Source organism: Pantoea ananatis LMG 2665 (assembly GCF_000710035.2).
Classification (GTDB): Bacteria; Pseudomonadota; Gammaproteobacteria; order Enterobacterales; family Enterobacteriaceae; genus Pantoea; species Pantoea ananatis.
The window spans coordinates 459,428-920,800 of the sequence record NZ_JMJJ01000004.1 but is presented as its reverse complement, the minus strand read 5'-3'; the positions used below and the strand labels follow the sequence as shown (position 1 = coordinate 920,800).

420 protein-coding genes, 5 tRNA genes, 1 other RNA gene, 7 pseudogenes, 1 riboswitch and 1 other annotated feature (2 of these 435 only partly in view) are annotated in these 461,373 nt (G+C 54.0%); of the genes and pseudogenes, 180 read left to right on the top strand and 253 right to left on the bottom strand.

All coding sequences use genetic code 11. The features are described from left to right. Positions 1-1,082 carry the 3' portion of an AI-2E family transporter YdiK gene (gene ydiK, locus EL29_RS06135; protein ID WP_014605961.1) on the top strand. Its footprint begins 19 nt before the window's first position, so the window shows 1,082 of its 1,101 coding nt (coding positions 20-1,101); its start codon lies off the left edge, out of view; it ends in the stop codon at positions 1,080-1,082. Positions 1,083-1,336: 254 nt separating this feature from the next. Continuing rightward, positions 1,337-1,445, top strand: an RNA gene (gene rprA, locus EL29_RS06130) — antisense sRNA RprA. Positions 1,446-1,510: 65 nt separating this feature from the next. Here rprA and ppsA read toward each other — a convergent pair. Next, positions 1,511-3,895, bottom strand: a complete 2,385-nt coding sequence (gene ppsA, locus EL29_RS06125; protein WP_013025589.1) for a phosphoenolpyruvate synthase — start codon at positions 3,893-3,895, stop codon at positions 1,511-1,513. Positions 3,896-4,311: 416 nt separating this feature from the next. On the opposite strand from ppsA, the gene ppsR reads away from it, so the two are divergent. Both ppsR and EL29_RS06115 read left to right on the top strand, forming a co-directional pair. Continuing rightward, a complete protein-coding gene (gene ppsR, locus EL29_RS06120; protein ID WP_013025588.1) occupies positions 4,312-5,139 on the top strand; it encodes a phosphoenolpyruvate synthetase regulatory kinase/phosphorylase PpsR in 828 nt (275 codons plus the stop codon). 152 nt (positions 5,140-5,291) lie between these two features. Next, on the top strand, positions 5,292-6,338 hold the full coding sequence (locus EL29_RS06115) for a 3-deoxy-7-phosphoheptulonate synthase (RefSeq protein WP_013025587.1): 1,047 nt from the start codon (positions 5,292-5,294) through the stop codon (positions 6,336-6,338). A 1-nt stretch (position 6,339) separates the two neighbouring features. Here EL29_RS06115 and EL29_RS06110 read toward each other — a convergent pair whose 3' ends face one another. The 15 genes from EL29_RS06110 to EL29_RS06040 all read right to left on the bottom strand — a co-directional run bounded on the left by EL29_RS06110 (position 6,340) and on the right by EL29_RS06040 (position 20,040). Next, a complete protein-coding gene (locus tag EL29_RS06110; RefSeq protein ID WP_022622477.1) occupies positions 6,340-7,776 on the bottom strand; it encodes a protein adenylyltransferase SelO in 1,437 nt (478 codons plus the stop codon). Positions 7,777-7,866: 90 nt separating this feature from the next. Then, a complete protein-coding gene (locus EL29_RS06105; RefSeq protein ID WP_014605963.1) occupies positions 7,867-8,601 on the bottom strand; it encodes an EAL domain-containing protein in 735 nt (244 codons plus the stop codon). 292 nt (positions 8,602-8,893) lie between these two features. Beyond that, entirely contained in the window at positions 8,894-9,352 is a 459-nt protein-coding gene (locus EL29_RS06100; RefSeq protein WP_014605964.1) for an NlpC/P60 family protein, read from the bottom strand. Positions 9,353-9,418: 66 nt separating this feature from the next. After that, positions 9,419-10,168 (bottom strand): vitamin B12 ABC transporter ATP-binding protein BtuD, encoded by a 750-nt coding sequence (btuD, locus tag EL29_RS06095; protein WP_028715076.1) that lies wholly within the window; start codon positions 10,166-10,168, stop codon positions 9,419-9,421. Then, positions 10,169-10,714, bottom strand: coding sequence for a glutathione peroxidase (locus EL29_RS06090; protein WP_013025582.1), 546 nt, complete (start codon positions 10,712-10,714; stop codon positions 10,169-10,171). It lies immediately after the preceding gene. 33 nt (positions 10,715-10,747) lie between these two features. Continuing rightward, complete coding sequence (gene btuC / locus EL29_RS06085; RefSeq protein WP_033765927.1) at positions 10,748-11,743, bottom strand: vitamin B12 ABC transporter permease BtuC; 996 nt, start codon at positions 11,741-11,743, stop codon at positions 10,748-10,750. A 99-nt stretch (positions 11,744-11,842) separates the two neighbouring features. Continuing rightward, the gene (gene ihfA / locus EL29_RS06080; protein WP_006118960.1) at positions 11,843-12,145 is read right to left on the bottom strand and encodes an integration host factor subunit alpha; all 303 of its coding nucleotides are present in this window, start codon (positions 12,143-12,145) and stop codon (positions 11,843-11,845) included. Between the two features lie 4 nt (positions 12,146-12,149). Further along, the gene (gene pheT, locus EL29_RS06075) at positions 12,150-14,537 is read right to left on the bottom strand and encodes a phenylalanine--tRNA ligase subunit beta (RefSeq protein ID WP_014593594.1); all 2,388 of its coding nucleotides are present in this window, start codon (positions 14,535-14,537) and stop codon (positions 12,150-12,152) included. A 14-nt stretch (positions 14,538-14,551) separates the two neighbouring features. After that, positions 14,552-15,535, bottom strand: a complete 984-nt coding sequence (pheS, locus tag EL29_RS06070) for a phenylalanine--tRNA ligase subunit alpha (RefSeq protein WP_013025578.1) — start codon at positions 15,533-15,535, stop codon at positions 14,552-14,554. 72 nt (positions 15,536-15,607) lie between these two features. Continuing rightward, positions 15,608-15,733, bottom strand: a sequence feature (Phe leader region). Further along, positions 15,684-15,728 (bottom strand): pheST operon leader peptide PheM, encoded by a 45-nt coding sequence (gene pheM, locus EL29_RS06065; protein WP_106120997.1) that lies wholly within the window; start codon positions 15,726-15,728, stop codon positions 15,684-15,686. Its footprint overlaps the feature before it by 45 nt. A gap of 116 nt (positions 15,734-15,849) precedes the next feature. Then, positions 15,850-16,206 carry a 50S ribosomal protein L20 gene (rplT, locus tag EL29_RS06060; protein ID WP_006118956.1) on the bottom strand — a complete coding sequence of 119 codons (357 nt, stop codon included), beginning with the start codon at positions 16,204-16,206 and terminating at the stop codon, positions 15,850-15,852. Between the two features lie 44 nt (positions 16,207-16,250). Beyond that, a complete protein-coding gene (gene rpmI, locus EL29_RS06055) occupies positions 16,251-16,448 on the bottom strand; it encodes a 50S ribosomal protein L35 (protein ID WP_004157374.1) in 198 nt (65 codons plus the stop codon). A 100-nt stretch (positions 16,449-16,548) separates the two neighbouring features. Further along, complete coding sequence (infC, locus tag EL29_RS06050; RefSeq protein ID WP_026020952.1) at positions 16,549-17,100, bottom strand: translation initiation factor IF-3; 552 nt, start codon at positions 17,098-17,100, stop codon at positions 16,549-16,551. 3 nt (positions 17,101-17,103) lie between these two features. Beyond that, the gene (gene thrS / locus EL29_RS06045) at positions 17,104-19,032 is read right to left on the bottom strand and encodes a threonine--tRNA ligase (RefSeq protein WP_028715074.1); all 1,929 of its coding nucleotides are present in this window, start codon (positions 19,030-19,032) and stop codon (positions 17,104-17,106) included. Between the two features lie 246 nt (positions 19,033-19,278). Then, positions 19,279-20,040 (bottom strand): DUF481 domain-containing protein, encoded by a 762-nt coding sequence (locus EL29_RS06040; protein WP_014605966.1) that lies wholly within the window; start codon positions 20,038-20,040, stop codon positions 19,279-19,281. Between the two features lie 351 nt (positions 20,041-20,391). On the opposite strand from EL29_RS06040, the gene ghoS reads away from it, so the two are divergent. Continuing rightward, positions 20,392-20,694, top strand: a complete 303-nt coding sequence (gene ghoS, locus EL29_RS06035) for a type V toxin-antitoxin system endoribonuclease antitoxin GhoS (RefSeq protein WP_028715073.1) — start codon at positions 20,392-20,394, stop codon at positions 20,692-20,694. A gap of 78 nt (positions 20,695-20,772) precedes the next feature. Beyond that, positions 20,773-21,666: a fructosamine kinase family protein gene (locus EL29_RS06030; RefSeq protein ID WP_015700426.1), complete on the top strand. Its 894-nt coding sequence runs from the start codon at positions 20,773-20,775 to the stop codon at positions 21,664-21,666. 4 nt (positions 21,667-21,670) lie between these two features. Here the strand turns inward: EL29_RS06030 and EL29_RS06025 are convergent, their stop codons facing one another. Further along, positions 21,671-22,207, bottom strand: coding sequence for a YniB family protein (locus EL29_RS06025; RefSeq protein ID WP_028715072.1), 537 nt, complete (start codon positions 22,205-22,207; stop codon positions 21,671-21,673). Between the two features lie 157 nt (positions 22,208-22,364). Between EL29_RS06025 and hxpB the strand changes: the two genes are divergently transcribed. From hxpB to EL29_RS06005, 4 genes are all read left to right on the top strand, one after another. After that, a complete protein-coding gene (gene hxpB, locus EL29_RS06020) occupies positions 22,365-23,033 on the top strand; it encodes a hexitol phosphatase HxpB (RefSeq protein ID WP_028715071.1) in 669 nt (222 codons plus the stop codon). A gap of 129 nt (positions 23,034-23,162) precedes the next feature. Beyond that, positions 23,163-23,753 carry a metal-dependent hydrolase gene (locus tag EL29_RS06015; RefSeq protein WP_028715070.1) on the top strand — a complete coding sequence of 197 codons (591 nt, stop codon included), beginning with the start codon at positions 23,163-23,165 and terminating at the stop codon, positions 23,751-23,753. 151 nt (positions 23,754-23,904) lie between these two features. Next, complete coding sequence (locus EL29_RS06010; RefSeq protein ID WP_014605969.1) at positions 23,905-25,296, top strand: L-cystine transporter; 1,392 nt, start codon at positions 23,905-23,907, stop codon at positions 25,294-25,296. A 195-nt stretch (positions 25,297-25,491) separates the two neighbouring features. Further along, positions 25,492-25,890, top strand: coding sequence for a DUF6515 family protein (locus EL29_RS06005; protein WP_014605970.1), 399 nt, complete (start codon positions 25,492-25,494; stop codon positions 25,888-25,890). A gap of 55 nt (positions 25,891-25,945) precedes the next feature. Here the strand turns inward: EL29_RS06005 and osmE are convergent, their stop codons facing one another. Next, the gene (gene osmE, locus EL29_RS06000; RefSeq protein WP_013025567.1) at positions 25,946-26,281 is read right to left on the bottom strand and encodes an osmotically-inducible lipoprotein OsmE; all 336 of its coding nucleotides are present in this window, start codon (positions 26,279-26,281) and stop codon (positions 25,946-25,948) included. Positions 26,282-26,507: 226 nt separating this feature from the next. Here osmE and EL29_RS05995 point away from each other — a divergent pair, with 226 nt between their 5' ends. Both EL29_RS05995 and nadE read left to right on the top strand, forming a co-directional pair. Continuing rightward, entirely contained in the window at positions 26,508-27,710 is a 1,203-nt protein-coding gene (locus EL29_RS05995; protein WP_015700430.1) for a multidrug effflux MFS transporter, read from the top strand. A gap of 117 nt (positions 27,711-27,827) precedes the next feature. After that, positions 27,828-28,652, top strand: coding sequence for an NAD(+) synthase (gene nadE / locus EL29_RS05990; protein WP_028715069.1), 825 nt, complete (start codon positions 27,828-27,830; stop codon positions 28,650-28,652). A 76-nt stretch (positions 28,653-28,728) separates the two neighbouring features. Here the strand turns inward: nadE and EL29_RS05985 are convergent, their stop codons facing one another. After that, the gene (locus EL29_RS05985; RefSeq protein WP_015700432.1) at positions 28,729-30,384 is read right to left on the bottom strand and encodes a methyl-accepting chemotaxis protein; all 1,656 of its coding nucleotides are present in this window, start codon (positions 30,382-30,384) and stop codon (positions 28,729-28,731) included. Between the two features lie 545 nt (positions 30,385-30,929). Here EL29_RS05985 and yddG point away from each other — a divergent pair. Together yddG and cho are read left to right on the top strand one after the other, a co-directional pair. Then, positions 30,930-31,820, top strand: coding sequence for an aromatic amino acid DMT transporter YddG (gene yddG / locus EL29_RS05980; protein ID WP_014605974.1), 891 nt, complete (start codon positions 30,930-30,932; stop codon positions 31,818-31,820). Between the two features lie 66 nt (positions 31,821-31,886). Further along, entirely contained in the window at positions 31,887-32,750 is an 864-nt protein-coding gene (gene cho, locus EL29_RS05975; protein WP_014605975.1) for an excinuclease Cho, read from the top strand. An 82-nt stretch (positions 32,751-32,832) separates the two neighbouring features. Here cho and spy read toward each other — a convergent pair whose 3' ends face one another. From spy to EL29_RS05945, 6 genes are all read right to left on the bottom strand, one after another. Beyond that, positions 32,833-33,330, bottom strand: coding sequence for an ATP-independent periplasmic protein-refolding chaperone Spy (gene spy, locus EL29_RS05970; RefSeq protein ID WP_028715068.1), 498 nt, complete (start codon positions 33,328-33,330; stop codon positions 32,833-32,835). A gap of 282 nt (positions 33,331-33,612) precedes the next feature. Then, positions 33,613-34,608: a succinylglutamate desuccinylase gene (gene astE, locus EL29_RS05965; RefSeq protein ID WP_014605977.1), complete on the bottom strand. Its 996-nt coding sequence runs from the start codon at positions 34,606-34,608 to the stop codon at positions 33,613-33,615. 49 nt (positions 34,609-34,657) lie between these two features. Next, positions 34,658-35,983: an N-succinylarginine dihydrolase gene (astB, locus tag EL29_RS05960; RefSeq protein WP_028715067.1), complete on the bottom strand. Its 1,326-nt coding sequence runs from the start codon at positions 35,981-35,983 to the stop codon at positions 34,658-34,660. Next, positions 35,983-37,449 carry a succinylglutamate-semialdehyde dehydrogenase gene (gene astD, locus EL29_RS05955; RefSeq protein ID WP_014605979.1) on the bottom strand — a complete coding sequence of 489 codons (1,467 nt, stop codon included), beginning with the start codon at positions 37,447-37,449 and terminating at the stop codon, positions 35,983-35,985. The genes astB and astD overlap by 1 nt, the downstream gene beginning before the upstream one ends. Further along, positions 37,446-38,477, bottom strand: coding sequence for an arginine N-succinyltransferase (gene astA / locus EL29_RS05950; protein WP_014593580.1), 1,032 nt, complete (start codon positions 38,475-38,477; stop codon positions 37,446-37,448). The genes astD and astA overlap by 4 nt, the downstream gene beginning before the upstream one ends. Then, the gene (locus EL29_RS05945) at positions 38,474-39,694 is read right to left on the bottom strand and encodes an aspartate aminotransferase family protein (RefSeq protein ID WP_013025556.1); all 1,221 of its coding nucleotides are present in this window, start codon (positions 39,692-39,694) and stop codon (positions 38,474-38,476) included. The genes astA and EL29_RS05945 overlap by 4 nt, the downstream gene beginning before the upstream one ends. 887 nt (positions 39,695-40,581) lie before the next feature. Between EL29_RS05945 and EL29_RS05940 the strand changes: the two genes are divergently transcribed. Then, positions 40,582-41,673: a porin OmpC gene (locus EL29_RS05940; protein ID WP_013025555.1), complete on the top strand. Its 1,092-nt coding sequence runs from the start codon at positions 40,582-40,584 to the stop codon at positions 41,671-41,673. A gap of 423 nt (positions 41,674-42,096) precedes the next feature. Here EL29_RS05940 and EL29_RS05935 read toward each other — a convergent pair whose 3' ends face one another. From EL29_RS05935 to EL29_RS05905, 7 genes are all read right to left on the bottom strand, one after another. Next, positions 42,097-43,569, bottom strand: coding sequence for a YchO/YchP family invasin (locus EL29_RS05935; RefSeq protein WP_028715066.1), 1,473 nt, complete (start codon positions 43,567-43,569; stop codon positions 42,097-42,099). Positions 43,570-43,707: 138 nt separating this feature from the next. Next, positions 43,708-44,502 carry a glucose 1-dehydrogenase gene (locus EL29_RS05930; RefSeq protein WP_013025553.1) on the bottom strand — a complete coding sequence of 265 codons (795 nt, stop codon included), beginning with the start codon at positions 44,500-44,502 and terminating at the stop codon, positions 43,708-43,710. Between the two features lie 12 nt (positions 44,503-44,514). Beyond that, positions 44,515-45,582, bottom strand: coding sequence for an ABC transporter permease (locus EL29_RS05925; RefSeq protein ID WP_014593577.1), 1,068 nt, complete (start codon positions 45,580-45,582; stop codon positions 44,515-44,517). Positions 45,583-45,599: 17 nt separating this feature from the next. Next, positions 45,600-47,126 (bottom strand): sugar ABC transporter ATP-binding protein, encoded by a 1,527-nt coding sequence (locus tag EL29_RS05920; RefSeq protein WP_028715065.1) that lies wholly within the window; start codon positions 47,124-47,126, stop codon positions 45,600-45,602. Between the two features lie 10 nt (positions 47,127-47,136). Further along, complete coding sequence (locus tag EL29_RS05915) at positions 47,137-47,748, bottom strand: DUF2291 family protein (RefSeq protein ID WP_013025550.1); 612 nt, start codon at positions 47,746-47,748, stop codon at positions 47,137-47,139. 45 nt (positions 47,749-47,793) lie between these two features. After that, positions 47,794-48,729, bottom strand: a complete 936-nt coding sequence (locus EL29_RS05910; protein ID WP_014593574.1) for a D-ribose ABC transporter substrate-binding protein — start codon at positions 48,727-48,729, stop codon at positions 47,794-47,796. Positions 48,730-48,783: 54 nt separating this feature from the next. After that, positions 48,784-49,578, bottom strand: a complete 795-nt coding sequence (locus EL29_RS05905; RefSeq protein ID WP_013025548.1) for a GolD/DthD family dehydrogenase — start codon at positions 49,576-49,578, stop codon at positions 48,784-48,786. A 342-nt stretch (positions 49,579-49,920) separates the two neighbouring features. Here EL29_RS05905 and EL29_RS05900 point away from each other — a divergent pair, with 342 nt between their 5' ends. Beyond that, positions 49,921-50,733, top strand: a complete 813-nt coding sequence (locus tag EL29_RS05900) for a DeoR/GlpR family DNA-binding transcription regulator (RefSeq protein WP_013025547.1) — start codon at positions 49,921-49,923, stop codon at positions 50,731-50,733. A 30-nt stretch (positions 50,734-50,763) separates the two neighbouring features. Here the strand turns inward: EL29_RS05900 and cobA are convergent, their stop codons facing one another. From cobA to EL29_RS05865, 7 genes are all read right to left on the bottom strand, one after another. Next, positions 50,764-51,585, bottom strand: coding sequence for a uroporphyrinogen-III C-methyltransferase (gene cobA / locus EL29_RS05895; RefSeq protein ID WP_028715064.1), 822 nt, complete (start codon positions 51,583-51,585; stop codon positions 50,764-50,766). After that, a complete protein-coding gene (locus EL29_RS05890; RefSeq protein ID WP_028715063.1) occupies positions 51,582-54,203 on the bottom strand; it encodes a nitrate reductase in 2,622 nt (873 codons plus the stop codon). The genes cobA and EL29_RS05890 overlap by 4 nt, the downstream gene beginning before the upstream one ends. Continuing rightward, positions 54,200-58,273: a nitrite reductase large subunit NirB gene (nirB, locus tag EL29_RS05885; protein WP_080695275.1), complete on the bottom strand. Its 4,074-nt coding sequence runs from the start codon at positions 58,271-58,273 to the stop codon at positions 54,200-54,202. Before nirB ends, EL29_RS05890 begins: the two co-directional genes overlap by 4 nt. A 10-nt stretch (positions 58,274-58,283) precedes the next feature. After that, entirely contained in the window at positions 58,284-59,072 is a 789-nt protein-coding gene (locus EL29_RS05880) for an ABC transporter ATP-binding protein (RefSeq protein WP_013025543.1), read from the bottom strand. Positions 59,073-59,082: 10 nt separating this feature from the next. Continuing rightward, the gene (gene ntrB / locus EL29_RS05875; protein WP_014605988.1) at positions 59,083-59,955 is read right to left on the bottom strand and encodes a nitrate ABC transporter permease; all 873 of its coding nucleotides are present in this window, start codon (positions 59,953-59,955) and stop codon (positions 59,083-59,085) included. 11 nt (positions 59,956-59,966) lie between these two features. Next, positions 59,967-61,217: a CmpA/NrtA family ABC transporter substrate-binding protein gene (locus EL29_RS05870; RefSeq protein WP_022622495.1), complete on the bottom strand. Its 1,251-nt coding sequence runs from the start codon at positions 61,215-61,217 to the stop codon at positions 59,967-59,969. Between the two features lie 257 nt (positions 61,218-61,474). Beyond that, complete coding sequence (locus EL29_RS05865; RefSeq protein ID WP_014593566.1) at positions 61,475-62,698, bottom strand: nitrate regulatory protein; 1,224 nt, start codon at positions 62,696-62,698, stop codon at positions 61,475-61,477. Between the two features lie 487 nt (positions 62,699-63,185). Between EL29_RS05865 and EL29_RS05860 the strand changes: the two genes are divergently transcribed. From EL29_RS05860 to EL29_RS05825, 8 genes are all read left to right on the top strand, one after another. Beyond that, a complete protein-coding gene (locus EL29_RS05860) occupies positions 63,186-63,674 on the top strand; it encodes an SH3 domain-containing protein (protein ID WP_022622497.1) in 489 nt (162 codons plus the stop codon). Positions 63,675-63,744: 70 nt separating this feature from the next. Continuing rightward, on the top strand, positions 63,745-64,962 hold the full coding sequence (gene icmH / locus EL29_RS05855; RefSeq protein ID WP_014593565.1) for a type IVB secretion system protein IcmH/DotU: 1,218 nt from the start codon (positions 63,745-63,747) through the stop codon (positions 64,960-64,962). After that, positions 64,962-67,070: a type VI secretion system membrane subunit TssM gene (gene tssM, locus EL29_RS05850; RefSeq protein ID WP_013025537.1), complete on the top strand. Its 2,109-nt coding sequence runs from the start codon at positions 64,962-64,964 to the stop codon at positions 67,068-67,070. Before icmH ends, tssM begins: the two co-directional genes overlap by 1 nt. A 13-nt stretch (positions 67,071-67,083) precedes the next feature. Further along, positions 67,084-67,782 carry a type VI secretion system-associated protein TagF gene (tagF, locus tag EL29_RS05845; RefSeq protein WP_014593563.1) on the top strand — a complete coding sequence of 233 codons (699 nt, stop codon included), beginning with the start codon at positions 67,084-67,086 and terminating at the stop codon, positions 67,780-67,782. Between the two features lie 34 nt (positions 67,783-67,816). Further along, positions 67,817-68,944, top strand: coding sequence for a type VI secretion system-associated FHA domain protein TagH (gene tagH, locus EL29_RS05840; protein WP_028715061.1), 1,128 nt, complete (start codon positions 67,817-67,819; stop codon positions 68,942-68,944). Then, on the top strand, positions 68,941-69,717 hold the full coding sequence (locus tag EL29_RS05835; RefSeq protein WP_013025534.1) for a PP2C family protein-serine/threonine phosphatase: 777 nt from the start codon (positions 68,941-68,943) through the stop codon (positions 69,715-69,717). The genes tagH and EL29_RS05835 overlap by 4 nt, the downstream gene beginning before the upstream one ends. Before the next feature lie 13 nt (positions 69,718-69,730). Next, positions 69,731-70,678, top strand: coding sequence for a hypothetical protein (locus EL29_RS05830; RefSeq protein ID WP_013025533.1), 948 nt, complete (start codon positions 69,731-69,733; stop codon positions 70,676-70,678). A gap of 44 nt (positions 70,679-70,722) precedes the next feature. Next, the gene (locus tag EL29_RS05825) at positions 70,723-72,135 is read left to right on the top strand and encodes a serine/threonine protein kinase (RefSeq protein WP_013025532.1); all 1,413 of its coding nucleotides are present in this window, start codon (positions 70,723-70,725) and stop codon (positions 72,133-72,135) included. A gap of 60 nt (positions 72,136-72,195) precedes the next feature. Here EL29_RS05825 and EL29_RS05820 read toward each other — a convergent pair whose 3' ends face one another. Together EL29_RS05820 and chaB are read right to left on the bottom strand one after the other, a co-directional pair. Beyond that, complete coding sequence (locus tag EL29_RS05820; RefSeq protein WP_024472169.1) at positions 72,196-72,870, bottom strand: gamma-glutamylcyclotransferase; 675 nt, start codon at positions 72,868-72,870, stop codon at positions 72,196-72,198. A 452-nt stretch (positions 72,871-73,322) separates the two neighbouring features. Beyond that, complete coding sequence (gene chaB / locus EL29_RS05815; protein ID WP_014605995.1) at positions 73,323-73,553, bottom strand: putative cation transport regulator ChaB; 231 nt, start codon at positions 73,551-73,553, stop codon at positions 73,323-73,325. A gap of 365 nt (positions 73,554-73,918) precedes the next feature. On the opposite strand from chaB, the gene chaA reads away from it, so the two are divergent. Beyond that, positions 73,919-75,010, top strand: a complete 1,092-nt coding sequence (chaA, locus tag EL29_RS05810; RefSeq protein WP_013025529.1) for a sodium-potassium/proton antiporter ChaA — start codon at positions 73,919-73,921, stop codon at positions 75,008-75,010. A 65-nt stretch (positions 75,011-75,075) separates the two neighbouring features. On the opposite strand, the gene kdsA is transcribed toward chaA, so the two are convergent. The 6 genes from kdsA to hemA are packed head-to-tail and all read right to left on the bottom strand — an operon-like array spanning position 75,076 to position 80,425. Beyond that, positions 75,076-75,930: a 3-deoxy-8-phosphooctulonate synthase gene (kdsA, locus tag EL29_RS05805; protein WP_013025528.1), complete on the bottom strand. Its 855-nt coding sequence runs from the start codon at positions 75,928-75,930 to the stop codon at positions 75,076-75,078. 25 nt (positions 75,931-75,955) lie between these two features. Continuing rightward, positions 75,956-76,765 (bottom strand): invasion regulator SirB1, encoded by an 810-nt coding sequence (gene sirB1, locus EL29_RS05800; RefSeq protein WP_014593560.1) that lies wholly within the window; start codon positions 76,763-76,765, stop codon positions 75,956-75,958. Next, a complete protein-coding gene (locus tag EL29_RS05795) occupies positions 76,762-77,160 on the bottom strand; it encodes a SirB2 family protein (protein ID WP_015700453.1) in 399 nt (132 codons plus the stop codon). Before EL29_RS05795 ends, sirB1 begins: the two co-directional genes overlap by 4 nt. Before the next feature lie 41 nt (positions 77,161-77,201). Then, positions 77,202-78,044, bottom strand: coding sequence for a peptide chain release factor N(5)-glutamine methyltransferase (gene prmC / locus EL29_RS05790; protein ID WP_028715059.1), 843 nt, complete (start codon positions 78,042-78,044; stop codon positions 77,202-77,204). Further along, entirely contained in the window at positions 78,044-79,126 is a 1,083-nt protein-coding gene (gene prfA / locus EL29_RS05785; RefSeq protein ID WP_028715058.1) for a peptide chain release factor 1, read from the bottom strand. The genes prmC and prfA overlap by 1 nt, the downstream gene beginning before the upstream one ends. Positions 79,127-79,168: 42 nt before the next feature. Continuing rightward, positions 79,169-80,425, bottom strand: a complete 1,257-nt coding sequence (gene hemA / locus EL29_RS05780; RefSeq protein ID WP_014605998.1) for a glutamyl-tRNA reductase — start codon at positions 80,423-80,425, stop codon at positions 79,169-79,171. A 217-nt stretch (positions 80,426-80,642) separates the two neighbouring features. On the opposite strand from hemA, the gene lolB reads away from it, so the two are divergent. The 4 genes from lolB (at position 80,643) to EL29_RS05760 (ending at position 84,579) form a co-directional block, all read left to right on the top strand. Continuing rightward, on the top strand, positions 80,643-81,266 hold the full coding sequence (gene lolB, locus EL29_RS05775) for a lipoprotein insertase outer membrane protein LolB (protein ID WP_014605999.1): 624 nt from the start codon (positions 80,643-80,645) through the stop codon (positions 81,264-81,266). Continuing rightward, positions 81,263-82,120, top strand: coding sequence for a 4-(cytidine 5'-diphospho)-2-C-methyl-D-erythritol kinase (gene ispE / locus EL29_RS05770; RefSeq protein WP_013025521.1), 858 nt, complete (start codon positions 81,263-81,265; stop codon positions 82,118-82,120). The genes lolB and ispE overlap by 4 nt, the downstream gene beginning before the upstream one ends. Positions 82,121-82,256: 136 nt before the next feature. Further along, positions 82,257-83,204 carry a ribose-phosphate diphosphokinase gene (gene prs / locus EL29_RS05765; protein ID WP_006118899.1) on the top strand — a complete coding sequence of 316 codons (948 nt, stop codon included), beginning with the start codon at positions 82,257-82,259 and terminating at the stop codon, positions 83,202-83,204. Between the two features lie 220 nt (positions 83,205-83,424). Continuing rightward, complete coding sequence (locus EL29_RS05760; RefSeq protein ID WP_019105343.1) at positions 83,425-84,579, top strand: GGDEF domain-containing protein; 1,155 nt, start codon at positions 83,425-83,427, stop codon at positions 84,577-84,579. Here the strand turns inward: EL29_RS05760 and ychH are convergent. Further along, on the bottom strand, positions 84,571-84,849 hold the full coding sequence (ychH, locus tag EL29_RS05755; RefSeq protein WP_013025519.1) for a stress-induced protein YchH: 279 nt from the start codon (positions 84,847-84,849) through the stop codon (positions 84,571-84,573). The two genes, EL29_RS05760 and ychH, sit on opposite strands and share 9 nt — an antisense overlap. Positions 84,850-85,109: 260 nt before the next feature. Here ychH and pth point away from each other — a divergent pair, with 260 nt between their 5' ends. Together pth and ychF are read left to right on the top strand one after the other, a co-directional pair. Further along, a complete protein-coding gene (gene pth, locus EL29_RS05750) occupies positions 85,110-85,697 on the top strand; it encodes an aminoacyl-tRNA hydrolase (RefSeq protein WP_014606001.1) in 588 nt (195 codons plus the stop codon). A gap of 106 nt (positions 85,698-85,803) precedes the next feature. Beyond that, positions 85,804-86,895, top strand: a complete 1,092-nt coding sequence (gene ychF / locus EL29_RS05745) for a redox-regulated ATPase YchF (RefSeq protein WP_013025517.1) — start codon at positions 85,804-85,806, stop codon at positions 86,893-86,895. A gap of 364 nt (positions 86,896-87,259) precedes the next feature. Here ychF and EL29_RS05740 read toward each other — a convergent pair whose 3' ends face one another. Together EL29_RS05740 and EL29_RS05735 are read right to left on the bottom strand one after the other, a co-directional pair. Continuing rightward, positions 87,260-87,649, bottom strand: coding sequence for a hypothetical protein (locus EL29_RS05740; protein WP_014606022.1), 390 nt, complete (start codon positions 87,647-87,649; stop codon positions 87,260-87,262). A gap of 129 nt (positions 87,650-87,778) precedes the next feature. Next, positions 87,779-88,798: a magnesium transporter gene (locus tag EL29_RS05735; protein WP_028715057.1), complete on the bottom strand. Its 1,020-nt coding sequence runs from the start codon at positions 88,796-88,798 to the stop codon at positions 87,779-87,781. Between the two features lie 73 nt (positions 88,799-88,871). Further along, positions 88,872-89,045, bottom strand: a riboswitch (M-box (ykoK) riboswitch). 569 nt (positions 89,046-89,614) lie between these two features. Here EL29_RS05735 and EL29_RS05730 point away from each other — a divergent pair. Beyond that, positions 89,615-90,166, top strand: a complete 552-nt coding sequence (locus EL29_RS05730) for a GNAT family N-acetyltransferase (RefSeq protein ID WP_028715056.1) — start codon at positions 89,615-89,617, stop codon at positions 90,164-90,166. Positions 90,167-90,277: 111 nt separating this feature from the next. After that, positions 90,278-91,702, top strand: a complete 1,425-nt coding sequence (locus EL29_RS05725) for an alpha,alpha-trehalose-phosphate synthase (UDP-forming) (RefSeq protein ID WP_028715055.1) — start codon at positions 90,278-90,280, stop codon at positions 91,700-91,702. 172 nt (positions 91,703-91,874) lie between these two features. On the opposite strand, the gene EL29_RS05720 is transcribed toward EL29_RS05725, so the two are convergent. Continuing rightward, entirely contained in the window at positions 91,875-93,839 is a 1,965-nt protein-coding gene (locus EL29_RS05720) for a methyl-accepting chemotaxis protein (protein ID WP_033765946.1), read from the bottom strand. Between the two features lie 358 nt (positions 93,840-94,197). On the opposite strand from EL29_RS05720, the gene EL29_RS05715 reads away from it, so the two are divergent. Beyond that, the gene (locus EL29_RS05715) at positions 94,198-94,494 is read left to right on the top strand and encodes a hypothetical protein (RefSeq protein ID WP_015700469.1); all 297 of its coding nucleotides are present in this window, start codon (positions 94,198-94,200) and stop codon (positions 94,492-94,494) included. A gap of 129 nt (positions 94,495-94,623) precedes the next feature. Here the strand turns inward: EL29_RS05715 and EL29_RS23410 are convergent. The 5 genes and pseudogenes from EL29_RS23410 to EL29_RS05695 all read right to left on the bottom strand — a co-directional run. Further along, positions 94,624-95,019 (bottom strand): annotated as a pseudogene (locus tag EL29_RS23410) (transposase); the annotation flags it as partial. 83 nt (positions 95,020-95,102) lie between these two features. Beyond that, a complete protein-coding gene (locus tag EL29_RS05710) occupies positions 95,103-96,281 on the bottom strand; it encodes a Gfo/Idh/MocA family protein (RefSeq protein WP_024471205.1) in 1,179 nt (392 codons plus the stop codon). A 14-nt stretch (positions 96,282-96,295) separates the two neighbouring features. Further along, the gene (locus EL29_RS05705) at positions 96,296-97,219 is read right to left on the bottom strand and encodes a sugar phosphate isomerase/epimerase family protein (RefSeq protein ID WP_028715050.1); all 924 of its coding nucleotides are present in this window, start codon (positions 97,217-97,219) and stop codon (positions 96,296-96,298) included. 18 nt (positions 97,220-97,237) lie between these two features. Further along, positions 97,238-98,683 carry a sugar porter family MFS transporter gene (locus tag EL29_RS05700; RefSeq protein ID WP_028715049.1) on the bottom strand — a complete coding sequence of 482 codons (1,446 nt, stop codon included), beginning with the start codon at positions 98,681-98,683 and terminating at the stop codon, positions 97,238-97,240. 195 nt (positions 98,684-98,878) lie between these two features. Next, positions 98,879-99,314, bottom strand: a pseudogene (locus EL29_RS05695) (IolE/MocC family protein). 728 nt (positions 99,315-100,042) lie between these two features. Between EL29_RS05695 and EL29_RS23055 the strand changes: the two are divergent. Then, positions 100,043-100,225: pseudogene (locus EL29_RS23055) on the top strand (hypothetical protein); the annotation flags it as partial. Positions 100,226-100,315: 90 nt separating this feature from the next. Beyond that, complete coding sequence (locus tag EL29_RS05685) at positions 100,316-101,494, top strand: MFS transporter (RefSeq protein ID WP_028715047.1); 1,179 nt, start codon at positions 100,316-100,318, stop codon at positions 101,492-101,494. A 200-nt stretch (positions 101,495-101,694) separates the two neighbouring features. On the opposite strand, the gene EL29_RS05680 is transcribed toward EL29_RS05685, so the two are convergent. Genes EL29_RS05680 through EL29_RS05670 form a run of 3 tightly spaced genes read right to left on the bottom strand, consistent with a single transcriptional unit; the run spans position 101,695 to position 103,955 of the window. Beyond that, a complete protein-coding gene (locus tag EL29_RS05680; RefSeq protein ID WP_013025504.1) occupies positions 101,695-101,922 on the bottom strand; it encodes a non-oxidative hydroxyarylic acid decarboxylases subunit D in 228 nt (75 codons plus the stop codon). A gap of 9 nt (positions 101,923-101,931) precedes the next feature. Beyond that, on the bottom strand, positions 101,932-103,359 hold the full coding sequence (locus EL29_RS05675; RefSeq protein ID WP_028715046.1) for a non-oxidative hydroxyarylic acid decarboxylases subunit C: 1,428 nt from the start codon (positions 103,357-103,359) through the stop codon (positions 101,932-101,934). Then, positions 103,359-103,955, bottom strand: a complete 597-nt coding sequence (locus EL29_RS05670) for a non-oxidative hydroxyarylic acid decarboxylases subunit B (protein ID WP_014606031.1) — start codon at positions 103,953-103,955, stop codon at positions 103,359-103,361. Before EL29_RS05670 ends, EL29_RS05675 begins: the two co-directional genes overlap by 1 nt. Before the next feature lie 195 nt (positions 103,956-104,150). Here EL29_RS05670 and EL29_RS05665 point away from each other — a divergent pair, with 195 nt between their 5' ends. From EL29_RS05665 to EL29_RS05655, 3 genes are all read left to right on the top strand, one after another. Further along, positions 104,151-104,573, top strand: a complete 423-nt coding sequence (locus EL29_RS05665; RefSeq protein ID WP_013025501.1) for a MarR family winged helix-turn-helix transcriptional regulator — start codon at positions 104,151-104,153, stop codon at positions 104,571-104,573. Between the two features lie 201 nt (positions 104,574-104,774). Beyond that, the gene (locus tag EL29_RS05660; protein ID WP_028715045.1) at positions 104,775-105,257 is read left to right on the top strand and encodes a glutathione peroxidase; all 483 of its coding nucleotides are present in this window, start codon (positions 104,775-104,777) and stop codon (positions 105,255-105,257) included. Positions 105,258-105,561: 304 nt separating this feature from the next. After that, positions 105,562-105,771: a DUF6434 domain-containing protein gene (locus EL29_RS05655; protein WP_028715044.1), complete on the top strand. Its 210-nt coding sequence runs from the start codon at positions 105,562-105,564 to the stop codon at positions 105,769-105,771. Positions 105,772-105,998: 227 nt separating this feature from the next. Here the strand turns inward: EL29_RS05655 and EL29_RS05650 are convergent, their stop codons facing one another. From EL29_RS05650 to yajD, 3 genes are all read right to left on the bottom strand, one after another. Next, positions 105,999-107,030 (bottom strand): methionine synthase, encoded by a 1,032-nt coding sequence (locus tag EL29_RS05650; RefSeq protein ID WP_013025498.1) that lies wholly within the window; start codon positions 107,028-107,030, stop codon positions 105,999-106,001. A 25-nt stretch (positions 107,031-107,055) separates the two neighbouring features. Beyond that, entirely contained in the window at positions 107,056-108,039 is a 984-nt protein-coding gene (locus EL29_RS05645; RefSeq protein WP_013025497.1) for a DUF1852 domain-containing protein, read from the bottom strand. Between the two features lie 387 nt (positions 108,040-108,426). Next, positions 108,427-108,774, bottom strand: coding sequence for an HNH nuclease YajD (yajD, locus tag EL29_RS05640; RefSeq protein ID WP_028715043.1), 348 nt, complete (start codon positions 108,772-108,774; stop codon positions 108,427-108,429). Positions 108,775-108,871: 97 nt separating this feature from the next. Here yajD and EL29_RS05635 point away from each other — a divergent pair, with 97 nt between their 5' ends. The 3 genes from EL29_RS05635 (at position 108,872) to EL29_RS05625 (ending at position 110,368) form a co-directional block, all read left to right on the top strand. Beyond that, positions 108,872-109,189 carry a VOC family protein gene (locus EL29_RS05635; RefSeq protein ID WP_327203925.1) on the top strand — a complete coding sequence of 106 codons (318 nt, stop codon included), beginning with the start codon at positions 108,872-108,874 and terminating at the stop codon, positions 109,187-109,189. A 272-nt stretch (positions 109,190-109,461) separates the two neighbouring features. After that, positions 109,462-109,809: a diaminohydroxyphosphoribosylaminopyrimidine deaminase gene (locus EL29_RS05630; protein WP_235193299.1), complete on the top strand. Its 348-nt coding sequence runs from the start codon at positions 109,462-109,464 to the stop codon at positions 109,807-109,809. 310 nt (positions 109,810-110,119) lie between these two features. After that, a complete protein-coding gene (locus EL29_RS05625; RefSeq protein ID WP_013025493.1) occupies positions 110,120-110,368 on the top strand; it encodes a DUF2543 family protein in 249 nt (82 codons plus the stop codon). A 59-nt stretch (positions 110,369-110,427) separates the two neighbouring features. Here EL29_RS05625 and EL29_RS05620 read toward each other — a convergent pair whose 3' ends face one another. From EL29_RS05620 to EL29_RS05580, 9 genes are all read right to left on the bottom strand, one after another. Then, positions 110,428-112,011, bottom strand: coding sequence for an APC family permease (locus EL29_RS05620; protein WP_028715042.1), 1,584 nt, complete (start codon positions 112,009-112,011; stop codon positions 110,428-110,430). Between the two features lie 718 nt (positions 112,012-112,729). Beyond that, a complete protein-coding gene (locus tag EL29_RS05615) occupies positions 112,730-113,059 on the bottom strand; it encodes a DHCW motif cupin fold protein (protein WP_028715041.1) in 330 nt (109 codons plus the stop codon). A gap of 493 nt (positions 113,060-113,552) precedes the next feature. Continuing rightward, positions 113,553-115,313: a beta-glucuronidase gene (uidA, locus tag EL29_RS05610; RefSeq protein WP_028715040.1), complete on the bottom strand. Its 1,761-nt coding sequence runs from the start codon at positions 115,311-115,313 to the stop codon at positions 113,553-113,555. A gap of 40 nt (positions 115,314-115,353) precedes the next feature. Next, positions 115,354-116,625, bottom strand: coding sequence for a glucuronide uptake porin UidC (gene uidC / locus EL29_RS05605; RefSeq protein ID WP_029571413.1), 1,272 nt, complete (start codon positions 116,623-116,625; stop codon positions 115,354-115,356). Between the two features lie 158 nt (positions 116,626-116,783). Then, positions 116,784-118,061, bottom strand: a complete 1,278-nt coding sequence (locus EL29_RS05600) for a PTS sugar transporter subunit IIC (RefSeq protein WP_019105803.1) — start codon at positions 118,059-118,061, stop codon at positions 116,784-116,786. A 53-nt stretch (positions 118,062-118,114) separates the two neighbouring features. After that, positions 118,115-118,420, bottom strand: coding sequence for a PTS sugar transporter subunit IIB (locus tag EL29_RS05595; RefSeq protein ID WP_014606041.1), 306 nt, complete (start codon positions 118,418-118,420; stop codon positions 118,115-118,117). 16 nt (positions 118,421-118,436) lie between these two features. Further along, complete coding sequence (locus tag EL29_RS05590; protein WP_028715038.1) at positions 118,437-118,757, bottom strand: PTS lactose/cellobiose transporter subunit IIA; 321 nt, start codon at positions 118,755-118,757, stop codon at positions 118,437-118,439. Between the two features lie 108 nt (positions 118,758-118,865). Next, positions 118,866-120,779 (bottom strand): BglG family transcription antiterminator, encoded by a 1,914-nt coding sequence (locus EL29_RS05585; RefSeq protein WP_028715037.1) that lies wholly within the window; start codon positions 120,777-120,779, stop codon positions 118,866-118,868. A gap of 573 nt (positions 120,780-121,352) precedes the next feature. Next, entirely contained in the window at positions 121,353-122,321 is a 969-nt protein-coding gene (locus EL29_RS05580) for a D-2-hydroxyacid dehydrogenase family protein (RefSeq protein WP_028715036.1), read from the bottom strand. Between the two features lie 296 nt (positions 122,322-122,617). Here EL29_RS05580 and EL29_RS05575 point away from each other — a divergent pair, with 296 nt between their 5' ends. Genes EL29_RS05575 through EL29_RS05560 form a run of 4 tightly spaced genes read left to right on the top strand, consistent with a single transcriptional unit; the run spans position 122,618 to position 125,114 of the window. Then, a complete protein-coding gene (locus EL29_RS05575; protein ID WP_028715035.1) occupies positions 122,618-123,196 on the top strand; it encodes a cytochrome b in 579 nt (192 codons plus the stop codon). A gap of 13 nt (positions 123,197-123,209) precedes the next feature. Further along, on the top strand, positions 123,210-123,761 hold the full coding sequence (locus tag EL29_RS05570; protein ID WP_028715034.1) for a tetratricopeptide repeat protein: 552 nt from the start codon (positions 123,210-123,212) through the stop codon (positions 123,759-123,761). Beyond that, positions 123,742-124,299: a sigma-70 family RNA polymerase sigma factor gene (locus tag EL29_RS05565; protein WP_014606046.1), complete on the top strand. Its 558-nt coding sequence runs from the start codon at positions 123,742-123,744 to the stop codon at positions 124,297-124,299. Before EL29_RS05570 ends, EL29_RS05565 begins: the two co-directional genes overlap by 20 nt. Then, complete coding sequence (locus tag EL29_RS05560; protein ID WP_022622516.1) at positions 124,296-125,114, top strand: anti-sigma factor family protein; 819 nt, start codon at positions 124,296-124,298, stop codon at positions 125,112-125,114. Before EL29_RS05565 ends, EL29_RS05560 begins: the two co-directional genes overlap by 4 nt. Before the next feature lie 15 nt (positions 125,115-125,129). On the opposite strand, the gene EL29_RS05555 is transcribed toward EL29_RS05560, so the two are convergent. Beyond that, positions 125,130-125,705, bottom strand: a complete 576-nt coding sequence (locus EL29_RS05555; RefSeq protein WP_028715033.1) for a YceI family protein — start codon at positions 125,703-125,705, stop codon at positions 125,130-125,132. A gap of 547 nt (positions 125,706-126,252) precedes the next feature. Between EL29_RS05555 and EL29_RS05550 the strand changes: the two genes are divergently transcribed. Further along, positions 126,253-126,690, top strand: coding sequence for a VOC family protein (locus EL29_RS05550; protein ID WP_028715032.1), 438 nt, complete (start codon positions 126,253-126,255; stop codon positions 126,688-126,690). Positions 126,691-126,879: 189 nt separating this feature from the next. On the opposite strand, the gene EL29_RS05545 is transcribed toward EL29_RS05550, so the two are convergent. Next, on the bottom strand, positions 126,880-127,398 hold the full coding sequence (locus EL29_RS05545; RefSeq protein ID WP_014606774.1) for a GNAT family N-acetyltransferase: 519 nt from the start codon (positions 127,396-127,398) through the stop codon (positions 126,880-126,882). Between the two features lie 150 nt (positions 127,399-127,548). After that, complete coding sequence (locus tag EL29_RS05540) at positions 127,549-127,854, bottom strand: YciI family protein (RefSeq protein ID WP_019105808.1); 306 nt, start codon at positions 127,852-127,854, stop codon at positions 127,549-127,551. A gap of 545 nt (positions 127,855-128,399) precedes the next feature. On the opposite strand from EL29_RS05540, the gene EL29_RS05535 reads away from it, so the two are divergent. Next, positions 128,400-128,672: a hypothetical protein gene (locus tag EL29_RS05535; RefSeq protein ID WP_019106857.1), complete on the top strand. Its 273-nt coding sequence runs from the start codon at positions 128,400-128,402 to the stop codon at positions 128,670-128,672. Positions 128,673-129,062: 390 nt separating this feature from the next. Here the strand turns inward: EL29_RS05535 and EL29_RS05530 are convergent, their stop codons facing one another. After that, complete coding sequence (locus tag EL29_RS05530) at positions 129,063-129,635, bottom strand: TetR/AcrR family transcriptional regulator (protein ID WP_019105365.1); 573 nt, start codon at positions 129,633-129,635, stop codon at positions 129,063-129,065. A 128-nt stretch (positions 129,636-129,763) separates the two neighbouring features. Here EL29_RS05530 and EL29_RS05525 point away from each other — a divergent pair, with 128 nt between their 5' ends. Next, the gene (locus EL29_RS05525; RefSeq protein ID WP_019105366.1) at positions 129,764-131,173 is read left to right on the top strand and encodes an amidase; all 1,410 of its coding nucleotides are present in this window, start codon (positions 129,764-129,766) and stop codon (positions 131,171-131,173) included. 110 nt (positions 131,174-131,283) lie between these two features. On the opposite strand, the gene EL29_RS23405 is transcribed toward EL29_RS05525, so the two are convergent. Then, a complete protein-coding gene (locus EL29_RS23405) occupies positions 131,284-131,466 on the bottom strand; it encodes a type 2 periplasmic-binding domain-containing protein (protein WP_033770651.1) in 183 nt (60 codons plus the stop codon). On the opposite strand from EL29_RS23405, the gene EL29_RS05515 reads away from it, so the two are divergent. Together EL29_RS05515 and EL29_RS05510 are read left to right on the top strand one after the other, a co-directional pair. Next, a complete protein-coding gene (locus EL29_RS05515; protein WP_019105368.1) occupies positions 131,442-131,600 on the top strand; it encodes a hypothetical protein in 159 nt (52 codons plus the stop codon). The two genes, EL29_RS23405 and EL29_RS05515, sit on opposite strands and share 25 nt — an antisense overlap. A 12-nt stretch (positions 131,601-131,612) precedes the next feature. Next, positions 131,613-132,149, top strand: a complete 537-nt coding sequence (locus EL29_RS05510; protein ID WP_202631277.1) for an IlvD/Edd family dehydratase — start codon at positions 131,613-131,615, stop codon at positions 132,147-132,149. 138 nt (positions 132,150-132,287) lie between these two features. On the opposite strand, the gene EL29_RS05505 is transcribed toward EL29_RS05510, so the two are convergent. Then, on the bottom strand, positions 132,288-132,668 hold the full coding sequence (locus EL29_RS05505) for a hypothetical protein (protein ID WP_019105370.1): 381 nt from the start codon (positions 132,666-132,668) through the stop codon (positions 132,288-132,290). 215 nt (positions 132,669-132,883) lie between these two features. On the opposite strand from EL29_RS05505, the gene EL29_RS05500 reads away from it, so the two are divergent. Both EL29_RS05500 and fhuA read left to right on the top strand, forming a co-directional pair. Next, on the top strand, positions 132,884-133,732 hold the full coding sequence (locus tag EL29_RS05500; protein ID WP_014593501.1) for an AraC family transcriptional regulator: 849 nt from the start codon (positions 132,884-132,886) through the stop codon (positions 133,730-133,732). Positions 133,733-134,582: 850 nt separating this feature from the next. Then, positions 134,583-136,757, top strand: coding sequence for a ferrichrome porin FhuA (gene fhuA / locus EL29_RS05495; RefSeq protein WP_024471860.1), 2,175 nt, complete (start codon positions 134,583-134,585; stop codon positions 136,755-136,757). Between the two features lie 79 nt (positions 136,758-136,836). On the opposite strand, the pseudogene EL29_RS23400 reads toward fhuA, so the two are convergent. Beyond that, positions 136,837-137,118: pseudogene (locus tag EL29_RS23400) on the bottom strand (IS30 family transposase); the annotation flags it as partial. 112 nt (positions 137,119-137,230) lie between these two features. Here EL29_RS23400 and EL29_RS23045 point away from each other — a divergent pair. Continuing rightward, positions 137,231-137,465: pseudogene (locus EL29_RS23045) on the top strand (hypothetical protein); the annotation flags it as partial. A gap of 69 nt (positions 137,466-137,534) precedes the next feature. Beyond that, entirely contained in the window at positions 137,535-138,428 is an 894-nt protein-coding gene (locus EL29_RS05490) for a dihydrodipicolinate synthase family protein (RefSeq protein ID WP_014593499.1), read from the top strand. Positions 138,429-138,667: 239 nt separating this feature from the next. Here the strand turns inward: EL29_RS05490 and EL29_RS05485 are convergent, their stop codons facing one another. Next, positions 138,668-139,363 carry a DJ-1/PfpI family protein gene (locus tag EL29_RS05485; protein WP_013025465.1) on the bottom strand — a complete coding sequence of 232 codons (696 nt, stop codon included), beginning with the start codon at positions 139,361-139,363 and terminating at the stop codon, positions 138,668-138,670. Positions 139,364-140,094: 731 nt separating this feature from the next. Here EL29_RS05485 and EL29_RS05480 point away from each other — a divergent pair. Together EL29_RS05480 and EL29_RS05475 are read left to right on the top strand one after the other, a co-directional pair. After that, positions 140,095-141,165 (top strand): amidohydrolase family protein, encoded by a 1,071-nt coding sequence (locus EL29_RS05480; RefSeq protein ID WP_013025464.1) that lies wholly within the window; start codon positions 140,095-140,097, stop codon positions 141,163-141,165. Further along, positions 141,140-142,414: an MFS transporter gene (locus EL29_RS05475; RefSeq protein WP_028715031.1), complete on the top strand. Its 1,275-nt coding sequence runs from the start codon at positions 141,140-141,142 to the stop codon at positions 142,412-142,414. The genes EL29_RS05480 and EL29_RS05475 overlap by 26 nt, the downstream gene beginning before the upstream one ends. Before the next feature lie 401 nt (positions 142,415-142,815). On the opposite strand, the gene EL29_RS05470 is transcribed toward EL29_RS05475, so the two are convergent. Next, the gene (locus EL29_RS05470; protein ID WP_014606060.1) at positions 142,816-144,468 is read right to left on the bottom strand and encodes a methyl-accepting chemotaxis protein; all 1,653 of its coding nucleotides are present in this window, start codon (positions 144,466-144,468) and stop codon (positions 142,816-142,818) included. Between the two features lie 459 nt (positions 144,469-144,927). Here EL29_RS05470 and EL29_RS05465 point away from each other — a divergent pair, with 459 nt between their 5' ends. The 3 genes from EL29_RS05465 (at position 144,928) to EL29_RS05455 (ending at position 147,051) form a co-directional block, all read left to right on the top strand. Then, positions 144,928-145,530, top strand: a complete 603-nt coding sequence (locus EL29_RS05465) for a site-specific integrase (RefSeq protein ID WP_015701127.1) — start codon at positions 144,928-144,930, stop codon at positions 145,528-145,530. A gap of 289 nt (positions 145,531-145,819) precedes the next feature. Next, the gene (locus EL29_RS05460) at positions 145,820-146,263 is read left to right on the top strand and encodes a GNAT family N-acetyltransferase (RefSeq protein ID WP_019105543.1); all 444 of its coding nucleotides are present in this window, start codon (positions 145,820-145,822) and stop codon (positions 146,261-146,263) included. A 308-nt stretch (positions 146,264-146,571) separates the two neighbouring features. Next, positions 146,572-147,051, top strand: a complete 480-nt coding sequence (locus EL29_RS05455) for a GNAT family N-acetyltransferase (protein ID WP_014593493.1) — start codon at positions 146,572-146,574, stop codon at positions 147,049-147,051. 230 nt (positions 147,052-147,281) lie between these two features. Here EL29_RS05455 and EL29_RS05450 read toward each other — a convergent pair whose 3' ends face one another. The 4 genes from EL29_RS05450 to EL29_RS05435 all read right to left on the bottom strand — a co-directional run bounded on the left by EL29_RS05450 (position 147,282) and on the right by EL29_RS05435 (position 153,471). Beyond that, the gene (locus EL29_RS05450; protein WP_014606072.1) at positions 147,282-147,596 is read right to left on the bottom strand and encodes an ArsR/SmtB family transcription factor; all 315 of its coding nucleotides are present in this window, start codon (positions 147,594-147,596) and stop codon (positions 147,282-147,284) included. A gap of 14 nt (positions 147,597-147,610) precedes the next feature. Then, positions 147,611-148,729, bottom strand: coding sequence for an alkene reductase (locus EL29_RS05445; protein ID WP_028715030.1), 1,119 nt, complete (start codon positions 148,727-148,729; stop codon positions 147,611-147,613). A gap of 609 nt (positions 148,730-149,338) precedes the next feature. Next, complete coding sequence (locus EL29_RS05440; protein WP_028715029.1) at positions 149,339-151,876, bottom strand: YbcC family protein; 2,538 nt, start codon at positions 151,874-151,876, stop codon at positions 149,339-149,341. Between the two features lie 29 nt (positions 151,877-151,905). Beyond that, positions 151,906-153,471 carry an NADH-quinone oxidoreductase subunit L gene (locus EL29_RS05435; RefSeq protein WP_028715028.1) on the bottom strand — a complete coding sequence of 522 codons (1,566 nt, stop codon included), beginning with the start codon at positions 153,469-153,471 and terminating at the stop codon, positions 151,906-151,908. Between the two features lie 99 nt (positions 153,472-153,570). Between EL29_RS05435 and EL29_RS05430 the strand changes: the two genes are divergently transcribed. The 6 genes from EL29_RS05430 to EL29_RS05405 all read left to right on the top strand — a co-directional run bounded on the left by EL29_RS05430 (position 153,571) and on the right by EL29_RS05405 (position 160,966). Further along, positions 153,571-154,470 (top strand): LysR substrate-binding domain-containing protein, encoded by a 900-nt coding sequence (locus EL29_RS05430; RefSeq protein ID WP_026020934.1) that lies wholly within the window; start codon positions 153,571-153,573, stop codon positions 154,468-154,470. 354 nt (positions 154,471-154,824) lie between these two features. Next, positions 154,825-155,679, top strand: a complete 855-nt coding sequence (licT, locus tag EL29_RS05425; RefSeq protein WP_014606076.1) for a BglG family transcription antiterminator LicT — start codon at positions 154,825-154,827, stop codon at positions 155,677-155,679. A gap of 122 nt (positions 155,680-155,801) precedes the next feature. Continuing rightward, on the top strand, positions 155,802-157,649 hold the full coding sequence (locus EL29_RS05420) for a beta-glucoside-specific PTS transporter subunit IIABC (protein ID WP_028715027.1): 1,848 nt from the start codon (positions 155,802-155,804) through the stop codon (positions 157,647-157,649). Between the two features lie 10 nt (positions 157,650-157,659). Then, positions 157,660-159,132: a glycoside hydrolase family 1 protein gene (locus EL29_RS05415; RefSeq protein WP_028715026.1), complete on the top strand. Its 1,473-nt coding sequence runs from the start codon at positions 157,660-157,662 to the stop codon at positions 159,130-159,132. 124 nt (positions 159,133-159,256) lie between these two features. After that, positions 159,257-160,219 (top strand): alpha/beta hydrolase, encoded by a 963-nt coding sequence (locus EL29_RS05410; RefSeq protein WP_022622905.1) that lies wholly within the window; start codon positions 159,257-159,259, stop codon positions 160,217-160,219. Between the two features lie 57 nt (positions 160,220-160,276). Then, entirely contained in the window at positions 160,277-160,966 is a 690-nt protein-coding gene (locus EL29_RS05405) for a DUF4440 domain-containing protein (RefSeq protein WP_014593486.1), read from the top strand. A gap of 107 nt (positions 160,967-161,073) precedes the next feature. Here EL29_RS05405 and EL29_RS05400 read toward each other — a convergent pair whose 3' ends face one another. From EL29_RS05400 to exaC, 3 genes are all read right to left on the bottom strand, one after another. After that, a complete protein-coding gene (locus tag EL29_RS05400) occupies positions 161,074-162,282 on the bottom strand; it encodes a cupin domain-containing protein (RefSeq protein ID WP_022623574.1) in 1,209 nt (402 codons plus the stop codon). Between the two features lie 467 nt (positions 162,283-162,749). After that, positions 162,750-162,941, bottom strand: a complete 192-nt coding sequence (locus EL29_RS05395; RefSeq protein ID WP_013025446.1) for a hypothetical protein — start codon at positions 162,939-162,941, stop codon at positions 162,750-162,752. Between the two features lie 176 nt (positions 162,942-163,117). Next, a complete protein-coding gene (gene exaC / locus EL29_RS05390; RefSeq protein ID WP_028715025.1) occupies positions 163,118-164,638 on the bottom strand; it encodes an acetaldehyde dehydrogenase ExaC in 1,521 nt (506 codons plus the stop codon). 235 nt (positions 164,639-164,873) lie between these two features. On the opposite strand from exaC, the gene EL29_RS05385 reads away from it, so the two are divergent. Continuing rightward, complete coding sequence (locus EL29_RS05385) at positions 164,874-165,437, top strand: class I SAM-dependent methyltransferase (protein ID WP_019105667.1); 564 nt, start codon at positions 164,874-164,876, stop codon at positions 165,435-165,437. Here EL29_RS05385 and EL29_RS05380 read toward each other — a convergent pair. Then, a complete protein-coding gene (locus EL29_RS05380; protein WP_014593482.1) occupies positions 165,425-166,147 on the bottom strand; it encodes a glutamine amidotransferase in 723 nt (240 codons plus the stop codon). The two genes, EL29_RS05385 and EL29_RS05380, sit on opposite strands and share 13 nt — an antisense overlap. Before the next feature lie 189 nt (positions 166,148-166,336). On the opposite strand from EL29_RS05380, the gene EL29_RS05375 reads away from it, so the two are divergent. Together EL29_RS05375 and EL29_RS05370 are read left to right on the top strand one after the other, a co-directional pair. Beyond that, complete coding sequence (locus EL29_RS05375; protein ID WP_014606084.1) at positions 166,337-167,221, top strand: DMT family transporter; 885 nt, start codon at positions 166,337-166,339, stop codon at positions 167,219-167,221. 47 nt (positions 167,222-167,268) lie between these two features. Beyond that, positions 167,269-168,618: a CoA transferase gene (locus EL29_RS05370; RefSeq protein WP_029571412.1), complete on the top strand. Its 1,350-nt coding sequence runs from the start codon at positions 167,269-167,271 to the stop codon at positions 168,616-168,618. Between the two features lies 1 nt (position 168,619). Here EL29_RS05370 and EL29_RS05365 read toward each other — a convergent pair whose 3' ends face one another. The 3 genes from EL29_RS05365 to ghrA are packed head-to-tail and all read right to left on the bottom strand — an operon-like array spanning position 168,620 to position 170,933. Beyond that, complete coding sequence (locus EL29_RS05365; RefSeq protein ID WP_013025440.1) at positions 168,620-169,189, bottom strand: TorD/DmsD family molecular chaperone; 570 nt, start codon at positions 169,187-169,189, stop codon at positions 168,620-168,622. 27 nt (positions 169,190-169,216) lie between these two features. Continuing rightward, positions 169,217-169,954, bottom strand: a complete 738-nt coding sequence (locus EL29_RS05360; RefSeq protein WP_014593478.1) for a phosphatase — start codon at positions 169,952-169,954, stop codon at positions 169,217-169,219. 37 nt (positions 169,955-169,991) lie between these two features. Then, complete coding sequence (gene ghrA / locus EL29_RS05355) at positions 169,992-170,933, bottom strand: glyoxylate/hydroxypyruvate reductase GhrA (protein ID WP_028715023.1); 942 nt, start codon at positions 170,931-170,933, stop codon at positions 169,992-169,994. Between the two features lie 211 nt (positions 170,934-171,144). Between ghrA and treA the strand changes: the two genes are divergently transcribed. Further along, positions 171,145-172,830 (top strand): alpha,alpha-trehalase TreA, encoded by a 1,686-nt coding sequence (treA, locus tag EL29_RS05350; RefSeq protein ID WP_015700523.1) that lies wholly within the window; start codon positions 171,145-171,147, stop codon positions 172,828-172,830. A 72-nt stretch (positions 172,831-172,902) separates the two neighbouring features. Here treA and EL29_RS05345 read toward each other — a convergent pair whose 3' ends face one another. Then, the gene (locus tag EL29_RS05345) at positions 172,903-173,151 is read right to left on the bottom strand and encodes a GlsB/YeaQ/YmgE family stress response membrane protein (RefSeq protein WP_013025436.1); all 249 of its coding nucleotides are present in this window, start codon (positions 173,149-173,151) and stop codon (positions 172,903-172,905) included. A gap of 211 nt (positions 173,152-173,362) precedes the next feature. On the opposite strand from EL29_RS05345, the gene EL29_RS05340 reads away from it, so the two are divergent. Both EL29_RS05340 and EL29_RS05335 read left to right on the top strand, forming a co-directional pair. Further along, a complete protein-coding gene (locus EL29_RS05340; RefSeq protein ID WP_014606088.1) occupies positions 173,363-174,097 on the top strand; it encodes a flagellar brake protein in 735 nt (244 codons plus the stop codon). 97 nt (positions 174,098-174,194) lie between these two features. Then, positions 174,195-175,328, top strand: coding sequence for a mechanosensitive ion channel family protein (locus tag EL29_RS05335; protein WP_022623580.1), 1,134 nt, complete (start codon positions 174,195-174,197; stop codon positions 175,326-175,328). 52 nt (positions 175,329-175,380) lie between these two features. Here EL29_RS05335 and EL29_RS05330 read toward each other — a convergent pair whose 3' ends face one another. Genes EL29_RS05330 through EL29_RS05320 form a run of 3 tightly spaced genes read right to left on the bottom strand, consistent with a single transcriptional unit; the run spans position 175,381 to position 178,638 of the window. Continuing rightward, positions 175,381-176,868, bottom strand: a complete 1,488-nt coding sequence (locus EL29_RS05330; RefSeq protein ID WP_028715022.1) for an FGGY family carbohydrate kinase — start codon at positions 176,866-176,868, stop codon at positions 175,381-175,383. Between the two features lie 2 nt (positions 176,869-176,870). Beyond that, positions 176,871-177,815: a transketolase family protein gene (locus EL29_RS05325; RefSeq protein ID WP_013025432.1), complete on the bottom strand. Its 945-nt coding sequence runs from the start codon at positions 177,813-177,815 to the stop codon at positions 176,871-176,873. Further along, the gene (locus EL29_RS05320; RefSeq protein ID WP_013025431.1) at positions 177,808-178,638 is read right to left on the bottom strand and encodes a transketolase; all 831 of its coding nucleotides are present in this window, start codon (positions 178,636-178,638) and stop codon (positions 177,808-177,810) included. Before EL29_RS05320 ends, EL29_RS05325 begins: the two co-directional genes overlap by 8 nt. Before the next feature lie 300 nt (positions 178,639-178,938). Here EL29_RS05320 and EL29_RS05315 point away from each other — a divergent pair, with 300 nt between their 5' ends. Further along, positions 178,939-179,886 (top strand): sugar-binding transcriptional regulator, encoded by a 948-nt coding sequence (locus tag EL29_RS05315; protein WP_014606091.1) that lies wholly within the window; start codon positions 178,939-178,941, stop codon positions 179,884-179,886. Between the two features lie 50 nt (positions 179,887-179,936). On the opposite strand, the gene emtA is transcribed toward EL29_RS05315, so the two are convergent. Beyond that, positions 179,937-180,569, bottom strand: a complete 633-nt coding sequence (gene emtA / locus EL29_RS05310; protein WP_028715021.1) for a membrane-bound lytic murein transglycosylase EmtA — start codon at positions 180,567-180,569, stop codon at positions 179,937-179,939. 155 nt (positions 180,570-180,724) lie between these two features. Between emtA and ldcA the strand changes: the two are divergent. Continuing rightward, positions 180,725-181,649, top strand: a pseudogene (gene ldcA, locus EL29_RS05305) (muramoyltetrapeptide carboxypeptidase). Between the two features lie 22 nt (positions 181,650-181,671). Then, positions 181,672-182,331, top strand: coding sequence for an MBL fold metallo-hydrolase (locus tag EL29_RS05300; protein WP_028715020.1), 660 nt, complete (start codon positions 181,672-181,674; stop codon positions 182,329-182,331). Here the strand turns inward: EL29_RS05300 and EL29_RS05295 are convergent, their stop codons facing one another. The 3 genes from EL29_RS05295 to EL29_RS05285 form a co-directional block, all read right to left on the bottom strand. Continuing rightward, positions 182,332-182,745, bottom strand: a complete 414-nt coding sequence (locus EL29_RS05295) for a GNAT family N-acetyltransferase (protein ID WP_019105676.1) — start codon at positions 182,743-182,745, stop codon at positions 182,332-182,334. A gap of 22 nt (positions 182,746-182,767) precedes the next feature. Continuing rightward, positions 182,768-183,151: a hypothetical protein gene (locus EL29_RS05290; RefSeq protein WP_014606096.1), complete on the bottom strand. Its 384-nt coding sequence runs from the start codon at positions 183,149-183,151 to the stop codon at positions 182,768-182,770. Between the two features lie 188 nt (positions 183,152-183,339). Beyond that, positions 183,340-183,519 carry a hypothetical protein gene (locus tag EL29_RS05285; RefSeq protein ID WP_033765874.1) on the bottom strand — a complete coding sequence of 60 codons (180 nt, stop codon included), beginning with the start codon at positions 183,517-183,519 and terminating at the stop codon, positions 183,340-183,342. Between the two features lie 208 nt (positions 183,520-183,727). Between EL29_RS05285 and EL29_RS05280 the strand changes: the two genes are divergently transcribed. The 3 genes from EL29_RS05280 (at position 183,728) to EL29_RS05270 (ending at position 185,165) form a co-directional block, all read left to right on the top strand. Continuing rightward, positions 183,728-184,057 carry a hypothetical protein gene (locus EL29_RS05280; RefSeq protein WP_015700529.1) on the top strand — a complete coding sequence of 110 codons (330 nt, stop codon included), beginning with the start codon at positions 183,728-183,730 and terminating at the stop codon, positions 184,055-184,057. A gap of 65 nt (positions 184,058-184,122) precedes the next feature. Continuing rightward, positions 184,123-184,689 carry a hypothetical protein gene (locus tag EL29_RS05275; RefSeq protein WP_014593469.1) on the top strand — a complete coding sequence of 189 codons (567 nt, stop codon included), beginning with the start codon at positions 184,123-184,125 and terminating at the stop codon, positions 184,687-184,689. A gap of 227 nt (positions 184,690-184,916) precedes the next feature. After that, on the top strand, positions 184,917-185,165 hold the full coding sequence (locus EL29_RS05270; RefSeq protein WP_013025421.1) for an ElaB/YgaM/YqjD family protein: 249 nt from the start codon (positions 184,917-184,919) through the stop codon (positions 185,163-185,165). A 35-nt stretch (positions 185,166-185,200) separates the two neighbouring features. Here the strand turns inward: EL29_RS05270 and EL29_RS05265 are convergent, their stop codons facing one another. Beyond that, positions 185,201-186,487 (bottom strand): MFS transporter, encoded by a 1,287-nt coding sequence (locus tag EL29_RS05265; protein ID WP_019105678.1) that lies wholly within the window; start codon positions 186,485-186,487, stop codon positions 185,201-185,203. Positions 186,488-186,585: 98 nt separating this feature from the next. Here EL29_RS05265 and EL29_RS05260 point away from each other — a divergent pair, with 98 nt between their 5' ends. Further along, positions 186,586-187,329 carry a GntR family transcriptional regulator gene (locus tag EL29_RS05260; RefSeq protein ID WP_014593467.1) on the top strand — a complete coding sequence of 248 codons (744 nt, stop codon included), beginning with the start codon at positions 186,586-186,588 and terminating at the stop codon, positions 187,327-187,329. Here EL29_RS05260 and EL29_RS05255 read toward each other — a convergent pair. Genes EL29_RS05255 through EL29_RS05245 form a run of 3 tightly spaced genes read right to left on the bottom strand, consistent with a single transcriptional unit; the run spans position 187,316 to position 190,590 of the window. Continuing rightward, the gene (locus tag EL29_RS05255; RefSeq protein ID WP_019105679.1) at positions 187,316-188,296 is read right to left on the bottom strand and encodes a PfkB family carbohydrate kinase; all 981 of its coding nucleotides are present in this window, start codon (positions 188,294-188,296) and stop codon (positions 187,316-187,318) included. The two genes, EL29_RS05260 and EL29_RS05255, sit on opposite strands and share 14 nt — an antisense overlap. After that, positions 188,289-189,305, bottom strand: coding sequence for an ADP-ribosylglycohydrolase family protein (locus EL29_RS05250; protein WP_019105680.1), 1,017 nt, complete (start codon positions 189,303-189,305; stop codon positions 188,289-188,291). The genes EL29_RS05255 and EL29_RS05250 overlap by 8 nt, the downstream gene beginning before the upstream one ends. 10 nt (positions 189,306-189,315) lie before the next feature. Beyond that, on the bottom strand, positions 189,316-190,590 hold the full coding sequence (locus EL29_RS05245) for a nucleoside permease (RefSeq protein WP_019105681.1): 1,275 nt from the start codon (positions 190,588-190,590) through the stop codon (positions 189,316-189,318). Between the two features lie 788 nt (positions 190,591-191,378). Here EL29_RS05245 and EL29_RS05240 point away from each other — a divergent pair. From EL29_RS05240 to EL29_RS05225, 4 genes are all read left to right on the top strand, one after another. Continuing rightward, the gene (locus EL29_RS05240) at positions 191,379-192,527 is read left to right on the top strand and encodes an efflux RND transporter periplasmic adaptor subunit (protein WP_019105682.1); all 1,149 of its coding nucleotides are present in this window, start codon (positions 191,379-191,381) and stop codon (positions 192,525-192,527) included. Position 192,528: 1 nt separating this feature from the next. Next, a complete protein-coding gene (locus EL29_RS05235; RefSeq protein ID WP_019105683.1) occupies positions 192,529-195,690 on the top strand; it encodes an efflux RND transporter permease subunit in 3,162 nt (1,053 codons plus the stop codon). Next, on the top strand, positions 195,690-197,129 hold the full coding sequence (locus tag EL29_RS05230) for an efflux transporter outer membrane subunit (RefSeq protein ID WP_019105684.1): 1,440 nt from the start codon (positions 195,690-195,692) through the stop codon (positions 197,127-197,129). Before EL29_RS05235 ends, EL29_RS05230 begins: the two co-directional genes overlap by 1 nt. A 217-nt stretch (positions 197,130-197,346) precedes the next feature. After that, the gene (locus tag EL29_RS05225) at positions 197,347-197,925 is read left to right on the top strand and encodes a TetR/AcrR family transcriptional regulator (RefSeq protein ID WP_014606105.1); all 579 of its coding nucleotides are present in this window, start codon (positions 197,347-197,349) and stop codon (positions 197,923-197,925) included. 4 nt (positions 197,926-197,929) lie between these two features. Here EL29_RS05225 and EL29_RS05220 read toward each other — a convergent pair whose 3' ends face one another. The 3 genes from EL29_RS05220 to EL29_RS05210 all read right to left on the bottom strand — a co-directional run bounded on the left by EL29_RS05220 (position 197,930) and on the right by EL29_RS05210 (position 200,250). Next, a complete protein-coding gene (locus tag EL29_RS05220; RefSeq protein WP_013025411.1) occupies positions 197,930-198,493 on the bottom strand; it encodes a TetR/AcrR family transcriptional regulator in 564 nt (187 codons plus the stop codon). A gap of 168 nt (positions 198,494-198,661) precedes the next feature. Beyond that, positions 198,662-199,864 carry an FAD-dependent oxidoreductase gene (locus EL29_RS05215; RefSeq protein WP_014593458.1) on the bottom strand — a complete coding sequence of 401 codons (1,203 nt, stop codon included), beginning with the start codon at positions 199,862-199,864 and terminating at the stop codon, positions 198,662-198,664. 122 nt (positions 199,865-199,986) lie between these two features. Beyond that, the gene (locus tag EL29_RS05210) at positions 199,987-200,250 is read right to left on the bottom strand and encodes a hypothetical protein (RefSeq protein ID WP_019105685.1); all 264 of its coding nucleotides are present in this window, start codon (positions 200,248-200,250) and stop codon (positions 199,987-199,989) included. Between the two features lie 659 nt (positions 200,251-200,909). Between EL29_RS05210 and EL29_RS05205 the strand changes: the two genes are divergently transcribed. Genes EL29_RS05205 through EL29_RS05180 form a run of 6 tightly spaced genes read left to right on the top strand, consistent with a single transcriptional unit; the run spans position 200,910 to position 207,674 of the window. After that, on the top strand, positions 200,910-201,731 hold the full coding sequence (locus tag EL29_RS05205; RefSeq protein WP_028715019.1) for a hypothetical protein: 822 nt from the start codon (positions 200,910-200,912) through the stop codon (positions 201,729-201,731). 21 nt (positions 201,732-201,752) lie between these two features. Next, positions 201,753-202,295, top strand: a complete 543-nt coding sequence (locus EL29_RS05200) for a fimbrial protein (protein WP_014593456.1) — start codon at positions 201,753-201,755, stop codon at positions 202,293-202,295. Between the two features lie 57 nt (positions 202,296-202,352). After that, positions 202,353-203,114 (top strand): fimbria/pilus periplasmic chaperone, encoded by a 762-nt coding sequence (locus EL29_RS05195; protein ID WP_013025406.1) that lies wholly within the window; start codon positions 202,353-202,355, stop codon positions 203,112-203,114. Beyond that, a complete protein-coding gene (locus EL29_RS05190) occupies positions 203,086-205,647 on the top strand; it encodes a fimbrial outer membrane usher protein (RefSeq protein WP_013025405.1) in 2,562 nt (853 codons plus the stop codon). Before EL29_RS05195 ends, EL29_RS05190 begins: the two co-directional genes overlap by 29 nt. Positions 205,648-205,684: 37 nt before the next feature. Beyond that, on the top strand, positions 205,685-206,980 hold the full coding sequence (stbD, locus tag EL29_RS05185; protein ID WP_029571410.1) for a fimbrial usher protein StbD: 1,296 nt from the start codon (positions 205,685-205,687) through the stop codon (positions 206,978-206,980). Continuing rightward, positions 206,946-207,674 (top strand): fimbrial assembly chaperone, encoded by a 729-nt coding sequence (locus EL29_RS05180; protein WP_019105689.1) that lies wholly within the window; start codon positions 206,946-206,948, stop codon positions 207,672-207,674. Before stbD ends, EL29_RS05180 begins: the two co-directional genes overlap by 35 nt. Positions 207,675-208,129: 455 nt before the next feature. On the opposite strand, the gene EL29_RS05175 is transcribed toward EL29_RS05180, so the two are convergent. Together EL29_RS05175 and icd are read right to left on the bottom strand one after the other, a co-directional pair. Next, complete coding sequence (locus EL29_RS05175) at positions 208,130-209,209, bottom strand: glycosyltransferase family 9 protein (RefSeq protein ID WP_019105691.1); 1,080 nt, start codon at positions 209,207-209,209, stop codon at positions 208,130-208,132. Positions 209,210-209,907: 698 nt separating this feature from the next. After that, positions 209,908-211,158, bottom strand: coding sequence for an NADP-dependent isocitrate dehydrogenase (icd, locus tag EL29_RS05170; RefSeq protein WP_013025401.1), 1,251 nt, complete (start codon positions 211,156-211,158; stop codon positions 209,908-209,910). A gap of 110 nt (positions 211,159-211,268) precedes the next feature. Here icd and rluE point away from each other — a divergent pair, with 110 nt between their 5' ends. The 8 genes from rluE to EL29_RS05130 all read left to right on the top strand — a co-directional run bounded on the left by rluE (position 211,269) and on the right by EL29_RS05130 (position 219,118). Continuing rightward, positions 211,269-211,928 carry a 23S rRNA pseudouridine(2457) synthase RluE gene (rluE, locus tag EL29_RS05165; protein WP_028715016.1) on the top strand — a complete coding sequence of 220 codons (660 nt, stop codon included), beginning with the start codon at positions 211,269-211,271 and terminating at the stop codon, positions 211,926-211,928. A gap of 48 nt (positions 211,929-211,976) precedes the next feature. Further along, on the top strand, positions 211,977-212,450 hold the full coding sequence (locus EL29_RS05160) for an NUDIX domain-containing protein (protein ID WP_019105694.1): 474 nt from the start codon (positions 211,977-211,979) through the stop codon (positions 212,448-212,450). Between the two features lie 39 nt (positions 212,451-212,489). Continuing rightward, entirely contained in the window at positions 212,490-213,602 is a 1,113-nt protein-coding gene (gene mnmA, locus EL29_RS05155) for a tRNA 2-thiouridine(34) synthase MnmA (protein ID WP_014606115.1), read from the top strand. 34 nt (positions 213,603-213,636) lie between these two features. Further along, positions 213,637-214,278, top strand: a complete 642-nt coding sequence (gene hflD / locus EL29_RS05150; RefSeq protein ID WP_028715015.1) for a high frequency lysogenization protein HflD — start codon at positions 213,637-213,639, stop codon at positions 214,276-214,278. Positions 214,279-214,320: 42 nt separating this feature from the next. After that, a complete protein-coding gene (gene purB / locus EL29_RS05145) occupies positions 214,321-215,691 on the top strand; it encodes an adenylosuccinate lyase (protein ID WP_014593447.1) in 1,371 nt (456 codons plus the stop codon). Positions 215,692-215,798: 107 nt separating this feature from the next. Beyond that, complete coding sequence (gene phoP, locus EL29_RS05140; RefSeq protein ID WP_013025395.1) at positions 215,799-216,467, top strand: two-component system response regulator PhoP; 669 nt, start codon at positions 215,799-215,801, stop codon at positions 216,465-216,467. Between the two features lie 2 nt (positions 216,468-216,469). Further along, positions 216,470-217,936, top strand: coding sequence for a two-component system sensor histidine kinase PhoQ (gene phoQ / locus EL29_RS05135; protein WP_033765901.1), 1,467 nt, complete (start codon positions 216,470-216,472; stop codon positions 217,934-217,936). A 57-nt stretch (positions 217,937-217,993) separates the two neighbouring features. Next, positions 217,994-219,118: a ribosomal protein uL16 3-hydroxylase gene (locus tag EL29_RS05130; RefSeq protein WP_013025393.1), complete on the top strand. Its 1,125-nt coding sequence runs from the start codon at positions 217,994-217,996 to the stop codon at positions 219,116-219,118. Positions 219,119-219,182: 64 nt separating this feature from the next. On the opposite strand, the gene pepT is transcribed toward EL29_RS05130, so the two are convergent. Further along, the gene (gene pepT / locus EL29_RS05125; RefSeq protein ID WP_028715014.1) at positions 219,183-220,421 is read right to left on the bottom strand and encodes a peptidase T; all 1,239 of its coding nucleotides are present in this window, start codon (positions 220,419-220,421) and stop codon (positions 219,183-219,185) included. A gap of 128 nt (positions 220,422-220,549) precedes the next feature. Between pepT and EL29_RS05120 the strand changes: the two genes are divergently transcribed. After that, a complete protein-coding gene (locus EL29_RS05120) occupies positions 220,550-220,795 on the top strand; it encodes a hypothetical protein (protein ID WP_162176188.1) in 246 nt (81 codons plus the stop codon). 17 nt (positions 220,796-220,812) lie between these two features. Here EL29_RS05120 and cobB read toward each other — a convergent pair whose 3' ends face one another. From cobB to lolC, 4 genes are all read right to left on the bottom strand, one after another. Next, entirely contained in the window at positions 220,813-221,646 is an 834-nt protein-coding gene (gene cobB / locus EL29_RS05115; RefSeq protein ID WP_014593445.1) for a Sir2 family NAD+-dependent deacetylase, read from the bottom strand. A 122-nt stretch (positions 221,647-221,768) separates the two neighbouring features. Then, positions 221,769-223,013, bottom strand: coding sequence for a lipoprotein-releasing ABC transporter permease subunit LolE (gene lolE / locus EL29_RS05110; protein ID WP_014593444.1), 1,245 nt, complete (start codon positions 223,011-223,013; stop codon positions 221,769-221,771). Continuing rightward, a complete protein-coding gene (gene lolD, locus EL29_RS05105; protein WP_014606120.1) occupies positions 223,013-223,717 on the bottom strand; it encodes a lipoprotein-releasing ABC transporter ATP-binding protein LolD in 705 nt (234 codons plus the stop codon). Before lolD ends, lolE begins: the two co-directional genes overlap by 1 nt. Next, positions 223,710-224,909, bottom strand: a complete 1,200-nt coding sequence (gene lolC, locus EL29_RS05100) for a lipoprotein-releasing ABC transporter permease subunit LolC (protein WP_014593442.1) — start codon at positions 224,907-224,909, stop codon at positions 223,710-223,712. Before lolC ends, lolD begins: the two co-directional genes overlap by 8 nt. Positions 224,910-225,317: 408 nt before the next feature. Between lolC and mfd the strand changes: the two genes are divergently transcribed. Continuing rightward, positions 225,318-228,767, top strand: a complete 3,450-nt coding sequence (gene mfd, locus EL29_RS05095) for a transcription-repair coupling factor (RefSeq protein ID WP_028715013.1) — start codon at positions 225,318-225,320, stop codon at positions 228,765-228,767. A 114-nt stretch (positions 228,768-228,881) separates the two neighbouring features. Here the strand turns inward: mfd and EL29_RS05090 are convergent, their stop codons facing one another. Next, a complete protein-coding gene (locus tag EL29_RS05090; RefSeq protein ID WP_015700548.1) occupies positions 228,882-229,349 on the bottom strand; it encodes a carboxymuconolactone decarboxylase family protein in 468 nt (155 codons plus the stop codon). Positions 229,350-229,457: 108 nt separating this feature from the next. Between EL29_RS05090 and EL29_RS05085 the strand changes: the two genes are divergently transcribed. Continuing rightward, positions 229,458-229,889, top strand: coding sequence for a MarR family winged helix-turn-helix transcriptional regulator (locus EL29_RS05085; protein ID WP_227008725.1), 432 nt, complete (start codon positions 229,458-229,460; stop codon positions 229,887-229,889). Positions 229,890-230,092: 203 nt separating this feature from the next. On the opposite strand, the gene EL29_RS05080 is transcribed toward EL29_RS05085, so the two are convergent. From EL29_RS05080 to hinT, 8 genes are all read right to left on the bottom strand, one after another. Continuing rightward, the gene (locus EL29_RS05080; protein ID WP_013025383.1) at positions 230,093-230,635 is read right to left on the bottom strand and encodes a glycine zipper 2TM domain-containing protein; all 543 of its coding nucleotides are present in this window, start codon (positions 230,633-230,635) and stop codon (positions 230,093-230,095) included. Between the two features lie 288 nt (positions 230,636-230,923). Beyond that, positions 230,924-232,228 carry an NAD(P)/FAD-dependent oxidoreductase gene (locus EL29_RS05075; protein WP_085980258.1) on the bottom strand — a complete coding sequence of 435 codons (1,305 nt, stop codon included), beginning with the start codon at positions 232,226-232,228 and terminating at the stop codon, positions 230,924-230,926. Positions 232,229-232,440: 212 nt separating this feature from the next. Beyond that, the gene (ycfP, locus tag EL29_RS05070) at positions 232,441-232,983 is read right to left on the bottom strand and encodes an alpha/beta hydrolase YcfP (protein ID WP_014606124.1); all 543 of its coding nucleotides are present in this window, start codon (positions 232,981-232,983) and stop codon (positions 232,441-232,443) included. Between the two features lie 38 nt (positions 232,984-233,021). Next, positions 233,022-234,062: a beta-N-acetylhexosaminidase gene (gene nagZ, locus EL29_RS05065; RefSeq protein ID WP_014593437.1), complete on the bottom strand. Its 1,041-nt coding sequence runs from the start codon at positions 234,060-234,062 to the stop codon at positions 233,022-233,024. Positions 234,063-234,093: 31 nt separating this feature from the next. Beyond that, entirely contained in the window at positions 234,094-234,930 is an 837-nt protein-coding gene (gene thiK, locus EL29_RS05060) for a thiamine kinase (protein ID WP_028715012.1), read from the bottom strand. Further along, complete coding sequence (gene lpoB / locus EL29_RS05055) at positions 234,890-235,486, bottom strand: penicillin-binding protein activator LpoB (protein ID WP_013025378.1); 597 nt, start codon at positions 235,484-235,486, stop codon at positions 234,890-234,892. The genes thiK and lpoB overlap by 41 nt, the downstream gene beginning before the upstream one ends. A gap of 10 nt (positions 235,487-235,496) precedes the next feature. After that, entirely contained in the window at positions 235,497-235,868 is a 372-nt protein-coding gene (locus tag EL29_RS05050) for a YcfL family putative periplasmic lipoprotein (protein ID WP_014593434.1), read from the bottom strand. A gap of 20 nt (positions 235,869-235,888) precedes the next feature. Further along, a complete protein-coding gene (gene hinT, locus EL29_RS05045; RefSeq protein WP_013025376.1) occupies positions 235,889-236,239 on the bottom strand; it encodes a purine nucleoside phosphoramidase in 351 nt (116 codons plus the stop codon). Positions 236,240-236,649: 410 nt separating this feature from the next. Between hinT and EL29_RS05040 the strand changes: the two genes are divergently transcribed. Next, a complete protein-coding gene (locus tag EL29_RS05040) occupies positions 236,650-238,224 on the top strand; it encodes a methyl-accepting chemotaxis protein (protein WP_028715011.1) in 1,575 nt (524 codons plus the stop codon). Positions 238,225-238,327: 103 nt separating this feature from the next. Here the strand turns inward: EL29_RS05040 and ptsG are convergent, their stop codons facing one another. From ptsG to yceD, 14 genes are all read right to left on the bottom strand, one after another. Further along, positions 238,328-239,767 carry a PTS glucose transporter subunit IIBC gene (ptsG, locus tag EL29_RS05035; protein ID WP_013025374.1) on the bottom strand — a complete coding sequence of 480 codons (1,440 nt, stop codon included), beginning with the start codon at positions 239,765-239,767 and terminating at the stop codon, positions 238,328-238,330. 289 nt (positions 239,768-240,056) lie between these two features. Further along, the gene (locus EL29_RS05030; RefSeq protein ID WP_024470954.1) at positions 240,057-240,848 is read right to left on the bottom strand and encodes a metal-dependent hydrolase; all 792 of its coding nucleotides are present in this window, start codon (positions 240,846-240,848) and stop codon (positions 240,057-240,059) included. A gap of 15 nt (positions 240,849-240,863) precedes the next feature. After that, positions 240,864-241,853, bottom strand: coding sequence for a DNA polymerase III subunit delta' (gene holB, locus EL29_RS05025; protein WP_013025372.1), 990 nt, complete (start codon positions 241,851-241,853; stop codon positions 240,864-240,866). After that, the gene (tmk, locus tag EL29_RS05020) at positions 241,850-242,485 is read right to left on the bottom strand and encodes a dTMP kinase (RefSeq protein WP_014593431.1); all 636 of its coding nucleotides are present in this window, start codon (positions 242,483-242,485) and stop codon (positions 241,850-241,852) included. The genes holB and tmk overlap by 4 nt, the downstream gene beginning before the upstream one ends. Continuing rightward, a complete protein-coding gene (gene yceG / locus EL29_RS05015; protein ID WP_028715010.1) occupies positions 242,475-243,494 on the bottom strand; it encodes a cell division protein YceG in 1,020 nt (339 codons plus the stop codon). Before yceG ends, tmk begins: the two co-directional genes overlap by 11 nt. Further along, positions 243,491-244,306 carry an aminodeoxychorismate lyase gene (gene pabC, locus EL29_RS05010; RefSeq protein ID WP_033765899.1) on the bottom strand — a complete coding sequence of 272 codons (816 nt, stop codon included), beginning with the start codon at positions 244,304-244,306 and terminating at the stop codon, positions 243,491-243,493. Before pabC ends, yceG begins: the two co-directional genes overlap by 4 nt. A 122-nt stretch (positions 244,307-244,428) precedes the next feature. Then, a complete protein-coding gene (gene fabF / locus EL29_RS05005) occupies positions 244,429-245,670 on the bottom strand; it encodes a beta-ketoacyl-ACP synthase II (RefSeq protein ID WP_013025368.1) in 1,242 nt (413 codons plus the stop codon). A gap of 85 nt (positions 245,671-245,755) precedes the next feature. Then, the gene (acpP, locus tag EL29_RS05000; protein ID WP_003849865.1) at positions 245,756-245,992 is read right to left on the bottom strand and encodes an acyl carrier protein; all 237 of its coding nucleotides are present in this window, start codon (positions 245,990-245,992) and stop codon (positions 245,756-245,758) included. A gap of 153 nt (positions 245,993-246,145) precedes the next feature. Further along, positions 246,146-246,880: a 3-oxoacyl-ACP reductase FabG gene (gene fabG, locus EL29_RS04995; RefSeq protein ID WP_014593428.1), complete on the bottom strand. Its 735-nt coding sequence runs from the start codon at positions 246,878-246,880 to the stop codon at positions 246,146-246,148. A gap of 10 nt (positions 246,881-246,890) precedes the next feature. Next, positions 246,891-247,823: an ACP S-malonyltransferase gene (gene fabD / locus EL29_RS04990; protein ID WP_014593427.1), complete on the bottom strand. Its 933-nt coding sequence runs from the start codon at positions 247,821-247,823 to the stop codon at positions 246,891-246,893. A 16-nt stretch (positions 247,824-247,839) separates the two neighbouring features. Next, positions 247,840-248,793: a beta-ketoacyl-ACP synthase III gene (gene fabH, locus EL29_RS04985; RefSeq protein WP_013025364.1), complete on the bottom strand. Its 954-nt coding sequence runs from the start codon at positions 248,791-248,793 to the stop codon at positions 247,840-247,842. Further along, positions 248,794-249,834: a phosphate acyltransferase PlsX gene (gene plsX / locus EL29_RS04980; RefSeq protein WP_013025363.1), complete on the bottom strand. Its 1,041-nt coding sequence runs from the start codon at positions 249,832-249,834 to the stop codon at positions 248,794-248,796. 25 nt (positions 249,835-249,859) lie between these two features. Continuing rightward, entirely contained in the window at positions 249,860-250,030 is a 171-nt protein-coding gene (gene rpmF / locus EL29_RS04975) for a 50S ribosomal protein L32 (RefSeq protein WP_013025362.1), read from the bottom strand. A gap of 14 nt (positions 250,031-250,044) precedes the next feature. Further along, entirely contained in the window at positions 250,045-250,566 is a 522-nt protein-coding gene (gene yceD / locus EL29_RS04970; protein WP_014593425.1) for a 23S rRNA accumulation protein YceD, read from the bottom strand. 140 nt (positions 250,567-250,706) lie between these two features. On the opposite strand from yceD, the gene EL29_RS04965 reads away from it, so the two are divergent. Beyond that, the gene (locus EL29_RS04965; RefSeq protein WP_028715008.1) at positions 250,707-251,294 is read left to right on the top strand and encodes a Maf family protein; all 588 of its coding nucleotides are present in this window, start codon (positions 250,707-250,709) and stop codon (positions 251,292-251,294) included. 11 nt (positions 251,295-251,305) lie between these two features. Here the strand turns inward: EL29_RS04965 and rluC are convergent, their stop codons facing one another. Continuing rightward, positions 251,306-252,262, bottom strand: a complete 957-nt coding sequence (rluC, locus tag EL29_RS04960) for a 23S rRNA pseudouridine(955/2504/2580) synthase RluC (RefSeq protein ID WP_013025359.1) — start codon at positions 252,260-252,262, stop codon at positions 251,306-251,308. Positions 252,263-252,833: 571 nt separating this feature from the next. On the opposite strand from rluC, the gene rne reads away from it, so the two are divergent. Next, positions 252,834-256,121 carry a ribonuclease E gene (gene rne, locus EL29_RS04955; protein ID WP_028715007.1) on the top strand — a complete coding sequence of 1,096 codons (3,288 nt, stop codon included), beginning with the start codon at positions 252,834-252,836 and terminating at the stop codon, positions 256,119-256,121. A gap of 280 nt (positions 256,122-256,401) precedes the next feature. Here the strand turns inward: rne and flgL are convergent, their stop codons facing one another. From flgL to flgB, 11 genes are all read right to left on the bottom strand, one after another. Next, on the bottom strand, positions 256,402-257,364 hold the full coding sequence (gene flgL, locus EL29_RS04950; protein WP_013025357.1) for a flagellar hook-associated protein FlgL: 963 nt from the start codon (positions 257,362-257,364) through the stop codon (positions 256,402-256,404). Between the two features lie 14 nt (positions 257,365-257,378). Next, a complete protein-coding gene (gene flgK, locus EL29_RS04945; protein WP_013025356.1) occupies positions 257,379-259,019 on the bottom strand; it encodes a flagellar hook-associated protein FlgK in 1,641 nt (546 codons plus the stop codon). A gap of 124 nt (positions 259,020-259,143) precedes the next feature. Continuing rightward, complete coding sequence (gene flgJ / locus EL29_RS04940) at positions 259,144-260,088, bottom strand: flagellar assembly peptidoglycan hydrolase FlgJ (protein WP_013025355.1); 945 nt, start codon at positions 260,086-260,088, stop codon at positions 259,144-259,146. Next, positions 260,088-261,197: a flagellar basal body P-ring protein FlgI gene (locus tag EL29_RS04935; protein WP_014593421.1), complete on the bottom strand. Its 1,110-nt coding sequence runs from the start codon at positions 261,195-261,197 to the stop codon at positions 260,088-260,090. Before EL29_RS04935 ends, flgJ begins: the two co-directional genes overlap by 1 nt. Before the next feature lie 9 nt (positions 261,198-261,206). After that, complete coding sequence (locus tag EL29_RS04930) at positions 261,207-261,911, bottom strand: flagellar basal body L-ring protein FlgH (protein ID WP_014593420.1); 705 nt, start codon at positions 261,909-261,911, stop codon at positions 261,207-261,209. Positions 261,912-261,976: 65 nt separating this feature from the next. Then, a complete protein-coding gene (flgG, locus tag EL29_RS04925) occupies positions 261,977-262,759 on the bottom strand; it encodes a flagellar basal-body rod protein FlgG (RefSeq protein ID WP_013025352.1) in 783 nt (260 codons plus the stop codon). Positions 262,760-262,776: 17 nt separating this feature from the next. Next, positions 262,777-263,535: a flagellar basal-body rod protein FlgF gene (locus EL29_RS04920; RefSeq protein ID WP_013025351.1), complete on the bottom strand. Its 759-nt coding sequence runs from the start codon at positions 263,533-263,535 to the stop codon at positions 262,777-262,779. Between the two features lie 20 nt (positions 263,536-263,555). Beyond that, a complete protein-coding gene (gene flgE, locus EL29_RS04915) occupies positions 263,556-264,803 on the bottom strand; it encodes a flagellar hook protein FlgE (protein WP_014606134.1) in 1,248 nt (415 codons plus the stop codon). A gap of 26 nt (positions 264,804-264,829) precedes the next feature. Beyond that, on the bottom strand, positions 264,830-265,501 hold the full coding sequence (gene flgD / locus EL29_RS04910) for a flagellar hook assembly protein FlgD (protein WP_013025349.1): 672 nt from the start codon (positions 265,499-265,501) through the stop codon (positions 264,830-264,832). A gap of 12 nt (positions 265,502-265,513) precedes the next feature. Continuing rightward, positions 265,514-265,918, bottom strand: a complete 405-nt coding sequence (flgC, locus tag EL29_RS04905; protein WP_013025348.1) for a flagellar basal body rod protein FlgC — start codon at positions 265,916-265,918, stop codon at positions 265,514-265,516. Positions 265,919-265,920: 2 nt separating this feature from the next. Then, positions 265,921-266,334: a flagellar basal body rod protein FlgB gene (gene flgB, locus EL29_RS04900; protein ID WP_015700561.1), complete on the bottom strand. Its 414-nt coding sequence runs from the start codon at positions 266,332-266,334 to the stop codon at positions 265,921-265,923. A 153-nt stretch (positions 266,335-266,487) separates the two neighbouring features. Between flgB and flgA the strand changes: the two genes are divergently transcribed. From flgA to EL29_RS04885, 3 genes are all read left to right on the top strand, one after another. Then, complete coding sequence (flgA, locus tag EL29_RS04895) at positions 266,488-267,147, top strand: flagellar basal body P-ring formation chaperone FlgA (RefSeq protein WP_013025346.1); 660 nt, start codon at positions 266,488-266,490, stop codon at positions 267,145-267,147. Positions 267,148-267,250: 103 nt separating this feature from the next. Then, positions 267,251-267,553 (top strand): flagellar biosynthesis anti-sigma factor FlgM, encoded by a 303-nt coding sequence (flgM, locus tag EL29_RS04890; protein ID WP_015700562.1) that lies wholly within the window; start codon positions 267,251-267,253, stop codon positions 267,551-267,553. 5 nt (positions 267,554-267,558) lie between these two features. After that, positions 267,559-267,990, top strand: coding sequence for a flagellar protein FlgN (locus tag EL29_RS04885; RefSeq protein ID WP_013025344.1), 432 nt, complete (start codon positions 267,559-267,561; stop codon positions 267,988-267,990). A 370-nt stretch (positions 267,991-268,360) separates the two neighbouring features. Here the strand turns inward: EL29_RS04885 and EL29_RS04880 are convergent, their stop codons facing one another. The 5 genes from EL29_RS04880 to rimJ all read right to left on the bottom strand — a co-directional run bounded on the left by EL29_RS04880 (position 268,361) and on the right by rimJ (position 274,236). Beyond that, positions 268,361-270,052: a methyl-accepting chemotaxis protein gene (locus EL29_RS04880; protein ID WP_019105711.1), complete on the bottom strand. Its 1,692-nt coding sequence runs from the start codon at positions 270,050-270,052 to the stop codon at positions 268,361-268,363. A 356-nt stretch (positions 270,053-270,408) separates the two neighbouring features. Then, positions 270,409-271,947: a murein biosynthesis integral membrane protein MurJ gene (murJ, locus tag EL29_RS04875; RefSeq protein WP_019105712.1), complete on the bottom strand. Its 1,539-nt coding sequence runs from the start codon at positions 271,945-271,947 to the stop codon at positions 270,409-270,411. Positions 271,948-272,067: 120 nt separating this feature from the next. Then, positions 272,068-272,988: a Gfo/Idh/MocA family protein gene (locus tag EL29_RS04870; RefSeq protein WP_014606139.1), complete on the bottom strand. Its 921-nt coding sequence runs from the start codon at positions 272,986-272,988 to the stop codon at positions 272,068-272,070. Next, entirely contained in the window at positions 272,989-273,630 is a 642-nt protein-coding gene (locus tag EL29_RS04865) for a DUF480 domain-containing protein (RefSeq protein ID WP_013025340.1), read from the bottom strand. A gap of 15 nt (positions 273,631-273,645) precedes the next feature. Further along, positions 273,646-274,236 carry a ribosomal protein S5-alanine N-acetyltransferase gene (gene rimJ / locus EL29_RS04860; RefSeq protein ID WP_014606141.1) on the bottom strand — a complete coding sequence of 197 codons (591 nt, stop codon included), beginning with the start codon at positions 274,234-274,236 and terminating at the stop codon, positions 273,646-273,648. 433 nt (positions 274,237-274,669) lie between these two features. Here rimJ and EL29_RS04855 point away from each other — a divergent pair, with 433 nt between their 5' ends. The 8 genes from EL29_RS04855 to EL29_RS04820 all read left to right on the top strand — a co-directional run bounded on the left by EL29_RS04855 (position 274,670) and on the right by EL29_RS04820 (position 280,321). Then, complete coding sequence (locus EL29_RS04855) at positions 274,670-275,233, top strand: lipoprotein (protein ID WP_014593411.1); 564 nt, start codon at positions 274,670-274,672, stop codon at positions 275,231-275,233. 156 nt (positions 275,234-275,389) lie between these two features. Then, positions 275,390-276,433, top strand: coding sequence for a dihydroorotase (gene pyrC, locus EL29_RS04850; protein ID WP_028715006.1), 1,044 nt, complete (start codon positions 275,390-275,392; stop codon positions 276,431-276,433). A 62-nt stretch (positions 276,434-276,495) separates the two neighbouring features. After that, a complete protein-coding gene (dinI, locus tag EL29_RS04845) occupies positions 276,496-276,741 on the top strand; it encodes a DNA damage-inducible protein I (protein WP_013025336.1) in 246 nt (81 codons plus the stop codon). A 145-nt stretch (positions 276,742-276,886) separates the two neighbouring features. Further along, positions 276,887-277,159 carry a hypothetical protein gene (locus tag EL29_RS04840; protein WP_014606143.1) on the top strand — a complete coding sequence of 91 codons (273 nt, stop codon included), beginning with the start codon at positions 276,887-276,889 and terminating at the stop codon, positions 277,157-277,159. 247 nt (positions 277,160-277,406) lie between these two features. Further along, positions 277,407-277,661 carry a biofilm formation regulator BssS gene (bssS, locus tag EL29_RS04835; RefSeq protein ID WP_013025334.1) on the top strand — a complete coding sequence of 85 codons (255 nt, stop codon included), beginning with the start codon at positions 277,407-277,409 and terminating at the stop codon, positions 277,659-277,661. A gap of 96 nt (positions 277,662-277,757) precedes the next feature. Continuing rightward, on the top strand, positions 277,758-278,873 hold the full coding sequence (solA, locus tag EL29_RS04830; RefSeq protein ID WP_013025333.1) for an N-methyl-L-tryptophan oxidase: 1,116 nt from the start codon (positions 277,758-277,760) through the stop codon (positions 278,871-278,873). A gap of 295 nt (positions 278,874-279,168) precedes the next feature. Next, positions 279,169-279,744 carry a cytochrome b gene (locus EL29_RS04825; protein ID WP_014593409.1) on the top strand — a complete coding sequence of 192 codons (576 nt, stop codon included), beginning with the start codon at positions 279,169-279,171 and terminating at the stop codon, positions 279,742-279,744. 1 nt (position 279,745) lies between these two features. After that, positions 279,746-280,321, top strand: a complete 576-nt coding sequence (locus tag EL29_RS04820; RefSeq protein WP_013025331.1) for a YceI family protein — start codon at positions 279,746-279,748, stop codon at positions 280,319-280,321. Between the two features lie 38 nt (positions 280,322-280,359). On the opposite strand, the gene trhO is transcribed toward EL29_RS04820, so the two are convergent. After that, positions 280,360-281,409 (bottom strand): oxygen-dependent tRNA uridine(34) hydroxylase TrhO, encoded by a 1,050-nt coding sequence (gene trhO, locus EL29_RS04815; RefSeq protein WP_028715005.1) that lies wholly within the window; start codon positions 281,407-281,409, stop codon positions 280,360-280,362. A gap of 260 nt (positions 281,410-281,669) precedes the next feature. On the opposite strand from trhO, the gene lpxL reads away from it, so the two are divergent. After that, the gene (gene lpxL, locus EL29_RS04810; protein ID WP_013025329.1) at positions 281,670-282,593 is read left to right on the top strand and encodes a Kdo(2)-lipid IV(A) acyltransferase; all 924 of its coding nucleotides are present in this window, start codon (positions 281,670-281,672) and stop codon (positions 282,591-282,593) included. Between the two features lie 26 nt (positions 282,594-282,619). Here the strand turns inward: lpxL and EL29_RS04805 are convergent, their stop codons facing one another. After that, positions 282,620-283,228, bottom strand: a complete 609-nt coding sequence (locus EL29_RS04805) for a TetR family transcriptional regulator (protein ID WP_028715004.1) — start codon at positions 283,226-283,228, stop codon at positions 282,620-282,622. A gap of 114 nt (positions 283,229-283,342) precedes the next feature. Here EL29_RS04805 and EL29_RS04800 point away from each other — a divergent pair, with 114 nt between their 5' ends. The 3 genes from EL29_RS04800 (at position 283,343) to EL29_RS04790 (ending at position 285,890) form a co-directional block, all read left to right on the top strand. Further along, positions 283,343-284,830, top strand: coding sequence for an MFS transporter (locus EL29_RS04800; RefSeq protein ID WP_013025327.1), 1,488 nt, complete (start codon positions 283,343-283,345; stop codon positions 284,828-284,830). Positions 284,831-284,974: 144 nt separating this feature from the next. Next, on the top strand, positions 284,975-285,325 hold the full coding sequence (locus EL29_RS04795) for a DUF3147 family protein (RefSeq protein WP_028715003.1): 351 nt from the start codon (positions 284,975-284,977) through the stop codon (positions 285,323-285,325). Between the two features lie 163 nt (positions 285,326-285,488). Next, positions 285,489-285,890, top strand: a complete 402-nt coding sequence (locus EL29_RS04790; protein ID WP_013025325.1) for a MysB family protein — start codon at positions 285,489-285,491, stop codon at positions 285,888-285,890. On the opposite strand, the gene EL29_RS04785 is transcribed toward EL29_RS04790, so the two are convergent. From EL29_RS04785 to EL29_RS04775, 3 genes are all read right to left on the bottom strand, one after another. Further along, positions 285,881-286,120: a YceK/YidQ family lipoprotein gene (locus tag EL29_RS04785; RefSeq protein ID WP_013025324.1), complete on the bottom strand. Its 240-nt coding sequence runs from the start codon at positions 286,118-286,120 to the stop codon at positions 285,881-285,883. The two genes, EL29_RS04790 and EL29_RS04785, sit on opposite strands and share 10 nt — an antisense overlap. 147 nt (positions 286,121-286,267) lie before the next feature. Continuing rightward, entirely contained in the window at positions 286,268-288,820 is a 2,553-nt protein-coding gene (gene mdoH / locus EL29_RS04780; protein ID WP_013025323.1) for a glucans biosynthesis glucosyltransferase MdoH, read from the bottom strand. Next, positions 288,813-290,351 (bottom strand): glucan biosynthesis protein G, encoded by a 1,539-nt coding sequence (locus EL29_RS04775; protein WP_187668452.1) that lies wholly within the window; start codon positions 290,349-290,351, stop codon positions 288,813-288,815. The genes mdoH and EL29_RS04775 overlap by 8 nt, the downstream gene beginning before the upstream one ends. A 281-nt stretch (positions 290,352-290,632) precedes the next feature. On the opposite strand from EL29_RS04775, the gene mdoC reads away from it, so the two are divergent. Beyond that, positions 290,633-291,757, top strand: coding sequence for a glucans biosynthesis protein MdoC (gene mdoC / locus EL29_RS04770; protein WP_014593404.1), 1,125 nt, complete (start codon positions 290,633-290,635; stop codon positions 291,755-291,757). A 31-nt stretch (positions 291,758-291,788) separates the two neighbouring features. On the opposite strand, the gene EL29_RS04765 is transcribed toward mdoC, so the two are convergent. Further along, positions 291,789-293,249, bottom strand: a complete 1,461-nt coding sequence (locus EL29_RS04765; protein ID WP_019105718.1) for a phospholipase D family protein — start codon at positions 293,247-293,249, stop codon at positions 291,789-291,791. A 156-nt stretch (positions 293,250-293,405) separates the two neighbouring features. Here EL29_RS04765 and EL29_RS04760 point away from each other — a divergent pair, with 156 nt between their 5' ends. After that, positions 293,406-294,566 carry a glycoside hydrolase family 1 protein gene (locus tag EL29_RS04760; protein ID WP_014593402.1) on the top strand — a complete coding sequence of 387 codons (1,161 nt, stop codon included), beginning with the start codon at positions 293,406-293,408 and terminating at the stop codon, positions 294,564-294,566. Here the strand turns inward: EL29_RS04760 and EL29_RS04755 are convergent. From EL29_RS04755 to EL29_RS04730, 6 genes are all read right to left on the bottom strand, one after another. Continuing rightward, positions 294,557-294,730, bottom strand: a complete 174-nt coding sequence (locus tag EL29_RS04755) for a hypothetical protein (RefSeq protein ID WP_014606151.1) — start codon at positions 294,728-294,730, stop codon at positions 294,557-294,559. The two genes, EL29_RS04760 and EL29_RS04755, sit on opposite strands and share 10 nt — an antisense overlap. 32 nt (positions 294,731-294,762) lie before the next feature. Then, on the bottom strand, positions 294,763-294,906 hold the full coding sequence (locus EL29_RS04750; protein WP_014606152.1) for a hypothetical protein: 144 nt from the start codon (positions 294,904-294,906) through the stop codon (positions 294,763-294,765). Positions 294,907-295,063: 157 nt separating this feature from the next. Beyond that, the gene (locus EL29_RS04745) at positions 295,064-296,443 is read right to left on the bottom strand and encodes an efflux transporter outer membrane subunit (RefSeq protein ID WP_013025316.1); all 1,380 of its coding nucleotides are present in this window, start codon (positions 296,441-296,443) and stop codon (positions 295,064-295,066) included. Next, positions 296,440-297,540, bottom strand: coding sequence for an HlyD family secretion protein (locus tag EL29_RS04740; RefSeq protein ID WP_014593401.1), 1,101 nt, complete (start codon positions 297,538-297,540; stop codon positions 296,440-296,442). The genes EL29_RS04745 and EL29_RS04740 overlap by 4 nt, the downstream gene beginning before the upstream one ends. Next, entirely contained in the window at positions 297,537-299,222 is a 1,686-nt protein-coding gene (locus EL29_RS04735) for an MFS transporter (RefSeq protein ID WP_014606155.1), read from the bottom strand. The genes EL29_RS04740 and EL29_RS04735 overlap by 4 nt, the downstream gene beginning before the upstream one ends. Before the next feature lie 2 nt (positions 299,223-299,224). Further along, complete coding sequence (locus EL29_RS04730; protein WP_013025313.1) at positions 299,225-299,653, bottom strand: MarR family winged helix-turn-helix transcriptional regulator; 429 nt, start codon at positions 299,651-299,653, stop codon at positions 299,225-299,227. A gap of 154 nt (positions 299,654-299,807) precedes the next feature. Between EL29_RS04730 and EL29_RS04725 the strand changes: the two are divergent. The 4 genes and pseudogenes from EL29_RS04725 to EL29_RS04710 all read left to right on the top strand — a co-directional run bounded on the left by EL29_RS04725 (position 299,808) and on the right by EL29_RS04710 (position 303,374). Beyond that, a pseudogene (locus tag EL29_RS04725) lies at positions 299,808-300,653 on the top strand (helix-turn-helix domain-containing protein). Positions 300,654-300,695: 42 nt separating this feature from the next. Beyond that, positions 300,696-301,103: a PTH2-like family protein gene (locus EL29_RS04720; protein ID WP_024470946.1), complete on the top strand. Its 408-nt coding sequence runs from the start codon at positions 300,696-300,698 to the stop codon at positions 301,101-301,103. Between the two features lie 370 nt (positions 301,104-301,473). Further along, entirely contained in the window at positions 301,474-301,734 is a 261-nt protein-coding gene (locus EL29_RS04715; protein ID WP_013025310.1) for a biofilm/acid-resistance regulator YmgB/AriR, read from the top strand. A gap of 134 nt (positions 301,735-301,868) precedes the next feature. Beyond that, positions 301,869-303,374 (top strand): SulP family inorganic anion transporter, encoded by a 1,506-nt coding sequence (locus tag EL29_RS04710; RefSeq protein ID WP_014593397.1) that lies wholly within the window; start codon positions 301,869-301,871, stop codon positions 303,372-303,374. A 36-nt stretch (positions 303,375-303,410) separates the two neighbouring features. On the opposite strand, the gene EL29_RS04705 is transcribed toward EL29_RS04710, so the two are convergent. Continuing rightward, positions 303,411-303,608 (bottom strand): DUF6404 family protein, encoded by a 198-nt coding sequence (locus EL29_RS04705; protein ID WP_013025308.1) that lies wholly within the window; start codon positions 303,606-303,608, stop codon positions 303,411-303,413. A gap of 193 nt (positions 303,609-303,801) precedes the next feature. Between EL29_RS04705 and EL29_RS04700 the strand changes: the two genes are divergently transcribed. Continuing rightward, positions 303,802-303,978 carry a hypothetical protein gene (locus EL29_RS04700; RefSeq protein ID WP_187668450.1) on the top strand — a complete coding sequence of 59 codons (177 nt, stop codon included), beginning with the start codon at positions 303,802-303,804 and terminating at the stop codon, positions 303,976-303,978. A gap of 162 nt (positions 303,979-304,140) precedes the next feature. Here EL29_RS04700 and EL29_RS04695 read toward each other — a convergent pair whose 3' ends face one another. The 8 genes from EL29_RS04695 to uvrY form a co-directional block, all read right to left on the bottom strand. Continuing rightward, positions 304,141-304,410 (bottom strand): YrhK family protein, encoded by a 270-nt coding sequence (locus EL29_RS04695; protein ID WP_013025306.1) that lies wholly within the window; start codon positions 304,408-304,410, stop codon positions 304,141-304,143. 739 nt (positions 304,411-305,149) lie between these two features. Next, complete coding sequence (locus EL29_RS04690) at positions 305,150-305,356, bottom strand: hypothetical protein (RefSeq protein WP_013025305.1); 207 nt, start codon at positions 305,354-305,356, stop codon at positions 305,150-305,152. A 422-nt stretch (positions 305,357-305,778) separates the two neighbouring features. Further along, positions 305,779-305,865 (bottom strand) — tRNA-Leu (locus tag EL29_RS04685). A 10-nt stretch (positions 305,866-305,875) separates the two neighbouring features. Next, positions 305,876-305,949: transfer RNA gene (locus EL29_RS04680), tRNA-Cys, on the bottom strand. Between the two features lie 40 nt (positions 305,950-305,989). Then, positions 305,990-306,065, bottom strand: a tRNA-Gly gene (locus EL29_RS04675). Between the two features lie 191 nt (positions 306,066-306,256). Then, entirely contained in the window at positions 306,257-306,805 is a 549-nt protein-coding gene (pgsA, locus tag EL29_RS04670) for a CDP-diacylglycerol--glycerol-3-phosphate 3-phosphatidyltransferase (RefSeq protein WP_006118776.1), read from the bottom strand. Between the two features lie 68 nt (positions 306,806-306,873). Beyond that, the gene (gene uvrC / locus EL29_RS04665; protein ID WP_013025304.1) at positions 306,874-308,706 is read right to left on the bottom strand and encodes an excinuclease ABC subunit UvrC; all 1,833 of its coding nucleotides are present in this window, start codon (positions 308,704-308,706) and stop codon (positions 306,874-306,876) included. After that, positions 308,699-309,358, bottom strand: coding sequence for a UvrY/SirA/GacA family response regulator transcription factor (gene uvrY / locus EL29_RS04660; protein ID WP_028715001.1), 660 nt, complete (start codon positions 309,356-309,358; stop codon positions 308,699-308,701). The genes uvrC and uvrY overlap by 8 nt, the downstream gene beginning before the upstream one ends. Before the next feature lie 428 nt (positions 309,359-309,786). Between uvrY and EL29_RS04655 the strand changes: the two genes are divergently transcribed. Continuing rightward, positions 309,787-310,011 (top strand): DUF2594 family protein, encoded by a 225-nt coding sequence (locus EL29_RS04655; protein WP_013025302.1) that lies wholly within the window; start codon positions 309,787-309,789, stop codon positions 310,009-310,011. Positions 310,012-310,044: 33 nt separating this feature from the next. Here the strand turns inward: EL29_RS04655 and EL29_RS04650 are convergent, their stop codons facing one another. The 3 genes from EL29_RS04650 to EL29_RS04640 form a co-directional block, all read right to left on the bottom strand. Further along, positions 310,045-310,656 (bottom strand): acyl-homoserine-lactone synthase, encoded by a 612-nt coding sequence (locus EL29_RS04650; RefSeq protein ID WP_019106211.1) that lies wholly within the window; start codon positions 310,654-310,656, stop codon positions 310,045-310,047. A gap of 122 nt (positions 310,657-310,778) precedes the next feature. Further along, complete coding sequence (locus EL29_RS04645; RefSeq protein WP_013025300.1) at positions 310,779-311,501, bottom strand: autoinducer binding domain-containing protein; 723 nt, start codon at positions 311,499-311,501, stop codon at positions 310,779-310,781. A 922-nt stretch (positions 311,502-312,423) separates the two neighbouring features. Then, positions 312,424-313,119, bottom strand: a complete 696-nt coding sequence (locus tag EL29_RS04640) for an extensin-like domain-containing protein (RefSeq protein ID WP_014593363.1) — start codon at positions 313,117-313,119, stop codon at positions 312,424-312,426. Between the two features lie 284 nt (positions 313,120-313,403). Between EL29_RS04640 and cycA the strand changes: the two genes are divergently transcribed. After that, complete coding sequence (gene cycA, locus EL29_RS04635) at positions 313,404-314,795, top strand: D-serine/D-alanine/glycine transporter (protein ID WP_013025298.1); 1,392 nt, start codon at positions 313,404-313,406, stop codon at positions 314,793-314,795. A 41-nt stretch (positions 314,796-314,836) separates the two neighbouring features. Here the strand turns inward: cycA and EL29_RS04630 are convergent, their stop codons facing one another. From EL29_RS04630 to EL29_RS04620, 3 genes are all read right to left on the bottom strand, one after another. After that, a complete protein-coding gene (locus EL29_RS04630; RefSeq protein WP_014606162.1) occupies positions 314,837-315,811 on the bottom strand; it encodes a metal-dependent hydrolase in 975 nt (324 codons plus the stop codon). A gap of 47 nt (positions 315,812-315,858) precedes the next feature. Further along, positions 315,859-316,494 (bottom strand): HTH-type transcriptional regulator RutR, encoded by a 636-nt coding sequence (gene rutR, locus EL29_RS04625; RefSeq protein WP_014593360.1) that lies wholly within the window; start codon positions 316,492-316,494, stop codon positions 315,859-315,861. A gap of 169 nt (positions 316,495-316,663) precedes the next feature. Continuing rightward, a complete protein-coding gene (locus tag EL29_RS04620) occupies positions 316,664-317,578 on the bottom strand; it encodes a DMT family transporter (protein WP_015700632.1) in 915 nt (304 codons plus the stop codon). A 506-nt stretch (positions 317,579-318,084) separates the two neighbouring features. On the opposite strand from EL29_RS04620, the gene wrbA reads away from it, so the two are divergent. The 3 genes from wrbA to EL29_RS04605 are packed head-to-tail and all read left to right on the top strand — an operon-like array spanning position 318,085 to position 320,373. Further along, complete coding sequence (gene wrbA / locus EL29_RS04615) at positions 318,085-318,684, top strand: NAD(P)H:quinone oxidoreductase (RefSeq protein WP_013025294.1); 600 nt, start codon at positions 318,085-318,087, stop codon at positions 318,682-318,684. A 20-nt stretch (positions 318,685-318,704) separates the two neighbouring features. After that, positions 318,705-318,935, top strand: coding sequence for a YccJ family protein (locus tag EL29_RS04610; protein WP_013025293.1), 231 nt, complete (start codon positions 318,705-318,707; stop codon positions 318,933-318,935). A 55-nt stretch (positions 318,936-318,990) separates the two neighbouring features. Continuing rightward, the gene (locus tag EL29_RS04605) at positions 318,991-320,373 is read left to right on the top strand and encodes an NAD-dependent succinate-semialdehyde dehydrogenase (RefSeq protein WP_024470944.1); all 1,383 of its coding nucleotides are present in this window, start codon (positions 318,991-318,993) and stop codon (positions 320,371-320,373) included. Positions 320,374-320,433: 60 nt separating this feature from the next. Here the strand turns inward: EL29_RS04605 and agp are convergent, their stop codons facing one another. From agp to EL29_RS04590, 3 genes are all read right to left on the bottom strand, one after another. Then, positions 320,434-322,071: a bifunctional glucose-1-phosphatase/inositol phosphatase gene (agp, locus tag EL29_RS04600; protein WP_028715000.1), complete on the bottom strand. Its 1,638-nt coding sequence runs from the start codon at positions 322,069-322,071 to the stop codon at positions 320,434-320,436. 263 nt (positions 322,072-322,334) lie between these two features. Then, positions 322,335-322,422, bottom strand: a tRNA-Ser gene (locus EL29_RS04595). Between the two features lie 72 nt (positions 322,423-322,494). Then, positions 322,495-322,582 (bottom strand) — tRNA-Ser (locus EL29_RS04590). 221 nt (positions 322,583-322,803) lie between these two features. Here EL29_RS04590 and yccA point away from each other — a divergent pair. Further along, entirely contained in the window at positions 322,804-323,460 is a 657-nt protein-coding gene (gene yccA / locus EL29_RS04585; protein ID WP_014606165.1) for an FtsH protease modulator YccA, read from the top strand. Between the two features lie 103 nt (positions 323,461-323,563). Then, positions 323,564-323,890 carry a sulfurtransferase TusE gene (gene tusE, locus EL29_RS04580; RefSeq protein WP_013025289.1) on the top strand — a complete coding sequence of 109 codons (327 nt, stop codon included), beginning with the start codon at positions 323,564-323,566 and terminating at the stop codon, positions 323,888-323,890. On the opposite strand, the gene yccX is transcribed toward tusE, so the two are convergent. Continuing rightward, entirely contained in the window at positions 323,891-324,169 is a 279-nt protein-coding gene (yccX, locus tag EL29_RS04575; protein ID WP_019106205.1) for an acylphosphatase, read from the bottom strand. 82 nt (positions 324,170-324,251) lie between these two features. Here yccX and rlmI point away from each other — a divergent pair, with 82 nt between their 5' ends. Continuing rightward, positions 324,252-325,442 carry a 23S rRNA (cytosine(1962)-C(5))-methyltransferase RlmI gene (rlmI, locus tag EL29_RS04570; RefSeq protein ID WP_013025287.1) on the top strand — a complete coding sequence of 397 codons (1,191 nt, stop codon included), beginning with the start codon at positions 324,252-324,254 and terminating at the stop codon, positions 325,440-325,442. 59 nt (positions 325,443-325,501) lie between these two features. Then, positions 325,502-325,819: a heat shock protein HspQ gene (gene hspQ / locus EL29_RS04565; protein WP_014606167.1), complete on the top strand. Its 318-nt coding sequence runs from the start codon at positions 325,502-325,504 to the stop codon at positions 325,817-325,819. A 33-nt stretch (positions 325,820-325,852) separates the two neighbouring features. Here hspQ and EL29_RS04560 read toward each other — a convergent pair whose 3' ends face one another. Continuing rightward, complete coding sequence (locus EL29_RS04560) at positions 325,853-326,266, bottom strand: CoA-binding protein (RefSeq protein WP_013025285.1); 414 nt, start codon at positions 326,264-326,266, stop codon at positions 325,853-325,855. Between the two features lie 167 nt (positions 326,267-326,433). Between EL29_RS04560 and EL29_RS04555 the strand changes: the two genes are divergently transcribed. Continuing rightward, positions 326,434-327,072 carry a YccT family protein gene (locus EL29_RS04555; protein ID WP_019106204.1) on the top strand — a complete coding sequence of 213 codons (639 nt, stop codon included), beginning with the start codon at positions 326,434-326,436 and terminating at the stop codon, positions 327,070-327,072. A 68-nt stretch (positions 327,073-327,140) separates the two neighbouring features. Next, positions 327,141-327,599 (top strand): methylglyoxal synthase, encoded by a 459-nt coding sequence (mgsA, locus tag EL29_RS04550; protein WP_014606169.1) that lies wholly within the window; start codon positions 327,141-327,143, stop codon positions 327,597-327,599. 1 nt (position 327,600) lies between these two features. Here the strand turns inward: mgsA and helD are convergent, their stop codons facing one another. After that, positions 327,601-329,655 (bottom strand): DNA helicase IV, encoded by a 2,055-nt coding sequence (helD, locus tag EL29_RS04545; protein ID WP_026021042.1) that lies wholly within the window; start codon positions 329,653-329,655, stop codon positions 327,601-327,603. A 120-nt stretch (positions 329,656-329,775) separates the two neighbouring features. Here helD and EL29_RS04540 point away from each other — a divergent pair, with 120 nt between their 5' ends. After that, entirely contained in the window at positions 329,776-330,219 is a 444-nt protein-coding gene (locus tag EL29_RS04540) for a YccF domain-containing protein (protein ID WP_014606171.1), read from the top strand. Then, positions 330,200-332,347, top strand: a complete 2,148-nt coding sequence (yccS, locus tag EL29_RS04535; RefSeq protein WP_015700635.1) for a YccS family putative transporter — start codon at positions 330,200-330,202, stop codon at positions 332,345-332,347. The genes EL29_RS04540 and yccS overlap by 20 nt, the downstream gene beginning before the upstream one ends. On the opposite strand, the gene EL29_RS04530 is transcribed toward yccS, so the two are convergent. Continuing rightward, positions 332,344-332,970, bottom strand: a complete 627-nt coding sequence (locus EL29_RS04530; RefSeq protein WP_014593353.1) for a TfoX/Sxy family DNA transformation protein — start codon at positions 332,968-332,970, stop codon at positions 332,344-332,346. The genes yccS and EL29_RS04530 overlap by 4 nt on opposite strands. A gap of 210 nt (positions 332,971-333,180) precedes the next feature. On the opposite strand from EL29_RS04530, the gene sulA reads away from it, so the two are divergent. After that, entirely contained in the window at positions 333,181-333,672 is a 492-nt protein-coding gene (gene sulA, locus EL29_RS04525; protein WP_013025278.1) for an SOS-induced cell division inhibitor SulA, read from the top strand. A 351-nt stretch (positions 333,673-334,023) separates the two neighbouring features. Continuing rightward, a complete protein-coding gene (ompA, locus tag EL29_RS04520; protein ID WP_024470942.1) occupies positions 334,024-335,097 on the top strand; it encodes a porin OmpA in 1,074 nt (357 codons plus the stop codon). 110 nt (positions 335,098-335,207) lie between these two features. On the opposite strand, the gene matP is transcribed toward ompA, so the two are convergent. Beyond that, complete coding sequence (matP, locus tag EL29_RS04515; RefSeq protein ID WP_014606174.1) at positions 335,208-335,678, bottom strand: macrodomain Ter protein MatP; 471 nt, start codon at positions 335,676-335,678, stop codon at positions 335,208-335,210. 95 nt (positions 335,679-335,773) lie between these two features. On the opposite strand from matP, the gene EL29_RS04510 reads away from it, so the two are divergent. Both EL29_RS04510 and fabA read left to right on the top strand, forming a co-directional pair. Next, positions 335,774-337,600: an AAA family ATPase gene (locus EL29_RS04510; protein WP_028714999.1), complete on the top strand. Its 1,827-nt coding sequence runs from the start codon at positions 335,774-335,776 to the stop codon at positions 337,598-337,600. A 68-nt stretch (positions 337,601-337,668) separates the two neighbouring features. Further along, positions 337,669-338,187: a bifunctional 3-hydroxydecanoyl-ACP dehydratase/trans-2-decenoyl-ACP isomerase gene (fabA, locus tag EL29_RS04505; protein ID WP_008925876.1), complete on the top strand. Its 519-nt coding sequence runs from the start codon at positions 337,669-337,671 to the stop codon at positions 338,185-338,187. Between the two features lie 65 nt (positions 338,188-338,252). Here the strand turns inward: fabA and rmf are convergent, their stop codons facing one another. From rmf to rlmKL, 6 genes are all read right to left on the bottom strand, one after another. After that, positions 338,253-338,420 carry a ribosome modulation factor gene (rmf, locus tag EL29_RS04500; RefSeq protein WP_006118662.1) on the bottom strand — a complete coding sequence of 56 codons (168 nt, stop codon included), beginning with the start codon at positions 338,418-338,420 and terminating at the stop codon, positions 338,253-338,255. Positions 338,421-338,678: 258 nt separating this feature from the next. Next, a complete protein-coding gene (gene pqiC / locus EL29_RS04495; RefSeq protein WP_028714998.1) occupies positions 338,679-339,263 on the bottom strand; it encodes a membrane integrity-associated transporter subunit PqiC in 585 nt (194 codons plus the stop codon). Continuing rightward, positions 339,260-340,903: an intermembrane transport protein PqiB gene (gene pqiB, locus EL29_RS04490; protein ID WP_028714997.1), complete on the bottom strand. Its 1,644-nt coding sequence runs from the start codon at positions 340,901-340,903 to the stop codon at positions 339,260-339,262. Before pqiB ends, pqiC begins: the two co-directional genes overlap by 4 nt. Continuing rightward, a complete protein-coding gene (gene pqiA / locus EL29_RS04485) occupies positions 340,890-342,158 on the bottom strand; it encodes a membrane integrity-associated transporter subunit PqiA (protein ID WP_014593348.1) in 1,269 nt (422 codons plus the stop codon). The genes pqiB and pqiA overlap by 14 nt, the downstream gene beginning before the upstream one ends. Positions 342,159-342,174: 16 nt before the next feature. After that, complete coding sequence (locus tag EL29_RS04480; RefSeq protein WP_013025271.1) at positions 342,175-344,094, bottom strand: ABC transporter ATP-binding protein; 1,920 nt, start codon at positions 344,092-344,094, stop codon at positions 342,175-342,177. A 5-nt stretch (positions 344,095-344,099) separates the two neighbouring features. Then, the gene (gene rlmKL / locus EL29_RS04475; RefSeq protein ID WP_013025270.1) at positions 344,100-346,214 is read right to left on the bottom strand and encodes a bifunctional 23S rRNA (guanine(2069)-N(7))-methyltransferase RlmK/23S rRNA (guanine(2445)-N(2))-methyltransferase RlmL; all 2,115 of its coding nucleotides are present in this window, start codon (positions 346,212-346,214) and stop codon (positions 344,100-344,102) included. 109 nt (positions 346,215-346,323) lie between these two features. Here rlmKL and EL29_RS04470 point away from each other — a divergent pair, with 109 nt between their 5' ends. Continuing rightward, entirely contained in the window at positions 346,324-347,433 is a 1,110-nt protein-coding gene (locus tag EL29_RS04470; protein ID WP_028714996.1) for a YcbX family protein, read from the top strand. A gap of 1 nt (position 347,434) precedes the next feature. Here the strand turns inward: EL29_RS04470 and EL29_RS04465 are convergent, their stop codons facing one another. From EL29_RS04465 to EL29_RS04450, 4 genes are all read right to left on the bottom strand, one after another. Further along, a complete protein-coding gene (locus tag EL29_RS04465; protein ID WP_015700640.1) occupies positions 347,435-347,977 on the bottom strand; it encodes a cell division protein ZapC in 543 nt (180 codons plus the stop codon). 141 nt (positions 347,978-348,118) lie between these two features. Beyond that, entirely contained in the window at positions 348,119-349,129 is a 1,011-nt protein-coding gene (gene pyrD, locus EL29_RS04460; RefSeq protein ID WP_014606179.1) for a quinone-dependent dihydroorotate dehydrogenase, read from the bottom strand. Between the two features lie 134 nt (positions 349,130-349,263). Then, positions 349,264-350,565 carry a flippase gene (locus EL29_RS04455; protein WP_014593342.1) on the bottom strand — a complete coding sequence of 434 codons (1,302 nt, stop codon included), beginning with the start codon at positions 350,563-350,565 and terminating at the stop codon, positions 349,264-349,266. 83 nt (positions 350,566-350,648) lie between these two features. Then, positions 350,649-351,629: a glycosyltransferase family 2 protein gene (locus tag EL29_RS04450; RefSeq protein WP_028714995.1), complete on the bottom strand. Its 981-nt coding sequence runs from the start codon at positions 351,627-351,629 to the stop codon at positions 350,649-350,651. Positions 351,630-352,382: 753 nt separating this feature from the next. Between EL29_RS04450 and ssuE the strand changes: the two genes are divergently transcribed. From ssuE to ssuB, 5 genes are read left to right on the top strand one after another with little or no spacing between them, the layout of a single operon-like run. Further along, entirely contained in the window at positions 352,383-352,934 is a 552-nt protein-coding gene (gene ssuE, locus EL29_RS04445) for an NADPH-dependent FMN reductase (RefSeq protein ID WP_013025264.1), read from the top strand. A 10-nt stretch (positions 352,935-352,944) separates the two neighbouring features. After that, complete coding sequence (locus EL29_RS04440) at positions 352,945-353,898, top strand: sulfonate ABC transporter substrate-binding protein (protein WP_014606181.1); 954 nt, start codon at positions 352,945-352,947, stop codon at positions 353,896-353,898. A 10-nt stretch (positions 353,899-353,908) separates the two neighbouring features. Continuing rightward, positions 353,909-355,057, top strand: coding sequence for an FMNH2-dependent alkanesulfonate monooxygenase (gene ssuD / locus EL29_RS04435; RefSeq protein ID WP_014593339.1), 1,149 nt, complete (start codon positions 353,909-353,911; stop codon positions 355,055-355,057). 10 nt (positions 355,058-355,067) lie between these two features. Then, the gene (ssuC, locus tag EL29_RS04430; RefSeq protein WP_014606182.1) at positions 355,068-355,859 is read left to right on the top strand and encodes an aliphatic sulfonate ABC transporter permease SsuC; all 792 of its coding nucleotides are present in this window, start codon (positions 355,068-355,070) and stop codon (positions 355,857-355,859) included. Then, on the top strand, positions 355,856-356,644 hold the full coding sequence (gene ssuB, locus EL29_RS04425; protein ID WP_015700642.1) for an aliphatic sulfonates ABC transporter ATP-binding protein: 789 nt from the start codon (positions 355,856-355,858) through the stop codon (positions 356,642-356,644). Before ssuC ends, ssuB begins: the two co-directional genes overlap by 4 nt. A gap of 33 nt (positions 356,645-356,677) precedes the next feature. Here ssuB and pepN read toward each other — a convergent pair whose 3' ends face one another. Continuing rightward, positions 356,678-359,293: an aminopeptidase N gene (gene pepN / locus EL29_RS04420; RefSeq protein WP_013025260.1), complete on the bottom strand. Its 2,616-nt coding sequence runs from the start codon at positions 359,291-359,293 to the stop codon at positions 356,678-356,680. A gap of 284 nt (positions 359,294-359,577) precedes the next feature. Here pepN and pncB point away from each other — a divergent pair, with 284 nt between their 5' ends. The 4 genes from pncB (at position 359,578) to EL29_RS04400 (ending at position 365,157) form a co-directional block, all read left to right on the top strand. Then, positions 359,578-360,783 carry a nicotinate phosphoribosyltransferase gene (gene pncB / locus EL29_RS04415; RefSeq protein WP_028714994.1) on the top strand — a complete coding sequence of 402 codons (1,206 nt, stop codon included), beginning with the start codon at positions 359,578-359,580 and terminating at the stop codon, positions 360,781-360,783. A gap of 156 nt (positions 360,784-360,939) precedes the next feature. Continuing rightward, positions 360,940-362,340, top strand: coding sequence for an asparagine--tRNA ligase (asnS, locus tag EL29_RS04410; RefSeq protein WP_014593334.1), 1,401 nt, complete (start codon positions 360,940-360,942; stop codon positions 362,338-362,340). 300 nt (positions 362,341-362,640) lie between these two features. Beyond that, positions 362,641-363,756 (top strand): porin OmpC, encoded by a 1,116-nt coding sequence (locus EL29_RS04405; protein ID WP_014593333.1) that lies wholly within the window; start codon positions 362,641-362,643, stop codon positions 363,754-363,756. Between the two features lie 210 nt (positions 363,757-363,966). Beyond that, a complete protein-coding gene (locus EL29_RS04400; protein ID WP_019106197.1) occupies positions 363,967-365,157 on the top strand; it encodes an amino acid aminotransferase in 1,191 nt (396 codons plus the stop codon). 41 nt (positions 365,158-365,198) lie between these two features. Here EL29_RS04400 and EL29_RS04395 read toward each other — a convergent pair whose 3' ends face one another. The 7 genes from EL29_RS04395 to cmoM form a co-directional block, all read right to left on the bottom strand. Beyond that, on the bottom strand, positions 365,199-365,828 hold the full coding sequence (locus tag EL29_RS04395; protein ID WP_014593331.1) for an MBL fold metallo-hydrolase: 630 nt from the start codon (positions 365,826-365,828) through the stop codon (positions 365,199-365,201). 39 nt (positions 365,829-365,867) lie between these two features. Beyond that, positions 365,868-366,416 (bottom strand): peptidoglycan L,D-endopeptidase MepK, encoded by a 549-nt coding sequence (mepK, locus tag EL29_RS04390; RefSeq protein WP_013025254.1) that lies wholly within the window; start codon positions 366,414-366,416, stop codon positions 365,868-365,870. 185 nt (positions 366,417-366,601) lie between these two features. Further along, positions 366,602-368,419, bottom strand: coding sequence for a L,D-transpeptidase LdtD (gene ldtD / locus EL29_RS04385; protein WP_019106196.1), 1,818 nt, complete (start codon positions 368,417-368,419; stop codon positions 366,602-366,604). 169 nt (positions 368,420-368,588) lie between these two features. Further along, positions 368,589-373,055 carry a chromosome partition protein MukB gene (mukB, locus tag EL29_RS04380; protein ID WP_028714993.1) on the bottom strand — a complete coding sequence of 1,489 codons (4,467 nt, stop codon included), beginning with the start codon at positions 373,053-373,055 and terminating at the stop codon, positions 368,589-368,591. After that, positions 373,052-373,777: a chromosome partition protein MukE gene (gene mukE / locus EL29_RS04375; protein WP_014606188.1), complete on the bottom strand. Its 726-nt coding sequence runs from the start codon at positions 373,775-373,777 to the stop codon at positions 373,052-373,054. The genes mukB and mukE overlap by 4 nt, the downstream gene beginning before the upstream one ends. Further along, positions 373,758-375,080, bottom strand: coding sequence for a chromosome partition protein MukF (gene mukF, locus EL29_RS04370; protein ID WP_013025250.1), 1,323 nt, complete (start codon positions 375,078-375,080; stop codon positions 373,758-373,760). Before mukF ends, mukE begins: the two co-directional genes overlap by 20 nt. Beyond that, entirely contained in the window at positions 375,077-375,862 is a 786-nt protein-coding gene (gene cmoM / locus EL29_RS04365) for a tRNA uridine 5-oxyacetic acid(34) methyltransferase CmoM (RefSeq protein WP_014606189.1), read from the bottom strand. Before cmoM ends, mukF begins: the two co-directional genes overlap by 4 nt. Before the next feature lie 125 nt (positions 375,863-375,987). On the opposite strand from cmoM, the gene elyC reads away from it, so the two are divergent. After that, a complete protein-coding gene (gene elyC / locus EL29_RS04360; RefSeq protein ID WP_028714992.1) occupies positions 375,988-376,764 on the top strand; it encodes an envelope biogenesis factor ElyC in 777 nt (258 codons plus the stop codon). Between the two features lie 97 nt (positions 376,765-376,861). On the opposite strand, the gene kdsB is transcribed toward elyC, so the two are convergent. From kdsB to serC, 11 genes are all read right to left on the bottom strand, one after another. Next, positions 376,862-377,611 carry a 3-deoxy-manno-octulosonate cytidylyltransferase gene (gene kdsB / locus EL29_RS04355; protein WP_028714991.1) on the bottom strand — a complete coding sequence of 250 codons (750 nt, stop codon included), beginning with the start codon at positions 377,609-377,611 and terminating at the stop codon, positions 376,862-376,864. Further along, positions 377,608-377,790: a Trm112 family protein gene (locus EL29_RS04350; protein ID WP_013025246.1), complete on the bottom strand. Its 183-nt coding sequence runs from the start codon at positions 377,788-377,790 to the stop codon at positions 377,608-377,610. The genes kdsB and EL29_RS04350 overlap by 4 nt, the downstream gene beginning before the upstream one ends. Before the next feature lie 85 nt (positions 377,791-377,875). Continuing rightward, positions 377,876-379,093, bottom strand: a complete 1,218-nt coding sequence (locus EL29_RS04345) for a winged helix-turn-helix domain-containing protein (protein WP_028714990.1) — start codon at positions 379,091-379,093, stop codon at positions 377,876-377,878. Positions 379,094-379,117: 24 nt separating this feature from the next. Next, positions 379,118-380,119, bottom strand: coding sequence for a tetraacyldisaccharide 4'-kinase (gene lpxK / locus EL29_RS04340; RefSeq protein WP_028714989.1), 1,002 nt, complete (start codon positions 380,117-380,119; stop codon positions 379,118-379,120). Further along, on the bottom strand, positions 380,116-381,864 hold the full coding sequence (gene msbA, locus EL29_RS04335; RefSeq protein ID WP_028714988.1) for a lipid A ABC transporter ATP-binding protein/permease MsbA: 1,749 nt from the start codon (positions 381,862-381,864) through the stop codon (positions 380,116-380,118). Before msbA ends, lpxK begins: the two co-directional genes overlap by 4 nt. A 34-nt stretch (positions 381,865-381,898) precedes the next feature. Then, positions 381,899-384,154, bottom strand: coding sequence for a DNA internalization-related competence protein ComEC/Rec2 (locus EL29_RS04330; protein ID WP_028714987.1), 2,256 nt, complete (start codon positions 384,152-384,154; stop codon positions 381,899-381,901). 202 nt (positions 384,155-384,356) lie between these two features. Next, on the bottom strand, positions 384,357-384,641 hold the full coding sequence (ihfB, locus tag EL29_RS04325) for an integration host factor subunit beta (protein ID WP_003849360.1): 285 nt from the start codon (positions 384,639-384,641) through the stop codon (positions 384,357-384,359). An 82-nt stretch (positions 384,642-384,723) separates the two neighbouring features. Next, the gene (gene rpsA, locus EL29_RS04320) at positions 384,724-386,397 is read right to left on the bottom strand and encodes a 30S ribosomal protein S1 (RefSeq protein ID WP_026021040.1); all 1,674 of its coding nucleotides are present in this window, start codon (positions 386,395-386,397) and stop codon (positions 384,724-384,726) included. A gap of 122 nt (positions 386,398-386,519) precedes the next feature. Next, on the bottom strand, positions 386,520-387,200 hold the full coding sequence (gene cmk / locus EL29_RS04315) for a (d)CMP kinase (protein WP_014606194.1): 681 nt from the start codon (positions 387,198-387,200) through the stop codon (positions 386,520-386,522). 191 nt (positions 387,201-387,391) lie between these two features. Continuing rightward, a complete protein-coding gene (gene aroA, locus EL29_RS04310; RefSeq protein ID WP_028714986.1) occupies positions 387,392-388,678 on the bottom strand; it encodes a 3-phosphoshikimate 1-carboxyvinyltransferase in 1,287 nt (428 codons plus the stop codon). 81 nt (positions 388,679-388,759) lie between these two features. After that, positions 388,760-389,845 (bottom strand): 3-phosphoserine/phosphohydroxythreonine transaminase, encoded by a 1,086-nt coding sequence (gene serC, locus EL29_RS04305; protein ID WP_015700652.1) that lies wholly within the window; start codon positions 389,843-389,845, stop codon positions 388,760-388,762. Between the two features lie 309 nt (positions 389,846-390,154). Between serC and ycaO the strand changes: the two genes are divergently transcribed. The 4 genes from ycaO (at position 390,155) to pflA (ending at position 396,420) form a co-directional block, all read left to right on the top strand. Further along, positions 390,155-391,918 (top strand): 30S ribosomal protein S12 methylthiotransferase accessory factor YcaO, encoded by a 1,764-nt coding sequence (ycaO, locus tag EL29_RS04300; RefSeq protein ID WP_013025236.1) that lies wholly within the window; start codon positions 390,155-390,157, stop codon positions 391,916-391,918. Positions 391,919-392,296: 378 nt separating this feature from the next. Continuing rightward, positions 392,297-393,157, top strand: coding sequence for a formate transporter FocA (gene focA, locus EL29_RS04295; protein WP_013025235.1), 861 nt, complete (start codon positions 392,297-392,299; stop codon positions 393,155-393,157). Between the two features lie 72 nt (positions 393,158-393,229). Beyond that, positions 393,230-395,512 (top strand): formate C-acetyltransferase, encoded by a 2,283-nt coding sequence (pflB, locus tag EL29_RS04290; RefSeq protein ID WP_028714985.1) that lies wholly within the window; start codon positions 393,230-393,232, stop codon positions 395,510-395,512. Between the two features lie 167 nt (positions 395,513-395,679). After that, positions 395,680-396,420: a pyruvate formate lyase 1-activating protein gene (gene pflA, locus EL29_RS04285; RefSeq protein ID WP_014606197.1), complete on the top strand. Its 741-nt coding sequence runs from the start codon at positions 395,680-395,682 to the stop codon at positions 396,418-396,420. 101 nt (positions 396,421-396,521) lie between these two features. Here the strand turns inward: pflA and EL29_RS04280 are convergent, their stop codons facing one another. The 6 genes from EL29_RS04280 to lrp all read right to left on the bottom strand — a co-directional run bounded on the left by EL29_RS04280 (position 396,522) and on the right by lrp (position 405,586). Continuing rightward, entirely contained in the window at positions 396,522-397,676 is a 1,155-nt protein-coding gene (locus EL29_RS04280; RefSeq protein ID WP_013025232.1) for an MFS transporter, read from the bottom strand. Positions 397,677-397,998: 322 nt separating this feature from the next. Continuing rightward, positions 397,999-399,291, bottom strand: coding sequence for a serine--tRNA ligase (gene serS / locus EL29_RS04275; protein ID WP_024470925.1), 1,293 nt, complete (start codon positions 399,289-399,291; stop codon positions 397,999-398,001). Positions 399,292-399,381: 90 nt separating this feature from the next. Then, entirely contained in the window at positions 399,382-400,725 is a 1,344-nt protein-coding gene (locus EL29_RS04270) for a replication-associated recombination protein A (RefSeq protein WP_026021039.1), read from the bottom strand. Positions 400,726-400,732: 7 nt separating this feature from the next. Then, positions 400,733-401,344: an outer membrane lipoprotein periplasmic chaperone LolA gene (lolA, locus tag EL29_RS04265; RefSeq protein WP_014593314.1), complete on the bottom strand. Its 612-nt coding sequence runs from the start codon at positions 401,342-401,344 to the stop codon at positions 400,733-400,735. Between the two features lie 182 nt (positions 401,345-401,526). Further along, positions 401,527-404,973 carry a DNA translocase FtsK 4TM domain-containing protein gene (locus tag EL29_RS04260; RefSeq protein ID WP_028714984.1) on the bottom strand — a complete coding sequence of 1,149 codons (3,447 nt, stop codon included), beginning with the start codon at positions 404,971-404,973 and terminating at the stop codon, positions 401,527-401,529. A gap of 118 nt (positions 404,974-405,091) precedes the next feature. Then, positions 405,092-405,586 (bottom strand): leucine-responsive transcriptional regulator Lrp, encoded by a 495-nt coding sequence (gene lrp, locus EL29_RS04255; RefSeq protein WP_006118610.1) that lies wholly within the window; start codon positions 405,584-405,586, stop codon positions 405,092-405,094. A gap of 525 nt (positions 405,587-406,111) precedes the next feature. Between lrp and trxB the strand changes: the two genes are divergently transcribed. The 5 genes from trxB (at position 406,112) to infA (ending at position 412,000) form a co-directional block, all read left to right on the top strand. Continuing rightward, the gene (gene trxB, locus EL29_RS04250) at positions 406,112-407,077 is read left to right on the top strand and encodes a thioredoxin-disulfide reductase (RefSeq protein ID WP_014606200.1); all 966 of its coding nucleotides are present in this window, start codon (positions 406,112-406,114) and stop codon (positions 407,075-407,077) included. Between the two features lie 136 nt (positions 407,078-407,213). Beyond that, a complete protein-coding gene (gene cydD, locus EL29_RS04245) occupies positions 407,214-408,983 on the top strand; it encodes a heme ABC transporter permease/ATP-binding protein CydD (RefSeq protein WP_028714983.1) in 1,770 nt (589 codons plus the stop codon). Further along, complete coding sequence (gene cydC / locus EL29_RS04240) at positions 408,983-410,713, top strand: heme ABC transporter ATP-binding protein/permease CydC (RefSeq protein ID WP_028714982.1); 1,731 nt, start codon at positions 408,983-408,985, stop codon at positions 410,711-410,713. The genes cydD and cydC overlap by 1 nt, the downstream gene beginning before the upstream one ends. A gap of 31 nt (positions 410,714-410,744) precedes the next feature. Beyond that, on the top strand, positions 410,745-411,437 hold the full coding sequence (gene aat, locus EL29_RS04235) for a leucyl/phenylalanyl-tRNA--protein transferase (protein ID WP_028714981.1): 693 nt from the start codon (positions 410,745-410,747) through the stop codon (positions 411,435-411,437). A 344-nt stretch (positions 411,438-411,781) separates the two neighbouring features. Next, positions 411,782-412,000 carry a translation initiation factor IF-1 gene (gene infA / locus EL29_RS04230; protein WP_002211347.1) on the top strand — a complete coding sequence of 73 codons (219 nt, stop codon included), beginning with the start codon at positions 411,782-411,784 and terminating at the stop codon, positions 411,998-412,000. Positions 412,001-412,092: 92 nt separating this feature from the next. Here infA and clpA read toward each other — a convergent pair whose 3' ends face one another. Together clpA and clpS are read right to left on the bottom strand one after the other, a co-directional pair. Continuing rightward, entirely contained in the window at positions 412,093-414,369 is a 2,277-nt protein-coding gene (clpA, locus tag EL29_RS04225) for an ATP-dependent Clp protease ATP-binding subunit ClpA (RefSeq protein WP_028714980.1), read from the bottom strand. A gap of 53 nt (positions 414,370-414,422) precedes the next feature. Beyond that, positions 414,423-414,743, bottom strand: a complete 321-nt coding sequence (clpS, locus tag EL29_RS04220) for an ATP-dependent Clp protease adapter ClpS (protein ID WP_013025221.1) — start codon at positions 414,741-414,743, stop codon at positions 414,423-414,425. A gap of 316 nt (positions 414,744-415,059) precedes the next feature. On the opposite strand from clpS, the gene cspD reads away from it, so the two are divergent. Beyond that, positions 415,060-415,284: a cold shock-like protein CspD gene (gene cspD / locus EL29_RS04215; RefSeq protein WP_006118603.1), complete on the top strand. Its 225-nt coding sequence runs from the start codon at positions 415,060-415,062 to the stop codon at positions 415,282-415,284. A gap of 71 nt (positions 415,285-415,355) precedes the next feature. Here the strand turns inward: cspD and EL29_RS04210 are convergent, their stop codons facing one another. Then, positions 415,356-417,005, bottom strand: coding sequence for an ATP-dependent nuclease (locus EL29_RS04210; RefSeq protein ID WP_028714979.1), 1,650 nt, complete (start codon positions 417,003-417,005; stop codon positions 415,356-415,358). 136 nt (positions 417,006-417,141) lie between these two features. Here EL29_RS04210 and EL29_RS04205 point away from each other — a divergent pair, with 136 nt between their 5' ends. The 3 genes from EL29_RS04205 (at position 417,142) to ltaE (ending at position 421,011) form a co-directional block, all read left to right on the top strand. After that, entirely contained in the window at positions 417,142-418,041 is a 900-nt protein-coding gene (locus EL29_RS04205; RefSeq protein ID WP_024470921.1) for a LysO family transporter, read from the top strand. 123 nt (positions 418,042-418,164) lie between these two features. Continuing rightward, a complete protein-coding gene (gene poxB, locus EL29_RS04200; protein WP_028714978.1) occupies positions 418,165-419,886 on the top strand; it encodes a ubiquinone-dependent pyruvate dehydrogenase in 1,722 nt (573 codons plus the stop codon). 63 nt (positions 419,887-419,949) lie between these two features. Then, positions 419,950-421,011 (top strand): low-specificity L-threonine aldolase, encoded by a 1,062-nt coding sequence (gene ltaE, locus EL29_RS04195; protein ID WP_227008653.1) that lies wholly within the window; start codon positions 419,950-419,952, stop codon positions 421,009-421,011. Between the two features lie 23 nt (positions 421,012-421,034). On the opposite strand, the gene EL29_RS04190 is transcribed toward ltaE, so the two are convergent. Both EL29_RS04190 and EL29_RS04185 read right to left on the bottom strand, forming a co-directional pair. After that, positions 421,035-421,859 (bottom strand): N-acetylmuramoyl-L-alanine amidase, encoded by an 825-nt coding sequence (locus tag EL29_RS04190; protein WP_014593304.1) that lies wholly within the window; start codon positions 421,857-421,859, stop codon positions 421,035-421,037. Beyond that, positions 421,856-422,176 (bottom strand): heavy metal-binding domain-containing protein, encoded by a 321-nt coding sequence (locus EL29_RS04185; protein ID WP_013025214.1) that lies wholly within the window; start codon positions 422,174-422,176, stop codon positions 421,856-421,858. Before EL29_RS04185 ends, EL29_RS04190 begins: the two co-directional genes overlap by 4 nt. 105 nt (positions 422,177-422,281) lie before the next feature. On the opposite strand from EL29_RS04185, the gene EL29_RS04180 reads away from it, so the two are divergent. The 6 genes from EL29_RS04180 to EL29_RS04155 all read left to right on the top strand — a co-directional run bounded on the left by EL29_RS04180 (position 422,282) and on the right by EL29_RS04155 (position 426,764). Next, positions 422,282-422,821, top strand: a complete 540-nt coding sequence (locus EL29_RS04180; protein WP_014593303.1) for a lipoprotein — start codon at positions 422,282-422,284, stop codon at positions 422,819-422,821. Between the two features lie 222 nt (positions 422,822-423,043). After that, a complete protein-coding gene (gene artP, locus EL29_RS04175; protein WP_014606209.1) occupies positions 423,044-423,772 on the top strand; it encodes an arginine ABC transporter ATP-binding protein ArtP in 729 nt (242 codons plus the stop codon). Positions 423,773-423,787: 15 nt separating this feature from the next. Then, positions 423,788-424,519, top strand: a complete 732-nt coding sequence (locus EL29_RS04170) for an arginine ABC transporter substrate-binding protein (RefSeq protein ID WP_028714977.1) — start codon at positions 423,788-423,790, stop codon at positions 424,517-424,519. Positions 424,520-424,525: 6 nt separating this feature from the next. Next, the gene (gene artQ, locus EL29_RS04165) at positions 424,526-425,242 is read left to right on the top strand and encodes an arginine ABC transporter permease ArtQ (RefSeq protein ID WP_013025210.1); all 717 of its coding nucleotides are present in this window, start codon (positions 424,526-424,528) and stop codon (positions 425,240-425,242) included. Next, positions 425,242-425,910 carry an arginine ABC transporter permease ArtM gene (gene artM, locus EL29_RS04160; RefSeq protein ID WP_013025209.1) on the top strand — a complete coding sequence of 223 codons (669 nt, stop codon included), beginning with the start codon at positions 425,242-425,244 and terminating at the stop codon, positions 425,908-425,910. Before artQ ends, artM begins: the two co-directional genes overlap by 1 nt. Positions 425,911-426,032: 122 nt before the next feature. After that, on the top strand, positions 426,033-426,764 hold the full coding sequence (locus EL29_RS04155) for an arginine ABC transporter substrate-binding protein (protein WP_015700668.1): 732 nt from the start codon (positions 426,033-426,035) through the stop codon (positions 426,762-426,764). 62 nt (positions 426,765-426,826) lie between these two features. Here EL29_RS04155 and rlmC read toward each other — a convergent pair whose 3' ends face one another. The 10 genes from rlmC to EL29_RS04105 all read right to left on the bottom strand — a co-directional run bounded on the left by rlmC (position 426,827) and on the right by EL29_RS04105 (position 435,707). Next, the gene (gene rlmC, locus EL29_RS04150; protein ID WP_022623648.1) at positions 426,827-427,969 is read right to left on the bottom strand and encodes a 23S rRNA (uracil(747)-C(5))-methyltransferase RlmC; all 1,143 of its coding nucleotides are present in this window, start codon (positions 427,967-427,969) and stop codon (positions 426,827-426,829) included. 48 nt (positions 427,970-428,017) lie between these two features. Continuing rightward, complete coding sequence (locus tag EL29_RS04145; protein ID WP_014593297.1) at positions 428,018-428,485, bottom strand: YbjO family protein; 468 nt, start codon at positions 428,483-428,485, stop codon at positions 428,018-428,020. A 74-nt stretch (positions 428,486-428,559) separates the two neighbouring features. Then, complete coding sequence (potI, locus tag EL29_RS04140; RefSeq protein WP_013025205.1) at positions 428,560-429,405, bottom strand: putrescine ABC transporter permease PotI; 846 nt, start codon at positions 429,403-429,405, stop codon at positions 428,560-428,562. Further along, the gene (gene potH / locus EL29_RS04135) at positions 429,402-430,364 is read right to left on the bottom strand and encodes a putrescine ABC transporter permease PotH (RefSeq protein WP_028714976.1); all 963 of its coding nucleotides are present in this window, start codon (positions 430,362-430,364) and stop codon (positions 429,402-429,404) included. The genes potI and potH overlap by 4 nt, the downstream gene beginning before the upstream one ends. A gap of 9 nt (positions 430,365-430,373) precedes the next feature. Further along, entirely contained in the window at positions 430,374-431,507 is a 1,134-nt protein-coding gene (gene potG, locus EL29_RS04130; protein WP_028714975.1) for a putrescine ABC transporter ATP-binding subunit PotG, read from the bottom strand. 114 nt (positions 431,508-431,621) lie between these two features. Further along, positions 431,622-432,731: a spermidine/putrescine ABC transporter substrate-binding protein PotF gene (potF, locus tag EL29_RS04125; protein WP_014593294.1), complete on the bottom strand. Its 1,110-nt coding sequence runs from the start codon at positions 432,729-432,731 to the stop codon at positions 431,622-431,624. A gap of 493 nt (positions 432,732-433,224) precedes the next feature. Next, positions 433,225-433,704, bottom strand: coding sequence for a type III secretion system chaperone family protein (locus EL29_RS04120; RefSeq protein WP_014593293.1), 480 nt, complete (start codon positions 433,702-433,704; stop codon positions 433,225-433,227). Between the two features lie 86 nt (positions 433,705-433,790). Then, entirely contained in the window at positions 433,791-434,693 is a 903-nt protein-coding gene (rimK, locus tag EL29_RS04115) for a 30S ribosomal protein S6--L-glutamate ligase (RefSeq protein WP_014593292.1), read from the bottom strand. A gap of 22 nt (positions 434,694-434,715) precedes the next feature. After that, positions 434,716-435,438, bottom strand: coding sequence for an oxygen-insensitive NADPH nitroreductase (gene nfsA / locus EL29_RS04110; protein WP_014593291.1), 723 nt, complete (start codon positions 435,436-435,438; stop codon positions 434,716-434,718). A gap of 11 nt (positions 435,439-435,449) precedes the next feature. Continuing rightward, entirely contained in the window at positions 435,450-435,707 is a 258-nt protein-coding gene (locus EL29_RS04105; protein ID WP_022623649.1) for a DUF1418 family protein, read from the bottom strand. 246 nt (positions 435,708-435,953) lie between these two features. Here EL29_RS04105 and EL29_RS04100 point away from each other — a divergent pair, with 246 nt between their 5' ends. Beyond that, positions 435,954-436,217, top strand: a complete 264-nt coding sequence (locus tag EL29_RS04100) for a GrxA family glutaredoxin (protein ID WP_013025197.1) — start codon at positions 435,954-435,956, stop codon at positions 436,215-436,217. A gap of 132 nt (positions 436,218-436,349) precedes the next feature. Here the strand turns inward: EL29_RS04100 and ybjM are convergent, their stop codons facing one another. Then, positions 436,350-436,715, bottom strand: coding sequence for an inner membrane protein YbjM (ybjM, locus tag EL29_RS04095; RefSeq protein WP_014606215.1), 366 nt, complete (start codon positions 436,713-436,715; stop codon positions 436,350-436,352). Positions 436,716-436,968: 253 nt separating this feature from the next. Between ybjM and EL29_RS04090 the strand changes: the two genes are divergently transcribed. Both EL29_RS04090 and ybjG read left to right on the top strand, forming a co-directional pair. Continuing rightward, a complete protein-coding gene (locus tag EL29_RS04090; protein ID WP_028714974.1) occupies positions 436,969-438,657 on the top strand; it encodes an aspartate:alanine antiporter in 1,689 nt (562 codons plus the stop codon). A 369-nt stretch (positions 438,658-439,026) separates the two neighbouring features. Beyond that, positions 439,027-439,632, top strand: a complete 606-nt coding sequence (gene ybjG, locus EL29_RS04085) for an undecaprenyl-diphosphate phosphatase (protein ID WP_013025194.1) — start codon at positions 439,027-439,029, stop codon at positions 439,630-439,632. A 30-nt stretch (positions 439,633-439,662) separates the two neighbouring features. On the opposite strand, the gene EL29_RS04080 is transcribed toward ybjG, so the two are convergent. Then, complete coding sequence (locus EL29_RS04080) at positions 439,663-440,865, bottom strand: serine hydrolase (RefSeq protein ID WP_019106175.1); 1,203 nt, start codon at positions 440,863-440,865, stop codon at positions 439,663-439,665. Positions 440,866-441,137: 272 nt separating this feature from the next. Here EL29_RS04080 and EL29_RS04075 point away from each other — a divergent pair, with 272 nt between their 5' ends. Further along, positions 441,138-441,794 (top strand): HAD family hydrolase, encoded by a 657-nt coding sequence (locus tag EL29_RS04075; RefSeq protein ID WP_014593287.1) that lies wholly within the window; start codon positions 441,138-441,140, stop codon positions 441,792-441,794. Between the two features lies 1 nt (position 441,795). On the opposite strand, the gene EL29_RS04070 is transcribed toward EL29_RS04075, so the two are convergent. Further along, the gene (locus EL29_RS04070) at positions 441,796-442,932 is read right to left on the bottom strand and encodes a PQQ-dependent sugar dehydrogenase (RefSeq protein WP_028714973.1); all 1,137 of its coding nucleotides are present in this window, start codon (positions 442,930-442,932) and stop codon (positions 441,796-441,798) included. Positions 442,933-443,155: 223 nt separating this feature from the next. Then, positions 443,156-443,791, bottom strand: a complete 636-nt coding sequence (locus tag EL29_RS04065; RefSeq protein WP_013025190.1) for a carbonic anhydrase — start codon at positions 443,789-443,791, stop codon at positions 443,156-443,158. 376 nt (positions 443,792-444,167) lie between these two features. Between EL29_RS04065 and rimO the strand changes: the two genes are divergently transcribed. Next, complete coding sequence (gene rimO, locus EL29_RS04060) at positions 444,168-445,496, top strand: 30S ribosomal protein S12 methylthiotransferase RimO (RefSeq protein ID WP_013025189.1); 1,329 nt, start codon at positions 444,168-444,170, stop codon at positions 445,494-445,496. On the opposite strand, the gene EL29_RS04055 is transcribed toward rimO, so the two are convergent. The 6 genes from EL29_RS04055 to EL29_RS04030 form a co-directional block, all read right to left on the bottom strand. Further along, positions 445,493-445,942: a DUF4385 domain-containing protein gene (locus EL29_RS04055; RefSeq protein ID WP_014593286.1), complete on the bottom strand. Its 450-nt coding sequence runs from the start codon at positions 445,940-445,942 to the stop codon at positions 445,493-445,495. The two genes, rimO and EL29_RS04055, sit on opposite strands and share 4 nt — an antisense overlap. After that, entirely contained in the window at positions 445,939-446,844 is a 906-nt protein-coding gene (gsiD, locus tag EL29_RS04050) for a glutathione ABC transporter permease GsiD (protein WP_013025187.1), read from the bottom strand. The genes EL29_RS04055 and gsiD overlap by 4 nt, the downstream gene beginning before the upstream one ends. After that, positions 446,844-447,770: a glutathione ABC transporter permease GsiC gene (gsiC, locus tag EL29_RS04045; RefSeq protein ID WP_029571406.1), complete on the bottom strand. Its 927-nt coding sequence runs from the start codon at positions 447,768-447,770 to the stop codon at positions 446,844-446,846. Before gsiC ends, gsiD begins: the two co-directional genes overlap by 1 nt. 143 nt (positions 447,771-447,913) lie before the next feature. Next, positions 447,914-449,449, bottom strand: coding sequence for a glutathione ABC transporter substrate-binding protein GsiB (gsiB, locus tag EL29_RS04040; RefSeq protein ID WP_013025185.1), 1,536 nt, complete (start codon positions 449,447-449,449; stop codon positions 447,914-447,916). A 51-nt stretch (positions 449,450-449,500) separates the two neighbouring features. Then, the gene (locus EL29_RS04035; protein ID WP_235193297.1) at positions 449,501-451,423 is read right to left on the bottom strand and encodes a dipeptide ABC transporter ATP-binding protein; all 1,923 of its coding nucleotides are present in this window, start codon (positions 451,421-451,423) and stop codon (positions 449,501-449,503) included. Then, on the bottom strand, positions 451,374-452,333 hold the full coding sequence (locus EL29_RS04030) for an isoaspartyl peptidase/L-asparaginase family protein (protein WP_013025183.1): 960 nt from the start codon (positions 452,331-452,333) through the stop codon (positions 451,374-451,376). The genes EL29_RS04035 and EL29_RS04030 overlap by 50 nt, the downstream gene beginning before the upstream one ends. Positions 452,334-452,551: 218 nt before the next feature. Here EL29_RS04030 and moeA point away from each other — a divergent pair, with 218 nt between their 5' ends. Then, positions 452,552-453,787: a molybdopterin molybdotransferase MoeA gene (moeA, locus tag EL29_RS04025; RefSeq protein ID WP_014593281.1), complete on the top strand. Its 1,236-nt coding sequence runs from the start codon at positions 452,552-452,554 to the stop codon at positions 453,785-453,787. Then, positions 453,788-454,546: a molybdopterin-synthase adenylyltransferase MoeB gene (gene moeB / locus EL29_RS04020; RefSeq protein WP_013025181.1), complete on the top strand. Its 759-nt coding sequence runs from the start codon at positions 453,788-453,790 to the stop codon at positions 454,544-454,546. Between the two features lie 145 nt (positions 454,547-454,691). On the opposite strand, the gene EL29_RS04015 is transcribed toward moeB, so the two are convergent. Next, positions 454,692-456,284, bottom strand: coding sequence for an ABC-F family ATPase (locus EL29_RS04015; protein ID WP_014606233.1), 1,593 nt, complete (start codon positions 456,282-456,284; stop codon positions 454,692-454,694). Between the two features lie 95 nt (positions 456,285-456,379). Here EL29_RS04015 and EL29_RS23275 point away from each other — a divergent pair, with 95 nt between their 5' ends. Continuing rightward, a complete protein-coding gene (locus EL29_RS23275) occupies positions 456,380-456,505 on the top strand; it encodes a hypothetical protein (RefSeq protein WP_015700682.1) in 126 nt (41 codons plus the stop codon). Between the two features lie 102 nt (positions 456,506-456,607). Here the strand turns inward: EL29_RS23275 and EL29_RS04010 are convergent, their stop codons facing one another. The 4 genes from EL29_RS04010 to EL29_RS03995 form a co-directional block, all read right to left on the bottom strand. Further along, on the bottom strand, positions 456,608-457,009 hold the full coding sequence (locus EL29_RS04010; protein WP_014606234.1) for an H-NS family histone-like protein: 402 nt from the start codon (positions 457,007-457,009) through the stop codon (positions 456,608-456,610). 698 nt (positions 457,010-457,707) lie between these two features. Continuing rightward, positions 457,708-459,234, bottom strand: a complete 1,527-nt coding sequence (locus EL29_RS04005) for an efflux transporter outer membrane subunit (RefSeq protein ID WP_014593279.1) — start codon at positions 459,232-459,234, stop codon at positions 457,708-457,710. Position 459,235: 1 nt separating this feature from the next. Then, positions 459,236-460,804 carry a DHA2 family efflux MFS transporter permease subunit gene (locus EL29_RS04000; RefSeq protein WP_014606236.1) on the bottom strand — a complete coding sequence of 523 codons (1,569 nt, stop codon included), beginning with the start codon at positions 460,802-460,804 and terminating at the stop codon, positions 459,236-459,238. Then, positions 460,801-461,373, bottom strand: the 3' portion of a protein-coding gene (locus tag EL29_RS03995; RefSeq protein WP_015700686.1) for an HlyD family secretion protein. The gene runs 573 nt beyond the window's last position; the window shows 573 of its 1,146 coding nt (coding positions 574-1,146); its start codon lies off the right edge, out of view; the stop codon is at positions 460,801-460,803. Before EL29_RS03995 ends, EL29_RS04000 begins: the two co-directional genes overlap by 4 nt.

Sequence of the window (461,373 nt, the reverse complement as noted above, 5' to 3'; positions counted from 1 at the left end):
AGATTGATCTTCCCCAGATGTTATTTACCCTGATTTTTATTTTACTCCTGATCGCCGCGTGCTTGTGGGTTGTCCAGCCATTCATATTGGGCTTCGCCTGGGCAAGCATGGTGGTTATTGCCACCTGGCCCCTGATGCTGAAGATACAGCGCCTGCTGTGGGGGCGGCGTTCGCTGGCGGTCATTGTGATGACTATCCTGCTGCTCCTGCTGTTTATCATCCCGGTTGCCCTGCTGGTTAACAGCCTGATAGATAACAGCGCACCGGTCATCGCCTGGGCGACTCAGGGACATATGTTACCCACTCTGAGCTGGCTCAACGATATTCCCATGGTGGGTGAGAAACTGTATGCCAGTTACCAGAAACTGGTGGCGGGCGGCGGCGCAGCGATCATGGCGAAGTTACAACCTTATGTTGGCCGTACCACCGGTTTTTTTGTGGCGCAGGCCGGGCACTTTGGCCGTTTTATGATTCACCTGGCCGTGATGCTGTTGTTCAGCGTCCTTCTCTACTGGCGCGGTGAGCAGGCGGCACAGGGCATCCGGCATTTTGCCTGGCGCATGGCTGGCCGACGCGGTGATGCTGCCGTATTGCTGGCCGGACAGGCAGTACGCGCGGTGGCGCTGGGCGTTGTCGTCACTGCGTTGGTGCAGGGCGTACTGGGCGGTATCGGGTTAGCCGTTTCCGGTATCCCCTACGCCACCTTGCTGACCGTATTGATGATCCTCTGCTGCCTGGTGCAGATCGGCCCGCTGCTGGTGCTGGTGCCCGCGATTGTTTATCTCTACTGGAGTGGAGACACCACCTGGGGCACGGTACTGCTGATCTGGAGCTGTGTTGTGGGCACGCTGGACAATATTTTGCGGCCGGTGCTGATTCGTATGGGCGCCGATCTGCCGCTGATTCTGATTCTGTCCGGCGTTATCGGGGGATTAATCGCGTTTGGTATGATCGGCCTGTTTATCGGGCCGGTTGTGCTGGCTGTCTCTTACCGACTGGTCTCTGTCTGGATGCATGAAGTGCCTGCGCCGCAGGCCGATCCGCTAAGCGTGGTAAGTGAATCACCGGAGCAAAAGCCCTGATCCCTCCTTTTATATGATTAGTACTCGTTAAGTGGGCTGGCTGATTAAGATATCGCCAGCCTTTTTTTCATTAGCGTACTTTAAGATAAAACGCATGTTTTACGCCTTTAGCCCCTCTCCCGCCTTAAAATGATTACTTTCTAAACATAATAACGGTCCGAAACGCTCTCCCTAGCCGTCAAAATATTATTTCCTTTAAACTAATAAGAGGATTCTTAAAGACGCCAGCGAGCCGTGTGAATACCATGTTTCCTATGTTGGAAATCAAGTTACTGATTTCTAAACGCCCTAATTTCCCCTGAGTAGCGTAAAGAATTGCTGTGTGTAGTCTTTGCCCATCCCCTGTGATGGGCTTTTTTTTGCCTGTCAAAAAGCAAAAAAAAAGCCAGCTTGCGCTGGCCTTCTGGCATCGGAGGTTATCCATCACCTCAGGCGGGTTTGTTTAGCGCCGCCAGGCTTAACCAGGTTTCCACCACGGTGTCCGGATTCAGAGACAGACTGTCGATGCCCTGCTCCATCAACCAGGCCGCGAAATCCTGATGATCTGACGGCCCCTGACCGCATATTCCTACGTATTTGCCCTGTTTTTTCGCCGCCTGAATCGCCATGGACAGCAGCGCTTTGACCGCCTCATTACGCTCATCAAACAAGGCCGATACCACGCCGGAGTCGCGATCCAGCCCCAGCGCCAGCTGAGTCATATCATTAGAGCCGATGGAGAAACCGTCAAAGTGTTGTAAAAACTGCTCGGCCAGCAGGGCATTCGAGGGGATTTCACACATCATAATGACCTTGAGCCCGTTCTCGCCGCGCTTCAGTCCCTGGCGACCCAATTCCTCTACCACCGCCTGAGCCTGATCGACCGTACGCACAAAGGGCACCATGATTTCCACGTTGGTCAGCCCCATCTCGTTGCGTACGCGCTTCACCGCTTCGCACTCCAGCGCGAAACAGTCGCGGAAACTCTCGGAGACATAGCGGCCTGCGCCACGGAACCCCAGCATCGGGTTTTCCTCTTCGGGTTCGTAACGTTCTCCACCCACCAGATTGGCATATTCGTTCGTTTTAAAATCCGACAGGCGGACAATAACGCGCTTCGGCGCGAACGCCGCGCCCAGCGTGGCGATCCCTTCGGTCAGACGGGCGATGTAAAACTCAACCGGATCGTCAAAACCTTTCATCATCTGACGAATCTGCTTCTGCAGTTCAGGGGTTTGCTGATCGAACTCCAGCAACGCTTTTGGATGCACGCCGATCATGCGGTTGATAATAAATTCCAGCCGCGCCAGACCAACCCCTTCGTTTGGCAAACAGGCGAAATCGAACGCGCGATCCGGGTTGCCCACGTTCATCATGATTTTAAGCGGCAGGTCCGGCATGGTATCAACCTGCGAACTGGTGACGTCGAAGTCGAGCAGTTCATCGTAGACATAGCCGGTATCGCCTTCAGCACAGGATACGGTAACGGTATGTCCCTCTTTCAGCCGCTCGGTGGCATCGCCACAGCCAACCACCGCCGGGATGCCCAGCTCACGCGCGATAATCGCGGCATGGCAGGTACGGCCGCCGCGGTTCGTCACAATGGCGGAGGCTTTTTTCATGATCGGTTCCCAGTCGGGATCGGTCATATCGGTCACCAGCACGTCACCTTTTTCGATGCGGTTCATTTCGCTGATATCGTGAATGACCTTGACGGTACCGGCGCCGATGCGGTGACCAATCGCACGGCCTTCAATCACCACCTTGCCCTGTCCCTGCAGGCTGTAACGCTCCATGACCTGACCGTTGGAACGCACGGTTTCAGGGCGCGCCTGGACAATAAATAACTTCCCGGTGTGGCCGTCTTTGGCCCACTCAATATCCATCGGGCGCTTGTAGTGTTGCTCAATCAGTACCGCCTGATGGGCCAACGCCTCCACTTCGGCATCGCTCAGACAGAAACGATCGCGCTCGGCTTCCGCCACATCTTCGATGCGCACCTGCTCGCCATGTTCACGCGAGTCGGCGTAAACCATCCGCACCTTTTTCGAGCCCATGTTGCGGCGAACGATAGCGGGACGTTTCGCGGCCAGCGTCGGCTTGTGCACATAAAACTCGTCCGGGTTCACCGCGCCCTGTACCACCATTTCACCCAGGCCCAACGCGGCGGTAATGAACACCACCTGATCAAAGCCCGATTCGGTATCAATGGTGAACATGACCCCTGAGGACGCCAGATCGGATCGCACCATGCGCTGAATTCCCGCCGACAGCGCCACGCCGCGATGGTCGTAACCCTGATGGACGCGATAGGAGATGGCGCGATCGTTAAACAGTGAGGCATAAACGTGTTTCACTGCCACCATGACTGACTCGATGCCCTGCACGTTCAGGAAAGTTTCCTGCTGGCCGGCAAAGGACGCGTCAGGCATATCTTCGGCGGTGGCGGATGAGCGCACGGCGAAGGATGCCTCAGCATCGTCGGCAGAGAGCTGCTCATAGGCCGAAAGAATCGCGGCTTCCAGTTCAGGCTGGAACGGGGTTTCGACTACCCACTGGCGTATCTGCTTACCCGCCTTCGCCAGTTGATCCACATCATCAATATTGGTGTCATCCAGCAAAGCATAAATACGCTGGTTCAGACCGCTCTGCTCAAGAAACTGATTAAAGGCCCAGGAGGTGGTCGCAAAACCGTTGGGAACGGAGACGCCCAGAGATGACAAATTGGTAATCATCTCACCCAGAGAAGCATTTTTGCCTCCCACCCGATCAACATCATGCATGCCAAGCTGGTTGTACCAAAGTACTAACGGCTGTTCGCCTTTATTGGACATTGAACTGATCCTTTATTAATGAATGGGCACATGGAAAATCCTGCTATTAACAAATCCAGCCTGGCATAACGTCTGATTAAACACGATCTGTTGAATCGTTAAAGCAGATTCTCATACACAGTTTCAGAATTGCGCCTGGTTTTTTTCAGCGTTGCGCAAGGCCCTTATTTTTTGCTAATACGCTGATAATTAGCTCATTATTTTTTTTACTGCCTGTTATGCGGCGTTTTTGTTGCGCAACAAACACAGGCGTTGTCTGTCACCTGAGGCGGTGTTGATGGCGCAAAAAAGAGTGAACAGGTGACGTCATGATGCAAAAGCGAGAGGGAAACGATGCCCCAGACTACACTTGCCCCTGAAGGCATGCTTATATTATCTCACTTGTTTTTACGACTTCCCTGCCCGAGGCACGACTTATGACCACCGACAGAAGCGTTTTCTACATTTCCGACGGGACAGCAATTACAGCCGAAGTATTAGGCCATGCCGTGTTATCTCAGTTTCCGGTTAACACCACGAGCGTGACCCTGCCGTTTGTTGAAAACGTCCAGCGTGCGCAGGCCGTTAAGGCGCAAATCAATGCGCTTTATCAGCAAAGCGGCGTGCGCCCACTGGTGTTTTTTTCCATCGTTACGCCTGAAGTCCGTGACATCATTGTGCAGAGCGAAGGCTTCTGCCAGGACATTGTGCAGGCACTGGTCGCGCCGCTTCAGCAGGAGTTGGGGTTGTCACCGGCACCGGTTGCGCACCGCACCCACGGGCTTGATGCCAGCAATCTCGGCAAATACGACGCCCGTATTGCGGCAATCGATTACACGCTGGCGCATGATGACGGCATCTCGTTGCGCGGCCTGGAGGATGCGCAGGTGATCCTGTTAGGCGTTTCGCGCTGCGGCAAAACACCCACCAGCCTGTATCTTGCCATGCAGTTCGGTATCCGTGCTGCTAACTATCCGTTTATCGCCGACGACATGGATAATCTGAAATTGCCTCCCGCCCTGCGTCAGCATCAGCACAAGCTGTTTGGCCTGACGATCGATCCGGAACGCCTGGCGGCCATTCGTCAGGAGCGCGCAGAAAATACCCGCTATGCCTCTATGCGCCAGTGTCGGCTGGAAGTGGGTGAAGTTGAAGCGCTGTTTCGCACTCACCAGATTCGCTACCTCAACAGTACCAACTACTCTGTGGAAGAGATTGCGACGAAAATCCTCGATATCATGGGCCTGACGCGCCGCATGTATTAGTCAATTGCCGACGGCGGCGCTGTAACGTCCCGCTGCCGTCATTTTGACTTTCATTATCATGTTGTCGCTTGAATTCGCAGGTTAATGGTTTATTGTGACCATCATCACTTCCCGGTATTTCACCGCTGCGAAGAAAAAGCTTAGAGAACACCATGAACAAAACTGATGAACTGCGCACCGCGCGCATTGGCAGCCTGATTTCCCCTGCCAGTCTGGCAGCTGAACACCCGCTTTCGACTACCATGGCCGATAACATCACCGCCGCACGCAAGCGCATTGCCCGCATTCTGACCGGAGAAGATCCCCGTCTGCTGGTGGTGATTGGCCCCTGTTCGCTGCATGACCCGGTCGCCGCGCTGGACTACGCTCAGCGTTTGGTCGCCCTGCGTGAGCGTTATCAGGATCGGCTGGAAATCGTGATGCGCACCTATTTCGAAAAACCACGCACGGTTGTGGGCTGGAAAGGCCTGATTTCCGATCCTGATCTGGACGGCAGCTTTGATGTTAATCGCGGCATCAGCATCGCCCGCAAGCTACTGATTGATATCAATGCGTTGGGTTTACCGACCGCCACCGAATTCCTGGATATGGTGATCGGCCAGTTTATTGCCGATCTGATTAGCTGGGGGGCAATTGGCGCCCGGACCACCGAAAGCCAGATCCATCGTGAAATGGCCTCGGCGCTCTCCTGCCCGGTCGGTTTTAAAAACGGAACAGATGGAAACGTCCGCATTGCCGTGGATGCCATTCGTGCATCCCGTGCCAGCCATATGTTTCTGTCGCCCGACAAACAAGGTCAGATGACGATTTACCAGACCAGCGGGAATCCGCACGGCCATGTGATTCTGCGTGGCGGCAAACAGCCTAATTATCATGCAGGCGACGTTGCCGAAGCCGCTGCCTGTTTAGCTGAGTTTGGTCTGCCGCAGCAGTTGGTGATTGATTTCAGCCACGGCAACTGCCTCAAGCAGCATCGCCGTCAGCGCGATGTTGCACTGGACGTCTCCGGGCAGATTAAAAGCGGCTCTCGCGCCGTTGCCGGGGTAATGATTGAAAGTTTTATTGAGGAAGGCAATCAAAAAGTGGTGAGCGGTGAACCCCTGACTTACGGTCAGTCGATCACCGATCCCTGCCTCAGCTGGCAGGACAGCGAAGAGGTCCTTGCGCTGTTAGCTGAGGCGGTTTCTCACCGTCTGTAAATCAGCTTGAGCAGCTGACCTCCAGTGTCTTGCCCCAGTCCGGTGGCCGTTGACGATATTCAGCGGCCGCCGCGTCACTAAAAGGCTGCTGAAGCGCCTGATGTAAACGCGCCAACGCGCCGCTCTCTCCCTTCTCCGCCTCGTCTATCACCTGTTGAGCAAGGTAGTTACGCAGCACCACGGCTGGATTGGCGGCTTTCATCACCTGCTGCCGTTCGGCATCGCCAACCTGCTCCTGCAGCAGGCGTTGACGGTAGCGCTGATACCAGCGATCAAAAGCAGAACGATCGATAAATTCATCCCGCAGTGGCGAACGGCTCTCCGCCTGCTGCGTATCACTTAACAGACGGAACGTGAGCGTATAGTCGCTGCGTTCCTGACTCATTAAGCTGAGTAATTCGGTAAGAATCTCATTATCCCCGGCATCGGCCGTCAGCAGGCCCAGCTTCGCCCGCATCCGCTCTCCCCAGACGCGCATAAGCGCATTCTCATAGCCGCTTAAGGCCTGTTTGAGCTGTTCGGTACTCATTAACCCCGATAACGCATGGGCCAGTCGGTTGAGGTTCCATAAGCCAATCATGGGCTGATTCTCGAAGCTGTAGCGGCCCTGATAATCGCTGTGATTGCAGATATAATCCGGCTGATAGTCATCCAGAAAACCATAGGGACCGTAATCGAGGGTCAGGCCGAGGATCGACATGTTGTCGGTATTCATTACGCCATGAGCGAAGCCCACGCTTTGCCACTGGGCGATCAGTCGCGCAGTGCGCAGCACGATATCGGCAAACCACAGCTGATAACGATCGGCCTCATCCACCAGCTGCGGCCAGTGGTGGCGAATGGCATAGTCTGCCAGCTGTTTGACCTGTTCCGGCTGCTGGCTGTAAAAAAAGTGTTCGAAATGCCCAAAGCGCAGGTGACTCGGTGCAATACGCATCAGCATCGCGCCACGTTCGGCGGTCTCGCGGTAAACGGGCTCGTCGCTAACGGCAAGGGTGAGTGCGCGCGTGGTGGGAATGCCTAAATGATGCAGCGCTTCAGAGGCGAGAAATTCACGCACCGTGGAGCGTACAACGGCACGACCGTCGCCCATCCGCGAATAAGGCGTTAGCCCGGCGCCTTTCAGGTGCCAGTCGAGCCTGCGACCGTCTTCCAGCCGCTGCTCGCCCAGCAGAATACCGCGGCCATCCCCCAACTGACCGGCCCAGACGCCGAACTGATGCCCACTGTAGACCTGGGCCAGCGGTGCCATGCCGGGTAATAACGCGGCACCATACCACACGCCATGGCCCTGCCCGGAAAACAATGCGCTGTCCAGTGCCATTGCCTTCGCCAGCGGCGCGTTGTGATACAGCAGTCGGCCGCCCGCAAGTGGCGTAGGGTTTAACGCGGTATAGCTGCCAGGAAGCTCACGAAACCAGCTGTTATCAAAGATCATCAATTCTCCCAACGACACCGGGTATCGTGTGATAAAACCCACAGTGTAGCGTTGATGACCAGGATTGGACAGGCGGCAGGCGTGCGAGTATCAGGGAGTGTGCAGGAATTGCTCAGAGTAGATTAACGTCTCAAAGGCGTCTGATTTAACCACTGGAAACAGCGCGCCCTGGAGGTGGACGTTACTGAGCTGGCTAACTTTATCCAGTAAAATTTCATCATCCACACCACAAATAATCATCCGATCGCAATGGCTGCGGAAATTATCGATGATGCTCTGCATAAATGGTAAAAAAGAAGCACGTTTAGACAGTGAGTGAATAAAGTGTTTATCCAGTCTGATACAGCTAAACAGATTATCGTAAACGGCTGTCGTGGAGGATTTCCCTGCGCCAAAATGGGACAGAGACAATTTAAACTCACGATTTAACGCGGCGATTAATGGGTTATTTTTTCCCAAATTCAGCGAGAGAAACGTTTCGCTGATATCCAGCATTATAAAAGGAAGCTGTTTTATTTTGCGCGTCAGAAACTCACTCTCGAGAATGGTGTTCGCCATGCCCTCATCGACAGGCATAAAAGCCAGCAGGTGATGGGTTTCAAAAAACGTCTGGTGTTTTTCCAGCAGCGAGATCTGGCGCTGCAGCAGGCGCAGGCGCTGTGTCTCATCAAGCTGAGGCAACAGAACATCCTGCGGCAACGTGATCGGCGCACTCTCGTGCACGAACTGCGTAGCCAGCTCAATGGCGGTTAAGTGCCCTTCCTGAGAACAGGCGGCATAAAACCAAATTTCCGACTGGTAGTCGGCAGACAGGTGAATTTTCATTTTACAGCCAGAATATGTGGCGATAGTGCATCGTATATGATTAAAAACATACTGGCAATAGTAGCAAAGGACTGATGAGATGGATATTTTTATCGCTTCATTACCGTTAGGCTAAAAAAATAAACTTTAAGCCAAATAATTCCAGGAACAATTCTGTTAACCGTGAAAAACATTCTTAGGTCCGGTGTTATAAATAAAACGAACCGGTTAAATCCGAATTAAGAATATTTTTCCAGGTCCGTTTTTTTTCTGATTTAATCCGCACAAATCCACTGGTTTTCCAGCGGAGAAATTAGATGCGGCGCGCCTGCCAAAAGACCTTCCGCCAGTAGACATTATCCAGCGAAGAGCGGATTACGCCCTGACTGGTGGACGCATGGATGAAAGCGTTATCCGTGTCATAAATGCCCACATGCAGGCCATTTTCACCACTCCCCGTTTTGAAGAACACCAGATCACCGGGCAAGAGATCGTCTTTGCTGATGCGGGTGCCAATATCGCTTTGTGCGGAAGTGGTGCGGGGAAGTTGCAGATCAAACCTGTCGCGAAACGTCAGGTAGACAAAGCCTGAACAGTCCACCCCGCCGCGGCTCATGCCACCATAACGGTAAGGCGTGCCCCGCCAGCTTCCCAGTTGATCTCTGAGTTGCGCTATCACGGTGATGGAGTCAGAGAGGCGACTGTTAATGGGCGGTGCATGATGGCTACAGCCCACCAGCAATAAAACGAATAACAGCAACCCCATGCGCATCACAGCTCATCCTTAATAAAGAGTAACGGGATTAATGTAGCGGCAAAGCGCGCCAGGTGGCAAGTCTCAGGGCAAAACGGTCAGCAGAGGCCGACCTTCTAAGATGAGCTGACGAAACGGAATGCCGTACAGGGGCGAAAGCTGTTCTGGCCGAAGGACATCCGCAGGCTCGCCCTGCAACACCACCTGGCCCTGATGTAACAGCCAGACCTGATTGGCATACCATAAGCTATGGTTAAGATCGTGACTGCTGGCGACAACGCAAACTCCTGCGGCACAGAGTTCACTAATCAGATCGTCCACCGCTTTTTGTTGAGCAACATCCAGCGCCGTCATGGGCTCATCCAGGATCAGTAATTGCCCTCTGGCGTTGATCTGCGGATCGATTTGCATCATTACCGCGCCAAGCCGCACCCGCTGCCACTCACCACCGGAGAGCTGGGTCAATGGCCAGGCTAATTTATCATCCAACTGCAACCGCGACAGTATCGTGGCGAGCCGGGCTTCATCTGGCGAGGTGGAAGACGAAAGATGCAGCCGCAGATAGTGGTAAACCGGCATCTGCCCCGGAGGAAGCTGTTGCTGAGGCAGCCAGCTGCGCACGCTGGCCAGCGCCGGGCCTGTCCAACTGGCGAGGGCGGTATTCAGTAGCGTGGCGCGGCCGGTGAAGGGTTCCAATCCCGCCAGGGCTGACAGCAGTGTGCTCTTCCCTGCGCCATTCGGCCCCACCAGATGCACCCGTTGCCCGGCCTGCATCGTGCCGCTCACCGGTTGCAGCCGTCCGGGGATGGCTGCATTTTCCAGGCTAAGCAACACTTACTTTGCCAGCGCCTGTTTGATCGTTTCCAGAATAATGGGATCTTCTGGCGACATGTCCGGTGAGAAACGCTGAATAACGCTGCCATCACGCCCTATCAGGAATTTTTCGAAGTTCCACAGAATATCGCCCGGCGCTTTGGGAGCCCGTCCTTTGCTGACCATGCGCTCATAAAAACCACTCTCTTCCGGACGCACGGCCTCGGGTTTCGCCGCGACCAGCTGTGCATAAAGCGGATGACGATGCTCACCATTGACCTCACACTTTTCGAACATAGGAAACGTCACACCGTAGGTCGTGCTGCAAAACGTTTTGATTTCTTCGCTACTGCCTGGCTCCTGCTCCAGAAACTGGTTGCAGGGGAAACCCAGCACGCTGAAGCCCTGCTCATGCCAGGCTTTATGAATATTTTCCAGCGCTTCATATTGTGGGGTTAAGCCGCATTTAGAGGCCACGTTGACCACCAGCAGCACCTGTCCCTGCCAGGAGGACAGCGCCGTTTTCTCACCATCCAGTGTAACCAGTTCAGTTTGATAAATGCTCATACGGAGTTCCTGTGGTTAATGCATGTATGTCAGCTAAAGCTGACGTGACGATTTGACTAACAAGATGATAAACAGCGGTGCGCCGAGCGTTGCCGTGACCACGCCGATGGGTAACTCAGCGGAGGCCAGCGCCAGGCGGGCAATAATATCCGCGCCAAGCAATACGCTGGCTCCCGCCAGCGCCGAAGCCGGCAGCAGCGCACGGTGGTCGTTCAGCCCCACCAGCCGCAGCAGGTGCGGAATCACCAGGCCCACAAAGCCAATTGCGCCAGCAAGCGCCACGCTGACGCCAACCAGCCATCCCGTGGCCAACACCAGCAGATTACGCCAGTAAAACAGTGACAACCCAAGCTGGCGGGCTGACGTTTCTCCCAGCGCCAGTAAGTTAAGCACCCTGCTCGCTGTGGTGAGCGCCAGGATAACCGGCAGCAGCGCCAGCATCATCCAGCCATAGCGCCAGTCGATACCGCTGAAGCCGCCCATCATCCAGTACATGAGTTGGCGCAGATCGAGGCTGCTGCTGAAATAGACGGCCCACGTCATGATCGCGCTGCAAATAATCCCCAGCGCAACGCCAGTGAGCAGCAAACGCGTGACGGATAAATGACGCCGGGCAAAATGCAACAGAATCAGGGTAACGACCAGCGCACCGGCCATTGCCGAAAAGCTGAGGCTCCATAGCGAACCGCTGCTCAACAGAACGCCCGCGACCAGGCCAATGCCGGCCCCGTTGGAAACGCCAAGCAGCCCGGGTTCGGCCAGTGGGTTGGTAAACAACGCCTGCATGACAACGCCGCTCAGAGCCAGCGCGCTCCCCACCAGGATAACCGCAAGGCTGCGCGGCAGGCGAAGCTGGCCGACAAAAAGCCTGCCGCTGTCGCTGTCGCTGAACCATTGTGTGGGGCTTATCCAGCGCTCACCCGCGCACAGGCTGAGGATAAATAACACCAGCAGCAGGCTGCCGAGACCCAAAAGCCAGGCTTTACTGCGGCGATCGCTGTGCAGAGCAAGTTGTTCAAGCTGGGACATAAGCAGAATTAGCCAGAATGACAGAGGATTGATTGTAAAAGGATTGCGAAAAAAAGAAATGAAAAAGGCCGCTTGCGCGGCCTTTTTGAAACACTGGGATCAGTCACTGTCTTTTGGTGTGGCGTTTTCAACGCGACTTTTAAGCTTCTGCCCTGGACGGAAGGTCACTACGCGACGCGCAGTAATGGGAATATCTTCTCCCGTTTTTGGGTTTCTGCCCGGACGTTGGTTTTTGTCACGCAGGTCAAAATTACCAAACCCCGACAGTTTAACCTGTTCTCCATTTTCCAACGCGCGGCGAACCTCTTCGAAAAACAACTCCACCAACTCTTTTGCGTCACGTTTGCTCAGCCCGAGTTTCTCAAACAGGTATTCTGACATCTCAGCTTTTGTAAGCGCCATAGGTTCAATCCCTCAAGGTTGCCTGGAATCGCTCTTTTAATGCCGCAACGCATTTGGCAACCGTCGCGGCAATCTCCTCTTCTTCGAGTGTCCGGCTGGTATCCTGCAAAATCAGGCTGATTGCGAGGCTCTTATAGCCCTCGGAAACACCCTTACCTCGGTACACGTCAAACAAGTTTACGCCAACTACCTGATTTACGCCAACTTTCTTACACTCTGCGATGATATCTGCTGCCGGCACATTTTCGGCCACAACAACGGCGATATCACGGCGGTTTGCCGGGAAGCGTGAAACCTCTTGCGCATCAGGCAGGACGCGGTCTGCGACCTTATTCCAAAGCAGTTCAAAGACTAAGGTACGACCGTTGAGATCCAGCTTACGTTCAAGCTCGGGATGAACCACTCCGATAAATCCGATTCGCTCATCCTGTAAATAAATTGCCGCACTTTGTCCAGGATGGAGCGCTGGATTCGCCTCTGCACGAAAGCTAATCGCATTCAACTTGCCGGTTAAATCCAGCAACGACTCTAAATCACCTTTCAAATCATAGAAGTCAACGGTCTGACGCGCCAGATCCCAGTGTTCTTCATAGCGGTTGCCACTCAGCACGCCTGCCAGCATCAGATCCTGACGAATACCGAGATCCGCCTGAGTATCAGGAACAAATCGCAGACCGCTCTCAAACAGACGCACGCGGCTCTGCTGACGGTTCTGGTTATAGACCACCGCGCTGAGTAAGCCAGTCCACAGTGACAAACGCATGGTGGACATGTCGCTGGAGATCGGGCTGGGCAGCAGCAGCGCCTCTTCACCCGGATGCAGCAACTGCTGTACTTTCGGGTCCACGAAGCTGTAGGTGATGGCTTCCTGGTAGCCTTTATCCACTAACAGCATTTTTGCACGCTTCAGCGACAGGTTAGCTTCACGGTGCTTTGTCATGACCAGACCGGCCTGAACCGGCACGTCCGGGATGTTGTTGTAACCATAAATGCGGGCGATCTCTTCTACCAGATCCTCTTCGATAGCCATATCGAAGCGCCACGCGGGGGCGACCGCCTGCCATTCCCCAGGGGTTACGCTGACCTGACAACCCAGGCGCGTCAGAATATCCGTGACCTGCTCATCGCTGACAACATGACCAATCAGCCGATCCAGCTTTTCACGACGCAGTGTGATCGTGGCCGGTTGCGGCAAGGCGTCCGCCGACGTCTGATCGATAACCGGGCCCGCTTCACCGCCGCAGATGCTCAGCAGCAGCTGAGTCGCGCGTTCCATCGCCTTGTGTTGCAGTGCAGAATCCACACCGCGCTCGTAGCGATGTGATGCATCGGTGTGCAAACCATGACGGCGTGCGCGGCCCGCAATCGCCAGCGGTTCGAACCAGGCACACTCCAGCAAAATATTTTGCGTTTCGCCGTTTACACCGGAATGTTCACCACCAAAAATGCCGCCCATCGCCAGGGCTTTCTGATGATCGGCAATCACCAGCGTATCGCTGCTGAGCTTCACCTCTGTGCCATCCAGTAGCGTGAGCGCCTCACCATCTTTCGCCATCCGCACGACGATACCGCCGTCAATGCGGTCCAGATCGAACGCGTGCATTGGCTGGCCCAGTTCGAGCAACACGTAGTTGGTGATATCAACGACCGGATCGATAGAGCGAATACCACAGCGACGCAGCTTCTCTTTCATCCACAGCGGCGTTGCTGCGCTGACGTTGATGCCTTTCACGACACGGCCCAGATAGCGTGGGCAGGCAGCGGTGGCTTCGACATTAATCGGTAACGTATCAGCAATCGTCGCCGCAACCGGCTCAATGACCGGCGCGTTAAGCGGCAGGCTGTTCAGCACCGCCACATCGCGGGCAATCCCGATAATGCCCAGGCAGTCTGCGCGGTTAGGCGTGACGCTGATTTCAATGGTGTTGTCGTCCAGCTGCAGGTAGTCACGGATATCCGTGCCAATCGGCGCATCGGCGGGCAGTTCGATAATGCCGCTGTGGTCGTCGGAAATCCCCAGCTCAGAGAACGAGCACAGCATGCCTTCGGACGGTTCGCCGCGCAGCTTAGCCGCTTTAATTTTAAAATCGCCCGGCAGCACGGCACCCACGGTGGCGACTGCGACTTTCAGGCCCTGACGGCAGTTTGGTGCGCCGCAGACGATGTCCAGCAGCCGATCGCCGCCGGTATTGATTTTGGTCACACGCAGTTTGTCGGCATTAGGGTGCTGACCGCATTCCACTACCTCACCGACCACGACGCCGTGAAACGCGCCCGCAACGGGCTCAACGCCGTCCACTTCCAGGCCGGCCATGGTGATTTGCTCAGATAAGGCCGCACTGTCAAGGGCTGGATTTACCCATTCGCGTAACCAGAGTTCACTGAATTTCATTGGATAACCTGCCCTTACTTAAATTGTTTGAGGAAACGTAAATCATTTTCGAAGAATGCGCGTAAATCGGTCACGCCGTAGCGCAGCATGGTCAGGCGCTCCATGCCCATGCCAAAGGCGAAGCCTGAATAGACTTCCGGATCGATACCGACATTGCGCAGAACATTGGGGTGCACCATGCCGCAGCCCAGCACTTCCAGCCACTTGCCGTTTTTACCCATCACATCCACTTCAGCGGACGGCTCGGTAAACGGGAAATAGGAAGGACGGAAGCGGATCTGCAAATCTTCCTCAAAGAAGTTGTTCAGGAAATCGTGCAGCGTGCCTTTCAGGTTGGTGAAGTTGATATTCTTATCGACGATCAGCCCTTCCATCTGGTGGAACATCGGCGTGTGCGTCTGATCGTAATCGTTACGGTACACGCGGCCCGGCGCAATAATGCGCAGAGGCGGCTGCTGGTTCTTCATGGTGCGAATTTGCACGCCTGAGGTTTGCGTGCGCAGCAGGCGCGTGGCATCAAACCAGAAAGTATCATGATCGGCACGCGCCGGGTGATGGCCCGGAATATTGAGCGCATCGAAGTTATGATAATCGTCTTCAATTTCCGGACCGGTCACTACCGCAAAGCCCAGCTCGCCAAAGAACGTTTCAATACGATCGATGGTGCGGGTCACCGGATGCAGGCCGCCGTTTTCGATACGGCGTCCCGGCAGGGAAACGTCGATGGTTTCTGCCGCCAGACGGGCATTAAGGACCGCAGACTCCATCTCCTCTTTACGCGCGTTCAGACGATCCGTTACCTGCTGTTTAGCCTCGTTAATCACCGCACCGGCCGCAGGACGCGCTTCCGCTGGCAATTCACGCAATGTGGTCATCTGTAATGTCAGATGCCCTTTCTTCCCCAGATATTCGACGCGCACCGCGTCAAGGGCGGCGATATCGGTCGCCCCGTCGATGGCCGCCGTGGCGTTCGCCACCAGTTCTGCTAGTTGGGACATGTTTTCCTCTTTTTCCAGTCAGGCTGGTTAGTACTTGTTGGGACCTGCCGGTCCAATATGCCAGCGCCAAAAACAAAAAAAGCCTCCACGTGGGAGGCTTTCAGCGCGATTTTTCGTTTCTTTTCTTATGCGCAAAAGCCCCTGATTGTCAGGCGCTAAAGTAAAAAAAGAAACGGAAAATAGCAGCATTCATGCTTGCGTTACCTTGTCATGATTTCCAACGGCACTATTGAAATGCGCAGCGGCGAAAAAGTCAATCTTTTGCTCAGGTTACAGGTAATAAAAAAGGGAGCAAGCTCCCTTTTTCAACTGACTTACGCCAGCGCTGATTTCGCTTTTTCTACCAGTGCAGTGAATGCCACTTTGTCGAATACGGCGATGTCGGCCAGGATTTTACGGTCAATTTCAATGGCTGCTTTTTTCAGACCATTGATGAAACGGCTGTAAGACATACCGTTCTGACGCGCTGCTGCGTTGATACGCGCGATCCACAGCTGACGGAACTGACGCTTACGTTGACGACGGTCGCGGTAAGCATACTGACCAGCTTTGATAACAGCCTGGAAGGCAACGCGGTAAACACGTGAACGTGCACCGTAGTAACCTTTAGCTTGTTTTAAGATTTTTTTGTGACGTGCGCGAGCAACTACACCACGTTTTACACGAGCCATTTAGCTCTCCTGTTTAATATTCTGAATTAATTAAAAAAATTTACTTATGCGTACGGCAGGCAGGCAATAACCAGACCCAGATCGCCTTTAGACACCATGCCTTTCGGACGCAGGTGACGTTTACGCTTAGTAGATTTCTTAGTCAGAATATGACGCAGGTTTGCGTGTTTACGCTTGAAGCCGCCAGAAGCGGTCTTCTTGAAGCGCTTAGCCGCGCCACGTACAGTTTTAATCTTTGGCATTTTAAAAAATATCCACTTCGCATTGTTGATAACATGACCCAGACAGGCGAACAACAAACCGCACAACGCAAGCGCTGCGCGGTCATTGCTACTTGAATGCCTACTGTTTCTTCTTAGGAGCGAGCACCATGATCATCTGGCGGCCTTCGATCTTCGAAGGGAAGGATTCGACAATGGCCAAATCCAGATCTTCACACAGGTCTTTACGGACGCGGTTAAGCACTTCCATACCGATCTGCTGGTGCGCCATCTCACGACCGCGGAAACGCAGCGTGATTTTGGCTTTATCGCCTTCTTCCAGAAAGCGAATCAGGTTGCGTAGTTTGACCTGATAGTCGCCATCATCGGTTCCAGGACGGAATTTGATTTCCTTAACCTGAATAACTTTTTGTTTCTTCTTCTGTTCCTTAGAAGATTTACTTTTTTCATAGAGGAACTTGCCGTAGTCCATGATGCGGCAAACCGGCGGTTCGGCGTTCGGGCTGATTTCAACTAAATCTACACCCGCTTCCTCAGCTTTTTCCAGAGCTTCGCGTAGACTTACAATACCAAGTTGCTCGCCTTCAACGCCTGTTAAGCGCACTTCTGTTGCGCGAATTTCACTGTTGATGCGATTCGGACGCGTAGGTTGTACTCGTTTTCCGCCTTTAATACTTTATTCCTCCAATTGGTGAAGATTGCGGCTGCGAATCTCTTGCTGCAGCTTCTCAACAAACACATCGACGTCCATCGACCCAAGGTCTTTACCACGGCGGGTGCGAACGGCCACTTTGCCAGCTTCCACCTCTTTATCACCACAGACCAACATATAAGGGACGCGACGTAATGTGTGCTCGCGGATTTTAAAGCCTATCTTCTCGTTTCTCAAGTCCGCTTTCACACGAATGCCAGCATTCTGCAATTTACGTGTCAAAGTCTCAACATATTCTGCCTGACCGTCGGTAATATTCATTACCACAGCCTGCATCGGCGCCAGCCAGCTTGGGAAGAAACCGGCGAACTCCTCGGTCAAAATACCGATGAAGCGCTCCATCGAACCCAGAATCGCACGGTGAATCATTACCGGCGTCTGACGATCGTTGTTTTCACCCACGTAGGTGGCATCCAGACGCTTAGGCAGGGAAAAGTCTAGCTGAACCGTTCCACACTGCCAGGCGCGGTCAAGGCAATCGTATAGTGTAAATTCAATTTTAGGGCCGTAGAACGCGCCCTCACCCGGCTGGTACTCAAACTCAATGTTGTTTTCATTGAGCGCCGCAGCCAGATCTTCTTCTGCACGATCCCAGGTTTCGTCAGAACCAATACGCTTTTCAGGACGGGTGGACAGTTTCACCACAATCTTTTCAAAGCCAAAGGTGCTGTACATGTCATAAACCATGCGGATACAGCTGTTCACTTCGGTACGCAGCTGATCTTCCGTACAGAAAATATGCGCATCATCCTGGGTAAAGCCCCGCACACGCATCAGGCCATGCAAAGCACCTGAAGGTTCATTACGGTGGCAGCTACCGAACTCAGCCATACGCAGCGGCAAATCGCGATACGATTTCAGCCCCTGGTTAAAAATTTGGACGTGCCCTGGGCAGTTCATCGGTTTGATGCAGTACTCACGGTTCTCAGAAGAGGTCGTGAACATCGCATCCTTATAGTTTTCCCAGTGGCCGGTCTTTTCCCACAGCACCCGATCCATCATGAACGGGCCTTTAACTTCCTGATACTGGTACTCTTTTAGCTTACTGCGGACGAACACTTCCAGCTCACGGAAAATTGTCCAGCCGTCATTATGCCAGAAAACCATGCCCGGCGCTTCTTCCTGCATATGATAGAGGTCGAGTTGCTTACCAATTTTACGGTGGTCGCGCTTCGCCGCCTCTTCCAGACGCTGTAAATAAGCCGCCAGCTGTTTCTTATCTGCCCATGCTGTACCGTAGATGCGCTGCAGCATTTTGTTGTCGCTGTCGCCGCGCCAGTATGCGCCGGAGATTTTCTGCAGTTTAAAATGGTGACAGAAACGCATGTTCGGTACGTGCGGACCGCGGCACATATCGACATATTCTTCATGATGATACAGCCCGGGGCGATCGTCATGACTGATGTTCTCATCCAGGATGGTGGTCTTGTAGACTTCACCTCGCGCCGCGAAGACATCGCGCGCTTCCTGCCAGCTGACTTTTTTCTTCACAACATCGTAGTTGGTCTCGGCCAACTGATGCATGCGTTTTTCCAGCAGCTCAATGTCTTCCTGGGTCAGGGTACGATCGATATCGACATCATAATAGAAGCCGTTGTCGATCACCGGACCGATCGCCATTTTGGTATCTGGCCACAGCTGCTTAATCGCATGGCCTAACAGATGCGCGCAGGAGTGGCGGATGATCTCCAGACCCGCTTCGTCTTTGGCAGTGATAATGGCAACAGACGCGTCGTCGGTGATGGGATCGACCGCATCAACCAGTTCACCGTTAACTCGTCCGGCGATGCAGGCTTTTGCCAGACCGGGACCAATATCAAGCGCGATATCCATGACGCTGACAGGGTGGTCGTATGAGCGCTGACTGCCATCAGGAAGCGTAATTACAGGCATAGAATGTCCTTAGTTGCAGTGGTAAGCCACACGAAAGCTTACATACAAAATTGAGTAGTTTTATTGACCTGGCGTTATGTCAGACCCACATTGTCGGAATGTCGCCAGGAGTGTAATGCGGGACGGATAATAGCAGTTTTCAGGCGCGAGCAAAACCCATGTATTTCTCGCTAAGCCTCAGAGAGATCAAAAAAAAGCGGCCAGGCACTGTGCCAGACCGCGCTTTTTCAGACATCCTGACGCCTGTTACATCGCGTAGGTCAGCATGACGGAAGTTCGGGTATCGGTACGGTCTGGTGCAGAAGCCGGTGGGTTGTTGTTCCAGGTCACGTTGTAGGCCAGCTTGAGGGCAAAGTGATCGTTAATAGCAACCTGTAAACCCGTTTCTGAGTTCACCGTGGTGTCTTCTCCCAGCGAGCTCAGCACGGAAACACCCTGAATGAACTTAGTGGTGTCGGTAAGTTGCCACTGATAGCTCACAGCGCCGTAAGCCAGTCCCTGCGTTTTATGATCGCCGTCGCGGTAATCGTCGTAACGCACACCCGGACCGAATTCAGCACGCAGTGAATGCACCGGGCCGTTCAGAATCTGGCGACCATAACCGGCGGTCAGCACATCACGAGAATCATAGCCGTTATAACGATCGCTCAACCAACTTGCCTGACCAAACAGGTAGTCGTAGGCGCTCATGTTGTAACGCGAACGGGCACCCAGGTTGTAGGTTTCCGAAGAACGCTCATCGTTGGCAGAGGTGTTTGCGGCGTTACCCCACAAGCTGTAGGCCATTGATTCTGTGTACCAGGTCATATTGGTTTGCGCGGTCAATGATGAACTGGTGGTGTTACCGGTTTGTGCCAGGTAACCCGCAGAAGCAGAACCTTCAAAAGGCTTTTTCGCCGTTGAAGGGTCATCCATTGCGGTAAAGACAGCATTATCGGCCAGCGCCTGGTGACAAAACGCTCCGGCAGAGAGCAAAAGAACAGCAGACAGCTTGTTAAAGGCTTTCATTAAATGTGATCCGTGCAGCAGTTTTAAAAACGAAGATTCTGAAGGGTTTCCCAATGCGATCAATGCAATTTACGGTAACTTTTGTAAAAAAACATGAATTCGCTCAGAATGGCATACTTTAGCGTAACGCCGCGTATTCACTAGGCGTTAACCTGATTTCGGCGCGCATTATAGAGCCATTTTTGGCAAATGGCATCTTTTCATTTACAAGATTTACACAGGATTTTGCCTGGAATATCAGCGAAATTTGCACACAGATTGATCTGATTTTACGCCTCATCTCCTTCATTATTCGCCTGTTTTTTCACCCTGTACTACGCTGTGTATTATTTGAGCATACCGAGGTGCAGAATGAGCAACGGGGATTTACACCGCTATGTCGTCACGTTTCATTACCGGGAAACCGGTCTCAGTGACGTGCTGACGTTAACCGGGGCGATGACCTCCGGCGGCTTTTCTACCACGCTGATGGATGACAAGGGAAACCCGCATGAGCTTGGCACCAACAGTTTCGGCATTGTGACTACGCTTACGCAGGAGGATTTGAAACAGCAGGTCATTGCCGCGGGCGAAAGCGCGCTGGGACAAACGCCCGACGTGACGCTCACCACGCTTGACGATTTTCTGCGCGACGCAGCACGTTCAACAGAGTAGTCTGTGCGCAGGCGCAGACTTTGCGCAGTGCTAACGCGTTACAATCGAATTCAGGCAGCGAATAAAGAGGATAACCCGATGTGGTCAGCCATTAGTCGTCTGTTAAGCGAGCAATTTGGTGACGCCGATATTACCCAACGCCACGAGCTCCCCGGTGGCGATGTGCATCCCGCCTGGCTGATTCGCTATGGTGAGCAGGATGTCTTTGTCAAATGCAACAGCCGCGATAAGGTTTCGCTGTTCAGTTGGGAAGCCGATCAACTCGCCCTGCTGCGCCGAACGCAGACCGTCCGCGTCCCTGAGGTTTACGGGGTGGGCAGCGATCGCGACTACAGCTTTCTGCTGCTGGAATACATCAAGCCTCAGCCTCTCGATGCGCACAGCGCACTGCAGCTGGGCCAGCAGCTGGCACATCTGCATCAGTGGAGCGAACAACCGCAGTTTGGTCTTGATTTCGATAACAACCTGACCACCACACCTCAGCCAAACAGTTGGCTACGGCGCTGGTCAGTCTTTTTTGCAGAGCAGCGTATCGGCTGGCAGCTGCAAATTGCCGCCGAGAAAGGCATTCTATACGGCAATGCCGAGCTGATTGTCGACTGTGTGCAGCGCACCCTGGCCTCCCATCACCCGCAACCTTCCCTGCTGCATGGCGATCTGTGGCCCGCCAACTGCGCAGCCAGCCAGAACGGGCCATGGATTTTTGATCCGGCCTGTTACTGGGGCGACAGAGAATGTGATCTGGCGATGCTGAGCTGGTTTAACGATCTGCCCAGAGAAATCTTCGACGGCTATAATCAGGTCTGGCCGCTGCCGGATGGCTTCTCACAGCGCCAGCCGGTTTATCAGCTTTATTATCTGCTAAACCGGGCCAACGTGTTCGGCGGCAACTGGCTGGGGGCCGCGCAGTTTGCCGTAGGTCAGTTACTGGACGACGACGCGCTGGCGGCCGGCCAGGCTAAACCGGCCTGACCGGTTAGAGAAAACCGAGTAACGAAAGCAGAAAATATCCGGCGATAACAATCACGATGGGCAAAATATAGAGCGGGAAAATCTGCAGAAAAATGGTGTGACGAGGAATGCGCACCTTCTCTTCCACCTGCTGACGCGTGCGCCCTTCGCTGCCTTTCGCCTTTTCGAGGATCATCTGGTCTTCAATGCCTTCGCGGACATGGCGAACCTGCCTCCCCATACGCGCACCTGACGCTTCCAGGGCCAGCCCGATGAAGATCAGAATATAGATTAGCCAGAACCCCAGGTTCATCTGGCCGTTAAACTCCGGCACGGGCGAGTTGTGCCAGAAAACGTTCAGAAACGGCGTGTTAAAACGAATCATATCGACCATGACATGAATAAAATCGAGCATCACGGCATCAATGCCGGGTTTCTTTTCACTGTGTTTAAAGAGAAAACTCAGCAGTGAGATGATCGTGGAGAGCAACGCCAGTAAAAAAACTATCCAGCCGACAACGCGTTTAAGGATGGCAATACGGCCAGCCTGTTGATAGGTCATGATATCTCCTGAACCCAAAATCCTGTTAGCCTTCAGTCTAACCTGCCCTTAGGGAATTTTCCCAAAAAAAAGAGCAGGCTGCGCCCGGCAAGGCTCTCGTTAACCCCCCGCCTGCGTTCGTGGTAAGGTAGCGGGATTATTTACAGGGGAGCGCCTTATGTCTTACCACCGCCCGGTTTACGCTGCTTTATTTGATATGGATGGATTACTGATTGATTCGGAACCGCTCTGGGATCGGGCCGAAATGGATATCTTTTCCACCCTGGACGTTGATTTAACGCGCCGTCATACGCTGCCCGACACGCTCGGGCTACGCATCGATCAAACCGTGCGCATGTGGTATGAAACGCTGCCCTGGACCGGTCCGTCGGAGCAGGAGATTACCCAGCGCATTATTACCCGCGTGATGGAACTGATTGCGACAGAACGTCCTCTGCTGCCCGGTGTTGAATCGGCCCTGAGGTTATGTAAGCAGCAGGGGCTAAAAACCGGCCTGGTCTCGGCCTCGCCGCTGTTTATGCTGGAAGCCGTGCTGGAGATGTTCAACCTGCGGCCCTGGTTTGACGTGCTGTCTTCGGCGGAGAACCTGCCTTACAGCAAGCCGCACCCTCAGGTGTACCTTAATGCGGCGGAGGCGCTGGGCATCGAACCGTTAAACTGCGTCGCGCTGGAAGACTCCGTTAACGGAATGGTGGCGAGCAAAGCGGCACGGATGCGCGCCATCGTCGTGCCGGCTGCCGTCCATCAGGAAGATGCTCGTTGGGCACTGGCCGATGTTAAACTCGGTAATCTGACACAGCTGATGCCCGCCCACTTACTGGGGTAATCGTGCCTGTGTTGTAACCTGTTGCACAGGCTTAAAAAATTAACGCTTCGTTACAGCGTCACAGGTTCTCATTTACTGGATAAATCCCTATACTGGATGCATCGACAGTTTTTGCAGCCAGGTTTTATCATGACGGCCGAGGGCCATATCTTTTTTGCGGTTGCCAGCGCTATTTTTGCCAAACGGGCCGAACTCACGCCGGTGATGGCGCACGCAGACTGGTGGCATTTGATCCCGGCCACGTTACTGACCTGCCTGCTTCCCGATATCGATCATCCCAAATCTCTGTTAGGACAGCGGCTTCGCTGGCTGTCCCACCCTATTGCGCGGGCCTTTGGTCATCGGGGATTTACCCACAGCCTGCTTGCGGTGGCGGCCAGCCTGTGGCTGTTTCAGATTAACGTCCCGAAAAGCTGGCCCCTCCCGGCCGATGTATTGCAGGGCATGACGCTCGGTTATCTGAGCCATATTGTGGCGGATATGCTCACTCCCGCTGGCGTTCCACTACTCTGGCCCTGCCGCTGGCGTTTTCGCCTGCCGGTACTGAACAACCAGAAAGGCAATCAACTGGAGCGAGCGCTCTGTTTATGCCTGATCGGTTACGCTCTGTGGTTCCCGGTAGGGATGCCTTCATTTGGCGAAAATGGCTGGCCCGCCCAGGTATTCGACACCTTACAAAATGGCGTTAGCCGTCTCATTTCTGCGCAATCTGAGCGTTAATTGCCCGGCAAAAAGGGTAAGGTTATAAGCTATTCCATTTGGATATAAGATTGCGCGATTTCTAACTGTTACCATTTCTGGATACGTATCTTTACGATCAAACCTCTGCTGCTCTCCTGACCAGGGAATGCTGCATTACATCGGAGTTGCTATGGATATTCCTCTTACGCTTAACGTCGTAGCATTTGTGCTGCTACTGCTTTTGCTGTCGCGCCTTGGCCGGGCAAACTGGAGCCTGTCGAAAAAGGTTCTGACTGGCCTGGTGCTGGGTGTAGTGTTTGGCCTCGCGCTCCAGCTGATTTATGGCGGCAACAGCGATATCGTTAAAGCCTCTATCGGCTGGTTTAACATCGTGGGTAACGGTTATGTTCAGCTGTTACAGATGATTGTGATGCCGCTGGTGTTCGTGTCGATTCTCAGCGCCGTGGCCCGCCTGCACAATGCCTCCTCACTGGGAAAAATCAGTTTTCTGACCATCGGCGTACTGCTGTTTACAACGGCAATTTCTGCCCTGATCGGCGTTTTTGTCACCGGCCTTTTTCACCTTAACGCGACCGGTCTGGTACAGGGCGCCCAGGAAACGGCTCGCCTGAGCGCGATTCAGAGCAACTACGTTGGTAAAGTCGCTGATTTGACAGTGCCTCAGTTAATCCTGTCATTCATTCCTAAAAACCCGTTTGCCGACTTAACCGGTGCCAGCCCAACGTCCATCATCAGCGTGGTCATCTTTGCCGCGTTCCTGGGTGTGGCTGCCCTGCAGTTGCACAAGGATGATGAGGTCAAAGGCCAGCGGGTACTGACCGCCATTGATACGCTGCAGTCGTGGGTGATGAAGCTGGTTCGCCTGATTATGAAGCTGACACCTTATGGTGTGCTGGCGCTGATGACCAAAGTCGTTGCCGGCTCCAACGTGCAGGACATCATCAAGCTGGGCAGCTTTGTTGTGGCATCCTATTTGGGCCTGACCCTTATGTTTGTGGTTCATGCGCTGCTCCTGTCGGTCAACGGCATCAATCCTATGCGCTTCTTCCGCAAAGTGTGGCCGGTATTGACCTTTGCCTTTACCAGCCGCTCCAGCGCCGCCAGCATTCCACTGAACGTGGAGGCGCAAACCCGCCGCCTTGGCGTACCTGAATCGATTGCCAGCTTCTCGGCCTCATTTGGTGCCACCATTGGACAGAACGGCTGTGCCGGTCTTTATCCGACGATGCTGGCAGTGATGGTCGCCCCAACGGTCGGCATCAATCCTTTTGATCCGCTGTGGATTGCCACGCTGGTCGGCATTGTGACATTGAGTTCAGCAGGCGTAGCCGGTGTCGGCGGCGGAGCGACCTTTGCCGCGCTGATCGTCCTGCCTGCGATGGGGCTGCCGGTCACGCTGGTCGCGCTGCTGATTTCCATTGAGCCTCTGATTGACATGGGACGAACCGCGTTAAACGTCAATGGCTCAATGACCGCAGGATCGCTCACCAGTCGCTGGCTGGGCCTGACCGATAAACGCGTTTTAGAGCGCAGCGAACACAGTGAATTAGAGCACAGCTAATCACGCCAGACCTGGCGTCCACCGCCAGGTCTTTCTCTCTGTTTTTGTCTTATCTTCTCCTTATTTCTTCATCATCATCCTGTTCCCGTTAAGAAAACGTTAAGCGTGGTAAACGGGCAATAATGCACAGCATTTCCCCTTGTCTTTACGCAGCAAAAAGAGAATTCTGCAGGTAATAACTGCAGGAGAATGCTCATGAAAACGGTTATCGCCTCATTACTGGCGCTAGCAATTGTCGCGCCCACTCACGCGTTTGCTCGTCCCGGCGACTGGGGCCCGGGTCCACACTGGCGACCCGGCCCAGGCTGGCATGGTCCGGCACCGCGCTGGCACGGCCCCGATCACTTCCATGTTCTGCCGCTGGCCGCAACGGCGGTATTGATTGGCGGATTAACGTATTACCTGCTTAACGGCAGTTATTATCAGCGTCACGGAGAAGAGTACGTGGTGGTTGAGCCGCCTGTGCAAACCTACGAAACGGGCATGAGAGTGCTGGATTTTAACGGCAGGCGCTTTTATGTGCAGGACGGGCACTACTATCAGCGGGAAATTAACGGCAGCTACATTGAAGTGCCCCGACCGGCAGGATTGTAGCTATAAAAAAAACGGCTCACCCAATGGCGAGCCGTTTCTTATTTAAAGCGGCTAATTACTGCTTAACCTGCGGGTCTGTGTCGTATTCAGCACAGCTCTGGAAGCCGTAGTTCATCACGCGGCCTACATCGTTGTAGCTGACGAAATAGGTTTGGGCTTTACCGTCACGCTCGCCGATAACGTAGGTCTGGCAGGTACCACGTGCATGCACCATGGTGATTTCAGTGGAAGCTGGGCCAGCAATCTGGCGTACCTGCTCGCGGGTCATGCCTTTTTTGACGTCCTTAACCACCGGCTTAGTCACGTAGCTTTCGGCACGATCGTAAGTCGTACAACCAGAGAGCGCAGCCAGCGTCAGCGCCGCAGCGATACATCCCATCACTTTATTCATCTTGTTGTTCCTCGTTTTTTGTCCATGTGCTGAAAAGCCTGGAACATAAAACGGTTTTTTTCAAGTTAATGACAGACTTAAACTCAACTCGCTCAGGATGCTTTGATAACATGCCCCGAGATGACCTTTGCGCAGCCGCCAATAAGTGAGACAGCACGCTTGCCGGGCCTGCCCTGGTAACAACCCTTAAAAGTGACAATGTCACATTTTTACCTACAGAGGATACATGAAGCTTTCATCACCAAACCGCCTGGTTTATGCCATTACACTGGGATTGCTCGCCGCGCTGGGGCCGTTGTGCATTGACCTGTACCTGCCCGCGCTGCCCCAGTTGGCAACGGATCTTCAGACATCGACCTCAACGGCACAGCTCAGCCTGACGGCCGGGCTGCTCGGTCTGGGAGCCGGGCAGCTGTTTTTCGGGCCGATGAGCGATAAATTTGGCCGCCTGCGCCCACTGACGTTGTCCCTGGTGCTGCTGTTTATTGCCTCGGTGGGCTGCGCGCTGGCGCAGGACATTAACCAGTTGCTACTGGCTCGCCTGTTTCAGGGACTGGCAGGCGCAGGCGGTGCGGTGCTCTCACGGGCAGTTGCTCGTGACATGTACAGTGGTCATGAACTTACCCGCTTTTTTGCCCTGTTAATGCTGGTAAACGGCCTGGCACCTGTCGCTGCGCCTGTACTGGGCGGCGCACTCATGACCTTTCTGAACTGGCGCGGTATCTTTGTGGTGCTGGGCTGTATCGCGGTTTTACTTATCCTGCTGGCGCGCGGGAAGCTGCATGAAAGTCTGCCCGCCGGGCGACGCAGTCAGGGATCGGTCTTTTCTGCCTATGCGGCGCTGGGCCAGGTTATTACCCATCGCCCTTTTATGGGATTTTGTCTGACGCAGGGGCTGATGATGTCGGGCATGTTTGCCTATATTGGCGCCTCGCCGTTTGTTCTGCAGGAACGTTATGGCCTGTCACCGCAGGCGTTCAGCCTTTGCTTTGCCGCAAACGGTTTCGGGCTAATCATCGCCTCTCAGACCAGCGCCCGGCTCTGTCCGCTGTGGGGGGAGTTTCGGGTGCTAAAAGGCGGGCTGACGTTGGCAGGCGTGGCATCCAGCCTGTTGCTGATCGCGGGAATAAGTCATGCTCCCCTGCCGCTGTTACTGCTGGCCCTGTTCTTTACCGTTGCCAGTAACGGCGTGATTTCCACGACGGCGGCCTCACTGGCGATGCAAAGCCAGGGGCAGCGCGCCGGTAGCGCTTCAGCCGTGATTGGCGTGACGATGTTTACCTTGGGGGCCATTGCCGTACCGGTGACGGGCATCGGAGGAACATCAGTAATCAGTATGACGCTGACCGTTTTTGGCTGCTACATGCTGGCTATACTGACGTTTATGGCTTTGGCGAAAAAACCGGCATCCGGTGCAAAAACCCTGTGATTCCGCCTGCCCTGATAAAAACAGCTGTCGCTTTGGCTTGTTGTTTACAGGGATGCGCGTTAGCGTTAAAACAGGCGTTGTATTGTGCCAACGAGCGACAGACTTGAGGAGATGTTGATGTCACTGCAGCAGGAAATCATTACCGCACTCGGCGTTAAGCCGACTATCGATCCACAACAGGAAATCCGCACTAGCGTTGATTTCCTAAAAGCGTACTTAACCCGTCACAGCGGTGTTAAGTCGTTGGTACTCGGTATCAGCGGCGGACAGGATTCAACCCTGACCGGCAAACTGGCCCAAATGGCAATAACGGAACTTCGGCAAGAAACGGGCGATAAAGACTATACCTTTATCGCGGTGCGCCTGCCTTATGGCGTGCAGGCCGATGAGCAGGACTGTCAGGATGCACTGGCCTTTATCCAGCCGGATCGCTCGCTGGTGGTCAACATTAAAGAAGCGGTGCTGGCCAGCGAGCGGGCGCTGAAAGACGCGGGCATCGTCCTGTCCGATTTTATCCGCGGTAATGAAAAAGCCCGCGAACGTATGAAAGCGCAGTACAGCATTGCCGGCATGACCAAAGGTGTGGTGGTCGGTACCGACCACGGCGCAGAAGCCGTTACCGGTTTCTTCACCAAATATGGCGACGGCGGGAGTGACATCAACCCAATCTTCCGCCTGAATAAACGTCAGGGGAAACAGTTGCTGAAAACCCTGGGCTGTCCCGAGCATCTCTATCTGAAAAAACCCACCGCCGACCTTGAAGACGATCGTCCTGGCCTGCAGGATGAAGTCGCGCTGGGTGTGACATACGACATGATCGATGACTATCTGCAAGGCAAAACCATTGCGCCGGAAAGCGCGAAGATCATTGAAGGCTGGTACCTGAAAACCGAGCACAAGCGTCGTCCGCCTGTGACCGTTTTCGACGATTTCTGGAAATAATCCCCCTCGTCTTTATCCGTTAACATCGCGCCCGGTCAGCTCAGTAGCCGGGCGCTGCCATGTAATAGGTTCCCGATTAAAAACGCTGCCAGTCAGCGTCACCCGCCGCTGCCATCGCGTTGCGGGCAGGAAGTGGCACGCGGTCTGCACGTCCGACCCTGCTGCTTTGGATCGGTGCCTGGCGCTGCGTTTTGGCGAGCGTGAAGGTAGCAACCAGCTGGTTGAGGGTTGAGGCCTGATCCATTAATGAACGGGATGCAGAAGACGCTTCTTCAACCAGAGAGGCATTTTGCTGCGTCACATCATCCATCTGGTTTACGGCCAGGTGCACCTGATTAATCCCTTGAGACTGTTCGTTTGCAGCAACCGAAATCTCATCGACTAAATCGGTCACCTGACGGACCGCGTCTGTCATGCGCGTAATATTGTTACCCACGCCTTCTGCCTGATTCGAGCCGGCTTCCACATGGAGCATAGAAGCTTCAATAAGCGCTTTGATCTCCCTGGCAGAAGAAGACGATCGCTGAGCCAGATTGCGCACTTCCCCTGCCACCACGGCAAAACCACGCCCCTGTTCGCCTGCCCGCGCCGCTTCAACCGCCGCGTTAAGCGCCAGGATATTGGTCTGGAATGCAATACCTTCAATCAACGCGATAATATCGGTAATTTTTGTCGAGCTCGTCCGGATATCGCCCATGGTCATCAGCATCGCCTTCACGCGTGACGCACTGTCTTCAGAGATATCACGCGCGTTTTGGGCAAGCTGGCTGGCAAGTCGTGTATTTTCTGCCGTCTGACGCACTGTTTCACTCAACTCAGACATGCTGGCAGCCGTCTGTTCCAGGGAGGCAGCCTGCTCTTCCGTACGGGAGGAGAGATCTTCGTTGCCCGCAGAAATTTGTGCGGAAGCCGTGCTGACCGACTGCGCCGCGCTTTCTACTGCGCTGAGGGACAGGGCAACGTTTTCCACCAAATGGTTAAATGCCTTTGCCGTCAGGCCGATTTCATCTCTGCGAGCGTCATCTGCACGTAATGTCAGATCCAGATTTTCGCTCGCGGCTTCCATTGTGTGGCGCATCGCGTTGAGCTGACGACGAATAGCAAAAATGGTTTTAAGCGTAAAAAAGCCCAAAAGCAGTATGGCTGAAGCTGAGCCGGCAATCAGAATGAGTAAAGTATGACGATAGGTGCTGTCATTTTCTTTACGGAGTTGATTACCAATATCCACATTGAGTTGCAGCTGTTTCTGATAATCGTTAATCAGCTGTCGGGTTACCGCACCGATACCGCTATTACCCTGCAGCATCGACAAAGAAACCGCATCGTTCTGTGCGCGTGAGGCGGTGAGAAAAGCAGGCAGATCCGCCTCAATTTTTTTAATGGTGACAAATGCCTTTTCGGTCATCTGTCGATCTTCCTCACTGGAAATATCGTTCTTAAGGTAATTCTGGTTGAGCAGCGAAATATGGTTTAAGACACCGTTGATTTCTTTCTCAATCTGCATCTGCTTAGCGGGATCGGTCATGCTCTGATGATGGTAGAGCGCGATGATAATGGCGTTGCTGCCGTCAACCATTTTGGCGATATCAGTAATAGAAGGAAGGGTATTTTCCTGCACATACTGGAAACGGTACTGAAAACCGTCCGCCACAGAAACCGCCACGATAACCATGGTTATCAGCGCCATGCAGAGAAGAGAAAAGGTCAGTAAAAGCCGCTGTGTTATAGTCATATTTTTCACCTGGTTGTAATTAAAACAGTTAATTCGTCTAAAAACTTCAGACGCAGACCTTAACTATCGACATAAAAAGGTGATAACAGCGCCCAAAACAGGCATTGTTTATTAAGCATTTAACGTGGATGAATTATTTTAAAAACAATAAGTTATTATTATGATGACGCATAAAAAAACACATCGTTACTCACTGTAATAAATCCTTAACCAATTCTTAACGCTCCACCCTGTTCTGGCGCTCGCGGACGGAAATCTATGAAACCTAATCCTGTGGTCATTCCCCTTTGCCTGCGCAGGGTTGATGCGCTTGCGAGGCTCGTCAATAGAGGGAAAGCCCCAACGGGTTGGATTGCGATCGGCAAAAGGCGTTATGCAACCTGTTAATCAGGCCATTCATGAAGGGCGTTGAGGGAAAAACGTTGCTCCGCACAGGGCCTGTTACAGGTTCCCGTGGGGGAATACCTTATGGACAGGCTACATGCTTACCGTTAGCATACTTCGCGCTCGCTGCCCGCTGGCGGCTCCTTTAAACGTTGAGTTTTATGCCTGCTAACTTATCACGCGCAACCTTAATCGGTTTGAGTGCGATTCTGCTCTGGAGCACCACCCTTGGCCTGTTGCGCAGCGTCAGTGAGGCGTTTGGCCCGACCGGCGGCGCCGCGCTGATTTATTCCACGACAGCGATTTTACTGTGCCTCACGCGCGGCATCCCCCATCCGCGCTCCCTGCCAGGGCGCTATCTGCTTGTGGGCGGCACCCTGTTTGTCGGCTATGAAATTTGCCTGGCGCTGGCGATTGGTCTCGCCAGCAACCGTCAACAGTCGCTGGAACTGGGGATGATCAACTATCTCTGGCCATGTCTGACCATCCTGCTGGCCATTCCGCTTAATCAACAGCGTTTTCGCCTGTGGCTGTGGCCCGGACTGCTGCTTTCCCTGTGCGGAATCATCTGGGTGATGAAGGGCGCCAACGAAGATGTACTGGGCCAGATGACGCAGAATATGACCCGGAATCCCACAGCCTACCTGCTGGCGTTTATTGCGGCATTAACGTGGGCACTCTACAACAACATCACGCGCCGCTTTGCACGTGGCAGCAACGGCGTCACCCTGTTTTTTGTGGTGACGGCTCTGGCGCTGTGGCTCAAATTCGCGTTGTTCACCCCTCAGGAAACCATGCAGTTTAGCCTGACGGCTGCTGCAGAAGTGCTGTTTATGGGCGCATCGACGGCGCTTGCCTATTCGGCCTGGAACTATGGTATCCAGCATGGCAACCTGACGCTGCTGGCGACCGCATCCTACTTCACGCCGGTGCTCTCGGCGCTGCTGGCCTCGCTGTGGCTGGACCTGGTGCCGGCGGTGAGTTTCTGGCAGGGCGTCGCCCTGATTACCGCCGGGTCGCTACTTTGCTGGCTGGCGACCCGACGTTTATAAATCTCAGACTGGCGAACGTTTAACCTGCCTGTTACACTGTATGGACAACCAGTACAGGAGTCCGTTTTGGTAAGACGTGCAGCGACCCATCGCCTCGAATTTGACGCGGCAACCATTTATGAATACCCGGAGCATTTGCGTGAATGGCTGGAAGGCCTGCCCAATCAGCCCGGCGTTTATACCTTTCATGGCGACAGCGAGACCTTGCCGTTGTACATCGGCAAAAGTGTGAATCTGCGTTCGCGTGTGATGTCCCATTTTCGTACGCCTGACGAAGCAAAGATGTTGCGACAGTCGCGGCGCGTCAGTTGGATCTCTACGGCGGGCGATCTCGGTGCGCTGTTGCTGGAAGCGCAGATGATCAAAACGCAGCAGCCCCTGTTTAATAAACGTCTGCGCAAAAACCGCCAGCTCTGTTCGCTGCGCATTACTCCAGAGGGTAAACCAGACGTCGTCTATGCCCGTGACGTCGATTTTAGTCAGTCACCGAATCTGTTTGGGCTTTACCGCAGTCGTTTTGCCGCGCTGGAACGCCTGAAACAGCTCGCCGATGAATATCAACTCTGCCACGGTTTACTCGGTCTGGAAGCGGTGAGTGCCAGCCGAGGCTGTTTCCGCTCTGCCCTGCGCCGTTGTGCCGGGGCCTGCTGTGGCAAGGAGCCCGTCAGCGATCATCAGGACAGGCTGCTGTCTGCGCTGGAGAGCGTGCGGGTATTCTGCTGGCCGTGGCAGGGTGCCGTGGCGCTGGTGGAGGAAGGCAAACACATGACGCAGATCCACGTTATCGATCACTGGTTTTATCTGGGCTCGGTAAACACGATCGAAGAGGCAAAAGCCCTTAAACGTGGCAAAGGTGGATTCGATCATGACGGCTACAAAATTCTCTGCAGCCCGGTGCTGTCTGGCAACTACCCTGTTATTCCCCTCTAACATAAAAAAAACCGCCGACACTGCCCACATCACGTGGACAAGGCCGGCGGTCTTCAACCGTGTTTACTGATTAACGTACAGCTTATTGCGCGGGTGCAGGTGCAGGTGCAGGCGCCAGTTTGCCGTGCATCGGACGTTTTTCAGTCAGGTGCTTTTCAAAATTGGCGTTGTACTGTTTTTTCTGCTCCGGCGTCAGCACGTTATACAGCTTATTCTGCGTTTCCATCATGGCAACCGCGTTTGCTTTCGCGTTGGCCGTCATTTTGTCTGCCTGGGCTTCAGCCTGGGCTTTATCAAAGCTGTCAGAGGCGATGATGGCATGGGTTGCACGACGCTCATCCAGTGACGGACGCTGCATTTCACCACGGCGCTCTTTCATAATTTCATGCATTTTGGTTTTTTGATCGGCGGTCAGATTCAGACCGCCGAACATCATATCCATACCGTGCCGCATTGGTTTATGCATCGGCTTTTCCGTGCCTGCCGGTGGCGGTGTCAGATTATCTGCCTCAGCATGAACAACCGATGCCGCGCCAAATGCCAGAGTAGAAGCCAGTAACAGAGAAGTTAATTTACGCATCACAGTGTCCTTTTTATTCACTTGTTCAGTTTCGTAACGACAGCACTCTGTCGCGTCTTCGGAAACAAGCATACGACGCTGAACGTCAATTACTGCGAGCGAGAGTAAAAGCGTGAAAGCGCAAAAGCCACAATTCAGGCAATCATGGAGGGATTAAGAAGAAAGCGGTGAGAAATTGAAAAAGAGTATGAATAATCAGGAGATTTCGGATAAATCGTGGAGAATTGTAATGCCTTTAGCAGTAAAGCGGAAGGTGTCTTCCGCCTTTTTATTTGGATAAGGTCAGAGAGGCAATGCCTGGGTTTGTTCGCTTTCTTCAATCAACATCAGGCCCGCCCGCAGCCCCAGCGCAACACGCGGGTTAGGAAACAACACATACTCCCGCGCCTGCTGCACGAAGTAGCGTTTTTCCCCGTCTTCAGCCAGTAAGGCCCCCTGCGGGAAGGCGGTGAAGTTTTTGGTGTCATCACTCATATGAAGCTGAAAGTTCTCGCTGTGGCGGGTGATCTGCTGGCTTACCCGATAGCGGCGCGGAACGGATTGCGCTTCCGGTAAGGTCTCGCCATACAACAATGCTGCCAGCGCCTGGGCAGCCGCGCTAAACTGGGTTAAATCGTTTTCGCCAAAGGGCCGGGCCTGCCCCAACTCCAGCGTACAGCTGGCTGCGCCGAAATGCTCACAGCTGAAATGGGTGAAGGTGCCCGCTGGCGAACGGTGGAAAACCAGCGCCTCCAGTCCGGCTACCGCCAGCCAGTGCAAAAACGCCGCCGGCCATGGCCGATCGTTCCTGGGCATTACGCCAAAACGCGTATGATAAGAACCGCGCAGGGCCGTATGCATGTCAAGGTGCCAGCGGGTTTCATCACACTCGCCCAGTTGCCAGAAATTCTCCAGCGTTTGTTCCAGCCGCAGCACTCGCCGTGCCTCATCCCCGTCATCAATCTGTTGCCAGCGTCCGCCGAACAGTCGGTTAATGTCGTAGGCCACATAGCGTTTTCCTGCGCGCAGCGCTGAGGGATTACCCAATACCACCAGCATGCGCTGCTGAAGCGGCTTCTCGCCCTGAAGTAAGGGCGTGATGAGCTGGTTAAGCATTTCTACAGGGGCAGTCTCATTGCCGTGAACCCCTGCAGAAAGCACCAGTGCCTGTTTAACCGGCGTTTTGGGCTCCATGAGAAGAATACCGTGATACAACCACTGCCAGCGAAGATGCGCCGTCTCACCTTTACGCTTACGCGGTGCTTCACCAGACAGCGTCTGCTGTAAAAAGTCCTGCATCGTTCCTCCTTAAAACCGGAAGCGGGCAGCCCTCATGGCAGCGCCTGCTTCACTGCTGAAATGCATACACATTTCCTAAGTCTAGCAGTCTGGTCAATTCATCAAGGGCAACCCGCCCTTCTTGCAGCAATTGCGGATCGGTTAAATCGCCTTGCGTTAGCCTGTCGCGGTAGTGACGGTCGACCCACTGGTTGAGCATGGTGAACAGGCGATCGTTCATCAGTACCGCAGGATTCACCGCCCGTTGCTCATCTGGCGTTAACACCACGCGCAGACGCAGGCAGGCCGGTCCACCGCCATTATGCATGCTTTCCCGCAAATCAAATACCTGTAATGACTGCAACGGTCCATCGCGTTCTACCTGCTCGCTCAGGTAGCGCCATACGCCAGGATGCTGGCGGGACTCTTCGGGCAGCACAAGCATCATGCTGCCGTCGGCACGGGTCAGAAGCTGGCTGTTAAACAGGTAGGTGCTCACCGCATCCTGCACGGAAACCCGGGAGGTTGGCACTTCAAGCGCGACAAACCCCGGAACACATTCGTGCAAGCGACGCAGCAAAGCGGGCTGATCGACAAATGCCTGCTGATGGCAGAACAGCATTTGCTGATTGCTGACCGCAATGACATCGTTGTGGAAAACGCCCTGATCGATGACCTCCGGATTTTGCTGAGCAAAGACCACCTTGTCGGAGGCAAGCTGATGAAGACGGGCGACGGCTTCGCTGGCCTCGCGGGTTTGTCGGGCAGGATAACGCTGCGGGGTCGAGCCAGACTGGTTATCACGACCGTAAATAAACAGTTGTACGCCAGCATCGCCATAATCGCCGCCCAGACGATTATGGTTGGCGGCGCCTTCATCGCCAAACAGCGCGACCTGAGGCAGCGCATCATGCACGGAAAAATGGGCCGGATCGCGAAATATGGCCCGCAACAGCGCCGCCGTTTCCGGGGCTTCAATCGCGCGATGAAATTTATTATTGAGGTTGGCAACGGTAAAATGCACACGACGATCGGCGCTGTCGGCAGAAGGCGAAACCGTGGCGGCATTTGCCACCCACATCGCCGAGGCTGAACTCGCTGCGGACAGCAGCGCCGGTGCGGTTTTCCCTGCTTTTTCCAGCACCTGTGCGTCGCTGCCGCTAAAGCCCAACTGACGCAGCACGGCGATATTAGGCCGCTCATGGGGCGGTATCACGCCCTGAACGAATCCCATATCGGCCAGGGCTTTCATTTTCAACAAGCCCTGCTTTGCCGCCAGGCGCGGGTACGACGGCTGTCGCTGGTGACGCGTGGAGGCTTCGTTGCCAAATGACAAGCCCGCATAATGGTGGGTCAGCCCGACCAGACCGTCGAAATTCGCTTCAATGGCTTTCATTAACGGGCTCCTTGCGGCGAAAAGTCGAGGCCCGGCGATAAGGCTTCAGGAAGGCTAAGCTCAGGTGATTCCAGCGAGGCCATCGGCCAGGCACAGTAATCCGCCGCATACCACGCGCTGGCACGGTGGTTGCCCGATGCACCAATACCGCCAAAAGGTGCCGTGCTGGCGGCGCCCGTCAGGGGTTTATTCCAGTTCACGATCCCGGCCCGCGCTTCCAGCAGCAGTTGTTCAAACTGTGCACGCGAGGGCGAAATCAAGCCGCATGACAGACCATAGCGCGTCTGGTTGGCCAGACGAATTGCCTGAGGATAATCGTCATAACGGATCACGCCCAGCAGCGGCCCGAACACTTCCTCATCAGGCAGACCGTCCACCGCCGTCAGATCAATAATCCCCGGGGTTAATAATGCCTGTTGGCGATCGGGCCAGCGCATCGTCAGCAGCACCTTGCCGCCCGCCGCGACGCGCTGCTGCCATTCGGCATAAATTTTTTCGGCGGCGGCGCAGGAGATGACGCTGCCCATAAAAGGTTGGGGACTGGCGTTCCAGGCGCCCGGCTGCAGCCTTCCTGCCACCTCGATCAGCCGCTGCAGGAAGGCATCGCCTGCGGCACCGCGCCTGACCAGCAAACGTCGGGCGCAGGTACAGCGCTGACCTGCGGTAATAAACGCCGACTGAATCGCAACATGCACCGCGCCCTCAATATCCGCTGGATCTTCAACGATCAGTGCATTGTTACCGCCCATTTCCAACGCCAGCATTTTTTCCGGCTGCCCGGCAAACTGGCGATGTAACTGATAACCGGTATGCGCGCTGCCGGTAAACAGCAGCCCGTCAATCTCCTGTTCCGCCGCCAGCGCCTGACCGGTTTCACGGCCGCCCTGGACCAGCCCGATGACGCCGGCAGGCACGCCCGCCGCCTGCCACAGCTGCACTGTTTTTTCTGCGGTCGCAGGCGTAAGTTCGCTGGGTTTAAACACGACACAGTTTCCCGCCAGCAAGGCCGGCACGATGTGCCCGTTGGGCAAATGTCCCGGAAAGTTATAGGGGCCAAATACCGCCAGCACGCCATGAGGACGATGACGCAAGGCGCTGTCGCCCTGCTGCTGTTCCCCGGTGCGCTGATGATAGGCCTTCACTGAAATACCAATTTTATTGATCATTGCGGTGACTTCGGTCAGGGCTTCCCAGCGCGGCTTGCCCGTTTCCTGCGCGATACACTCGGCCAGGGCCGTTTTATGTGCCTCAAGCTCTGCCGCAAAGCGTTCGACCAGGGCCTGACGCGCGGCAAACGGCTGTCTCGCCCATGCCGGAAATGCCGCCCGCGCCGCCTGGCAGGCCGCGCTCACCTGCGCAGTTGAGGCCGCTGAACCTTGCCACAGGATTTCACCGCTGACCGGATCCTGTTTGGAAAAATGCACTGACTCGCCATTGAGCCAGTGTCCGTTAATCAGGTGCGTCATGCTTTTTTCTCCTCGCTCCACAGCGTCACGACGCGCAGGCTGTCGCCCGGCTGGCAGTGTAACGCCTGCAGCTGTTCATCATTGAGCTGAACACTTTTCGCCATGGGTTCGACAGGTAAAAGTGCAACACGAAACTGGTGATAATCGCTATTCGCGACTAAACAGAGCGGCGCATCCTGTGGCGCATCCCCCCGTTGAGCCGTCAGTACCCGGCTTTCGCGCACCGCACGAATGTCGTCGATATCGCACTCCAGCGTGGGGCCACCATCGAAGATGTCGATATACTGGCGATAGCGAAAGCCTTCGGCTTCCAGCACCGCACGCGCGGGGGCCGTTTTGGGATGTACCTGACCAATAACGGCCTGCGCTTCTGGCGTCAGATAGTGCAGATAAAGCGGGTGCTTGGGCATCAGTTCGGCGATAAAGGCTTTTTGCCCGGTGCCACTCAGAAAATCAGCTTTGCGAAATTCCATTGAAAAGAAGTGAATGCCCACGCTGTCCCAGAACGGTGAATGCCCCTGCTCATCACTGACGCCGCGCATTTCGGCAACCACCCGCTCCATAAAGTATTCGCGGAAGTTCGCCATAAACAGAAAACGGGATTTCGACAGGAGATAACCGTTTTTGCCATCGCGGTAATCGGCATCCAGGAACAGCGTGCAGAGTTCGCTGCTGCCGGTATGATCGTTACTCAGCGATAAGGTCGGTAAGGCGGCGTAAACGTTCAGCTCTTTCGAGGCGTGCACCTGTGTTCCTACACGAAAGTTATACCAGGGTTCCTGCAGCCCAACCGCAACCTCAATGGCGCAGATCCCCACCGCACGATTATCCTGGCTGTCGGCCAGTACAAACACATAGCCCTGCTCGGCCCGCGGCAAACTGCCCTGCCAGGTTTGCAGCGATCGCTCAATTCGGGCCTGTAAGGTGGCGCTGTCAACCGGCAACGAGGTCAGCCCGCCGCCCGTTTTCGCCGCCAGTTCCATCAGTTGGCTGAGATCGTCCCGTTCGACCGGACGGATCACCATCATGATGTCTTTCCTTGTAGCAGGTGTTCACACGCCTGGGCAAAACGCGCCATGCCGGTCTTCACTTCCTGCTCGCTGATGTTGAGCGCAGGCGCGAAGCGCACCACGTTGGCTCCGGCAATCAGCACCATGACGCCATATTCCGCGGCGATAAGGTTGATCTGTTTCGCCTTGCCCGCAAAGTCGTCGCTGAGCACGGCACCGATCAGTAACCCCAGCCCGCGCACCTCTTTAAACAGGTGCAGACGCTGATTAAGGTCGTTTAGCGCCGCGACAATCCAGTCATGACGTTGCGTGACACCGGCCATCACTTCAGGCTGGTTAATCAGTTCCATGACTTTTCCGGCCACTGCGCCCGCCAGCGGATTGCCGCCATAGGTCGTTCCGTGGGTACCTACGCCCATGACCTGAGCCAGATCCTCGCGCGTCAGCATCGCCCCTATAGGAAACCCGCCGCCCAGCGCTTTAGCACTGGTTAGCACGTCCGGCGTCACGCCATAGTGCATATAAGCGTAAAGCGCGCCGGTCCGGCCCACGCCGCTCTGCACTTCGTCGAAAATTAACAGCGCGTCATGTTTATCGCACAGTTCACGCAGCCCACGCAGGAAGGCGGGTTCGGCGGGCACGACGCCGCCTTCCCCCTGAATGGGCTCGACAATCACGGCGCAGGTGCTGTCGTTGATCAGGTCTGCCGCAGAGGCAAGGTCATTAAAGGCGGCGTGCTGAATGTCCGCAGGGAGCGGCGCAAAATCCCGCGAATAGGCGGGCTGGCCACCCGCTGAGACCGTAAACAGCGTACGGCCATGAAAGGCATTCTTAAACGCCACGATGCCGCTTTTATGCTGCCCGACTCTGTCGTGTGCCACTTTACGGGCCAGCTTAAGCGCCGCCTCGTTAGCCTCGGCACCGGAGTTACAAAAGAAAACCCGATCGGCAAAGGTGGCATCAATCAACTGCTTCGCCAGGCGTAAAACGGGTTCATTGGTGTAGCCGTTGCCCGTGTGCCAGAGGCGTGAGGCTTGATCCTGAAGTGCCTGCTGGAGAGCGGGATGCGCATGCCCGAGCGCATTAACGGCAATGCCCCCGGCAAAATCGATATAGTCTTTTCCCTGCTGATCCCAGAGGGTTGAACCTTCAGCACGGACGGGTACAAAGCTGGCGGGTGCATAAACGGGCATCATCCATTGATCAAAATCCTGACGCGAAACCTGCAGTGACATAGCCCTTCTCCTGTTCCCCAGCGGGTAACGTATTTGTATGTTAATTGTTAAAAATATAATAAATCTCGCCCTACTCTAGTTTGCAGATAGCGTGCCAGCCAAGGACTAAAATGCATAAAACAAGCTGGGTTAAGGAATATCAATAGGTTACGAAAGGTCACTATTCACTTATTTTGCATAAAAAGTGAATAGTTATCTGATAAAGGCGGGATAGCAGAGCTTTTTAAAGCAGAATTATGCATTCGCGGGATGAAATATCGCTTTTGTGATCGCTGATAAACTATCTGCTCAAAATAGTGCAGCAACCGCCTTAAATCAGGGCAGTTGCACGGCTGTCGTGCAGAGGAGGATAAGTACCAGAGATAACGTTAATGCGACAGGCATGATTTTTATCGGCGTAATTTAAAAAGGTGATTTAAAAATACTCACCCTCTCAATTTAAATATATTTATATGAAACTGGTAATATTGTTTCGCAGGTTATCATCAGAGCGTTAATAAATTACCGATCGCCGATTTAATTATCACTAAGCAACCTAATGGTTAACCATCAAACCTGTTTTGTTCATTTATTGCACAATGCATGTTGATTATTTAGACAGAAAGGCTAGCAATATCATTTTTTTGCCATATTGCATTTCCCCTTTCTATAAAAATCACTAATCATCTGTTTTATATGCTTTTCTTGCATTTACATTGCTGGCAGGGTCATAAGAAAAAGCACTGACAGGTAGCACCATCGCCGCCAGACTGGCTTGGTTGGGATTTAGTTCCTTAAAATACACAATTAGTTACACTTATTGCGCTAGGCTGAATTAACAATTTGTGTCATTTTCTTTTCACCCCAACAGAGGGGAAATAATAATATAACCACAGGGTAAATAATAAATGATGAAGCGCACATTAGTGGCGGCATTAATGCCGTTACTGATCGGTCTGTCTACTGCTCAGGCCGCACAGATTTATAATAAAGACGGGAATAAGCTGGATTTACAGGGCAAGGTTAACGTTTCGCACTATTTTTCTGACGATCAGTCAAATAACGGCGATCTTACTTCCTATGCCCGTATCGGTTTTAAAGGTGAAACGGCCATTACCGACAAACTCACCGGTTACGGTTTCTGGCAGTACCAGTACAGCGTGAAAAACTCTGAAGGTAGTGATGCTAACAACGGCAACAAAACCCGTTTAGGTTATGCCGGTCTGAAATATGGCGAGCTGGGTTCACTGGACTACGGCCGTAACTACGGCCTGGTTTATGACGCATTAAGCTATACCGATATGTTGCCTGTCTGGGGCGGTGATTCTGCCTACAACGACGCCTTCCTGACCGCTCGTTCAGGTGGTGTGCTGACGTGGCGCAATAAAGACTTCTTTGGTCTGGTAAAAGGCTGGAACGTCGCGGCTCAGTACGAAGGCAAGAACGATCGTAGCTCAACCAACACTCCTGGTCTTCAGGTCAGCCGTGCGAATGGCGATGGCTTTGCGCTGTCTACCTCTTATGACTTTGATTTTGGTTTGAGTTTTGCGGGTGCTTACGCCAGCCTGCAACGTACCCAGGCACAAAACGCAGCGACCTTCGGCCGTGGCGACAAAGGTCAGGTATGGGCAACATCTGTCAAGTATGATGCAAACCAGATTTATCTGGCGGCGATGTACGGTGAAACGCTTAACGCCACCCCCATGCCATCAAGTGCAACTGGCTTTGCCAACAAAGCGCAGAACATGGAATTTGTTGCACAGTATCAGTTCCTGAACGGCTTGCGCCCTTCTGTAAGTTATGTGACCTCTAAAGGCAAAGATATTGAAGGGATCGGTGATGCCGACCTGTATAAATACTCTTCTGTGGGCGCGACTTACTACTTTAACAAAAACATGTCAGTGTACGGTGAATACCGTATCAACCTGCTTAAGAAAAATAATCCGTTGGGTCTGGCGACAGATGACATCACGGCAGTGGGTCTGGTCTACCAGTTCTAATCGTTTACCCTCATTGCAAAACGGCCCGGCCTGTGTCTGACGGGCCGTTTTTTCATCCGCCAGCCTAAGCCCGATCTTCCCACTCACACTTAAACCCCCTTTAGCAGCGCCAACGCTGGGAGTGAGAAATCACGTCGACGTTCAACAGCCTGCGGGTTCAATAATCACCCGCGCTGTCAGTTCGCGGATAAGATTTTCGATGATGTCAGCGCGTGCACTTCCGTCTGAAGATATCGCCACAATCCCGAACGGGATCGGTAAAAGACACAAAATGTCGCCTCGAGTCTGACCCGAGAAGGTGAATACGTCTGTGCATCCAGGCTGGCAGCAAGAAGCAAGGCCACCCATTAACCGCCATTTTTAAAAGATCGCAGGCACTTACCCGCACGACAACATACTCTCTCTCTCGCTCTGTAACCTTGCTTATTCGCTAAAACTCAGGCTGTTACTGGACGAGGGCATCTGGACAGCACCCTCAACCGCGGGCTCATCCATCGACAATGGCGCTTGCACTTTCAGGGTGATCCAGTTTGAAGTGACGCGCTGCTGTTTACTGTCTTCCACCGTGACCGACAGACGGTACTCATTGCTGGCGCCCGGCGTGCTGTCCCATGGGGGAACGATCACGCTCCAGCCATCAATGGCATTATTGTTCGGCGGTGATGTCAGGCTCAGTGCATGAGTATCGCCCTGCCAGCTCAGCGCCTTAATGCTATGACTGGCGCGCAGTTGCAGCTTGAGCGGTACGCTCTCACCGGGATTAAGCTGCCACGGCGGCGTCGCCAGGAATACAGACAGCGTTTTACGCTGCCTGTAGGCCATCACCGGGTTTTGGCTGCGCGTCACCGTGTCGTAGCGGCTGCCCCGTAAGGAGCGCGCTTCCGCGACGTTATTGGCATCCAGCTGCTTGCTCAGCGCGACCCCAAAGCGGTAATTGAGTTTAAGGCCAAGCTGATCCTGGCTCTCTCCGGCACTGCTGGTTTTATGGCTGGCCGAAATGGTCACCAGCGGCACGGGCGTATAAGACAGCCCCAGCGAGAGCGCCGCCGGGTTATGGTAACGGTTGCCGCTGTTAAACAGGTCAACCTTTTCCCCCAGATATTGCTGATAGCTGAATGATACGCCCAGCTGACGATAGAACGGCAAATAGCTTTGGGTGGTGATGTCGTAACCTTCGGCCATGCGGGACTGCTGGCTGTCACCACGATTACGCCATCCCGACAAGGGATGATAGTAGTTAGCAGAAAAGCGCAGATTGTTGCTCCAGGCCTCAGTGCCCACCGAGGCGCGCTGAAGTCCAGTGCGAAAGCTACGATCGATAAAACTGTTGTAACCCAACAGCCAGTTGCCTGCGTCCCAGCGCTGACCCAGCCCGGCATTACCTACCACGCCTTCAACAGAGTCGTGCAGCCCAAGCTGACTGAACGTAAGGTAGCGATTCTCATCAGCCAGCGGGCTGAACAGATTGCCGCCGGTGCCGTCAAAGTTGCCGGCCATGTCCACGTTTAAGTTGAACTCGGCGTTGCCATAAGGCGACAGTAAAGACTGCCCTTCACTCTCAACCCGCGTCGCCACTTCGTCGCGCAGTCGGTCAAAAGCCCACTGCCCGGCCTGCTCGCCCAGGGTCAGATCACTGCTACTTTCATTGGCTTCCGCAATACTTTTGGCCGCCTTCGCCAGCTTTTTACTCCAGTCATGGTTATCTTCGACGTTGCCAAGAGAAGGAAGATCGTCCAGTGACTGGCGAAAACGCGTGGGATCGCTAAAAGGGGTTTCCGACACCTGATGATCCGTTTGCAGCGCACCGGCGGGCAGCGCCAGAAGCGCTGTAAGAGCAGCGAGAGAGAAAGTCACAGGTCTAAACATCAAATCATTACGTCCGGGCATAAAAATCATCAGGTGGTTTCTCAATGAGAATGATAAAACCAGCGCTAATTATTTTAGCATAATGTGACCCAGATTCATGACTTAACTCGATATTTGTGCATCTGCGAGCCACCTGGCCGCATGTCGCGGCCAGACAACCCGCTTGTTTCAGGAAAAAATTAGCCCTCCATCAACATTAACGGTTTGTCCGGTAATGTAGCGCGCATCATCCGATGCCAGAAAGGCGACCAGCCCGGCAACGTCCTGTGGCTGCCCGGCCCGTTTAAGGGGAATGTTCTCTACCCATTCCGCCATCAGCTCGCCTTTACCATAGGTTTTTTGTTGCGTGCTCAGAATTTCGCCCCAGACGCGATCGTTGTAATCCCACATTTCGCTTTCGATGATGCCAGGGCAAAACGCATTAACCGTGATATTCCAGCGGGCCAGCTCCAGCGCCAGACTTTGCGTAATGCCAATGACGCCCATTTTGCTGGCAGCATAGTGCGGCGTGTAGATAAATCCTTTACGCCCCTGCCCTGAAGACGTGTTAATCAGGCTGCCGCCGTTTTGCTGCACCATGTATTTAGCGGCTTCACGACAGCACAGCCAGACGCCCGTGGTGTTCACCGCCAGCACCCGTTCGAAATCGCTTTTGGGCATATTCCCGAAGGTATCAATCGTGATAATGCCCGCGTTCTGAACCGAAACGTCAATGCGGCCAAAGCGCTCAAATGCCTGCTGATACACCTGCTGCACGTCGTTCTCATCGGTTACATCCGCCTGCAGGGCCAGAATCGCGTTGGCGATGGGCCGCAGGCTGTCCGCCGTAGCAAAAACACGTTCAGAATTGGATACCATCACCAGGTTTGCGCCGTCTTGGGCAAACCTGGCGGCAATGCCTGCGCCGATACCGCGACAGGCGCCGGTGATGACGACCGTTTTCCCACTAAAATCCCGGTTCATTGTGTTCTCCTGTTATCCATGACGAATGTCAGCATGGGGCACCGCCGGCGGCTGCTTATCATGGCGGCGCAGTAGTATCACTTTGCTTTGTAAACGCTGCTGGAACTGGTCAATCACCACGGCGGTGACAATCACCACGCCCTTGATCACCATCTGCCAGAAATCACTGACGCCCATCATCACCATGCCATCGGCCAGGAAAACAATCACGAAGGCACCGATAATGGAGCCCGACACGCGGCCACGGCCGCCTGCCAGCGCCGTGCCACCCAGCACCGTGGCACCGATGGCATCCATCTCAAACATGTTGCCTGTCATGGGGTGCGCGGTCTGCAGCTGAGAAGCCACCACCAGCCCGACTAATCCGGCACACAGCCCGGAAAAAGCGTAAACAAACACTTTGACTTTGATGATGGGCACCCCCGCCAGCCGCGCCGCCGACTCATTGCCGCCGGTGGCATAGATATAGCGCCCAAGCGGCGTTTTCCGTGTCAGGTACAGGCCAAGGAGTAAAAAGCCGATCATCAGCCAGATGGGAATAAAAACCCCCAGTACGGTGCCGGAACCCAGCAGTGCGAAACCGGTATTGCCCAGCGCGGGCATGCCAACCAGATTGGCGTAGGTGGCGCCATCGTTAAACAGCAGCGCTGCGCCACGGGCCACATACATCATGCCCAGCGTACAGATAAAAGGGGCAACGCCGAGGCGAGTAATTATCGTGCCGTTGACGATGCCCACCAGCGTGCCAAACAGCGCGACCGTGAGGATCACCTCCGGCACATTAAGAAACAGTCGCGCGCCATTCCACAGCGGCACGCCCGACGTCAGTAACGCGCCCGCCACCATGCCGCAGATCCCGGCGACGGCACCGACAGACAGATCGATACCTCCGGTCAGGATCACCAGGGTCATGCCGATGGCCAGCAGCCCGGTAATCGCCACGTGCTGGGTCATAATCAGCATGTTCGACGGCGTCAGGAAATTAGGCACCATCACGCTAAAAAAGCCGACCACGATCAGCAGCGCAATAAAGGTACGCGCCTTGAGTAAGTACATGTACAGCAGATATTTTTGATTCATCTTATTCTCCGGCAACCTCAGGCTTGCGGGGTGGATGCACTAATCAGTTTTTCGCGCGTGGCAGCGGCACGGGGCAAATCGGCAGTAATACGGCCATCGGCCATGACCAGAATCCGATCGGCGAGCGCCATGACCTCATCCAGTTCGGACGACGAAAACATCACCGCCAGCCCCTGCTGCGCCAGTTTGCCAATCAGGTGATACACATCGGTTTTGGCCCCGACATCAATGCCGCGGGTGGGCTCATCCAGCAACACCACCGCAGGTCCGGTCATCAGCGCTTTTCCCAGCACCACCTTCTGCTGATTGCCGCCGCTTAACGCGCTGATAGGCAACTCGCTGTCGCTGACTTTAATCACCAGGTGCTGAATCATTTCATTGACACGCTGCCGTTCTTTGTCAGGGTGCACGATGCCCAGCGCCCGGCGAAAGCCGCGCAGGCTGAGATTCGACAAGGTCATATTGGCGCTAATCGACATCAGCTCGATCACGCCTTCACCTTTACGATCCTCCGGCACCAGCGTGATGCCGCGCTTCAGTCGCTGCTGGAAACTGCAGTTGTCCAGCCGCTGTCCACCTAACTGAATCTCCCCACGCTGACAAGGCAGTAACCCGGTTAATCCCTTAAACAGCTCTGTTCGTCCGGCGCCCAGCAGGCCATAAATACCAATCACTTCGCCTTTGCGCAGGCTGAAACTCACCGCATTGAGCCGGTAGCCACCGTTCTGATGCAGTGCGGTGAGCCCCGCCACCTGCAGCACCGTCTCCCCCTGCGGCGCGGGTTGATAGTCGAAGTGCTTTTTCTTGTCGCCAACCATTTGTTCAATGATCCAGGGCACGCTGACGTCGCGCACCTCACGCGCGGCGATGAAACGCCCGTCCCGGAAAACCGTAATGTGGTCGCCGATCTCCATTAGCTCTTCCAGCCGATGGGAGATATAGATAATGGTGACGCCGCGTCGCTTGAGCTGTTTAATGACGTTGAACAGCACTTTAACTTCCGACTGACTCAGGGCGCTGGTCGGTTCATCCATAATCAGCACGCGCGTATCCTTCGACAGCGCGCGGGCGATCTCGACCAGCTGTTGATGACCAATGCCCAGCGCATCCAGCGCAGCATAGGGATCGACGTCCAGTTCCAGCCGTTCCAGCAGTGCTTTGGCCAGCTGATACTGATACTTTTCGTTGATGACGCCGCGCTGGAAGAACTCATTGGCGATAAAGATGTTGTCCATCACGTTCATATTCGGGAACAGGTTCAGCTCCTGAAAGATAATGCTGATGCCCAATTTTTCGGCCTGTTGGGTGGAGTGAAGCGTCACAGGTTTGCCATCCAGCAGAATCTCGCCTGACGATGGGGATTCCACCCCGGCCAGCATCTTCATCATGGTGGATTTGCCGGCACCGTTTTCCCCGATGAGCACATTGACCTTGTTGCGATAAACCCGGTAGTTAACCTGATCCAGGGCGGTCACGCCGGGATAAACCCGCGACAGGCCGCGCGTCTCAATAATGACGTCGTCTTGCTGTTCAGTAACATGCATGATCACCTCCTCACTGACGCGTGATCTGGGCGGGCGTAATATCGGGTAGCGCGTGGGGAATGTCCCAGCTGCTAAAAACGCCGACCACGTCAACCCGGTCGCCCGGTTTTACGGCGGCGTTATGTATCATGGTGACCGCCTGCTGATTGATGGCTTTACCAAAGTCGCTAAACATCACCTGATCGTTAAAATCCTGATAGCTGGCCCCTTTGTAAGCATCCCGCAGCGCCGTCCCACGAATGATGGGCCCGATCTGAATAGTGACAGTGTCACCTGATGCTGCTTTAACTTTCATTTTGCCGTTGCGTGAGGTTGTATCCAGCGCCGTGACTTCCCCACTCACGCTGACGCTGAATATGCAGGGATTCTCGCTCTGCGCCCGGTAGCCCAGGGCGCGACAGGCGCTGTCCAGATCCTTCTCTGACTGCAGGCGCTGAGTGAGCTCGCCCAACGGCTTTGCCTGCGCCACGATCTGTGGCACCAGCTTCTGCTGCCAGAGTTGCCCGATATTGGCCATGTGAGGATTCGGGGGATTCTTGAGGTCGGCCAGTTCCTGCTGCGACACAATACGACAGCTACCCAGTGCCATCACGATCGGTATCAGCCAGAGTCGGTTGTACATGACATTCTCCCTGGCGCCCGTCAGTACGGGCGCGACAACAATGGATTACGACTTGTAGTTAAAGTCCTGTACGTTTTTTGCATTGTCCGGCGTGATCAAAATGCCGCGAAACATCACGCGCTGCTTCTCAGGCTTCACGCCTTTCTGAATGTAATTATCAAGATCGGTTACGCCCTGAGCGGCAATGGCCTGCGCCTGGAGCATCACGGTGGCTTTTAACGTTCCGGCCTGCACCGCATCGCGTTCATCGTTACTGCCATCAATGCCGACGACCACGACATCATTGCGTCCGGCTGCTTTCAGGGCGGCAATGGCGCCTAACGCCACCGGGCCGTTACCACAGATAACGCCTTTTACATCCGGGTGAGCCTGCAGAATACTGTCCATGATGCGCTTGCCGTCGATCAGCGTGCCTTTGGCATCCTGACGCGCGACGCTTTGCATATCCGGATACTGTTCCAGCACCTGATGGAAGGATTTCGAACGGGTGACGCAGTTATTGTCGGCGAGGTTGCAGGTCAGCTCGGCGTATTTCCCTTTTTCTCCCATTTTCTCAACAAACACGTTGGCCACATCAGAGCCCGCCTGGAAGTTATTGTGGGTAATCTGTTCCAGCGCCACGTCATCTACCGGAATTTCACGGTTGATCAGCACCACCGGAATACCGGCCTGTTTGGCTTTTTGGATGGCCGCCACGCTGGCCGTGGAATCCGCGTTGTCCAGGATAATGCCCTGCACTTTTTTGCCGATAGCCGCATCAATCAGCTCGTTCTGCTTCTTAACGTCTTCACCGTGAGAGAGCACCGAGGTTTTGTAGCCCAGCGCCTGAGCTTTCACGTTGGCGCCCTTGGCCTCCGAGGCGTAATAAGGGTTATCCAGTGAGTTAACCAAAATCATAATGGTGCCTTTCTCAACCGCCAGCGCGGTGTGAGAAAACAAACAGGCCGCAAGCGTGGTGCAGAGCAACGTCGTTTTTTTCATGGTGTGTCTCGCTATTAGGGTGTTGGCAGAGGAAAACGAAGCCTGGCGGTGGCCTTACCAGATGGTAAAGCCACCGTCGATCATCAGGTCGGCCCCGGTAATCATGTCGCTGCCGTTGCTGGCAAAAAACAGCACGGCGGCGGCGATCTCGTCGGTGTAGGCAAAGCGGCCTAACGGGATCAGTTTTTTCATTTCGGTGCCCTTCTCACCGCGCCAGGCTTTTTCCCCCATCGGGGTCAGCACCACAGTGGGCGACAGGGTGTTCACGTTAATGCGGTGCGGAGCAAACTCTTTCGCCATCACTTTGGTCATGCCCAGTAACCCGGCTTTGGCGGAGGTATAAGCGACGTGGTTGTCGATAGCGATGGACGCCGCCTGAGAGGCGATATTGATGATCTTGCCGCCGTTGCCCGCCTTGACCATCTGCTTGCCCGCAGCCTGTGAGCACAGAAAAGGCCCGGTCAGGTTCACGGCGATCTGCTTTTGCCACTCGGCAAAATCGGTTTCCAGCACGGGCTGAAGCATCACGTAGCCGGCACAGTTCACCAGAATGTCGATATGACCGTAGTGATCAACAATGGCGTCGAACGCCTGCTCAACGTCGGCAGGATCGGTTACATCGCAGCAAATAAACTGCACCTGTCCGGCCAGGGCTGCGCGCGCACTGTCGACCTTATCCGCTTCAAAGGGCGGATAAAGCAGCGCCAGGCTCGCCCCTTTCTCCAGCAGCATCTGATTACTGGCCATGGCAATACCGCCCAGCCCGCCCGTCACCACGGCCACTTTGCCGCTCAGATTCATTGTGGTGTCTACGCCATAGCGCAGGTTAACGTCATATTCACCGCTCATCCGACTGTCCTCTCTGGTATTTTATTTGCCGCATTCATTTTCGAACAAAAATATAAGCTATCGAATTGATGGTTAATGTGGCTAAGATCAAATTTCACAACACTGCGTGCCTGGCGGCGTGATTCGCTTCAAAGCGCGTGATCCCGGTTGCAAACTGCCTGAGTAATATGGATTGTGCTGCTGTCGCGAAGGCGAAAGGGATAAAGCATGGCGCATATTGACTTTCGAACGAAAATAAACATCTTTTCATGCTGACTCGCAAAGGCGAAATCTGCGGGTTAAACTCTGCGACAACGCGTTATCGCTATAAGCCCGATGCGATTAAAAGAGGGAGCGTTTCGATTGAAAAGCAAGACTGAGCAGCTAGCTGAAATGCAGCAGCGTCGTGACAAGATCCTGGAGATGATTCGGGAGGACGGGACGGTGACGGTGAAAGCGCTGACGAAAACGTTTGGGCTAACCGAGGCCACGCTGCGAACCGACCTGCGGATGTTGCAAAAACAGGGTTTCGTGCAGCGCTACCACGGCGGCGCGACCCTGATGACCGGCAAACAGAATACCGGCCTGCTGCAGCTGGAACGTCAGACCCACATGGAAGAAAAAGACGCGATTGGGCGCCTGGCTGCCCAGCATATCGAAAACGGTGATACGGTGATTTTCGATTCTGGCACCACCACCACGGCTATCGCGGATGCCATCAGCCACATCCGGCGTTTATCGGTAGTGACCACCGCCGTGAATATCGCCCTGAAGTTGGGTGGCGAGCCCGGGATCAATGTGCTGCTGACGGGCGGGACCTTTAAATTTCCGACGCTTTCAACGTCCGGAGACAAGGCCGCCAGCTTCTTTGAAAACGTGCTGTCAGAAAAACTGTTTCTCGCCACCGCCTGTATCTCGCCACGGCTCGGCCTGAGCTTTCCGAGCGAAACCGACATCAAAGTAAAAATGGCGATGATCAAATCCGCCAGCACCGTCTACGTCGTGGCCGACTCCAGCAAGATTGATAAGGTCTCGATGTTTGCGCTGCCCTGCGACTGGAGCCACATCCACTACCTGATTACCGACAGCGGGATCAGCCAGGCGCACATCTCTGCGTTTGAGGCATTAGGCGTTAAGGTGCTGGTTGCGCCCTTACCCGCTCGCCGCGCCCCCTGATGTTAACGCGTGGCCTTGGCGACATGATTATCACGCCTGGCAAATGGCCGCCTCTGCGCCCAGCCTGACAAGCAGGTCGGCTCGATAGTAGCGAACCACGTCTCCGACGATCAGCAACGACGGCGACACCGGTTTATGCTGCGCGATCGTCTCTGGCAGCCCTGCCAGCGTGGTCACTAACACCCGCTGATCCTGGCGCGTGCCGTTTTCGATAATGGCGACCGGCGTATCCTCCCTGCGGCCATACTCACGCAGACGGCTGCTAATGACGCTGCTCCAGCTCAGCCCCATGTAAAACACCAGCGTCTGATTACTGGCTGCCAGCGCGGCGGCATCCAACTGAGGCTCACCGCTGCGCCCGTGTCCGGTAATAAAGCGCAGGGACTGGGCGCAATCCCGGTGCGTCAGCGGAATCCCGCTTGCGGCGGCACAGCCGACGGCAGCCGTAATGCCGGGCACGACCTCACAGACAATGTCAGCCTGCTGCAGGCTCACCATCTCTTCGCCACCGCGACCAAAGATAAAGGGATCGCCGCCTTTCAGGCGCACGACGTTGCGCCCGCTGAGCGCCAGATCCACCAGCAGTTGATTGATCTGCGCCTGTTTCAGGCCGTGGTGACCGGGCCGTTTACCCACGTCGATGCAGAGCGCGCTGTCCGGCACTTCCGCCATGACCGCCTCACTCACCAGGCGATCGTAAACCACCACTTCAGCGCCGTGCAGTAAACGCAGCGCTTTTATCGTCAGCAGGTCGACATCGCCCGGCCCGGCGCCCACTAACCAGACGCGGCCGGGGCGGGACGCGTTTTCGGGCGCCAGCAGTTTATCTAAGGTGTGAATAGCCAGCGTCATAATTCCTCCGGGACAGAGACGGAAAGCAGAAGGTGTTTTAGCTCCGGCAGGCAGGAGCCACAGTTGGTGCCACATCTGAGCGCTTTGCCCAGTGCCTGGGTGCTGTGGCAGCCCTGACGAATAGCATCAAGAATCGTTTGTTCGCCCACGCCATAGCAGCTACAGATAATGCGTCCGGTCGCCGGGGCCTGCGCCGCCTGGCCTGCCAGCAGCGCGTGGCGTTCAGCGGCGTCCGCCGGTGCCTGACGAAAGGCCTGAGCGACCCTGTCGTGCTGGATTTCAGGTAAACGCTGGTCAGCATAAAAGGCCAGCTGCAGTTCACCGTCCCGCCATGCCAGGAGTCGATAGCTGTGGCCGCCATCGCTGGCGGTTTGCAGTTGCAATCCTTCAACGCTGAACTGAGACGCCAGCCAGCGCTGCGGCTGGTCCTCTCCGGCCAGCGCAAAGCGATGCGCGCCCTCATGCGGGGTGCGCGCCCAGTAACGCAGCCCGGCCGGTGGCGCACTGTTTCTCTGCCAGAGCCAGCCCTGCCAGCGGGGTTGTAATAACTGAATTCGCACCGCTGTCTGTTTAAAGGCGGGCTGAGCCGAAACCGGGCAGCGGGTCGCGGCCACTAAACCCCCGACGTTACCCTGCAGGCTGAACTGACGGTTCCAGTGCATCGGCACAAACAGCTCGCCGCGCCGCAGACCGCTGTCCAGCGTCACGCGCACCACCATCCATCCCCATTCAGACTGTACGCGCGCCAGCGCGCCGGCAAACAGGCCATAACGGCGCGCCTCTTCCGGATGCAAGGCGGCAAAAGGCTCGTCACAGTGCTGCATCAGGCGAGGCACCAGGCCGGTGCGCGTCATGGTGTGCCACTGATCGCGTACGCGCCCGCTGTTCATCAGTAAGGGATAACGGGCACTGCGCTCTAAAGGCGGCGGCGTGGCCGGTGGCAGCAGCCGTGCCTTGCCATCCGGATGATAAAAACGCCGGTCGCTGAACAGCCGGGCACAGCCTTGTGGGTGACGGGCATTGACGGGCCACTGAACAGGCGTCAGCGCATCCCACTCGGCATCGCTGAGCTGTGCCAGGCCGCTGATATCAAAAGCGCGTTCGCCCGCGTTCTCAAAGCCGGACAGCGCCGCATGCTCGCGGAAGATCGCCGCCGGATGGGTCCAGTTAAATGCCTGACCGAACCCCAGCCGCTGCGCCACCTGCGCCAGCAGCCACCAGTCGGGTTTGGCTTCCCCGGCGGGCGCAACAAACGCACGCTGACGGGAAATACGGCGTTCAGAATTGGTCACGGTGCCGTTTTTTTCGCCCCAGCCCTGGGCGGGGAGCAGAATATGGGCAAAGGCTGTGGTATCCGTGTGCGCCAGCACGTCGGAGACGATCACCAGCGGACAGTTGGCCAGCGCCCGGGCCACGCGATTGCCTTCCGGCATTGACACAGCCGGATTGGTGCCCATGATCCAGACGGCTTTAACCTCTCCCCGATCGATGGCGTCAAACAGCGCCACGGCGGTTAGTCCGGGCTGGCGGGCAATGGTCGGGCTGTGCCAGAAACGCTGTAAACGATCGCAGTCCGCTTCGTTAAAGCTCATGTGTGCCGCCAGCTGGTTGGCTAAGCCGCCCACTTCACGTCCGCCCATGGCATTGGGCTGGCCGGTGAGTGAAAACGGCCCACAGCCGGGACGGCCTATTTTTCCGCTGAGAAGATGCGCATTAATTATCGCATTATTGTTATCACTGCCGCTCTGTGACTGGTTGATGCCCATGCACCACAAGGTCAGGACCCGATCACGCTGGGCAAACAGCTGATAAAAGGCCACCACCTGCGCATCGCTGAGATCGCAGTGTTCCGCAACTTCAGCTATTCCCCACTGGCTGGCTGCCTGCAGGGTGGCTTCAACGCCGTCCAGGTGCGGCAGCATTGTCGCCTCAATGCCCTGATTCTGGGCCAGCCAGCGCAGCAGGCCTGAAAACAGAGCCGGATCGCTGCCCGGCCGCACCGCCAGGTGGAGATCGGCGATATCACAGCTGGCGGTGCGGCGCGGATCGATCACCACCACCTGCATCTCCGGCCGCTGCTGTTTCGCCTGTCTGAGTCGCTGAAAGATGACCGGATGGGCCCAGGCCGCGTTGGAGCCGACCATCACAATCAGATCCGCCTGCTCCAGATCCTCATAGCAGCAGGGTACCGCATCCGCCCCGAGCGCCCGCTTATAGCCCACCACCGCTGAAGCCATGCAGAGGCGCGAGTTGGTATCGATATTGGCGACGCCAAGAAAGCCTTTCATCAGCTTGTTGGCTACGTAGTAATCCTCCGTGAGCAACTGGCCTGAGCCATAAAAGGCCACGGCCTCAGGGCCGTGCTCTGCGATAATCTTTCGAAGCCCGTCAGCGGCGGCATCCAGCGCCGCCGCCATGCTGACCTGCTGTTGATGAATACAGGGATGCAGCAGGCGTCCCGTCCGGGTCAGTGTTTCCCCCAGCGCGGCCCCTTTAACGCACAGTCGCCCGCCGTTGGCCGGATGCAGCGGATCGCCATTCACCTGTGCAGATTCGCTGTGTTGCAGGGTCACCTCGACGCCACAGCCCACGCCGCAATAGGCACAGGTCGTTTTCATGATGCCTGCGCCATCAGGTTAATCGGACGGTTAGCGACCCAGACCTGGCCATCCTCCAGCTTCACCGGCCAGCAGCGCAGCTGATGCTGCGGATCATCCAGACTTTGGCCGTCGCGCAGGCGCACGCGCTGTTTGTAGAGCGGTGAAATAACGACGGGTTCACCGGCCACATCGCCGAGAATGCCCCGCGACAGCACGCTGGCGTCGCTGCCCGGCTCGCGATCTTCCAGTGCATAACAGTCGTCGCCGAAACGGAACAGCGCAATGCGCACGCTGCCGAGGCGCGCACCGATCCCCGCTTCGGCCGGAATGGCATCCAGCGAACAGACTTCGCTCCAGGTTTCGGCGGGCAGGTGCATCAGCGGAATACTGCTGGCGGCGTGCGGCTGACGCTGACCGCGTACGCGCGCATAGTGCAGCGTTTCATCCGGCTGATCGCTGTTCACGGTGGCGGTAAACAGCGCCCGGCGCGATGGCTCTGCCAGCGTGGTCTGCCATTCACACTGATACGTTTCCACAACCTGCTGCATTTCCTGCTCCAGCACTGCGGCAATACCGAGGCTGTCATTGATCACGACGTCGCGCAGGTAATCCAGGCCGCCTTCCATGTTATCCATCCAGACGCTGGTGCGCTGTAAGCGCTCCGCCGTGCGCACGTAGAACATCAGAATGCGATCGACATAGCGGATCAGGGTTTCATCATCCAGATCGCTGGCAAACAGCTCGGCATGGCGCGGTTTCATGCCGCCATTGCCGCACACGTACAGGTTCCAGCCCTTTTCTGTGGCGATCACCCCGATATCTTTGCTCTGCGCTTCCGCACATTCGCGGGTACAACCCGAGACGGCCATTTTGATTTTGTGCGGCGCGCGCAGGCCTTTGTAGCGATTCTCCAGATCGATGGCGAAGGCGGTGGAATCCTGCACGCCGTAGCGACACCAGGTCGAGCCCACACAGGATTTCACCGTACGCAGCGACTTTCCGTAGGCATGGCCGGTTTCAAAGCCTGCTGCCAGCAGGGTTTCCCAGATCTCAGGCAGTTGATCCAGCCGTGCGCCAAACAGGTCGATGCGCTGACCGCCGGTAATCTTGGTGTAGAGATCGTAACGTGCTGCCACTTCGCCAATGGCGATCAGCCCCTGCGGCGTGATCTCCCCGCCCGGCACGCGCGGCACGACGGAATAGGTGCCGTCTTTCTGGATATTGGCAAAGTAGCGATCGTTGGTATCCTGAAGCGGCAGATGGGCCGGTTTCAGCAAATAGTCATTCCAGCACGAGGCCAGCAGAGAACCGACCAGCGGTTTACAAATCTCGCAGCCGCAGCCGCGCCCGTGGCGCGCCAGCAGGTCATCAAAAGTTTTGATTTCATGGATGCGAATCAGGTGGTAGAGCGCCTGGCGTGAATAGGCAAAATGTTCGCAGATGTCTTTTTTCACCTCAACGCCCAGGTCTTCCAGCTGGAACTCCATCACCTGTTTTACCAGTGCCGAGCAGCCGCCACAGCCCGTCGCGGCTTTGGTGCAGCTTTTAATGCTGGCCATATCGCCACAGCCACTCTGCACCGCCTGGCAGATATCGCCTTTGCTGACGTTGTGGCAGGAGCAGATCTGGGCGCTGTCGGGCAGCATAGCAACGCCCAGACCTTTGGCTGGCGCACCCTGCAGCGCAGGCAGAATCAGCCCTTCCGGCGCCTCCGGCAGCGGCATCGCGTTTAACATCATCTGCAGCAGCGTGGCATAGTCGCTGCTGTCACCGACCAGCACGCCGCCCAGCAACCGCTTACCGTCAGCGCTGACCACAATTTTCTTATAAATGCCTTTCGGACCATCGGCCCAGTAGTAGCTCAGGCTGCCTGCCGTTTTCGCGTGCGCATCACCAAAAGAGGCCACTTCCACGCCCAGCAGCTTCAGTTTGGTGCTCATATCGGCCCCGCTGAACCGGGCTGGCTCGGCGGCCAGATGCCCGGCCAGCACGCGCGCCATCTGATAGCCCGGCGCCACCAGGCCAAAAATTTGTCCGTTCCACAGGGCACATTCGCCGATAGCGTAGATATCGTCATCGCTGGTCTGGCAGACGTCATTGATCGTAATGCCGCCGCGTGGGCCAACGCTGATATCGGCGGTGCGGGCCAGCTCGTCACGCGGCCGGATGCCCGCAGAGAACAGCACCAGATCGGTGGCCAGTTCGCCACCATCGGCAAAGTGCAGCACCAGGCTTCCATCTGGCTGGGTCGCAATCTGTTCAGTCTGCCTGGAGGTGTGAACCGTCACGCCCAGTGAATCAATTTTCTGCCGCAGCATCAGCGCGCCGCCCTCGTCCAGTTGCACGGCCATCAGGCGCGGCGCAAACTCAACGACGTGGGTTTCCAACCCCAACTGCTTCAGCGCATTGGCGGCTTCCAGCCCCAACAGACCACCGCCGATGACCACGCCGCGCTGGCTTTTACCGGCACAGGCGGCGATCGCATCCAGATCGTCCAGCGTGCGGTACACAAAGCAGCGTTCGCCCTCATGTCCCGGCACCGGAGGCACAAACGCGCGCGAACCGGTCGCCAGCACCAGTTTATCCCAGCACAGTGCTCTGCCGTCGCTGTCGCGCAGGCTACGCTGCTGACGATCGATCGCCTCCACCCGACAGCCGCTGCGCAGTTCAATGCCGTGTTGGGCAAAAAAGTCCTCACCAACCAGCGAGAGCTGCGCGGCCTCTTTGCCGGTGAAGTACTCAGACAGGTGCACGCGATCGTAGGCCGGATGGCGCTCTTCGCCGTACACCACGACGTGATACTGCTGATGCAGATCACGCGCTACCAGCTGTTCCAGAAAATGGTGGCTGACCATGCCGTGACCCACGACGGCTAATACAGGTTTAGAGTGATTCATCACGGGGTTTCCTGCAGCCTGCGGCTGCGTTTCAGGTTCATCAAGGCCAAACAGCGTATTGACAGAAACCTGCCTGGCGTTATGCAGTTGGTTCAGCAACGCGGCACCCTGCTGGCAGTCGCCATACAGCAGCACACCGTTGAGCCGCCCCTGTTTGAGAAAAAGACGTCGATAGTGACCGGAAAGCGGATCGAAACTGGTGACGGAAGGGGCTTCACGGATATCACCCGCGCTGAACAGCGCGATCCCGCTCACCTTAAGACGCGTGCCGGTAGCTTCACTGAAGAAATCAGCCTGAGGACATCCCGCCAGCTGGGCGGCCAGCACCGCCGCCTGCGCCAGGCAAGGCGCAACCAGGCCAAAGGTTTCTCCGCTGATTTCACAGCATTCGCCGACCGCATAAATCCCGGCATGGGCGGTGCGTAACTGCCGATCTACCAGAACGCCGCGCTGACAGGGAATGCCTGAGGCCTGGGCCAGGGCGATGTCTGGCTGCACGCCCGTTGCGATAACGACCTGCGCCGCCGCCAGCTTTCGGCCATCGTTGAGAGTCAGTGACTGCGGGCCGATTTCTGCGACGCTGCAATTCAGTTCACAGCGGATACCGCGTGCGCTGAGCTGGGCAAGCAGTAATTCCCCTGCCATGGCGTCCAGTTGCCGGTCCAGTAAGCGCGACTGACGATGTACCAGCGTGACATCGCGCCCTTGCGCCTGAAGGGCTGCCGCGGCCTCAATGCCCAGAAAACCGCCGCCGGCGACCACGACCGGCCCGCTACCGGCCAGCAGTAAATCCACATCCTCCAGCGTGCGGAAAGCCGTTACGTGCGGCAGATCGATGCCTGCCACCTGCGGCATGCGCGGTTGCGATCCGGTCGCCAGAATCAGACGATCCCAGTGCAGCAGGCGCTGGCAGGTGCGCAACGTGCGCGCCGCCACGTCGATCTGCTCAGCCGTTTCCCCGGCCAGCAAGGTGATGCCCTGGCGCGCGTACCAGTCACGATCGTGAATCTGGATTTGCTCCACGGTTTTTTCGCCAGCCAGCAGCGGCGACAACAGCACGCGGTTGTAGTTACCGTGTGGTTCACGGCCAATGACCGTAATGTCGTAACGCTCCGGCGCCAGCTGCAACAGCGTTTCCACGGTGTGCATGCCCGCCATCCCGTTACCGACCACCAGCAGCCGTTGTCTCATGGTGTTTTCCTTACGCCGCCGAGGTCTGTTTTTCGTAGAGAAAATGCAGCACTTTTTGGCGCAGCTGGTGATAGCGCGCATCCTCAGCCAGCGCCACGCGCGAACGCGGTCGGGGTAAATCGACGGTAAGTATGTCCCCCACCTGGGCGGCGGGGCCGTTGGTCATCATCAGGACCCGATCAGAAAGCAGCACGGCCTCATCCACGTCGTGGGTGATCAGCACAATGGTGGTATTTAACTCCTGCTGAATACGCATCACGCTGTCCTGCAGGTGCGCGCGGGTTAACGCATCCAGCGCGCCGAACGGCTCGTCGAGCAGTAAAACGCGCGGCTTCATTGCCAGGGCGCGGGCGATGCCGACGCGCTGCTTCATCCCACCAGAGATCTCGCCGGGACGCTTGTGCAGGGCATGGCTCATTTGCACCCGGTTGAGGTTGTGCTCGATCCAGTCGTGCATCTCCGCCTTGTTCATCTTGCCTTTAAAAACCTGCTGCACCGCCAGTTCGACATTCTGAAACGCCGTCAGCCACGGCAGCAGAGAGTGGTTTTGAAACACCACCGCCCGCTCAGGGCCGGGACCGGTGACCTCGCGGTTATCGCACAGCAGCACGCCGCTGGTGGGTCGGGTCAGGCCGGCAATCAGGTTAAGCAGCGTGGATTTACCGCAGCCGGAGTGACCGATCAGACTCAGGGTTTCGCCCTGATGAATATCGAAACTGACGTTGTCCAGCGCCAGAAAATCGCCGCCCGAGGTGGTAAAGCGCTGGCTGACCTGTTGTACGCGAATGATAGGTTGCATGATGTTCCCCTTATTTATCCCAGCTAAAACGACGCGCCAGCAGCATCAGTCCCTGCTCAAGCAGCAGGCCGACTACACCAATCAGCAGAATGGCAATCAGGATGTTTTCAACGTTCAGGTTGTTCCATTCGTTCCAGATCCAGAAGCCAATGCCCAGACCGCCCGTCAGCATCTCCGCCGCGACAATCACCAGCCAGGCGATGCCAATCGAGAGGCGCACCCCGGTGAGGACGGCAGGCAGCACGGCGGGAAACAGGATGCGGCGCATAATGGTCCATTCAGAGAGCTGCAGCACGCGCGCCACGTTGAGGTAATCCTGCGGGATGCGCTGTACGCCTTCTGCGGTGTTGATGATCATCGGCCAGATCGAACAGATAAAAATGGTCCAGCTAGAGGCCGGTTCCGCCCGCTGGAACAGCAGCAGACCGATAGGTAACCAGGCCAGCGGACTGACCGGACGCAGCAAGGCGATAATGGGATTGAACATGCGCGCCACAAAGGTGAAACGCCCCAACAGAAAACCGGCGGGAATGCCCACCAGCGCCGCCAGACCGAACCCGATGGCCACGCGCTGCAGCGAGGCCAGGACGTTCCAGCCAATGCCCTGATCGTTAGGGCCGTTGTTGTAAAACGGATCGGCAAACAGGACTTTCGCCGCCGCCCAGGTCGCGTAAGGCCCCGGAAAGCCCTGGCTGTACAGCGCCGCGATCTGCCATACCAGAAGCAGGAGCAGGACACCGCACAGCGCCGGAATACAGCGCTGTAGCAGCGGACGCAGGCGCGCAGGCGGGCGCACTTTTTTAGGCGTAACCTGGAGGGAAACCACCGTTGCCTGAGTGGGCGTATTGACCGGCTGCGCCAGTGGACGAGTCTGGGTTTTCATCAGGGCCTCTCTTAACGTTTGATCGCGAAGCTGGCGGCATAGGCGGCGGGATCGGTGCCATCCCATACTTTGCCGTCCAGTAAAGTGCTGCTGCGCATGTCGCTGCCGGGCAGCGTGACGTTGCCGACCGCGCTGGCAGCCTGTTTGTAGATATCAATACGGTTAATCTGCCTGGCGACTGCCAGATAATCGGGATCGCTGTTGAGCATGCCCCAACGCTTAAGCTGGGTCAGGAACCACATGCCATCGGAGAGATAAGGGAAGCTGACGCTGCCGTCGTGAAAGAAACGCATCGCATGGGGATCCTGCCATTTTTGACCCAGTCCGTTTTCGTACTGGCCCAGCATGCGCCCTTCCAGCGTCTCGGGTTTGGTGTTGATCCAGGCGCGTCCGGACAGTACCTGCGCCGTTTCACGTCGGTTATCGTCTGACGCATCGATCCAGCGCGCGGCTTCCAGCACCGCAGACGTGAGCGCGCGGGCCGTATTCGGGTTGTCTTTGACCCACTCTGCGCGGGTGCCCAGAATTTTTTCCGGATGATCCGGCCAAATCTGCTGGCTGGTGGCGGCGGTGAAACCAATATTGTCGCTGATCGCCCGCTGGTTCCACGGCTCTCCCACGCAGAAGCCGCTCATGTTACCAATCTTCATATTCATCACCATTTGCGGTGGCGGAACCACGACGGTGCGCACGTCCTCAAACGGGTTGATACCAGCGTTAGCCAGCCAGTAATAGAGCCACATGGCATGGGTGCTGGTCGGAAAGGTATGCGCGAAGGTCATGCTGCCCTTCGCCTGGCTGTCGATAGCCTTTTTCAGGCTGGCGCCATCGGTCACCTTCTGCGCCTTGAGCTGGTTTGACAGTGAGATGGCCTGACCGTTGTTGTTTAACGTCATCAGGTTCGCCATATCGTGCTGAGGACCGGCGACGCCCAGTTGAAGGCCATAGATCAGGCTGTAAAGTACGTGTGCTGCATCCAGTTCACCCGAGGTGAGTTTATCGCGTACCGCCGCCCAACTCGCTTCTTTGCTGGCCTGCAGCGTCAGGCCGTATTTCTTGTCAAACCCCTTTACCGAGGCCATAACCACCGGCGCGCAGTCGGTCAGTGGAATAAAGCCGACGCGCACGGTCGGTTTTTCTGGCGCGTCGGAACCTGCCGCCCATACCGCGTTGCGCAATCCCGGCAGCAGCCAGAGTCCACCGACGGCGGCGCCGGATAACAGCAGTTGACGACGAGAGAGTGAAACTGGCGATTTGCTCATCTTTACCACCCTGAAGAAATAAAAAAAGGCGTCCTCCCCACTGCTCTCGCAAGGGGACGGACGCCTTTATCCAAAGCACTCGCTCTACCGCCGTTGGCAAAGCAAATACGTACACTCTTTAAGGTAAAGCAAACCGCGTGCCAGAATTATTTGCCGTCACGTCTGCCCTGCGCGGCGAGAGGTGGCGGATTTTTAATCGTTTTTGCACGTTGGTGACGCAGGTCACGCACAAGCGTTGTGCAGCTAACCCTTTCGGGTTAGCGCTTCACTGTGGCCGCGACCGTCACGATCGCCTGGGCGATTTCCGGCAGCCGTTTGTTTTGATCCATCGCGCTTTTGCGCAGCGTCTGCCAGGCCTTTTCTTCGCTCAGGCCATGCTGCTGCATCAGCCAGTTTTTAGCCTGATCGAGCAGCTTGCGCTCTTCGAGCGTGGCGCGCATGGCGGCCAGCTCATTGGCCTGGCGCTGCAGATGCTGAGACTGCTCACCAATCAGCGACAGTAACGATCGCCCCAGCTGTGGGGCGAGGCCTTCGCTGTTAAGCGCGGTGGGCCGGGTAGCCAGCCAGTCTGCGCCAGACACATAGAGCGTGAAGTCACAGCCTGACGGCGCCACGCTCAGGGGCGCGCCAGCCTGATGCTGCGCCAGGGCGATAGCGTCCCGGCAGTGCGCCATCAGCACAGCAGACAGTTGGTCCTCCAGCGACTTCATTTGATCGATGCGCTCAGATAGCAGCGAGAACCAGTGCAGGGCCCCGCTGTCGTCGCGCCTGCCGTCGGTACAGGCGATGCGCCTCAGCCGCTCAATTTCCCGGCTGGGCTGCGCCAGCGGCTGCCAGTTGAGCAGCACGGTCTCATCGGCAAACTGCTGAAAGGTATTAAAGCTCTGTTCCTGCGCCTCAATAAGCGCCACCATCGTGCTGCGCTGTTCGGCCGTAAACTCCCCGGCCGCAAATCCGGCCGCGCCCTGGGCCCGCTCCTGTCCCGTCAGCTCTTTGCCCTGCATAAAGCTGAACAGGGCGATAAGTGCCCGGGTAATTTCCGGATGGCTGGCGGTGTCGGCCGCTTCAAACACCAGATTAAGCAGGCTACGAATAATCGCATTGAACGCCGCCATCGCCTGCGCATGTGTGACGTCCTGACGGGCGATCTTCTGGCGCAGAACCGGCAAGTCTGCCAGTGCCTGTAACGCTGTCGCGATCAGGTTGCAAAAGCGGCTGTATCCGGGTTGAGCCTCCGCTCTGGGTAATGCCCGGCTGAACGCAAGCTGGCTCCGGCTGACATCCTGCTCACTTGCACTGCGCTCCTCGCCATACAGCCGCCCTTGCGAACAGATCCACAGGTTGCTGGCCCCCCGTTCGCGCTGCAACTGATGAACCAGCTCGCTGACCGTAGTAATTAATTTACCGGTCTGCCGAAGTCGCTCCAGACTGGCAATATCGCTTTGCCGTGAGGCCTGCAACCAGCTCAGTGCGTCATCCATTGCTCAACCCTCTGAATGCAAAAAAAGAGTCAAGCAAAAGCCGTGCCGCTTCCGATCGCAGGGCCATAAGGATGAGGGTGCCTGAACAATGACCGCCAGGATCGCAGTCCAGGCAATGCGTGCTGTTAAATTGTTATTGGCGCTTAGGCTTTTTTTTGCCTGTCATCTGACTGTGCCACTATCCAGCCCGACGTGTCTGGCTGGCCTCGGCATGTCTGCTTTTCCCTGTGCGCGGCAAGGTGAAACCGACGCGACAACGCGGTGTGATAAGAAGGTGATGAACGCGCTTTACCATGCTATATCATTGGGTGCAATGGTTTGAATTCTCAAAAGTCTTAGGTAGACTGAGCGCTGTACAGGATAAATGTCATTTACCGCATTATCTTAACGGCTTACCTACCCGACTGCGCTTCCTCCCCAGTGAAGGTGAACAGCCGTGTTCTGATAAACAACATGCAGGTATATTGATAATATCGTGAGGAAAAAGGTGAAAAAAAATTTAGCGTTTATCCTGTTAGCGGGACTTTTATTGTCCGGCTGTAAAACGCCACCGCCTGCGGTGAATGATGACACCCTGGTCACCAGTGATGTGAACGGTGTGAAACTGGTACACCGTCATGCCGTGGCGGCACCAACAACCTTTACGCCCATAAATCAAACCTGGCGCGCCCTGTACAAGGCGTCGGTGATGACCCAACCCGATTACGGCGGCAAGGTTGTTCGTTACCTGGAGGCGGGAAAGTCTTTTGAGGTTCTTGGCAGCGTTGAGAACCACTGGCTGGCCATTGCTGATAAGCCGGATGGCATGTTAACCGGTTACGTGCCGCTGAAGGCGGGCGTAGAAAGTTATCGTTATGATGACACGTTACGCAATGACCGTCCGCGTCCGCGAAAAACTAAACAAGTGTGCGTTGACGTCGGAGGCGACAGCAAAGCCTGTCGTAATACCGCGACGGCGACCTGGATTCTGAACTAATGAAATTAACTACCTGCCGTGCTGGTCACGTTGCCAGAAACGCTATCTGTCGCGGGAAGAACACACAGTAATGAGCGTGGAATCCTCACCGCGAGAGGTCACGACCTCGGGTACCGAAAATCTTTTGCTTAAAGCGGCCGCGCCACTGCTGAATGCGGTGGTGCAGATTCGTCAGGCCGCCACGCACGACGATCCTGCGGGTTTACGTCAGTCACTGATTGATGAAGTGCGCGTCTTTGAACAGCGCTGCAAGCAGGCGGGTTTGCCGTTTGAAATGATCATTGGCGCACGTTACTGCGTCTGCAGCGCGCTGGATGAGGCGGCCGCGCAAACGCCCTGGGGCACGCGCGGCGTCTGGTCCGGTAACGGCATGCTGGTCACCTTTCACAATGAAAGCTGGGGCGGTGAAAAATTCTTTCAGCTGCTGTCTCGCATCTCGCAAAGCCCTCAGCAACATCTCTGGCTGCTGGAAATCATCCATTACTGTCTGTTACTGGGTTATGAAGGTCGTTATCGGGGCAGTGAAAAAGGCCGGGCGCAGTGCGACAGCCTGCGGGCACGACTCAAGGCCCTGATTGATGAAACCCGCGCTCAGCAAAGTACCGATTCCGCCCCGCTGGTGCAGGTGCATCCGCTGGTCAGCACGCTCGCGCGGCCGATGGTGCCGCTCTGGGCCTGTGCGATGCTCGTCGCCCTGATCGGCTGTCTGATTTACAGCGGGCTGAACTGGCGACTGGGCAATGCTGCCGAACCGCTGCTGCGCAGCCTCTACAACATGCCGCTGCCGCAAATCACGGTAAATCGCCGCCCTTCCTCGCCGCAGGCCCTGCTGGATTTACGCCAGCGGCTCAATGACGTGATCGCCGCCGGTCAGCTGGAGGTCAGTGATGGCGCGTTTGGCAGCAAGGTGATTATTCCTGCTGACAAGCTGTTTGCCGAGCAGGGAACGGTCATCAACCCGGTTGGACGGGCCATCCTGGCGCGGGTTTCCAGCGCGATGAAAGATGTGAAGGGCACGATTCTGGTGTCGGTGTTTACCGACGACAAGCCCGTGGACGGCAGCCGCTTTGCCTCCAGCTACGAATTTTCTTTTGCCCGGGCGCGTTCCGTCAGCCAACTGCTGCAGGTGCAGCTCGCTGACACCCACGTTATCCGCTCTGAAGGACGCGGTGACAGCGATCCCCTGCTGCCGAACGACAGCAGCGAGAACCGAACCCGCAACCGCCGTGTTGAAATTACGCTGTTCGCCGCACCTGAAACACTGAGCACTCACCAAGGAACACACTGATGCGCGCTTCTTTTCGCTTATTTTTAACGCATCGACTGCTGTGGAGCTTTATCGGTGTAACAGCACTGAGTTGCCTGTTGTGGATGCTGGGGCCGCTTATCACCTGGAATGAAACCCGTCCGCTTGAACCCGCCCTGCACCGCGAAATCGCCGTGAGCACGCTTTATCTGCTTTGGATCGTGCTTCAGTTAATCCCTGCGGCTTACCGTGCCTGGTATAACAGTCGTCTGCTGGATCGGCTGCAGGTGGTTGAAAGCGACGATCCCGCCGAGCGTCAGGCGACGGAAGCCCTGCTGAGTCAGCGTTTTAGCGAAGCGGCCATGCGCCTGAAACGCACCCATTTTGGCCGGCGTCAGGGCAGCCTGTGGGCACGCATCAACGCGAATTATCTCTACCAGCTTCCCTGGTACCTGATGATTGGCGCGCCGGGTGCCGGTAAAACCACCGCGTTGCTGAACGCCGGACTGAAGTTTCCCCTTACCGATACTTTTGGTAACGAGGCTGTGCGCGGCGTCGGCGGAACACGCAACTGCGACTGGTGGTTCACCGACAGTGCGGTATTGATCGACACAGCCGGACGTTATGCGTTACAGGAGAGTCAACGCGCCCGTGATGCCAGCGAGTGGCAGAGCTTTATTAATCTGCTGAAGCGCTATCGTGCCCGACAGCCGATCAATGGCGTTATCATGAGCATCAGCGTCGCAGATTTGCTGAGCGACTCGGCCGAGGCGCGTTTTGAGCAGGCTAACGCCCTGCGCGACCGCCTGAACGAACTGCATCAGCACACCGGTATTCACTTTCCCGTGTATATCATGGTGACCAAGACCGACCTGCTGAAAGGCTTTATGAGCTATCACGGCTCGCTGGATAAAGCCCGACGCGATGCCATCTGGGGATTCACCTTTCCCTGGGATGCCGGTAAACCCAATAAGCAGGACTGGCATCCGCACTTTGACCTGCAGTTTACCCAGTTAGAGCAGAAGCTGCAGCTACAGCTGGCCGATCAGATGACCCACGAGCGCGATCTCAATGAGCGGGCAGAGTGTTTCTTGTTTCCTCAGGAGTTCTCGTCTCTGCGCCCGCTGCTCAGCGAATACCTGGACATTGTGTTTTCACCCCGCGCTGAAACCGTCGCCTGGAATCCGCGCGGGCTGTTCTTTACCAGCGGCACCCAGGAGGGCTTACCTTTCGACAGAGTAATGGGTGAGCTCAGCCGCAAACTGCAACTGCGCCAGGCCGGTTCCCATTCGATTGCCGCCTGGGACCGCGTGAACCGCAGCAGCCCGATTCCCGGAAATAAAGGCCAGAGCTTTTTTATTCGCGATCTGCTGAGCAATCTGGTGTTCAGGGAGAGTGGTCTGGCGGGCAGCAACCGTCGCTGGGAGTACCGCAATCAGCTGCTGCACTGGATTGGCTACGGCATGCTGGCCGGCGCGCTGGTGATCATGAGCGGCTTATGGCTGACGAGTTACTATCAGAACCAACACTATCTGCAGCAGGTTACGGCGCGATTGCCGGTTATCTCACAACAAAGTCAGCAGGTGATACATCAGCCCGCTGATAATATTTTTGATCTGCTACCCTTTCTGAATAACCTGGTGAAGTTACCCGTGTCCGACCAGTTTTCTCTCGATAATCCGCCGCTTACTATGCGAGCCGGTTTATATCGTGGAAACCAGGTCAGCGATGCAGCCTGGGCGCTTTATCAAAATGCGCTTAAGTCTTTATTGCTGCCCCGCGTGGCGCAACAGATCACCAACCTGCTGCGTAATGACCCGGGGGATGATAACGAGTACAGCCGAAATGCGCTGCGTGCTTATCAGATGCTGTATCAGCCGAGAAATTATGATGGGGAATTCCTCCGCGCCTGGCTGCTGCAGAATCTGCAGCATTCGTTACCGGAGAAGGTCAGCGCCCGGGATTTGCAGCAGCTGGACTGGCACCTGAGTCAGCTGCTCGATCAGCAAATTCAGTCGTCACCCTATGCGCGCGACAATGCGCTGATGATGCGCAAGCTGGCTGATAACTTAAATAATGCGGGTCGCGACAGTACCCTGCTGGCCACTGCGCCGCGCAAAGCTCAGCGCCTGACGACGCATAACCCATAATAGCGAGGTGAACATGCCTGTCTCTCTGGCCCCTGGCTGGTACGGTAAATTACCCTCCACGGGGGACTTTTTGCATCATCGGTTAACCGAGCAGCTGATTGCGCCCTGGAACCACTGGTTTCAGCAAGGTCTGGTGCACTGGCATCATCAGGATGATGCGGTGAGCGCCGACTTCCTGCGCGCCCCGGTCTGGAATTTTGTGTTACCGATCACCCCAATACGCAATCAGGTGCAAATGGGTTGCCTGCTGCCCTCCTGCGATCGGGTAGGCCGTGCCTGGCCACTGCTGGCGCTGCTGAGTTTCCCCCTGGCCCAGTGGCATCCGGCACAGTTAACGATTTCGGGCGACTGGTATCGGGATCTGGGCGCGACACTGTTGAACGCCGTGACGCAGCAGCAGAGTCCGGCACAGCTGGAACAGGCGATCCAGACCATGACGCCGCTGATGATCCCGGTACAGCAGCACTCCGATATCATGGATGTAATCGGTTTCCAGGATTTACCTTGCACCCTGAGCTGGCAGGACGTTGCTGAACGTTTCGACCCTCAGCAACATATTAGTTACTGGTGGAGCAATCGCAGTGACGGTTTCGTTCATGCCACGCACAAGCATAGCGGCAACCTCACCCCCGAACTGTTCTCATTACTGTTTAATCCGGCGGCAGGTGCACAGCCGGGTCGCAATGGCCTCTATCCACCGATGTTTGAGTGAGGCGTTGCTACTGTCCTCACTGACGGGATAACTCATGCAATTTACCATCGTTCAATGCACGTCTGATGTTCCGGTGAAAACCGTCACCTTTCATCCCCCCGGCGGCACGATTGGCCGCAGCCAGGATAACGACCTGGTGCTACCGGATGAAGCCCGTTCTATTTCCCGCCTGCAGGCGCTGGTGCACCTGTCAGGCGAAGGCGAATGCCGTCTGACCAATCAAGGCAGCGTCACGCCTGTTGAACATAACGGTGTGGCGCTGAAGCGTGGCGTGCAGGTGCGCCTGAAGCACGGCGACGCCCTGCGCATTGGTGACTACGCCATCGACGTGCGCGATCCGGCAGTTCACGGCGTAAACAGCGATCCCCTGGCGTTTTTTACCGATGCCGCGACGCGAACGAATCCGCTGTATATTCCCGACCATGCCGACGTAGAGGAAGTGGTGGAAGAGCCTGTAGTGAAGCGGCCGGAACGGCGCGGCGACGCGAGGCTGGCCATTGATCCCCAGACCAGCGAAACTTTTCACGTACCCTTCGCCGCTGGAGTGGAGCAGGACAAACTGGTGGCGGCCCTGCTCGACGGCATGGGCCTTAATAACGGCCATAATACGGCTATCAGCGAAGAGCAAATGCGCACCACGGGCAGAATGTTGAGCCTGTTCTCGCAGGGGACGGTTGCCCTGCTGTCATCACGTTCCATTCTGAAACGTGGCGTGAAAGCCGAAATGACGATGATCCTGAACGAGGCAAATAATCCGTTCAAAATCCTGCCTTCAGGCAAAACGGTTCTGATGCAGATGTACCAGAGCCAGATGCCGGGTTTTATGCAGCCCGAGCAGGCCGTGCGCGATGCGCTGGTCGATCTGCAGGCGCACCAGCTGGGCATGATTGCCGGGATCCGCGCGATTATCGCCGCGATGCTGCAGTCGTTTAATCCTCAGGGACTGGAGGAGCAGGCGCGCGCTGACGGTGCCGTATCCAAAACCCCGTTCTCGTCCTTTAAGAAAGCCGCCCTGTGGGACTATTTTACTCGTCGCTACCAACGCACCGCTGGCGAGATCGAAGACGATTTTCATACGCTCTTTGGGGAAGCCTTCCTGCATGCCTACGACATGGAGGTCAATCAGTATAAAGACTCCCAGACGCGCACGGACGACGCATGAATATTGCCTTTGCCAGTCATTGTCAGCAGGGGCTGCGCGATGAGAATCAGGATCGAACCGGTGTGATACTGGATGCGCGCAAAGCCTGCTTTGTCGTGTGTGACGGCGTGGCTGGCCTGCCCGGCGGCGATCAGGCCGCACAGCTGGTATGCGATGTGCTGATTGAACAATTGCAGGATTGCGAGCAGGTTACCCCCGCCGTGACGCATCAGGCGGTGGAAAAGTGCCGTTCAATACTTGAAATGGCCCAGGGTAATAATCCGAATTTTTCCACCATGTGCACCACGCTTGCGGGCCTGTTTATCGACCGCACCCGACAGCGCGCATGGTGGGCGCACGCAGGTGACAGCAGGGTTTATCACTTTCGTCACGGGGTGCTGAATGAGGTGACCCGCGACCACAGCCTGGCGCAAAAGTTGAGCGATGCGGGCTATGAAAATACCGGAATTAACAGTAATTTACTCTATAATGCGCTCGGCATAGAACCCGCTCATCCCGTGACCTTCGCTGACGAAATTTTGCTGGAAGATGGGGATGCGTTTTTAGTCTGTAGCGACGGTTTCTGGCTGAATCTGACCACCACGGAAATGGAACAGGCTTTGCGCATGGTCAATGACTGTGATGAGTGGCTGACGTTAATGGCGCAGGCGGTGAGCCGAGACGTAAAAAAAGACAACCTCAGCGCCCTGGCGGTGTGGATTGGTGAGCCGCAGGATGCCACCCTGCTCTACACGCTGGCTGACTCAGCACGTTTTCTGCCCTCAGGCTATTGATTAAAGGAACTCTATGAAATTGTGGTTGCCCGCTATAGCCACGTTGTTTATGGCCTTTGCTGCGCAGGCGGAAAATTATCGTGTGGTGTATTCACCCAGTCTTGAACTGGAAGTGTACATTGACAATGTTGCGGGCAAAACGCCTGATGACTGGTGCCAGGAAACGCTACCGATCCGTATCGTATCGGGCAAAGACCAGGATTCAGCGATTTTAAAATCCTTTCTGCCGCGCGTGGGTACGCTATTAGCCAACCAGTGTAACGAACTGGACGTCTTGCCCTGGCAGATGATGAACGGCGAGGGCAAGGTGCTGGCGACCGGCAGCGCCAGCAAGCTGCAGAACTGGCGAATGATCGTGAATACCGATGCAGCCGCCCCGGCACCACGGGCCAGCGCAGCCAGTCCGTCGCGTCCGGCAGACAACACGCCGCTGCAGCATTTCGCTTTACCGAACGGCTGCCGTTTCCGCACCGCGTGGGACGAGCGTGGACTGTCGATATTTGTGCCCGAAAAAGGTAAACAGCAGTGCTCATCTGAGGGCTGGCTGGAAGGCAAAAGTGAAATAACCCTGAGCGGTGGCGCGCAGTCACAGACGGTTGCGGTCAGTTTTTACCAGGGTTATCCCCTTGCCAACCTGACGCTCACCGACCAACGCCTGCAAATTGTGGATGTGAATAAACAGCGTATGATTTTGGCCCGATCCGATGCGCCAGACAGCTGGATTGTATTGCCCTTTGATGAACAGCAGCATCTGTGGCGCTTTGACGGAACCTTATTGATCAAAGCCGATCAGGCGACGACACAGCAGGATACCACCGCGCTGGCCTCGCGCATCAGCACCCTGCGCAGCCGCTGGGCAACCGGTTTTACGTCGTCGCAAAAAGTGAATGTGTTACTTGTCGATGCCTTGCGCGCGGATCGGGTCGATCCTGGCGCAGGTGCATGGCGTAACATCAATTAATTACCGCGTAGCCTGACAAGCAGGCCCCGTTCAGAGAGTCTATTATGTCGGCTAATGACAGTCAGAAAACAATACCGAATGCCTTACCTGACGGATATCGTTTTAACGAGTTCGAAATTAAAGAGGTGATTGGCGGCGGCGGTTTCGGCATTGTTTATCGCGCATGGGATCATCAACTTGAACGCACCATTGCGATCAAAGAGTACATGCCTGTGTCGCTGGCGGTCAGAACACAAGACTTATCGCTGGAGCTGCGCGGTGAACGCTTTCAAAAGCTGTTTAACGCCGGTCTGAACAGTTTTATTCAGGAAGCCCGACTGCTGGCGCGCTTTAACCATCCCGGCCTGCTGCACGTTCTGCGTTTCTGGGAACAGAACGGCACCGCCTATATGGGAACGCTCTACTACAACGGCATGACGTTGAAAGAGTGGCAGATCACCAGCCATGAGGCGATTTCAGAAGCCTGGATTCGCCGCCTGCTGCCGCCGCTGTTAGGGGCGATTAACACCATTCATCAGGCTGGCTATCTGCATCGCGATATCTCGCTGGACAACATCCAGATTCAGGAAAATCAGCTGCCGGTCCTGCTCGACTTTGGCTCCGCCCGTAAAGAAATTGGCAACCTGTCCGACGAAACCGAAATCATGCTCAAGCCGGGGTTTGCACCGATTGAGCAGTACAGCGAAGAAGGTGAAAGCGAACAAGGGCCGTGGACGGATATTTATGCCCTGGGCGCCGTATTACATACGCTGATTACAGGTGCCCCGCCGCCGGTCAGCGTGGTGCGCTGCATTGAAGATAACTACCTGCCGCTGGTCACGCGCAAACCGGCAGGTTACTCGCTGCCGCTGCTGCACGCGATTGACTGCGCGCTGATGATGAAGCCCCACGATCGCCCGCAGAATATCGATGAGTTTGCCGCGTTAATTGATTTGCCGGTTAGCGACGTTGAGGCGGTAGTGAACAGCCTGCAACAGCGTAACGACGAGCAGAATAACAGCGAGGCCGCCTCAGCCGATACCGCGCCACCGGTCGTGTTAGCAATGAATCATGGTGCCACGGCGGCAGAACCCGTGACCGGACGTAACGTCCGTCGTCTGTCGCCAGGATTAGTGGCACTGGCCGCTGTGGCGCTGATTGCCGTTGCGGTGGTGGTCTGGATTGAGAATTCGCGCGCGCCTGCGGCGTCCCTCGTCAATAAGGGCCCGTCATCATCGGGCGCCGTAACGGGCACTGTGCCTGCCGGGCTGGCGATGGTTTACCTTAAGCTCACCAACGACGAGCAGGTGGTACTGAACGGCCAGCCCGTTGCAGTACGTGCCAGCAGCAACGGTTTTGCGGTGCTAAACCTGGCCGCCGGGCAGTACCGCATTGACGTACGCGCCGGTAACAGGCTGCGCAGTCAGTCACTGGTGATCGATAAACCCGGCACCTGGCTGATTAATCCCACCAATTAGTGCGCGGCAATACAGGATAAGGGCAGCCTGGCTGCCCGTTTTGCTCAAGGATTTACTGTCTCAGGCCTGTTTCAGCCAGTCTTGTTGCAACGCACGTACCTGGTGCGCCAGACGGATCAGGTCTTCCTCCTCCATCCCGCGCCGGGTCAGCTCGGCTTCCAGCGAGAACAAGTACTGGGCATTCGACCCCAGCGGCCCGGTAGCCGCGGCAATCAATGGCGCAACGGCCTGCGGACAGGTGTCATCCTCATACAGCGGGTGACGCGGATCCATAATAAACACCAGCGCGGTCACGCGGCGGCCGTCTTCCAGTGAAAGTTCACACCAGGTCGGCAGGTAGCAGCCGGTAATCATTTCTCGCTTCCACAGCAGCGCCAGCTCGTCGTGCAGGCGCGCTTCCGGCAGACGAAAGGCCAGCCCTTGGGTCATTCCGCCCTCTTTCAGCGCCAGCATGCGGCCCGGATGTGCAGCCGTGCCGCGTCCTGCCGTGAGGCGTAAACAGAATGCCCGATGCCAGCCGTCCAGTGACGCCGATGCCACCTCGTCTGCCTCAAATACCGGGTTCCACATCAGCGAACCGTAGCCGAAGATCCATACCGGGCTGTGATCGGGCCGACACGCCAGGGTTGCTGCCAGCGATGCTGCACGCTGTTCACAACTCCACAGGAGTGTTTCCTCGATATCACCAAATGACGTTTTACAATCTGCTTTTAATAAGAATTCCCGGGTTAGCAATGCGACCTCCTCAACGTTCATCACATCCTGTGCAAGTGGCTCCTCTGCTCTGTGACGTTCAACATTCACTGATTCACGCTCTGTTCATTTAACTGACATTAATTATTAACACAATGAGTTGCAAGCAAGAGTCGGAGTAGAAAGTAAAAATCTACTTATATTGCGGTATTAAAAGAAAGGTTAATTACATACCAAAATCTTATTTTAAAAAAATGCTGAGATGTAACAGCTCGTTATCGTGGATTATGGACACGATAATAACGGCTTTTTATTAATAACAAATACGAAACAAATACGACAGTTCGTTAATATCGGATTGGGCTCATGAGGGACAACGGCGGAGGCTGCCGCGCCCGCGTTGGCAGGCGACATCATTATTGGGGCAGGCGTTGAAGCAGAAACACAGCATCCCGTTCGGGGCGGGATGGGTGAGCGCGTCGGCTGAGCGGATGTTATTTTTTAGGATGCCATTTATCATCATCCCCTTTTTGATATTCATGTTTCACCGCGGCCCAGGCCACCTTATGTGCAACCTCTTCACGGGATTCATCCCCACGGCGATCGTCAGGGTCTTTGTACTCTGTCCATGCGTGGTTAAAAGCCTGCTGGTAGATGTCCTGCGCGTGGGCAGGCAGAACACGTTTAACAGGCTCCGGAAGATCGCTTCGCTTATCGTAGGGCATAGCCACTCCTCAGTTAACAGGGGAATGAGTAAGTCTGGCGCAGATGGCCATAAATGCAAACCGGGTTTTATTGTGCCTTCCGCGATTTTTCTCTTCAATGGCAGGTTAATGTCCCCCTTTCACTACCTTTTATGGGGCTAAATGCCAGGATAACCCTGGTAATTGCATCTTCTTACGCCTGATTTCACAGAGGAAACGTGCGATAAGCGAAAGTTATTCGCCCTTCAAACAAAAAAAGCCTGAAAGTAAAAAGCGGTAAATTTTCACATTCATTGTGATTGAAAAGTTAAACTGCGTAACCTATAAGTTTCAATGTAATGATGGGTAAATGAATTACCCCTTTTATTCAGCAGAGAGGATGGTGAATGCCTTCACATGAAAAAACACGTCACAAAGAGTTTTCACTAATACTTCCCCTTATTGCCCTGGGCATACTCTATTTTTTTAGCGCACAAACCTCACTGCCTGTTGTGGTCGGTATTAACTTACTGGCGCTGTTGGCGATCCTCAGCAGCGCCTTCAGCGTCGTGCGCCATGCGGACGTTCTGGCTCACCGTCTGGGTGAACCCTATGGCTCGCTGATTCTCAGTCTTTCTGTGGTGATCCTCGAGGTCAGCCTGATTTCGGCGCTGATGGCCACCGGCGATGCGGCACCGGCGCTGATGCGCGATACGCTTTATTCCATCATCATGATTGTGACCGGCGGTCTGGTGGGCTTCGCGCTGTTGCTGGGTGGAAATAAATTTGCCACTCAGTATGTGAATCTGGCTGGGGTAAAACAGTATCTGATTGCCATTTTCCCGTTGGCGATTCTGGTTCTGGTGTTTCCGAATGCTCTGCCGGGTGGAAACTTCACTACGGCGCAGGCGCTGCTGATCGCTGCGATTTCTGCCGCAATGTATGGCGTTTTCTTGTTGATTCAGACCAAAACGCACCAGAGCCTGTTTATCTACGAGCACGAAGATGAAAGCGATGATGGCGATCCCCATCACGGTAAGCCTTCTGCCCACAGCAGCGTCTGGCACGCTATCTGGCTGATTATCCATCTGATTGCGGTCATTGCCGTAACCAAGATGAATGCCAACCCGCTGGAGCATTTGCTGAGCGAGATGAACGCACCTAAGCAGTTCACCGGTTTCCTGGTGGCCTTATTGATTCTTTCGCCGGAAGGGCTGGGCGCGATAAGGGCTGTATTGATGAATCAGGTTCAGCGCGCCATGAACCTGTTCTTTGGCTCGGTGCTGGCGACCATTTCACTGACGGTGCCCGCCGTCTCCATCATCGCCACCCTGACCGGACAGGAACTGATCTTTGGCCTGGAGCCGCCGCAGATGGTGATTATGATTGCGTCACTGATTCTGTGCCAGATCAGCTTCTCAACCGGCAGGACCAACGTACTGAATGGCGCGGCCCATCTGGCACTGTTTATTGGTTACCTGATGACGATAATGCTGTAATCCGCTGATCCAAGACAAAAAAAAGAGCGACTATTCGCTCTTTTTTCTTATCGGCAGCCGCTGGCTTAGTTGCTGGTATCCAGCGCCGGGAAGCTTTTGACCAAATCATCAATCGCTTTCATCTGCACCAGGAAAGGCTCCAGCTTGTCCAGTGGCAACGCCGACGGGCCATCGCACTTAGCACTGTTGGGTTCCGGATGCGCTTCGATAAACAGACCCGCAATGCCCACGGCCATACCGGCACGGGCCAGCTCTGCCACCTGAGCACGGCGCCCGCCCGAGGCGGCACCAAAAGGATCGCGGGTTTGCAGCGCGTGCGTCACGTCGAAAATGACCGGAGAGTTATTGGTCACCTTCTTCATCACGTTGAAACCCAGCATATCCACAACCAGGTTATCGTAGCCGAAGTTACTGCCGCGATCGCAGAGAATGACTTTGTCATTTCCGCCTTCGGCAAACTTATCCACGATATTGCCCATCTGGCCGGGGCTGACAAACTGCGGCTTCTTGACGTTAATCACCGCGCCGGTTTTTGCCATCGCTTCGACCAGATCGGTCTGACGCGCCAGGAAAGCCGGCAGCTGAATCACATCCACGACGTCGGCAACCGGCTGGGCCTGGGATGCTTCGTGAACGTCGGTAATGATTTTCACGCCAAACGCCTGCTTCAGCGCCTGAAAAATCTTCATGCCTTCTTCCAGGCCGGGACCACGGTAAGAGTGAATTGAGGAACGGTTGGCTTTGTCAAAAGACGCTTTGAACACGTAAGGAATGCCGAGTTTGTCGGTCACTTTTACATAGTGCTCGCAGATGCGCATGGCGAGATCGTAAGATTCCAGCACGTTCATGCCGCCGAAGAGAACAAATGGCAGATCGTTTGCGACCTTGATATCACCGATACTGACGACTTTCTGTGTCATGCCCTTTCCTTATCTGGGGTGACGCTTAATGCAGCGTCACGCGTTTTTGTTCGATTGCGTGAATCTGAACTTTGATCATCTCGCTGACCGGGTCTTCAGGACACTGTTCAACGAAGTAGGTTAAGTCATTTAACGCGATATGTTCGCACTCAAGCTGAGCGTAAATTAAACCACGATCGCGAATTTCATAGGGATCGTCCGGATCAATTCGCAGAAGTACCTGACTGACGTTCAGGGCCAGCTCCATCTGCTTCTCTTCCATCAGGGCCGCTTTCAGCGTATCCAGCATCTTGCGCATGACGCTCTCGGTTTTGGCTTCGTCCAGATCGTCATCATACAGACGCGCCAGCGGACTGATATTGCCCTTCAGCCACACTTCCAGCGTGTGCGTGTCCAGGGTTTCCCCGTTAAAGGGATTAATCAGCCACTTGTCGCCGTCGAGCCAGTCGGCGCGCAGAATCAGCTGCGTCGGGAAAATCACCGGCATCAGGGGTAATTCCAGTTCAGCCGCGATATGCAGCAGGATCACGCCCAGCGACACCGCCGTGCCCTGACGGGTTTTCAACACTTTATCCAGCCAGAGCGCATCTGACAGGTTATAGACGCCGCTGGCACCGCCAAATTTCCACTGCTTGTAAAACAGTTCCAGCAGCTTTTCGAGCTTTAAATCGGCATCCTGTTCATGACTGACGTAGTCACGGGCTTCAGCCACTAACGCAGCTAACTGTTCTTCAACTGACAACGCCGGGAAATCAGTGCGGATGGCCATCGTGGCACCAATCACTGCCTCACACAGCGGTGTCTCACTGTAATCGAGTTGTTCGGTGGAGCTCATACTATCCCCAGTAACGGCATTTTACTCAGTGCCAGCTTAATGATCGTCACCAGCGCAATCAATGCCACGATAAAGGCGATCCAGCGGGTGCGGTCAGAACGTGGGCGACGGCTTAACGCAACCGACCCAAGGGCAATATAGATAATAACGCCTAACAGCTTCTCAGTCAGCCAGCTTCCCTGAGGCGAAAACGGATAGAAATGGGTGATCATCACCAGCGATGCACCGCTCAGCAGCAACAGCGTGTCATTGACATGAGGCAGGATGCGTATCCAGCGGCGTTGCAGCATCGCAGAGCCTGTGCGCTGCCAGTAAAATCGCAGCAAAAACAGCAAAATAGTTACTGCCACGGTCAGCAGGTGCAGATTCTTGATTAGCGGATAGTAAGCAAACATCGTTCATCCATGTTGTTCTTGAGTATTCTTCAATAGCGCGCTCAGGCCGGGTGCGGGGCTGCCTGCCCAAACGTGACCCGGGGGTTACCGCCATAATCATTCGCCGTCGCCACCGACAGGTAATGATGCTGCTGCATCAAGTGGCGCACGGCTTCGTCCTGCTGCCAGCCATGCTCCAGCAGCAGCCAGCCGCCTGGCTGTAACCAGTTTATCGCCTGCTCGATCAGCAGCCGTAAATCCGCCAGGCCCGCCTCTTCCGCCACCAGCGCACTGCGTGGCTCAAAACGCACATCGCCCTCGTTAAGGTGGCGATCGTTCGCGTCGATATAGGGCGGATTACTGACAATCAGGTCGAATCTGGCTGGCGCAATCTGCGTAAACCAGTGGCTTTGTATGAAGGTGGCGTTAGGTATGGCCAGATGCGCGGCGTTGCGCTGAGCCAGCGCGACCGCAGCAGGAATGCGATCGACACCGATGACGTCGCAATCCGGACGTTCGCTGGCAATCGCCAGGGCTATCGCCCCGCTTCCGGTGCCCATATCCAGGACGCGTGATGGTGACTCAGGCAGATGCGCCAGCGCCTGCTCCACCAGCATTTCGGTGTCAGGACGGGGGATCAGCGTCGCGTCGTTCACCTGCAGCGGCAGCGACCAGAACTCCCGCTCGCCGATCAGATGCGCAACAGGTTCGCCCCGGGCGCGACGCGCCAGCAGCACGTCTAACTGTTGCAGCTGCGCTTCCGTCAGGAGAGTTTCATCAAACGCCACCAGCCAGCTGCGGGATTTGCCGGTCACAAACCCCAGCAAAATCTCTGCGTCTCGTTTCGGACTGTCGCCCCCACACAAGGTGGCGACCGCCTGTTTAAGCCAGTGACGGATATCCATCAATCCTGACCGGCCAGCGCGGCCAGTTGGTCAGCCTGATATTCCTGCACAATAGGTTCAATCAGACTGTCCAGCTTGCCTTCCATGGTTTCATCCAGACGGTAGATCGTCAGGTTGATACGATGGTCGGTGACGCGGCCCTGCGGGAAGTTATAGGTCCGAATACGGTCAGAACGGTCGCCGCTGCCCAGCAGGTTGCGGCGCGTACTGGCCTCAGCTTCGTGGCGTTTTGCCATTTCGGCCGCATGGATACGCGCGCCCAGTACGGACAGGGCTTTGGCTTTGTTTTTGTGCTGAGAACGTTCGTCCTGGCACTCCACCACAATACCGGTTGGCAGGTGGGTAATACGAATCGCAGAGTCGGTGGTGTTGACGTGCTGGCCACCGGCCCCTGAGGAGCGGAACGTATCAATTTTTAAATCAGACGGGTTGATCTCCGGCAGCTCGGCCTCCGGCAGTTCCGGCATCACCGCCACCGTACAGGCGGAAGTGTGGATGCGTCCCTGAGATTCGGTTTCTGGCACACGCTGAACGCGATGGCCGCCTGATTCGAATTTAAAGCGGCCGTAGGCGCCTTCACCCATCACGCGGGCGATCACTTCTTTGTAGCCGCCATGTTCTCCCTCGTTGGCGCTGACGATTTCGACGCGCCAGCGACGTGACTCGGCGTAACGGCTGTACATCCGGAACAGATCGCCGGCAAAAATTGCCGCTTCGTCGCCGCCGGTGCCGGCCCGCACTTCCACAAAGCAGTCGCGCTCATCGTCCGGATCTTTCGGCAACAGTAACAGCTGCAGCTGTTGCTCCAGGAACTCACTTTTTTCCCGTGCTTCCAGAAGCTCTTCCTGCGCCATATCGCGCATCTCAGGATCGTCGAGCAACATTTTGGCGGTTTCGATATCGTCCTGGTTCTGCTGCCAGTCGCGGAAGCAGCGCGTGACATCGGTCAACTGAGCATATTCACGCGACAAAGCACGAAAGCGGTCCTGATCGGCAATCACGCCGGCATCGCCCAGCATCGCTTCCACTTCTTCGTGGCGCTCCTGCAGCGCTTCCAGTTTAGCAACAATAGAGGTTTTCATTTAACTGTGGGATTCCCGTAACAGATGACGACAGCAGTGTGCCTAATCGAGACCCAGGCTGTCGCGTAAAATCTGCAGGCGTTCGCTATCGCCGTCGCGGGCGGCCTGCTGAAGAGATTTGGTTGGAGCATGAATCAAACGGTTGGTCAGCTTATGGGCCAGTTCCTGCATGACTTTCTGCGGATCTGCCCCCTGCTGTAGCGCCTGGAGCGCACGGCCTTCCAGCTCAGCGCGAATATCGTCTGCCTGCGAGCGGTACTCACGAATAGAGTTAACCGCGCCTTGCGAACGCAGCCAGGCCATAAAATCGCTGCATTCCTGCACCACAATGCTTTCGGCCTGCACCGCAGCGGCTTTGCGCTGGGCAAGGTTTTGCTCAATGATGGCCTGCAGATCGTCAACGCTGTAAAGATAGGCGTTGGCTAATTTGCCCACTTCCGGCTCCACATCGCGGGGAACCGCAATATCCACCAGCAGCATCGGCTGATTACGACGCGCTTTTAACGCGCGCTCCATCATGCCTTTACCGATGATCGGCAGCGGGCTGGAGGTGGAGGTAATCACGATGTCGGCATCGGCCAGACGGGAATCAATATCGGCCAGGCTAATCACTTCCGCACCGACTTCGTTAGCCAGCAGTTCCGCACGTTCACGGGTACGGTTCGCAATGATCAGCTTTTTCACCTGATGTTCGCTGAGATGACGGGCCACCAGTTCGATGGTTTCTCCCGCACCCACCAGCAGCACGTTCACCGTGGACAGCGACTCAAAGATTTGACGAGCCAGCGTACAGGCGGCAAAGGCCACGGAAACAGCATTGGCGCCAATATCGGTTTCGGTACGAACGCGTTTGGCCACCGAGAAGGTTTTCTGGAACATGCGTTCCAGCTCGCTGCTCAGCGCATGACCACGCTGAGAGTCGGCAAAGGCTTTTTTGACCTGCCCCAGAATCTGGGGTTCACCCAACACCAACGAGTCCAGCCCGCTGGCCACGCGCATGAGGTGGCTAACCGCCTCGTTATCCTGATGCCAGTAGAGGCTGTTGCGCACGTCCGCTTCATCAAGCTGATGGTATTCACACAGCCAGCGCACCAGACGTTCCTGAAGATCGACCTGTTGCTCTACACTGAGGTACAGCTCGGTTCGGTTACAGGTAGAGAGCACGACGCCGCTCTGCACCATAGGCTGGGATAACAGGCTGTTTAAGGCCTGCTCCAGCGACTCCGGCCCGAACGCAACGCGTTCGCGCAGAGCAATGGGTGCAGTTTTGTGATTGATTCCGAGTGCGAGCAGCGTCATAGCGTTTTAGGTTGGGTTATCCCAATAAATGTCAGGGTTTTGTGAAGCGCATTCTACAAGATGCAGCAGATCAAGAAAAGCCATACAAAGGCTATGACTGTAATAAGATTAAGCCGATCATAGCGTTTTTGCCGTATAAGAGCATTGACGGTTAAAACGCGGATGGTTAGCGTTACCTGTTATCAATTAAAAATGTGTCCGAGGAGATGACCACTTGATGCTGACTTCTACACGCAACCTGTTGCGCCTTTTACCCCTTGCCAGTGTTCTGCTGGCTGCCTGTAGCATCAATAAACCACAAGGTCCTGGCCCGAGCGTCACCGCGCCACAGTGGCAACAGCATCAGCAAGCCGTCAGCCACGTTACCCAGTATCAGACGCGCGGCGCGTTCGCCTATCTGTCGGATAAACAAAAAGTCTATGCCCGCTTTAACTGGCAGCAGACCGCGGCCGACCGCTATCGCCTGCTGTTAACCAACCCGTTAGGCAGCACCGAGCTTCAGCTGGATGCTCAGGGTTCAGTGGTGCAGATTGTGGACAACAAAGGCAAACGTTATGTCAGCAACGATGCGCAGAAGATGATCTCGCAGCTGACCGGCATGGATATCCCGCTGACCAACCTGCGCCAGTGGATGATGGGCCTGCCGGGCGATGCGACCGATTACCAGCTCAACGATCAGTACCAGCTAAGCAGCCTGACCTACAAGCATGACGGCCAGACCTGGCAGGTGACCATTGCTGACTATGACAACAAGGTCAATCCACCGCTTCCGGCCAGCCTGGAGTTAAAAGAAGGCGATCAGCGTATTAAATTACGTATGGATAACTGGACGCTGAAATGATGACCACCTGGCCTGCTCCGGCAAAACTGAATCTGTTTTTGTACATCACCGGTCGTCGGCCTGATGGTTACCATAATCTGCAAACCCTGTTTCAGTTTCTTGATTATGGCGACAGCCTGACAATCACGCCCGACACGAGCGATGAGATCAGGCTGTTAACGCCGGTGCCTGGCGTGCCGGATGCGCAAAACCTGATTGTCCGGGCGGCAGAGAGCCTCAAGTCGGCGGCGCGTGAAAACGGCAGCCTGCCTGCCAGGGCCGGTGCGCGCATTGCCATTGAAAAGCGTTTGCCCATGGGCGGCGGGCTGGGCGGCGGCTCGTCGAATGCCGCAACCGTGCTGGTTGCGCTAAACCACCTGTGGCAGACCGGCTTTTCCCCTGAGGCGCTGGCGGAGCTGGGCGTGAAACTGGGCGCCGACGTCCCGGTTTTTGTTAAAGGCTATGCCGCCTTTGCCGAAGGCGTCGGTGAGGTGCTTTCTCCAGCATCGCCTGCAGAAAAATGGTATCTTGTTGCTCATCCAGGCGTCAGCGTGGCCACGCCGGTGGTCTTCAACGATCCGGCGCTTACCCGTGACACGCCCGTGCGCAGTTTATCAGCACTTTTACAGGCTCCGTTCGTCAACGATTGCGAATCAGTAGTAAGAAAACGTTTTCGTGAGGTTGATGAGCTTGTTTCATGGCTGCTAGAATACGCGCCGTCGCGCCTGACGGGGACAGGTGCTTGTGTGTTTGCTGAATTTGACACCGAGCATGCTGCTCGCCAGGTGCTGGAACTTGCCCCACCATGGGTGCGCGGTTTTGTAGCTCGAGGCCTTAACGTCTCGCCGTTACAGCGTACTCTGCAAGGCGATTAGCGATAGCGTGACTGTGTCACCCTGTTCCAGACACAGCACGTTTCGCACTCACATACCCGTGTGAACGTTCACGACAGTATTCGCCGGTTACTGTCATGACGTTCATTCTCTGGACGCAAAGCCTGAGGTTCTTCTCGTGCCTGATATGAAGCTTTTTGCTGGTAACGCCACCCCGGAACTAGCACAACGTATTGCCAACCGCCTTTACACCAGCCTGGGAGACGCCGCCGTTGGCCGTTTCAGTGATGGCGAAGTAAGCGTACAGATTAATGAAAATGTACGCGGTGGTGATATTTTCATCATCCAGTCCACCTGTGCTCCCACCAATGATAATTTGATGGAACTGGTCGTGATGGTCGACGCGCTGCGTCGTGCTTCAGCTGGTCGTATTACCGCTGTTATCCCCTACTTTGGTTATGCCCGACAGGACCGCCGCGTGCGCTCCGCCCGCGTGCCTATTACGGCTAAAGTAGTGGCTGACTTCCTTTCCAGCGTCGGTGTTGACCGTGTTCTGACGGTTGACCTGCACGCCGAGCAGATCCAGGGCTTCTTTGACGTCCCGGTTGATAACGTATTCGGCAGCCCGATTCTGCTGGAAGATATGTTACAAATCGGTCTGGAAAACCCGATTGTTGTGTCTCCGGACATTGGTGGCGTAGTGCGCGCTCGTGCCATTGCCAAACTGCTGAACGACACCGATATGGCAATCATCGATAAACGTCGCCCGCGTGCGAACGTTTCTCAGGTCATGCATATCATTGGTGACGTTGCGGGCCGTGACTGTGTGCTGGTCGACGACATGATCGACACCGGCGGCACACTGTGCAAAGCCGCAGAAGCGTTAAAAGAGCGCGGTGCCAAGCGCGTGTTCGCTTACGCTACGCACCCTATCTTCTCTGGCAATGCGGTGGAAAACCTGCGTAAATCTGTTATCGATCAGGTTATCGTCTGTGACACCATCCCGTTATCAGAAGAGATGAAGTCGCTGCCAAACGTCCGTACCCTGACGCTGTCAGGTATGCTGGCCGAAGCGATTCGCCGCATCAGTAACGAAGAGTCCATTTCGGCAATGTTCGAACATTAATCTTCGCAGGCCGGGCATTATGCCCGGCCTTTTCTTTTGTCTCCTGTTTATTCCCTCCGACAAAGCTGCTTGGTTTTCAGAAATTTTCATTATGAGTGACCTCAGTTATTGTCACGATCACTACGAAAAACTCTTTCGCTGAAATTATGTTATCTGGCCTTTTGCCTTTTTGAGTTGAGTGGTAATTTGCCCGCACTTTTTATTGCGATCGCCGCCCACTATGAACCTCGACGTCTTTACGTTATTTATTTGCGAACTCTACGTACTGGGGTTTATGAGCCTGATTATGATCTTTGCCTGGGTCGGATCTCACTATGACCGCATTCTGGGCTATGTCTGTGTCGCCATCGTGCTCACGCTTGTTGCCTTTTTTCTCAGCAGCTTGCGCAGCAAGGGCGATCAGTTCTTACCGATAGCCGTAAGCAACGTATTAGTGATGCTGGCCTACGGGGGGTTATTTAGCGCTTTTCGCACATTCTGTGGTAAATCCCCAGGCATGACCGGCTTAGCAGGGGCGGCACTGTGGTCTCTGCTCTGCCTGTTTCCGACCTTTTATTACAGCTTATCACTGCGTGTTTTGGTGCTCTGCCTGCTTTGCATCGCCTATACCGCCGCACTCATTTATCTGCTCTGGCTGGCACGCCGTGATATGAATACCACCTTTTGGCCCGCACAATTATTGCTCTGGACTCACCTGCTTTTTCACGTCGCCCGGTTATTTCTGGATAACACCCGTCCTGTTGGTATACAGGGGGCGATCAGCGGTTCTGACTTTTCGATCTACGTGATTCTGGAATCCATGCTTTTCGTGATTGGCTTCACCGTCACCATATTAGCTATGGTGAATGAACGCACCCGTAATGCACTTAAGGACGCCTCGCTTCATGACCCGCTAACCAATATCTGGAATCGTCGTGCACTGTTTTCCGGGGCGGACGCTGTGATCCGGTTTTGCCTGAAGCAAAACAAAGCGCTGACGGTGGTGTTATTCGACCTTGATCATTTTAAAGGGATCAATGACCGCTACGGGCACCAGCAAGGGGATCGGGTGTTAATTGATTTTTGTAACAGGGTTTCGGGAACGCTGCCACAGGATGGCCGCTTTGCAAGACTGGGCGGTGAGGAGTTTGCAGCGCTGCTGCCGCTCAGCTTTGAGCAAGCCCGAGTGTGGTGCGAACAGGTACGCCAGACCGTTCAGCATTCGCGTCCCGGCCAGATCGCCTATTCAGTGAGTATCGGTTTTGCGACTGCAGATAACGGCGAAATAGATTTTGGTCAACTAATGGCTCTGGCGGATAAAGCACTCTATCGCGCCAAAGCCAAGGGCAGAAATCGGACAGAACCTTACCTGGTTATGTCAGAAAATCTAATGTGACGAATGATGGGTGCGGCGACAGCGTTTATCGCCATAATGGCGCACCCAGTAATAGCGATCTTCTACTTTTTCACGACCGCTAATACAGGCGCCTACCAGCCATAACAGTGCGCCAAAGAAAATGCCAAACATCGCGCCCTGAGCCAGCATCTGTGGTAAATCAAGCGAAGGCAGCTGGTTGATAATCGAAAAACCGATGCCGAGAAGCATGGTCACGAGTCCAATTCCCATCAAGGCATTACCTGCCATGCGTGAGTGATGACGTTTCATCTTTCACCTCCTTTATGCGCGGTCGGATGAGCGCACACAATGTTAAACTGATAGTAGTGTAGGCAATGCCCTCAGGCTAATTTGTGCACTAACTCACATAAAGGCCAGATGATTTGTGACCAATACGTTATTCCAGTTTATTGATTTAGATGAAAAATAATTAATCACTGACACTAATAATTTCCCCTGCGCGGTCTTTGTGATCCGCGTCGCGGCACAGTAAACTATCGCCCTTGAGTTATTACAGCAGGATATTCCTTGTGAGCAGCATAAAACTGATTGTGGGCCTGGCTAATCCCGGCGCGGAATATGCCGCCACGCGCCACAATGCGGGTGCCTGGTATCTGGACTTGCTGGCTGAGCGTCACAATCAGTCGTTGAAAGAAGAAGCCAAATTTTATGGCTATACGGCACGACTGGCTTTAGCCGGTGAAGACGTGCGCTTGCTGGTGCCGACCACGTTTATGAATCTCAGCGGCAAAGCCGTGGCAGCCATGGCGACCTTCTATCGCATCGCGCCGGAAGAGATCCTGGTGGCCCATGATGAACTGGACCTTCCCCCTGGCATCGCCAAATTTAAACAAGGCGGCGGACATGGCGGGCATAACGGCCTGAAAGACATTATCAGCAAGCTCGGCAACAACAATAACTTTCACCGCCTGCGGATTGGCATCGGCCATCCCGGCGATCGCAATAAGGTCACCGGCTTTGTTTTGGGCAAGCCCCCAGCCAGCGAGCAAAAACTGATTGATGATGCCATTGATGAGGCGGCGCGCTGCACCGAACTGTGGCTAAAGGAAGACCGCATCAAGGCGATGAACCGCCTGCATGCCTTTAAACCTGTCTAATCGCCCAGATTGTCGCGAATCTGTGTATAATGCGCGAAAATTATCTTACGTTTCCGGCGGAGCCTGCTAATGGCTCTGCCCATACAGCTATAAAGGGTACTAAACCATGGGATTCAAATGCGGTATCGTGGGCCTGCCAAATGTCGGTAAATCCACTCTTTTTAACGCGCTGACTAAAGCGGGTATTGAAGCGGCTAACTTCCCCTTCTGCACGATTGAACCCAATACTGGCGTCGTCCCTATGCCAGACCTGCGTCTGGATCAGCTGTCTGAGATCGTTAAGCCGCAGCGCGTAGTGCCCACAACTATGGAATTCGTTGATATCGCCGGTCTGGTGAAAGGCGCCTCCAAAGGTGAAGGCCTGGGCAACCAGTTCCTGACCAACATCCGTGAGACCGAAGCGATTGGTCACGTGGTGCGCTGCTTCGAGAACGACAATATCATTCACGTGAATAACAAAGTCGATCCGGCTGATGATATTGAAACTATCAACACCGAGCTGGCGCTGGCGGACCTGGACACCTGTGAACGTGCTCTGCAGCGCGTACAGAAGAAAGCCAAAGGCGGCGATAAAGACGCTAAAGCAGAACAGGCCGCACTGGAAAAATGCCTGCCGCATTTAGAAAATGCGGGCATGCTGCGCGCGCTGGATCTGACGGAAGAAGACAAGGCCGCCCTGCGTTACCTGAGTTTCCTGACGCTGAAGCCCACCATGTACATCGCCAACGTCAACGAAGACGGTTTTGAGAACAACCCCTACCTGGATAAAGTGCGCGAAATTGCGGCTAAAGAAGGTTCTGTTGTGGTGCCCGTCTGCGCCGCCGTTGAGTCCGACATCGCCGAGCTGGAAGATGAAGATCGTGATGAGTTTATGGCCGAGTTGGGCATTGAAGAGCCAGGCCTGAACCGCGTGATCCGCGCCGGTTACTCCCTGCTGAACCTGCAAACCTATTTCACCGCTGGCGTGAAAGAAGTTCGCGCATGGACTATCCCTGTCGGTGCCACCGCGCCACAGGCCGCCGGTAAAATTCATACCGACTTCGAGAAGGGCTTTATCCGTGCGCAGACCATCGCGTTCGAAGACTTTATTGCCTATAAGGGCGAGCAAGGCGCGAAAGAAGCCGGAAAAATGCGTTCAGAAGGTAAAGAATACATCGTTAAGGATGGCGACGTGATGAACTTCTTGTTTAACGTCTAAATAAAATTGGTTGTCTCATGAGATGTCAGAAAATCTCATGAAACTCTCAAAACCCTCTAAAATCCACGCAACTGCGTGGATTTTTCATGGTATCTTAAATTGATTTTACAAACGCATGATAAAGAAAAAGCGTAAGTAACTTCCTCCACACGATCTACCTCCTCCCAAGAGAAACACCGAAATGATAGCGACCGTAGCAAGTTATAAGTAAGCATTTATAGAAATCCTGAAAGGATTCTTTAAGGTGTAGAGTTCAATACGGTTGCTCCAATAAGAGAGGTCAGAAGTGGTATTCGCCATGCTGCTATCCTACTACGCTTAACGAATACGACTGTTTCTTCGCATTCGCAACAACCATCTGGCATTACTCAGCCTGGTAAAGACGTCCCTCGCCCGACCTCGCCTTCCGCCACACTTCATCATCCGTCAGTTCAGTCTGGATGAGTTCAATCGGCACGCCAGCATCGTTAATCATCGCAACAAAAAAGCCGTCGATCGGCTCATAGGGCCCAAGTATAACCTCCTCATCGCGAATGGCCTCCAGAAGATCGGCCACCTTAAATGCCACATGTGGCACAGTACGGATCAGATGATGCAAAGGTGAATCGGCTTCAAAACGGTGCCACTGCACCCGGAACTGGCCTGGGTTATCGGCGGTGTACATGCCGGCACGTTGACTGTAACTGCCGTCTTGCAGGCCATCACTGACCGGAATCCCTAAGTGGTGAAAATCATACTGCAGGTGTTTTTTCAACGTTGTACTCCTGAGGGTTAATGTCTGTCAGATGCATGGAGTAACAAGCCAGTAATGGTCACATGCATTTTCGCGCCATCAGACTCACCCGATGGCGCGTCAGCCACGTTTGATGAGGCAGAAGCCGAATCAAATCCCCATCACATACTGCGCGATTTTGAAATAAATGATGAGCCCTGTACCGTCGATGAAGGTGGCGATAAAGGGCGCTGAAACCACCGCCGGATCTACCCCCGCCTTTTTCAGTAACATCGGTATGATGGATGAAACAATCGCGCTCCACACAGTAATGGCCACCAGCGAAAGACTGACAACCAGCGTGACCTCTGCGCCAACGCCCATCATCCATGCCCGTATCCATGCCGCAAGGCCGATAGTGGCCGCGATCAGCAGGGACGTGGAGATTTCTTTGCGCAGCACTGCGCCAAGCCTTGCCAGACTAACCTCCCCTAACGCCATGGCCCGCACCAGGGTGGAGGTGATCTGTGTGCCGCTATTGCCGCCGGTGCCAATCAACAGAGGAATAAAAAAGGCGAGCGCAATTGCCGCCTCCAGCTGATCTTCAAAGGCTTTCAGGACATTGCCTGTATAGGCCTCAGCCACAAAAAGCATCAGCAACCAGACGGCTCTTTTTCGCCAGAGCGTCCACGGACTGGTTTCAAGATAAGGTTTGTCCAGCGGCAGACTGGCGCCCTGACGCTGTGCATCTGCGGTGTTCTCATCCGCAATCAGGCGTGCAATCTCCCGTTCACCCAGCACACCAACCAGCGTATGGTTGGCGACGACGGGAAGGATATCGATATTCTCCTCCATCAGAATATGGGCAATATCACCGCGACTGTCATCCGGCGTCACTTTCGTGAAAGCATGACGCATCATGACACCAACCGGTTTATCTTCATCATGACATTGCAATAATGTTTTAACCGCAAGCGTGCCGCGTAAATGGTAATCGCGCGCGGTAATAAAGACTAACGAGGGGATCTCATTTGTTTTTAACTGCGACAGAAAATAAAGCTTCGCTTCTTTTACCGTCAGTGTGTAGGGGAGCGTAATAAAATTCGGGTTCATATACTGCGCAACGGAGGCGTCATTTACGCCGTCAGCATTGAGGCGCGAACCGGTAGAAAGATGCTGTATTTTTTGCATTGAAGTGTCCCTATATCGGCTAAAACGTCATCAGCGAATCGTACAGGGGCGTAACCAAAGAGGGAGTGAACGTAGGCTATCTCCGCGTCCAGGTTTTAGCACTATACAACGTATCTGATTCATTAATCAGAAGTTACCTTGGGCTGAACCTTAATCCGATAAAGCCTGTCTTAACCTTGGGCATCTCTCGATGTCGTCAGATCAGTAACCTGTGTTTGTATAGGAGCCTCGCCAAACGAGATACTGTGTACTTAAAACGCGGCTAATATAGAGGGAGAATGCTGATATAAAAAGAAACAATCCATCCTTATTGAGAATACGTTTAAGGAATTACAAAAATATAAATAAAATTACTTTCCATTAATATTCTTGGTGGACAACCATAGAAATCACCCCTTTCTGAATCGTTCAGCGTAATCAGTGACGCTTCCTGTGCCACTTCATTTCCCAACCCAATGAACATTCGTCAATAATCGTTCGTAAAATGTGGGAGCCTGTACCTGTGTTTACCCAGATACTGTATTAGCCGTTTATCGGTGACGTCATTTAACGCATATAAGTCTCCATTCTGCAGGGATGAATCTTTGCTAAAAAGGCTCAGGAGACATTTCAGGTACACAGTCAGCTTTCAGACACAGTCGCTATGTTTAAGCCCGATCCCTTAACACCTGATAATGGGTACAGCCAGCCCATATCACCGCTTTTCCTTTGCATCCTTTTTACACCTCGCCATTTCTTTTTTACGCCACTTTTACACGCCGGGCGTTTTAATCAACGGCACCGGGTACTCATGGCCCATGCATAAGGAAGTCGTTGATGAAATGCGTTAATGCGCCCTTTTCTCTGCCTTTCAGTGGCGATGCCGCCTTAGTCGAGCTGGCTGAGCAGCAACGTCTTCGGCTGATGTCACCCCGTAAATGGTTCAGAGATGCGATTGAGGTCAACACCGATCCGACCAGGCTTAACCCCCGGCTGATTGCTCAATGGCTGGGGGCGACAATCCCCGATGCGCGCCTTCTGACGCTGGCGTTGAACAGCAGTCTCTGTTTTGGCGTCTACCGTAATGCACGACAAATCGGCTTTGCACGCGTCATAACCGATATGGCCGAAACCTGGGTAATCCAGGATCTGTTTATTTCGCCAGAATATCGGTTTATCGGTCTGGGATCCTGGCTATTGCGCTGCTGTCTGTCGCATCCAGGTGCCTGCGGCTGCCATCGTATTATCGCCCTGAGTGAATCCGCACCAGAGTTTCTTCAACACAACGGCTTCATCTGTCATCCCTCACTGCCGGGTATTTACGTGGCGCCGCCTCTGTATCACGGCGTTGACTACCCAGCAGACTCCGATATCACACGTAGACATTAAGCGACTATAACGATGAGCAGCCTGCTTCAGTTTCTCATTCGGCCTCAATTATCCAGCTGTTGGTCGTTAAGCAATGCGACTGACGAACCTCTGTCTCACAAGGAAAACACCATGTCAGGTCTTATCCTGGTATCACACAATCATTCTCAACGCTCCACGCTTACTGCGATTTATGAAGGCATTCTCGCCCATCAAGGTGGGCTCTGGGTGAGCTGGGATGGCCAGACCGCAGTTCTGCCATCGGATACGGCAAGACCTCTGTCATCTCAGCAGAAAGATCACTATGAAACCCTGACCTTTCCCCTGACACCCGGCGAGGCGAATGAGGGTTATCACAATTACGTTCATAAAGGACTCTGGCCTGTTTTCCACCAGCGCCCGGATCTGGCCCGTTTTTCCGCTGACGGCTATCGGGAATATAAAAATATTAATGAGGCTTATGCGCGTGCAATTTGTGAGCACGCCCTGCCCGAGGACAGAATCTGGATACAGGATTATCATCTGCTGGGTTGCGCCCGCTATCTTCGCGAAGCCGGTTTGACCAATCCAGTGGGCTTTTTTCTGCATCAGCCTTTCCCATCGGGCAAGATGTTTGAGGCCATTCCCGACTGGCGCTGGCTCACCGAATCCCTGCTGTGCTGTGACGTGATCGGTTTTCAAACGGTACAGGACATGAACAACTTTATTGTCTGGCTGGAAAGTGAATTCCGTACAGAGCGTTTGGCTGGCGACAGCTTTCGGGTACAAGGCCGTATTGTCCGGCTCGGCGTCTTTCCTGTGGGGATTGACCTTGACGATGCCCGCTGCCTGCGAGACAGCAATAGCTGTGCCTTCATGGAAATGCAGTGCCGCGAAAACTTGCCAGAAAATACCGTACTGAGTGGCGGCCATCTTGATGACAGTGCCGGACTGCCTTACCGAATCAGCGCCGTGGAAGTGCTGCTGCGCAAACATGCTGTTTACCAAAAAAATATTACCCTGTTGCAGCTGGCTCCGCCCTCTGCCGGGTATGCGCATCGCGCGCCGGAAATCAGTCACACCTTAGAAACCCTGTGCGGCGAGTTTAACGGCGTGCACGGCATGATGAACTGGTACCCGGTGAACTGTCTGACGCATGCTTACAGTCGGGAAGAGCAGGCGGGAATCTATCGCGCTTCCCGTGTTGCGCTGGTGACCCCACTGATGGCGGGCATGAGCCTGATGGCGAAGATGTATGTTGCACTTCAGGATCCCGATAACCCTGGCGTGCTGATCCTGTCGCAGTTTGCAGGCGCAGCAGAGCAAATGGACGGCGCGATAATCGTCAATCCTTACGATCCCGATGCGATGGCCGATGCCATTCATAGCGCACTGCTGATGCCGGTAAGGGAACGGCGTCATCTTCACGCGCGTCTGATGAAGGGATTGCATTTGCACAGCAGTCATCGCTGGTCTCAGGCATTTTTGTCCATGCTGAGCGATCAGCCCGTGATGCCCGGGCCGGTTGTCGCAACCGCCCCCTCTTTGCGTCTGAACAGTAGTCGGGCCCGATACTGACGTTCCCGTCCTCAGTAAGCGGCAGGTCTGCATCGCCTCTGCTTTGCGGACCGGGCTTTTGCTGCAAGACAACGGTGAAATAGCCTGAAAACGGCTCAGCCCTGAGCCATTTTCATCAAGCTATTGAATTGCAGCCGCTGGTACAGCGTGGTGATAACGGCTGAGGCGTGCGTTAACGAGAAGCCGAAAGGGTTTGCAGCACTTTCAGCTCGGCCACCGCTTCCTGCATGGCATCCATTCCCGCTGTTAAGGTGCGCAGGCTATCCAGCTGTTTCGCCATACCTGCCCGCTCATGGCGGGTGCGGTCGCTCATCGCCGCTATGGCATCGGCTGCGTGGATACTGCGCTCTGCCATGTCCGTGGCAGTTTGCACGGTGTTTGTCGCCACATTGCGAATGCGGGAAATCGTGCTGACCGCATCGTTGATATTGCTTGCCGTGGCTTCCGCCTGCTCTTTGGAGGATTGCGCCAGACGACGCACTTCTCCGGCGACAACCGCAAATCCCCTGCCCGCCTCACCCGCACGGGCGGCTTCAACAGCCGCATTAAGCGCCAGAATATTGGTCTGGAACGCGATATTGCTGATGCCATGCGTAATGACGTTGATGCCATTGGAGATCGCCTCCAGATCGTCCAACCCGTCGCCTAAGCGGCTCTGTGCCTGCTGGCTCTCTTTGGCGATATCGCTGATAGCGCGGATGCTGCTCTCGGCCATCGTCAACGCCTCGCTCTGGCTCTGGGTTGCCGCCTCAAGCACCGGCAGTGCCTGGACGATAGGCGCTAACTCCTGCTGATAATTCACCACGCGCGCCAGCACACCGGACTGCACCCTGTTCAGCGCCTCCCAGCGACGCAGGGCGCGCTGAGCGTAGTGAGCCGCATAGCTGGCATATTCCACCGGGAATTGCGCCATCGCATTGACGCTGTGATTAAAGAACACCAGCGCAGAGAGCGTCTGGTTGATCGGCACGCCGAGAATCTCACCAAAACTGGAGAAGCCGGCGGCCGGGATCCCTTTAAAGAAATGCGCATCGTGCAGCTTATCGGCATTCCCTACGCGACGCAGTATGCAATCGTTCATCAGAATCGCTGCCGGTTTGCCGTGGCGTTGGGTAAAGGCCTGCCAGTCACGCTGCGTGGCCTGTTTAAAATCGGTTTCACGCATTAAGTAAAGCCGATCGCCAAATTCCAGGTCGCAGAAAAACTGTACACTCTGGCTGTCCATTTTCGCCACGGAACGAATAAAGAAGGCTTCGCCTACCTTGACGGCAAATGTCAGACCTTTAAGCCGCTCGCTTAGCTGCTGTGCGTTGCAGCCAAGATGTTCGGCCAGCGCCTGGGTGAATGGCTGCTGCTGTCCCTGCGCGTTGAACACCGACGTCAACGTACGCTTCACCGGATCGGCCTCTGCAATCAGCCAGCTTTTATTCAGCGGTTCGAAATTCTGGCTTTTGAAGGGTGCGAAGGATTTACCCGCTGCCATTTTGCAGAACACGATAACGGCCTTGCCCTGCAGCACACGACCGCCGATACCCATCCATGTGCCGTCAAAGGTTGCACGTCCTCCTGCGGAGCCACCAATCGCCAGGCATGGAAAGCGCCCGGTGTTATACCAGGCCTGCATCAGAAAGCCTTCTGATGCGGACAGTCCGTCGCAGTAAATCATAGCGAAGGTGCGATCGGCAGAAAGCGGCATGCGCAGCTTCAGTGCGGCCAGTTCATGCTGAATGGCGCTGATGCGATCGGTCGCCGTGTGCGTGTCGTGAAGATGCAAATCGACAATGTGCGTTTCATGCTCCGCTATCAGGTTGCGAGGCAGCCAGAGCCAGCTGCCCTCTTGTCCGTCTCCCTTGCAGTAAGTTGTCTGCTTGCCGCTGGCGCTGAGCGCCCCGTTCGAGGAGAGCGTAATGACGGTCAGATCCGCCGATGTTAAACGTTGCCATGCCTGACTGACCTTCTGAAAATCTGCCTCTGGCGGTACAAACGTCAGCAAAATACCCGCAGCACGTTTGCTTAGGCCTGCAGCAGAGAGCGATGCAGGTAAGCTTTCACAGTGAAAGATCCCATCGGCGGGCCGAGCGGCCCCTGCAAAACGGGAACCGGTTAAGCTTCTGGTCATTGTCTTAATGACAGACATATTGTTATTTCCATTGTAATTAAAAGGAATGCACGTACTGGTGTTGTAAAAAAGAGGGCCAAATGCTGCGCCGGTATGACCAGCACGCATGAGCCCTCTTCAGCCCCAAAAATGAGCTGAGCATGCGTTATCGACTCACGCGGCCATAGCTTCAGCGATTACCGGGATTATTATTAGCGATGCGTGCGGGTAAGCGTTTGCGTTTGATGTCCGTCAGGTACAGAGAAAGTTTGCGCCAGTTTAAAAGAATGAACGTCGGCTCAGAGCGAGAAGTGGTCTTTTGTTAATTTTCCAGAAATGAAGTGGGTATGCTTTGACTTTCCGCCTTGATGAACACCTTCACAACAGGATGGACAAGATGAAACAGGTCAGGATTTATACACTCAAAGACAGCCAGTCAGCAGAAATTTATTTTCACAAACACTGGCCCCGACACAGGATTTCTCTTTCTGCTTTTGATATTTATGTCAATGATGTCTATCTGGGAGAAAACTGTCAGGTCATTGCAACAGTGACCTATCAGGAGGGAGCCGATATACAGGCTATCAATCAGAAATACATGAGCAGCGAGGCGTTCATGTCAGATATGAAAGGTTTCGACATGTCTTCAATCCTCCGGGTGGACGAAATCACCATTAAAGAAACACTTTTCTGACCATGCGACGTTCACAGTCAACTGAGGCGTTCCCTTTTTAGCCTCTGAAATTTGTACACCGCAACTCAGTCGCCCTTATCGCGGTGTTCAGACAGAAAGCAATTGATCGGTTCACTTCTGGCTGTGAGTTCAATCAACGGATGAAACACATTGGTCAAAACGCTCTCCGGGGAATTCAGAGCCTGGCGCATTTCCCGGCCTTTCGCTGAGCTGCCTGACAACAGGGTTTAATCTTTGCCAGGGGGGAACAGATGCGTCGCTTCCTTTTGGAAAGTGTTGTCTGAGGGATCTGTTCGTCATTTCATTTGAGCCACATCGCGCGGGAGCTTAGGGATCACAGACCTAAATCTGGATGTCTGTTTCTACAGTAAATCGGGTGCGGCGGGTTGGTTCGGCGCGCCGCTCCCGTGTTTATGTTTTATAACGCTCGAAAGCTCATTTCCGGGCTTGTTTGATGAGGGCAGATATCACCGTTAAGGCCTTGTTGTCTCTGATACAGGTGGGGATTACTAAGCGGGAGTGGCGTTATGAGAGGGTAAGAATACTGGTGGTTTTAAGCCCTCACCCATTACCTGGCCACTTGCCACAGTGGCCAGGTACGTTAATGATTACTTAATATTGAAATCAATCCATTCACCGCCCGCATCAGCAGATTTGACGCAGTGCTCTACCCAGTTCACACCGATCTGACCGGCGTGCACATCGGGATACCAGAATGATTCCAGGAATTTCGCGTCGCCACGATCGGTTGCATCCATTGCAATCGCAAAGCGGCGATAAAGATTAGACCATGCTTCAAACAATCCTTCCGGGTGTCCACCCCCGATGCGATCGTCAGCCAGAGCCTGCGAACTGAGATAAGGCATTCCGCGCTCAAGGATCCGAACAGGCTCCCCCTGGATTTCATAGCGAAGCTGGTTAGGTTGCTCATCCCACCACTCCAGGCTTGCCTTCGAACCCACAACACGAATTTTCTGACCATGCATAGAACCGCAGTTCACCGCTGAGCACCACATAGAACCCACCGCACCGTTGTCATATTCCATCAGCACATAGGCGTTATCTTCCAGCGGTGCGCGGGATTTGACAAAGCTCTGCCGCGAGCACAGCAACCGTGTGATGCTCAATTGAGGCAGCATTGTTTCAGCCAGAAACAGCGGATGGGTAGCCAGATCGCCCAGAACATAACCTGGCCCGACATATTTAGGGTCCACGCGCCAGCGGGTGGAAGGATTGTCCAGTTCTACTGCTTCTGCATGAAAACCGTGCGCGAAGGACATGTTAATGATACGGATATCACCGAGCAGCCCTTCCTCGATCATCTGCCGCGCCTGCAAAATTAATTGATGCCCTGCATATCCATATGTGACACCAATGATTTTTGTATGGGTTCTGCATAACGCCGCAAGAATGCTTGCTTCCTCGCCGGTAAAACAGAGCGGCTTTTCGCAAATCACATGCAAACCGGCTTCCAGTGCAGCTTTGCATATAGCAAAGTGTGTATTGTTTGGGGTGGCAATTGAGACAGCTTCAATGCCATCTTCACGACTCGCCTCTTCCCGGAACAGGGTTGCATAATCGGGATAGCATCGATCTTCTGCAATACCGAGTTGAACACCAAAGGCTTTACCTCGTTCAGCATCAATATCTAATACGCCTGCCAGTAAAGTGAATGCGTTGTCTCTTAAGGCTGCAGAACGATGAATATAACCAATCTGGCTTGTGCCACCTCCCCCAACCATTCCCCAACGAACAGATCTGTTAAGCGGTTTTAGTCCGTTAATCATAATGTTATCTCCGGTTAGAAGCCGACTGATTTTAGCCACTTAAGACTTTCGGTCACATCGTGTAGACTGCCATCAGCCTGGCGTGGATCGCGTTCCTGCTCAATCGTGATCCAGCCTTGATAATTCAGGTCGTTAAGGAGTTTCTTAATTGCGGGATAATCAATTGCCCCTTTGCCAATGGGGCACATTACGCCTTCTGCACATGCGGCAAAGAAATCCAGTCCACGCTTGAGTACATCTTTATGGACACTTTCGTTCACATCTTTGAAATGAATATAATCAAGGCGATCGAAATAACTCTCAAGCCAGCTTACAGGGTCCATGCCAGAATAATAAAGGTGCCCTGTATCCAGACATAACCCAGCAACTGAATGCGGTATATCCTCAGCAATTTTGATAATTTCATCTGAGAACTCAATACATCCCCCCGCATGCGGATGAATTACCGGACGAACACCGTATTCACTCCAGGCCAGAGAACTTATTTCTTTAATATGTGAGACCATGCGCTGCCAGTCATCAGCACTCAGGCGAGGTGCTTTATCTGAATGTCCGGCATAACGAGCGCGTTCTTCATTACCAAAATCAATAATCACCAAATATGGCGCGGGATAATTAGAGCTGTGATCTTTCACCGCAGTGGGTATTTTAGAAAGATTTCGACACAGATTATGCGTCAACTCAATCATGTTATCAAAATTACTGTCACTGACTAAATCATCAAAAATTGTACCCGCCACGATTGAAAGCGAGGCCTTATTTAAGGCTTCCGTCAGTTTGACCGGATCCGTTGGTAAATATGTCCACGGTCCGAGTTCAATACTTTTATAACCCGCCTGATTTGCCTCACTGAGAACTTTTTGCCAGGGCGGCAGAAACGGATTTTTAGGATCATCAACTCCCCAACTGCAAGGTGCATTAGCAATATGAATAGTCATAATTACGTCCTTACTATATTAATTTTTTATATCACTGGTCGTGACGGATACAGAATTTTTATTGATAAGGGCATTCATGAGTTCTTCGACTTTCTCGAGTGCCACACCTTTTGTTTCCGGAATGTAGCGTTTTACGAACCACCAGGATATCAGGCAGGATACTGAGAACAGCAGCAGCGGGAATCCACCGTGGAATTTTTCACGCAGCCATGGATTATCATTGATAATCGGGAAAACCTGGCTAATGATAAAGTTGGATACCCACATTGAGGCATAAGCGATCCCCATGCCCATTGCGCGAAGGCGGTTAGGCAGAATTTCGCCCACCACGGTCCAGGCGATTTGCGACCATGTTAAGCCAAAGATGAACATGAAGCCTAACAGGCCGATGATTGAGGCATAGCCTTTAATACCAAAATAGAAAGTCAGGAAGGTAAGCGCCAGACAGATGAAGGTGCCGAAAGAGCCAGTCAGCAGTAAAATACGGCGTCCGACACGATCAACAAAGACAATACCGACAAGCACGCCCAGGAACTGCAACGCCGCTAGCCAGGTGACCATAAACATGGCTTCTTCCATGCTGCTTGTGACATTCATCAACAAGGTTGGCCCAAAGTACTGAATAACGTTGATGCCGGTGAACTGGTTGAATACGGCAATCATTGACGCAATGATGATGAACATCTTCGCGTTACGTGTTAACCCCTTTATCGAAGGTACATTTTTTACAGATGTCGTTACTGAATCAGTATTAAAAGATGCTTTAATTTCATTAAATAAATTCGAGGCATGCGTAGGGTTGGAGATGCGAGTCAAGGTTTTCATCGCTTCGGCATCACGATTTTTCATTATATTCCAGCGAGGAGACTCCGGAATAAAAGCCATAAACATTAAATACAGGAAGCAAGGAATAACACCAAATCCAAGCATATAACGCCAGCCAACCGTCACCAGCCAGGTTTCATCTGCTCCTTTGGCGATCAAATAATTGACGATCAGCACCAAAACCTGTCCACCAACGAAAAAGACCATATTCATTGCGACAACGCGGCCGCGATAATTCCTTGGTGCAACTTCCGTCATATAAATAGGTGACACAACCGATGCCAGTCCAATGCCGAATCCGCCCAGAATACGGAAGATAATAAACATCGTAAAGTCGGTGGCTAATGCCATGCCCGCTACAGAAACCAGCATAAAGAATACTGTTATAGTCAGGGCTTTTTTTCTGCCATAATTATCGGCAAGTTTACCGGCGAGCCATGCGCCTAATACGCAGCCGATAACGATACTTGATACCGCCCAACCGGTCTGCGATGGCGTTAAACTAAAATGTCTGTTGAGAGGCTCAATAACACCTGAAATAACGGAAGTATCATACCCTTGTAACAGGCCACCCAATGCTGCCACGGTGCAGATCGCCATAACATAGGCGAGATTATATTTCTTCTCTTTCGTACTCATACGGTTACCTTTGCGTTTAATTCACACAGTTTGACTGAGTGAAGTCATATAATGACTGTTTTGAATTTGCGTAGATAATGAAATAGAAACGTAAAAGACAAACAATGTTAAACTGTCATTCTTAATATGTAGCCTCCAGAAAATCAGGCATGGATACGCCGCACACAAAAAATCCCTCCGGCGCTGATGTCATCTTTATGATTGACCTAAAAGTTCTCTTTCGATAATCCTGCGCGTTTCGACGGCCTGTGAGTTCATTTTTTCCGGATATCATAATAGTGATGCGGTAATAATGGATTCACCGCCGACTTCGAATTTTCGATTTGCAAAATTCATTTCACGTAATACGCGAAAAATCCACTTCACCTTCGCCAATGCCCCTATGCTGGTGAATTGTGGCATTAACATCTGGCGGATTAACGATGAAGGAAGAGAGTGCCACCCCGTACTGATTCAGTGCACGTTTATACTCGCTCATCAACGCTCTGGAAGCTCGGGGATGTTTACAGAACGGGTTGATACGCGGATGCGGGGATTGTTCAATATATTTATAATCCCACTCAGAAACCTGACGAATCATGCCGGTTATTGATAAATGCTTAATGACGTCAACATCAAAAGCGACTTTCATTATCCCTTTCTCCTTCTGAATAAATCAGTAGTGACAGGCCTGGCCATTTCTTTTCGCCAGCATATCGGCAATAGCGCGAATGCTCTCTTTTGCGATACCCGGCTTGGGCACCAGCGACATGCCATCTCCTCTCTTTTCGTGACTGACAGACAGCGATGCCCCCTCGCTCTCCTCCAGGCGCCCGACCTGAACCCAACACATATCCCTGCCCAAAAATAGCGAAAATGCCTTTAACGAATGTCTTCGCGTTGCCATCTACTTCAATGTATTGATTATCAATGAGCTGAACGCATGCCTGGGCCATAGTCAATCTGATGGTTTCCATTCGATCCGCCTGCCAGTTTCAAGGTTGTTCACCAGCGAACGCAGATAAGGAATGGCATGCAGGTAATGGATTAACAGGATTATGAAACAAACAATCGAAACATCAACACATTTAAAATTCATCTTCCATTTTTGGGAAGACGATCTCAAAAAGGAATATTTAAGCCGTAAATGCTCTTTACATGAAATATTTATTTTGCAATCAAAAAAATTACATACGCATGATTTATAATGAATATAAACCAACAAAAAGGCAATCGCAGACGGGTAATGAGTGATTTCAATTACATGCAGCATTAAAATTTTAAATCCATTTAAGTTGAAAATGGAATTTTAAATCTCTAACATTCATGTTGAACATCGTGGTTTATCCCTCTTTTATACACAGTCGAAGGTATCCCGTTATGGTCAGGAGACCAAAAAAATCAGATGTCATTTACCCTGGCCGTATCGCTGTAGATCCCGACGGACAGCTAACTGGCGCTTGTCTGGAAGACATAAGTACATTCTCTAACGCTTCAGGTGGCTCTTCAGGCAACGCCGCCTATGGCACAGCGATTCAAGGGCTGCGCTCAGGCATGCAAGCGATCGCCCTGCGACTCACGCGTAAGCCTGTATTTGGCCCTGATCAACATTCAGGGCCATTCAGTAAAAAATCATTTTTCTGGTGAATGCCAATGCGTTTATCTACGGCTGTATTCAACGATCGCCAGTCAACCTTGCACGTGTTACGTATCAGTTTCGCCATGTTTTTTGCCTACATGACCATTGGGCTCTCCCTGACGGTCGTTCCTCTCTATGTCCATAATATTCTTGGTTACAGCGACACCCTGGTTGGATTAGTCATGGGATGTCAGTTTGTCGCAACGCTGCTGACGCGCGGGATCGCGGGACGTAATGCAGATGAACGTGGCGCAAAACAAGTGATGCATATGGGGTTGGCGGTTAGCACACTTTCCGGCCTTATGCTGCTTGTGGCGGACAGGGTCGCTCACTTTCCTTTCCTGACGTTATTCTTCCTTTTTGCCGCCCGGATACTGTTGGGCATCAGTGAAAGCCAGATCCTGACAGGGAACCTGGCATGGGGGCTGGGTTTGAGTGGCGACAAAAAAGGGGGGCGAGTCATGTCATGGAACGGGATAGCCACATATGGTGCTCTGGCAGCAGGCGCGCCTTTTGGCCTTTATCTCTTTCACTATTATGGATTTTGGGCAATTGGCCTTTGTACCGTCATGCTGCCTGTTATTGCCTTTACGCTGAATGCTGCCGTTCCCGCTGTCATCCCCTCACATGGCGTTCGCCTGCCTCTGTGGTCCGTTGTCGGCAAAATCTGGCGTCCAGGGCTGGCTCTTGCACTTCAGGGCATTGGTTTTGCTGTTCTCGGTACGTTTGTCTCCCTTCATTTTAACCAGCAGCACTGGGCGAACGCGGGACTGGCATTAACAGCGTTTGGCGCGATGTTTATCGCTGTACGCCTCATTTTTAGTCATTTCCCGGACCGGTTTGGCGGCAAAACTGTCGCAATTTTTTCGCTTTTAACTGAAAGCCTGGGGTTGCTGACATTGGGTACAGCATCCACACCAATGCTCGCTTTGATTGGAGCAGGCATGACCGGTGCCGGATGCTCTTTAATCTTTCCCTCGCTGGGTGTTATCGCCTTGCGTCATTCTCCTCCGCAAACAAGAGGAACGGCATTAGGTGGCTATGCCGCTTTTCAGGACATCGCCTATGGGCTTAGTGGCCCCCTTGCAGGTTTGATCGCGGTTGCAGCCGGTTATCCGATGGTCTTCCTGTTGGCGGGTGGATGTAGCATTGCGGGCGTCATTTTTGTAGCCCTTTTCATCAAGAATGAATGAGAAGCATGAAAATTTTTCTCATGACAGACCTGCTGTTCAGTAAGCAAAATCCAGGAGATCGGGGCATGTTTAACCTGTGACGCCAGAAAAGGCAGATTAGGTTTGATATTTGGCATCTCAAGGCAGGACGTTAACAATGTGATTTTTTAACGTGGCAAATCATGCATAGCGGGCCTGGCCTGGACCCGCCAGAAAGTAAGTTACTTAGCTAACAGAGGAGGGACAGACGGGACTTCCGGCGCATTATCAATATCACGTTGAGTCATCCGGAAGGCTTCAGGATAATGTTCCCGCTCCGTTCTTCGGGCTGGCTCTGTATTGCGCCATGTGTACAGGCAATGCTGACACTGATGCACCGTCCATATCCCCTCAACTGGGGATGTTGCCATGATTTCAATGTGTTCATCAGCACAACGTGGACAAATCATATTTTCTCCTTAACCGCGATTTGATAACAGGGACGTTAACTTCTCAACCCAGATTGAAGTTTCTGGCAGGTCTTTTACCGGCTGACTGTAGTGGCCGCGGGTATCCGGTGCCACGGGAGTCGTCGCATCGATCACAAGTTTATCCGTGATTCCCGCAGGGCTGGAACCCGGGTCCAGTTCCAGTACGGACATGTTTGGCAGTTGAACGAGATCGCCTTGCGGATTGACCTTTGAAGACAGCGCCCACATCACCTGAGGCAGGTTAAAGGGATCGACATCCTCATCGACCATGATCACCATCTTGACGTAGCCCAGACCATGCGGGGTTGTCATCGCCCGTACGCCTACAGCACGGGCAAATCCACCATAACGTTTCTTTGTAGAAATAATGGCCAGTAATCCGTGTGTATACATTGCATTTACAGCCTGCACCTCAGGGAAATCCGCTTTCAGCTGTTGATACAAAGGGACACAGGTTGCCGGGCCCATCAGATAATCAATTTCGGTCCAGGGCATTCCCAGATACAATGACTCGAATATTGGCTTAGTGCGGTAGGAGACCTTATCAATCCGTACAACGGTCATATTGCGACCGCCGGAATAATGGCCGGTGAATTCGCCAAACGGTCCTTCAATCTCACGTTTGCGCCCTTCTATCACGCCTTCAAGAATGACTTCCGATCCCCACGGCACATCAAAGCCGGTCAGAGGCGCGGAGGCGATGGGGTACGGGCTTTCACGCAGCGCACCTGCCATCTCATATTCTGACTGGTCGTATTTCAGCGGCGTGGCGCCCATCAATGTAATAATGGGGTCATTACCCAGCGTAATAGCCACTGGCAGATCGTCGCCGCGTTCTTCGGCCTTATGGAGATGAAGTGCAATGTCATGCATCGGCACGGGCTGTAGCCCGAGTTTACGTTTACCTTTCACCTCCATCCGGTAAATGCCGACGTTTTGCTTACCGAAATGTTCTGGATCAAGCGGGTCACGTGATACTACGCAGGCCTTATCAAGATAGAAACCGCCGTCGCCGTCGTTCAGGCGGAACAGGGGAAGGATGTCGAAGAGATTGATCTCTTCACCATCAACGGTATTTTCTGACCAGGGCGCATTGTCGCGCCGCTCTGTTGCCACAGGAAAAGTGTCCCAGCGACGAATGAATTCATCTATCTGCTGTTTCACTGGGGTATTCATTGGGAGGCCCAGTGAAATTGCATGGTTTTGCCAGGAACCAATAGTGTTCATCACAACATGAGCATGATTGAACCCCTTTATTTTTTTGAATGAGATTGCCGGTGCACCTTCACCAATTCGGCCTGTAGCATTAGCGGCCGCGCCAATATCAGGTTCGGGTAAAACCTCTTCATCAATCTCAAGAAGCTGCCCCTGCTCGTCCAGAGCCTTAAGGAAGCTACGTAGGTCATCAAAAGCCATTATTTACTCTCCATACTCAGGGATTTCTTAGAATTGTTCAGGCCTTTCCAGCGATTTGCCTTTGGCGAGGCAATCCCAAACTGGTCGAGAACACGAGAAACGACATGATCGATCACATCATCAATTACTGCGGGGTGGTTATAAAAAGCGGGCATGGGCGGAACCATGGATACGCCAAGACGGGAAAGGGCTAGCATATTTTCCAGGTGAATGGTGCTTAGAGGCGTCTCTCTGGGGACCAGCACAAGTTTTCTGCCTTCTTTAATGACGACATCAGCAGCCCGTCCAATAAGGCCTTCCGCGTATCCCATGCGAATTCCCGCTAAGGTTTTCATACTACAAGGAATAATGACCATCCCATCGGTGTGAAAAGAACCTGACGAGAGAGTAGCGGCCTGGTCGGACGGGCCATACACAACATCAGCCATGCTCATCACCTCACGCGATGAAAAAGGCGTTTCGAGTTCAATTGTGGTTTTAGCCCACTTGCTCAAAATCAGATGAGTTTCAACCTCTTTGATTTCCTGCAAAATGCTGAGCAGAGCCACCCCTAAAGGGGCACCTGTTGCTCCCGTCATACCGATTACAATTCTCATCTGACTTCCTTGCAAATAACGTTCGTGTACGAATGAAATTAACGGTAATCTACTCAAACCCATAAAGTCAATTGATTTCCATGGTTACTATTTTTAGTGTGACCTTTTGTATCTGGTGATAAAGAATGTTTAACGGTGGGATAATGATTTAACATTAACTAAATACGAGGATGACAGAGCCAGAGAAAAGTTAATATGAACAATGACTTGAGCAACCTTTTCTTCCATTTGACGAGGCAACTTCTACAGGAACATACCGCCCTGTGGCAGGAAGCGATGCCCTTTCTGACAAAGCAGCAGTATGCTGTTCTTTCAGCCGTTCATGCTAAACCGGGAATCGAACAACTGGAATTAACAGAGGCGGCGTTAAGTTCGAAGGCTACGCTGGCAGAATTGCTGGTTCGCATGGAACATAAAGGTCTGATACAACGTGAAGAAGGAAAAAAAGACAAACGTCGTAGATTTGTTACGCTTACCGATCAGGGTGAAGAGATGCTTAACACTGCATCACCGATTGCTGAAAGCGTTGATTCACATTTTCTGAACAGGTTAGAAGACCATGAGCAAAAGGAAATCATAAGCCTTCTTAAAATCATGTTAAAAAAACAGGCTTCCTGAAAGCATCCCGTTATTCTTCAGAAACAGATTTAATGGCAGGGTTGTGCCTTGATCGGGCATGATTCACGCAACGCTGAGTAAATCAAAGGTCGGCGGGTCACTGAAATGACAGAGAAAACAGCGCTGGTTGACGGGGCGAAGCAAGAAACCGTCTGAGTGCTCATCTTTGCCCTGACTAACACGCACTTTAAGGATTTCAGCATGACCACTTTTCATCAACTCAACGCCACCAGCCTGAATGGCCAGCACATCTCGATGGCCGACTATGCTGGCAAGCTGGTTCTGGTGGTGAATACCGCCAGCCATTGTGGATTCACTCCACAATATGCAGGTCTTGAAGCACTCTACAAAAAGTACGCTGCGCAGGGGCTGGTGGTACTGGGTTTCCCTTGCAACCAGTTCGGTAAGCAGGAACCGGGCAGTGCCGACGACATCGCGCAGACCTGTCACATTCACTACGGTGTGAGCTTCCCCATGTTCGAAAAAGTAGAGGTTAACGGCCCCGGAACGCATCCGCTATTTCGTTACCTGAAAGCGGAGTTACCCGGTGTGCTGGGTGAGCGGATTAAATGGAACTTCACTAAGTTTTTGATCGGACGCGACGGCAAACCACTCAAGCGTTTTGCACCCATCGCTACGCCGGAAAAAATGGAAGCCACCCTCCTGGCGGCACTTGAAAGCTAACCAGGGAGGTCAAATTTATCCTTGGCCATTTTCTACAAACTGATGCTATCCAGACTGGATTACCCTTTACTGATCGCTCGCAACGTCTTTTAACGCTATAACGTTGCTCATTACGCAAAGAGCCGGTCGCTTAATAAAAAGCATGCCCTTCTCTTGGGCAGGGATGGCAGGGATGTTGCTATATCCTGTCCTCAGCGCGCAAAACCGGTATCCATTCATTTTTAATGCCACTATCCAGCACTGAAGCGTAATCGGCCAGGCGCGACGATTTTCGCCTTTACCACGTGTTACTTGAGGCAAGCGGATGAACATTGACTGGCACAGCGCAGAACTGACGCGCATGACGATCGTGGATAAAAACTATAAAAATACGCAGAATGTGCGTCGCTTTATAGTTGCACAGTGCGGAGAACGTTTCCGGTTCGATCGGGATTTTATGGCCTGGATACGCAATGACATTCCCAAAAACCTGGGAGAGGTGGTGGATGAGTGGAAGCGCAGAAAGGCTGGCTGACACTCACAATCTGTTCATCCCCTCTCCTTTTTGCTTTCGGGCATCTGTCCGGGCACCGTTTACGTCCACACCTTATGCCAGCGCGTGAAAATAACGGCCAGCAGGCGTACGCGGCGGTTATTTTATTGCGGCTTTACAGAGCCAAGCCTGACTGGGTGACAAAAAAGGCCCGATCGCCGATCGGGCCTTTGCTCATACACAGGTCATTCACCGAATGTCTGACGCCGTTATTTCGACAGCAGTTCTTTACGGATGATTTCTGCACCGGCGCTGAGGGCACTCAGCTTGCCCCGGGCAACCTGACGGGATAACGGCGTCATGCCACAGTTGGTAGAGGGATAAAGCTTATCGGCATCCACAAACTGAAGGGCTTTACGCAGCGTATCGGCCACTTCTTCAGGGGTTTCGATCGCGTTGGTTGCCACATCAATGGCCCCGACCATCACTTTTTTACCGCGAATCAGTTCGATAAGATCCATCGGCACGCGAGAGTTTTGGCATTCCAGCGAGATGATATCGATGTTCGACTTCTGCAGCTTAGGGAAGACTTCTTCATACTGACGCCATTCGGTTCCGAGCGTCTTTTTCCAGTCGGTGTTGGCTTTGATGCCGTAACCGTAGCAAATGTGCACAGCGGTTTCGCACTTAAGCCCTTCAACGGCGCGTTCCAGGGCGGCAATGCCCCAGTCATTCACCTCATCGAAAAACACGTTAAATGCCGGTTCGTCAAACTGGATAATATCGACACCCGCCGCCTCAAGTTCCTTCGCTTCCTGGTTAAGAATTTTGGCAAATTCCCAGGCCAGTTTTTCGCGGCTCTTGTAATGGTTGTCATACAGCGTATCGATCATGGTCATGGGACCCGGCAGCGCCCATTTGATCTGTTTATTCGTCAGCTGACGTAAAAATTTGGCATCTTCAACGAAGACCGGCTTCTGACGGGCCACTTCACCCACCACACTCGGCACGCTGGCATCATAACGATTACGGATTTTGACGATCTCGCGTTTTTCAAAATCCACACCGCTTAGGTGTTCAATAAAGGTGGTCACAAAGTGTTGGCGCGTTTGCTCACCATCGCTGACGATATCGATACCGGCGCGATCCTGATCGTCCAGAATCAAACGCAGTGCGTCTTTCTTGCCATCGATTAATTCTTCATTTTCCAGTTTCCAAGGCGACCACAGTGTTTCAGGTTGCGCAAGCCAGGACGGTTTTGGCAGGCTTCCCGCCGTGGAAGTCGGTAACAAAGTTTTCATAACAGGTAACCTTATACTGAGTTAATCAAAGAACGTAATTAGCAGACCATTGCTCAAGAACATTTTTGTAGGGTTTGATGAAGTTCTTCTCGGTAAACTTCCCTTGTTCAATAGCCAGATGGCTACGCTCTTCTCGGTCGTAAACAATTTGCGTTAAAGAATAATCCCGATGGCTCAGGCTCGGTTGATATTCAATACCAGCCGGCGAGTTTGCATTATAGATCTCAGGGCGATAAATCTTCTGGAACGTTTCCATCGTACTGATGGTGCTGATGAGTTCGAGATTAGTGTAATCACGCAGCAAATCACCCGTAAAATAGAACGCCAGGGGCGCAACGCTGTTTTCAGGCATAAAATAGCGCGCATGTAATCCCATCTTGCTGAAGTATTTATCGGTCAGCGAGTATTCATCCTGCTGGTACTCAATGCCCAGTACCGGGTGACGGTTGCCGGTGCGGACATAGGTGTTTTTGCTTGAAACACTCAGGCAGATCACCGGTGACTTGCTAAAATTCGCCTTGTAAGCCTCTGATTGCAGGAAGCATTTGAAGATATTGCCATGCAGCTCGCCAAAGTTTTCCGGGATAGTAAACACCGGATTATTTTTGTTGTGCTCTGACAGCAAGACGCTGAAGTCATAGTCACGCACGTAAGAAGAGAAGTTGTTCCCCACAATGCCTTCAATACGTTCGTCGGTTTTTTTATCGACGATACTGGTTTTCAATATTTCGATAACCGGGAAAGCATCGCGATTATTTTCCACATTGATATTCATCTCAACGGAAATGATCTCAAGCTCGACAGAATAACGGTCCCCTTTCGGGTTATCCCAGTGCGCCAGGGAATTAAAACGATTATCCATCATCACCAGGGCGTTACGCAGGTTTTCCTGGCGGTTCTTGCCACGGGCCAGGTTAGCGAAGTTGGTCGTGATGCGGGTGTTTTCTGACGGATTGTAATTCTCATCAAAAACACTGCTCTTAATCGTAAAGGTGAAATTGTTATTCATCGTGTCTGGATCCTGAATTCTGATGTAAAAACTGCGTTATTTGCCAGACCGGCCTGCTTGTCTCGTCTGCTTCACAGTTTTTAACGCGCCTGCAATCAATAAGCATATTTTATGCCAGAGTCGTAACATGAGTGAAAGCGACTTAATTTCACATTAACATGAGCCTTCTTCATGGTGGTCCTTCCGTTGCTGTACGAACCCCTGCCCACACTGTGGCTGGTGGGCATGGGGAGCGCAACGTGCAGAGTAAAATAAGGCCTGCCGGGCTGACAGAACGCGGCTAACACTCGGCAGGACGCCTCTCTCCTGCCCTGTTCCAAACGCTGCCAGATGTCAGCACCTGCCATCGTCATGCATAAAGACAAGACGCAACAGGATGGCCAGCGGTTATTTCTTTTTGGTGAGCATCGACTTTAGATCGGCAAAGGGATTGTAGGTGGCGGCCCCCACATCATCCTGCGCATCCTCGCCAGCCACAACGGATTTGCCGTACTGATCGGCTTCCGTATACTTTGAGTGTTCGTGATCATGGCAGTACAGGCACAGCAGCTCCCAGTTACTGCCGTCTGGCGGATTATTGGTGTGGTCGTGATCGATGTGGTGAACCGTTAATTCCCGCAGGTTTGAATAAACAAACTCCCGCGAGCATCGCCCACAAACCCACGGATAGATTTTTAATGCTTTTTCACGATAGCCACTTTCCAGCCGCGAGTAGTTTTTGGGGATCAGAGCCATGACCGACGTTACCTGTATGATGAGATTTTTTCACTTGTGGTTGCAGCAGGCTAACCTGCTTATCGGATGACTTCAAGTTGTATGCTGGGTCCGTTTTTTGCCCGTTTTTCCCGCCGCCTACCTGTTCCGTTCAGCGCTAAAGCCAGAAGCACATTTCCTGTCTGTTGAGCAATGCCTGGGTGCGATAACGATATGCGTGCTGGATAAAGGTGACCGTCAGGAAAGCTTTATTGGTAATCAATGCGGCGGCAGAGTGTTCCTGTTCCTGCAGAGCAATGATTTCTGGCACGACTACCAAGCCATGAAAGCGAAAGGTGTGACGTTTTGTGAGGAACCACGAGAGGAAGAGTATGGGCTGGTTGTGGTATTTGAAGACCTCTATGGTAACCGTTGGGATCTTTACCAGAACAGGTAAACCAAAACGACAGGCCTGTAAAACAGGAAACAGAGGTTCACAAATAAGGGCTGCCATCTGGCCTTGTGATGTGATTACCCATACTCAATGCGGTGGTTCAGTTTCCTTAATCGCTGGACATCGATGACAGGGGCCATAAATATGGATGTCTTCTGATCCCAGAGCTTCAGCAGATAAAGGCATTATGGAAGAAAAGCTAAAATTTATGATGTTGGCGCTGGAGTACTCCCGCAAGGCATTACCCGAATGCAGACCCAATCCCTGTTGGATGCGTGATCGTTCATGACGGCGAGTTCGTTGCTAAGGGGTTTACACAACCGCCAGGCCAACACCATGCCGAGATCGACGCGATCGCAAAACTTACCTTCCCCATTAGCGAATGTGAAATATATGTCACGCTTGAGCCCTGCTCTTTTCAGGGCAGAACGCCTTCGTGTGCTTTAACAATTGCAGAGCTAAAGCCAAAACATATTTATATTGCCATGGACGATCCGCACCCGAAGAACAGGGGAGCGGGACGCACTATTTTAAAAAAGGCAGGCATCAGCTTTACATCAGGCATCGGAAAGCAGGCGGTCGAGAGGTTTATTTTTCCCTATCTGGACACGTCTTCGTCATAAACATCACTTTTATCGCCGCATTGGGATCTCAGCGGGACGTTATCCCATCATCATCCCGACATTTTCCTCGTGATGGCACTTACCGCATGGCCAGAACGGCCCGGCTTCGTCCCTAGCCAATAATCTGTTCTATGGGCACGCGCAGCTCACTCTGGTTAATGCATGAACGGACAAATAAGCGGATGCCCGCACGCTTGTTAATTTTCCCGCCCCCCGCCGCTGACTGGCAGAAAAATCGCGAGATGAATGTTATGATTAACCCATTCTATTCAGTCACAAAAGACACAGGTGCTAACCCTGAGGGCAAGATATGAACAACGAAGTCTCACTGAAATACTATGACATTGCCGATGAGTATTCGTCAGAAACGGAAACGCCGGTAAGCGAATCCGAGCGTGACGCCCTGGCACACTATTTCCAGTTGCTGATTGGCCGTTTAATGAATAACGAAGAAATCAGTGAAGAAGCGCAGAAAGAGATGGCCGTTGAAGCGGGCATTAATGAACAACGCATTGATGAGATCGCCACCTTCCTGAATCAGTGGGGCAACGAAGACTAATTCCGGTAAACGCTGCCGCTAAAGCACCTGTGCCGGAGCACAGGTGCAGGCGATAAACACTATACCGCGTGTTGGCTAAAGGATGCGGATTCCGCTTCCTCATCGGTAATGTTGGGTTGAGAAAAGCTCGCTTTAACGCCCCAAAAGTAGCAGGCCAGCGACGCGACAATAATGAGGATCATATCGAGTGGTGCGTCAATCATACCGCTTCCGCCGTAGGTACCCAGCATAGAAACCACCATGACCGCGATGTAATAAGCCAGCAGCCACCAGGCGCACTGCAAATCCTGACTGAACTGGTTGCTCTTTTTGCCAAAGATCGCGTAAGCGACCCAGGCAAAAATCAGAATCGGAATCAGGATCTCATTAACAGACCAGCCGCTCCAGTAAATCAAAAGCGTACTGGCAACAAACGCCAGCGGGCTGAGAACCGCCGCAACGGGCAGACGAAACGGACGCTGCATATCGGGCAGGTGTTGACGAAAAGCGCCCAGGGTTATCGGGCCGGGCATGTAAGTAAAAACGGTTGCCGACGTCACCGCGCCGATTAAGCCGCCCCAGACCTGAAACTCGGAAGGCAATGTCCAGGCGATGGCCAGCAGCAGCGACAGCCACAATGCACCGCGCGGTACGCCAGATTTTGCATCCACTTTGCCAAACACTTTAAACAGATGGCCATTACGCGCCCAGGCAAACAGCACGCGCGCGGCGCCGGCAAGGTAGATGTTGCCGGTCCCGGCCGGGGAAATCACCGCGTCGATAAGAATCAGGTTAATCAACCAGGTCAGCCCCAGGCTGCGGGCCAGATCGGCATAGGGAGACTGGAATATCTGCTTCAGCCCTGCCCAGCCATGTTGTGACAGCAAATCGGTCGGTACCGCCCCCATGAACGCATACTGCAGGGCAAGGTAAATCACGAAGCTGACAGCAATGGCAATACCGATTGCCAGCGGCACGTTGCGCTGTGGATTTTTAGCTTCACTGGCAAAATCAACCGCCTGACGAAAGCCAAGATAGGCAAAGACAATCCCTGCCCCCGTCAGTGAGCTGAAAACGCCATGAGCCCCACCCGGCGGAGAAGGTGGAACATCAAGGTTCGGCGCATGGAAGTAAAGCAGAAGTGTCACGATGGTCAGCAACGGCACGATAAATTTGAAGGTGGTGACAATCGTGTTCACCCGCCCAAAGAAGCTGACGCTCCAGTAGTTGAGCAGAAAAAACACCACCAGTAGCCCAATCTGCACGCCAAACCCTAACCCCGTTGGGCTGCCGTCCTCATGCCCCAGTGCGGGCCACCAGTAGATCGCATACTGACGAACGGCCTCAACTTCCACCCCTGCGGTGCTGGTATAGGCCAGCAGCGAGCTGACACCAATCACGAAACCAACGATGTTGCCGTGCGAATAATTGGGATAGCGAACAAAACCGCCGGCGCGCGGTAGCGCTGAGGACAGCTCGGCGTAAACCAGGCCAATCATCAGAACGATCACGGCACCCAGTACCCATGCCCAGCCGGTATGGCTGCCCGCATAGCCGGAACTGTTAAGGGCGGCATATAACCAGCCCGAACCGATCATTGAGCCGATGCCAAGTAATGACAGATCGACCAACCCTAATTTCTTTTTAAGTCCCGTAGATGCCATGCGATGCCCCTGTCTGATTATTGGATGTTGTAGGTGGGAATAAAGCATATTGTGTGCCAGCAATATTTTGCTGTCGTAATCGTTTATGTAAGAAACATTCCAGATCACATAACCTGCCAGATAAGGGTTTCAGGAATCCGTTTCAACAAAAATATAAAATATCCGTCGGCGTGAGTTGCGATGTTAAGCATGAGATCAGGGTGCAACGCGCACTGCAATGATCCAGAAAATATATAGCGACGCTATTTGAAACATTCCGTCACCAGTGCAAAAGTTGTGACATATATTCAGGGGAGAGGTCGTTAGCATCGCCTTTAGTCAGTTGAATGACGCCACGCAAAATAACGCGACGTGAGTTTCCCCGTCATCCCTTTGCTGTCAGGGCCTGCGTTGCAGTGATGGAGGAGCATCGAGGTGTCAAGCAGACTGCGTAAAAATGCGGATGAGGTTGGCCTTTTTCACCTGATACCCGATATTTCAATGCGTTTTCCCATCGGGTGTTTTATGAATAAAAAAGAAAGTTAAAAAAGAGAGGGGTCATCAGACATTCAGCGTAATGATGCTGCTGCGCCCTGTGTTAATGATTACGGCAATAAGAAATCATCGTCTGAAAAAGGTGCCCTCTGTCTCCTTGCTTTTTTTAGTCCAAGTATCAGCAGAAGCACCCTATATTCAACTTATGGCTATCCGTTGCGGTAACCGCTTTTTTATACTGCCATCAGTCCACAATAAACAGCGTCGCCCCTTCTCTGGTGGTTGATCGATGAGCTTCGGCATCGTCGGCAACCTGATAACTCACGCCCGGCGTTAATACAAACGTGCGTCCATCGTCCAGCTCTGTGACCATTTCGCCTTTCAGGCACAGAAGAATATGCCCTTTTATACACCAGTGATCGGCCACGTAGCCGGGGGAATACTCAACCATTCTGACTCTGATATCGCCAAACTTTGCCACGCGCCAGAGCGCAAACCCGCTATCACCCGGATGCCGTTCTGCCTCTATCTGTGCCCAGTCTGTTATCCCGAAAGGGATATTTTCCATTTTCATTTTTCAGGCCTTATTGTTGCGCTTCGCTGACAGTTAGGTGCGTGGGCGAGAAACGGCACGCCAATGTATTATTCCGGATCAGTAGACGTGATTTCGTTATTTAAGGCAACGGGCAACGTAAAATCGGGAGGTGTTAATCTGCGGCGTCAAAGGCCAATGTGATATTCGGTCAGAGAAGTCAAATTTTATCCGGGTAAAACACCGGCCCTTTTTAATTACAGGTCGCACACCCGAATACCTGTCCCCGCCGCACAGTCGAGGCACAGAATGTTCAGCTGAAGATGCGTCGGATAAAGCCATCGTTTTTAACCTGCGCCCGTTTATCACAGGAGCCGGCATTCGCGTCTGTTTCAGCCACCGCGTCCCGTAACCGAAAGTAAAAGGCTTGTGGGTTACGGCTAAGGCTTTTTCATCCGTTACCTTCCCTGTTACCTCCCTCACCTGTAACTTGCCCGGATGCACTCTCGCGCATCCGGATTATTACGCGCGGCGCTTAAGACATCGCCGTCCAACGCTTTTTAAGCAGAAAAGCGGAGGCCTTAGGTTTACGGTCTCGGGTAAATACGCCCTTTTTATTTCCCCCTACCCGAATAATGCCCTGCGAGGTGGCGAAGTCGGCAAAGTTCCACACGTGCTCCCCGACGACAAAGGGTAAGCGATCAAAGACCTTATGGTACATCTCAAGGAACGCGCACTGGTACTCTTCAGACCACATTTCGTTATAGACGGAATGAAGGCCCGACAGCGTATCAGTCCCGTATTCGGTGATGATGATGGGCTTTTGATGGCGATCGTGCCAGGCGGTAAGTTCCGCTTCCAACGTTTTCTCCGCTGCCGTCAGATCGGCGGGATTTTCATACCAGCCGTAATATCGGTTCAGGCAAAGTACGTCAAACAGATCGCTGATCTGGTCTTCATCCAGCGAGGATTTCGTAATATTAACGCAGCAAACCGGACGGCTGGGATCCCGTTGCTTTGTCGCCTCAACCAAAGGTAGAAAATAATTCCGGCTGGCGGGTTCACGTGCGTCCGGCTCATTCGCGATACTCCACATCACCACCGAAGGATGATTTTTATCCCGGTCAATCAGTTCATGTATTGCCTCAAGATGCGCCTGCTGCGTGACCTCGTTAAGCGCGTCGGCGCAAAACAGTTTTTCTGGCCGGGCAATGTTGCGAATCATCGGCAGCGAAACGTTAAATCCGACCGCCGGGGTTTCATTAATGACCACGATGCCGTGCTCATCCGCCCAATCGAGCATCTCTTCTGCATAGGGATAATGCGCGGTTCGGTAAGAGTTGGCTCCTGTCCAGGACATCAATGCATGGTCGTGCACCAGCAGCACATTGTCGAAGCCTTTGCCGCGGAGATCGGCATCTTCATGTCGGCCAAATCCCTTGAAGTAAAAGGGCTGGTTATTAATAAGAAAACGGTCGCCCTTCACCTGGACAGTCCGAATCCCCACCGGCAGTTCATAACAGTCGGTTTCGGCATTAACGATCAACCGGTACAGGTAGGCCTTACCGGGCTGCCAGAGCACGGGCCGACTCACCGCCAGACATCCTTCACGTCCCGAGCCTAGCGCAACCGGCGTTCCCTCATGATCGATTAACTGACAGGTCACATTACCCGGTGCGTCAATGCGGTAATGCACCGCGCCCGAAAGGAGATCGTCGGTGAAATCCGTATGTACCTCAATGTCCCGAATAAACTCGCGCGGCGTGGTATAAAGCCAGACGTGACGATGAATGCCCGCATAGTTAAAGAAATCGTGGAAATAGTGCTGCTTCAACCGCCCGTCCTGCTCGGCAACCACGCCCGGCGGAATGGTGTGCCACGACAGCTCGTTGTTTACACACACCGTGAGACGTACGACGCGTTTCGTCGCCACCTGGGCGGTAATATCGCATTCGAATGGCGTATAACCGCCCTGGTGGAACAGAATCTGTTCGTCGTCCAGCCATACCGTTCCACGATGCGTGACAGCGTCAAAACGCAGCACCACGCGCTGCTCATGCCAGCGATCGGGAATGCGGACCTCGGTCTGGTACCAGACATCGCCCACATGCGAGCGCACCTCCTCATCGGCGAACTGATCGTTATAGCTTCCGGGAACCGCCACTTTGCGGGCACCGTTGAGACGGCCTTTCCACCACTCATCGGTCAATCCGCGCCTGTCTGCATCACGTTTAAACGTCCATAAACCATCGAGTAATTTAGCTTCACGTGACGCCGTTTCAATAGGTTTTAACATCTGACCTCCCTTCTGTTCGTTAAAGCGCAAAAAATATTGGTTATTTCAACATAAAGTCGTACTGTATTCCGGCTTTGACATCCCAGTAATAGAGGTTATTACCCAGCGAACTGCCGTCCCTTTTTTCTTTAGCGACATCCGACGCCACATACATTTTCAATCCTGATAGCGGCCCTTCCTGTACGTTATAGAAAACACCGGCGAGAATGCCCCGTCCCTTCATCCGGATGGTTCGTCTTGTATCTTCATAACCGCGGGTAATCAGAGGGGCGAGCATGACGCTCAGGTTTGGCTGAAAGAAATAGTGTGCGCCGGCCTGTAGAGAAAACATATCTTCTTTATTTCTGTCGATACTCAGGGAGTTGGGATAGCCGATATCAGTATCAACATTCGAACCAATGCCGTTCATTGCATGAGTGACAATTCCTGCCGCGCCAAAAAAGCTTATTTTGGGCATGCTGTAGGTAACCTGACCTGAATAAACCTGAGTATTATTGTGATAGCTCTGAGTACGTGATACGCCATTTAACAACGCATGAAACGCCAGCAGTTCGACTTTAATTACGTTGTTATTTTCAAGGGGAAATTTCTTTTCAATCATGGCCTGATACTGAGAAGAAACATCCTCCTGCCACGCGCCGCCAAGAGCATAAAGGCTGTTTTCATCACGCCAGCTGCCGGCCAGAAATGAACGTGCCCGCCGGGTGTCGTAACGACCGGTGGCGGTGTTATAGATCCCTTCATTGCGGACCCCGACTGGCGCATCCGGCCAGAGAAAAACGCGTGTGCGATACATCGCCCACAGATCGATATTGTCGTCTGGCTGATAACGGCCCAGCACGCCTTCCGATAGCGTTGGCATGGTTCGGGTGGATCCAGAGGCAATCAGTGGAATGCGATATGGCAAACTGCCATAGCCGTTATCAGTACCGAAGCGACCTATTTTAAGGTGGATATTATCCTGAGGTTTTAACTTTACTGCCCCCGTCACCAGGCCAAAGCTGTCGTGGTCGGCAAGATAGCCGCGTGTACTCCATTGTTCTTTGGCACCAAGCTTATAAACATAATAAGCTCCGGCTTCGATACCAATTAAATCTGAATAATAGTGCGAGTTTGCATCAATCATGGCGCCCTGAACCCAGCCATAAATATTTTCTTCGTAATTACCTGCACTGGGTCGATCGGCGCGACGAAAATCATTTTTCAGTCGAATGCGTAACGCATCTTCATCATCGTTAATGTCTGCGGCCTGGAGTAAGGGTGAAGTGAATGCCAATAGTAATAACGCTATTGTGAGTTTTTTAGTTTTCATAATCATTTTCTTTTTAGAGAGCAGAGGTAGGGTTATGTTATTAATTAAATTATATCGGCAGGTTACTCCCGTTTATTTTTCTGTTCTGTTTACACCGGGCAGCCTCAGCAGACAACCACCCTCAGAATCTTATTTATCAGGCAAAATGTGCGTACGCATTAAACCGGTTTGCCTGCGCCCTCTTTTTCCAGCATATAAGACGCTGTATCTGCCCTTTTGAAAAAGGGATACCAGACAATTATCTGCACCGCGACCAGCGCAACCTGTAATACCGCAATCTTCCAGCTGCCTTCCATAATGCCGCTTAAGATAATGGGCATGCCCGTGATTGGTGTAATCCCGGCAACGCGAGGCACAAGACCGATATAGGTTGCTACATAGGCAATGACCAGGCTGATGGCGTTCATAAAGATAAAGGGAATAGCAAAACGGAAGTTAAATACCATCGGTGTGCCAAACACCAGGGGTTCACTGATGCCAAACAGCGCGGGAACCGTAGTGAGTTTGCCCAGGGTTTTATATTGCTGGCTTCGGGCAAAAAACAGCATGAGTAACGTCAGACCAATCGCACTGGCCGACATGGTATAGGTGCTGACAAAGGCCCGCCCGGTGATGTTCGGCAATGACTCACCGGCAGAGTACGCGGCCAGTTGCATTGCATCCATCGCGGTAAAAATTGGCAGCACGACGGAGTAGATGACCATGGTGCCGTGGATCCCGACAAACCACAGCAGCTGCGCCAGCGTCCAGAGCAGAATGATGGAGACAATATTTCCTCCCATGCCCTGAAGCGGAATTTGCAGGAAGGTATAGATAAACTGATGCATGTTTTTGAACGGCGTGGCCGTAAAAATGACCGACACGGCAGCAAACAAAATTAATGAGACGAAACCAGGGATCAGGCTACTAAAACTGCTGGACACCACCGGCGGCACGCTGGCAGGCATCTTAATAGTAAACCCTCTTTGTTTAATAAAAACGTAGACCCGGGTTGAAAGCAAGCTGACCACAATGGCGGTAAATATGCCCGTTCCACCTAACCATTGCATAGGAATAATGGGCATGCCGGTTTCGGCGAAGGCCACCGGCGTCACGATGAAGAAATTCAGCAACGCCAGGATTCCACAGAATAACGCATCTTCGTCATGTTGCCTGGCATAACTTCCCGCTATCGCGACCCCGAATATCACAGCAAGGAAGTTGGTGGTGAACATAATGATCGTTTTCAGTGCGGTGGCAATCCCTACACTGGCAATAAAGGCGCTATAGGCCGGAACGGGTAAATTCAGGAACAATGCGGCAAATGCACCCAGTATCGTTATCGGCATGGCACTCATCATGCCGCCTGTAATGCCGTTTACCAGTTTACTGCTCTGAATGGTATTAACTACAGGATTAATTTTATTGGTTATCGTCTTTCGGTCAAATTTAGGCATAATGATCCCCTGCCAAATTTATTTGGCTATGCACCTGATGTTTTATTCGTGGTTTACTTTAATAAAGCGATCGCGTCTGCCAGGACTTTTTCACCATTCATCATTCCGTAGTCCACCATATCGACCACGGCGACGCTAATGCCCTGAGGTTCATACTTTTCGCGCAGGTCATCTTCCAGATAGGATATTTGTGGCCCGAGAAGAAGTACGTCTGTCTTTCCGTTATGCGTTTTGAATTTTTCTTCTGGCATCGCAATAATGCTCACGTCGATTTGACGCTGTTTGGCACTTTGCTGCATTTTTGCCATCAACATAGAGGTGGACATTCCAGCCGCGCAAACTAATGTGATGTAGATCATATGTATTTCCTTATCGCTATTTATTGTGGATGAGTTTATACATTTCAATCATTTCGATGGCGATATCTCGTGTTGTCATCGCACTGATTAAATGATCCTGACCGTGGACCATAATAAGTGAAACGGCACAGGGGTTCTCTTCACGAGCCTCCGCCTGAATCATTTCCGTCTGAAAATGGTGAGCCTTCTGTAAAAATTCACTGGCTTCTTTTATCCGCAATTCTGCCATTTCAAAATCGCCCAATCTGGCCGCTTTAATGGCCTGCATGGCTTTACTTTTCGCGCTGCCGCCGTTGACAACTAACTCAGTGATAATATCCTCAAGACTAATTTCCATCACGTTACCGCTCCGTTTTCTGATGATTTACGTTCATCTTAATCCTCACCCTTTTCTCTCTCCAGCGGGAAATTTACCATATTGAACATGGTAAATTTTGCCTGTCGCTTACAGCGCGTCACTTCCTTTAAGCAGATCCATGATGACGTCAAAGGTTGGGTTATTAAGCAGTTGTTGTATCGCGGCAGAATCAAACAGCAACTTTGTTGTCAGTTGATAAAAATGGCCGACGTCGCTGTCTTCATCGGCAGAAATCGAGACAAGGAATACTACCTGTACATCGTTGTGGCCCCACCATACCGGGCGATCTAATATTCCGATGGCGACAAAGCTATTTGGCGTCATCACCTGGAAGGGATGCGGAATGGCCACAAGATTACCAAAGTCGGTTTGCCCTAATGCTTCCCTTTTCATCACCGCATCGTAAAAGCCGGCGGGCAGCGGAAAGGTTTTTTCCGTGTGCTGGCACAATATCCTCAGCACCTCTTCTTTTGTAGATGCGCTGATATTGGTCAAAAAAAGTTCGGGTCGATAGTATTTATATAAAAAAACATGATTATTGCTTTCAAATACTTCACTGCAGGTTGCGATATCTTTGCTTTCAAGAAATTGTGTGACTTCGAAGACGGGCACTGGCACCTCTGTATTCACGGGAACCGTTGTGAAAATGTAATCAATGTTCTTGCCGGCAAAGTCAAAGCTCCCCAGTTCCCAGGCGGTACATTCATAAATGTGCTCTACATAGTTTCCAAACGCCTGTCTGTATTTATACATGAATAACTGCGTTGTGCCTTTTCCCGACGCACATACGATGATGATATTTTTCTTCTCTATTTTTTTATCTTTTTTCATCCGCGCCAGTTCAAAGATGATGGCAAAATAAGCAATTTCATCGTCAGGAATCCGGGTGGCATAATGTTCAGACAGTGCAATACAGGCTGTGGCCGCCAGAGTATAGGCAAAGGCATATTCTTTTTTAATTTCATGCAGCAGTGGATTACTGAGTGGAATGTCGAACTGCATGCGGATGTCCAGCGGAACCAGATGTTGATTTAACGACATGCGCAGCTCAAGGTTATCCATGAAATCGATGTTGAAACTCTTGAGCAGAATTTCCAGCATTCGCCCGGTCAACTCGTCGATCTTGCGCGAGATAACGATATTGACGCCGGATTTTTTACCTGGTGTGGAAGAGAGCTTGGCGCCCATGTGCAGGGCAATATAAGAAAATTCGTTTTGATTCAGCGGGAGGCTTAGCGCTTCCTCAACCTGTTGCACGATCAGCCCTGTCGCCTCAATAACCTCAGGCTTGACCAACATGCCTATTCTTTGGTGATCGATGGAAACGGCATGACCGTGCTTTGTTCGGTACACCGCAATAAAAACATGTGAAACCAGATTTTCCAGTGAGACTTCGGAGATGCTTAAGCCACAGCGGTGCAGCACGGATAAAACAATTTTACCGATTATCTTCAATCCCTGCTCTTTCTCCCCCTCTACATTCATAAAATGATTAAACCGGATAAGGTTATTGGCTATACAAGTACGTTTATCAAATTCATTTCCCTGAACTGCAATACCATAGTTAGGCCGACGGTCGAGTATGAGTTGATGCAGATGAAGGATGTCCTCGACTTTTTTCAGGTCCGCAGTCATCGTATTGCGGGAAACGTAACAGGTTTCACACAGGTCATCTAATTTAATATAGTTCTCGCGGCTCAGCAGATTAGCCAGAATAAAAATCACTCTTTCATTTGAATTGGTCGGCCGCTGTGCGTTGCTGCCTTTTTCCAGCGAGGTTGTCAGGCTTTGAAAGTCTTCCTGGTTATAAACCACCAGCTGATAGCCCATGCTGGATTTGGAATGTATTGAGGCACCGCGCGAAGTCAGGATGTCATTTAACGCTTTTAACCGGGTCCGCACCGTTTTTTCACTCACATTCAGCCGACCCGCCAAATCGCGTGCTGTATGAAAATCCTGGTCAAGCATTTCATTAAAAAGGACCGATAATTTACTGTACATACCATCCCCTTTATAATAATTATCTGCATCCTGATAATTTTATCATCGCCGATTTGCCAACTCCACCCAGGTGGTCACCATTTGAATCTGGTAAGCAATTGGGTTAAAAGCCTTTTTTTAGATGCGAGTCACACATTTGCTATGCGTGCAGCAAAACATGGCATCGGTGAAGCCTGATTCTCACGCCTGTCATTATGCGGATTCAGCCTGAATCCCGGTGACAAACGCCCGGAAAGAGTTCAGCCAGAATACGCGAATTTGGCGTATGCTTTAATTTTGACGGACACAGAGGTTATTGTCGGAGAAGTGATAATCAGGATATTTAACCGTTTTATCTCATTATTTTTACTGCGGCCGCAACCCAATCGAGTCCGTTATTAAACAATTAAAAGAAAATAGTGCTTAAATATCGAATGCGTTCGATTTAAAATTAAAAATCTCGTATTTCAGTCACGTACGGATACCTGTTGACGAAACTGCCAGGATTTTTTTACGCCACCGCTCCGCTGGCGACGTGCATTACTAGCCTGGCCGCTATTCGCTGAAGGGCACCCTTAGCCGCGCAGGGTAAGCTTATTCCTGCGCCTCGGGATTTATTACATGGCTTCGGTCACCGTCGAAAAAGCGCACCACGTTTTCGAACGCGGTGCCGAAATACAGGCTGTAGCTGTCCTTCTCGACATAGCCAATGTGCGGCGTGCAGAGCACGTTGGGCAGTGATAACAGCGGATGCGCGGGATCGTATACCGGCTCCTGCTCATAAACGTCCAGAGCGGCAAAACCCGGGCGGCCCTGGCGCAGCGCACTCAGCAGCGCATCGGCAGCCACCAGCTCAGCCCGGCTGGTGTTGACGAACAATGCATCGGGCTTCATCTGCACCAGATCGTCGCGCGTGATATTGCCCTCGGTTGCTGCCACTAAGCGCTGATGAACGGTTATCACGTCGCTGGAGGCAAAAAATGCCTCACGGCTGGCTGGCACCATCACTCCCTCCTGCTGCGCTTCCTGCCTGGCGCGATCGCTTCCCCAGACCTGCACCCGCATACCAAATGCCTTTGCATAAGCCGCAATCCGCTTGCCAATTTTACCGTAGCCCAGGATCCCCAGCGTCTGGTTACTCACGCCCTGCCCCAGCTCTGCCTGCCAGTGACCGGCGCGCATGGCGTTAACGGCCTGAACGAACTTTCTGCGGGCTGCCATAATCAGCAGCCACGTCAGTTCAGCCGGTGCAACGGGCGAGCCGACGCCCTCGACAATCGCCACACCCGCCCGTGAGCAGGCCGCAATATCGATATTGCGGGCGACCTTACCGGTCTGACTGATGAGCTTTAGTTGCGGCGTGCGCTGTAAAAAGGCCTCGTCAATGGTGGTGCGCTCACGGATCAGGATCAAGGCCTGAGCCGTCGCCAGCGCCTGTTCTGCATCAGGATCGAGGCTGATATCCCCAACAGCGGTACAGGTAAATTGGGGATGGCATTGCAGGCAGTCGAGGCCTGCCGTGGCCTGATGATAATCGTCGGGAATACAAACCTGTATTGTCATGGGATCGCGCGCCTTAAGAATGGAGTTGGCTTGTTACCGTCGGCTGAATAACCGCCCTACATCATTAAAACAGCCTCTCGGTTACGTCAATGTCCTTGTGCAGAATGCGCGCCATGCCGCCCGAGGCAGTGCGAAGTTTGCGCCGGACGATGTCATTCGCACCTCAGCGATTGTTCACCCTTTCCCCGTCACTTATCTCGCTCTAAAACATCGCAAAAAAGTCGAATAAAAAAGTCGAATAAAAATCCGCATACGCACGTTCACTCATCATAAACCTGAAGGAGAGAACGAAAGCCATGATTCACACACAACCCAAGAAACCCCGACAGCGCTACGACGGAATGACCCTGGCGCTGCACTGGATTACCGCGACCAGCGTCATCTTTTTGTTTGCCAGTGCGCACATCTGGGAATGGCTGGAGCGCGGAACACCGCTCCGGAAAGGCTTACAGTCAGTGCATATTTCCTGCGGGATCGTGCTGGCGCTGGTCATGGTGATCCGTCCGGTCTGGCGGCTAATGAGCCAACGTTCGCCGCGTTACGCGATGCCCGCTGCCGCCGTTTCACGTCCGGCGAAATTCCTTTCTCACTGCGTTCACGGTGCGCTCTATCTGCTGCTGTTCACGCAAATTGTGCTGGGCTTTATGTTTCGCTGGGCGCAGCAGGAACCCTTTGGCTTTTTTGGCCTGTTCGATCTGAGCGGATGGGTGCATGTCGATCCTCTGCTCAAACATGCTCTGGGTGAATTACACAACAATGTCGCCTGGGCGCTGATTATTCTGGCCGCGTTCCATGCTCTGGCCGCCCTGTTCCATCACTATTTTCTCCGCGATAACGTGCTGCGCCGCATGCTGCCCGTTCGCCTCTTTCGTTAACTGGAGCACTACCATGAAAAACACCGCTTCACTGCTGCGTACCCCAGGCCGTAAGCTGCTGGTTCCGGCCCTGCTGTTCGTTATCCATGCCGCCCCGGCACTGGCCGCAGGCGATGACAGCACCAACAGTAAAATTCCGGACTGTCCGCGCGGGCAGGTTTACGACAGCAAGACCAAACAGTGTGTTCCCGACAAAACGGCGCGCCTGAGTGACGAAGACAAGACAAACTATGCCTATCATCTGGCGAAGAAAGGCGACTATCAGGCCGCGCTTACCCTGCTGGATAGTCTGAAACAGCCCGACACCGCAGAAGCCTGGAATTACCGGGGTTATGCCACCCGAAAACTCGGGCGTACCGACGAAGGGATCGGGTATTATCAACGCTCGCTGGCGCTTAACCCGCGCTATGCGAAAGTGCGCGAATACCTGGGCGAAGCGTGGCTGATTAAGGGCCGTCCCGACCTGGCAAAAGCGCAGTTGAAAACCATCGCCAGCCTGTGCGGTACAGGATGCGAAGAGTATCGTGATTTGCAGGCCGCCATTAATGGTCATCCGGAATCCTGATACCTACGATGAGGACAGTCACATCACGACCAGCGAAGTTCGCCAGCAGCTTGCTGCCCATCTGACGCGCCTGTGGCGCTACGGGCTGGTACTGTCCCGAAACCACGACGTTGCTGAAGAACTCGTGCAGTCTACCTGCGTACGCGCGCTCGAAAAGAGCGCGCAGTTTACGCCGGGTACCCGGATAGATCGCTGGCTGTTCTCGATCCTTCACTCTATCTGGATTTCCGACCTGCGCGCCCGCCGCGTGCGGTTAGGACAGGGCTTTGTTGAAAGTGAGGAACTGCTGGCGCCTGACACGCGGGAACGTGATGATGAACGCCTGCATTTTCAGAAAATCATGCAGCGCGTCAGCGCATTGCCAGAAGCCCAGCGCAATACCGTCTTTCTCGTCTATGTTGAAGGATTTACCTATCAGGAAGCCGCAGAGACGCTGGCCGTACCCATCGGCACCATTATGAGCCGGCTGGCAACCGCGCGTTCGGCGCTGGCAAAATCGTTTGATGCTCAGGCTTCTGCGCAGGAGAAACGCTCATGAACACGCTACGCTTTGCGCCCCCCTTCAGCGACGAAGCGCTGGTGGCCTGGCTGGATGGCGAAATGAACCCTGATGACGCACGCAGGCTCGAATTACTGCTGGAAACCGATGCTGAACTGGCTGAACGCATCGATGAACTGATGAAAAGCCAGCTCGACTTTGACACGGCCTTTGCGCCCTTACTGGATAAAGCCCCGGAAGCAAAAATGCAGCGCCGGCTCGACGCGTTGTTAAACGCGCCAACACAGGCACCCGCCGCCGATGTTGTCGCTACCGCGACATCGGGCATTAGCCGTCGTTCGCTGATTGCAGCCTCGCTGAGTTTTCTGATGATCGGTTCAGGCCTCGGCTACCTCGCCCGCCCGGCTAAAACCAGGCTGAGTGAGAGCGAGAAGATTCGCGATCTCGAAGCCCAGTACATGTCGCTTTACAGCGCAGAAACGCTGCTGGATGCGGATAACTCCCCTGCCGCATTACAGCATGGTCTGGCCCGCACCGCGCAGGATATTGGCCTGCATCTCAATACGCAGCAGCTTTCCCTGCCGGATGCAGAGTTGAAGATGGTGCGCATGTTGCGCTATGACAGCACATCTATCGCGCAAATTGCGTGGATCCATGCGGAATATGGCCCGATGGCGCTATGCATTTCGCCGGACGCCCAGCCTGCCTCAACCGGGCTTCAGCGCGAACAGCGCCATGATATGCGCCTGGTCTGGTGGCACCACGGCGGCTATCAGTTTGTCCTGATTGGCCGCAACCCGGACGAAGCACTGGCAAGCAGCGCCAGCGCCCTGAAAAACGCCCTTAGCGCTTAACGGCATGGGGCGCTTTCAAGGCACATGACTGGCCTCAGCCTGAATATCAATCTTGATCGTCACCGTATCATCCACCAACGCGGTGAAGCGATCCATATGGTAGGCCGAGCGGGAAATCGTGGTCATGGCATGTAGCACGATCCGTTCATCGCGTTGCGCCGTGCGGTCGTGCTCTTCCATCGTGGCTTCCAGAATGACCGGTCGCTGAACGTCTTTTACCGACAATGAGCCAAAAATCCTGAAATTGCCGTTGCCCTGCGCCACGATCCGGCTGCTGGTAAAGACGATATTGGGATAACGGGGAGCATCAAAAAACATGCTGCTTTTTAACTGATACGTCAGCAGGTTGTTGGACGCGATAAGCGTGGTGACCGGAATAGTGACCTTCACACGATTATCCATTTCATTTGCCGGATTCAGCGCAACCTCGCCGGTTACGCCCGTTAATTTCGCATGCGAAATACCGCCAAATGCGTGCCATGACAGCCCTATCGCGGTGTCAGGTGTGGAAATCGTGTAGTAAAGTGAAGCCGCGTGGGATAACGGATTCAGCAGCAGCCCAGCAACCAGAACAGATACAGCGCGCGTCATAACGGGATTCTCCAGTAAACAGACAACGCATTAACGCGCCAGGTAGCAACTTTATTCGATTAATACTTACAGTTATATAACATTTGAACGGATGTGGATCCCGCCTCATCGCTTTGATGTGGAAGCGGGTAGCTTGTGCGGCTCAGACAGACTCGGGATGCCGGGTGCAGATGATGTTTTGCGGGTGCGGCCTGATGACCGGCATTCTGCTTGTAGCGTTCTGGAAAACGGTTTTGTCTGCTGTCAGCCTTGAAATAAGACTGTCTGCTTCTGGCACAAAGCAGATCAGCATGTCGGGTCCGCAATAAGTGACAAGCAGACAATCACCGTTTTTTACACTAGATAACGGCTTGTACCTGGTCGCGTATTGTTCAACAGGGAGCAGGTAACCTGTACGGCTGTCGCTGTGGATGGCTCATAACGACATGATTCAGACCGCTCTCAGTTGTGCTTTTCCTTAACAAATCCCATCGCACTTACCGTGAAGCAATAAAGCAACAATTTTAGATAGTTAGGTGCTCAATTTTTGAAACCAGCAGGTAATGTCATGATCTTAAGTGCTAATCACGTCGGTTTTTCAGTCAAAAATATTCAAGACGCATTATTCGTCTGGACCCATATTCTTGGAGGGAAGTTATTACGCGAAGGGAAAATGTCTGGACCCATTATTGATGAAGTCACAGGCGCAAGGGGAGCGGATGTACAAATGGCTTTGCTTGAAGTGGCTGGTATGAACATTGAATTACTGCAATACAATAACATTGAACAGCCAGAAGCGCCTTCAGCACCCTATATCCCAGGCTACGCGCACCTGGCGTTTATGGTTAAGGATCTTGATACGCTCCTGAGCAAAGTATCGGACTATGGCTGGAAGACGCCAGGAAAACCCCAGACAGTCTCATCAGGCCCCATGCAGGGAACCAGAGTCATATATTTACAAAGCCCTGATGGTCAGACGCTTGAGTTGATGGAACGCAATCAATGAAGTCTACATGTCATGATCCACTACCTTCTTATCAGAGCGGTGATGTTTGCAACGTCCGCTTGGTGGCACAGAGCGGACTGACCTGCTCCCTGTAAACTAACCTACCATGATGCAAGCAGCGTCCGCTCCTGGCACTAAGCGGACGTTCCGTAGACCCGCTAAAAATTACATTTATGGTTTAATTAATTATTAGCGTACAAGCATGCGTACTTGCTTACCGCGATAGGTAACATAATCTTGAAACTGGAAACCAAAGCGCTCAGCCAGATGATTTGAACGTTTATTTTCTTCGTCAATAATGCAGCACAATGGGGAGGATAATGTCTGATCGGCCCATAGTAAAACTGCGGCCAGTGCTTCAGACGCATAACCTTTGCCTTGAACTTCAGGAATTAATGTCCATCCAGCTTCAGGGTATTTTAACTGAGGTGTGATATCACGATGAACATCCTGGAAACCAAACGAACCAGCATAACGGCCTGTAGTTTTCTCAAACACCGCCCAGTAGCCATACCCTAACGCTTGCCAGTGTCCGATATAACGTAATAAGCGGCTCCAAACACTTTCTGTCGTTGGTTTCTCACCGCCATTAATTTTAATCATTTCAGGCGTGCTCCAGCACGCCATAAGCGCTGGAAAATCGTCGAGCGTAAATTGCTTTAAAATTAGTCGTTCTGTCTCAAGTCGAGGCGCATCCTGAAATGTCATCACTTCTCCTGGTGTTAGCATATTTAAAGCGACTGCTTTACCAAAATGCACAATTCTTCTTTCAGGGACAATAAAATTTTGCCAATGCCCGCTTCTGGCACAAACCGGACAAGGTAACTAAGTTGAAGGTCCGCTATGAGAAAGCAGACATTAAGCGTTAAGCATGTCCTCAAAAGCGAGGCTCCACGATAAAACCTCAACCGATGCTCGTAAACCATGGATCCAAAAAGGGTCATCGGAAAATATGGATAAGGCTTCTTCTTCATGCTCAGCCTTAACTACCCATAGAGCTCCGACAGGTTGATCGTTATTTTTTTCACGTAATGAACCAGCAGCAAGAACCACACCTCGTTTTTGCTTTAACCAGTCCAAATGAGGATTAAGATATTGTTTTCTGACATTGTATTCACCTGGGTGATCCGTAAACCTTATTGCGAAAAGCATTCCTTCTCCCATTTTGCAGCATTTTGGATGCCGATTCCTGAATGTTAATAAGCACTAAAGATGACTTTTTATCAAGCGTTGACGTCCGTTTTTGGCACAAAGCGGACAGGCTGACTGAGCTGAAGGTCCGCTTTGAGCTGTGAATTCAACCGATGAACGCACACATGCATAACGCCTCTGATGAACAGAGCGCTGAACTGTGCTGAATTTATCAGGGTTCAGGAAGCAGACTGAAGATCACTGAAAAAGAGACGTCATTTTACTAAAAAAAGAGTCATTCGGCCTGCTCTCCCGAACTTAATCCTAATCCTAAATACGAGGTATCACATGTTCGTCAGGACGCCATGCCTTCCGCTTATTAATATTTACTTACCGTAATTAACTAAAGGCGTCATCAAACTGTCATCAAAAAATCTTTGAATAACCGAGGCGCATCTGGGTTTCACCTTCCAGGGAACCCGCTGTGTTCCTGCAAGTTTTTGTGATTACGTTTCTCAATTCGCTGAGCGCTGTCAGGGCAATCAGCCTTCTGTTTTCTTAAGCTGAGAGGAATCGTTATGCCTGTATCTGTTATAAAATACGCAGTTAAAACCGCCGCGTTAGCAGCGATCGTACTGGCTGGCCTGCAGGGCGTTTCGTTCGCAAATGATCTGCCTTCTCGCACGACTTTAGGGCCCGATTCAGTTAAAGAAATGTCCGCTCAAAAAGCAGACGCCTCCACTAATGAAAGCGCTACCAAACTGGCCGCGTGGCATCACCATCTGGAGATTAATCCGGGTTGTAATGATCCCTCTTCAGGTCTCGGTTGCACCGACGATGACAATGCATAACGCGTAAAAGCTGCAGGCACCGTTTACAGATGCGGTGTCTGCACTGAGAGGAAGAGATAAAAAGTACCGTCATCCAAACTGCTATTCATCCAGGCACTGGAGCATGAGGCATATAAAGCCTCTTACAAAGTAAAGGCTGGCGTCGCGTGCTGGTTACTGCCCTGCCGACCCGGCCATTCCTACCGGTTTCTTTACAGGGTCTTGCCAGATACCCGTTTACCTGTAGAGGGTCAGAGGTGTCGTGAGTTTGAACCTCCTCCGTTCACGGGAATTCGCGGAGAACAGATAAACCCGATGCGGTGTTATTCCTCTAAATATAAATATCCGGAGCTGCATAAACGAAAGACTGACCTTATTTAATGCGCCAGTCAGTTACGTTTTTTCAGAATTTTATCTCTCAGCTGCGGGTAGCAGACCTGCAAGCCTGTATCCCTCAATAAGCTCATCAAAAAGCTGAATATTGTTCCGGCTTCTGGCCATTAGCTGTGCGCCGGCGATGGCAGAAAAAATGGCACCGGCACGCATTCTGCTGTCTTCTGACGCAGTGATCCCCGCTTCCAGTAGCTGCCCTGCCAGCCAGTCGATATTGACGTCCGCAAACTTTTGCACCTCAACTTTGACAGGTTCAGGCAAATCATCATATTCCGCCGACATGAAACTTCCCATACAAAGTCGGTTTCCGCTTTCCAGCGAACGGCGAAATATTTTTGGATAGCGGCTCAGACTCCTGAGCGCATCGCCTTCCGCATCCCTCAGTACGTCCAGGTCACGCGCCGTATCCTCCCAATAACGCTGGGCCACCGCCGCACCCAGCTCGGCCTTGCTGGGGAAATGATAGTAAATGCTTGCCGCTTTAATCCCCACTTCATCTGCCAGTCCGCGGATATTCAAACCTGTATAACCATGCGCCTGCGCCGCCAGACGGGCTGCGTTCAGAATTTCGTCGCGGGATGTTTTGCTCATTATGTCACTCCTCCAGAAGCCAGAACCCCAATTCTAACATTTGTTAGGTAGGTATTGACAGCGTCATTTTACAGGACTAGAGTTTACCTACCAACTGTTAGGTAGGCTATTAACCAAGAGGATTTATCATGAGCAAAGAAATTTATTACTCAGACGCGACTCACCTGGCCAGCATGATCCGTAACCGCGACGTTTCTCCCGTTGAGGTGATGCAAGCGCATCTTGATCGGATTGCCGCCACTAACCCGGACGTCAATGCTGTTGTAACAGTGGCAGAGGATGCCCTGAAGCAGGCTGCCGCTGCCGAAGCCGCCGTGATGAAGGGTGAGAAACTGGGCCCGCTTCACGGCGTTCCTTTTACCGTAAAGGACTCCATTGATACGGCAGGTGTGCTGACTCAGCGTGGTTCACCTATTTTCAAAGGCCGTCGTCCTGACGAAGACGCAACCAGCGTGGCGCGTCTTAAAAAAGCAGGCGGCATCCTGCTGGCTAAGACGAACCTGCCGGAATTTTCATACTGGATTGAAAGCGACAACCTGCTGTCCGGGCGCTCTAATAACCCATGGGACCTGACCCGAACGCCCGGCGGCTCCAGTGGCGGTGAGTCTGCCGCGATTGCCGCAGGCATGTCTCCGCTGGGACTGGGCACGGATTTGGCCATCTCGGTACGAGGCCCTGCGGCGCAGACCGGCATCACTTCCATGAAAGCCACGCACGGCAGCGTGCCCATGACAGGCATCTGGCCGCGTGCGCCCCGCCGCTTCTGGCATGTTGGCCCTATGGCCCGCTCAGTTCGCGATATTGCCCTGGCATTCTCTCAGCTTTCGGGACCGGATGGTCACGACGCATTCTCCAGCGCTGCGCCCGTTCATTCTGACGGGCTGCCGTTTGTAGCATCGCGTCCGCTGCGAATTGGCTGGATGACCGGCCCGGGCTTTGGTCCGGTTGATCCGGACGTTAACGCCATCGTGAAGGCGGCTGCGGAAGCGCTAAAAGCACCGGGCGTCGTTGTGGAGCATGTCGGCATTCCTGCACTGGAGAAAGACTTTGCGCTGGATGTGTTTAACCGGCTCCACGTCATGGAAATGAAGCCCGCCTTTGCGGCGGCCACGGCCGGTCGCCAGCCTGATGAGATCTACAAAATGGCGAAAACCATGCTGTCGTTACCTGATACACCGATGTCTGCTTATATTGATGCAGAGCAGGCCGCCGAACGATTGCGTGACGGCTTCGCGGAATACTTTTCACGCTACGATGCGCTTATCACGCATGTACTCCCCATCCCGGCGCATAAACACGGCGTGGACAGGTTTGTTATTGACGGTCAGGACGTTGATGCCACTTATCTGCAAGGTGCCACGGTGCCGCTTAACGTCACAGGGTTGCCTGGCGTAGTGTTGCCGTTTGGTAAGAGTCGTGAAGGCTTGCCGGTTAACGTGCAGATCGTCGGCAAATGGCATGATGAGCACGTCATTCTCCATATTGCTTCTCTGCTGGAAGCAGTAAGCCCTGTGAAAGGTTCTCATCCGTCACTGTAACAAGGATCGTGCCCCACGAACCCCGTGGGGCATGTAAGATCGTCGCTCACGTCTCAGCATGGAGCTTAACCCGTTGCTCCACATTTCGTTCATGGCGCAGGCAATTACCGCTAATGACCGTCGGCAACCCACCCAGAAGCACTGTCGATCAACCGCTTCAGAGCTGGCGAAATGTTCTGCTGATTCCAGGCCACCCCGGTTTCAAGGTCAGGCACCTCGCCTTGTAACTGCAGGTAAAGCACGCCGTGACGTTGCAGGTTTCTTAGCGATGCAGGAACCAGCGCTATTCCCATCGCTGCTGAAACGAGGTCAGCATGGTCACTGCCTGACCATCACCGGTCGCAGCCTGGCAGAGGAGCTGGCGGATATTCCAGCACAACCGCAGCCTGATCAGAACGTCATCCTGCCGCTTCAGGCCCCCCTCTAAAAAGAAGGCCACCTGGCAATACTTAAGGGTAATCTGGCCCCTGACGGGGAGGTCGCAAAAATCAGCGGCCTGAAGATGCCCGCTATCACCGGTCCGGCACGCGTATTCGACGATGAAGCCAGCGCAAAGCAGGCGATCCTTGAGGATCGGATACAGCCTGGTGATGTGCTGGTGCTGGGATATTTAGGACCCAAAGGGAGGCCGGGGAAGCCCGAAATGCTCTCTCCGACAGCGGCCCTGGTGGGCAAAGGATTGGGAGAGAGCGTTGGCCTGATCACTGACGGCCGCTTCTCTGGTGGCACCTGGGGAATGGGGGTCGGTCATATCGCACCGGAAGCTTTTATAGACAGAACCCTTGCCTTGGTGGAGGAAGGCGACGCCATCACTATTGATGCCCATCGGCAACTGCTGCAACTGAATATCGATGAGGCGCTACTGCAGGAAAGAAGAAACCGCTGGAGCCCACCAGCGCCACGTTACACAAGAGGTGTGCTTGCGAAGTTTGCCCAACTGGCGATGCCGGCTTCCAGGGGCGCGTGTACCGGATAAACGTACCGGATAACGCTGTTTACTGACAATGGTCGAGGTATGTCAGTAAGCAGCAGTCCGGGGAGCCCTAGCCAGCCCCTGCTTTGATAGCGATGTTGTCGTCGTGGTCTCTTTTAATGGGATACTTTTCTGCTTTACCTAAAGCAATGTTTTTGCGGTTGCTAAAGCCTCTTCTTTAGAAGCAGCCATCAATAAAGGATAGCCCCAAAATTTTTCATAAATAATGGCGAAAGGTCTGGCTGCAGCCCTTTTTACAGTGTTGGGTTCAATCAGGATTGACGCTTTAACAAAGGTTTTTAATTCATTTTTATGCGCTTTCATCCAGCGGGTTGTCATCTTCATCTCATCGGCGGAATGCTCATGTTTGCTTTCTGTAAAGCCTTCACCGCTAAGCAGTACGAAGGGTGTTTTGCGGGCGAGTAACGCTTCGAATTCACTAAATGCGGGGGCAGCCGAATCCTTTCCAGGAGCATTCATTTTTATCCATACAACGGGAAAATCGGCATCGTCAATTTGCATAGTCATAATCCTGTGAATCGGTTGATTAAGATTTTCAGCTCTCCTGATGCAGCGCTGAAAAATGGCCGCTTCGGCAGCATGACGCGCAACGCACCAGGCAACCTCCACCCCTGTTAAATGAAATTATCTGAATCCCTTTTAGACTGCATTGCGAATGTTGGTCATAATATTATTCAAAATTGCCAAATGCTGCTTTCAAAACCAAGGTTGAATACATGTCCCGGCTATCTTCTCTGAATGCTGTTGCTTTGCCTGATATTGACAGTATCCCTCGCCCCATCTTTGCACTGAGCGCATCCATGATTTCAAATGGCTGGGAACATGAAACACACCAACATCGTAAGTCGCAATTGCTCTATTCAGTCCGTGGTGTGCTCAATTGTGAGGTCGACGAGGGGATGTGGATTGTTCCACCTCAATGTGCAGTCTGGATACCGGGCAACATGCCACATTCAGCACGGGGTTCTGGAAATACAGAATGTTACTGTCTGTTTATTGAACCTGAGGCGATACCCGCGCTTCCAAAAACCTGCTGTACACTCTCCGTAAACCCACTCCTGCGCGAGTTGTTGCTTAAAGCTGCGGGGTTACCGCGGCTTTATCCGACAGAAGGACCGGAAAGCCGCTTGATAGCAACCCTTCTTGATGAATTATCAGCGGCACCAGTAGAAGATTTGCATCTGCCAATGCCACGCGATCGAAGGCTGCGACAGCTTGCTGAAAAGCTACTGGCCGAACCTGCTGATAAATCCTCTTTGGGCGAATGGGCCCATCGCATCGGTATGAGTGAAAGAACCATGAGCCGGCTGATGCTGCAGGAGATCGGAATGAGTTTTGGTCATTGGCGTCGGCAGTTACATGTCATCCTTTCACTTCAACGGCTAACCCGTGGGGAGAGTGTTCAGACAGTCGCGCTGGAACTTGGCTATGAGAACGCCAGCGGATTCATCACCATGTTTCGAAAAGCAGTAGGCAAGCCGCCCGCTCGCTACCTTTTCGAAAGAACAGAGAAGGCAACAGGCGGAGCTTCGGGCATTATGCCCGGCAAAATTTATTTGGATTAAAGGCACTGCCGGATCCGTCATCCATTGCACGCTCTGTTCGTCGACGGTAAAGCCGTTACCCTTCTTTCTGCACTGACAGCGCTGCCTTGCGTTAACCGGTCATCCCCTGCGCGATGCTATCGGTATGAGGCGGGCGCTGACGGAAGACGCCGGGCAATAACAATCCATAATGCCAAGAAACATTCCTGCAGCATCTCTGACTTCTTTTTGAACATACCTCCCGTCGCAATTCAAGACAGTGTTGAGGCACCTAAGGGGAACGATTCTGGATGGGTATTGCTTATCATCCGGCAGCACGTAAGACGAAAAAGATTCGCACTGTCAGCGCCATTACCTTACCGACAGTGCGTAAAAGAACCGACTTTTCTGCAGCAACGTTAATATTCCCCCCTTTTAAACTGCCTGTCTGACAGGCACTCATCCCTTAATTGTCCGAAACGATTGCCCGAGTGCGCCCGCGTTTTCTGTCGTTAAATCTGTCTTTACCCTGATGTAAAGAAAACAGGCAACTTTTGGCTGAAATGAAAAATTTTATGTCTGTGTTTCGCTATCGGAAAAAAGATTTTCGCTGTTAAATGAGAATGATTTTTATTTTTAATTACATGAGTCTTATGTGATTGAAATGTCAGGAGTCAGCGTACTGCAGCGGCAACAGGTGCTGAATTCACTGCAGCGCAGGGTAAGTGGCATTGACTGATAACGAAGTCATGGAAGGCGTGGATACGACCATTCGGGTACGATTTAACGTTATGAAAAGCATACTGATGTTTAAAAAAACATCGTGAGCAACCTGGCTCTTATTCGTTTCAGTGAAATGTATTTTATTAAACCTAGACGAGTACATACAGACATGAAAGTTCGAAGAGCTCTGATTCCACGTTCTTGTGCAGTAATGCTTAGTGCATTAATGAGTTCACTGTCATTCCCTGCACTGTCAGCAGACAGCGCCGTGGCTGCGACTAAACAGAATACCCTCACTGTAACAAGCGAGGGGGAGACTCCCCCGGAAGAAAATGCCTGGGGGCCAGTAGGCTCTGTGGTGGCAAAGCGAAGCGCGACAGCGACTAAAACTGACACGCCACTCCGTAAAACGCCTCAGTCCATTACCGTTGTTACGCGTGAAGAGATGGATTTGCTGGACCCACCGACGCTGAAAGATGCTTTTCGTTACGCTGCAGATGTGATGGTTGACAGTCGGGGATCGGTAAGCGGCTTTAATTCAGTCAATATTCGGGGGTTCAGCCAGATCTCGGATAATATTTATCTGGACGGACTCAAACTTCAGGCCGACAGTTTTACTTCCTTCCAGGTCGATCCTTACATGCTTGAACGTGCTGAATTGCTGCGTGGCCCTGCATCTGTTCTGTATGGTCTGAGTGAGCCTGGCGGTGTTATCGCGCTGGTCAGTAAGCGCCCCACGCCGCAGACCATTCGCGAAGTGCAGTTTAAAACTGGCAACCATAATCTTTTCCAGACGGGCTTTGATTTTGGCGGCGCGGTTGATGATGACGAGAAATTAACCTACCGCCTGACAGGTGTAGCCAGCGATCAGGACCAGCAACAGACGGGTGAAAAAGCAAAGCGTTATTCATTAGCGCCTTCATTCACATGGCGCCCCGATGACAAAACTCAGTTTACTTTTTTAAGCAGTTTCCTCGATGAACCCAATATAGGATGGTTTGGCTATTTACCGAAAGACGGCACGGTAACCAGCGGTGCGGGTGGAAAATTACCCACAAGTTTTAATGATGGGGAACCGGGTTATAACAAAATTTCCCGTAAGCAGAAGTTAGTCGGTTATACCTTTGAGCATCAAATTAATGACAACTGGACTGTGCGTCAGAACTTGCGCTACGGAACGGTAGATATGGATTACCGAACCATCTATGGAAGCAGTGTTTCTCCGTTTGATCCTTCTTTTTTAACCCGGGGTGCACTTGCGGCCAAAGAGCATTTATCGAGCTTCGCGATGGATACTCAGGTGCAAAATAAATTTTCTACAGGTAACACAGACCATACCCTGCTTATGGGCATAGATTACCGGCGCACACGGAATGATGTCTGGCAGGCGCTCGGTCTGGCATCCAGTCTGAACCTGGTTAATCCTGTGTATGGTAATACCGCTGTACAATATTTCGGTTACAGGAGTCAGGTCGATCGTCTTGAACAGACTGGCCTCTATTTGCAGGATCAGGCTGAATGGAATCACTGGCTATTAACATTGGGTGGTCGTTATGACTGGTCTGAAGCAGACAGCGTCAATCGCCTTAATAACAATTCCGCCTCCAAACAGGACGATAATGAATTTACATGGCGAGGAGGTCTGAACTACCTGTTTGATAATGGTCTTTCACCTTTCATTAGCTACAGTGAATCCTTCCTGCCAACAGCAGGAGCGGATTATACAGGGAAAATGTTTCGGGCATCTCGCGCCAAACAGTATGAAGCCGGAATCAAATATATACCTGACGGTAAATTGATTTCCGCCACCTTATCGCTGTTCCAGATAACAAAAGATAAAAATCTGACGTCAGATCCTGAGCATATTTTATATTCAGTGCAAAATGGCGAGTTACGCTCCAGAGGCATAGAACTGGAGACGAAAGCAGCACTGACAGAAAATGTGGATATTATCGGCAGCTATTCCTACACGGATGCTGAATATACCAAAGACACCTCATACGAAGGTAATCGCCCAGATGAGATCCCTAAAAATATGGCGGCATTATGGGGAAACTACACTTTTCATGAAACGGCGTTAAGCGGATTGACGTTAGGGCTGGGAAGTCGCTATGTCGGGTCGACGGAAGGTGATAACGCTAACTCCTTTAAAGTGAAGCCCTACACGATCTGGAATGCCGTCATCCAGTACGATCTGAGCAGGTTCAATCTGCCGGGTTCATCAATTGGCTTAAATGTTAACAATCTTTTTGATAAGAACTACGTCGCAGGCTGTTACGCCACGACGGCGTGTTTTTACGGCGCGGAGCGACAAATTACGGCAACGGCTACGCTCAGGTTCTGATAATGCACGTCCTGAAATGAATGTTTCCCAGAATCAGACTGGCTTTTATCCTGCGAGTTCCACCGATGGATGCAACACATTAATTGAATCGCTCTGCGGGTGATTCAGGGTATGGCGGATTTCCCGGCCTCTCGTCGAGCGGCCGGGCGACGCCATAAACGCTTTACTGGCGGTAACCCGGTAAACAAGTGCCTGAGGGAAAATGTTGTCTGAGCACGCTGTTCGTATTTTCATTTAAGCCGCATTGCCTGGAAGATTGAGGAGCACAGAAATAAATCCGAATGTCTGTCGCTACAGTAAATTAGGTGTGACTGGTCCTTTCACCTCCCCGAATCCATGTTGATATTTTATAACGCTCAGCAGCTCATTCCAGGGCTTATGTGATGAGTGGAGGCATCACCCTTAGGATCTGCTGTCCCAGACTTTGGCCAGCCTAAGTAAGCCGGAATAGCATTCTGCAGAGTGACGATAACCCCTTTGATACCCTTAAATAAGGGGTCTGACGGTGGAATATCCTTCGCCTGGTAAAGTCGTCTGGTGCGATAATGTCGATTAACCAGCCGTCGCTGCAACGGGCGGCAGGGAATCAGAACGCGCTTAAGCGTTGAAGCTGAACACATGTGGTTTATTCTGGAAAGTCTGCCTCAGATGCCACCTGAGCAGCTTCATGACGCGGAGACGATGCTGACCGAAGGCCTGAAGAAATAAGGCCCGGCTGCAGTGTCACGTCACCCTCATCGGCGAATAACGCCTTCAACTCTGCTCTGGAGAAACTGAATGTTTACCGGTTTGTCTGCTTTCCCGTTAACACCTGTCACGGCGCGTGGTGTCGATGAAGAGGGATTGACTAAGATTCTGGCTCGCCTGACGGCAGCCGGTGTCGATTCGTTGGGTATTCTGGGTTCAACCGGCAGCTATGCCTATTTGAGCAGGGAACAGCGTAAACGCGTCGCAACGCTCGCCCGTCAGATTGCCGGGCAAATCCCCATGATGGTTTGCGTGGGTGCAATGAGCACCGATGCCGTGCTGCATCTGGCTGAAGATGCGCAGTCTGCAGGCGCTGATGCGTTGCTGCTTCCGGCGATGAGCTACCAGCCGCTGCGTAATGAAGAGGTTTATGCGTTTTATGAGACGGTTACCCGACATGTTTCAGTCCCGGTTTGTGTTTATGACAACCCACGGACCACGCATTTCACGTTCACAGATGAACTGCACGGGCAGCTGTCGTCACTGAAGGGCATTCGCTCAGTTAAAATTCCAGGCGTATCGGATCATCCCGTTGCTGCGGCTGAACGGGTCAATGCATTACGGCAACATCTTCGTCCTGGCATGACCATTGGTATCAGCGGTGACGCCAGTGCCGGTCTGGGGTTAAATGCCGGTTGTGAAGTCTGGTATTCCGTTTGCGGTGGTCTGTTTCCGGAAACCGCCAAACAAATTACGCAGGCCGCCGCAGTTAACGACCATGAACGCGTGACTGCCTTCACTACCCGTCTGGAACCTTTATGGGCGCTGTTTCGTAAACATGGGGGAAGCATCCGTGTAATCGCCGCTGCAGCAGGCATACTCGGGCTTACCGATCCAGACTGTCTGCCTCGTCCCCTGCTGCCGTTGTCGAAAGAAGATATTGCCGATGTCGCAGGTGTGATTGCAGATCTGGATCTTAAATAACGCGCCAACAGGATCGGTTATCCGCCGATCCTCAACATATCTGGCTGGAGCATAATCTTAATAATGCGCCTTATCATTATGAGCGCCGTTGGCCGGGCAGGTTTCAAGCACTCGTGCAGAGCGTGAGATCGCGTTGTCCGCTGCCCGGTTTAATGCGGGCGTTGCTGATGGACATGTCCGGTTTGTGCCAGGCGCGGGGAGTGAAAGTCGAAAAGGGAACTCCCCTCTTTCGCTAAGCCTTATTTCTGTAGTCTGGCTGCGGCTTTTAACGTCGCCTGTCGCCTCTTTTCAATAAATGGCGCTGTTTGTTCCCGCGCCTTTTTTAACTGCTCTTCAGATGCAGTTCGAGGCGAGCCACAGGTAAACGGCGGTGCGGGATCATATTCCATATGCAGTTGAATATTTTCAGCAATACTGCTCCCGTGCATTTCTGATACAACGGTGAGCGCAAAATCTATACCTGAAGTGACACCTGCGCCGGTTATACGGTTACGGTCACGGACGACGCGCTCATTAACCGGCTCCGCACCTAACAGAGCGAGTTGGTCCAGAGAAGCCCAGTGCGTCGTTGCTTTATATCCATCCAGAAGTCCTGCTGCGCCCAGAATCAGCGAACCAGTGCATACAGAAGTCACCAGCTTTGCTTCTTCACTTTGGAAACGGATAAATGAAAGAACGTCTTCATCATCCATTAGGTTTATCTGACCAGGCCCTCCGGGGATACAAATTACATCCAGTTGTGGGCATGTGTTAAAAGTGGTCGTTGGCTGTATAGCCATACCACGATCGGAAACAACAAGGTCCAGGTTTTTCCAGATGAGATGAACCTTTGTATTGGGTGCCCTGACGAAAACTTCATATGGCGCGGTAAGATCAAGCTGAGTAAGCGCTGGGAACAGGAGCAGCCCGATTGATTTGCTTGCAGAATCACGCATAGAAAATCCTTTAACCTAAAAAGATATAATGGCTTTTCCTTCACCAAAGGCAATCGTTGCGTAAAAACAGACGCGCGCCGAATGGATCTCATGTTTAACCCAGCTTTATTATCGTAGCGTTAAGCAATTTATGACCCACCCAAACGTCAGGATGATTTATGGGTAAAACATCCAATTCTCGCTCATCGCAGACATCACCTACGCATAGTCGCTTTGTGCCAGGAGCAGACATTGATATTTCAGCATTGCTGTGATTATTGGGGTGCAGGCCAGGCGGCCCCCCATCCCTTCGAGCTGCTGGCCACGCTGAAGCAGCGCGGCGAAAAGGCCGCCCAAAAACGTTATAAATCAACATATGCAACCTCAGAGCATGCCAATTAGTCTCTGAATTAATGGTATCCATCTAAGCAAGTCAACGTAAAAATCATAGATATATGAATGGCCAACGTCCGCTTTTCGCCCATGTTCTACTGATTGATACGTAAAGTTTGCACCTGGATGTTCCCTCTGAAACGCAACTTTGGTGTTAATAAAGGCTATTTGTGATTAACACCTTATTTACACGATTAACATTCTCTTTTTACTGGCTTGCCCTCAGGAAATGACTTTATAGTCGATTCATTCTGTAAAACACAGTTTTACCCTGTAAACCCTGAGTTGCATTCAGCCTGGCTTCTGAGCCCTGTGAGCAACGTCAAAACAGACGCGGTTAAAAAGCATAAGGGGAAGCGATGGAGACAGTTAATGCACCGCATTTGCCTGTCAGAGAAAACTGGCTGGCACTGCATCACGAAAAAGCGTTGATGCCCGATCTGGCGATAGTCGATGCTCATCATCACTTATGGGATCGCCAGTCAGGACGTTATCTGGTTCCTGATTTCAGCCACGATATTGAGCAGTCCGGACACCGGGTTCTGTCGACGGTTTATGTGCAGTGCCGTTCCATGCTGCGCCGTAACGGACCAGAAACCTTCAGGCCAGTCGGTGAGGTTGAGTTCGCGAGCGGCGCTGCCGCTATGTTTGACAGTGGCCATTATGGCAAGGCATCAGGCTGCGAAGCGATAGTGGGTGGTGTCAGTTTGCTGGCAGAGGATGACCTGCAACCCGTCATTGAACTCATGATGGCGCGCTCTGGTGGACGTTTACGAGGGCTGCGTAATCCGCTTGCCTGGCACAGTGATCCTCGCGTTGTATCAAGCCCTGTCACACCCCCTGCTGGCCTTGCCACCACTACCGCATTTCGCAAAGGCGCAGCCTGCCTTGTCCGGAACGGACTTTCGCTGGATGTCTGGGTTTACCACACCCAGCTTGATGACATTATTGCGCTGGCAGATGCGTTGCCCGATCTTCATATCATTGTGGACCACTGCGGCGGGCCGCTCGGCACGGGGCCTTATGCCAGCAAAAGGGATACCGCCTTTCAGGCGTGGCAAAAATCCATTACCGCTCTGGCTGAACGGCCAAACGTGAGCATGAAGATCAGCGGCTTTGGTATGACTGTCATGGGCTTTCCCTTCGCACAAAGCGCCACACCGCCAGACTCGCGGGCGCTGTGTCTCGCCTGGCGGCCACTGTTTGAAACGTTGGTCGAAACGTTCGGCGTCAGGCGCTGTATGTTTGCAAGCAATTTTCCGGTCGACAAAGGCATGTTCAGCTATGGCGTTTTCTGGAACGCCTGCAAACGGTTGGCGGAGCACGCGTCCGTCGAGGAAAAAGCACATCTTTTCTGGCGCACCGCAGCGTTAAGCTATCGCTTATCTTCCCTGGAGAATGCTGATGAATATCAAATCAAGACCGCATGAGGCTCATCCACTGGAACAGAATGAAGCCAACCTGACACTCTCTCAAACATCGGCAGAAAAACGAACGCTCGCGTTGGGTGGGCTCGGGTGGGCTTTTGAAAGCTATGACTCATTTTTGCTATCGCTTTTATTGCCTGTGCTTGGCGTGGTGTTTGCTGTCAGCAAAACTGAACTGGGTCTGTTTATCAGCACCACGGCTGGCGGACAGATCATTGGCGGCATTCTGTTCGGGATGGTCGCCGACAAAATCGGACGGGTCAGAACCGCTTTCATTTGTATTACGATCTATTCGCTTTTCTCAGGACTCCTGGCCTTTTCTCATCATCAACAAACCTTTGTTTTGTTGCGATTTTGCGGGGCACTGGGAATGGGTGGGATGTGGACCTCTGGCGCAGCACTCATCGCCGAAACATGGCGTCCTGAACGCCGTGCCCGGGGTGGTGCACTGATGCAAATGGGACTGCCGGTAGGGGCCATTTTAGCGATTGGGCTGACGGCACTGGTCACGGCGATGACAGGCAAACTGGAAAACGGCGGCTGGCGATACCTTTTCATGATTGGCGCCTTGCCGGTTTTTATCATGATGGTCATTGCCTATATCACGCCTGAATCGCCAGTGTGGCTGGCACGCCAGCGGGAACGGATTAACAGACCGACCCAAACGGCGCGGTCGGGCAAAACAAACCTCAAAGGACTGTTACTGGCCTTTACCTTTATCTTTTTCATTCAGTATCTGTTCTGGGGGGTTTTCACCTGGACGCCCACCTATCTTCGTGAAGTGAAGCATCTTGATTTCCTGCACAGCCTGAAATTTGTACTGGCCTTACAAACAGGTGCGATTGCCGGCTTCCTTGTGTTTTCACTCCTGGCAGATAAATGGGGACGCAGACCCATGTTTTTGATCTACCTGTTTATCGGCGCTGTGGCAGTCGGCCTGTATCTGGCGACAACTCAGCCATTGATTCTGATGGCCGCCATCTTTATGGCGGGGTTTGGTGTAAACGGCATCTTTGCCGGCTCCGGGCCGTTCCTTGCCGAAATGATTGGCGACACACAGTCACGCGGCTTTTTAATGGGTCTGGCTTATAACGGCGGTCGCTTAGGTGGGTTTATTGCGCCGCTACTCATTGGCTATGTTGCCAGCATAGGAGGATTTACCGCAGGGCTGGCGACTACCGTTGTGGCCTTTATCGCCGCGATGGTTGTCGTGTGGATGGCACCCGAAACGAAAGGCATTAAGCTGCAATAGCCCTTTTCCTTTAGCCTGATAAGGCACGGCTGTTTTGGTCGTGCTTTATTCAGTGGCGCGGAGAGACAACCGATGGTCAGTACAATGCTAACCCTCTTTCCGGGCCCACCGCTTCCGATCAATTCATCACCCTAATGACGTGCGACTCTTGCTGCCACAGGCCGATTGTCGGAAGATCGTTAATTCGGCTTTCGCTTTTTACTTTTCTTGCTGAAAATGATGTCCGCTTTGTGCCAGAAGCGGACTTAGCTGGGATCTGAATGCATTAATGACGTGTAATTTTGTCCGGTTAACATCTTTATGCCTCTGATATTTCTCCGGCGAGCCGGAGAAATTTAACCATTTTATCGAAAGCATTCAGTCTTAACTGCATCACGTCAGCAGCAGGCGTTGTACACCGATCAGAAATGCGTCCAGCTTCCGTCTTCGTCTTCCGCGCGGGTTTTTACAGCTGCGGTTTTAAAACCCGGCTTTACAACCGTGGCGGGCACATGAGCAACGGAAAGCGCAGAAGGGCCACTCAGACTGAACACAGACACAGCCTGTAGAAGCCGTTCCGCCTGCTCCCTGAGGCTTGAAGCAGCGGAGGCCGACTCTTCAACCAGTGCAGCATTCTGCTGTGTCGTCGTGTCCATCTCCGTAACGGCAATGCCTACCTGCTCAATCCCACGAGCCTGCTCGGCACTGGCGGAGTTGATTTCTTCAACAGTGTCTGTGAGCTTTCCTACGGCGGAGAGAATTCCTGACATCGTTTCAGACGCGTGAATCACCAGTGCATTACCCTGTCCCACAGTATCAGCATTGGCTGCAATCAGCTGCCGAATCTCACCCGCAGCCGAAGCGCTTCTCTGTGCCAGTGACCTGACCTCGCTTGCCACCACCGCAAATCCCCGGCCGTGCTCGCCGGCACGGGCCGCTTCCACTGCGGCGTTCAGCGCCAGAATGTTGGTCTGAAAAGCTATGCCGTCAATGACGGCGGTGATTTCAGCGATACGGCCGGAGCTTTCGCTGATAGATTTCATTGTGCCGGTAATGGCCGTGGTGGCCTCGTTGCCTTTATTTGCCACGTCCCGAACGCTTACAGCAAGCTGGCCGGCCTGACGGGCATTGTCTGCGTTGTTTTTTACCGTCACGCCGAGCTGCGTCATGGTCGCTGATGTTTGTTCAAGGGCACTGGCCTGCTCCTCGGTACGCTGCGACAGGTCTGTGTTGCCCTGGGCAATCTGGGTACTGGCGGATGCCACGCTTTCTGCATTGCTTCTCACGAGGCTGACCGTGTTAATCAGCGAAGCCTGCATGTCACTGATGGCAGACAGCAGTATGCCTGTTTCGTCTTTACGATCTGCAGTGACGGTACCAGTAAGGTCGCCGCGCGCCACCCGGCGGGCGGCCTCAACGGCCACATTAAGTGGCCGCGTGATACTCCGGGTGATAACCCAGGCAGATACCGCGGCCAGCAACAGCGCAACCACGCCGGCAACAACTAACATCATCAGCGCACCCGAACGGTCGGCGCGAGCCTGCGCAGCGGCAGAGCTCATTCGGGCCTCCTGGAAGGTCTGCATCTCTTTCAGCGACGCCATAAAGTCTCCCTGAGTCTGGTAACGGGGGCCAAACAGGAGTTGGGTGGCATCATCGCTTTTTCCCTGTTGGGCAAGTGCCACCACCTCATCAATGAAAGGCAGAAAAAGTTCTGCACGGGCCTTGAGGCGGGTGAAAATTTCGCTTCCCTGGGGCGTATTCACCTGCTTACCAATAAGACTGAGAAGACTGTCAACTTCATGTCTTTCGCCGCGATAATCGCTGATGGCTTTTTCCCTTTTTGCAACGTCTTTAAGGAGAATCGCATTACGCGCAAGCCGGCTCATATCTGATGTGTAGTAACGGATCGACAGAGAAGTGGAGGCTTTGGTGTAAAGACTTCCTGATATGTCATCATTGGCATTACCGAGAGCATTAATTTTTACGATGCCGATGAGCACCATAAACATAACAAGGAGCGCCATAAACCCGAAGGTGATACCGAGACGCACTCCGATTCTAATGTTGTTCATATTTATTCCTGGTGTAGGCGTCAGCATTCATGCATGGTGCTGACGAAATATACTTCCCTTAAAGGAAAGATAAGTAATGTGTACAGAGCCGCATGATTTGATTGCGGTGAATGTTTTATCGGCAATTTTCAGAAAAGGTTCATGAGGCAAGGTGGAGGTCAGATGAGTACATCAAGGAAGCAATCCACTCATTGCGAAGGGCAAGCACGGGGTTGTGCACTCCAACAGAAGCCTTCTCAAGAAGGAAACTTCAGAAAGAATAATACAGGCAGCTCAGATCCAACTCTCATTTTATTGGTGCAAGTCCTGCGTTTCCGTAAATGGATCACCTGCAGAGAGAAGTCTCATTTTTGGCAATGGGCTCTAAACTCTGGCCGTTGATCGGATAGCCTGAATGACCGTTTCTCGCTCATGAGGGACAGCCATACTCAGATCACCCACATTTCAGGAGATTTGAGTATGAACACATCACCGTGGAACAAAGACCGTATCATCGGCCAAAAAAGACCACTTCAGATATCTCATATCTGGGGGATCCGAATCAGGCTTGAACTGGAAGGTAAAACGCGCGATTTGGCTCTGTTCAATATGGCCCTGGATAGTAAGCTTCGAGGCTGTGATCTGGTAAAACTCAAAGTATCTGATGTTGCATATGGTAGCTCTGTTTCAAGCAGAGCTACGGTGCTACAACAGAAAACCGGCAGCCCTGTCCAATTTGAGATAACCAAAGGGACAAGAGAGGCTGTTTCTGCATTGATAAAGCTTGGCAATTTACGCAGTAAAGACTACCTGTTCCGATCTCGGGTCGGTATTAACCAACACATATCACCCCGGCAATACAACCGAATTTTTCATGGGTGGGTAGCAAAAATTGGTCTCGAAGATTCTCTTTACAGTACACATTCCATGAGAAGAACAAAACCTTACCTGATCTACAAGAAAACTAAGAATCTTCGTGTGATTCAACTCCTGTTAGGTCATAAGAAACTGGAAAGCACGGTCCGTTATCTGGGTATTGAAGTCGATGATGCGTTAGAGATTTCTGAATCGATTGAAGTCTAAGTTTGTCAGGGCTGCAACAGCAGCCCTGTGCCAGAAGCGGACATTTACGTATGAGGTAAGCATTCTGTCACCATGAGTTTTCCAGATTCATTTTCATCCTTGCGCAAGATGTGATGTATGGTTTGAACCTGGTAAGCTGATTTTCGACTGAATGTGATTTTGCTAACATGAAACGCCATTGCGTTTGTGAGAGGTAACAGTGATTCACTTAAGACAGGCTCAGCACAGTGATGCCGATGCAATAGCACATCTACACACCGCCGGATGGAGAGATACCTACACGAAAGTGATGTCTGCGGATTTCCTTGAAAATCAGGCGCAGAAAGATCGACTTTCACACTGGCGCTCAGCACTGAATCAGAGCAATGAAAGCGAAACAGTGTTTGTAGCTGAATATGATGGAAAGGTTGAAGGCTTCATATGTATTAAGCTCCACTATGACGCGCAGTGGGGCTGTTATATAGACAGCCTGCATGTAAGCTCTTCACTACGTGGTCACGGTGTAGGAAAACAACTTCTCTGTCGCGCAGCCGAATGGGTCAAGAGCAGGGATGATGAGTCACCGCTCTATTTATGGGTGTTTGAAGATAACACCCAGGCAACAGCTTTTTATCAGCGCCTCGGGGGCACCATTGTGGAGAGAACATTATCCGATATGCCTTCATCAGATCATGCCCCGGTATTCAGAATCAGCTGGAAAAATGCCGGTCAGCTTCTGGTATCTGCTTGCTGAAAAATTAGCCAATGCCTTTTCTCTCTAAAATCGACACCGCTTTCGGCCTGCTTACCGATTACCTGTTCAGTTAGTGTAAGGAACGAACGGGCAATTTTATGTCTTGATCGGTTCCCGTTAACCCCAACACGGCTGTGTAAGTAAAATTTCCACCTGCTGTGAACACCCCAAACGGCCGCTCCTCGCTCATAGCGGACCTTCAGCTCAGTCAGGCTGTCAAACTGATACGTACCGGATAATGAATCTAATGGAAACGTGAACCTGAAGACGTTATAACAAAAATTAAATTGTTGATTATCAGGTCTAAAATGTACATCAAATACCTTATGGATGACCCGGACTATCTTAATCAGACGACGGAGTTACTGTTTGATGAGTGGTCTCACCTGTCTTCATGGTCGGAATCCAGGCAGATACTTACGCGTCTTACCGAGCGTAATAGTTCAGACACAGAGCAGTTTACCCTGGTTGCCCTGGACGCTGAGAATAAGGTGACTGCTACTGGTAGCCTTATCCTTTATGAACTTATAGATAACCCCCAGCGCGTGTACTGGTTAGGCGAGGTTGTTACCCGGTCTACTCATCGTGGCAAGGGGATAGGCTCTGCATTAATAAAACGCATCGTTGAATTAGCTACTGAAAGAAATATTTCTGAACTCTGGCTCTATACGCCTGACAAGCAGGCGCTTTACCGGAATTTAGGCTGGAAAGAACGTGAACAACGTCTCGTAGCGGGTGAATCTGTTACGGTGATGGTTCTCAGCCTGCCCTGCCCGGACGCGGCCTGAAAGCGACAGGCAATATCGCGGGACGGTTAACGTTTTATCTGACCATACATTAAACGTTAACGGCCTGTATCCCCTGCTCTTCCGGCATCCATCCAGTCTACTGTGGGCGCTTTGTGAGCGTTTCTCCACGAGTCTGTGAGCGTTGCGCCGCAAGCGAAGGTGCGCATATGCGGGTGATTTTAATGTCTGATGCACTGCTTTAAGAGGGTCATTCCTCTTTGAGAAGCCGCCTACAGCTGCTGGAGAGACCTGATGATCGCCTCATTCATCTCGCATACCGCCTGTTCGCGTCGGCGATAGTAGGTCCATTTGCCTACCTTACTGGCCTCAAGCAGACCGGCATCATGCAGCGCTTTAAGACACAGTGAGGTAGCGGGCTGTGAAAGGCCCGCTTTGTCCTGAATAAGACTGGCACAGACACCGTACTGATCGAAGGGATAGAGCTGAGAATAATCAGCAAAGGCTTCGTCAGGGCTTTTAAGCCATTTGAGCACCGCAACCCGTGTCGGGTTGGCCAGTAATTTAATGGCATTTTCGGGTGTCATGCCGTCTTCAAACCTCAAGCAGAATAAAAAGGATAGTCAGTATAGCCTTTCTGGCTTCCACCATACAGTGAGGCGCTATCGACGTCGTTCAGCGGATAGCCCATTTTGAAACGCGCCGGTAAATCGGGGTTAGCGATAAATGTGCGCCCGAAGCCAAACAGATCTCCCCATCCCTTTTCCAGCATGCGCTCGGCTTTTTCTTTGGTGTAACGGCCCGAATACATAATGGGCGAACGGAAGGCTTCGCGAAGCGCTTTGCGAAAATCTTCAGGCATATCCGGGCTGTTGTCCCAGTCAGCTTCGGCGATGGAGAGATATCCCGTTTCGAGCGCGTTCAGCATCTGGGCCGCACGGAGGTAGGTAGCCTGCGGATCGCTCTCCACCAGCCCCAGATAAACGCGCTCTTCCTCTGTGTTTGAGAACAGCGGCGCGAAACGCACGCCGACACGATGACTGCCAAACACCGAACTCACGGCCTCGGTAACTTCACGCAGGAAGCGCAGGCGGTTATCAAGCGAACCGCCATATTCATCGGTGCGGAAGTTAGTATGTTCAGAAATAAACTGATTGATCAGATAACCATTGGCGGCATGCAGTTCGATACCGTCAAAGCCCGCTTTTTTAGCATTCTCCGCCGCCGTACGGTACATCGCCACAATCGCTTTCACTTCCGATGTGGTTAACTCGCGCGGCATGCTGGGTTCCGTCAGAATACCGGCACCAGGCCCGGTTTCGATAAACACCCGTACGCCGCTGGCGGCAACGGCTGAAGGTGCAACAGGTGGCTGCTTTCCGGGCTGCAGTTCATTGTGCGATACGCGACCAACGTGCCAGAGTTGGCAAAAGAGGATCCCACCTTCTGCATGAACGGCGTCGGTTACTTTTCGCCAACCCGCGATTTGTGCTTCGCTGTGAATGCCAGGTGTCCAGGCATATCCCTGTCCGCGTGGCTCAATTTGCGTCCCTTCGGTTACCATAAATCCCGCACTGGCACGCTGGCGATAGTAGTCCACCATCATTGTGCCGGGTACGTTGCCCGGCTGCTCACTGCGGCAACGGGTTAGCGGTGGGAGCGCAATACGGTTACGCAAGCTGAGATCACCCAGCGTCAGGGGCGCGAAGAGAGACGACATAACAATTATCCTGTGAGAAGAAAGAAAGACAACATTATATTTACACATTTAAATTTGTAAATGTGTAATTTGTGCGGTCATACCGCCCTGCTCCCTGTTAATGCGTCAGTGAAGACGCCAACAAAACCGCTATCCGCATCAGGAAAACGGTGGATGTCTCCTCCTCGCGCACAGCGAACACGATCCCGCGCGCATTCTTAAGCTGATGTCGTGCGGCGCAGGCGTTGCGCCTGGTGCGAAGTGATCGCCGATGCGTTGGTATCTACGACATCCACAGAAATTGCGCCCCCTGATGCTGATTATCCCGCACTCACGCAGCGTTGCAGGGCGCGGTTGATCTCTGCCGGGCGACTTAATCCAGCAGCCTGTATTTTTCGGTAAAATTCCTATCTGGGGCAGAAGGTCAGCAAGCCTGGATTGCGCGTCTCAAACACGACAGAGCATTGGGGCCGTTTGTCATCCCCCGTACATCGGCAGTGGCTGAAGATGTGTACCGGCACGGCATCCGTTATCTTCAGGGGCGGTAACAGCCATTTGCAGAGGCTGCCCTGAACAGGCAGCCGCTCGATTTCAAGCAAACGGCTCGGGGCGAATACGACCTCAGGTACGCTACAGGTCCAACGCGAGCCAGCATCCGCGCGCATAGCGCGCCAAACCTGCCGCCTCAAAGCGCCACAGATGGAGCCAGCCGCTATCCAGCAGTTGCCGGATGACCTCATGCTTTCCGATTACCGCTTCAATGGCCGTTTGCGGTGCGTCGATAACCACTGTCAGGCGCAGCGGCTCGTGCATCCAGTGCTCGCCGTTGTGGAGCGACTGGCGTGACAAGCCGATGCGCAGATCGCCGCCGTTGCCCTCAAAGACGCCGATGCGTCCACCCACCACGTTATGCAGCACCTTGTTGCCGCTGCCCAGTCGCTGCGGATCGCAAGTGGATGCGTGATACTGCCAGTTGATCCAGTGTGTAACCAGCATCGGAGCGGTCATTAAGCCCTCCAGCAGGCTACCGTCAACATCCTGACTGGCGTCGTAATCATGCAGAAAACTGCGCCCGCTCAGTACTACGCCGCGGCTACGGTGACGCGGCGCGATCAGAAAGGCAGCGTTGCCCGCGAGTCCCCATTCCGGTCGGGTTTGCGCGCCGTCGTTAGCGCGACGGCGTAACTGACCCAGTAACACATCCTCACGTGCTTGCGGGTCCAGTTGCAGACCGGGCGCTCGCTCACGGCGTACCTGATCGCAGGCTTGATGAAAAATCGGTTGTATCCTCTCACAGCGTGCACGCGCCGCCTGGGGCAGCAGGTCGAGATCGAACCACTCGATTTCATCGGTGGTCGTGTTGTGCAGCGCAGCCACGAACGCCGTTGAATCAGGAACGTCCACGCCTTGTAACTTCAGCCCCTGGCGAACCGCCGGTTCATTGAGCAACTGGGCCAGGCTGCGCGCATTCACTTCGCCGGTCTGGCCACAGCAGGCACCACAGTCCAGTGCCGCTGCGTGAGCATTGTTAGCTGACTGGCTGCCATGACCGACAAGGAGCACTGTCGGAGCCAGACGTTGCGCCAGGCCCATGGCATGAAGAACCCCCGCCGCCAGCTTAACTTTAGCCTCTGTATTCAGCCCAACCAACTGTGGACGGCAGATCGCACGGTAACGCGCAGCCAGGCCAGCCAGATCGTCCCTGGCACGTGCTTTTTTGCCCGGCAGTAACCCCTTCACCAGCTTGACGGAGTAGCCCAGTCCGACCGCTTCCACAAAGGAGAAGGCGGCACCGGGCCAGTGGCTAACGGCATTCCACTGGTCGGCCATGGCAAATCGGGCCTGACGCGATCTGCTGGCTGCGTTTTGCAGCGCTGTATCGGCCCGGGATGGCGTCGAATTCGCGCTCACAATTCGGTCGTTGACGTCGATGGAAGGCGCAAGTAAGCCGGGTAACTGGGGGCGCCGGGCTTGGGTAGCAAGAGGCGTGTACGCAACCGGAAGGCCGAAGAACCCCGCACAGCCGAGCGTCTGAACGCCAGGACTCGCGGCCTCCAGGGCGCGGCGCAACGGTTCACTGCGAACATCAATGCAGAAAGCGGCCTGGACTTCGATCGCCTCAGCGTCCACATCCTGCCCCTTAGCCGTGGCCAGCCGATGCGCCAACTCACGCTGATAGCCAATCTCCAGCGCCAGCTGCCACACTTCGTCAACCCGCAGCGCGTATTCGGTCTCCTCCAGCACGTGAGGAGCCTGAGCCCAGGCCTGCTGAAGGGAAGCAAATGCTTGCCGGGTGGCGGCATCATCTTTGCATTCTAAAAGGATGATGCCCCAGGCCAGACGAATAGCCAGTAACTCACGCAGGTGCGCATCCTTACCGCCCGCCAACCCTGCCTGCCAGCCGAGATACGCGCACCAGGAGGCCCAGCCATTAACGGTAAGCAGCACCGACTCCAGATAATCTGCCCACACGGTTTCAGGCAGGCCAAGCCGCTCAATGACCCAGCCTCCAGCGTCCACGGCGTTATCCGGTAACGTCTTGATAGCCTGCCTGATGTTCGGTAAGCCCATTAACAGACCAATGCCATGGTCGTGCTTCAGCGTGTCGAGCCAGAAGGCATATAAGCCCTGATGACGCTCGGGCTGCCAGCTCGCCTGATGTTCGTCGAAGTAAGCCGCACAGGTTTGGCTAACCTGATGCGTGATGGCTTGCCGCCAGGATAACCTTTTGTGGCGATGGGGATCGTTGTCGAGCACATCGATCAGCAGCGGTAACTGTACTTGCAGGCTACCTGCTTGCAGCGCCTGCGTGCACTGTTCAACCGTCAGGCCGGCCGCTTGCGCCTCAGGTAGCTGGTGCAGCGCCTGGGTGAGATCGGCAACGCTAATACGCCCCTCACGCCAGGCCTGCATCTGCCGATCGCGCGGAGGGAAAACCTGAATACCGCCGAGCGCAGCCATGCGTGCGGCCACCCTGCGCACCGGCATGCCAATACGCGCCCAATGAGGATTGACAGCGATGGCGCGATCCAGTGGCCATGCCGGTGCAATCGCCTGGCAGGCGCGGTGGCAAGCTTGCTCAATGGCGGCCTGCCGTGAATCTGCATTGCGTGCGGATTGCGTCAGGCTCGCCGACACGGATTTCTCTTTGTTGGTCAGTGTATCCATCAGGAAACGCTCCGGGTTGTCAGTGTTATTCAGCGCGGCCTGTCAGCAACAGGTGCATCAGGCATTTCAGGTTTAACGGGCGTGGCATTGCCGGATGCCCAGGTCGTTGGCCACAGGAGCAGCGTCAGGCGCGTATAGGCTTCGTCCAGGTAAAACCCCGCGTAGCTCCAGCGACGCCAGCGCGACAGGCGTTGTGGCTGCTTTTGCAGCAACACCTGGCACAGATACAAGGCCGCCATTCCTGTCAGCGCGATCAGGCCCAGACGTTCATCGGGGGCATCCTGCAGGCCGAGCGGCAGCGCATGCAGAAACAGGGCAATCATCGACAGGCCGATAACAGTGAAGAGCCCGAAAAGAAGCTGTGAGGCAGGTGAAGCGCCGTCGTCTTGCGCATCAGGCAACCACAGCAAGGGTGCCCACGCCATGCCCAACACCCCGCTCCACCACCAGGGCCAGGCGGCCAGATCTGCCAGCCTCAGCACCAGAAACACCGCTGAAATCGTCAGCACTGGGGCGAGCATCACACTCAGGGTGCCGGGCAACGAGGTCCGGTGCAGCGTCTGCTGGCGAGTTTGTCTTACGCTTTCTGAAGCGGACAGGAAAGCATGGGCTTTGTAGAGCGAATGGCCAATGAGATGCAGAGCTGCCAGGGTGTAAAGGCCGAGCGCGCACTCAAGCAGCATGAAGCCCATCTGCGCGACGGTGGACCAGGCCAGCCGTACTTTTACGCTGATGCGCGTCAACATGACAATGCCTGCCAGTACAGCGGTCGTCAGCGCGAAAACCAGTAACAACACGCGCGCAGCGCCTGCCTGTTCTAACATCGGGGCGAAGCGAATCAGGACAAAGCCGCCAAGATTAACGACGCCTGCATGCAAGAGTGCAGATACCGGCGTTGGGGCTTCCATCACCTGTATCAACCAGCCATGCACCGGCAGCAAGGCCGTGCGAAGAATAACAGCCATCACGAGCAAAACGGCGCTCGCCTGCAAGGGCACGGACGCTCCCTGCTGGGCAATCTGCGCCCACAAAGCTGACAGCGAGAAACTGCCCACTTCCCACCAGGCCAGCGCGGAAGCGCCGAGCAACATCACGTCTGCTATCCGGTCAGCAATATACTTTTTGTGTGCTGCAAACAGGGCAAAGGGGCGATCGGGATAGAAGCAAAGCAGCTGCTGTAGCGCCAGGCCTACAGCGGCCCAGGCGGCAATGAGTAGCAGCCAGTTATCGGCCAGCAGGAGCAGATGAACACTGCCCAGTACAGCGGACAGTGCGCCAATGTAGCGCCGCTGGTTCGCTTCGCCTTCAAGGTAACGCACAGAAAATGATGCGATGACTTTGCCAAGCAGTTGCACCAGCAAAGCCAGCACCAGGCCAAACGTCGTTGCTTTTACTAAACCAGGCCATTGCGCCCAGTTGGTGCCCGCGGCAAGGGACAGGCCTGCGAAGGCAATGGCGCCATACGACACAATCTGCAGCACACGCCACAGCGCCGTTGTAGACATCCCACTTAAACGTGTCAGCCCTGCTAAGCCCGCCATTAAAACAGCAGGTGCCAAAAAACAAACCAGGTATAAAACTTCAAGGATATTCATCGCATAGCCCTTATGAATGTGACTGAGCTTATGTTCCTTGACGGTTACTATTCTGTAAAATATATTTATTTGAATAAATTGATACCGAAAACAGAACAAATGAACCTCAATCAGCTGAACTTTCATCACCTTTTCTATTTTTGGCGAGTCGCCAGGCTCGGGCACCTGACGCGGGCGGCCGAAGAGCTGGCGACCTCACAATCAGCCGTTTCGGTGCAAATCCGACAGCTTGAGGACCGGCTGGGAGAAAGTTTGTTAATCCGTAAAGGCCGCCGCCTGATCCTGACGGACACAGGTCAGTTGGTCATGGCTTATGCCGATAACATCTTTGGGCTCAGTCAGGAGATGTTGGGACGCTTAAAAGGCCGGTCTGCCGGTGTTACACGGCTGCGCGTGGGCAGCGTGGCAACCCTGTCGCGCAATTATCAGGAAAACTGGATTCGACCTGCACTTGCCGATCCTGGTGTGGTGCTGACGCTGGAGTCCGGATTACTGGAAGGCCTGCTGGTCAGGTTGATGCAACATCAGCTCGATGTGGTGCTGGCCAATGAAACCGTTCCCGTGGATACCGATCGCCCTTTGCACTTCGTGTTTCTGGGCAGTCAGTCCATCTCTTTGGTCGGCCCGGCGAGCAAATGGGCATCGCGCAGTCTGCGCATCCCGGAAGATTTGGATGGCGTGGAGATTGCCCTGCCCGGCCCACGCCATGCCTTGCGCGCGCAGTTTGATGCGCTGTGTTCCACAGCGGGCGTAAGGCCCAGAGTGCGCGCTGAAGTCGATGACATGGCGATGCTGCGTCTGATCGCGCGTGACAGCGGCTGGCTCACCGTATTGCCCGAGGTCGTCGTTCAGGATGAACTGCGTAGCGGATTGCTCGTCACCGTCGGCCAGTCTGCGGATCTGCAGGAGCGCTTCTACGCCATTACGACGCCTCAACGGCATCGTATCGACGTGCTTGAACAACTTCTGACGGGCCAAAAACGCCCGGCGCACGATTAAGCATCACCGCTATCGCTCTTTGCCTGCTAACGGGCAAAGAGCGGGCAAATGCCACGATCGGCAGGTCAGTCTTATCGTATTTCTCTGCTGGCAGTTGTCTGTGTCTGCGTATTTGAAGTGGGATTCCCCGCTTGCGTAACCGTTTCCTGTATTACTTTTCGTAAAGCGGATCACAAATCGGCGCGCCGGATAACCCGCTGCACAATTTCGTATTGAATATCAATTTTCCTGGTGCCAGGATAAAACGGCATCACGCTTGTTACCGATTATCGGGCAAAACCTGAATGCAGGCTGGGGGAATTTCCCTTCAACGCTGTATTTATGTTTTGCCCGATGTTGTTTCAGGAGTGAGCGATGCTGGTCAGACAAATTCTGAATAATAATGTGGTCAGTGCCGTTGATGATAACGGCCTTGAAGTTATTTTAACCGGTCGCGGCCTGGGATTTAATACACACCACGGTGCCCGTATTCACCCCAGCGAAGCAGAAAAGATATTTCGTCTGGAAGATTCGTTGATCTCTGCGCGCTTTAAAGATCTGGTCAGTGAAGTGCCCATCGATATTCTTCAGCTTACCGCCGATATTGTCAGCCTGGCGCGCGAAAAGCTAAACCATAAATTAAGCGAAGGGTTGTATGTGACGCTGGCCGACCATCTTCACTTCGCGCTGCAACGCCATAAAAATAACGCGCCGCTTACTAATCCGCTGGAGTGGGAAGTGCGCCACTTTTATACCGCCGAGTACGCGATTGGCCGTCAGGCGTTGGGCATGGTGGTGGCCCGAACCGGTATGCTCTTACCGGACAGCGAAGCCTGTAGCATTGCGCTGCATATCGTCAACGCCGGGCTTCACGATACGCTGGGAAAAACCGCGAAAATTACCCAACTCCTCTATCAGCTACAGCACATCGTAAAATACTTTTTTACCCTGTCAATGGATGAGCACAGCCTGAATTATCAGCGCTTCATTACGCACCTGAAATTTTTTGCTCAGCGGGTCATCGATGGCGAGGTGTTAAATAACAACGATGAGGAATTTTTTGCGCTGGCGCAGCAGCGTTACGCCCGCACGCTCAAATGCGTTGAGGCCATCAATGAATTTGTCAAAAAGCATTACCACCACAGCATGAGTCATTCTGAAAAACTCTATTTGACAGTACACATCGAGAATATTGTGCAGCGCAGCACGCCCAGCGTTTTACCCCCGTAAAGAGTATTAAAAACAGGTTCCGGCTTGTCACTGTTCAATCAGGCAAACCCCAGAAAACGATCCAGCCGGTTAACGCCGGTCATTGTGGATGACGTCATATTGACTTCAGTCTGGAGGGATTTATGAATTATCACAAAACCGCTCAACGCATTATTACCCTGATTGGCGGAAAAGATAACGTCCTGTCTTTATTTCACTGTATTACCCGCCTGCGTTTTTTACTTAAAGATAACAGCCTGGCTGATCGTGGTGCGCTGGACGCGCTGGAGGGCGTTATTGGCGTAAATCTCTCTGGCGATCAGTTTCAGTTGATCATCGGCAATGAGGTCGAACCCTTGTACAAGGCGCTGATGAGCCAGCTATCGCTAAAAGAAACTCCGCCGCGCCCGACCTCACGCCGCAATCCGGTCTCGGCAGTGCTGGAAGGGTTATCCAGCATCTTTTCGCCCATTATTCCCGCCATTGCAGGCGCAGGGATTCTCAAGGGGATCCTGGCGCTGCTGGTGGCTTTTCAGTGGCTCGAACCACACAATCAGAGCTATCAGATCCTGCTGGCGATTAGCGATGGCGTATTTTACTTCCTGCCGCTGGCGCTGGCGTTCAGTGCGGCAACGCGGTTTGGTGCCAACCCTTACGTTGCCGTCGCGCTGGCGGCCTCGCTGTTTCACCCTGCTCTGCAAACCCTGTTCAACGCCGGTGAGCCGATCCACTTTCTGAGAATACCCGTGCCAGCGGTGAACTATGCCTCAACGGTAATTCCGGTGCTGCTGTCGATATGGCTACTGAGTTACGTGGAACGCCTGATCGATAGCGTGATGCCCGCCTCGCTGAAAACCATGTTTGTTCCTCTTCTGAGCCTGCTGATCGTCACGCCTGTCACGCTTATCGCCATCGGCCCGCTGGGGATCTTTGCCGGTAACGCGCTGACTGGCGGCATTATCTGGCTGGTTGAAAACATGGGGATGGTTGCGGGCATCGTGGTGGGCGGAACCCTGTCGCTGATTATTATTACCGGCATGCACTATGTGCTGGTGCCCGTGATGATCCACAACATCAGCCAGCTGGGTTTCGATCCGTTTAAAATCCTTTTCTATGTTGCGAATCTCGGCCAGGCCGGTGCGGCATTCGGCGTGTTCCTGCGGGCCAGAGAGAAAAAGCTTAAGTCACTGGCGCTCAGCACCAGCTTCAGCGCCGCGATGGGCATTACCGAACCCGCGATGTACGGCATCAACATCCGTTACAAACGCCCGTTTGCCGCCGCTCTGCTCGGCGGGGCCTGCGGCGGCGCATTCGCGATGGCGATGGGGGTAAAAACCTATGCGTTTGCGCTTAGCGGGCTGCCCGGCATCCCCGCGCTGGTCGGCCCGACCTTTATCTATGCCCTGCTCAGTCTGGCGATCGCCTTCGGCAGCGCTGCCCTGCTCACCGTGATGCTGGGCTTTGATGAATCTGCCCACTTGCCCGCCGCCGATGAGGCATCCGCATCCGGCGCCAGGCGCCACGAACCCGAGACGCTTTTTGCGCCTGCCAGTGGTGAGATCACACCGCTGAATACGCTGGCGGACCCGGTATTTGCCGATGAGATATTTGGCAAAGGGCTGGCTATTTATCCCTCTGGTGGCGAGCTACGTTCTCCCGTGGACGGCCACGTCGAGTCGCTGTTTGAAACTCACCATGCGCTGGGGCTCAGAAGCGATACCGGCGTGGAAATCCTGATCCACATTGGCATCGACAGCGTCAAACTCGGCGGCCGCCACTTCACCAGCCATATTCAGCCCGGGCAGTGGATCAGCACGGGCGATCTGTTAGTCACCTTCGATCTGGCCGCGCTTCAGGCGGAGAACATTGATCCGAGCGTGATCGTCATTGTGACCAACAGCGAGCGCTATGACGAGATTCGTCCGGTGAAAGCTACCGGGCATATCGCCAGTCGCGAGGCCTTTCTGACACTCACCGCCGCGGCGGTTTAAGGAGCAAAGCATGACGAGTTCAACGACCTTTCCAGCAGGATTTTTGTGGGGCGGTGCCACCGCCGCGAATCAGCTTGAAGGCGCATGGGATATCGGCGGCAAAGGGTTATCGGTGTCCGATGTTTATACCTTCGACGCGGCCACACCGCCCACGCAGTGGCTGGATCAGTGGCTTAGCATGACGCATGCGCAGGTTGAAGAGGCGCAGAACCCGGACAGTAAAAAGTATTATCCCAAGCGCAAAGGCAACGGCTTTTACACCCATTTCAGGGAGGATATCGCGCTGTTCGCCGGTATGGGATTTAAATGCTTCCGGATGTCGATAGCCTGGACGCGTATCTTTCCGCGCGGCGATGAAGCCGAACCTAACGAGGCAGGCCTGCAGTTTTATGATGAGGTGCTGGATGCGCTGCTAGCGCACGGAATCGAACCCATTGTCTCGCTGTCGCATTACGAGATACCGCTGGCGTTGGTGACGGATTACGGCGGCTGGCCAAATCGCCAGCTGGTGGATTTCTACGTGCGATTCGCCACCACGGTTTTTACCCGCTATCGCAACAAGGTGAAGTACTGGATGACCTTTAACGAGATTAACTGCGTGAAGCATCATCCTTACGTCAGCGTCGGCGTGATCGAGGAAGGTCATCCTCATCTGGAGCAGGATAAATATCAGGGCGCGCACCATCAGTTTATCGCCAGTGCGCTGGCCACTAAGGCCTGCCACGCGATAATTCCCGGTTCTCAGGTGGGCTGTATGATTAGCTATCAGATCCTCTATCCGCATACCTGTCATCCGGATGACGTACAGGCATGTGAAGAGATGCAGCGCGTTTCGCTGTTTTTTAGCGATGTGCAGGCGCGCGGCTACTATCCGGCTTATGCCCGCAGAATGCTGGCGGAGAAAGGCGTTCAGCTGACCAAAGCCGTGGGTGACGATGAGATCCTGCGGCAACATCCGGTAGACTTCGTTTCCTTCAGCTATTACATGTCCAGCACCGTCAGCGCCCATCCCGAAAAGCTGACCGGCGCGCAGGGCAACCTGATTACCGGCGGAATACGTAACCCGCACCTGGCAACCAGTGAATGGGGCTGGCAAATCGATCCTAAAGGGCTGCGGCTGGCGCTGAACCAGCTTTATGACCGTTATCAGAAGCCACTGTTTATTGCCGAAAACGGTCTGGGCGCGGTGGATACCGTTAAGGCCGACGGCAGCATTGATGATGATTACCGCATCGACTACCTGCGCCAGCATGTCGAACAGATGAAAGAAGCCATTGCCGACGGCGTCGCGCTCTTTGGCTATACCTGGTGGGGGCCGATCGACGTGGTGAGTGCCGGGACCGGTCAAATGTCTAAACGTTACGGTTTTATTTATGTGGATCAGGATGATATGGGCAACGGTAGTCAGAAACGTACCTTGAAAAAGAGCTATCACTGGTATAAAAAACTGATTGCCTCTAATGGCGAAGACCTCCGCCGCTAACCCGGTTAAACGTCACTGAGGTGACCTGCTGACAGGCGCTGTCAGCAGGTCAGTGTATTTCAATCTCTGTCGTCCATCCCGGCAGAGCGGCTCACTGCCACTTAAGCCTCAGGAGAGGAGTGATTTGAACACGCTGCATTTAGTCGATCCCGAGTTACTTCCCATTCTCGCAAACAGCGCGCCGCTGGCACTCACGCCTGAAACGATTGTGGCACTGCGCCAACAGCGTCAGGATGCTGCCGTTAAGCAGGTTCAGTCTTATGGCGACCTTGGGCTTCACATCCATGAGCAGCAGATTGATTTTCCCGATCGTCCCACCGTCAGAGTCTGTGTGATAACGCCCGTAACCGCCACCGGAAAGCGCATGGGCATTTTGCACATTCATGGCGGCGGTCACCTGTTCGGCAGCCCGGAGCAGTCGCTTTCACTGACCAGTGCCACGGCGCTGCGCCAGAACTGCGTGGTGGTCTCGGTGGACTATCGCCTGGCCCCGGAAACGGTGTTTCCCGGATCGCTGGAGGACGGCTATGCGGTGCTGAACTGGATGGTAAGCCAGGCCGACAGGCTGGGCATCGATCCGGCACATATCGGCTTAATGGGCGACAGCGCCGGTGCCGGGCTGGCCGCCTCGCTGGCGCTGCTGGCAAGGGATCGCAATGGCCCCAAACTGGCCTTCCAGAATCTGATGTTCCCGATGCTGGACGACCGCACGGTGACGGAAACACATCCCAATCCCGTGACCGGCGAGTTTGTCTGGACGCGAGAATACAATCGTATTGGCTGGACCGCCCTGCTGGGCGAGGAACCCGGCAGCGAAACGATCTCGCCTTATGCCGCACCGGCACGCGCCAGCAACCTTGCCGGGCTTCCCCCTGCCTGGATCGGCGTCGGCACGCTGGACCTGTTTCTGGATGAGAACCTCGATTATGCACAACGGCTGATCCGTGCCGGCGTTGCCGTCGAGCTGCACGTCTGGCCCGGTGCCTTTCATGGCTTCCATGCCAGCGACACGGCCGCCGTTTCCCTGCAGGCCAGGGAACTGCGTCAGTGCTGGCTGTCGCGCTTTAATCCCTGCCCGGCAGGTTGATGGGCGACGCATATCCTGCCAGGGTTGAGCAACGCCGTTAACGCACGGAGCTACGTGATGCAAACGCTCAACATTGTACCCCGCCTGATGACAGCGCTGCGGGCGGGCAAAAAACGCCATACGATTCGCTGGCAGGAACAGAAGATTACGCCGGGTCCACTTTGCTATGTCAGTAACGAGGATCCTGCGACCTGGGTGATCGTTGATGTAGCGCAGGTGGTGACCATGCCGCTGTCATCCGTCGCGCACTATCTGGGCAAAGGTGATGAATGGCCCGATGCGGTCTTGCTGGCCGGAATGCAGGAACATTATCCTGCGATTCAGCTCGATTCACAGGTTGAGGTGATTCACCACTCCGCGCCGCGTCAGGATGAGCGTGCGCTTCACCTCGCATTGCTGGCGGCCCTGACGGTGCTGGAATGCAGCCTGCATCATGAAAAGCGCCACGATCTGGCGTGGCTTGACCAGAGACTGCATCCCGAATTTAAAGAGATCACCCTTTCAGGCACGCTGCTGAACCGTGAGCAAATCATCGCGGCGCTAATGAATGAAGAGAACGCGCAGGCCATTATCAGCAGCGACTTTCAACTAATGGAGGTCGGAACCCAGCATGCCATTTTGCTTTACCGCACCGCGCAGCCAGACGGCAGCCGTGCCGCATTACGTTCGTCCCACTGGGTTTTATCCGCAGCGCATGGCTGGCAGATGATTTTTCATCAGGGCAGCACGGCAGCCGCCGGGTCATAGTCTGGGGTTTGGGGTTTGGGGTTTGGGGAAAAAGCGTGGGCTGTCCACGCAGCCGTAAAACAGACCCACAAGCTCTGACAATCATGGCCGACATGCGGCCATGAGCGTTATTTCACCACAGGGTTTTTCTGCAGCGACAGCGCATCCATAAAGGCATCATCAAGCTGCAGATGTTCTTTCACCAAATCGCGCGGCGTACCGGCCAGCCACTGATTCAGGGAAATATCAGCGTAATAATCACTTTTGAATAACTCCAGGAAACGCAGCGGCCCCTTACCGGTATTTTCAACATAGTGGCCCATCGCGAACGGCACATAGCCGACGTCCCCTGCCCGGTAGTCAAAGGTTCTGGCCTGCCCTGACGACGCAAACACGCCCATGCGCCCTTCACCTTCCAGGTAGTATTGCCACTCGTCGTTGTTCGGATGCCAGTGCAGCTCGCGCAATCCACCAGGTTCGATCTCCACCAGCGCGGCCGCGATGGTCTTTGAAACCTTAAAGGTCGAAGAGTCAGTGATTCTGACCGTGCCGCCCGGCGCCTTGATCGGTTCCTGCGCCAGCATGCGGTGCGTAAAGGTGCGTTTAGCTTGGGTTGCCCCTTTCACCGCCACGGATGAGAGGCTGCCGGGCACCGGCGCGGCGAAGATGTATTCATCTTCAGGCGAGGGCAGTTTGGCAAAGGTTGAGACCGGCACCTTGAAATTTTTGGCCAGAATCTCGGGCGGGATGTGTTTGAACCAGTCGGACAGCAGGAAGGTACTGTCTTCATCGAATCCGCCGTCATCAAAGGCCAGCAGAAACTCGCAGCCGTCCGGCCCCAGCCCCTGAATAGAGTGCGGAATGCCCGGCGGGAAATACCATAGATCACCCGCACCAATATCGTCCACGAACCAGGTGCCATCGGTATCAAATGCCGTGACGCGGGCATTGCCATAGGTCATATAGGCCCATTCGCCCTCTTTGTGCCAGTGCAGCTCGCGAATGCCACCGGCATTGAGACGCATATCCACGCCCGCGATGGTGGTGGAGACGCCGAGCTCACGTTGGGTGACCTGACGGGTCCATCCGCCGCTGCTTTTACGCACGTGCGCGTCGCTGAAGGAAAAGCGCAGGTTTGGCAAAGTGCCGCTGTCGGTAGGCGGAGGATTTACGATGTCAGGATTTTCCGCTTCGCGGATGGGATCGTGCGGGCCGGGATCTCTGCCAGCACCGGAAAAGGACTGAATGCTGTCATGTGCGTGAACCTGCCCGGCCGCCAGGGCGACCGTGCCGCCTGCCGCAAAGGCCATAAAGCTTCTTCGGGTTAATTTACTCATTAATAAAATACCTCGTTCCTTGCTGATAAATTCGACGACATGCGCTGTCATAAGAAATTTATAGTGGGCTAAGTTAAATTTTGTTTATGGGATATGTAAATTTTGATGACATCCGCATGGCCGAGTGGGTACGGAAATTATCAACCCGTGCTACCTTTTTATCGTTGATTGAGGAAGCGTTAACTTTTCTTATCGGTTCAATCTCATAACTGGCACGAAAGGATCATTTTCACGCGTAACGGCAATATCAATGCCGATCATACTTCGTTACAGGTTCAGGCTGAGGCGTTGTCTGTTGCAAGTCAGAAACAAACCGCTCTGATGAGGATAATTCCGTCGCAGCCAGCAGCGTTCGGGGCATGGCGCGCAGCGAGTGAAGCGGCAGGGGTTGTGAAGGGAAAGGCCTTAATGCGCACTGCGCGCCCGGCCGGCAAACACTGAGCAGGCCAGACGACAGGGTAATGCCGCTAGAAGAACCTATGCTGACCCGGACTGGCTTCGGCCTGAGGCGCGCGGGCTGAGGAGGCGGCACCTTCAGCCTGCAGCGGACAAAACGGGTAAGCCCGGTGGCGTTCGGGCAAATTAACAATGATGATGCTCTCTTCCGGTCCATCAAGCACATCATCCATCAGACTCAGATATTCATAAGGATTTTGCATAACTTGTCTCTGTTCCGTTATCCATAGTGAAGCAGGTCATACAGTCAACTCAGGTTCGGCATGTTCGCTGCGATAGATCGATAATAGCTGTTAACTAACCTGTCACAAGCAGATTACGCCTATATGACAGCCAACAGACGGAAAATAGCGGCGCGCGCAAGGCACGCCGCACAGGGTCAGAAGAAGCCAAGCGGCTGGATGCTGTAGCTCACTAACAGGTTTTTCGTCTGCTGATAGTGATCAAGCATCATCTTGTGCGTCTCGCGACCGATACCTGATTTTTTATAGCCACCGAAGGCCGCGTGAGCGGGATAAAGGTGATAGCAGTTCGTCCAGACACGTCCGGCTTTGATTGCCCGCCCGACGCGGTAGGCCCGGTTGATATCCCGCGTCCAGACGCCCGCACCCAGGCCGTAGATGGAGTCGTTGGCGATGGCGATGGCCTCTGCCTCATCTTTGAAGGTGGTGATACCCACCACCGGGCCAAAGATCTCTTCCTGAAATACACGCATGCTGTTGTTGCCTTTCAGCAGCGTCGGCTGAATGTAGTAGCCGCTGGCCAGCGTGTCATCGAGCGTCTCAACACCGCCGCCGATCAGCACCTCGGCCCCTTCCTGACGGGCGATCTCCAGATAGGAAAGAATTTTATCGAACTGCTGCTGAGAAGCCTGCGCGCCCACCATCGTTTCCGTATCCATGGGATCACCGCGCTTGATGGTTTTAATGCGTTTAAGCACTGCCGCCATAAAGGGCTCGTAAATGGACTCCTGCACCAGCGCCCGCGACGGACAGGTACAGACTTCACCCTGATTCAGGAAGCCAAGCACAACCCCTTCCGCCGCTTTTTCGATAAAGCTTTCTTCGGCCTGCATGATATCTTCGAAAAAGATGTTCGGCGATTTCCCGCCCAGTTCGACCGTAGACGGAATCAAGCTTTTCGCCGCCAGTTCCAGGATATGGCCGCCCGTCGCCGTCGATCCCGTAAATGCCACTTTGGCAATGCCCGGATGGGAGGCCAGCGCCTCACCCGCTTCTTTACCATAACCGTGGACCACGTTGACCACGCCGGGCGGCAGCAGATCTTTAATCAGGTCAACAAACAGGGTAATCGACAGCGGCGTTTGCTCCGCGGGCTTGAGCACCACGCAGTTCCCTGCCCCCAGGGCCGGCGCCAGCTTCCATGCCGCCATCAGCAGCGGAAAGTTCCACGGGATGATCTGCGCCACCACGCCCAGGGGTTCATGAAAGTGATAGGCGGCAGTAAATTCGTCGATCTCCGCCGCGCTGCCCTCCTGCGCCCTGACACAACCGGCAAAATAGCGGAAGTGATCCACCGCCAGCGGCATATCGGCGGCCAGCGTTTCACGAACCGGTTTACCGTTGTCCCAGGTTTCATTTACCGCCAGGTATTCCAGCTTATCTTCCAGCCGATCGGCGATTTTAAGCAGCACCAGGGCGCGCTGCTGAGGCGAGGTTTTTCCCCAGGCATCCGCCGCGGCAGCAGCGGCAGCGACCGCGTTATCGACGTCTGCCTTGTCTGAGCGGGGAAACGCCCCGGCATCTGAACCATTAACGGGCGAGGTATTGGTGAAGTAGTGGCCATTGACCGGCGCAACGAACTCCCCATTGATGAAATTACCATAGTGCTTTTGCAGCGTGATGAGAGAACCGGATTCTCCTGGAGCAGCATAGCGCATGTTGAATCTCCTTACGCAGTAAGATGTGAAACAACTATGAAACCTATTTTTAACATATTAGATCAGCGCCAGCCTGACAGGTTTGTTGTCCTTAAACTGTGACCGCGACGAAGGAAAATCCCCGCTGGGCCCACTACAGATAATTCCGACTTTTTGCCGCTTCGCCAGTTATCTGGAAACTTTTAGGCACGATGGGGTCAATATGGGGATATGTTTACTCTGGAGGTATGTCAGCATGTTAGCTTCGGCTTTCACCTTAATGCGCGCTAAAGCAGATTTCGTCCACCAGTTCATCCGTAATCCGCGCAAAATGGGCAGCATTACTCCTTCCTCTGATGCGCTGTGTCGCACCATGGTTGACTCGGTGGCGTGGAGCGGTCAGTTGCGGGTTGCCGAACTGGGCGCGGGCGATGGCGTTCTGACGCGTCGTCTGCTGGCGCAGATGGCACCGAACGCGACGCTGGACGTATTTGAAATCAGCAGCGCGCTGGCGCAGAAGTTAAGCGCGCTGAATGACGAGCGAATGACGGTGCGGACCTGTTCGGCCGAGTACCTGAACGGCAGCTATGATGCCATTTTCTCTGGCCTGCCGCTGCTGTCGCTGTCGCCGGAACTACGGGATGCCATCCTACAGGCGGTGTACCATGCCCTGGGGCCGAACGGCGTTTTTGTGCAGTTTCAGTACACGTCGCTCACCCAGCCCGATCTGTCTCGTTATTTTACCTGGGAGCGCCAGCGGGTGTTAAAAAACGTTCCGCCGGCCTGGGTTTATCGTTGTACCCGTCACTATGCGCCCTGAGCGCTTTTAACCGCCGGGCGCGTTTGCAACCAGAAATGGTATAAGAGGCTACGCGCCCAGTCCGCCCCCTGCAGTTCCGTCCCGTCATTTTCCTCATTTTCTGGCAGGCATGCATCCATAATGCGGCGATCAAACTCCGGGTGAAACTGCACCGACAGCGCACAGGCTGAATAGCGCAAGACCTGGCAGCCGTCCATGTCCGAAACGGCCAGCACGGTGGCGTGCGCGGGCGGCGTCATCACCGACTGGCGATGCGAAAGCCAGGCCTCGAAGGTTTCCGGCAACGTGGCCAGCAGCGGATCGTGGCGGGCCTGGGAAGTGGTGGTTAACGTCATCAGACCGCGTTCCCAGCCATTAGGGTTGTCACCCACTTTTCCCCCCAGTGCATAAGCCATCAGCTGGTGGCCGTAGCAGACGCCAAGCAGCGGCAGACGCGCCTCCATCGCTGCCCGAATCCAGGCCGCCGTGCGTTCACTCCAGTCAGCATGATCGGTCACCATTGCCCAGGAACCACTTAACACCGCACCGGAAATATCAGTAAACTGCGGCAGCGTTTCGCCCAGATGAGGACGGACAATAACGTAATCATCAGGCTGTAAATTCAGGGCATCAATAAACCATACCGGTTGTTCACCGATTTTCTCGACCACGTTGGCGGGGGGAACATCTAACTGAATCAAGGCAAGGGGCAATGCAGGCGCAGAAATCATACCGAATCGAATCCTCAAAAGGGTTGGCGTTTCGGAATATCAGTCTGACAGTAACTGTTGTAAATGTCTTATGAATTTTTTGAGCTTTATTTCCTGCTTAACTAAATAAAAAATGTTAATCATTGCCAGAACGTCGTGGGTTCGTGCCATGATTATCAGGTATCGGGTTTATTTTTAAAGGACAACATTGTGGCAGTGCGGCATTTCTTTATGGTTCTGATGGTGGTTTCTATCTGGGCCTTTAATAACGTGGCGGTAAAATGGGGTTTAGTTGAGTTACCGCCTTTGTTTCTTACGTGGATGCGTTTTGCGGTCGTGGCGATTGTGCTGGTGCCGTTTTGCCGCATTAACCGCCAGCAGTTTCCCTGGTTGCTACTGCTGGCCTTCACATTTGGGTTTATGCACTTCTCTCTCCTGTTCGTCGGTATGCGTTTTACCGATGCCGGAACGGGCGCGATTGTCGTGCAGTTGGGTACGCCGATTGCCATGCTGCTGGCGATGGTGGTGCTGAAAGAGAAGCTGCGGTTGATTCAGCTGATCGGCATTATGATCTCGCTAAGTGGTGTAGTGGTGCTGTCTGGTAGCCCCACCATTCCTGCCTGGTGGGTGCTGTGCATCCTGCTGTGCAGCGCCACGGGCTGGGCGATCAGCAACCTGATTGTGAAAAAATCGCCGCCGATTAAACCCCTGACGCTGACCGGCTGGATCGCCTTTCTGGCCCTGCCGATTGTGGGGGCCGCCAGCTTGATGCTGGAGTCTCATCAGCTCTATGCGCTGCAACATGCTGGCTGGCGCGGCTGGTTTGCCATTCTTTACAGTGCCATTGCCTCTTCCGTGGTGGCGTACACCTTATGGTATGCCCTACTGAAGAAATACAACGTCAACCTGATCATGCCCTACTCGCTGCTGACGCCGGTGCTGGCGGTCTTAATGGGAATCGTGGTGCTGGGCGACAGCCTGAACAGTTTCAAAATTATTGGCGCTTCGCTGGTCATTCTGGGCACGACGATTGCGGTGATTAACCTGCGCAATCTGCGCATGCACGCACGCTTTCCTCGCCTGCGACGCCGTTAAGGGCACATGCTATGCTTCAGGCATCGCCCTTATCAGGAGCCTGTTGCATGAATCATCTGGCTAACGCACTTTGGCAGCAGATGTGGCAGGGATTGCACGGCAATCATGCGCCACAAATGCTGCCTGTTTTTACCGACCACGCCACCTTTTCCTCCGCCTATGCCGTCAGTGAACTGGCGGCCACCAGCCTGGGTCTGGCGATGCAGGGCGTGGCCGACCTGCTTAATCTTCCTGCCCGTCCGCAGGTTAACGTCCGACTGGCCTCACGCTGGTTTCAGCACAGTTTTATGCCGCTTAATCGCGCTGCGCCCGCGCTGTGGGATCCCTTTGCCGGCGATTATGCCTGCCGCAACGGCTGGATCCGCCTGCACACCAATGCTCCGCACCATCGGCTGGCAATGGAACGCGTGCTTGGCCGTCACCCGGATCGCGCGGCACTGGCACGGGAAGTGGCGCAGTGGCAAGGCACGGAGCTGGAACAGGCGGTAATTGAGGCAGGCGGCTGCGCGGCAGAGATGCGCAGTGCCGAGGCATGGCAGCAGCATCCACAGGGGATGGCCGTCATACATGAACCGCTCTTCGCGCGACAAACCCTGGCCGACGGCCCCGCAGTCACGTGGGCGTTGCCCGCGGCGCGTCCGTTACTTGGCATCAAGGTTTTGGATCTGACCCGTATCATTGCAGGCCCGGTGGCGACGCGCTTTCTGGCCAGCCTGGGGGCAAACGTTTTACGAATCGATCCGCCCGGCTGGCAGGAACCCGGTGTGGACGAAGAGCTTGCCTGCGGCAAACGCCGTGCCGTGCTGGATTTAACACAGCCAGCCGACCGTGCCCAGTTTATCTGGTTACTGAAACAGGCCGATGTGATGGTGCACGGCTACCGCGCCGACGCACTGGAAAAGCTGGGATTTGATGCGGCATCGCTGCAGGCCCTGAGTCCCGGTCTGGTCGACGTCAGTTTAAATGCCTGGGGCTGGCAGGGACCGTGGCGCAACCGGCGCGGTTTCGACAGTCTGGTGCAGATGAGTTGCGGGATTGCCGAACAGGGAATGCGATGGAAGCAGCATGATGCGCCGGTACCGCTTCCGGTACAGGCGCTGGATCATGCCACTGGCTACCTGATGGCCGCCGCGGTTCTGGCAGGATTGCGTCAGCGCCTGCAGCACGGCTGCGGCAATCAGACGCGGCTGTCGCTGGCGCGTACCGCCTGGCTGCTTGAGCAACACCGTTATGGGTTGAATGAACAGCAGAGCGGCATTACGCCACGGCTCTGCGACAACCAGCCCTGCATTGAGCTTACGCCGTGGGGCATTGGCGTCCGGTTACGATCCGCCGCCTGGCTGCCCGGCACCACATTACAGTGCGCCACGCCCGGCACGCATCCGGCGCACTGGTGATTCAGGCGTCGTCGCCCTGCTCGCTGGCGCTTTCCACCAGCTCATCATACATGGCCTGAATCGCCTCACGACTCAGCACCGCCAGCGTACGATAAAACGCCGTGTTGGCATGGGCTTCAACTTTGCCGAGAAACGTGCCGCACCACGGCATCAGGTACACGTCAAACAGCGCCAGCTGCGCGGCGCTTTCATCGGCCGCAGACTGATCTTCCAGCCAGGATGCCGCCAGCAGCAGCCCACCGAAATGGTCGGCAGGCGCCTCGCCCAGCGGCATACCGCGCGCGGTCAAAAAGGCACGAATATCAGCTTCCGGCTTTCCTTCCGGCCAGCGTGACGCAAACGGCGATACCTTGCAGTCACTGCCGACAAACAGCGCATCGTAGTCTGCCGCCAGCGCCTGCGGATCGCTGTTTTGCTGCAGGCGCGTTAACAGCTCATCCTGCTCCAGCGGCCACTGTGCCGCCAGTTTACCTTCACGAATCAGCGTAAACAGCGGGGCCAGCAGCGCATCCTGCGGATGGCGGTTAAACAGCGAGCCAATAATACGGCACAGAATGGAAAACTCATTCATGCGTCAACATTCCTTGAAGGAGATAAATTAAAAGTCAGCCAGCTCGGCGATAGGTTTGCCGGTACGCAGTTCCAGAAAATCGAGCAGGCGACGCGGCGTGACATTTAACACGCGATCCTCGGGAAAATCCACTTCTCTGGCAATCCGCAGGCAGTGCTCGAAGTTGCCAAGGGTGAAAGCGGTGTGAGAATCGGAGCCGAAGGCCAGCCGCCCGCCCGCTTTGCCGACTGCTTCCGCAATCGCCCGGCAGTTGGGTTCACTGCCGGGTCGGGAATGGGTAAAGGAGGAGTTATTCAGCTCCAGCGCCACGTCGTAGTGCGCGGCGGCTTCAGTGATAGCGGGAATATCGACGGGATATTTTGGGTTGCCGGGATGGCTAATGATGTGAACCAGCCCGCCCGCCATGGCGGCAATCATCGCCTCGGTATTCTGTGTCAGATCGCGCGGCGCATAAACCGCTTCGTGAAAGCCCGCCACAATGAGATCCAGCGATTCCAGCATCGGCCCTGAGCAGTCGATTTCGCCCTGCTGGTTTTTAATATTGGCCTCGATACCGCGCAGAATCGCCACGCCATCAATGATCCGTGGCCAGATGCGCATATTAACGAAGTGCCAGTAATGCGGTGCATCGGCCATGTCCGGACCGTGATCGGTGATAGCAAACAGCTTGAGGCCGTTCAGTTTTGCCTGCGCCACATAGTCGTGCAGCGTGCTGTAAGCGTGGGTACTGGCAACCGTGTGCATGTGAAGATCTACCGGATACATTGTCTGCTCCTGCAAAGGCCGGTTAAGGCATCAGTGATTAATAGCCGCGCTGACGATCGACGAGGCCCTGAGGATGTTCACCCCTTTCGAGCTGCCCGATAGCGTGGGCAATAAAGTCCATCGCCTCTTCTTTCAGGGTGACCGCCGCATTGTGAGGGGTAATTGTTACGCGCGGATGGAACCATAAGGGATGATCGGCAGGCAGCGGTTCAGTCTGAAACACATCCAGCGCGGCCCCCTTCAACTGTCCGCGATCAAGGGCAGCGAGTAAATCCGCTTCCACGACCTGATCGCCACGGGCGAGGTTAAGGAAAAAAGCCTCCTGCGGCAACTGCTGCAACAGTTTATGATCAATCAGATTGCGCGTTTCGGGCGTGCTGGGCAGCAGGTTAATCAGCACCCGGGTTTCGCGCAGGAAGTCATTCAGCGCCGCCGCGCCAGCGAAGCTGGTTACGCCGGGAATCTGCTTCGGAGAACGGCTCCAGACGCGCACCGGAAATCCCCGCGCCTTAAGCGTTTCGGCGACCTGCTGCCCGAGTACGCCTGCACCTAAAATGCCGATGTGGAAAGTTTCGCGCGGGTAAGAAGGCAGCGGCTGCCACTGGGCCGACTGCTGCTGCTGGAGATAGTCATCGAAGCGTCGGAACCAGCCCAGGACGCGGCACAGCGCATATTCCTGCATCTGCTGCGCCATGCCTGTGTCTTTCAGGCGATAGAGCGGAACGTTGTCCGTGAGCATATCCGGGTGCTGCGCCAGCTGCCGCAGGATTTCATCCACGCCTGCGCCCAGTGCAAATACGCCTTTTAACGCGTGGCGGCCACGAAGCATGTCAGGCGGTGGCGAACGCACCAGCGCATAGTCTGCGGGCGCGTTGTCGCCCGGTGCCCACGCGCGCACGCGGGCCTGGGGTAAACGCTGCTGCAGGCCATGTGTCCAGTCCGTGGCGCTCTGCGACGGATGAAACCATACAATCTCCATACTGCTCTCCTTTTATTCCCGCCTCGGGTAAACGTGCACAAGGGCAAGCGAAGCCCTGAAAAATGCCTTTTTTCTAACATACCGCAAATAAATAATTCATGCCGCTTCACATTTCCGCCGCACTTAAGGGTGAAAATTGTGGTTAAGGTCTAAAGTTGTTGGGTGGTCAATGCGTTACACAGGGCCGCATTTCGGACAAGGAGAAACACCGATGATGAACACTGAGGTAAAAACGAAAAAACGGCCTCAACGCCATGCGCCCATCCTGCTCAGCCTGTTGCTGAGCGCGAGCGTATTCAACAGCTGGGCGGCAGAGGAATCCCGATTACTGAACAATCCACCGCAGCCGCCGGATGTCCGCTTAGGGCCATTGTTTAATGCCGTTCAACAGGCGAAATTTTACCCCGATCAAAAAACGTTTGCCGATGCAGTACCAAAGTACGATCCTTCGTCAATTCTTGCCGACTGGCAGATGCAAAAAAATCAGCGCGGCTTTGATTTAAAACGGTTTGTTGCAGCGAATTTTACCCTGCCTGGCGACGGCGATAAATATGTGCCGCCTGCAGGCCAGAACCTGCGCGACCATATTAACGGCCTGTGGCCGGTGTTAACCCGCACCACCAACAGTGTGGGAAAATACGACTCGCTGCTGCCGCTGCCTAAGCCTTATGTCGTGCCGGGCGGACGTTTCCGTGAGGTTTATTACTGGGACAGCTATTTCACCATGTTGGGGCTGGCAGAGAGCGGCCATTGGGACAAAGTCCAGGACATGGTTGATAACTTTGCTTCCCTGCTGGATCGCTACGGCCACATTCCTAACGGTAACCGCACCTACTACCTGAGCCGGTCACAGCCGCCGTTCTTTAGCCTGATGGTCGATCTGCTGGCAACCCATGAAGGCGACAAAGCCTATACCCGCTATCTGCCGCAGCTGCAAAAAGAATACGACTACTGGATGGCAGACAGCGACAGCGTCGCAGCGGGCAGTGCCAGCAAACGGGTGATCAAGCTGGCCGACGGTACGTTGCTGAATCGCTACTGGGATGCGCGCGACGTGCCGCGTACAGAATCCTGGATGGATGATATTACGACGGCCAGTAAAGCGCCGCAGCGCAACAAGGCCGAGATGTACCGCGAGCTGCGTGCCGGAGCCGCCTCGGGCTGGGACTTCAGTTCGCGCTGGTTCACCGACGCTCATAATCTGGCTACCATCCGTACCACCCAACTGGCCCCGGTAGATCTGAACAGCCTGATGTTCCACCTGGAAAAAACCCTGTCTACCGCCTATCGCCTGAACAAACAGGACGATCGGGCAAAGGCCTTTGCAGACCGGGCAGAAAAACGTCAGGCGGCGGTTAACCGTTACCTGTGGGACAGCAAGCAGGGCTGGTACGCGGACTATGACTGGAAGAAACGCCAGATCCATCCGCAGCTCACCGCTGCCACGCTCTTTCCGCTCTATATGCAGATTGCCAGCGACAAACAGGCTGACAGCACCGCCAGCGCGGTGGAAAAACAGCTGCTCAAACCGGGCGGCCTGGTGACCACGACGGTGAACAATGGTCAACAGTGGGACGCCCCTAACGGCTGGGCACCGCTGCAGTGGGTCGCGGTAGAAGGCCTGGAGCACTACAAAAAACCTCAACTGGCGCAGCAGGTGGGCTTACGTTTCCTGCGTAACGTACAGCTGACCTACGACAAGGAGCATAAGCTGGTCGAAAAATATGTGGTGGAAGGTGCGAACCTGGGCGGCGGCGGCGGCGGTGAATACCCGCTGCAGGATGGCTTCGGCTGGACCAACGGCGTGACGCTGAAGCTGCTGGATAAATATTGCCCGAAAGAGAAAACCTGTAACAGCGCGCACGATATTCCCGAGGCGCAGAGCAGCGCACAATAACGGCAATGTCATTGCCAATATAAAAAGGGCCCGCAGTCACCTGCGGGCCCTTTTTTTACATCATGTTCTGCGTTAACTGCGTACTTTGCGGTAGATAAACAGCACGACAAGCGCACCGATGACCGCGACAACGAAGCTACCGAAGTTGAACCCGTCCACACGGCCAAAGCCGAAGAAGGTACTGATCCAACCACCGACTACGGCACCGATAATACCCAGAATCACGGTAATGATGAAACCACCACCATCTTTACCTGGCATGATCCATTTCGCCAGGATACCGGCGATTAAACCAAAGATGATCCATGAAATAATACCCATCCGTTACTCCTTCCTTTTGGTTAGTCAATGGCGATCGCCTGATTAATCAAGCGGTTCACTGCGCCAAGTATAGTCGCGTTTTTCCAAAAATGTAGCGCAAGCAGTTAATGATAGTGGTTATTGTGTTAAAGCTTTATTATTGTGCGCCGATAACGAACGGGTAGTAACAGGATAATTACGTGAAAAAACGTTGCTCATCTGGAGCCAGCAAGTGAAAGAAACCGATAAAGAACAGTATCTGAAACGTGGCACGCTGGCCGTGCTTGGCGTGATGAAGGACCTGCTTCAGTTACAAACACCTTTGCTGGTGAATTTTTCGCGCGGGCAGTTTATTAGCCGTATGCTGGCTGCCGATGAAACGCGCATTGTGTTTGATCTGGGAAGCAATAACCTCGATAACGACTACGCGCTGCACTGCAACGAAATCACGGTCTTCGCCGAAACCCACGGCGCCAAAATCGAATTTGCCCTTGGGGCACTGGAAAAAACCGACTTTGAGGGGTTACCTGCTTTTCAGGCCGCCCTGCCGGACGTACTGTGGCAAATCCAGCGTCGGGAATTTTTCCGCATCAGCGCCCCTATGGAGCCGCAGTTCTGGTGCCATTGCCAGTGGCCTGACGGCACGGCCGCGCGCCTGCGCTTACAGGATCTCTCCCTGGGCGGCATTGGTGTTCTGGTGGAAGAAGCGATGCCGGAAGGGCTGAAAAGCGGGGACGATTTCAACAGCCTGCAGGTCGAACTGGGGGAATTTGGCCAGTTCAACGTCAGCGCTAAGCTTATGCACATTGGCGAACGCAGCATTATCACCAATAAAAATGAGACGAAAGTGACGCCTCGCCTGAGCTTCCGTTTTACCGCACTTGAGCCCCATCAGGAGCGGCAGCTGCAGCAGATTATTTTTGCCTTGGAGCGCCAGGCGCGCGACAAAGCACAACGCTTCCAGTGATCCGCCCTTCATCCTGCGCCGCGCACCGGCGGCGCATCCAGGCTATGCTTTCCCTTGCTTTCACGTTTAACCGGAACCAGCAAGGAGAATCTCCCCAATGGAAAACTGGCTCAGTTCGCGTCATTTTCAGTCCATTTTTTTCAATCAAACACTCTGGATCAATAGCGCTATTGTTATCGTTGCTACCCTTGTCATTTACTGGCTGCTGCGCAGCCTGATTCGTTTTACCTCTAACCGCATTGCCCACTACAGCGAAGTTCGCTACGCCCGGTTTACCGGTATTCTGGTCGAGATCTTGCGCAGCACCAGCCAGCTTCTGCTGCTGATTTTTTCCTTTCTTATCGCCCTGCGCTTTATCGATCTCCCTGACGCCTGGCGCGCGACGATCTCGCACAGCTGGTTCCTGGCCCTGATTGTGCAGATTACGCTGTGGATCGATGGCGGCATCCGCCTGTGGTTAAAGAGCCTGCTGCGCGATCCGCAGCATGTTCGCAATCCTGTCACCACGGTGATTATGGGCATTTTACTGCGCGTGCTGGTTTGGGTCATGATGCTGCTGGCCATTTTATCGAACATGGGCATCGACATTACGGCGCTGGTTGCCAGCCTGGGCGTGGGCGGTATTGCCATCGCCCTCGCCATTCAGACGGTGCTGAGTGATGTGTTTGCCTCACTGGCGATTGGCTTTGATAAGCCTTTCGAACACGGTGATTTTATTGTCTTTGGCGACATCGCGGGGACCATCGAACATATCGGCCTGAAAACCACGCGCCTGCGCAGCCTGAGTGGTGAACAGATCGTCTGTTCCAACACCATTCTGCTGCAGCAAACGATTCACAACTACAAACGTATGCAGCAGCGCCGTATCGTGTTCAGGTTTGGTATCAGCTATGCCACACCTTCTGAGCAGGTACGCGAGATAAGTGAACAGGTGAAAACCATCATTCAGGGCATCGAGATGACCCGCTTTGACCGCGCCCATTTTCTGGCGTTCGATGATTCGAAGCTGACGTTTGAAGTGGTCTATTTTGTGTTGAGTGCCGACTACAACCAGTACATGGATATTCAACAGGAGATTAACCTGCAGCTGATGGCGGCACTGGAAGAACGCAATATACGCTTTGCCTTCCCGATCCGTCAGGTCGAATTCAGCGGGGGCAGTTTGCCGCCGGTCGATCTTAAGCCGGTTCCCGATGACGACGCGGCCCAGCTACGCCGCGCGAATCGTTAAGCGCCGGGACGAACGGAGGATCGCGGCACGCTGCCCGATCCTCTTGCAGCCCTTATGCGGGCTGATAGCGACAGCGGGCAACGGCGTTCAGCCAGCCCTGATAGCTGTCCTGCATTTTCTGCGCCAGCTGCCTGCGCGGCATCACGACGTTGCCGCCCTGAAGAGCCTGCATATCACTCCCCTGTTGCCACCATCCCAGCTGTTTACCTGCCAGCAGTGCCGCCCCCAGCGCGGAGGCTTCAGCGGTAGGCGCACAATGCAGCGGGCGCTGCAGGACGTCCGCCTGAAACTGCATCAGCCAGCGATTTTGTGTCGCACTGCCGTCAACGCACAGCGCAGGTAATGTGTCGCCGCTTGCCTGTTCCATAGCGAAAAAGACATCAGCAATTTGCCAGGTAATCGACTCCAGCGCGACCCGCGCCAGCACCGCCGGGGTGGCCGCATCGGTCAGGCCGCACAGCATGCCGCGGGCTTTTAAATCCCACCAGGGCGCGCCCAGTCCGGACAGGGCCGGGACAAAATAGCAGCCCTGATTGTCATCACAGCTTTCGGCCATTGCCGTCAGCTGCTGGGGATCGGTGACGCCGAGCATTTTTCCCAGCCAGGCCGCACCTGAACCGGTGTGGGTAATATTGCCTTCAAACGCAAAGCGCGGTTGACCGTCGTGCCACGCCACGGTGGTGCTGAGGCCATTGTCGGTCAGGATCGGCGTTACCATCGACATCATCAGCGAGGAGCCCGTGCCATAGGTTGCCTTAACCACTTCCGCCTCGTCACGGCGCTGGGCATAAAGCGCCGCATGGGAATCGCCAATGCGTGCCAGGATCGGGGTGCCAGGTGCCAGACCGGCAATATCAGTTAAGGCAACCACGCCCGCACAACCCGCTGAGGCGTTAATCTGCGGCAACGCAGCGCGCGGCAGGCTGAACAGGGACAGCAGTTCATCATCCCAGTCGTTGGTGTGCAGACTGTAAAGCTGCGTGCGTGCCGCATTGGCATGGTCGGTAACGAAGCACTCTCCCGCCGACAGTTGCCAGGTCAGCCAGCTGTCCACTGTACCAATACATAACTCCCCCGCCGCCGCTCTGGCAAAACCGTCAGGCAGTGACGCCAGCATGCCAGTCAGCTTGGCGGCAGGAAACATAGGATCGACCGCCAGCCCGGTTAGCGCCGTAATCTTCCCGGCCTGTCCAGACAGATGAAGATCGCGGCAAAACGATTCCGAACGGCGGTCCTGCCAGCTCACCAGCGGGGTGAGCGGCATGGCGTCCCGACGCTGCCATATCAAAACCGATTCACGCTGATTGCTGATCGCAACCGCCGCGACCGGTGCGTCGGCGCACTGGGCAAGACAGTCGGCTATCGCCTGCCTGACGGCCAGCCAGATGGCCATGGGGGCCTGCTCGGCCAGACCGGGTTGCGGATGCTGCAGCGTCAGGCCCTGACTGGCCCGCGCCACCACTTTTCCCTGACGATTTACGGCGACCGCTTTGGCGTTGGTGGTGCCTTCATCAATAGCCAGAATCACGGACTCATGCATCGTCAGCCTCCTGTGCAAAGGCGCAGCGCCTGGGCCGCCACGCTGCTGGCGTCAATGCCATGACAGGCCCGGGTAGAGGCGCGATCGCCGGCGATGGCGTACTCGCCATCCGCAATGCCCAGACGCAACAGCTTAACCGGCAAGCCGTTCTCGGCCAGGACCTCCGCCACCAGGCTGCCTACGCCACCATTGATGTTGTGCTCTTCAACCGTGATGACGCTACGGTAGTGACTCAGCAGATTATGCAATTGCTGAGTGTTACAGGGACGAAGAGAAGGCACGGCGATTACCGCGGCGGAAACCCCCTGCTTTTCCAACTGCTCTGCGGCGGTAACGGCCTCATGTACCGTTGAGCCCATGGCAACAAGCGCAATGTCATGGCCTTCGCGCAGCAGATCGATCGCCCCGGGTGTAAAGCGGTATTCGTCGTCATGCAACTGCGGCAACGCCTTGCCATCCAGCCGAATATAAACCGGCCCCACATGATCAAGGGCATAGTCGATGATTTGGCGGCACTCAAGGGGACAGGAAGGCGCGTAGATTTCAATATTGCCAAATCCACGCAGGATGGCGATGTCGTCAATGCTGTGGTGCGTGCTGGCGAGCGGGCCGTAGCTGGCTCCTGCATTCAGCCCAAACAGCTTAACGTTAGTATTGTTATAACAGACGTCGATTTTCACCTGCTCGTTAGCGCGGGAGATCAGAAAGGGTGCGGCGTTACAGGTTACAGCCACTTTTCCGCCCAGCGCCAGCCCGGCAGCCGTGCCCACCAGCGCCTGCTCGGCGATGCCCACGTTAATTAACCGGCCGGGAAACGCCTTAATAAACGGCGCGATTTTAGCAGTTGAGGTGGAGTCAGCCACCACCGGAACCACATCGATACCGCGATCAACCGCCGCCATCAATGCTTCTACCATGACCTCTGCCAGATGTTGTGCCTTACTCATCTTTTAACTCCTCCAGTGCCCGGTCGATTTCTTCACCCTTGGGCACCCGGTGGTGCCATTCCGCTTTGCCCTGGATAAAGGAGATACCAAACCCTTTTTCCGTGTGGGCGATAATCACCCGCGGTTTGCCGCTTACCGGCGGCTGTTCGAGTGCGCTGACCACCGATGCCATGTCATTGCCCTGGCATTCACTCACCGCCAGACCAAAGGCACGCCATTTCTCCGCCAGCGGATCGGTGTTCATAATGTCACGCGTCGATCCCGCCAGTTGGAGTTTGTTTTTGTCGTTAATCACAATCAGGTTATCCAGCCCGTAATGGGCTGCCACCAGCGCCGCTTCCCAGTTACTGCCTTCTGCCAGCTCGCCGTCACCGGTCACGACAAAAATGCGCCGCCGACTGTTGCTCTTCTTCGCCGCCAGCGCAATGCCCACCGCCACGGGCAATCCGTGCCCCAGCGCGCCCGTGTTCAGTTCGACGCCCGGCGTCTTTTGCCGCACCGGATGCCCCGGTAAAGCGGAGTGAGCATGCTGATAGGTCGCCAGCCACTCCAGCGGGAAATACCCGGCTTCCGCCAGCACACAGTAATATCCTCCCACGGCATGACCTTTTGACTGGATATAGATATCACGCTCGTCATCTGCCGTCCGGTCGGGCGCACAGTTGAGGATGCGGAAATAGAGCGCAGTCAGGATTTCAACCTGCGACAGGTCCGCGCCGGTGTGCCCTCCCGCCGGGCTGCCCGCGTTAAGCTGAATAATGCGGCGGCGCACTGACCGCGCTCGTTTTTCAAGCTCATTTACAGAAAGCATAAAAGGATTCATAGCTCACCTATTGAATTTTAAGTCCACACTGAATATATATTCAGGCTGGGTGTTATTGCCCCGTGCTGACAGGCAATGCGTGAAAGTCTCACACTTACATGTGCTGCCAGACCAAAGTCCTTTCCCTTTATGAATATATATTCAATAATGATTTTATATTCAAACCCACTATGCGCCTTGCGGATGACGCCGTCCAGACAGGAAGTGATAAAAAGCGAAAATGATCACAAATTGCCGTGGATTGTGATTTTTACGTGGGTGGTTAACAATGGCAGGCAGAACACGAGAGGAAAAAAACCAATGGCGAAGCAGGATGAACAGCGGCTCATGGTAAAAATTGCCACACTTTACTATGTCGAAGGCAGGAAGCAGTCCGATATTGCACAGCTACTCAAGCTGTCTCAGTCGTTCGTATCGCGTATTCTGAACCGCAGTGTGAAAGAAGGCGTGGTAAAAATCAGCGTGGTGCCGCCTGCTAATGTCTTTCCGGAACTGGAAAAAGCGCTTGAGCAACGCTATCAGCTGCCGCAGGCCATTGTGGTGGATGTGCCAGAACAGGCGTCCGCTGGCGAGATCAAACAGGCGATTGGCTCGGCGGCGGCGCACTATCTGGAAACCCGACTGCGCGCGGACGAACTTATTGGCATCTCCTCCTGGAGCGGCACCATTCGTGCAATGGTGGATGCCCTGCATCCTCTCAATAACGCCTGTAAAGGTGTGATTCAGCTGCTGGGCGGCGTGGGGGCCAACGGAAACGTCCAGGCTACGATACTGACGCAAAATCTTGCCGCGCTGTTGAATTGCCCCGCCTGGCTGCTGCCCTCTCAGTCCATTGAACACTCGGTCACGGATCGCCAGCGGCTGGCCGCCAATCCCGACGTCGCCGAAGTGCTGAATAAGTTTAATGAGGTGGACTTAGCCATTGTCGGCATTGGCGATCTTGAACCTTCTGCGCTGCTGCGCAATTCGGGTAACTACTACGACGCAACCATGTTACGCACCCTGGCCGGGCGCGGCGCGGTGGGGGATATTTGCCTGCACTATTTTGATGAACAGGGTCAACCCGTGCTGAACGCCGATGAGGATCCGGTCATTGGCATGGAACTGGAACAGGTGCGACAGTGTGCGCAGGTGGTGGCGCTGGCAGGCGGCAAAGAGAAAGCACAGGCGATTCGCGGGGCGCTGCGGGGTGGCTATGTGAATGTGCTGATTGTGGATTATCCCACGGCAAGGCTGCTGACCACTTAACTGTTCTCTCCTCACCTGCCAAAAAGGAAGGTGAGGAGAAAACATGAGGATCAGCTGTTAGCGCGGTAAGCCGTGGTGACTTTCCACAGGTAACGTGGCGCCTGGGCTGCAGGATGTTTGTTTTGTACGTGCTGATAGAACTCGTCCGGCGTCATGGCATTTATCATGGCAATGGCCCGATCGCGATTGCTGGAGAAGGTGCGCAGTAAAGCGCCAGCACCGTTTGCATAGGAAACAATGGTGGCGTAACGCAGCGTGAGGGGATCGCGGATGCCCGAAAGCTCAGACTGCTGCAGAATTTTGATGTACGCGGTACCAATATCTATATTTCTGGCCGGATCGCGCAGCTCTGCGTTGCTCGGCTGACCGTGGCGCCCCTGGGTGCGATACACTTCCCGGCCCGCGGTTGAGGCTTTGATCTGCATTAATCCCACCGCATTAGAACGGCTGACCACGCCAGGGTTCCCACCGGACTCCACATTGATAATGGCGCTGATCAGTTTTTCATCCACCCCATACTGGTTGGCGGCCGTTTCGGTAAAGAGTGACCAGGTTCCACTGATGCGTGAAGGCGGTGCCTGAGTTAACGGCGTATTCTTCTCTTTAACGTAAGTATGCGGCGGTTCACTGGCACAGCCCGTCAGCAGCAAGGCTGAAATGACAAAGTAGCGAATTTTTAGCAATTTTTTATCTCGTCGCAGAAGTGGCGGAAGCTATCATACCGAGCCGGCTGAATTGCAAAATTACCGTTTATCCTAATTACAGCAGTCTGATGACTTATTTACGGTTTTTCGTCATTATCGTGAAGTCTGTCACTGACTAATTTCAGGAATTTACTATGACGTCACGTTCCATCCGTCTTATTGCCCCTTCAGGTTATTGCCATAATCAACCTGCGGCCCTGCTCGGGGTTGAACGCCTGCGAGCGGAAGGACATCGCGTGGACAATGACGCCGTCATCGCGCGGCGCTTCCAGCGCTTTGCTGGCACCGACGAGGCGCGCTCAGGCGATATTAATGAACTGGCTGACTTAGCAACCCTACCCGATATTGTGCTGGCGGTGCGCGGCGGTTATGGCGCAACACGGCTGCTGCCGTCGGTGGATTATGCCGGCCTGAAGCGTCGTTTAGCGCACCAGCCGCTGGCCATCTGTGGGCACAGCGACTTCACCGTGTTGCAGTTAGCGCTGCTCCAACATGCCGGTTTGATTAGCTTCAGTGGACCGATGCTGGCGGGCAATTTTGGCGCTGAGGTTTTATCCGAATTTACCCTGCAGCACTTTTGGCATGCGCTGACATCACCTACAGTCATGGTGGCCTGGCAAAGTGAAACACCCGATAACCGGCCACTGGCAGGGGACGCTGTGGGGCGGCAACCTGGCGATGCTCTGCTCGCTAATCGGGACGCCATGGCTGCCGCAGATTGAGAACGGCATTCTGGTTATCGAAGATGTTAACGAGCATCCGTTCCGTATTGAACGTATGCTGCTGCAGTTGCACCAATGCGGCGTGCTGGCCAGACAGCAGGCAATTGTCACCGGCAGTTTCACCAGTACCGCTCTGTCGGAGTACGACAACGGATTTGATTTCCCTACGGTCTGGCAGCACATTCGCGAGGTCAGCGGTCTGCCGGTTATCAGCGACCTGGACTTCGGTCACGCTCCGGATACCGTCACCTTACCTCTGGGTGCAACGGCCACGCTGCAGGTGAATCAGGGTAAGGTTGTATTACAGGCGAGCGGACATCCCGTATTGCGCACATAGCTGAAGTTGCAGGAGATCGACATTGAAGCCGCTGTATGACGATTTGTGGATCTCAACGCCGGAGTTTCCGGCCGAAGGTACCGAAGACATTATGATGCATGGTTTTTTGCTGCGTCATCCGCGCGGCAATTTACTGATTGGACGGGTAGAAAACCCGCTGGATCATGAAGTGCTGGCGGATGATAACGGCGTAATCCGGCATTACCTGACCCACTGGCATGAATCCGCGCCCGGCGCGGCGCGTATCCAGCAGCGCTTTAACAGCGCGCTCTACTGCCACAGCCGCTCATTGGGGCAGATCAGCCGCTTTGTCGAACCTGACGATACCTTCACGCAGCAGGAAACGCATTTTTGTGATTTTCACCTGTTGCCGACGCCCGGCCACACGCCCGGCAGCTGCAGCTATCTTTACGCTTCCCCTAACGGCCTGACCTACTTGTTTGTCGGTGATACACTCACGCGTCAGCATGACCGCTGGATAACCGTGCTGGTGCCCGAGAGCAATCCTGCCGAACTGGCCGCTTCGCTGGAGCTCTACCGGACTCTGCGCCCTGACGTGGTGCTGATGAGCACCACGCGCGGCCATCTCTCATGGCAGAAAGTGACCCTGTCCGGCTGGCTGGCCGCTATCGACGAGGCAGAGCTGCACCCGCTGGATCTGCGCCAGCAGGCGGTGCTGTAGTTACAGGATTTTGGTCAGATAATGGCGCTGGTAATGGTGAATATAGTCGCCAAGCGTTAACCGGACGTGATAGCCCAACTTCTCGTAGAAGGGCCGAGCCTGAAAGCTGGCCGTATCGACCTGGGCAAAACGGCATCCTCGCTGGCGCGCCTCTTGTTCTGCCGCCAGCACCAACTGACTTCCCGTGCCCTGCCCCCGGAGCCTGTCGCTGACCCAAAGCAAATCGATGCGTAACCAGTTACCTGTCGTCGTACCGGTTAACCCTGCCAGCTTCTTCCCCTGAAAATCACAGATAAACAGCCCCAGCGGTTTAATCAGGTCCACGTCAAAAAATTTGCTGTTATGCGCATTCAGGCCTAGCCGGAGTTCATCCTGATCTTTACTGGTCACCTTATCAGTGAGGGTAATCTGCATTGGCATTCCTTATCGCGGCAAATCAGGAGTCGTTACGTTGTCTGTCGTCGTAGCGCTCAAGGCTCAGGACGTCCACGTCACGCTTCGCGCTGCGGCTGCAGGGCACCAGCGCGTCGCTGTCATGGTAGACAAAGAAGGTGTCGAGATTGCTTTTGTTGACGATCAGCTGATCGCCGTTGCGGAAGCGGGTAATGGCCACTTTGTCACCGCCCTCAATCTGCGTGTTCAGTTGCCCCGCCGCAATCTGGAAGTGCTGTTTGGGCCAGGAGAGCGTACTCAGGCCATATTCAGCGCGTGAAATGGTCATGGTAGGCCGACCGGGACAATGGATCTGGAATTCGCTTTCGCTCCACGCTGACGCGCTGTAACAGGCCAACAGGCACAGGGCAAGACGGACTGCTTTCATCTGATTTCCTCCGCTGAATACGTCATTTCCCATTGTCAGAGGAGTTTATCACAATAAAAGCCAGGCAGAGCAGGACGGGACAGGTTGCCGCAGGAATTCAGGCGTGCCGGAGAGACAGCCGCTCACCTGCCCTGCGCACCACCAGAAAACCGAACGGGCGAGATGGCATCGGGTAAACCACGGCTCAATTAGTCTGCAGCCACTTCCGCTGCGACCAACATTAACGCCAGGTCGGCGTGTTCGCTGTCGAAGCTGCTCATCACATCGCGAATTTCAGCGGCACAGGCAATGACCTGCTGCCTTTTTTCTGCATCCAGCGATTCGATGGCGTGGCGAATAATCATTAGGCTGGCTTCTTCTTCTTTCATCATTTATCCCTGAATTTGCTTAAGCGATGCGCAAAGATGGCAAGAATAACGTTTATTCCACCTCAAAGTCATCTTTTGCATTTCTGTTGCTTAACCTTTGAGCAAAGCACAAATCAGCCTGTGTCGCAGAACTGCTATGATCATGTTATTTGCGGCGCAACAGGATAGAATCGTTCACCGCTTTCATGGACTTGGGCAGGGACAGGATATGTTGCGATCGGTAGTTTTCATTTTTATGGCACTGCTTGCGGGCTGCTCATCGTCGCCGAAAGGCGTGGAATGCCCGGGCGAGGTCAGCACCCTTTACGGTCAGTCGCTGGGCCAGACCCAGGGGACGATTTTCGATCTGGTCACCTCATTTAGCGTCAGTCGGGACGGCGCAAGCGTGCAGAGCGGTCCGCTGCAGTCGCAGGATCGCTTCCAGTACATTCCTTCCGCCGTCACGCGTGAGGGTTATTATGCGCAACGCCTGTCGGACAAGCAGTTCCGGCTCATCAATCCCTATCAGGATACCCTGATCACCTGGACCTGCCCGTAGAGGGGTGAATCCGGGCGCAGAATGGTATAGTGTCAGGAAACGTCAAGAGACAGGTCATCCTTCACATGGAAAAGCGTCTGGATAACAACGGCTATATCGATTTTCCCTTCCCGGCGACCCGCAATGAAGACGGTACGGTCAATCCCTGCGGCATCGACTTAACGCTGGAAACAGAGCGCCTTGAAGAGGTTGCGGTGCTGCGCCACTCAGCAAACCTGCAGCGTCTGGTGGAAGAGGTGAATCTTCAGGACGGGCTGTTCATGACGCTGGCCTGCGACTGGCAACAGCAGGAAAACGCGGTGTGCGGGTTTATTGATATCGCCTTTCGTCCCGAGTTGCCTGGCCATTCACATGCTGAGACGCTGCAGCTGGAAACCGCGTTTTACACCTATCTCAAAGAGCAGGCCCAACAGCATGGGCTGGCAGCGGATGCGCTGGTCAACTATGCCCGTGCTGTACTCGACTGGGGCTGGTCGCCGCTGCAGCAACGTCAGCGCCGCTATGAAAAAATCACAATTCAGTACTACTGCCCTCAGTCGGAGGATGCGGAATGGTGCTTCGACCATATTCGCCACTTTCTGGTGAGCTGGTACCCTCAGTACGCCGCCGCTCCGGGCAATGCCGTTTTGTGAAACAGCTGGTAATGATTTTTCCCTGCACACATTAGCCACTGGCGAGTTGCCGCGTTTCCCCGCTTCACGCCCCTGCCTGCGCGCCTCTCAGGCCAGCGATATGACGCGGTGGCAGATATTTTCCCCTGACCTTTGCCTCCTGAACAGAAGATTAATGCGCCCTGGGGCAGCACGACGGCTAAGCTTTGCTACGCTTTAGGTGACTGTGATAACCAAGGAGATGAAGCATGTCAGGAAAAATTGAAGATGCAGTGAAAGAAGTCGCCGGTGCCGCAGAGCAACAATGGGGTGAAGTTACCGACTCCCCGCGTCACCGTGCCCGTGGTGCAGCACGCCGCTACACCAATCAGGCATCCTACGCCGCACGTGATGCCGCTGATTGCATCAAGGATCAGGTGCAGTCTAACCCGTTCGCGGGTCTGGCCGTAGCCGCTGGCGTTGGCGTGGTACTTGGCTTCCTGCTGGGCCGCAAATAAGTCTCAAAACGGGAGCGTTGGCTCCCGTTTTACCCTCATACCAGATCGCGCAGATGATCGTCTTTGTTTAACGTCATCAGTGCCGGTATTGTTACCAACGCCGTTGCCATCATGTACCACGCCGGAATATCCAGATTGCCCGTCTGCTTGACCAGCCCTGTAATAATCAACCCCGCACAGCCCGAGAAAACGGCATTCGATAGCGAATACGCCAGTCCCAGTCCGGTGTAGCGAACCCGTGTGGGAAACATTTCGGCCAGCATCGCCGGCCCCGGCCCTGCCAGTAAGCCCACCACACCGCCTGCAATAAACACCACCAGCGCTTTGCTGGGTAACGCCACCGTTTCCGCCTGCAGCACCTTCAGCAGCGGCATCGCCAGTAACAGCAACAGTACGCTGGCCACCACCATCACCCGGCGTCGCCCTATCCTGTCACTGAGTATCCCCGCCGGAATAATGGTCAAGGCAAACCCCAGATTGGAAATCACGGCGATCGCCAGCGCCTGGTGCAGTCCGGTGTGCAGGGCGGACTGAAGGTAGGCTGGCATAATGACCAGACAAGTGTAACCCGCCGCTGACCACAGCATCACGCGCGCCACGGCCAGCAGAATGGTTTTCAACGTCTGGAGCGGTGCGGCTTTGCCCCCCTTCTGCTGCTGTTGCTGACGGACAAAGCCGGGCGTTTCGTCCATTGCCAGCCGCAGCCAGAGCGCCACCATGCCCAGCGGTAATGCCAGGATAAACGGAATGCGCCAGCCCCAGGCCAGCATGGCTGGTGGGCTGAGCGTAAACGACAACAGCGCCACCAGCCCGACGCCAGCCAGCAGGCCCAGCGCCACCGTGAGCGACTGCCACGCGCCATACAGGCCGCGCTTGCCTCGCGGCGCAAATTCCGTCATCAGGGAGACCGCACCGCCGTATTCTCCTCCGGCAAACACCCCCTGCAGGATACGCAGCCCGGTCAGGATTAAGGGTGCTGCGATGCCCACTGAGGCATAGGTCGGCACCAGGCCAATCGCCGTGGTCGCCAGCGTCATGAACACCAGCACCATAATCAGCGTCGGTTTGCGGCCGATGCGATCGCCGATACGGCCAAACACCAGCGCACCCAGTGGCCGAAAGAAAAATGCGACGGCAAAGGAGGCCCAGGTGAGAATCAGCCCACTCAAGGCCGACTCGCCCTGTAACTGGAAAAAGTTCTGCGCAATCAGCGTGGCGAGAAAGCCGTAAATGGCGAACTCATACCACTCAATAAAGTTGCCAACCGAACCCGCAACCAGCGCACGTTTATGTTGCTTTACCTGGGGTGAATAGGTTTCCATTTGACTATCCTCAACTTGCAGCCTGCAAAAGCAGTACGGCGATAAGAGAGATAGTATAGAATTCCAGCAGATAAGGTTATGTATCCCAGACGAGAATAATGACATCACAGCATAATGCCCTTTTCAGTCATCTGAGCAGCGTGCTCAGCGCCGAGAGCAAAACCCCGCTCTATAAACGTTTCGTGCAGGTGATTAAAGACGCCGTGCGCGACGGCGTGCTGCGTCACGAAGAGGTGTTGCCCAGCGAGCGCGAATTTTCTCACTCTCTGGGGATCTCCCGCATCACGGTGCGTAAAGCGATGGATGCGCTCTCTCAGGAAGGGATTGTTCATCGCTCGCGTGGCTATGGCACGCAGATTTGTCGCGCACTGGAATACTCACTGAAAGAGCCGCAGGGATTTTCACAGCAGGTCGTATTACGGGGTAAAAAGCCCGATACGGAATGGCTGCAAAAACATCGTATCCGTTGCGAAGATGACATTGCGCAGAAGCTGCAGCTGCCCCCGGACAGTGAGGTCTATTTGCTGAAGCGCCTGCGTTATGTCGATCAACAGGCCGTGTCCGTGGAAACGTCCTGGGTGCCGTGCGATTTGATCAACGACGCCAGCGACATCGGTATTTCGCTGTACGACTATTTTCGCCGCCACCAGATCCAGCCGGTGAAAACGCAAAGTCGCGTCAGTGCGCAAATGCCAGATGCCGAATTACAGCGCCTCATTGCCCTGCCCGAGCGGATTCCCGTACTGGTGATTAAGCAGTTGGCGCTGGATGCGCGCGATCGTCCTCTGGAATACAGCATCAGCTACTGTCGCAGTGATTTGTACGTGTTTATTGCCGAGTAAGGCACTGCTGCCAGTGGCGAATCAGCGCTGCACGGTCGGGGGCGGTATCGCCTCCACGCTGCGCAACCACGAATGATGCGACGGCATTCCCCAGCGCCACTGCGTTATCAAGTGGCCAGCCAGATGCGAGCGCAGCCAGTAATCCTCCCGTGTGGCTGTCACCGGCCCCAATCGTATCGACCACCGCCGTCTTGAATGCTGCGATCCAGCCGTACTGTCCGTGATGGCTGAAGCCTGCGCCTTCGCTATCCAGCCTGACCACCAGCGGGCTGGCAAAATGTTTTGCCCACTGGGTAATCAGCGCCTGCGCGTTAAAAGACCCGTCCTGCTGCAAACGCTGGTGCCAGACGTGTTCGGCTTCCTGGCGATTAAGCGTAATCAACGGCTGCAGCGCCATCACGCGCTGCCAGTGATCCGGCGCGATCGCAGGCAGACGCGGCCCAAAATCGATCGCCAGCCGCGGCCTGTTTGCCAGCCCTTCCAGCCAGGACAGCAGTGTTTCCGCATTCTTGCCGATGAGCTGATAACCCGACAGATACAGCCAGCCTTCTGCGTGAAGCGGAACAGAGGCCAGCATCGCCTCATCCCACTGGTTCTCCACCCCGGCCACCGACAGGAACGTGCGTTCTCCGTCGGGTTCAACCAGCGCCAGGCACCAGCCGTTGTCGCCCTTGTGGGTTTCCGTGACGCTGGTCAGGCCACAGGCCGTAAGCTTTTGCCGGAGTAGCTCAGCCCAGACGCCCTGGCCGAGCGGTAACGCAGAAACGGCATCCATACCTAAGCGGTGCAGCGCCAGCGCCACGTTCAACGCACAGCCTCCCACGCTGATACTTTGCTGCTGCAGCGCGCTGTCGCCGCCGCGCTGGGGAAGCTGCTCGGCGCGGGCGATGACATCCACGACGGCGGCGCCCAGTACGACGATCGGGGCCCGGTTGCCTAATGTTGCCACGCTCTGGGAATCAACCATGCGCCGCCTCCCGCTTGAGGCGAAAAGCGGTAAACGCCCGGCCGTAGCTTTCAAAGTCCAGTTTATTTACGCTATCCAGCTGCTGTCGGAGCGCAGGGTCAATGGCATCAATACCGTTAAGCGCACCACAAATGGCAACCGCCATCGCACCAATGGTGTCCGTGTCGCCGCCCAGATTGGCGCAAAGAATGGCGCAGCGGTTGGGATCGGTTCCTGCCAGTTCAACCATCGCGATGGCGGCGGGCACGGACTCGATGGTGCTGGTGCCTGTTCCCACCAGGGCATAGATGTTCTCCATAGTGGATTCAACACCGCGCCCCTGTTCAACCACCGAAAATGCCAGCTCGAGGCGCGCAGACATGGCCGCACTAAAGGTGGTTATCTGCCGCTCCTGCGCCGCACGCGCGACGGCCGGCAGCGCGTCACGAATCTGTCTCCAGCCTGCGCCCTCTATCGCCTGGGAAACGGCCCAGGCAATCACGGTTGCCCCGGCAATCGCGACGTCGGCCTTATGGGTGGGGCTGGACGCCAGCGCAACCGCATCAATAAAACTGTGCAAATCTCGCGCGGGTAACAGGCAGCCCAGCGGGGCAATACGCATCGCCGCCCCATTAGTCAGGCCGTTGTTTTCCAGCGCGCTGATCGGCTGGCCGGCCTGTAGTGCGCGCAGCGCGATTTTTGATGTGGGCCCCAGAACATTTTTATTAAACGCGTCAAACCCTTCTGCCCAGCGCAGGATGTTAAGACCAATGGTTTCAGCGACGATCTCTCCGTCATGACGGATGATGGCATCGGCCAGCGCCAGCGCCATCGATGTATCGTCGGTGAACTCGGCGCGGCCGAAATAGCAGGCGGCGTTATTCTCTGCCGGGCCGGGCAGAAAACGATCAATCCAGCCAAAATGTGCTTTCACGCGGCTTCGCGGCCAGAGTTCTGACGGCATGCCCATGGCATCGCCAAGCGCCTGACCATAAAATGCGCCGGTGATCCTTTGTTGTACGGTAATCATCTTCTCTTCCTTATTTTTGGCTTTCCGTCGCGGCGGCAGGCTCAACCACGTTAAGCTCATCGCTGCGTTTTTTCGTATCGCGGAACAGCAGAATAAACGCCACGGTAATCAATATGATCATCACGCTGCCAAACAGCCACATTCCCGCCCAGTTGAACGTCAGGCCGTTGCGCGGTTGACCATAGGCAAACATCTCCTGCATCAGATAGCCCCCCAGGCGATAACCTAACAGGCTGCCGATTCCCTGACAGGCCAGGGTAATTAATCCCTGCGCCGCATTGCGCATGCTCACAGGGGATTTTTTATCGACGTAGATGTAGGCAGTAATGAAGTAAAAGTCATAGCTGACGCCGTGCAGCAGAATGCCCATAAATAACAGGCCATAGGTGAGCAGGTTCTGATCGCTGCCAAAAACAAAAAACAGATAACGCAGCGCGGCCGTCACCAGGCCGAGCAGCAAGACCTTGCCGATACCAAAACGTTTGATAAAGAACGGCAGCGCCAGTAAAAACAGAATTTCGGACATCTGCCCTAACGTCATCCAGCCCGTGGCGTGCGCCAGGCCCACTTCGGTCAGGAAGCCCTCGGCAAAAATGTAATAGAACGCCAGCGGCATACTGAACAGGAAGGAACAGACAAAAAAGACCAGGAAGCTGCGATCTTTTAACAGATCCAGGGCATCCAGGCCCAGCGCGGTTCGCACACTAAAAGCGCCGGTACTTTTAGGCTCCGTGGCGGGCAGCATAAAGGCGAAGATACCCAGCAGCAGCGAGCTGGCGGCGGTAATCAGCAGCGGCACATTGCTGGCGGAGATGTCGCCAAAGCCCAGTAACGACGGCAGAAAACCGCAGACGATACCGGATGCGATCCAGCCGAGCGTACCCAGCACGCGGATACGCGGATAATCACGCTCCACGTCTGCTACATGCGAAAACGCAATGCTGTTGGTGAGGGCAATCGTGGGCATATAGGTCAGCGCATACAGCAGCAACAGGGGAAAGAAACCGCTGAAGTGCGTTTGCTGCGCCGCGAAGTACATCAGCCCGGCGCCCACGATCATCAGCACACCCAGCACTTTCTGGGCCTGAAAAAAGCGGTCTGCCAGCGATCCCACCAGAATGGGCGACAGAATGGCGGCGATGGAGGTACAGGCATAGCACCACGCAATCTCGACGGGCGTGAAACCATTTTTGCTAAGGAAGGCCCAGAGCGGGACAAACCACGCGCCCCAGATAAACCATTCCACAAACATCATCAATGACAGGCTGGCCGTTTTCGTTTTCATTATGGTGTGTTCCCCGGTGTTGGTAAGGCCAATCTAACACCACAAACATAACCTTTATAATACCTTTGGGTGGAATTTTGAGCTACCTCCCATTCTCGGTGAGAACGGTTTTATGCGCGCCACGGGAACCGGTGGCGTCTTCTGTCTGGTCTCACCCGACCGCCGGATGCGAGACGTTGAGCACTTAATGCTCTGGAAAGGCAGCGCGTCTTTGCAGGCGGTTCGGGCTTACAAACACGCCACCGGCCGCAGGCTTTGGGCTTCGGGCTTCGGGCTTTGGGCTTTGGGCTTTGGGCTTCGGGCTTCGGGCTTCGGGCTTCGGGCTTCGGGCTTCGGGCTTCGGGCTTCGGGCTTCGGGCTTCGGGCTTCGGGCTTCGGGCTTCGGGCTTCGGGCTTCAGGCTTCGGGCTTCGGGCTTCGGGCTTCGGGCTTCAGGCCGCAGGCAACCACAATGCGGCCCGCACGGCATCCTCTAACAACGTATGCGGTTCCTGGCCGAGAAAACTCACCCGTTGAGTATTTTCCATTCGGACAGGCCGCTGCCACAAATAACGCATCTCAAGCATTTCATGTAGCGTGGTATGAAATGGAGCCCGCGCAGAAACACGCCACCAGGCTGTAAGGCGGCGGAATTCGCTCGCCTTCAGGCTCATTCTCCAGGCGCGTCTCTGAACAATGCAGCCGCGCTGCTCATTTCTGGACATCCTTCTTTTCGCTTTGCTGACATACAGATTCTTGTGCATTTATTACACTGCGCGCTGAGAATGAACGTTCATTACAGGGTAATTCATGAAAACTTTTCAGCGCACTATGATCGTCGGGCTGGTCGTGATGATCGCGGGCTGCGATCAAAACAGTCCTCCCGCCGATGCCAACATGACCACCGAAGTCGGGGTAAAAACGTTGCAAAGCGCATCGGTGACACTGGACAGCCAGCTTGCCGGGCGCGTCACCGGCAGTATGACGTCTGATGTCAGGCCGCAGGTGGATGGGATCATTCAGAAACGTCTGTTCACCGAAGGCGATGAGGTGAAAGCCGGACAGGTGCTGTATCAGATCGATCCGGCCAGCTATCAGGCCAGCTACGATCAGGCCGTCGCACAACTTAAGAATGCGCAGGCTCTGGTGAAGAGCAGCAAACTGAAAGCCGAACGCTATGCCGCACTGGTGAAAGATAACGGCGTTTCACGTCAGGATGCGGATGATGCGCAGGCAACGTATCAACAGAACGTTGCTTCCGTGGATCAGTACCGTGCTGCCGTCGAAAGTGCGCGCATCAACCTGAATTACACCCAAATCAAAGCGCCGATTAGCGGTCGCATTGGGATTTCATCGGTTACGCCTGGCGCGCTGGTGACCGCCAGCCAGACCACCGCGCTGGCGACGATTCGCGCACTGGATCCCATCTATGTCGATCTCACGCAATCCAGCGTACAATTGCTCAAACTGAGACGCCAACAGGCGTCACTGCAGCAGAACAAAGATGACGTGCCCGTGACGGTGAAACTGGAAGATGGTACGACCTACGATCATCCCGGCAAGCTGGAACTGACCGAGGTCTCGGTGGATGAGGCGACGGGCACTGTGACGCTGCGTGCGATTTTCCCCAATCCCCAACATGAACTGTTGCCGGGCATGTACGTGCGCGCCAGCGTCACCAACGGCGTGAAAAGCGATGCCATTTTGGCGCCTCAGCAAGGCATCACCCGTGATGCGAAAGGCAATGCTACCGCGCTGGTGGTCGATAAAGAGAACAAAGTCGAAAGTCGCGACGTAGTGACCGACCGCGTAATCGGCAATAACTGGCTGATTACTTCCGGCCTAAACCAGGGTGACAAGCTGATTGTTGAAGGCACCGCAAAAGTTCAGGCGGGCATGCAGGTGAAAGCGGTAGACGTCTCTTCGGGCGATAACGCTCCGACCAGCGAGGGTCACTGATATGTTGGCGCAGTTCTTTATCCGTCGGCCGGTCTTTGCCTGGGTGATCGCCCTTTGCATCATGCTGTTCGGTATCCTGAGTATTCGCAGCCTGCCCGTGGCGCAGTATCCCGATGTGGCACCGCCACAAATCAGTGTTCAGGCCACCTATACGGGCGCATCGGCGGAAACGCTGGAAAGCAGCGTGACCCAGGTTATTGAGCAACAGCTCACCGGACTGGATGGACTGCTCTATTTCAGTTCGACCAGTACCGCATCCACCGGCCAGGTGAAAATCAATGTCACGTTTAAACAGGGCACCGATCCCGATATTGCTCAGGTCCAGGTGCAGAATAAGGTGCAGCAGGCCGAGAGCCGCTTGCCGAGCGCCGTGACCTCACAGGGCGTGACCGTGCAGAAAGCCCAGAGCGACTTTCTGCTGATTTTGGCGGTGTACGATAAAAGCAATAAAAGCAGCTCTTCCGATGTCGCCGACTATATGGTCAGCAACATGGAAGACACGCTGGCGCGCGTGACAGGCGTCGGTAACGTACAGGTTTTTGGCGCCGAGTACGCGATGCGTATCTGGCTCGATCCCAGCAAGCTGGCGTCGTATTCGCTGATGCCTTCTGATGTCACCACCGCTCTTGAGAGTCAAAATACCCAGGTGTCTTCCGGGCAGTTGGGCGCGCAACCGTCCAGCAACACACAACAACTGGTGGCGACGGTACGTTCGCGTTCACGCCTGCAAACCCCTGAGCAGTTCCGCAACATTGTGCTGAAAAGCCAGGCCGATGGTTCTGTGGTCCGTCTGAGCGATGTCGCACGCGTAGAAATGGGCGATGAAGACTACAGTGCCAATGTCATGGCGAACGGCCATCCGGCATCCGGTATGGCTATCCAACTGGCATCTGGCGCTAATGCACTCTCCACCGCCGAAAAGGTGAAATCCACCATTGACGAATTCCGGAGCAGCATGCCGGCGGGCTATGAAATAGCCTATCCGCTCGACAGCACTGACTTCGTTAAAATCTCGATTGAAGAAGTGGTGAAAACGCTGGTCGAAGCGGTCATTTTAGTGGTGATTGTGATGTTTGTGTTCCTGCAAAACATCCGCACCACGCTGATTCCCACGATTGCAGTTCCGGTCGTTCTCCTGGGCACCTTTGGTGTGCTGTCTTTCTTTGGTTATTCGATTAACACGCTTACCATGTTCGGCATGGTGCTCGCCATTGGTTTGCTCGTCGATGATGCCATCGTCGTGGTTGAAAACGTCGAACGCGTGATGCGCGAAGAGGGATTACCCCCGCGAGAAGCAACCGAGAAATCGATGAGGGAGATTACTGGTGCGTTGGTTGGCATCGCGCTGGTGCTCTCTGCCGTGTTCCTGCCGATGACCTTCTTTAGCGGTTCAACAGGCGTGATTTACCGTCAGTTCTCTATCACCATCGTCTCTTCCATGGTGCTGTCGGTGATTGTGGCGCTGACGCTGACGCCCGCCCTCTGTGCCACCTTGCTTAAACCGCACAATCACGACAGCGGTCGCAACGGTTTCTTTGGCTGGTTTAACCAGCGCTATGAAAACGTGCAGGCACGCTATCAACGTGGCGTCGGGAAGGTCATGCACCGTTCCGTGCGCTATCTGCTGCTGTACGGCGTGCTGTTGATCGGCTGTGCCGTGCTCTATATGCGCCTGCCAACCGGCTTTCTGCCGACCGAAGATCAGGGTTACATCATGGTGCAGTATCAGTTGGCACCGGGTGCGACGGAAAATCGCACCCGTGAAGTCCGTCGTCAGGTACAGCAGTATTTCGCCACCCAGGAGAAAGATAACGTTAACGTTAGCATGCTGGTAGACGGCTTCAGTTTTGCCGGTAACGGACAGAATGCGGGGGTCGGCTTTATCTCGCTTAAGAACTGGCGTGACCGTAAAGGCAGTGAGAACAGTGCTGATGCGATTGCAGGCCGCGCCATGGCGGCGCTGTCGCGGATTCGTGATGCCCAGATCTTTGTGCTGTCGCCGCCCGCCGTCTCCGGGCTGGGTCAATCCAACGGCTTCACGTTTGAGCTGCAAGCGCGTGGTGCTACCGCACGCGATCAACTGCTGAAAATGCGCGATCAGCTGATTGCAAAAGCGAATCAGGATACGGATCTCAGCGCTGTACGTGCCAACTCGCTGCCGGACCTGCCGCAACTGGATGTCAGTATCGATGATGCGAAAGCACAGTCACTGGGCCTGACCATCAGCGACATCAATAATACGCTCAGCGCAGCCATTGGCGGCAGTTATGTCAATGACTTCTCCGACCGCGGCCGCGTGAAGAAAGTCTATATGCAGGGCGATCAATCGTTCCGCAGCAAGCCAGAGGATATTGATCAATGGTATGTCCGCGGAACAGACAGCAGCAATAACACCACCATGGTGCCCTTCTCGTCCTTTGCCTCGTCGAAATGGTCCTATGGTCCGGATGTGCTTTCACGTTACAACGGCCTGGCATCCTATGAAATTCAGGGATCGGCCGCCGAAGGGAAAAGCTCCGGGGATGCCATCACCGCAATGGAAAAACTTGCTGCGACCTTGCCTGCGGGCACCACCTTCGCCTGGAGTGGGCTCTCTTATCAGGAAAAACTTTCCGGTAATCAGGCGCTGTCGCTGTATGGCATTTCACTGATTGTGGTGTTCCTGTGCCTGGCCGCCCTGTATGAGAGCTGGGCAGTGCCGCTTTCGGTGATGTTGGTGGTGCCGTTGGGCGTCATCGGCTCACTACTGGCGATTACGCTGCGTGGCCTGGAAAATGACGTTTACTTTCAGGTTGCGCTGCTCACGATCATTGGACTTTCCTCGAAGAATGCCATTCTGATTGTGGAGTTCGCTGAAGAGCACTACCGCAAGGGCGAGAGCCTGATAAACGCGGCGGTTCATGCGGCGACGATGCGCTTACGTCCCATCATCATGACCTCACTGGCCTTTACCGCAGGCGTACTGCCGCTGGCGATCTCCACGGGCGCGGGGGCCAACAGCCGTATCGCCATCGGTACCGGTATTATTGGCGGCACCTTAACCGCCACCCTGCTGGCTATTTTCTTTGTACCGCTGTTTTTTGTGCTGGTCCGCCGGGTCTTTCCGGCACAGCCGCATGACACGGCCCGGCCAACCGACTCAGCAGCGAAGGTGAAGGAATAATGACCATGACTGCAAAACTTTTCACCGTGTTTTTACCCTGCTTCCTTGCGGGCTGCGTGTCGCTGGATCCGCATTATGATCGTCCTGTGGATGCCGTGAAGGCGACAAACCCGACCGGGGAAGCCTACCCTAACCTGCAAGGGACTGCCGTCAATTATCGCGCTATCCGTTGGCAGGATTATGTGCTGGACAGCCAACTCAATCAGGTTGTCGGCATGGCGTTGGACAGTAGCCGCGACTTACGTGAAGCGGTGGCGAGTGTAAAATCCGCGCATGCGCAATACGCTGAGCAACGTGCCGATCTCTTCCCGTCATTGAGCGCCGGTGTCAGCGGGACGCGCTCACGTGCCCTGACGGGCGAAGGCAATCAAACGGCGCTGGGCAATTCTTACTCTGCCGAAGGCAGTGTCAGCGCATTTGAACTGGATTTATTTGGTAAGAATCAAAGCCTGTCGCGCCAGCAGTATGAAACCTACCTTGGTACCCTGGAGGGCGCGCGGAGTACGCGCCTGACGGTGCTGTATAACACCATTGATTACTGGCTTCAGTTGGCGGCGGATCGCAGCAATCTGGCCATTGCGAAAGAGACAGCTGAGAGTGCGCGGCAGTCACTGGACGTGACGCGCAAGCGCATGCAAAACGGTGTGGATTCGATGGTTGATGTGGCGTCTGCGGAAACCACCTATCAGTCTGCGCAGGCGGATGTGGCCAGCTATACTACCAGCGTGGCGCAGGATAAGAATGCGCTGGATCTGGTTGTTGGAAAACCTGTACCCGATACGTTGTTGCCGCAAAATCTTGAATCGATTGGCCATGCGTTGCGCGATGTGCCCGCAGGGATATCGTCGGATGTCCTCAATAATCGTCCTGATGTCTTGCAGGCTGAGCACAACCTGAAGGCGGCGAATGCCAACATCGGGGCAGCGCGGGCCAATTTCTTCCCCAGCATTTCACTGACCGCCAGCGGTGGCGTTGGCAGTGCCGATCTCGCCTCGCTGTTCAAAAACGGCGTGGGAATTTGGTCGTTTTCCCCCAGTATCTCGCTGCCTGTCTTCAAGGGCGGCTACAACGTGGCCTACCTGAATTACACCAAAGCGCAGAAGGAGTACTACGTGGCGGCGTACGAAAAGTCGGTGCAGACCGCTTTCCGCGAAGTCGCGGATGCCCTGGCGCGGCGCGGCACCATCAACGATCAATTGACCAGCCAGCGTAACAATGTGGCAGCCTCACAGATTTACGCGCATCTGGCCGATCTGCGTTATCAAAGCGGCGTGGATACCTGGCTGAATGCGTTAACCGCCCAGCGAACGCTCTACTCCGCCAGAACCCGTCTGGTCAGCGTGGAACAGGCGTACTACCAAAACCTAAATACATTCTACAAGGTGATGGGAGGCGGCTCGGCGCGACAGGCGTCTGAACAAACGGTAGATGTGCGTTGAACGCCCAAATGCGCAGGGATGCGCACCCGACAAACTGCGCGCAATAACATCGCGCGCTGCCCTCAATAGTGGAACAGGGCAAATCCCGATACACGGACATCAGGCCATTCTGTGTCAGAATGTGTGAAGGCGATTCCCTCGCCCCGGAGCCTCGCGTACCATGTCAGAATAAGTCAATAAAAAGGGCCGCATATCGGCCTGTATTCAGGAGAGTTTTTTGAGCAAGCCTGATAATGAAACGTTCTTTAAGCAGCGGCAGCAACTGATCATTTCAGCCGCGAAGAACTGCTTCAGCCGTTCCGGTTTTCACGGTGCAAGTATGGCCGATATCAGTCGTGAATCCGGTTTAGGTGCAGGTCAGCTTTATCGCTACTTTAACAGTAAAGAAGTGATTGTCAGTGAAACCATAAAAAGTATCGCAGAAAACTGGCGGACGTTTTTGCTGCATAGTTTGGCGCACGAAACGCACACCGCCAATATTATTGATACCGACTCGCCCTTTTGGCAGAACTGGTCTCCTGAGGACCGGTGTTTATTACTGGAAATGTATTCCGAAGCCTCACGTCATGAATCAGTGCGCTCAATGCTGGCCCGCGAGGAAGCCTTATTGGTCGCAGATCTGGACAGGCTATTCAGGCAGAAAATGCCGACAGAAAGTCCACTCCAGCGCAGCAACCGTATCCAGTTTTTGCTGATGCTGGTGGATGGCGTCGCCTGTCATGCATATGGAGATAAAAATGTGGATCAGCAGGAACTGAGCCGGATCAATGCTGTACTCGACCGTCACCTGTTTTGATGCGTTACTCAGCATCCGGTTGGTGGATGTCATGGCTAACCGCCTTAAAGAACGGCATAAAGCTGTCTTCTGTCTCGCGGCGTTTCATAAAACGGCGAATGATCATGCCGTCTATTACCAGGGAAACCACATGCAATCGTGCATGGATGATGTTCGCCTCCAGTGCCGGATTGAGCGCCTGTTGCTCAGTAATAAAATTCTTTTTTAAAACCTGCCAGGCATCGTGAAGAATCTGACGAATACGCGCATTACGCGTGGATTCGGATGATATCTCGATGAGCAACACAATGCTTTGTTCGACTTCTGGTGACGCCAAATCTCCCGGCAGATGCGTCACTCTCCCCGCGTTCGCCATTTTCTCGAAGTCGGCTTTCAGTAACACGATCATACGCTGCACCACTTTCGTGACCAGTGCTTCAACGATCGCTTCCTTATTTTTATAATATTTATAAATCAGCCCGATGCTGACATTTGCCTGACTGGCGATACTCTGAATGGAGGTTTGATAAAACCCTTTTTGTCGCATGCAGTATTCGGCTGCATCAAGAATTTCTTCGCTGCGATTCATCAGGATACTCAGAAGATAAAAGAAATGACTTTAGTGTCTGTCATTACCAATAGCTATGGCAAGTGGGTAAGGCATTTCACGTCCTGTCGTATTCGGCGTGATGAAACCACCCCCTTTCCTGCGTCCGTTTGCCTGACGGTTGTCTTCCATCAGGCGAACGGGCGTTGCTCAACGAACTGCGCGTGGCTTTTCCATACGAAATCCCATGCCGATGAGTCGGCCAAAAATAAAGCGTAAAAAGGGATATTTACGGATGATGCCGGGCATTTTGCTTTTGCCTTCCCCACCCGGTTTCTTTTTACTGCTCATTTTTATTTGCAGGAACTGCGTCGCAACGGTGGGAAACTGACGGCGCTGCTGTACTTTTTTCAGATCCCTGAACGTGACCTTCCTCTTTAACAAAGGCCGGGTAAGCAGATTCGCCGTGGCCACCGCATCCTGGATGGCAAGATTAACCCCCACTCCGCCAATGGGTGACATCGCATGAGCCGCATCACCGATGCAGAGCACGCCCGGTTTTGCCCACTGATTCAACCTGTCGATACGGATTGACAGCAGTTTGAAACTCTCCCAGCTGTCAATTTCCGCCAGCCGTTCGACGCTAAAAGGGGAGACGGTGGCAATGTTGTGTTTCATCGCGTCAAGCCCACGGGCCTGAATCGCATCAAACTGCCCTTTTTCAATCGTCAGTCCACACTGCCAGTAATCGCCCCTGTCGATCACGATAACGTTATTTCGCGGGCCGGTGTGACCCATCCCTGACTGCGGATCCTCTGGCTGTTTGTTCAGGCGAAACCACAAAACGTCGCGTGGTGAGCCAAAATGCTGGCTCACCAGTCCGGCCTGTGCGCGAACGGCAGAGTTGCGCCCGTCTGCCCCCACCACCAGGCGGGAACGTATCTCAACGGGCTGACCCGACTGTAAGGCCAGAACACCCCGAACCTCACCCTCTTCGATGATCAACTGGCTTAACGAGGTGGATTTTAGCAGGGTGAAGCCGGGAAACTGCGCGCTCTGTTCCGCCAGAAAATTCAGGAAATCCCACTGCGGCATGAAGGCGATAAAACGGCACTGCAGCGGCAAGCGCGAGAAATCGGCCATCGTGACCTCCTCGCCCCCCATTTCCGCCTGCAGCTTTTCCGCACGCTGATGAGGAAGTTTCAGCAGATCGTCCAGCAGGCCCAGCTGATGCATGACCTCCAGCGTAGAAGGATGGATCGTGTCACCACGAAAATCGCGGAGAAAATCGGCATGTTTTTCCAGCACGACAACCTGTAAACCGGCGCGGGCCAGTAGATAGCCCAGCATCAAACCGGCCGGGCCGCCGCCGACGATACAGCAGTCAGAGATAACGTGTTCAGTGGATGGCATAGCTTACCCCTCATAATATGCGTGGTAAGTGTATGCCACTGCGGATGATTTAAGTACCGAGGAACGACAGGGATAAGCGTTGTTGTCCCGGCCAGACCAGGTGCACCAGTGCAACAGCGTGGTCATCTGGCGTTCTCTTCTTTTATCTCTACCAGCACCAGCGGACATTTTCTGACCTGGCAGGCGTGATGATAGGCCATGGAGCATACTGAGCAATAATCGGCAGAATCTGACTGATACTCGTACTCCTGAAAATAGCGGAAGCCGCCGCTGTCAGCATCGGCGCGCGCGCTGTAGAAAGCATGGTCAGCAAGCTGCTCGTCCAGCTGCATGAACGTAAGTGCGGAGGGGTTGTGATAACCCACTTTAATGCGATATGTGGTCATAGTGACGAGTATTGCTATGCAAAGCTGCATTAGCCAGACATTTTGGGTGTTGACTGTGATAGTTAAAAATTATCAAAAACGTTGCTGACCTTAGTAAACCTCAGCGTCACTAAACCTTTCCTGCGCAAATAGGCATCGGTCTTTTTTTAAGCATGAGACACCTCTTTTGCCCGCTTGTCTGCACATATTCAGGCGCCTGGCGGGCGTTAAATCCTGTTCAGCCACCCTTTCTCTGAGTGCGTAATCGCCGACATAAAAAAGCCAGGCCGCTATATTTATACTATTTAACATCACCGTGATGATTCCCTGTGAAAACGTCGCTGGAAGACAAACAAATAAAATTGTCAAAACACTTAAACAACTATCATTTAACTGTAAAGGTACACTTTAGGATAAATATAAAAAATCAACTTTAGGTACTCTACATGTTGCACAATAAGGCACCGAAAACTCTACGCAAGGTAAAAAACAGCAGACTCAATTTAACAAAGAATTGTAATAATTTAATAAACATACCGAACAGAGCGTTTAGTTTTGCACAACGATAAACCTTAACTTTTTAATAAATGACGCAGAATTTATCATTTTGTGCTGTTTTTTTATTGATCCTTTTCCCTTGAGGACGGGAATAATCCTGGGCGACCGTAAATATTCTTAATATGGAAACTGTACAAAATAATCATTTAATCATCGTAATTTTAACATTCTCAGGAAAATTACCGCTTAATGAAGCATCACAATTGTGCGTAACCGACATCAGAATTTTCTTGGTTAAAGAAGCCGATCTTTCTTTTAACCCGTTGAAGGAAAAGGAAACCCACTGTTATGATAGGTCAACTTTCTTAACAAGCGGTAGAAATCGGCTGATGAGAAGGATAACCAAAGAGGATGTTCGCTGCTCAAGTTGTAAATATTGTTGCCAACTGACGAGCAATACCCAGGAAGAGATATTGCGATGCCCAATTCAAAAGATTGCCGTATGGCCAGGCAACAATCATTTTTTGATAAAAGGCGTTTTGTCGTTGGTCGCCGGAAGATACGAAAGCCTGTTCTGCAGAGGATGTATATTTGTTGACTTTTCGATTCATAACCTCCGTTATTTTACCAGCAAAAACTGGATGGATTATCTGCGAGGGACCGGCCTTGCCATTATTATCATCAGCGATCGCCGAATGGAATCTCTGGCGTCATTTTGGCGGAGACAGGAGCCCACGATAAATACTGTGATTTATGCGGACGGTAAAATTGAGGATATTAAAAAAGCGGTTAATGCCTGTTATTACGGATTAAAAGGAGGTGAAAGGAAACGCGTCAACGCCTTGACGCTGGAAGAAGTTAAATTTTTGGACCTTGCCAATTATGGCCATTCGCTGGGTGAAATTTCCAGCGAAATGAAACTTGGCGTTAAGAAGGTTTACATCATTAAAGACGCTGTCAGAAGGAAAACTGGAATCAATCTTAATCAGTTACTTTCCAGTTAATTGATCATAAAGGAAGATAAAATGACTTATCACACCAATAAATTTAGTTTGTCTCTGATTGTGAGTGCCTTTCTGCTGTCAGGATATGCACAAGCAGATTCTGCTAATACCATTAATTTTCAGGGCGAAGTCTCTGATGAAACCTGTTCAGTTGCCATTAACGGCAATGAGAGTTCACCCGTTGTACTGCTTCCTACCGTAAGTAAAGCGGATTTAGATACCAGTGGTAAGACGGCAGGTAAAACTGACTTTACCGTCGGTCTGACAGGCTGCAGCGGTTCAGCGACCACCACCCAAATCTCAACGGTATTCGTGGGCAATAACGTGAGCGCAGCAGGTAACCTGACGAACACCGGGTCGGCTGAAAATGTTGAGATTCAGATGCTGGATACGGCGGGTACGGTAATCAACCTGACGGGGGGCTTTACCGGTAGCGGCGACTTAAGTTTATCCGCGAATGAGACTGAAAAGTCAGCGACCTATGGCGCGCAATACTTTTCAACCGGGGTGGCAACATCCGGTACGGTCGCTGCCTCCATTCAGTATGCCATAACTTACCGTTAGTTCTGTTCGGGTGCGCCACGGTTATTATGGGGCGCACGTTTTTTTGAGGAATCAAATATGGAAAACCGCTGGCTGGTGTTTGCGCTAAAATTATTTTTCATTACTTTCCTGTTCTTACTTGCAGTAAATAACGCCAGAGCGAACGTGACTATTCTGGGTAGCCGTGTCATTTACCCTGCCAGTGCCAAAACCGTTGATGTGCAGTTAAAAAACAACGGTGATATCCCCTATGTTATTCAGGCCTGGTTTGATAACGGCGATGCCAATTCTCAACCTGAGCAAAGCAGTCAAACGCCCTTTATTGTGACACCACCCGTTTTTCGTATACAGCCCAAGACGGGCCAAATTGCACGAATTATATTCAACGGTAGCCTGCCTCTCCCTCAGGATCGGGAGTCTGTCTTTTGGTTTAACACATTGCAGATCCCCCCTGCGAATCTGAAAAATGAAAATAATCAAAATGCCATGATGGTCATGTTACGAAACCGCCTTAAAATCTTTTACCGTCCTGTTTCAGTGGGAAACCCGAATAACATATTAAAGAATATCTCGCTTAAATTCGTTCACGATAATCATAAAGGGCTAGGCATTGAAATCAATAACCCTCAACCCTGGCATGCTTCATTACTCGACATTTCATTTAAGGTGGCAAATCAAGACCTGCATTCCGATGCTGATATGATTCCGCCTTTTAGCAAAAAAACCTTTTGGTTCAGTGCGGATAAAAAACGTTTACAGGGCGTAAACATTGTCTCCGTTGCTGCAGTTAACGACCAGGGAGCCAGAATAAGTGAAAACTATAAGGTTGAAATTAATTAACTCAAAATTAATTGCATTCACCATTTCGATTTCCTTTTCTCAGCATGCTTACTGCGAAGATTATTATTTTGACTCAAGCCTGTTTAAAGGCTCGGCATTTGGACAGAACATTGAACAATTTAATCAGAACGCCACGCCTGCTGGCAATTATCTGGTCGATATTTATCTCAATAATAAACGGGTTACATCCGGTGTCAAAATCGCGTTTATCCAGTCTGACCTCCAACAGGATGCGGAACCTTGCCTTCCGTCAAAGGTTGTTGCCTTGCTGCAGCTAAAAGTGCCACCCACGCCTGAACCTGAAGAGCAGTGTCATCCACTGGGTTACTGGTCATCAGACAGTCATTGGCAATTTGATCCGGCATCACTGCAATTACAGCTCACGATCCCAAACTCAAGCCTCGATAAGAAGCCGAGAGGTTACATCCCTACATCTGAATGGGAAGAAGGTATTAGTGCAGTATTTTTACGGCACAACACCAATTACACCTGGACCGAAAACCGTACGTCTGATTATCGCTATCAATATTTATGGAGTGGGATCACCGCGGGTACCAATCTGATGAAGTGGCAGTTCCGTCATCAGGGTAATGCGCGCTATCTCAATGACAGTGCAGGCGGCAGTCGATACCGTTACAACACCGTGAAAAGCTGGGTACAACGCCCGCTGGAACAGCTTAACAGCATACTGTCTTTAGGTGACAATGCCACCGACAGTTCCCTGTTTGGCAGCCTGGCTTTTAACGGGATTAAATTGTCTACCGACCCACGGATGTGGCCACAAGGCAGGCGGGGTTATGCCCCTGAAGTCAGGGGCGTGGCAACCTCCAGCGCGCGGGTTGTCATTAAACAACTGGATAAAGTGATCTATGAAACCACAGTGCCACCAGGCCCTTTTGTCATTGATGACTTGTACAACACGCGCAATCAGGGTGACCTCGCTGTTGAGGTCATTGAAGCTAACGGTAAGCGTTCGACCTTTACCGTTCCTTATGCTTCCGTTCCAGACTCTGTGCGCCCGGGCAACTGGCAGTACTCGCTGGCGCTGGGACGGGTTCGCCAATATTACCGTGTCAATAACACCTTTTTTGAGGGCATTCTGCAACGGGGCATCAGTAATCGCCTGACGGCGACGGCGGGTACCCGGCAGGCAAACGATTATCAGGCGTGGCTGTTAGGTGGCGTGCTGGCAACAGAGATCGGCGCACTGGGAATGAACAGCACCTTTTCACATGCGCGGGTTGAACAGAACAAAACAGCGTCAGGCTGGCGCGCGGAGATCAACTACAGCAAGACGTTTGACACAGGCACCAACCTGGTTCTGGCTGCCTACCGGTATTCAACGAGTGGGTTCCGTGATTTGCAGGATGTTCTGGGCGTGAGACGTCAGCAAGACGCAGGCATTCAGTATTATTCTGATTCATTAAATCAGCGTAACCGTTTGACTGCCACACTGAGTCAGTCCATGGACAGATTCGGTTTGATCAGTTTGAGTGCCAGTACTGCTGATTATTACAATAACCAGTCGCGCATCACGCAATTGCAACTTGGCTATAGCAACACCTGGAAAACTATCAGCTACGGTATCAACATAGGTCGTCAGCGTACGGTCTGGTATAACAACCGCTATGATTCAGGTTTTTCCCTACAGCAGGATGACAGCCGCCAGCAAAAATACACCGAAAATACCTTTTCACTCAACGTATCCATTCCGCTTGACTGGGGTAAAAGCCTCTCGTCAGTCGCTTATAACGTTAACCAGTCCAGTCAAAATCGCAACACATCCCTGTCGCTGTCGGGAACGGCAGGCGATAACCGTGACTTATCTTATTCACTCTACTCTGGCCTCGATCAGAACCGGGATGGGCAGCGCAATCGTGCCCTGAGTTTCGGTGGCAATCTGCAACAAAATACCCGACTGGGTGCGGTACGCGCCAGTTATGGGCAGGCCGAGAGTTATCGCCAGGTCGGATTAGGCTCGTCAGGCACCCTGGTTGTGCATCGCGGTGGGGTGACGGTGGGCCCCTATACCAGTGATACGTTTGCGTTAATAAAAGCCGAGGGCGCGCAAGGCGCGACAGTGCGTAATGGTCAGGGTGCTGTTGTGGATGCGTTCGGCTATGCCATCTTACCTTCTCTGACCTCCTATCGTGAAAACACCGTCAGTCTGGACACGCTTAACATGCAGGCTGATGCGGAACTGAGCGGTGGAAGTCAACGCGTGGTGCCTTATGCCGGTGCGGTGGTGCAGGTGCATTTCGCCACGCTCAAAGGCAAAGCGGTCCTCATCAATCTGAAGACAGCCAACGGTGAGATGCCGCCCATGGGCGCTGAGGTCCGTGACGCAGAGAATACGGTAATCGGCGTGGTTGGCCAGGGGGGGCAGCTATATGCGCGCGTGCCTCATGACTCGGGGGTGCTGCGCGTAAGCTGGAATAACAACGGGCCGCAGCGCTGCCGGGTTAATTATCAGATTACCGGCCAGTTTGACAGCCAAATCATCCACCTCGACAGCCTGTGTAGCAAGGAGTGATGCAGTGTCTTTACATCGATCTTTTTTCTTCATCGCAATGCTGTGCGCAACGCCGCTGCCGCTGCTGGCAAACTGCAGCAAGGTAACGAGCGCATCTTCACTTTCAACGGAGGCGAAGGAGGCAGGTTATACGGCAAGTTCGTGGTCAGGTGCCTGCGATACCTGCTCAGGCAATGTGGGCCTGCCGTCGATCATCAGCATCAACTCGGGTAATACATTTCAACCCTCAGGTACGCTGCTGGCGAGTTCAGTGGGTAATTTTCTGACAGCATCCACTAACAAAGCCTACACGCCGAATCAGATTCTTTATCGGTGCGCGCAGGCCGATGCCGATAAGCTGTATGAAATGTACGCCACTAACGGTGATTCACCTTTTGCCGGGAAAAACAGCACCAGCGAAGTCGACGGTGCTTATTATGACTATGTGAAAAATGTTGCCGTTCGCCTGACTAATCTTGCCACAGGAGAATATTACAGCCGTTACTGGAAGAGCCGTAAACTTACCGCTGATGACTGGTATTCCGATGGACAGTATATTTATATCCCCGCCAGCGCTTTCAGTAATGTGCTTTATGAGATGTTTAAAATTGACTCTACCAGCTATTACGTAAACAGCGCTAATCGTTACGTCGATGGCCATGCACAACCACGGGGATATATCGCTTTTAAAGGACCAGGGTTAGATACAAATAACCTTGATGAAGGCAAAGACAGTAGCACTGTCTGGAATGGATTTTACAACAACTGGCCTGGCGGCTGGAGCACATATAAAAACGTCACCTATGTCCGCGGTGCAATCTGTGAAGTGAAAGATTACCCTTCCGTCGTATTGCTTCCTACCGTCAGCACCGCCACGCTGGCCGCAGGCGGTAGCAGCCAGGCGCCCTTTTCTGTCGCGCTTCAGTGCGAATCGGGCGCGATTTCCAGCATCAACGCGTCAACCAGCAGCGCAGCGAATGTCGCCATGGGCTTTCTGGTCAATCAACCCAATGCCGTGGCAAAGGCGAACAGCCTTGGCCTGACGACCAGCGGCGGCGGCTTAACCTGGCTACTGGACACCCGGTATGGCAATAGCGACGTTGCGTCAGGAGTGGGAATTAAAATCTACAACAGCAATGGAACAGCCATGAATTTATTACCGGATTTTACCAGCACCGGCTCAGGAAACAGTCGTGGATGGTATGCCTATAAAGACTTAACCTCACTGGTTTCCTCAAGTCATGGTGAAACCTATCAAGGAGACTTCACCGCCTCGCTTGAAGCCATTCCCGGACAGATCACTACTGCAGGAACCGTCAATGCTCAGTTACAGGTCGTTGTTAGTTTTCAGTAGATTCATGCTGCTGTTGATGTTTATGCTACCGGGCGTCAATCAGGCCGCCGTGAATATCGATAAAACACGGATTGTTTTTAACGCTGGGGACACTGCACAATCCGTCAACCTGATAAACAAGGCAGAAAGCCCTGCCATTGTGCAAATCTGGACGGATGAAGGTGATATCCATCTGTCGCCCGATAAAAGTAAAACACCTGTGATGGCTATGCCGCCGATATTTAACATGCAGCCCGGCGAAGTCCGTTCGGTGAAACTGATGCTGACCACACGTTCTGCGCTCGCCCCGGATAAAGAAACCTTATACTGGCTAAACCTTTATCAGATACCGGCGATCAAAAAATCCGATGGTCAGAACCCACGGAAGCTGATATTGCCACTGCGCCTGCGTTTGAAAGTGTTCGTACGGCCAACAGGGTTAAGAGCGCCTCAGCCAGAGGATGCAAAGAAGCTGAACTTTATCCTAAAGGGACAAGAGCTAAAAATAACAAATCCAACGCCCTGGTATATGAGCCTGAATGCGAAAGTGGATAATGCTGTGCTGAGGGATATTATGGTGCAACCGCATTCTTATGTTCTGCTTTCCCCTTCCACATCGCTTAATCCTGGCTCCATCGTGTCCTATGAAGTCATTAATCAGAATGGTAATGCTGAGAAGTATCACGGTACGCTTCTCGATACCGTCGTTCACTAGCTGAATGGAGCATATTCGGAACAGTGGATAAAATGCCCTCGCGCTGGAGTGTAGTAAATCTTCAATAAGGCGTTGAACATTGATGCCTCATCAATGATCTTCTGTTCAGACAGTAGAAAATTAACGCTTTCTGCTTTCGGCATTGTGAGAAGATGCAACATGACATATCAGATAACAGAAACAGAAACAGAAACAGAAACAGAAACAGATAAATTATAAAACACGCAGAGTTAGCAGCCAAAAAAAAAATTCAAAACACTATTTTTTCTTAGGCGATATTATATCAGCATTATAAACCCATTGTTTCAAGCCAAACAAAAATGAGAAGCCATAGAAAGATTATTTATAAAAATCCATTGAATTTATTTTTTATTTTCATGACGAGCTTACATTAGCTCCATTAAGTAAAAAATCGATAAAAGGAGGACGGCTTACCCCTTCCTCCTGAGATATTTTCAAGACAGATTTCGCGCTACCGCATCATATACATGAGTCCAGTTGATTCCACGCAATCCATTTTTTTCATCATCTGGATGTAAAACCTGATGGATACCTTTGTCTTGAAGGGGCGCGCCACCGTCTATCGTGCTCTGGTTAGGAAACAAGGCAACTGTCGGTGTCTTTACCGCGATAGCAAGATGTAAAGGGCCTGTATCTCCAACAATTAACGTCGTGAAACCACTTATTTTCTCAGCCAGTTGTATCAAATTTGTACTTCCTGCAACGTTGATCACCCTGTCACTTTGCGATTCCATTCCCTCAATGATGCGTTGATTTAGGGCTTTTTCTCCAGGAGCACCGATGAGTTCAATAACCAAATCGCTATACTCATTAATTAATTTACTGATTAACAGTGAGAAAGCAGATTCAGGCCAGCATCTTTCTGTACTGGATGCCCCAGCATGTATGCCAATAACTGTCTTATCATAGCGCTGAGGTTTATAGGGTGCGGGAATAAACATTGATTCAGACTTTACCATAATGCCTACTGATTCAAGCATTTCAGTTTTTTGGCGAATAAAGTGGATATTCCCTTTTTTTCTGTTATCGTAAAACGAAGACAAGCATGTTTTCAGAATAAAGTCTTTTCTGCCCTGATAATCAGTATAATAAACATCTTTAAAAATATAACGAGAACCTGCTAACGAAGCGGTAAGGATATCATAAGGCGTTCGCGAATGAAGGATGAACGTTGCCTCAACCTGATTTTTTCTTAATGATTTTATCAAAGAGAGCATACCTGAAACTTTTCCTCCCCAATATAAAACCTCATCAAAAATATTACTCCCTTCTACCAGGGGATGATTTCTCTTTAAGATGACCAGCGTAATTTTGGCATTTGGCCAGCGTTCTTTTATTGCACGAATAGAAGGCGTGTTAAATAAAAAATCACCCAAGGCCGTATTTGAAATAATAGCAATGCTTTTAAGATTATCATTTTCAGAAAAACGGGCAATTTTTCTTACGCGATAGCCGGTTACTTTCCACATGGAAAGAAATAATTTTGCAGCGAATTGTTTTGTGATTTTACTCATTTAAATTGTCCCGACTCAAGCCTTAACATCCTAAGGGTCTAACCATAAATAGCATTGCCGATGCAATTAATCTGCCAGACGCATCTTATGCACATTAACATTACGCCATCACTCAGGCCACAGTATATATTATAAATTATCCGGGACGAAGAAGTCGTTTACTCTGTTTAGATACACACTATGATGGTGAGACCATGACGCACTGTTCGGGTTCAGTCTTGTTCATTTTTAATCATTTTTCTTCGTTAAAAACAAAACCGTCAATGTCAAACCAATATCATCCTCCGGCCTGCTTCGCCAGAATACAGGGTTTGCCTGAGTCCTTTGTTCACTTTTTGCTCACCGCCACGTTACTGATGCAGCAAACTTCGGATGATATACAAAGAATATGTTGAAAACGTCAGAAATCATACCGACCTTTTTTGGCCAATTCAGAAAGCTCCGCATTTCGTGGGCAACGTTCACTTTTCGAAAAGTCTTACAAGGCTAATGGATTTAATACATAGAAATAAATCGATCACGCTTCACCTCCCTAGACGTCAAAATACCAAGATGATCGTGGAAAAGACTGGACGATTGTAGCCGCCTGAGCAGCATGTTTTACAATCAGTTTTGGGGAGGATTCGGGGAAAGGATTGGAGAAAAGAAAAGCCAGCATAAATTGAGATCTATGCTGGCTGGATCAGGCAAGGCTGGTGTTACATATTCGCGATAATCGCGTCACCAAACTCTGAGCATTTCAGCAGTTTAGCGCCATCCATCAGACGTTCGAAGTCATAGGTCACGGTCTTGGCAGCGATTGCGCCTTCCATGCCTTTAACAATCAGGTCTGCGGCTTCGAACCATTCCATATGACGCAGCATCATTTCAGCTGACAGGATGACGGAACCTGGGTTCACTTTATCCTGACCCGCATACTTCGGTGCTGTACCGTGGGTTGCTTCGAACAGGGCACATTCGTCACCGATGTTTGCGCCTGGTGCGATACCAATTCCGCCAACCTGCGCCGCAAGGGCGTCGGAGATGTAGTCGCCGTTCAGGTTCATACAGGCAATAACGTCGTATTCAGCCGGACGCAGCAGGATTTGCTGCAGGAAGGCATCCGCGATCACGTCTTTCACAACGATCTCTTTGCCGGTGTTTGGATTTTTAAACTTCATCCATGGACCACCATCGATCAGCTCGCCGCCGAACTCTTCTTTCACTAACTGGTAACCCCAGTCTTTGAATGAGCCTTCGGTGAACTTCATGATGTTGCCTTTGTGAACCAGAGTCAGTGAATCACGATCGTTAGTGATGGTGTATTCCACTGCCGCACGCACCAGGCGCTTGGTCCCCTCTTCCGAACAAGGCTTAACGCCGATGCCGCAGTTCTGTGGGAAGCGAATTTTCTTCACGCCCATTTCTTCGCGCAGGAATTTGATCACTTTGTCGGCTTCTGCCGTGCCCGCTTTCCACTCGATACCGGCATAGATATCTTCTGAGTTTTCACGGAAGATCACCATATCGGTATCTTCAGGACGTTTAACCGGGCTTGGTGTGCCGGTGTAGTAACGAACCGGACGCAGACAAACGTACAGATCAAGTTCCTGACGCAGCGCAACGTTCAGAGAACGGATGCCGCCGCCGACTGGCGTGGTCAGTGGACCTTTAATCGCTACGCGGTATTCTTTGATTAAATCGAGGGTTTCTTGCGGCAGCCAGACATCCTGACCGTAGAGTTCAACCGATTTTTCGCCGGTATAAATCTCCATCCAGGAGATTTTACGCTCGCCGTTGTAGGCTTTTTTCACAGCGGCATCAACCACTTTCAGCATCACTGGTGAAACATCAACACCGATACCATCCCCTTCGATATAAGGGATAACCGGGTTGTTTGGCACAACCAGTTTGCCTTGATTCAGGGTGATTTTCTGACCTTCCGCCGGAACAACTACTTTGCTTTCCATTAACCTCTCCTTCGAGCGATTTTTTGTTAATGATTTGTAAGATGCGCGTCAATACTACTTGAATATTGACGCCACGCCAATCACCGCAATTTCGCGTTATAATGCGCTGAATGTTTCAGACTGCAAAGCTTATGCGAAAAACTAATCAGACTTCTCAACCAAATAAACGATTCAGCCGACAAACTCGCCCCGTACAACGTAAAGCGGTAGCGCCGCCTGCCGTCAGGCGCGTGCTCCTGTTCAATAAACCCTTTGATGTGTTACCGCAGTTTACGGACGAAGCCGGCCGCCGGACGCTTAAAGATTTTATTGATGTGAGCGAGGTTTATGCCGCGGGTCGTCTTGACCGCGACAGTGAAGGACTGATGGTGCTGACCAACGATGGAGCCTTGCAGGCCGCGCTCACCCAGCCCGGCAAGCGTACCGGCAAGATTTATTATGTTCAGGTTGAAGGCGCGCCAGAAGAGCGCGATCTGCAGCCCCTACGGGATGGGGTTAATCTGAAAGACGGCCTTACTCTGCCAGCCGGTATCGAAAAAGTAGCAGAACCCGCGTGGTTGTGGGCACGTCAGCCGCCCATTCGTGAGCGAAAAGCGATACCCACGCAGTGGCTGAAAATCACCCTGTATGAAGGACGCAACCGCCAGGTCAGACGCATGACCGCCCATATTGGCTTCCCGACATTGCGCTTGGTGCGCTATGCGATGGGTGACTTTGAGCTGGAAAATCTGGCCCCCGGCGAATGGCGGGATATCAGCACCTTAGTCTGAATGCTGTTATCATTTCCATAACTTCAAGTTAACAATTCCGGAGGATTGATGTTTAAACCGCATGTCACCGTAGCCTGCCTGGTTCAGGCACAGGGAAAACTTCTGGTTGTGGAAGAACAGGTGAACGGTGTGGCAACCTGGAACCAGCCCGCCGGTCATCTTGAAGCCGACGAAACGCTCCTCGAAGCCGCCCAACGTGAACTGGTTGAAGAGACAGGAATTGACGCCGCGGTGCAGTATTTTATTGGAATCAACCAGTGGATAGCCCCCGATAATACGCCTTTTGTGCGGTTTCTGTTTGGTCTGGATCTGGATGCGCCACTGCCTACCGCTCCGCAGGACAGCGACATTGACCGCTGCTGGTGGCTGCCGCCAGAGCAGATACTGACGGCATCTAACCTGCGTTCGCCGCTGGTGGCAGAAAGCGTACGTCGATGGCAACAGGGGGTTCGCTACCCGTTAGACCTGATTAGCCCGTTCAACTGGCCGTTTCATGCAGGTGCGCACCCGACTTCAGCGTGATAGAATGCGCCGCCTGTTTTATTGTTTTGCGAGCTTGTGATGTCTGATAACTGCCAGAAAAAAGTGATCGTCGGGATGTCCGGCGGCGTCGATTCTTCCGTTTCCGCCTGGTTACTGCAACAGCAGGGCTATCAGGTTGAAGGCCTGTTCATGAAGAACTGGGAGGAAGACGATGGCGAGGAGTATTGTACCGCCGCTGACGATCTGGCGGATGCGCAAGCCGTGTGCGACAAACTGGGTATTAAACTGCACAAAGTGAATTTTGCGGCGGAATACTGGGATAACGTCTTTGAGCACTTCCTTGAAGAGTACAAGGCCGGTCGCACACCGAATCCCGATATCCTGTGTAATAAAGAAATTAAGTTCAAAGCGTTTCTGGAGTTTGCCGCTGAAGATCTGGGCGCAGACTTTATCGCAACCGGTCACTATGTCCGTCGTCAGGACAGTGACGGCCGCAGCCATCTGCTGCGCGGGCGTGATGGAAACAAAGACCAGAGCTACTTCCTTTATACGCTCAGCCATGAACAAATTGCCCAGAGCCTGTTTCCGGTCGGCGAGCTGGAAAAACCCGAAGTCCGCCGCATCGCTGAAGAGCTTGAATTAATCACGGCTAAGAAAAAAGATTCCACCGGCATTTGTTTCATCGGTGAACGCAAGTTCCGTGAATTCCTGGCGCGCTACCTGCCCGCTCAGCCCGGTGAAATCGAAACCGTTGATGGCCAGGTTGTCGGTGAGCATCAGGGGCTGATGTACCATACGCTGGGCCAGCGCAAAGGGCTGGGCATCGGCGGTATGAAAGAAAGCAAAGACGATCCCTGGTATGTGGTAGATAAAGACGTGGCGCGTAATCGTTTGATCGTGGCGCAGGGTGGCGATCACCCGCGTCTGATGTCGGTCGGCCTCATCGCCCAGCAACTGCACTGGGTCGATCGTCAGCCGCTCCGCGCCCCGCTGCGCTGTACGGTGAAAACCCGCTATCGCCAGACCGATATCCCCTGCGAAATCATTCCGCAAGGCGATGACAAAATTGAAGTCCGGTTCGACGAACCGGTTGCCGCGGTCACCCCGGGGCAGTCTGCGGTGTTCTACCTTGGCGATGTTTGCCTGGGTGGCGGCATCATTGAAGAGCGTTTGCCTTGGGTTGCCGCATAATACCGGCGCTAATAACGCGTAAACAGGAGTGACCGTGGCAAAAAACTATCAGGAAATCACCCTCGCGCTGGCGGGCATTTGCCAGGCTGCCCATCTGGTGCAGCAGTTAGCCAATCAGGGTCACTGTCAGCCTGAAGCGCTGACGGTATCCCTGCGCAGCGTGCTGGATCTCAACCCCACCTCCACGCTGGCGGTATTCGGCAACAATGAAGCCAACCTGCGCCTTGGGCTTGAAACCCTGATGGCGGTGCTGAACAGCAGCAACCGTAAAGGCGCCAGCGCAGAGCTGACCCGTTATACGCTGAGTCTGATGGTGCTGGAGCGCAAACTGAATGCTAACAATCAGGCCATGAATACGCTGGCCCAGCGCATCAGCCAGCTCGATCGCCAACTGGCGCACTACGAACTGGAATCGGACACGATTCTGAGCGCCATGGCCGGTATTTATGTGGATGTCATCAGCCCGCTCGGGCCGCGCATTCAGGTTACCGGTTCCCCGGCTGTCCTGCAGAATGCCCTGTTACAAAGTAAAGTTCGCGCCACGTTGCTGGCCGGTATTCGTGCCGCCGTACTCTGGCAGCAGGTCGGCGGAGGCCGACTGCAGCTGATGTTTTCGCGCCAGCGCCTGCTGCGCGAAGCCAAAGCCCTTTTATCCCGCCTGCCACTGGCTTACTGAGTCAGTGGGGCAAACACCGTAAATGAATCAGGAGTTGCACTGATGGAATTATCCTCTCTGACCGCCGTCTCACCTGTCGATGGTCGTTACGGCGATAAAGTCAGCCCGCTGCGCGCAATCTTCAGCGAATTTGGTTTGCTGAAGTTCCGCGTTGAGGTTGAAGTTCGCTGGTTACAAAAACTGGCTGCGACCGCAGAGATCAAGGAAGTTCCTGCATTTGATGCTGACGCAAACGCTTTCCTTGATAGGATTGTCACCAGTTTCAATGAAACGGACGCCGCGCGCATCAAAACGATTGAGCGCACCACTAACCATGACGTGAAAGCGGTTGAGTATTTCCTGAAAGAAAAAGTGGCTGACGTGCCTTCGCTGCACGCGGTGTCTGAGTTTATTCACTTCGCCTGTACCTCTGAAGACATCAATAACCTGTCTCACGCGTTAATGCTGGAAACGGCGCGTCGCGATGTCATTCTGCCTTACTGGCAGCAGCTGATTGCCGCGGTAAAAGGACTGGCGCAGGAATACCGTGACATTCCTCTGCTGTCACGTACTCACGGTCAGCCCGCAACGCCGTCCACCATGGGTAAAGAGATGGCCAACGTGGCCTACCGCATGGAACGTCAGCTACGCCAGCTGTCGCAGATTGAAGTGCTGGGCAAAATCAACGGTGCCGTGGGCAACTATAACGCGCACATTGCCGCTTACCCGGAAGCCGACTGGCACCAGTTAAGCGAAGAATTTGTGACCTCTCTGGGCATTACCTGGAATCCCTACACCACCCAGATCGAGCCACACGACTATATTGCTGAGCTGTTCGACTGCATCGCCCGCTTTAATACCATCCTGATCGATTTCGATCGCGATATCTGGGGCTATGTGGCGCTCAACCACTTCAAACAAAAAACCATCGCGGGCGAAATCGGCTCTTCCACCATGCCGCATAAAGTAAACCCGATTGACTTCGAAAACTCAGAAGGCAATCTGGGCCTGGCAAACGCGGTGATGCAGCACCTGGCCAGCAAACTGCCGGTTTCCCGCTGGCAGCGCGATCTGACCGACTCTACCGTGCTGCGTAACCTTGGCGTGGGCGTGGGTTATGCGCTGATCGCTTATCAGGCTACACTGAAAGGCATTTCCAAGCTGGAAGTGAACCGGGATCGTCTGCTTGACGAACTGGATCATAACTGGGAAGTGCTGGCAGAGCCGATCCAGACCGTTATGCGTCGCTACGGTATTGAAAAACCTTATGAGAAGTTGAAAGAACTGACCCGTGGCAAGCGCGTTGATGCGGCCGGTATGCAGGCCTTTATCGACAGCCTGGCGCTGCCGGAAGACGAAAAAGTTCGCTTAAAACAGATGACCCCGGCAAATTATATTGGTCGCGCGATTCAGATGGTTGATGACCTGAAATAAAATCCTGCCTGCAGACCGGTTGCCGCCGGTCTGCGTTAACCTGCTGTTTAGTTCATTTCGCTTATACTTGTTTAAATTCGTTTCGATCTGATGCTAAAGGAAATCCTATGCGTGTTCTGGTTGTGGAAGATAATGCCCTGCTGCGCCACCATCTTTCAGTACAACTGCGAGAAATGGGTCATCAGGTTGATGCTGCCGAAGATGCCAAAGAAGCCGATTATTTTCTCCAGGAACATCTGCCCGACATTGCGTTGGTCGATCTGGGATTACCGGACGAAGATGGCATGTCGTTAATTCGTCGCTGGCGTAATGACGCCGTGCGTCAGCCTATTTTGGTCCTGACCGCGCGCGAAGGCTGGCAGGCGAAAGTCGAAGCCCTGGAAGCCGGTGCGGATGATTATGTGACGAAGCCTTTTCATATTGAGGAAGTCGCCGCACGCCTGCAGGCATTAATGCGCCGCAACAGCGGTCATGCGTCGCAGATTATTGCCATGGCCCCCTTTCAGGTGGATTTATCCCGTCGCGAACTCACGATTCACGACCAGCCCGTTAAGCTGACCGCATTTGAATACACGATTGTGGAAACCCTTATTCGCAACGCTGGCAAAGTGGTGAGTAAAGACTCCTTAATGCTGCAGCTTTATCCCGATGCAGAATTACGTGAAAGTCACACGATCGATGTTTTAATGGGACGTCTGCGTAAAAAGATTCTTGCGCTGCATTCTGACGAAGTCATCGCTACCGTTCGCGGCCAGGGCTACCGCTTTGATCTCTGATGATGTCCTGGTTTAAACGCTATCGCCCTATTTCGCTGCGGACGCGCTTCTTACTGGCTTCCGCCGCTATTGTATTAATTCTTTCCCTTTCTTATGGCATGGTTGCGGTCATTGGCTATGTGGTAAGTTTTGATAAAAATACCTATCGCGTGATGCGGGGAGAAAGTAATTTATTTTTCACCCTTGCACAGTGGAAAGATAATAAGCTCACCATCGCCCAGCCTGAGCGCACGATGCTCAATTTCCCAACGCTGGTATTTATTTATGATGAACACGGCAAACTGCTCTGGCAGCAGCGCGACGTGCCGGAAATTCGTGAAAAGATCCAACCTGAATGGCTGTTGAAGCCGGACTTCTATGAGATAGATACCAACAACAGCACCAGCCGGGCTGCGATGGGCGATAACCTTACCGCTCAGCAGCAGCTCCACGCCTGGGATAATGACGATGACGATCAGGACACCTTTACCCACTCGGTAGCGGTAAACCGCTATGACGCGACAACCAATCTGCCCGCGCTGACCATTGTCGTGGTCGACACGATTCCGCAGGAGCTTCAGCATTCCGATGTGGTCTGGTCATGGTTCAGCTATGTGCTGGCGGCCAACCTGATTTTAATCGTTCCCTTGCTCTGGCTGGCGGCCCACTGGAGCCTGCGTCCAATCGGGCATTTAACGCTTCAGGTGCGCGAGCTGGAAACCGGACAGCGTGAAAACCTGGATGACAATCCGCCGCAGGAGTTACGCTCGCTGGTGCGTAACCTTAATCTGCTGCTGACCAACGAACGTCAGCGGTATACCCGCTACCGCACCACGCTTGCTGACCTGACCCATAGCCTGAAAACGCCGCTGGCGGTGCTGCAAACTACCCTGCGCTCTCTGCGCGGCGGTAAAGAGCTGACGGTGGAACAGGCCGAACCGATTATGCTGGAGCAGATCAGCCGCATTTCGCAGCAGGTGGGATATTACCTGCACCGCGCCAGCATGCAGGCCGATCACAATCCGCTACAGCGCGATCTGCATTCAGTGTCCGGTTTGCTGGACAGCTTGTGTTCAGCGCTGAATAAGGTTTATCAGCGCAAAGGCGTCGAAATCACGCTGGATATCTCACCGGAAACCACCTTCTTCGGCGATCAGAATGACTTTATGGAAGTGCTGGGTAACGTCCTGGATAACGCCTGTAAGTACTGTCTGGAATTTATTGAAGTCAGCGCCCATCAGACCGACCATGCCTTGCATCTTTATATCGATGATGACGGCCCGGGCATTCCTGAAAGCAAACGCGATATGATATTTGTGCGTGGGCAGCGCGCCGATACCTTACGTCCCGGTCAGGGGCTGGGGCTGGCGGTAGTTCGCGATATTCTCGAACAGTATGCCGGTAAGGTGATTGCCTCCAGTAGCCCGTTAGGCGGTGCGCGCATGGAAGTGGTGTTTGAGCGGCAGGAAATGGAACATCGCCGCGAGTAGTTCACGCCGCGGGCTGTTATACTTGCGGGTATTTACAGCCCTTAGCGGAATCTCTCTATGGATTATCAGCTCGATCTCAACTGGCCCGATTTTATTCAGCGTTACTGGCAAAAGCGCCCGGTGGTGCTGAAGCGTGGCTTCAAGAACTTTATCGATCCCATCTCGCCTGATGAACTGGCGGGATTAGCTATGGAAAATGAGGTCGACAGCCGTCTGGTCAGCCAGCAAAACGAAAAGTGGCAGGTCAGCCACGGTCCGTTTGAAAGTTATGATCACCTGGGTGAGAACAACTGGTCACTGCTGGTGCAGGCGGTGAACCACTGGCATGAGCCTTCCGCCGCGCTGATGCGCCCTTTCCGCTTTCTGCCGGACTGGCGCTTAGATGACCTGATGATCTCCTTTTCCGTACCCGGCGGAGGCGTTGGCCCGCACTTTGACCAGTATGATGTGTTTATCATTCAGGGCACCGGCCGTCGTCGCTGGCGCGTCGGGGAAAAAGTACCGCTGAAACAGCATTGTCCTCATCCTGACCTGCTTCAGGTCGAACCTTTCGACGCCATCATTGATGAAGAGATGGAGCCGGGCGATATTCTGTATATTCCACCCGGATTTCCGCACGAAGGATACTCGCTGGAAAATGCTCTGAACTACTCTGTGGGCTTCCGCGCGCCCAGCGGGCGTGAGCTGATTAGCGGCTTTGCCGATTACGCGCTGGCGAATGAGCTGGGTAGCCTGCGTTACAGCGATCCGGACGTGCCCGCGCGTGACTGCCCGTCGCTGATCCTGCCGCAGGAGGTCGAAGGCTTGCGCAAGGTGATGCTGGATGTGGTGAATCAGCCAGCGCATTTTGAACAGTGGCTGGGTGAGTTTATTTCGCAGTCCCGACATGAGCTCGACGTCGCGCCGCCGGAGCCGCCTTATCAGCCCGATGAAATCTACGATGCGCTGCAGCAGGGCGATGTGCTGTCGCGCCTTGGCGGCTTACGCGTCCTGACGCTGGGCAATGCCGTCTATATCAACGGCGAACGCGTTGAATGCGCGCACCCGGCGGTCATGGCTGTGCTGGCGCACAATCACGAAATCGCGCTTGAGGATTTGGGTGATGCGCTGGACGATCCCGCGGTACTGGCGCAGATTGCCGGGCTGGTCAACGCCGGTTACTGGTACTTTAGCGCGGAATAACGCCTTGCCGTTGCCACGGTTTTAACGGCCGCGTTGCCCTGTCGGGCAACGCGGCCTTTTATATTCAGGCTTTTCTCTGCCCCGCCAGCGCCGCCAGCGCCGCCAGACGGACGATAACCTCAACCGATTGCGCCATAATATTCAGCGACGCAAATTCATGTTTGCCGTGATAGTTATAGCCACCGGTAAACAGGTTAGGACAAGGGAGCCCTTTCCATGACAGCGACGAACCGTCCGTGCCGCCGCGAATCGGTTTCACCACCGGCTCGATGCCGCAGTCGCGCATCGCCTGCAGCGCCAGGTCGATAATATGCGGGAAAGGTTCGACTTTCTCACGCATGTTGCGATAGCTGTTGCTGATCTCCACGGTAACAGAGCAGTCCGGATGCAATCCCTTGTTGATCTCCTCCGCCACCTGCAGCAGCGTATTTTTCCGCTGTTCAAAGGCTGCCGTATCGAAATCACGGATGATGTAGTGCATCTCCGCATTTTCAACCGTGCCCTTCATCTGGTGAAGATGGAAGAAGCCTTCATAGCCGTCAGTGCACTCCGGTTTCTCTCCGGCAGGCAGCGCGGCGTTAAAGCGGGTGGCCAGTTCCAGCGCATTCACCATCACGTTTTTCGCGGAGCCGGGGTGAACGTTGTTACCCACCACCTTCACCAGCGCCGAAGCCGCATTGAAGTTTTCGTATTCGAATTCGCCCACATCGCTACCGTCAACGGTATAAGCCCAGTCGGCCGCAAAACCTTCAACATCGAAATGCGATGTGCCGCGGCCAATCTCTTCATCCGGGGTGAAGGCAACGCGAATCGCGCCGTGCGGAATATCGCCCTCTGCCAGCCGCGCCATCGCCGTCATGATTTCTGCTATACCGGCTTTGTCATCGGCACCCAGCAGGGTTTTTCCGTCGGTGGTGATCAGCGTGTGCCCCGTCAGCTTATGGAGCACCGGAAACATCACCGGTGACAGCACTTCATCCCCATTTCCCAGCGCAATATCTCCGCCCCGGTAGTTTTCGATGATCTGCGGATTGACATTTTTCGCAGTAAAATCCGGCGAGGTATCCATATGAGAAATAAAGCCAATAACCGGCGTTGGCCAGTCAACATTTGCCGGTAACGTGCCCATCACACAGCAGTGATCGCTGAGGCTGACATCAACAAAGCCCAACGCCAGCAGCTCTTCCTGCAGCTGGCGGGCCAGAATCCACTGCCCTTCACTGCTTGGCACCTGACGTGCCTGAGGTTTTGCCTGAGTTTCCACTGCCACATAACGCAAAAAGCGTTCGAGTAATTGCTTCATATGCCATCCTTAAAATTTGCCGCCCGTTATTATTAACAGACGAGCAAGCGGTCGCGTTGCGTCAAATCATTATCCTTCAGGTTAGTCCCTGTGCGGCAAATTAAGAATGGCGGATTGCATTAAAAAGCATGCAACTGCTGTTTTTTGCGGCGATTTTCGCACGCTTTTCACGGCCGTCGCCCGCAGCGTTAAAGCTGGGCCTGTTTTTGACCGCTGTGCGGGTCTGCGTGGGGCCGCTGGCAGCCTTCGGACAGGCGACACGCAATGGTTACCGGGCGGAAAAAATGGGTGCGGCGATCGCGCTGAAACGAAGGAGGACAGAAGGACGCTGGAAACGTGTCTGGATGAACAGCGGGCGAGTAGCCCGCGATTAATCCGGTGGCACAAGGCGTTATTTGTGTAGCGCGTGCAGCAGCTTATGCACAAAAGCAGGCACCACCTCGCTGGCCAGTCCATAGTGGCTTTCGGCAAACTCGTTACCAACCTGGCTCGGTTCAAGGTTCAGCTCTACCGTATGCGCCCCCTGCAGTTTTGCCTCATGGACGAATCCGGCGGCCGGATAAACATGGCCCGAGGTGCCAATGGCGATAAACAGATTCGCCTGCTCCAGCGCCTGGTAGATCTCTTCCATGCCGAGCGGCATTTCGCCGAACCAGACGACGTGCGGACGCAGCACCGAGGGGAACTGACAGCAGGTACAGCGATCTTCTGCCGTGACATCTTCATGCCAGTCGATAACCTGGCCGCTGTTGGCGCAGCGCACTTTTAACAGCTCGCCGTGCATGTGCAGCACGCGGCTGTTGCCCGCGCGTTCATGCAAATTATCGATATTCTGCGTGACCAACAGAAAGTTATCGCCCAATACCTGTTCAAGCTCCGCCAGGGCAAGATGTGCCGCGTTGGGCTGGATCTCCGGTTGCTGAAGCTGCTGGCGACGGGCGTTATAAAAACGCTGAACCAGCGCCGGGTCACGTCTGAAACCTTCTGGCGTCGCGACATCTTCTACCCGGTGCTCTTCCCATAATCCGTCAGCGGCACGAAAGGTGTTAATTCCCGATTCTGCGGATATCCCCGCACCCGTTAAGACAACGATTCTCGGCAACGGGTGCGCCGCCAGTTCGGCCTGACGATCGCGTTCGAAAATACGCTGGCGAAAGCGCTGATGCACTTTTCTGCGCGTTTTCTTCAGGCGGGCAAGTCGTAAACGGCGACGAGGTGTACGCATAAAGTCTCCTGGTGCGGTAGCGAAAGGCAGCTACCGCGGGTCAATATAAAGCGGGCGATGAGGCCCGGTGGTCGGTTTAAGGTTTACATCATCCTGCTGTCAGGCGCGTGCGCCTGAGCTGATTACTGGCCGCTCAGCACGCGAGCCGGATCGATACGACTGGCGCGCCGCGCCGGATACCAACTTGCCAGCAGGCTTAGCACAATAGCGGTAATCAATACCGAAAACACGTCCAGCCAGTGTAATTCAGACGGCAGGAAGTCAATGAAATAGATATCGCCCGCTAATAAATGGTGACCGGTCAGGGATTCCAGCCCTTTCATCAGCGAAGTGAGGTTGAGCGCCACCAGCACCCCAACCACTACGCCGCTGACGCTGCCCAGTAAGCCCGCCAGCAGGCCATACCAGATAAAGATGGCGCGGATCAGCCCGTCTTTCGCCCCCAGCGTGCGCAGTACCGCAATATCACTGCTCTTGTCTTTCACGGCCATCACCAGCGTGGAAACGATGTTGAAACAGGCCACGCCAATAACCAGCACCATCGCCAGATACATGATGGCGCGGATCATTTGAATATCGCGGTACATATAGCCGTAGGTGCCGATCCAGCTTTTGATATAGACGTAAGCGTGCGTGACTTCTCCGGCCGCCCGCACCAGTTTAGCCGCCTGGAACGGATCGTTCATTTTCAGCGCGATACCGGTGACGTTGTCGCCCATATCCAGATATTGCTGCGCATCCGCAAGCGGCACCAGCGCCAGGCTGTGATCCAGCATGCCGCTCAACTGAAGAATGCCGCTCACCTGCAAACGAATGCGTTTAGGTTGCAGTAGCTTATTTTCGCCATCATTGTTAGGGATCATGATGGTGATCCAGTCGCCCTGCTTCACGTTCAGCGCCTGAGCAATGCCGCCGCCGAGGATGATCTGACTTTTACCCGGCGCAAAGCTTGCCCAGGCGTTGTTTGTGACAAACTGCGGCAGCGCGCTTAGACGCGGTTCCTGCGCCGGATCCACGCCTTTAACCTGCAGCGCTTCCATCTTTGTGCCGCTTTCAATCAGTCCGGTAAAATTGATATAGGGAGCCGCAGCGGCGATACCCGGTACCTGCTCAATCGGCGCAATCATGGACTGCCAGTGCTGAAACGGCGGATTAACCGCTTCAATCTCCCCGTGCGGCACCACGGCCAGGATGCGCTTGTTCAGCTCACGTTCAAATCCGTTCATTGCGCTGAGGCCAATGATTAATACCGCCACGCCCAGGGCGATACCGATCGTGGAAATAACGGAGATCAGCGAAACCATTCCCCCCCGACGGCGACCGCGGCTAAAACGCAGCCCCAACAGCAGCGATAACGACGATCCCATCAGACCGCTCCCGCAAGAACGATGCGATCGCTTAACTGGCCGTCACGCATTTCCATCTGCCGCGACATGCGCTTAGCCAGATGCAGGTCGTGTGTCACCACCAGAAACGCGGTGCCCTGACGCACATTCAGTTCACCCAACAGTTCGAAAATCGCGTCGGCGTTGCGCGCATCCAGGTTACCCGTTGGCTCATCGGCCATGACCAGGCGCGGGCGGTTTACCAGCGCACGGGCGATAGCCACACGTTGACGTTCACCGCCAGAGAGTTCCGAGGGACGATGCGCCGCACGGTGTTCCAGCCCGACCGCCGCCAGCATTTCGCGCGCGCGGGTCTGCGCTTCGCCTTTAGCCACTTTGCCGATCAGTAACGGCATGGCGACATTTTCCAGCGCGGTGAAATCAGGCAGCAGATGGTGAAACTGATAGATAAAGCCGAGCTCACGATTACGTAACTCCGCTTTAGCAGAGGATGACATCCCGTTTAGCGAACGGCCATCAAACACCACTTCTCCCGAGGTGGGCGCATCCAGCCCGCCCAGCAGGTGCAACAGGGTACTTTTACCTGAACCCGAACTGCCAACAATCGCCATCAGTTCACCAGGTTGCACATCAAAGGTCACATTGCGCAGTACGTCGGTCTGGACGCTGCCTTCCTGATAGCGTTTGCACAGGTCACGGCACTGCAACAAAGGAGAGTTACTCATAGCGTAAAGCCTCAGCGGGTTGTACGGCGGCAGCGCGCCATGAAGGGTAAAGCGTGGAAAGCAGAGCAATAATCATTGCGCTGAAGGCGATAGTCACCACCTGCCACATATTAATATCGACGGGCAGCGCCGCGCCATCCAGGAACAGGCCGATAACCGGCATCAGGTTGTTAAGCTGGCTGGCTAACAGCACGCCCAGCAGTGCACCGAGCAGCGTGCCGATGATGCCGGCACTGGCGCCCTGTACCATAAAGACGGCGACAATCTGACGGCGGGTTAATCCCTGGGTTTGCAGAATAGCCACTTCGCCCTGCTTCTCCATGATCAACAGGCCCAGCGAGGTGATGATATTAAAGGCAGCGACGGCAATAATCAGGCTCAGCAGCAGCCCCATCATGTTCTTCTCCATGCGCACGGCCTGGAACAGGTCCCCTTTACGCTCGCGCCAGTCCTTCCATACCATCCCCGCCGGTAAGCGTTGCTGAGTGACGGTATCTACCTGCAGCGGTTTATCCAGCCACAGACGCCAGCCGGTGATATTCCCTGCCGGATAGCGCATTATCCGTGAGGCATCCTGTTGATTGACCAGGATCTGGTAGCCGTCCACCTCGCTGTTAGCCGCATAGGTTCCGGCGACGGTAAACAGACGCTGGCTCGGTACGCGGCCCATCGGGGTGAACTGGCTCACCGACGGCACCATTAATCGCAGCGTATCTCCGCGTTTGACGCCGAGTTGCGAGGCCAGTTGTTCACCCAGGATAACGTTGTACTGTCCCGGCTGCAGCACAGTCTGCTGGGTGTTAACGAGGTAGGGCGTAAGCGGGTCTTTTTCATCCGGCTGAATGCCTAACATCACCCCAACCGAAACGCTGTGTGGGCTTTGCAGCACGACGTTCGCGGTGGTTAACGGCGCAATGCGGTTAACGCCGTTCAGCTTAAGAGCGGATGCCGGGAATTGTTGAGGATTGATGCTGCCTTTGTCGCTGGTGACCAGCGCCTGCGGCATCAGGCCCAGGATGTTGCCCTCAAGCTCTCGCTCGAAACCATTCATCACAGACAGCACAGTAATCATTGCCAGCACGCCAAGCGTGATACCAATGGTGGAGAGCCAGGAGACAAAGCGACCGAAACGGTCTGCGGCTCTTCCGCGCATGTAGCGCAGACCGATAAATAGCGCGACAGGTTGATACATGGAATCCAATGTGCAGTTGCTGGAAAATAAGTAGAGAGGATGATAAAGGAGCGGCCCACTTTATGAAACCACTAACCCTCTGAGTCTGCTGCAAAGTTGTATCAGAATAGGTTAGGAAAGTGTTCGATGCACAGGATTAGGCTACAAAGAGGGGGTTAATCGTACGATTATTCAGCGCGGAAGCCGATATACTCCGTATCCTAAAGTGATGACGGCAATGAACGTCGCGCTGATGTACCCGTTTGACTTTCCTGCGGACCTTGTTCGCAAAAAAGATTTACACACAGCAACCCTTCAGCCACGCCTGCCTAAAGGCGAAGCGGTAGAAAAATTTACCGCAGAGGTGATCCCCATGGCGTATTATGGAATGATTACGCCCTGGTAAAAATGGAGCAACCTCGAGATCACATGTCCGAACCGACTCGCTATACCCTGCCCGTGAAATCTGGCGATCAACGCCAGCTCGGCCAGCTGACTGGCGCTGCGCACGCGGTTGAGTGTGCCAGCATTACCGAGCGTCATGCTGGTCCGGTGTTAATGATTACACCCGATACGCAAACCGCCCTGCGACTGCTGGACGAGATTCGTCAGTTTACCGATTTGCCTGTCACGCATCTCGCAGACTGGGAGACGCTGCCTTATGACAGTTTCTCACCGCATCAGGACATTATTTCGGCCCGTCTTTCCACCCTGTATCAACTGCCTACCTTGCAGCGCGGCATGCTGATTATGCCGGTCAACACGCTGATGCAGCGCGTTTGCCCGCACAGCTTCCTGCACGGCCATGCGCTGGTGATGCAGCAGGGTCAGAAACTGTCACGCGATCGCCTGCGCGATCAGCTTGAACAGGCGGGCTACCGCCATGTGGACCAGGTGATGGAGCACGGGGAATACGCGACCCGCGGCGCTCTGCTCGACCTGTTCCCGATGGGCAGCGAGCAACCTTACCGTATTGATTTTTTTGATGACGAGATCGACAGCCTGCGCCTGTTTGACGTCGACAGCCAGCGCACGCTGGAAGCCGTTCCCGCCATCAATCTGCTGCCGGCCCACGAGTTTCCCAGCGATAAAGCCGCTATAGAGCTCTTCCGCAGCCGCTGGCGTGAAATTTTTGATGTTCGCCGTGAAGCCGAGCATGTTTATCAGCAGGTGAGCAAAGGCACCCTGCCCGCCGGTATTGAATACTGGCAACCCTTGTTCTTTGAACAGCCGTTACCCTCGCTGTTCAGCTATCTGCCTGATAATACGCTGATTGTTAACTGCGGCGATCTGGAAGGCGGCGCAGACCGATTCTGGAATGATGCCAACGCGCGCTACGAAAATCGCCGTGTTGACCCGATGCGTCCGCTGCTTGAGCCCGCCACGCTGTGGCTGAGGCCGGATGCGTTGATGAGCGAGCTGAAAGCCTGGCCGCGCATCCGTATGTCCCATGACGTTTTGCCTGCCAAAGCGGCCAACACCAACCTGGGTTATGAATCTCTGCCGGACTTATCGGTTCAGGCCCAGGCGAAAGCCCCGCTGGATAACCTGCGTCAGTTTCTGGAGCAGTTCAGCGGCGGCGTCGTGTTCTCCGTGGAGAGCGAAGGCCGCCGTGAAAGCCTGCAAGAGCTGCTGGCGCGCATTAAAATTCGCCCTAAGGCTATTCATCATCTGCGCGAAGTCAGCGCCGGAGAGCATGCGCTAATGATCGGCGCCAGCGAGCGTGGCTTTGTGGATACGCAAGGCCATCGTGCGCTGATCTGTGAAAGCGATCTGCTGGGCGAGCGCATCAGCCGTCGCCGCCAGGATACGCGCCGTACCATTAATCCGGACATTCTGATCCGCAACCTGGCGGAATTGCATCCGGGGCAGCCGGTCGTGCATCTTGAACATGGTGTGGGCCGCTATATCGGCCTGACCACGCTTGAAGCCGGCGGCATCCAGGCCGAGTATCTGATGCTCTCTTATGCCAACGATGCCAAGCTGTACGTGCCGGTTTCCTCGCTTCATCTGATCAGCCGCTATGCGGGTGGCGCCGATGAAAACGCGCCGCTGCACAAGCTGGGCAGCGATGCCTGGTCACGCGCCCGTCAGAAAGCGGCCGAGAAAGTGCGCGACGTCGCCGCCGAGCTGCTGGATATCTATGCGCAGCGCGCGGCAAAAAGCGGCTATGCCTTTAAACACGACCGCGAGCAGTATCAGCTCTTCTGCGAAAGCTTCCCGTTTGAAACCACGCCCGATCAGGCTCAGGCTATCAATGCCGTGTTAAGCGATATGTGTCAGCCGCTGGCGATGGATCGTCTGGTCTGTGGCGATGTGGGCTTCGGTAAAACAGAAGTGGCGATGCGTGCCGCCTTCCTGGCGGTGGAAAACAATAAGCAGGTGGCGGTGCTGGTGCCGACCACGCTGCTGGCACAGCAGCACTATGATAACTTCCGCGATCGTTTCGCTAACTGGCCCGTGCGCATCGAAATGCTGTCCCGCTTCCGCAGCGCCAGGGAGCAAAACCAGATACTACAGGAAGCCAGCGAAGGCAAAATCGACATTCTGATTGGTACGCATAAGCTGTTGATGAGCGATATCAAATGGCACGATCTGGGCTTGCTGATTGTGGATGAAGAGCACCGGTTTGGCGTGCGTCATAAAGAGCGCATCAAAGCGATGCGTGCCGATGTCGATATTCTGACGCTGACCGCTACGCCGATCCCCCGCACTCTGAATATGGCCATGAGCGGAATGCGCGATCTCTCCATCATCGCCACGCCACCGGCGCGTCGACTCGCGGTAAAAACCTTTGTTCGGGAATTTGACGATCTGGTGATCCGCGAAGCGATTCTGCGCGAAATCCTGCGTGGGGGTCAGGTTTATTACCTGTACAACGATGTTGAGAACATTGAGAAAGCCGCTCAGCGCCTGACGGAACTGGTGCCAGAGGCGCGCGTCGCCATCGGCCACGGGCAAATGCGCGAGCGCGACCTTGAGCGGGTGATGAATGACTTCCATCATCAGCGTTTCAACGTTCTGGTCTGCACCACCATTATTGAAACCGGCATTGATATCCCAACGGCCAATACCATTATTATTGAGCGCGCCGACCACTTCGGGCTGGCGCAGCTGCACCAGCTGCGCGGACGCGTAGGCCGATCGCACCACCAGGCTTATGCCTGGCTGCTGACGCCGCACCCGAAAGCCATGACGACCGACGCGCAAAAACGCCTGGAAGCTATCGCCTCGCTGGAAGATCTGGGCGCAGGCTTTGCCCTGGCGACGCACGATCTGGAGATTCGTGGCGCGGGCGAACTGCTGGGTGAAGAACAAAGTGGTCAGATGGAAACGCTGGGCTTTTCACTCTACATGGAACTGCTGGAAAATGCGGTCGATGCCCTGAAAGCCGGTCGGGAACCTTCCCTCGAAGATCTCACCAGCAATCAAACTGAAGTCGAGTTACGTATGCCCGCCCTGCTGCCTGAGGCGTTTATTCCGGACGTGAATACGCGCCTGTCGCTGTATAAACGCATCGCCAGTGCCGAAGCAGAAGACGAGTTGCAGGAGCTGAAGGTGGAAATGATCGACCGCTTCGGTCTGTTACCCGATCCGGCCCGTAACCTGCTGGACATTGCCCTGTTGCGGATGAAGGCAAGAGCACTTGGCGTGCGTAAAATCGAAGCCAGCGATAAAGGTGGCTATTTTGATTTCGCGCCGCAAAACAGTGTGGATCCTGCCTGGCTAATCGGCCTGCTGCAAAAAGATGCGAAGCAGTGGAAGCTTGAAGGCCCGACGCGCCTGCGCTTTACCCGTGAACTGGCGGAAAGAAAGGTGCGTATGGAATGGGTGCAGTCGTTTATGGCGCAGCTCATGGAAAACCGGGTCGCCTCTTAACCCGCTCACCACCAGCATCAAGCCAAGCCGCCCCGCTCAGGGCGGCTTTTTTTATGCCTGCCTTCCGGCGGCCTCGTGAGCAAACAGGCTTATCCGGAACGGCGTGCCCTGTACTTATCTGGGCAGCGGCGGAGCAAACTGCAACGCACCTGCAATTCGGTTCCAGGCGTTGATCGCCCCAATTGCCGAGGTCAGGAAAATCATCTCCTGCGGCGTAAACAGGGTACTGACCTCATCATATAGCCCATCCGGAATCGGCTGCTGTGCCATCAGCGTAAGCGCCTCCGTCCATGCCAGAGCGGCCGCTTCACGCCCGGAATAAATGCCCGCGTCGCGCCAGGTCGCGACTAAATCGATTTTCGCTGAAGCCAGCCCGGCTTTACGCGCCACATTAAGATGAAACTGAAGGCAAAATGCACAGCCATTCAACTGCGATGCCCGGAGTTTGATCAGTTCGGTCAATGTTTTATCCAGGCCTGCGTAGTCAACCGCCTTGCCCAGCATGCCCAGCGCTGCAACGACCTCGGGCGCTGCCTGTTCAAATGTGGACCAGTCGCTTCGGTGGTGAGAATACGATGCCATAATCAATCCTGCCTGTTAATATAAGAACACGAACAACAATATAAGAGTTCTTACATTATGCGCAAGTCAGGATCGCACAATCTGTCGCTGCCCGGCCCTGGAGAAGGCATGCGCGGCACAAAAGGCCACATTGGCTATCTGCTTCGTCAGGCGCATGCCGTTCATAAGATGCGGATGGAACATGCCCTGAAAGCCACGGGCCTGACTCTGCCCCAGTTTTCCGTGCTGACGATGCTGGCAGCCTACCCTGGTGCATCGGGTGCCGAACTGGCCCGGCTGTCCTTGCTGACGCCACAAACCATGAGCGTGATTGTCAGCAACCTTGAGCGGGCAAGCCTGATCCACCGTCGCCCTCACGAGGAGCATGGTCGAATTCAGATTATTGGCCTGACGGATGAAGGACAGCAGGTTCTGACCCGGAGCAAAGCGGCCGTTAAGGCGGCCGAAGCGGGTCTGCTTGCCGATCTGTCTTCTGAGGATGAAGGCGCTGTGCGGCGATGGCTGGTGAAGGTGGCGACCTTACCGACTGACCCGGTCTGAGGGCGATGTTGTCTGGCGCGCACCGCTTTACCGCTCAGCAGAATAAGGTTTATCGCTGTGTTCGGCTCGCCCGGCGGCTTCATCGGGTCACGCAGGTTGGTAAAGCCTTCATGGTGACCCATAAAAAAAGCGCATCCGGAGATGCGCTTTCGTGTTTCATGGTGTGCTGTGTGACCGCAATGCGGCAAGCTTTGCCCTGGATCTTATGCTTTATCGCCGTTCAGGATTAACTGTCCGTTACGGTCAACCGGGATACGGGTACCGGGATCGTTTTCCATGCGGATTTTACCCTGCTGGTCGCCGATCTTATAGGTGACGTCATAACCCAGCATTTTTTCCTGCTTGTCGTACACGGTTTTACAACGCTGTTCAGAGGTGGTGTAGGTATCGCGATCCTGCATACCGCCCTGAACCTGGTTGCCCGCATAACCGCCCGCCAGCGCACCGGCTACCGTTGCGACGTCGCGTCCACGACCGCCGCCAAACTGGTGGCCGAGAACACCACCGGCTACCGCACCCAGTACTGAACCGGCGATACGGTTTTCATCCTGAACCGGACGACGGTGCGTCAGCGTCACGTTACGACACTCCTGACGCGGTTGTTTAATCGATTCTTTAATTGGGGTTGCTGACAGCACCTGTGCATATTGTGGACCGCGATCAAACACGTTAATGCTTGCTACGGCGGCTACACCCAGTGCCGCTGCCACGCCAATACCGATACCCGCTAACATTGATTTATTCACAGGAAGTTCCTCCTGAAAGTGTTACCGCGCATTCCTGCCGCTGGGAAATCCCTTACAGCTCTGGCAGAACCGACGTGCGCGACTCGCCGTTTGGTTGAGATAAGTTTTACAGATGTAAAGCTTTTGCAATATCAGACAATGGGAAGAAAAGCGTGCCTGAAGCGTTAGTGCCACGTTTTCGGAGAGTTCTGAGCGACGATGAGGGGGCCGGATACCGCGCTGACTTCACGGCATAACAGACAAGTTAGCAATGAAATCAGCGGGTTAAAAAAAAATCAGATGATGCGATTAGTGAAGCTTCAGACGGGGGCGGATGACCCGGTTGAGACTGCCCACGATCATCATTAGCCCGGTCTTAACATAACCGTGCAACGCGACCTGATGCATACGATACAGTGATATATAGACAAATCGGGCAATGCGCCCTTCTATCATCATCGATCCGCGCATCAGATTGCCCATCAGGCTTCCTACGGTGCTGAAGCGTGACAGAGAAACCAGTGAACCGTGGTCTTTATAAACATAGGCTTTGAGCGGCTTGCCCTGGTATTGCAACAGGATGTTATCCAGCGCACAGGATGCCATCTGGTGTGCGGACTGCGCGCGCGGGGGCACAAATCCACCGCCGGGTAAGGCGCAGGACGCGCAATCACCGATGGCATAGATGTCGTCATCCAGCGTGGTCTGGAGTGTCTCTTTCACCACCAGTTGGTTGATGCGATTGGTTTCCAGCCCGCCGATCGCTTTCATAAAGTCAGGCGCTTTAATCCCTGCCGCCCAGACCATTAAGTCGGCTTCAATAAACTCGCCACTTTTGGTATGCAGGCCCAGCTTGTCTGCGCTGGTCACCATCGTTTGTGTCAGAACGCGTACGCCAAGCTTGCTAAGCTCCTGATGGGCCGCAGAGGAGATACGTGGTGGTAGCGCAGGCAGAATACGTTCGCCCGCCTCCACCAGCGTGACGTTGAGTGCCTCGCTGCCCAGTGCTTTATACCCGTAGCTGTGTAGCTGCTTAACTGCATTGTGCAGTTCTGCCGACAGCTCAACACCCGTTGCACCGCCGCCGACGATAGCAATGTTCACCTTCTCCACCGCCCCTTCGCTGGCAGAGAATTTCAGGAACAGATTCAGCATTTCATTATGGAAACGACGCGCCTGCTGCGGATTGTCGAGGAAAATACAGTGATCTTTAACGCCTGGCGTGCCGAAATCGTTTGAGGTACTGCCCAGCGCCATGACCAGCGTGTCATAAGCCAGCTCGCGCTCGGGAACCAATACCTCCCCCTGCGAATTCACGACTTCAGCCAGTTGGATGACTTTTTTCTCACGGTTGATGTTCGTCAACGAGCCCAGCTGGAACTGAAAACCGTGGTTGCGGGCATGCGCCAGATAGCTGAGAGCGTCAATGCCTTCATCCATGGAGCCGGTGGCCACTTCATGCAGCAACGGCTTCCACAGATGGCTGTGGTTGCGGTCAACCAGGATAATCTCGGCTTTCTTCTTGCGACCCAGCTTATGGCCTAACTGCGTTGCCATCTCCAGCCCACCGGCGCCACCGCCGACGATGACAATTTTTTTAACAGATGTAGTCAACAAAAACCCCCTCAAATTGTGAACCAAAAGTTAATCAATGGTTAAATTAAACCTTAATAAACATAGGGTTGGCGACATAATTTCGCTATCTGGGGGCAGAATAGCATGGCGGGAAGCGATGGGCCTCAGAAAATTGATGTACATCAAATTTAGCAGACAGTTCCTGGCAACGCCGACAACACAATCAGGCACCGCATGGGCGCCCGGTTGCGTCAATCTGCCGTTTTAAAGGCGTTCAGTCGGTGAAGATGGGGGGAAAGATTGCGGAACTTGTGGCTTTCGCTTTCGTCCCAAACGATCGGGTAGTAGGGATCCAGCAGTGCGGCGCTGCGCTGGCTGTCGAGAATCTCATCGTGGCGGGATAAAAGGGTCAGGCAGCGGCCGCGGTTACGTTCGCGAAAATCGCTGACGCACTTGGTGGCAATGTCCAGGTACTCTTCAGGTCGATCTATCTTGCCTTCCATATTTTCGTACGGAAACAGGTTGGGATTGAAAATCGCCTGGCGGATCGCGCACAAGAAACCAATACGTTCTGACCAGTACCCGCCCAGCCCTACGCCGCAGATCAGCGGATGCGGATCGTCGCTCAGACTGAGCATTTTATCGGTTTCTTTGAGCAGAAACTGCATGTCATGTTTGGGATGGCGCGTGCTGTAGCTGATGAGCCTGACGTCAGGATCGATAAACTGCAGTTGCAGCACTTTTTCGTGGTTGCCCGGACTGGATGAATCGAAACCGTGAAGATAAATAATCATGTTTATCCTTGAAGATCATCACACCGGGCAACCCGTGATTACCACGTCGCTTTATGCGCCAGCCAGCGTTCCTGCAGCGCGCTTAACTGCTGCGCATTCTGTTTCCAGCGGCGACTGGCCTTCAGGCTGTCCCGGCTAAAGGTTCCCCGATGGTACAACTGCACCACCGGCTCTGCCTCGATCACGGTCAAATTATCGATCACGCTTACCGCGCCCTGACGGTCGTTACAGACCAGAATCATGTCGCATCCGGCAGACAGAGACTGTTGCGCACGCTCGGCATAGCTGCCCATCACCGCCGCGCCTTCCATTGAAAGATCGTCCGAGAAAATCACGCCCTTGAAACCCAGCTCCTGGCGTAACACCGTTTTCAGCCAGTAAGGTGAACCGCTGGCGGGGAGCGGATCGGCTTCCGTATAGATCACGTGTGCGGGCATAATAGCGTCGAGCGCCTGCTCGCCGATCAGCGTGCGGAATATCGCCATATCATGCTCGCGCAGTTCGGCTTCGCTGCGGCCATCACGCGGTGTCTCTTTGTGGGAGTCTGCACTGACCGCGCCGTGACCGGGGAAATGCTTACCGGTGGTTTTCATTCCGGCCTCATGCATGCCGGCAATAAAACGCCGCGCCATCGCCAGGGCAATCGCAGGGTCCTCATGGAACGCGCGATCGCCTATGGCCGCACTGATATGGCCGATATCCAGTACCGGCGCAAAGCTGATATCAATATCCAGCGCGATCATTTCGGCCGCCATCTGCCAGCCAGCCTGCTGCGCCAGCTCGCCTGCCGTTGTCATATCGTTGAGCGCGGCAAAAGACTGCATAGCGGGCAAATTCGTAAAGCCATCACGAAAACGCTGTACTCGCCCGCCCTCCTGATCCACCGCCACCACCAGGCGCGTAGGCGAGGCGGCACGAATCTGACGCACCAGCTCGGCCAGTTGAGCGGGGTCATGATAGTTGCGGGCGAAAAGGATTAATCCACCCACCAGCGGATGGCGCAGTATCTCACGCTCTTCCGCATCCAGTTCGAAACCTTCGACGTCCAGCATCAAGGGGCCGGGGAAACCTGTTGTCATAGCCTGAATCCTGTTTCTCGGCACAAAGCCGTTAAATCTGCTGCCAGCTCTGTTGAGCCAGCTGTTGTAAATGCGCATCGCCGCTCTGTTCGGCGCGCAGTTGATACCAACTGGCGACTAACAGATGCAGCCAGGGCTGCCAGCGCGAAACCTGGTGTTGCAATGATGTCAGCGGGATCTGCATGAGCGCGGCATAGTCACCTAGCCACTGCTCTTGCTGAGTGGGATCGGATAAACAGACGGCCGCCAGCTCAAGCGCCACGTCGCCGTCTGCGGCATATTCCCAGTCAATAAGGTGCAGCCCCTGTTCAGACTGAATCAGATTAGCGGGATGCACATCCATATGCAGCGGCGCAAGGCGTAACGGCCGCGGCTCGCCCTGTCTGGTTAGTCGTTGCAGCTGCTGCAACCAGCGGTGCTGTCGCTGCTGGCAACGCTGCCAGTACTGCCACAGCAGGGGCAAAAGGGATAAACGGTAACCGGTGAGCGGCTGCTGGTGTAGCCGTTGCAATAAGGCAAGTACCTGAGGCCGTGCAGCACGGAATCCGGCATCGCTCATCACCTCACCGTCCTGCCAGGGCAGGATAATGCCGTGCCGGTTACCCGCCAGCGGGCGCTGCACCAGGCCGCTCAGCCGCAATTTACGCAGCACGCGCCCTTCGCGCTGGCGATTGACGAAAGGTATCGCTGACTGTGGCGCCGGGCGGAGGAGAAGCCGTTCGTTTTGTGTGACGATCTGACAGCTCTGCCCGGTTAATCCTGCCAACGGTGTTACCGTTACCCGATGCCCGCCCGTTGTTGCCTTGATCAGTTGCAGAAGCGCCGCATTAATTTTGGGCGACACCGTTTCCAGACCAGATAATTTCACCCGTCTGCACCAGCATCAGCTGCATTTGTAAGGTCGGTGATTTTACATCGCCTTTGGCCGTGCTGTAGAGCACGTACTGCGCGTTGAGATTACGCGCCAGGCCAATCGCCTTGCTGCGCGAGTTCAGGCTGTCGTCTGGCGAAAGGCCAAGTGTTTGTTTCGCCTGCGCCAGCTGTTCTGACGACACCAGAGTGAACTTACCGTTGTTATTCAACGCGTTCTGAATAGCACTGGTCGCCTTTTCACCCTGTAGTGCGCCGTTAGTGCTGTTTTTAATGCGATCGACCAGCAACACGCTTCCCGGCGTCACCGTGGCGGCGCGCACCATTTGTGCGACCAAAGGTTCCACGCTGGCATCCCAGTTAATCGTCACCAGCTTAGGCGGTTGCGGAACAGGTTGAGGCTGGGGGATCGGTTGCTCTGGCTGAGGAACAGGCTGAACCGGCTCCACAGGCTGAGTCGGTTCGACCGGTGCTGGCTGCTGCTGTTTCATCACGCAGCCAGAAAGAATAAGCGCCATCATTAGCGCGCCAGTACGGTTAACACTGCGAATCACGTAACAGTCCTCAGAGATAGATATAGAGACGAACCTTGCTGGCCGTCAGATTACCCAGTTGCGACACCGCAGCGACGCTTCCGTTGGGGGGAACCGTGACAACCTGAGCCGGTTCACGCGGCGTTATTTCAAGCCCTTTGTCGTCGTACCAGTAGTAACGATAGTGCACAACCACCGGCGTTTCACGCTGATTGTAAAGTATGCTGCTGGCACGTTTCTGGCCGTCATGGTTATCCAGCGTTGGCTCGTCGGTAATAATACCCGCCGAGAGGACAGACGACTCCATGACCAGTGACTGCGATGTATTAATCATCGGTTTGTCGCTGCTGCAACCAGTAAGGCTCAGCAACGCCACGGGCAGACATATCAACCATGAACGCATAGCAAGGTTCCCTTCAGGGATCAGTGTGACAGCATCGGGCCAAGCGGCTTGCCGCCCACCAGATGCATATGGATATGATAAACTTCCTGACCGCCATGTTTATTGCAGTTAACAATCAGGCGATAGCCGTCTTCGTCAATGCCTTCTTCCCGCGCAATCTTTGCGGCGGCGGTGAACATCCGACCCAGCGCCTGCTCGTGCGCCGCCTCGACGTCATTGGCGGTTGGGATCAGGATATTGGGGATAATCAAAATATGCGTTGGCGCCTGGGGTGAAATATCGCGAAAAGCCGTTACCAGTTCGTCCTGATACACCACGTCGGCGGGGATCTCCCGACGGAGAATTTTACTGAAAATAGTTTCTTCAGCCATAAAGCAATTCCTTGAGCCTGAGGTAATACCTCAGTATGCGGGAGAAATTCGTTTTCTTTCAACCTCAGGCGACTTTTTCTTGTTATGACCGGCGGCGTTTAACGCATTTAACAGCGCCCGTATGCAAAAAACCGTCTCTCCTGTCTCTGCCCCCTTTGCGCTCGTCGCCCCCTTTATGTTGCCTGCGGCCAGACCTGACACACGCGCTTGCAGGGCTGCCCGACGGGAACCCCCGCTCCATTTGTTTCTACAGGAGACACCTGGACAAAAGTTGCAACAATTGATCAATAAACCACCAATGCTACCTGCCGAAACTATCAACAGCGTATCGGGTTAACCTGCTTTCTGTGATGCGCGACGCCTGACAGTCAAGAAAACGATTACATCAACGATTAAACAGGATGTTGAATATGAGCATTTTACAACGTGTCAAATTGTCACATCGCCTGATTTTTCTCATCGCTTTTTTCCTTCTCGCCATGGTTGTTATCGCTGTGATCTCTCTTCACTCACTTCGGTCGCTGGCTGCGTCAGAACAGCAGCTCTACGCTTCCCGGCTGGAGCCTGTGCAGATAATGAACGTTGCCGCCCGGGAGATGGCCACGCATTTTCGCCGTTCCTATGCTTACGTCTTTCCGGTTAGCTCCGCTACGCCCGTTGAATCACGCCAAACCACCTCTAAATTTAACCAGAAGTCTCAGCAAGCTGTGCAAAATGCGATTGATTTTCTTAAGCAATCTCAGGATCCGGCGCTGGTTGCTATCACGCAGAAAGTGTTGCAGGCCTGGCCTGACTACCTGGCGTCCATGCAACGCGTCTACGCCCTTGCCAACGAAAACAATGTGGCAGGAGCGCTAAAGGAAATCGCAACGACGACAGATCGTTTACATGTCGCGGTCCGGGATCCCCTGTTAGAAGCCGTAAAGATCTACAATGCGTCCGTCAGCCAGATCATTGACGACAACGTTTCCCATATTGACCGAACCTCCTTGATGTTGATTCTGTTAATTAGCCTGACCTTTATCGCCGGCTGCGCACTGGGCACGCTGATATTTTTTTCCGTTATGAAGCAGCTGGGTGCCGAGCCTGACGTTGCCGTCAGAGTGGCGGGCCTGATCGCCGACGGTCATCTTTATGAGCATAACGCCATTAAAGCCGGGGATACCTCCAGCCTGATTTACCAGTTATCCGTGATGCGCCAGCACATCCGCGACCTGATCAGTGAGGTCCAGGAAGCGGCGGAACAGGTAGCCAAATCCTCGACGGAAATCGCCCAGGGTACCCGCGATCTGTCACAACGAACGGAATCACAGGCTTCAGCGCTGGAAGAAACCAGTGCTTCGATGGAGCAGCTGTCCTCAGCCGTACAAAGCAATGCAGACAACGCCAGGATCGCGAACGACGTGGTCAGCAACGCCTTTCAGAAGGTGGCCAGCGGCGGTCAGTCAGTGTCTGACGTTGAGCAGACGATGCGCGCCATTCAGGACAGCAGTAGCAAAATCGGCGAAATCATCAGCGTCATTGACAGCATTGCTTTTCAAACCAATATTCTGGCGCTTAACGCGGCGGTGGAAGCGGCACGTGCCGGGGATGAAGGTCGGGGGTTTGCAGTGGTCGCGGGCGAAGTCAGAAACCTGGCGCAGCGCAGCGCCGTGGCAGCCCAGGAAATTAAAACGCTGATTACAGAAAGTCATTCACGTGTCGAAACCGGCGTGACCAATGTCAGCGTGGCAGGCGAAACCATGAAGGCGGTCATTAAAGAGATTCATCGCGTCAACGACCTGGTGGCTGAGATCAGCACGGGAAGTCATGAGCAAAGCACCGGTGTGAAACAGATCGGTATTGCCGTGGCGCAAATAGATACCGACACGCAGCAGAATGCGGCGCTGGTAGAAGAAACGGCGACCGCAACGGCACAGTTGCAACGGTTATCCGATCGACTGTTGCAGACCACCTCAAAATTTTTGACTCGCGAAGCAAACTGACAGGCTAAAGCGCGATGCCCTGTCAGCCTTAACTTCGGGCAAAAAAAACAGCGTTGAGCCGAGACTCAACGCTGTTTTCGCCGTGCCAGAACGGCATCAGACCTTATGACTTGTTACGGATGTAGTCATCCATATCTGTTTTCAGGTTATCGGATTTGGTGCCGAAAATCGCCTGAACGCCTGAACCGGCTACCACGACGCCACGTGCGCCCAGGTTTTTCAGTTCGGTTTGATCCACTTTGCTTACATCGGCCACGCTGACGCGCAGACGCGTGATACAGGCATCCAGGTTAGTGATGTTTTCTTTGCCACCAAATGCAGACACCAGTTTGCCCGCCATTTCACCGCCGGTCGCGGAAGAAGACTGTTCGCTTGCGCTGTCTTCACGGCCAGGGGTTTTCAGATCCAGCTTCACGATCAGGACGCGGAAAACGGTGTAGTAAACCGCGGCGTAGATCATACCGATAATCGGGAACAACCAGATTTTGCTGCTGTTACCACTCAGGACGATAAAGTCGATCAGGCCATGGGAGAAACTGGTACCGTCACGCATGCCCAGCAGGATACAGATTGGGAAAGCCAGACCGGCCAGAATGGCATGGATGACATACAGGATTGGCGCAACAAACATGAACGAGAACTCGATCGGCTCGGTAATACCGGTCAGGAACGAGGTCAACGCCGCAGAGATCATGATACCGCCCACTTTGGCACGGTTTTCAGGTTTTGCCGAATGCCAGATGGCAATCGCCGCGGCAGGCAGGCCATACATTTTGAACAGGAAGCCGCCAGAAAGTTTACCTGCGGTTGGGTCACCCGCCATGTAGCGAGGGATATCGCCGTGGAATACCTGACCTGCGGCATTGGTGTACTCACCAATCTGCATCTGGAAAGGAACGTTCCAGATGTGGTGCAGACCAAATGGCACCAGCGCACGTTCAACGACGCCGTAGATACCAAACGCCACCACCGGGTTTTGGTAGGCCGCCCACTGAGAGAAGTCCTGAATCGCTGAACCGACCGGTGGCCAGATAAACGACAGCACCAGCCCCATCGCGATAGCCGCCAGACCCGAGATAATCGGCACAAAGCGTTTACCGGCAAAGAAGCCCAGATATTCAGGCAGCTTAATGCGATAGAAGCGGTTAAACATATACGCGGCGATGGAGCCGGCAATAATACCGCCCAGCACCCCGGTATCGGCAAGGTGTTTTGCCTCAATTTCCGCTGCCGGCAGATGCAGGACTAAGGGAGCGACCACCGCCATGGTTTTCACCATGATGCCGTAAGCCACGACCGCTGCCAGTGCGGAAACACCGTCGTTATTGGTAAAGCCGAGTGCCACGCCAATGGCAAAAATCAGCGGCATATTGGCAAAGACCGATCCACCCGCTTCCGCCATTACATGCGATACCACCGCAGGTAACCAGCTAAAGTTCGCTGAACCAACACCTAATAAAATACCGGCAATCGGAAGAACCGATACCGGCAGCATGAGCGATTTACCAACCTTTTGTAAGTTGGCAAAAGCATTTTTGAACATAGCGTGAAACTCCTGAGTATGAGTGCGTTTTTCGCGCAGTGCGCGTGGTAAAGAGGGAGGTTCTTTACCGGTTGGCGTTATCCGCCTTTTTGATTTATTACGAAGGGTAAAATAAATTACCCTTCGTTACTTTGACGGCTATCACGTTTCGTCAATCACACGCCAGCAGCCGGCCACAACGGCGGTTTTTTTGCTGATTTTTCAGCCAATAAAAGTTGACCCTGTCGAATCACAACAGGGTCAACGAACATAATCTCGTATTTATTACAACGTCTGAAATAACTCTGAATCAGGCACCAAGACGGCTCATCGGCACATGAAACAGCGTAGAAAAGTTTTTTGTGGTGGCGGCGGCCAGCGTCTCAATATCTACGCCTTTCAGCACCGCAAGATAATCGGCAACGTCACGCGTGTAAGCAGGCTGGTTCTCTTTGCCCCGGTAAGGAACAGGCGCCAGATAAGGGGAGTCGGTTTCGACCAGAATGCGATCCAGCGGGACGTAGCGCGCCGCGTCACGAATCTGCTCTGCATTGCGGAAGGTGACGATGCCCGAGAATGAGATATAGAACCCCATATCCAGCAGTTTTGCTGCCGTCGCCTGATCTTCTGTAAAGCAGTGCAGTACGCCGCCACAGCGTTCAACCTGCTCTTCCTTGAGAATGGCCAGCGTGTCTTCACGTGCATCACGCGTATGCACGATAATCGGCTTATTCAGCGTAATTCCGCTACGGATATGTTCACGAAAAGAGTCCTGCTGCTGAGCTTTGGTTTCCTGCTGATAGTAGTAATCCAGCCCGGTCTCGCCCAGCGCGATCACCTGAGGATCGGCGGCCAGGCGGCGGAATAACTCAACATCATACGGCGCCTCCTGATTCAGCGGATGCACGCCACAGGAGAGCGCAATATTTTCACGATCGCCCACCAGCGTTTTCAGCGTACTAAAGCCGGGTAAGGTCGTGGCGATAGCCAGCATGAACCGGACGTCGCGCGCTGCCGCTTTGGCAATCACATCATCAAGATCGTGATGATTTTTCTCATAATTCAGGCCATCAAGATGGCAATGGGAATCAACAATAAACATATTTTTCTCAGTCATTTAGCCGGGTAACCTGGGCTTCAGGTTATCTGCCCAACTCAGTAATCGGTCAGTCAGGAGAAGTTCACGATTCACTGCCGCAACCTGTAATAACGATTCACGACAGCGCATCCAGTCTTGAGCGCTGTTATTGAGCGCCGTTTGCGAGAAGTGCTGCGCCAGCATGGCGACCACGTCCTGACGATCGACGTTAGTCAGCCACTGGGTTGCGCCCTGCTGCCATTTCATCGCATCCAGTATGAATGATAACAGCCAGCCAATCCGTGCCGCGCTGTTATCTGCGTTCAGCACGGGCAGGAGTTGCAGGATGTCCTGTTGCAACGCACCCGGCAGGGAATCGCACAGTTTTTGCCGGGCCTGCCACAGGCCATCATCCAACAGCGTCAGCGCCGCACCGGGCGCACCTGCACTGAGCCGCAGCGCGGCCAGTAGCGGGGCCTCATCATGTTGCCCCTGCTTTCTCAGCCAGGCCAGACTGTGATTTTCATCTGGTGGAGGTAACGTCAGCACCATGCAGCGACTACGCAGCGTTGCCAGCAGGCGGGAGGGCTCGCGACAGCTTAAAAAGAACCAACTGTTGGCTGGCGGCTCTTCCAGCGTTTTCAGTAAGGCATTAGCCGCCGCCTCGCTGAGCTGAGCCGCATCTGGCAGCCAGACCACCTTGGCACCGCCCTGCTGCGCATAGTGATACATTTTTTCCGTGACCTGACGCACGGCATCAATGCCCAGCGTCGTTTTGCCTTTTTCAGCTTCAAGCCGGTACCAGTCAGGGTGCGTATTTGCCTGCATCAGCTGGCAGCCATGGCAGTGACCACAGCTTTTTAATCCGTCGCGTTGCAGGCACATCAGCCAGCGGCTGATCCCCCACACCAGCGCATCATCGCCCATGCCGTCAAGAGAGGTGATCAACAACGCATGATGGGCACGGCCATCCTGATGCTGACCAATCACCTGGCGGTAAGGTTGATTGAGCCAGGGATACCAGTTCATGCGCGCTGTTCCGCCAGCCAGGCCGTCAGGGTGGCGTGCAGCGCGCTTGTAACCTGCTCAAGCGGCTGAGTGGCATCTATCGTCAGGATACTGTCATCGGCGGCAGCCAGCGCCAGATATCGCTCACGCGTGCGTTCAAAAAAGCGCAGCGACTCCTGCTCAATGCGGTCTAATTCTCCGCGGGCGCGGGCACGCTGTAACCCGGTTTCAGGCGTAACATCGAGGTACAGCGTCAGGTCAGGACGAAAGTCGCCCAGTACCGTATCCCGTAAGGTGCGCATCAGTTCGGCGTCCAGCCCGCGACCGCCGCCCTGATATGCCTGGGAGGAGAGATCGTGACGATCGCCTATCACCCAGGCCCCCCGCGCCAGCGCAGGCTTGATCACCGTTTCCACCAGTTGGACGCGCGCGGCATACAGCATTAACAGTTCCGCTTTATCGGTTACCTGCTCGCCCTCAATGCCCTGCTTGACCAGCACGCGGAGCTGCTCAGCCAGCGGTGTGCCGCCGGGTTCGCGGGTAAAGACAATATCGTCGATTCCACTGGCCCGCAGTGTTGCAACGACCGCATCGCGCGCCGTGGTTTTTCCTGCGCCTTCCAGGCCTTCAATAACAATAAACTTACTGTCCATTTTTTTCCTTTAACACCAGCCGGTAAGCCTGCACGGCCTTGTTGTGGCTGGCAAGATTGGTGGTGAAGGTATGTCCACCTTTGCCATCCGCCACGAAGTAGAGATAGTTGGTTTTTTCCGGATGCGCGGCCGCAATCAGTGAGGCTTTGCTCGGCATCGCAATTGGCCCCGGCGGCAGGCCGCTGATGATATAGGTATTATACGGCGACGGCGTTTCCAGATCTTTACGCGTCAGCGTGCCAGTATAGGCGTTACCCATGCCGTAGATCACGGTAGGATCGGTTTGCAGACGCATCCCCACGCGCAGGCGATTAATAAACACGGAAGCCACCTTAGCCCGCTCTTCACTCACACCGGTTTCTTTTTCGATGATCGACGCCATCGTGACCATTTCCTGCGGATCTTTATAGGGCAGGTTATCCATCCTGCCCTGCCAGACTTCATCGATGGTCTTTTTCATCCGCTGATGCGCGCGTTCCAGCAACGCGACATCGGTGGTGTTTGCGGTGTACAGATAAGTATCCGGAAAGAAACTGCCTTCCAGCGCCTTTTCGTCCAGCTTCAGCGTGCTGGCGACGGTCGCATAGCTGTCATCCGGCAGCGTATGTTTCACGTAGGGCGCTTTACGTAATTCGCTAAGCCACTCTTGCAGGCGTTGTCCTTCCACAAACCGCAGCGGGAATTGTGCCTCTTTGCCGCTGGCGAGCAATTCCAGCAAACTGCGGACCGTCATTGTCGGTTCAAGGCGATAGGTTCCGGCTTTGAATTTGGCCAGCTCAGGCTCCAGTTTAAGCAATGCGCCAAACCAGATGCTGTGAGGGATAATCTTTTGACTTTCCAACTGCGCTTCCAGTGCAACGCGACCGGTTCCTGCCGGCAGCGTGTAGATCGTTTCCTGGGAAAGGGTCAACCGGGTTGCTGCAAGTTGTTTAACCTGCCAGTAACTCACGGCTGCCGCGATGAGCAGGATGACCACAACGCTCACCCCTATTTTTTTGATTCGGCTCATGATGCTTCCATTATCTTTCTACAGCTCGCCTGTAGCTGGTTAAACAAGGTGCGCTGTTCAAACGACAGCGCATCAAGTTGTCGAACGGGTAATACGGGCATCAGCGCGTTGCATACCACAATCTCATCGGCTGCCTGGAGTTGCGCCAGTCCCGCCTGAACCACCTGACAAATCTGACCTGCGGCGCGCATTTCCGCTATCAGACTGCGCCGCATAATGCCGTCAACGCCCGCCTGATCCAGCGCCGGGGTAAAAACCGTGCCGCCGCTTCGCCAGAATAAATTGGCCGCACAGCATTCCACCACCCAACCGTCAGTGTCAAGCACCAGCGCCTCATCGGCGTCGGTCTGCTCAAGGTGGGCACGAATCATCACCTGTTCCAGCCGGTTCAGGTGCTTAAGGCCGGCAAACTGAGGCTGGCGCGCCAGGCGGACCGGGCTCACGGCCAGCCTGACGCCGGTTTGCTGTAGCGCCGCATAATGCGCAGGCCAGGGGGATACCGAAACGATTCGTGTGGTGCCGCTACAACCGCTGCGGCTGTAGCCCCGCCCGCCGCTGCCCGCGCTGATGATGACTTTAAGCACTGCCCTGTCATGTCCGCTGGCCGCGTGTTGCATCTCCTGCGCCAGCGCGGGCCAGTCAACGCCATTCAGCCACAGCCGTTCACAGCTTTGCTGCAATCGCTGCATGTGCCTGTCAAACAGCAGGATTTTGCCGTTGCCGATCGCGGCGGTCGTAAAGCAGCCATCGCCAAACTGTACGGCACGATCGGTGGCCGCCAGCTGGGATTGCTCAGTGCCGTTTATCCACATTGCCGTTTCTCCGGTATCAGAACGTTGCTCGACGATGGCCATGATTTTATCGGTTTCTTCGCGCCGCTGGATAGAAAAAAGGCCCGCATTGCGGGCCTTTACAGCAATCATAAACGGAATGTTTAGATTTTACGGAAAATCAGCGAGCCGTTGGTACCGCCGAAGCCGAAGGAGTTACACAGCGTGTATTCCAGCCCCGAAACCTGACGAGCGGTGTGCGGAACGAAATCAAGATCGCAACCTTCATCAGGATTATCCAGGTTCAGCGTCGGTGGAATCGCCTGGTCGCGCAGGGCCAGAATCGAATAGATCGACTCAACCGCGCCCGCCGCACCCAACAGATGGCCGGTCATGGATTTGGTGGAGCTGACCATTACCGTACTGGCTGCTGCACCAAAAACGGATTTCACCGCCTGGGCTTCCGCTTTATCGCCGGCTGGGGTTGAGGTACCGTGTGCATTGACGTAACCAATCTTATCTGGCGTCATCTGCGCATCACGCAGCGCGTTGATCATCGCAGCGGCTGCACCTGAACCGTCTTCCGGCGGTGAGGTCATGTGATAAGCATCGCTGCTCATCCCAAAGCCCACAATTTCCGCATAGATTTTTGCGCCACGTTTCTTAGCATGCTCATACTCTTCCAGTACGATAATGCCAGCGCCGTCGCCCAGTACAAATCCATCTCGGTCTTTATCCCATGGACGGCTTGCCGCCTGGGGGTTTTCGTTACGCGTCGACAGCGCACGTGCCGCGCCGAATCCGCCAACGCCAAGTGGCGTACTGGCTTTTTCCGCACCGCCCGCCAGCATCACGTCGGCATCGTTATAGGCGATGATACGTGCAGCATGACCGATATTGTGCACGCCAGACGTACAGGCGGTCGCAATGGAGATGCTGGGGCCTTTCAGGCCATACATGATGGTGAGATGCCCCGCCACCATATTGACGATTGTGGAAGGCACAAAGAATGGGCTAATTTTACGCGGGCCACCGTTCACCAGAGAGGTATGGTTGTCTTCAATAAGACCCAAGCCCCCGATGCCCGAACCAATTGCTGCGCCAACCCGGCCTGCATTTTCGTCGGTCACAACCAGACCGCTGTCCTGCATGGCCTGAATGCCTGCCACGATGCCGTACTGAATGAAGTCATCCATCTTGCGTTGATCTTTACGAGAGATAAAGTCATCGCAATTAAAATCTCTTACCAGACCTGCAAAACGTGTTGCATAGGCGCTGGTATCAAAATGGTCGATCAGGTTAATGCCGCTCTGACCGGCAAGGAGAGCACTCCAGGTAGACTCTACGGTATTGCCGACAGGAGACAACATGCCAAGACCAGTCACAACTACACGACGCTTAGACACGTTCGTCCTCCAGGGAGGGATAAAAATGACTATTGTGGGGCAAACATAAAACTCAGGCGGTCATATGACCGCCTGAAGATATTCATTAGCCTTTATGGCTATTGATATAGTCGATCGCTGCCTGAACGGTAGTGATTTTCTCAGCTTCTTCGTCTGGAATTTCAGTATCAAACTCTTCTTCCAGAGCCATTACCAGCTCAACGGTATCAAGAGAATCGGCACCCAGGTCTTCTACGAAAGATGCAGAGTTGGTCACTTCTTCCTCTTTCACACCCAGCTGCTCACTGATGATTTTCTTAACGCGTTGTTCGATATCGCTCATACTATTTAATTTCCTATCAAAACTCGCTTTCGCGATGGTTTTCGTAGTGTATAAAATGTTGAAAAAGATGCAACAAAATCCCGGCTGGTCGAACCACGATTTTACGCTATTGTGCGGTTTTATCCGCAAATAATGCAAATGATTTCGTGATTATCAGACCATATACATGCCGCCATTGACGTGCAGCGTCTCACCCGTGATGTAGGCTGCTTCGTCAGAGGCTAAGAATGCAACGGCATTAGCAATTTCCTGCGCTTCGCCTAAACGACCCGCTGGGACCTCCGCCAGAATACCGGAACGTTGATCTTCGTTCAGTGCCCGCGTCATGTCAGTCTCTATGAAGCCCGGAGCCACGACGTTGACGGTAATGCCACGTGACGCGATTTCGCGCGCCAGTGATTTGCTAAAGCCAATCAAACCTGCTTTTGCTGCAGCGTAGTTTGCCTGACCCGCATTGCCCATGGTTCCAACAACAGAACCGATGGTGATGATACGACCCATGCGCTTTTTCATCATGGCACGCATCACCGCCTTCGAAAGACGGAAAACCGATGTGAGGTTGGTATCCAGGATATCCTGCCACTCATCGTCCTTCATACGCATCAGTAGATTATCACGCGTAATGCCTGCATTATTGACTAAAATGTCCACTTCGCCAAATTCAGCGCGAATTTTCTCTAAAACGCTGTTTACAGAAGCGGCATCCGTCACGTTTAACAGCAGACCTTGTCCTTTATCGCCAAGGTAATCACTGATAGCATCGGCGCCACTTTGGCTGGTTGCAGTACCTACCACTTTCGCACCGCGTGCGGCCAGGGTTTCTGCAATCGCACGGCCGATGCCGCGGCTTGCGCCAGTTACCAGCGCTACTTTACCTTCAAAGCTCATGATTTTCCTCTTATTCCTGTGCAAGCGCCGCAGTCAATGACGCAGTATCGTTCACCGCTGCTGCGGACAGGCCGTCTACAATGCGTTTTGTCAGACCGGTAAGGACTTTACCCGGTCCCATTTCAATAAGTTGCGTGACGCCCTGCGCGGCCATAGCCTCAACGCTCTCGGTCCAGCGGACCGGGCTGTAAAGCTGACGAATCAGCGCATGTCGAATCGCGTCGGCGTCCGTTTCGGCTTTGACATCCACGTTGTTAATGACCGGCACAGCTGGCGCATTAAACGTGATGTTTTCCAGTGTTAATGCCAGCTTATCGGCAGCCGGTTTCATCAGCGCGCAGTGTGAAGGGACGCTTACCGGCAGCGGTAGCGCACGTTTTGCGCCTGCCGCTTTGCAGGCTGCACCCGCACGTTCAACCGCCTCTTTATTGCCGGCGATAACCACCTGGCCTGGCGAGTTGAAGTTAACCGGCGAAACCACTTGGCCCTGCGCACTTTCTTCACAGGCTTTAGCAATCGCAGCGTCATCAAGGCCGATAATTGCCTGCATCGCACCCGTGCCCTCAGGCACGGCTTCCTGCATCAGCTTACCGCGCAGTTCAACCAGCTTGATCGCGTCCGCAAAATTCAGCACACCTGCGCAGACCAGCGCGGAGTATTCTCCCAGGCTGTGACCTGCCATCAGGGCGGGTTGTTGACCGCCCTGCTGCTGCCAGACACGATAGATGGCTACCGAGGCAGCCAGCAAAGCAGGCTGCGTCTGCCAGGTTTTATTCAGCTCTTCAGCCGGCCCCTGGCTGACTAACTGCCACAGATCGTAACCGAGAACATCAGAAGCTTCACGAAACGTCGCTTCAACCGCCGGATAAGCAGCGGCCAGATCCGCTAACATGCCCACAGTCTGTGAACCCTGACCTGGGAAAACAAAAGCAAATTGCGTCATTTTCAATTCCTGTCAATCAAAAGCGAACCAGCGCAGAACCCCAGGTGAATCCACCACCAAAGGCTTCCAGCAAAATAAGTTGTCCGGGTTTGATGCGGCCATCGCGCACCGCCTCATCCAGCGCACTTGGCACGGATGCGGCAGAGGTATTTCCATGGCGATCCAGCGTCACGACCACTTTCTCCATGGTCATACCCAGTTTTTTCGCCGTGGCGCTGATAATACGCAGGTTAGCCTGATGCGGCACCAGCCAGTCCAGCTCTTCACGCGCAATGTTATTTGCCTGCAAGGTTTCGTCCACAATGTGGGCTAACTCGGTAACCGCCACTTTGAAGACTTCATTGCCTGCCATTGTCAAATAAGCGGGCTGATCCTGATTTTCGCGATCCTGATACGGCAGCGTCAACAGTTTCGCATAGCGACCGTCAGCGTGCAGGTGGGTTGAAATGATCCCCTGCTCTTCGCTCTGGCCCAGCACAACAGCGCCGGCACCATCACCAAACAGGATGATCGTCCCACGATCGTCTGGATTGAGCGTACGCGCGAGGACATCGGCACCGATGACTAACGCATGTTTAACGGCACCGTTTTTAATATATTGATCGGCCACGCTTAACGCATAGGTAAAGCCGGCACAGGCTGCTGCGAGGTCAAACGCCGCACAGTCTTTGATGTCAAGCATCTGCTGAATCAGGCAGGCAGAGCTTGGAAAGGCGTGACTGGACGAGGTGGTCGCAACGATGATCAGACCGATATCATTGGCGTCAACGCCTGCCATTTCCAGTGCACGTTGTGCAGCCTGATGTCCCATACTTGCGACAGTCTCATCCGGCGCAGCAATACGGCGCTCACGAATGCCGGTACGGGTAACAATCCACTCGTCCGAAGTCTCCACCATTTTTTCCAGATCGGCATTGGTGCGGATCTGGCTGGGCAAATAACTGCCCGTACCGATAATTTTGGTAAACATCTAGGCTTTGTCACTCCTGGCTAATACAGCGTCCAGACGGGCGGCAATGCGTTCAGGCACCTGCCGCCTCACCGTCTGCTCGGCCTGATTGATCGCCACGGCAAAAGCATGTTGATTTGCTGCACCATGGCTCTTTATCACTGTCCCGCGTAATCCTAACAGACAAGCGCCATTATACTGGTCGGGGTTGAGATGCCCGAAGCGCCTGACCAAACGCTTTTTCATCCAGCGCCCCAGCAACGTCAGCCACCACGACCGCTTCTTACCTTCCTCTGATGACTTGAACAGAGAAAGAAACATTCTTACTACGCCTTCCATTGTCTTCAGAGTGATGTTTCCTGCGAAACCATCACAGACCAGCACATCCGTTTTGCCAGTCAGTAAATCATTACCTTCAAGGTAACCAATGTAGTTAATCTGCGGCAATGCCTTGAGACTTAACGCCGCATCGCGGATGCTTTCAAGCCCTTTATGCTCTTCATGACCAATATTGAGAAGTGCCACACGGGGATTCGCAATCCCCAACACTTCTTCCGCCATCACTGAGCCCATTACCGCAAACTGCACCAGCATCGCACTGTCTGAGTCGACATTGGCACCTAAATCTAAAATGACCGTTTTTCCCTTCTGCTGATGGGGTAAAACGGTCATAAGCGCCGGACGTTTAATCCCGTCCAGCGGCTTCAGTAATAATGTCGCCAGCCCCATCAGCGCGCCCGTGTTGCCGCTGCTGACGCAGGCCTGAGCCCGCCCTTCTTTAACCAACTCTAACGCCACTCGCATAGAACTGCCGCGGCTGTTACGGATGGCTTGTGCGGGTCGCGCATCACTTGCAATAACTGATTCGGCAGGCACAACCTGCAGTCGCTCCAGCAAGGAGGAATCCGCTTTGGCAAGCAATGGCGTGAGAATGTCGGGATCTCCGACAAGAAGAAGGATAATTTCCGAATGAGAGGCCAGTGCCTGCAATGCTGCAGGCACCGTCACGCAGGGACCGAAGTCCCCGCCCATGGCATCGATAGCCAGGGTCAAACGTGCCAAGGTATCGCCTTGCTAAGCAAAGAACTTACTTAACGATAACCTTGCGACCGCGGTAGTAACCGTCCGCAGTGATGTGGTGACGCAGATGAGTTTCACCAGAAACTTTATCTACTGACAGAGTGGCAGTGGTCAGCGCATCGTGCGAACGACGCATACCACGCTTAGAACGGGTGGGTTTATTCTGTTGTACGGCCATGGACCTTACTCCTATTACTTACGCTTTAAACTGGCTAATACGGCAAATGGGTTTGGTTTTTCTGCCTCTGCAGGCAACTGACCAAAGACCATGTCCGCCTCGGACACTTCACAGTGTTCAGAATCGTGCACCGGAACCACAGGCAGCGCGAGAATAACTTCATCCTCGATAACTGCCAGCAGGTCGATCTCACCAAACTCGTTGACATCAACCGGCTCGTACGCTTCCGGCAACGCTTCGGCCTGCTCGTCAGACGACACAGGACTGAAGCAATAGCTTACGTGTACATGATGTGGAAAAACCTGGTTGCAGCGCTGACAACGTAGCGTAACCTGTACATCAGCAGTACCCGTCAGTACTGCCAGACGCTGGTTGTCAACCGCAAACGACATGACACAATCTACATCACTGTCCACACTGACGACCGACTCAGCAACACGCTCAACCTGTTGAGAGGTATAAACACCTTGATAATCCAGGCGTTTTTGAGCGGTGCGGACTGGGTCCAGCGTCAGGGGTAATTTTACCTTTTGCATAGGGCGCGCATATTAACTTTGTAATCACATAGAGTCAAAGAAAAAGGCCGTTTACCAGCATCTTTCAACCACTATTCGCATCCAGTGCGGCGCACAGTTTAAAATGACTGCCACCAATTCGCTATCAATATTGAAAAAAAATGACAGCATCGATTCTTTTAGCATCAACGTCGCCCTTTCGTCAGGCACTGTTAGCGCGGCTGGGCCTGCCTTTCACGGTCGATTCGCCGCAGACAGATGAAACGCCGTTAGCGCATGAAAGCGCGGAAGCGCTGGTCACCCGATTAGCCATCGCCAAGGCGCAGGCGCTGGCCGAACGTTATCCTGACCACTGGATTATTGGTTCTGACCAGGTCTGCGTGCTGAATGGCGTGATAACCGGGAAACCCCATACGGTTGAAAACGCGGAAGCACAGTTGCGGGCCGCCAGCGGCCAGCGCGTAACGTTTTATACCGGGCTGGCGCTATACCACCCTGCCAGCCAGCGCTTAATGCAATGCTGTGAGCCGTTTAGCGTCCATTTCCGCACGCTAACCGACGCCGAGATCCGTGCCTATATAAAGAAAGAGCAACCGCTGCAGTGCGCAGGGAGCTTTAAAAGCGAAGGGTTGGGGATTTGTTTATTCGATCGTCTTGAGGGACGCGATCCGAATACGCTGGTCGGTTTACCGCTTATCGCGCTCAGCACTATGCTGCGAGAAGCAGGCATCAACCCCCTGTCGGATTGATGCCCGGCGCGTCAGCTTTTCTGCTGGCGCAGCATCGTCAGGCAATGCTGCAACTTGTCATCCAGTGGCGCTTCCATGCGGAGCGTCTCACCCGTGTTGGGATGCGTAAAGGTCAGCGCGGCCGCATGCAGGAACAAGCGGTTAAGCCCCGTAGAGGACAGCTGGCTGTCAAACGCGCGATCGCCGTAGCGGTCGTCGAATGCAATAGGATGACCGGCATGCAGCGTATGCACACGAATCTGGTGGGTACGTCCGGTAACCGGGCTGGCTTTTACAAGGGTGGCGAAGTCGAAGCGCTCTTCCACTTTAAACCGGGTTTCTGAAGGCTTGCCGTCGCTGCTCACGCGTACCATGCGCTCACCGCTTTGCAGAATGTTTTTCAGCAACGGTGCCTGAACCACTTTCAGATGCGATGGCCAGTTACCCTGAACCAGCGCCAGATAGTCTTTCTGCATGCCTTTCTCACGCAGTTGTTCATGCAGCGAGCGCAAGGCTGAACGCTTTTTGGCCACCAGCAGCACGCCAGAGGTGTCACGATCCAGACGGTGCACCAGCTCCAGGAAACGAGCCTCAGGACGCAGGGCGCGCAAGCCTTCTATCACGCCAAAGCTCAGGCCGCTGCCACCGTGTACCGCTGTACCGGACGGCTTATTCAGCACCAGCAGGTGATCGTCTTCAAAGAGAATGGCATTGGCTAAAGAAGCCACTTTGGCCAGCTTGGGCGAAACGGCCTCTTCGTCCCGTTCGGCTACCCGGACGGGCGGGATACGCACCTCATCGCCCTCTTCCAGCTTATATTCTGGCTTGATGCGTTTCTTGTTAACCCGCACCTCGCCTTTACGCACGATGCGATAAATCATGCTTTTCGGCACGCCCTTTAACTGGGTGCGCAAAAAGTTGTCAATGCGTTGTCCGGCATTTTCAGCCGTGATGGCGACAAAGTGTACGCCTGGATTCTCTGTTTTCATGGCGGCGATTCTAAATAGTGTCCCCTGATAGCGCCACCCCTTTTTCTGTGCTTAACTCTTTGCGTCTCGTCAGGAAGCGTAATGTGATTGCTGTGATTTTCAGCAGCGCGGGTGCACTTCTTGTCGTAGGGTTCTTAAAATGTAAAGAAAATTGATCAGTGAGTTAAAGTCACCTTGCTATATGAAGGTTAGCAGTGGAATAATGCTTGGGTTTCTTAGCTGAAGATTCAGATAAGAAAAAAAACGAAATTAGTTATTTTGTCGGATTGAGCAGACACGCAGCAATGGCGTAAGACGTAATGCGAAATCAGACACTTAGCGGGCTGCGGGTTGCGGCCTGGACATGAGATGGAGTGCACGGGTTTACTGAATTATCTCTCGCATTTCCACTATCTGGTGCTGTTGTTCCTTATGAAAAACAGGCCACCGACGTTATTTGCGCCCCTCGCGCGGTCGATAACCGTGAGGTTGACGACATTGCACTAAGTCACGGGGCCATCGGTTGATACTCGTCCAGGGTAACTATGCCCGCAGCTTTAATCACTCATGAAAGAATAACGAGTACGTTACGATGAAAAGAATGTTAATCAACGCAACTCAGCAGGAGGAGTTGCGCGTTGCCCTGGTTGATGGTCAACGTCTGTACGATCTGGATATCGAAAGCCCAGGACACGAACAGAAAAAAGCCAATATCTACAAAGGTAAAATCACCCGTATCGAACCCAGCCTTGAAGCGGCCTTCGTCGATTACGGTGCAGAACGTCACGGTTTCCTCCCTCTGAAAGAAATTTCCCGCGAATACTTCCCTGCTAATTACAACTCACACGGTCGTCCGAACATTAAAGACGTGCTGCGTGAAGGTCAGGAAGTCATTGTTCAGATTGATAAAGAAGAACGCGGCAACAAAGGCGCTGCGCTCACTACCTTTATCTCTCTGGCCGGTAGCTATCTGGTATTAATGCCAAATAACCCGCGCGCGGGTGGGATTTCTCGTCGGATTGAAGGTGATGACCGTACCGAACTGAAAGAGGCGCTATCGGCGCTGGAACTCCCTGATGGCATGGGGCTGATTGTTCGCACGGCGGGCGTCGGTAAATCAGCCGAATCGCTGCAGTGGGACCTTAGCTTCCGTCTGAAGCATTGGGAAGCCATCAAAAAAGCGGCTGACAGCCGCGCGGCCCCGTTCCTGATCCATCAGGAAAGCAACGTGATCGTGCGCGCCTTCCGCGACTATCTGCGTCAGGATATCGGTGAGATTCTTATCGATAACCCGAAAGTGCTTGAGCTGGCACGTCAGCATATCGCCGCGCTGGGCCGTCCGGACTTTAGCAGCAAAATTAAGCTCTACACCGGTGAGATTCCGCTGTTCAGCCATTACCAAATCGAATCGCAAATCGAATCCGCTTTCCAGCGTGAAGTTCGCTTGCCGTCAGGCGGCTCAATCGTTATCGACAGTACCGAAGCGCTTACCGCCATCGATATCAACTCCGCCCGTGCCACGCGCGGTGGCGATATTGAAGAAACCGCCTTTAATACCAACCTGGAAGCGGCAGACGAAATTGCTCGCCAGCTGCGTCTGCGCGACCTGGGCGGCCTGATCGTTATCGACTTCATCGATATGACACCGGTTCGTCACCAGCGCGCGGTTGAAAACCGTCTGCGTGAAGCCGTCCGTCAGGATCGCGCCCGTATTCAAATCAGCCATATTTCACGTTTTGGCCTGCTGGAGATGTCCCGCCAGCGCCTCAGCCCGTCCCTGGGCGAGTCCAGCCACCACGTCTGTCCACGTTGTAGCGGCACCGGCACTATTCGTGATAACGAATCTCTGTCGCTGTCCATTCTGCGCCTGATTGAAGAAGAAGCGCTGAAAGACAACACCAAAGAAGTGCATGCTATCGTGCCGGTCCCGGTTGCCTCTTACCTGCTGAATGAAAAACGTGAAGCGGTAAATGCTATCGAGAAACGTCAGGGCGGCGTACGTGCGGTCATCGTGCCGGACGACCGGATGGAAACCCCGCACTACTCCGTTCTGCGCGTGCGCAAAGGCGAAGAAACGCAAACGCTGAGCTACCACCTGCCGAAACTGCATGAAGCCGAGATGGCGATGCCATCTGAAGAGGAGCATGCTGAGCGCCGCCGTCCAGAGCAGCCTGCTCTCGCAGCCTTTGTGATGCCCGATGCGCCGCCAGCACCGGCCGAAGCCTCACCGGAAGTGGCCACACCTTCAGCGACTGTGACGCAACCCGCACCAGCGGCCGCGCCGGCCAGTGAAGGTTTTGTCAGCCGTCTGCTGAGTGGATTGAAAAAACTGTTTGCTGGCGAACCTGCTCCGGCGGCTGTCGAGCCGGTTGCCGAGGTGACGGCCCCGCAGAAAACCAGCGAGGACGAGAACGGCAACCCGCGTGGCGATCGTCGTAATAATCGTCGCAACAATAACCGTCGCGAACGTACCCCGCGCAACGGTGATAACGCACAACAGCGCGAATCTCGCGATAACCGTGACGCTCGTGATAACCGTGATAACCGTGATAACCGTGGTGAGTCTCGAGATAATCGCGAGCCGCGTGAAGACAATCGTCGTAACAAGCGTCAGGCCCAGCCTAATGACGCGCGTGACGATCGTCCGGTACTGAGCGATGAAGCGCGCCAGCAGCGTGATGAGCAGCAGCAACAGCGCCGCGAACAACGTGCTGAACGTCAGCGTCGTCGTCAGGAAGAGAAACGTGCTCAGCAGGACGCTAACAGCGCGGTGGAACAAACCGCCGAAGCGGTCGCGCCTGCTGCTGTGGATGCGCAGGAAGACGAGCGCGTTCAGGTGATGCCACGCCGCAAACCGCGCCAGCTGACGCAGAAAGTCCGCGTTGGTGATAACAATGACCAGCCGCAGGCCGCCGCCGTTGAATCAGCCGAATCGGCTGACGTTCAAAAGGTGCAGCCTGTTGTCGAAACGTCACAGGTTGAAGAGACGGAGGAGAACGAAGGTCGCGATAATGCCAATATGCCACGTCGTTCACGCCGTTCACCTCGCCATCTGCGCGTAAGTGGTCAGCGTCGCCGTCGTTACCGTGATGAACGTTATCCGACCCAGTCCGCGATGCCTTTAGACGCCGCTGCGGCTTCGCCTGAGATGGCGTCCGGCAAAGTCTGGATTCGCTATCCGGTCGCGCAAGCGAATGAAGAGCAAATCGTTCAGGATGCGCCTCAATCGACACCGGACTACAGCCGTGAAGAGACTGCACCTGCTGTTGCCCTGCCTGTCGCCACCGAGGAAGCGCCGGCTTCACAGGCTGCGCCAGTACAAATCGCAGAGCCGCAGGCTGACGCCCCGGTTACCGTGGTGAATACTGACGATACTCAGGCCATTGAAGCCCCGGTTCATCATGAACCTTCGGTGATTCCAGCCGCCGCTGAAGCCAGTGCTGAAGCGATCGCGCAACAGGCTCAGCCTGCTGACGCTGTCGAAGCGCCGGAGGTGAAGGTGCCGGTTGTCGCAGAATCCGCGCCTGAAGAAACGGCGGATGAGCATGCGGGCACTGAAGTCAGCGCTGCGACCGAAGCGCAGGTGGCAGAGGTTTTACACGCGCCTGTTGCCGCTGAGGAAGCCATTACGCCGGTTAGTGAACCTCATGCACCTGTTGCCGCACGCGACATCCCTGTTGAGGCATTAAAAGCCAACGCCGAAACGCGCTGGAAGCACTTTGCTTCTGCACCGATGACCAAGGCGCCTGCGCCAGTGTGGCAACCCGAGCCTGCCCGTCAAAGTGACTGGCAACGTCCGGCCTTTAAATTTGAGGGCAGAGGTTCTGCTGGCGGCCACAGCGCCACCCATCAGGCTACTGCACCTGCCACCAAGCCGTAAGGCGCGCTAGCAGCACACATGAACCCGGCTCCGGCCGGGTTTTTTATTGCATGCTCGGCGTAACAGGCGATGGTTCGGGGATACGCAGCCCTTAACTGAATGCGGCTCTCAGACAGGGCAGCGTTACAGGGATAAAACCGCGCGCGAGTCACGCGTTAACGCATGCTTCTCAGAGTGGCCTTGTGGCAACGCACAGGCTGCAGGCAAAAAAAATCCCACCGTCCCTTATCAGGACGGTGGGAAAAACTAAGCGCACCCGGTTAAAGTACGCCCAAATTTTTTATGAATTTAACTGAAACAGCGACATCTGAGACATATCGGTAAAGGTCTTGTATGAAGCCTGCAGCGCCTGCTGTTGCATGGTGTAGCTGGAGATCGCCTGGGTGTAATCAACGTCCACCAGGCTGCTCATCTGGGAATCATAAATGACCTTGCGATCGTCCCCCTGCGCATTCAACGTATCTAACTCTTTCAACTGAGTACCGATCTCGGAACGGACGCTGAGCACATTGTTCAACGAGTTGCTCAAACCACGGCTGGTTTTATCCATTGCCGCAGAAAACGTGGCTTTCGTCGCATCGTCCGCGCCGTTTTGCGGCACTTTCAGCGCACTGATGGCGCTGTCCAGCATGTTAAACAAGTTCGTTTCACTGGTACCGCCGTTAGGCTCTTTCACCGCATTGCTGGTGATAGACATCACGATGCTGTTACCAGTATGACCGATGGTCATGGTACGGTCAGTGTCCACTTTTTGCGTAATGGCGTCGGTTCCGCCCTGATAGGTCACACCGCCCGCACCGTCCACAAACGGCGGGCTATCGGTTTTGTAACCCGCGAAAATATAGCGACCGTTGGCGTCTTTGCTGTTGACCTGGTTTAGTAACTGCGCACGCACGCCTTCCAGCTGAGTCGCATAGGAGGCGCGGTCATCATCGCTTAAGGAACCGTTTGCCGCGGCCACGATCATCGACTGCGCGCTCATGATGCTGTTCGTGACGCCGTTAAGGGTATTTTCTTCCAGCGATAATCCCTGGTCGGCAAAGGTACGCGCAACAGAATACTGGCTTGCCTGCGCCTGCGTTTGCGACAGCACGACCGCACGCGATGCGGCAATCGGGTCGTCTGAAGGATTAGACACTCTGAGTCCGGTGGAAAGCTGTTTTCCCGCGTTTAACCAGGAGGATTGCGCATCGCTAACGCCGCGAACCTGCTGGTCAAAAATCATATTTGTACTGAGTCGCATGATGTCCTCTGCTTTTAGTTGATGCTAAGCAGGGCGTCAAAAACGGTGCTGGCCGTTTTTAAAACCTGCGCATTCGCCATGTAATATTGTTGGTATTTCGTCAGGTTCGCGTACTCTTCATCCAGGTTCACGCCAGAAACAGACTGCTGGCGGTTGGTGAGCTGCGTCACCACGTTCTGCTGTGTCGTGCTGGCGGTTTTGAGTGCCTGGGTTTTATTGCCAACGGTACTCACCATCGCGCCGTAAGCCTGGGAAATCGTCGCGTTGCCGTTAACAATTTTGGCATCCTGCAACGCCAGCAGCTTTTGCGCATTGCGGTTATCACTTTCACCGCCGGTCGCGGCCGCTGCGGCGATTTGCGATCCGCTGGTAATAGCAACCGACATGCCGTTAACCACGTTCTGAACCGGTTTCACCAGGAAACTGTCTTTGGCGTTTGGCGTGCCGTTGACCGTCAGGCTCATCCCATCCAGATTAAGCGTCGTAACGCCGCCCGAGGTCGTGGGTGTAAGCGTGGTTTTGCTGTTATCTGACAAACGTGTCGCTGACCAGTTTGTTCCGTCATAGCTGACGGTATAGTTTGATGCCTGCAGGGCACTGGTGTTAGTCCACGCGGCCGTCAGGGTGGCAGAAGAGGTATTTTTGCTGTCCCCCTGCGCCGTAGGAGTGCCGATATTAAAGAAGTCGACGCCCTGATTACCGTTGCTGTCGAAGCCTTGCTTATGCACGGCGTTAAAACTGGTTGTAAAGGCCGCCGCTAACTGGCCCAGTTGGTTTTGTGCCAGGTCCAGATCCTGCGAACGAAAGTTCAGCATACCGCCCAGCGAACCCGTAGTTATAGATGATTCGGGAAGCTGCACGTTGCCAGCTTGTGGGTCAACATAACCCACTGTGGTGCGGGTCAGGTCACTGCTGGAGGGCATAGCCACCAGTTTGGTGGACTGAAAACCATTCACCAGCGAAAGGCCGTTAGCCATGGAAACGGTATAGCTTCCATCTTGTTGTGACACTGTCACACCAACGATATTATTCAGACCATTTACTAACTGATCGCGCTGATCCAGCAAATCATTCGGTGTTGCACCGTTAGCCGTGCTGAGTTTGGCAATTTGCTGGTTAAGATTCGAGATCTGCGTGGTGAAGGTATTAATCTGATCAACATTAGAGGCAATGTTGGTGTTCACGCTGTTTTGCATGTTGGTCAGGTACTGCGCCTGGGTCTGGAACTGGTTAACCAGCCCCTGGGAGTTGCTGAGCATCGACTGACGCGCCGCCGGATCGTTGGCGTTACTGACCACGTTCTGCATGTTGCTGAAGAAGCCCTGAATCGCCGTCGACAGGTTAGTGGTCGAGGTCGACATCAGATCGTCAATGTTCGATACCTGCGAATACTGTGTATTCGCTGCGTTATAGGTGGCTGACGAACCGCGCAGCTGAGCCGCGATAAAACTATCATATTCACGCTGAACGCCAGTGACGTTAACGCCGTTGCCGTAATAGCTTTTCCCCTGCAGGGTACTGTTTGCTTCGGCCAGAATGGTGGTCTGACGTGAGTAACCCGCGACAGTGTAGTTACTGATATTGTTACTGGTCGTGCTTAAGGCGGCCTGTGCGGCACTGAGCCCGCTCATTGCGGAATTAATTATGCTGGACATCTCGGTTCCTTACATTCCCCCGTTAACCGGGTTGCTGTCATCAGTGTGGTCGCCAACATGCGCTGGCGCGCCTGGCTCTTGCTGTTATTATCGGCATGCTTAAGTGAAACTTGAGGCGGAATAATCAGAACAGCGTACTTAAATCCTGGCTATAGGCTTTAACGACTTTCTCGCCCATGCTCTTGAATTGCTGGATCATTCCTACCAGTTTTTGTGCGTATTTCGGATCGGTCGCATAACCCGCGGCCTGTAATGCCTGCGCGCCCTGCTCGGCACTTTGCGCATTGGCCACGGCCGCATAACGCGGATTATTCGAAATCAGTTTGACGTAGTCGTTTAACGCTTCGAAATAGGATCCATAGACCCGGAATGTCGCGCGCACTTTTTTCGCTTCGCCATGCTCGTATTCGGTGGTCATGATATCGGTTGTTTCGCCCTTCCAGTTGCCGCTGGCTTTAATGCCGAAGACGTTGTAGCTCGGCTTGCCGTCACGGGTCAGGATTTGACGCTGCCCCCAGCCGGACTCCAGCGCGGCCTGCGCCAGAATCAGGTGGTGAGGAATACCGCTTTGCTGGCTGGCAGCCTGAGCAGGCTGCGTCAGTTGCGCAATAAAATCGCGGCTGTCACTGGGCAGACCGGTCGGTGATGGCGCGGGCAGGCGCGGCATCGCTTTACGCACCATCTGCTCCAGCGGCGTTGCCCCTATGCTGCTCATGATAAAGCTGTTATCCAGCTTCATCGGTACGGTTCCGGCGGTTTCGTCCGGTGCTTTGGCGGGTTCCATCTGTTTAACGATGATATCCGCCAGGCCCAGGCCACGTTTACCAATATCCTGCGCAATCTGCTGATCGTACATTGACGTGAAAAGTTTGGTCTGTTCATTGCTGAGTATGCCGTCCTGCGGTAGCGCCTCGCGCATACTCTTCAGCATCATCTGAACAAACATCCCTTCGACCTGCTGTGCCACCTGTAGCGCTTTTCCTTTCGGATCAACAGTCACCTGGCGTTTAAGGTCATTCAGTGAGCGGCTGTCGAAAGCCGCATTCATCAGCGATTGCGCATCGTTCATCAGATAATTTCCAGTTTAGCGCGCAGGCAACCCGCGCTTTGCATTGACTGCAAAATAGACATCAGTTCGATAGGCGATGCCCCCAGGGCATTGAGCGCGCGCACGACACTGTTCAGGTTGGCGCTGGAGTTAACCCGCTGGAGAGCGCCGCCGCTCTGACGCAGATCGATCTGCGTATTGGTGGTGGCCACGGTTTGTCCACCCGCCAGTGGCGTATTAGGCTGGCTCACGTTTTGCTGCTGATTGACCGTGACTGACAGGTTGCCCTGCGCGACGGCACAGGTATTCAGTTTCACTTCACGGTTCATGACGACAGAGCCGGTACGTGAGTTGATGATCACCTTGGCATCTTCTACAGGGACAGACACATCGATATTCTGTATCTCAGCCAGTAAGCGAACCTGTGCACCGTTATTCGGCGATACGCGGACCTGCACAGTACGCGCATCCAGCGGCTGAGCAGAACCGTATCCGCCACGGGCGTTAATGGCATCCGCAATACGCTGCGCCATAGAGAAATCTTCGGTGTTGAGCTGCAGGTTGATGGTGTTCTGCGAGCCAAAGTTGCTCTGCAGCTCACGTTCAACCGTGGCACCATCGGTAATACGTCCCCCGTTAAGCTGGTTGACCTGCACGCTGCTGCCGCCTGCTGCGGCACCCGCGCCGCCGACCAGGATGTTGCCCTGAGCCAGCGCATAGACCTGGTTATCGACACCTTTCATCGGCGTCATTAACAGCGTACCGCCGCGCAGACTTTTCGCATTACCCATGGACGAGACAACCACGTCCAGCGTCTGTCCCTGGCGGGCAAACGAAGGCAGTTTTGCCGTCACCATAACCGCCGCCACGTTTTTGAGCTGCATGTTGGTGCCAGGCGGGACGGTAATGCCCAGCTGAGACAGCATGTTACTCACGGTCTGCGTGGTAAAAGGCGTCTGGGTGGTCTGGTCACCGGTACCGTCAAGGCCAACCACCAGTCCGTAGCCCAGCAGTTGGTTATCACGCACGCCCTGGACGGTGGTTAAATCGCGAATCAGATCGGCACGGGCCATCAGGCTTACGCCTAACAGTAACCCCAGACCGACACGCCATAATGCTAACTTTTTCATTGCAACCTCTTAGAACGGCGAGATATTCAGGAAGAAGCGCTGCAACCAGCCCATATTCTGCGCTTCATTGATATAACCATTTCCGACGTACTCAATACGTGCATCGGCGACGGCCGTTGATAACACCGCGTTGCTGGCGCTGATGGTGCGTGGGTTAACCACGCCCGAGAAGCGAATAAACTCGGTGCCCTGGTTGATCTCAATCTGTTTTTCCCCGACCACGTGCAGGTTGCCATTCGACAGAACCTGATCCACCGTGACGGTGATGGTGCCGGTAAAGGTGTTATTGGCAGAAGCCCCGCCTTTACCTGCGAAATCATTTTTGCCACCCGCCGCAAAGTTGGCTTTCTCGCCCGACGCGCCGGCTAAACCGGCTAAACCGGTAGGAACGGCCGTGATGCCCAGACTGCCGCTGCCGTTACGGCTGGCATTCGAGGTTGAACTTTTGCTGGCGCTGACGTTTTCCTGCAAGGTGATGGTCAGCGTATCGCCGATATTACGTGGACGACGATCCTCAAACAGCGGCTGATAACCGTAGTTAAGCGGCGCGACGCCCTGAAAAATTGAACCGTTCACCACCGGTGGTGCAGATGGCAACGGCTGAGCCGTGGTCGCCCCTTGCACCAACGGCGTGCGCGGTACCAGTGCACAACCGTTAAGAGTGAGTAGCAGGCTTGCTACTAACCAATGTCCAGGCTTGAGAATATGTTGCATCGCCACGGAGTCACGACCTTATAAATGACTGTTCTTCAGGCCAGCCTGCGCCGGCCCTGTTCGTATTACAGCTGAGTTAACTTCGCCAGCATTTGATCGGAGGTGCTGATCGCTTTGCTGTTAATTTCATACGCGCGCTGCGTCTGGATCATGGTGACCAGCTCTTCCGCAACGTTAACGTTGGAGGTTTCGGCATAGCCCTGATACAGCAAACCTGCACCGTTCTGCCCCGGCGTACTGTCAGTCGGGGCACCGGATGCCTGGGTTTCTTTGTAGAGGTTTTCACCCACGCTATCGAGACCGGCATTGTTCATAAAGGTGCTCAGCGTTAACTGACCAACCTGGGCGGCCTGTGTCTGCCCCTGCTGGGTAACGCTCACCACACCATCGCGCGACACGGTAATGCTGGTGGCGTTAGCGGGAATCGTGATGCCAGGCTGAACCGGGAAACCGGAGTTGGTCACTAACTGACCATTCTGATCGACCTGAAACGAACCATCACGGGTGTAAGCAGACGTACCATCTGGCATCTGGATTTGGAAAAAACCCTGTCCGTTAATGGCGATATCTTTTGAGTTATTGGTCTGCGACAGGTTGCCCTGGGTATGCAGACGTTCGGTCGTCACCGGACGTACACCGGTACCAATTTGCAAACCTGACGGCAGCGTGGTTTGCTCAGATGACTGGGTACCCGGCTGGCGCATCGTCTGGTACATCAGGTCTTCAAATACCGCACGTGAACGTTTAAAGCCATTGGTACTGACGTTTGCCAGGTTGTTGGCGATCACGTCCATGTTCATCTGCTGGGCATCAAGACCGGTTTTCGCGATCCATAAAGAACGAATCATGTATTTATCCTCGTGCCTTAGCTGCCGATGCTCAGCAACTGATTGGCTTTTTGTTCGTTTTCGTTGACGTTTGAAATGACTTTCATCTGCATCTCAAAACGTCGGGCATTGGCGATCATATCGACCATGGTCTCAACCGGTTTGACGTTACTGCCTTCCAGAACGCCGGGCATCACCTGCATGGTCGGATCGGCCTGCAGTGCGGCACCGCGAGTCGCCTGCGTCGCGGCGGTCGGACGGAACATGCCATCGTCACCGCGCTGTAACTCTTTACCTGTTGCCTGAACCAGCTTCAGACGACCCAGTTGCACGGTGGCATTGGGTGAGTCGCCAGCGTTCAGTCCGGTAATCGAACCGTCAGCCGCAATCGTGATCTCTGAACCTTGTGGGATCACAATCGGGCCGCCCTCGCCCATGACGGGATTGCCCTGCACCGTCAGCGTGCCGTCCGAACGGATTTGCATGTTGCCGTTGCGGGTATAGGCTTCGCTGCCGTCTGCAGTACGCACTGCAAGCCAGCCATCCTGCTGCATCGCCACGTCCAGCGGACGTTCGGTGTAATCCATTGCACCCTGACTCATATCGGCACCCGGCGTGGATGCCGTTACCAGCGTACGCGTAGGCAGTGACCAGCCGTTAACCGGTACAGCACGCAACGCGTTCAACTGCGCCCGGAAACCGGGCGTTGAGGCGTTGGCGAGGTTGCTGGCGGTAACCGCCTGCTGATCCAGTGTCTGACTGGCCGCGCCCATCGCGGTATATATCGCGTGATCCATAGAGCAATCCCGTTAGCGAATTAACGTAAGTTGACCAGGGTGTTAAGGATCTGGTCCTGCGTTTTGATGGTCTGCGCGTTCGCCTGATAGTTGCGTTGCGCGACGATCATGTTGACCAGCTCTTTACTCATATCGACGTTCGAAGACTCCAGCGCACCTGCGGTCAGTGAACCAAATGTTCCGGTGTTCGCCAGGCCAACAGCGGCCTGTCCAGACGCATTGGTTTCTGCCCAGACGTTGTCGCCCTGAGATTTCAGACCTTCCGGGTTAGAGAAGCTGGCCAGTACGATCTGTCCCAGCAGCTGAGTGCGTTGGTTGGAGTAACTGCCGGTGATGGTACCGTCATTGTTGATGGCGTAGCTGGTCAGGTCGCCAGGCGCGTAGCCGTTTTGTGTGGCGTTACCAAACGTGGTGGCACCGGTGTTTTGCTGCAGGCTGCCCACAAAGTTCAAGGCGACGGTGGTACCGTTTGCGCCATTCACACCAGGAATGGTCACAGTAGCGGTGCTGGCCGTGGTTGAGCCCGCGACGACGTTGCCGGTCGCATCCAGTGAAGAAACGCCCGTCAGCTGACCGTTGGCATTGTAGCTCATCTGGTAATTACCCACGTTTGAGCCCGCAGTGGAGTCAATGCCGTGAATTTTCCAGGTGTTGTCTGCAGTTTTAACGAAGTACAGATCAAGCGAGTGCGAGTTACCCTGAGTGTCGTACATGGTGATGGTGTTTTTGGCACTGTACGTCGTTGGGTCAGTCGCCGAGAACTTGGTGTCATCCAGTGCTGCAGACGTGGAGTTCAGCTTCGCAACCTGATTCGCCGTGGTGGTGGCATTCGCCGGCATTTGCGTGGTAGGGATTTTAATCGCAACCGGGCTCGCACCGGTCTGGATTGTGGGTGGCACGCCTGACGCCGGATAGCCGGTCACATTCAGACCCTGGGTATTCACCAGGTTACGGTTCTGATCCAGCGTAAACTGGCCGTTACGGGAATAGGAAACCGCACCCGCCGAGTTGGTCAGACGGAAAAAACCGTTGCCGCTCAGCGCAACATCCAGCCCACGGCTGGTGGTGGTGGTAGAGCCATCGTTGAAGTTCTGGATAACGGCCGCAACTTTTGTACCCAAACCCACGTTAGAGCCGGCAAACATATCGGCAAACGCGATGGTACTGGATTTGAAGCCCGCTGTGGCGGAGTTAGCGATGTTGTTACCGATAACGTCCAGGTTACTTGAGGCAGCGCCGAGACCGCTGACCGCTTGTGAAAATGACATTTAAACCTCTCCTGTCTACAGGTGAATCAGAGAATCTGACGTACGTCGTCAAGGGTGGCGGAGCCCATGGTGCCGAGATCCAGTTTTGCGGTATTACCCGCCGTGCTTACGCCATTGACGTAGGCATAATTAAGTGGCTGAGCCACCTGTTGACCGCTGCTGTTACTGGCAGCAATCGCAACCTTGTATTTCCCGTCTGGCGCCACGCTGCCATCCGGTAATTTGCCGTCCCACGAGAACGTATGGACGCCGGCGCTCAGTGCGCCCAGATCCTGAGTGCTCACCACGTTGCCTTGCGCGTCGCTAATCGTCGCCGTGGCAGTAGTGGCCGCGTTGGTCAGCTCAACGCCGAATGGCGTCGTGGTGCCTTTGCCGACCAGAATCTGAGAGCCATTCACCATCACGCCATGCCCAATCAGCGTGGAGCTCTGCAGAGACTGGCTGGTGCTGATCTGGCCGGAAATGGATCCCAGCGTGGTATTGAGTTTTTCAATGCCGCTCAGGGTGTTGATCTGTGCCAGCTGCGTTGTCAGCTGGCTGTTATCCATCGGATTGGTCGGATCCTGGTTTTGCAGCTGCGTGACCAGCATGGTCAGGAACTGGTTTTGCAGGTCCTGAGAGCTGTTCCCCGTTCCGGTGCTGGATGAACTCAGTACCGTGGGGTCCAGCTTCTCGTTAACGCCTACCGAAATAGCCATTATTTTTCTCCGTTACTGACCCATCGTCAGCGTTTTCATCATCATCGACTTCACGGTATTCAGCACCTCGACGTTAGCCTGGTAGCTGCGTGACGCCGACATGGTGTTAACCGTTTCGGCTACCACGTCCACGTTAGGCATCTTCACGTACCCTTTGGCATCGGCCATGGGATTACCTGGGTCATACACCAGTTTTGCCGGGGTCGGATCGTCCACCACCTGCGCCACTTTCACTCCACCCGTTGCGGCGCCAGCGGCGGCATCGGTCTGAAAAACGACCTGTTTTGCCACGTAAGGCTGTCCGTCCGGACCGGTTACGCTGTCGGCGTTTGCCAGGTTACTGGCGCTGACGTTTAATCGCTGTGATTGCGCGGTCATCGCTGAACCGGCAATGTCAAAAATATTAAGCAAGGCCATAATTATTGCCCTTGTAACACGCTCATCATGCCCTTGATCTGGCTACTGATAAGCGTGAGGTCGGTTTGATATTTCAGGCTGTTATCCGCGAACTGCGTACGTTCACGGTCCATATCCACGGTGTTACCGTCGGCTGATGGCTGATCCGGAATGCGATACAGCAAGTCCATTGACGGTGCCGAATTCGTCTGCGCTTCAATGTGGCGCGCCGACGTGACTTTAAGCGCCAGGCTACTGCCTTCAGCACGTCCATTCGCCATTGCCCGATTCAGCTCGCTGGCAAAGTCGATATCCCTGGCCTGATAGCCCGGGGTGTCGGCGTTGGCAATGTTTGATGCCAGAATCTCCTGACGTTGAGCTCGCAGGTTAAGGGCTTCGGTACCGAAATGTAGCGCCGCATCGAGTTTGTCGAGCATGCTTCCTCCGCAAATGAGAATTTCGAGCTGGCAGCTTAATCGGGAAAAAGCAAGAGTCATCGTCTGAATAACGCCTCAAATCGTCGCTATTTTTGCTCTTGAGTTTTTTTTTATGCGCGTACACTCGTTGGCATCATCAGTGAGGAAAAGCACATGCGTGGATATTCAGCCCTGTTAGCAAGCCTGCTGGCCCTGATTGCCCTACCCGTAATGGCAGGCGATTTCAGCGCCCAACTGAGCCAGTTTTTTAAGGCACGCGATCCCCAGCACGCGGCCGGAATGAATGTGGTGATTCGTACGCCGCAGGCCCAGTGGCCAGAATGTGAGGCCCCGCAGTTTACCCTGCCGGGCAACAGCCGGGCCTGGGGCAACATGAGCGTGGCGGCTAACTGTGGTGAGAACCGTCGTTATATTCAGGTCCAGGTTCAGGTAACCGGTGACTATCTGGTCGCAACAAAATTAATTGCCCGTGGCAGCACCGTCAGTAAAGAGGATTTCCGTATTGAAAACGGACGTCTTGATAACCTGCCCCCGCGCACACTGTTCACCGATGAGTCCGTAGCGGATTCGGTGGTCCTGCGTGACATCCAGCCGGGACAACCCGTGAGTCAGTCCATGCTGCGCCAGCCGTGGCGCGTCAAAGCGGGTCAGGACGTGATGGTGGTGGCCAGCGGAGACGGATTTGACGCCAGCGGCGAAGGCAAAGCGTTAAACAACGGTACGATTTCACAGTGGGTTCGGGTGCGTATGGGAAATGGCCAGGTTGTAAGTGGCCGGGTGAGCGATGATGGGAAAATTCTTATAACACTATAAAACATTAAAGAAGCCTGTTTATCTGCCGATAGAAGAATCAGCTAAGCGATTACGCTATTATGATTCAGGTGGCAGACTCCCCTGACTTTACAGGAGCCCGAATATGAGCATCGACAGAACACAACCGACAAAGCCCGCCAGCACTGTGCAAACACGTGACAGCAGCGAGCAACAAACTACCCGCCTGCGTCAGAGCAGCACCACGACTGCTACAACGCCTGCGGCCGCTCAGGTCAGCCTGAGCAGCGCACAAGCACAGCTGATGCAGCCCGGCAGCCAGGACATTAACGTCCAGCGCGTAGAACAATTAAAAACCGCCATTCGCAATGGCGAGTTGAAGATGGATACCGGCAAAATCGCTGATGCGCTGATTGCCGACACTAAGGCGTATTTAGAGGGTAAATAATCCCCATGAGTAATTTGCTGACCACGTTAGATAAGATGCAGGAAGTGCTGGTGTCTCTGGCCATCGTTCTGGATGAAGAGCAACAGCAGCTGTCGTCTGGAATGATCAACAGCAACAACCTGCAGCGTATTACGGAAGACAAGAGCGCGCTGCTGAGTACGTTGAATTATTTAGACGAGATGCGTCGCAGCAACGAGAAAAGTCTGGGTACATCTGCACCTTATCGTGGTCAAAGTGACATGGCGCGCCGCTGGGAAGGTATTCAGCAGCATACGCGTCGGTTACATAACGCAAATACGCACAATGGTATTCTGTTGCAGCATCAAATTACCTTTACCCATGACGCGTTAGACATTTTGAAGCCGCATCAGACGCAGGCGTTTTATGGTCCGGATGGTAAAGGACAGGGCCAGGCAACGTTAAGTCGTAAAGTCTGACCTGTTTTCCTCCCTCCCGGTATCGCGGGCTGCCTCAGCGAATCTGATGCAGGCGTGACCCGGGCAGGCGTAAAAAGCCGTCATCTCGCTGAGAAGATGGCTTTTTTTGTATCCGCTCGCCGAAATTTCCCCTCCTCTGCGCCCTGCGTAACCCTTCTTCTCTCTGCTTCGCGCCTGACGGAATGACGCAATGCACTCACGGGTACGCCAGGCGCATCCCGCGATATTCTCCGCAAGACAGGCGATTCAGCCTGTTCGCCCAAAGGCCTACGGTTGAACGTCTCAGTTATTGCTGTACGACGCTGTGCAGAGTGCCGCCGGACGCGCGTTCACCAGACAGGTAAAACGCGCGCCTTAATCCTTTCCCGGCTTAAAATGCCTCCCAGTTTTCATGTCCACGTTCAGACGGAATGACGGGCGCCACAGCCGCTTTCAGGGTCGCAGGGAGAGTGGCGTTCGCATGTTTCAAAGGCGGGCTTTCAAGTTTGAAAACCGAAACGGCCTGGGTCAGTTTGTCAGCCTGCTCTTCAAGCGAGGCGGCTGCAGCCGAGGCCTGCTCAACCAACGACGCGTTCTGCTGTGTCACATCATCCATCTCGGTAACGGCCAGGCTGACCTGCTGAATGCCCCGGCTCTGCTCATCGGAAGCCGCCGCGATCTCCGAAATGATGTCATTTACCCGACGGAAAGCTTCTACCGTTTCCATCATGGTGCTACCCGCATTGCTGACAAGCGTGGTGCCGCCGTTGATGAGCCCGACCGAAGCAGAAATGAGCCCTTCGATCTCTTTGGCCGCCTGCGCGCTTCGCTGCGCCAGACTGCGCACTTCGCTGGCAACCACGGCGAATCCGCGGCCCTGTTCTCCTGCCCGCGCGGCTTCCACCGCCGCATTTAGCGCAAGAATGTTGGTCTGGAAGGCAATGCTGTTGATGACGCTGGTGATCTCGGCAATCTTTTTCGAACTGCCGGAGATATCGTCCATGGTTTTCACCACGCGATTAACGATGTTCCCGCCCGTATGGGCTTTGTCAGAAGCGTCAGAGGCCAGCTGACAGGCATGGTGAGCATTGTCAGCGTTCTGTTTCACCGTGGCGGTCAGTTGCTCCATGCTTGCCGCTGTCTGTTCCAGTGACGCCGCCTGTTGTTCTGTTCTTGACGAGAGATCGGTATTCCCGGAAGAAATTTCTCCCGCGCTCTGAAGAATGGCAATGGCACCATCGCGCACGGTTCCAACCGTACTCGACAGCGAGGACTGCATCAGTTGAAGACGCGAGAGCAGCAGGCCTGGCTCGTTTCGGCCACAAACGTCAGGCGGTAGCGTCAAGTCACCATGTGCAATCAGGTCGATACGCGAGAGGGATTGCCGTAACGGGGTGATAATGACCTTTTTCAACAGAACAAAAGCCAGGAGTACGATCGTCACCGATGCCACAAAAGCCGCCAGCATCGTGATATAGCCCGTATTCACCTGATCCACCGCATCCTGTTTTATCGCCTGCGACCGCTGATTGCGCATATCAATCGCTTTCATCAACACATCTTTATAAGCTTTATCGAGTCTGTCGGCTTCCGTTTCATCGGCGATGATTTCTTCAAAGCTCCCCTGTTTCGCCGCGTCAATCATCGGCAGCAAACCTTTACGAAGATAATCGCTGAAACGTGCCTGAAGCTGTGTATCAATATCCGCGCCTTCGGGCGATTTGACGGCGCGATGCAGATAAATGTTAAGCCCTTTCTCTGCCTTCTTTAGGCTGACATCTGTTGCAAGTAAATGCGCTTTATAGTTATCCGTGTCCGCAATGCGCGCGGCGGCACCCGCCTGAATAATTTGCAGCCGCGCCGAACGCATATGTGTCGAACTGTCGAGCAGCCCCTGGCGAACCGCAATCTCGTCAGTCGAATCATCCAGCGAGTGTTTGCTCTGGGCAAGAAACCAGGCCGAAAGGCCTATGCCAGAGACGAATAACAGTAAGATGCAGCCAAATACCAGGCTGAATAAAGGAACAAGCTTAAGGTTATGCCAGAGACTCAGCTTGACGTTGTCATTGGCTGTGATGTGCATTTTCGTCCTCTCCTTATGTGATGAACTGTTTATAGTCATCGGCAGGAAAAGGGCAGTTTTTACGATGAAATTGACCTCAGAATCAATTCCTTACAACATGTCATCATTCTCACGTGATGTTTTTAATAAAGCTAAATATCACGTCAACAGACCTGTTTTTTTAACGATTTTTTAGGAAAAAACATCTTACTGTCACAAAGACGTTCAACGTGAATGTCAGGCTGAGCGCGATATTCACGCAGCAGCTTATGACGTTCACTGTCGCCTTGGGTTAAACAACAAAAAGGCCGCAACGTGCGCCGTTGCGGCCTTGCTTACAGGTGACGCGCCGAATGAGGTTCAGCGCAGGTTGATATTCAGACGGTTGTGCGCCGTGCGTAATCCCGCAGGCGAAAACCCATCAGCCCCAGGGCCAGGAAGTAGGCTCCCCCGCCTACCGCACAGACTAATGCGAGTCGCAGCAGGCGCCAGAGCATATTCCCTTGTTCCCAGACGGGCATCCAGTACAGCATGCCAAACAGCGCGGCTGCCATTATCGCGACGGCCACCAGTAAGCGCAGCAGGAAACCCAGCCAGCCCGGCTGCGGCTGGAAGATCGCCTTTTTGCGCAACTGCCAGTAAAGCAGTGCAGCATTGAGGCAGGCCCCCAGACCAATCGAGAGCGCGAGGCCAGCATGCTTAAGGGGGCCGATAAAGGCCAGGTTCATGAGCTGAGTCACGATCAGCGTGATAATGGCAATTTTGACCGGGGTTTTAATGTCCTGGCGCGAATAAAATCCCGGTGCCAGGACTTTCACGACAATCAGCCCCATCAGCCCGACCGAATAGGCAACAAGCGCGCGCTGGGTCATGGCGGCATCGAACGCGGTGAATTTGCCATACTGGAACAGCGCGACAGTCAGGGGACCGGATAACATTCCCAAGGCTACCGCGCTGGGTAACGCCAGCAAAAAGCACAAACGCAGGCCCCAGTCCATTAAGCGTGAATACTCATCGTGATTGCCGCTGGAGAAGCTTTTCGCCAGCGACGGCAACAAGATGGTGCCCAGCGCCACGCCCAACACGCCGGAAGGAAACTCCATCAGACGATCGGCATAGTACATCCAGGAGACAGAGCCCGATACCAGGAAAGAGGCAAAAATGGTGTTGATAATCAGCGAGATTTGACTGACGGAGACGCCCAGGATGGCGGGCCCCATCTGACGCATGACGCGCCACACACCTGCATCACGCAGGTTAAGACGCGGCAGTACCAGCATGCCGAGTTTCTTGAGATGCGGTAACTGATAGCCTAACTGCAGCAGTCCACCCACGACGACGGCCCACGCCAGCGCCATCACTGGCGGATGGAAATGCGGCGCCGCAAACAGGGCAAAACCAATCATGCTGACGTTCAGCAGCGTGGGCGCAAAAGCCGGTACGGAAAAACGGTTCCAGGTGTTAAGTATTGCCCCGGCCAGGGAAGCAAGGGAGATCAACAGAATATAGGGAAAGGTGACGCGCAGCAGCGCGCTGGTCAGGGCGAATTTATCCGCCGTATCCGCGAATCCCGGCGCAGTGACCAGAATGACCCAGGGCGCGGCAACCATTCCCGCAACCGTCACAACAGCCAATGCCAGCGTCAGCAGCCCCGATACGTAGGCAACAAACAACCGCGTCGCCTCTTCTCCCTGCTTGCTCTTGTACTCGGCTAAAATAGGCACAAAAGCCTGCGAGAATGCGCCTTCCGCAAAAATGCGTCGCAGCAGATTCGGTAGTTTAAAGGCAACAAAGAAGGCATCGGTAGCCATACCGGCCCCGAATACGCGCGCCACAATGGCATCACGGGCGAAGCCCAGCACGCGGGAAAACAGCGTCATGGAACTGACCGCTGCCAGCGATTTCAACAAATTCATAATTGACGGGGCATCCTGAAAAAAATCGGCAAATGCGTGACTTAGCACGGGTTATGTCACATCTCGGCCGTTAGTCTACTGCCATCGCGCGAAATGACCAGTGCTGAGTGTTACAAGGCGTTATTCCCGTTCGGCATCGCGCCACATCGATTCGACCACGCGTTGCGCCAGCAGGGCCTGCTCGCCACTGGTCTCCGGCTTTGTCTGATTTTCGACACACTGGATAAAATGCTCTGCGGCCCCGACGAATCCGCGCTGGGCCAGATGGCTCTGCCAGGAGGGAGAAGGCGTGATCACCACCCCCGCCCCTCGCTCCACTTGCCCGTCGCGCATATCATGAATATCAATGCATTGGCCATCGCCTATGGCGCTGACGCGTTCGCGCTGGCTTCCTGCCCGACGATGCATGCTGGTTGTGACCTGCAACTGTCCGGCATTGAAATGGTGCTCCGCATACAGCATCTGTCCCTGCTCATTGGTCAAGATGTGCCCCTGACGCGGAAGCGAACGTCCCCCGGCCAGCCACAAGGCGGTGTCGACAACATGGAGATAATCATCCAGTAACGTGAAGCGCAGATCCTGTGGACCCACGCTGTCGCTGCGGTGTTTCTCAACACGCAGCGAAGCAACCGATGCCATCTCGTCTTTGAGCTGCTGATAGGCGGGCGCAAAACGGCGATTAAAGGCCACCATCAGTCGGCGCTGTTTCTTTTCGGCCAGCGTAACAAGCGCCTCGGCCTGACTCAGGTTTTCTGCCAGCGGCTTATCGACACAGACGTCTTTTCCCGCCTGCAGCAGTGCATGCACGACCTCGTAATGACTGGCCGTACTGGTATGAACAAACACGGCATCACAGGCGGCCGCCAGGGCATTCAGCGTGCTGAAACAGGGGATCCGGTAACGTTCGCACACGACCTGCGCGTTCGCCTGGTTCGGCGAAAATGCCCCCACTAACTGCCAGGCACGCGCCTGCGATAATACGGGCAGCCAGGCCTTTTGCGCGATGCCGCCTAAGCCGACCACACCAATACGAATCGTCATTTAGTGTTCTCTTTCCTGTAGCAGCGCCAGCTGCGCCTGTAAGTCTGCCACCTGCTGCTCCAGCGCGACGACGCGTTCCAGTAGGGCGACATCATGTGTGACTGCGTCAACCTGCGTCGGTGCGGGCGCTACCTCGCCGGCCAACAAGTGCATAAAACGGCTTTCACGCTTGCCGGGCTCACGGGCCAGGCGTACAACCATCGGGCCGTCATCGCGTGACGCCAGCCCTTCCAGGGTCTGTTCGACTTCAGCCACGTCGGCAAACTCGTGCAGGCGTCCGCTTCGCGTGCGCAGTTCACCCGGCGTCTGCGCGCCGCGCAGGAACAGAAGCGTCAGAACGGCTACTTCTGCACGGCTGAGCTGCAGATGTCCAAATGCCGAATTGCAGAAGCGCTGCTCATATTTAACGACCCGCTGGCCGAAGCCACTGTTTGCCGTCACCAGGTGTTTTTTAACCAGCTGGTCGAGCTCATTCTGGACATCGCTTTCGCTCAGTTCCATCACCGGCTCGCGGTTTGACTTCTGATTGCAGGCGTTAACCACCGCGTTCAACGAAAGCGGGTACTGTTCCGGCGTGGTCACCTGTTTTTCCAGCAGGCAACCTAACACGCGCAGAGCCTGCACCGACAAGGCTATCTTCATTTACTACTCCTCGGGTTATCCACGACGGTTGGGCGTCCATTCTTTGCAGGTCAACGCCGTCAGGACATGATCCTGCCACTCGCCATTAATCATTAAATAATTTTTAGCATATCCCTCTTTTTCAAACCCGAGGCGCGCCAGCAGATCGCCACTACGCTGGTTGTGCGGCATATAGTTAGCCATGATGCGATGAATATACTGTTGCCGCTGCATATAACGAATCGCCGACTGCAGCGCCTCAAACATCATGCCCTGCCCCTGCCATTTTTCGCCGAGGGAATACCCAAGGTAACAGGCATGAAAGGCCCCGCGCAGGACATTGCTGAAGTTAGCCACGCCGCGTACCTCGGTTTCGTTGCTGTCCATCAGCACAAAATAGAAAGCCGATCCCTGTTTATGCATATCCGCAATCAGGCCGAGCCGCGCCTGCCAGCCAGAGGGATAACAATGGCTGTCATCGCGAACCGGTTCCCACGGCCTGAGAAAATCGCGATTTTCCGCATAGTAATCCGCTAACCGCCACGCATCGCGTTCGTGAACCAGTCTTACCACCAGCCGCTCGGTCGTGAGTCTCACCCTCAGCGCGGCAGAACGATAGCCAAACATCATCTCTCCTGAAATCCATGGCGGGAAGGAAATGCCAGTCTTTGATAACGTTCACTATAACCGTCGCCAGGTCTGCGGTAAAACGTTACGCGCGCAATCACAGACGGGCTGACCGTTTATGCTCCTGTGCGCTGACAGTGAAACCGCTCTTAACTGTTTCACTGCAGTCTGCGCGACACAAAAGACGCGTCGCGTCCCCTGTCCTGCACGTGAACAGTTGCCCTTGCTGGCATGGGTGGGTTAGCCGTCACTGATCACGATGCCTGACCTGCCGGACGAGGCCTGGCTGACCCGGCGATCGCCGGCGAAGGGCGGCCAGCCCTGCAGCGAAAGGCACGTTCGGTTACTCTAACTCAGCCCATTCCTGATGACAGACTGCACGCATTAGGGCAGGCTATGCCCTGATCTACTTTTTCATTTAAACGAGGGAATTATGAAGAAGGCTTTTCACGGGCTGATTGCCCTGTTTTTCGCGGTATTGCTGAGCGGCTGTAATCAGTTAACCCAGTACACCATCAGCGAGCAGGAGGTCAATCAGGCGCTGCAAAAACACAATAATTTCGAAAAAGACGTTGGCGTCTCAGGGCTGGTGAATGCCCATATTGTCCTGAATAACCTGACCAGTCAGATTGGTCGCGAAGAGCCGGGTAAAGTAACGTTATCAGGTAATGCGAAAATCAACGTGTCTTCGCTGTTTGGTCCACAACAGGCCGATATGCAGCTGAAGATGCGTGCGCAACCGGTGTTCGACAAACAGCAGGGTGCGATTTATCTGCGCGATATGGAAATTGTGGATGCACAGGTTCAGCCAGACAAGATGGCGTCCATCATGAAAACGCTGACGCCCTACCTGAATCAATCGCTGAAAAGCTATTTTGACCAGCAGCCTGCCTATGTGCTGAGTGCCGATCGCAGTAAAGCCGAATCGCTGGCGAAGAAATTTGCTAAAGGGTTGGAAGTGAAGCCAGGCGAGCTGGTGATCCCGTTCACCGATTAGCGCGTTCCGACAAATTTATCGCCTGCCTGATCCGCGCCTTTCGGCGCGGATTGCTTATCAGATGCAAAAACAGGTGCAAACGGTTGCCTGAGTCCTTATGCTTATAACCCGGCCTAAACACGCCATTCGTTTATCCTTCATGCCGGAGCCGTATTAATGACCGCACAACCTCAGCAACTTACTATCCGCCGCCCAGATGACTGGCATATCCATCTTCGTGATGACGAGATGCTTAAAACGGTGCTGCCCTACACCAGCGCGGTGAACGGTCGGGCTATCGTGATGCCCAACCTGGTTCCGCCGGTGGTCAGCGTCGCGGCGGGCGAAGCCTATCGCGACCGCATTCTGGCCGCGTTGCCTGACGGTCATGACTTTACCCCGCTGATGACCTGCTACCTGACCGACTCGTTAGACGCCGAAGAACTGGCGCGCGGTTACCACTCCGGCTTGTTCACTGCGGCCAAGCTCTATCCTGCCCATGCGACAACCAACTCCAGCCACGGCGTGACCAACATTGCGTCAATCGCGTCGGTGCTGGAGCGGATGCAAACGCTGGGCATGCCGCTGTTAGTGCATGGCGAGGTGACTGATTCACATATTGATATCTTTGACCGTGAAGCCCGCTTTATTGAAACGGTGATGGAACCGCTGCGTAAGCAATTCCCTGCGCTGAAAGTCGTGATGGAGCATATTACGACCAAAGATGCCGCAGACTATGTGGAAAGCGCCAATGAAAACCTGGCCGCTACCCTTACCCCCCAGCACCTGATGTTTAACCGCAACCATATGCTGGTGGGCGGAATTCGTCCGCACCTTTACTGCCTGCCCATTCTGAAGCGCAATACGCATCAGCAGGCGTTGCGCAAAGTGGTGGCCAGCGGTCATCCACGTTTCTTCCTGGGTACCGACACCGCGCCTCACCTGAGCCATCTGAAAGAGAGCAGCTGCGGCTGTGCTGGCGTATTCAATGCGCCTACCTCCCTGCCCGCTTATGCCACGGTGTTTGAGGAGATCGGTGCGCTGCCGCATTTTGAAGCGTTCTGTTCAGAGAACGGTCCCCGCTTCTATGGTCTGCCGCTGAACGAAGGCACCATCACGCTGGTGCGTGAGCCCTGGACAGTCGCAGAAACAATTGAAATGGGCTCACATCAGCTGGTGCCTTTCCTGGCCGGTGAAACGCTGAACTGGCGTGTAAAATAATTTCACTTGCCTCCGGCATATTTATACTGTATTTATATACAGTATCTTATACGGAGGCTTTTATGCGTGTTGAAATTACCGTTGCCAAGACCCAACCTCTACCCGCTGGTGCGATAGAAGCCCTGAGCCAGGAACTGTCGCGCCGTATCGATGAACAATTCCCGCAATTCACCAATCACGTCAAAGTGCGTTACGCCACGGCTAACCAGCTAAGCGTGATGGGCGGAGATAAAGAGACGCGTGAACAAATCAGCGAAATCCTGCAACAAACGTGGGAAAGCGCTGACGACTGGTTCATTACCGATTAACCGCCACTGTGCTGTTTTTTGCCGGGTTTCGCCACCCGGTTTTTTTATCTTCATTTAAAGTCTGCCTAACCCCTCTCCCCATCTGGACTCTGAATGATCAATGTCCTATGCTGGCGCTGATCATGCATAAAAGGAGTTGCATCCCATGACTACAGATAAACCCGAAGAAGCGATGACCTTTGGCGAGTTGTTAACGCTGATTGGTGAACAGCAGCGTCGTTTAACGGTGCTGGAAAATGCGTTCTCCAGCCTGATTTTCTGTCTTGATGACCGGGCCAGTCAGTTACTGGTGCATAATCTTTCTCTTGAAGCCCAGAATCAAAACCATGATGAGCAACTGCAGCAGCAGTTTGCGCGCCTGGCCGAAACGTTACAGAAGCGCAGTGGGACAACCGGCGCGGAGACCGCCCTAATCTGACGTGCGGTTAACGCCAGTGATGAACAACTTTTACTGTTTAAATAGGACGATTACCTACCTGTCATTCTGGTATTATATCTTCTCAGCTTTACCGTTTTAGAGACAAACATTCTGCTTTCAGGCGTTCCGTGATACGTTTTAATCAGTAAATCGCTATATTGCTGTTATAATTGTTTCGCAGTGGAAATAAAAAAGCCGCATTGAACCTCATCATGCACTTCGTTTAACGAGTAATAAGGAGGTTATAATGGACAGTCGCAAAGATGTAATTCAGACCCATCCACTGGTGGGCTGGGATATCAGTACTGTTGACAGCTATGATGCGATGATGATCCGCCTGCACTCCCTTTCGTCGCAAGATCAAACAGAAGAAGACGCAGACGTTGGCCCGACTTACTGGCTGACGACTGATGTAGCAAAGCAGTTCATCTCCATTCTTGAAGCCGGTATCGCCAAGATAGAATCTGCCGAGCAAGTAGAACGACTACTAAAGAAGCATTAATACTGCTGCATCAGCAAGGCACCCTCCAGGGTGCCTTTTTTATTGGGCTTTCTGGTATGCTGTTGATTATGTAACCCTTTCAGGAGTTCCATTTTCATGATTTACGATCTTATTGTGGTCGGGAGCGGCTCAGTCGGCGCAGCAGCAGGCTATTACGCCACGCAGGCCGGCCTCTCCGTACTGATGATTGACAGCGCCCATCCGCCTCATACTCAGGGCGCCCACCACGGCGAAAGCCGCCTGATTCGTCATGCTTACGGAGAAGGCGAGCGCTATGTGCCGCTGGTATTGCGTGCGCAGACGTTATGGGATGCGCTTGAGCAGCAGGCTGGCGAGCGCATTATGCACCGGTGCGGCGTCCTGAATATCGCCCCTGCTCACTCCGTGTTTATTCAAAACGTCATCAACAGCGCAAAAGCCTGGCAGCTTCCCGTCGAGATATTACAGGCCGCGGAGGTCAGAAAACGCTGGCCGCAGTTTAACGTCCCCGATGAGTACCTGGGCGTATTTGAGCCACAGTCCGGTTTTTTAAAAAGTGAACAGGCGGTGCGGAGCTGGATTCAGCTGGCGGAAAAACAGGGCTGTGCGCAGCTGTTTAACTGCCCCGTCACGCAAATCAGTCGTGAAGGCGATTTACAGCAGGTCACCACGATTGACGGCATTTACCGTGGGCGAAAAATGCTGGTGAGCGCCGGGACATGGGTCAGCAAACTGGTGCCGGATTTGCCGGTGGCACCAACGCGTAAGGTCTTTGCCTGGTATCAGGCTGATGGTCGTTACAGTGAAAACAATGCCTTTCCCGGATTCACCTGTGAAATGGCCGATGGCAGCCAGTATTATGGTTTCCCTGCCGATAACAACGCCCTGAAGTTAGGCCGCCATGATGGGGGCCAGTTGATGACCCAACCCGAAGATCGCAAACCCTTCGGTAGCCTGGCCGCCGATGGCAGCGAAACATTCCGCTTTTTGCGCCAGTTTTTACCCGGCGTTGGCGTGTGTTTGCACGGGGAAGCCTGCAGTTATGATGTCAGCCCCGATGAAGACTTTATTATCGATACCGTGCCGGGCGATCCTGACCGTCTGGTGATAACGGGCTTAAGCGGACACGGTTTCAAATTTGCCAGCGTTTTAGGCGAGCTTGCCAGTCAGTTTGCGCAGAATCAGCCTTTCAGTTTTGATCTCACACCGTTCAGGCTGTCACGCTTTCAGTAAATAGGGTGCGGCGGCCCGGTTTTACGCGGCGCCGCACTGACATATATTTACACTCCGGTTTTATCTGACGCCCTTCCTGCTGTTATATCCACGTAAACAGGCCCGTTTATCCACTTTTCCACGTCTCAGCGCCCGCGTAAAAAAGCCTTGTTCAATAATATTGTGCTTACGCGCACCGCTACGCGAGCCGATTTCATTAGTACAGGAGATATTTATAGAAAAGTAAGCATTATTGCTTTTGTGTTTCATTGTGTAGATTCTTATTTCTACATATTCTTAAGATACCGCTGCAAAAATGTTGCTAAGAAATTCACCCGGTCGTTATGGATGGCTCTCCATTTTCCTACACTGGTCAATGGCATTGGTTATCTATGCCATGTTCGCCCTGGGATTATGGATGGTTGGGCTGAGCTATTACGATACCTGGTATCACAATGCGCCAGAGATTCATAAGAGCATCGGGGTCATTCTGATGCTGGCCCTGATTATTCGCCTGATATGGCGCGTGGTTTCGCCGCCGCCTAAACCCCTGAGCAGTTATTCCCCTCTTGTGCGCATCACGGCTGTCGTGGCGCACGGATTACTCTATGGCCTGCTGATCGCCATCCTCTTCAGTGGCTATTTAATCTCTACCGCCGACGGCAAACCGGTTTCGGTGTTTGGCTGGTTCTCTCTGCCTGCTGTACTGACCGGCGCGGGCGAACAGGCAGATTTAGCGGGAGATATTCATTTATGGCTGGCCTGGAGCATCGTGATCCTGTCGGTGTTACATGGTCTGGCCGCACTAAAGCACCACTTTATCGATCGCGATATCACCCTGAAAAGGATGCTGGGTCTGGGCATCCGTTCACCCTCTGAAAAGGAAAAATAATATGTTCAAAAAAACGCTTCTGGCCATCACAGGTGCCGGCCTGCTGCTGGGTTCACTGACCGCCAGTGCCGCTGATTACAAAATTGATAAAGAGGGCCAGCACGCCTTTGTACAGTTTCGTATCAAGCACTTAGGCTACAGCTGGCTGTACGGCACCTTTAAAGATTTCGACGGTTCGTTCAGCTTCGATGCCAGTAATCCTTCAGCCGATAAAGTGGATGTGACCATCAACACCAACAGCGTGGACACCAATCATGCCGAGCGTGACAAGCATATTCGCGGTCCTGAATTCCTGAATGTGGCTAAACATCCCACTGCGACCTTTAAATCAACCTCGGTGAAGAAAGACGGCGATAAACTGGCCGTTACAGGGGATTTAACGCTGAATGGCGTGACGAAACCTGTGACGCTGGAAGCCAAAATGATGGGTGAAGGTAAGGATCCGTGGGGCGGCTATCGTGCCGGTTTTGAAGCGGAAGGCGAGATTGCGCTGAAAGACTTTAATATTACTCAGGATCTTGGGCCAGCCTCTCAGAACGTTGAGTTAATCATCTCAGTAGAAGGCGTACGTCAGTAATCTTAAGCCGCCTGAAGCCAGGCTTCAGGCGGCTCCGGCTATTTGCGGGTTGGCGCAGGAATGGTCATGTTCAGCAAGCCACGCGACTTGTTGAAAATTTTATTACCATTCTCACGTCCTGCCCGGCGAGCGCGTTGCTCTTCGGGTGACAGGCGGGCTTCCTCCTGACAGAGCGGGCTACAGCAGTGCTCGTACTTTTCGGCACAACGTTCACACTGGATAAACAGCAGGTGACAGCCGTCATTAACGCAGTTTACGTGGGTGTCACACGGCGTCCCGCACTGGTGGCAGTGGGATAACACATCATCCGAAATACGCTCGCCCATGCGTTCATCAAAGACAAAGTTCTTGCCTTTGAAACGCACCGGAAGATTTTGTTCCCGTGCGCGGCGCGCATACTCAATAATGCCGCCTTCGACGTGATAAACATCTTCGAACCCGTTATGGCGCATCCAGGCGCTGGCTTTTTCACAGCGAATCCCCCCGGTGCAGTACATGACGATTTTTTTATCCTTCTTATCCTTCAGCATGTCCACCGCCATCGGCAACTGGTCACGGAAGGTATCGGCAGGCACCTCAAGCGCATTATCAAAGCGCCCGACTTCATACTCGTAATGATTTCGCATATCCACGAATACCGCATCGGGATCGTCAAGCATAGCGTTCACTTCCGCCGCTTTCAGATAGTTGCCGACGTCGCTGGCATCAAAAGTTTCATCGTCGATGCCGTCCGCGACAATGCGGTCACGTACTTTCAGTCGCAATACCCAAAACGATTTGCCATCGTCGTCGAGCGCGATATTCATACGCAGATGATTTAACGCCGGATCAAAACCGTATAAATAGGCCTTCATCGCCTCGTACTGGCTGGCGGGCACGCTCAGTTGGGCGTTGATGCCTTCGTGCGCAACGTAAATACGCCCAAACACCTTCAATGCGGTTAACCCGAGATAGAGTTCGTCGCGAAACGCTTTTGGATCGGCAATAGTGAAATACTTGTAAAAAGAGACTGTGGTGCGCGGCTCGGTTTCCGCCAGCATGCGCGCCTTCAGCTCTTTATTGGAAACAAGGTTGTGTAACACTGGCATGGTGTTCGTTCCTGTTATCAATAGAAGAAATTTAGCGCGCACATGATACCTGAATTGAAAAAAATGCGAAGCGTATAAGAAAAATTGATAGTTTAACCTGTACATTTTCGCCGGTCCGGGTATTCATACTTCTCTTTTTGCTCCCGACAACAACCTGCGAAATGCTGTAACATTTCAGCAGTGGGAAAAAAATGGCACAATAACCGCAACTGACGAAAAACAGCACCGCTGGTGCACGACGCAGGATAATAATATTTAAGATGACCCAATTGCCCCAATTTTCACGCGCGCTTTTGCATCCCCGCTATTGGTTAACCTGGCTGGGCATAATTCTGTTGTATATCCTGGTATTGCTGCCCTATCCACTACTCTATGCACTTGGTTGCCGTATTGGTCGCCTTGGTATGCGCTTCATGAAGCGACGCGTGGCCATTGCGCGCCGTAATCTGGAGCTCAGCTTTCCCGAGATGCCGGAAGTCGATCGCGAAGCCATGATTAAGCATAACTTTGAATCGGTAGGGATGGGGCTGATTGAAACCGGCATGGCCTGGTTCTGGCCCGACTGGCGCATCCACAAATGGCACAAACCTTCTGGTCTGGAACATATTCAGCAGGCCCATGATAGCCAGCGCGGCGTGCTGTTAATTGGCATGCATTTCTTAACGCTGGAGATCGGTGCTCGCATGTTTGGCATCCATAATCCCGGCATTGGCGTCTACCGGCCTAACGACAATAAATTAATCGACTGGCTGCAGACGCGCGGTCGTATGCGCTCAAATAAAGGGATGTTAGATCGTAAAGATCTCAAAGGCATGATTCGGGCGTTAAAGCGCGGCGATATCATCTGGTACGCGCCCGACCATGATTATGGCCCGCGCAGCAGCGTATTTGTGCCCTTCTTTGGCGTGGAAAAGGCGGCAACAACCGTGGGTACGCATATGCTGATCCGCACCGGTAAACCCGCCGTCATCCCCTTTGTTCCACGTCGCCTGCCCGAAGGACGCGGCTACGAACTGATTATTCTGCCTGACGTCAGCGCGAATTTTCCCCTGACCAGCGACGAAGACACGGCTCTGCGCATGAACAAGGTAGTTGAAGAAGGCGTGCTCATCGCCCCTGAACAGTACATGTGGCTGCACCGCCGTTTCAAAACCCGGCCAGAAGGTGAGCCTTCACGCTATTAGATCCGCTGCTCAGCCGCTGTTCGCGTTTACTGCGAGCAGCGGCTGCCGGGCGATAACGGACTGAACAGTTCCAACGTAATCAGGCGATGAATATGATTATCCGAGGCGGCGATGTCCAGCCCTGGCATGTTGAGTATGCAAAGCCCGTCGAGCCCACAGACCAGACTAATTAGCCGCCAGGCAATATTGTCCGCTTTATCAAGTAGCCTGAACTCACCGGCTTCCTCCCCCGCCTTGATGACGGCGACGGTTTCCTGCTGCCACATCTCCATTGCAACGATATAGGCGCCGCGCATTTCTGCATCGCGTCCTGCCAGGATCTGGGCTTCGCGCCACAACCGAATGTAGGGCTCAAACCGGCCATCATCGCTACCCAGCATGGAGAAGAGTCGCTCACGCCAGCTGGCGTTTTCCGTTACGGTTTCGGTGTCCAGTATTCTTCGGCTCAGGCGAATAAACGCCTGGGACTTAAGCTCGCCAATGCCCGAGAAGTGATGGTGCACCTGACCGACGGCAACCTGCGCCTCTGCGGCGATACGTCTTACCGTCATGGCCGCATAGCCTTCCTGAAGGGCAACGGTCATTGCGGCCTGCAGTATGCCTTCCCGGCGCTCATCCCGACTTAAATAGTTCATCTCAACCTACCTGAAACGGTAAAGCAACGAGTCTAACAAAAAGCTGGACAAGCGTTCAACATTAAGTAGGATCCGTTTTGGACATGTGTTCAACTTTATTTCAAAGGGATTGTAATGCTTCGTCAGTGGGTCGCGTTGGTGATTATCGTCATGCTGTATATCCCGGTCGCAATCGATGCCACGGTGCTGCATGTTGCCGTACCGACGCTGAGCATGACGCTAAACGCCAGTGGCAACCAGCTGCTGTGGATCATTGATATCTACTCACTGGTCATGGCCGGTATGGTGTTACCTATGGGTGCACTGGGCGATCGTATCGGATTTAAACGCCTGCTGATAACGGGTAGCCTGCTGTTCGGCCTGTCATCGCTGGCGGCGGCGCTGGCCCCTTCGGCTGCGTGGCTGATAGCAACCCGCGCGTCACTGGCCATCGGGGCAGCCATGATAATCCCGGCAACGCTTGCCGGGATCCGGACACTGTTTGTTGAAGCGCGCGATCGCAATATTGCGCTGGGCGTCTGGGCCGCCGTCGGTTCCGGTGGTGCCGCGTTTGGCCCGCTGCTTGGCGGTGCCGTACTGGAACATTATGACTGGGGGGCGATTTTTTTCATTAACGTCCCGCTTGTCGTTGTGATGGTTGCGCTCGCCGTCTGGCTGATTCCGGGACAGCCGGGGCGACCGGAGCAAAAACTGAATCTGCCCCATGCGCTGCTGTTGATCGTCGCCATACTGCTGTTGGTCTACAGCGCCAAAACGGCGCTCAAGGGTGATGTATCGCCGTCGCAGATCACGGCAGCCCTGATCGCAGGCGCCGCGATGCTTGCCTTGTTTATCCGTCTTCAACGGCGAGCGGAACAGCCGATGATCGATTTGCAGCTGTTTTGCCATCGCATAATTTTGAGTGGTGTGGTGATGGCCCTGACCGCGATGATCGCATTGGTGGGGTTTGAACTGCTCATGGCGCAGGAGCTGCAGTTTGTTCATGGCTTTACGCCCTTCGAAGCCGGAAAATTTATGTTGCCGGTCATGATTGCCAGCGGCTTCAGCGGCCCCATCGCAGGGATACTGGTCGGCAAGCTGGGTCTGAGGCCGGTCGCAGTTGGCGGCATGGGATTCAGCGGTATCAGCTTTCTGGGGCTGTCGATGCTGGACTTCAGCACCCAGCAGTGGCAGGCCTGGAGCCTGATGGTGCTGCTCGGCTTTAGCGCATCCAGTGCCCTGCTGGCGTCGACCTCTGCCATTATGGCGGCCGCGCCAAAAGAAAAAGCCGCCGCAGCCGGCGCCATTGAAACCATGTCCTATGAGCTGGGTGCCGGACTGGGCATTGCCCTCTTTGGTCTGCTGCTGACCCGTAGCTTTACCGCTTCGATTGTGCTGCCCTCGGCACTGGACCCTGGGCTTGCAGAAAAAGCCTCATCCTCCATCGGTGAGGCCATTAAAGTGGCACAGACGCTGGAGCCTGCACTCGCCGGGGCAACGATTCAGGCGGCAAAAGCGGCCTTTATCACCTCTCACAGCGTGGCGCTGGTCAGCGCGGCTGTGCTGTTACTCCTGCTGGCTGCCGGTATTGGATTTAGCCTGGCAAAGAGCACCCAGAAGTAACCGATGCGTTGCCGCGAACCGGCGCTGCAACGGGAGAACGATCCCGCAGTAACGATCGTGATAATATTCGCGATCGTTACTGCCTGAAGCCCTGTGATCAGGCTGGCGATAGCGCCGCTGAGCGGCTCAACAACGGAAAAATCTATGCTCTGGCTTATCTCTAAATATGCGATAACTGCCCTGATGGTGGTGATTATTTCTGAAGCGGCTAAACGTAGCGATCGCCTGGGTGGGCTCCTGGCCGCCCTGCCGCTTGTCACCATCCTGGTGTTAATCTGGATGAAACTTGAAGGACAGAGCCAGACAAAGATCGCCGCCCATGCCTGGTATACATTCTGGTATGTGGTAACGACCCTGCCGATGTTTATACTCTTCCCGTTTTTGTACCAACGTACCGGCTTCTGGCTCACGCTGGGGCTGAGTTGCCTGATCACGATCGTCCTGTTCATGCTGTGGGCAGGTTTTCTGAAAAGGTTTGGTATTGACCTGTTGTAGGCCAGCAGGTGTTCACACAACACCGAGCTAGAGCAGCTAACGGATGCGATTCAGGACTGGCTGTATGTGCAGAACGTTCGTCCGCTAAAGTGGCCCGACTTTCCCTCCTGAGATTTTCGTCTATTCTTCACTGAAATCACGTTAATCAGGCAAGGAGAGAAGCATGAGTATGTTCACTACACTGGAAGAAGCGATTGATGCTGCGCGTGAAGAGTTTCTCGCCAGCCATCCGGATATTGAGCAAGACGATGCGGCCATCAACCAGTTTGGCCTGCAAAAATATGTGATGCAGGACGGTGACATCATGTGGCAGGCAGAGTTCTTCGAAGACGAAGGGGATTCGGGCGAGTGTTTGCCTGTGCGCAGCAATGAAGCCGCTCAGGCTATCTTTGACGGCGATTTTGATGAGATTGAACTGCGTCAGGAGTGGTTAGCAGAAAATACGCTGCACGAGTGGGATGACGGTGAGTTTCAACTTGAACCTCCGCTGGACAGCGAAGAAGGTAAAGCCGCGGCGCAGGAATGGGAAGACGATAACAGCGACTCTGACCGCAGTTACTCATAAGGTCCATGGCTGGCATCTACCGGAATCAGCAGCGTGTCGACCACCAGTGACAGCGGCAGGTCGAGAATGGTGATAACCCGCCATGCGCCATCACGGATATCCCACTTTACGCCGGGGTAAAACTGATTACCGTGTCCCTGCCCGGGCACGGTGCGGCTGATGATACTGCCACAGCCGCTCAGCGTAACGACGGCGAGGGATAACAGGATGACTTTAGCGAATGTATTCACAATAGCGACTCAGGTTAAACAGGCGCTATTTTAATCATGAGTTGAGCCGGGTTGCCATCCCCATTCGTGCAAAGTGCAAAATAATGTTGCCGTCTGTAACCGGCGACGGGCGTAAAAAAAGCGGCATTTCTGCCGCTTTCTTCGTTGCTACGCCTGATGCGGTAAGGCATCGGGGTTGAGAGGCATTTTTTGATAGCTCTCTACCCACTGATGATACTTTTCACCACTTTCCCACAGGCGAGTATGTACACGCGCCAGCACCACCGGATCGCTGATCAGCTGCAAGCGCTGCTCTCGATTCAGTTTTTCCGGCGCATCGCTCAGTGCCTGATCGACGCGGCGATCGCGCGCATGATCAAGTAACTGACTCTGCTTGTGGCGTGAGGTCGCAAGCGCGGTCGCCAGGGCGTTAAACGCAGGATGGAACAGCGCATGCATAAAGCCATTTTTCAGCACGCGCTGACGGTTGAGTTCCACATAGCGATCGGTATCCACCAGCTCTTTCGGCGGATCGTACTCTTCCGGGATCAGGAACAGCTTCGCTTTCTTACTCTTGATGCCGAGGCCAGAGCGGCTCGACATCACCGATACAAACGGCGACAGAATAAGCGAGAACACGATTGGCGCCAGCCACCACAGGAAGTTGAGATCCAGCCACCCCATCCCGGCAGCCCAGACAATGCCCAGGGCCATCTGCGAACCGTGACGCTTGAAGGCTTCGCTCCAGGGTGTGGCATCATCGTCACGCTGCGGTGAGTTCCAGACCACTTCCCAGCCCAGGAACGCGCTTACCACAAATACGGTGTGGAACAGCATACGCACCGGTGCCAGCAGCACCGAGAACAGCATCTCCAGCAGCAGCGAGACGAACAGACGTAGCGCACCGCCGTAGGGTTTCGCCCCCTTACACCAGATCAGCACGACGCTGAGCAGTTTCGGCAGGAACAGCAGCACCAGCGTGGTCGAGAACAGCGCAATCGCCAGTTCAGGACGCCACTGGGGCCAGACCGGGAACAGCTGCCTTGGCTGCAGGAAGTAAGTGGGCTCCATGAGCGTATGCACCACCTGTAACGCGGTGGACAGTGCCAGGAACAGGAACCACAGCGGTGCCGACAGATAAGACATCACGCCCGTCAGGAAGACGGCACGGTGCACCGGGTGCATCCCTTTCACCAGAAACAGGCGAAAGTTCATCAGGTTACCGTGACACCAGCGGCGATCGCGCTTAAGTTCGTCCAGCAGGTTTGGCGGGAGCTCCTCATAGGAACCCGGCAAATCATAGGCGATCCATACGCCCCAGCCAGCACGGCGCATCAGTGCCGCTTCCACGAAGTCATGCGACAGGATGGAACCGGCAAACGAGCCTTCACCCGGCAGCGGTGCCAGTGCGCAGTGCTCGATAAACGGCTTCACACGAATGATGGCGTTATGGCCCCAGTAGTGCGACTCACCCAACTGCCAGAAGTGCAGACCGGCGGTAAACAACGGGCCGTAAACGCGGGTCGCAAACTGCTGACAACGCGCATAAAGCGTGTCCATGCCCGAGGCTTTTGGCGAAGACTGGATGATACCGGCATTAGGGTTAGCATCCATCATGCGCACCAGGCCCGTCAGACATTCACCGCTCATGACGCTGTCGGCGTCCAGCACCACCATGTAGCTATAGTTGCTGCCCCAGCGACGGCAAAAGTCATCGATGTTGCCGCTTTTACGCTTCACACGGCGGCGACGACGGCGATAGAATATCTTGCCCGCGCCACCGACGTCACGTACCAGCTCCATCCAGGCTTTCTGCTCAGCGATAGCGATATCGGCATCGTAACTGTCACTCAGGATGTAAACATCAAAGTGCTCAGCATTTCCGGTACGCACCACTGATTCCCAGGTCGCCCGTAAACCAGCAAAAACGCGTCCTACATCTTCATTACAGATCGGCATGATCAGCGCGGTACGGTGCGCAGGATTAAGGGGTTCATCGCCGACGGTAGAATAGGAAATGCTGTATTTATCCCGACCAATCAGCAGTTGCAGGAAGCCCATCAACGCCGTCCAGAAACCCGCCGACACCCAGCAGAACAGGATCGCAAACAGGAACAGAATCCCGGTCTGCAACACATAAGGCAGAATCTGCATAACAGACTGCTGCCAGTTCTGGTTGATCATGTCCATGGGATCCAGCAGCGTCCAGCCCTGGTAAGGCAAAATGGTTTTCATGTACCACGTCGCCACCACGGTCTGCATAATCGTGAGGATCAACAGAATATAACGACGAATGGACCCCACGTGGCGCCACTTCTCTTCCGCGCGCTGCTCTTCGGCCGAAGCATAACGGGGAACAGACTTGTGTCCCCGTAGCGAGTCCCAGGCGCGAGCCAGCGGGTTAGTGCGCCAGGCTTCCGGGAACATCAATGAACGCTTCACTTTTGGCATCGCCTTTAACGTGGTGCGATCAAGATAGTCCTTGCCTAGCTGCTGTCCCCCGGCAAGTGAATCGGGCCAGGCCATTTCCACTCGCGACGACACCGATTTTAAAGGTGCATCCTCAGGGCGATCGCTGGCAGCCACATCCTGGCCCAGCGATTCGTGTAACTGGTGAAACGTCTGCGCATTTTGCAACGAAGCGGCCAGACGCGTTTTTCCTGCCGCATCCAGCGGCAGGGCTTCTACATAGCGTTGAGGTGTAAAAGTCAAATTATTCATTGGCAGGTAACTGATAGCTCCAGGTTTCCGTCAATGTCTTGTCACCGCTGACCAGCGCTGCACGCATCTCTGTCGCCTGCTTGTTATCTTTCACGCGCAGACGCAATACCAGACGCCAGCCTTTGGTGACCGGATTGTAGCGAACGCTTTGTTCGACCACTTCGGCGTTCTTGCCTACGCTGACCTGCGGCGCAACCTGACTGTCGGCAGGCATTTCACTCATGTCTTTGCCGACGAAATCGATGGTGAAGGCAACAGTGCCATCCGGTTGACGGACTAAATTCGACTGCTTCACATCGCCCGCTGAACGCAGCGTATCTTTCACCCAGGCAACATCGTCAGAATGCAGTTTGTTTTCATTACGGCCAAAGTGCAGACGGTATTTGAAATCCATCGCTTTACCCGGTTCCGGCAGGTTTTCCGGTGTCCAGAACGTCACGATGTTATCGTTCGTCTCATCTGCGGTAGGAATCTCAACCAGCTCAACGCGTCCTTTACCCCAGTCGCCGATTGGCTCAACCCAGCCGCTTGGACGCAGGTCGTAACGGTCATCCAGGTCCTGATAGTTATTGAAATCACGTCCGCGCTGTAACAGCCCGAAGCCTTTTGGATTTTCAATGGTATAGGTGCTGACGGCCAGGTGACGCGGGTTATTCAGCGGACGCCAAATCCACTCACCGTTGCCGCTGTGAATCGACAGACCGTCTGAATCATGCAGTTCAGGACGGAAATTAGACACTGGCGACGGCTGATTGCGACCAAACAGGAACATGCTGGTTAACGGTGCAATACCCAGTTTACCTACGTTGTCGCGTAAATAGAATTTGGTCTGCACATCAACCGTGGATTCCTGGCCTGGATGGATGGTAAAGCGATAAGCACCGGTCGCGCGTGGAGAATCCAGCAGTGCGTAGATCACCAGCTGTTTGTCCTGCGGTTTGGGTCGTTCAATCCAGAACTCTTTAAAACGCGGGAACTCTTCGCCTGATGGCAGCGCGGTGTCGATAGCCAGACCACGGGCAGACAGGCCATAAACCTGACCGGCACCGATCACGCGGAAATAGCTGGCACCGAGGAAGCTGGCGATTTCGTCATCTTTCTTGTTCTTGCTGTTCAACGGATACAGCACTTTAAAACCCGCAAAGCCGAGGTTTTTCACCGCATCGGCATCGTGTTTCACATTGCCGAAGTTGAAATAATCAGGACTGTATTTGATTTCGCGAACGGTATTGGCGGTGATCTCGTTAATTTTCACCGGCAGATCAAAGTACATCCCCTGATGGTAGAATTCGAGTTTGAACGGCGTACGCAGTTTGCCCCAATACGCTTTATCGTGGTTGAACTGAATCTGCTGGTAGTCAGCAAATTTCATATCACGAAATTGAGAGGGTAAATTGCTTTTTGGCGCTTCGAAGCTTTTTCCGGACAGATCTTTGGCTTGTTTTGCCACATCATCAAAATTAAACGCCCAACTGTTGTTGGCATACAAAGCCAGCAGGACTGCCGCGCCAATCCAGCGCATTTTCGTCAGCCCAACATTATTTTTTTCTTTAGTCAGCACATCCCCCCCTTTCGTGTGCTTAATACAAACCCGCTTATCTTAATGGATAATTCGGCTTTCCGACAGCACATGCACAACAATGTTCCCGATAATCCTCTGCTCGAGGGGTGATTTTAGGACAATTAAACGTTACGGGCTCAACTGAGATTCAACTGATAGTATACTCTGTTATCTGCAGCTAGAATTTCCTTCCGACATAATACGGTTTCAGGGCGAAACCGGCTAAAAACGTACTAACGAACTGGAACTTTATGAGTACAACAAAAACTGAGCGTGAGTATTTTCTCGACTCGATCCGGGCCTGTTTGATGTTATTGGGCGTGCCGTTTCACGTTTCCCTGATCTATTCGTCGCAGAAATGGGCCGTCAACAGCAGCGACGCTTCGTTATGGCTTACGACCCTGAATGATTTTATTCATGCGTTCCGCATGCAGGTGTTTTTTGTCATCTCCGGCTACTTCTCTTACATGCTCTATCTGCGCTATCAGCCCCGACGCTTTCTGAAAGTTCGTCTGGAGCGGGTCGGCATTCCGATGCTGACGGCGGTGCCCTTAATTACGCTGCCACAGTTCTTTATGCTGAAGGCATGGACAAGCAAATACGCGGACTGGAGCGCCCTGCCGCCCTACGCCAAATTCAACAACCTGATGTGGGAGCTGATCTCCCACCTGTGGTTTTTACTGGTGCTGTTAATTCTTACCACACTCGGCATGATCACGTTCCGCTGGTTGCGGGATCAAAAGCGTAACATTGATTATCAACGCGTGGGCTGGGGGAAACTGGCGCTTGGCCTGTTGATCTGGGGCCTGATGTGGGGCGCTTTTCGACGTGTTGTCTTTTACACGAATCCAACCCTTTTAAGCGATGCGCTGTTTAATTTCGTGGTGATGCAGTCCCTGTTCTACCTGCCCTTTTTTATGCTGGGCGCACTCAGTTGGAAACATCAGGCGCTGAAACAGCTGTTCGTGCGAGTGAATCCCGTGCTGTTCATTGGCGCAGTGCTGCTGCTGGTGGCATATATTGTCAATCAACGCACAAGCAGTGGTGAAGGCTGGTTGTATGAGCTGGACGCGTTAATCAGCAGCATGATGGGACTTTGCATGCTGAACGTCTGTTACAGTCTGGGACATAAACTGCTTAACTCACATTCGCCAGGCATTATGTATCTGGTTAACGCCTCGCTGTTTATTTATCTGGTGCACCATCCCCTGACGCTGCTGTACGGCATTTATGTGACGCCTGTACTGCATAACAATACGCTGGGCTTCCTGCTGGGTCTGGTCATGGTATTTGGCGTGTCATTCACGTTGTATGAGTTGCACCTGCGTATTCCTCTTCTGCGTTTTCTGTTTTCCGGTAAGCCGCAGAAGCGCTAATGATAAGGCGATCGCTGCCGATCGCCTTGCTTCAAAGCAGCCACTCAATAGGTAATCGCCACACCAGTCGAACCTGCAGACGCTGCCACCAGCTACAGCCGGGTTCATGCTTGTGAACAACTTGCTGCGCCTCGCCGGGATACTCCAGCCAGTTTACTCTTCCCCACTTGTCCAGCCGCAACGTCCAGGCCCGATCGCGCATCGAGTCGCTAAAACGCTGATGGGTTTCGGCGGCCAGTTTTTCACTTTCAATGACCAGCCCCATTTCGGTGTTGAGCACCGCCGAGCGTGGATCGAAGTTAAATGAGCCGATAAACAGGATTTTTTCATCCACTGAAAAGGTTTTCGCGTGCAAACTTGAGCCTGAATTACCGGTCAAGCCGCGATCGTGCGGCGTATCATTCAGGCCGGCCTGGGGTTTTAATTCGAAAAGCGAAATGCCGTGCCGCAACAGTTTTTTCCGCCATTTTGCATAGCCCGCATGCACAATGGACACATCGTTTGCCGCCAGCGAGTTCGTTAACACCGCGATCTTCACCCCTTTGCGCTTCATCGCCAGCAGTTGGGCAACGCCCGCGCGGGTCGGCACAAAGTAAGCGGAAATGATGTCGAACTGATGCTGAGGCGCACCGATCACTTCCATCATACGCTGAGGCAGAAGTGACTTGCGTCGGGCTTTTCCCAGGCCCTTGCGCGGATCGTCACTCAACAGGCGCGTTTTGGCCCAGACAAAAGGCAGATCGTCCTGAGTCAGTTGATCGATCAGCGAGGACTTATTCAGGCGCTGAAGATAATGCTGTACGGTCTCGCTTTCACGCCACTCCGGCGGTAACACCACATCCGGATGCGCCGACATCGGCTGATCCAGCACCTCGCTTAGCGGCGAAACGGGTTTACTGTTCCAGTAGCGTTCAAAATCTTCGGCCACTTCGTTAACCACCGAGCCGATAGCCAGCACGTCGAGATCGGCAAACAGGGGTTCGTTGCCCGTACCAAAATATTCGTCGCCAATGTTACGTCCACCGACTACCGTCGTGACGCCATCCGCCGTGAAGCTCTTATTATGCATCCGCCGGTTGAGGCGGGCGAAGTCGGTGAGATAGCCCAGCGCGCGCAGGGTACGAAAGGAGAACGGATTGAACAGCCTGACGGTAATGTTGGGATGGTGATTCAGCTGCGCCAGCGTATCATCCAGCCCTGGCGTATTGTTATCGTCCAGCAGCAGCCGTACGATCACCCCGCGATTGGCGGCCTCCAACATGGCACTGAACAGCAACCTGCCCGACATATCGTTTTGCCAGATATAGTATTGTATATCCAGAGTCTTCGCGGCTTTCTCCATCAGCAGGTAACGTGCGGCAAAAGCATCCAGCCCGTCACTGAGTGGATGAATGCCGCTCAACCCCGGATGGTGCAAACAAAGCGGAACCAGCCGCTCTTCAAGCCAGCTCTGCCGTGATGGGCTCTGGGGCAAATCAAACGCTTCGGTCATGGATATTCCCTGAATCATACTGTCATTTATTATTATTCCTCCGGGCGCCAGAGTATGCCAGCGCCGGTTGCACATCAGCCATGCTGATGGCACCGTTTTTTAGTCTAGACTTAGTCGAACGATCTGTGACTGTCATTTGCCCGGCAGGAGAGGAATATGAGTCAATCGCCCTTAACTGACGACCGTTTACGCCATCATCCCCGCCTGTTTCAGAGCTTTTTTCAGGGCAGCTTCCCCTGTTCCACCGCCTGCCGCACGCCGGGCAAACGGCTGGATATGGTGATCAGCAGCGGGCACGATATGCTGCTTAAAAAAGACTATGCGGCACTGGTCGATCTGCATCTGTTGACCGCGCGGGATGGTGCACGCTGGCACCTGATTGAAAAAACGCCTAACCAGTACGACTGGAGCAGTTTCCTGCCAATGGTCGAAGCGGCACGGGATAACCAGTTGCAGATCATCTGGGAACTGGCCCACTTTGGCTATCCCGATCATATTTCTGTCTGGAAAGCCGGGTTCGTCGACCACTTCGAACGTTATGCCCGGGAAATGGCGCGCATTATCCGCGATCAGGGCATTCAGCAGGCTTTTTTCACGCCCGTAAACCAGATCTCATTCTGGTCCTGGGCAGGTGCCGACGTGGCCTGGTTTAATCCCCATGCCAGTCAGCGTGGTAAAGAGCTTAAGCGGCAACTGGTTCGTGCTTCTCTGGCTGCCATGAAGGCAATTCGTGAGGTGATACCCGACGCCCGTTTTGTGCTGACCGATCCTTTGGTGCAGATTGCCCATCATCCCGATAACCCCGACAGTAAACCCGGGGCTGATGCACAGCATCAGGCGCAGTTTGAAGCCTGGGATATGTTAGCCGGACGTGTCGATAAAGAACTGGGCGGGCACGAAGATTTTCTGGATATTCTGGGCCTGAACTACTATCCGGATAACCACTGGTTCTTCCCCGATCGGCCAATGGACAGAGACGACCCGGTACGCGCCCCGCTCCATATTTTGCTGGCGCAATACTGGCAGCGTTACCAACGTCCCATGCTGATAGCCGAAACCGGTGCCGAAGGCGAAGCTCGCGCGCCCTGGCTACAGGAGGTCAGTGAAAACGTTGCCGTTGCCCTGGATCAGGGCATTGCGATGGAGGGCATTTCGCTCTATCCCGTGGTGGAGTACCCGGCATGGGCAGACGACAGGCGTTCTCCAGGGTCACTGCTGGGCCTCGCCGATCCCAATGGCAACCGCACCGTGCATGAGGACCTGGCACTGGTGCTGCGCAGTCAGCAGATAAAGTTCACTAAGCGCGATCAGAGCTGACGCGAGGGCGGTTTGGGATAACAGGTTTGCGTATCAAGGCGCTCCGGCGGCGAGGCAAGGCGGCTGTCGTTTAGCCACGTCACCACAAACAAGAAAGTGACACCGATCAGGCAAGCGGTCAGCAGGCCAATAATCGCAATCAGTTTATCATCTCTCGATTCCATCCCTCACTCCTTTCAGGTCCGGTTGATAAACACTAACTCATCCAAAGCGTGACGATCAAAACGAAAATAATCAGCGTGACCGAGGTTACTGCCAGCACCACAATCGCAAAGTGAGCATCGGCAAGGGGCTGAACCACAGGTTCATCGTGCTCTTCTGGTGGGCTGGGTAAAAGCATGCTCTTCCTGGTTAACGCGTGGCTCAAAGGTGCATTTGCGGGCTACAGTGTAGAGCAATCTTATTCAGGAATCCGTTATTTTACAAACCCGCCCTGATGGAGCGGCACGACCGGAATGTGCCGCCCTTCAGCCCCTGCCATACCGGCTAGTGCGGCGCTATTTCCCGGCAGACCAGCCGCCGCCCAGCGCGCGATACAGCTCAATTTGCGCCTGCAGTAGATTATTTTTGACCGTCACCAGGTTCAGTTGAGTCGCAAACAGGGTGCGCTGTGCATCCAGCTCGTCCAGATAAGAGGCATAACCGTTTTGGTAGCGTTCGGTCGCGATGCGCAACGCGTCGGCGACAAACTGTTCCTGTTGACGAAGCGCTTCCTGTTGCGCCTCGCCCTGGCGAATCGCATCCAGTGCATTATTCACCTCTGAAAAGGCGTTTCGCACCACTTTCTCATAGCTGTACAAAGCCTGATTACGCGAAGCCATGGAGACATCCACCTGCGCGGTTAACGCTTCACGATTGAGTAAGGGGGCCAGAATACTGCCGCCGACGCTCCACAGGCGGAAAGGATCGTCCACCAGCTGATGCAACACGGAACTCTGAAGCGTGCCTGAGGCAGTGAGGTTAATTCCCGGCAGCAGCTTCGCTTTGGATGACGCCAGCGTGGCATCGGCGGCCAGCAGTTGACGCTGTGCCTGCACGATATCAGGACGACGATTCAGCAGTGCAGACGGCAGTACGCCCGGCATAACCTGCGGCATGATAGCCGTGAACGCCCGATGGCGTGCGATTTCACGTGGATTCATCCCTACCAGGATGCTGAGCGCATTTTCCTGTTGCGCAATTTGATGCTGGAGTTGCGGAACCTGAGCTTTAGCGGACTGATACTCAGATGAAGCCTGCATCCACTCCAGCCGGGAGGTATATCCCGTTTCGAACTGGCGCTGCGCCAGTTTGAGCGAGTTGTGCCGCGTTGCCAGCGTAGCCTCGGTAACGCGCAGTTGCTCATCCAGCGCGCACAGCGTCATATAACCGGATGCCACCGAACTGGCGATGGTCAGCTCGGCTGCCGAGGCGGCGGCCTGCTGTGCCTCCAGCGTCGCCTGCGCCGCATCGATCGAACGGCTGCGCGCGCCCCACAAATCCACATTGTAGCTGGCCTGTAGCTGTCCCTGAAAAACCGAGGTGTCATTAGGCTGACCCGTCGCCGCGGATAATGCGCGCTGACGCGTCGCCGCGACGCCGCCGCTGAGCGTCGGAAAATTGTCCCCTTCCGTTGCACGTAGCTGGGCCCGATACTGATCAACCCGTGAACGGGCGATCAGGATATCCGGATTATTACGCAACGCCTGATCCACCAGGCGATTCAGATCGGCGTCGCCGAAGGCCTGCCACCATGCGGCTTCCGGTGGCGCAGAAGGCCCTACCCGATCGCGCCACTGTGGGGGAATGGGCAAGGCGGACGGGGCTTTGTCGACCTGGGTGCTGCACCCTGCCAGCACGACCGCCAGCAGGGCAGCGGCTATACGCAAGCCCTTCATGGCGTTTTCTCTCCCTCTCCGTCCACGTGTGCGGCCGTGTCAATGCTGACCTCAACCGACATCCCGGGACGCAGCTGTTGCTGGACCTCTGGCGCCACATCAATACGTACCGGAATACGCTGAGCGATTTTAACGAAGTTGCCGGTCGCATTGTCCGGCGATATGGCACTGAATTCTGAACCTGCAGCAGGTGAAAGATATTCAACGCGACCCTGGAAGGTTTTACCGTCCAGTGCATCCACACGAATCGTTACCGGCAGCCCCGGACGAATATGCGCCAGCTGCGTTTCTTTGTAGTTCGCGATAATCCACTTATGGTTGGGCACCACCGACGTCAGGCGCGTACCGGCCGTCACGTAGGCGCCTTTACGCACGGATAGCTGTCCGAGTTGCCCTTCGTCAGGTGAGGTAATGCGCGTGTTGGCCAGATCGATTTCCGCCAGTTCCAGAGCGGCCTTTGCACTGGCCACGTCCCCTTCAAGCGAGGCACGGTTAACAATGACCGTTTGCAAGTTTTGCTGGGCCACCGCAACCTGCGCTTCCGCCTGATGCAGCTGAGCCAGCCCCTGCGCATTCGCCGCGCGCGCCGCATCGCGTTCGCGCATCGAGAGCGAACCGTCTGCGGCCAGATTTTCAACACGTTTTAGATCCAGACCGCTTTTCACCGCCTGGGCTTTGGCGTTTTCCAGCGCCGCTTTATTACTCTGAATCGTGGCCTGCGCGCTGAGGCGCTGCTGCTGATTATTATTGAGTGCAGCCTGCTTCATGGCCAGCTGCGCCTGCGCCTGGTGCACGCGCTGACGATAGATACGATCGTCAATGGTCATCAGTAACTGACCTTTTTTAACCGGCTGCAGGTCAACCACATCCACCTGGGTCAGATAACCATTTACCTGCGGGCTGATAAACGTGACCTGCCCGCGGACATAAGCATTTTCCGTGCTCTGAACGGAACTGGTGAAAGGCCAAAGCTGCCAGGCATACAGAATAACCAGCACGCCTGTCACCACAATACCGCTGCCTAAGGCAATCGAGAGAATACGACGGCGGTTGGCCCGATCGCGCTCTGCTGCCTGAAGTTCATCCTGTTGACTCATTGTTGCTCCGTTCGTTCTTGTGCGGCGGCAAGCTGACGCTGCTCTGCCAGATTGAAGGTGGCCTGTCGCCAGTCGAGATAGCGCCGACGCGTTAAGCGCCACAGCACCCACATCAGGGTAATCAGCGCCAGAGCCGCCGTCAGCAGATAGGTATCGTTATAGGCCAGTACGTTGGCCTGCAAGGTTGCGACTGACTGAAGCTGGCTGGTGCTTTGTGCACTAAGCAGGGCGCTGTCGCTGATCTGACTGGTAAACAGGGCGCCATATTGGCTAAGCCGTTCACTGACGTTGGGATCCAGTAACGATAATTGATCGCCAAGAAGACTGGAGTGATATTTTTCACGCCAGGTTTGAAAGGTGCCCAGAATCGCCGAGCCGATTAAGCCGCCCAGATTTTGGCTCATGCCAAACAACACCACAAAACTGACCAGATTTTTCGGCTGGGTTACCACGCTACCAATGCCCATCAACATGGCGGGCGCCATAAAAAAGGCGCTGCCGAATCCCAGTAAAAACTGGCTTAAGTACATGTTGTTCGCGCGGGTAACCGGGCTGGATTGCGCGTCCATCAGTGAGGCGATGATCATCACGATGAGTGACACCACAATCGGCCAGTTGAGATGCGTTGGCTTAATGGTTAGCGCACTGGCTGCAATGCCGGCAATCACCCCGGCGATGATCGCCCAGGCTAAGCCGTGCAGTTGATCGTTTTGTAGGCCAATCTGCTGCAAAAAACCTATCGCACCGGTATTCTGCTCCGCCAGCACGATACGAATCATGATCATCACGATGCCCAGACGCACGATCATCCCGTTGCTGAGCCAGCGCGTATTGATCAGCGGATTGCGGCGGTTATGTTCAATCACGAAAGCCGTGACGATCAGCACCAGCGCCAGCGCAGCACAAACGCCGAGCCAGGGCGTGCTAAACCACCATTCAATTCGGCCGAGTGACAGTACGCCGCACAGCAGTGCCATGCCCGGTGCCAGCAGCATAAAGGTGACAAAATCCATCTTCTCAAACGCCTTAATACGATCGCCCGGCGGCAGCTTAACCACCAACACCGCGCCCAACGCAATCAGCGCTAACCCCAGTTCAAACAGATAAAGCCCGCGCCACTCCTCAAGCTGGAGCAACTCGCTGGAAAAGAGTCGGGCCAGCGGAATCGCCAACTGCGAAACGGTCAGGCCAATAACCAGGGCCTTCAGGCGATGTTTCGCCGGCCACGCCTGCACCTGATAATAGATCCCCAGCGAGCTCAGGGCAGCGCCCACCATGCCATGGGCGGTGCGTACGATAATCGCCGAACTGAGATCGTTGGCAAAGAGATGGAAAAAGGCGACTAAGACATAAAGCACCAGAAAGGCTTCGGTGAAAACCCGCAGTCCAAACTGCTGACGAAATTTCACCAGCAGCAGGTTGATGGAGATATTCCCCATCACATATACCGCCGGTAGCCAGGCGATTTCATTGGAGTAAGCGGCAAAGGTTCCTTGCAGATTCGTGAGGTTCGCACTGACCAGCGCGTTGCTCAGTGCACCGGTCAGGGAGATCAGCAGGCCAATCAGCCCAAACGCAATGCGTTTAGGCGTTGAGTGCAGCGGCGTCGAAGGCGACCCCGGCAGCATAGGTTTTTCATGTGGCAACCATTCACGCGCAGCGTAGGGATTGCGCCGGGCCATAATTACATCGTTCCCATTCGGGTCAGCAGTGTCTCTAAAATTCGCTCAACCACCGCGAGCTCCTGAGGATCGATATCAGCCAGCAGCTCAGCACGTAAGGCATCCGCGTGGGTTTTAACGTTGGCGAACGCGTCATTCCCTTTTTCGGTCAGCACCAGGTGACGTTTGCGGCGATCTTCGGCTGGCTGCACGCGCGTCAGTAAATCCTGCTTCACCAGACGATCCACCAGCGGCACCATACTGGCATCCTCCAGCCCCATCCGTTGCGCCAGTTCCGTTTGCGTAAGCCGCTGAGGTTCGCTGGCAATAAGCCCAATCGCCATCCAACTGCTGGTACTTAAGCCACTGTCTTTCAAATGACGATCGACGGCCAGACGCCAGGCATGAGCAGTAAGATGGAGCAAGTGCGTAAAGGTACGGGTAGATGACATTTAAATAGCAACCTAATGATTAGAGTTCTAATTAGTTGAATAAGTTATTATACGCAAAGCAAATTGCGAATGAAAAGTGTCTGCTCTGTTAAATACTGGATAATCGCGGCAGAATGTCCAGGTTGATACTGTCGTAAAAGTTTCGTGGAGTAAAATGCGTGTGAAAGACTCAACAGACAGCTGGGTGGATTTGCGTCGCGACCCAAACAGCGGTATTGAATCTCTGCGGGCGCATTTTACCGGTCATGCCTACGATCCTCACTGGCATGACAGCTATTTAATTGGCGTGACTGAGCAAGGCGTACAGCAGTTCCATTCCCGACGTCAGCGTCATCACAGCCGCCCCGGCACCGTCTTTATGTTAGAACCTGAAGAACTGCATGACGGCGATGCCGTTGATGCCCAGGGTTTTACCTACCGTATGCTGTATCTTTCGCCTCACCAGCTACATCAGCAGCTTGCGCCAGCCTGTCTTGATGGACTCCCCTGCGGAGAGCTACGCTTTGCCAGCACGCTGAAAGACGATGGTCAACTCTCCTGGGCGGTCTGGCACGCGTTTGACGCTTTCTGGCACGATCATCCCCAGCTCATTAAAGATGCAGCGCTGGATCGCTTATTCCAGCAACTCCGTTATTCTCCCGTCTTGCGCGGCGCCCGGGCAGAGACAGCACCGTCGCTGGCGCATCAGGCGCGCGACTGGTTGATGGCTTATCATGCGGAAAATCCCGGCATTGCCGAGCTGGCGCAGGCGCTCAACGTCGATCGGTTCCGCCTCTCCCGGCTGTTTCAAAAATAATGGGGCCTGCCGCCGCACGCCTGGTTAGTGCAGTGGCGCCTGAGCCAGGCGCGCCGTCGGCTGGCCATCGGTGAATCGCCCGCACAGGTTGCAGCCGAGCTGGGTTTCGCCGACCAGAGCCATCTGGGGCGCTGGTTCAAACGCGCCTGCCAACTGACGCCCGCGCGTTACCAGCAACTGTGCACAAATCTTCCAGACGCCTGAGCTGAGCCTTGCCACAATGGCTTTTTGCCTCAGGAGATGAAAATGACACAACCACGATGTGTAATGATATTGAACAGCGCGTTACCCGCTGGCAAAGCAACCAATGCCGCAGCCGTTATCGCCCTGACCGTGGGTCAGCGGCACCCTTCCCTTGCAGGCGAAGCCCTTGAGGATGCCGCCACCCGGCGCTTTCCCGGCCTGATTCCGGTAGGCATCCCCGTGCTAGCCGCTGATGCACAGCAGCTCAGCGCATTATGGCCGCAGGCTGAGCAGGCGGAATGCGATATTGTGGTGTTTCCGGAAGAAGGTCAGTCGACGACAGACTATGGCGCCTTTACTGCCGCCATGAAGACACAACCGGCAGCGGAATGGCGTCTGCTGGGCGTGGCTATCGTCGGGGACAAGAAGAAGGTCCGTAAACTCACCGCGAAACTTCACCTGTTTGCTTAATCTGCTGTGAATCGTGCTGCTCACGCGCCGATTTTTCAACTTGTACACATTTCCCTGTACAGATTAACGGCAAATAATTTACCTAAAATGCTGATTGTTAATCATTAGCATTTTTTGCTTAATAATTTACTTGTACAATCAAAGTTACATTGTATAACTTTACAGCCAACGAGTTGTGATCACGACTCTGTAACGAATGATGCATCTGCGTCGCCTCTGAAGGTGTAATGGATTTCCACCCTCAGAGGTTTCTTTTTTGATTATCTCGACCTGTTTACGGCGTTGGGTTCCATTGTATTTTATGCGATGGCTTTTAGGTCTGTTTGTCCTGCTGTCCGCCCGGGTAGCTGGCTATTTGAAAGGCTAACACATGCAAAACACACTGCCCCAAACTGATAAAGAGATTGCTGACTACTTTACCGTTGCTGGTAACAAGCCTGACAGTGATATGGAAATTCTTGGACTGGTGGTTGCAGAAATTCTGCAGTCAGGCATGGCTGTGAATAACAAAGCGATAATTTCTAAGCTGATTCATCGTCTTGAACTGGAAAGTGACGAAGTTTCACTGGATGTTTATCGTCACCTGCTGGAGATGGTGGTGTATAAAACCCCTGACGACTTAACGGTATAGTCCTTTCTCCATGGATGGAGTCATTTCGCTTTCTCTGGCTTCTTCTTTTATCCATCGGTAACATCTGCCCCTCACCATATCCAGTCCTCCTTGCCTTTCGCGCAAGATATGAATAAAAGAGCCTGCACAACATTATGATTCAACAAAACGATGTCGCCACGACCGCCGTTGTGGAAAACGATATCAGTGTGGGGCGCGTACTGCGCTCGCCTGCACTGCTTACCCGAGAATGTCTGGCTGGCGTCATTACGGCCCTGGCACTGATTCCTGAAGTGATCTCTTTCTCTGTTATCGCGGGCGTCGATCCCAAAGTCAGCCTGGTCGCCTCTGTTGTACTTTGCCTGACGCTGTCCATTCTTGGCGGACGGCCGGCCATGGTGACCGCGGCGGCGGGTTCGGTGGCGCTGGTGATTGGCCCGATGGTACATGCCCATGGCGTGGCCTACATTCTGCCTGCGGTCGTGATGGCCGGACTGATTCAGATTCTGTTTGGTGTCACCGGGATGTCACGGGCGATGCGCTATATCCCACGTTCGGTGATGATCGGCTTTGTGAATGCGCTTGGCGTGTTGATTTTCTTTGCTCAGGTTCCCCATGTCTGGGGTCAGTCGCCTGTAGTATGGGCTCTGTTCGCACTCACTCTGGCGATTGTGCTGCTGTTGCCCCGAGTGCTTAAAAGTGTTCCTTCCCCTCTGGTCGCCATTATCGTTGTGACCGGCGTGGCGCTGCTGATGGGTTACCGGGTACCGGATGTGGGGGATGAAGGCCCGATGAGTGCCGGCTTACCTGACTTTACGACCTTAGCCGTACCGCTCGATCGCCACACGCTGCAAATCGTCTGGCCCACGGCGCTCAGCATTGCGTTTGTCGGGCTGATGGAATCGCTGCTGACCGCCAAATTAGTTGATGATCTTACGGACACGCCTTCCAGCAAACGGCGCGAATCCTGGGGGCTGGGCATAGGCAATATTTTTGCTGGCTTTTACGGCGGCATCGCCGGCTGCGCCATGATTGGCCAGACCATTGTTAACGTAGAACTCGGCAAAGCGCGCAGTCGGGTATCAACGATTGCGGCGGGCCTGGTCCTGCTGCTTCTCGTCACCGGCCTGAGCCACATTATGGCGAAGATCCCTATGGTTGTTCTGGCCGGAATCATGATGGTGGTCGCCGTCAAGACGGTAAACTGGCACAGCCTGCAACCGGCAACCCTGAAACGGATGCCCTGGTCAGAAACGCTGGTGATGGTGCTGACGGTAGGCATTACGGTACTCACCGGTAATCTCGCGCTTGGGGTACTGTCCGGGGTTATCGTTGCGATGATGTTATTTGCACGCCGCGTTGCGCATGTCATTCATGCCGAAAGGCAGCTAAGTGAAGACGGGCAGTCGGTGCGTTACACCGTGCGCGGGCCGCTGTTTTTTGCCAGCAGCAACGATTTGTTTGAGCACTTTGATTACGCACAGGATCCGAAATCCGTCATTATCGACCTCACCCACGCGCAAATCTGGGATGCCTCCAGCGTCGCCGCGCTGGATGGAATCGAATATCGCTACCAGCGCTATGGCACGCACGTGACCATAGAAGGGCTGGATCTGCGCAGCAGTGATTTCCATCGCCGCTTGACCGGTAATCTGAGCTGAGTCACTGGCCTGCTGCCTGAGCGCAGCAGGCCGCAGTCAGGCTTGCTGGCGGCGGGCTTTGTAGCGGGCCACCATGGTGATGAGTGCCTGGTATAGCAACCCGGCATACAGGCTCATTAAAATGGCCAGTCCAATCTCTTTGCCCTGCGCCTGCCATGACATAAACCACATGAAGACGCCCCACAGAACCGAAAAAATCAGCCAGCCGCGGACGAATTTCAAAATGCCATTCATAACATTACTCCTCTACATTGATGCGCTACCTTAACCGGAGTGAAGACAAAAAGCCGAATCATCATCGTGAGATGAGAAGTATCTCAAAAAACAAACAAATGGCCTTCCTCGCTTCGCTTTTCCCCTTCGCCACCCTATTTTTAGTTACGGGTGTCTACAATTAGCTTACTGTTAATTTCATAAGGGAAATAGAATGAATCGTCGTCTGACCTTTTTAGCCGCTGCTTTTGTCGTTTCCACGCTCAGCGCCTGCGCACCGCCGCCGCCAGGTCCGGGTTGCGGCGCGCCACCGCCGCCGCCACGATCGTCGTCCACCACCACCGCCTCCACCGCCAGGACAGGCTTTAGCGCCTCCACCTCCTCGGGCTGACGCCCCTCCTCCGCCCCCTCCACCCGCAACCGGCGAACAACCGCCTCCGCCACCGGCTCGCACCTGGTAACGTTTTAGCAGCGATGTTAAGTCTGACCGCCTTACAGCCGGGCCGCAGAATAGCGGCCGGGCTGACTCATCTGAACCACCTGTCTCAGGCTGTCACCGCGAAGTGGCAGGGCGAGAGCGATAAACACGTTTGACATGAATAAGCTCTGCCAGGGTTATCGCCGGGCGTAACAGAAGTTGAAGGCTGCCGACCACAAATAACCAGGTACCGCCAGTCATTAGCGAATCAAAGAAAAAAAGAACGCTTCCTGTCAAAAACCATATCGCGATAAAGAGATCGTTCAGTGCCCCAAGGGCCCGGTAGCGGCGCGCTATGATGATGTGGTCTGAACCGAAATCGATTTCTGCTTGATGTCCGGGCACGGCTTGTCCTTGTCAGTTTGGTCGGTATGTATTGACAAGGTTAGTGCACTGAATGGGATAAGTACGCCTTTGTTGATTTAAGATCGCGATGACAGGAAAGCATCCTGTGCCAGAGCGAACAGTCGGCTGTTTTCATTTCGAAAGACGCGCGCCAACGCCACTTAACGGATCGCTGGCAACACTCTGGTTTAATGTTAAAAACAAGATTCGAAGCTTAGCTCGTTGTTTTAGCGAAGCGCGTAAATTCATGCTTGCGCTGTAAAGGCATCTGTTGAAACACTTTTGTATTTCACGGCGCAAGAGGCCGTGAAGGCATGGCAGGGATACGCATTCGGAAGAGAGATTTTGGGCACACCGATGGATGAAGAGGACGGGCGAAATCACTATCAGAAACAGGCTCTGCAAAGCGCGCAACTTAGAGAGCAAATGGTTGAAATATAAATATTTTATAAAATAATCTCGTCGACCTGGTTTTATTCTTACTCATGCCTGAAGGTTTCTTCTTTACGGCCGATAATCAAAATGTAATCGATAGTACCTTATCTTTATAGCCCTGTTCGCTATGCCCACATCCGAGTGGGCTTTTTTCTATCTGACACAGGCATATCGTGCCTTTTATCGATCAAATCTCATTCAGTTGTATCTAAAAAGCACGATCACTGTATGCTTCCACAGTCAGTCAAAATTGACTGCTGGATTTTCCCTTGTAACAGTTTCTGCCTGTGTAACGCAGGCCTTTTTAATTTACTGCCTTCCCTGCCCTGACAAACTCCGCCGCCATTCTGTAAACCTCCGCCTGAAGTGGATTCGTCTCCTCTTTCATCCAGTCTTCAAGTATTTCAGCAAGCTCTAAATCAAAAAAACCTTCTTTTACATCAAGCAGTTCCAGCACGGCTTTACCGATTGCGGTAAAGATAATATAGGGCCGTTCATCATCGTCGTCCATGTGAGCCTAAGTTGTGAAACGGAAATTCAGCATAGCACATAAAATGAGCAATTAATTTTATTCCTGCGGTTGAAGGCTTCCCTGCTCTTTTGGCTGTTGCCCATCAAGCTCAAACGCTAGCGCTGATGCCGCTGACTACAGCCTGCACGCATCTGTTTTCCTTTTCAGTTCGTGAACGACCTGGCCTTGAGTTTTCGACGCGGGCCTGAAGCTGAGGGATGCCAAAATGCAGGTTTATGCAAGGCAGGAGAGTACGAGGATAAGGATGGGCTGACGGTCCGTGATGAAAGGTGGCAGCAAAAAATGTCATCGCTAATTCATCGCCATTTCATCGCCACTGCCGAATGTCAGATACAAAAAAACCGCCCAAAGAGGCGGCTTAAACGACACTGCTACTACTTGATTTTATTGATGTTTCAATATGGTGCCCGGGGCGGGACTTGAACCCGCACGACCTTGCGATCGAGGGATTTTAAATCCCTTGTGTCTACCGATTTCACCACCCGGGCGAGGTATAACTGGAGGCGCGTCCCGGAGTCGAACCGAGGTACACGGATTTGCAATCCGCTGCATAGCCACTCTGCCAACGCGCCTTAAACTTGTCTGCTGCCAGGTTATCCTGGCCTGCTAATTTGGAGCGGGAAACGAGACTCGAACTCGCGACCCCGACCTTGGCAAGGTCGTGCTCTACCAACTGAGCTATTCCCGCATCATCTTACCGTTCAGTTTACTGCCTGCTGAAGGGCTCGATATTTAATGCACTTCATCGAACTTACTGATTTTTCTTAGCTTCTGCAGCTGTGCTGCCGTTCGATGCGATGCATTCTACTGAGATGACGCGATGAGTCAATAAAATTATCCCCACAATGCGTCCGTTTGCTGCTTTTTAAATCGTATCGATCACGGTTCGAGCAAATCCCCGCGCGCCGCGCTCAGATACTGAAACATCGACCAGAAAGTCAGCACTGCCGCAATGTATAACGCAACGACACCCACACCGACAACCATGCTGTCCGGACGCCACAACAAGGCAAAAAGTGAGAACATCTGTGCCGTTGTTTTTACCTTACCAATCCAGGAAACGGCAACGCTGCTGCGTTTGCCGATTTCAGCCATCCATTCGCGCAGCGCGGAGATAATAATTTCTCGTGCAATCATCGTTGCGGCTGGCAGCGTGATCCACCAGGCATGAAAGTACTCTGCAACCAATACCAGGGCAATTGCCACCATGACTTTATCGGCAACTGGATCGAGGAAAGCGCCAAAGCGGGTTGTCTGCTTCCAGCGACGCGCCAGAAAGCCGTCGAACCAGTCGGTCACGGCTGCCACAACAAAGATCAACGCGGTAACAAATGGCGCCCAGTGGAACGGCAGATAGAAAGCCAGCACAAAGAACGGAATAAGAACGACGCGAAACAGGGTAAGACAGGTCGGAATGTTAAATTGCATATGCTGGTAACTGTCTGGATTGGGTGGTGTTTAACGTATGTTCCTACATTGCCCACCCTGTTTCAATGCTAGTGTTTCAACGAGTAGTAGATTTTTTCCGCCAAAGCATGGGATATGCCAGGGACATTCGCGATCTCTTCCACCGATGCATTCATCAGCGGTTGCAGGCCCCCCATGTACTTAAGCAACTGCTGGCGTCGTTTTGGCCCCACACCTTCAATGCTTTCCAGAGCACTGGTATTTTTCACTTTGGCCCGCTTTTTACGGTGCCCTGAAATAGCATGATTGTGAGCATCATCACGAATATGCTGAATCACGTGCAGCGCTGGTGCATCAGGCGACAGGGAAATCCCCTCGCCCTCCGCCTCGAAAAACAGCGTTTCAAGACCGGCTTTGCGATCGGTGCCTTTTGCCACGCCCAGTAAAATGGGACGTGATTTATCCCAGCTCACGTCCAGTTCGGCAAAAACCTGCTTTGCCTGAGCCAGTTGGCCTTTACCGCCGTCGATCAAAATGACATCGGGGATCTTCTCTTCCTCAATCGCTTTTCCATAACGGCGACGCAGCACCTGATTCATCGCTGCATAATCATCACCAGGCGTGATGCCGGCAATGTTATAGCGGCGATAATCGGCACGGAGGGGACCGTTTTGATCGAACACGACACAGGACGCGATGGTCTGCTCTCCCATGGTATGGCTGATATCAAAACACTCCATCCGGGTGATTTTATCCAACTCCAGAAACTCGGCTAGCGCAGTGAGACGCTGATGAATGGTCGAGTGCTGAGACAGACGGGTTTTTAATGCCGAACCGGCATTGGTTCGTGCCAGTTTGAGATAGCGCGCGCGATCACCACGAGGTTTACTTTGAATATTCACCCGACGCCCGGCTAATTCGGTCAGCGACTCAGACAGCAGTTCGCGCTCAGGTAAGGTGAAATCCAGCAAAATTTCACCGGGCAGCGTCCGCATTTCGCTACCCTGCAAATAAAACTGCCCCACAAAGGTTTGCACGACTTCCGCCAGATCGGTATCGGCGGGCACCTTTGGAAAATAGCTTCGGCTTCCCAACACTTTACCCTGACGAATAAACAGCACGTGTAAACAGGCCATACCGGCATCGTAGGCCACGCCAATCACATCCAGGTCGTCGCCCTGATTAGACACAAACTGTTTTTCGGTGACGCGCCTGACGGCCTGGATCTGGTCGCGCAGGCGTGCCGCTTCTTCAAACCGCAGGGCATGGCTTGCATCTTCCATACGGCGGACCAGTAAATTCAGCACCTGATCATCCTTACCCGCCAGAAAAAGCCGCACGTAATCCGTTTGCTGTGCGTACTCTTCCTCACTCACCAGCCCGGCAACACAGGGACCAAGGCAGCGGCCAATCTGGTATTGCAGGCAGGGGCGCGTACGGTTGCGATACACGCTGTTCTCGCATTGACGGATAGGAAACACTTTTTGCAGCAGCGCCAGCGTTTCTCGTACCGCGTAGCCATTGGGGAACGGGCCGAAATATTCGCCTTTCGCGTGTTTCGCGCCCCGATGCATCGCCAGGCGAGGATGAACATCGCTGCTGAGAAAAATGTAGGGGTAGGATTTATCGTCGCGCAACAGAACGTTGTAGCGCGGTTGATAAAGCTTGATGTAATTGTGCTCAAGCAACAACGCTTCGGTTTCAGTATGGGTTACGGTGACATCGATGTGATGGATGTTACTCACCAGCGCTTCGGTTTTTCGGCTGCCAACGTTCGTACGAAAATAGCTCGTAAGCCGCTTTTTCAGATCTTTGGCTTTGCCGACATAGATAACCGTTCCGGAAGCGTCATACATCCGGTATACGCCGGGTTCACTGGTGACCGTACTCAGAAAGATTTTGGGATTAAAGAGGTCACTCACTACTTATTAACGGCTCCGCATTATACAGGCCATGTCTGATGGCCAGATGCGTTAACTCTACATCGCCACTGATATTCAGTTTGCTGAACATCCGGTAACGGTAGCTGTTAACGGTTTTAGGACTGAGATTAAGCTGCTCGGAAATTTCCGTCACCTTTTGCCCCTTGGTGATCATCAGCATAATCTGCAATTCCCTTTCCGACAAACAGCTGAAGGGAGATTCGGCTTTTTGTGGCTCAATCTGGCTAAGCGCCATTTGTTGAGCGATGTCCGATGCAATGTAGCGCTGCCCGGCGTTGACCGAGCGAATCGCGTTTACCACTTCCTGTGGCGCTGCGCCCTTACTGAGATAACCTGCGGCACAAGCCTGCATGACTTTTGCCGGCAGGGGGTTTTCAGTATGGATAGTCAGCATGATGATTTTGATATCAGGGTTGTAGCGCACGATTTTTCGCGTCGCCTCCAGCCCGCCGATGCCCGGCATGTTCATATCCATTAAAATGACATCAACCTGATTAGCACGGCACCACTTAACGGCATCTTCACCACAACAGGCTTCGCCAGCGATCACCAGACCTTTAATATCTTCGAGAATACGGCGGATACCGGCACGTACCAGTTCATGGTCATCGACAAGAAGGACAGTGATCAACGCGAAGCACTCCGCAGCTAATAAGAGGTAGCATTTAACGATTGCAAGCGGCAATCATACCCGTTTTTGCATTAAAAGCACATATACAAAGTCGTGGAAGGAGAGCTTTCAATGATTTATATCAATGCAAATCCTGGGTTATTGGAAAGCCCATCCCAAAAAACAGCTACTGCAATGGGATTTTTAAAAAAATAGTCTTTTCATGAAGTTAAAAAAAACATAACGTCTCAATTAATCATCTTCCTGACATTGCTGTCTGTTTTTTTGACCTGACCATTCCTGCACGTGATTAATAAATTTAACTGAACAAAGTCAGGCGGGAACGCCTGCTGTCGTGATGCACTCAGCAAGCGTAATCCCCTGTGGTATACTCTCGGATTGCTGTGCGTACCGAATAAGAGACGACGTTAACCACCAAGGAGAAATTCATGAGCGATGAAGATTTCGCGACCTCGCAGGAAACGCAAAAATTATCTGATGAAGTGGCTTGCCTGAAGATGATGATCACACTGATTCTGAAAGGAATGGGCCAGGCCGATGCGGGCAAAGTGATCATTAACATGGAACGCTACGTCAAAACCCTGGGCGACATGCCGCAGGCGGAAGTGTTCAGCAACACGATCAAGCAAATCAAAGCGGCTTATCGTCAGTAACGCTAAGATGCCCCCGTCACCGGGGGCATAAACTCAACCGTGCGGGTGCCAGTTAACCGAGACGCCCAATGAAGGCAGAACCTCCTCCGGGCTGAAGCGACGTGCACCACGGTATTTTTCTGCCAGTGCTGGCTGGCTGACGGGAATACGGATGGCAAACAGGTTATCTTCCGACTGAATCAGTCCGGGCGTTAAGGGCTGATAAACGACCTGATGCTGCTCGAACATCTTTTCCAGCATCGGCGTGGCCGAGCTGATAATAAATTCAATACCGCTAATTTCGGCCAGTTGAACAGCATGCCAGAGAATCGTAAGTGGCAACTCAGCATCGACCTCCAGCCGCGCTGAGAAACGCGACATTTCCCAGACTTTTTCGTGGTTGAACGGTAAAACGATACCTTCCGTTTGCTCGGGTTCAGTCCAGGGCATTAATCGCGCACAGCCACTGATACCATTGCGTACACTCCATGCGATCAACCAGGTTACATCAGAGCGATCAAAACGATCGTACTCTTGCCCAGGCGTGCTCAGACGCGGCGGAATCGACCAACCTTCACCCCGTGCAAACACGCTATAACGGTAACTGCCAAGCTCGGCAAGCAAGGAAGATGGCATATCCTTTAACTGCGTTTGAACTATTTTCATCATGCGCCTCTGACATCCCCATGTTTGCAATGATTTCTTTGCGCCTGCCCAGGAGCGCACTAGCGCAGGGTAGACAAGTGACCTCAACGAGGGAACTACTAAAGTTGGCAGTTGCTTTTCATTTAAATCAGTCCAATTGCTGCGGCGTAGCATGCAATTTGAGTTTTATTAGAAACATTAAAACGTTTTTTCATATTTTTTTGGTAAAAATTTACGGTGTGCTCAGAAATCGACAAAATAAGTGAAATTTCTTGTGACGTTTTGCCTTCAGCAGTCCATCTCAAAATTTCGAGCTCACGCTGACTAAAATCATTTCCCTGGACCATCAGTGCTTCATCATTCAGGCGTTCGAGTAAGGACAGGCTTTGCTCAGCCAAAAAATGCAGCTTTACCTCGAGCTCAACTCGCCGGCTGCCAGTAATAAAGGGACGCTTTGATCCTATAGATAATATACCAACGGCGCGATTTGATGCCATTGCAGAACACGAAAATCCGCTCAGGAGCCCAAAATTACACGCATCCTGCCACATTTCTTTTGCCGAGCTAAACAGCTCAGGCGTCCACTCAACCCCTTTTCCTGAGCGCAGGCAAAGCTGCAACACGGGATCGATCGCATAATAATTCTGCTCTTTATAACGTTTAATCCATAATTTAGGATAAGTGTCATGTAAATAAACACGTGGTCGGGTAAAAGGAACGCGGTGCTGGATAAAAAAAGCGAAATAATCGAAACCCAGTGACTGGATATAATCCTGCAGGAGCCCCTTTAATTGTTGGGTCGTCGCCAGTGCCTGAAAATGATTTTCAGTCTCAGTCCGCCAGGAAAAATAATCTTCACTTGTCATATTGCCTCAACTTCCACTACGTGCTTGATATCTTTGCATCAGAAATGAATTTACCCTGTGTCAGCACATCAAAAAAAGCTTTATTTTCATTTGGTTTTCAGGACCCGTTACGGGCAAAATGCCAAAACCAGGGATAAAAGAATGCTGCTGGCAATTCAGGCAACGCGTGATGGGCAGAATAATAGGATTTTTCTTATATTTTTTCAATCTTTAAACGCAGCCAGCATTGAAAAATAATACTAAAGAAGTTGCGGTCCGCAACTTATTATTTTCCTGGATGACCCATTTGATACCCGCAACGGGTCAATGTACACCTTTTATGCATCATCATTGCTGATTAAACGTTCAAGGCAAAGCCTAAAAAAGAACATGCTGCAGTATCGCTGACATCAAATGTGGCGTTATTCAAACCTCCGGGTAACATGATCTCTGCCGAAAACGCGTCCCTTACCGCGCCTGGCGCCCTACCCTTTTGGCTCTGCTCAAGCGTGATGCACGACCTTAAGTGAAACGCGTGACGCAAAGAGAATGTCTTTTCCCTGATAAGAAAGAAGCTGTTCATATTGTTGCCCCAGGATAAAATATCAGACATGAATTAACTTAACATATTGTCTGAGCGGGGGTAAAATACAGCCTGTAAAAAACAATCAATAACGTATTTAATAAGAAAAAAATATCACAATAAAATATCGGAATGTTAATAAAATTAAAACACGGCAACGACCTCAGAATTCATTATCCCACATGCATTAAATAACGTCTATTCGCTGCAAGGCACAACGCCACACATAAAAAAGGTTGCATACCCGGATATAATGTTAATAAAAAAATCGAAGCCTGAAAAACCGAAATAGTCGCATATTTTTTATGCTGGATAATAAGAAATAAAAACCCCGTAATTACCCTCAGCGCTGTCCTGTTACTATCTGCAATAACCTGCCCCACGCATGCCAAAATGAAAATGTGTTGCATGCGCAGTATTATAATCCGGCCCAAGCGCATTACCAAAAAAGTGACAACCTGTTCGCCACAATCCGTGAAGTAATAGCGCTTTCTCTTCAGGTTGCTGCCAGTGTTGACTGACCACCAGCCGCTGACCATTGGCCAGACGATAGGCCGTTATATCCCAGGCGTCAGCAGTGGCATGTTCGCTTAGTCGCCCCTGAGTTCGGTGATAGATATTACGACAGGCATAACTGCCAACATGCTCAATGCCCACCAGCCGGGTGCCCGACTGCTGAAGAATCTGCTGACTGCTGTGAACCACATACAGGGTGGCCGCAACGGCCATGGGACAGCTGGCCAGAAAGCTGCTGCTGAGTGATACTGCGCCCATTTTTTGCACTCTCAGCGGCTGAGCTAGCGGACACTGGCCGGCGATGGCTGGTTGCTGGCTGAAACTCACCCGTCCCGCCTGCTCTGCCCGACGCATGACGTCAAGACAGGCGGCAGGATCATTTTGCAGACGCTTGATTTTCAGCCGCGTCATCCAGCCTGGCGGATCGGTCACCGACAGAGGCGTGAACGGATTAAACTGCGGGGGTAAGTGCTGTTTCAGCCAGGGCAAACTCATCCACCCCAGTCCGGTCATGATAATAAGCAGGACAAGCGTGCGCATAATGCCTCTGATGTGAAACAACCAATAATGAGGAAGTGTAGAAGCGCCGTGCGTTGTCTGCCCCGGAGATAACACAAGGTGATGAAATATTACCTAATCTGACGTAAAAACCGCCTGCTGGAAGCAAAAATGCTCTTTTGATGAGTATGTTGTCTGATATTGTTAAAAAATGATTACCGTTTTTATCCTTACTTCCTCTATCTTATGCCCAATTGTTTCAGACACTCAGTCATCCTCAACAGCCATCAGAGCTGACACAACATCAAGACAGGAAAGACAATTTCATGGTTGATCACTCTCACCACACGCAGAGCCCGCAAGGCTCAGACACATTGCGGCGTAATCTGCATAACCGGCATATCCAGCTCATCGCTATCGGCGGCGCTATCGGAACGGGTCTGTTTATGGGCTCGGGAAAAACCATTAGTCTGGCCGGCCCGTCCATCATTTTCGTCTATATGATCATCGGCTTTATGCTGTTTTTCGTCATGCGCGCAATGGGCGAATTGCTGCTGTCGAATCTGGAATACAAATCCTTTAGCGATTTTGCGGCCGACTTACTTGGGCCGTGGGCGGGCTACTTCACTGGTTGGACATACTGGTTCTGTTGGGTGGTCACCGGTATCGCCGACGTGGTGGCTATCAGCGCCTACTTCCAGCTCTGGTTTCCAGGGTTCTCCATCTGGATGAGTGCGCTGTTGTGCGTCTTTGTCTTTTTGGCGTTGAATATCGCCACGGTGAAGATGTTTGGTGAGATGGAATTCTGGTTCGCCATCATCAAAATTGTGGCGATTGTCGCCTTAATTGTGACCGGAATCGTGTTGGTTTCACTCCACTATCCTTCTCCCGGTGGCGGTACCGCAGCCCTGAGTAATATCTGGGATCACGGCGGTATGTTTCCCAAAGGACTGAGCGGATTTTTTGCCGGGTTTCAGATCGCTGTGTTTGCCTTTGTCGGCATTGAGCTGGTCGGTACGGCCGCCGCCGAAACACAGGATCCGCACAAGGTCTTACCGCGCGCCATTAACGCGATTCCCTTGCGCGTCATTATGTTTTATGTCCTGGCACTGATGGTAATCATGTCTGTCACGCCCTGGACAGAAGTGATGGCCGATCGCAGTCCGTTCGTTGAGATGTTTGTTTTAATTGGTCTTCCGGCGGCGGCAAGTATCGTGAACTTCGTGGTATTAACATCTGCCGCCTCATCGGCTAACAGCGGCATTTTCTCGACTAGTCGCATGCTGTATGGCTTATCACAGCAGGGCGTTGCCAGTCGGGCTTTTGGGCGGTTATCTGCGCGCGCCGTTCCCACGACCGGCCTGTTCTTCTCCTGCTTCTGTTTGCTGTGCGGCGTAGCGCTGATTTACCTGATTCCGGATGTGATGACCGTCTTTACTCTGGTCACCACGGTTTCGGCCATTCTGTTTATGTTCGTCTGGACCATCATCCTGTGCAGCTATCTGGCCTATCGCAAAAAATTTCCGGAACGCCATGCGGCATCTAACTTTAAAATGCCGTTGGGTAAATTCATGTGTTGGGTTTGTATGGCCTTCTTCGTGTTTATTCTCGTCCTGCTCACGCTACAGGAGGATACACGTCAGGCATTAATGGTGACGCCATTATGGTTTATCCTGCTGGCCATCGGCTGGCAGCTGCGTAAACGCACGCGCCGTTAATCCCCAGCATGAAGAAAGCCCGACAAAAGTCGGGCTTTTTTTTATAACTGCTCAGCAATATGGCTGAACGTGCGCTTCAACGTGCGCCCGGCGGACGGGAGGCGCTGCGGCCGGGCATCCGGACGCTGTGCCGTTCCCAAACCAAAGGTGAAGGTGTAGCGGTCATCGTCGCCCATACGCAAATCGGCGATGGTGACCTGTCCATCGCGCTCACTCATGGCATAAAAGCCGTGGCTGAACCACGCAATGCGCTCGGCAAACCAGTTCCCCTTGAATGATGCAAATAATTCAGGATGACGGGGCCGCCAGGTCACCGTAACGGGACGCCGCGGCGACAGCAAAGACCAGTAAGCTTCCCCATAACGATCGGGCGTGATAATGACGCTACGCCAGACAAGGGTATTTAGCGCCGTGGGCGTGACCAGCACCTTGTTTGTTGCAATGCCCTGCTGTTCAAGTGACTGTTTGATCTGCCCGTCCGCGACCTGCTGAATCAGCACGCTCCAGACGAGATAGGCCGAGCTCAATGCCAGTCCCGCGCGGTTCCAGCGCAATCCCCGATCGCTGCGACGCCACAACGCCACCGCTAAGCCAACGAGCAGCGGTAAGGTATAAAGCGGATCGACAATATATATGCTGCCGATCGCGTAAGGATGATCGGTAAGCGGTAATCCCAGTTGCGTGCCATATACCGTCATCAGATCGAGAAGAGGATGGGTGATCAGCGCCAGCCAGATGGCGGGCCACCAGGCCGTCCATGCTGGCCCGGCACGACAAAGCCGTGCAACCAGCCAGGCCACTAAGGGGGAAAGCAGCGTCAGATAAAGCAGCGCATGGCTTTCGGTTCGGTGCAGCGTCATATTGCGGATAGCATCACCGTGATCGAGAAAGACATCAAGATCCGGCAACGTTCCACAGGCCGCGCCGATAATGGCGGCCTGCCAGGCCGGAACACGGCGGCCCATCACCGCCAGGGTTACTGACGCGCCCAGTACGCATTGTGAAACAGAATCCATCAGCCCGCTCCAGTGTTTATTCCTGTATTCAGTATGGCCTTGTTCTTTTAACGCACCCGAATACCTTCAATAATAATGCGCTGAACGTTCTCTACCGTTTCTTCAAAAAACAGCGGATTAGTGAGCCTGTTTCCCGTAATGGCTTCAACCTGACTGGCAAAATCGGCGTAGTGCTGCGTGGTTGCCCAGAGCATAAAAATCAGGTGTTGGGGCTGAATACCCGCCAGCCGTCCTTCGGCTATCCAGCGCTGTATAATCGCTGTTTTATCATCCATAAGTTGTTTTAAATCCCCCGCCAGTTCACCTTTCAACAGGGGCGCCCCCTGGAGCATTTCCAGGCAAAACAGCCTTGATGCCTGCGGATGGTCCCGCGAGACTTCAAGTTTTAGGCGGATATAGTGCCGAATGGCTCTCAAAGGATCCTGATCGTGGCTCAGTGCACGCAGGGGCGCCAGCCAGACATCCAGGATCTCTTTCAACACAGCAATATAGAGCGCTTCTTTGGAAGGATAGTAGTACAGCAAATTCGTTTTAGAGACACCGGCGCGGTCAGCGACTTTTTCCAGCCGCGTACCGTGGATGCCAAACTGGGAAAAAAAGCTCAGCGCGGCCTCCAGAATAGCAGCCCGTTTGGCAGCGACGGCCACTGAGCGGCGCGTGGGCACTGATTGTTCCTTTTTCATAGGGTTCCCCTCGCCTGACACTGTGTATCACAGCAAGCTCATGAATTTGCCACGTGATAACAGTGAAGGTTTAAACGCTGCGGTAATGTCAGTAACACGCACAACGACAACATCTCTCTCAGAACAGGCGCAATAACCGACTCGCGCCTTCGCGTCATCCTTTCGACCTTCATTCGTCCCGCGAAGAGGCTGAGGGTATCGCTTTGCGGCGCTTCAGACGCAGTTCACTGATAATCACGCCGCAGACGATAAAAGCGCCACCAAGTATCGCGGCTGCCGGCAAACGTTCGCCGGCGATGCGCCCGACCACGCCCGCCCATACCGGCTCTCCGGCGTAAATAACCGTTGCCCGCGTGGGCGACACGCTGCGTTGTGCCCAGTTCATCGTCACCTGGATAAGCGCACTGGCGGCACCCAGACCTAATGCGCTGAGCAATAACGGCGTCGACAGGGCAGGCAACGTTTCCCCGTTGGGAAGCATAAAGCAGAAGGCACAGAGTGAAGCGACGGTAAGCTGTATAAAGGTCACACGACGAACATCAACATGACCGGCAAAGCGGCTGATAAGAATAATTTCGCCCGCAATCGCCAGGGTACTGATAAGCGTGGCAATCTCACCCTGATTGAGCACCACCCTTCCGTCCTGCGGCCCCGCAACCAGTATTAAGCCGCAAAACGCCAGTAAGATACCCAGCCATGCCATTAACGGAGGTGGACGCCGCAGGAACAGCCATTGTAAAAGCGGCACAACCGGAACGTATAAGGCGGTCAGAAAGGCCGACTGGCTGCTGGAGATGGTCTGCATTCCCCATGTCTGCAGACCGTAACCCGCGGCAATGGTCAGGCCGATAAGCGTTCCCGCTTTTATTTCAGTCCAGCTGATTGCGGCAAGGTAACGGCGAAAAAAGAGCGCCAGCAGGATGGCCGCAGTGGCAAACCGCAACCCAACAAAGAAAAACGGGCCTGAGTGCTGCATCGCCCGATGTACCACTAAAAACGTCCCGCCCCAGATCATCGTAATGAAAATAAGTACCCATTCCTGACGCGTTATACGCACGGTCAGTCTGCGCGTCGTAGTCGACATAGTTCACCTGCCTGATTGATTCAGGCGCTATTGTGATCGGCGATGCCGGGTAATGCAATGTCACTCGCCGACGCGCTGACCCTGAAGACGAATAAAACGCGCTGCCGCCATCGGTAATGGGCCACTTTACCTTTCCGCACGAGATGAATCCGGTCAGGCGCGGCATCATGTCTTACCGCTTCCGTTGCACGCCGTAGCATCTTTCATTGAGCCGCCTTTGTAAACGGACAGGCTTTGATGAGTCATATTCCAGGAAGGATGCGCGACGACATGTTGCAACCCCCCGAATTAAATAACTTTCAGGCTTTCAGGGCTTTCAGGGCTTTCAGGCAGAAATTTACATTTAGAAACAGAGTAAACGCTAAGAATCGCCCTGGAATTAGAATATTAACCCCAACAAAACCCCATTCTCAGCGTTTTTTAAGCCGTTAGGCCGAGTGCGTGCCAGCAGTTGTTCAAAGCTCTTCTATACTTTTGGGTGTGTTGAATAACCCCCGGAGAGACCAATGGCCAAGATTCTGGTGCTGTACTATTCAATGTATGGACATGTTGAAACCATGGCTAACGCCGTGGCAGAGGGCGCCCGCAAGGTACCGGGTGCGCAGGTAGACGTGATGCGCATTCCTGAGACTATGGACGCTGACCGCTTTGCAGACGTTGGCGGTAAAACGCAACAGTCCGCGCCTGAAGCCACGCCTGAGATATTGCCGCAATACGATGCCATTATTGTCGGCACACCTACCCGTTTCGGTAATATGTCCGGTCAGATGCGTACGTTTTGGGACCGCACAGGCGGCCTGTGGGCATCCGGCGCGCTGTACGGCAAAATCGCCAGCGTCTTTGCCTCAACGGGTACAGGCGGCGGCCAGGAGCAAACCATTACCTCCGTCTGGACCACCCTCGCCCATCACGGCATGGTTATCGTTCCGATCGGCTACGGCACGAAAGAGATGTTTGACATTTCTCAGGTGCGGGGCGGCACGCCTTATGGCGCAACCACGCTGGCAGGAGGAGATGGCTCACGTCAGCCTACGGAAGAAGAATTGATCATCGCCCGTTTTCAGGGTGAACACGTTGCCGGACTGGCAGCAAAACTTAAGGATTAAACGCCCGGAAGGAGATCGTTATGTCGAATAGTCAGGCAAAAGCCCACCATGTTGGCGAATGGGCCAGCTTACGTCACACCTCACCTGAAATTGCCGAGGCCATTTTCGAAGTCGCCAATTATGACGAACGCCTTGCTGAAGAAATCTGGCGGCAACAGGGCAGTGACGACGTATTAATCCGTGCATTTGAAAAAACCAACCAGGATGTCCTTACCTGGGACGACAAAACGGTAGAACGAAAGAACGTTTAGCAGCATGGCGGGCTATCCCGCCATGCTTTTTTTATCGCTGACCAAGGAGCACTCTATGTCTTCCTATCAAAGCATCAACCCTGCAAACAACCAGTTAATGAAAAGCTGGCCTTCCCACGACAGCGCGGCGGTAAGTCATGCGCTGGAAACGGCCGACCGCCTCTATCATTCAGACTGGAGTAAAGGCGACATCCAGCCACGCCTCCAGGTGCTGAAAAAACTGGCTGATCTGATTGATGACCGTGCGGAAGAACTGGCTGCCATTGCCAGTAAAGAAATGGGCAAGCTAATAGGCCAAAGCCGCGGTGAAGTGCAGATCTGTTCCCAGATTGCGCGGTACTATGCCGAGCATGCGGAGCGCATTCTTAAGCCACAACCTTATGACAGTGAACTGGGCGAAGCCTGGGTTGAATATCATCCTATCGGTGTGCTGGTGGCGGTTGAGCCCTGGAACTTCCCGTATTATCAGCTAATGCGCGTGCTGGCACCCAACCTGGCGCTGGGAAACCCTGTACTGGCCAAGCATGCCAACATTGTCCCGCATTGTGCTGACGTATTCGAGAAGTTGGTCAGAGAAGCCGGCGCACCCGAAGGGGCCTGGACTAACCTGTTCATTTCTACCGATCAGGTGGCGGAACTGATTGCCGACGATCGTGTTCAGGGCGTAGCACTGACCGGATCCGAACGTGCCGGAAGTGCTGTCGCAGAACAGGCTGGTAAGCATCTGAAAAAATCGACGCTGGAACTGGGCGGCAACGATGTCTTCGTGGTAACTGAGGACGCCGACCTGGATGAAGCCGTACGCCAGGGCGTGCAGGCGCGTCTGAGCAACTGCGGTCAGGTTTGTACGGCCGCTAAGCGCTTTATCCTGAATGAGAAAATTGCGGATACCTTTATCGATAAGTTCAGCGCGGCAATGAATGCCGCAACGTTGGGCGATCCGCTGGATGAAAAAACCACGCTCGGTCCCCTTTCCTCCGCCGACGCACGCGATCGTCTGGTAAAACAGGTTGATGAGGCAGTGGCGAAAGGTGCCCGTCTGATCACCGGCGGTAAAGCCGTGGCAGGCGTGGGCTGCTTCTATCAGCCCACGGTCCTGACCCACATCACGCGCGACAATCCTGCTTACTTTGAGGAGTTCTTTGGCCCCGTCGCGCAAATGTACGTGGTGGCTAACGACGCAGAAGCGGTGGCGCTGGCCAATGATTCGCACTATGGGCTAGGCGGTTCGGTGTGGACACAGGACATTGCGCGTGGCCGCAAGCTGGCATCGGCGATCGAAACCGGCATGGTCTTTATTAACTCGCAAAGCGATACCTCGGCTGAGCTGCCGTTTGGCGGCGTTAAACGTTCGGGCTATGGACGTGAACTGTCCGATCTCGGCATTAAAGAGTTTGCTAACCAGAAGCTGGTGGTCGTTGCAGGCCAGGCCGGTTGATTCCGGCAATAAAAAAACCCCGTCTCGACGGGGTTTTTTCTTTTCAGGTACTGTGCAGGATCAGTTGGCGGTAGCGGGTTGCTTCGCCTCACCGGTTTCAGCTTTGGTCTGCGCATTACTGCCAGGCGCATTGCTGCTGCCAGCCGGGGCCGCACTGCTGTCGGCCTTAGCCTTCTCATCAGCCGCTTTTTGCGCGGCAGCCTTATCTGCTTTGGCCTTTTCGTCTGCGGCTTTCTGCGCAGCCGCCTTGTCAGCATTAGCCTTTTCTTCAACCGCTTTATCCGCTTTGGCCTTCTCATCAGCCGCTTTCTGCGCGGCGGCTTTGTCGGCGGCCGCCTTATCAGCATCCGCCTTTTGCGCCGCATCGCCCGCCGTGGCCGCTTTCGCGTCCTCAGGTTTCGCCGCAGTCGCAGGCTGTGCCGGCTGGGCTTCCGCAGCAGGTTGCAGCGCCGTACCCTGTAGTGCGCTGTTCAGCACCTGGGCAAACTGATCCCAGCTGCAGTATCCGTTAGCGTCTGTCGGGCAACCCGCCAGTTGAAGCGTAACGCGCTTAGGCGGCTTCTTAAGGCTCAGAACCTCTGCATCGCGCAGTTGATCGGCGGTCTGATAAACGTATTCGATTTTAAGCAGATCTTTATTGTTTTTCGCATCGTGCCAGCGTTCAAACACCACCTGACCGCCGATTGGCGTTTTTTCGTAGGTCTCAGGTAAGTCATAAGGCTTAACCTGTAACGCACTCAGCAGTGACGCAATGTTGGAGTCATGCCCGACCATCAGCGTAACTTTAGGTGAGTCTGACTTTTCCTGATCGATCAGCTGGCTGCGAATGTAGTCCACAAGTGGCGCGGCAACATCGCGTGCAACCTCAGGCGTGGTAAACAGCGTGTCCTGATAGCCATTTTTAATGGCGGATAGTGCCTGCCACTGTTCAGGGGTTTTGATTTGTCCCCAGGCGACCTGATCCAGCGGGAAGCCTTCATAATATTGCAGCGTAAAGGCATCCATTAGCGAATTGCCCACTTTTAGTGGCCCGTTCACGCCGGGTTCTTTACCGTTTTCAACGATAAAGGTGTTCTGGCCATTGCTCAAATCGCACTGCTTTTTGTTATTACAGGCAGGAGAGGATTTGTAGTCAACAATCTTCTCGAGCCGCTGAAAAGCGGGTTTCAGTGACAGCTTTTCGTTGGCAGCGGTCATTCCGGCCAGCGCTTTCTTGATGAATTCTTCGTTCCCGTCTGTAATAACCGGATTAAATACCGGATCCATGCTGCCCATTTCATCCTGGTGAGTCACAGCAATGTCACAGCCCGGGAAGGCACCATTTACGAAGAACTGAGCCGTTGCCACGGTACGCTGCAGGCTGTTGGCGTAGACAAAGACGCTGTTGCTGTCCGGACAAACGCCATTTTTTACCAGCCCCTGCTGAGCAAGCCACTGACGGGTATAGTTACCCATGTACACTTCCAGCACGCCGCCTTTAGTGGTCAGCTGTCCACCCGGCACATCCCACTCCGGCCAGGTTTTTTTGGTGGATTGCGCCAGCACGCTGCCGTTATCCGCAAGCGGTGCACGCAGGTTATGGCGGCTGAACATTAACACCTGCTGTAACTGCATATCGTTGTCAGCGGCCTGTGCCAGCGTTCCAATCGGTAATGCAGCAAGTACCGACAATGCGCAAAGACTCAGTTTCTTGATCATTGTGCCTATTCCATTCATTCAGTAAAAAAACACTCTGGCTATCAACCGATTAGCTCGCATCAGAGCGACGTGGCGAATAGTGTAACTCAGCTTGCCCCTGAAAAGCGCCAGGCAACAGCAAAAACAATTAATGGACTATAGCAGAGATGCCAGATGCCGTTCAAAACCGCGCAGTCCGCTGAAAAGCAGGAAGAATTTTAAACGGGCGTGAGAAGAGAAAACAAAACGAAACAGGCCAGCACACTGTGCTGGCCTGTAAAATGTGGCGGAGGAAGAGAGATTCGAACTCTCGGATGGTTTCCCATCGGCGGTTTTCAAGACCGCTGCCTTAAGCCGCTCGGCCATCCCTCCGGGTTGTAACACTACTGCAAAGGCAAGATGATATTATGCTGTCTTGCCTCTTCATGCCTGCTGGCAATGAAGTGGCGGAGGAGGAGAGATTCGAACTCTCGGATGGTTTCCCATCGGCGGTTTTCAAGACCGCTGCCTTAAGCCGCTCGGCCACCCCTCCGCAATGACGCGCACTATAAACATCCCCTCTGGAGATGTAAAGCCTGCGATAATCCGTTCGCGTGAAAAACAGCCAAATTCGCGTTATTCGTTGGCTAAATCGCCATTCTGCTCAAAGAATTAACACCTTAACGCGTAAAGAAGGGTAAAACGGCTTTTCCCTCTTTATAGGGCTGCGTATTCTCAGAGCATATTTGGTGTTCTGCCTTACAGGAGCGCAACATGGACAGAATAGTTTCTTCATCATCGCGACAGTCATTACTCAGCACGCACAAAGTGCTGCGTAACACCTATTTTCTGCTGGGCCTGACGCTCGCCTTCTCAGCGGTGACCGCCACGGCAAGTACACTTCTGGCATTACCGGCACCCGGTTTAATTTTGATGCTGGTGGGCTTCTACGGTCTGATGTTTCTGACCTATCGCCTGGCTGACAGCCCAATGGGGATTTTAGCCGCCTTCGCCTTTACGGGCTTTTTGGGTTACTGCCTGGGGCCAATCTTAAGTTCTTTCCTGACGGCAGGAATGGGCGATGTGATCGCGTTGGCGTTAGGCGGTACAGCGCTGGTGTTCTTCTGCTGCTCCGCCTATGTGCTGACAACAGGTCGTGACATGTCATTCCTGGGCGGCATGATGATGGCGGGCTTCGTGGTGTTACTGGTGGCCGTGGTGGCTAACCTGTTCCTGCAGTTGCCTGCTCTTCACCTGGCGATTAGCGCCCTGTTTATCCTGTTCTCTGCTGGCGCCATTCTGTGGGAAACCAGCAACATTATTCATGGCGGCGAAACTAACTATATTCGTGCCACAGTAAGCCTGTATGTTTCCCTGTATAACATCTTTGTTAGCCTGTTAAGCATCCTGGGTTTTTCCCGCAGTAATTAATCGACGCCGCTGGCGCGATACGAACCCCGCTCAGGCGGGGTTTTTGCTTTTTCTGCGGTGCCATTTTGCTAAACTGCAGCCCGAATGATAATGAGGACGCGTTATGAACTATAAGGGTGACGAAATAGCTGTGGATGCCGAAGGCTATTTGAAAAACCACCAGGACTGGAGCGAGGAGCTGGCACAGCAGATTGCTGACAACGAGGCCATCGTAATGACGGAAGCCCACTGGGAAGTCGTGCGCTTTGTCCGTGACTTTTACCTGGAATTTAATACTTCTCCCGCCGTACGTATGCTGGTGAAGGCGATGGCGAAAAAGTATGGCGAAGAGAAAGGTAACAGCCGCTACCTGTTTCGGCTGTTTCCTGAAGGGCCCGCCAAACAGGCGACAAAAATTGCTGGCCTGCCCAAGCCTGCCAAATGTCTTTAATTAACCGGTGGTAAAGCTGCGGGGGAAGTCGCCGGGCTGATGCGGCTCCAGCAGCACCTTTTCCACATGGGCCGTGCGCGGCCCACCGGCTTTTAACCATGCGATTAACGCCTCGACCTGCTCTGCCTCACCGCAGGCGAGCACCTCAACCCGGCCATCATCAAGATTACGCGCATAACCCTGCACACCGAGCGCGTTGGCTTTCGCCTGTGTGCTGTAGCGAAAACCCACGCCCTGCACGGTGCCCTGCACCAAGGCTTTGTAACACATGCTCGCCATGGTCCTCTCCCGCTGTTCGTTGCAATTTGCCGTTATCCACTGGACAATAGCGCCTCATTTTTTCAGGTAAGCATAGCAAACTATGACAGTTCGATTGATTCTCGCCAAGGGACGTGAAAAGTCCCTGCTCCGTCGTCATCCCTGGGTTTTCTCTGGGGCCGTCGCCCGCCTTGAAGGGAAAGCCCAACAAGGGGAAACCATTGATGTTTGTGACAGCAACGGTAAATGGCTGGCGCGTGCCGCTTATTCACCTCAGTCACAAATTCGCGCTCGCGTCTGGAGCTGGCAGCAGGACGAATCTGTCGATATCGCTTTTTTTGTCCGCCGTTTTCAGCAGGCACAAATCTGGCGCGACTGGCTGGCTGCACGCGACGGCCTGGACAGCTATCGTCTGATTGCCGGGGAGTCCGACGGCCTGCCAGGCGTGACTATCGATCGCTTTGGTCAGTTTCTGGTGCTGCAACTGCTGTCTGCCGGCGCGGAGTATCAGCGGCCCGCCATTATCTCCGCCTTGCAGCAGTGTTTTCCGGATTGCGCTATCTACGATCGCTCAGATGTCGCAGTACGTAAAAAAGAAGGTCTGGAACTGACCCAGGGAACCGTAACCGGTGAACAGCCTCCCGCGCTATTGCCGATCACAGAGCACGATATGAAGCTGCTGGTAGATATCCAGGGCGGACATAAAACGGGCTACTACCTTGATCAGCGAGACAGCCGCTATGCCACACGCCGCTATGCCAAAGACGCGCGCGTGCTGAACTGCTTTTCTTATACCGGAGGCTTTGCCGTTTCGGCATTGATCGGCGGCTGTAAAGAAGTGATTAGCGTTGATACGTCGCAGGATGCCCTGGATGTGGCACGTCAAAACGTCGAACTGAACGGTTTAGATCTGTCCCGTGCCCGGTTTCAGCGCGATGACGTCTTTAAGCTACTCCGCCGCTACCGCGATGAGGGTGAGAAATTCGATCTGATCATTATGGATCCGCCCAAATTTGTTGAGAACAAAAGCCAGCTGATGGGCGCCTGCCGTGGCTATAAAGACATTAACATGCTGGCCATTCAGTTGCTGAATCCAGGCGGGATGTTACTGACCTTCTCCTGTTCAGGCTTGATGGCAACAGACCTGTTCCAGAAAATTATTGCGGATGCCGCGCTGGATGCAGGCCGTGACGTCCAGTTCGTTGAGCAATTCCGCCAGGCTGCCGATCATCCTGTGATCGCCACCTACCCCGAAGGTCTTTACCTGAAAGGTTTTGCCTGTCGCGTCATGTAACTTGAAAAAACTGTCTTTGCCCCCATCTCTTATGCAGGACAGTTTTTTCGGAGGTCATCATGATTGCCAGTAAATTTGGTATTGGTCAGCAGGTTCGTCATCGGTTATCCGGCGTGCTGGGTGTGATTGTCGATGTCGATCCTGAATATGCGTTAGATGAGCCACAGCTGGACGAGATCGGGGCAACTGACACGTTGCGCAGCGCGCCCTGGTATCACGTGGTCATGGAAGATGAAGAAGGCAGTCAGGTCCATACCTACGTCGCCGAAATTCAACTTGCCGGTGAAACCAGCCCTGAACATCCAGAGCAACCCTCTATGGATGAACTGGCCGCATCGGTACGTCAGCAGCTCCAGGCACCGCATTTGCGTCACTAACAGTGGGCGGCAATCTGTTTGCCGCCGCTATTGTTATTGCCCCATTCCCAGTCGCGGGATTTCAATTTTCGGGCAGCGATCCATCACGACCGTCATGCCCGCATCCTGCGCCAGCACGGCAGCCTGCTCATTAATCACGCCCAACTGTAACCAGAGCGTATCCGCACCGACCGCAATGGCTTCCTGCGCGACGCCCCATGCCGCTTCCGAATTGCGGAACACATCGACCATGTCAATTTTTCCGGGGACTTCTGCCAGCGAACCATACGCGGTTTGTCCCAGCAGAGTCTGACCTGCAAGCTTAGGACTGACCGGAATCACTTCATAACCCTGATCGAGCAAATACTTCATTACCCCATAGCTGGGGCGTTCGGGGCGATCGCTGGCGCCTACCAACGCAATACGTTTTGTGCGGGTCAATACGTCGCGAATAGTCTGATCATTCATGGGCTTCTCCTTTCTGTCTGCTCTTCATTGTAGTTGAGCCTTTACACACTCGCGGGGCGTTGCAAATACATATTGTGCCGCTTCGCTGGAATAAATATGTATAATTGTAAACTTAATGCCATAATGTAAGAATTTGCTACATCCATTCATTTTTAACCGGAGTCGAAATGAAGCTGTCAATGGCTGTAACGGGGTTCATTGCTCTCCTCGTTTCGGCATCCTGCTCTGCTATTACCCTAAAGCTTGATCCTCAAATCACGTTGCTGGTTTTGGACGGTCGCAAGATCTCCGGCTCACTGCTGAAAGGGGCTGACAGTTTAGAGCTGGATCGGGGTCAACATCAGTTCCTGTTTCGGGTGGAACAACCGCCTGGTGACAGCAAAACTCCTTCTCAGTACTATCAGTCTGTGCCGATGATCGTGACATTCACCGCCAAAGCCAGGAGCATCGCTATCCGCCTGCCTCCGCTCAGCAATTCACGAGAAAGACATAACTTTGACCGTTCACTGGCGTTCAGGCTGGTTGATGAAAAGGGTAAAGAGGTCTTTAGCGTGCGCGATCGCCTGCCGGTTACGGCTGGTGCGGATGTTGAAAAAGCGATGGTCAGTTACAATCGTATGGGCTTAGCGGCTTCGGTGCCTCAGTTCGCCAATCTCACCACCCCTTCCCCATCAGCACAACTTACTGCCGATCTTGCCTGGTCGGTTGAAACTACTACGCCGTCAATTCAGCACTGGTTTCAGCGTTTCGATGAGGCCACTCGTCAACAGTTCATCAATCTGGTCAAAATGCTGCGGGCAAGTTGATAGTGTGAAATGGCGCAGGGTAAACTGCTGCAACGGGCGTTTTTGCTCCTTTGCATCAGGATGCTGTTATGGAATACACCTTACGTACGCTTGGAAAACAAAAACATATCGCGCTGGTCGCTCATGACCACTGCAAAGACTCTCTGCTGGATTGGGTGACGCGTAATCAACCCGCGCTGGAATCTCATATTCTTTATGCGACAGGCACGACAGGCAATCTCATCAATCGTCACACCGGCCTGAACGTAAATGCAATGCTGAGTGGCCCAATGGGCGGAGACCAACAGGTTGGTGCATTTATTGCCGAGGGCAAAATTGATGCGCTAATCTTTTTTTGGGATCCGCTAAATGCGGTTCCTCATGATCCTGACGTCAAAGCGCTGCTTCGTCTGGCGACGGTCTGGAATATCCCGGTCGCCACCAACCGGGCGACCGCCGATTTTATCATTCAGTCGCCGCTGTTTGATCAGCCCGTCGATGTCCGTATTCCGGATTATGCACGTTATCTTGCCGATCGCCTGAAATAACTCAGGCTTTACGCAGCACCGGCACGTCCAGCTCGCGGAAGGTCTCGACAAAGACCGAAGGTTGCTGCTTATCAAACAGCAACCAGACCTGCTGGCGTGCGCGGGTTAACGCAACATAGGCCAGCCGCCGCTCTTCCGCATCCGGAAACGCTTCGGGCTGAGGCAGCAAGCCTTCCTCAATGATGGACTCGCGCTGCGCCGCCGGAAAGCCTTCTTTACCTTGCTGAAGCCCCAGCAGAATGACGTAATCTGCCTGCTGGCCCTTACTGGCATGAATGGTCAGAAAATCGATGTTTAATTTTGGCCAGCGGGTTTTGGCTTTATCCAGCACGTCAGGACGCAAATAGTGGTAACGTGCCAGTATCAGCACCCGCTCGTGGGGTTTTGCGTAGCCACTCAGCTTATTCAGCAACGGCTCCAACTGATCCTGCGGTAACAGGGCAATGGATTTTTTATTGCCCTTAACCAGGCTGTTTAAGGGTTTGCGCAGCTGATGCGGATTCTGCTGGATGAAGCGATTTGCGACTTCACCAATCCGATCGTTAAAGCGATAGGTCGTGTCCAGCACGCAGCGATCGCCCTCACCAAAATAGTGATGAAATGCCGTTGTGAGGCTCATTTCAGCCCCGCTGAAGCGGTAGATCGCCTGCCAGTCATCGCCAACAGCAAACAGCGTAGTGCGCTTGTTTTGCTGGCGCAGGGCGCTGAGCAAGGCTGCACGCTGGGGCGAAATATCCTGAAATTCATCGACCAGAATATGCTTCCATGGGCTGATAAAACGCCCCTTTTCCAGGATCGCTACGGCCTGATGAATCAGCCCTGAAAAATCGACGGCGCCCTCTTCCTTGAGTGCGCTTTTCCAGGCCTTCAGCAGCGGTGCCATCAGCTTGATGCGTTTACTGAACAGCTCACGTAGCGCCTCAGGAACGCCGTCGATCATGGCGGCCTGTGCACCACCGTGCATGCGCATCAGGCTTAACCAGCGTTCAAGCCGCGGTGCCAGACGCTCAGCCAGGCGATCGTCCTGCCAGAAAGGCCCCTCGCCGACCTCCCACGCCAGTTCATCACGCAGCCATTGCCGCCAGCCATTCGCCTGGGCTTTCTTTTCATGGCATTGCTGACGCCAGTTGTCGATCAATAATGCCCGGCGCGCGGCGGCGTCGCTTTCCAGTTTACTGATGACAGGCTGTTTATTACTGCCTTCGCGGATAATGTGCAGGGCCAGAGAATGAAAAGTACGTGCCTGCATATCCGTTGCCTGTAGCCTGCTCTGGATACGGTCGTTCATCTCTTCAGCAGCATGACGGCCAAAGGCTAACAGCAGAATCTGATCGGCGCTGGCGAGTCGGCGTTGTAATAACCAGCCCGCCCGGGCGACCAGCACAGAGGTTTTGCCACTGCCCGCGCCCGCCAGTACCAGCACCGCATCCTCACCGTTTACCACGGCTTCAGCCTGAGATCCGTTAAGCGGCGTGGACTCAACCGTGGCGAAGAAATCCTGATAACGCGTGAGCATCGCAGCAGTCCAGTCGCGGTTACGCTGACGGATTGCGGCCTCGCCCTGTTGCAGCCAGTGTTGGCAAAATGCCCAATTTTCCCGACAGGACTCAAAATCGTTGATGCGTGACAGCGGGAGTGGCAAGGCATCAAACTGCTTGAGAATTTGATCGTTAATCGCCTGCAGCTCACTGCGTTTTAACCAGCGGTCCTGCTCACTGAACCCGTTAATTTCAGCACGAAGGCCCTGCAGAACCGAGGCACACACGTCACTCATCTCATGGCTCCAGTCCTGCCATGCCTGCATCAGATAATGATAAAAACGTTGTGTCTCCTGCCATTCAGTGCCATGCAAACGCACAACCTTATTGTCCGCCAGCAGAAACTCGAGCTCTCCCCAGACCATGCCACGCTTACAGGTAATGTCCGACAACTGGTTAAAGGGAATCAGATATTCGTGTTTATCACCACTGACTTCAACACCAGCGGTCAACAGGCGAACACGATTGTAAGGATGCTGGGCAAGCCGTTTGCCCATGGATGTTGCTTTAAGTTCCACGCCGACACCAACGACCGAGATAAAGAGTAATCGGAGTTTACCTGTCAGACTCTTGACGCTCCAGCCTTAAAACACGCTAAACTGCGACATATCTTGCGGAGTGCAAAAGGAAAAGCGGTTATGCGCACTGTTTTAAATATTCTTAATTTTGTATTGGGTGGCTTCTTCACCACGCTCAGTTGGCTGTTCGCGACACTGATCAGCATTGTGCTGATCTTTACCCTGCCGTTGACGCGTTCATGCTGGGAAATCACCAAACTCTCGTTTCTTCCGTTCGGCAATGAGGCGGTGCACGTGGATGTGCTGCGTCCCGACAGCAAAAGTCACATCATGAACACCGGCGGCACCTTCCTGAATATTTTCTGGCTGATTTTCTTCGGCTGGTGGCTCTGCCTGTCCCACATCTCTGTCGGTATTGTGCAGTGTGTCAGCATCATTGGTATTCCGGTGGGAATCGCGAATTTCAAGATTGCGGCTATTGCACTGTGGCCGGTCGGCCGTCGGGTTGTCTCTGTGGAAGAGGCGCGTGCCGCGCGTGATGCCAATGCCCGCCGCCGCTATTAGTATTCTGTCCGGATGGCGTAAGTATCTTTTTAACAGCACCTGGCGTTACCTGCTGCGGATTCTGTTCGCCTTAACCGGCTGTGCAGCAGTGCCCTGGGTGCTGCAGCAGATTGAATGGACCATTCCCCTCACGCTTGGGGTGGTCGCCGCCGCGCTGGCCGATCTGGATGATCGACTGGCGGGACGTTTAAAAAATCTGCTGATTACCCTGTTGTGTTTTTGCGTTGCGTCGGTTTCAGTGGAACTGCTCTTTCCCCATCCGCTGGCCTTTATTATCGGTTTAGCGATCTCCACCTGGGGTTTTATTTTGCTGGGCGCCCTCGGGCAGCGCTATGCGACCATTGCTTTCGGCGCCTTGCTGATTGCCGTTTACACCATGTTGGGCATCGGACTGTTTTCCCAGTGGTATCTGCAGCCCATCCTGCTGCTGGTCGGCGCGCTCTGGTATAACCTGCTGACGCTGTTGGGCCACGTCATGTTTCCCGTTCGCCCGGTTCAGGAGCAGCTGGCAGCCAGTTTCTCGCAGTTAGCGCAATACCTGGACGCCAAAGCTAACCTGTTTGATCCGGACGCCGATGCGCAGGATGATGCCACGTTTGTTGAGGCGGCAATGGTGAACAGCCAGCTGGTCGCCCAGCTTAATCTGACCAAAACCACACTGCAAAGCCGCTTACGCGGCGACAGGGGCTCACGTGGTACCCGACGCAGTCTGCACTACTATTTTGTTGCTCAGGATATCCACGAACGCGCCAGCTCTTCTCATCTCCAGTATCATTTACTGCGCGGCAACTGGCGCTATAACGAAATTCTGTTCCGCTTTCAGCGCCTGCTGAATATGCAGGCTCAGGCCTGTCGGCAACTGGCCCGGTCTGTTTTACTGCGCGAACGCTGGGAACATGACAGTCGTTTTGAGCGTGTTTTTGAACGCTTACATAATGCGATTCAACGCCTTGAAGATAGCCATCCGGATGCCACGCATACCCGGGCCCTGTTTTGGTTATTACGTAATCTGCAGGCGATTGATGCGCAACTGGCTTCTCTCGAATCTGAGCAGGCACTGGCCGACGATCCGCAGCACAGCGACAACATGCTGTCACGTGAAGAGATCAGCGGCTGGAGCGACATCAAGCTGCGCTTCAGCCGCCACCTGACGCCCTCTTCGGCCCTGTTCCGTCATGCTGTCAGAATGTCAGTGGTAATGTGCACCGGGTACGGATTCATTCAGGTTACCGGTCTGGAACGAGGCTACTGGATTCTGTTAACCAGCTTGTTCGTTTGCCAGCCCAACTACAGCGCGACCCAGCGCAGGCTGGCACTGCGCATCGGCGGCACGCTGGCTGGCATTGCCATTGGGTTGCCTCTGCTGTGGCTGGTGCCCTCAGTAGAAGGCCAGCTGTTTCTGATTGTCGTGACGGGCGTACTCTTCTTTGCTTTCCGCCAGGTGCAATACGCGCATGCCACCTTGTTTATCACCCTGCTGGTTCTGCTCTGTTTTAATCTGCTGGGTGAGGGATTTGAGGTCGCGCTGCCGCGGGTAGTGGACACCTTACTGGGCTGTGCGCTGGCCTGGCTCGCCGTGAGCTTTATCTGGCCTGACTGGCGTTTTCGTCAGCTTCCGGCCGTTGCCACTCGCACGCTTAATGCCAACTGCCGTTATCTTGATGCGATCATGGAGCAGTACCATCAGGGCAAAGACAATCGTCTTGCTTATCGTATTGCGCGACGTGACGCCCACAACGCCGATGCTGAGCTGGCATCGGTGGTATCAAATATGAGCAGCGAACCCCGTACCAGCACTAAGCTCAGGGAGTCGGCATTTCAGTTACTCTGCCTGAATCACTCCTTCCTGAGCTATATCTCCGCTCTGGGCGCTCATCGCGACAAAGTGACCCAACCAGCCCTGCTGGCCCTGCTCGACGATACAGTATGTTATGTTGAAGATGTGCTGCAGACGGATGTCGTCAGCGACAGCCGGGCAGAGAAAATGCGTATTGAGCTGGTGCAGCGCATCGCGCAACTGACCGCCGAGCCCGATCCGCGTGCGCCGCTGGTTTTGCAACAGTTGGGCTTGCTGGTTGCCCTGATGCCCGACATTGCGCGCCTGCGACGCTCGCTGGACAGGCGCTAACGGCCTTTTTCTTTACATTCCGGCGTACTGAGTGCGGCCTGATACCATTCGCCTAACTCGGTTTTAATGGTTTGTGGCAGCGCCGCATGATGATGGCCGGAAATCGCCCCTTCAAGCGCTAATAAGGTTTTAAGGCCGAGGTGTTGATTATTGCGCCGCAGCCTTAACCAGCACTGCCTGGCCCCCGTTTCACGCAGATGTTTGACGGTACAAATACCTATCTCATGCAGCATCATTTCCAGTCGCAGGCTGACGTTTGGTAAGTCTTTTAACCGCACCTTACCCAGCCGCTCATTGTGCTCACGTTGGGCGGTCTGCAGAGACGCAGCAGAAAGGCGAACCAGATGCTCCGGATGCGCCCACAGGCGATCGTCTACCTTAAAATAGTTGAGGCTTACCGCAATACCCCGCTTATGGAATGTCAAGGGTTCCAGCGGCTGCTTTGCCCCATATTCCCGTAATGCTTCACTGGCACGTAAGTAGAGTTCGTCTTCTTTTACCAGCGCAAAAACCACGCGCTCAACAGCCAGTGCGTAGCCACCGAACTGGGTACGGGATTCAATTTTGCCCAGCGGTGCCAACTGCTGTATTGAGCGTAAAATTATCCGCTTCTGTTTCTTCATTTCATCACCTCCTTGTAACAAAAGCCTGCTAAAAATCTTACTATTCAGGAAGTTAGAAGATAATTAAATTCAGTTAGAGGTTCAATGAATAAATCCGTTAAAAGACAAGCTGATGCAAATTTTGCGAGGCGTTTTCAGAAATTCAGGTTGATCTTTATCCAGGATGCCATTACTGTACATCCATACAGTCAACTGCTGAGTGATTAATTTATGCGCACCCAACATACCAGTAATGTATGCTCTGCTCACCGTTACGCTTCGTCCTCTGTTCCGGCTACTCATAAAGGCTGGATTACTGAATTACGCTATAGCGAACAACCCGGAATGATGCAGATGCTGCTGTTACCACTGCTTCAGCAATTAAGCCAGCAGTCTCGCTGGCAGCTGTGGTTAACCCCCGCGCACAAGTTGAGCCGGGTCTGGATGCAGGAAGCCGGTTTGCCACTTGAGAAAAGTATGCATATCGCCGATGCTGAACGTTACAATGCCGTTGAAGCGATGATCAAAGCGCTGCGCACAGGAAATTACAGCGTGGTTTTGGCCTGGATTCCTTATGAATTAGACGTGGACGAACGTCGTGAACTTGAACGTGCAGCAGCGGAAGGAAAGGCGTTGGGGCTGATTTTACGCTCGGGTGAAACCCTCAAAACGGCAGTAAGACCAGAAAACTCGCTAAAAATTCAGTCTGATTTGTTTCATTAAGTAAAAAATGAGATTTATCTCAAGCAGTTTTTTATCTCGCTTAAGGCTAAGGCACTGATTCTGCTCCCCCCAGCAATGACAACGGCTTAGCCCCCATTTTGTGGGGTAAGCACCTCACAGAAGTTCAGGGTAAATTGTTAGAATTTATGTATAAAACACTGTTTTTTTACATAAGTGCCTCACATCACACTTGTAAGTTTCCAATCTCGTTGTAGACTTTATCTCGCCAGGGTGCTCAATAACCTCCGTTTTTTGCGGTAGAGTCATAAGCGAGCGTTTTGACCCGGCGAAGGATTAAACCAAGAGCAACCTTTATGCTCATTGCCTATTTGGATGATAACGAGGCGCAAAATGAAAAAGACAGCTATCGCAATTGCAGTGGCACTGGCTGGCTTCGCTACCGTAGCGCAGGCCGCCCCAAAAGATAACACCTGGTACACCGGTGCTAAACTGGGCTGGTCTCAGTATCACGACACTGGCTACTACGGTCACAATTACCAAAACAACGACGGTCCAACTCATGAAAGCCAACTGGGCGCAGGCGCGTTCGCTGGTTACCAGGCTAACCCATACCTGGGTTTCGAACTGGGCTATGACTGGTTAGGCCGCATGCCTAATAAAGGCAACCAGATTAACGGCGCATTCAAAGCACAGGGCATCCAGCTGGCTGCTAAACTGAGCTACCCAATCGCAGACGATCTGGACATCTATACCCGCCTGGGTGGCATGGTATGGCGTGCAGACTCTACTCAGCAGAACCTGGCTACTGGCACTCGCATCAGCGACCACGACACCGGTGTTTCTCCACTGGCAGCCGTTGGTGTTGAATATGCTCTGACCAAAAACTGGGCAACCCGTCTGGATTACCAGTGGGTTAACAACATCGGTGATGCACAGACCGTTGGTGCTCGTCCAGACAACGGCATGCTGAGCCTGGGTGTTTCTTACCGCTTCGGTCAGGATGATGTTGCTGCGCCAGCTCCGGCTCCAGCACCAGCTCCAGCACCAGTGGTACAGACCAAGCGTTTCACTCTGAAATCAGACGTTCTGTTCACCTTCAACAAGTCAACCCTGAAGCCAGAAGGTCAGCAGGCTCTGGATCAGCTGTATAGCCAGCTGAGCTCCATGGATCCTAAAGACGGTTCAGTTGTTGTTCTGGGCTTCACCGATCGCATCGGTTCAGAGCAGTACAACCAGAAACTGTCTGAGAAACGTGCTCAGTCAGTAGTGGATTACCTGGTATCTAAAGGTATCCCTGCTAACAAGATCTCTGCTCGCGGCATGGGTGAATCTAACCCAGTAACTGGCAACACCTGTGACAGCGTGAAAGGTCGTAAGGCCCTGATCGACTGCCTGGCGCCAGACCGTCGTGTAGAAATCGACGTTAAAGGCATCAAAGACGTGGTAACTCAGCCACAGGCTTAAGTTATCCGTTATGAAAAAACCCCGCTTATGCGGGGTTTTTTTTGGCCTGAATTTATCAATGCTGCTCATCCCGTATCGCGGAGTCTGAATCCGTAATCTCTCGCGTGAACTCAGGACTCTTTTTCAGACCCTGGATGACCTAATATTGCCTGCAGATCCTGCTTTAACGTTGACATCTGACTGGCATACTTCTCTTTACGTTCGGCATCTTCAATAAGCTGTACGATGGTTTCAGACAGCGTATTGTTACGACGTTGCGCCAGCCCTGCCAGTCGCTGCCAGACCAGATATTCCAGATCGATTGATTTTTTTCGGGTGTGCTGGTGCTCAGCATTGAAGTGACGTTTACGCCGGGCGCGGATAGTTTGCTTAAGCCGGTTATCGAGGTCGGGGTGAATATGCTGGCTGATCCAGTTGTTTATCTCTACCGGATTATTTTCCATCACCAGTAATTTATCCACCGCGGCCTGCGCAGCGCTAAGTTCAAGGTGACGCGTGATCAGTTCACCCTCCCGATGTTTTTTCACCAGGTATTTCCACTTCCATCCACTTTCAAGATTTTCGAGCTGCTGGTATTTCATCGGAATCTCATCGTGATCGCGTAACAAACTAAGAATAACAGCTTTTTTACCGGATGCAGCAACGAAAAACATGCTGCCAGCGTCACAACATCTGAATGAACTCTGCAGTGCTTAAGCAGGGTGAATCCTGTATAATCTCGCTTTTCTCAAAACAGACAAATGCGATTATTTTGACCAGCACTCAACTTACGTGGCAAACCTTACAGCCGGATAGCACGCAATATCAATCCGTTTTCTCCCGAATCGCTGATGAAGAGACCGATGCCCTGGCAACGGTACAGCCCCGACTGCTGAACGCGCTGGCCCACTTACATCATCAAAGTCAGGGTCTTCCCCTGCTGCTGGTTCGCAGCCAGGAAAACCGTGAATACCTTGCGCTGATAGCAGAGGCGGCTCAACGCGTTATGGGTGAGTCATCAATCCTGTCAGGCGGTGACTACCATATTCTGGCCGACAACGTCACGTTGCAACCGCCTACCGACAGCCAGCGCCCTTTTACCAGCCAGGGCGGGATTCACTATGCTGACTGGATCGAGCAGGAGCAGCTGTTTGGCTGCGTGCGGATGCACAAAGATCGGATCCAACTTGAGCCAGGGCTGATCCATCGCGCCAATGGCGGAACGTTAGTCCTTTCACTTCGTGCTTTACTCACTCAGCCGCTGCTGTGGCTGCGTCTGAAAAAGAGCATTGAGCAAGGCTACATCGAGTGGCAATCCCAGGACGAACGTCGTCCCCTGCCGGTTTCCGTGCCTCCGCTCCCGCTCAAGCTTAATCTGGTGCTCTGTGGCGAGCGCGATACGCTGGCCGATTTTCAGGAGCTGGATGCTGAAGCGCATGAAATGGCGATCTACACCGAATTTGAAGAAAATATTCAGATTGTGGATGAAGACGACATGCTCGCATGGTGTCGCTGGACGGTCGATCTGGCCGGGCAGGCTGATATTGCTGCACCCGACGAAGACTTCTGGCCCGAACTCATCAAAGAAGGTGTACGTTACAGCGGCGATCAGGATACGCTTCCGCTCTGCCCTCGCTGGCTGCTGCGCCAACTGCGCGAGACCGCGTTGATGGGAGAGACGCTCAGTGCTGAAGCGCTGCGTGACGCCCTGGAAGCGCGCCTGTGGCGTGAAAACTACCTTAATGAACGTATGCGTGATGAAATCCTGCTACGACAGATTTTGGTTGAAACGGAAGGTGAGGTCGTCGGCCAGATAAACGGCCTGTCGGTTGTGGAATATCCCGGTCATCCGCGCGCCTGGGGCGATCCCTGCCGTATTACCTGTGTGGTGCATCCTGGCGACGGTGAATTCACCGACGTCGAACGCAAAGCGGAGTTAGGCGGCAATATTCATGCGAAAGGCATGATGATTATGCAGGCCTATTTAATTGCTGAACTGGAGCTGGATCAGCAACTGCCCTTTTCCGCTTCGCTGGTATTTGAACAATCCTATTCCGAAGTTGACGGCGACAGTGCATCGCTGGCAGAACTGTGCGCATTAATCAGCGCCCTTGCCGGTGCGCCACTGAATCAGCAGATTGCGGTTACGGGCTCGGTGGATCAGTTTGGTAATGTGCAACCGGTTGGTGGGCTGAATGAGAAGATTGAAGGATTCTTTGATATCTGCCATCAGCGCGAGTTAACCGGTCAGCAGGGAGTCATTATTCCCGCCTGTAACGTTCGTCACCTTAGCCTGAACCAACAGGTGGTGAGCGCGGTGGAAGAAGGACGCTTCCATATCTGGGCGATCGACAGTGCGGATGAAGCGCTGCCGCTGCTTACGGGGAAAATATGGAATACGGAAGACGGCGAAGGCGAATGCCTGCTGCGCACCATTCAGGAGCGCATCAGTCAGATGAATCAGCCTGAGCCCTCACCGCGATCCTGGCCGCTGCGCTGGCTTAACTGGTTTAACCACCGCTAATCCTGTTTGCTCAGCGTACAACTGTTCGCTAATATTCGTGATTCACTAAAAGAAGGCATATTAAGAACATGGTAGATAAACGCGAATCCTATACCAAAGAAGACCTGATTCTGTCCGGTCGCGGTGAACTGTTCGGCGAAAATGGTCCACCGCTTCCATCCGGCAATATGCTGATGATGGACCGCGTGGTCAAAATGACCGAAGACGGTGGTAAATACGATAAAGGCTTCGTAGAAGCTGAACTGGATATCAATCCGGACCTGTGGTTCTTTGGTTGCCACTTTATTGGCGATCCGGTGATGCCCGGCTGCCTGGGTCTTGATGCAATGTGGCAGTTGGTTGGCTTCTATCTCGGCTGGTTGGGCGGCGAAGGCAAAGGCCGTGCGCTGGGTGTGGGCGAGGTTAAATTCACTGGCCAGGTTCTGCCAGAGGCGAAAAAAGTCACCTACCGTATTCACTTCAAGCGTGTGATCAACCGTAAACTGGTGATGGGCGTTGCAGATGGTGAAGTGCTGGTTGATGGTAATCTGATTTACACCGCCAGCGATTTAAAAGTCGGTCTGTTTAAAGATACCGCAGCGTTCTAATCGTTCCCCAGAAACGAAAACCTCCGCTTAGTGCGGAGGTTATATCCCTTTTCAGTGACATCCGGCTAAGCAGCAGCCGACCTGTCCTCCATGGCTTGTCGCCAACCTCCCAACCAGTGAGACTTAGCATCTATCATTTGATACGGACACATCTCTTTAGAGCGTCCTGTAATACCTGCTTGATAACCACGTGAATGGGCGCGCTCAAGGCGGTCTCGTTTCTGTCTCTTCATACTCCGTGTCCCTCATGTAAGGTCTGTGGAATCTGGTGGAAAGAAAAAGGTGACTAATAAATGTTCAGCCACCCTTTTGTTTTACTCGCTCTGTATGAAAAGATCAATGCGCAATATTCACGCCAATGTCACAAATGTGACCTGAAGTGGACATGAATTTTCTGTTTCGTGATGTAAGCCTATTGCTTTATCCACATGATTTATATAGAAACCCGATGTTATGTCAGAAAATAAGCTCTAACCGAAACAACAGGTTGACTACAAGCGCGTTCCTGTCGAATTCTCAGAGGCCACATTGCGGGCAATCTGTTGCGCAATTTGCTGCCAGCCCTGAGCAAGGGTTTTGACAAGGGCATCATAGCCATCTTCCTGCTGTGGCAACACCAGGTTGAAAGCCTGCTTTGTGAAGCGTCCCTGATGTTCCAGCGTCCACTGCCCGCTAATGACCGCTTTGCCGTCATAGCGTCCCTGGAAATCGTTGACCGTAATGTTCAGGGTGTCATGTTCCTGCCCCATTAACGTCTGAGTCACCAGCCGACCCGGTAACGCTTTGGTGAGATTGGTTATCATCGTTTGCTGTAGCTGCTGATCGAGCGGGCTGGCCCACAAATTATTGGCGGCGATAACGTATTTAACATCGCTGGTTTGATATACCAGCCCATTACCCGCCAGATAGTCCGGAACCACAACCTGCTGTACCCATAAGGTCGGCTGTGCATTTGCCTCACTGCCGATCACCTGCATCGAGGCTGCCCCTGAGGGCAGCTGATAGTAAGTGGTATTCACCGTGCTGCTACAGGCACTCAGTGCGAGAGCGGCCAAAAAAACGAGTCCTTTTTTCATTGTTTCGCCCTCTTCGGCTGGGGATCCTGTCCCGGTTTTGCTTCAAACACTAACGCATTACTTTTGGCATTTAGCGTCTTCAGCACTGGCTGCAGTTCGCGCAGCACCTGATCAAGCCGTTGCATATCGCCCACCAGCTTGCTGTAGGCCGGTGAGCCAGGCTGCAGGCCTTTCATACTGCGGTTGAGCTCACGTAGCGTTTGCTGCGTCTCTTCCGGCAGCGTTTTCATCGCCGGACTGCTGGTTACGACGTTAATGTTGTCGATGGTACGTTGCAGATCGCGCAGGGTTTTCTGGCTCTCCTTCAGCGTTCCGGTGGCTTCCGACACCATATTGTTGAGCGGTAGACCGTTAATTTTATCCAGCGCAGCCATCAGTTTCTGCTGAATCTGGCTCAGGCCACCACTCACCGTCGGGATCACTTCATAACCCGCGACTTTATCTGGCCCTTTATAGGCAGGGGCATTGTCATAGAAGTCGATATCGACAAACAGCGCGCCAGACAACAGGTTGCCGGTTTTCAACGTTCCGCGCAGGCCACGTTTCTTACCGTCCTGCAGATGCTGCTCAAGATCGAAGTTTTCACCCAGACGGCTAATAAAGCGATCGGGTTCAATGCGAATCAACACCGGCACGCGGTAGTCATTATTCAGCGCCTGCGCAGTGCCCGCATTCATGAACGGCACCTCCGCAACGGTACCCAGACGAATGCCGCGAAATTCAACCGGCGCGCCCACCTGCAATCCACGAATCGAATCAGAGAAGAACATCAGATAGTCGATATGATTGGTATACAGTGAATCCTGAATACTGCGCTGATCGTCAAACAGGTGATATTCAGCCTGATTCTGCGCCGCCTTACCTAAATCCCAGCCGTCAGGCACGTCAAAGCTGACCCCGCCGCTAAACAGCGTGGTGAGCGACCCCATTTCAACCCGCATGCCTGATGCCGACATATCCACCGCGATGCCGCTGTCTTTCCAGAAACGCACATTCGTCGTCACCAGACGATCGTAGGGGGCGGCGACAAACAGCTGATAGGTCATCATGCGCTTATCGGTGTCGAAGCTGCTGGTTTCAACGGTGCCGACACGGTAGCCGCGAAACAGCACCGGATCGCCAGCGTTAAGCTGCCCCGCTTTTTTGCTGTCGAGTGTAATACGAATGCCCTTCGCATCAGGCGGCGCTAACGGCGGCGCATCCAGCAAGGTGTACTGATCCAGGGGAGCTTTTTTGGTACCAGGCTGCAGCTCGATATACGCACCAGACAGCAGCGTTCCTAAGCCCGTAATGCCTTCGCGACCGACCTGCGGCTTAACGACCCAAAATACGCTGTCGCTGTGCAACAGCTTTTCCATACCTGAATTCAGTCGGGCTTTAATCTCAACGTGATGGAGATCGTCTGTGAGGACGGCACTCTCGACCACACCGACATTGACGCTGCGGCTTTTGATGGTGGTTTTACCCGCTTCAATTCCCTCTGCGCTCTCGGTGATCAGCGTCACTTCCGGTCCCTGATGGCTAAAATGATAAAACAGAATCCAGCCGCCAATTAACAGCGTGACAATAGGGACGATCCATACCGGTGACCAGCGCTTAATCTGATCCACTTTGGCATGGCCGTGATTATTTTCCGTCAAGATGCGGCTCCTTCATATTTTTCTCACCAGCACGATCCCAAGTTAAGCGCGGGTCAAACGTCATTGCTGCAATCATGGTCAATATCACCACCAGCGCAAACAACACCGCTCCCCATGCCGGATACACTTTCATTAACTGTCCCATACGCACCAGCGCGGAGAGCACGGCAATCACAAAGACGTCGATCATTGACCAACGCCCAACAAACTCAACCACCTCATAGATCAGGTGCATTTTATGGCTGTCGCGCTGCCCGCGTCCGCTGGCATCCCAGCACAGCCAGCCAATCGCCAGCATCTTCAGAGACGGAACCATAATACTGGCGATAAAAATCACCAGCGCGACCGGATAAGATCCATCGCCCCAAAGTAAAATTACCCCGGCCATGATGTTCGAGGGCATCGCCGATCCCAGCGTTTCGGTAATCATAATCGGCAGCAGATTGGCGGGCACATAAAGCATAACGGAGGTTATCAGCAGCGCCAGTGTCCACTGCAGGCTGTGTTTACGGCGGGCATCGGCAACCACGCCGCAGCGCGGACATTCCCGCTGTGTCACAGGTAACACCGCAGTGCAGCACGGACAGGAGCGCAGGCCCTGGCTTAATCCGCTTACGCCTGCCTGGGGCGCATGGGGTAAAGACGGCATCGCTTCAATACGATCCCACAGCCAGCGGCGATCCAGGCACTGAAATGCGCGCAGTTGCAAAAGGCAAAACAGACACCAGGGCCAGAAGCTGGTTTCGAGGCCAATTTCGCCATAGGCCATGAGCTTGACGAAACTGACCAGCACCCCGGCCATGAAGATTTCTGCCATTCCCCAGTTGCGCATATGAAAAAGGATACGCGCCAGGCCCAGTTTCAGGCTGACGGGCATTTTCACCTGATTGACCAGCAGGACAATGGTGATCATACAAAAGGCGGGAATTCCCTGGACAAACAACAGGAACAGTGTGGCCAGGCTGGCGTAATCGTCGGCCACCATCACCCTGGGGATTTGCATCAGGCTGATCTGACTGGACAGCCCGGCGACTTTCATGGTGATAAACGGAAACAGATTGGCAAGCACCAGCATAAACAGCGCGGCCAGCGCGTAACCGGTCGGACGCTTACGCGGCTCCGACCAGTTGACGGTCAGGGAGGTATGGCAGCGCGGACAGGACGCTCGGCTGCCAACGGGAATGGCCGGCAGTTTTACCATTAAGTCGCACTGTGGACAGAGCATCCACGCGTTCGTTTTCTCTGCTGAACACATCCCCGCCCCTTAATGACTATGCGCCGTTTCTCATTGATTCCAGCTCTTCCCAACGCGCAAAGGCGGTTTCCAGCTGCTGTTCGACGTCAGCCAGTTCATCAAGCACCGGCTGCGTTTTATCGTGTGGCTGACTGAAAAAATCCGGATGACTCATTTTGGCCTGAAGCTCGCCAATACGCGCCTCTAACTGTTCCAGCTTTTGCGGTAACTGTTCCAGTTCACGCGTCAGGTTATAGCTTAGTTTGTTCGCGTTACGTTTGGCAGCGTCATTTTTCGCATCGGCAGGCTTGAGGGCACTATTTGTCCCCTTTGCTGAGCCCTGCACCTTTTGCTGTTTGTACGCTGCGCGCTGCTGCTGCGCATCGTGATAGCCGCCGACAAAGGTCCCTATCTCGCCGTTGCCTTCAAAAATCCAGCATTCGGTTACGGTGTTGTCAACGAACTGACGATCGTGACTGACCAGCAGCACGGTGCCCTGGTAACCGTCGATGAGCTCTTCCAGCAGCTCCAGCGTTTCCACATCAAGGTCATTGGTCGGTTCATCAAGGATCATCAGGTTACTGGGACGCAGGAACAGACGCGCCAGCAGCAGGCGGTTACGTTCCCCACCCGACAGCGCCCGGACCGGCGTCATCGCGCGTTTAGGATGGAACAGGAAATCCTGCAGATAGCCCAGCACGTGACGCGGTTTACCATTGACCAGCACCTCTTGTTTGCCTTCCGCCAGGTTGTCCATCACGGTCCGATCGGGATCGAGTTCCGCACGGTGCTGATCGAAATAGGCCACTTCAAGTTTGGTCCCGGAGTGCACACGACCGTGATCGGCCTTCAGCTGTTGCAGCATCAGACGCAGTAACGTGGTTTTACCACAGCCGTTCGGCCCAATCAGGGCGATCTTGTCCCCGCGCTGCACCTGGGCTGAGAAATCTTTCACCAGCTGCTTGCCGTCTACCGCGTAGTCCACGTTTTCCAGTTCAAAGACAATTTTGCCGGAGCGTGATGCTTCACCGACCTGCATATTGGCTTTGCCCATGACTTCACGGCGTTCTGAACGCTCGCGACGTAAGGCTTTTAACGCCCGAACGCGGCCTTCATTACGGGTTCGACGTGCTTTGATGCCCTGACGGATCCAGACTTCTTCCTGTGCCAGCTTGCGGTCAAACTCAGCATTTTGCATCTCTTCAACGCGCAGGGCTTCTTCTTTGCCTTCCAGATACGCGTCGTAGTTACCCGGCCAGGAAACCAGCTTGCCGCGGTCCAGATCCACAATACGGGTGGCCATATTACGGATAAAAGAACGGTCGTGAGAGATAAAGACGATACTGCCGCTGAAGCTTTTCAGGAAGGTCTCCAACCAGTCAATCGTTTCAATATCAAGGTGGTTGGTGGGCTCGTCCAGCATCAGTACGCGAGGATTACTGACCAGCGCACGCCCCAGCGCGGCTTTACGCAACCAGCCACCGGACAGAGACGACAGTTCTGTGTCCGGCGACAGACCAATCTGCTGCAGCACGTCCATGATACGACTTTCCAGCTGCCACAAATTGTGATGATCCAGGATGCCCTGCAGACGCGCCATCTCATTGAGATTTTTATCACTGGGATCGTCCATCACCTGGTGCGAGATCGCATGGTAGGCTTTAAGATGCTCCGCCTGCTCTTCGACGCCCTCTGCCACAAAATCATAAACTGATCCGGTGATATTGCGCGGCGGATCCTGCTGGAGCCGCGCCACGACCAGATCGGTTTCATAAATGATGCGTCCGTCATCCAGCGGCTGCTCGCCGTTGATGATTTTCATCAGTGTGGATTTGCCCGCCCCGTTTCGGCCAACCAGACACACGCGCTCATTTTCTTCGATATGCAGTTCGGTATTGTCTAACAGAGGCGCATCGCTAAAAGACAGATAAGCGCCGTGGATACTAATCAATGACATGAAACTTATTCCTTACCAGCATGAGTGATCAGCCAGCAGTTATGAATTTGGCGATTACGCGCAAAATCCTGTGACAGGGTTTTCTGAGTGATGTCCTGAGCCTGGAGCCCCAATGCGTTAAGGCCATCCAGATCCATTTTGAAACCACGTTTATTATTCGAGAACATGATAGTACCGCCTTTACGCAACAGCCGTTTCAGGTTACGCATCAGCATCATATGATCGCGCTGCACATCAAAACTCTCTTCCATACGTTTTGAGTTAGAGAACGTGGGCGGATCGATAAAGATCAGGTCGAAATTTTCGTCGCTCTCGTTCAGCCAGCTCAGGCAGTCGGCATGCAGCAGGCGATGCTGACGACCGGTGAGGCCGTTCAGCCGCAGGTTACGCTCTGCCCACTCCAGATAGGTACGCGACATATCCACGGTGGTGGTAGAGCGTGCGCCGCCCAGACCCGCATGCACGCTGGCAGAGCCGGTGTAAGCAAACAGGTTCAGGAAATCCTTGCCCTGACTCATCTGACCCAGCATCTTGCGGGCAATACGGTGATCGAGGAACAATCCCGTATCCAGATAGTCAGTCAGGTTCACCAGGAAACGGGCGTTAAATTCCTGCACTTCAAAATAGTCGCCCTTCTCACTCAGCTTTTGATACTGCGCTTTGCCCTTCTGACGTTCGCGCGTCTTGAGGATTAAGCGGTTTGACGGCAGCTCCAGCACGCTCAGCGTGGCACTAATCACGTCAAACAGGCGCTGACGGGCTTTATTCGCGTCGATGGTTTTGGGTGGCGCATATTCCTGCACCACCACCCAGTCCGCATAGCGATCCACGGCCACATTATAGTCCGGCAGATCGGCGTCATAAATGCGGTAGCACTCGATGCCTTCCTGGCGCGCCCACTTATCCAGCTTCTTGAGGTTTTTGCGCAAGCGGTTCGCGTAATCTTCAGCAATCTGATTACCGCGCTCAGCGCTGTTGGCCGACAGCTGATAGTTTTTCTGCACACAGTCCAGCGGGCCATTTTTGGCTTTGAACTGACGGTCGGCACGCAGTTGCAGACAGCTCAGTAGTTCGGGCGATGCGCTAAACAGCGACAGATTCCAGCCGGCGAAGTGCTGCTTCATCAACCGGCCAAGCTGGCTGTGCAGCGCAATAAGCGCAGGCTCACTTTCAAGACGTTCACCGTAAGGTGGGTTACTGAGCACCGTTCCCGTCACCTCAGTCTGAAGAGGATTCTGCAGCTTCAGCAAATCCTGTTGGCCAAAGGTGAACAGTTCAAAAACGCCGGCACGACGTGCATTCGCTTTTGCCCATTCCAGCACCCGTCCATTATTGTCATAACCAAAAAAGCGCGCCTGGCACGCCGCCGTCCCGGCACGGGCACGGGCCTGAGCATCGCTCTTGACCTCGCGCCACAGGCTTTCGTTAAAACCGGCCCATGCCGTGAAGCCCCATTGGTTACGCAGTAAACCCGGCGCGCGGTCGCAGGCCATCAGCGCAGCTTCGATCAGTAACGTGCCTGAACCACACATCGGATCGATGAGCGGCGTGGACGGCTGCCAGCCTGAACGCATCACAATCGCTGCGGCCAGGTTTTCTTTCAGCGGCGCCTGACCCGTTTGCTGACGATAGCCGCGCTGATGCAGGGCACTGCCGCTTAAGTCCAGAGCTATACTGGCGCGGTCGTCATCAAGCCAGACGTTAATACGAATATCGGCCTGTTCACGATCGACGTCCGGGCGTGCCAGGTTACGACGGGTAAAACTGTCGACAATCGCATCTTTGACGCGCAGCGCGCCAAACTGGCTGTTACGGATCTCATCGTTGGTGCCATTAAAGTGCACCACGAAGGTTTTGTCGCTACCGAACATGGCGGGCCAGTCAATGCCCTGCACGCCCAGATAGAGATCGAGATCGCTGTAAACGCCGACCTCGGTCAGAGGCAGCAAAATACGCGAAGCCAGACGACTCCACATCAGGCTTTGGTACATTACGCGGTCATCGGCCTTGAAGTGAACGCCTCCCTGTACCACTTGCAAATCCTGCGCGCCCAGCGCGTCCAGCTCATTTTTTAACAGCTCTTCGAGCCCACGCGCCGTGCTGGCAAACAGAGAATTCATATCGTCACTTTTTTACTCTTGAGAAAATTGTTGCGCATTATAGCGAATCGCAGACCTATGTCATAAAGTTAGCTTCTTTTGTCTTGCGCGCCCGCTTCTGGAGACTTTCATGATCACGCTTTCCCGCTTATTTATCCATCCCGTAAAATCCATGCGCGGGTTGCAGGTCTCACATGCCTGGGCTGCCAGTAGCGGGTTAACCTATGACCGTATCTTTATGGTGACCGAACCTGACGGAACCTTTATTACGGCGCGTCAGTTTCCGGAGATGGTGCAGTTCACGCCGGCGATTACGCCAGACGGTCTGTTCTTACAGGCCCCCGACGGCAGCCAGTCGCTCATTCGTTTTGCCGACTTTACCCATGCTGAGCAGCCCACGGAGGTCTGGGGCAATACGTTTACCTCACGAATCGCACCCGAGACGATCAACCAGTGGCTGAGTGCGTTCTTTCCACGACCGGTGCAGCTACGCTGGGTCGGACCGCAGCCTTCACGCCGCGTCAAACGTTTTACCGATGTGCCACTGGGCTTTGCCGATGGATATCCCTACCTGCTCGTGAACAGTGCTTCGCTGCAGGATTTACAGCAGCGCTGTCCCGCCAGCGTGCGAATCGAACAATTCAGGCCAAACCTGGTCGTGAGTGGCGCACCTGCGTGGGATGAAGACAGCTGGGCGGAGATCGCTATCGGTCAGGTTAATTTCGCCGTTCCAAAACCCTGTAGCCGCTGTGTTTTTACCACGATTGGCGTGGAAAGTGGTCAGAAGCATCCTGAGGGGCAACCTTTGACCACGCTGCAGGGCTTTCGTACGGCGCAGGACGGCAGCGGGGACATTGATTTTGGCCTGAATCTGATCGCGCTCAACAGCGGTATTATTCGCGCTGGCGACGCCGTCAGGATACTGAAACGCCAGTCGCCGCGCGCCTATGGTCCAGGAGAGGTGACTGAAACACTGAAACCGCAACGGCAACCCGCCGCGCAGGTAACCATCACCTGGCAGGGCCAGCGTTTCAGCGGTGATAATCAGCAGGTCTTACTTGAGCAGCTTGAAGCCCAGGGCTTTCGCATCCCCTATTCGTGTCGGGCGGGTCTGTGCGGCAGTTGTAAAATAACGCTGGTTGCGGGAAAGGTGAACGCCTTAAAGCAAAGCGCCATCCGTCACGATGGCACTATATTGAGTTGCAGCTGTATTCCTGCAAGCGATATCGAGGTGATCTGAATTACACCGCGCGCGCATAGCGCGTGGTTTTTTCCTGCTGGTGCGGTTGTAGCCGATCGTTCATCACTTTAATCGCATCGCCGAGCACCATCCCCTTGCCCGCCAGCGTCAGAGCGGGCTGTGCCAGTAAGCAGAGTGCGGCATTATCACCGTTTTCAACCACCAGCAGACGCGCCTGCTCGCCGCTGTCCGCCAGCGTCACCGCCACCATCTCACCCACCGCAGGCTGCATAGGCTGGCGGTGCGCGGAGAAATGCCAGCTTTTCGGCATCAGTGGCTTGAGGAAACGTGCGGCAACCAGCGCATTTAAAACCAGCTCGGCACGCTGGTCGCTGCTTAGCGGGCTTTGACGACACTTCTCTTCGAACGTGAAATAAAGAGCCGCATCGTCAACACAGAATCCGGATTCGGTGAAAGCATCGGGGGTCAGCATTTTACGTGCATAGCGGGAACGAAAAAGCATACCGTCAGCCAGATCGAGCATCATACGGTCGTGCTCTGCGTCGTAGAACCAACGCCATTTGTCATCGGGTTTAATTTTCATCATGTGCCCTGTATTTACCGCTGCGCTAAAGCTAAAAATCCATAAAATAAAAATGCATGCTGAAAAATCGTGCAACAGGACAAAATATAAACGAGCCGGAGGGATAAATAAACCCCCCGGCGCATTATTATGGCGAATGTCTTAGATATGGGTCACGATATCTTTAATTAAACCGGGTCCTTTATAAATAAAGCCAGAATAAATTTGAACCAACGTCGCGCCCGCTGCTATTTTTTCACGCGCAGCAGTAAGCGAATCAATACCGCCTACGCCAATAATGGGCAATCTTCCCTGTAACTCCTGCGACAGTCGCTGGATGACGGCGGTACTGCGCGACTGTACCGGACGACCACTTAATCCACCGATTTCTTCGCCATATTTCAGGCCCTTTACCAGAGAACGATCGAGCGTGGTATTGGTCGCAATGACACCATCAATTTGGTGACGTATTAAACTGTCGGCAACCTGGATCAATTCGTCTTCAGAAAGATCCGGCGCGATCTTAACAGCCACCGGCACATATTTGAGATGCCGTTTTTCCAGATCTTTCTGTTTGGCTTTTATGGAAATGAGCAGATCGTCCAGCGCCTCACCATATTGTAACGAGCGTAAACCCGGCGTATTGGGTGATGAAATATTGATCGCGATATAACCGGCGTGCGCGTACACCTTCTCCATACAGATCAGATAATCGTCTTTTCCCTGCTCCACGGGTGTGTCTTTATTTTTGCCAATATTGATCCCGAGTACGCCTTTAAAGCGGGATTTTTTTACGTTTTCAACCAGGTTATCAACGCCGAGATTATTAAATCCCATGCGGTTAATAATCCCTTCGGCTTCCACTAAGCGAAACATGCGTGGCTTGTCATTGCCCGCCTGCGCGCGCGGCGTGACTGTTCCGACCTCCACAAAGCCGAACCCCATTGCCCCAAATGCATCAATACACTCGGCGTTTTTATCCAGGCCCGCCGCCAGGCCAAGAGCATTGTCGAAGGTCAGCCCCATGCAGGTAACCGGACGCGAGGGTAAATGCTGGCGAATGATCATTTCCAGCGGCGTGCCGCTCATAAAGCGTAATTGCTGAAAGGTGAGATGGTGCGCACGTTCAGGATCGAGCCTGAACAACGCCGGTCGGACAATTGAGTAAAACATGCACTCTCCTGGAAGACGGAAGCGATGGTGAAAATCAGTGCACGGGAAATTGTGCGCCAGAATGGTAAGGTGCTCTGGCGCAAAAGTAAATCGCGGGGCGCTAAGTCGGGAGACTGTTTAAAGTTGTTTTGATCTTACACAACGGAATCGTTTGCTGTACGGGAATTTAGCCTGTCCGGGAAAGCATAGTCGCGCCAGATGTTATGCCGCACCATAATGCCGAAGATACCAATACAGACCAGCACCTCGGCCAGCACCATCGACCAGGCCGCACCGATGGCCCCAAACTTCCATGCCAGCAGACAGCACACCGGGACGTTAACCACCCCCGCAACCATCATTACCATCATACGTTGCCGCGCCAGTCCATGCGGAATCAAAATCTGCAGGCCCGCCGGATAGGCAATATTGCCAAACAGGAAGCAGAGTACAAAGACGCGCAGCACATCCGCTGACGGCAGGAAGTCTTTCCCTAACAGCAGTGCGACTACCTCATCGGCAAACAGCCAGGTGAAGATCACGATAGACAGGCTCAACGCAAATGACAGCATCAGGCTTTTGCGCGTCGCCGCCACTGCGGCGGCTTTATCACGCCCAAATAAGTGGCTTACGCGGGGGAAAAACGCGCTACCAATCTGCTCCGGCACCGAGTTGGCGGCCTTGCGCAGCCTGTCCGCACCGTTATAGATCCCCACCATATAGTGCGAGGTAAACGACGCCAGAATCACGACGTTTACGCTGTTAAACAGATTGGCACCTGCGATGGCAATAAAGACATCGGCACTGTCGGTAATGCGCTGTTTGATTTCGCGTGGTTCAAAGCGATACGCGCCAATCACCTTCATTTCCAGCACAAACTTCAGCGTAATGATGGCATTGATGATCGATACCGCGCCCGGTATCAACGCAGCCAGCCAGGTATCTTCCGGCGTTTTAACCAGTAGGAACGTGAGCGGAATGGCACAAAAGTTACCAAAAGTGGCAATCACTGCGGTTTTGCCCAGCTTTTCGAAGCCCTGCATTAACCAGCCAAACGAAAACAGTGAGCCGATTAAGGTGGTGCAGTTGGCCAGAATAATAAAGAACAGCGAATGCCAGGACGGATTAAACCACGTCGCAGTGAGTAACGTACCGCTGGTAACCAGTAACAGCATCAGCTTGGCGTTAAAGGTGGACCAAAAAAGCTGGGTAACACGTGCCTTATCGTCACGGTGATGGGCAATGTCCTTAGTGGTAAAAACATTGAATCCCCAGTCGGAGATGGTACTGCAGTAAAGGACGCAGGCAATCGCCAGCGCCAGAATCCCCATATGGTCCACCCCCAGCACGCGCGCCAGATAGGGGAGCGTCGCCAGCGGAAACAGGAACGAGGCTCCCCGGTACGCCAGCAAAGATAAGATATTCACTACTAAACTTTTATCGAGCACTTTTGCCATGTCGCAACAACCTTATACACATTGCATGTCTCACCTTCTCATTTCGCTCAGGTGCAAACAACATCAGGTCCCATTTTTAGGAATTACGGAACGCGTTTGAGTTCTTTCTTCACTTTATGGCTTTGCAATAAAATGAAGGTTTCCGGACGGTTAAGCAGCAGCCATTCTTTGAGGCTGCCGGCTTTAATTCGGCGCCCCAGATATCGAATCGCATTGAGCACATATTCCGGTACAGGCGTTTGATTGTAGAGCGACAGATAGATCATTAAACGGAAGGAGTGAATAAGGTAAGCTTTTTCCAGCGCCTTTTTTAATTCACTTTGGGTCTGCGCACAACATAAGGTGTCATAGGTAGCAATAAACGCATTGTAACGTTGGGCGAAAAAAGAAGGACTTTTACTGCTGTTAGTCAGTGATCCAACGCGGATACGCTGTTTGTAATACGTCTGGCGAGTGACCCATGCCTGTTGGCAATGCATAAATACCGATAAGGTAAATTTGTGATCTTCATGCACGCGATCGACGAAGCGCAAATGATGCTGCTGGATAACGGTTTTTCTTACCACATAATTCCAGGCCGCCGACGTATAGGAGCCATTATGCAGCAAACTTAGCAGGACATCCTGTGGCTTCTGAATGCCGGTCAGGTTATGCCTGACTTTAGGCCACGTCACGTCCGGTTTGTCTTCGCGGTAAGCGCTGGAATTAAAACAAAATAAATCGGTATCGGGATAATTGTCGACAACCTGGGCCAGCTCATTGACGAATCCTTCCAGCACCACATCATCCGGGTCGCAAAAGAAAACGAACTGCCCTTCAGCGAACTCAACGCCTTTATCACGCGCATTACCTGCGCCACCGTTGGCAATAGTGATCAGTTTCACCTGAGGAAGATGGCCATAGTGCTGTTCAATTAACGCCACGGTTCCATCGGTAGAACTGTCGTTAACAATGATAATTTCGTTTGGCGCGCTAATTTGTCTTAATAATGAATCCACACATTCGACAATATATTTTTCAACATTGTAAGTGGGAATAATGACCGATAACAGGATGTCAGACATACAGGTTTTCTCTGCTGTTAGAAAAGGACAAATAAATCCACCAGCCCGAGACAGGCACTGACCAAAGGCGAATAGTAATTTTAAAATAACAGGCGCTTACATTGAGCAGAGACATTTTACTGCCTGAATGACTAAAATGCCTGCCTCAATCTCAACAGGGTCCGAATGTGACAAAAACCATGGTTAGAAAATCTGAAGAATAGCTCGCTGATAATCATCTCCCCGTTGAGGAACCATTTAGGCACGGCCATCTGTTCAGGGGGGGTTCAGGCCGAACATCTGTAACTAAAAATGAATTGTTGTTAAAAACTTCGCCAGACTGCTGCACTTAACACGCACCGCCTGATGCAACTATTCCTAATCCCCTCTCGCCATCGCGTTAAATAACATTGAATTTTAATTCTTTTTTCTTTTTCCTTCCTCCTGTGAATTCAAAAAAGCGAAAGGCGTGTTTTTCGTTTTACCTGAATGTTTCACTTTTCTGATACTCAAGTAACCAAATGTACGGATTTCCGGGTTTAAACGAATTTTATTCACCCGGATTAATGTATCGACTCGCCCGTCCTGGCGTTTTTAAGATTTGTCGCATCAGGTCTTTCTCAGAGACGCGGCGGTCTCGCTTCAGGCCTTTTGCCGGTTTTCACCTTTAGATTGTCAGAAAAATCATTTAAGCCGTGCCGTCGCCTCTGCCAGGATGAAAGCATCAGTTCTCAACAAAAGATAATCAATAACTTTCAGTTATAAGGAGTCGTAATGAGAGTGCTCACCCTGGCAGGTAGTCCGAGATTTCCTTCACGGTCCACATCGTTATTAGCGCTGTGCCAGCGCAAACTGGAAGCATCCGGTGTTGAGGTTATTCCCTGGAATATTCATAACTTTCAGCCTGAGGATCTGATCAACGCCCGCTTCGATTCCCCGGCTATTCTCGCCCTGAGCGAAGACCTGGCTCAGGCTGATGGCCTGGTTATTGCCACGCCGGTTTATAAGGCGTCTTTCTCGGGCGCGCTAAAAACCGTTTTGGATCTGTTACCTGAACGCGCGCTGGCCCACAAAGTGGTGCTGCCGTTAGCCAGCGGGGGCAGCGCTGGCCATATGCTGGCCCTGGATTACGCACTCAAGCCCGTATTAAACGCCCTGAAAGCCGAAGAAGTGCTTCATGGTGTTTACGCCGAAGATAAACAAATTCATCACTATGATCGCCAGCCGGAACTGGATCCGGTACTGGCTACCCGTCTGGAGGAAGCGGTGCACACGTTCTGGCTGGCGCTGTCCCGACGTCATCAGCCCGTTGCCCTGGCTGTGTAAGGAAACAATGATGAAACGAATAATCAGCGCGTGGTTAATGGCAGGGATGTTCGTGGCAGGCGCACAGGTGAATGCCGCAGAACCCGCCCCTGCACAGGTTCGCATCGGCTATCAAAAAGGATCGGTCAGTATGGTGCTGGCCAAGGAGCATCAGCTGCTGGAGAAGCGTTTCCCTGCTACCCGTATTCAATGGATCGAATTCCCGGCCGGACCGCAAATGCTGGAAGCGCTGAACGTTAACAGTATTGATATTGGCAGCACCGGTGATATTCCGCCTATTTTCGCCCAGGCAGCCGGGGCGGATTTGCTGTATATCGGCTCAGAGCCGCCTAAGCCGAAAGCTGAGGTCATCCTGGTCAGCCAGAACAGTCCGTTGAAGTCGGTTGCCGATCTCAAAGGCAAAAAGGTGGCGTTCCAAAAGGGTTCCAGCTCGCACAATCTGCTGTTGCGTGCGCTGGAAGAAGCGGGTCTCAGTATCAAAGATATCCAGCCGGTTTATCTGACGCCAGCCGATGCGCGCGCCGCTTTCCAGCAGGGTAACGTTGACGCCTGGGCAATATGGGACCCCTACTATTCTGCCGTACTGCTTCAGGGCAATGTCCGCGTGTTGAAAGACGGCACCACGCTGAACCAGACGGGACCGTTCTACCTTGCAACCCGCCATTTTGCGCAGGAACACAATGACTTCGTCTTAGCGACGTTAAAAGCCTTTAGTGATGCCGAAGCCCTGACGCGTAGCGAACGTGACCAGAGTATTCATCTGCTTTCGACATCGATCGGTCTGCCTGAGGCCGTCATTGCCAGCAACCTGGACCACCGTCCACCCAGCCCGGTCAGTCCGGTCAGTGCGCGCACGGTTGCTATGCAGCAGAAAACCGCCGATCTGTTTTATGCCAATCATCTGATTCCCGTAAAAGTATCGATTGCCGAGCGCATCTGGCATCCCCAGGCCGTGACGCAATAAGGAGAGAAAAATGAGTGTTTCCGTATTCTGGTTCCTTCCAACCCATGGTGACGGCCATTATCTTGGCACGGCTGAGGGCGCGCGTCCGGTTGATCATGCCTATTTACAACAGGTTGCCCAGGCTGCCGATCGTCTGGGATTTGGCGGCGTACTGATCCCTACCGGGCGTTCCTGCGAGGATGCCTGGCTGGTGGCGGCATCGCTGATCCCCGTTACGCAGCGTCTGCGCTTCCTTGTCGCGCTGCGTCCTGGCGTGATTTCCCCCACCCAGGCGGCGCGTCAGGCTGCAACGCTCGATCGTCTTTCCAACGGACGCGCGTTGTTCAACCTGGTGACCGGGGGCGATCCCGAGGAACTGGCCGGTGATGGCGTCTTTCTTGACCACCGTGAGCGCTATGCAGAATCGGCCGAATTTACCCGCGTCTGGCGCCGCGTGCTGGAAGGCGAAACGGTGGATTACGAAGGCAAGCACGTGCATGTACGAGGTGCGCGTCTGATGTTTAAGCCGGTACAGCAGCCTCGTCCGCCGCTGTGGTTCGGGGGTTCGTCAGAGCCCGCTCAGGATCTGGCTGCCGAACAGGTTGATGTGTACCTCACTTGGGGCGAACCCCCTGCGCTGGTGAAAGAAAAAATTGAGCAGGTGCGGGCGAAAGCCGCAGCACAGGGCCGAAAAGTCCGGTTTGGCATCCGGCTGCATGTCATCGTGCGAGAAACCAATGAGGAAGCCTGGCAGGCAGCCGATAAGCTGATCGCGAATGTGGATGATGCCACCATCGCCAAAGCACAAAGTGCCTTCCAGCGCACCGACTCGGTAGGCCAACAGCGCATGGCCGCCCTGCACGGCGGACGCCGCGATAAACTGGAAATCAGCCCCAACCTTTGGGCTGGCGTTGGGCTGGTGCGCAGCGGGGCAGGCACCGCGCTGGTTGGCGATGCGCCTACCGTAGCGGCTCGCATGAAAGAGTACGAAGCCCTGGGCATTGAAACCTTTATTCTCTCAGGTTATCCGCATCTGGAAGAGGCTTATCGCGTCGGCGAGCTGCTGTTCCCCCATCTGGATCTGGCTATTCCCCAGATTCCCCAGCCTCGTGTCGTTCAGGCGCACGGTGAAGCGGTCGCCAATGATTTTACGCCTGAGAAAAAAGCCGCGCGGGCCTGAGGAGATAACGATGACCAGACTACGTCAATCCTTCTCAGCGGCGCTGGTGCCCTGGCTGCTGCCGGTGTTACTGGTGGTGGTCTGGCAAGTTGCGTCACAGACCGGCTGGTTGTCCAGCCGTATCCTGCCAGCGCCGGAAAAGATTGTGACGACCTTTTGGCAGTTGGCTGTCAGCGGAGAGCTCTGGCAGCATCTCGCCATCAGCAGCTGGCGAGCGTTACTTGGCTTCAGCATTGGCGGATCGCTCGGCCTGGTACTGGGATTAATTACCGGCACTTCGCGACTGGGTGAGCGTTTGCTGGATACCTCGCTGCAAATGTTACGTAACGTGCCCCATCTTGCGCTGATCCCATTGGTCATTCTGTGGTTTGGCATTGATGAGTCAGCCAAAATTTTTCTGGTGGCGCTGGGTACGCTGTTTCCCATCTACCTGAATACCTATCACGGTATTCGTAATGTGGATCGTGGGCTGGTTGAGATGGCCCGTAGCTACGGCTTATCCGGCTGGAGCCTGTTTGTTCAGGTGATCTTACCGGGTGCGTTACCGAGCATCATGGTGGGCGTCCGCTTTGCTTTGGGGTTGATGTGGCTGACCCTGATCGTCGCCGAGACAATTTCGGCTAACGCAGGGATTGGCTATCTGGCCATGAATGCCCGTGAATTTCTGCAAACCGATGTGGTGATGGTCGCCATTATTCTTTATGCCCTGCTGGGAAAACTGGCTGATGTCAGCGCACTGCTGCTGGAACGCGTCTGGTTACGCTGGCATCCGGCCTATCAACGTCAGGAGAAAACAGCATGATAAACTCCGCCAGCCCGGCGCGTCTGAATGCGGGTACCCCCGTAGGTGTGAAGGGCGTCAGTAAAAAATACGGTGAGCGCACCATTCTGAATCATATCGATCTGCATATTCCTTCCGGCCAGTTTGTTGCCGTAGTGGGCCGCAGCGGCTGCGGTAAAAGCACCCTGTTGCGTCTGCTGGCCGGTCTGGAAAGCACGACCCAGGGCGAGTTGCTGGCAGGCAATGCGCCGCTGCAGACCGCACGTGAAGAAACCCGGTTAATGTTCCAGGATGCGCGACTGCTGCCGTGGAAAAAAGTGATTGATAACGTCGCTCTCGGCCTGCGTGGCAAGGCATGGCGTAAAGCCGCCCTGGAGGCGCTGGAAGCGGTAGGCCTGGCGGACAGAGCGCAAGACTGGCCTGCCGCTTTATCCGGTGGGCAGAAACAGCGCGTGGCACTGGCCCGGGCGTTAATTCACCGTCCCGGCCTGCTGCTGCTGGATGAGCCTCTGGGTGCACTGGACGCCTTAACGCGAATCGAGATGCAGGAGCTCATCGAATCGCTGTGGCAGCAGTACCACTTCACGGTTCTGTTGGTCACGCACGATGTCAGTGAAGCGGTCGCGATGGCTGATCGGGTATTACTGATAGAGGAAGGCCAGATAGGACTGGATTTGCAGGTCGATTTGCCCCGGCCACGGCGACGAGGATCGGCGCGTCTGGCAGAGCTGGAAGCCGAAGTGCTGGATCGGGTGATGCGCCGCGGCGCGGCAGAAAAGCCCCCCCGCTACGCGCAACAGCGTTAAAGAAACGGCGGGCATTTTGCCCGCCGTTTCTTATCAGGCATTCAGTGCCTTGGTGATTTTCTCGTACAGATCGCCCGACAGTTTATCCAGTCCTTGTAACTGTTCCAGCGCCTGGCGCATCAGCGCCTGACGGTGGGCATCGTAACGTTTCAGACGAATTAATGGCTCAATCATACGCGAAGCCACCTGCGGATTGCGGGTGTTCAGATCCGTCAGCATCTCCACCAGGAAACGATATCCGCTGCCGTCTTCGGCGTGGAAGGCGGAAGGATTACCCGAAGCAAAAGCGCCAATCAGTGAACGGATGCGATTCGGGTTGCCCATACTGAAGGAACGATGTGACAGTAAACGGCGCACGTTGAGTAAGGCATTCTGCGCCGGGCTGGTAGCCTGCAACATAAACCATTTGTCCATGACCAGGCCATCCTTGTGCCAGCGCTCATCATAGTCGGCTAACAGCGCATCACGGCAGGGTAACTGTGCCGCCACCGCAGCGGAGAGTGCCGCCAGGGAATCCGTCATGTTATTGGCATGGTGGTATTGCGCCTGCACCAGTTTATCCGCCAGATCCATATCACCAAACGCCAGATAGTACAGACAGATGTTCTTCAGCGAACGTTTGCCGATTTCCGCATGATCAACGTGGTACTCCGCCTGCTGATTGGCGTTGTAAACGGCAAAGAATTCATCTGCCAGTTCCCGCGCCAGGGTACGAACCAGAGCTTCGCGCACCAGTGCAATTGCCTGAGGATCGATAATCTCAAACAGTTCGGCGATTTCGTTTTCGCCAGGCAGCGACAGAATCAGAGCGGTCAGCGCCGGATCGCTGTTGGCATCCAGCAGCACCGTGCGAAAGGCATCAGCGACATGCAACGGCAGCGACAGATGCTGGCCCTGCTGATGGCGCGCGACATTGAGGCGCAGGTAGGTTGCCAACAGACTTTGCGCCGCGTCCCAACGTGAAAAATCGTTGCTTGCATGACGCATCAGGAACGTCAGCTGCGCGTCGCTCCACTTGTAGTCGAGCTTCACCGGCGCGGAAAACTCACGCAGCAGCGATGGCACCGGCTGGAAGTAAACGTTGTCAAAAATAAAGGTCTGGAACTCTTCCGTTACGTTCAACACGTTATGCACCGGATGACCGTTGTGCTGCAACGGAATGACCTTACCCTGTCCGTCATACAGTTCGATGTCCAGAGGGATATGCAGAGGCAGTTTCTCTTTCTGCTCGGTCGTCGGCGGCGTGTGCTGCGTCACGTGAAGCGTGTACTGCTCCAGTTCCGGATTGTAGTCATCACGTACCGAGAGCGTAGGTGTACCTGACTGACTGTACCAGCGACGGAACTGGGAAAGATCAACGTTAGACGCGTCTTCCATGGCCTGAACGAAATCATCACAGGTCGCCGCGCTACCGTCATGACGTTCGAAATAGAGCTGCATGCCCTTCTGGAAATTCGCTTCGCCCAGCAAGGTGTGCATCATACGGATCACTTCTGATCCCTTTTCATACACCGTCAAGGTGTAGAAGTTGTTCATCTCAATAACCTGATCCGGGCGGATCGGGTGCGCCATCGGGCTGGCGTCCTCGGCAAACTGCGCGCCGCGCATAATACGCACATTATCGATTCGGTTTACCGCACGCGATCCCAGGTCGGAACTGAACTCCTGATCGCGAAACACGGTCAGTCCCTCTTTCAGGCTCAGCTGGAACCAGTCGCGACAGGTCACACGGTTACCGGTCCAGTTGTGGAAATATTCATGACCGATGACCGCCTCAATCCCCAGATAATCTTTATCGGTGGCGGTTTCGGCTTTGGCCAGCACGTATTTGGAGTTAAAAACGTTAAGCCCTTTATTCTCCATGGCCCCCATGTTGAAGAAGTCCACCGCAACAATCATAAAGATGTCGAGGTCATACTCCAGGCCGAAACGCTCCTCATCCCACTTCATGCTGTTCTTTAATGACGTCATCGCCCAGTCGGCACGATCCAGATTGCCGCGATCGACGAAGATCTCCAACGCCACATTCCGACCCGAACGCGTAGTAAAGCTGTCACGCAGCACGTCAAAATCGCCCGCGACCAGCGCAAACAAATAACAGGGCTTAGGAAACGGATCCTGCCACTTCACCCAGTTACGGCCCTTGTCGTCCTGACCGCTGTCAATGCGATTTCCGTTAGACAGCAGGAAAGGATAACGGCTGCCGTCGGCAATGACGGTGGTCGTGAAGCGCGCCAGCACGTCGGGGCGATCTAAATACCAGGTAATATGCCGAAAGCCTTCGGCTTCACACTGGGTACAGAGCGCTTCACCGGATTTGTATAAGCCTTCAAGGGCACTGTTACGATCGGGATGAATGTCATTGACGATTTTCAGCGTAAAGCTGTCCGGTAACTGGCTGAGCACCAGGCAACCCGCCTCTTCACGCCAGGCCGCCCAGGCCTGTCCATCCACTTCCAGCGAGATCAGCGTCAGATCTTCGCCGTCCAGACGCAGTTCAGCCTGGCTGTCTCCCTGACGCTTAACCTGACTCACCGCCGTCACCCGCGTGGTGCTTTCATCGAGTTCAAAGGTTAAATCGATATCGGTGATGGTGTAGTCTGGTGCACGATAATCGTGTCGATATTTTATTTGTGGCTGCTGCGTCATATTCCGTCCCGCATTAAGTAGTTATTCATCAACGTCTTTGCATTATTCACTCAAGTATAAGCCCTACGCGTCAAACGTCTAAGCATGATGCGCCGAGCTTAGCATGCACAACGTGCACATCAGGTAAAATGGCTACAATTTGTTAACAATGACACATTTCGTCCTCGACTCGCTATCCTGAAATATGCTGTGATCGCTGTCTCTTAGTGATTTATACTTTTGCGTCTTTTACGACGTTTAATACACCGGGCTCTGCGCCACCGAACAGGATGCCGAAACGCGCCATGACAGGACATGCTTCCCCGATACTGACTTCGCTGCTGGATACGGATGCTTATAAGCTCCATATGCAGCAAGCCGTATTCCACCGTTACCATGATGTCACGGTGGCCGCGGAGTTTCGCTGCCGTAGCGACGAATTGCTGGGTTTTTATGCTGACGAGATCCGTGCAGCCATTGACGCCATGCAGGCACTGGCGCTGACCGATGCTGAATATGCCTGGTTATCTGATCTGCCCTTCTTTGCTGACGACTACCTTAACTGGCTGCGAAATTTTCGCTACGACCCGCAGCAGGTAGACGTTCGCAATCATCATGGCAAGCTGGCTATTCGTATCCAGGGCCCCTGGCGGGAAGTGATCATGTGGGAAGTCCCCCTGTTGGCCTTGATCAGTGAAGTGGTCCATCGCCACCGTACCCCAGCCATCAGCAGCCAGCAGGCCGTGGATTTTCTGCATCAGAAACTCGCTGCCTTTAAGACTGAGGTTGCCGACACTGACATGTCACGTTTTCGCCTGATGGATTTTGGTACCCGCCGCCGCTATTCCCAGGATGTGCAGGAATCGATCGTCAGCACGCTGAAACAGGATTTTCCCTGGCTGATGGGCACCAGTAACTACGATCTGGCCCGTCGCCTCGCACTCACGCCAGTGGGTACCCAGGCCCACGAGTGGTTCCAGGCTTTTCAGCAAATCAGTCCGGTACTGGCGAACAGTCAGCGCGCCGCCTTACAGGCCTGGCTGGATGAATATGACGACAAGCTGGGCATTGCACTCACAGACTGTATCGCCATGGATGCCTTCCTGCGCGATTTCGGCCCGGTGTTCGCCCGGCGTTACCAGGGGCTGCGTCACGATTCAGGTGACCCGGTTGAGTGGGGCGAAAAAGCGCTGGCCCACTATCAGCAGTTGGGTATCGATCCGCTCACGAAAATGCTGGTGTTCTCAGATAATCTCAATCTGGAAAAATCCCTGGCGCTGTATCGCCACTTTGGTCAGCGTACCAACGTCGTCTTCGGCATCGGCACGCGCCTGACTTGTGATATTCCTGGCGTTACGCCGCTCAATATCGTGATTAAGCTGGTGCAATGTAATGGTAAGCCGGTCGCCAAGCTTTCCGACAGCCCAGGTAAAACCATTTGTCAGGATAAAGCGTTCGTTAAGGCCCTGAGAAAAGCCTTTGATCTGCCACTGGTTAAAAAAGCCAGCTAGCGTCTTTGTTATCGGGGCGTTATCGCGCCCCGCCTTCCTGCAATAAATCGGTTATTCCCCTGAATTTTGCTTGTTTCCTGTTGACTCACAAGTAACATAGCTACACCCCAGTCTGGGGAATTCATTCACACACTTCTTCTATATAGAGAGATATTTATGAGCGTAGTGCCTGTAGCGGATGTACTGCACGGTCGCGTCGCGGTTGACAGTGAAGTCACCGTACGTGGTTGGGTGCGTACCCGAAGAGATTCCAAAGCCGGTCTTTCCTTTATCGCTGTCTATGACGGCTCCTGCTTTAATCCCGTTCAGGCTGTCGTCAATAATTCTCTGAATAATTATCAGGACGAAGTGCTGCACCTGACCACCGGCTGTTCCGTCATTGTCACCGGTAAGGTCGTTGCATCTCCGGGTCAGGGTCAGGCATTCGAAATTCAGGCGACAAAGCTGGAGGTCGTGGGCTGGGTAGAAGATCCCGACAGCTACCCAATGGCGGCAAAACGTCACAGTATCGAATACCTGCGTGAGGTAGCCCACCTGCGTCCGCGTACCAACCTGATTGGCGCCGTGGCGCGCGTTCGTCATACCCTGGCCCAGGCGCTGCACCGCTTCTTCCATGAGAACGGCTACTTTTGGGTTTCCACGCCGCTGATCACCGCCTCTGACACTGAAGGGGCCGGTGAGATGTTCCGCGTTTCGACGCTGGACATGGAAAACCTGCCGCGCAACGATCAGGGCAAAGTCGACTATTCGGAGGATTTCTTCGGGAAAGAGGCGTTCCTGACGGTTTCAGGGCAGTTGAACGGTGAAACCTACGCCAGCGCCTTGTCGAAAATCTACACCTTCGGCCCCACGTTCCGTGCGGAAAACTCCAATACCAGCCGCCATCTGGCAGAGTTCTGGATGCTGGAACCGGAAATCGCTTTCGCCTCATTAGACGATGCGGCAGCCCTGGCGGAAGCCATGCTCAAGTATGTCTTCAAAGCCGTGCTGGATGAGCGTGCAGACGATATGGCATTTTTTGCCGAGCGCGTAGACAACGATGCGATTAATCGCCTGGAGCGTTTTGTTACCACCGATTTCGCCCAGGTCGATTATACCGATGCCGTCGATATCCTGATGAACTGCGGGCAGACCTTTGAGAACCCAGTGTCATGGGGCATCGATCTGTCCTCTGAACACGAACGTTATCTTGCCGAGAAGCATTTCAAAGCGCCGGTGGTGGTGAAAAACTATCCGAAAGATATCAAGGCATTCTATATGCGCCTTAACGACGACGGGAAAACCGTGGCGGCGATGGATGTGTTAGCGCCGGGTATCGGTGAAATTATCGGCGGTTCTCAGCGTGAGGAACGTCTGGATGTGCTGGATGCGCGTCTGGAAGAGATGGGGCTGAAAAAAGAAGATTACTGGTGGTATCGCGATCTGCGTCGCTATGGCACCGTGCCACATTCAGGGTTTGGATTAGGTTTCGAACGTTTAATCGCCTATGTCACCGGCGTACAAAATGTAAGAGATGTTATCCCCTTCCCACGAACACCACGCAACGCGAGCTTCTGATTTTCAGCATTAAATATAAGAAATTCATATATATAAAGAGGTCGGCATCGCCGGCCTTTTTTTATTTTTGTAAATTTTGATATGACTCACAAAGTTCCGTTATTTTTACATTTTGTAATACATTTTTTATATTTGAAACAAGATTACGACTTTTGTAGCATTTTCGCAGTAGAATTACCCGATGGGGGATGGAAAGATGCGTGCAGACACAGGAGACACCAAACTTCTTTCAAGGTTCACGTAAAGTTTTCTTGACGGCAGTGGCAGGTGTCCAAATAACTCCAATGAGGGTAATAAATAATGATGAAGCGCAACATTCTGGCAGTGGTTATCCCTGCTCTGCTCGCCGCCGGCGCAGCCAACGCAGCAGAAGTTTATAACAAAGACGGCAACAAGCTGGACCTGTACGGTAAAGTGGATGCGCGTCACCAGTTCTCTGATAACTCAGGCGATGACGGCGACAAGAGTTACGCGCGTTTAGGTTTTAAAGGCGAAACTCAAATTAATGACCAGATGACCGGTTACGGTCAGTGGGAATACAATTTCCAGTTAAACAACCCTGAGTCATCAACAGATGCTGCGCAGAGTGGCAACAAAACCCGTCTGGGCTTTGCTGGTCTGAAATTTGGTGATGCGGGCTCAATCGACTACGGCCGTAACTACGGCGTGGTTTATGACGCGATCGGCTGGACAGATATGCTGCCAGTTTTCGGTGGTGACTCAGGTAATCCTGATAACTTTATGAACGGCCGTAGCACCGGTCTGCTGACCTATCGCAACAGCAACTTCTTTGGCCTGGTTGATGGCTGGAACTTCGCTGTTCAGTATCAGGGCAAGAACGAAAATTCTAACCGTAATGGCCAAACTGCCAACGGCGATGGCTGGGGTGTGTCTTCCTCCTACACCGCGCCAATCGGTGTCGGCATTGTTGGTGCCTATAGCAGCAGCGACCGTACTGACGCCCAAGCTCAGGGTGTTGTTGCAAATGGCAACGTGGTTGGCGCAGGCAAGCATGCAGAAAGCTGGGCAACCGCTCTGAAATATGATGCTAACAATGTTTATCTGGCAGCGATGTATGGTGAAATGCGTAATGCAGCACCAATTTCAATCGTTACTGGCCCAACAACTACCGCTGCTGCCTTTGCAAACAAAGCTCAAATCATTGAGATGGTTGCTCAGTATCAATTTGATTTCGGTCTGCGTCCATCTCTGGCCTACGTTCAGTCTAAAGGCAAAGACATCGAAGGTATCGGCGATGCGGACCTGTACAAATACTTCGATGTGGGCGCAACTTACTACTTCAACAAAAACATGGCCACCTACGTTGATTACAAAATCAACCAGCTGGACAAAAACAACCCACTCGGCATTCCTAACGATGACGTAGTTGGTGTTGGTCTGGTTTACCAGTTCTAAGTTTGTTGATGCAGTACAAAAAACGGAGCTTCGGCTCCGTTTTTTATTGCCGTTTCCTCGCACTAAGCCCCGCGCTATCCCACTGTTAACATTAGAACGGGTAATTCTGTCGCACAGACGATGAATTTTATCGCAAACGGTTGGCATTTCGCCGTGCTGACGTTAACCTGATGGTTCATTTGCTAAAGTTCACGCTACTGGACCCGACTCATGTTTGAATCGATCTCTGCTGCACCCGCTGACCCCATTCTTGGCCTGGCCGATCTCTTTCGTGCCGACGACCGCCCCAATAAAATCAATCTCGGTATTGGTGTTTACAAAGATGAAACCGGAAAAACCCCGGTGCTCACCAGCGTTAAGAAAGCAGAGCAGTACCTGCTTGAACACGAAACCAGCAAAAATTACCTGAGCATTGACGGTCTGCCAGATTTCGCGCACTGCACGCAGGAATTGTTATTTGGTCAAGGCAATGCCCTGATCGCGGCGGGCAGAGCCTGCACGGCACAGACGCCGGGCGGTACAGGCGCACTGCGCGTCGCCGCGGATTTCCTGTCTACTCAGACGTCCGTTAAGCGCGTGTGGGTGAGCAACCCGAGCTGGCCGAACCACAAAAACGTGTTTAATGCCGCCGGGCTTGAGGTATGCGAATACCAGTACTATGACGCAGCAAACCATACCCTGGATTTTGACGGCATGCTGGCCTCACTGAAAGAGGTGAAAGCCGGTGATGTGGTGCTGTTTCATGGCTGCTGCCATAACCCAACCGGTATCGATCCTACTGCAGAGCAGTGGCAACAGCTGGCACAGCTCTCTCTGGCTAACGGCTGGCTGCCCCTGTTTGACTTTGCCTACCAGGGCTTTGCCCGTGGTCTGGAAGAGGATGCTGAAGGTCTGCGCATTTTTGCGGCCAGCCATCAGGAACTGATTGTCGCCAGTTCTTATTCCAAGAACTTCGGCCTGTATAACGAACGTGTGGGTGCAATTACGCTGGTTGCGGGCGATGCCGCGACGGCCGACACCGCATTCAGCCAGGTGAAATACACCATCCGCGCCAACTATTCTAACCCGCCGTCACACGGTGCAGCCGTGGTGGCCACGATTCTGGGCAACGACGCGCTCCGCACTATCTGGCAGCAAGAGCTGTCTGATATGCGTCAGCGTATCCAGCGCATGCGCCAACTGTTTGTGAACACCCTGGCGGATAAAGGCGCGCAGCAGGACTTCAGCTTTATCATTAAGCAGAATGGCATGTTCTCGTTCAGTGGGCTGACCAAAGATCAGGTCATTCGCCTGCGCGAGGAGTTTGGGGTTTATGCCGTTAATTCAGGCCGCGTAAACGTTGCCGGTATGACACCAGATAATATGTCTGCACTGTGCGAGGCGATTGTCGCCGTACTCTAAGCGCATCGCGTATAAAAAAATGGGCCATTCTGGCCCATTTTTTATTGCAGGAAAGGATTGGTCAGACGTTCACGGCCCAGCGTTGACACAGGCCCGTGACCGGGTAAAAACGTCACATCGTCGCCGAGCGGCAGCAGCTTATTATTTATCGCATCGATAAGATGTTGATGATTACCCTGCGGGAAGTCGGTACGCCCGACGCCGCCGCTAAAGATCACATCACCTGAGACCAGTAAGCGGCCTTTGGCATCAAAAAATACAATGTGCCCCGGCGTATGTCCGGGACAGTGCAGCACATCAAGCGTGACCTGACCAACCTGAACGGTATCCCCCTCCTCCAGCCAGCGATCCGGCGTCAACGGGGCACAATATTCCAGCCCAAACATTTGGCTTTGAGTAGGTAGGGATTCCAGCCAGAAAGCATCCTGCTTTTGCGGGCCGACCAGCGGCACCTGCCAGAATGCAGCCAGTTCTGCCGCTGCCCCAACATGATCGAGGTGACCATGCGTAAGCAGAATCTGTGCAGGCTTCAAATCAAGCTGCGCCAGCGTTTGCCTGATGGTATCGGCATCGCCACCCGGGTCCACCAGGGCCGATTCACGCGTGGTTTCGCACCAGATAACCGAACAGTTCTGGGCGAAGGCGGTGACGGGGATAATGTGATAATTCATAACGCTCCATGGTCGGCACCCGCAGCGTTGCCGACGTTACTACCAGTGCCTGACGGGACCGGTATCAATATGTACAAAGTTGCTGCTGGGATAATATCCTACACCACCGGCACGCATTTTTAATGCGGCTTTGCGAACATTCGCCAGCGTCACCCCTTCAATGTGGAAATCCATCGCCTGGCCTTTGGTGTGATAACTGTGTTTTGCCACACCGGGCCCGGATTCCCGCAGCATATTGTTCGTCGCCAGTGAGCGATAGCCGGAGACGAGCTGGACGGGTTTGCGCGTTTCTAACAGCGCCTGAAGGCGATAGAGCTGGTCAAATAAGTGGGGATCGATACTTTTGGTTTTATTGGCACGGTAGTCGCGGAAAAAGTGGTTCAGGCGTGACAATTCACTTTTGTCGTAACTTTTACCGTTAAAGAATTCCGTTTTAAGGGTTTCACCAGTGTGAAGATTATTGAGCGTTAATATCCGCGGGCGTGAAGTGGAGAGTGATGCCATCGCGGTCTCTGGCAGTAAGGCCAGGCCGGCAGCGGCACTTCCGCAAAGCAGCAGTTTGCGACGTAAAGAATCGATTGTAGACATGGAGCGGTTTACCTGAAAGCAGAGTCAAAGACATGTGCAAAAAACGTACTGGCGAACCATAACTTTATGGCGGTAGCACGTCAACCCATTATGGGCAAGTTTGGAAGGCGGCTCCGGATAAAGCCGCCTGAATGACAGGACTGAATAACGGACATACCGTACGACTAACGATTGAAAATCAACTATTAGAGTAATAACTGCTGCGCACGGCTTAAGACCTGGCTCGCCGAACGCGCCGTATTATCATAATTGTAAATATCTGTACGGAACTGCGTTTTGCCGTCATCCGCAACCCAGGCCGTTAAATAATACAAGTTAACCGGGATGCGATGCCGAATGGGTACATAGCGCGTATCGCCCTGCTTGAGCGTGTCAGAGATACGCGCGTCATTCCAGCCGACATCCTGCAACAAAATACCGGCCAGTTCCGAAGCTTTATTCACGCGCACGCAGCCCGAGCTGAGCGCACGAATATCGCGCTGAAACAGATTGTGGTTCGGCGTGTCATGCAGATAAATCGCATCCGAGCTTGGCATATTAAACTTATAGCGACCGAGTGAATTGGTTTGCCCCGGTGCCTGACGTATGCGGTAAGGGAAGGATGAGGCTGACACCATACTCCAGTCAATCATGCTGGGATCGATGACTTCGGAATCGGCGCTCCAGCCAGACAGCAGCGTGTATCCATGTTTATACAGATAGGTTGGGTCCTGTTTCACCTTAGGAATAATGTCCTGACGCACCAGATTGGTCGGCACATTCCAGGGCGGATTCAACACCACATTATTTAGTGCGCTTCGCATCAACGGCGTTTTACGATCTGGTCGTCCCACGATGACCCGGGAGGACAGCACTTTAGTGCCGTTGTTGTAATAATTCAGCGAATAGTTGGGGATGTTCACCATAATGCCGTTGTGCATATCATCCGGCAGCAAACGCAGCCGCTGGATATTCAGCGCCAGCAAGGCCGCACGCTGTTGAGGAGAGACATTCAGCCATTCCCGTGTACGCAGGCCAATCGCCCCATCGGCGTCCAGCCCCTGCCACTGTTGAAAGCGTTTTACCGCCGCGACCAGCTCATCGTTATAAACATTCACACTGCCGGGCGCAGCGGGAGCATTCTGGACGTTACCCTGAACACCGGGTGCCGCAGCAGGTATATCGTTAACCGTGACGGCCGAAGGGCTGACGGCGACAGGCTGCTCGCTGTGGCTGACGGCAACGGGTGCGGTGGGAACGGCATCCTCATTGGGCGCGGGTGCGGTTACCTGTGCACTCAGCATGCCGCTGCGGCGAAGAATTTCCCGCAACGCCGGCACATCGTCACTGACCTGTCCAGGTCGTAGCGTGTCGCGATTTTTAATTTGTGGCCAGGGTTGTTTATCTTCAAGCAGGCTTTTCAGGGCCTTATGCATGAGTGGATACTGCGGATGCTGCGGCACCAGTGAATTAACAAACGCCGCCGAACTGCCCGCATTGACGGCATTTTGCCAGGCATTGATCACGGATACAGAAGGCACAGCCAGCTTGTAGGGCGTGGTGCTGTACAGCCAGGTTTCTCCCTGGGCAGGCACCGAGGAGACAAACTGCAAATAGCCCAGCATCGCATCAGACAACGTGACATCACGGGCAAAGCCTGTGATATCAGGATCGGTCAGGCGATCGACCCAGCGGGTAAACTGCGGCTGCACGCCGGAGAGGGCAACCTCCGCCAGCTGCTGCTGAAATTTCTGTACGGCTTCATGATCCTGCCAGATCGGCTGCATGTTACGCGCGGCGTAGAGCGCGGCCAGAGAAGCACCGTAAAAAGGCTGGCTGTCGCCTGAAAACGCCTGGCGAATCTTCTGCTGACTCTCACTGACGGATGTGGTGGCGTACGCCGCGTGCGTACCGGGCATCGCGGCGATGATCGCAGCCTGAGCCATTGCACAGGGAATGAGCGTGAGCGCTAGCGTCAGCCACGAACTAACCTGATGAATTTTGAAGCGTTTATACAGTAACATCCCTGCCCCCTTCATTGATCTACCGCGCAGCCTGTCAGGAAACAACTGCGATCGGGCTGTTACTCATATTATTGAGTATACAAATAAAAACGGCATTTGCCTCCTGTGACAAATGCCGTTACCAGATTAACTAATGGCGCTGTTTTTGACTATCTCTGCATCGTGAATATTATGTCGTGGTTTCGCTCGCCGGATCGGCTTCGCTGCTGCGTTTCACGGGCAGTGGATCGGCCGCGAAGCCCCGCAATCCTACCACGTGAACGTGCTCGGTGTTGTTAAACACTTTACGCATCAGTTTATAGGTGGTGCCCTTCTCCGGACTGATATTTTCTGGCGCCGCGATTACCAGTTGCATCTCCAGTCGCTCACAGAGTTCAAACAGGGTCGCGATTGAGCGCGCATCCAGACGTGCGGCTTCATCCAGGAACAGCAGACGGCAAGGCGAAATATCTTTACCGCGCAGGCGACGTGATTCCTCTTCCCAGCTCTGCACCACCATGACCAGAATTGACATCCCCGTACCAATGGCCTCACCAGTGGAAAGCGCGCCACTTTCGGCACGCAACCAACCATCTGAACCCCGGTTGACCTCGACTTCCATCTCAAGGTAGTTACGGTAATCCAGTAGCTCTTCACCGATGGTTTGTGGTGTACGCTGCCCCATATCAATATGCGGATTCAGACGCTGGTAGAGTTTAGCCAGCGCTTCCGAGAACGTGAGTCGGTTGCTGTTAAACAGATCCTGATGCTGTTCGTGCTCTTCAGACAAGGTGTCCAGCAGCATGGCATGCGTTTCGCGCACGTTGACGTTCAGCCGGACGCTGCGCACCTGACCAAAGCTCACGGTTTGCAGCCCCTGATTCAGCTGGCGGATACGGTTCTGTTCACGCTGAATCGTTTTACGAATAATATTCGCGACGCTGCGTGAACTGATAGCCAGGGTTTGCTCACGGGCCGTCAGCTCTTCCGTCAGTCGATTGAGTTCAATCTCCATCTGCTCGATGGCTTCAACCGGATCGTCCGTGCGAATGATATCCTGGCGGATACGTTCGCGCAGATGTTGATACACGGCGATGAAAAACTGAATCTTACGTTCCGGGCGTTTCGGATCTTCAGACAAACGCAGCACATCGCGCAGATGTTCGTTATCGGCCACCGCCAGGCGCAGTGCGCCCAGTGCCTTATCCGACATGGAACGCAGTTCATCGCCACTGAGATAAGCCAGTTCACGACGATGCAGACGACGTTCAACACCGTTATCTTTCACCAGACGCAGCACCAGGCACCAGCCCGCCTTAGCACTCACCACCTGTTCGCGGTTCTGGTGATAGTTACGTTCAAGCTGGCGCAGTTTTTTCTGCAGGTTGTCCATTTCTGCTTCGCAGAAAGTGAGCTGTTTCTCCAGCTGATTACGGCGGGCGCGGTTGTGACTTAACGCCGTATAAAGTTCATCGCGGCGGATACGCGCGCGTTCTTCCGCGCTGGCATCGGCCTGAACACCGATATCCTGCATTTCCTGCTGCAACTCTTTCAGCATATCGCGCTTGGCATCATAGGCGCTTTTAAGCGATGCCAGCACCTGAGAATATTGCGTCAGCTGCGACTGATGGCCGCGCAAACGCTCACGACAGCGGCTGCGCTCGGCTTCTGCCTGCTCCAGCCTTTGACGCAGTTTGTCGCTGAGATCGTTGTTGCCGCCCAGCATGCTGGCAGAGTCGTCATAGCCGAAATGCGCACGACGCTGCACCACTTCTGTCAAGGCAAACGCCTGCTGACGCGCGTTACGTTGCTGTTGCTGCGCCTGCTGGTAATCCGCCTGCAACTGCTCATGCTGTTCAGGATCGCTTTGCAGTACCGCAAGCATCGGCTCCAGTCTGGCCAGTTTTGCGCCATGTAAATGGAGGAAACGCGCGGCCTCCTGTGCCTCTTCAACCTGCTCGCGAATCTCCTCACAGCGATCCGCCAGCGTCTCATCCCGCAGCAGACTGATGCGCGGCAGCAGGCGGTTAAGCTGTGCAACGCCCTCTTTGGCCAGTTCATACTGCTGACGCTGTTGCTGATTATTACTTTCATGCTGATTGAGCGCACGTTCCAGCTCACCGCGACGGGCGCCGAGCTGACGGATTTGCGCTTCTGGGTCATCATCAAAGGCCACCGCAAGATGGCTGCCGATAAAGCGACTAAATGACTGATGCAGACGTTGCGTCTTCTGTACGTCAAACGACAAGGTGGCGTAACGTTCCGCCAGCCGGTCGCGCTCGTTATTGAGTAATTCAAGCTGGTTTTCGCGCGCCGCCCGACCAAACAGCGGGATTTTCGGGAAGCGGGAATAGCGCCACTGACGCTCGGCGACTTTTACCACGACGGCGTTCTGGAGCTCGTCTACGCTAAACACGCTGTCATCAAACGACTGCGGATCCCCTTCGATCAGGTACAGATCTTCCGGGCACTCTTCTAAGCCATCGAGTTGCTCGCGCACCAGCGACAGATCGGGTACGACAATGGCGTGGCGCGATGGGCCGTACAAGGCAGAAAAGTAAGGCGCATCGTCCAGCGTTACGTCATCATAAATTTCCGACAACAGTACGCCGCCAAATCGCTCAGCCAGCTGATTCAGGCGAGGATCTTCGGCACCGCCCGGTTGGCTGAGGCGTTCAATCTGCTGCTCAATTTCACGCTTGCGGGCTGCGACTTCGTCACGCTCAACGGTGGTTTCACGCTCGCGCTCCAGCAGCTGCTGCATGTATTCCGTCACATCCTGGCTGTTGGCCAGGTCCTGACCGGTTTGCTCACTGAGCTGAGTCAGGATTTCTTGCGCGGCCAGCCAGTGCGGCGCGCGCGCGGTCAGCGCGGTGATACGTTCGCGCAGTTGCTCAAGTTCCTGACGCATCATCATGCGCTGTTCGCCCGCGTCTGCCACGCTGCTGTTCAGCTGCTCGATTTGCGCTTCAAGCTCACGCTGAAGGCCTTCCAGCGCGTCAGGATCGTAGTGCTGCCCCTGACGTTTACAGAACTCTGCCAGCAGACGCTCGGCTTCCTGCTGCTCACGCAGGCGCTGTTCGAGTTCATTCAGGCGCAGGCGCAGGGAGGAAAGCTGATCGGCATGGTGACGTTGATTGCTGGCATCGCGCAGCAGATCGCGCCCGACCTGCCAGGCTTCTTTGCGGCTAACCTCACCGGCAATACTGGTGACCAGTGATAACGCCTGTTCAAACTGGCTGTGGGCGGCTTCTGCTACGCTCAGCTTCTGCTCCAGATTCAGCAGTTGCCCGGTGGCTTCTTCTTCTTTCGCCTGGAAACTGGCCTGCCATTCGGCGGCATTATCGATGGTTAAGTCTGGCAACTGACAGAGCGTGCGGGCGCGTTCCAGCGCCTGTAATGCCTGTTGATACTGAATAGCACGGGTTTGCTGCACATCCAGCGCCTGCTGAAAATCGGCCAACTGGCTCTTCAGCTCATCCACTTCCAGTTCTGCGGCTTCGGCACGGGCCTCATTTTCTTCCTGGATTTCACGCGCTTCAGCAACGACTTCGCTCTGCTCTTCCAGACGGATCGTAAGATCTTCAATATCGCTGTCATAGCGCGTGATTTTTTCCTGCTGGCGCATCGCCGTCTGCACCAGATTCAGGTGATCGCTCGCCGCCTGATAATCGACTTCGAGATCGTTTTCCGCCCCGCTGTGTTCGGCCAGCTCGCGCGCCATCTCTACATGGCGGTACTGTTCAGAAGCCAGCTGTTTGCGACCGCTGAGCAGCTCATTGCGCAGCTGTAAGGCGCTGTCGAGGTGGATGCGTCGCTCGTTGGCATGACGCATATAATCCGCCGACACATAGCTGGTGGCCTCAGAAATAAGGTGCTTAAACAGGTCACGATCCGACTGGGTGACGCGGATCGCTTCCAGCGTCATACGGTTCTCGCGCAGCGCCGCTTCCATATCCTGAAAGGCTTTACGCACGCCGCTGTTTTCCGGCAACAGATAATCACGTAGCGAGCGGGTAATCGCACTGGAGATACCGCCGTAAAGAGAGGCTTCAATCAGGCGGTAAAACTTGCTGCGATCGCTGGCCGAACGCAGACGACGCGGGACAACGCCGAGATCAAACATCATGGCGTGATAGTCGGTGACCGAGCTGTACTGACGGAACTGCACGCCTTCCAGCGCCTCAACGCGTTCTTTTACCTCATTAAGCGGTAACACGCGCGCCTGACGGCTGTTGAGGATTTCCGTCAGCATATCAGTAGGCAGCGTATCTGTAGGTAAACCATGAATACTGAAAGGTTTGATATCGACTTTCTTATCGCGTCCGGCGATCTGCTGCAGTCTGACGCCCGCCACCACGCGTTGGTGACGTGAATTGACGACGTCCAGCATGGCATAGCAAACACCGGCACGGAGTTTACCGTGCAGGCCTTTATCACGTGATCCTGAGGTCGCGCCCGCTTCGGTCGTGTTACGGAAGTGCAGCAGCGTTAAGTCAGGGATAAGCGCCGTTACAAAGGCCGCCATGGTGGTTGACTTGCCTGCCCCGTTACCGCCCGACAGCGTGGTGACCAGTTCATCGAGATCAAAGGTTCGGGCAAAAAAACCGTTCCAGTTGATCAGCGTTAGCGAACGAAATTTGCCGCGTTCAATCATGCCTGTTCTTCCTCCGCGATATCACCCGCATCGCTGTCATTCTCATCACTGTCATCAGCCTCAGTCGTGGCCGTGGCGTTATCCAGCAACATTGCCTCACCGTCACGAATCAGGCGCAGCTGCGCTTCCCGCGGATCGTCACCGCTGCGCACATCGGCGCCGAAGCGAAAAACGGACTCGATAATACGGAACTTGCTGCTGTCGTTGCCAAAAAACCACACCATGCCAAGACGGCGCAGGCGGCTTAAAGACGCACGCATTTTTTCCTGCAGCTTGGCGCGATCGAGATCTGAGCCGGTTGAGCGCTGATTAACCAGTTTCAGCAGTTTACTTTCATCCGCCAGGGACAGCAGCTCGTCATAAAGTTCCTGCTGGGTAAAAATGCCTTCATTCGCCAGGCGTTCCGGGCTGAGATAGAGATAGCAAAGGATTTTACCGACCATCATATCCAGCTCAGACAGGACAGAACGGGGAATGAGCGTGGTTGAACGCGGACGCAGATAGAAGAATCCCTCTGGCGCGCGAATCAGCTCAACGTTGTAGCGGGTGTAAAACTCTTCCAGATACTGCTGGTAATCCATCAGAAAAGCATGATTGTCCAGCTCTTCGATACCAATGTGGCGTCCGGCGCGTAACTGGCTGTCCAGCGCCGGAAAAATCGGATTTGCCAGTGCCTGTGCCAGTTTAACCGGCATCACTTGTTCAATATTTGTCGATGACATGTGCCTGCACCTTGGCTCCGTAATCATTAATGGCTTGCCATTCCACAGGCAAGCCGGCTAAATCGGCTTCCGCTACGCCGAGCCGCACGGCCTGATCCACCACAATACGCGCCAGGTCAAAGTGACGCGCGCGTGGATATTGAGCCAGATAGTCGCGCATCACAGCGGCGAGGTTGAGCGGTTTTTGCTGCGTTTTATAAATCTCTAAGGCTTCTTCAATCATGGCCGCCAGCTGCTCGCGAATTTCATTGAATTCTTCAAACTCCAGCTCGGCCGGCAATTCGCCCATAACTTCGTCATTGCGCAGCGTCAGTTCGTCGTCACGCATATCGTAAAGACGTTCGGCGTTGGCATAGGTGAGCGCCCAGGGCGCATCAAAATAGTTCTGCACAGAAACACGCAAACGCTGGGCGAAAACGCGGTTTTTGTCCATGTCGATGGCGGTACGAATGAATTTATGCACGTGGCGATCGTAGCCAATCCAGAGATCGATGGCCTGCTGCCCCCAACTGGTAATGCGATCGAGTTTGCTTTGCAAATCGAAAACCAGTTTGTCGACAAAACCCAGATCCGGGCTGTCCAGCGTGGCATCCTGAATGCGCAGCAGATTTTCCTGCAGCTTATCGCCCGCTGCCTCCAGCGTATCCTGCAGTTCACGCAGCGTACCTGAGGTTTCCGACAGCAACATTTCACAGCTCGAAATCGCGGCTCGCCAGTCTTTGTTCAGCAGTTCGGCAATATCCGTCTTAACCGCCTGCTGTTGCTCATCCATCAGGCGCTGCGTCATATCGATACTGTCGAAAATTTCGGCCACCGAATATTTCAGCGGCGCGAACACGTTGCGGTGCCAGTGAAATTCATCGCCGTTTTCCTGAGCCGCATCCGCGGCGCGCTTCAGCTCCGCCGCCACGATAGAAAGCTGCATTGACAGGCGCAGCGTGGAGAATTCCCGCTGGCGAATATAGTAATCAGTGATGCCAATGGCCAACGGGGTCAGGCGATAAATCGCATTGCCCTCGGTTAACTCACTGGTAAAGCGGTTTAACAGGCGCTGGCGCACCATATCGTTGATGGCGTTGTTGGCGCGTACCAACACCGTTTCACTGGTTTGCTCAAAGGCTTTGCTGACGTGACGAAACGCATCAATCAGGTCACCTTCGCTCATTTCACCGTCCATGCGTTCGCCATTTAGCGTGGCGATGGCCAGCAAAAAAGCCAGACGTTCAACTGGCAGCGCAAGCGAGAAGTCATTCTTGCGCGCCCAGGATACCAGCTCCGGTACCGTCTGGGAAAATTCACTCATAATTCGTCCTTCTGCCCGGGTTTGCGCGCGGTCACGTGGATGTAACGCCCTAAGCTTAAAAAGGGTTCCTGGCGGCAAAAGCGCCGCTCCATCTCAATAATTTCGTCGTCGCTCTTTGGCTCGCCTTTAGGCGGCTTCATATAATCGCTGAATACGCGAATCCCGGCACGCCGTTCAATCTGAAAACCACAGTTCTCCAGCCAACGATATACGTCATCGGGATCGCGGGGATAGTCCGGTGACAGCGTGCGCTTCTTGCGTTTGGTCAAGTTAGTGCGCAGATAACCAAAGTTGCCCAGCGTCAGGGTGCGTAATGTTAACCCATGCAGGTTGTAAAACATCAACGACAGCACGCCGCCGGGGCGCAGTGTATCAAACAAGGCTTTTAACACCGCTTCAGGTTCCGCAACCCACTCAAGCACAGCGTGAAACAATACCAGATCCACCGGCTTATCCAAATGTTCACCGACCTGCTGCGCGCTAATTTGTTTGAATTGCATGTTGTGGCTCACACCCAGCGCATCCGCATTTTCCTGGGCACGGCGTAACATCTCTCCGGAAAGATCGCACAGCAGTATCTGGTGGCCCCGCCCAGCCAGCCCGCTGGACATCTGACCGATGCCGCCGCCCGCATCCAGTACGTTCAGCGCGGAGGATGACAGGCTGGGAAGAATCGTTTCCAGCTCATCCCATAAGATGGCCTGACGCACCAGGCCTTTGGTTGTGCCGTAAATGTTTTGCGAAAATTTATCCGCGAGATCGTCAAAGTTACGATCCTGCATGGCGTGGGCTCCGGTATGCTGCGGTGAAACATATGCTATTTTGTCACAGGTACGGTAAGAATGAAGCTTTGATACCATTCTTGCGCTCTGGCTGCTGTTTTTTCGGACAACAAGAGGTTTTTTACATGGTTTTTATGCTGAAAAAGGCCGTCGGTAACCTGTTGCTGCCCTTGCCTTTTCTGCTTTTACTGATGGCGGCAGGCATTTTACTGCTTTGGTTCAGCCGCTGGCAGAAAAGCGGCAAAATACTCATCTCGGTGAGCTGGCTGATAATATTACTGATTAGCCTACAGCCTGTGGCAGACCGCCTGTTATTGCCGGTGGAGTCGCACTATTCAACATGGAATGGTAGCCAGAAAGTGGATTACATCGTGGTACTGGGTGGAGGCTATACCTACAATCCTGCCTGGGCACCCAGCTCAAACTTGTTGAATAACAGTTTGCCTCGCGTGACAGAGGGCGTGCGTCAGTGGCTGCGTAACCCGCAGGCAACGATGGTCTTTACCGGTGCTGCTGCAGGGCACAATCCCAAAAGTAATGCGTGGGTGGCCGCACAGGTCGCCGAAAGCCTTGGCGTACCTGACGCTCATATTCATATTCTGGATCAACCCAAGGATACTGAGCAGGAAGCGCGGGCGGTCAGCGCAGTGATCGGGCATCATTCCTTTTTGCTGGTCACATCAGCGAATCATATGCCGCGTGCCATGCGTTTCTTCCAGCAGGCAGGGCTTAACCCGATTGCCGCACCGTCGAACCAGTTGGCAATTACCTCCCCGCTCAACTGGTGGGAGCGGGCTTTTCCTTCTCCGCTGTGGATGGGCCACAGCGAACGCGCCATCTATGAAACGCTCGGCAGTGCATTGCAACGCATTAATCCCCCCGCCGAAACACCCGCTTCGTAACAGCGTTGGAGGATGCGCACGACGCCGCGCGCATCCTTCAATCGGGTAATCAGAAGCGCGGAGAGCCGTAGTCACGCCCTGAACCTGTCGGATGACCTCAGCCGCGCATGGCAGCGCGCACACGAATCAGGTCCTCTGGCGTATCGACCCCAACGCCCGGCACCGTTTTTGCTACGGCCACGTGAATCTTTTCGCCGTACCACAGCACCCGGAGCTGCTCGAGTAATTCAATCTGCTCAAGGGGACAAGGTGCCCAGTCGATGTAACGGCGAATAAAGCCTGCCCGGTAGGCGTAAATGCCAATGTGCCGGAGAAGCGTATCGCCGATGCGATCGCGTGATTCCGCATAGCGCTCGCGGTCCCAGGGAATGGTCGCACGAGAAAAATACAGCGCATAGCCTTTGGCATCCATAACGACTTTCACGGCGTTAGGATTAAAGGCTTCTTCTGCATCGGTAATGGGCACGGCCAGCGTCGCCATACCGGCCTCAGACTGCGCCAGATTATTCGCCACCTGGTGCACGATTTCGGCCGGGATCATAGGCTCATCGCCCTGAACATTGACGATAATTTGATCGTCTGCGAACTGATACTTCTCAATCACTTCGGCAAGGCGTTCTGTGCCTGAATGATGATCGGCGCGCGTCATGCAAACTTCGCCTCCCGACGCTTCCACTGCGCCGGCCACATCCGGGTGATCGGTCGCCACGATAACCCGGCTGGCACCGGATTCGCGCGCGCGTTCCATCACATGTACCACCATCGGCTTGCCATGAATATCGACCAAGGGTTTACCGGGTAGACGGGTTGAGGCATAACGAGCAGGAATGATGGCAATGAAACTCATGGATGGATCTCTTCAACCGACAACGTACGGGCTTCGTTTTCCAACAGGACCGGAATGCCATCGCGCACCGGAAAAGCCAGTGCATCGGGCTTGCAGATCAGTTCTTGCTGTTCGTTGTTGTAATACAGCTTGCCATTGCAAACCGGGCAGGCAACGATTTCGAGTAAACGGTGATCCATATATCCTCCATCACGGACCGATAGCGTAAGCGCTAAAGCATATCACAGCGTTGATAAGAGCGGGTAAACCACACCGGTTGTGGCATCACGAATTATCCAGCGGCCACAACCGCGGCCAGTGTGCCAGTAACGCCGGAGGAGCCTGCTGTAACACGACCGTCTCTGCACCCTGCCAGCGCGCGAAACGGGTAATTGCCCGTTGTGCATCCTGGAGAAAGGAGGTGGTGACAGAGACGTCGTGCTCCAGCCAGATATTTTTGATCTCCAACTGACGTGACGCGCGAATCATTCGTGCATCCAGCCGGGCTTTAAGCTGACCACGATGCAGCAAAGGTAAAACGAAGTAACCGTACCTGCGCTTTTCGGCAGGCGTGTAGCATTCGATACGGTAGTCAAAATCAAACAGTTCTCGCGCCCGCTTTCGATCCCAGACTACGGGATCAAATGGGGATAACAGCGCGGTGTGCGTCGCTTTCAAAGGCGTCGTTAATCCGGGCAGCGCGCTCTGGTGCAGCCACATCGCGCCCATCCCCTTGACCTCGACCGGAATAATGTCTCCCGCGACCTGCGCCGATTGGATAAAGGCTTTGATCGGTGCCTGTTTCAGCCGGTAATAATCGGCCAGCCATTCACTGCGAAAAATCCCCAGGCTGCGCGCACTGTTCATCAACATCAATTGGATCGCTTCATCCTCGCCGATCGCGTGGATCGCATCCTGCCAGTCCGGCATCACCCGGGTGCGTAAATCGTAGACTCGCTGAAAATTTCGGCGCTCTGCTACCATCAATTCACCTGCGCTAAACAGATTTTCGAGATGCCGCTTGTGCGGTTTCCACGCCCACCATCCCGGTTTATGATTTTTTTCGGTGGCAAAATCGGCCGATCTGACGGGGCCGTTATCGCGGATGTAGGTCAGTAAATCGGCCATCTCCTGCTGATACTCGGCAGCCCATTGCGCACTGTATTTCCAGCCCAGGCGTTCGGGCGAGAGCATGCGATGTCGCAGTAATTTGTAATCGTTGCGCGGAATAAAGCAGGCTTCGTGGGCCCAGTACTCAAAAATGTCCCCCTGAGCCAGGGATGTATCCAGCCAGGATTGAGGGTAATCCCCTAAACGACTAAACAGCACCAGATAAGGGCTTCGGGCAACCACATTGATGGTGTCGATTTGTAGTAAGGCCATTCGGGTAATACAGTCTGGAATGTCCTGCTGACGCGCCCGGCGGGCTGCCGGACGGAGCAGACCCTGAGCTGCGAGGTGGATGTTACGTGCCTGCTGTCGCGAAAGTGAATGTATGCTCATTCTCTTCCTTATCAGATGGGGAGGTTAGTACTTTGCCCGGTGTGCAGACGTACGGCAAAGGTTTTCTATATCCTCTAACAGCAAGGTGGCTGCCTCGGCGTGCAGTTGTGCATCAACCGGCAGATACCACCACGAGGGTTGTGCGAATGCCCGGCACTTAACCGCATCTTTTTCGGTCATCAACAGCATCTGCTCAGGCTGCAGCAGACGTGAAAGTTCTTCTTCGCTGTAAGCATGGTGGTCGGCAAAAGCGATTTCCGCTACAGGCGTTAACCCCTGCTGCTTTAAGGTATTAAAGAAGCGTGGCGGATGACCAATTCCCGCCATAGCAACAACGTTATGAAAGGTGCTGAGCGGGCGTTGTTCGCCGCTCAGCAGATGCGTCGCCTTGCCCGGGCGCAGTTGCATCGCAATTTCACCTGCCTGCGGTTCGCCGCCATTGACGATAACGGCATCCACCGTTTTGAGACGTGAAGCGCGTTCGCGCATTGGGCCAGCAGGTAACCACCAGCCGTTGCCGAAACGGCGCACGCCATCCACCACGACAATCTCCCGATCGCGCTGCAAGGCGTAATGCTGCAGACCATCGTCAGTCACAATCAGATCCAGCTCGTGATGCTTCAGGAGAAGGTCAATGGCCTCACGGCGGCGCGGCGCAACGGCCACGGGCGCAGCCGTGCGCTGGGCGATCAGAACGGGTTCGTCACCCGCCTGTTCAGTGGCGGTTGCGGCAGTGACCTGCAATGGATAATGGTCTGCTTTACCGCCATAGCCTCGTGAAATCACGCCAACACGCAGGCCGCGTTGTTGCAGGGCCTCTACCAGCCAAATCACCACCGGCGTTTTGCCGTTCCCGCCTGCGGTTAAATTCCCGACCACCACGACAGGCACGGGCGCACGCCAGCTTTTGCGCCAGCCGCGTTGAAAACTGAAGCGGATCAATGCCGTAATCGCCCCGTATAGCACACTAAGTGGCCATAGCAGTACCCATAAAGGCGATCGCCCGCTCCAGATGCGCTCAATCATTGGCCAAATTGCATTTTATGAAGTTGGGCATAGGCGCCTTTTTCCGCAAGGAGCACAGCATGCGTGCCGCGCTCGATAATTTTGCCCTCTTCCACGACCACAATTTCATCCGCTTTTTCGATAGTCGACAGGCGGTGTGCAATCACCAGGGAAGTACGGTTTTTCTGCAACTCATCCAGGGCTGACTGAATAGCACGCTCAGATTCCGTATCCAGCGCCGAAGTGGCCTCGTCAAGAATCAGGATAGGACAGTCGCGCAGTAACGCACGCGCAATGGCGATACGTTGACGCTGACCGCCAGACAACAGGACGCCGTTTTCGCCGATAACCGTATCCAGCCCTTTATCCATTTTATTGATAAAATCCATGGCATGAGCCATGGTCGCCGCTTTTTCAATCTCCTCACGGCTGTACTGCTCGCTGCGCGCATAGGCAATGTTATTGGCGACGGTATCATTAAACAGGTGCACATTTTGCGACACCAGCGCGACCTGATTACGCAATGACGATAAGGTGTACTCGCGCAAATCGTAGCCATCCAGCAAAATGTTGCCCTGCTGAATATCATAAAAACGGGTCAGCAGGCTTGCCATGGTCGATTTACCCGAGCCTGAACGCCCCACCAGGGCTACCGTTTTGCCTGCCGGCAGCGCCAGATTAATGTCTTTCAAGGCAGGCGTTTCACCGCCCGGATAGGTAAATGTCACATTACGGAACTCGACATCCCCTTTCGCGCGGGTAATTTCACGCTTACCGTTGTCAATTTCCTGCTCGCTGTCCAGAATGGAGAACAGCGTCTGGCAGGCCGCCATACCACGCTGGAACTGAGCATTCACGTTGGTCAGTGACTTAAGCGGGCGCATCAGCGCAATCATGGATGAGAACACCACAGTGATCGTACCGGCGGTCAAGGTATCCATCACGCTGGGGAAACTCGCCGCATAAAGCACAAACGCCAGCGCCAGCGAGGCAATCAGCTGAATAACCGGATCGGAGATCGAGGACGCTGACACCAGCTTCATACCCTGCTGGCGCATACGGTTGCTGACCTTGGCAAAACGCGCCGATTCGATTTCCTGTCCGCCAAAAATCAGCACTTCTTTATGCCCTTTCAGCATCTGCTCGGCACTGGTTGTCACCTGCCCCATGGTGTTTTGCATGGATTTGCTGATGTTGCGGAAGCGCTTCGACACCATACGAATGGCAAAGGAAACAATGGGGGCGAGCACGATGAGAATCAGCGACAGCTGCCAGCTGTAATAGAACATCATGATAAACAGGCCGATGATGGACGCGCCTTCGCGCACGACCGTGACCAGTGCGCCTGATGAAGACGATGCAACCTGCTCCGAGTCATAGGTGATACGCGAGAGGAGCGTACCCGTAGACTGCTGATCGAAGAAGGCCACCGGCATGCCCATCATATGACTGAACAGACGCCGGCGCATATTCATGACCACGTTCCCGGATACCCAGGAAATGCAGTAGCTGGAAATATAGCTACTTACGCCGCGAACCAGCATCAAGCCAATAACTGCCAACGGCATCCACAGCATCACGGACCTGTCCGCTTTACCAAAGCCGTCATCCAGCAAAGGCTTCAACAGGGAGAGCATTAACGTATCGCCTGCGGCATTAATAATCAGGGCCGTAGCCGCCACAATTAAGCCAGCTTTGTTGGGTGCGATCATCGGCCAGAGTCGACGGAATGTCTGCCACGTTGAGAGATCTTTATCTTGATGCATTATTTATTCACGTTGTTGGAAATAGCCGGCCATTCTACCTGGATTCGCGTTTGACGCCAAACCACTGATGATACCAACGGGGCATTAATTGTTCTCTGAGGGTAAAAACCTGCATTTTACCTTTACCAACTCTGATGCTTATCTGTCCAGATTGCCCTGTATCGAGCCAGTTATAGCCATATTCGTGGTAATTACGTAATACAGGTTTAGCCGGCATTCGCCATGCATTATAGCGCGCCAGAGAGGCAATCGCGGTGTGTCCGGCCACGCTACGAAGCAGTAATCGAGAGGATGACGTGCGGCTGCCATGATGGGGAACCTGCAAAATATCGGCTTTTAGCTGCTGCTTCTCCAGCCTGACCAACTGCTGCTCAGCCAGTTTTTCCAGATCGCCGGTCAGCAACAGCCGGACATTTCCGTCATCAACGCTCACCACGCAGGAGTCGTTATTTTCACCTTTATTGGGTGAACTGAGTGGCCAGAGCACGCTGAAATTTAGCTGCTTCCAACGCCATGTCGCTCCCCGAACGCAGGCCAAATGGTGCGTTCCCTCCAGGCTGCTGCGCACCTTTATCCCAGGCCAGCGTTGCAGAATGGCAGCGAGCCCGCCGGTATGATCGAGATGTCTGTGGCTCAGAATAACCTCCTGCAGTACCAGACCTTTATGTTGTAACCAGGGCGTAATCACGCGTGTTCCTGCATCACTGTGTTGCCAGCGTGGCCCCGTATCGTACAACACGGCCTCACGGCCCTGACTGATGACCACGCTCAAGCCATGCCCGACATCCAGCATATCAATGCGCCATTCCCTTTCCGGTTTATAGTGGCGGGAAAACACCATGGCCAGTGCGATAGCGCTGCAGCTCCACGGCAGGCTGAACAGTGCACCAGTGCGCCAGACCAGCAAGCCGCCCCACACCATGAGCATAAAAAAGGCTGCCCCCTGCAATGGCCACCAGCCCGGCGGCAACAGCGCCAGGCTGGTTAACAGAAAACGAAGAGAGCCATCTGCCGCCAGCCAAAACCAGGTGGAGAGTGCCGGCACCGGTAGCAGCATCGCAACCAGTATTAACGGCACCGTGACAAATGACACCACCGGGATGGCCAGCAGATTGGCTATCAGCGCCGTTATACTAATGCCGTTGAACAAGCCCGCCTGTAACGGCAGCATCAAAATCATCATGCCTGACTGCAGGTGGAGAAGCTGTATCGGTAACCAGCGGCGTGCGTGCCGAAAGCGCGCCGCCAGTGGGAACCAGTGGTACCAGGTCAACAGCATGCCCACCGCCAACACAGAAAGCCAGAAGCTGTCAGAGAGTACCGTAAGCGGGTCGACGGCAAGCAGTAAACCCACACACAGCGTCCAGACTTGCCAGCTACTCAACTGCACGCCAACGAAACGTGTTACAGCCCAGAGTGTCAGTGCCAGTAATGCCCGCTGCGCAGGTGCATGCGCCCCGGAAAGCCAGGTATACAGCGCGGCAAAAAGCCATCCCATAATGACAGGATACAGATAGCTGACAGCGCGGGCCGGAAACAGAATCTGGCTTCCTCGTGCCAGTAACCACCCTGTCCCTGCTGCCAAAGCAATGTGCATGCCTGAAATTGCCATAAGGTGCGCGGTACCGGTATCCCTTAACAGCTGTCGGATCGCCTCGCTGAGGTTGTCCCGGATGCCAAAGGCTAACGCTTCAAGCGTGGCTGAGGCAGGCAAGTGGCCGTTTTGCTGACGATGGTGAGTGATAAATCGCCAGCGCACGCTGCAGGAGGCGTGCGTGATGGTCTGGGAAACAATACGGCCCTGCACGGGTGCATGATTCGCCATGGCGAAGCGCTGCGCATCAAACGCCCCTTCGTTGAGCCTGGCATGCACCGCTCTCAGCCTGAGCATCATCTTTCCACGCTGACCGGGGCAATACTCACTGGCGTTATCCGGCAACGAAAGCCACGCAAAGCGCGGCGGAAAGAGAATGTGATCGTCCACTTTTAGCAATCTGACTCTGATGCGCGAATGCGTCTGATGGACGTCCTCAATTTGCACATCAAACTTCCCCGGGGCAGCAATCATCATTTCGGTGTCTTTTACCAGTGATTGTGCATTAAAAAGCCCCCAGGCCGTGAACAGGAGCGCCACGCCGGCGATGCGGATCCTGCGATGAGACAAGGCAATCACGCAGACACCACTCAACAGCAGCACCAATATGGTGAAAGGGGAAGGAAGCCCGGGTAACACCAGTAAGGGTAACGTCGTGATCGCGGCGATTCTTGCCAGTAAAATCCATGTCAACATAATGCATCCCGCTCCTGTCGTGCCACAAGTATGCCGCACGACTTCTCAGGATAAAGCGCATTCGTTGTTCACCAGGTGAAGGATCGCAGTAAAAATCGGCCGTTGCAGCGAAGAGACATTTTTCTGGAAGAGAGATCCATCGCAGGTGACAGGCAAAAAAAAACGACATCCGGAGATGTCGTTTAGGCGGTTCGGTATCGGCTTAGCCGTAAATGTTTGCACGGTCACGCAGTTCTTTGCCCGGCTTGAAGTGGGGAACGTATTTACCTTCCAGATCCACTTTGTCACCCGTTTTCGGGTTACGACCGGTGCGCGGAGCGCGATAATGCAACGAAAAGCTGCCGAATCCCCGGATTTCAATGCGTTCGCCCTGTGCCAGCGTCGTGGCCATGTGCTCCAGCATTTCTTTGACTGCATCCTCAACGACTTTCGCCGGTATATGAGTATGCTGTCCCGCCAGCCTTTCAATCAGTTCTGACTTGGTCATGTAACCTCCGGTTAATCCCTACAGGAATGTATGACAGCTTTTACCGAAACCGGGCGAATAAATCCGCCCGGTGCAAGGTCGATTACTCGCCTTTAGCCGCTTTGAACGCTTCAGCCATAGCGCTAGAGAAGTTGCCTTCTTCCTGTTTGGTGTTAACAGTATTGATGGCTTCTTTCTCGTCAGCCTGGTCTTTCGCACGAACAGACAGGCTAACAACGCGGTTTTTACGGTCAACGCCGGTGAATTTAGCTTCAACGTCGTCGCCTACGTTCAGAACCAGCGTAGCGTCTTCGATGCGGTCCAGTGAAGCTTCAGAAGCGCGCAGGTAACCTTCAACGCCGTCTGCTAATTCAACTGTAGCACCTTTAGCATCAACTGCAGTCACTTTACCGGTGACGATGGCACCTTTCTTGTTCAAAGTGATGTAGTTGTTGAACGGATCTTCTGCCAGCTGTTTAACGCCCAGAGAGATACGCTCGCGCTCTGCATCAACCTGCAGTACAACGGCAGCGATTTCGTCACCTTTTTTGTACTCACGAACGGCTTCTTCGCCAGTCGCGTTCCAGGAGATGTCAGACAGGTGAACCAGACCGTCGATGCCGCCGTCCAGGCCGATGAAGATACCGAAGTCAGTGATTGACTTGATTTTACCTTCAACGCGATCGCCTTTATTGTGAGTCTCGGCGAACTGCTGCCATGGGTTAGATTTACACTGCTTCAGACCCAGGGAGATACGACGACGCTCTTCATCGATGTCCAGAACCATTACTTCAACCACATCGCCTACGTTAACAACTTTAGACGGATGGATGTTTTTGTTGGTCCAGTCCATTTCTGAAACGTGTACCAGACCTTCAACGCCTTCTTCGATTTCTACGAAGCAGCCGTAATCAGTCAGGTTGGTCACACGACCAGTCAGCTTGGTGCCTTCTGGATAGCGCTTAGCGATAGCCACCCATGGATCTTCGCCCAGCTGCTTCAGACCCAGAGATACACGGGTACGCTCGCGGTCGAATTTCAGGACTTTAACGTTGATTTCATCGCCAACATTCACGATCTCGCTTGGATGCTTAACGCGCTTCCAGGCCATATCAGTGATGTGCAGCAGGCCGTCAACGCCGCCCAGATCAACGAACGCACCGTAGTCAGTCAGGTTCTTAACGATACCTTTGACTTCCATGCCTTCCTGCAGGTTTTCCAGCAGCTGATCGCGCTCTGCACTGTTCTCAGATTCGATAACCGCACGACGTGAAACCACGACGTTGTTGCGTTTCTGATCCAGCTTGATCACTTTGAATTCAAGCTCTTTGCCTTCCAGGTGCAGCGTGTCACGCACTGGACGCACATCTACCAGTGAACCTGGCAGGAACGCACGGATACCGTTCAGCTCAACTGTGAAGCCACCTTTGACTTTGCCGTTGATAATACCGGTAACAGTTTCAGCTTCTTCGTAAGCTTTTTCCAGCGTGATCCAAGCTTCATGACGCTTAGCTTTCTCACGGGACAGCAGAGTTTCACCGAAGCCGTCTTCCACTGCGTCCAGAGCAACGTCAACTTCGTCACCAACCTGGATTTCCAGTTCGCCGGCTGCGTTTTTGAACTGCTCTGCAGGAATTGCAGATTCAGATTTCAGGCCCGCATCAACCAGAACAACGTCTTTGTCGATAGAGACAACGACGCCACGAACGATGGAACCCGGGCGGGTTTCGATTTCTTTCAGGGATTCTTCAAATAGTTGAGCAAAAGATTCAGTCATATTGATAATCTTAGGATTCTTCAATTTAACGTCCATCTGACTTCATGTCGGATGGGGTTGTTTCACATGCCCTGCACCGGATCCCTGGCACAGGGTTAATACAATTCGTTTAAACCAAAATGTTAAATGCCCAGCGTTTTGCGGGCATAATCTAACGCTTTATCAATAACTTGCTCGATAGACATCTGTGTTGAATCCAACACTAACGCATCTTCAGCAGGCACTAATGGCGCTATAGCGCGGTTACGATCGCGGTCGTCGCGCTCTTTTATCTCGGCTAAAAGGCGATCAAAGTTAACATTAAAGCCCTTGTCCTGCAACTGTAGCATACGTCGTTCTGCACGGACTTCCGGGCTGGCATCAAGGAAAATCTTCACAGGCGCGTCGGGGAAAACAACGGTTCCCATATCACGCCCATCGGCAATCAGGCCGGGAGCCTCGCGAAAGGCGCGCTGGCGGCGTAACAGGGCTTCACGCACGCGAGGAAATGCCGCAACGCGCGACGCGGTATTGCTCACTTCCTGGGTGCGAATTTCGCTGGTGACTTCTTCGCCTTCAAGGATGACCTGCATCTCACCGTTCTGTGAGATGAAGCGCACATCAAGGTGAGCGGCAATCGGCACCAGTCCTTCTTCAGATTCGATATCAACCTGGTGATGTAATGCAGCTAACGCCAGAACACGGTAAATCGCGCCAGAGTCCAGTAAATGCCACTGCAATGCTTCCGCCATCGCTTTGCACAGGGTGCCCTTTCCCGCACCACTTGGCCCATCAATAGTTATGACCGGGGCAGTTGCTGTCATTATTCCCTCCTGTTGCTGCGCGCATTTTGGCCAGTTGGCCATCACAAATGTCGGGCATTATACGCTGCCCTGCGACACGGCGTTACCCTTAAGAGAGAAGGTTAGGCGAAATTTCGTCTGAAAAAGGGCTTTTTGACGCGAGAAATGAGACAGGGAAAACGGCCCGGTGAAATACTCACCGGGCACAGGACTCAGGCGTTATGGCTAATTTTTGCCAGTTGCTCAAAATAGTCAGGGAAGGTTTTAGCAGTACAGCCCGGGTCAAGAATTGTTACGGGCGTATCTGATAACGCCACCAGCGAAAAACACATAGCCATACGATGGTCGTTATAAGTTCCGATGTCAGCATGCATCAGCTTAGCCGGCGGGGTAACACGGATAAAGTCGTGCCCTTCTTCGACTTCAGCCCCAACTTTACGGAGTTCTGTTGCCATCGCCGTCAGGCGATCGGTTTCTTTAACCCGCCAGTTGTAGATATTGCGCAGTTGGGTCGTGCCTTCAGCAAACAGCGCGGCAGTGGCAATTGTCATCGCGGCATCGGGAATATGGTTCATATCCATATCAATAGCCTGCAGCTTGCCCGCCGTACAGGCAATGAAATCGTCACCCCACTCGATGGTGGCACCCATTTTTTCCAGCACGTCGGCAAAACGAATATCGCCTTGTACGCTATGACGACCGATACCGGTCACTCGCACAGTGCCGCCTTTAATCGCGGCCGCCGCCAGGAAATAGGACGCAGAAGACGCATCGCCCTCCACCAGATACTCCCCCGGTGACTGATACTGCTGTTTTCCCTGGATCAGGAAATGCTGGTAGTGCTGATTTTCAACCTCCACGCCAAAACAGCGCATCAGGTGCAGGGTAATGTCGATGTAGGGTTTCGAGACCAGATCGCCTTTAATCGTGATTCGCGTGTCTTCCTGAGCTAACGGCGCCGTCATCAGCAACGCGGTCAAAAACTGACTGGATACGCTACCGTCAACGGTGACCTCTCCGCCCGTAAAGCCGCCACGCAGACGAACAGGGGGATAATCCGTATTCTCAAGGTAATCGATTTGGGCGCCGCCCTGACGTAGCGCGTCAACCAGATGCCCTATCGGCCGCTCTTTCATCCGCGGTTCGCCCGTCAGCACCACATCCTGCTCGCCAAGGCACAGCGCCGCAGCCAGCGGACGCATAGCCGTACCAGCATTGCCCAGGAAGAGTTCAACGGGTTGTGACGCCTGAAGCGGTCCGCCCTTTCCGGTAACGTCGCAAACGGTACGATCGCTGGAAAGCGTGAAATCGACGCCCAGAGCCTTAAGCGCATTAAGCATGTGCTTAACATCATCACTGTCCAGCAGATTAGTGAGTCGGGTTTTGCCGTTCGCCAATGCGGCCAGCAGCAGCGCGCGGTTTGAAACACTCTTGGAGCCGGGCAAATTAACCGTGCCATTTACGCGAGCAATGGGCTGAAGGGTCAGGGAATCTTGCATGTGAAACTCTATCCTCAAAAAAACGACAACTCCGCCGTATGGCGGAGTCAGGTGTCAGCAGTCCCACTGACTGGGGAATAATCAGCCGTGGCGGCGTTCGAAATCGATCATGAAGTCTGTGAGGGCTTTAACACCTTCCAGCGGCATCGCATTGTAGATGGATGCACGCATGCCGCCAACAACGCGATGGCCTTTCAAGGCATGCAAACCTGCTTTAAATGACTCTTCCAGGAACAGGCTGTCGAGTGACGCATCCGCAAGTTGGAAAGGAATATTCATTCGCGAACGGTTCAGCAGAGCGACATCGTTACGGTAGAAATCACTCTTATCAATGAGGTCGTAAAGCAAGCCCGCTTTTGCCTGATTAATTTTTTCAATTTCACCGACGCCGCCTTTCTGCTTCAGCCACTTGAATACCAGACCGCTCAGGTACCAGGCGAACGTTGGCGGCGTGTTGAACATGGAGTCGTTTTCCGCCAGAACACTGTAATCCAGAATGGAAGGCACACTTTGATGCGCTTTACCTAACAGATCGTCCCGGACGATGACCAGGGTAATGCCCGCCGGACCAATATTTTTCTGGGCGCCCGCATAAATCACGCCATAGCGGCTGACATCAATAGAGCGGGATAAAATCGTGGAAGAGAGATCGGCAACGACGACCTTGTCGCCAAAATCAGGTTCTTCATCAATGGCAACGCCGTCAATGGTTTCATTCGGGCAGAAGTGCAAATAGGCTGCCGCATCGCTGACGTCCCACTCACGCATAGGCAGAATGGCGCGTTTTCCCTCAAGGGTCGTTTTGACATCCAGCGTGCGGGGCGAACAATATTTTGCCGCTTCTTTAATGGCGCTGTGCGCCCAGTAGCCGCCGTCGGCATAATCCGCACTGGTGGCGCTGCCCAGCAGGTTACCCGGTACCGCAGCAAACTGCGCACGTGCGCCGCCGTGGCAGAATAAAACTTTGTAATTAGAGGGGATTTTTAGCAGATCACGGAAGTCCGCTTCCGCTTCCTCGGCCACCTGAATAAACTCTTTACTGCGGTGACTGATCTCCATTACTGAAGTCCCCAGACCATGCCAGTTTGTCAATTCTTGTTCTGCACGGCGGAGCACTTCGCTCGGCAGCATCGCTGGCCCAGAGCTAAAATTATAAATTTGCGTCATTTCCCTCACCACTGTCATATCGAACGGTTATGAATAACGATTCGGTTTTATCACTGCATTCTGGTGGCTGCAATCATAAATCTAACACCGGTCACATTTTTTCAGCACGGCGCACCGGAGGTTATGTTACCAATGCAAGCCAACACAAAATATTGTGAGGGACGTTCCTTTCACTCGCTGCCGGTATTGGCAGACAAACCCTGACATGAGAAAACGTCCAGTAAAATTGCAGCGACTTGATAGCGAACAGGCGGTAAAAAACGTATCATTGCGCGCTTTAGGCACCCTATTCACAGAGAGAGCGGCACCATGACGCAAACTTTTATCCCGGGCAAAGATGCCGCCCTGGAAGACTCCATTACGCGTTTCCAGACCAAACTGCAGGATCTGGGCTTTAATATAGAAGAAGCTTCCTGGCTTAATCCCGTTCCACACGTCTGGTCTGTGCATATTCGCGACCGCGACTGTCCACTCTGCTTTACCAATGGCAAAGGTGCCAGCAAGAAAGCCGCCCTGGCTTCCGCATTGGGTGAATATTTTGAGCGCCTGTCCACGAACTACTTTTTTGCCGATTTCTGGCTGGGTAACCGCATCGCTCAAGGCGATTTTGTTCATTACCCCAATGAAAAATGGTTTGCGCTTCCGGAAGATGACAGCCTGCCAGAGGGGATCCTGGACTCACGCCTGCGTGCCTTTTACGATCCTGAAAATGCGGTGGCCGCATCAGACCTGATCGATCTCCAGTCGGGTAACAGCGAGCGCGGTATTTGCGCCCTGCCTTTTACCCGCCAGTCCGATCAGCAAACCGTCTATATCCCGATGAACATCATTGGCAACCTTTACGTATCGAACGGCATGTCGGCCGGCAATACGGCCAATGAAGCGCGGGTGCAGGGATTATCCGAGGTCTTTGAGCGCTACATTAAGAACCGTATCATTGCCGAATCGATCAGCCTCCCAGCCATCCCCGAGTCAGTGATGGCGCGCTACCCTTCCGTGGTCGAGGCCATTGCGCGCCTGGAAGCTGAAGGCTTCCCAATCTTTGCGTATGACGCGTCGCTGGGCGGTAAATATCCGGTTATCTGTGTGGTCCTGTTTAACCCTGCCAATGGCACCTGTTTCGCGTCCTTCGGTGCGCATCCGGACTTTGGCGTTGCGCTGGAGCGCACCGTTACTGAACTGCTCCAGGGCCGCAGCCTCAAGGATTTGGACGTCTTTACCCCACCCACCTTTGATGATGAAGAAGTGGCAGAGCACGCCAATCTGGAAACCCACTTTATTGATTCAAGCGGCCTGATTTCCTGGGATATGTTTAAAGAAACGGCCGATTATCCGTTTGTTGACTGGACGTTTGCTGGCACTACCGAGCAAGAGTTCAGCACGCTGATGGCCATTTTTGCTGCCGAAGATCAGGAAGTTTATATCGCGGACTACGAGCACTTAGGCGTTTATGCCTGCCGCATTATTGTGCCGGGCATGTCCGATATCTATCCGGCCGAAGACCTGCTGCTGGCAAATAACAGCATGGGCGCAGGCATTCGTGACACGCTGCTTGCCCTGCCCGGCAGCAACTGGAATCCAGAAGAGTACCTTGATCTCATTTCGCAGTTGGATGAAGAAGGTTTTGATGACTTCACCCGCGTCCGTGAGTTGCTTGGCCTGGCAACGGGTAAAGATAATGGCTGGTATACCTTACGCATCGGGGAGCTTAAAGCCATGCTTGCGCTGGCCGGCGGCGATCTGGATCAGGCATTGATCTGGACAGAATGGACCATGGAATTCAACGGCTCCGTGTTCAGCCCAGCGCGGGCAAATTATTATCGTTGCCTGCAAACTCTGCTACTTCTGGCCATGGAAGACGAGCGTAATCCACTGGAATATCACGCCGCCTTTGTCCGTATGTATGGCGCAGAGGCGGTAGAAGCGGCATCCGCAGCCATCAGTGGTGAAGCAGCCTTCAACGGTCTTCAGTCGGTAGACAGCGACCTGACCGCTTTCCCTGCTCATCAGGCGCTACTGGCGGCTTATGAAAAATTGCAGCGTGCCAAACGCCGCTACTGGGAAAATGCCTAAGCTGGCGTTGAACATTCACGCGGGTTAGTCTGACAATCATGCCTGAGGCACTGAACCTGTTCAGTGCCTTTTTATTGATCCTCATGTATTCCTGCCATTAATAGATTAATGGCATTATTTTTCTGCTAAATAGCGACACCGACAACCTATCTTATTAACAAATCTACAATATTTCAGCCTTGATTACGCCCTCTCGTTAAACAAAACCTGTATTATTTAAAATAAATTTATTCATTATTTTTCATGACGTTAGTTCCAAAAACCACCTTTCTTGTTAAACCTTTACCGTTGTTGCTCTGCTGGACATGATCTATATCAACTTTAATCACAGGTGCATTTGTTATTATTTTTTTCAGACAACTTTTGGAGTGAGTTAGTGTGAAAGCTGACAATCCTTTTAATCTGTTATTACCCGCCGCGATGGCAAAAGTGGCTGAAGACGCTGGCGTCTACAAAGCCACCAAGCATCCGCTGACGACAACCTTTCTCGCGTTTACCGCAGGCATGTTTATCTCCATCGCTTTCGTGTTTTACATCACAGCCACCACCGGCAGCGGTGAAATGGCTTACGGCATGGCTAAGCTCGTCGGGGGGATATGTTTCTCACTCGGGTTGATACTCGTTGTGGTATGTGGTGCCGACCTGTTTACCTCCACCGTGCTGATCGTCGTTGCGAAAGCGAGTGGCCGCATCACCTGGGGGCAACTGGCACGTAACTGGATCAACGTTTATGTTGGTAATCTGGTCGGTGCGCTGTTTTTTGTCGCGCTGATGTGGTTTTCCGGTGAGCATACGGTGGCCAACGGCGCATGGGGTTTAAACGTGTTGCAGACTGCCGACCATAAAATGCATCACACGTTTGTTGAAGCGGTCTCTCTGGGTATTCTGGCTAATTTGATGGTCTGTCTGGCGGTCTGGATGAGCTATTCAGGACGGACCTTAATGGATAAAAGCCTGATTATGATTTTGCCGGTGGCGATGTTTGTTGCCTGTGGTTTTGAACACAGTATCGCAAATATGTTTTTAATTCCTTTCGCCATCGTCATTCGCGATTTTTCTGGCCCGGAATTTTGGCATGCTGCGGGCGCGACGGCAGCACAGTTTCCGGCCCTTTCTGTGAAAAACTTTATTTTCGACAATCTGATTCCAGTCACGCTCGGCAACATTATCGGCGGTGGCGTGCTGGTCGGATTGACCTACTGGGTAATTTACTTACGCGGTGGACACGAAGCGCACTAATCCAGCCTCGAGGGTTCATCCCAACCGGATCGACCCAAGAGCAAAAGTCTCCTTAAATAAGGCAGGTATAATATGACCGAACTTAACGCAAAACTGGCCTCAGCCTGGCAGGGTTTTACTGAAGGCGAATGGCAGAACAGCGTCAACGTACGCGACTTCATCCAGAAAAACTATACGCCGTATGAAGGCGATGAATCTTTCCTCGCTGGCGCCACCGAAGCCACCACTAAACTGTGGGAAAGCGTGCTGGAAGGCATTAAAGTTGAAAACCGTACCCACGCACCCGTCGATTTTGATACCGATCTTGCTTCTACCATCACCTCGCACGATGCCGGCTATATCAATAAATCACTGGAAAAAGTTGTTGGCCTGCAAACGGAAGCGCCGCTGAAACGCGCCATTATTCCTTTTGGCGGCATTAAGATGGTCGAGGGTTCATGTAAAGTTTACGGGCGCGAACTCAATGCTTCACTGAAAAAAATCTTCACCGACTATCGTAAAACGCACAATCAGGGCGTGTTTGATGTTTATACCCCTGACATTTTACGCTGCCGTAAATCAGGTATATTAACCGGCCTGCCTGATGCCTATGGTCGTGGACGCATCATTGGTGACTACCGTCGTATCGCCTTATACGGCATTGACTACCTGATGGCCGATAAGTTTGCTCAGTTTGCGTCTCTGCAAAGCGATCTGGAAAATGGCGTCAACCTGGAAGCCACTATTCGTCTACGCGAAGAAATTGCTGACCAGCATCGGGCGCTTGGACAAATCAAAGAGATGGCAGCCAAATATGGTCACGATATCTCAGGTCCGGCGACCAATGCAGTCGAAGCCGTTCAGTGGACCTATTACGGCTATCTTGCCGCAGTAAAATCACAGAACGGTGCAGCCATGTCCTTTGGCCGTGTTTCAACCTTCCTGGACGTGTTCATTGAGCGCGATCTCAACGCCGGTAAGCTGAACGAAGCGCAGGCGCAGGAACTGATTGACCACCTGGTGATGAAACTGCGCATGGTCCGCTTCCTGCGCACGCCTGAGTACGATGAACTGTTCTCTGGCGACCCCATCTGGGCAACGGAATCGCTGGCCGGTATGGGCGTTGATGGGCGTACGCTGGTGAGTAAAACCACCTTCCGTTTCCTCAATACACTGTACACCATGGGCCCTTCACCTGAGCCTAATATGACCATTCTGTGGTCTGAGAAGCTGCCGGTTAACTTTAAAAAGTATGCGGCGAAAGTGTCTATTGATACGTCATCATTGCAGTATGAAAACGACGACCTGATGCGTCCCGATTTCGACAACGATGACTATGCAATTGCCTGCTGCGTCAGCCCGATGATCGTCGGTAAGCAAATGCAGTTCTTCGGTGCCCGCGCCAACCTGGCGAAAACCCTGCTCTACGCAATCAATGGCGGCGTGGACGAAAAACTGAAAATGCAGGTCGGACCAAAAGAAGCCAAGATTACCGATGAGGTGCTTGATTTTGACGTGGTAATGGCGCGTCTGGATCACTTTATGGACTGGCTGGCGAAACAGTACGTCACTGCACTGAACATCATCCACTTCATGCACGATAAATACAGCTATGAAGCCGCGCTGATGGCACTGCACGATCGTGACGTTTACCGCACCATGGCATGCGGTATCGCCGGACTCTCTGTCGCGGCCGACTCGCTGTCTGCCATCAAATACGCGAAGGTGAAACCGGTGCGTGATGAAGATGGCCTGGCCATCGATTTCGACATCGAAGGAGAGTATCCGCAGTTCGGGAATAACGATCCTCGCGTTGACGATCTGGCCTGCGACCTTGTTGAACGCTTTATGAAAAAGATTCAGCAACTCGAAACCTACCGCAACGCTGTACCGACCCAGTCTGTGCTGACCATTACCTCTAACGTGGTTTACGGCAAGAAAACCGGTAATACGCCAGACGGTCGCCGTGCAGGCGCGCCTTTTGGTCCGGGCGCTAACCCGATGCACGGTCGCGATCAGAAAGGTGCCGTAGCCTCGCTGACCTCGGTGGCGAAACTGCCCTTTGCTTACGCAAAAGACGGTATCTCCTACACTTTCTCTATCGTGCCTAATGCGTTAGGCAAAGATGACAACGTGCGTAAAACCAATCTGGCAGGCTTGATGGACGGTTACTTCCATCATGAGACCAGTATTGAAGGCGGTCAGCATCTTAATGTGAACGTAATGAACCGGGAGATGTTAATGGACGCGATGGATAATCCTGAAAAATATCCTCAGTTAACCATTCGCGTCTCCGGCTACGCCGTTCGCTTTAATTCGCTGACAAAAGAGCAGCAGCAGGACGTGATCACCCGTACCTTTACACAATCGCTGTAAGCGCTGTCGCCATCAGCCCTTTCTGAGGCTCCTTCATGGAGCCTCATATTCAAAGTCTGCTTTGGTCGTTGTCTGAGATACGGATAACCACCAAAATTGATTTCCTGTTCAGAGCACACCAGAGAGTGTGCCACCTGCTCCGCAGGCTTACCTGGAGAAACATCGCAATGTCAGCCATAGGTCGCATCCACTCATTCGAATCATGCGGAACCGTAGACGGTCCCGGCATCCGGTTTATTACCTTTTTCCAGGGTTGCCTGATGCGTTGCCTTTACTGCCACAACCGCGATACCTGGGACACGCACGCCGGTAAAGAAATCACCGTTGAGGCGCTGATGGCGGACGTTCTGTCCTACCGTCACTTTATGAATGCCTCTGGCGGTGGTGTCACCGCATCGGGTGGCGAAGCTATTCTTCAGGCTGAGTTTGTGCGTGACTGGTTTCGTGCCTGCAAGGCAGAAGGCATACATACCTGTCTGGATACCAATGGTTTTGTTCGCCGCTACGATCCGGTCATTGATGAGCTACTGGACGCAACAGATTTAGTGATGCTGGACCTTAAACAGATGAATGACGAGGTTCACCAGATTCTGGTTGGCGTATCTAACCATCGCACGCTTGATTTCGCTCGCTACCTACAGAAAAAAGGCAAACGGACATGGATCCGTTTTGTCGTCGTGCCTGGCTACTCAGATGACGACGATACCGTTCATCGCCTGGGAGCGTTTACCCAGGATATGGCGAACGTTGAAAAGATCGAGCTTCTGCCTTATCACGAACTGGGTAAACATAAGTGGATCGCGATGGGCGAAGAGTACAAGCTTGATGGCGTGAAACCGCCCACCAAAGAGACGATGGAACGGGTAAAAAACATTCTTCTCCGCTACGGACATGAAGTCATGTATTGAAAACGGGGCGGAGATCTCTACCGCCCCACAGGAACCTTTCAGGAAGGCGCACTGACCACCATGCAACAACGAGGCACAGTGCTGCCCTCTGCAGAAGGCATTCAGGCATGCGCCACGGGCGTGGCATGATGATCGGCTTTACGCAACAGCATCACCAGGTAAACCAGCGCCACTGCCGCAATCATAACGAACAGTAAACGGTCTGAGTAACTCTGCATCAGCATTGCTGTCATGCTCGGCCCCGCCAGACTGCCCAGCGTATAGCTCAGTAACAGCGCCTGATTCATGGCCACCAGTTCGTGATGCGCCACGGTTTCGCAGGCCCACGACATCGCCACAGGGTAAAGCGTAAAACCCGCCAGCCCCAGAACAAACAAGGCAGGTGCCATCGCGGCATTGGTTAGCATCGCAATCGCGCCCAGGATTACCACAAATACCTGCACACGTAGCACCATCATGCGGCCAAAGCGATCGGCAAGGCGCCCAATCGGCCACTGCCCGACAATACCTGAACTAACGAGTAACGCCATCCAGTAACCTACGTTTGCATCGCTCATGCCCTGATGGGAAAGATAGAGCGGCATCAAGCCATATAACGAACCTAAAACAATCCCGGAGATGATGCAGCCGTTGATGCCCAGGCGCGAACTGCGGCGGCGTAGCATGGGTAAGATACGGCCACCCGGCAAGGCTTCAGCCGGATCACGGCTGGCAGCAACCTGTGTGAAGATCAGCGGTAAAATGGCACAAATCACCGTCGCGGTTACCCAAGGGATCACACTTAACAGCTCTGTGGAAAGTTTGCTCACCAGTAGCTGCCCGGCAACCGTTCCCAGATAATAGACAATCATATAGGCAGCCAGGAGCTGCCCACGGTTACGCACCGTGCCGCTGCACAATAAAGCGCTTTCAACCACGACCCAGACTAAGGCGCAGCCGACACCCGCGCTAAAACGCAACAGCGTCCATGACCAGAAGCCTGCCAGCACCATCATACACAGGGTTGCCACCGCAAACAGGCCGGTTGCCAGATAATAACTACGGTTAAATCCATACTGTTTAATCAGCCAGCCCGCCAGCAACGTGCCAAGCAGATTGCCGGTGTAATACGACGAACTCACCACGCCCACCTGCCAGGTAGCCAGAGCATCATGCGTCAGCCAGAGAGGCACTAACGTATTCAGCACAGCAATTGAAACTGTCATTAACAGCAGGCCGCAAAGCAGCAGTATCACAGGACGTGACCAGGTCGACATAGGGAATTAAAACCAAAAGAAATGAAGGAAATTGCGCGCAGTTTGCCACTGCGTTATTTAAAGTCAACGGGGCCAAACGCACCGCAGCACATTTTGCTGCCCGACAATTTAATTTATTTATCTTCAGTAAGTTAGCGGCATATTTTACGTCAGGGAAAATAAAGCTATCTTACTGATAATGTAGATTTTTACGCTTTCGGCATCGGGATATATCGATAACGTTTATTTGTGATAAATTCTGATACCGTCCTTTGGCATCGATCCGTCTTTCGGACCAAAAAAAACCCAGCAGCCGCTGGGTTTTTCAGAGAATAACGGGCGATTAACCAATAAATTCCAGGCCCTTCATATAAGGACGTAACACTTCAGGCACGGCGATGCGGCCATCCTGCTGCTGGTAGTTTTCCAGCACCGCTACCAAGGTGCGGCCCACGGCCAGACCGGAACCATTTAATGTATGGACCAGACGCGGCTTTTTATCCTGCTTACTGCGGGTCCTTGCCTGCATACGGCGAGCCTGAAAATCACCCATGTTTGAACAAGAGGAGATTTCACGGTACGTATTCTGCGCCGGTAACCACACTTCTAAATCGTAGGTTTTGGTCGCACCAAAGCCCATATCGCCGGAGCACAACAGCACTTTACGATAAGGCAGATTCAGCAGCTGTAAGACTTTTTCGGCGTGGCCGACCAGCTCTTCCAGGGCATCCATTGAGGTTTCAGGCGCCACTATCTGTACCATCTCGACTTTATCGAACTGGTGCATACGAATAAGCCCGCGCGTGTCACGGCCATAGGAACCCGCTTCAGAGCGGAAGCATGGCGTGTGAGCCGTCAGCTTAAGCGGCAGGTTTTCTTCCTCGACGATTTCATCGCGTACCAGATTGGTCAGCGGCACTTCGGCAGTAGGAATCAACGCATAGTGGCTGCTTTCTGACTCTTCTTCCAGCGGCCGGGTGTGAAACAGATCTTCACCAAACTTTGGCAACTGTCCTGTTCCGTACAGGGTCGCATGGTTGACCAGATAAGGCACATAGGTTTCCAGATAGCCATGCTGCTCGGTATGCAAGTCAATCATAAACTGGCTGAGCGCCCGGTGCAGGCGGGCAATCTGGCCCTGCATCACGACAAAGCGTGAACCGGTGAGTTTGACCGCCGCAGCAAAATCCAGGCCTTTCGCGGCTTCGCCCAGCTCAACATGATCTTTCACCTGAAAATCAAACTGACGCGGCTCACCCCAGCGGCTGATTTCCAGGTTCTCGGTATCGTCTTTACCCAGCGGTACAACATCTGCAGGCAGATTCGGCAGCGCCAGGCTGAAGTCACGAATCTGATTTTGCAGTTCATCCAGTTCTGCTTTGGCAGCATCCAGGCGTTCGCCCAGGCTGTTCACTTCCTGACGCAGTGGCTCGATGTCTTCCCCACGTGCTTTGGCCTGACCGATGGATTTGGATCGGGAGTTACGCTCGGCCTGCAGATTTTCAGTTTCTACCTGCAAGACTTTGCGACGCTCTTCGAGCGAACGCAGCATTTCCACATCCAGTTTGAATCCTCGGCGTGCCAGTTTTTCTGCGACTGCGTCTGGCTCATTACGCAGCAGATTGGGATCGAGCATGCTTATCCTGTGTATTTATGAGTTGAAAGAAGGGACGCATTCCAGCTGGAATGCGTTGAAAACATTGACCACATTACCGCAACGTCTGTTTTAGCGGTAGCGTTTTGTCTGGCTATTTTGATCGAGTTCAGTAAGCCAGGCCAGCTTTTCGCCAATTTTGCCTTCAAGACCGCGTTGGGTGGGATGATAGTAACGTGTTTGTGCCATTTCCGGAGGGAAATAGACCTCACCAGCCGCATAGGCGTTGGCTTCATCATGGGCATAGCGATAGCTTTCACCCAGGCCCATTTCTTTCATCAGCTTAGTGGGGGCATTGCGCAGATGATCGGGAACATCAAAATCAGGGTGGTCGCGCGCATCGCGCATCGCCGCTTTAAAGGCGGTATAAACGGCATTACTTTTTGGCGCACAGGCGAGATACACGATGGCCTGAGCAATCGCCCGCTCCCCTTCTGCCGGACCCACGCGGGTGAAACAGTCCCACGCCGATATCGCCACCTGCATGCCGCGCGGATCGGCATTGCCCACGTCTTCAGAGGCAATGGCCAACAGACGACGCGCGACATACAGCGGATCGCCACCTGCGGTAATAATACGGGCGTACCAGTAGAGGGCAGCATCGGGTGCTGAACCGCGAACAGACTTATGTAACGCAGAAATAAGGTCGTAAAAGCGGTCACCCTTGTTATCAAACCGTGCAGATCGCTCCCCGGCAACTTCAGTCAGCAGTTGTGGCGTCAGTTCTCTTTTGCCTTGCGCGTTGGTTTCGGCCATATCGGCCATCATTTCCAGCGTGTTAAGCGCACGGCGCGCATCGCCGCTCACCAGCTCAGCGATCATGCGGCGCGTATTATTCGGTAACAGGATATCGCTGTTGCCATAGCCGCGATCGGCATCTTGCATGGCCTGGTCAAGCACCTGCTCAATGTCTTCTGTGGTCAGGGATTTCAGTAGATAAACGCGGGCGCGTGACAGCAGTGCGGAATTAAGCTCGAAACTGGGATTTTCAGTGGTGGCGCCAATGAAGGTAATGGTGCCGTCTTCAATATGGGGCAAGAAGGCATCCTGCTGACTTTTATTGAAACGGTGCACCTCATCCACGAAAAGGATGGTGCGCCGGCCGGCCTGCTTGCTCAAGCGCGCACGCTCTATCGCTTCACGAATTTCTTTGACGCCGGAGGTGACGGCAGAGATGCGTTCAACGTCCGCGTTACCGTAGTGCGCGATAATCTCGGCCAGCGTGGTTTTGCCTGTTCCCGGCGGCCCCCAGAGAATCATGGAATGCAAATGGCCAGCCTCAATGGCGCGCGGCAGCGGTTTCCCCGCAGCCAGCAGGTGCTGCTGACCAATATAGTGCTTCAGGGTTTCTGGCCGCATACGCGCGGCCAGAGGTTTAAAATCTTCGCTGGAGAAATCCAGAGACAGGTTGCCCACTGCCACCTCACTGACGTTGATCATCCACCGTGACGCCTTTCGGCGGGGTGAAAGTGAATTTATCCGGACTGATAGGGCCGTTTTTCTGGCTCTTCAGCTGGTAGTTACTGCGCTGTCCATCCTGCTCTACGGCGCTGAACTGATTAATCGTGCCATCTGGCGTTACGTCGATAGTGAACTGCTTGAGGTTGCCGTCGCTTTTCTTCGGCGTCAGTTCAAATTTATCGCCCTGCTGCTTAACGTTGTATTGCTGCCAGTCGCTGGACTGATTGCGGGCAATTAACATAAACGGCGTATTGCTGGTAGCATTCTTTAACAGACTTACCGTAGCCTGCTCTACAAACGGGTTGTAGAACCATAACGATTTTCCGTCAGAGACAATGACGCTCTCGTCAGGCGCGGTCATGTGCCAGTTAAACAGGCTTGGGCGCTTGACCCACAGTTCACCTTCTCCATCCTGCACGTTAGCACCGCTGCCATCGGTCACCTTTTGCGTAAAGCTGGCGTGGAAGCTGTTTACTTTATTCAAACGCTGTTGCAGGTCACTTGATGCATCAGCGAAAGCGCTGGCTGAACCCAAAGCGGCCAACAGGCCTAAGGCAATTACGCGTAATTTCATCTGCTTAAATCCTTATTAAATCGTTTCCCGTTGATAACGCTACTAAGCCTGGTCGCTGTCCTGCGTTTAATACAGGAGAAAAAACCGAAAGCCTAATCAACTATGGGGGTAAACGGCTAAAAAACAATGAGCCAGCAAGAACTGGCTCATTGATTTATGTTTCAAAGCTTATCGTTCAGGCTCTACATATCGTGGGGAGGCGGTGACAGCACTTCGCGGTTACCGTTATGTCCCGGTGCCGAAACGATGCCCTGGGCTTCCATCTGCTCAATGATGCGCGCGGCGCGGTTATAGCCAATACGGAACTGACGCTGAACGCCTGAAATCGAGGCGCGGCGCTTGTCCACCACGAAACCCACCGCCTGATCGAACAACGGATCCAGTTCTTCATCGCTGTCGATGCCGCCCGCACCTTCGCTCTCTTCGCCCGCTGTAATGCTTTCAATGTATTGCGGACGTCCACGCGCTTTCCAGTCCTGGACCACCGCATGCACTTCCTGATCGCGTACAAAGGCACCGTGAACACGAACCGGCATGGAGGAGTTTGGCGGCATATAGAGCATGTCACCCATGCCCAGCAACGACTCCGCGCCGCCCTGGTCGAGAATAGTACGCGAGTCAATTTTACTTGATACGGTAAAGGCGATACGGGTCGGGATGTTGGCCTTGATCAGGCCGGTAATCACATCCACCGAGGGACGCTGGGTGGCCAGCACCAGGTGGATACCGGCCGCACGCGCTTTCTGCGCCAGGCGGGCAATCAGCTCTTCCACTTTTTTACCCACGGCCATCATCAGGTCGGCGAACTCATCCACCATCACCACAATGTAAGGCAGTTTTTCCAGCACCGGCGGCGTCATGTCCATACTGTCGCCCGGTTTCCAGAACGGATCGGGGATTGGACGGCCCATCGCCTCAGCCTGCTCAACTTTCTCGTTGTAGCCCGCAAGATTACGCACGCCAAGTGCCGACATCAGTTTATAGCGGCGCTCCATCTCACCGACGCTCCAGCGCAGCGCATTCGCCGCATCTTTCATATCGGTGACGACTTCGGTGAGTAGATGCGGAATGCCTTCATAGACCGACAGCTCAAGCATTTTCGGGTCGATCATAATAAAGCGCACTTCTTCCGGCGTGGCTTTATACAACATGCTGAGAATCATGGCGTTTACGCCGACTGACTTACCCGAACCGGTGGTACCGGCAACCAGTAAGTGTGGCATCTTCGCCAAATCGGCCACTACCGGCTGACCGGCAATGTCTTTACCCAGTACCACGGCCAGAGGTGAAGGATTGTCACGGAATTTTGGACAATCCAGCACTTCACGTAAGTAAACGGTCTGACGGTGCTTATTTGGTAATTCCAGTCCGACATAGGGCTTACCCGGAATCACTTCAACAACGCGCACCGCCGTGGTGGACAGTGAACGGGCCAGATCGCGCGACAGGTTAGAAATACGCGCCGCTTTCACGCCCGGCGCCAGATCCAGTTCAAAGCGGGTAATGACCGGGCCGGGAGAGATGCCGACGACCTCAGCCTTAACACGATAATCGCCCAGGCGTGATTCAACCAGGCGCGCCGTCTGCTCAAGGGCAAACATGTCAACCGGCTCTTCTTCTGCAGGCGGTGCGGTTAACAGATCCAGAGAAGGCAACGGCGTAGAGGGTTTTTCCAGCGGCTGTTCATGACGCATCAGGAAAGGATGAATCAGGCTGTCATGCAACGACGGCTTCGCCTCTTCCACAGGTTCGGGCTGCTCGACAGGTGCCGCGAAGATATCCGACGCAACGTTCTGCGTCGGCATGCTTCTCTGCGCGTCCGCATGCGTCGGCGCAGCCTGTACTTGCTGCCACGGCTCATGTTTGGCCGCGACCTCATCCGTTTCCGGCGTTGCCGCAATGGTGAACAGCGGCTCAACCGGGCCGTCGTCAACCAGATCTTTCATCGGTGAGAAATCAAAGGCCGCAGACGTGTCCAGGTTGAATACCGGCGCATTGTTGGCAGGTTCGGTCTCATAACGCTGTTGCTGCTGCTCGGCGAACTGACGGGCCAGGGATGCCTGCTCTAGAGCCAGTTCATCGTCTTCACTCTGTTCATCCTGTTGCCAGCTCTCGCCATAACGCTGTTGCTGCTCAGACTGAAACGCCTGACGTAACTCAGCCTGTTGCAGAGCATCCTGCTCCTCCGCTGACCAGTCTGGATTATGCGGCTGATCGGCAGCCTGTGGAGCCGCCGGGGCTTCAGACAGTCTGGCTTTCTCTTCTGCCATGCGCTGGGAAGGAAGTTTAATTCCGTAAGAAGCCAGTTCGCGTCGGGTCGGTAATTTAACCGGGTTTGGCCGCGGTAACGCCGGACCTATCCCCTGCTTCACTTGTGGATTCGCCTGATTTTCAGGCACAGGTTCAAACAGCGGCGACATCGAGGCCGCGGCTTTTCCTGCCGCGCCTGCCGTTACCGCACTGCTCAGGGTTGCGGCAGAGGCTGCCTCGCGCCAGTTGCCCATCTTCGGCGCATCATCCTCATAGGCCGTAAAGGGTGCTGAGGATGCGGGTGTTTCATCCGGCATTTCAAACCGGTACAGAGGCGGTTCACTGACCGGTTTATCCTGCTGAACAGGTTCACGCGGTGCAAAATGACGCTCTGGAGCAGGATGAGGTACAGCCGCTTCCTGGGCGGGCGCGGCGACAGAATGCACGGGTGCAACCGCAGGCTGGGCTGCAGATGGGGCTGACGGCGGCACGGTAGCCGTGGTAAAGGTTGACGCCACGCTGGCTGCAGGTTGCTGGACGGGTGCCACCGGCATTTCAGCAGCGTCGGTGGTTGCCGCGACGGCAGCGCGGGTCGCTGTTGCCGCCTTAGCCAGCAGCGGATCGTGCTCGTCCAGATCGGGCTGCGCCTTACGGGGCGCAGAAAGCAGAACGTCATCGTCGTCATGGGGCTGCGCGTGAAGAACAGGCGCATCATCTTCATGATGTTCGGCCTCGTCCTCTTCCTGCCAGGGTTCGTCGTGACGTGAACGGTTGCTGGCAAATGTCAGCACGCCCATGACCACGCCACCGATTCGTTCTGCAATGGTCAACCACGACCAACCGGTATACAGCGTAATGCCCGCTGCCCAGATGCAAAGCAGAGTGAGGGTGCCACCAGCAGGACTAAACCAGGGTGAAATCGCATTGCTGACGAGGCTGCCGATCACGCCGCCTGAAGCAAAGTACCAGATGTCGTCAGCATTCAGTGCAGCCATGCCGCAGGTCGTCACGACCAGGGCCAGCACGCCAATTAAGCGCAAACCTACGGCGAAATAGTCGAAGTAGTCCTGATTATCGCGCTGGCGAAAGGCTATCCAGCACAATCCAAGGATCACCGGTGGAATGGCGTAAGCCATCACGCCAAAGATGAACAACAGCGTGTCAGCCAGCCATGCCCCTACCGTACCGCCGATATTATGGATAGGCTCGTGCCAGGCCGTCTGCGACCAGCTCGGGTCGGAAGGATTAAAACTGACCAGGGAAACCATCAGGTAGACGGCAAACAACGCCACCAGAATGAGCAACGCTTCCAGCAGACGGCGTCCACTGCTCAGCGACTGTAACGAAACGTCTTTATCTTCTGTGTATTCCTGGCTCAAGAGAACTCTCCAGGTGCCTGTAAAGTAAGAAACAACAGCGTCGGGCTCACCCGACGCTGGTCCTGTATGTATTCACAGGAGTGTACCGAAATTTCACAGGCTTTGCACCTGCCACGCATCAGCGCGTTTTGATCACCAGACGGTTACTCTGTTTGACCTCTTCCATCACCACGTAAGTACGCGTGTCGTTTACACCCGGCAGGCGCAGCAGGGTTTCCCCCAGCAGCTTGCGGTAGGCGGACATATCGGGCACGCGTGTTTTCAGCAGGTAGTCGAAATCACCAGAAACCAGGTGACACTCTTGAGTTTCCTCAAGTTTTTGCACAGCGGCGTTAAATTGCTCAAACACATCTGGTGCGCCACGATTCAGAGTAATCTCAACGAATACCAGTAATGAGGCGTCCAGGTAGTGAGGGTTAAGTTGCGCAGTGTAACCAAGGATGAATCCCTGGCGTTCAAGACGACGTACACGCTCAAGACAAGGTGTAGGCGATAATCCTACACGTTTGGAAAGTTCCACGTTTGAGATACGACCGTCTTTCTGCAATTCATTCAGAATATTTCTGTCGATCCTGTCGAGGTCTTTACCGGGGCGTTTCTTATTATCTACCATTATTATTGTCTCTCTTAATTCCTTCCCTTTACCTGCCATCCCCTGAAAACGCTCATTGTTCGGGGCATTTTTTGAAGTGAAATAACGGCGTCTCAGTGCGGTCGCACCTATGTGTATGACGCATGTTGTCTGTCCACATCATGCGTCATGACTCATATCAGACGACAAAATTCGTTCGGCACATTGCCCAAAACCCGGCGGCAAAACCCGTTTTGTTCCGAAGATGTCATTCGCTTCTCACACTGTTTTCGCAAATGCGCAGGCGATTGTCAAAGTAAAATGTCTAAATTCAGGACAAGATGCCAGACACATCGCTGGGTCCCTGTTTTTAAATGAGTATTTTCGGGCGATAAGGTGCAACAACGTGAATTTTTGCCCCCTTTTGGCGCAAACCGCAGGCAAAAAGTGCAATCATCGTCTACGCCGTTTGCAGTAATCGTTAACAAACGCGCGCAAGTGTTGTCAATGACACGGCTTATTCCCTACAATCGCAGGCTATGTCAGGCGAATGAAACTGAGGAACGCATGAGTACGGCTAAACACAGTAAGTTGCTCATTCTGGGCTCTGGTCCAGCAGGTTATACCGCAGCCGTTTATGCTGCACGCGCGAATCTGAATCCGGTGTTGATTACCGGTCTGGAAAAAGGCGGACAGCTGACGACCACGACGGAAGTGGAAAACTGGCCGGGCGACCCGCACGATCTGACAGGTCCATCGTTAATGGAACGCATGCATGAGCATGCCGAGAAATTTAACACTGAGATCATTTTTGACCACATCCATTCCGTGGATCTGCAGAATCGTCCGTTCCGTTTAACCGGTGACAGCGGCGAATACACCGCAGATGCCCTGATTATTGCCACAGGTGCATCGGCACGCTACCTCGGCCTGCCGTCAGAAGACGCGTTTAAAGGCAAAGGCGTTTCGGCCTGCGCTACCTGTGATGGTTTCTTTTACCGTAATCAGAAAGTCGCCGTGATCGGGGGCGGTAATACGGCGGTAGAAGAAGCACTTTATCTGGCCAATATCGCCGCTGAAGTGCATTTAATTCACCGTCGCGACAGCTTCCGCGCCGAGAAAATTTTGATCGATCGCCTGATGGAAAAAGTCAGCAACGGCAACATTGTGCTGCATACCCACCGTACGCTGGAAGAAGTGGTTGGCGATCAGATGGGCGTGACCGGACTGACGCTGCGTTCAACGCTGGACGACAAAACCGAGTCGCTGGAAGTCGCTGGCCTGTTTGTGGCGATTGGCCACAGCCCAAACACAGCGATTTTCGACGGCCAGTTAGCGCTGGAAAATGGCTATATCAAGGTTCAGTCTGGCCTGCACGGCAATGCAACCCAGACCAGCATTCCGGGTGTGTTTGCTGCAGGTGATGTGATGGACCATATCTATCGCCAGGCCATTACCTCTGCGGGCACCGGCTGCATGGCTGCTCTGGATGCAGAACGTTATCTTGATGGTCTGGTTAAGAACGATAAGTAAGTTGTTAATAACCTGATCTTAATTGTTTGAGGCGACTGTTTTTCAGTCGCCTTTTTTATTATCACCATGCTAAATTCATGCGCCAGGCGGGAGGGGCTCGCCTCTTTTCCTTTGTCTTCGCCACTGTGGGTTTCGCATGAACAAATCGCGGCAGCAGCACCTTACCCGTTGGCTTCGTCAACAGCGGCATCATGCCGGTCCCTGGTTACGGCTCGCCTCACTGTCGGGTTCCGCCAGTGCGTTGCTGATTATCCTGCAGGCCTGGCTGCTGGCGTCGTTGCTTCAGGCGTTGATTGTGGCGCATCAATCGCCCCCGTCGCTTCTTTCACAGTTTATGTTACTGCTGCTGTGCTTCGTGCTGCGGGCGATGCTGAACTATGCGCGCGAGCAGGCAGGATTCCGTGCCGGACAGGCTATTCGCCAGGCGCTGCGCAAACAGATTCTGGACCGTTTATCCGCGCTGGGCCCCGCCTGGATTCAGGGCAAACCGGCCGGCAGTTGGGCAACCTTGCTGCTGGAACAGACAGAAGATATGCAGGCGTACTATGCGCGCTACCTGCCGCAGATGACGCTGGCGACCGTCATCCCCTGCGCCATTTTGATTGCGCTGTTTCCGTTAAACTGGGCCGCCGGATTGATTCTGCTGGCTACGGCACCGTTGATTCCGCTGTTTATGGCGCTGGTGGGCATGGGCGCGGCCGATGCCAATCGGCGCAATTTTCTGGCCCTTGCGCGCCTGAGTGGTGACTTTCTTGATCGCCTGCGCGGCCGGGAGACGCTGAGGCTGTTTCATCGGGCCGAAGCAGAAAAACAGGCCATTGCCGCCACCACCACGGACTTTCGTCAACGCACCATGGACGTCTTACGGCTGGCTTTTCTCTCCTCCTCCGTTCTGGAGTTTTTTGCGTCATTAGCTATTGCTGTGGTCGCGGTTTATTTTGGTTTTTCCTACCTGGGTGAGTTGCACTTTGGCGATTATGGCAAGGGCGTTACGCTGTTTGCTGGTTTTCTGGTGTTGATTCTGGCCCCGGAATTCTTTCAGCCTTTGCGCGATCTCGGCACCTTCTACCATGCTAAAGCGCAGGCCATCGGCGGCGCCGATGCCATTGAGCGCTTTATGCAGGCGACGCCACAGTCAGAAGCGCGCAACGGCACTATCCCGTTTGCCGCCGCCGCACCGCTGGGGCTGGTTGCTGACAACCTGATGGTCTGCGCGCCCGGCGGTAAAATCCTGTGTGGTCCTTTACATTTCACTCTGCGCTCGGGCGGACGCATCGCGCTGGTCGGTAAAAGCGGCGCAGGCAAAACCGCGCTGTTGAATGCGCTGCTGGGATTTTTACCTTATCAGGGCTCGCTTAAAGCCAATGGGATTGAGTTACGCGATTTGGTTCAACGCGACTGGCATCGGCATCTTGCCTGGGTCGGACAAAATCCCCAGTTACCGGCAGAAACCTTACGTGAAAATATCCTGATGGGCGCGCCCCTCGACGCCGCACGTCTGGATGCCTTAATCGCGGCTTGTGGCATCCACGAGTTTCTCTCACGACTGCCTGAAGGGTTGAATACCGCACCGGGCGATGCCAGCAGCGCGCTGTCCGTTGGTCAGGCACAGCGCATTGCGGTTGCGCGGGCGCTGTACAAACCGGCTCAGCTATTGCTCCTTGATGAGCCTGCAGCCAGCCTGGATGCGCTGAGTGAACATCATGTCATGCAGGCACTTCATCAGGCCGCGCGACAGCAAACCACCCTGATGATTACGCATCAGATCGATTCGCTGCGCGACTGGGATGAAATCTGGCTCATGGAGGCGGGAAAACTGGTACAGCAAGGCAGTTGGCAGGCACTGACGGCCCAGCCCGGCCCTTTCCGTGCACTGCTGCAACATCGTCAACAGGAGTGCATCTGATGTCTGCTCTGCGTCCTTTTCTGCGGCTGTGGCTGCGTCATCCCTTTCGGCTGGTGCTGGGGATTATACTGGCGATAGTCACGTTGCTGGCCAGTATTGGCCTACTCACCCTGTCTGGCTGGTTTCTGGCGGCATCGTCCGTTGTTGGCATCGCGGGCCTGTACAGTTTTAACTATATGCTCCCGGCCGCCGGCGTGCGTGGCGCGGCCATTATACGTACCGCGGCACGTTACTTCGAACGGCTGGTCACGCACGATGCCACGTTCCGGGTGCTGCAGCATTTGCGCGTTTTCACCTTCAGCCGATTGATTTCACTGGCACCGGGTCAGCTTGCGGCCTTTCGCCAGGCGGATCTGTTAAACCGTTTTGTTGGGGATGTGGATACGCTGGATCATCTCTACCTGCGGGTAATATCGCCGCTGCTGGGCGCATTTATCGTTATTGTGGTGGTGACAGCCGGTTTAAGCCTGATTGATCCGCAGCTGGCACTCCTGCTGGGCGGTACCCTGCTTGCCCTGCTCTGTCTTTTTCCTCCCCTGTTTTACCACCTGGGCGCCCCGGCGGGCGTGGCGATAACCCGGCAGCGTTCGCACTGGCGCGTGCAGTTAATGCACTGGCTGGCGGGCCAGGCTGAACTGACGTTGTACGGTAACGCCTCCGCCTGGCGCGCGCGGCTGGACAGCAGCGAACAACAGTGGCAGGACGCGCAGCGCCAGCAGGCACGTTTAGAGGCACTGGCGCAGAGTCTGTTGCTGATGTGCAGCGGTATCACGGTGACCGCCTTGCTCTGGCTCAGCGCCGACAGCATTGCGCAGCAGCATCTTCCCGGTCCCTTTATTGCGCTGGTGGTATTTTGTGCCCTGGCCGCTTTTGAAGCGCTGGCCCCGGTCGCGGGTGCCTTTCTGCCCCTGTCTCAGGTGATCACCGCCGCCCAGCGCGTCAATGAGATCATCGAGCAAACGCCGGCGATCGTTTTCCCCTCCGCAGCCGCTGTCCCGCCCGGCGCGCTCAGCATGAGCGTGCAGGCGCTTGAATTCAGCTATCCCGGTAGGCCGGAAAACGTGTTAAACCAGTTTTCCCTGCACATTAAGGCAGGTGAACATGTCGCGCTACTCGGGCCTACCGGCTGCGGAAAATCCACCCTACTTGGCCTCCTGACGCGCGCCTGGGATGTTGAGCATGGCGAGATAGCGCTGAACAACGTCCCGCTTGCCGAGTGGGATGAAGCGCAACTCCGTCAGCGCATCAGCGTTGTCACCCAGCGCGTTCATCTTTTCAGCCAGACCCTGCGTGATAATTTATTGCTGGCCTGCCCCGATGCCAGTGATGAAACCCTTACCGTGGCGTTAATGCAGACCGGCCTGCAGAGTCTGCTGGATAATGAAGAAGGATTAAATGCCTGGCTGGGCGAAGGCGGCCGGCCGCTGTCGGGTGGCGAACTGCGACGCCTGGCGATTGCCCGTGCGCTGCTGCACAACGGCGACCTGTGGTTGCTGGATGAGCCGACAGAAGGGCTGGATGCCGCGACCGAGCAGCATATTCTGTCCCTGTTGCAGCAGCTGACAGCGGGCAAGACCGTGATTATGGTTACCCATCGTCTGACCGGACTGGCGCAGATGGATAAAATTTGCGTTATGGACGGCGGGAAGATCATTGAGCAGGGAAATCATTCCGAATTAGTCGCAAAAGGTGGACGTTACTGGCGTTTCCAGCAACGCTTTGCGTTATAGTTTTGTAAAAGCTGATGGATAACTTAACGCGATGAGACTGGTTCAACTGTCACGGGAATCGTTGCTGTTTCCTCCTCCGGAAACGGCGCTGCGTGAGCCCAATGGCCTGCTGGCTATGGGCGGTGATCTCTCGCCTGCGCGCCTGCTCAACGCCTATCAGCAGGGGATTTTCCCCTGGTTTTCCCCTGGCGATCCGATTCTGTGGTGGTCACCCGACCCTCGCGCGGTGTTACTCCCAGACCGTTTTCACCTCAGCCGCAGTATGAAGCGCTTTCACCAGCAATCACCTTATCGGGTGACGATGAATGAAGCCTTTTCCGACGTGGTCGAAGGCTGTGCGGCCGGTCGGGAAGAAGGGACATGGATTACTTTTGAAGTCAAACGCGCGTGGCTGAAGCTTTATGAGCTTGGTCATGCCCATTCCATTGAAGTCTGGCGCGAGCAAGACCTGGTGGGCGGCATGTATGGCCTGGCGCTGGGCCAGATATTTTGTGGCGAATCCATGTTCAGCCTGCAGACCAACGCCTCGAAAACCGCATTTTGGGTTTTCTGTCAGCATTTTATTAAGCACAAAGGACGCCTGGTGGATTGCCAGATACTGAATCCCCATACGGCTTCACTCGGCGCGGTCGATATTCCCCGCGAAGCTTACCTGGATGCGGTAAAAAACCTGTCCTCGCAGCCCGTTGACAGCGGCTGCTGGCGGAATCAAACCCTTTTTTAATCCGCGCGCAGATGTTTTGCACACATAAACCCGGTTAAGTGATATAATAGCGGCGTTTGGTATGTCGTCCGCGCTTGATTTTCAAGCCGGAATTGCCAGGCTGGGAATCTCATCGCACTCTCGGAACTGTTTCAATCGTGCGCGTGTTACCGGTTGATTCAGATTCTTAGCCCGCTAATCCCCCGCAGACGTCACATAAACACCCGAATTTAACCGACATGCTCGCGTTATAACGCGAAGCACGGCGATGCGTTGGCTTTATTGCCGACGGTTCTTTACATAACTTGTTGAATTGGGCATTATCTTGCCGGTTCAACTGAAAGGTAGTACACCCAGAGGATTCGATGGCCAAAGAAGACAATATTGAAATGCAAGGTACCGTACTGGATACGTTACCTAACACCATGTTCCGCGTAGAACTTGAGAACGGACACGTGGTTACCGCTCATATCTCCGGTAAAATGCGTAAAAACTACATCCGCATCCTGACGGGCGACAAAGTGACTGTCGAGCTGACCCCGTACGACCTGAGCAAAGGCCGCATTGTCTTCCGTAGTCGCTGAGTTGCGTTGATGCCGTTGCCTGCGCCTCGTGTGCGGGCAAACAAAAAAAGGCCGGATATTATCCGGCCTTTTCTCTTTCTGTCATACCGCGCTTAGTGCACGGTGCCTTCCGTTTTACGTTTTTGCGCACTCAGGAAGTGATAGGTCAGTTGCCCCTTCTCTTTATCCAGCGCAACAGAGACCGATCCACCGTCAACCAGCGAACCAAACAGCAGTTCGTTCGCCAGCGGTTTCTTCAGGCTCTCCTGAACGGTACGCGCCATCGGACGAGCGCCCATCGCTTTGTCATAGCCCTTCTCTGCCAGCCAGTCACGCGCTTCGTCACTGACCTCCAGTGAAACACCTTTCGCATCCAGCTGTGCCTGCAGTTCAACAATAAACTTGTCGACGACCTGATGAATAACGTCCGTTGACAGGTGGCTGAACCAGATAATGTTGTCCAGGCGGTTACGGAATTCAGGAGTAAAGATTTTCTTAATCTCTTCCATGGCATCCGTACTGTTGTCCTGATGGATCAGGCCAATGGATTTACGCTCGGTTTCACGCACGCCGGCGTTGGTGGTCATCACCAGCACCACGTTACGGAAGTCGGCCTTGCGGCCGTTGTTATCGGTCAGCATACCGTTGTCCATCACCTGCAGCAGCAGGTTGAACACATCCGGGTGCGCTTTCTCAATCTCATCCAGCAGCACAACGGCGTGAGGATGCTTGATTACCGCATCGGTCAGCAGGCCGCCCTGATCGAAACCCACATAGCCCGGAGGCGCACCGATCAAACGACTGACGGTATGGCGCTCCATGTACTCAGACATGTCGAAGCGCAGCAGCTCAATTCCCAGCGCTTTCGCCAGCTGAACGGTAACTTCGGTTTTACCGACGCCCGTTGGGCCAGCAAACAGGAACGATCCCACCGGCTTGCGATCCTGCCCCAGCCCTGCACGGCTCATCTTGATGGCTTCGGTCAGCGCTTCAATGGCGTTATCCTGACCAAACACCAGCATTTTCAGACGGTCGCCCAGGTTCTTGAGCGTATCGCGATCGGTTGCTGAAACACTCTGCTCTGGAATACGGGCAATACGCGCCACCACGGTTTCGATATCAGCCACGTTAACGGTTTTCTTACGTTTGCTCGCGGGCATCAGACGCGCACGGGCACCGGCCTCATCGATCACGTCGATGGCTTTATCCGGCAGATGGCGATCGTTAATGTATTTCACCGCCAGCTCAACGGCCGCACGCACGGCTTTGGCCGTATAGCGAACGTCATGGTGCGCTTCGTATTTGGTTTTCAGGCCGTTAAGAATCTGCACCGTTTCTTCCACCGACGGCTCGGTGATATCGATTTTCTGGAAACGACGCGCCAGCGCACGATCTTTTTCAAAGATGTTGCTGAATTCCTGATAGGTGGTAGAGCCCATCACGCGGATCTTACCGCTGGAGAGCAGCGGTTTGATCAGGTTTGCCGCATCGACCTGCCCACCCGATGCCGCACCCGCACCGATAATGGTATGAATCTCGTCAATAAACAGGATGCTGCTGTTATCCTGCTCCAGCTGTTTTAACAGCGCTTTGAAACGTTTCTCAAAGTCACCCCGGTATTTGGTGCCCGCCAGCAACGAGCCGATATCGAGAGAGTAAATCGTGCAGCCTTTCATCACTTCAGGCACGTCACCCTGCACAATGCGCCAGGCTAAGCCTTCCGCAATGGCGGTTTTCCCGACGCCGGATTCACCCACCAGCAGGGGATTGTTTTTACGGCGACGACACAGGACCTGAATAGTTCGTTCCAGCTCTTTGTCGCGACCGATCAGCGGGTCAATTCCGCCGACGCGAGCAAGCTGATTGAGATTGGTGGTGAAGTTTTCCATACGTTCCTCCCCGCCTGCTTGCTCTTCGTTAACCGGATTTTCAGCACCAGGTGCCTGGCCGGGTTCGTCTTTACGCGTGCCATGAGAGATGAAATTCACCACATCAAGGCGGCTGACTTCGTGTTTGCGCAGCAGATAAGCCGCCTGCGACTCTTGCTCGCTAAAGATGGCAACCAGCACGTTAGCGCCGGTAACTTCACTGCGTCCGGATGACTGAACATGGAAAACCGCACGCTGCAATACACGCTGGAAACTGAGCGTAGGTTGTGTGTCACGCTCTTCTTCGCTGGCTGGCAGCACAGGCGTGGTCTGTTCAATGAAGGCTTCGAGTTCCTGCCTTAGAGCCACAATGTCCACCGTACAGGCTTCCAGTGCCTCTCTGGCCGACGGGTTACTGAGCAACGCCAGTAACAGATGCTCGACGGTCATAAACTCATGACGGTGCTCACGCGCTCTGGCGAAAGCCATGTTTAAACTGAGTTCCAGTTCTTGATTGAGCATTAGGCACCTCCTCCAGTTAATCGCTCTGACCTGCTTCCTGTATGGAGAGAGGCTCAGGCTTTTTCAAGCGTACACAGCAACGGATGATGATTGTCCCGCGCGTAATTATTCACCTGCGCCGCTTTGGTCTCAGCGACCTCTGCGGTAAATACACCACAGATTGCTTTACCGTGGTAGTGAACTTTCAGCATCAGTTGCGTTGCACGTTCAATATCATAAGAAAAGAACTTTTGCAGAACGTCAATAACAAATTCCATAGGTGTATAATCGTCATTATTCAGAATGACTTTATACATGGAAGGCGGCTTTAACCCTTCGCGTACTTTATCGTCAGCTAATTGTTCAAAATTTAGCCAGTCATTTGTGTTTGCCATAGTGTTCCGTTGTGATTCTGTACATCGTCATAAACCCGGTTCATCTGTAGAGTTTAACACGTGTGTCAAGTGCACAGTCGCTAATGAATCATTCCGCTAAAAATGCCACACGCGACCTGTATCACAAAATTTCAAATAGCGTTAACTACCTCAAATTTTGATGATTTTTTCCCCGCCTTGCCCGGTGGTTTGCTTGACGACCACGCCAGTTTCTCTACATTCTACCTTCACAAGCTGATTGAGTTTTAATCAAACCCGACTCACGGCTTCAGTGACCTCACCTACTTATAAAATGTCTTGCGAGGGAAGTAAAAGCATGGAGACAGGTACCGTTAAATGGTTCAATAACGCCAAAGGTTTCGGCTTTATCTGTCCAATCGGGGGCGGAGAAGATATCTTCGCACACTACTCAACGATACAGATGGATGGTTACAGAACGCTAAAGGCGGGCCAGCAGGTCCATTTTGACGTTCATCAGGGCCCTAAGGGCAACCATGCCAGTCTGATAGTACCCGTTGAAGCGCAACAGGCTGTCGCCTGAGATCACCCCAACGTTGGACCGCTCCGTTGAAAATGCCAGCCTGCCGTGCTGGCATTTTTACTTGCGAATCGCTAACCCGCTTTACCCTGCGCCAGTCTGATAACGCGTGCAAACATGTCCCGCAGGCGTTCCGGTATGGCCTCGGTGCCGCGTTCGGCTGCCGCCATCGCGACCATAATGGCCAGTTCAGGTTTAGATGCACGATGAATCGCTTTGGTAATAATACGCCTGGGTTTCATCGGCACGTTTAACGGCAGGTGCGCTGCTTGTTGATAAATATCGCTAAAGCCATGCTGATAAAGGAAGTGCTCTATATCCGCCGCCGGTAGCGCCGTTAAGTGATGCTTCTCAACGTCAGGCGGCAGGAGCTGACTGCGCGCCGTGGCCGCGTATTTTTTCCCTGCCATATCGCCGTCAGTCAGCACATGCCAGGCAATGCCCATACGCCGGGCAAATTTTAACAGCGGTTTTAATCCTGACTGGGCGAATTCAATCACCTTTATGCCTTCCGCGGCAAAGTGAAAGCCGCATTGTCGCGCCATCTCGTTAATGATCCAGACTTCGGTTTCGCCTTCAACCAGGAGCCAGCAGCGGGCAAACAAGGCCGAAGGCCGGTTAACTTTAATATGGAAGCCGATTCGCCGGCTCTCTTCAGCACTCAGCCCTTCGGGACCGACGCGCCATGCGGCCACGCGCGCGGGCTCGCGAACCAGCCGGCAAACATGCTCGATCGCGACCTGAGAAAGCAGCTCTCCGGAATTGGTTGTCGCGATCTTCTGCAGCGGCAGCAGCGTCAGCAGATTCCACGCCACGGACAGCATAATGGGATGCAGGCGGGTCTCCGGATCCTCAATCAGCAGCAGCGGCCGTGCGCCCGGCGCCAGAGGTTCGCTTCCCCGTGCCTGCACCAGCAGGGTAAACATGCGCAACAAAATAAGCTGACGGCTGCGAACGTCGGTGGCGGCAATCAGATGATTGAGCTGATCCAGCGAATGCCAGCCCCGGGCACCTTCACGGGACTGCGGCTCAACGCGGTGCGGCTCGCTGCCCCGCTCAGGATGCTGGATCAGGAAATAGTGTTCTACGAGCTGCTGCATCGTCTGCAATCCTTGCCGCAGCATGGCATTACTCATCTGCTGCGGGTGCTGCTCCAGATCTCGCGTGAGGGTATCCAGCTCTTTCGCCAGTTGGTTTAAGGTAGAGAGGCGGGCATCAATACCGCTCTCAACCGGTCGGATGCGGCGGCTGAAGCGGGCATCGCGCAGCCGTAATACCGGGTTCATGCGCAGCAGGTAATCTATCGCCGCCGCGCTTCCCGCTTCCGGTAATACCTGCCCATTCCCGTCGATAAAGCGGCGCGTCGAGGTAATCTGATCGTCACGCCGTCTGGCCTGCACGCTATAGCTCAGGCGGCGCTTTCCCTGCTCGCCGGGTTGCCAGAATGGCTGCAGCAGCTCGCTGGTGTCCGCTTCGTCATCCGCAAAGTGGAAAACAACCGACAACCGATGCATCCGATCCTTAACCTCACCCGGCGTAAAATGAAAATCATCAAGGGAGAACGCATAGTCGCGCGTGCGGGGAGAGAGCAGCAGGCTGAGCGCGTCGAGCAGGCTGGATTTCCCCCAGGCGTTTTCACCAATCAACAGGTTGATGCGCGTCAGCGGTAAAGAGAGTTGATTGATGCCGCGGAATCCCCGGATATCGATATGTTCCAGAATCATAGCGTTTTTATCCTCTTTGCTTTCCGAAGAATGGAGCGGCTTCATCAGGGGGTCAAGAGACTTTATGACAAAGGTTTACTCCCCTACGCTTTTTCGCTAGCGTGTCGTGACTTTCGACATGGACGAACCTTTCATTATGTATTCCGGACTCTTAATTATTCTTCTGCCTCTGCTGGCAGGCTGGCTGTTACCGCTTCGGCACGTTGCGTTCCTGAAGGCCGTAAACCGGCTGCTGGGTTGGATGGTCTACGTCATCCTGTTTTTTATGGGCATCAGCCTGGCCTTTCTCGATAATCTCAGCAGCAATCTGGTGACGGTGTTTTATACCGCCGCCGTGGCAACGGCTTGCATTCTACTGTGTAACCTGCTGGCGCTACGCTGGCTTGAGCATCGCCTGCCCTGGCAGCACAGTCACAAACAACAAAAGCTGCCCTCACGTTTGCATATGGCGCTGGAATCGCTGACGTTATGCGGCGTGGTGATCGCCGGCTTTGTGCTGGGCCTGACCCAGTGGCCCTGGCTGCATCATGCGTCAGCCGCCAGTGAATATGCATTACTCTTTTTGCTTCTGCTGGTGGGGATTCAGCTGCGCGGCAGTGGGATGACGCTGCGGCAGATTGTGTTAAACCGCCGTGGCATGATGGTGGCGGGCGCGGTGCTGTTGAGCGCGCTGCTGGGCGGAATGATCGCGGCGCTGATACTGGGGCTGCCGCTGAAAACCGGTCTGGCCTTAGCCAGCGGCTTCGGCTGGTACTCGCTTTCGGGGATTCTGATGACGGAAGCCTTTGGCCCAGTGATCGGCAGCGCGGCATTCTTTAACGATCTGTTGCGAGAGCTTATCGCCATCATGCTGGTGCCCGCGCTGATTGCCCGCCACCGCAGCACAGCGCTGGGCTTATGCGGCGCCACCTCGATGGATTTTACCTTACCGGTATTGCAACGGGCGGGCGGTTCAGAAATCGTTCCGGCTGCGATTGTGCACGGTTTTGTCATGAGCCTGCTTGCGCCGGTCTTGATCGCGCTGTTCTCTGCCTGATGGCTGAATTCAACTTTTGATGCAATTTTTTACGGTTGAGTTGAATCAGCGTCGTCTACGCTTCTTGTGAGCTGTTTGATTCTGCTATCCGGTGGATGGCGACGAATGACCAAGGAGAAGAAGATGAAACAAACCGTAGCGGCGCTGGTGGCCAAAACGCTGGAAAACGCCGGTGTAAAACGTATTTGGGGCGTCACGGGTGACTCATTAAACGGCCTGAGCGACAGCCTGAACCGAATGGGCACCATTGAGTGGATGCCCACTCGCCATGAAGAAGTGGCCGCCTTTTCTGCTGGTGCAGAAGCGCATGTCAGTGGGGAACTGGCAGTATGTGCGGGTTCATGCGGCCCCGGTAACCTGCACTTGATTAACGGCCTTTTTGACTGCCATCGCAATCGCGTGCCGGTCCTGGCGATTGCGGCCCATATTCCTTCCAGCGAAATCGGCAGTGGTTACTTTCAGGAAACCCATCCTCAGGAGCTGTTCCGCGAATGCAGCCACTACTGTGAGCTGGTATCGAACCCCGAGCAGTTGCCGCAGGTGCTGGGCATTGCGATGCGTAAAGCCATCCTGAATCGTGGCGTATCGGTGGTTGTCCTGCCGGGCGATGTCGCGCTGCAGGCCGCACCGGAATCCGCCCGCGCTGACTGGTATCCACCGCAGTTGCCGCTGGTGCTGCCGTCCGCCGATGAGCTGACCACCCTGGCGCAAACCCTGAACGACGCGAAAAATATTACGCTGATGTGCGGCAGCGGCTGCGCAGGCGCGCACCGGGAAGTCGTGGAGCTGGCGGCGACGCTGAAAGCGCCGGTGGTCCATGCCCTGCGCGGAAAAGAGCACATTGAATACGATAACCCGTACGATGTGGGCATGACCGGGCTGATCGGTTTTTCCTCGGGCTATCATGCCATGATGAATGCCGACACCCTGGTCCTGCTTGGCACCCAGTTCCCCTATCGCGCCTTCTACCCGGAAAAAGCGAAAATTATCCAACTCGACATTAATCCGGGCAGCCTGGGCTCGCACTGCCATGTAGATCAGGCTTATATTGGCGATGTCAAAACCACGCTGCGCGCGCTGCTGCCAAAGCTGCAGGTCAAAACCGAGCAGCGTCACCTGGACAGCGTACTGAAGCATTATGCCGAGGCGCGTAAAGATCTGGATTCGCTGGCAACCGCCAATGATAACCAGCCGATTCATCCGCAATATGTGGCCCAGCAAATCAGTCAACTTGCCGACGACGACGCGATCTTTACCTGCGACGTGGGCACGCCAACCGTCTGGGCGGCTCGCTACCTGAAAATGAACGGCCAGCGTCGCCTGCTTGGCTCCTTTAACCACGGTTCAATGGCGAACGCGATGCCGCAGGCCATGGGCGCGCAATCACTCAACCGTGACCGTCAGGTCGTGGCGCTATGCGGCGACGGCGGATTCAGTATGCTGATGGGCGATTTCCTGACCGTCGCCCAGCTGAAGCTGCCGGTAAAACTGGTGATTTTCAACAACAGCTCGCTGGGCTTTGTTGCCATGGAGATGAAGGCCGGCGGTTATCTCACCGACGGCACCGATCTGCACAATCCTGATTTTGCCGCCATTGCTCAGGCCTGTGGTGTTAAAGGCATTCGCGTTGAGAAAGCCTCTGAACTGAATGGCGCGCTTGAACAGGCCTTTGCCCATGATGGCCCGGTCCTGGTCGATGTGATTACCGCAAAAGAAGAACTGGCGATGCCGCCGGAAATTAAGCTGGAACAGGCCAAAGGCTTTAGCCTCTACATGCTACGCGCCGTTATTAACGGCCGCGGTGATGAAGTGCTTGAACTGGCAAAAACCAACTGGCTGCGGTAAAACAGACGGATGTTACAGGCGGGTTCTCCGCCCGCCTGGCATTTTGCTGCCCAGGAGCACAATGTGATTGATCTACGCAGTGATACCGTGACCCGTCCCAGTGCCGCCATGCTACAGGCGATGATGGCTGCTGAAACCGGGGATGATGTTTATCGGGACGATCCTACCGTTAACGCACTGGAAGCCGAAGCGGCGAGGCTGAGTGGTAAAGCCGCTGCGCTGTTTCTGCCCACTGGCACCCAGGCCAATCTGGTGGCGTTGCTGAGCCACTGTCAGCGTGGTGAAGAGTACATTGTGGGCCAGCAGGCGCATAACTATAAGTACGAAGCAGGCGGCGCGGCGGTACTGGGGAGCATCCAACCCCAGCCGATTCTGGCGGCGGCCGACGGCAGCCTGCCGCTGGATGTGGTGGCCGACTTCATCAAACCTGACGATATTCATTTCGCCCCGACCCGGCTCCTGAGCCTGGAGAATACCCATCATGGCAAAGTCCTGCCCGCGGGCTATCTGGAGCAGGCGTGGCATTTTACCCGCAAGCATAAGCTGGCGCTGCACATTGACGGCGCACGTATTTTTAATGCCGTCGTGGCGCAGCAAACCACGCTGGAAAACCTTGCCCGTTATTGCGATACCTTAACCATCTGCTTGTCAAAAGGACTGGGCGCGCCCGTGGGTTCACTGCTCTGCGGCGATACAGATTATATTGAACGCGCGCGTCGCTGGCGCAAGATGACTGGCGGCGGTATGCGTCAGGCGGGGGTGCTGGCAGCGGCGGGGCTATATGCGTTGCAACACAACGTCGCACGGTTACAGACCGATCACGAGAATGCGGCCTGGCTAGGAGAGGCGCTGCAGAAGATCGGCATTGAGGTCACGGAGCAGCAGACGAATATGCTGTTTGTGCGCGTCCCGGCAGACCAGGTTGACGCGCTGGGTCAGTGGATGAGATCCCATGATGTGCTGATGAGCGTGGGTCCCGTGACCCGAATCGTCACCCATCTGGATGCTGAGCGCCCGGCGCTGGAAAAGGTGCTGTCGCACTGGCGGGCGTTTTTGGCACAGCATCGTCCCGGAGCTCCCGTCACGCCGTCTTCCCTTGCCGCGTCACCTTACGCGAGTCGCTAGATGTTGAGCGCGGTAACCACCGGTTATTGCGCTTCCCCGTATTTTTCCAGCAGCGCCTCTGCAATCGCCAGGGTTTCAGCATCCGCTAAACCCTGATAATTCGCTGGACGGAAATGCATCTGAAACGCCGCAATCAAATTCCGTTGCTGGTTCGCGCTCATCCCTTCCGTGACCTCATAGCCGTAGCGCTGCAGGCGATCAAGCACTGTGGCAACCGGTACGGCGGCATCTCGATGCTGCCCGGCTAAGTGAAAAGCGACGCGCTGCGGATCGGGCCAGGCGCCAATGCCCTGCTCAGCCAGCTGCCGCCAAGGGAATCGCGGGCCAGGATCCTGTTTACGCTGAGGGGCGATATCGCTGTGGCCCACGATATTTTCCGGCGCGATACCATACCGGCGGGCGATATCCTTGATGAGGGCGCCGAGCACACGGATTTGTTCGGGAGGAAAAGGCTGCCATTCCAGGCCGGTCAGGGTACGGCGATAGCCGTTGTTCACCAGCTCAATGCCGACTGACGTATCGTTGATACGGGTTGCGCCGCGCCAGAAGCTCGGCCCGGCATGCCAGGCCAGATCCTGCTCCGGTACCAGTTGCCAGATAATGCCCTGCCCCTTGCGCTGCGGCGGCTGGCGAGGAATAAGATAATGGACGCTGACGTCACGATCGGTCAACGTGGCCAGGGAAGAGGAAAAGTCTTCTGCGGTATAGTGAATCACCACCACTTTTACGCGCGGTCGCGCGCCCTGAGCGGGATGACGCAGATCGACCCAATAACCCGGTCGTGATTCTATGCCCGACTGGCAGCCCACCAGCACCCAGAGCGCCAACAGCAGCAGAATACGTTTCAACGAATCACAACCGCCGTGCCGGTCACGCTCACCATCAGCATGCTGCTGTCTTTACCCACGGTTTCGTAATCGATATCAATGCCGACGACCGCATTGGCACCCAGCGCGCTGGCCTGCTCTTCCAGCTCTTTAAAGGCAATCTCGCGCGCTTTGCGCAGTTCCTTTTCATACGCGCCCGAGCGGCCACCGACAATATCGCGAATGCCGGCGAAAAAATCGCGGAAGATGTTGGCACCGAGAATGGCTTCCCCGGTGACCACGCCACAGTAATCCGTAATACTGTGTCCTTCCAGGGTTGGCGTCGTCGAAAATTTCATCGTTTTCTCCTGTTACGTAAACCGGCCAAAGGCTCTTTCACCTAAAAGCAGAACTATACTCTATGTTAAAAAGGCACCTTGCCAGAGAACAATAAGGAAATCGAGATGAGAAACAAAGGTTTTGCGCTTTTGCTCCCGGCCGCGCTACTGCTGAGTGCCTGTACGACAGTAGAGCCGGTAATTAAGGATAACGGCCCACGACTCGCCCCTTGCGTTGAAGGCGGCCCCGACACCGTGGCACAAAAGTTCTACGATATGCGGATCGCACATCCCACCGCCGGTCTGCCTGACACCACCACGCTGGCAAACTATCGTCCTTACCTGAGCGAAGGCCTCTATCACGCCCTTCAGGAAGCAAGCCAAAGCCAGAACGCAACACAATGGCACAGCGGCGATCTGTTCTCCAGCCTGGCACAGGGGCCAACTCAGGCTGATGTTGCTGATGCGTCGACCATTCCAAACCGGGATGCCCGCAATATCCCGCTGCGGGTAAACATGAGCCGTGACGATAAGCAGTGGCAGGATGAAGTGTTGATGATCCATCAGGGCAGTTGCTGGGTGGTGGACGATGTCCGCTACGTCGCAGACGTGCCTCACCCGGCAGGCGGTTCTCTGAGCCAGATGCTTGAAAAGGCGAAAAAATAAATAACCTTTACCTCCACGTCTGAACGCGCGGGCTTAACCGCCGGACGCGTTCAGACGGCATTCAGCCTGCCTTTCCAGAAATGCCCGCCGTTCGCCTCACAACATCTTGTGCTAATCTTTTGGGTGTTTACCGCTTATTCGTAAATTTTAAGCCACCTTAATTGCATAACTATTTTGGTGACGTTAAAATCCGCAAAACTAATAGCTATTCAAAATTGGCGCATGAGTATTCAACTAAACGCGATTAACTGTTTCTACGGTGCTCATCAGGCGCTGTTTGACATTAACCTGGAATGTCCGCAAGGCGAAACCCTGGTGCTGCTTGGCCCAAGCGGTGCAGGGAAAAGCTCGCTGTTGCGTGTGCTGAATCTGCTTGAGCACCCGCGCTCTGGTCAGTTGCACATTGCAGGTCACGATTTCGACTTCAGCAAAACGCCTTCGACGGCAGCAATACGCGAGCTGCGCCAAAACGTAGGCATGGTTTTTCAGCAGTACAATCTCTGGCCCCATCTGACGGTACTGCAAAACCTGATGGAAGCGCCCTGCCGTGTACTGGGCTTAAGCAAAGCCGATGCCCGGGCCCGAGCCGACAAGCTGCTCGATCGTCTGCGTCTCACCAGCTACAGCGACCGCTTTCCCCTGCACCTCTCTGGCGGACAGCAGCAACGTGTTGCGATTGCCCGCGCGCTGATGATGGAGCCGCAGATCCTGTTATTTGATGAACCGACCGCTGCGCTCGACCCCGAAATCACCGCACAGATTGTCAGTATCATTCGCGAACTGGCCCAGACCCAGATTACCCAGGTGATCGTGACCCATGAGGTGGAAGTGGCGCGTAAAACGGCCAGCCGTGTGGTGTACATGGAAAACGGTCATATTGTGGAACAGGGCGATGCCAGCCGCTTTACACAGCCGCAAACCGAGGCGTTTGCACATTATCTTTCGCACTAAGTCAGGATGCTAAAAATGAAAAAAGTCGTACTTGCTGCACTGCTTGCCGGATTAAGTCTGAGCGCTTCCGCTGCCGAAACCATTCGTATTGCTACTGAGGCTTCCTATCCTCCTTTTGAATTTGTTGATGCGAATAACAAAATTCAGGGCTTTGATGTCGATCTGGCTAATGCGCTGTGTAAAGAGATGGATGCGACCTGTAAATTCACCAACCAGGCCTTTGACAGCCTGATCCCCAGCCTGAAATTCCGCCGCTTTGATGCGGTGATGGCAGGCATGGACATCACCCCTGAACGTGAAAAGCAGGTCCTGTTCAGCAAACCTTACTATGACAACTCGGCGATCTTCGTTGCGCAGAAAGGCAAAGTGGCGAGCGTAGAGGCGCTGAAAGGCAAGCGCGTCGGCGTGCAGAATGGCACCACGCATCAAAAATACCTGACGGACAAGCACGCGGATATTACCGTGGTGCCTTACGACAGCTACCAGAATGCGGTACTGGATCTGAAAAATGGCCGCATCGATGCCGTCTTTGGTGACAGCGCCGTAGTCAACGAGTGGCTGAAGCAGAACGCTAACCTGGCCCCGGTGGGTGAGAAAGTAACGGATAAAGCGTATTTCGGTACCGGTCTGGGCATTGCTGTGCGTCAGGGAAATACCGAGCTGCAAAGCAAATTCAACACGGCCCTGGACAAAATCAAAGCCGATGGCACCTACAAAACCATCTACAGCAAATGGTTCCAGCAGTAATTTCTGATGAATGAAATAATCCCGCTTGCAAGCGCCGCCGGCATGACCGTCGGCCTTGCTGTTTGTGCCCTCATCGCTGGCCTGGTGCTGGCGATGATCTTTGCCGGCTGGGAGTCACTGCGACTGAAGCCGCTGGCGTGGATCGGAACCACGCTCGTCACGCTGATTCGCGGCCTGCCGGAAATCCTGGTCGTGCTGTTTATCTACTTCGGCGCCTCACAGCTGCTGCTGACCTTATCCGACGGCTTTACGCTGAACTTCGGCCTGTTTAGGCTGCCGGTTCAGATGCACATTGAAAACTTTGACGTTAGCCCGTTCCTCTGTGGTGTTATTGCTCTGGCCATGCTTTATGCGGCCTATGCTTCGCAAACCCTGCGCGGCGCGCTGAAAGCCGTCCCGATTGGACAGTGGGAATCCGGCCAGGCGCTCGGCATGAAAAAGTCAGCGATTTTTTTTCGTCTGATTATGCCGCAAATGTGGCGCCATGCCTTGCCAGGCCTGGGAAACCAGTGGCTGGTTTTGCTAAAGGATACGGCGCTGGTGTCGCTGATTAGCGTTAACGATCTTATGTTGCAGACGAAAAGTATCGCGACCCGCACCCAGGAGCCTTTCACCTGGTTTTTAGTGGCGGCGGCCATTTATCTGGCGATCACGCTTTTCAGTCAGGCCGTATTGCGCCGAATTGAACTGCGCACCACGCGTTTTGAGCGGGGGAACAGCTGATGCTGAGCTATCTACCCGAACTGCTTAAAGGGCTTAACACCAGCCTGAGCCTGACCGCGGCCTCGCTCGTAACCGCGCTGCTGCTGTCGCTGCTCTTTACCATCGTACTGGCCTTGAAAACCCCGCTGTTTTCTCCGCTGGTAAAAGGCTTTATTACCCTGTTTACCGGCACGCCGCTGCTGGTGCAGATCTTCCTGATCTACTACGGGCCGGGCCAGTTTCCCAGCCTGCAAACGCTGCCCTGGTTATGGCATCTGTTATCACAGCCCTGGCTCTGCGCCATGCTGGCCCTGTCGCTTAACAGCGCGGCCTACACGACTCAGCTGTTCTACGGCGCCGTTCGTGCCATTCCCGCTGGTCAGTGGCAGTCCTGTGAAGCCCTGGGCATGACGCCCCGGCAAACCCTGCGTATTTTGCTGCCTTATGCGTTTAAGCGCGCCCTGTCTTCTTACTCCAACGAAGTGGTGCTGGTGTTTAAGGGCACATCCCTGGCGTTTACCATTACGCTGATGGAGGTCATGGGCCATGGTCAACTGCTGTATGGCCGGACCTATGACGTCACGGTCTACGCGGCTGCCGGGCTGATTTACCTCTGTGTCAACGGGCTGCTCACCATTATGATGCGCCTGATCGAGAAACGCGCCCTGGCGTTCGAACGGCGAAATTAATCCGCAGGCAGGGCAACCTGCCTGATTAATTTTATAATCATATTTATTGCATAAAAATTCATTTACTGGCATCGTTTGGCGCATTCACTTGCTGTGTTATTGATGGCTAACGGGAGCCTGTAATGAAAAAATGGATGATTGCCGCTGCACTGGTAAGCCTGGCCGTAAGCGCTCAGGCTGCTGAGAAAATTCGCTTCGCGACCTCTGCCACCTACCCACCTTTCGAATCGCTGAACAGCGATAATCAGATTGTCGGTTTCGACATCGATCTGGCGAAAGCGCTGTGCGAACAGATGAAAGCGGAATGCTCGTTTACCAACACGGCCTTTGACAGCCTGATCCCCTCACTTAAGTTCCGCCGCTATGACGCCGTGATTGCCGGTATGGATATCACCGCTGAACGCAGTAAGCAGGTTGACTTCACTCAGCCCTATTACGCGAACTCCGCCATTGTGATTGCGCCTAAAGGGAAATTTACCGCTATTGATGCGCTGAAAGGCAAACGTATCGGCGTTGAGAACGGTACAACGCACCAGAAATATCTGCAGGACAAGCATCCGGAAATCAACGTCGTCGCGTATGACAGCTATCAGAATGCGATTCTGGACATGAAAAACGGACGTCTTGACGGCGTATTTGGCGACAGCGCAGTTGTCAATCAGTGGTTAAAAACCAACAACGATCTGGCCAGCGTCGGTGAACACGTTACGGACCCGGCGTACTTTGGTACCGGCCTGGGGATTGCGGTGCGCAAAGGTAACGCCCCACTGCGGGATAAATTTAATCAGGCGCTGGCGGCCCTGAAAGCCAACGGCAGTTGGCAGAAAATCAATCAGAAATGGTTCCCTGAATAACGCTCATGGGCCAGCGGCGTATCTGCTGATCGGTTCTGCACTCTTCTCCGTTCAGCAGAGGATCAGGCTGGCCCGCCTGACCGTTGACGCGTCAGTAGCGTCAGCACTTCAAAATGCGCCGTGTGCGGAAACATATCGAACAGCTGTACCTGGGTAACCTCGTAATCCTTCAGCCGGGCAATATCCTGTGCCATGGTCTGCGGATTGCAGCTTGAATAGAGCACATAGTCAGGCGCCATGGCGCTCAGATAATCACACAGCGCTTCCCCAATCCCGCGACGCGGCGGATTCACCAGCACCAGCTGTGGCACACTATCCCGCTCAGTGGCAAACGCGGTGGAATCCAGTGCGGCAAAACTGACGTTGTTCAGACCCAGCATCTGCGCAGAGCGCTGCGCGCACTGGATGGCTTCGGGACTGATCTCAATACCGGTAAGCGCTAACGTGGGTGAGGCACAATGCAGGCCAAATCCGCCCACGCCGCAAAACAGATCCCACATGCTGGTCACCGGCAGTTGACGTACCCAGTCGCGCGCCGTCGCATACAGCGCACTGGCGACCTGAGGATTGGTCTGGAAAAAGCTTTGTGGCCGAATCCACAACGGCACGCCGTTAAACTCGTCCGCCAGCGCCTGAGTGGATGTCAATGCGACCTCCTCGTCCCCTTCCAGAATAGCCATATGCACCGGCTGTATGTTGGCTGAAATGACCTTTAGCTGTGGGAGTTGCTGCTGTAGCCACGGCAGGGCGTTACGCAGCTGTGTCAGTTTGGTGTGCGACCGCAGGACAAAACGCAGCATCATGCCGCCCTGGGTACTTTCGGTGAGCAGCAAATACTTCAGTTCACCGCGCTGACGTTCAATGTTATACGGCGTTAAACCGGCACGCGCGATAAAGGGTTTTAAGGTCGCCAGTACCGGGGAAAAGCTGTCGGGATAGAGCGGACATGCGCAAAGATCTGTCGCCTCGCCGTTGCGCTGCACCATGCCGAAAACCGGACGCTCAACGCTGCCGCTTACCACCATCTTTGCTTTATTGCGGAACCCTTGCTGCGCTGAGGTTACCGGCGGCAGCCACTGTTTAACCGGAAACGCGGCCAGCAGTTGGTTCAGCCGGGCCCCTTTATCATCAAGCTGCTGGGGATAGGGTTTTTCAAGCCACTGGCAAGAGCGGCAACGGTGAGCGTCATAGAGCGCGCAGTGCATGGTAAAGCCTGTATTAACTGTCGGGAAGGTTGGCGGAGCGCGATTGTATCACCGCTTGCGGAAAAATGCGCGGCTGCTGGCGGGCAGAAAAAGCAGTAATAACACCATCAGATCGGGCAGTTTTTGCAGCAGCGTGCGGTGAATAATCTGCAGATTATTTTCACCTGCAATACTGTAGATTTCCGGATAGATCCCGCCTGTGGAGGCCATCAACATATATAACAGCACCACAATTTGCGCCGCCACGAATCCCCAGCGTCCCCGGTTGCTTCCGCGCATCAGCGTAAAGGCACAGCGCAATTCAAATAAGAAAATGACCTGGCTGGCGATGAAGATCAGCGTGGAATCCCATGACTGCGCACTGCGATGGACAAAGTTGGCCAGCTCGGTATAACCCAGTTCATTCGCCAGCATCAACACGCTCAGGCAGCGCGTCGCGATAATCGCCACGCCCGCCACCGTAACGGGGACCGGGGCAGCCGGTAAAACAGCGCCGTGTTTAAGCATTTCCGACATGTCTTTCACTCCACCATGACGATAAAAAGGCTGGATTAACCAGCCCTTCTATAGAATGGCAAAAGTCGGGGATTTCAGCCACGTTTCGCTTTCTGAATATCGCTTAAACGCTGTTTTTCTTCATGTGCCATGACGCGCCAGGCAATAAAGCCCACGATGCCCACAACGAACAGGATCAGGGAAGCCAGCGCGTTGATCTCCGGATTAACGCCACGTCGTACCGTGGCAAAAATCGCCATCGGTAAGGTGGTGGCACCCGGGCCGGTCACAAAGCTGGCAATCACCAGGTCATCCAGTGACAGGGTAAAGGCCAGCAGCCAGCCGGTCACGATGGCCGGCGCAATCATCGGCACCGTGATCACAAAGAAGACCTTCAACGGCGTCGCGCCAAGATCCATTGCGGCTTCCTCAATTGACCGGTCCAACTCGCGCAGGCGCGAATTGATCACCACCGCCACGTAAGCGGTACAGAAGGTCACGTGCGCCAGCCAGATGGTGAGCGTACCGCGTTCTGTCGGCCAGCCCAGCGCATTGCCGAGCCCGACAAACAGCAACAGCAGCGACAGGCCGGTAATCACATCGGGCATGACCAGCGGTGCAGTGAGCATAAAGGCAAAGCCGTTATGGCCGCGAAAACGCCCAAACCGCACGATGATCACCGCCGCCATGGTACCCAGCACCACCGCCATGGTGGCGGAAAGCGCGGCAATGGTGAGGCTCAGCAGCACCGCATCGATCATGGCATCGTCCTGAAACAGCACCTGATACCAGTGAAATGAAAACCCTTCCCAGACCGTAACCAGTTGGGAACTGTTAAAGGAGTAAACCACCAGCAGCAGCATGGGCGCGTACAGAAACATAAAGCAGCAGGCCAAAATCGCCGTGCGCCAGGGAGAGCGGATCGTTGGCAGATTATTCATCCCTTCTCTCCCATTTCTCGGTTTTGATGTTTATGGAACCAGATAATCGGCAGGATCAAAATCAGCAAAATGATCACCGCCAGCGCGGAGGCCACGGGCCAGTCGCGGTTGTTAAAGAACTCCTGCCAGAGAATACGGCCAATCATGATGCTGTCCGGTCCGCCCAGCAGTTCGGGAATCACGTACTCGCCGACCGCCGGGATAAACACCAGCATGGAACCGGCAATGATGCCGCCTTTGGTCAGAGGCACGATCACGCTGAAGAAGGTTTTCAGCGGGCGCGCGCCCAGGTCCAGCGAGGCTTCCACCAGCGAGTAATCGATACGCGTCAGCGCGGTATAGATGGGCAAGACCATAAACGGCAGATAGCAGTACACAATCCCGATATAGACCGCCGTATTGGTGTAGAGGATCACCAGTGGATGATCGATCACGCCTGTCCACATCAGAAAACGATTAAGAATACCGTTATTGTTCAGCAGCCCCATCCAGGCGTAAACCCGCACCAGGAACGACGTCCACGACGGCAATATGACCAGCAGCAGCAGGACAGACCGCATCGAGGACTTACTGTGCGCGACGGCCCAGGCCAGCGGATAACCAATCAGCAGACAGATGACAGTGGAGATCGCGGCCACTTTTAACGACTGCAAATAGGCGTCGATATACAGCGGATCCTCACTGAGCGTGACATAGTTGCCCAGATTCAACACCAGACTCAGCTGATCGTCAGCCCAGGTGACCAACTCGGTGTAAGGCGGAATGGCACGGGCAATATCCGCAAAGCTGATTTTTAAAACAATCAGGAACGGCAACAGAAAAAATAGAATCAGCCACAGGTAAGGCAATGCAATGACGAGCTTGCGCCCGTGCTGCATTTTTATGCGCGTTGCCCAGCGCTGCAACGGTGTACCGAGCAGCTTAGCCGGGGCTTTCGTGCGTTGAAAAATCTGGCTCATCGCGCCTCCTTAAACTGTCAAAACCACGCAGCTGTCACTGTCCCAGCACAGGCGCACCTGGTCGCCCCAGGTCGGCATACCTTTGCGGTAGCGATGTTCATTTTGCAGCTGGGCACTGAGCATCTGACCGCTGTGCAGGCGAACATGGTAAATGGAGAGATCGCCCAGATACGCGATGTGTACCACCTCACCGTCCGCGACGTTACAGCCATCGGCAGGAATCTCTTCACACAGCATCACCTTTTCCGGGCGCAGGGCAACGTGAACCGGCACGTTATCGACGACCGACACATCGGAATCCACTTTCAGAGGATGCTTGAGGCCCGGACTGTCAATCACCAGGCCGTCTTCCTGACGTTCACGCAGCAGACCGTCGAACACGTTGACTGAACCGATAAACTCGGCGCTGTAGCGGCTGGTAGGATGCTCGTAAATCTCTTCCGGCTCACCAATTTGCACGAATTTGCCCCGGTTCATGATGGCAATTCGCCCCGCCATCGTCATGGCCTCTTCCTGATCGTGCGTCACCATCACGCAGGTCGCCCCGACCCGCTCCAGAATATCGACCACTTCCAGTTGCATACGGTCGCGTAACTTTTTGTCCAGCGCCCCCATGGGTTCATCCAGCAGCAGCAGTTTAGGCCGCTTTGCCAGGCTACGCGCCAGCGCCACGCGCTGCCGTTGTCCCCCTGAAAGCTGGTGCGGCTTACGTTTGGCAAATTCCTGCATGTGCACCAGTGACAGCATTTCTTCCACGCGGCTGGCGATTTCGCCCTTTGCCAGTTTATCTTGCTTTAGGCCAAAGGCGATGTTCTGCTCCACCGTCATATGGGGGAACAGCGCATAGCTCTGAAACATCATATTGATCGGCCGCTGATAGGGCACGACATGGGAGAGATCGTGCCCATCCAGCACAATCTGGCCGCTGGTGGGCTGTTCAAAACCCGCCAGCATGCGTAACAGGGTAGATTTGCCACAGCCGGATGCGCCGAGCAGAGCGAAAATCTCCCCTTTGTAAATGGTCAGGCTGACATCATCCACGGCATGCTGGCCGTCAAACGATTTGGTCAGGTTGCGAATTTCCAGCAGCGGCGTTAACGCTTTTGCGGTTTTATTTTGCGGGCGAGGGATGGCATCGTTCACGAATGTAGTTCTCCGGAGCCAGGCGGAACAACGCGGCAAACAGTGCCGCTAAAAATGGCACAACAGAGGCCTGCACTGCGCCTCTGTTGCTGTCACAAAACATATGCTGTCGAATTACTTACCGCTTTTAACCTTAGTCCATGCACGCGTACGCACACGATCCAGTTTTGGATCCTGGACCTTCAGCACAAACAGTTTGGCCATGGCATCCGGCGTCGGATAAATACCCGGGTTATTACGGATATCGGCATTAATCAGCGGCAGTGACGCTTTATTGCCGTTGGCGTAATTCATTTTATTGGAGATGTCAGCAATCACTTTCGGATCCATGATGTAATTCAGCCAGGTGTAAGCGGCATCCACATCTTTCGCGTCTTTTGGAATCGCCATCATATCGAAGAAGGCCAGTGCGCCCTCTTTCGGTACGCTGTAACCAATGTTGACGCCATTCTTTGCTTTCTCCGCACGGTTTTTCGCCTGAAGAATATCGCCTGACCAGCCAATAGCCACACAGATATTGCCGTTCGCCAGATCGTTAATATATTGCGAAGAGTGGAAGTAACGAATATTCGGACGCAGCTTAAGTAGCAGATCCGTCGCGGCGCCAGAATAATCTTTTGCATCGCTGCTGTTAGGATCTTTGCCCAAATAATTAAGTACGGTTGCGAAGATCTCTTCAGGCGCATCCAGGAAAGACACGCCACAACTTTTCAGTTTTTCCAGGTTTTCCGGCTTCAAGACCAGATCCCAACTGTTTACCGGCGCATCCGCGCCCAGCGCAGCTTTCACTTTTTCGACGTTATAGCCAATGCCGGTGGTGCCCCACAAATAAGGAATCGCATATTTGTTACCCGGATCGTGTTGCGCCACTTTCGCCATTAACGCGGGATCCAGATTTTTATAGTTTGGCAGTTTGCTTTTATCTAGCGGCTGAAACACGCCGGACTGAAGCTGACGCGCCAGGAAACTGGAAGAAGGCACCACGACATCGTAACCCGTACTGCCGGCCATCAGTTTGCCTTCCAGCACTTCATTGGAATCAAACACGTCGTAGACGACTTTAATGCCGGTCTGCTTTTCGAAATTAGGCACGGTATCTGGCGAAATATAATCCGACCAGTTATAAACGTGCAGCGTCTTATCTTCCGCCATGGTACTGGCTGAAGCAGCCATCAGCACCCCAGCAACCACACCTGACAACCATTTTTGACGTTGGTTGAACATGCTTTTAATCCTCCTGAGCGGGTTATAACAACGCTGCACATCAGTGATTCAGTTTTGCGTTTTGTGATTAAAATTCAGTGACACAATGAATCATTATTCAGTGGACGTTTAATAGTAAAAACCTATACCTGCGCGGCAATCTAAGGCCTGTCGCCGCCCCGCAAGCATAGCCCCCCCGTTAAGGGTTCACCAGACCTCAGCGTAAAAAACGCCTGAACTCAATATTTTAGGCATGTTTAAGCTATGAGGTTCGGCTTTTATGGCATAAAGAACGTCATAAATCTGGCAATTAAGGGCTTAATGCAGAATAAAACATTACGGTTATAAATTAATCTATGTCGTTCACAATTGATAACATTAAGAATTACGCGTGCCGGAGACAGGGATCTTTGCGGCTGCATCGGCGGGGCGGGAAATAGTGCGGGTCAGCAAGTAGACATTCGCCGGGAATAAAAAAAGCCGTCACGGGTGACGGCTTAATCAGATCCTGTTCTTAGTGCAGAACAGAATGGATGCTGCTGCTTGAGACGTGCTCTTCGTCTTCACCTATCATCAGCAGATTATTGGCAAAGGCTTCCATAATGACCATGGAAATTTCTTCTTCGCTCTGCTTCATAAAATGTGCAAACTGCCCGAAGGTTAACCCGGCAGTGGTCATCATTGACTGACAAACAATAAGCTTAGGCAGGTTGTCATCCTGTATATCGATGAACGCCTTCACCGTGAGCGAACTGGCGTTAATTTGCGATAAGTCACCCACCAGCGGAATAAGCGCAGTCGGTTTTACTTCGGCCAGTGCCGAAAACAGAATGACGTTATCGACCAGGTCGATTTTAGCGTCAAACACCCCGTCGAAGTTTTGCATGTGCGGCAAATGAAGAGCCTGACAAGCATCACATTCAAACCAAGTGATATTTTGCTGATCCAGCCAACGACGCAGCAGGTCGATATCCGGAACGACAAGAGAATCCATTGTAAAATCCCATGGGGTGATAAATAAGCGACCTAGCTTACGGAAAAACGTGGTGAGATTCCACGAAAACCACTGAAAAGCGCGGGTCAACCCGTGGTTTTAGGACGGAGCCCGGGGGTAGCATGCCGTTCAATGTGGTCAATCATCATGCCGGCGATGTCAAGACCGCTTGTGGTTTCAATCCCTTCCAGACCTGGTGAAGCATTCACCTCCATCACCAGCGGGCCGCGCGCCGAGCGCAGAATATCCACCCCCGCGACGTCCAGCCCCAGTACCGCGGCGGCTTTGACTGCCATCTCGCGCTCCTGCTCGCTAATGTCAACCGTGCAGGCTTTGCCGCCGCGATGTAAATTCGAGCGAAAATCGCCCTCTTTCGCCTGGCGCTCAATGGCCGCCACGACCCGATCGCCAATGACCAGACAGCGCACATCGCGTCCGCGTGCTTCCTGAATAAACTCCTGCACTAAAATGTGTGCATTCAGCCCACGAAAGGCATCGATAACGCTTTCTGCCGCCTGGCGCGTCTCTGCCAACACCACGCCGATCCCCTGCGTGCCTTCGACCAGTTTCACCACCAGCGGCGCGCCGCCTACCATGGCGATCAGATCCTGCGTGTCGTCAGGAGAAGAAGCAAATCCTGTTACTGGCATATCAATCCCGTCCCGTGCCAACAGCTGCAGGGAACGCAATTTGTCACGCGCGCGGGTCACGGCGGCGGATTCATTTAAAGGATAACTGCCGCACATTTCGAACTGGCGTAGTACCGCCGTGCCGTAGAAGGTAATCCCGGTGCCAATGCGCGGAATAACGGCATCGAAGTGCCCCAGCGGCTCGCCACGGTAGTGAATACCGGGCGAGGCGGGGTTGATGTTCATGTAACACGAGAGCGGATCGATGATTTGAACAAAATGACCGCGCTGTTCGGCGACGTCACGTAAACGGCGACAGGAATAGAGCGTTCCATCGCGCGACAGAATGGCCATTTTCATCAATCAAAATCCTTGCGTTAAATTAGCGTGTTGCCCAGCCCTGCTGATGCAGGTAATCCAGCATAAACGGGCGCGTCTCTTTGATGATCAGGCGCTGAATCAACTGGCTCCAGGTTTCGCTACGCTGGTTGCTGTCGCGTTGTTCATAGTAGATCGCCGTGCGGCTATCGTAATCAGCCAGCACCGCAGGATCCACTGGTTGATAACGATTTTCGTGCACCAGCATCGACTGCGGGATGCGCGGTTTAACATCTGGTATGGATTCAGGATAGCCAAGACAGAAACCAAACAGCGGCAGCACAAATTTTGGCAGGCCCAGCAGTTCGGTAACCTGAGCGATATTATTACGAATGCCGCCAATAAAGACGCCGCCCAGCCCCAGGGATTCCGCTGCCACCATGGCATTTTGCGCCATCAGCGCCGTATCCACACAGCCCAGCAGCAGCTGTTCTGCCCGGCCTAACTGGGCATCAGGGCAGATTTGCAGGTGACGATTAAAGTCAGCGCAAAATACCCAAAACTCCGCCGCCTCGGCCACCCATGTCTGACCGCCCGTCAGGGTAACCAGTTGGTCACGTAACGCCGGATCGGTGATGCGTACAATAGATGAGCACTGCAAAAAGCTGGATGTGGACGCCGATTGGGCCGCAGCAATAATCGCCTCACGCTGTTCAGCACTCACCTTTTGATCCGTAAAAGAACGGATGGAACGGTGGCTGCATAATAAATCGATAGTCGGTGTCATAAAATCTCCAGCTAATTATCTTTTTTTTCAGAAAGGTTGAACAACTGCGGCGCAAGTGCTTTGGCACAGCGCCACATCAATAGCCAGGCGGCAGGTAACATCAGCAGAATGCCAATAATAAACAGTGCGGTCGCCAGGCGCGTGCTCCCGGCACCGGCAGGCAGTGCGGGTAACCACTGGTTAACGACCAGCAGCGCGCTCGCGATAAGTACGCCGCCCAGCGCCTCCAATGCCAGTATGGTCTTGGGCAATTTTGCGACATTCCGCATGGTTTCCTCCTGCCTCAGGGCTGACTGAGTCTCAATTATGGATAACATCCTTAAAATTGCCCATCAGCGGTTTCGGAGAGTGCCATTGCAGAGCACCGGGCCCGGCTTTGCGACGTCATAGGATGCGGGCATCAGACTAACAGGTAAATCCTGCTTTCTTTAAGCACGACGAGCGGGCATCATTACCGGCTTTCCAGACTTTGTCGTGTGATCGTCATCACACACTGACCTCGCAAGGAGTTCTCAATGATTGCTGTTATTTTTGGTCGTCCCGGCTGCCCTTACTGTGTTCGGGCGAAAGAACTGGCGGATAAGCTGCAGGCCGGGCGTGACGATTTCAATTACCAGTATGTTGATATTCAGGCGGAAGGCATCACAAAAGCCGATCTGGAAGCCAGTGCAGGTAAACCTGTCAGCACCGTACCGCAGATTTTTCTGGATGAGCAGCATATTGGTGGCTACACCGAATTCGCCGCCTGGACAAAAGAGAATCTGGGATTTGTTGCCTGAGCAACGGATGTATCAGAACTGACGTCCTGAAAAGTGCGCGCTGGCGTGATGCCAGCCGCGCCTTGATGATCGGTTAAGCCAGCCCCGCGTGCGTTAACGCGACAACGGCAGGATGCAGCTCAACACAGTCGCCTAACGCTTTGACGCCGCGATCAGTCGCAGCAACCGCACCAGCAATGCCCCGCATCCCGCCCAGAACATACCGCTCATGCTCCAGACAGCAATATAATTCCAGCTGGCACTCCCGGCAAACACGCTATGTAGCAGCAGCGCAGCCAGCACCGTTCCAGTAAACGCCATCACCAGCGTGCTTTTTAGCGGCGCCTCCCGCTGCATGAGCGCCATGACGGCACCCGGCAGTAAAAAAAGCAGCAATTCAGGCTGGCTGTGTAGCGTCTGCGTGCCTGACAGCCGGAAATCCTGGGTAAACATAAACACGACACAATAAAACACGCCACCTGATACGCAGGTTGCCCAGAAATAATAACGCTGCGGCATAACTCCCCACTCATTAAAAACATGCCAAAACTTCGCCTTTGACCTTGCCGAGCCTGGTGGAAATAAAAAGAAACAGTCGTTTTGAGAACGAATGAAAGTCGCCAATGGCTGAGAATGATTTTTCTGATTAGAATATTGGCCGCGTTACCTTTTCAGACATCAGTGATAGCTGGAGGTAATCTTACGGCCTGCTCAAGATAGCGAAAAACAGGCCTCTCTTCAATAGGTTACAAGTAAACAAGAAGTTAAAATGTTGAATGTTAACATCGCAGAATTGTTAAGAGGTAATGACATTCTGTTATTATTTTTCGTACTGGCACTGGGACTTTGCCTGGGGAAATTACGTTTTGGCTCGATACAACTCGGAAATTCCATTGGCGTATTAGTGGTTTCATTATTATTAGGTCAGCAACACTTCTCGATGAATACGGATGCCCTGAGCCTGGGTTTCATGTTGTTTATTTTCTGCGTCGGCATTGAAGCAGGCCCCAACTTTTTTTCCATTTTCTTTCGGGATGGCAAAAATTATTTCATGCTCGCCATTGTGATGGTGGTCAGCGCCCTGCTGCTGGCCCTGGGATTCGGCAAGCTCTTTGGCTGGGACATCGGCCTGACCGCAGGCGTACTGGCCGGCTCCATGACGTCCACGCCGGTCCTGGTTGGCGCGGGTGATACGCTGCGCCAGAGCATCAGCGATCCCAGACAGCTGGGCATCATGCAGGATCAACTCAGCCTGGGTTATGCCGTAACCTATCTTGTCGGGTTAGTCAGCCTGATTTTCGGCGCACGCTATCTGCCCCGTTTACAACATCAGGACTTACCCACCTGCGCCCAGCAGATTGCGCGCGAACGCGGTCTTGACGCTGACAGCCAGCGCAAAGTGTTTCTGCCGGTGATTCGCGCTTACCGCGTCGGCCCGGAACTGGTGGCGTGGAGCGGCGGCAAAAACTTGCGTGAGCTCGGTATATACCGGCAGACCGGCTGCTATATCGAACGAATTCGCCGCAATGGCATCCTTGCCAGCCCGGATGGTGATGCGGTGCTGCAACTGGGGGATGATATTTCCCTGGTGGGCTATCCGGATGCCCACGCGCGCCTGGATGCCAGCTTTCGTAACGGCAAAGAAGTTTTTGACCGCGATCTGCTGGATATGCGGATTGTGACGGAAGAGATCGTGGTGAAAAACCACAATGCCGTCAACAAACGGCTAAGCAAACTCAACCTTACCGATCACGGCTGCTTTCTCAACCGCGTGATTCGCAGCCAGATCGAGATGCCTATTGATGACAACATCATGCTGAACAAAGGTGATGTGTTGCAGGTCAGCGGCGAAGCACGACGGGTGAAGAGCGTAGCGGATCGCATCGGCTTTGTGGCGATTCACAGTCAGATGACCGACCTGCTGGCATTCTGTGCTTTTTTTATCATCGGTCTGATGGTCGGGTTAATTACGTTCCAGTTCAGCAACTTTAGCTTTGGCATCGGTAACGCCGCAGGGTTGTTGTTTGCCGGCATTATGCTGGGCTTCCTGCGCGCTAACCATCCTACCTTTGGCTATATTCCGCAGGGTGCGCTGACGATGGTGAAAGAGTTCGGGCTGATGGTATTCATGGCGGGCGTCGGGCTGAGCGCCGGCAGCGGTATCGACCACGGTATATCGGGTAACGGCGCGCTGATGCTCTTGTGCGGCCTGCTGGTCAGCCTTTTGCCGGTGGTGATTTGCTACCTGTTTGGCGCCTATGTTCTGCGCATGAACCGCGCGCTGCTGTTTGGCGCCATTATGGGTGCACGCACCTGCGCGCCAGCCATGGAGATAATCAGCGACACGGCTCGCAGTAACATCCCGGCACTCGGCTACGCCGGGACCTATGCTATCGCGAACGTTTTGCTGACGCTGGCGGGAACATTAATCGTTATTATCTGGCCGTTACTGCCCTTATAAAATTTTTTTACTGACGTCCAGAACTTTTTTTCCCGACCACAGTCTGAATAAGTGCCACTGCTTTTCTTTGAAATCCCCAAATTGTGGAGCCCGCTGGTCTTTTTCCCAGCGGGTTTTTTTATGCCTTTCTCCTGCCCGCCCTGCCTGGACACTAAAACATCATTAAACTTAAACCGTTTTGCAACCTTAACGCAGATTAAGAACCTTGTGATGGACTCTCCGACCGTCTGCACGCAGGATAGGCAGCTTATTTTGTTAGCAGTATGTGCTAGCAGATGCGACAGACTCAATCCGGTTTCGCTCGTTGGCTTAAGCCCTTTTTCCCGGATTGAGAGAATCTGAACATCAGTAAGAGGAACCGATCCCGTAATGGAAGAATTGAACCGCACCCTGTTTATGGCAATTAACGCAACACCGGATTCGCCTCACTGGTTATTGCAGCTTGCCATCTTCATCGCCAGAGACTTAATCGCCATCGTTCCGCTGCTGATTGTGGCACTGTGGCTGTGGGGACCGCGCGATCGGGTTGCCTCACAACGTGTGCTGGTATTAAAAACCGGCATTGCGCTGCTGTACGCGCTCGCCATCTCCTGGTGCGTTGGGCAGCTGTTACCGCATCCGCGCCCTTTCGCGATCAATTTTGGTCATCAGTTTCTTGCGCACGCGGCCGATGACTCCTATCCCAGCGATCACGGCACCACGATTTTCACCTTTGCGCTGGCTTTCCTGTTCTGGCATCGGCTCTGGTCGGGCATCATTCTGATGGTGGTCGCCACCGCAATCGCCTGGTCCCGTGTTTACCTTGGGGTTCACTGGCCAATGGATATGCTGGGCGGTTTTCTGGTGGGAATGCTGGGTTGCCTGGCGTCACACCTTGCCTGGCAACTGTATGGCGAACGCCTGCTCAATATCATCAACCCGCTCTATCGGGCGCTGTTCGCTTTACCGATTCGTAAAGGCTGGACACAAGGTTAAAAAAAAGGGACGCCACGGCGTCCCCTGTTTTTAGCTGAACCACTTCCCGAACCAGCCATTAAATTTCATCATGACGAAATCAATGATGCGGCTGAAGAAGCCGCCTTCCGGCACATCCTGCAGCACCACCAGCGGACGTTGTTCGATCGTTTTACCGTCCAGCTGAAAATCAATGGTGCCCACGACCTGATTTTTCTTCAACGGCGCCTCAAGCTGCGGCGATGTCAGGCTGTAGCTGGCTTTGAGGTTTTTCATCTGCCCTTTAGGAATGGTCAGTGCCGCGTCTTTTTCCACGCCCAGGTTGACCTGATTGTGTTCGCCAAACCAGACGCGCTGCTGGGCAAAAGGCGCACCCGCTTTAATTGGGGTCACGGTTTCAAAGAAGCGGAAGCCCCACGTCAGTAATTTTTCACTTTCCCGGAAGCGAATGGCATCGCTGGCGGTGCCCAGCACAACCGAGATCAGTCGCATATCGCCTTCGGTGGCTGAAGCGACCAGATTATTTCCCGCGCCAGAAGTGTGGCCGGTTTTAATCCCATCCACCTTCAGATTGCTGCTCCAGAGCAGACGGTTGCGGTTCATCTGACGAATATTGTTAAAGGTAAACTCTTTTTCCTTGTTCAGGGCGTACTCTTCCGGCACATCCCGAATCAGCGCCTGCCCAATCAGCGCCATGTCCCGCGCGGTGCTGTACTGTCCGTCGGCATCCAGACCATGCACCGTCATAAAGTGGGTGTTTTTCAGGCCAAGCGCTTTCACATAGTTATTCATCAGACCGATAAAGGAATCCTGACTGCCGGCAACATAGTCTGCCAGCGCGATGCAGGCATCGTTCCCGGACTGGATCACAATCCCTTTGTTCAGCTCATGCACCGGGATACGATCGCCGGGCTTCAGAAACATCAGAGAAGAGCCCCGCAGTTTAGGATTGCCGGTAGCCCAGGCATCCTGCCCCACTGTTACCATGTCGTCAGGTTTAATTTTGCCGGATTTGATTGCCTGGCCAACCACATAGCTGGTCATCATTTTTGTCAGGCTGGCGGGATCGAGTCGCTGATCGGCATTGGATTCGGTCAGCACTTTGCCGCTGGCGTAGTCAATTAAAATCCAGGCTTTGGCGTCAATTTGAGGGGCGGCCGGTGCCTGTTCCGCGAAAACAGCCATCGGCACAACGAGTAGCAAAGAGGTTGCAGCAATACGCCGCAGGTGAGATGAAAAGCAAGTATTTGTCATGGGCTTGGCCGGATTGTCCTTAGTAAAACGAGAGTCAAAGGCTTAACACCTTCTGTGAGAACGCTACCCGCTGGCGTCAATGAAAAAAACCGCTTAATCGTAAAGTTTTATAGATTTTAGTAGATTAACCCTGGCAAGCGTGCCGCGCGCGTGCCATTTTCCCTCACGAATGTCGCACATAAAAATGCGCTAAATTCTGATTTTTTAATCAGAAAGTTAAGGCCGTCACAAAACTGGGTTACCCTGACTTTATTCAATTGAGGAGAACCCCTATGGATCTAGCCCTGTTTGATCTGGACGAAACGCTGATTAGTGAGGACAGTACCGGCCTGTGGCTACGCTGGCTGGTCTCACAAGGCTTTGCCTCTAGTGACCTGATTGATGAAGAACAGGAATTAATGCGTCAATATTATGCCGGGACGCTGTCGATTGATGAGTACATGCATAAAACCCTTTCCCCGCTGACCGGCATGGCGACGATGACGGTGGAAGGATGGGTTCGACGCTTTATCCACCGTGATATCATGCCGCGCGTTTACCCGGAAGCCCGGGCGCGGCTTGACTGGCATCAGGCGCGCGGTGACAGAATTATCGTGATCTCCGCCAGCGGCGAACATCTGGTGAATCCTATCGCCAGCCAGCTCGGTGCCTGCGGGGCCCTGGCCATTGGTGTCGAAGTGGTGGACGAACGTTACAGCGGCAACACCTACGGCACCCTGACGTTTCAGCATGGCAAAGTGAAGCGGGTAGAAGAATGGAAAGCCGCGCGCCCTGCCGAAACCTACGCGCACACCTGGGCTTACAGTGATTCCATGAACGACCTGCCCATGCTGGCGCAGGCCGACTATGCACACGTAATTAATCCGGCGGAACCGCTGTTACAGGAAGCCGAAAAGCGCGGCTGGCAGGTCTGCCACTGGGCTCGCTGAGTTAACCGCGGGACGCGCTGGCGTCCTGCGTCAACCCAACCCTGAGCAATTTACCGTTAGCCTCATCCGTCAGTAAATAGAGATAGCCATCGGGCCCCTGACGGACATCGCGGATCCGCTCATTGCGCCCGTCCAGCAACCGTTGTTCTTCGACGACCTTCTCGCCGTTGATATGCAACCGAATCAGGTTCTTCTCTTTCAGCGCGCCAATAAACAGCGAATTTTTCCACTGTGGAAAACGTGCGCTGTTATAAAACGCCATACCGCTGATCGCTGGCGAGACTTTCCAGTAAAACGCCGGCTGTTCCGTGCCTGCCACATGCGTGCCTTTGGATTCCGGCACCTTACTGCCGTTGTAATCAATGCCGTAGGTTGCCAGCGGCCAGCCATAATTTTTGCCCTTCTGAATAATATTTACCTCATCGCCACCGCGGGGACCATGCTCACTTTCCCACATCACCTGAGTCCAGGGATTCAGTGCCAGCCCCTGAGGATTGCGTAAACCATAGGCCCAGATTTCGGGGCGCGTGCCGGGTTTATTGACGAAGGGATTATCGTTTGGCACGCTGCCGTCCGCGTTCAAACGCAGCAGCTTGCCCTGAAGTTTATCGAGGTCCTGTGCGGCACTGCTGACAAAGTTGTCGCCAAAGGCAATCCATAAAAAGCCCTGACGATCGAAGGCCAGCCGGGTGCCGATATTATTGCCACTTGAGAGGCGCGGCGTTTGCTGAATCACCTCATGAAAATCGGTTAACTGGCGGTTATCAGGGCTGAGTTTACCGTAGCCCACTACGGCGCCCGCCTTGACGTTGCTGTCCGCTTCGGTATAGCTGAGCCAGACGCGGCGGCTCTGGGCAAAATCGGGGGCCAGCACCACGTCCAGCAGTCCGCTCTGACGCTGCGCCCAGACCTTTGGCACGCCCTGAATCGGTTCGGACAAGCCGCTGTCAGGTCGCCAGCTGCGCAGTTGGCCGGATCGTTCAGTAATCAGCAACGTCTGATTATCGGGCAAAAACGCCACAGACCAGGGGTGATCCAGCTTATCCTGAAGCACCTCAACCTTAAGGTCACTCGCCCACAGCGGGCTGGAAAAGAGTAATGCGCCACTCAATAACAACGGGGTCGGAATACGAACCATAGTCTTCTCCTGACAGCGTGCAGTGCTGTTAAGCGTAGTCAGACCGTCTGGAATGCAGTAAAGGATTTACAAAAGATTAAACAAGGCGTTGGCAGCAGGATGGCTAATGGCATGCGCTGGGAAATCCGACCGAAAAGGGATCGTGAAGAGAAAAGAAGAGACCGCCCGAAAAGTGATCGTGAAGAGAAGAGACCGCCCGCAGTAAGATAGCGGGCGGAAGCGGTTATTCGAAACAGGTATCCGGATTTTCCGCCAGTGAGATAAACTCTTTACCGCCCGGCGTTAGCGCCAGAATCGTACCGCTTTCAATATCGTACACCCAGCCGTGCAGGCGTAGCTTGCCCTGACGTAACCCGACCGAGACTGACGGGTGGGTTTTCATGTTGTTCAGCTGGGCAATCACGTTTTCCTGCACCATTTCGTTGAGCTTCTTCTCAGGCGAATCGTATTCACGCTGCTCAACCACCGCTTTTGCCGCATCGGCATAACGCAGCCAGTGCTCGACGGCTGGCATAGAATCCATACAGGCACAGGAGGCGATGGCGTTCATCGCGCCACAGTTTGAGTGACCACAGATAATGATGTCAGAAACCCCCAGCGCCATTACGGCATACTCAATTGTCGCTGACACGCCGCCCGGTTCCGGACCAAAAGAGGGCACAATGTTGCCCGCATTACGGATGACGAACAGCTGTCCGGGTTCCTGCTGAGTAACGAGTTCCGGCACCAGACGGCTGTCTGAGCAAGAGATAAACAGCGCTTTTGGATTCTGATTAGATGCCAGACTTTTAAAAAGCGCCTTTCTTTCGGGAAAGACTGTCTGCTGAAAACTCAGAAACCCGTTGATGATCTCTTTCATTATTTTGCTCTCACATTGTCCACGTCATGATCTGAAGAAACGACGCCTTCAGTACTGGTTAAGCGATTCATTATTAATGAAAACAAGCAAATATCAACTTAGAATGTGACCAAAATCGCTGTCGTAAAGTTAAAGATGTTTAATATTTATCCACCTGATTATTCGGTGTTTATTAGAAATTCTTTTACACAACGGTGAGTTACTGACTTTCGGTTGCCCTCGTGTTCTGCCGTCCGACCCCGGGCGATGGGTGCAGACCTTTACGGGTTTTTGCGTTACTTTACGCTTAACTAATCCCTTACAGATAACGCTACAATTTTCATCACAACACAGGTAAAATCGCGCGCCATTGCTGTGCTGAACCGGAAACCACCTTATGTCCACTACCAATACATTGCCGCCGCGCGTCGGATTTGTCTCGCTCGGCTGTCCAAAAAACCTTGTTGACTCAGAGCGCATCCTGACGGAACTGCGCACCGAGGGTTATGAGGTGGTACCACGCTATGACGATGCTGAAATCGTTATTGTTAACACCTGCGGATTTATCGACAGCGCCGTCCAGGAATCTCTGGAAGCGATCGGTGAAGCCCTGAACGAAAACGGTAAGGTCATCGTGACCGGCTGTCTGGGCGCCAAAGTCGACCAGATTCGTGAGGTGCATCCGAAGGTGCTGGAGATTACGGGTCCACACAGCTATGAACAGGTGCTGTCGCACGTGCATCGCTACGTGCCTAAGCCGCAGCACAACCCGTTCCTGAGCCTTGTGCCGGAACAGGGCGTGAAGCTGACGCCGCGCCATTACGCCTACCTGAAGATTTCTGAAGGCTGTAACCATCGCTGCACCTTCTGCATTATTCCTTCGATGCGTGGCGATCTCGACAGCCGTGCCATTGGTGAAGTACTGGATGAAGCGAAACGTCTGGTTGAAGCCGGTGTGAAAGAGTTGCTGGTGATTTCACAGGATACCTCAGCCTACGGCGTGGACGTGAAGCACCGGACGGGCTTCTGGAACGGTGCGCCGGTAAAAACCAGCATGGTCAGCCTGTGTGAGCAGTTAGCCAAACTCGGCGTCTGGGTCCGCCTGCATTATGTCTATCCGTATCCCCACGTTGATGACGTTATTCCGCTGATGGCTGAAGGCAAAATTCTGCCGTATCTCGATATTCCGTTACAGCATGCCAGCCCACGCATTCTTAAACTGATGAAACGTCCTGGCGCAGTAGAACGGACGCTGGAGCGCATTAAGCGCTGGCGTGAAATCTGCCCTGAGTTAACCCTGCGCTCAACCTTTATCGTTGGCTTCCCCGGAGAAACCGAAGAAGACTTCCAGATGCTGCTGGACTTCATTAAAGAAGCCCGTCTGGATCGCGTAGGCTGTTTCCAGTACAGCCCGGTCGAAGGCGCAACGGCGAACCAGTTGCCCGATCCGGTTGATGAAGCTGTTAAGCAAGAGCGTTACGACCGCTTTATGCAGTTGCAGCAGCAGATCTCTGCTGAACGCCTGCAGGAAAAAGTGGGACGCGAGATTATGGTCATCATTGATGAGGTCGATGAAGAAGGAGCGATTGGTCGTAGCATGGCTGATGCGCCGGAAATCGACGGCGCCGTTTACCTGAACGGCGAGAGCAACGTTAAGCCGGGTGATGTCCTGCGCGTGAAGGTGGAACACGCAGACGAATACGATTTGTGGGCCAGCCGCGCTTAACCGTACTTCTGCTGGTGCGCTTTTTTGCGCGCCAGGTAGTCATCATCAGCACGTAGCTTGTCCCAGTATGCTTTGAAAATGGCCGCCGCAGCGGCCTTTTCTTCGTCCCTGCCCCAAGGCAATTCCTTGCCCTGGGCATCGTATTTCCGTCCGCCCTTGTGGTTGCTGTAGCGACGCGCGCGGGTATAACCCATCTGGATAAATTTGCGTGCCATGTCCATGCCGACAAAATCATCCTGCTGGCGATAGGCTTCGAACAGCGCCATGATTTCTTCTGCCGAAGCTTTGGCAACCTCAACGGTACGAAAACGCCAGTGCGGTAAGATCTCGCCCTTATAAGGCTGGACCATGAGCACGCCCTGCTCTCCGCGCCCCACCTGGTAACGCTCAGGCTGCTTGCGAAAATCGATGGTGCTGAAGTCCTGGTCATAATCAAAAGGTTTCATGTCTTAAGTTTAGGATCAAGTGCGTCACGTAGCCCGTCGCCAAGCAAATTAAAGGCTAAAACCGTAAAAAAAATGGCCAGCGCCGGAAAAATCGCCACATGCGGCGCAATGACCATATCGGCCCGCGCTTCGTTGAGCATGGCACCCCACTCCGGCGTGGGCGGTTGCGCGCCCAGTCCCAAAAATGACAGGCTTGCCGCCGTGATAATCGAGGTACCGATGCGCATAGTGAAGTACACCACAATGGACGATACCGTCCCTGGCAACAGGTGGCGCAGGATAATCGTCCAGTCGGATGCCCCGATGCTGCGTGCAGACTCGATATAGGTTTGATGTTTCAGCACCAGCGTATTGCCGCGCACCAGACGGGCAAACGCCGGAATACTGAAGATCGCCACGGCGATAATCACGTTGCTGATACCGGTGCCCATAATGGCCACCACGGCAATGGCGAGCAGAATACCGGGAAAGGCAAACAGGACGTCACAAACGCGCATGGTTATCCTGTCCCACCAGCCTTCGTAGTAGCCCGCCAGCAGGCCCGCCAGGGTGCCGATAAACGCGCCTATTGCCACGGAGACAAAACCGGCAATCAGCGAAATTCGGGTGCCCACGAGTACGCGGCTGAAAATATCGCGGCCCAGTGAGTCCACGCCAAACCAGTGCATCAGGGAAGGCCCGTCATTCAGGCGGTCATAGTCAAAATAATTTTCAGCGTCGAACGGCGCAATGGCCGGTGCCGTGAATGCCAACACAATCAGCACCAGCACGAAGAGACCGGCCAGCAACGCCACGGGCTGATGGCGAAAGCGCCGCCAGAACTCGCGCCACGGTGTTCTCACCCGGTTGCCGTTTAACAGCGGCATACTTTTTAATGCCGCTTCCCGTCGCCAGTTTTTCATCAGGTGTCCTTAAAGCGAATCGCCGGGTTAATGACGGCATATAACATATCGACAAACAGGTTAATCAGGATAAACTCCAGCGAAAACAGCAGCACCTCCGCCTGAATGACCGGATAGTCACGCATCTGCACTGAATCCACCAGCAGACGCCCCAACCCCGGCCAGTTGAAAACCACCTCCACCACAATCGACCCGCCCAGCAGGAAACCAAACTGCAGGCCCATCATGGTCACTACCGGAATCATGGCATTCCGTAATCCGTGTTTAATCACCACGCCGGATTCACGCACCCCTTTCGCGCGCGCGGTGCGCATGTAATCTTCCTGCATCACCTCAACAAAAGAGGCCCGGGTAAAACGCGCCATGACGGCGGCGACGGCCGCCCCCAGGGTAACGGAAGGCAAAATGTAGTGCTGCCAGCTATCGGCTCCCCCCGTGGGTAGCCAGCCCAGCTGGACAGAAAACACCTGCATCAGCAGCATGCCAAGGGCAAACGCCGGAAAGGAAATGCCCGAAACCGCCAGCGTCATGCCCAGGCGGTCCGGCCAGCGATTGCGCCACACCGCAGAAACAATGCCAATCGCCATTCCCAGGATCACCGCCCATACCATACTAACTAAGGTCAGCCATAAGGTTGGCATAAAGCGGGTGGCGATTTCCTGTGAAACCGGCCGCCTCGACACCAGCGACTGGCCAAAATCCCCCTGTAGGGCATTGACGACAAAGTGCCAGAACTGCAGTGGCAACGGTTGATCCAGCCCCAACTCCTGGCGTACCAGCGCGACGACGGAGGCATCGGCTTCCTGGCCGGCAATCAGGCGTGCGGGATCCCCCGGCAGTAAGTGCACAAACATAAACACCAGCACCGCCACGATAAACAGCGTGGGAATCAGGCCCAGCAGTCGTTTCAGAAAATAGTTAAACATGTCAGATCCTACACAGCCGCCAGCCGTCGCGGCTGGCCTGCCCGCCCGCTTCAGCACACACGGCAAAAGCGGGCATTACACGGCCCGCTCAGGTTTGGCTGTGGGCCGTGCCCCCTCGCGTCAACCTGAACGGGTCCGCCGGGTTACTTCAGCTCGGCATCGTCAAAACTAAATGAGGTATCCGGCATCATATAAAAGCCACTCAGGTTTTTGCTGTGGGCTGAAACCAACTGCTCCACCACCAGTGGAATCCAGGGATGATCGTTCCAGATCGTATCCTGCGCATCTTTGTAGAGTTCGGCTTTTTGCTTGCTGTCGGTGGTTTTCAACGCATCGGCCAGATCCTTATCGACTTTCGGATTGCTGTAGAAGGCAGTATTAAAGATCGCTGGCGGCCAGGCGGTCGTGGCAAACAGCGGCGTTAATGCCCAGTCAGCTTCCCCGGTGGAGGCAGACCAGCCGGTATAAAACATGCGTACGCCGCTCTCTTTCTGACCTTTGCCCTCCACTTCCGCCGCGCGCTGTCCCGCATCCATGGCGGTAACCTTCACCTTAACGCCCACCTGTGCCAGCTGCTGCTGCACAAACTGCAGAACTTTCTGTGCCGTACTGTGGTTGTGAGAGGACCAGAGCGTGGTTTCAAACCCGTTCGGATAGCCGGCTTCTTTCAGCAACGCTTTTGCTTTGGCAGGATCATAGGGAATGGGCGGATAGGTTTGAGCGTACTCAATCGATGGCGGCACAATACCCGTAGCCGGTGTGGCATAACCGGCAAACGCGACTTTGACCAGGGCCTGACGATTAATCGCGTATTCCAGCGCCTCACGCACCTTGGGATTATCGAAAGGCTTTTGTGTCACGTTCAGGCTGATATAGCGCTGCATGATCGAGGGCGAGACCACCACGTCAAGCTTGCTGTTTTTCTCCAGCAGTTTGGCCTGCTCGTAGGGCACCGGGAAAGCAAAGTTCGCCTCGCCCGTTTGCAGCATGGCCGCACGGGTGTTGTTATCCACCACCGGACGCCACGTAATACTGTCGAGTTTTGGATAGCCCTTCTTCCAGTAGCCATCCCATTTTTTTACCTTAACGAAGTCGGTCTGGTTCCAGGTGACGAATTCAAACGGCCCGGTTCCCACCGGATGGAACCCAATCTCCTTACCATATTTTTTCAACGCAGCGGGCGAGATCATCGCGGCGGCCGGGTGCGCCAGAATATTGATAAAGGCCGAGAAAGGCTGTTTGAGCGTGATTTTCACCGTCACAGGATCGACGGCTTCCGTGCTGGCGATATATTTGAACAGGTTATAGCGTTTCAGATGATTATCGGGATTACTGGCACGGTCGAGGTTGGCCTTCACCGCCTCGGCATTAAAGTCGGTGCCATCCTGAAACTTCACGCCGGAGTGCAGTTTAATCGTATAGGTCAGACCATCCTCGCTCACCTGGTAGCTGTCCGCCAGGACGTTGATGCGCTTCATGTCTTTATCAAAGCCGAACAGCCCCTGATAGAACGACTTTGCGACCGCCTGCGACAGCGTATCGTTAGCGTCGTAGGGATCGAGGGTGGTGAAATTAGAGGCCACGGCAATGACTGCATCCTGTGCGGCCCAGGCGGGTAACGCCATTGCACTGCTGAGTACGCCCGCTGCCAGTAAGCCTTTTCGCATCGTTATCTGCATTGTCTTCTCCTTGTTATCCCTGTCTGATTTGTCGCCGTAGCGACGGCTTAGTTATTCAGGTCGCGCGCTTGCGTGACGTGCCACGAAATGGCCGGGCGCGACTTCCATCAGCGAAACCGTTTCGGGTTCGTCGCCCAGTGAACGAATTGGGCTGGGGATCTCATCGACCAATAAACTGCGCTCGCGCTGCCGCTGCGACGGATCGGCAATCGGCACGGCGGCCATAAGCTTTTTGGTGTAAGGATGCTGCGGGCGTTCAAACACCGCCTGACGCGGCCCCATCTCGACGATTTGTCCAAGATACATCACCGCAACACGATGGCTGATGCGCTCAACGACCGCCATGTCATGGGAAATAAACAAAAATGCGATGCCAAACTCGCGCTGTAAATCCAGCATCAGGTTAATAATCTGTGCCTGAATAGACACATCCAGCGCCGAAACCGACTCATCGGCAATCACCACTTTCGGGTTCAGCGCCAGCGCCCGCGCAATGCAAATACGCTGCCGCTGGCCGCCGGAGAACTCATGGGGATAGCGCCTTGCATGCTCCGGCAATAACCCGACCTTTTCCAGCAACCACGCGACGCGCTGCTCTGCTTCATGGCGCGGCATCACCTTGTGGACCAGCAGTGGCTCCATAACAGAGAAGCCGACGGTCAGGCGAGGGTCCAGCGACGCATAGGGATCCTGAAAAATAAACTGAATATCGCGCCGCAGATGGGCCAGGGCAGGACCGGAGAGATCGTTTATGCGCTGACCGTTAAAGGTGATACTGCCGCCCTGGCTGGCAACCAGCTTTAGCAGGGAGCGTCCAGTGGTGGATTTTCCGCATCCGGACTCCCCCACCAGCGCCAGCGTTTCACCTGCGTAGAGATCAAAACTGACATTCTCGACCGCATGTACCCGACTTTTCACCCGGTTAAATAACCCTGAGCGGATATCAAACCGCGTGACCAGATTGCGTACCTGTAAAATCGGTGGCCGATCGTGGCGTACGGTATTCTGTGGTACTGCCGGTTCGTCGCCGCTGCCAATCAGCGGGAACCTGGCGGGCAGCGGCTGGCCCCGCATGGCACCCAGCGCCGGTACGGCGGCCAGTAGGGCGCGCGTGTAAGCCTGGCAGGGCGCACTGAACAGCTGAGCCGTTTCGGCATTTTCCACCACTTCGCCACGGTACATCACCTGTACCCGGTCAGCCATTTCAGCCACCACGCCCATATCGTGAGTGATAAAAATCACCCCCATCCGCATCTCTTTTTGCAGTTCGCGAATCAGTTGCAGAATCTGCGCCTGAATCGTCACGTCAAGCGCGGTGGTGGGTTCATCTGCAATCAGCAGCGCAGGTTGACATGACAGCGCCATGGCAATCATTACGCGCTGACGCATGCCGCCCGAGAGCTGGTGGGGAAAGCGGCGCAGGATCTTTTGCGCATCGGGAATACGTACCCTGTCGAGCATGCGACGCGCTTCTGCCAGCGCCCCGGCGTGGGATTGGCCCTGATGAAGACGAATGGATTCGGCAATCTGCTCGCCAACCGAGAACACCGGATTAAGCGACGTCATGGGTTCCTGGAAGATCATCGCCATATCGGCCCCGCGCACCTGCCGCATCTGACCGCGCGGCATGCGCATCAGATCCCGTACCTCGCCGTTACGACCGCGCAACAGGATCTCGCCGCTGACGTCTCCGCCGGCCTGCTCAATCAGGCGCATCAACGCCAGCGAGGTCACTGACTTGCCCGAACCAGACTCGCCCACCAGGGCCAGGGTTTTACCCCGGTAGACGTCAAGGGAAAGATGGCGTACAGCCTGGGTGACTACGCCATCGTTTTCAAAACGCACGTTGAGATCGCGTACGGCCAGCACCTGCTCGTCGGTCAATACTGTTGTGCCAGACAGGCTGTTGTGGAGGGCCTCACGATTAGCTTTCACGGTAAATTGCCACCTCTGCGGCCTCATCTGTGCGGGCATAAGCCCGGTACATGCCTTCGCTGTTGAAAGGCAGCGCGACGTTGCCCTCACGATCAACCGCAATCAGCCCGCCGCTGCCGCCTAACTCCAGCACGCTGTCGTGAATAACATTTACGCTGGCCTGTTGTAACGTGCGTCCACCGTAGCGCATCTGCGCCGCCACATCGTAAGCGGCCAGCGTGCGGATAAACACTTCTCCGGTACCGGTACAGGACACCGCAACGCTGTCGTTGCTGGCATAGCAACCCGCACCGGGTAAGGGCGAGTCGCCAATGCGGCCAACCTGTTTATTGGTCATCCCGCCGGTAGAGGTGGCGGCGGCGAGATTGCCGTCGTTGTCCAGCGCAACCGCCCCCACCGTGCCGAACTTACGGTCCGGATCAAGGGGATCGCCGCCCTGGGCCGCACCATCATGGTCCAACAGCGCGGTATCGCTGCCGAGCGCGCGCTGCAGTTGCTCCCAACGTTCAGGCGTAGAAAAGAAATCAGGTTCAACCTGCTCAAGGCCTTGTGCCCGGGCAAACGCTTCAGCGCCCTCGCCCGCCAACAACACGTGCGGGCTGTTTTCCAACAGCGCGCGGGCCGCCAGCACCGGATTGCGTATACGCGATACGCCCGCCACTGCGCCGGCCTGTAACGTCCGGCCATCCATGATGCAGGCATCCAGTTCATGGGTGCCCTGCCGCGTAAACACCGCGCCTTTACCTGCATTGAATAACGGGCACTCCTCAAGCCTGCGCACCGCCTCAGTCACCGTATCCAGCGCAGAAGCCCCCTGAGCCAGCATGCTCTGCCCGTGCGTCACAATGTCGTAAAGCGCCTGTCGGTATGCCTGCTCTTTTTCTGCGCTCATGGCGGCACGGGTAATTGCCCCCGCACCGCCATGAATGGCGATCGCTGCTTTAGCCATACTGCGTTACCCTGTGGTTGCATCAGAAGGAAAAACACTGATTTTGAATGGTTTTAACTCGGTTTGGACCATTTTTGAATATAGAAAGCCCGCTATAGGTTGTAAAGCGGAAACTGACAATGCGCTAATAACCTTTCGTTGTGCCTTATGCCGATGTGACTCTGAAGGGAAAAGTCACCATAATAGACAGCCCTTGCAACAGACAAGCTGAGAATAGAATGGAAAGCTTTACTGCCGGACTGATTTCCCTTGAGGACGCGCAACAAAAGATGCTGGCGTCGCTAACGCCCATCACAGACTCGCTTGAGCTGAGCCTGCCAGACGCGGCCGGGCGCATTACTGCCTGCGCGGTCACGTCACCGATCGATGTTCCCCCTTTCAACAACTCGGCGATGGATGGTTACGCCGTCAGGCTGGCTGATATTGAGAGTAACCAGCCTCTGCGGGTTGCAGGTAAAGCCTTTGCCGGGGCCCCGTTTAGCGGTGAATGGCCGGCGGGTAGCGTGATCAGAATAATGACGGGCGCCCCTGTACCTGCCGGTTGTGACGCGGTCGTTATGCAGGAGGAAACCCGTCTGCAGGATGAGAAGGTGATTATCACCGCCCCGGTCAACGCCGGACAAAATATCCGGCTGACGGGTGACGATATTCGGGCTGGCCATCAGGTGCTGGCGGCGGGCGTGCGTCTGGGTGCTGCCGAACTGCCCTTACTGGCCTCGCTGGGGATCGCGACCGTGCGGGTGCTGCGTAAACTGCGCGTCGCGATTTTTTCCACCGGCGACGAACTTCAGCCTGTGGGACAGCCGTTAGCGGCGGGGCAAATCTATGACACCAACCGTTTTGCGATTTCGCTGATGCTGCACAAGCTGGGATGCGAGGTTATCGATCTGGGCATTATCAAAGACGATCCTGCTGCACTGCGTGCGGCCTTTACCGAAGCCGATCGCCAGGCTGATGTGGTCATCAGTACCGGCGGCGTTTCGGTGGGCGAAGCCGATTTCACCAAAACGATGCTGGAAGAACTCGGCGTGATTCGCTTCTGGAAGCTGGCGATGAAACCCGGTAAACCTTTTGCTTTTGGTCGTCTGGCGAACAGCTGGTTCTGCGGCTTACCCGGAAATCCGGTTTCTGCCGTAGTGACCTTCTATCAACTGGTGCAGCCGCTGCTGTCCACCCTGACGGGACAAACGGCTGCCGCGCTGCCGCCCCGCCAGCGCGTACGCACGGCAACCGCGTTGAAAAAATCGCCTGGCCGGCTGGATTTCCAGCGTGGCGTTCTGCGGCAAAACAGCCAGGGTGAACCAGAGGTTGTCAGCACCGGCGCGCAGGGATCCCATGTCTACAGCTCTTTTTCTCAGGCCAACTGCTTTATTGTGCTGGAACGCGATCGCGGCCCTGTTGAAGCAGGTGAATGGGTGGATGTCGAACCCTTTAATACGCTGCTGGAGGGGTAAATGCTGCCCGAACTGAGCCACGAAGAGATGCTGCGCTACAACCGACAGATTGTATTGCGTGGTTTTGACTTTGACGGTCAGGAACGATTAAAAGCCAGTCATGTGCTGATTGTCGGGCTGGGCGGTTTAGGCTGTGCGGCCTCGCCCTATCTGGCGGCAGCGGGCGTAGGCAATCTTACGCTAGTGGACTTTGATACGGTCTCACTTTCTAATCTGCAGCGACAGATTTTGCATTACGATGCCGATATTGGCCGCGCCAAGGTGGAATCCGCCCGGGAAACGCTGGCCGCCATTAATCCTCACTGCCAGTTACAGGCTGTGCAGGGTCAACTGGACGATGAGGCGCTCAACGCCCTGATTGCCCGGCAGCAGGTGGTGGTGGACTGCACGGACAATGTGGCGGTGCGCGAGCAAATTAACCGGTTATGCTACCAGTTGAAAGTGCCGCTGGTCTCAGGCGCGGCGATTCGTATGGAAGGCCAGCTCAGCGTATTTGACTGGCAACCCGATACGCCCTGTTATCGCTGCATCAGCCGGCTGTTTGGCGCCCAGGTTCTGAGCTGTGTGGAGGCCGGCGTAATGGCGCCGCTGGTGGGCGTGGTGGGTGCGATGCAGGCGATGGAAACCCTGAAGCTGCTGACGCACTTCGGCTCACCGGCGCGCTCACGTTTGCTGATGTACGATGCGCTGAGCGCGGAGTTTCGTACCCTGAAGGTCGCGCAGGATCCCCATTGTGAAGTCTGCGGACATCATGACTGAGCCGTTAATGGATAGGGTTCATGCGTAAAGCGGAGGGGGCTGCAGGTCAGGTAACGAAAGGATTTTAAGCCGGATCGTCGCAGGCAATCCACCCTGACGCACAGACCCAAACGATAACGGGGTAGCCATCGCTACCCCGTTCTTGTTAGACGATGCCCTGGCTGCGCAGGTAATCTTCGTAATTACCGGTGAAGTCCACAATGCGATCGGCTTTGATTTCCATCACTCGCGTCGCCAGTGAACTGACGAACTCACGGTCATGAGATACAAAAATCAGCGTACCTTCATACATTTCCAGCGCCATGTTTAATGACTCAATGGATTCCATATCAAGGTGGTTTGTCGGCTCATCCATAATCAGGATGTTGGGCTTTTCCATCATCAGCTTGCCAAACAGCATCCGACCTTTTTCCCCACCCGACAGCACCTTAGCCGGTTTTTTAATATCGTCCTGTGAAAACAGGAGGCGGCCAAGAATCCCACGCACGGCCTGTTCATCATCGCCCTGCTGTTTCCACTGGCTCATCCAGTCGAATACCGTCAGGTCGTTAGCAAAATCGTCTGCATGATCCTGGGCATAATAACCAATCTTCGCGTTTTCAGACCATTTAACGCTGCCGCTTTCCGGCGTCAGTTCACCGACAAGCGTTTTTAACAGCGTGGATTTACCAATACCGTTAGCGCCGAGGATCGCCAGCTTTTCGCCCACTTCCAGCAACAGATTTAAATTTTTAAACAGCGGACCGTTATCAAACCCTTTCGTCAACGCTTCGACTTCCAGTGCATTACGGAACAGTTTCTTATCCTGTTCGAATCGAATATATGGGTTCTGACGACTGGAGGCTTTTACCTCTTCCAGCTTTATTTTGTCCATCTGTTTCGCACGCGATGTCGCCTGACGTGATTTAGAGGCATTAGCACTAAAACGGCTGACAAAGGATTGCAGATCGGCAATTTGTGCTTTTTTCTTGGCGTTATCCGATAACAGTCGCTCACGCGCCTGGGTGGCAGCGGTCATATATTCATCATAATTACCAGAATAAACACGCAGTTCGCCGTAGTCCAAATCAGCCATGTGGGTACAGACCATATTGAGGAAGTGACGGTCGTGCGAAATGATAATCATGGTGCTGTCGCGTTCGTTGAGGACCTGCTCCAGCCAGCGAATAGTATCGATATCCAGGTTGTTAGTCGGTTCGTCCAGCAGCAAAATATCCGGGTTGGAAAACAATGCCTGAGCCAGGAGAACACGTAATTTAAAACCCGGGGCAATTTCGCTCATTGGGCCATAATGCTGCTCTACCGGAATACCGACGCCCAGTAATAATTCACCGGCGCGCGGTTCAGCGCTGTAGCCATCCATTTCACCATACAGCACTTCAAGGTCGGCCACTTTGTAGCCTTCCTCTTCTGTCATTTCAGGTAAGGAATAAATACGGTCACGTTCCTGCTTCACTTCCCATAATTCATGGTGCCCCATGATGACCGTATCTAACACGCTATATTCTTCGAAGGCGAACTGATCCTGACGTAATTTACCAATACGTTCATTAGGATCGTAAGAGACATTGCCGCCTGATGGCACCAAATCGCCACCCAAAATCTTCATGAAGGTGGATTTTCCGCTGCCGTTCGCACCGATTAAACCGTAACGATTACCGCCGCCAAATTTTACGGAGATATTTTCGAACAGTGGCTTGCTGCCAAACTGCATGGTGATATTGCTGCTAACTAACACGGCGTTGACCTTAGTGAAGAGAGTGGATGGAAAAACGGCGGCTATTATGCCAGATGTGACGTAGCGCACGCCAGTCTCCGGCAAGGATTGCCTTAGTGTCCCTTGAAAACGCGCAACTTTTAATTATCGTCCTGCACGGTTTCCTGCAGCTGGCGCGCAGGTCGCATCGGGTTGCCACGCATGCCACAGACGTTGCCGTCACGCACGACGAGATTAATTAACGTGTGGAGATCGTAAACAGGGAAACGGCACGCAGGGTTTTTTAAATAAAAAAAGCCGGGAACATAAATGCACCCGGCTACCGCTTACAAGGATTGTGTCGATTAATCGATCAGGAAACTGTCCAGGCTTTTACCTTCATCCAGCGCTTTTTTAATAGCTGCTGGGGTGCGGCCCTGGCCGGTCCATGATTTTTTCTCGCCGTTTTCGTCGGTGTAAGAATATTTAGCCGGACGCGGCGCACGCTTAGTGCGTTTTTTACCCTGCTCCAGGGCACCTAATAATTCATTAGGATCGATGCCGTCAGCCAGCAACATTTCGCGATATTTAGATAACTTCTCTTCTTTTTCACGATTCTGCTGCTCTTCAGCGTGAGCTTCTTCACGGCGTTCAGTCACAACGACGGTCAATTTCTCAAGAATCTCTTCCAGATCGCTCAGTGGCAGTTCACGAGCCTGGGCACGTAATGTGCGAATGTTGTTTAGAACTTTAAATGCGTCACTCATCACAATATCCTTGATTAAGGGGGTTTAATTAAACTGTAGCGACAAGACTACCTAATTCAAATAAAAAAATAAATTAATTTATTACTACAGATAATTCCGAGTGTTTTTTTAAATGGCCGTGAAGTATTCAGAATCCTTATGTGGAGAGATTATTAACCACGAATTAACACTAAACGCCTGCTATCCTTGCACAATGTAAACGATTTCATTGATTACGCACGCTGCATGAATCCACCCCAAAACTTTATAACGTTCCGGTCGATTATTTTATCGTCTTTAAAGAATTTGCATTAAATTCGCTGCCTTCCCGTCTGTTTTTCTCACCACGACCGCTCTGCCGCTCACAAAATTAACCTGCATATAACGGCAAAGTTATCCGGTTACCCGGGACAATATCGGGATGCTTTTTTATCATTCCGGCGTTTGTATCGCGCGTTCCTGCGTTTCTCTGACGTAAAAAAATACGCGCGCGTTTACAGACCCGGTGAGTGCTACTTCGGCGAGGACGTGATTCCTTCTCTTAACGTCGGGCGTAAAAGATAAATAGCGGAGCGTCGTTGGGCGGCGAGTTCGACAGAGTAACATGAGGCGTTTGATGATTTTTATTTGACGATAAAACGCATAAATAATAAATCATGGGTATCAGTAGAGCGGATTGTCAGGCCGCGCCCTTTTAACAGGGGGCACGGCCTGAACGCTTAGTTCACCTGCGTGGCGGGACCAAATACATCGTACTGCGGCAACTGCACGTTCTGGTAGGTCTCCCAGCCGCCCCCTAAGGCTTTATACAGGGCGACGAGATCCAGCCCGCTTTGCATGCGCGCCTGGGTCGCCTGTTCCCGGGCCTGCGCCAGCTGGCGCTGTGCATCCAGCACCTCGAGGAAAGTGGATAATCCCTGACGATAACTGTCACTGGCCAGATCGAAGGTACGCTGCAGCGCGCCAGTCGTTTCATCCAGTGCCGTTACCCGTTGCTGATCGGCACGGTAACTGACCAGGGCATTTTCCACATCCTGCAGGGCAGTCAGCACCGTCTGACGGTAGTTCAGTGCCGCGCTGGCCTGTTGCGCCCGCGCCAGCCTGACGCTGGAAACCAGCCTTCCCCCCTGGAAGATGGGAATAGATAACGACGGTCCCACGCTGTAGAAATGACTGCTCCAGTTATCAAGATAGCTGACGTCAGTGTTACGCACGCCCAACTGACCGGTCAGCGACAGGCTGGGGAACAGCTGCGCAACAGACACGCCAATCTCGGCGGTCTGTGCATGCAGTGTGGCTTCTGCCTGACGAATATCCGGACGACGTCGCGCCAGTGTGGAAGGAATGCCCACAGAAACAAACGCAGGCAGTGCAGGCAGTGCTTTCGGCTCGCTTAACTCGGCATCCAGCGCGCCCGGCGTTTTGCCCAACAGCACGGCCAGCCCGTTCATCGCCTGGCGCGTTTGTGCCTGATACTGCGGCAACTGCGCCTGCAGACTGCTTAACTGCGCGCGGGCATTTTCGACATTCGTGACTGGCGCTAAGCCGTTGCGCTGTTGGCTTTCCGTCAGTTGCCAGGTCTGATCCGCCACCGCAATCTGTTGTTGTAATGTTTTTACCGTTGCCTGCGCGCCACGCAGCTGTAACCACGCGCGCACCACTTCGGCCTCAAGCGACACCAGCGCGTCGTTGCGCTGCTCAATCGCCGCCTGCTGTTGGGCATTCGCTGACTCGATCTGGCGGCGCACCTTGCCCCATAGATCCAGTTCCCAACTGGCATCGAAACTGCCCTGATACAGCGTGACGGGCTGTGTCAGGCCGTTCAGCTGGCTGGCGACATTACTGTCGAGCTGGTCGGCACCGTTGGCTTTCAGTAGCCCTTCCAGGCCAAGCTGCTGACGGGTAACTTTGGCTGAACCGTTAAGGCTGGGAAACAACCCGCCCTGCGCCTGTGATAACTGCTCGCGCGCCCCGGCAATGCGCAATACAGCCTGTTGTAATGAGAGGTTACCTTCGATGGCGCGCGCAATCAGGCTATCGAGCTGAGGATCCCCGAAATTGCGCCACCAGCGCGAATCCACCGCTGACGTTTGCGGCCTTGAGGTTTCCTGTGAATCCAGCGCGTGATAGCTGCCCGGGAGCTGGGGCTTTGGCGCCTGGTAGTCCGGGCCAACGCTGCAGCCCGTCAGGGCGAACAACAGCATCAGGTTGAGTGGATTCAGGCGATGCGTAGTCATAACTTTCATGTCAGTGTGCTCCTGCACTGCCTTCGCTCTTGACAGGCGACAGCAGCCAACAAAATGGAATCAAAATCAGGGCAACGATACTCAAGCCTGAAAAGACGTCGATATAAGCCAGAATGCGGGACTGGACAATCATCTCTTTGTAGAGCTGACCCGTTGCCAACGTAACGGGATCGCCCACCGCAGAAGTGAAGTCGCGAATCGCCTGTGCCCAGTGCTGAACGGTGATGTTGAACTGTTCGTTCAGCGGCGTCATGTTGTGCACCATATGGGCCGAACGCGCCTGCTCCCGTTCAGTAATCGCCGCAGTGGACAACGAGATACCAATCGAACCCGCTACGTTACGGAACATGGTGAACAGGGCTGAGGCGTCCGCATTCAGGCGCTGGGGAATCGTAATAAAGGCAATGGTAGTCAACGGCACGAACAGGAAGCCCAGGCCAATTGACTGCGCACTGCGCATCATGACCAGCGTAGTGAAATCGACATTAGGCGTTAAGGACGCTGAATAGAAGAAGGCCAGCGCCAGGCAGCTAAAACCAAAGGCAATAATGTAGCGGGTCTGCACCACCGGCATCAGTTTCAAGACCAGCGGAATGGTCAAGACAATCAACACCGCGCCGGGAGACAGCACCAGTCCCGACCAGGTCGCCGTGTAGCCGAGATCCTGCTGCGCCAGCTGGGGCAGAACCACCGAGCTGCCGTAAAGTATCATCGCCATGCCGGCCATTAATAAACCGGCGACCCAGAAATTGCGATCTTTCATGACCAGAATGTCAACGACCGGTTTACGGGCATACATCAGCCAGTAAATGGCCCCCACGATCCCGACCAGCGCCAGCACGGCAAACAGGACGATAAAGTGCGAGGCGAACCAGTCTTCATCCTCGCCACGATCCAGCATGACCTGCAAACATCCCAGGCCGAGCGTAATCAGGCTGATGCCGATATAGTCGATCTTGAGTTTGCCCTTGGCCCATTTACGCTCCCACGGCGGATCTTCCAGCAAGGGTAAAATGGCCATGATGGTCAGCACGCCGACCGGGATATTAATAAAGAATACCCAGCGCCAGCTGTAATTATCGGTGATCCAGCCACCCAGCGTCGGGCCAATAACCGGCGCAACGATAATCGCGATGGAAGAAAGGCCAAACGCTTTGCCCCGATCTTCGGGTTTGAAGTAGTCGAGCAGCACCGACTGTTGTACCGGCTGCAGCCCGCCGCCAAAAAAGCCCTGCAGGACGCGAAACAGAATAATTTGCCAGAGTTCCGTGGCAATACCGCACAGGAAGGAGCAGATGGTAAACATCACAATGCAGATTAAAAAAAACTGTTTGCGGCCAAACAGACGGCTGAAAAAGGCAGAGATGGGCAGCACGATACCGTTCGCTACCAGATACGACGTCAATACCCAGGTTGATTCATCGTAACTGGAAGAGAGTGAACCCGCAATGTGCGGCAGGGCCACGTTAACGATGGTGGTATCCAGGATTTCCATAAATACCGCCAGCGTGACCGTAATGGCCACTAGCCAGGGGTTACTGGCGGGTTTCCAGCTCTGCGATTCGCTCATTCCACGGTTACCTTGGGTTCAACCGATAATCCCAGTGGCAGCGGTCGGTTTGGATCCAGCCCTTTATCAATCACGATTTTCACCGGAACACGCTGGACAATTTTCACGTAGTTACCCGTGGCATTCTCAGACGGGAAGGTGGAGAAACGCGATCCTGTGCCCATCTGAATACTGTCGACATGCCCTTCCAGCTTCATGTCTGGCCAGGCGTCTACGCTGATTGCCACTTTGTCACCGGGATTCATTCGCTCAAGCTGAGACTCTTTAAAGTTTGCGGTGATCCAGATGTCCGGAGAAACCAGCGAGAACAGAGCACTTCCCGCCTGGACCAGCGTGCCCATCTGGACATTGCGCTTCGTGACAAAGCCATCGTAAGGCGCACGAACCTGAGTGTAAGAGAGATTCAGCTCAGCCACGTTGAGCTGCGCTTTGGCCTGCTCAACCTGCTCCTGACGCGCTTCAACATTGGTTTCCTGCTGACGAATTTGCAGGGCAACCTGCGAGGCCACTTCCACCTGAGCTTTGGCACTTTGCAGCTGTGCCTGCGCAGAACGGAGCTGTGCAGATGC

Excerpts from the sequence above, each read along its gene's own strand:
- licT (WP_014606076.1), top strand. The coding sequence starts at position 154,825 with ATGCTGGTCAGACAAATTCTGAATAATAATGTGGTCAGTGCCGTTGAT.
- EL29_RS04400 (WP_019106197.1), top strand. The coding sequence starts at position 363,967 with ATGTTTGAATCGATCTCTGCTGCACCCGCTGACCCCATTCTTGGCCTG.
- EL29_RS05205 (WP_028715019.1), top strand. The coding sequence starts at position 200,910 with ATGGAAACTGTACAAAATAATCATTTAATCATCGTAATTTTAACATTC.
- serC (WP_015700652.1), bottom strand. The coding sequence starts at position 389,845 with ATGACGCAAATTTATAATTTTAGCTCTGGGCCAGCGATGCTGCCGAGC.
- mukF (WP_013025250.1), bottom strand. The coding sequence starts at position 375,080 with ATGAGTGAATTTTCCCAGACGGTACCGGAGCTGGTATCCTGGGCGCGC.
- lolE (WP_014593444.1), bottom strand. The coding sequence starts at position 223,013 with ATGGGATCGTCGTTATCGCTGCTGTTGGGGCTGCGTTTTAGCCGCGGT.
- EL29_RS05270 (WP_013025421.1), top strand. The coding sequence starts at position 184,917 with ATGTCAGGAAAAATTGAAGATGCAGTGAAAGAAGTCGCCGGTGCCGCA.
- EL29_RS04935 (WP_014593421.1), bottom strand. The coding sequence starts at position 261,197 with ATGAAAAAGTTAGCATTATGGCGTGTCGGTCTGGGGTTACTGTTAGGC.
- potI (WP_013025205.1), bottom strand. The coding sequence starts at position 429,405 with ATGAATAATCTGCCAACGATCCGCTCTCCCTGGCGCACGGCGATTTTG.
- EL29_RS05795 (WP_015700453.1), bottom strand. The coding sequence starts at position 77,160 with ATGTTTGCTTACTATCCGCTAATCAAGAATCTGCACCTGCTGACCGTG.
- gsiD (WP_013025187.1), bottom strand. The coding sequence starts at position 446,844 with ATGAAAAACTGGCGACGGGAAGCGGCATTAAAAAGTATGCCGCTGTTA.
- EL29_RS05260 (WP_014593467.1), top strand. The coding sequence starts at position 186,586 with ATGACATCACAGCATAATGCCCTTTTCAGTCATCTGAGCAGCGTGCTC.
- EL29_RS05890 (WP_028715063.1), bottom strand. The coding sequence starts at position 54,203 with ATGAAAACGACCTGTGCCTATTGCGGCGTGGGCTGTGGCGTCGAGGTG.
- EL29_RS05910 (WP_014593574.1), bottom strand. The coding sequence starts at position 48,729 with ATGAAAAAAACGACGTTGCTCTGCACCACGCTTGCGGCCTGTTTGTTT.
- rpsA (WP_026021040.1), bottom strand. The coding sequence starts at position 386,397 with ATGACTGAATCTTTTGCTCAACTATTTGAAGAATCCCTGAAAGAAATC.
- spy (WP_028715068.1), bottom strand. The coding sequence starts at position 33,330 with ATGCGTAAATTAACTTCTCTGTTACTGGCTTCTACTCTGGCATTTGGC.
- EL29_RS05825 (WP_013025532.1), top strand. The coding sequence starts at position 70,723 with ATGTCGGCTAATGACAGTCAGAAAACAATACCGAATGCCTTACCTGAC.
- EL29_RS04795 (WP_028715003.1), top strand. The coding sequence starts at position 284,975 with ATGCTCTGGCTTATCTCTAAATATGCGATAACTGCCCTGATGGTGGTG.
- lolA (WP_014593314.1), bottom strand. The coding sequence starts at position 401,344 with ATGAAATTACGCGTAATTGCCTTAGGCCTGTTGGCCGCTTTGGGTTCA.
- EL29_RS05315 (WP_014606091.1), top strand. The coding sequence starts at position 178,939 with ATGGCGAAGCAGGATGAACAGCGGCTCATGGTAAAAATTGCCACACTT.
- EL29_RS05220 (WP_013025411.1), bottom strand. The coding sequence starts at position 198,493 with ATGAATCGCAGCGAAGAAATTCTTGATGCAGCCGAATACTGCATGCGA.
- EL29_RS05245 (WP_019105681.1), bottom strand. The coding sequence starts at position 190,590 with ATGAAAACGAAAACGGCCAGCCTGTCATTGATGATGTTTGTGGAATGG.
- EL29_RS05865 (WP_014593566.1), bottom strand. The coding sequence starts at position 62,698 with ATGGATGACGCACTGAGCTGGTTGCAGGCCTCACGGCAAAGCGATATT.
- astA (WP_014593580.1), bottom strand. The coding sequence starts at position 38,477 with ATGATGGTGATCCGTCCGGTCGAACGGGACGATCTCAGCCAACTGATG.
- EL29_RS04885 (WP_013025344.1), top strand. The coding sequence starts at position 267,559 with ATGAGTAATTTGCTGACCACGTTAGATAAGATGCAGGAAGTGCTGGTG.
- EL29_RS05685 (WP_028715047.1), top strand. The coding sequence starts at position 100,316 with ATGCGTTTATCTACGGCTGTATTCAACGATCGCCAGTCAACCTTGCAC.
- EL29_RS04755 (WP_014606151.1), bottom strand. The coding sequence starts at position 294,730 with ATGGAATCGAGAGATGATAAACTGATTGCGATTATTGGCCTGCTGACC.
- yajD (WP_028715043.1), bottom strand. The coding sequence starts at position 108,774 with ATGGCTCTGATCCCCAAAAACTACTCGCGGCTGGAAAGTGGCTATCGT.
- murJ (WP_019105712.1), bottom strand. The coding sequence starts at position 271,947 with ATGAATTTGTTGAAATCGCTGGCAGCGGTCAGTTCCATGACGCTGTTT.
- mdoC (WP_014593404.1), top strand. The coding sequence starts at position 290,633 with ATGAGTACAACAAAAACTGAGCGTGAGTATTTTCTCGACTCGATCCGG.
- EL29_RS04790 (WP_013025325.1), top strand. The coding sequence starts at position 285,489 with ATGAGTATGTTCACTACACTGGAAGAAGCGATTGATGCTGCGCGTGAA.
- ssuC (WP_014606182.1), top strand. The coding sequence starts at position 355,068 with ATGACCAGACTACGTCAATCCTTCTCAGCGGCGCTGGTGCCCTGGCTG.
- EL29_RS04180 (WP_014593303.1), top strand. The coding sequence starts at position 422,282 with ATGAGAAACAAAGGTTTTGCGCTTTTGCTCCCGGCCGCGCTACTGCTG.
- hxpB (WP_028715071.1), top strand. The coding sequence starts at position 22,365 with ATGTCTTACCACCGCCCGGTTTACGCTGCTTTATTTGATATGGATGGA.
- EL29_RS05360 (WP_014593478.1), bottom strand. The coding sequence starts at position 169,954 with ATGTATCCGGTAGATCTTCACATGCACACGGTTGCCAGTACCCACGCT.
- yccX (WP_019106205.1), bottom strand. The coding sequence starts at position 324,169 with ATGGCGAGCATGTGTTACAAAGCCTTGGTGCAGGGCACCGTGCAGGGC.
- EL29_RS04840 (WP_014606143.1), top strand. The coding sequence starts at position 276,887 with ATGACTACAGATAAACCCGAAGAAGCGATGACCTTTGGCGAGTTGTTA.
- EL29_RS05180 (WP_019105689.1), top strand. The coding sequence starts at position 206,946 with ATGCTCAGTTACAGGTCGTTGTTAGTTTTCAGTAGATTCATGCTGCTG.
- flgE (WP_014606134.1), bottom strand. The coding sequence starts at position 264,803 with ATGTCATTTTCACAAGCGGTCAGCGGTCTCGGCGCTGCCTCAAGTAAC.
- ppsA (WP_013025589.1), bottom strand. The coding sequence starts at position 3,895 with ATGTCCAATAAAGGCGAACAGCCGTTAGTACTTTGGTACAACCAGCTT.
- EL29_RS05570 (WP_028715034.1), top strand. The coding sequence starts at position 123,210 with ATGAAAAACACCGCTTCACTGCTGCGTACCCCAGGCCGTAAGCTGCTG.
- EL29_RS05440 (WP_028715029.1), bottom strand. The coding sequence starts at position 151,876 with ATGGATACACTGACCAACAAAGAGAAATCCGTGTCGGCGAGCCTGACG.
- holB (WP_013025372.1), bottom strand. The coding sequence starts at position 241,853 with ATGAACTGGTATCCCTGGCTCAATCAACCTTACCGCCAGGTGATTGGT.
- EL29_RS05650 (WP_013025498.1), bottom strand. The coding sequence starts at position 107,030 with ATGAAAACTTTGTTACCGACTTCCACGGCGGGAAGCCTGCCAAAACCG.
- EL29_RS05130 (WP_013025393.1), top strand. The coding sequence starts at position 217,994 with ATGGATTATCAGCTCGATCTCAACTGGCCCGATTTTATTCAGCGTTAC.
- ssuE (WP_013025264.1), top strand. The coding sequence starts at position 352,383 with ATGAGAGTGCTCACCCTGGCAGGTAGTCCGAGATTTCCTTCACGGTCC.
- EL29_RS04455 (WP_014593342.1), bottom strand. The coding sequence starts at position 350,565 with ATGGCAAAAGTGCTCGATAAAAGTTTAGTAGTGAATATCTTATCTTTG.
- EL29_RS04105 (WP_022623649.1), bottom strand. The coding sequence starts at position 435,707 with ATGCGGAATGTCGCAAAATTGCCCAAGACCATACTGGCATTGGAGGCG.
- EL29_RS05540 (WP_019105808.1), bottom strand. The coding sequence starts at position 127,854 with ATGGGAGAAGGAATGCTTTTCGCAATAAGGTTTACGGATCACCCAGGT.
- lolB (WP_014605999.1), top strand. The coding sequence starts at position 80,643 with ATGCTGACTTCTACACGCAACCTGTTGCGCCTTTTACCCCTTGCCAGT.
- EL29_RS05515 (WP_019105368.1), top strand. The coding sequence starts at position 131,442 with ATGCAGGAACCAGCGCTATTCCCATCGCTGCTGAAACGAGGTCAGCAT.
- ghrA (WP_028715023.1), bottom strand. The coding sequence starts at position 170,933 with ATGGAGATTGTATGGTTTCATCCGTCGCAGAGCGCCACGGACTGGACA.
- flgB (WP_015700561.1), bottom strand. The coding sequence starts at position 266,334 with ATGCTCGACAAACTCGATGCGGCGCTACATTTCGGTACCGAAGCCCTT.
- EL29_RS05880 (WP_013025543.1), bottom strand. The coding sequence starts at position 59,072 with ATGCAACCTATCATTCGCGTACAACAGGTCAGCCAGCGCTTTACCACC.
- astD (WP_014605979.1), bottom strand. The coding sequence starts at position 37,449 with ATGACGCACCTGATTAACGGACACTGGCTCAATGGCGAGTCAGTGCAT.
- EL29_RS05295 (WP_019105676.1), bottom strand. The coding sequence starts at position 182,745 with ATGCAGATTACCCTCACTGATAAGGTGACCAGTAAAGATCAGGATGAA.
- EL29_RS06015 (WP_028715070.1), top strand. The coding sequence starts at position 23,163 with ATGACGGCCGAGGGCCATATCTTTTTTGCGGTTGCCAGCGCTATTTTT.
- ychH (WP_013025519.1), bottom strand. The coding sequence starts at position 84,849 with ATGAAACGTCATCACTCACGCATGGCAGGTAATGCCTTGATGGGAATT.
- ompA (WP_024470942.1), top strand. The coding sequence starts at position 334,024 with ATGAAAAAGACAGCTATCGCAATTGCAGTGGCACTGGCTGGCTTCGCT.
- agp (WP_028715000.1), bottom strand. The coding sequence starts at position 322,071 with ATGATCAAGAAACTGAGTCTTTGCGCATTGTCGGTACTTGCTGCATTA.
- EL29_RS04740 (WP_014593401.1), bottom strand. The coding sequence starts at position 297,540 with ATGAGTCAACAGGATGAACTTCAGGCAGCAGAGCGCGATCGGGCCAAC.
- rutR (WP_014593360.1), bottom strand. The coding sequence starts at position 316,494 with ATGAAAAAGGAACAATCAGTGCCCACGCGCCGCTCAGTGGCCGTCGCT.
- EL29_RS04820 (WP_013025331.1), top strand. The coding sequence starts at position 279,746 with ATGTTCAAAAAAACGCTTCTGGCCATCACAGGTGCCGGCCTGCTGCTG.
- EL29_RS06030 (WP_015700426.1), top strand. The coding sequence starts at position 20,773 with ATGTGGTCAGCCATTAGTCGTCTGTTAAGCGAGCAATTTGGTGACGCC.
- cspD (WP_006118603.1), top strand. The coding sequence starts at position 415,060 with ATGGAGACAGGTACCGTTAAATGGTTCAATAACGCCAAAGGTTTCGGC.
- pflB (WP_028714985.1), top strand. The coding sequence starts at position 393,230 with ATGACCGAACTTAACGCAAAACTGGCCTCAGCCTGGCAGGGTTTTACT.
- EL29_RS04005 (WP_014593279.1), bottom strand. The coding sequence starts at position 459,234 with ATGAAAGTTATGACTACGCATCGCCTGAATCCACTCAACCTGATGCTG.
- matP (WP_014606174.1), bottom strand. The coding sequence starts at position 335,678 with ATGAAATACCAGCAGCTCGAAAATCTTGAAAGTGGATGGAAGTGGAAA.
- moeA (WP_014593281.1), top strand. The coding sequence starts at position 452,552 with ATGGAAAGCTTTACTGCCGGACTGATTTCCCTTGAGGACGCGCAACAA.
- acpP (WP_003849865.1), bottom strand. The coding sequence starts at position 245,992 with ATGAGCGATATCGAACAACGCGTTAAGAAAATCATCAGTGAGCAGCTG.
- EL29_RS05385 (WP_019105667.1), top strand. The coding sequence starts at position 164,874 with ATGTTAGCTTCGGCTTTCACCTTAATGCGCGCTAAAGCAGATTTCGTC.
- EL29_RS04055 (WP_014593286.1), bottom strand. The coding sequence starts at position 445,942 with ATGAAACCTTTTGATTATGACCAGGACTTCAGCACCATCGATTTTCGC.
- EL29_RS05485 (WP_013025465.1), bottom strand. The coding sequence starts at position 139,363 with ATGCGTGATTCTGCAAGCAAATCAATCGGGCTGCTCCTGTTCCCAGCG.
- pheS (WP_013025578.1), bottom strand. The coding sequence starts at position 15,535 with ATGTCCCAACTAGCAGAACTGGTGGCGAACGCCACGGCGGCCATCGAC.
- EL29_RS04185 (WP_013025214.1), bottom strand. The coding sequence starts at position 422,176 with ATGAAATTTTCGACGACGCCAACCCTGGAAGGACACAGTATTACGGAT.
- trhO (WP_028715005.1), bottom strand. The coding sequence starts at position 281,409 with ATGCCAGTGTTACACAACCTTGTTTCCAATAAAGAGCTGAAGGCGCGC.
- ispE (WP_013025521.1), top strand. The coding sequence starts at position 81,263 with ATGATGACCACCTGGCCTGCTCCGGCAAAACTGAATCTGTTTTTGTAC.
- EL29_RS05290 (WP_014606096.1), bottom strand. The coding sequence starts at position 183,151 with ATGAAAGCAGTCCGTCTTGCCCTGTGCCTGTTGGCCTGTTACAGCGCG.
- EL29_RS04155 (WP_015700668.1), top strand. The coding sequence starts at position 426,033 with ATGAAAAAATGGATGATTGCCGCTGCACTGGTAAGCCTGGCCGTAAGC.
- EL29_RS04760 (WP_014593402.1), top strand. The coding sequence starts at position 293,406 with ATGAGTCAATCGCCCTTAACTGACGACCGTTTACGCCATCATCCCCGC.
- EL29_RS05285 (WP_033765874.1), bottom strand. The coding sequence starts at position 183,519 with ATGAAAGAAGAAGAAGCCAGCCTAATGATTATTCGCCACGCCATCGAA.
- EL29_RS05705 (WP_028715050.1), bottom strand. The coding sequence starts at position 97,219 with ATGACTATTCATATTGCTAATGCACCTTGCAGTTGGGGAGTTGATGAT.
- EL29_RS04100 (WP_013025197.1), top strand. The coding sequence starts at position 435,954 with ATGATTGCTGTTATTTTTGGTCGTCCCGGCTGCCCTTACTGTGTTCGG.
- fabG (WP_014593428.1), bottom strand. The coding sequence starts at position 246,880 with ATGAGCTTTGAAGGTAAAGTAGCGCTGGTAACTGGCGCAAGCCGCGGC.
- EL29_RS04705 (WP_013025308.1), bottom strand. The coding sequence starts at position 303,608 with ATGAATGGCATTTTGAAATTCGTCCGCGGCTGGCTGATTTTTTCGGTT.
- mepK (WP_013025254.1), bottom strand. The coding sequence starts at position 366,416 with ATGTCTACAATCGATTCTTTACGTCGCAAACTGCTGCTTTGCGGAAGT.
- EL29_RS04145 (WP_014593297.1), bottom strand. The coding sequence starts at position 428,485 with ATGTCGGAAATGCTTAAACACGGCGCTGTTTTACCGGCTGCCCCGGTC.
- nadE (WP_028715069.1), top strand. The coding sequence starts at position 27,828 with ATGTCACTGCAGCAGGAAATCATTACCGCACTCGGCGTTAAGCCGACT.
- EL29_RS05835 (WP_013025534.1), top strand. The coding sequence starts at position 68,941 with ATGAATATTGCCTTTGCCAGTCATTGTCAGCAGGGGCTGCGCGATGAG.
- EL29_RS04000 (WP_014606236.1), bottom strand. The coding sequence starts at position 460,804 with ATGAGCGAATCGCAGAGCTGGAAACCCGCCAGTAACCCCTGGCTAGTG.
- EL29_RS05580 (WP_028715036.1), bottom strand. The coding sequence starts at position 122,321 with ATGACAATACAGGTTTGTATTCCCGACGATTATCATCAGGCCACGGCA.
- potF (WP_014593294.1), bottom strand. The coding sequence starts at position 432,731 with ATGTTCAACCAACGTCAAAAATGGTTGTCAGGTGTGGTTGCTGGGGTG.
- purB (WP_014593447.1), top strand. The coding sequence starts at position 214,321 with ATGGAATTATCCTCTCTGACCGCCGTCTCACCTGTCGATGGTCGTTAC.
- EL29_RS04650 (WP_019106211.1), bottom strand. The coding sequence starts at position 310,656 with ATGAAAATAGTTCAAACGCAGTTAAAGGATATGCCATCTTCCTTGCTT.
- artM (WP_013025209.1), top strand. The coding sequence starts at position 425,242 with ATGCTGAGCTATCTACCCGAACTGCTTAAAGGGCTTAACACCAGCCTG.
- EL29_RS05230 (WP_019105684.1), top strand. The coding sequence starts at position 195,690 with ATGACCATGACTGCAAAACTTTTCACCGTGTTTTTACCCTGCTTCCTT.
- mnmA (WP_014606115.1), top strand. The coding sequence starts at position 212,490 with ATGTCTGATAACTGCCAGAAAAAAGTGATCGTCGGGATGTCCGGCGGC.
- yddG (WP_014605974.1), top strand. The coding sequence starts at position 30,930 with ATGCCTGCTAACTTATCACGCGCAACCTTAATCGGTTTGAGTGCGATT.
- EL29_RS05595 (WP_014606041.1), bottom strand. The coding sequence starts at position 118,420 with ATGATCTACATCACATTAGTTTGCGCGGCTGGAATGTCCACCTCTATG.
- EL29_RS05870 (WP_022622495.1), bottom strand. The coding sequence starts at position 61,217 with ATGAGCAAATCGCCAGTTTCACTCTCTCGTCGTCAACTGCTGTTATCC.
- pgsA (WP_006118776.1), bottom strand. The coding sequence starts at position 306,805 with ATGCAATTTAACATTCCGACCTGTCTTACCCTGTTTCGCGTCGTTCTT.
- sulA (WP_013025278.1), top strand. The coding sequence starts at position 333,181 with ATGCGCACCCAACATACCAGTAATGTATGCTCTGCTCACCGTTACGCT.
- pabC (WP_033765899.1), bottom strand. The coding sequence starts at position 244,306 with ATGTGGATAAACGGCACTGAGCAATCCCAGCTGGCGGCCACCGATCGT.
- tmk (WP_014593431.1), bottom strand. The coding sequence starts at position 242,485 with ATGGACAGTAAGTTTATTGTTATTGAAGGCCTGGAAGGCGCAGGAAAA.
- EL29_RS04700 (WP_187668450.1), top strand. The coding sequence starts at position 303,802 with ATGAATCGTCGTCTGACCTTTTTAGCCGCTGCTTTTGTCGTTTCCACG.
- EL29_RS05700 (WP_028715049.1), bottom strand. The coding sequence starts at position 98,683 with ATGAGTACGAAAGAGAAGAAATATAATCTCGCCTATGTTATGGCGATC.
- EL29_RS05325 (WP_013025432.1), bottom strand. The coding sequence starts at position 177,815 with ATGAGTAAGGCACAACATCTGGCAGAGGTCATGGTAGAAGCATTGATG.
- EL29_RS04350 (WP_013025246.1), bottom strand. The coding sequence starts at position 377,790 with ATGGATCACCGTTTACTCGAAATCGTTGCCTGCCCGGTTTGCAATGGC.
- EL29_RS05585 (WP_028715037.1), bottom strand. The coding sequence starts at position 120,779 with ATGTACAGTAAATTATCGGTCCTTTTTAATGAAATGCTTGACCAGGAT.
- pepN (WP_013025260.1), bottom strand. The coding sequence starts at position 359,293 with ATGACGCAGCAGCCACAAATAAAATATCGACACGATTATCGTGCACCA.
- ldtD (WP_019106196.1), bottom strand. The coding sequence starts at position 368,419 with ATGTTACTGTATAAACGCTTCAAAATTCATCAGGTTAGTTCGTGGCTG.
- EL29_RS04510 (WP_028714999.1), top strand. The coding sequence starts at position 335,774 with ATGAACTCTGCAGTGCTTAAGCAGGGTGAATCCTGTATAATCTCGCTT.
- EL29_RS05415 (WP_028715026.1), top strand. The coding sequence starts at position 157,660 with ATGACGAGTTCAACGACCTTTCCAGCAGGATTTTTGTGGGGCGGTGCC.
- flgM (WP_015700562.1), top strand. The coding sequence starts at position 267,251 with ATGAGCATCGACAGAACACAACCGACAAAGCCCGCCAGCACTGTGCAA.
- icmH (WP_014593565.1), top strand. The coding sequence starts at position 63,745 with ATGAGCGTGGAATCCTCACCGCGAGAGGTCACGACCTCGGGTACCGAA.
- EL29_RS04655 (WP_013025302.1), top strand. The coding sequence starts at position 309,787 with ATGAGCGATGAAGATTTCGCGACCTCGCAGGAAACGCAAAAATTATCT.
- EL29_RS05275 (WP_014593469.1), top strand. The coding sequence starts at position 184,123 with ATGGAAAAGCGTCTGGATAACAACGGCTATATCGATTTTCCCTTCCCG.
- EL29_RS05330 (WP_028715022.1), bottom strand. The coding sequence starts at position 176,868 with ATGCATGAGTCCGTGATTCTGGCTATTGATGAAGGCACCACCAACGCC.
- stbD (WP_029571410.1), top strand. The coding sequence starts at position 205,685 with ATGCTGTGCGCAACGCCGCTGCCGCTGCTGGCAAACTGCAGCAAGGTA.
- EL29_RS04605 (WP_024470944.1), top strand. The coding sequence starts at position 318,991 with ATGTCTTCCTATCAAAGCATCAACCCTGCAAACAACCAGTTAATGAAA.
- EL29_RS04205 (WP_024470921.1), top strand. The coding sequence starts at position 417,142 with ATGTATTCCGGACTCTTAATTATTCTTCTGCCTCTGCTGGCAGGCTGG.
- lrp (WP_006118610.1), bottom strand. The coding sequence starts at position 405,586 with ATGGTAGATAATAAGAAACGCCCCGGTAAAGACCTCGACAGGATCGAC.
- uidA (WP_028715040.1), bottom strand. The coding sequence starts at position 115,313 with ATGTTAAAACCTATTGAAACGGCGTCACGTGAAGCTAAATTACTCGAT.
- serS (WP_024470925.1), bottom strand. The coding sequence starts at position 399,291 with ATGCTCGATCCCAATCTGCTGCGTAATGAGCCAGACGCAGTCGCAGAA.
- EL29_RS05905 (WP_013025548.1), bottom strand. The coding sequence starts at position 49,578 with ATGAGCGGTGAATATGACGTTAACCTGCGCTATGGCGTAGACACCACA.
- ssuB (WP_015700642.1), top strand. The coding sequence starts at position 355,856 with ATGATAAACTCCGCCAGCCCGGCGCGTCTGAATGCGGGTACCCCCGTA.
- EL29_RS05250 (WP_019105680.1), bottom strand. The coding sequence starts at position 189,305 with ATGATTACCGTACAACAAAGGATCACCGGCGCATTTTATGGTCAGGCG.
- EL29_RS05400 (WP_022623574.1), bottom strand. The coding sequence starts at position 162,282 with ATGAGTAAATTAACCCGAAGAAGCTTTATGGCCTTTGCGGCAGGCGGC.
- EL29_RS04170 (WP_028714977.1), top strand. The coding sequence starts at position 423,788 with ATGAAAAAAGTCGTACTTGCTGCACTGCTTGCCGGATTAAGTCTGAGC.
- btuC (WP_033765927.1), bottom strand. The coding sequence starts at position 11,743 with ATGTCCCAGCTTGAACAACTTGCTCTGCACAGCGATCGCCGCAGTAAA.
- rpmI (WP_004157374.1), bottom strand. The coding sequence starts at position 16,448 with ATGCCAAAGATTAAAACTGTACGTGGCGCGGCTAAGCGCTTCAAGAAG.
- EL29_RS05280 (WP_015700529.1), top strand. The coding sequence starts at position 183,728 with ATGTTGCGATCGGTAGTTTTCATTTTTATGGCACTGCTTGCGGGCTGC.
- EL29_RS04610 (WP_013025293.1), top strand. The coding sequence starts at position 318,705 with ATGTCGAATAGTCAGGCAAAAGCCCACCATGTTGGCGAATGGGCCAGC.
- cycA (WP_013025298.1), top strand. The coding sequence starts at position 313,404 with ATGGTTGATCACTCTCACCACACGCAGAGCCCGCAAGGCTCAGACACA.
- EL29_RS04555 (WP_019106204.1), top strand. The coding sequence starts at position 326,434 with ATGAAGCTGTCAATGGCTGTAACGGGGTTCATTGCTCTCCTCGTTTCG.
- EL29_RS05545 (WP_014606774.1), bottom strand. The coding sequence starts at position 127,398 with ATGACATTTCAGGATGCGCCTCGACTTGAGACAGAACGACTAATTTTA.
- EL29_RS04730 (WP_013025313.1), bottom strand. The coding sequence starts at position 299,653 with ATGTCATCTACCCGTACCTTTACGCACTTGCTCCATCTTACTGCTCAT.
- EL29_RS05240 (WP_019105682.1), top strand. The coding sequence starts at position 191,379 with ATGAAAACTTTTCAGCGCACTATGATCGTCGGGCTGGTCGTGATGATC.
- EL29_RS04930 (WP_014593420.1), bottom strand. The coding sequence starts at position 261,911 with ATGCAACATATTCTCAAGCCTGGACATTGGTTAGTAGCAAGCCTGCTA.
- EL29_RS05660 (WP_028715045.1), top strand. The coding sequence starts at position 104,775 with ATGACCACTTTTCATCAACTCAACGCCACCAGCCTGAATGGCCAGCAC.
- ihfB (WP_003849360.1), bottom strand. The coding sequence starts at position 384,641 with ATGACCAAGTCAGAACTGATTGAAAGGCTGGCGGGACAGCATACTCAT.
- EL29_RS04745 (WP_013025316.1), bottom strand. The coding sequence starts at position 296,443 with ATGAAGGGCTTGCGTATAGCCGCTGCCCTGCTGGCGGTCGTGCTGGCA.
- mukB (WP_028714993.1), bottom strand. The coding sequence starts at position 373,055 with ATGATTGAACGCGGCAAATTTCGTTCGCTAACGCTGATCAACTGGAAC.
- sirB1 (WP_014593560.1), bottom strand. The coding sequence starts at position 76,765 with ATGAGCTCCACCGAACAACTCGATTACAGTGAGACACCGCTGTGTGAG.
- EL29_RS04465 (WP_015700640.1), bottom strand. The coding sequence starts at position 347,977 with ATGAAAATTAAACCCGATGACAAATGGCGTTGGTTCTACGACGCAGAG.
- EL29_RS04440 (WP_014606181.1), top strand. The coding sequence starts at position 352,945 with ATGAAACGAATAATCAGCGCGTGGTTAATGGCAGGGATGTTCGTGGCA.
- EL29_RS04870 (WP_014606139.1), bottom strand. The coding sequence starts at position 272,988 with ATGACGATTCGTATTGGTGTGGTCGGCTTAGGCGGCATCGCGCAAAAG.
- EL29_RS05720 (WP_033765946.1), bottom strand. The coding sequence starts at position 93,839 with ATGTCTGTCATTAAGACAATGACCAGAAGCTTAACCGGTTCCCGTTTT.
- EL29_RS05760 (WP_019105343.1), top strand. The coding sequence starts at position 83,425 with ATGAACCTCGACGTCTTTACGTTATTTATTTGCGAACTCTACGTACTG.
- EL29_RS05935 (WP_028715066.1), bottom strand. The coding sequence starts at position 43,569 with ATGATTTTTATGCCCGGACGTAATGATTTGATGTTTAGACCTGTGACT.
- aat (WP_028714981.1), top strand. The coding sequence starts at position 410,745 with ATGAGACTGGTTCAACTGTCACGGGAATCGTTGCTGTTTCCTCCTCCG.
- mfd (WP_028715013.1), top strand. The coding sequence starts at position 225,318 with ATGTCCGAACCGACTCGCTATACCCTGCCCGTGAAATCTGGCGATCAA.
- EL29_RS05470 (WP_014606060.1), bottom strand. The coding sequence starts at position 144,468 with ATGAACAACATTAGAATCGGAGTGCGTCTCGGTATCACCTTCGGGTTT.
- clpA (WP_028714980.1), bottom strand. The coding sequence starts at position 414,369 with ATGCTCAATCAAGAACTGGAACTCAGTTTAAACATGGCTTTCGCCAGA.
- yccA (WP_014606165.1), top strand. The coding sequence starts at position 322,804 with ATGGACAGAATAGTTTCTTCATCATCGCGACAGTCATTACTCAGCACG.
- tagF (WP_014593563.1), top strand. The coding sequence starts at position 67,084 with ATGCCTGTCTCTCTGGCCCCTGGCTGGTACGGTAAATTACCCTCCACG.
- EL29_RS06040 (WP_014605966.1), bottom strand. The coding sequence starts at position 20,040 with ATGAAAGCCTTTAACAAGCTGTCTGCTGTTCTTTTGCTCTCTGCCGGA.
- lpxK (WP_028714989.1), bottom strand. The coding sequence starts at position 380,119 with ATGATTGAGCGCATCTGGAGCGGGCGATCGCCTTTATGGGTACTGCTA.
- EL29_RS05575 (WP_028715035.1), top strand. The coding sequence starts at position 122,618 with ATGATTCACACACAACCCAAGAAACCCCGACAGCGCTACGACGGAATG.
- uidC (WP_029571413.1), bottom strand. The coding sequence starts at position 116,625 with ATGAAAACTAAAAAACTCACAATAGCGTTATTACTATTGGCATTCACT.
- EL29_RS05715 (WP_015700469.1), top strand. The coding sequence starts at position 94,198 with ATGAAACAGGTCAGGATTTATACACTCAAAGACAGCCAGTCAGCAGAA.
- EL29_RS05460 (WP_019105543.1), top strand. The coding sequence starts at position 145,820 with ATGTCTGCGGATTTCCTTGAAAATCAGGCGCAGAAAGATCGACTTTCA.
- EL29_RS05380 (WP_014593482.1), bottom strand. The coding sequence starts at position 166,147 with ATGATTTCTGCGCCTGCATTGCCCCTTGCCTTGATTCAGTTAGATGTT.
- asnS (WP_014593334.1), top strand. The coding sequence starts at position 360,940 with ATGAGCGTAGTGCCTGTAGCGGATGTACTGCACGGTCGCGTCGCGGTT.
- EL29_RS04880 (WP_019105711.1), bottom strand. The coding sequence starts at position 270,052 with ATGCACATCACAGCCAATGACAACGTCAAGCTGAGTCTCTGGCATAAC.
- fabH (WP_013025364.1), bottom strand. The coding sequence starts at position 248,793 with ATGTTTACCAAAATTATCGGTACGGGCAGTTATTTGCCCAGCCAGATC.
- EL29_RS04470 (WP_028714996.1), top strand. The coding sequence starts at position 346,324 with ATGATCACGCTTTCCCGCTTATTTATCCATCCCGTAAAATCCATGCGC.
- EL29_RS04750 (WP_014606152.1), bottom strand. The coding sequence starts at position 294,906 with ATGCTTTTACCCAGCCCACCAGAAGAGCACGATGAACCTGTGGTTCAG.
- EL29_RS05050 (WP_014593434.1), bottom strand. The coding sequence starts at position 235,868 with ATGCGTTCATGGTTGATATGTCTGCCCGTGGCGTTGCTGAGCCTTACT.
- yceG (WP_028715010.1), bottom strand. The coding sequence starts at position 243,494 with ATGAGCCGAATCAAAAAAATAGGGGTGAGCGTTGTGGTCATCCTGCTC.
- EL29_RS05535 (WP_019106857.1), top strand. The coding sequence starts at position 128,400 with ATGCCTGTATCTGTTATAAAATACGCAGTTAAAACCGCCGCGTTAGCA.
- EL29_RS05335 (WP_022623580.1), top strand. The coding sequence starts at position 174,195 with ATGGAAAACTGGCTCAGTTCGCGTCATTTTCAGTCCATTTTTTTCAAT.
- pflA (WP_014606197.1), top strand. The coding sequence starts at position 395,680 with ATGTCAGCCATAGGTCGCATCCACTCATTCGAATCATGCGGAACCGTA.
- EL29_RS05930 (WP_013025553.1), bottom strand. The coding sequence starts at position 44,502 with ATGAACCGGGATTTTAGTGGGAAAACGGTCGTCATCACCGGCGCCTGT.
- potH (WP_028714976.1), bottom strand. The coding sequence starts at position 430,364 with ATGAGCCAGATTTTTCAACGCACGAAAGCCCCGGCTAAGCTGCTCGGT.
- EL29_RS05555 (WP_028715033.1), bottom strand. The coding sequence starts at position 125,705 with ATGACGCGCGCTGTATCTGTTCTGGTTGCTGGGCTGCTGCTGAATCCG.
- lolC (WP_014593442.1), bottom strand. The coding sequence starts at position 224,909 with ATGTATCAACCTGTCGCGCTATTTATCGGTCTGCGCTACATGCGCGGA.
- EL29_RS04640 (WP_014593363.1), bottom strand. The coding sequence starts at position 313,119 with ATGCGCACGCTTGTCCTGCTTATTATCATGACCGGACTGGGGTGGATG.
- EL29_RS04765 (WP_019105718.1), bottom strand. The coding sequence starts at position 293,249 with ATGACCGAAGCGTTTGATTTGCCCCAGAGCCCATCACGGCAGAGCTGG.
- EL29_RS06110 (WP_022622477.1), bottom strand. The coding sequence starts at position 7,776 with ATGATCTTTGATAACAGCTGGTTTCGTGAGCTTCCTGGCAGCTATACC.
- EL29_RS04560 (WP_013025285.1), bottom strand. The coding sequence starts at position 326,266 with ATGAATGATCAGACTATTCGCGACGTATTGACCCGCACAAAACGTATT.
- mukE (WP_014606188.1), bottom strand. The coding sequence starts at position 373,777 with ATGTCATCGACAAATATTGAACAAGTGATGCCGGTTAAACTGGCACAG.
- EL29_RS05915 (WP_013025550.1), bottom strand. The coding sequence starts at position 47,748 with ATGTACAACCGACTCTGGCTGATACCGATCGTGATGGCACTGGGTAGC.
- EL29_RS04080 (WP_019106175.1), bottom strand. The coding sequence starts at position 440,865 with ATGACAAATACTTGCTTTTCATCTCACCTGCGGCGTATTGCTGCAACC.
- EL29_RS05490 (WP_014593499.1), top strand. The coding sequence starts at position 137,535 with ATGTTTACCGGTTTGTCTGCTTTCCCGTTAACACCTGTCACGGCGCGT.
- EL29_RS04210 (WP_028714979.1), bottom strand. The coding sequence starts at position 417,005 with ATGATTCTGGAACATATCGATATCCGGGGATTCCGCGGCATCAATCAA.
- EL29_RS04735 (WP_014606155.1), bottom strand. The coding sequence starts at position 299,222 with ATGGCCCGGCGCAATCCCTACGCTGCGCGTGAATGGTTGCCACATGAA.
- EL29_RS04920 (WP_013025351.1), bottom strand. The coding sequence starts at position 263,535 with ATGGATCACGCGATATATACCGCGATGGGCGCGGCCAGTCAGACACTG.
- rplT (WP_006118956.1), bottom strand. The coding sequence starts at position 16,206 with ATGGCTCGTGTAAAACGTGGTGTAGTTGCTCGCGCACGTCACAAAAAA.
- EL29_RS04800 (WP_013025327.1), top strand. The coding sequence starts at position 283,343 with ATGCTTCGTCAGTGGGTCGCGTTGGTGATTATCGTCATGCTGTATATC.
- infA (WP_002211347.1), top strand. The coding sequence starts at position 411,782 with ATGGCCAAAGAAGACAATATTGAAATGCAAGGTACCGTACTGGATACG.
- rne (WP_028715007.1), top strand. The coding sequence starts at position 252,834 with ATGAAAAGAATGTTAATCAACGCAACTCAGCAGGAGGAGTTGCGCGTT.
- EL29_RS05345 (WP_013025436.1), bottom strand. The coding sequence starts at position 173,151 with ATGGGTATTATTTCATGGATCATCTTTGGTTTAATCGCCGGTATCCTG.
- rimK (WP_014593292.1), bottom strand. The coding sequence starts at position 434,693 with ATGAAAATGGCCATTCTGTCGCGCGATGGAACGCTCTATTCCTGTCGC.
- pncB (WP_028714994.1), top strand. The coding sequence starts at position 359,578 with ATGACAGGACATGCTTCCCCGATACTGACTTCGCTGCTGGATACGGAT.
- EL29_RS05235 (WP_019105683.1), top strand. The coding sequence starts at position 192,529 with ATGTTGGCGCAGTTCTTTATCCGTCGGCCGGTCTTTGCCTGGGTGATC.
- EL29_RS05665 (WP_013025501.1), top strand. The coding sequence starts at position 104,151 with ATGAACAATGACTTGAGCAACCTTTTCTTCCATTTGACGAGGCAACTT.
- pheT (WP_014593594.1), bottom strand. The coding sequence starts at position 14,537 with ATGAAATTCAGTGAACTCTGGTTACGCGAATGGGTAAATCCAGCCCTT.
- pqiA (WP_014593348.1), bottom strand. The coding sequence starts at position 342,158 with ATGTGTTCAGCAGAGAAAACGAACGCGTGGATGCTCTGTCCACAGTGC.
- EL29_RS05525 (WP_019105366.1), top strand. The coding sequence starts at position 129,764 with ATGAGCAAAGAAATTTATTACTCAGACGCGACTCACCTGGCCAGCATG.
- EL29_RS04030 (WP_013025183.1), bottom strand. The coding sequence starts at position 452,333 with ATGGCTAAAGCAGCGATCGCCATTCATGGCGGTGCGGGGGCAATTACC.
- EL29_RS05405 (WP_014593486.1), top strand. The coding sequence starts at position 160,277 with ATGCAAACGCTCAACATTGTACCCCGCCTGATGACAGCGCTGCGGGCG.
- EL29_RS04540 (WP_014606171.1), top strand. The coding sequence starts at position 329,776 with ATGCGCACTGTTTTAAATATTCTTAATTTTGTATTGGGTGGCTTCTTC.
- EL29_RS05365 (WP_013025440.1), bottom strand. The coding sequence starts at position 169,189 with ATGAATGAGTTTTCCATTCTGTGCCGTATTATTGGCTCGCTGTTTAAC.
- dinI (WP_013025336.1), top strand. The coding sequence starts at position 276,496 with ATGCGTGTTGAAATTACCGTTGCCAAGACCCAACCTCTACCCGCTGGT.
- prfA (WP_028715058.1), bottom strand. The coding sequence starts at position 79,126 with ATGAAAACCTCTATTGTTGCTAAACTGGAAGCGCTGCAGGAGCGCCAC.
- ycfP (WP_014606124.1), bottom strand. The coding sequence starts at position 232,983 with ATGATTATTTATCTTCACGGTTTCGATTCATCCAGTCCGGGCAACCAC.
- EL29_RS05445 (WP_028715030.1), bottom strand. The coding sequence starts at position 148,729 with ATGTCGTCTCTCTTCGCGCCCCTGACGCTGGGTGATCTCAGCTTGCGT.
- pyrD (WP_014606179.1), bottom strand. The coding sequence starts at position 349,129 with ATGTTTTACTCAATTGTCCGACCGGCGTTGTTCAGGCTCGATCCTGAA.
- EL29_RS05175 (WP_019105691.1), bottom strand. The coding sequence starts at position 209,209 with ATGAGTAAAATCACAAAACAATTCGCTGCAAAATTATTTCTTTCCATG.
- yccS (WP_015700635.1), top strand. The coding sequence starts at position 330,200 with ATGCCCGCCGCCGCTATTAGTATTCTGTCCGGATGGCGTAAGTATCTT.
- hspQ (WP_014606167.1), top strand. The coding sequence starts at position 325,502 with ATGATTGCCAGTAAATTTGGTATTGGTCAGCAGGTTCGTCATCGGTTA.
- flgG (WP_013025352.1), bottom strand. The coding sequence starts at position 262,759 with ATGATTCGTTCTTTATGGATCGCGAAAACCGGTCTTGATGCCCAGCAG.
- EL29_RS05675 (WP_028715046.1), bottom strand. The coding sequence starts at position 103,359 with ATGGCTTTTGATGACCTACGTAGCTTCCTTAAGGCTCTGGACGAGCAG.
- chaB (WP_014605995.1), bottom strand. The coding sequence starts at position 73,553 with ATGCCCTACGATAAGCGAAGCGATCTTCCGGAGCCTGTTAAACGTGTT.
- flgD (WP_013025349.1), bottom strand. The coding sequence starts at position 265,501 with ATGGCTATTTCGGTAGGCGTTAACGAGAAGCTGGACCCCACGGTACTG.
- EL29_RS04075 (WP_014593287.1), top strand. The coding sequence starts at position 441,138 with ATGGATCTAGCCCTGTTTGATCTGGACGAAACGCTGATTAGTGAGGAC.
- EL29_RS04070 (WP_028714973.1), bottom strand. The coding sequence starts at position 442,932 with ATGGTTCGTATTCCGACCCCGTTGTTATTGAGTGGCGCATTACTCTTT.
- EL29_RS05040 (WP_028715011.1), top strand. The coding sequence starts at position 236,650 with ATGAGCATTTTACAACGTGTCAAATTGTCACATCGCCTGATTTTTCTC.
- phoQ (WP_033765901.1), top strand. The coding sequence starts at position 216,470 with ATGTCCTGGTTTAAACGCTATCGCCCTATTTCGCTGCGGACGCGCTTC.
- EL29_RS05195 (WP_013025406.1), top strand. The coding sequence starts at position 202,353 with ATGGAAAACCGCTGGCTGGTGTTTGCGCTAAAATTATTTTTCATTACT.
- rmf (WP_006118662.1), bottom strand. The coding sequence starts at position 338,420 with ATGAAGAGACAGAAACGAGACCGCCTTGAGCGCGCCCATTCACGTGGT.
- chaA (WP_013025529.1), top strand. The coding sequence starts at position 73,919 with ATGCCTTCACATGAAAAAACACGTCACAAAGAGTTTTCACTAATACTT.
- EL29_RS04855 (WP_014593411.1), top strand. The coding sequence starts at position 274,670 with ATGAAGAAGGCTTTTCACGGGCTGATTGCCCTGTTTTTCGCGGTATTG.
- EL29_RS04035 (WP_235193297.1), bottom strand. The coding sequence starts at position 451,423 with ATGCCCGCACAGATGAGGCCGCAGAGGTGGCAATTTACCGTGAAAGCT.
- phoP (WP_013025395.1), top strand. The coding sequence starts at position 215,799 with ATGCGTGTTCTGGTTGTGGAAGATAATGCCCTGCTGCGCCACCATCTT.
- ppsR (WP_013025588.1), top strand. The coding sequence starts at position 4,312 with ATGACCACCGACAGAAGCGTTTTCTACATTTCCGACGGGACAGCAATT.
- EL29_RS06005 (WP_014605970.1), top strand. The coding sequence starts at position 25,492 with ATGAAAACGGTTATCGCCTCATTACTGGCGCTAGCAATTGTCGCGCCC.
- EL29_RS06100 (WP_014605964.1), bottom strand. The coding sequence starts at position 9,352 with ATGCGCATGGGGTTGCTGTTATTCGTTTTATTGCTGGTGGGCTGTAGC.
- nagZ (WP_014593437.1), bottom strand. The coding sequence starts at position 234,062 with ATGACAACAGGTTTCCCCGGCCCCTTGATGCTGGACGTCGAAGGTTTC.
- EL29_RS05625 (WP_013025493.1), top strand. The coding sequence starts at position 110,120 with ATGAACAACGAAGTCTCACTGAAATACTATGACATTGCCGATGAGTAT.
- cobA (WP_028715064.1), bottom strand. The coding sequence starts at position 51,585 with ATGACGCTGGCTATTCACACCTTAGATAAACTGCTGGCGCCCGAAAAC.
- mdoH (WP_013025323.1), bottom strand. The coding sequence starts at position 288,820 with ATGAATAATTTGACTTTTACACCTCAACGCTATGTAGAAGCCCTGCCG.
- EL29_RS05710 (WP_024471205.1), bottom strand. The coding sequence starts at position 96,281 with ATGATTAACGGACTAAAACCGCTTAACAGATCTGTTCGTTGGGGAATG.
- EL29_RS04405 (WP_014593333.1), top strand. The coding sequence starts at position 362,641 with ATGATGAAGCGCAACATTCTGGCAGTGGTTATCCCTGCTCTGCTCGCC.
- cobB (WP_014593445.1), bottom strand. The coding sequence starts at position 221,646 with ATGCGTACACCTCGTCGCCGTTTACGACTTGCCCGCCTGAAGAAAACG.
- EL29_RS04825 (WP_014593409.1), top strand. The coding sequence starts at position 279,169 with ATGTTGCTAAGAAATTCACCCGGTCGTTATGGATGGCTCTCCATTTTC.
- EL29_RS05435 (WP_028715028.1), bottom strand. The coding sequence starts at position 153,471 with ATGAATATCCTTGAAGTTTTATACCTGGTTTGTTTTTTGGCACCTGCT.
- EL29_RS04630 (WP_014606162.1), bottom strand. The coding sequence starts at position 315,811 with ATGGATTCTGTTTCACAATGCGTACTGGGCGCGTCAGTAACCCTGGCG.
- mgsA (WP_014606169.1), top strand. The coding sequence starts at position 327,141 with ATGGAATACACCTTACGTACGCTTGGAAAACAAAAACATATCGCGCTG.
- artQ (WP_013025210.1), top strand. The coding sequence starts at position 424,526 with ATGAATGAAATAATCCCGCTTGCAAGCGCCGCCGGCATGACCGTCGGC.
- EL29_RS05030 (WP_024470954.1), bottom strand. The coding sequence starts at position 240,848 with ATGTTTATTGTTGATTCCCATTGCCATCTTGATGGCCTGAATTATGAG.
- ycaO (WP_013025236.1), top strand. The coding sequence starts at position 390,155 with ATGACGCAAACTTTTATCCCGGGCAAAGATGCCGCCCTGGAAGACTCC.
- EL29_RS05600 (WP_019105803.1), bottom strand. The coding sequence starts at position 118,061 with ATGCCTAAATTTGACCGAAAGACGATAACCAATAAAATTAATCCTGTA.
- EL29_RS04345 (WP_028714990.1), bottom strand. The coding sequence starts at position 379,093 with ATGAGCATACATTCACTTTCGCGACAGCAGGCACGTAACATCCACCTC.
- astB (WP_028715067.1), bottom strand. The coding sequence starts at position 35,983 with ATGAAAGCCATTGAAGCGAATTTCGACGGTCTGGTCGGGCTGACCCAC.
- EL29_RS06010 (WP_014605969.1), top strand. The coding sequence starts at position 23,905 with ATGGATATTCCTCTTACGCTTAACGTCGTAGCATTTGTGCTGCTACTG.
- EL29_RS05620 (WP_028715042.1), bottom strand. The coding sequence starts at position 112,011 with ATGGCATCTACGGGACTTAAAAAGAAATTAGGGTTGGTCGATCTGTCA.
- nfsA (WP_014593291.1), bottom strand. The coding sequence starts at position 435,438 with ATGACACCGACTATCGATTTATTATGCAGCCACCGTTCCATCCGTTCT.
- rluE (WP_028715016.1), top strand. The coding sequence starts at position 211,269 with ATGTTTCAGACTGCAAAGCTTATGCGAAAAACTAATCAGACTTCTCAA.
- prmC (WP_028715059.1), bottom strand. The coding sequence starts at position 78,044 with ATGGATATCCGTCACTGGCTTAAACAGGCGGTCGCCACCTTGTGTGGG.
- elyC (WP_028714992.1), top strand. The coding sequence starts at position 375,988 with ATGGTTTTTATGCTGAAAAAGGCCGTCGGTAACCTGTTGCTGCCCTTG.
- rlmKL (WP_013025270.1), bottom strand. The coding sequence starts at position 346,214 with ATGAATTCTCTGTTTGCCAGCACGGCGCGTGGGCTCGAAGAGCTGTTA.
- EL29_RS05725 (WP_028715055.1), top strand. The coding sequence starts at position 90,278 with ATGTCAGGTCTTATCCTGGTATCACACAATCATTCTCAACGCTCCACG.
- EL29_RS05265 (WP_019105678.1), bottom strand. The coding sequence starts at position 186,487 with ATGGAAACCTATTCACCCCAGGTAAAGCAACATAAACGTGCGCTGGTT.
- EL29_RS23405 (WP_033770651.1), bottom strand. The coding sequence starts at position 131,466 with ATGGGAATAGCGCTGGTTCCTGCATCGCTAAGAAACCTGCAACGTCAC.
- pqiC (WP_028714998.1), bottom strand. The coding sequence starts at position 339,263 with ATGAAAAAAGGACTCGTTTTTTTGGCCGCTCTCGCACTGAGTGCCTGT.
- fabA (WP_008925876.1), top strand. The coding sequence starts at position 337,669 with ATGGTAGATAAACGCGAATCCTATACCAAAGAAGACCTGATTCTGTCC.
- EL29_RS04480 (WP_013025271.1), bottom strand. The coding sequence starts at position 344,094 with ATGTCATTGATTAGTATCCACGGCGCTTATCTGTCTTTTAGCGATGCG.
- rlmC (WP_022623648.1), bottom strand. The coding sequence starts at position 427,969 with ATGCACTGCGCGCTCTATGACGCTCACCGTTGCCGCTCTTGCCAGTGG.
- rlmI (WP_013025287.1), top strand. The coding sequence starts at position 324,252 with ATGACAGTTCGATTGATTCTCGCCAAGGGACGTGAAAAGTCCCTGCTC.
- EL29_RS05645 (WP_013025497.1), bottom strand. The coding sequence starts at position 108,039 with ATGAATAACAATTTCACCTTTACGATTAAGAGCAGTGTTTTTGATGAG.
- EL29_RS05480 (WP_013025464.1), top strand. The coding sequence starts at position 140,095 with ATGGAGACAGTTAATGCACCGCATTTGCCTGTCAGAGAAAACTGGCTG.
- lolD (WP_014606120.1), bottom strand. The coding sequence starts at position 223,717 with ATGAGTAACTCTCCTTTGTTGCAGTGCCGTGACCTGTGCAAACGCTAT.
- EL29_RS05730 (WP_028715056.1), top strand. The coding sequence starts at position 89,615 with ATGAAATGCGTTAATGCGCCCTTTTCTCTGCCTTTCAGTGGCGATGCC.
- clpS (WP_013025221.1), bottom strand. The coding sequence starts at position 414,743 with ATGGCAAACACAAATGACTGGCTAAATTTTGAACAATTAGCTGACGAT.
- trxB (WP_014606200.1), top strand. The coding sequence starts at position 406,112 with ATGAGTACGGCTAAACACAGTAAGTTGCTCATTCTGGGCTCTGGTCCA.
- EL29_RS04690 (WP_013025305.1), bottom strand. The coding sequence starts at position 305,356 with ATGGACGACGATGATGAACGGCCCTATATTATCTTTACCGCAATCGGT.
- EL29_RS05395 (WP_013025446.1), bottom strand. The coding sequence starts at position 162,941 with ATGCAAAATCCTTATGAATATCTGAGTCTGATGGATGATGTGCTTGAT.
- flgJ (WP_013025355.1), bottom strand. The coding sequence starts at position 260,088 with ATGAACGATGCGCAATCGCTGATGAATGCGGCTTTCGACAGCCGCTCA.
- EL29_RS05465 (WP_015701127.1), top strand. The coding sequence starts at position 144,928 with ATGAACACATCACCGTGGAACAAAGACCGTATCATCGGCCAAAAAAGA.
- EL29_RS04395 (WP_014593331.1), bottom strand. The coding sequence starts at position 365,828 with ATGAATTATCACATTATCCCCGTCACCGCCTTCGCCCAGAACTGTTCG.
- ntrB (WP_014605988.1), bottom strand. The coding sequence starts at position 59,955 with ATGAAAACCCAGACTCGTCCACTGGCGCAGCCGGTCAATACGCCCACT.
- thrS (WP_028715074.1), bottom strand. The coding sequence starts at position 19,032 with ATGCCTGTAATTACGCTTCCTGATGGCAGTCAGCGCTCATACGACCAC.
- EL29_RS04120 (WP_014593293.1), bottom strand. The coding sequence starts at position 433,704 with ATGGATTCTCTTGTCGTTCCGGATATCGACCTGCTGCGTCGTTGGCTG.
- exaC (WP_028715025.1), bottom strand. The coding sequence starts at position 164,638 with ATGCGCTATGCTGCTCCAGGAGAATCCGGTTCTCTCATCACGCTGCAA.
- fhuA (WP_024471860.1), top strand. The coding sequence starts at position 134,583 with ATGAAAGTTCGAAGAGCTCTGATTCCACGTTCTTGTGCAGTAATGCTT.
- gsiC (WP_029571406.1), bottom strand. The coding sequence starts at position 447,770 with ATGTTTAACTATTTTCTGAAACGACTGCTGGGCCTGATTCCCACGCTG.
- ptsG (WP_013025374.1), bottom strand. The coding sequence starts at position 239,767 with ATGTTCAAAAATGCTTTTGCCAACTTACAAAAGGTTGGTAAATCGCTC.
- EL29_RS04330 (WP_028714987.1), bottom strand. The coding sequence starts at position 384,154 with ATGTTGACATGGATTTTACTGGCAAGAATCGCCGCGATCACGACGTTA.
- ychF (WP_013025517.1), top strand. The coding sequence starts at position 85,804 with ATGGGATTCAAATGCGGTATCGTGGGCCTGCCAAATGTCGGTAAATCC.
- EL29_RS05995 (WP_015700430.1), top strand. The coding sequence starts at position 26,508 with ATGAAGCTTTCATCACCAAACCGCCTGGTTTATGCCATTACACTGGGA.
- lpxL (WP_013025329.1), top strand. The coding sequence starts at position 281,670 with ATGACCCAATTGCCCCAATTTTCACGCGCGCTTTTGCATCCCCGCTAT.
- EL29_RS05200 (WP_014593456.1), top strand. The coding sequence starts at position 201,753 with ATGACTTATCACACCAATAAATTTAGTTTGTCTCTGATTGTGAGTGCC.
- EL29_RS05590 (WP_028715038.1), bottom strand. The coding sequence starts at position 118,757 with ATGGAAATTAGTCTTGAGGATATTATCACTGAGTTAGTTGTCAACGGC.
- EL29_RS05830 (WP_013025533.1), top strand. The coding sequence starts at position 69,731 with ATGAAATTGTGGTTGCCCGCTATAGCCACGTTGTTTATGGCCTTTGCT.
- EL29_RS05680 (WP_013025504.1), bottom strand. The coding sequence starts at position 101,922 with ATGATTTGTCCACGTTGTGCTGATGAACACATTGAAATCATGGCAACA.
- EL29_RS04965 (WP_028715008.1), top strand. The coding sequence starts at position 250,707 with ATGACAGCATCGATTCTTTTAGCATCAACGTCGCCCTTTCGTCAGGCA.
- osmE (WP_013025567.1), bottom strand. The coding sequence starts at position 26,281 with ATGAATAAAGTGATGGGATGTATCGCTGCGGCGCTGACGCTGGCTGCG.
- rluC (WP_013025359.1), bottom strand. The coding sequence starts at position 252,262 with ATGAAAACAGAGAATCCAGGCGTACACTTTGTCGCCATCACGGCTGAA.
- EL29_RS05215 (WP_014593458.1), bottom strand. The coding sequence starts at position 199,864 with ATGCCATCCACTGAACACGTTATCTCTGACTGCTGTATCGTCGGCGGC.
- icd (WP_013025401.1), bottom strand. The coding sequence starts at position 211,158 with ATGGAAAGCAAAGTAGTTGTTCCGGCGGAAGGTCAGAAAATCACCCTG.
- wrbA (WP_013025294.1), top strand. The coding sequence starts at position 318,085 with ATGGCCAAGATTCTGGTGCTGTACTATTCAATGTATGGACATGTTGAA.
- EL29_RS05560 (WP_022622516.1), top strand. The coding sequence starts at position 124,296 with ATGAACACGCTACGCTTTGCGCCCCCCTTCAGCGACGAAGCGCTGGTG.
- EL29_RS04865 (WP_013025340.1), bottom strand. The coding sequence starts at position 273,630 with ATGAAGATAGCCTTGTCGGTGCAGGCTCTGCGCGTGTTAGGTTGCCTG.
- EL29_RS05670 (WP_014606031.1), bottom strand. The coding sequence starts at position 103,955 with ATGAGAATTGTAATCGGTATGACGGGAGCAACAGGTGCCCCTTTAGGG.
- aroA (WP_028714986.1), bottom strand. The coding sequence starts at position 388,678 with ATGCAAGATTCCCTGACCCTTCAGCCCATTGCTCGCGTAAATGGCACG.
- EL29_RS05920 (WP_028715065.1), bottom strand. The coding sequence starts at position 47,126 with ATGCATGTTACTGAACAGCAAGACGACGTCATTATTGAGACGCGCGGC.
- EL29_RS05320 (WP_013025431.1), bottom strand. The coding sequence starts at position 178,638 with ATGAATCCTTTTATGCTTTCTGTAAATGAGCTTGAAAAACGAGCGCGG.
- EL29_RS04065 (WP_013025190.1), bottom strand. The coding sequence starts at position 443,791 with ATGAAAGAGATCATCAACGGGTTTCTGAGTTTTCAGCAGACAGTCTTT.
- EL29_RS05420 (WP_028715027.1), top strand. The coding sequence starts at position 155,802 with ATGAATTATCACAAAACCGCTCAACGCATTATTACCCTGATTGGCGGA.
- EL29_RS04450 (WP_028714995.1), bottom strand. The coding sequence starts at position 351,629 with ATGTCTGACATCCTGTTATCGGTCATTATTCCCACTTACAATGTTGAA.
- EL29_RS05370 (WP_029571412.1), top strand. The coding sequence starts at position 167,269 with ATGAATCATCTGGCTAACGCACTTTGGCAGCAGATGTGGCAGGGATTG.
- rimJ (WP_014606141.1), bottom strand. The coding sequence starts at position 274,236 with ATGTTTGGCTATCGTTCTGCCGCGCTGAGGGTGAGACTCACGACCGAG.
- nirB (WP_080695275.1), bottom strand. The coding sequence starts at position 58,273 with ATGAGACAACGGCTGCTGGTGGTCGGTAACGGGATGGCGGGCATGCAC.
- EL29_RS05475 (WP_028715031.1), top strand. The coding sequence starts at position 141,140 with ATGAATATCAAATCAAGACCGCATGAGGCTCATCCACTGGAACAGAAT.
- EL29_RS04620 (WP_015700632.1), bottom strand. The coding sequence starts at position 317,578 with ATGTCGACTACGACGCGCAGACTGACCGTGCGTATAACGCGTCAGGAA.
- flgA (WP_013025346.1), top strand. The coding sequence starts at position 266,488 with ATGCGTGGATATTCAGCCCTGTTAGCAAGCCTGCTGGCCCTGATTGCC.
- yceD (WP_014593425.1), bottom strand. The coding sequence starts at position 250,566 with ATGCAAAAGGTAAAATTACCCCTGACGCTGGACCCAGTCCGCACCGCT.
- ghoS (WP_028715073.1), top strand. The coding sequence starts at position 20,392 with ATGAGCAACGGGGATTTACACCGCTATGTCGTCACGTTTCATTACCGG.
- EL29_RS05985 (WP_015700432.1), bottom strand. The coding sequence starts at position 30,384 with ATGACTATAACACAGCGGCTTTTACTGACCTTTTCTCTTCTCTGCATG.
- tssM (WP_013025537.1), top strand. The coding sequence starts at position 64,962 with ATGCGCGCTTCTTTTCGCTTATTTTTAACGCATCGACTGCTGTGGAGC.
- EL29_RS04010 (WP_014606234.1), bottom strand. The coding sequence starts at position 457,009 with ATGAGTGACGCATTTAAAGTTCTAAACAACATTCGCACATTACGTGCC.
- EL29_RS05255 (WP_019105679.1), bottom strand. The coding sequence starts at position 188,296 with ATGGTTGATTCCCAGAGCGTGGCAACATTAGGCAACCGGGCCCCGATC.
- ssuD (WP_014593339.1), top strand. The coding sequence starts at position 353,909 with ATGAGTGTTTCCGTATTCTGGTTCCTTCCAACCCATGGTGACGGCCAT.
- EL29_RS05455 (WP_014593493.1), top strand. The coding sequence starts at position 146,572 with ATGTACATCAAATACCTTATGGATGACCCGGACTATCTTAATCAGACG.
- EL29_RS05500 (WP_014593501.1), top strand. The coding sequence starts at position 132,884 with ATGTCCCGGCTATCTTCTCTGAATGCTGTTGCTTTGCCTGATATTGAC.
- EL29_RS05550 (WP_028715032.1), top strand. The coding sequence starts at position 126,253 with ATGATCTTAAGTGCTAATCACGTCGGTTTTTCAGTCAAAAATATTCAA.
- flgL (WP_013025357.1), bottom strand. The coding sequence starts at position 257,364 with ATGCGACTCAGTACAAATATGATTTTTGACCAGCAGGTTCGCGGCGTT.
- tusE (WP_013025289.1), top strand. The coding sequence starts at position 323,564 with ATGAACTATAAGGGTGACGAAATAGCTGTGGATGCCGAAGGCTATTTG.
- EL29_RS06090 (WP_013025582.1), bottom strand. The coding sequence starts at position 10,714 with ATGAGCATTTATCAAACTGAACTGGTTACACTGGATGGTGAGAAAACG.
- EL29_RS05615 (WP_028715041.1), bottom strand. The coding sequence starts at position 113,059 with ATGAAAATGGAAAATATCCCTTTCGGGATAACAGACTGGGCACAGATA.
- EL29_RS05925 (WP_014593577.1), bottom strand. The coding sequence starts at position 45,582 with ATGAATCAAAAATATCTGCTGTACATGTACTTACTCAAGGCGCGTACC.
- treA (WP_015700523.1), top strand. The coding sequence starts at position 171,145 with ATGATGAACACTGAGGTAAAAACGAAAAAACGGCCTCAACGCCATGCG.
- cmk (WP_014606194.1), bottom strand. The coding sequence starts at position 387,200 with ATGACAGCAACTGCCCCGGTCATAACTATTGATGGGCCAAGTGGTGCG.
- kdsB (WP_028714991.1), bottom strand. The coding sequence starts at position 377,611 with ATGAGTTTCATTGCCATCATTCCTGCTCGTTATGCCTCAACCCGTCTA.
- EL29_RS05430 (WP_026020934.1), top strand. The coding sequence starts at position 153,571 with ATGAACCTCAATCAGCTGAACTTTCATCACCTTTTCTATTTTTGGCGA.
- flgC (WP_013025348.1), bottom strand. The coding sequence starts at position 265,918 with ATGGCCTTGCTTAATATTTTTGACATTGCCGGTTCAGCGATGACCGCG.
- EL29_RS04720 (WP_024470946.1), top strand. The coding sequence starts at position 300,696 with ATGACACAACCACGATGTGTAATGATATTGAACAGCGCGTTACCCGCT.
- ihfA (WP_006118960.1), bottom strand. The coding sequence starts at position 12,145 with ATGGCGCTTACAAAAGCTGAGATGTCAGAATACCTGTTTGAGAAACTC.
- EL29_RS05160 (WP_019105694.1), top strand. The coding sequence starts at position 211,977 with ATGTTTAAACCGCATGTCACCGTAGCCTGCCTGGTTCAGGCACAGGGA.
- EL29_RS04645 (WP_013025300.1), bottom strand. The coding sequence starts at position 311,501 with ATGACAAGTGAAGATTATTTTTCCTGGCGGACTGAGACTGAAAATCAT.
- bssS (WP_013025334.1), top strand. The coding sequence starts at position 277,407 with ATGGACAGTCGCAAAGATGTAATTCAGACCCATCCACTGGTGGGCTGG.
- msbA (WP_028714988.1), bottom strand. The coding sequence starts at position 381,864 with ATGCATCAAGATAAAGATCTCTCAACGTGGCAGACATTCCGTCGACTC.
- EL29_RS05735 (WP_028715057.1), bottom strand. The coding sequence starts at position 88,798 with ATGCAAAAAATACAGCATCTTTCTACCGGTTCGCGCCTCAATGCTGAC.
- artP (WP_014606209.1), top strand. The coding sequence starts at position 423,044 with ATGAGTATTCAACTAAACGCGATTAACTGTTTCTACGGTGCTCATCAG.
- EL29_RS05565 (WP_014606046.1), top strand. The coding sequence starts at position 123,742 with ATGGTCATCCGGAATCCTGATACCTACGATGAGGACAGTCACATCACG.
- EL29_RS06115 (WP_013025587.1), top strand. The coding sequence starts at position 5,292 with ATGAACAAAACTGATGAACTGCGCACCGCGCGCATTGGCAGCCTGATT.
- EL29_RS06025 (WP_028715072.1), bottom strand. The coding sequence starts at position 22,207 with ATGACCTATCAACAGGCTGGCCGTATTGCCATCCTTAAACGCGTTGTC.
- ybjM (WP_014606215.1), bottom strand. The coding sequence starts at position 436,715 with ATGCCGCAGCGTTATTATTTCTGGGCAACCTGCGTATCAGGTGGCGTG.
- EL29_RS05940 (WP_013025555.1), top strand. The coding sequence starts at position 40,582 with ATGATGAAGCGCACATTAGTGGCGGCATTAATGCCGTTACTGATCGGT.
- EL29_RS06105 (WP_014605963.1), bottom strand. The coding sequence starts at position 8,601 with ATGAAAATTCACCTGTCTGCCGACTACCAGTCGGAAATTTGGTTTTAT.
- rimO (WP_013025189.1), top strand. The coding sequence starts at position 444,168 with ATGTCCACTACCAATACATTGCCGCCGCGCGTCGGATTTGTCTCGCTC.
- gsiB (WP_013025185.1), bottom strand. The coding sequence starts at position 449,449 with ATGCAGATAACGATGCGAAAAGGCTTACTGGCAGCGGGCGTACTCAGC.
- flgK (WP_013025356.1), bottom strand. The coding sequence starts at position 259,019 with ATGTCCAGCATAATTAATTCCGCAATGAGCGGGCTCAGTGCCGCACAG.
- EL29_RS04715 (WP_013025310.1), top strand. The coding sequence starts at position 301,474 with ATGCAAAACACACTGCCCCAAACTGATAAAGAGATTGCTGACTACTTT.
- EL29_RS05450 (WP_014606072.1), bottom strand. The coding sequence starts at position 147,596 with ATGACACCCGAAAATGCCATTAAATTACTGGCCAACCCGACACGGGTT.
- moeB (WP_013025181.1), top strand. The coding sequence starts at position 453,788 with ATGCTGCCCGAACTGAGCCACGAAGAGATGCTGCGCTACAACCGACAG.
- pepT (WP_028715014.1), bottom strand. The coding sequence starts at position 220,421 with ATGAAGCAATTACTCGAACGCTTTTTGCGTTATGTGGCAGTGGAAACT.
- EL29_RS05210 (WP_019105685.1), bottom strand. The coding sequence starts at position 200,250 with ATGACCACATATCGCATTAAAGTGGGTTATCACAACCCCTCCGCACTT.
- EL29_RS04280 (WP_013025232.1), bottom strand. The coding sequence starts at position 397,676 with ATGTCGACCTGGTCACGTCCTGTGATACTGCTGCTTTGCGGCCTGCTG.
- EL29_RS05945 (WP_013025556.1), bottom strand. The coding sequence starts at position 39,694 with ATGTCACTGCAGGTTTCGCGTCAGGATTTTGATCAATGGATGATGCCC.
- hinT (WP_013025376.1), bottom strand. The coding sequence starts at position 236,239 with ATGGCTGAAGAAACTATTTTCAGTAAAATTCTCCGTCGGGAGATCCCC.
- hemA (WP_014605998.1), bottom strand. The coding sequence starts at position 80,425 with ATGACGCTGCTCGCACTCGGAATCAATCACAAAACTGCACCCATTGCT.
- EL29_RS05120 (WP_162176188.1), top strand. The coding sequence starts at position 220,550 with ATGCAACTGCTGTTTTTTGCGGCGATTTTCGCACGCTTTTCACGGCCG.
- pyrC (WP_028715006.1), top strand. The coding sequence starts at position 275,390 with ATGACCGCACAACCTCAGCAACTTACTATCCGCCGCCCAGATGACTGG.
- EL29_RS05655 (WP_028715044.1), top strand. The coding sequence starts at position 105,562 with ATGAACATTGACTGGCACAGCGCAGAACTGACGCGCATGACGATCGTG.
- solA (WP_013025333.1), top strand. The coding sequence starts at position 277,758 with ATGATTTACGATCTTATTGTGGTCGGGAGCGGCTCAGTCGGCGCAGCA.
- EL29_RS04805 (WP_028715004.1), bottom strand. The coding sequence starts at position 283,228 with ATGAACTATTTAAGTCGGGATGAGCGCCGGGAAGGCATACTGCAGGCC.
- cmoM (WP_014606189.1), bottom strand. The coding sequence starts at position 375,862 with ATGCAGGATCGTAACTTTGACGATCTCGCGGATAAATTTTCGCAAAAC.
- EL29_RS05085 (WP_227008725.1), top strand. The coding sequence starts at position 229,458 with ATGCGCGGCACAAAAGGCCACATTGGCTATCTGCTTCGTCAGGCGCAT.
- cydD (WP_028714983.1), top strand. The coding sequence starts at position 407,214 with ATGAACAAATCGCGGCAGCAGCACCTTACCCGTTGGCTTCGTCAACAG.
- rpmF (WP_013025362.1), bottom strand. The coding sequence starts at position 250,030 with ATGGCCGTACAACAGAATAAACCCACCCGTTCTAAGCGTGGTATGCGT.
- fabD (WP_014593427.1), bottom strand. The coding sequence starts at position 247,823 with ATGACGCAATTTGCTTTTGTTTTCCCAGGTCAGGGTTCACAGACTGTG.
- kdsA (WP_013025528.1), bottom strand. The coding sequence starts at position 75,930 with ATGACACAGAAAGTCGTCAGTATCGGTGATATCAAGGTCGCAAACGAT.
- poxB (WP_028714978.1), top strand. The coding sequence starts at position 418,165 with ATGAAACAAACCGTAGCGGCGCTGGTGGCCAAAACGCTGGAAAACGCC.
- cydC (WP_028714982.1), top strand. The coding sequence starts at position 408,983 with ATGTCTGCTCTGCGTCCTTTTCTGCGGCTGTGGCTGCGTCATCCCTTT.
- EL29_RS04530 (WP_014593353.1), bottom strand. The coding sequence starts at position 332,970 with ATGAAGAAACAGAAGCGGATAATTTTACGCTCAATACAGCAGTTGGCA.
- ybjG (WP_013025194.1), top strand. The coding sequence starts at position 439,027 with ATGGAAGAATTGAACCGCACCCTGTTTATGGCAATTAACGCAACACCG.
- tagH (WP_028715061.1), top strand. The coding sequence starts at position 67,817 with ATGCAATTTACCATCGTTCAATGCACGTCTGATGTTCCGGTGAAAACC.
- EL29_RS05090 (WP_015700548.1), bottom strand. The coding sequence starts at position 229,349 with ATGGCATCGTATTCTCACCACCGAAGCGACTGGTCCACATTTGAACAG.
- EL29_RS05505 (WP_019105370.1), bottom strand. The coding sequence starts at position 132,668 with ATGCAAATTGACGATGCCGATTTTCCCGTTGTATGGATAAAAATGAAT.
- EL29_RS05530 (WP_019105365.1), bottom strand. The coding sequence starts at position 129,635 with ATGAGCAAAACATCCCGCGACGAAATTCTGAACGCAGCCCGTCTGGCG.
- EL29_RS04710 (WP_014593397.1), top strand. The coding sequence starts at position 301,869 with ATGATTCAACAAAACGATGTCGCCACGACCGCCGTTGTGGAAAACGAT.
- astE (WP_014605977.1), bottom strand. The coding sequence starts at position 34,608 with ATGCAGGACTTTTTACAGCAGACGCTGTCTGGTGAAGCACCGCGTAAG.